General features: G+C 59.9%; 452 protein-coding genes, 3 tRNA genes, 1 pseudogene and 3 riboswitches (2 of these 459 running past the window's edge). Of the genes and pseudogenes, 223 read left to right on the top strand and 233 right to left on the bottom strand.

All coding sequences use genetic code 11. The features are described 5' to 3' along the window. The 4 genes from Q1A07_RS04655 to Q1A07_RS04640 all read left to right on the top strand — a co-directional run. Positions 1-541: the 3' end of a DUF1611 domain-containing protein gene (locus Q1A07_RS04655; protein WP_299778243.1), read on the top strand. The gene continues 650 nt to the left of window position 1, outside the view; 541 of the gene's 1,191 nt are visible here — the last part of the coding sequence; its start codon lies off the left edge, out of view; it ends in the stop codon at positions 539-541. Then, positions 538-1,659 (top strand): alanine/ornithine racemase family PLP-dependent enzyme, encoded by a 1,122-nt coding sequence (locus tag Q1A07_RS04650; RefSeq protein ID WP_299778241.1) that lies wholly within the window; start codon positions 538-540, stop codon positions 1,657-1,659. The genes Q1A07_RS04655 and Q1A07_RS04650 overlap by 4 nt, the downstream gene beginning before the upstream one ends. A 49-nt stretch (positions 1,660-1,708) precedes the next feature. Beyond that, positions 1,709-1,900, top strand: a complete 192-nt coding sequence (locus Q1A07_RS04645; RefSeq protein ID WP_299778239.1) for a hypothetical protein — start codon at positions 1,709-1,711, stop codon at positions 1,898-1,900. 105 nt (positions 1,901-2,005) lie between these two features. Continuing rightward, positions 2,006-2,287: a hypothetical protein gene (locus tag Q1A07_RS04640; RefSeq protein WP_299778237.1), complete on the top strand. Its 282-nt coding sequence runs from the start codon at positions 2,006-2,008 to the stop codon at positions 2,285-2,287. A 464-nt stretch (positions 2,288-2,751) separates the two neighbouring features. On the opposite strand, the gene Q1A07_RS04635 is transcribed toward Q1A07_RS04640, so the two are convergent. From Q1A07_RS04635 to Q1A07_RS04605, 7 genes are all read right to left on the bottom strand, one after another. Next, the gene (locus Q1A07_RS04635; protein WP_299778235.1) at positions 2,752-3,033 is read right to left on the bottom strand and encodes a hypothetical protein; all 282 of its coding nucleotides are present in this window, start codon (positions 3,031-3,033) and stop codon (positions 2,752-2,754) included. A 143-nt stretch (positions 3,034-3,176) separates the two neighbouring features. Beyond that, positions 3,177-3,410 (bottom strand): hypothetical protein, encoded by a 234-nt coding sequence (locus Q1A07_RS04630; RefSeq protein WP_299778233.1) that lies wholly within the window; start codon positions 3,408-3,410, stop codon positions 3,177-3,179. A 49-nt stretch (positions 3,411-3,459) separates the two neighbouring features. Next, positions 3,460-4,581, bottom strand: a complete 1,122-nt coding sequence (locus tag Q1A07_RS04625; protein WP_299778231.1) for an alanine/ornithine racemase family PLP-dependent enzyme — start codon at positions 4,579-4,581, stop codon at positions 3,460-3,462. Continuing rightward, positions 4,578-5,777, bottom strand: coding sequence for a DUF1611 domain-containing protein (locus tag Q1A07_RS04620; RefSeq protein WP_299778229.1), 1,200 nt, complete (start codon positions 5,775-5,777; stop codon positions 4,578-4,580). Before Q1A07_RS04620 ends, Q1A07_RS04625 begins: the two co-directional genes overlap by 4 nt. 96 nt (positions 5,778-5,873) lie before the next feature. Next, entirely contained in the window at positions 5,874-6,689 is an 816-nt protein-coding gene (locus Q1A07_RS04615) for a hypothetical protein (RefSeq protein WP_299778227.1), read from the bottom strand. A 13-nt stretch (positions 6,690-6,702) separates the two neighbouring features. Continuing rightward, on the bottom strand, positions 6,703-7,056 hold the full coding sequence (locus Q1A07_RS04610) for a hypothetical protein (RefSeq protein ID WP_299778225.1): 354 nt from the start codon (positions 7,054-7,056) through the stop codon (positions 6,703-6,705). A gap of 1,078 nt (positions 7,057-8,134) precedes the next feature. After that, entirely contained in the window at positions 8,135-8,392 is a 258-nt protein-coding gene (locus Q1A07_RS04605; RefSeq protein WP_299778223.1) for a hypothetical protein, read from the bottom strand. Positions 8,393-8,621: 229 nt separating this feature from the next. Here Q1A07_RS04605 and Q1A07_RS04600 point away from each other — a divergent pair, with 229 nt between their 5' ends. Then, positions 8,622-9,254, top strand: a complete 633-nt coding sequence (locus tag Q1A07_RS04600; protein ID WP_299778221.1) for a tyrosine-type recombinase/integrase — start codon at positions 8,622-8,624, stop codon at positions 9,252-9,254. Positions 9,255-9,588: 334 nt separating this feature from the next. Here the strand turns inward: Q1A07_RS04600 and Q1A07_RS04595 are convergent, their stop codons facing one another. The 3 genes from Q1A07_RS04595 to Q1A07_RS04585 form a co-directional block, all read right to left on the bottom strand. Then, entirely contained in the window at positions 9,589-10,524 is a 936-nt protein-coding gene (locus Q1A07_RS04595; RefSeq protein ID WP_299778219.1) for a histone deacetylase family protein, read from the bottom strand. A gap of 241 nt (positions 10,525-10,765) precedes the next feature. Continuing rightward, complete coding sequence (locus Q1A07_RS04590; protein WP_299778217.1) at positions 10,766-11,083, bottom strand: antibiotic biosynthesis monooxygenase family protein; 318 nt, start codon at positions 11,081-11,083, stop codon at positions 10,766-10,768. Positions 11,084-11,567: 484 nt separating this feature from the next. Next, positions 11,568-12,404 (bottom strand): YgcG family protein, encoded by an 837-nt coding sequence (locus tag Q1A07_RS04585; RefSeq protein ID WP_299778215.1) that lies wholly within the window; start codon positions 12,402-12,404, stop codon positions 11,568-11,570. A 352-nt stretch (positions 12,405-12,756) separates the two neighbouring features. On the opposite strand from Q1A07_RS04585, the gene Q1A07_RS04580 reads away from it, so the two are divergent. Next, entirely contained in the window at positions 12,757-13,524 is a 768-nt protein-coding gene (locus Q1A07_RS04580; RefSeq protein ID WP_299778213.1) for a DUF3800 domain-containing protein, read from the top strand. A 129-nt stretch (positions 13,525-13,653) separates the two neighbouring features. Here the strand turns inward: Q1A07_RS04580 and Q1A07_RS04575 are convergent, their stop codons facing one another. From Q1A07_RS04575 to Q1A07_RS04560, 4 genes are all read right to left on the bottom strand, one after another. Beyond that, on the bottom strand, positions 13,654-14,502 hold the full coding sequence (locus Q1A07_RS04575) for a hypothetical protein (protein ID WP_299778211.1): 849 nt from the start codon (positions 14,500-14,502) through the stop codon (positions 13,654-13,656). A 173-nt stretch (positions 14,503-14,675) separates the two neighbouring features. Then, entirely contained in the window at positions 14,676-16,139 is a 1,464-nt protein-coding gene (drt5, locus tag Q1A07_RS04570; protein WP_299778210.1) for an antiviral reverse transcriptase Drt5, read from the bottom strand. 21 nt (positions 16,140-16,160) lie between these two features. Continuing rightward, positions 16,161-17,972 carry an ATP-binding protein gene (locus Q1A07_RS04565; protein WP_299778209.1) on the bottom strand — a complete coding sequence of 604 codons (1,812 nt, stop codon included), beginning with the start codon at positions 17,970-17,972 and terminating at the stop codon, positions 16,161-16,163. Further along, positions 17,969-19,324 (bottom strand): SIR2 family protein, encoded by a 1,356-nt coding sequence (locus tag Q1A07_RS04560; protein WP_299778207.1) that lies wholly within the window; start codon positions 19,322-19,324, stop codon positions 17,969-17,971. Before Q1A07_RS04560 ends, Q1A07_RS04565 begins: the two co-directional genes overlap by 4 nt. A gap of 313 nt (positions 19,325-19,637) precedes the next feature. Here Q1A07_RS04560 and Q1A07_RS04555 point away from each other — a divergent pair, with 313 nt between their 5' ends. The 3 genes from Q1A07_RS04555 to Q1A07_RS04545 are packed head-to-tail and all read left to right on the top strand — an operon-like array spanning position 19,638 to position 21,939. Continuing rightward, positions 19,638-19,901 (top strand): DUF3489 domain-containing protein, encoded by a 264-nt coding sequence (locus Q1A07_RS04555; protein WP_299778205.1) that lies wholly within the window; start codon positions 19,638-19,640, stop codon positions 19,899-19,901. Continuing rightward, positions 19,829-20,311: a DUF2924 domain-containing protein gene (locus Q1A07_RS04550; RefSeq protein WP_366944016.1), complete on the top strand. Its 483-nt coding sequence runs from the start codon at positions 19,829-19,831 to the stop codon at positions 20,309-20,311. The genes Q1A07_RS04555 and Q1A07_RS04550 overlap by 73 nt, the downstream gene beginning before the upstream one ends. After that, positions 20,311-21,939: a recombinase family protein gene (locus tag Q1A07_RS04545; RefSeq protein WP_299778201.1), complete on the top strand. Its 1,629-nt coding sequence runs from the start codon at positions 20,311-20,313 to the stop codon at positions 21,937-21,939. Before Q1A07_RS04550 ends, Q1A07_RS04545 begins: the two co-directional genes overlap by 1 nt. A 183-nt stretch (positions 21,940-22,122) precedes the next feature. Here the strand turns inward: Q1A07_RS04545 and Q1A07_RS04540 are convergent. From Q1A07_RS04540 to Q1A07_RS04530, 3 genes are all read right to left on the bottom strand, one after another. After that, positions 22,123-22,197, bottom strand: a tRNA-Gln gene (locus Q1A07_RS04540). Positions 22,198-22,374: 177 nt separating this feature from the next. Next, positions 22,375-23,367: an NADPH:quinone reductase gene (locus tag Q1A07_RS04535; protein ID WP_299778199.1), complete on the bottom strand. Its 993-nt coding sequence runs from the start codon at positions 23,365-23,367 to the stop codon at positions 22,375-22,377. Between the two features lie 89 nt (positions 23,368-23,456). Next, positions 23,457-23,909, bottom strand: coding sequence for an SH3 domain-containing protein (locus Q1A07_RS04530; protein ID WP_299779170.1), 453 nt, complete (start codon positions 23,907-23,909; stop codon positions 23,457-23,459). Between the two features lie 169 nt (positions 23,910-24,078). On the opposite strand from Q1A07_RS04530, the gene Q1A07_RS04525 reads away from it, so the two are divergent. From Q1A07_RS04525 to Q1A07_RS04505, 5 genes are all read left to right on the top strand, one after another. Then, complete coding sequence (locus tag Q1A07_RS04525; RefSeq protein WP_299778197.1) at positions 24,079-25,065, top strand: D-glycerate dehydrogenase; 987 nt, start codon at positions 24,079-24,081, stop codon at positions 25,063-25,065. A gap of 27 nt (positions 25,066-25,092) precedes the next feature. Further along, the gene (ggt, locus tag Q1A07_RS04520; protein ID WP_299778195.1) at positions 25,093-26,871 is read left to right on the top strand and encodes a gamma-glutamyltransferase; all 1,779 of its coding nucleotides are present in this window, start codon (positions 25,093-25,095) and stop codon (positions 26,869-26,871) included. Positions 26,872-26,896: 25 nt separating this feature from the next. Further along, positions 26,897-28,294, top strand: coding sequence for an FAD-linked oxidase C-terminal domain-containing protein (locus Q1A07_RS04515; protein ID WP_299778193.1), 1,398 nt, complete (start codon positions 26,897-26,899; stop codon positions 28,292-28,294). A 398-nt stretch (positions 28,295-28,692) separates the two neighbouring features. Next, complete coding sequence (locus Q1A07_RS04510) at positions 28,693-29,649, top strand: hypothetical protein (protein ID WP_299778191.1); 957 nt, start codon at positions 28,693-28,695, stop codon at positions 29,647-29,649. 114 nt (positions 29,650-29,763) lie between these two features. Continuing rightward, positions 29,764-32,256 (top strand): FAD-dependent oxidoreductase, encoded by a 2,493-nt coding sequence (locus tag Q1A07_RS04505; protein WP_299778189.1) that lies wholly within the window; start codon positions 29,764-29,766, stop codon positions 32,254-32,256. A gap of 3 nt (positions 32,257-32,259) precedes the next feature. Here Q1A07_RS04505 and Q1A07_RS04500 read toward each other — a convergent pair whose 3' ends face one another. From Q1A07_RS04500 to Q1A07_RS04490, 3 genes are read right to left on the bottom strand one after another with little or no spacing between them, the layout of a single operon-like run. Next, positions 32,260-32,910, bottom strand: a complete 651-nt coding sequence (locus tag Q1A07_RS04500; protein WP_299778187.1) for a DUF938 domain-containing protein — start codon at positions 32,908-32,910, stop codon at positions 32,260-32,262. Beyond that, the gene (locus Q1A07_RS04495; RefSeq protein ID WP_299778185.1) at positions 32,907-33,977 is read right to left on the bottom strand and encodes an FAD-binding oxidoreductase; all 1,071 of its coding nucleotides are present in this window, start codon (positions 33,975-33,977) and stop codon (positions 32,907-32,909) included. Before Q1A07_RS04495 ends, Q1A07_RS04500 begins: the two co-directional genes overlap by 4 nt. Then, positions 33,974-34,912 (bottom strand): aldo/keto reductase, encoded by a 939-nt coding sequence (locus Q1A07_RS04490; RefSeq protein WP_299778183.1) that lies wholly within the window; start codon positions 34,910-34,912, stop codon positions 33,974-33,976. The genes Q1A07_RS04495 and Q1A07_RS04490 overlap by 4 nt, the downstream gene beginning before the upstream one ends. Positions 34,913-34,985: 73 nt before the next feature. Between Q1A07_RS04490 and Q1A07_RS04485 the strand changes: the two genes are divergently transcribed. Further along, a complete protein-coding gene (locus Q1A07_RS04485) occupies positions 34,986-35,372 on the top strand; it encodes an ectoine synthase (RefSeq protein ID WP_299778181.1) in 387 nt (128 codons plus the stop codon). On the opposite strand, the gene Q1A07_RS04480 is transcribed toward Q1A07_RS04485, so the two are convergent. The 5 genes from Q1A07_RS04480 to Q1A07_RS04460 form a co-directional block, all read right to left on the bottom strand. Next, positions 35,357-35,650, bottom strand: a complete 294-nt coding sequence (locus Q1A07_RS04480; RefSeq protein WP_299778179.1) for a hypothetical protein — start codon at positions 35,648-35,650, stop codon at positions 35,357-35,359. The two genes, Q1A07_RS04485 and Q1A07_RS04480, sit on opposite strands and share 16 nt — an antisense overlap. Next, positions 35,634-36,242 (bottom strand): glycerol-3-phosphate 1-O-acyltransferase PlsY, encoded by a 609-nt coding sequence (gene plsY, locus Q1A07_RS04475; RefSeq protein ID WP_299778177.1) that lies wholly within the window; start codon positions 36,240-36,242, stop codon positions 35,634-35,636. Before plsY ends, Q1A07_RS04480 begins: the two co-directional genes overlap by 17 nt. Further along, on the bottom strand, positions 36,242-37,525 hold the full coding sequence (gene pyrC, locus Q1A07_RS04470) for a dihydroorotase (RefSeq protein WP_299778175.1): 1,284 nt from the start codon (positions 37,523-37,525) through the stop codon (positions 36,242-36,244). The genes plsY and pyrC overlap by 1 nt, the downstream gene beginning before the upstream one ends. A 170-nt stretch (positions 37,526-37,695) precedes the next feature. Further along, positions 37,696-38,241, bottom strand: a complete 546-nt coding sequence (locus Q1A07_RS04465; RefSeq protein WP_299778173.1) for a hypothetical protein — start codon at positions 38,239-38,241, stop codon at positions 37,696-37,698. After that, positions 38,238-39,185 (bottom strand): aspartate carbamoyltransferase catalytic subunit, encoded by a 948-nt coding sequence (locus Q1A07_RS04460; RefSeq protein ID WP_299778171.1) that lies wholly within the window; start codon positions 39,183-39,185, stop codon positions 38,238-38,240. Before Q1A07_RS04460 ends, Q1A07_RS04465 begins: the two co-directional genes overlap by 4 nt. A gap of 107 nt (positions 39,186-39,292) precedes the next feature. On the opposite strand from Q1A07_RS04460, the gene Q1A07_RS04455 reads away from it, so the two are divergent. The 5 genes from Q1A07_RS04455 (at position 39,293) to Q1A07_RS04435 (ending at position 46,176) form a co-directional block, all read left to right on the top strand. Then, positions 39,293-40,072 (top strand): uracil-DNA glycosylase, encoded by a 780-nt coding sequence (locus tag Q1A07_RS04455; RefSeq protein WP_299778169.1) that lies wholly within the window; start codon positions 39,293-39,295, stop codon positions 40,070-40,072. Further along, complete coding sequence (locus tag Q1A07_RS04450) at positions 40,065-40,676, top strand: LysE family translocator (RefSeq protein WP_299778167.1); 612 nt, start codon at positions 40,065-40,067, stop codon at positions 40,674-40,676. Before Q1A07_RS04455 ends, Q1A07_RS04450 begins: the two co-directional genes overlap by 8 nt. Position 40,677: 1 nt before the next feature. Then, positions 40,678-41,220 carry a molybdenum cofactor biosynthesis protein B gene (moaB, locus tag Q1A07_RS04445; protein WP_195820021.1) on the top strand — a complete coding sequence of 181 codons (543 nt, stop codon included), beginning with the start codon at positions 40,678-40,680 and terminating at the stop codon, positions 41,218-41,220. Positions 41,221-41,313: 93 nt separating this feature from the next. Beyond that, entirely contained in the window at positions 41,314-42,771 is a 1,458-nt protein-coding gene (locus tag Q1A07_RS04440) for an HlyD family efflux transporter periplasmic adaptor subunit (protein ID WP_299778163.1), read from the top strand. Between the two features lie 3 nt (positions 42,772-42,774). Continuing rightward, the gene (locus Q1A07_RS04435) at positions 42,775-46,176 is read left to right on the top strand and encodes an efflux RND transporter permease subunit (protein WP_299778161.1); all 3,402 of its coding nucleotides are present in this window, start codon (positions 42,775-42,777) and stop codon (positions 46,174-46,176) included. Here Q1A07_RS04435 and Q1A07_RS04430 read toward each other — a convergent pair. Then, a complete protein-coding gene (locus Q1A07_RS04430) occupies positions 46,173-46,979 on the bottom strand; it encodes a protein-disulfide reductase DsbD domain-containing protein (RefSeq protein WP_299778159.1) in 807 nt (268 codons plus the stop codon). The genes Q1A07_RS04435 and Q1A07_RS04430 overlap by 4 nt on opposite strands. 117 nt (positions 46,980-47,096) lie before the next feature. On the opposite strand from Q1A07_RS04430, the gene Q1A07_RS04425 reads away from it, so the two are divergent. Next, positions 47,097-47,681, top strand: a complete 585-nt coding sequence (locus tag Q1A07_RS04425) for a YqgE/AlgH family protein (protein ID WP_299778157.1) — start codon at positions 47,097-47,099, stop codon at positions 47,679-47,681. On the opposite strand, the gene Q1A07_RS04420 is transcribed toward Q1A07_RS04425, so the two are convergent. Further along, positions 47,678-48,652, bottom strand: coding sequence for an L-threonylcarbamoyladenylate synthase (locus Q1A07_RS04420; protein ID WP_299779168.1), 975 nt, complete (start codon positions 48,650-48,652; stop codon positions 47,678-47,680). The genes Q1A07_RS04425 and Q1A07_RS04420 overlap by 4 nt on opposite strands. A 126-nt stretch (positions 48,653-48,778) precedes the next feature. Between Q1A07_RS04420 and Q1A07_RS04415 the strand changes: the two genes are divergently transcribed. The 5 genes from Q1A07_RS04415 (at position 48,779) to Q1A07_RS04395 (ending at position 52,870) form a co-directional block, all read left to right on the top strand. After that, a complete protein-coding gene (locus Q1A07_RS04415) occupies positions 48,779-50,494 on the top strand; it encodes an acyl-CoA dehydrogenase (protein ID WP_299779167.1) in 1,716 nt (571 codons plus the stop codon). Beyond that, complete coding sequence (locus tag Q1A07_RS04410) at positions 50,494-51,540, top strand: MBL fold metallo-hydrolase (RefSeq protein WP_299778155.1); 1,047 nt, start codon at positions 50,494-50,496, stop codon at positions 51,538-51,540. The genes Q1A07_RS04415 and Q1A07_RS04410 overlap by 1 nt, the downstream gene beginning before the upstream one ends. Before the next feature lie 3 nt (positions 51,541-51,543). Continuing rightward, on the top strand, positions 51,544-52,005 hold the full coding sequence (locus Q1A07_RS04405) for a DUF6173 family protein (protein ID WP_299778153.1): 462 nt from the start codon (positions 51,544-51,546) through the stop codon (positions 52,003-52,005). A gap of 109 nt (positions 52,006-52,114) precedes the next feature. Further along, positions 52,115-52,249 (top strand): aa3-type cytochrome c oxidase subunit IV, encoded by a 135-nt coding sequence (locus Q1A07_RS04400; RefSeq protein ID WP_299778151.1) that lies wholly within the window; start codon positions 52,115-52,117, stop codon positions 52,247-52,249. Positions 52,250-52,273: 24 nt separating this feature from the next. Beyond that, a complete protein-coding gene (locus Q1A07_RS04395) occupies positions 52,274-52,870 on the top strand; it encodes a hypothetical protein (protein ID WP_299778149.1) in 597 nt (198 codons plus the stop codon). Between the two features lie 7 nt (positions 52,871-52,877). On the opposite strand, the gene Q1A07_RS04390 is transcribed toward Q1A07_RS04395, so the two are convergent. Then, positions 52,878-53,207: an AzlD domain-containing protein gene (locus Q1A07_RS04390; protein ID WP_299778147.1), complete on the bottom strand. Its 330-nt coding sequence runs from the start codon at positions 53,205-53,207 to the stop codon at positions 52,878-52,880. Continuing rightward, a complete protein-coding gene (locus tag Q1A07_RS04385; protein WP_299778145.1) occupies positions 53,200-53,934 on the bottom strand; it encodes an AzlC family ABC transporter permease in 735 nt (244 codons plus the stop codon). The genes Q1A07_RS04390 and Q1A07_RS04385 overlap by 8 nt, the downstream gene beginning before the upstream one ends. Positions 53,935-53,982: 48 nt before the next feature. Between Q1A07_RS04385 and fdhD the strand changes: the two genes are divergently transcribed. The 5 genes from fdhD to Q1A07_RS04360 all read left to right on the top strand — a co-directional run bounded on the left by fdhD (position 53,983) and on the right by Q1A07_RS04360 (position 58,613). Then, a complete protein-coding gene (gene fdhD, locus Q1A07_RS04380) occupies positions 53,983-54,870 on the top strand; it encodes a formate dehydrogenase accessory sulfurtransferase FdhD (RefSeq protein WP_299778143.1) in 888 nt (295 codons plus the stop codon). Next, entirely contained in the window at positions 54,867-55,475 is a 609-nt protein-coding gene (gene mobA, locus Q1A07_RS04375) for a molybdenum cofactor guanylyltransferase MobA (RefSeq protein WP_299778141.1), read from the top strand. Before fdhD ends, mobA begins: the two co-directional genes overlap by 4 nt. Further along, positions 55,472-55,963, top strand: a complete 492-nt coding sequence (gene mobB, locus Q1A07_RS04370; protein ID WP_299778139.1) for a molybdopterin-guanine dinucleotide biosynthesis protein B — start codon at positions 55,472-55,474, stop codon at positions 55,961-55,963. The genes mobA and mobB overlap by 4 nt, the downstream gene beginning before the upstream one ends. A gap of 20 nt (positions 55,964-55,983) precedes the next feature. Beyond that, complete coding sequence (glp, locus tag Q1A07_RS04365) at positions 55,984-58,032, top strand: gephyrin-like molybdotransferase Glp (RefSeq protein WP_299779165.1); 2,049 nt, start codon at positions 55,984-55,986, stop codon at positions 58,030-58,032. A gap of 77 nt (positions 58,033-58,109) precedes the next feature. Beyond that, positions 58,110-58,613: an aggregation factor core gene (locus Q1A07_RS04360; protein ID WP_299778137.1), complete on the top strand. Its 504-nt coding sequence runs from the start codon at positions 58,110-58,112 to the stop codon at positions 58,611-58,613. A 4-nt stretch (positions 58,614-58,617) separates the two neighbouring features. Here the strand turns inward: Q1A07_RS04360 and Q1A07_RS04355 are convergent, their stop codons facing one another. The 3 genes from Q1A07_RS04355 to Q1A07_RS04345 all read right to left on the bottom strand — a co-directional run bounded on the left by Q1A07_RS04355 (position 58,618) and on the right by Q1A07_RS04345 (position 60,656). Beyond that, the gene (locus tag Q1A07_RS04355; protein ID WP_299778135.1) at positions 58,618-59,664 is read right to left on the bottom strand and encodes a hypothetical protein; all 1,047 of its coding nucleotides are present in this window, start codon (positions 59,662-59,664) and stop codon (positions 58,618-58,620) included. Positions 59,665-59,678: 14 nt separating this feature from the next. Then, positions 59,679-60,149, bottom strand: a complete 471-nt coding sequence (gene greA / locus Q1A07_RS04350; protein ID WP_195820038.1) for a transcription elongation factor GreA — start codon at positions 60,147-60,149, stop codon at positions 59,679-59,681. Positions 60,150-60,275: 126 nt separating this feature from the next. Then, positions 60,276-60,656, bottom strand: coding sequence for a VOC family protein (locus Q1A07_RS04345; protein WP_299778133.1), 381 nt, complete (start codon positions 60,654-60,656; stop codon positions 60,276-60,278). Positions 60,657-60,732: 76 nt separating this feature from the next. Here Q1A07_RS04345 and soxR point away from each other — a divergent pair, with 76 nt between their 5' ends. The 4 genes from soxR to Q1A07_RS04325 all read left to right on the top strand — a co-directional run bounded on the left by soxR (position 60,733) and on the right by Q1A07_RS04325 (position 65,751). Then, positions 60,733-61,188: a redox-sensitive transcriptional activator SoxR gene (gene soxR / locus Q1A07_RS04340; protein ID WP_195820040.1), complete on the top strand. Its 456-nt coding sequence runs from the start codon at positions 60,733-60,735 to the stop codon at positions 61,186-61,188. A gap of 153 nt (positions 61,189-61,341) precedes the next feature. Next, positions 61,342-62,991 (top strand): electron transfer flavoprotein-ubiquinone oxidoreductase, encoded by a 1,650-nt coding sequence (locus Q1A07_RS04335; protein WP_299778130.1) that lies wholly within the window; start codon positions 61,342-61,344, stop codon positions 62,989-62,991. Between the two features lie 161 nt (positions 62,992-63,152). Beyond that, on the top strand, positions 63,153-64,847 hold the full coding sequence (locus tag Q1A07_RS04330; protein WP_299778128.1) for a tetratricopeptide repeat protein: 1,695 nt from the start codon (positions 63,153-63,155) through the stop codon (positions 64,845-64,847). A gap of 31 nt (positions 64,848-64,878) precedes the next feature. Beyond that, complete coding sequence (locus Q1A07_RS04325; RefSeq protein WP_299779163.1) at positions 64,879-65,751, top strand: 4-(cytidine 5'-diphospho)-2-C-methyl-D-erythritol kinase; 873 nt, start codon at positions 64,879-64,881, stop codon at positions 65,749-65,751. Here the strand turns inward: Q1A07_RS04325 and Q1A07_RS04320 are convergent. Beyond that, entirely contained in the window at positions 65,744-66,745 is a 1,002-nt protein-coding gene (locus Q1A07_RS04320; RefSeq protein WP_299778127.1) for a polyprenyl synthetase family protein, read from the bottom strand. The two genes, Q1A07_RS04325 and Q1A07_RS04320, sit on opposite strands and share 8 nt — an antisense overlap. Before the next feature lie 55 nt (positions 66,746-66,800). Here Q1A07_RS04320 and Q1A07_RS04315 point away from each other — a divergent pair, with 55 nt between their 5' ends. The 3 genes from Q1A07_RS04315 to Q1A07_RS04305 all read left to right on the top strand — a co-directional run bounded on the left by Q1A07_RS04315 (position 66,801) and on the right by Q1A07_RS04305 (position 68,029). Continuing rightward, positions 66,801-67,016, top strand: a complete 216-nt coding sequence (locus tag Q1A07_RS04315; RefSeq protein ID WP_299778125.1) for a DUF2007 domain-containing protein — start codon at positions 66,801-66,803, stop codon at positions 67,014-67,016. After that, positions 67,013-67,753, top strand: coding sequence for a methyltransferase (locus Q1A07_RS04310; protein WP_299778123.1), 741 nt, complete (start codon positions 67,013-67,015; stop codon positions 67,751-67,753). The genes Q1A07_RS04315 and Q1A07_RS04310 overlap by 4 nt, the downstream gene beginning before the upstream one ends. Before the next feature lie 111 nt (positions 67,754-67,864). Further along, a complete protein-coding gene (locus tag Q1A07_RS04305) occupies positions 67,865-68,029 on the top strand; it encodes a DUF465 domain-containing protein (RefSeq protein WP_195820045.1) in 165 nt (54 codons plus the stop codon). Here Q1A07_RS04305 and Q1A07_RS04300 read toward each other — a convergent pair. The 5 genes and pseudogenes from Q1A07_RS04300 to Q1A07_RS04280 form a co-directional block, all read right to left on the bottom strand. Beyond that, positions 68,010-68,839: pseudogene (locus tag Q1A07_RS04300) on the bottom strand (EamA family transporter). The gene Q1A07_RS04305 and the pseudogene Q1A07_RS04300 sit on opposite strands and share 20 nt — an antisense overlap. Positions 68,840-68,889: 50 nt before the next feature. Then, positions 68,890-69,834 carry a transcriptional regulator GcvA gene (locus tag Q1A07_RS04295; protein ID WP_299778119.1) on the bottom strand — a complete coding sequence of 315 codons (945 nt, stop codon included), beginning with the start codon at positions 69,832-69,834 and terminating at the stop codon, positions 68,890-68,892. A 308-nt stretch (positions 69,835-70,142) separates the two neighbouring features. Further along, positions 70,143-70,865 carry an acetoacetyl-CoA reductase gene (phbB, locus tag Q1A07_RS04290; RefSeq protein WP_299778117.1) on the bottom strand — a complete coding sequence of 241 codons (723 nt, stop codon included), beginning with the start codon at positions 70,863-70,865 and terminating at the stop codon, positions 70,143-70,145. 139 nt (positions 70,866-71,004) lie between these two features. Continuing rightward, positions 71,005-72,180, bottom strand: coding sequence for an acetyl-CoA C-acetyltransferase (locus tag Q1A07_RS04285; RefSeq protein WP_299778115.1), 1,176 nt, complete (start codon positions 72,178-72,180; stop codon positions 71,005-71,007). A 165-nt stretch (positions 72,181-72,345) separates the two neighbouring features. Beyond that, a complete protein-coding gene (locus tag Q1A07_RS04280; RefSeq protein WP_299779161.1) occupies positions 72,346-73,188 on the bottom strand; it encodes an EAL domain-containing protein in 843 nt (280 codons plus the stop codon). 133 nt (positions 73,189-73,321) lie between these two features. Here Q1A07_RS04280 and Q1A07_RS04275 point away from each other — a divergent pair, with 133 nt between their 5' ends. Together Q1A07_RS04275 and rpsD are read left to right on the top strand one after the other, a co-directional pair. Continuing rightward, positions 73,322-73,900, top strand: coding sequence for a DNA-3-methyladenine glycosylase I (locus tag Q1A07_RS04275; RefSeq protein WP_299778113.1), 579 nt, complete (start codon positions 73,322-73,324; stop codon positions 73,898-73,900). Positions 73,901-74,031: 131 nt separating this feature from the next. After that, positions 74,032-74,652 (top strand): 30S ribosomal protein S4, encoded by a 621-nt coding sequence (rpsD, locus tag Q1A07_RS04270; RefSeq protein ID WP_195820052.1) that lies wholly within the window; start codon positions 74,032-74,034, stop codon positions 74,650-74,652. A gap of 56 nt (positions 74,653-74,708) precedes the next feature. Here rpsD and Q1A07_RS04265 read toward each other — a convergent pair whose 3' ends face one another. Beyond that, positions 74,709-75,368, bottom strand: a complete 660-nt coding sequence (locus tag Q1A07_RS04265; protein WP_299778111.1) for a class I SAM-dependent methyltransferase — start codon at positions 75,366-75,368, stop codon at positions 74,709-74,711. Between the two features lie 182 nt (positions 75,369-75,550). Between Q1A07_RS04265 and Q1A07_RS04260 the strand changes: the two genes are divergently transcribed. From Q1A07_RS04260 to Q1A07_RS04245, 4 genes are all read left to right on the top strand, one after another. Beyond that, positions 75,551-76,282: a VPLPA-CTERM sorting domain-containing protein gene (locus tag Q1A07_RS04260; protein WP_299778109.1), complete on the top strand. Its 732-nt coding sequence runs from the start codon at positions 75,551-75,553 to the stop codon at positions 76,280-76,282. A gap of 239 nt (positions 76,283-76,521) precedes the next feature. Then, positions 76,522-77,607: a histidinol-phosphate transaminase gene (gene hisC / locus Q1A07_RS04255; RefSeq protein ID WP_299778107.1), complete on the top strand. Its 1,086-nt coding sequence runs from the start codon at positions 76,522-76,524 to the stop codon at positions 77,605-77,607. After that, entirely contained in the window at positions 77,604-78,524 is a 921-nt protein-coding gene (locus tag Q1A07_RS04250) for a prephenate/arogenate dehydrogenase family protein (RefSeq protein WP_299778105.1), read from the top strand. The genes hisC and Q1A07_RS04250 overlap by 4 nt, the downstream gene beginning before the upstream one ends. Beyond that, the gene (locus Q1A07_RS04245) at positions 78,521-79,321 is read left to right on the top strand and encodes an extensin family protein (protein ID WP_299778103.1); all 801 of its coding nucleotides are present in this window, start codon (positions 78,521-78,523) and stop codon (positions 79,319-79,321) included. The genes Q1A07_RS04250 and Q1A07_RS04245 overlap by 4 nt, the downstream gene beginning before the upstream one ends. Here Q1A07_RS04245 and Q1A07_RS04240 read toward each other — a convergent pair. After that, positions 79,318-80,322: a DUF2125 domain-containing protein gene (locus Q1A07_RS04240; protein ID WP_299778101.1), complete on the bottom strand. Its 1,005-nt coding sequence runs from the start codon at positions 80,320-80,322 to the stop codon at positions 79,318-79,320. The genes Q1A07_RS04245 and Q1A07_RS04240 overlap by 4 nt on opposite strands. Before the next feature lie 66 nt (positions 80,323-80,388). On the opposite strand from Q1A07_RS04240, the gene Q1A07_RS04235 reads away from it, so the two are divergent. From Q1A07_RS04235 to Q1A07_RS04225, 3 genes are all read left to right on the top strand, one after another. Next, positions 80,389-80,919, top strand: a complete 531-nt coding sequence (locus Q1A07_RS04235) for a gamma-glutamylcyclotransferase (protein ID WP_299778099.1) — start codon at positions 80,389-80,391, stop codon at positions 80,917-80,919. Positions 80,920-80,995: 76 nt separating this feature from the next. Then, entirely contained in the window at positions 80,996-82,183 is a 1,188-nt protein-coding gene (locus tag Q1A07_RS04230) for a biopolymer transporter ExbB (protein ID WP_299778097.1), read from the top strand. A 2-nt stretch (positions 82,184-82,185) separates the two neighbouring features. Next, positions 82,186-84,030 carry a peptidoglycan -binding protein gene (locus Q1A07_RS04225; RefSeq protein WP_299778095.1) on the top strand — a complete coding sequence of 615 codons (1,845 nt, stop codon included), beginning with the start codon at positions 82,186-82,188 and terminating at the stop codon, positions 84,028-84,030. Positions 84,031-84,220: 190 nt separating this feature from the next. Here Q1A07_RS04225 and clpA read toward each other — a convergent pair whose 3' ends face one another. Both clpA and gloB read right to left on the bottom strand, forming a co-directional pair. Beyond that, positions 84,221-86,542: an ATP-dependent Clp protease ATP-binding subunit ClpA gene (gene clpA, locus Q1A07_RS04220; protein WP_299778093.1), complete on the bottom strand. Its 2,322-nt coding sequence runs from the start codon at positions 86,540-86,542 to the stop codon at positions 84,221-84,223. Between the two features lie 175 nt (positions 86,543-86,717). Then, positions 86,718-87,485 (bottom strand): hydroxyacylglutathione hydrolase, encoded by a 768-nt coding sequence (gene gloB, locus Q1A07_RS04215; protein ID WP_299778091.1) that lies wholly within the window; start codon positions 87,483-87,485, stop codon positions 86,718-86,720. A 63-nt stretch (positions 87,486-87,548) separates the two neighbouring features. Between gloB and Q1A07_RS04210 the strand changes: the two genes are divergently transcribed. The 6 genes from Q1A07_RS04210 to Q1A07_RS04185 all read left to right on the top strand — a co-directional run bounded on the left by Q1A07_RS04210 (position 87,549) and on the right by Q1A07_RS04185 (position 93,456). Beyond that, a complete protein-coding gene (locus tag Q1A07_RS04210; protein ID WP_299779159.1) occupies positions 87,549-88,283 on the top strand; it encodes a hypothetical protein in 735 nt (244 codons plus the stop codon). 314 nt (positions 88,284-88,597) lie between these two features. Then, complete coding sequence (locus tag Q1A07_RS04205; RefSeq protein WP_299778089.1) at positions 88,598-89,158, top strand: F0F1 ATP synthase subunit delta; 561 nt, start codon at positions 88,598-88,600, stop codon at positions 89,156-89,158. Beyond that, positions 89,159-90,697: a F0F1 ATP synthase subunit alpha gene (gene atpA / locus Q1A07_RS04200; protein WP_299778088.1), complete on the top strand. Its 1,539-nt coding sequence runs from the start codon at positions 89,159-89,161 to the stop codon at positions 90,695-90,697. A gap of 11 nt (positions 90,698-90,708) precedes the next feature. Beyond that, positions 90,709-91,584 carry a F0F1 ATP synthase subunit gamma gene (locus Q1A07_RS04195; RefSeq protein ID WP_299778086.1) on the top strand — a complete coding sequence of 292 codons (876 nt, stop codon included), beginning with the start codon at positions 90,709-90,711 and terminating at the stop codon, positions 91,582-91,584. A gap of 20 nt (positions 91,585-91,604) precedes the next feature. Further along, a complete protein-coding gene (gene atpD, locus Q1A07_RS04190; protein ID WP_299778084.1) occupies positions 91,605-93,029 on the top strand; it encodes a F0F1 ATP synthase subunit beta in 1,425 nt (474 codons plus the stop codon). Positions 93,030-93,039: 10 nt separating this feature from the next. Then, complete coding sequence (locus Q1A07_RS04185) at positions 93,040-93,456, top strand: F0F1 ATP synthase subunit epsilon (RefSeq protein ID WP_299778082.1); 417 nt, start codon at positions 93,040-93,042, stop codon at positions 93,454-93,456. A 20-nt stretch (positions 93,457-93,476) separates the two neighbouring features. Here the strand turns inward: Q1A07_RS04185 and Q1A07_RS04180 are convergent, their stop codons facing one another. The 5 genes from Q1A07_RS04180 to Q1A07_RS04160 form a co-directional block, all read right to left on the bottom strand. After that, positions 93,477-94,394, bottom strand: coding sequence for a LysR family transcriptional regulator (locus Q1A07_RS04180; RefSeq protein ID WP_299778080.1), 918 nt, complete (start codon positions 94,392-94,394; stop codon positions 93,477-93,479). A gap of 304 nt (positions 94,395-94,698) precedes the next feature. Then, positions 94,699-95,253, bottom strand: a complete 555-nt coding sequence (locus Q1A07_RS04175; RefSeq protein WP_299779157.1) for a c-type cytochrome — start codon at positions 95,251-95,253, stop codon at positions 94,699-94,701. A 17-nt stretch (positions 95,254-95,270) separates the two neighbouring features. Beyond that, positions 95,271-96,449, bottom strand: coding sequence for a PQQ-dependent sugar dehydrogenase (locus Q1A07_RS04170; protein WP_299779155.1), 1,179 nt, complete (start codon positions 96,447-96,449; stop codon positions 95,271-95,273). 120 nt (positions 96,450-96,569) lie between these two features. Further along, on the bottom strand, positions 96,570-96,716 hold the full coding sequence (locus tag Q1A07_RS04165; protein ID WP_299778078.1) for a hypothetical protein: 147 nt from the start codon (positions 96,714-96,716) through the stop codon (positions 96,570-96,572). A gap of 117 nt (positions 96,717-96,833) precedes the next feature. Beyond that, entirely contained in the window at positions 96,834-97,853 is a 1,020-nt protein-coding gene (locus tag Q1A07_RS04160) for a ribose-phosphate pyrophosphokinase (RefSeq protein ID WP_299778076.1), read from the bottom strand. A 116-nt stretch (positions 97,854-97,969) separates the two neighbouring features. On the opposite strand from Q1A07_RS04160, the gene Q1A07_RS04155 reads away from it, so the two are divergent. Next, a complete protein-coding gene (locus Q1A07_RS04155; protein WP_299778074.1) occupies positions 97,970-98,569 on the top strand; it encodes a 2-hydroxychromene-2-carboxylate isomerase in 600 nt (199 codons plus the stop codon). Beyond that, entirely contained in the window at positions 98,566-99,360 is a 795-nt protein-coding gene (locus Q1A07_RS04150; RefSeq protein WP_299778072.1) for an alpha/beta hydrolase, read from the top strand. The genes Q1A07_RS04155 and Q1A07_RS04150 overlap by 4 nt, the downstream gene beginning before the upstream one ends. On the opposite strand, the gene Q1A07_RS04145 is transcribed toward Q1A07_RS04150, so the two are convergent. From Q1A07_RS04145 to Q1A07_RS04120, 6 genes are all read right to left on the bottom strand, one after another. Further along, positions 99,337-100,383 carry a low specificity L-threonine aldolase gene (locus tag Q1A07_RS04145; RefSeq protein WP_299778070.1) on the bottom strand — a complete coding sequence of 349 codons (1,047 nt, stop codon included), beginning with the start codon at positions 100,381-100,383 and terminating at the stop codon, positions 99,337-99,339. The two genes, Q1A07_RS04150 and Q1A07_RS04145, sit on opposite strands and share 24 nt — an antisense overlap. Beyond that, positions 100,383-100,853, bottom strand: coding sequence for a YcgN family cysteine cluster protein (locus Q1A07_RS04140; RefSeq protein ID WP_299778068.1), 471 nt, complete (start codon positions 100,851-100,853; stop codon positions 100,383-100,385). The genes Q1A07_RS04145 and Q1A07_RS04140 overlap by 1 nt, the downstream gene beginning before the upstream one ends. Continuing rightward, positions 100,850-101,782: a bifunctional riboflavin kinase/FAD synthetase gene (locus tag Q1A07_RS04135; RefSeq protein ID WP_299778066.1), complete on the bottom strand. Its 933-nt coding sequence runs from the start codon at positions 101,780-101,782 to the stop codon at positions 100,850-100,852. The genes Q1A07_RS04140 and Q1A07_RS04135 overlap by 4 nt, the downstream gene beginning before the upstream one ends. Before the next feature lie 78 nt (positions 101,783-101,860). Next, complete coding sequence (locus Q1A07_RS04130) at positions 101,861-102,304, bottom strand: MaoC family dehydratase (RefSeq protein WP_195820077.1); 444 nt, start codon at positions 102,302-102,304, stop codon at positions 101,861-101,863. Positions 102,305-102,394: 90 nt separating this feature from the next. Next, positions 102,395-103,267, bottom strand: a complete 873-nt coding sequence (locus Q1A07_RS04125; protein ID WP_299778063.1) for a TIGR01459 family HAD-type hydrolase — start codon at positions 103,265-103,267, stop codon at positions 102,395-102,397. 76 nt (positions 103,268-103,343) lie between these two features. Next, positions 103,344-104,264 carry a manganese-dependent inorganic pyrophosphatase gene (locus Q1A07_RS04120; protein WP_299778061.1) on the bottom strand — a complete coding sequence of 307 codons (921 nt, stop codon included), beginning with the start codon at positions 104,262-104,264 and terminating at the stop codon, positions 103,344-103,346. Positions 104,265-104,401: 137 nt separating this feature from the next. Here Q1A07_RS04120 and Q1A07_RS04115 point away from each other — a divergent pair, with 137 nt between their 5' ends. The 3 genes from Q1A07_RS04115 (at position 104,402) to groL (ending at position 107,276) form a co-directional block, all read left to right on the top strand. Continuing rightward, positions 104,402-105,082 (top strand): DUF2161 domain-containing phosphodiesterase, encoded by a 681-nt coding sequence (locus Q1A07_RS04115; protein ID WP_299778059.1) that lies wholly within the window; start codon positions 104,402-104,404, stop codon positions 105,080-105,082. A 195-nt stretch (positions 105,083-105,277) separates the two neighbouring features. Beyond that, positions 105,278-105,565, top strand: a complete 288-nt coding sequence (groES, locus tag Q1A07_RS04110; protein ID WP_299778057.1) for a co-chaperone GroES — start codon at positions 105,278-105,280, stop codon at positions 105,563-105,565. Positions 105,566-105,632: 67 nt separating this feature from the next. Beyond that, complete coding sequence (gene groL, locus Q1A07_RS04105) at positions 105,633-107,276, top strand: chaperonin GroEL (protein ID WP_299778055.1); 1,644 nt, start codon at positions 105,633-105,635, stop codon at positions 107,274-107,276. Positions 107,277-107,435: 159 nt separating this feature from the next. On the opposite strand, the gene Q1A07_RS04100 is transcribed toward groL, so the two are convergent. Both Q1A07_RS04100 and Q1A07_RS04095 read right to left on the bottom strand, forming a co-directional pair. Further along, on the bottom strand, positions 107,436-107,876 hold the full coding sequence (locus Q1A07_RS04100) for a response regulator (RefSeq protein ID WP_366523764.1): 441 nt from the start codon (positions 107,874-107,876) through the stop codon (positions 107,436-107,438). A 21-nt stretch (positions 107,877-107,897) separates the two neighbouring features. Next, complete coding sequence (locus tag Q1A07_RS04095) at positions 107,898-109,796, bottom strand: ATP-binding protein (protein ID WP_299778053.1); 1,899 nt, start codon at positions 109,794-109,796, stop codon at positions 107,898-107,900. A gap of 163 nt (positions 109,797-109,959) precedes the next feature. On the opposite strand from Q1A07_RS04095, the gene Q1A07_RS04090 reads away from it, so the two are divergent. The 3 genes from Q1A07_RS04090 (at position 109,960) to Q1A07_RS04080 (ending at position 113,484) form a co-directional block, all read left to right on the top strand. Next, positions 109,960-111,450 (top strand): extracellular solute-binding protein, encoded by a 1,491-nt coding sequence (locus Q1A07_RS04090; RefSeq protein ID WP_299778051.1) that lies wholly within the window; start codon positions 109,960-109,962, stop codon positions 111,448-111,450. Positions 111,451-111,525: 75 nt separating this feature from the next. Continuing rightward, positions 111,526-112,260: a HAMP domain-containing sensor histidine kinase gene (locus tag Q1A07_RS04085; protein WP_299778050.1), complete on the top strand. Its 735-nt coding sequence runs from the start codon at positions 111,526-111,528 to the stop codon at positions 112,258-112,260. A 375-nt stretch (positions 112,261-112,635) separates the two neighbouring features. Then, complete coding sequence (locus Q1A07_RS04080) at positions 112,636-113,484, top strand: DMT family transporter (protein WP_299778048.1); 849 nt, start codon at positions 112,636-112,638, stop codon at positions 113,482-113,484. Here Q1A07_RS04080 and Q1A07_RS04075 read toward each other — a convergent pair. Next, complete coding sequence (locus tag Q1A07_RS04075) at positions 113,450-113,905, bottom strand: NUDIX hydrolase (protein WP_299778046.1); 456 nt, start codon at positions 113,903-113,905, stop codon at positions 113,450-113,452. The two genes, Q1A07_RS04080 and Q1A07_RS04075, sit on opposite strands and share 35 nt — an antisense overlap. 71 nt (positions 113,906-113,976) lie before the next feature. Here Q1A07_RS04075 and Q1A07_RS04070 point away from each other — a divergent pair, with 71 nt between their 5' ends. Next, positions 113,977-114,768, top strand: a complete 792-nt coding sequence (locus Q1A07_RS04070; protein ID WP_299778044.1) for an alpha/beta fold hydrolase — start codon at positions 113,977-113,979, stop codon at positions 114,766-114,768. Continuing rightward, a complete protein-coding gene (locus Q1A07_RS04065; protein WP_299778042.1) occupies positions 114,755-115,900 on the top strand; it encodes an alpha-D-ribose 1-methylphosphonate 5-triphosphate diphosphatase in 1,146 nt (381 codons plus the stop codon). Before Q1A07_RS04070 ends, Q1A07_RS04065 begins: the two co-directional genes overlap by 14 nt. Before the next feature lie 8 nt (positions 115,901-115,908). On the opposite strand, the gene Q1A07_RS04060 is transcribed toward Q1A07_RS04065, so the two are convergent. The 3 genes from Q1A07_RS04060 to Q1A07_RS04050 all read right to left on the bottom strand — a co-directional run bounded on the left by Q1A07_RS04060 (position 115,909) and on the right by Q1A07_RS04050 (position 117,775). Beyond that, the gene (locus Q1A07_RS04060; protein WP_299778040.1) at positions 115,909-116,976 is read right to left on the bottom strand and encodes a 5-(carboxyamino)imidazole ribonucleotide synthase; all 1,068 of its coding nucleotides are present in this window, start codon (positions 116,974-116,976) and stop codon (positions 115,909-115,911) included. After that, the gene (gene purE / locus Q1A07_RS04055) at positions 116,969-117,457 is read right to left on the bottom strand and encodes a 5-(carboxyamino)imidazole ribonucleotide mutase (RefSeq protein ID WP_299778038.1); all 489 of its coding nucleotides are present in this window, start codon (positions 117,455-117,457) and stop codon (positions 116,969-116,971) included. Before purE ends, Q1A07_RS04060 begins: the two co-directional genes overlap by 8 nt. A 93-nt stretch (positions 117,458-117,550) precedes the next feature. Next, positions 117,551-117,775 (bottom strand): DUF465 domain-containing protein, encoded by a 225-nt coding sequence (locus tag Q1A07_RS04050; RefSeq protein WP_299778036.1) that lies wholly within the window; start codon positions 117,773-117,775, stop codon positions 117,551-117,553. Positions 117,776-117,941: 166 nt separating this feature from the next. Between Q1A07_RS04050 and Q1A07_RS04045 the strand changes: the two genes are divergently transcribed. From Q1A07_RS04045 to Q1A07_RS04035, 3 genes are all read left to right on the top strand, one after another. After that, positions 117,942-118,355, top strand: a complete 414-nt coding sequence (locus tag Q1A07_RS04045; protein ID WP_299778034.1) for an Hsp20 family protein — start codon at positions 117,942-117,944, stop codon at positions 118,353-118,355. Between the two features lie 4 nt (positions 118,356-118,359). Beyond that, positions 118,360-118,584: a DUF1150 family protein gene (locus Q1A07_RS04040; RefSeq protein WP_299778032.1), complete on the top strand. Its 225-nt coding sequence runs from the start codon at positions 118,360-118,362 to the stop codon at positions 118,582-118,584. 74 nt (positions 118,585-118,658) lie between these two features. Beyond that, positions 118,659-119,540, top strand: a complete 882-nt coding sequence (locus Q1A07_RS04035) for a PhzF family phenazine biosynthesis protein (RefSeq protein ID WP_299778030.1) — start codon at positions 118,659-118,661, stop codon at positions 119,538-119,540. Positions 119,541-119,597: 57 nt separating this feature from the next. Here Q1A07_RS04035 and Q1A07_RS04030 read toward each other — a convergent pair whose 3' ends face one another. The 3 genes from Q1A07_RS04030 to trxB all read right to left on the bottom strand — a co-directional run bounded on the left by Q1A07_RS04030 (position 119,598) and on the right by trxB (position 123,954). Further along, the gene (locus Q1A07_RS04030; RefSeq protein ID WP_299778029.1) at positions 119,598-121,316 is read right to left on the bottom strand and encodes a bifunctional sulfate adenylyltransferase/adenylylsulfate kinase; all 1,719 of its coding nucleotides are present in this window, start codon (positions 121,314-121,316) and stop codon (positions 119,598-119,600) included. 158 nt (positions 121,317-121,474) lie between these two features. Beyond that, positions 121,475-122,794, bottom strand: coding sequence for a cytochrome P450 (locus Q1A07_RS04025; RefSeq protein ID WP_299778027.1), 1,320 nt, complete (start codon positions 122,792-122,794; stop codon positions 121,475-121,477). Positions 122,795-122,952: 158 nt separating this feature from the next. Then, positions 122,953-123,954, bottom strand: coding sequence for a thioredoxin-disulfide reductase (gene trxB / locus Q1A07_RS04020; RefSeq protein WP_299778025.1), 1,002 nt, complete (start codon positions 123,952-123,954; stop codon positions 122,953-122,955). A 198-nt stretch (positions 123,955-124,152) separates the two neighbouring features. Between trxB and Q1A07_RS04015 the strand changes: the two genes are divergently transcribed. Then, entirely contained in the window at positions 124,153-124,653 is a 501-nt protein-coding gene (locus Q1A07_RS04015; RefSeq protein ID WP_299778023.1) for an Lrp/AsnC family transcriptional regulator, read from the top strand. Positions 124,654-124,662: 9 nt separating this feature from the next. Here Q1A07_RS04015 and Q1A07_RS04010 read toward each other — a convergent pair whose 3' ends face one another. The 5 genes from Q1A07_RS04010 to lgt form a co-directional block, all read right to left on the bottom strand. Then, positions 124,663-125,433 (bottom strand): Hint domain-containing protein, encoded by a 771-nt coding sequence (locus tag Q1A07_RS04010; protein WP_299778021.1) that lies wholly within the window; start codon positions 125,431-125,433, stop codon positions 124,663-124,665. A 294-nt stretch (positions 125,434-125,727) separates the two neighbouring features. Next, positions 125,728-125,874 carry a hypothetical protein gene (locus Q1A07_RS04005; protein ID WP_299778019.1) on the bottom strand — a complete coding sequence of 49 codons (147 nt, stop codon included), beginning with the start codon at positions 125,872-125,874 and terminating at the stop codon, positions 125,728-125,730. 296 nt (positions 125,875-126,170) lie between these two features. Further along, on the bottom strand, positions 126,171-126,926 hold the full coding sequence (pgeF, locus tag Q1A07_RS04000) for a peptidoglycan editing factor PgeF (RefSeq protein ID WP_299778017.1): 756 nt from the start codon (positions 126,924-126,926) through the stop codon (positions 126,171-126,173). Next, positions 126,923-127,981 (bottom strand): SAM-dependent methyltransferase, encoded by a 1,059-nt coding sequence (locus Q1A07_RS03995; protein ID WP_299778016.1) that lies wholly within the window; start codon positions 127,979-127,981, stop codon positions 126,923-126,925. Before Q1A07_RS03995 ends, pgeF begins: the two co-directional genes overlap by 4 nt. Then, entirely contained in the window at positions 127,978-128,862 is an 885-nt protein-coding gene (gene lgt, locus Q1A07_RS03990) for a prolipoprotein diacylglyceryl transferase (RefSeq protein ID WP_299778014.1), read from the bottom strand. The genes Q1A07_RS03995 and lgt overlap by 4 nt, the downstream gene beginning before the upstream one ends. 94 nt (positions 128,863-128,956) lie before the next feature. Here lgt and Q1A07_RS03985 point away from each other — a divergent pair, with 94 nt between their 5' ends. From Q1A07_RS03985 to Q1A07_RS03965, 5 genes are all read left to right on the top strand, one after another. After that, positions 128,957-129,199 (top strand): accessory factor UbiK family protein, encoded by a 243-nt coding sequence (locus Q1A07_RS03985; RefSeq protein WP_299778012.1) that lies wholly within the window; start codon positions 128,957-128,959, stop codon positions 129,197-129,199. Between the two features lie 294 nt (positions 129,200-129,493). Then, the gene (locus Q1A07_RS03980; RefSeq protein WP_299778011.1) at positions 129,494-129,994 is read left to right on the top strand and encodes a YbjN domain-containing protein; all 501 of its coding nucleotides are present in this window, start codon (positions 129,494-129,496) and stop codon (positions 129,992-129,994) included. A gap of 39 nt (positions 129,995-130,033) precedes the next feature. Further along, complete coding sequence (proC, locus tag Q1A07_RS03975; protein ID WP_299778010.1) at positions 130,034-130,849, top strand: pyrroline-5-carboxylate reductase; 816 nt, start codon at positions 130,034-130,036, stop codon at positions 130,847-130,849. Next, positions 130,842-131,180 (top strand): tRNA-binding protein, encoded by a 339-nt coding sequence (locus tag Q1A07_RS03970; RefSeq protein WP_299778009.1) that lies wholly within the window; start codon positions 130,842-130,844, stop codon positions 131,178-131,180. Before proC ends, Q1A07_RS03970 begins: the two co-directional genes overlap by 8 nt. Before the next feature lie 11 nt (positions 131,181-131,191). Next, positions 131,192-132,130 carry a D-glycerate dehydrogenase gene (locus Q1A07_RS03965; protein ID WP_299778008.1) on the top strand — a complete coding sequence of 313 codons (939 nt, stop codon included), beginning with the start codon at positions 131,192-131,194 and terminating at the stop codon, positions 132,128-132,130. A 4-nt stretch (positions 132,131-132,134) separates the two neighbouring features. Here the strand turns inward: Q1A07_RS03965 and Q1A07_RS03960 are convergent, their stop codons facing one another. Beyond that, entirely contained in the window at positions 132,135-132,716 is a 582-nt protein-coding gene (locus tag Q1A07_RS03960) for a thymidine kinase (RefSeq protein WP_299778007.1), read from the bottom strand. A 285-nt stretch (positions 132,717-133,001) separates the two neighbouring features. Between Q1A07_RS03960 and Q1A07_RS03955 the strand changes: the two genes are divergently transcribed. Further along, positions 133,002-133,466, top strand: a complete 465-nt coding sequence (locus Q1A07_RS03955) for a hypothetical protein (RefSeq protein WP_299778006.1) — start codon at positions 133,002-133,004, stop codon at positions 133,464-133,466. A gap of 9 nt (positions 133,467-133,475) precedes the next feature. On the opposite strand, the gene Q1A07_RS03950 is transcribed toward Q1A07_RS03955, so the two are convergent. The 3 genes from Q1A07_RS03950 to Q1A07_RS03940 all read right to left on the bottom strand — a co-directional run bounded on the left by Q1A07_RS03950 (position 133,476) and on the right by Q1A07_RS03940 (position 135,813). Continuing rightward, a complete protein-coding gene (locus Q1A07_RS03950) occupies positions 133,476-134,600 on the bottom strand; it encodes a beta-ketoacyl-ACP synthase III (protein WP_299778005.1) in 1,125 nt (374 codons plus the stop codon). Between the two features lie 120 nt (positions 134,601-134,720). Further along, a complete protein-coding gene (locus Q1A07_RS03945) occupies positions 134,721-135,008 on the bottom strand; it encodes a hypothetical protein (RefSeq protein WP_299778004.1) in 288 nt (95 codons plus the stop codon). Positions 135,009-135,084: 76 nt separating this feature from the next. Beyond that, complete coding sequence (locus Q1A07_RS03940; RefSeq protein WP_299778003.1) at positions 135,085-135,813, bottom strand: Crp/Fnr family transcriptional regulator; 729 nt, start codon at positions 135,811-135,813, stop codon at positions 135,085-135,087. A gap of 85 nt (positions 135,814-135,898) precedes the next feature. Here Q1A07_RS03940 and Q1A07_RS03935 point away from each other — a divergent pair, with 85 nt between their 5' ends. After that, entirely contained in the window at positions 135,899-136,273 is a 375-nt protein-coding gene (locus tag Q1A07_RS03935) for a hypothetical protein (RefSeq protein ID WP_299778002.1), read from the top strand. 276 nt (positions 136,274-136,549) lie between these two features. Here Q1A07_RS03935 and carB read toward each other — a convergent pair whose 3' ends face one another. From carB to Q1A07_RS03920, 3 genes are all read right to left on the bottom strand, one after another. After that, on the bottom strand, positions 136,550-139,909 hold the full coding sequence (gene carB, locus Q1A07_RS03930) for a carbamoyl-phosphate synthase large subunit (RefSeq protein WP_299778001.1): 3,360 nt from the start codon (positions 139,907-139,909) through the stop codon (positions 136,550-136,552). Between the two features lie 181 nt (positions 139,910-140,090). Then, on the bottom strand, positions 140,091-140,681 hold the full coding sequence (locus Q1A07_RS03925) for a VPLPA-CTERM sorting domain-containing protein (RefSeq protein ID WP_299778000.1): 591 nt from the start codon (positions 140,679-140,681) through the stop codon (positions 140,091-140,093). A gap of 188 nt (positions 140,682-140,869) precedes the next feature. After that, positions 140,870-141,628, bottom strand: coding sequence for an alpha/beta fold hydrolase (locus tag Q1A07_RS03920; RefSeq protein WP_299777999.1), 759 nt, complete (start codon positions 141,626-141,628; stop codon positions 140,870-140,872). Between the two features lie 78 nt (positions 141,629-141,706). Between Q1A07_RS03920 and Q1A07_RS03915 the strand changes: the two genes are divergently transcribed. Beyond that, positions 141,707-142,072, top strand: a complete 366-nt coding sequence (locus tag Q1A07_RS03915) for a hypothetical protein (RefSeq protein WP_299777998.1) — start codon at positions 141,707-141,709, stop codon at positions 142,070-142,072. Here Q1A07_RS03915 and Q1A07_RS03910 read toward each other — a convergent pair. From Q1A07_RS03910 to glyA, 3 genes are all read right to left on the bottom strand, one after another. Next, on the bottom strand, positions 142,065-142,823 hold the full coding sequence (locus Q1A07_RS03910; RefSeq protein WP_299777997.1) for a YHYH protein: 759 nt from the start codon (positions 142,821-142,823) through the stop codon (positions 142,065-142,067). The genes Q1A07_RS03915 and Q1A07_RS03910 overlap by 8 nt on opposite strands. A gap of 65 nt (positions 142,824-142,888) precedes the next feature. Next, a complete protein-coding gene (locus tag Q1A07_RS03905) occupies positions 142,889-143,299 on the bottom strand; it encodes a cupin domain-containing protein (protein ID WP_299777996.1) in 411 nt (136 codons plus the stop codon). Between the two features lie 134 nt (positions 143,300-143,433). Beyond that, positions 143,434-144,729 (bottom strand): serine hydroxymethyltransferase, encoded by a 1,296-nt coding sequence (gene glyA / locus Q1A07_RS03900; protein ID WP_299777995.1) that lies wholly within the window; start codon positions 144,727-144,729, stop codon positions 143,434-143,436. Positions 144,730-144,906: 177 nt separating this feature from the next. Between glyA and Q1A07_RS03895 the strand changes: the two genes are divergently transcribed. Beyond that, a complete protein-coding gene (locus tag Q1A07_RS03895) occupies positions 144,907-145,710 on the top strand; it encodes an NAD kinase (protein WP_366944013.1) in 804 nt (267 codons plus the stop codon). Further along, positions 145,707-146,936 (top strand): Coenzyme F420 hydrogenase/dehydrogenase, beta subunit C-terminal domain, encoded by a 1,230-nt coding sequence (locus tag Q1A07_RS03890; protein WP_299777993.1) that lies wholly within the window; start codon positions 145,707-145,709, stop codon positions 146,934-146,936. Before Q1A07_RS03895 ends, Q1A07_RS03890 begins: the two co-directional genes overlap by 4 nt. Positions 146,937-146,965: 29 nt before the next feature. Here Q1A07_RS03890 and Q1A07_RS03885 read toward each other — a convergent pair whose 3' ends face one another. From Q1A07_RS03885 to Q1A07_RS03875, 3 genes are read right to left on the bottom strand one after another with little or no spacing between them, the layout of a single operon-like run. Beyond that, a complete protein-coding gene (locus Q1A07_RS03885; protein ID WP_299777992.1) occupies positions 146,966-147,526 on the bottom strand; it encodes an SCO family protein in 561 nt (186 codons plus the stop codon). After that, positions 147,526-148,086: a hypothetical protein gene (locus tag Q1A07_RS03880; RefSeq protein ID WP_299777991.1), complete on the bottom strand. Its 561-nt coding sequence runs from the start codon at positions 148,084-148,086 to the stop codon at positions 147,526-147,528. Before Q1A07_RS03880 ends, Q1A07_RS03885 begins: the two co-directional genes overlap by 1 nt. Beyond that, on the bottom strand, positions 148,086-148,529 hold the full coding sequence (locus tag Q1A07_RS03875; protein WP_195820123.1) for a hypothetical protein: 444 nt from the start codon (positions 148,527-148,529) through the stop codon (positions 148,086-148,088). Before Q1A07_RS03875 ends, Q1A07_RS03880 begins: the two co-directional genes overlap by 1 nt. 184 nt (positions 148,530-148,713) lie before the next feature. Here Q1A07_RS03875 and Q1A07_RS03870 point away from each other — a divergent pair, with 184 nt between their 5' ends. Further along, positions 148,714-148,923, top strand: coding sequence for a CsbD family protein (locus tag Q1A07_RS03870; protein WP_299777987.1), 210 nt, complete (start codon positions 148,714-148,716; stop codon positions 148,921-148,923). Between the two features lie 69 nt (positions 148,924-148,992). Here Q1A07_RS03870 and Q1A07_RS03865 read toward each other — a convergent pair whose 3' ends face one another. From Q1A07_RS03865 to Q1A07_RS03830, 8 genes are all read right to left on the bottom strand, one after another. Beyond that, positions 148,993-149,700 (bottom strand): SDR family oxidoreductase, encoded by a 708-nt coding sequence (locus Q1A07_RS03865; RefSeq protein WP_299777985.1) that lies wholly within the window; start codon positions 149,698-149,700, stop codon positions 148,993-148,995. A 37-nt stretch (positions 149,701-149,737) separates the two neighbouring features. After that, a complete protein-coding gene (locus Q1A07_RS03860) occupies positions 149,738-151,444 on the bottom strand; it encodes a hydantoinase B/oxoprolinase family protein (RefSeq protein WP_299777983.1) in 1,707 nt (568 codons plus the stop codon). A gap of 4 nt (positions 151,445-151,448) precedes the next feature. Next, entirely contained in the window at positions 151,449-153,527 is a 2,079-nt protein-coding gene (locus tag Q1A07_RS03855) for a hydantoinase/oxoprolinase family protein (protein WP_299777981.1), read from the bottom strand. 60 nt (positions 153,528-153,587) lie between these two features. Beyond that, positions 153,588-155,480, bottom strand: a complete 1,893-nt coding sequence (locus tag Q1A07_RS03850; RefSeq protein ID WP_299777980.1) for a propionyl-CoA synthetase — start codon at positions 155,478-155,480, stop codon at positions 153,588-153,590. Between the two features lie 74 nt (positions 155,481-155,554). Beyond that, a complete protein-coding gene (locus tag Q1A07_RS03845; RefSeq protein WP_299777978.1) occupies positions 155,555-155,872 on the bottom strand; it encodes a hypothetical protein in 318 nt (105 codons plus the stop codon). Between the two features lie 161 nt (positions 155,873-156,033). After that, complete coding sequence (locus tag Q1A07_RS03840; protein ID WP_299777976.1) at positions 156,034-156,309, bottom strand: hypothetical protein; 276 nt, start codon at positions 156,307-156,309, stop codon at positions 156,034-156,036. A 174-nt stretch (positions 156,310-156,483) separates the two neighbouring features. Continuing rightward, positions 156,484-156,807, bottom strand: a complete 324-nt coding sequence (locus tag Q1A07_RS03835; RefSeq protein ID WP_299777974.1) for a hypothetical protein — start codon at positions 156,805-156,807, stop codon at positions 156,484-156,486. A gap of 120 nt (positions 156,808-156,927) precedes the next feature. Then, on the bottom strand, positions 156,928-159,204 hold the full coding sequence (locus tag Q1A07_RS03830; protein ID WP_299777972.1) for an NADP-dependent malic enzyme: 2,277 nt from the start codon (positions 159,202-159,204) through the stop codon (positions 156,928-156,930). A gap of 196 nt (positions 159,205-159,400) precedes the next feature. Here Q1A07_RS03830 and Q1A07_RS03825 point away from each other — a divergent pair, with 196 nt between their 5' ends. The 6 genes from Q1A07_RS03825 to Q1A07_RS03800 all read left to right on the top strand — a co-directional run bounded on the left by Q1A07_RS03825 (position 159,401) and on the right by Q1A07_RS03800 (position 164,928). Further along, on the top strand, positions 159,401-160,486 hold the full coding sequence (locus tag Q1A07_RS03825; protein WP_299777971.1) for a cupin domain-containing protein: 1,086 nt from the start codon (positions 159,401-159,403) through the stop codon (positions 160,484-160,486). Between the two features lie 85 nt (positions 160,487-160,571). Next, complete coding sequence (locus Q1A07_RS03820; RefSeq protein WP_299777970.1) at positions 160,572-160,961, top strand: cytidine deaminase; 390 nt, start codon at positions 160,572-160,574, stop codon at positions 160,959-160,961. Positions 160,962-160,966: 5 nt separating this feature from the next. Further along, positions 160,967-162,271, top strand: a complete 1,305-nt coding sequence (locus Q1A07_RS03815) for a thymidine phosphorylase (RefSeq protein ID WP_299779151.1) — start codon at positions 160,967-160,969, stop codon at positions 162,269-162,271. Further along, on the top strand, positions 162,271-163,467 hold the full coding sequence (locus Q1A07_RS03810; RefSeq protein WP_299777969.1) for a phosphopentomutase: 1,197 nt from the start codon (positions 162,271-162,273) through the stop codon (positions 163,465-163,467). The genes Q1A07_RS03815 and Q1A07_RS03810 overlap by 1 nt, the downstream gene beginning before the upstream one ends. Before the next feature lie 95 nt (positions 163,468-163,562). Further along, entirely contained in the window at positions 163,563-164,195 is a 633-nt protein-coding gene (gene upp, locus Q1A07_RS03805) for a uracil phosphoribosyltransferase (protein WP_299777967.1), read from the top strand. Between the two features lie 91 nt (positions 164,196-164,286). Then, on the top strand, positions 164,287-164,928 hold the full coding sequence (locus Q1A07_RS03800; RefSeq protein ID WP_299777965.1) for a hypothetical protein: 642 nt from the start codon (positions 164,287-164,289) through the stop codon (positions 164,926-164,928). Here Q1A07_RS03800 and Q1A07_RS03795 read toward each other — a convergent pair. Beyond that, positions 164,925-165,938: a hypothetical protein gene (locus Q1A07_RS03795; protein ID WP_299777963.1), complete on the bottom strand. Its 1,014-nt coding sequence runs from the start codon at positions 165,936-165,938 to the stop codon at positions 164,925-164,927. The two genes, Q1A07_RS03800 and Q1A07_RS03795, sit on opposite strands and share 4 nt — an antisense overlap. Positions 165,939-166,043: 105 nt before the next feature. After that, a complete protein-coding gene (locus Q1A07_RS03790) occupies positions 166,044-167,675 on the bottom strand; it encodes an AMP-binding protein (protein ID WP_299777961.1) in 1,632 nt (543 codons plus the stop codon). 140 nt (positions 167,676-167,815) lie between these two features. Here Q1A07_RS03790 and Q1A07_RS03785 point away from each other — a divergent pair, with 140 nt between their 5' ends. Beyond that, a complete protein-coding gene (locus tag Q1A07_RS03785; protein ID WP_299777959.1) occupies positions 167,816-168,472 on the top strand; it encodes a sulfotransferase family 2 domain-containing protein in 657 nt (218 codons plus the stop codon). 243 nt (positions 168,473-168,715) lie between these two features. Continuing rightward, positions 168,716-169,402 (top strand): Hint domain-containing protein, encoded by a 687-nt coding sequence (locus Q1A07_RS03780; RefSeq protein ID WP_299777957.1) that lies wholly within the window; start codon positions 168,716-168,718, stop codon positions 169,400-169,402. 83 nt (positions 169,403-169,485) lie between these two features. Here the strand turns inward: Q1A07_RS03780 and Q1A07_RS03775 are convergent, their stop codons facing one another. The 9 genes from Q1A07_RS03775 to Q1A07_RS03735 form a co-directional block, all read right to left on the bottom strand. Further along, on the bottom strand, positions 169,486-171,687 hold the full coding sequence (locus tag Q1A07_RS03775; RefSeq protein ID WP_299777955.1) for a 3-hydroxyacyl-CoA dehydrogenase NAD-binding domain-containing protein: 2,202 nt from the start codon (positions 171,685-171,687) through the stop codon (positions 169,486-169,488). Continuing rightward, complete coding sequence (locus Q1A07_RS03770; RefSeq protein ID WP_299777953.1) at positions 171,684-172,634, bottom strand: hypothetical protein; 951 nt, start codon at positions 172,632-172,634, stop codon at positions 171,684-171,686. The genes Q1A07_RS03775 and Q1A07_RS03770 overlap by 4 nt, the downstream gene beginning before the upstream one ends. Positions 172,635-172,637: 3 nt before the next feature. Beyond that, positions 172,638-173,849 carry an acetyl-CoA C-acetyltransferase gene (locus Q1A07_RS03765; protein WP_299777951.1) on the bottom strand — a complete coding sequence of 404 codons (1,212 nt, stop codon included), beginning with the start codon at positions 173,847-173,849 and terminating at the stop codon, positions 172,638-172,640. Positions 173,850-173,917: 68 nt separating this feature from the next. Further along, positions 173,918-174,556 carry a glutathione S-transferase family protein gene (locus Q1A07_RS03760; protein WP_299777949.1) on the bottom strand — a complete coding sequence of 213 codons (639 nt, stop codon included), beginning with the start codon at positions 174,554-174,556 and terminating at the stop codon, positions 173,918-173,920. Then, complete coding sequence (locus tag Q1A07_RS03755) at positions 174,553-175,707, bottom strand: acyl-CoA dehydrogenase family protein (RefSeq protein WP_299777947.1); 1,155 nt, start codon at positions 175,705-175,707, stop codon at positions 174,553-174,555. Before Q1A07_RS03755 ends, Q1A07_RS03760 begins: the two co-directional genes overlap by 4 nt. A 25-nt stretch (positions 175,708-175,732) precedes the next feature. Continuing rightward, positions 175,733-175,945 (bottom strand): hypothetical protein, encoded by a 213-nt coding sequence (locus Q1A07_RS03750; RefSeq protein ID WP_299777945.1) that lies wholly within the window; start codon positions 175,943-175,945, stop codon positions 175,733-175,735. Between the two features lie 56 nt (positions 175,946-176,001). Further along, complete coding sequence (locus tag Q1A07_RS03745) at positions 176,002-177,783, bottom strand: acyl-CoA dehydrogenase C-terminal domain-containing protein (RefSeq protein WP_299777943.1); 1,782 nt, start codon at positions 177,781-177,783, stop codon at positions 176,002-176,004. 38 nt (positions 177,784-177,821) lie between these two features. Beyond that, positions 177,822-178,223: a MerR family DNA-binding transcriptional regulator gene (locus Q1A07_RS03740; protein WP_299777941.1), complete on the bottom strand. Its 402-nt coding sequence runs from the start codon at positions 178,221-178,223 to the stop codon at positions 177,822-177,824. 229 nt (positions 178,224-178,452) lie between these two features. Beyond that, positions 178,453-178,827, bottom strand: a complete 375-nt coding sequence (locus Q1A07_RS03735; protein WP_299777939.1) for a MerR family DNA-binding transcriptional regulator — start codon at positions 178,825-178,827, stop codon at positions 178,453-178,455. A 132-nt stretch (positions 178,828-178,959) separates the two neighbouring features. Between Q1A07_RS03735 and Q1A07_RS03730 the strand changes: the two genes are divergently transcribed. From Q1A07_RS03730 to Q1A07_RS03720, 3 genes are read left to right on the top strand one after another with little or no spacing between them, the layout of a single operon-like run. Continuing rightward, positions 178,960-179,382 carry a PaaI family thioesterase gene (locus Q1A07_RS03730; protein WP_299777937.1) on the top strand — a complete coding sequence of 141 codons (423 nt, stop codon included), beginning with the start codon at positions 178,960-178,962 and terminating at the stop codon, positions 179,380-179,382. Further along, entirely contained in the window at positions 179,379-179,894 is a 516-nt protein-coding gene (locus Q1A07_RS03725) for a PaaI family thioesterase (protein WP_195820149.1), read from the top strand. The genes Q1A07_RS03730 and Q1A07_RS03725 overlap by 4 nt, the downstream gene beginning before the upstream one ends. Then, positions 179,887-181,221: an MATE family efflux transporter gene (locus Q1A07_RS03720; protein WP_299777934.1), complete on the top strand. Its 1,335-nt coding sequence runs from the start codon at positions 179,887-179,889 to the stop codon at positions 181,219-181,221. The genes Q1A07_RS03725 and Q1A07_RS03720 overlap by 8 nt, the downstream gene beginning before the upstream one ends. On the opposite strand, the gene Q1A07_RS03715 is transcribed toward Q1A07_RS03720, so the two are convergent. After that, entirely contained in the window at positions 181,222-182,265 is a 1,044-nt protein-coding gene (locus Q1A07_RS03715; RefSeq protein ID WP_299777932.1) for a quinone-dependent dihydroorotate dehydrogenase, read from the bottom strand. 13 nt (positions 182,266-182,278) lie between these two features. Then, complete coding sequence (locus Q1A07_RS03710) at positions 182,279-182,629, bottom strand: DUF952 domain-containing protein (RefSeq protein ID WP_299777931.1); 351 nt, start codon at positions 182,627-182,629, stop codon at positions 182,279-182,281. A 153-nt stretch (positions 182,630-182,782) separates the two neighbouring features. Here Q1A07_RS03710 and Q1A07_RS03705 point away from each other — a divergent pair, with 153 nt between their 5' ends. Then, positions 182,783-184,339: a bifunctional metallophosphatase/5'-nucleotidase gene (locus tag Q1A07_RS03705; RefSeq protein ID WP_299777929.1), complete on the top strand. Its 1,557-nt coding sequence runs from the start codon at positions 182,783-182,785 to the stop codon at positions 184,337-184,339. Positions 184,340-184,447: 108 nt separating this feature from the next. Next, positions 184,448-185,131: an SOS response-associated peptidase gene (locus Q1A07_RS03700; protein WP_299779149.1), complete on the top strand. Its 684-nt coding sequence runs from the start codon at positions 184,448-184,450 to the stop codon at positions 185,129-185,131. A 29-nt stretch (positions 185,132-185,160) separates the two neighbouring features. On the opposite strand, the gene Q1A07_RS03695 is transcribed toward Q1A07_RS03700, so the two are convergent. Continuing rightward, positions 185,161-185,475: a hypothetical protein gene (locus Q1A07_RS03695; RefSeq protein WP_299777927.1), complete on the bottom strand. Its 315-nt coding sequence runs from the start codon at positions 185,473-185,475 to the stop codon at positions 185,161-185,163. A gap of 232 nt (positions 185,476-185,707) precedes the next feature. After that, positions 185,708-186,598, bottom strand: coding sequence for a LysR substrate-binding domain-containing protein (locus Q1A07_RS03690; protein WP_299779147.1), 891 nt, complete (start codon positions 186,596-186,598; stop codon positions 185,708-185,710). Between the two features lie 108 nt (positions 186,599-186,706). Here Q1A07_RS03690 and Q1A07_RS03685 point away from each other — a divergent pair, with 108 nt between their 5' ends. Together Q1A07_RS03685 and Q1A07_RS03680 are read left to right on the top strand one after the other, a co-directional pair. Continuing rightward, positions 186,707-187,930 carry an acyl-CoA dehydrogenase gene (locus tag Q1A07_RS03685; RefSeq protein WP_299777926.1) on the top strand — a complete coding sequence of 408 codons (1,224 nt, stop codon included), beginning with the start codon at positions 186,707-186,709 and terminating at the stop codon, positions 187,928-187,930. 127 nt (positions 187,931-188,057) lie between these two features. Then, positions 188,058-190,235: a thiamine pyrophosphate-dependent enzyme gene (locus tag Q1A07_RS03680; protein ID WP_299777925.1), complete on the top strand. Its 2,178-nt coding sequence runs from the start codon at positions 188,058-188,060 to the stop codon at positions 190,233-190,235. Here Q1A07_RS03680 and Q1A07_RS03675 read toward each other — a convergent pair. Next, a complete protein-coding gene (locus tag Q1A07_RS03675; RefSeq protein WP_299777924.1) occupies positions 190,224-190,769 on the bottom strand; it encodes an ester cyclase in 546 nt (181 codons plus the stop codon). The genes Q1A07_RS03680 and Q1A07_RS03675 overlap by 12 nt on opposite strands. 572 nt (positions 190,770-191,341) lie before the next feature. Between Q1A07_RS03675 and Q1A07_RS03670 the strand changes: the two genes are divergently transcribed. From Q1A07_RS03670 to Q1A07_RS03595, 16 genes are all read left to right on the top strand, one after another. Next, on the top strand, positions 191,342-192,433 hold the full coding sequence (locus tag Q1A07_RS03670; RefSeq protein ID WP_299777923.1) for an ABC transporter ATP-binding protein: 1,092 nt from the start codon (positions 191,342-191,344) through the stop codon (positions 192,431-192,433). Positions 192,434-192,509: 76 nt separating this feature from the next. Beyond that, positions 192,510-193,727 (top strand): extracellular solute-binding protein, encoded by a 1,218-nt coding sequence (locus tag Q1A07_RS03665; RefSeq protein WP_299777922.1) that lies wholly within the window; start codon positions 192,510-192,512, stop codon positions 193,725-193,727. 125 nt (positions 193,728-193,852) lie between these two features. Continuing rightward, on the top strand, positions 193,853-194,878 hold the full coding sequence (locus tag Q1A07_RS03660) for a carbohydrate ABC transporter permease (protein WP_299777921.1): 1,026 nt from the start codon (positions 193,853-193,855) through the stop codon (positions 194,876-194,878). Continuing rightward, positions 194,878-196,035, top strand: a complete 1,158-nt coding sequence (locus tag Q1A07_RS03655) for a carbohydrate ABC transporter permease (RefSeq protein WP_299777919.1) — start codon at positions 194,878-194,880, stop codon at positions 196,033-196,035. Before Q1A07_RS03660 ends, Q1A07_RS03655 begins: the two co-directional genes overlap by 1 nt. Before the next feature lie 129 nt (positions 196,036-196,164). Then, positions 196,165-196,695 carry an ester cyclase gene (locus Q1A07_RS03650; RefSeq protein WP_299777917.1) on the top strand — a complete coding sequence of 177 codons (531 nt, stop codon included), beginning with the start codon at positions 196,165-196,167 and terminating at the stop codon, positions 196,693-196,695. 12 nt (positions 196,696-196,707) lie between these two features. Next, complete coding sequence (hisD, locus tag Q1A07_RS03645) at positions 196,708-198,036, top strand: histidinol dehydrogenase (RefSeq protein WP_299777915.1); 1,329 nt, start codon at positions 196,708-196,710, stop codon at positions 198,034-198,036. Between the two features lie 62 nt (positions 198,037-198,098). After that, the gene (locus Q1A07_RS03640; RefSeq protein WP_299777913.1) at positions 198,099-199,145 is read left to right on the top strand and encodes an ester cyclase; all 1,047 of its coding nucleotides are present in this window, start codon (positions 198,099-198,101) and stop codon (positions 199,143-199,145) included. After that, positions 199,142-199,903 carry an SDR family oxidoreductase gene (locus Q1A07_RS03635; protein WP_299777911.1) on the top strand — a complete coding sequence of 254 codons (762 nt, stop codon included), beginning with the start codon at positions 199,142-199,144 and terminating at the stop codon, positions 199,901-199,903. The genes Q1A07_RS03640 and Q1A07_RS03635 overlap by 4 nt, the downstream gene beginning before the upstream one ends. Before the next feature lie 12 nt (positions 199,904-199,915). Further along, positions 199,916-200,938 (top strand): LacI family DNA-binding transcriptional regulator, encoded by a 1,023-nt coding sequence (locus tag Q1A07_RS03630; RefSeq protein ID WP_299777909.1) that lies wholly within the window; start codon positions 199,916-199,918, stop codon positions 200,936-200,938. Beyond that, positions 200,935-201,903, top strand: a complete 969-nt coding sequence (locus tag Q1A07_RS03625; RefSeq protein WP_299777907.1) for a nuclear transport factor 2 family protein — start codon at positions 200,935-200,937, stop codon at positions 201,901-201,903. The genes Q1A07_RS03630 and Q1A07_RS03625 overlap by 4 nt, the downstream gene beginning before the upstream one ends. A 74-nt stretch (positions 201,904-201,977) precedes the next feature. Beyond that, the gene (locus Q1A07_RS03620; RefSeq protein WP_299777905.1) at positions 201,978-202,607 is read left to right on the top strand and encodes a pyridoxamine 5'-phosphate oxidase family protein; all 630 of its coding nucleotides are present in this window, start codon (positions 201,978-201,980) and stop codon (positions 202,605-202,607) included. Then, positions 202,608-203,573, top strand: a complete 966-nt coding sequence (locus Q1A07_RS03615; protein WP_299777903.1) for a cupin domain-containing protein — start codon at positions 202,608-202,610, stop codon at positions 203,571-203,573. It begins immediately after the preceding gene. Then, on the top strand, positions 203,570-204,172 hold the full coding sequence (locus Q1A07_RS03610) for a class I SAM-dependent methyltransferase (RefSeq protein ID WP_299777901.1): 603 nt from the start codon (positions 203,570-203,572) through the stop codon (positions 204,170-204,172). Before Q1A07_RS03615 ends, Q1A07_RS03610 begins: the two co-directional genes overlap by 4 nt. Positions 204,173-204,183: 11 nt before the next feature. Next, positions 204,184-205,311: a cobalamin-independent methionine synthase II family protein gene (locus Q1A07_RS03605; protein WP_299777899.1), complete on the top strand. Its 1,128-nt coding sequence runs from the start codon at positions 204,184-204,186 to the stop codon at positions 205,309-205,311. Further along, positions 205,311-206,003, top strand: coding sequence for an RraA family protein (locus Q1A07_RS03600; protein ID WP_299777897.1), 693 nt, complete (start codon positions 205,311-205,313; stop codon positions 206,001-206,003). The genes Q1A07_RS03605 and Q1A07_RS03600 overlap by 1 nt, the downstream gene beginning before the upstream one ends. A gap of 28 nt (positions 206,004-206,031) precedes the next feature. After that, positions 206,032-206,505, top strand: coding sequence for a CIA30 family protein (locus Q1A07_RS03595; protein WP_366944012.1), 474 nt, complete (start codon positions 206,032-206,034; stop codon positions 206,503-206,505). Here Q1A07_RS03595 and Q1A07_RS03590 read toward each other — a convergent pair. From Q1A07_RS03590 to Q1A07_RS03555, 8 genes are all read right to left on the bottom strand, one after another. After that, entirely contained in the window at positions 206,502-207,734 is a 1,233-nt protein-coding gene (locus tag Q1A07_RS03590) for a mandelate racemase/muconate lactonizing enzyme family protein (RefSeq protein ID WP_299777895.1), read from the bottom strand. The genes Q1A07_RS03595 and Q1A07_RS03590 overlap by 4 nt on opposite strands. Before the next feature lie 47 nt (positions 207,735-207,781). Continuing rightward, complete coding sequence (locus Q1A07_RS03585; RefSeq protein ID WP_299777893.1) at positions 207,782-208,882, bottom strand: Zn-dependent alcohol dehydrogenase; 1,101 nt, start codon at positions 208,880-208,882, stop codon at positions 207,782-207,784. A 106-nt stretch (positions 208,883-208,988) separates the two neighbouring features. Further along, a complete protein-coding gene (locus tag Q1A07_RS03580) occupies positions 208,989-210,206 on the bottom strand; it encodes a TCR/Tet family MFS transporter (RefSeq protein ID WP_299777891.1) in 1,218 nt (405 codons plus the stop codon). Positions 210,207-210,209: 3 nt separating this feature from the next. Beyond that, complete coding sequence (locus Q1A07_RS03575; protein ID WP_299777889.1) at positions 210,210-211,535, bottom strand: lyase family protein; 1,326 nt, start codon at positions 211,533-211,535, stop codon at positions 210,210-210,212. A 28-nt stretch (positions 211,536-211,563) separates the two neighbouring features. Then, positions 211,564-212,352, bottom strand: coding sequence for a 3-oxoadipate enol-lactonase (gene pcaD, locus Q1A07_RS03570; RefSeq protein ID WP_299777887.1), 789 nt, complete (start codon positions 212,350-212,352; stop codon positions 211,564-211,566). Then, entirely contained in the window at positions 212,349-213,350 is a 1,002-nt protein-coding gene (locus Q1A07_RS03565; protein ID WP_299777885.1) for a threonine/serine dehydratase, read from the bottom strand. Before Q1A07_RS03565 ends, pcaD begins: the two co-directional genes overlap by 4 nt. A 10-nt stretch (positions 213,351-213,360) precedes the next feature. Then, positions 213,361-214,185, bottom strand: coding sequence for an alpha/beta hydrolase (locus tag Q1A07_RS03560; RefSeq protein ID WP_299779143.1), 825 nt, complete (start codon positions 214,183-214,185; stop codon positions 213,361-213,363). Continuing rightward, on the bottom strand, positions 214,185-214,871 hold the full coding sequence (locus Q1A07_RS03555; protein ID WP_299777884.1) for a haloacid dehalogenase type II: 687 nt from the start codon (positions 214,869-214,871) through the stop codon (positions 214,185-214,187). The genes Q1A07_RS03560 and Q1A07_RS03555 overlap by 1 nt, the downstream gene beginning before the upstream one ends. 184 nt (positions 214,872-215,055) lie before the next feature. Between Q1A07_RS03555 and Q1A07_RS03550 the strand changes: the two genes are divergently transcribed. After that, positions 215,056-215,484: a peptidylprolyl isomerase gene (locus Q1A07_RS03550; RefSeq protein ID WP_299777882.1), complete on the top strand. Its 429-nt coding sequence runs from the start codon at positions 215,056-215,058 to the stop codon at positions 215,482-215,484. A 9-nt stretch (positions 215,485-215,493) separates the two neighbouring features. Here Q1A07_RS03550 and Q1A07_RS03545 read toward each other — a convergent pair whose 3' ends face one another. From Q1A07_RS03545 to fabA, 4 genes are read right to left on the bottom strand one after another with little or no spacing between them, the layout of a single operon-like run. Further along, entirely contained in the window at positions 215,494-215,880 is a 387-nt protein-coding gene (locus Q1A07_RS03545; protein ID WP_299777880.1) for a hypothetical protein, read from the bottom strand. 22 nt (positions 215,881-215,902) lie between these two features. Next, positions 215,903-216,694: an enoyl-ACP reductase gene (locus tag Q1A07_RS03540; protein WP_299777878.1), complete on the bottom strand. Its 792-nt coding sequence runs from the start codon at positions 216,692-216,694 to the stop codon at positions 215,903-215,905. Positions 216,695-216,703: 9 nt separating this feature from the next. Next, positions 216,704-217,933, bottom strand: coding sequence for a beta-ketoacyl-ACP synthase I (fabB, locus tag Q1A07_RS03535; RefSeq protein ID WP_299777876.1), 1,230 nt, complete (start codon positions 217,931-217,933; stop codon positions 216,704-216,706). Between the two features lie 38 nt (positions 217,934-217,971). Then, positions 217,972-218,481, bottom strand: coding sequence for a bifunctional 3-hydroxydecanoyl-ACP dehydratase/trans-2-decenoyl-ACP isomerase (gene fabA, locus Q1A07_RS03530; RefSeq protein ID WP_299777874.1), 510 nt, complete (start codon positions 218,479-218,481; stop codon positions 217,972-217,974). 206 nt (positions 218,482-218,687) lie between these two features. Here fabA and irr point away from each other — a divergent pair, with 206 nt between their 5' ends. Both irr and Q1A07_RS03520 read left to right on the top strand, forming a co-directional pair. After that, positions 218,688-219,107, top strand: a complete 420-nt coding sequence (gene irr, locus Q1A07_RS03525; RefSeq protein WP_299779141.1) for a Fur family transcriptional regulator Irr — start codon at positions 218,688-218,690, stop codon at positions 219,105-219,107. 47 nt (positions 219,108-219,154) lie between these two features. Beyond that, positions 219,155-219,964 carry a phytanoyl-CoA dioxygenase family protein gene (locus tag Q1A07_RS03520; protein ID WP_299777872.1) on the top strand — a complete coding sequence of 270 codons (810 nt, stop codon included), beginning with the start codon at positions 219,155-219,157 and terminating at the stop codon, positions 219,962-219,964. Positions 219,965-219,987: 23 nt separating this feature from the next. Here the strand turns inward: Q1A07_RS03520 and Q1A07_RS03515 are convergent, their stop codons facing one another. Next, entirely contained in the window at positions 219,988-220,857 is an 870-nt protein-coding gene (locus tag Q1A07_RS03515; RefSeq protein ID WP_299779139.1) for a hypothetical protein, read from the bottom strand. Between the two features lie 111 nt (positions 220,858-220,968). On the opposite strand from Q1A07_RS03515, the gene miaB reads away from it, so the two are divergent. The 8 genes from miaB to metK all read left to right on the top strand — a co-directional run bounded on the left by miaB (position 220,969) and on the right by metK (position 228,828). Then, entirely contained in the window at positions 220,969-222,294 is a 1,326-nt protein-coding gene (gene miaB, locus Q1A07_RS03510) for a tRNA (N6-isopentenyl adenosine(37)-C2)-methylthiotransferase MiaB (protein WP_299777870.1), read from the top strand. A 268-nt stretch (positions 222,295-222,562) separates the two neighbouring features. Continuing rightward, positions 222,563-223,054: an OmpA family protein gene (locus Q1A07_RS03505; protein WP_299779137.1), complete on the top strand. Its 492-nt coding sequence runs from the start codon at positions 222,563-222,565 to the stop codon at positions 223,052-223,054. A gap of 13 nt (positions 223,055-223,067) precedes the next feature. Beyond that, positions 223,068-223,376 carry a hypothetical protein gene (locus Q1A07_RS03500; RefSeq protein ID WP_299777868.1) on the top strand — a complete coding sequence of 103 codons (309 nt, stop codon included), beginning with the start codon at positions 223,068-223,070 and terminating at the stop codon, positions 223,374-223,376. Positions 223,377-223,527: 151 nt separating this feature from the next. After that, positions 223,528-224,544 carry a PhoH family protein gene (locus Q1A07_RS03495; RefSeq protein WP_299777867.1) on the top strand — a complete coding sequence of 339 codons (1,017 nt, stop codon included), beginning with the start codon at positions 223,528-223,530 and terminating at the stop codon, positions 224,542-224,544. A 43-nt stretch (positions 224,545-224,587) separates the two neighbouring features. Further along, a complete protein-coding gene (gene ybeY, locus Q1A07_RS03490) occupies positions 224,588-225,085 on the top strand; it encodes an rRNA maturation RNase YbeY (protein ID WP_299777865.1) in 498 nt (165 codons plus the stop codon). A 37-nt stretch (positions 225,086-225,122) separates the two neighbouring features. Beyond that, complete coding sequence (locus tag Q1A07_RS03485; RefSeq protein ID WP_299777863.1) at positions 225,123-226,019, top strand: hemolysin family protein; 897 nt, start codon at positions 225,123-225,125, stop codon at positions 226,017-226,019. After that, positions 226,019-227,554 (top strand): apolipoprotein N-acyltransferase, encoded by a 1,536-nt coding sequence (gene lnt / locus Q1A07_RS03480; protein ID WP_299777861.1) that lies wholly within the window; start codon positions 226,019-226,021, stop codon positions 227,552-227,554. The genes Q1A07_RS03485 and lnt overlap by 1 nt, the downstream gene beginning before the upstream one ends. Before the next feature lie 39 nt (positions 227,555-227,593). Continuing rightward, positions 227,594-227,642: riboswitch (SAM-SAH riboswitch) on the top strand. Between the two features lie 4 nt (positions 227,643-227,646). Continuing rightward, positions 227,647-228,828 carry a methionine adenosyltransferase gene (gene metK / locus Q1A07_RS03475; protein WP_299777859.1) on the top strand — a complete coding sequence of 394 codons (1,182 nt, stop codon included), beginning with the start codon at positions 227,647-227,649 and terminating at the stop codon, positions 228,826-228,828. Positions 228,829-228,922: 94 nt separating this feature from the next. Here metK and Q1A07_RS03470 read toward each other — a convergent pair whose 3' ends face one another. Beyond that, entirely contained in the window at positions 228,923-229,816 is an 894-nt protein-coding gene (locus tag Q1A07_RS03470; RefSeq protein ID WP_299777857.1) for a PleD family two-component system response regulator, read from the bottom strand. Between the two features lie 118 nt (positions 229,817-229,934). Between Q1A07_RS03470 and trmB the strand changes: the two genes are divergently transcribed. The 9 genes from trmB (at position 229,935) to Q1A07_RS03425 (ending at position 237,824) form a co-directional block, all read left to right on the top strand. Continuing rightward, positions 229,935-230,636, top strand: coding sequence for a tRNA (guanosine(46)-N7)-methyltransferase TrmB (gene trmB / locus Q1A07_RS03465; protein WP_299777855.1), 702 nt, complete (start codon positions 229,935-229,937; stop codon positions 230,634-230,636). A gap of 82 nt (positions 230,637-230,718) precedes the next feature. After that, entirely contained in the window at positions 230,719-232,071 is a 1,353-nt protein-coding gene (aroA, locus tag Q1A07_RS03460) for a 3-phosphoshikimate 1-carboxyvinyltransferase (RefSeq protein WP_299777853.1), read from the top strand. After that, positions 232,068-232,682, top strand: a complete 615-nt coding sequence (locus Q1A07_RS03455; RefSeq protein ID WP_299777851.1) for a d(CMP) kinase — start codon at positions 232,068-232,070, stop codon at positions 232,680-232,682. Before aroA ends, Q1A07_RS03455 begins: the two co-directional genes overlap by 4 nt. 113 nt (positions 232,683-232,795) lie before the next feature. Continuing rightward, complete coding sequence (locus tag Q1A07_RS03450) at positions 232,796-233,341, top strand: hypothetical protein (RefSeq protein WP_299777849.1); 546 nt, start codon at positions 232,796-232,798, stop codon at positions 233,339-233,341. Positions 233,342-233,674: 333 nt separating this feature from the next. After that, positions 233,675-234,370: a VPLPA-CTERM sorting domain-containing protein gene (locus Q1A07_RS03445; protein WP_299777847.1), complete on the top strand. Its 696-nt coding sequence runs from the start codon at positions 233,675-233,677 to the stop codon at positions 234,368-234,370. Then, positions 234,367-235,068, top strand: a complete 702-nt coding sequence (locus Q1A07_RS03440; protein ID WP_299777845.1) for a VPLPA-CTERM sorting domain-containing protein — start codon at positions 234,367-234,369, stop codon at positions 235,066-235,068. Before Q1A07_RS03445 ends, Q1A07_RS03440 begins: the two co-directional genes overlap by 4 nt. Before the next feature lie 187 nt (positions 235,069-235,255). Continuing rightward, positions 235,256-236,932, top strand: coding sequence for a 30S ribosomal protein S1 (gene rpsA, locus Q1A07_RS03435; RefSeq protein WP_195820200.1), 1,677 nt, complete (start codon positions 235,256-235,258; stop codon positions 236,930-236,932). Positions 236,933-237,009: 77 nt separating this feature from the next. After that, the gene (locus tag Q1A07_RS03430; RefSeq protein ID WP_299777842.1) at positions 237,010-237,276 is read left to right on the top strand and encodes a hypothetical protein; all 267 of its coding nucleotides are present in this window, start codon (positions 237,010-237,012) and stop codon (positions 237,274-237,276) included. Between the two features lie 125 nt (positions 237,277-237,401). Beyond that, positions 237,402-237,824, top strand: a complete 423-nt coding sequence (locus tag Q1A07_RS03425; protein ID WP_299777840.1) for a DUF4437 domain-containing protein — start codon at positions 237,402-237,404, stop codon at positions 237,822-237,824. 115 nt (positions 237,825-237,939) lie between these two features. Here Q1A07_RS03425 and Q1A07_RS03420 read toward each other — a convergent pair whose 3' ends face one another. Continuing rightward, positions 237,940-239,586, bottom strand: coding sequence for an NAD(P)-binding domain-containing protein (locus tag Q1A07_RS03420; protein WP_299777838.1), 1,647 nt, complete (start codon positions 239,584-239,586; stop codon positions 237,940-237,942). Positions 239,587-240,055: 469 nt separating this feature from the next. On the opposite strand from Q1A07_RS03420, the gene ihfB reads away from it, so the two are divergent. The 6 genes from ihfB to Q1A07_RS03390 all read left to right on the top strand — a co-directional run bounded on the left by ihfB (position 240,056) and on the right by Q1A07_RS03390 (position 243,849). After that, positions 240,056-240,340, top strand: coding sequence for an integration host factor subunit beta (gene ihfB, locus Q1A07_RS03415; protein ID WP_195820204.1), 285 nt, complete (start codon positions 240,056-240,058; stop codon positions 240,338-240,340). After that, on the top strand, positions 240,340-240,690 hold the full coding sequence (locus Q1A07_RS03410; protein WP_195820205.1) for a LapA family protein: 351 nt from the start codon (positions 240,340-240,342) through the stop codon (positions 240,688-240,690). The genes ihfB and Q1A07_RS03410 overlap by 1 nt, the downstream gene beginning before the upstream one ends. A 45-nt stretch (positions 240,691-240,735) precedes the next feature. Continuing rightward, positions 240,736-241,380, top strand: a complete 645-nt coding sequence (locus Q1A07_RS03405; RefSeq protein WP_299777834.1) for a phosphoribosylanthranilate isomerase — start codon at positions 240,736-240,738, stop codon at positions 241,378-241,380. Continuing rightward, the gene (locus tag Q1A07_RS03400; protein WP_299777832.1) at positions 241,377-241,826 is read left to right on the top strand and encodes a GNAT family N-acetyltransferase; all 450 of its coding nucleotides are present in this window, start codon (positions 241,377-241,379) and stop codon (positions 241,824-241,826) included. Before Q1A07_RS03405 ends, Q1A07_RS03400 begins: the two co-directional genes overlap by 4 nt. Positions 241,827-241,840: 14 nt before the next feature. Next, complete coding sequence (gene trpB, locus Q1A07_RS03395; RefSeq protein ID WP_299777830.1) at positions 241,841-243,073, top strand: tryptophan synthase subunit beta; 1,233 nt, start codon at positions 241,841-241,843, stop codon at positions 243,071-243,073. Positions 243,074-243,261: 188 nt separating this feature from the next. After that, a complete protein-coding gene (locus Q1A07_RS03390; protein WP_299777828.1) occupies positions 243,262-243,849 on the top strand; it encodes a sulfotransferase family 2 domain-containing protein in 588 nt (195 codons plus the stop codon). 85 nt (positions 243,850-243,934) lie between these two features. Here the strand turns inward: Q1A07_RS03390 and Q1A07_RS03385 are convergent, their stop codons facing one another. From Q1A07_RS03385 to Q1A07_RS03365, 5 genes are all read right to left on the bottom strand, one after another. Next, positions 243,935-244,309, bottom strand: a complete 375-nt coding sequence (locus Q1A07_RS03385) for a DUF2237 domain-containing protein (protein ID WP_299777826.1) — start codon at positions 244,307-244,309, stop codon at positions 243,935-243,937. A 10-nt stretch (positions 244,310-244,319) separates the two neighbouring features. Then, positions 244,320-245,483 (bottom strand): serine hydrolase, encoded by a 1,164-nt coding sequence (locus tag Q1A07_RS03380; protein ID WP_299777824.1) that lies wholly within the window; start codon positions 245,481-245,483, stop codon positions 244,320-244,322. A 3-nt stretch (positions 245,484-245,486) separates the two neighbouring features. Next, a complete protein-coding gene (locus Q1A07_RS03375) occupies positions 245,487-246,536 on the bottom strand; it encodes a DUF2332 family protein (RefSeq protein ID WP_299777822.1) in 1,050 nt (349 codons plus the stop codon). Further along, positions 246,533-247,219: an aminoacyl-tRNA hydrolase gene (gene pth, locus Q1A07_RS03370; protein WP_299777820.1), complete on the bottom strand. Its 687-nt coding sequence runs from the start codon at positions 247,217-247,219 to the stop codon at positions 246,533-246,535. The genes Q1A07_RS03375 and pth overlap by 4 nt, the downstream gene beginning before the upstream one ends. 104 nt (positions 247,220-247,323) lie before the next feature. Further along, complete coding sequence (locus Q1A07_RS03365) at positions 247,324-247,980, bottom strand: 50S ribosomal protein L25/general stress protein Ctc (RefSeq protein WP_299777818.1); 657 nt, start codon at positions 247,978-247,980, stop codon at positions 247,324-247,326. Positions 247,981-248,129: 149 nt separating this feature from the next. Here Q1A07_RS03365 and Q1A07_RS03360 point away from each other — a divergent pair, with 149 nt between their 5' ends. After that, the gene (locus tag Q1A07_RS03360; protein WP_299777816.1) at positions 248,130-249,296 is read left to right on the top strand and encodes an MFS transporter; all 1,167 of its coding nucleotides are present in this window, start codon (positions 248,130-248,132) and stop codon (positions 249,294-249,296) included. Here the strand turns inward: Q1A07_RS03360 and Q1A07_RS03355 are convergent. Next, positions 249,290-250,459 carry an alpha-hydroxy acid oxidase gene (locus tag Q1A07_RS03355; RefSeq protein WP_299777814.1) on the bottom strand — a complete coding sequence of 390 codons (1,170 nt, stop codon included), beginning with the start codon at positions 250,457-250,459 and terminating at the stop codon, positions 249,290-249,292. The genes Q1A07_RS03360 and Q1A07_RS03355 overlap by 7 nt on opposite strands. A 136-nt stretch (positions 250,460-250,595) precedes the next feature. Between Q1A07_RS03355 and Q1A07_RS03350 the strand changes: the two genes are divergently transcribed. After that, entirely contained in the window at positions 250,596-251,702 is a 1,107-nt protein-coding gene (locus Q1A07_RS03350; protein WP_299777812.1) for a twin-arginine translocation pathway signal protein, read from the top strand. Further along, positions 251,695-252,156, top strand: a complete 462-nt coding sequence (locus Q1A07_RS03345) for a MarR family transcriptional regulator (RefSeq protein ID WP_299777810.1) — start codon at positions 251,695-251,697, stop codon at positions 252,154-252,156. Before Q1A07_RS03350 ends, Q1A07_RS03345 begins: the two co-directional genes overlap by 8 nt. Here Q1A07_RS03345 and trpA read toward each other — a convergent pair. Then, entirely contained in the window at positions 252,153-252,944 is a 792-nt protein-coding gene (trpA, locus tag Q1A07_RS03340; protein ID WP_299777808.1) for a tryptophan synthase subunit alpha, read from the bottom strand. The genes Q1A07_RS03345 and trpA overlap by 4 nt on opposite strands. Positions 252,945-253,095: 151 nt before the next feature. Between trpA and Q1A07_RS03335 the strand changes: the two genes are divergently transcribed. Together Q1A07_RS03335 and ychF are read left to right on the top strand one after the other, a co-directional pair. Continuing rightward, positions 253,096-253,287 (top strand): hypothetical protein, encoded by a 192-nt coding sequence (locus Q1A07_RS03335; RefSeq protein WP_299777806.1) that lies wholly within the window; start codon positions 253,096-253,098, stop codon positions 253,285-253,287. A gap of 59 nt (positions 253,288-253,346) precedes the next feature. After that, positions 253,347-254,444: a redox-regulated ATPase YchF gene (gene ychF, locus Q1A07_RS03330; RefSeq protein ID WP_299777804.1), complete on the top strand. Its 1,098-nt coding sequence runs from the start codon at positions 253,347-253,349 to the stop codon at positions 254,442-254,444. A 151-nt stretch (positions 254,445-254,595) separates the two neighbouring features. Here the strand turns inward: ychF and Q1A07_RS03325 are convergent, their stop codons facing one another. The 4 genes from Q1A07_RS03325 to Q1A07_RS03310 form a co-directional block, all read right to left on the bottom strand. Next, positions 254,596-257,382, bottom strand: a complete 2,787-nt coding sequence (locus Q1A07_RS03325) for a HAMP domain-containing methyl-accepting chemotaxis protein (protein WP_299777802.1) — start codon at positions 257,380-257,382, stop codon at positions 254,596-254,598. A gap of 94 nt (positions 257,383-257,476) precedes the next feature. Beyond that, positions 257,477-258,631, bottom strand: coding sequence for an ABC transporter substrate-binding protein (locus Q1A07_RS03320; RefSeq protein WP_299777801.1), 1,155 nt, complete (start codon positions 258,629-258,631; stop codon positions 257,477-257,479). A gap of 315 nt (positions 258,632-258,946) precedes the next feature. Next, a complete protein-coding gene (locus tag Q1A07_RS03315; RefSeq protein WP_299777799.1) occupies positions 258,947-259,354 on the bottom strand; it encodes a hypothetical protein in 408 nt (135 codons plus the stop codon). Positions 259,355-259,367: 13 nt separating this feature from the next. After that, the gene (locus tag Q1A07_RS03310) at positions 259,368-260,570 is read right to left on the bottom strand and encodes a pyridoxal phosphate-dependent aminotransferase (protein WP_299779135.1); all 1,203 of its coding nucleotides are present in this window, start codon (positions 260,568-260,570) and stop codon (positions 259,368-259,370) included. Between the two features lie 88 nt (positions 260,571-260,658). Here Q1A07_RS03310 and Q1A07_RS03305 point away from each other — a divergent pair, with 88 nt between their 5' ends. The 3 genes from Q1A07_RS03305 (at position 260,659) to Q1A07_RS03295 (ending at position 261,923) form a co-directional block, all read left to right on the top strand. After that, the gene (locus Q1A07_RS03305) at positions 260,659-261,066 is read left to right on the top strand and encodes a helix-turn-helix domain-containing protein (protein WP_299777797.1); all 408 of its coding nucleotides are present in this window, start codon (positions 260,659-260,661) and stop codon (positions 261,064-261,066) included. Then, positions 261,050-261,316 (top strand): succinate dehydrogenase assembly factor 2, encoded by a 267-nt coding sequence (locus tag Q1A07_RS03300; RefSeq protein ID WP_299777795.1) that lies wholly within the window; start codon positions 261,050-261,052, stop codon positions 261,314-261,316. The genes Q1A07_RS03305 and Q1A07_RS03300 overlap by 17 nt, the downstream gene beginning before the upstream one ends. Positions 261,317-261,410: 94 nt before the next feature. Then, on the top strand, positions 261,411-261,923 hold the full coding sequence (locus tag Q1A07_RS03295) for a winged helix DNA-binding protein (protein WP_299777793.1): 513 nt from the start codon (positions 261,411-261,413) through the stop codon (positions 261,921-261,923). On the opposite strand, the gene Q1A07_RS03290 is transcribed toward Q1A07_RS03295, so the two are convergent. Genes Q1A07_RS03290 through Q1A07_RS03280 form a run of 3 tightly spaced genes read right to left on the bottom strand, consistent with a single transcriptional unit; the run spans position 261,917 to position 263,765 of the window. Then, entirely contained in the window at positions 261,917-262,633 is a 717-nt protein-coding gene (locus Q1A07_RS03290; RefSeq protein WP_299777791.1) for a DUF1194 domain-containing protein, read from the bottom strand. The genes Q1A07_RS03295 and Q1A07_RS03290 overlap by 7 nt on opposite strands. Continuing rightward, entirely contained in the window at positions 262,630-263,343 is a 714-nt protein-coding gene (locus Q1A07_RS03285) for a DUF1194 domain-containing protein (RefSeq protein ID WP_299779133.1), read from the bottom strand. The genes Q1A07_RS03290 and Q1A07_RS03285 overlap by 4 nt, the downstream gene beginning before the upstream one ends. Next, positions 263,337-263,765: a VOC family protein gene (locus Q1A07_RS03280; protein ID WP_299777789.1), complete on the bottom strand. Its 429-nt coding sequence runs from the start codon at positions 263,763-263,765 to the stop codon at positions 263,337-263,339. Before Q1A07_RS03280 ends, Q1A07_RS03285 begins: the two co-directional genes overlap by 7 nt. A gap of 182 nt (positions 263,766-263,947) precedes the next feature. Here Q1A07_RS03280 and thyX point away from each other — a divergent pair, with 182 nt between their 5' ends. The 4 genes from thyX (at position 263,948) to Q1A07_RS03260 (ending at position 267,566) form a co-directional block, all read left to right on the top strand. Next, complete coding sequence (thyX, locus tag Q1A07_RS03275; protein ID WP_299777787.1) at positions 263,948-264,856, top strand: FAD-dependent thymidylate synthase; 909 nt, start codon at positions 263,948-263,950, stop codon at positions 264,854-264,856. Further along, positions 264,849-265,682, top strand: a complete 834-nt coding sequence (locus Q1A07_RS03270; protein ID WP_299777785.1) for a hypothetical protein — start codon at positions 264,849-264,851, stop codon at positions 265,680-265,682. Before thyX ends, Q1A07_RS03270 begins: the two co-directional genes overlap by 8 nt. A 384-nt stretch (positions 265,683-266,066) precedes the next feature. Then, positions 266,067-267,245 (top strand): cytochrome P450, encoded by a 1,179-nt coding sequence (locus Q1A07_RS03265; protein WP_299777783.1) that lies wholly within the window; start codon positions 266,067-266,069, stop codon positions 267,243-267,245. Positions 267,246-267,305: 60 nt separating this feature from the next. Continuing rightward, positions 267,306-267,566, top strand: a complete 261-nt coding sequence (locus tag Q1A07_RS03260; RefSeq protein WP_299777781.1) for a hypothetical protein — start codon at positions 267,306-267,308, stop codon at positions 267,564-267,566. Positions 267,567-267,581: 15 nt separating this feature from the next. Here Q1A07_RS03260 and Q1A07_RS03255 read toward each other — a convergent pair whose 3' ends face one another. Then, the gene (locus Q1A07_RS03255; RefSeq protein ID WP_299777779.1) at positions 267,582-267,824 is read right to left on the bottom strand and encodes a hypothetical protein; all 243 of its coding nucleotides are present in this window, start codon (positions 267,822-267,824) and stop codon (positions 267,582-267,584) included. A 117-nt stretch (positions 267,825-267,941) separates the two neighbouring features. After that, positions 267,942-268,148: a cold-shock protein gene (locus Q1A07_RS03250; protein WP_195820234.1), complete on the bottom strand. Its 207-nt coding sequence runs from the start codon at positions 268,146-268,148 to the stop codon at positions 267,942-267,944. Between the two features lie 190 nt (positions 268,149-268,338). On the opposite strand from Q1A07_RS03250, the gene Q1A07_RS03245 reads away from it, so the two are divergent. After that, a complete protein-coding gene (locus Q1A07_RS03245; protein WP_299777777.1) occupies positions 268,339-268,656 on the top strand; it encodes an ArsC/Spx/MgsR family protein in 318 nt (105 codons plus the stop codon). 5 nt (positions 268,657-268,661) lie between these two features. Here Q1A07_RS03245 and Q1A07_RS03240 read toward each other — a convergent pair whose 3' ends face one another. The 5 genes from Q1A07_RS03240 to thrS all read right to left on the bottom strand — a co-directional run bounded on the left by Q1A07_RS03240 (position 268,662) and on the right by thrS (position 273,379). Continuing rightward, on the bottom strand, positions 268,662-269,210 hold the full coding sequence (locus Q1A07_RS03240) for a DoxX family protein (RefSeq protein WP_299777775.1): 549 nt from the start codon (positions 269,208-269,210) through the stop codon (positions 268,662-268,664). Continuing rightward, positions 269,211-269,966 (bottom strand): DNA-binding domain-containing protein, encoded by a 756-nt coding sequence (locus tag Q1A07_RS03235; protein WP_299777773.1) that lies wholly within the window; start codon positions 269,964-269,966, stop codon positions 269,211-269,213. It lies immediately after the preceding gene. Then, positions 269,963-270,817 carry a DUF692 domain-containing protein gene (locus tag Q1A07_RS03230; protein ID WP_299777771.1) on the bottom strand — a complete coding sequence of 285 codons (855 nt, stop codon included), beginning with the start codon at positions 270,815-270,817 and terminating at the stop codon, positions 269,963-269,965. The genes Q1A07_RS03235 and Q1A07_RS03230 overlap by 4 nt, the downstream gene beginning before the upstream one ends. 94 nt (positions 270,818-270,911) lie before the next feature. Next, positions 270,912-271,214 (bottom strand): DUF2282 domain-containing protein, encoded by a 303-nt coding sequence (locus tag Q1A07_RS03225; RefSeq protein WP_195820239.1) that lies wholly within the window; start codon positions 271,212-271,214, stop codon positions 270,912-270,914. Between the two features lie 206 nt (positions 271,215-271,420). Next, on the bottom strand, positions 271,421-273,379 hold the full coding sequence (gene thrS / locus Q1A07_RS03220) for a threonine--tRNA ligase (RefSeq protein WP_299777769.1): 1,959 nt from the start codon (positions 273,377-273,379) through the stop codon (positions 271,421-271,423). Between the two features lie 166 nt (positions 273,380-273,545). On the opposite strand from thrS, the gene Q1A07_RS03215 reads away from it, so the two are divergent. Next, positions 273,546-273,818: a hypothetical protein gene (locus tag Q1A07_RS03215; RefSeq protein ID WP_299777767.1), complete on the top strand. Its 273-nt coding sequence runs from the start codon at positions 273,546-273,548 to the stop codon at positions 273,816-273,818. 21 nt (positions 273,819-273,839) lie between these two features. Here Q1A07_RS03215 and Q1A07_RS03210 read toward each other — a convergent pair whose 3' ends face one another. Together Q1A07_RS03210 and Q1A07_RS03205 are read right to left on the bottom strand one after the other, a co-directional pair. Next, positions 273,840-274,253 (bottom strand): MAPEG family protein, encoded by a 414-nt coding sequence (locus Q1A07_RS03210; RefSeq protein ID WP_195820241.1) that lies wholly within the window; start codon positions 274,251-274,253, stop codon positions 273,840-273,842. Between the two features lie 3 nt (positions 274,254-274,256). Next, entirely contained in the window at positions 274,257-275,015 is a 759-nt protein-coding gene (locus Q1A07_RS03205; RefSeq protein WP_299777764.1) for a helix-turn-helix domain-containing protein, read from the bottom strand. A 117-nt stretch (positions 275,016-275,132) separates the two neighbouring features. Between Q1A07_RS03205 and Q1A07_RS03200 the strand changes: the two genes are divergently transcribed. From Q1A07_RS03200 to Q1A07_RS03175, 6 genes are all read left to right on the top strand, one after another. Next, entirely contained in the window at positions 275,133-275,885 is a 753-nt protein-coding gene (locus Q1A07_RS03200) for an alpha/beta hydrolase (RefSeq protein WP_299777762.1), read from the top strand. Positions 275,886-275,894: 9 nt separating this feature from the next. Next, positions 275,895-276,329: a VOC family protein gene (locus tag Q1A07_RS03195; RefSeq protein ID WP_299777760.1), complete on the top strand. Its 435-nt coding sequence runs from the start codon at positions 275,895-275,897 to the stop codon at positions 276,327-276,329. Between the two features lie 17 nt (positions 276,330-276,346). Next, positions 276,347-276,961 carry a hypothetical protein gene (locus Q1A07_RS03190; protein ID WP_299779131.1) on the top strand — a complete coding sequence of 205 codons (615 nt, stop codon included), beginning with the start codon at positions 276,347-276,349 and terminating at the stop codon, positions 276,959-276,961. A 114-nt stretch (positions 276,962-277,075) separates the two neighbouring features. Further along, the gene (locus Q1A07_RS03185; RefSeq protein ID WP_299777758.1) at positions 277,076-278,173 is read left to right on the top strand and encodes a transporter substrate-binding domain-containing protein; all 1,098 of its coding nucleotides are present in this window, start codon (positions 277,076-277,078) and stop codon (positions 278,171-278,173) included. A 68-nt stretch (positions 278,174-278,241) separates the two neighbouring features. After that, positions 278,242-278,979, top strand: a complete 738-nt coding sequence (locus Q1A07_RS03180; protein ID WP_299777756.1) for a transporter substrate-binding domain-containing protein — start codon at positions 278,242-278,244, stop codon at positions 278,977-278,979. A gap of 128 nt (positions 278,980-279,107) precedes the next feature. After that, the gene (locus Q1A07_RS03175; protein ID WP_299777754.1) at positions 279,108-279,818 is read left to right on the top strand and encodes an alpha/beta fold hydrolase; all 711 of its coding nucleotides are present in this window, start codon (positions 279,108-279,110) and stop codon (positions 279,816-279,818) included. Between the two features lie 12 nt (positions 279,819-279,830). On the opposite strand, the gene phaZ is transcribed toward Q1A07_RS03175, so the two are convergent. Further along, positions 279,831-281,111 (bottom strand): polyhydroxyalkanoate depolymerase, encoded by a 1,281-nt coding sequence (gene phaZ / locus Q1A07_RS03170; protein WP_299777752.1) that lies wholly within the window; start codon positions 281,109-281,111, stop codon positions 279,831-279,833. A gap of 109 nt (positions 281,112-281,220) precedes the next feature. Between phaZ and phaC the strand changes: the two genes are divergently transcribed. From phaC to phaR, 3 genes are all read left to right on the top strand, one after another. Further along, positions 281,221-283,026 (top strand): class I poly(R)-hydroxyalkanoic acid synthase, encoded by a 1,806-nt coding sequence (phaC, locus tag Q1A07_RS03165; RefSeq protein WP_299777750.1) that lies wholly within the window; start codon positions 281,221-281,223, stop codon positions 283,024-283,026. Between the two features lie 141 nt (positions 283,027-283,167). Then, positions 283,168-283,614 (top strand): phasin family protein, encoded by a 447-nt coding sequence (locus Q1A07_RS03160; protein ID WP_195822407.1) that lies wholly within the window; start codon positions 283,168-283,170, stop codon positions 283,612-283,614. 135 nt (positions 283,615-283,749) lie between these two features. Beyond that, positions 283,750-284,313, top strand: coding sequence for a polyhydroxyalkanoate synthesis repressor PhaR (gene phaR, locus Q1A07_RS03155; RefSeq protein ID WP_299777749.1), 564 nt, complete (start codon positions 283,750-283,752; stop codon positions 284,311-284,313). 9 nt (positions 284,314-284,322) lie between these two features. On the opposite strand, the gene Q1A07_RS03150 is transcribed toward phaR, so the two are convergent. The 14 genes from Q1A07_RS03150 to rlmJ form a co-directional block, all read right to left on the bottom strand. Continuing rightward, on the bottom strand, positions 284,323-285,513 hold the full coding sequence (locus Q1A07_RS03150; RefSeq protein WP_299777748.1) for an aminotransferase class I/II-fold pyridoxal phosphate-dependent enzyme: 1,191 nt from the start codon (positions 285,511-285,513) through the stop codon (positions 284,323-284,325). Positions 285,514-285,601: 88 nt separating this feature from the next. Continuing rightward, positions 285,602-286,906, bottom strand: coding sequence for an FAD-binding oxidoreductase (locus Q1A07_RS03145; RefSeq protein WP_299777747.1), 1,305 nt, complete (start codon positions 286,904-286,906; stop codon positions 285,602-285,604). 32 nt (positions 286,907-286,938) lie between these two features. Then, on the bottom strand, positions 286,939-288,297 hold the full coding sequence (locus Q1A07_RS03140) for a glutamine synthetase family protein (protein WP_195822403.1): 1,359 nt from the start codon (positions 288,295-288,297) through the stop codon (positions 286,939-286,941). Next, entirely contained in the window at positions 288,297-288,974 is a 678-nt protein-coding gene (locus Q1A07_RS03135; protein WP_299777742.1) for a type 1 glutamine amidotransferase, read from the bottom strand. The genes Q1A07_RS03140 and Q1A07_RS03135 overlap by 1 nt, the downstream gene beginning before the upstream one ends. Before the next feature lie 7 nt (positions 288,975-288,981). Next, a complete protein-coding gene (locus Q1A07_RS03130; RefSeq protein ID WP_299777740.1) occupies positions 288,982-290,316 on the bottom strand; it encodes a glutamine synthetase family protein in 1,335 nt (444 codons plus the stop codon). Between the two features lie 87 nt (positions 290,317-290,403). Beyond that, positions 290,404-291,210, bottom strand: a complete 807-nt coding sequence (locus tag Q1A07_RS03125; RefSeq protein WP_299777739.1) for an ABC transporter permease subunit — start codon at positions 291,208-291,210, stop codon at positions 290,404-290,406. Then, positions 291,210-292,094 (bottom strand): ABC transporter permease, encoded by an 885-nt coding sequence (locus Q1A07_RS03120; protein ID WP_299779129.1) that lies wholly within the window; start codon positions 292,092-292,094, stop codon positions 291,210-291,212. The genes Q1A07_RS03125 and Q1A07_RS03120 overlap by 1 nt, the downstream gene beginning before the upstream one ends. Before the next feature lie 53 nt (positions 292,095-292,147). Then, positions 292,148-292,873: a transporter substrate-binding domain-containing protein gene (locus Q1A07_RS03115; protein ID WP_299777738.1), complete on the bottom strand. Its 726-nt coding sequence runs from the start codon at positions 292,871-292,873 to the stop codon at positions 292,148-292,150. A gap of 27 nt (positions 292,874-292,900) precedes the next feature. Then, positions 292,901-293,677 (bottom strand): ATP-binding cassette domain-containing protein, encoded by a 777-nt coding sequence (locus Q1A07_RS03110; protein WP_299777737.1) that lies wholly within the window; start codon positions 293,675-293,677, stop codon positions 292,901-292,903. Between the two features lie 126 nt (positions 293,678-293,803). After that, on the bottom strand, positions 293,804-294,544 hold the full coding sequence (locus Q1A07_RS03105; protein ID WP_299777736.1) for a PhnD/SsuA/transferrin family substrate-binding protein: 741 nt from the start codon (positions 294,542-294,544) through the stop codon (positions 293,804-293,806). Beyond that, positions 294,541-294,981: a TerB family tellurite resistance protein gene (locus Q1A07_RS03100; RefSeq protein ID WP_299777735.1), complete on the bottom strand. Its 441-nt coding sequence runs from the start codon at positions 294,979-294,981 to the stop codon at positions 294,541-294,543. The genes Q1A07_RS03105 and Q1A07_RS03100 overlap by 4 nt, the downstream gene beginning before the upstream one ends. Before the next feature lie 37 nt (positions 294,982-295,018). Continuing rightward, positions 295,019-295,456, bottom strand: a complete 438-nt coding sequence (locus Q1A07_RS03095; protein ID WP_299777734.1) for a TerB family tellurite resistance protein — start codon at positions 295,454-295,456, stop codon at positions 295,019-295,021. A 6-nt stretch (positions 295,457-295,462) separates the two neighbouring features. Then, entirely contained in the window at positions 295,463-296,113 is a 651-nt protein-coding gene (locus Q1A07_RS03090) for a hypothetical protein (RefSeq protein ID WP_299777732.1), read from the bottom strand. 43 nt (positions 296,114-296,156) lie between these two features. Continuing rightward, on the bottom strand, positions 296,157-296,945 hold the full coding sequence (gene rlmJ, locus Q1A07_RS03085; RefSeq protein WP_299777730.1) for a 23S rRNA (adenine(2030)-N(6))-methyltransferase RlmJ: 789 nt from the start codon (positions 296,943-296,945) through the stop codon (positions 296,157-296,159). Between the two features lie 222 nt (positions 296,946-297,167). Between rlmJ and Q1A07_RS03080 the strand changes: the two genes are divergently transcribed. After that, entirely contained in the window at positions 297,168-297,947 is a 780-nt protein-coding gene (locus Q1A07_RS03080; RefSeq protein WP_299777728.1) for a hypothetical protein, read from the top strand. A gap of 6 nt (positions 297,948-297,953) precedes the next feature. Here the strand turns inward: Q1A07_RS03080 and Q1A07_RS03075 are convergent, their stop codons facing one another. After that, positions 297,954-299,600 (bottom strand): CTP synthase, encoded by a 1,647-nt coding sequence (locus Q1A07_RS03075; protein WP_299777726.1) that lies wholly within the window; start codon positions 299,598-299,600, stop codon positions 297,954-297,956. Positions 299,601-299,772: 172 nt separating this feature from the next. Further along, positions 299,773-300,138, bottom strand: a complete 366-nt coding sequence (secG, locus tag Q1A07_RS03070) for a preprotein translocase subunit SecG (RefSeq protein ID WP_299777724.1) — start codon at positions 300,136-300,138, stop codon at positions 299,773-299,775. A gap of 323 nt (positions 300,139-300,461) precedes the next feature. Here secG and nthA point away from each other — a divergent pair, with 323 nt between their 5' ends. From nthA to Q1A07_RS03055, 3 genes are read left to right on the top strand one after another with little or no spacing between them, the layout of a single operon-like run. Next, a complete protein-coding gene (gene nthA / locus Q1A07_RS03065; RefSeq protein WP_299777722.1) occupies positions 300,462-301,088 on the top strand; it encodes a nitrile hydratase subunit alpha in 627 nt (208 codons plus the stop codon). Then, entirely contained in the window at positions 301,085-301,756 is a 672-nt protein-coding gene (nthB, locus tag Q1A07_RS03060) for a nitrile hydratase subunit beta (protein WP_299777720.1), read from the top strand. The genes nthA and nthB overlap by 4 nt, the downstream gene beginning before the upstream one ends. Continuing rightward, positions 301,753-302,088, top strand: coding sequence for a nitrile hydratase accessory protein (locus tag Q1A07_RS03055; protein ID WP_299777718.1), 336 nt, complete (start codon positions 301,753-301,755; stop codon positions 302,086-302,088). The genes nthB and Q1A07_RS03055 overlap by 4 nt, the downstream gene beginning before the upstream one ends. A 16-nt stretch (positions 302,089-302,104) precedes the next feature. Here the strand turns inward: Q1A07_RS03055 and Q1A07_RS03050 are convergent, their stop codons facing one another. Together Q1A07_RS03050 and Q1A07_RS03045 are read right to left on the bottom strand one after the other, a co-directional pair. Then, on the bottom strand, positions 302,105-302,323 hold the full coding sequence (locus Q1A07_RS03050; protein WP_299777715.1) for a hypothetical protein: 219 nt from the start codon (positions 302,321-302,323) through the stop codon (positions 302,105-302,107). 87 nt (positions 302,324-302,410) lie between these two features. Continuing rightward, on the bottom strand, positions 302,411-302,806 hold the full coding sequence (locus Q1A07_RS03045; RefSeq protein WP_195822386.1) for a DUF6524 family protein: 396 nt from the start codon (positions 302,804-302,806) through the stop codon (positions 302,411-302,413). A gap of 177 nt (positions 302,807-302,983) precedes the next feature. On the opposite strand from Q1A07_RS03045, the gene Q1A07_RS03040 reads away from it, so the two are divergent. Next, complete coding sequence (locus Q1A07_RS03040) at positions 302,984-304,279, top strand: adenylosuccinate synthase (protein WP_299777712.1); 1,296 nt, start codon at positions 302,984-302,986, stop codon at positions 304,277-304,279. A gap of 7 nt (positions 304,280-304,286) precedes the next feature. Next, a complete protein-coding gene (locus Q1A07_RS03035; RefSeq protein WP_299777710.1) occupies positions 304,287-304,511 on the top strand; it encodes a DUF2842 domain-containing protein in 225 nt (74 codons plus the stop codon). Between the two features lie 69 nt (positions 304,512-304,580). On the opposite strand, the gene Q1A07_RS03030 is transcribed toward Q1A07_RS03035, so the two are convergent. Next, a complete protein-coding gene (locus Q1A07_RS03030) occupies positions 304,581-306,761 on the bottom strand; it encodes a hypothetical protein (protein WP_299777709.1) in 2,181 nt (726 codons plus the stop codon). 138 nt (positions 306,762-306,899) lie between these two features. Here Q1A07_RS03030 and Q1A07_RS03025 point away from each other — a divergent pair, with 138 nt between their 5' ends. Further along, on the top strand, positions 306,900-307,619 hold the full coding sequence (locus Q1A07_RS03025) for a thiamine diphosphokinase (RefSeq protein WP_299777707.1): 720 nt from the start codon (positions 306,900-306,902) through the stop codon (positions 307,617-307,619). Here the strand turns inward: Q1A07_RS03025 and Q1A07_RS03020 are convergent. From Q1A07_RS03020 to rsgA, 8 genes are all read right to left on the bottom strand, one after another. Further along, positions 307,525-308,454 (bottom strand): DMT family transporter, encoded by a 930-nt coding sequence (locus tag Q1A07_RS03020; protein ID WP_299777705.1) that lies wholly within the window; start codon positions 308,452-308,454, stop codon positions 307,525-307,527. The genes Q1A07_RS03025 and Q1A07_RS03020 overlap by 95 nt on opposite strands. A gap of 61 nt (positions 308,455-308,515) precedes the next feature. Next, positions 308,516-309,889 (bottom strand): L-serine ammonia-lyase, encoded by a 1,374-nt coding sequence (locus Q1A07_RS03015; RefSeq protein WP_299777703.1) that lies wholly within the window; start codon positions 309,887-309,889, stop codon positions 308,516-308,518. Then, the gene (locus tag Q1A07_RS03010) at positions 309,890-310,582 is read right to left on the bottom strand and encodes a glutathione S-transferase family protein (RefSeq protein ID WP_299777701.1); all 693 of its coding nucleotides are present in this window, start codon (positions 310,580-310,582) and stop codon (positions 309,890-309,892) included. Between the two features lie 123 nt (positions 310,583-310,705). After that, entirely contained in the window at positions 310,706-311,461 is a 756-nt protein-coding gene (locus Q1A07_RS03005) for an SDR family oxidoreductase (protein ID WP_299777699.1), read from the bottom strand. A gap of 184 nt (positions 311,462-311,645) precedes the next feature. After that, positions 311,646-314,354 (bottom strand): DUF2339 domain-containing protein, encoded by a 2,709-nt coding sequence (locus tag Q1A07_RS03000; RefSeq protein WP_299777697.1) that lies wholly within the window; start codon positions 314,352-314,354, stop codon positions 311,646-311,648. A 244-nt stretch (positions 314,355-314,598) separates the two neighbouring features. Continuing rightward, positions 314,599-315,357 carry an isocitrate lyase/phosphoenolpyruvate mutase family protein gene (locus Q1A07_RS02995; RefSeq protein WP_299777696.1) on the bottom strand — a complete coding sequence of 253 codons (759 nt, stop codon included), beginning with the start codon at positions 315,355-315,357 and terminating at the stop codon, positions 314,599-314,601. Then, entirely contained in the window at positions 315,344-316,429 is a 1,086-nt protein-coding gene (locus tag Q1A07_RS02990; RefSeq protein WP_299777695.1) for a bifunctional transcriptional activator/DNA repair enzyme AdaA, read from the bottom strand. The genes Q1A07_RS02995 and Q1A07_RS02990 overlap by 14 nt, the downstream gene beginning before the upstream one ends. A 168-nt stretch (positions 316,430-316,597) precedes the next feature. After that, positions 316,598-317,680: a ribosome small subunit-dependent GTPase A gene (gene rsgA, locus Q1A07_RS02985; RefSeq protein ID WP_299777694.1), complete on the bottom strand. Its 1,083-nt coding sequence runs from the start codon at positions 317,678-317,680 to the stop codon at positions 316,598-316,600. Between the two features lie 380 nt (positions 317,681-318,060). Here rsgA and rpiA point away from each other — a divergent pair, with 380 nt between their 5' ends. The 6 genes from rpiA to Q1A07_RS02955 all read left to right on the top strand — a co-directional run bounded on the left by rpiA (position 318,061) and on the right by Q1A07_RS02955 (position 324,406). Then, positions 318,061-318,849, top strand: a complete 789-nt coding sequence (gene rpiA, locus Q1A07_RS02980) for a ribose-5-phosphate isomerase RpiA (protein WP_299777692.1) — start codon at positions 318,061-318,063, stop codon at positions 318,847-318,849. A gap of 98 nt (positions 318,850-318,947) precedes the next feature. Beyond that, a complete protein-coding gene (locus tag Q1A07_RS02975; RefSeq protein ID WP_299777690.1) occupies positions 318,948-320,411 on the top strand; it encodes an FAD-dependent oxidoreductase in 1,464 nt (487 codons plus the stop codon). Positions 320,412-320,486: 75 nt separating this feature from the next. Further along, complete coding sequence (gene hflK / locus Q1A07_RS02970; protein WP_299777688.1) at positions 320,487-321,641, top strand: FtsH protease activity modulator HflK; 1,155 nt, start codon at positions 320,487-320,489, stop codon at positions 321,639-321,641. Next, complete coding sequence (locus Q1A07_RS02965) at positions 321,641-322,540, top strand: protease modulator HflC (protein WP_299777686.1); 900 nt, start codon at positions 321,641-321,643, stop codon at positions 322,538-322,540. The genes hflK and Q1A07_RS02965 overlap by 1 nt, the downstream gene beginning before the upstream one ends. Then, entirely contained in the window at positions 322,537-322,740 is a 204-nt protein-coding gene (locus tag Q1A07_RS02960) for a DUF2065 domain-containing protein (RefSeq protein WP_195822370.1), read from the top strand. The genes Q1A07_RS02965 and Q1A07_RS02960 overlap by 4 nt, the downstream gene beginning before the upstream one ends. 187 nt (positions 322,741-322,927) lie before the next feature. Further along, positions 322,928-324,406 (top strand): Do family serine endopeptidase, encoded by a 1,479-nt coding sequence (locus tag Q1A07_RS02955; RefSeq protein ID WP_299777683.1) that lies wholly within the window; start codon positions 322,928-322,930, stop codon positions 324,404-324,406. Between the two features lie 53 nt (positions 324,407-324,459). Here Q1A07_RS02955 and Q1A07_RS02950 read toward each other — a convergent pair whose 3' ends face one another. After that, positions 324,460-324,846, bottom strand: coding sequence for an OB-fold nucleic acid binding domain-containing protein (locus Q1A07_RS02950; protein WP_299777681.1), 387 nt, complete (start codon positions 324,844-324,846; stop codon positions 324,460-324,462). A 125-nt stretch (positions 324,847-324,971) separates the two neighbouring features. Here Q1A07_RS02950 and Q1A07_RS02945 point away from each other — a divergent pair, with 125 nt between their 5' ends. Next, positions 324,972-325,295, top strand: a complete 324-nt coding sequence (locus Q1A07_RS02945; protein WP_299779127.1) for a 2Fe-2S iron-sulfur cluster-binding protein — start codon at positions 324,972-324,974, stop codon at positions 325,293-325,295. Further along, positions 325,295-326,047, top strand: a complete 753-nt coding sequence (locus Q1A07_RS02940) for a VCBS repeat-containing protein (protein ID WP_299777679.1) — start codon at positions 325,295-325,297, stop codon at positions 326,045-326,047. The genes Q1A07_RS02945 and Q1A07_RS02940 overlap by 1 nt, the downstream gene beginning before the upstream one ends. A 27-nt stretch (positions 326,048-326,074) precedes the next feature. On the opposite strand, the gene purD is transcribed toward Q1A07_RS02940, so the two are convergent. Next, complete coding sequence (gene purD, locus Q1A07_RS02935; protein ID WP_299777677.1) at positions 326,075-327,346, bottom strand: phosphoribosylamine--glycine ligase; 1,272 nt, start codon at positions 327,344-327,346, stop codon at positions 326,075-326,077. Between the two features lie 78 nt (positions 327,347-327,424). Between purD and xseA the strand changes: the two genes are divergently transcribed. Continuing rightward, complete coding sequence (xseA, locus tag Q1A07_RS02930; RefSeq protein WP_299777675.1) at positions 327,425-328,966, top strand: exodeoxyribonuclease VII large subunit; 1,542 nt, start codon at positions 327,425-327,427, stop codon at positions 328,964-328,966. 7 nt (positions 328,967-328,973) lie between these two features. Here the strand turns inward: xseA and Q1A07_RS02925 are convergent, their stop codons facing one another. Next, the gene (locus Q1A07_RS02925; protein ID WP_299777673.1) at positions 328,974-329,387 is read right to left on the bottom strand and encodes a hypothetical protein; all 414 of its coding nucleotides are present in this window, start codon (positions 329,385-329,387) and stop codon (positions 328,974-328,976) included. Between the two features lie 4 nt (positions 329,388-329,391). Continuing rightward, positions 329,392-330,492: an alkane 1-monooxygenase gene (locus Q1A07_RS02920; RefSeq protein WP_299777671.1), complete on the bottom strand. Its 1,101-nt coding sequence runs from the start codon at positions 330,490-330,492 to the stop codon at positions 329,392-329,394. Between the two features lie 208 nt (positions 330,493-330,700). On the opposite strand from Q1A07_RS02920, the gene Q1A07_RS02915 reads away from it, so the two are divergent. From Q1A07_RS02915 to Q1A07_RS02900, 4 genes are all read left to right on the top strand, one after another. Beyond that, complete coding sequence (locus Q1A07_RS02915; protein ID WP_299777669.1) at positions 330,701-332,401, top strand: NAD(P)H-dependent oxidoreductase subunit E; 1,701 nt, start codon at positions 330,701-330,703, stop codon at positions 332,399-332,401. A 69-nt stretch (positions 332,402-332,470) separates the two neighbouring features. After that, on the top strand, positions 332,471-333,841 hold the full coding sequence (gene ftsY / locus Q1A07_RS02910; RefSeq protein ID WP_299777667.1) for a signal recognition particle-docking protein FtsY: 1,371 nt from the start codon (positions 332,471-332,473) through the stop codon (positions 333,839-333,841). Between the two features lie 103 nt (positions 333,842-333,944). After that, on the top strand, positions 333,945-334,847 hold the full coding sequence (locus tag Q1A07_RS02905; RefSeq protein WP_299777665.1) for an EamA family transporter: 903 nt from the start codon (positions 333,945-333,947) through the stop codon (positions 334,845-334,847). Between the two features lie 9 nt (positions 334,848-334,856). Continuing rightward, entirely contained in the window at positions 334,857-335,471 is a 615-nt protein-coding gene (locus Q1A07_RS02900) for an inner membrane-spanning protein YciB (RefSeq protein WP_299777663.1), read from the top strand. Here Q1A07_RS02900 and Q1A07_RS02895 read toward each other — a convergent pair. Together Q1A07_RS02895 and Q1A07_RS02890 are read right to left on the bottom strand one after the other, a co-directional pair. Then, a complete protein-coding gene (locus Q1A07_RS02895) occupies positions 335,464-336,171 on the bottom strand; it encodes a Crp/Fnr family transcriptional regulator (protein WP_299777661.1) in 708 nt (235 codons plus the stop codon). The genes Q1A07_RS02900 and Q1A07_RS02895 overlap by 8 nt on opposite strands. Before the next feature lie 188 nt (positions 336,172-336,359). Then, on the bottom strand, positions 336,360-337,358 hold the full coding sequence (locus Q1A07_RS02890; RefSeq protein ID WP_299777659.1) for an alpha/beta hydrolase: 999 nt from the start codon (positions 337,356-337,358) through the stop codon (positions 336,360-336,362). Between the two features lie 116 nt (positions 337,359-337,474). Next, positions 337,475-337,551, top strand: a riboswitch (SAM riboswitch). A gap of 60 nt (positions 337,552-337,611) precedes the next feature. Here Q1A07_RS02890 and metZ point away from each other — a divergent pair. The 5 genes from metZ (at position 337,612) to Q1A07_RS02865 (ending at position 343,562) form a co-directional block, all read left to right on the top strand. After that, positions 337,612-338,793 carry an O-succinylhomoserine sulfhydrylase gene (metZ, locus tag Q1A07_RS02885; RefSeq protein ID WP_299777657.1) on the top strand — a complete coding sequence of 394 codons (1,182 nt, stop codon included), beginning with the start codon at positions 337,612-337,614 and terminating at the stop codon, positions 338,791-338,793. A 154-nt stretch (positions 338,794-338,947) separates the two neighbouring features. Beyond that, positions 338,948-340,051, top strand: coding sequence for a GTP cyclohydrolase FolE2 (folE2, locus tag Q1A07_RS02880; RefSeq protein ID WP_299777655.1), 1,104 nt, complete (start codon positions 338,948-338,950; stop codon positions 340,049-340,051). A gap of 168 nt (positions 340,052-340,219) precedes the next feature. Next, positions 340,220-340,459, top strand: coding sequence for a hypothetical protein (locus Q1A07_RS02875; RefSeq protein WP_299777653.1), 240 nt, complete (start codon positions 340,220-340,222; stop codon positions 340,457-340,459). A 60-nt stretch (positions 340,460-340,519) separates the two neighbouring features. After that, positions 340,520-341,968, top strand: coding sequence for a TrkH family potassium uptake protein (locus Q1A07_RS02870; protein ID WP_299777651.1), 1,449 nt, complete (start codon positions 340,520-340,522; stop codon positions 341,966-341,968). Position 341,969: 1 nt separating this feature from the next. Then, complete coding sequence (locus tag Q1A07_RS02865; protein ID WP_299777649.1) at positions 341,970-343,562, top strand: thiamine pyrophosphate-binding protein; 1,593 nt, start codon at positions 341,970-341,972, stop codon at positions 343,560-343,562. A gap of 6 nt (positions 343,563-343,568) precedes the next feature. Here Q1A07_RS02865 and Q1A07_RS02860 read toward each other — a convergent pair whose 3' ends face one another. Both Q1A07_RS02860 and Q1A07_RS02855 read right to left on the bottom strand, forming a co-directional pair. Then, entirely contained in the window at positions 343,569-343,850 is a 282-nt protein-coding gene (locus tag Q1A07_RS02860; RefSeq protein ID WP_299777647.1) for a hypothetical protein, read from the bottom strand. 136 nt (positions 343,851-343,986) lie between these two features. Further along, entirely contained in the window at positions 343,987-345,765 is a 1,779-nt protein-coding gene (locus Q1A07_RS02855; protein ID WP_299777645.1) for a serine protease, read from the bottom strand. Between the two features lie 162 nt (positions 345,766-345,927). On the opposite strand from Q1A07_RS02855, the gene Q1A07_RS02850 reads away from it, so the two are divergent. The 9 genes from Q1A07_RS02850 to glmM all read left to right on the top strand — a co-directional run bounded on the left by Q1A07_RS02850 (position 345,928) and on the right by glmM (position 356,797). Beyond that, positions 345,928-346,869, top strand: a complete 942-nt coding sequence (locus tag Q1A07_RS02850) for a glycine--tRNA ligase subunit alpha (RefSeq protein WP_299777643.1) — start codon at positions 345,928-345,930, stop codon at positions 346,867-346,869. Further along, positions 346,866-347,225: a glyoxalase superfamily protein gene (locus tag Q1A07_RS02845; protein ID WP_299777641.1), complete on the top strand. Its 360-nt coding sequence runs from the start codon at positions 346,866-346,868 to the stop codon at positions 347,223-347,225. Before Q1A07_RS02850 ends, Q1A07_RS02845 begins: the two co-directional genes overlap by 4 nt. Then, positions 347,222-347,743 (top strand): DUF6446 family protein, encoded by a 522-nt coding sequence (locus Q1A07_RS02840; protein WP_299777639.1) that lies wholly within the window; start codon positions 347,222-347,224, stop codon positions 347,741-347,743. Before Q1A07_RS02845 ends, Q1A07_RS02840 begins: the two co-directional genes overlap by 4 nt. Next, entirely contained in the window at positions 347,743-350,007 is a 2,265-nt protein-coding gene (glyS, locus tag Q1A07_RS02835; RefSeq protein ID WP_299777637.1) for a glycine--tRNA ligase subunit beta, read from the top strand. The genes Q1A07_RS02840 and glyS overlap by 1 nt, the downstream gene beginning before the upstream one ends. Positions 350,008-350,062: 55 nt before the next feature. Continuing rightward, positions 350,063-352,627 (top strand): putative PEP-binding protein, encoded by a 2,565-nt coding sequence (locus Q1A07_RS02830; RefSeq protein ID WP_299777635.1) that lies wholly within the window; start codon positions 350,063-350,065, stop codon positions 352,625-352,627. A 199-nt stretch (positions 352,628-352,826) separates the two neighbouring features. Further along, on the top strand, positions 352,827-353,423 hold the full coding sequence (locus tag Q1A07_RS02825; RefSeq protein ID WP_299777633.1) for a cell wall hydrolase: 597 nt from the start codon (positions 352,827-352,829) through the stop codon (positions 353,421-353,423). A 94-nt stretch (positions 353,424-353,517) separates the two neighbouring features. After that, positions 353,518-354,441 carry a dihydroneopterin aldolase gene (locus tag Q1A07_RS02820; RefSeq protein ID WP_299777631.1) on the top strand — a complete coding sequence of 308 codons (924 nt, stop codon included), beginning with the start codon at positions 353,518-353,520 and terminating at the stop codon, positions 354,439-354,441. A 3-nt stretch (positions 354,442-354,444) separates the two neighbouring features. Further along, positions 354,445-355,458 (top strand): dihydropteroate synthase, encoded by a 1,014-nt coding sequence (gene folP / locus Q1A07_RS02815; protein WP_299777629.1) that lies wholly within the window; start codon positions 354,445-354,447, stop codon positions 355,456-355,458. Beyond that, the gene (glmM, locus tag Q1A07_RS02810) at positions 355,451-356,797 is read left to right on the top strand and encodes a phosphoglucosamine mutase (RefSeq protein WP_299777627.1); all 1,347 of its coding nucleotides are present in this window, start codon (positions 355,451-355,453) and stop codon (positions 356,795-356,797) included. Before folP ends, glmM begins: the two co-directional genes overlap by 8 nt. A gap of 8 nt (positions 356,798-356,805) precedes the next feature. Here glmM and Q1A07_RS02805 read toward each other — a convergent pair whose 3' ends face one another. Together Q1A07_RS02805 and ilvC are read right to left on the bottom strand one after the other, a co-directional pair. Next, positions 356,806-357,726, bottom strand: a complete 921-nt coding sequence (locus Q1A07_RS02805) for a DMT family transporter (RefSeq protein WP_299777625.1) — start codon at positions 357,724-357,726, stop codon at positions 356,806-356,808. Between the two features lie 90 nt (positions 357,727-357,816). Continuing rightward, a complete protein-coding gene (gene ilvC / locus Q1A07_RS02800) occupies positions 357,817-358,839 on the bottom strand; it encodes a ketol-acid reductoisomerase (protein ID WP_298921224.1) in 1,023 nt (340 codons plus the stop codon). A 136-nt stretch (positions 358,840-358,975) separates the two neighbouring features. Between ilvC and Q1A07_RS02795 the strand changes: the two genes are divergently transcribed. From Q1A07_RS02795 to Q1A07_RS02785, 3 genes are all read left to right on the top strand, one after another. Continuing rightward, positions 358,976-359,431 carry an Lrp/AsnC family transcriptional regulator gene (locus tag Q1A07_RS02795; RefSeq protein WP_195822342.1) on the top strand — a complete coding sequence of 152 codons (456 nt, stop codon included), beginning with the start codon at positions 358,976-358,978 and terminating at the stop codon, positions 359,429-359,431. Beyond that, the gene (locus Q1A07_RS02790) at positions 359,428-359,886 is read left to right on the top strand and encodes an Lrp/AsnC family transcriptional regulator (protein ID WP_299777622.1); all 459 of its coding nucleotides are present in this window, start codon (positions 359,428-359,430) and stop codon (positions 359,884-359,886) included. The genes Q1A07_RS02795 and Q1A07_RS02790 overlap by 4 nt, the downstream gene beginning before the upstream one ends. Before the next feature lie 126 nt (positions 359,887-360,012). Then, positions 360,013-361,140 (top strand): aminotransferase class V-fold PLP-dependent enzyme, encoded by a 1,128-nt coding sequence (locus Q1A07_RS02785; protein WP_299777620.1) that lies wholly within the window; start codon positions 360,013-360,015, stop codon positions 361,138-361,140. Here the strand turns inward: Q1A07_RS02785 and Q1A07_RS02780 are convergent. From Q1A07_RS02780 to Q1A07_RS02770, 3 genes are all read right to left on the bottom strand, one after another. Then, positions 361,128-362,348 (bottom strand): UbiH/UbiF family hydroxylase, encoded by a 1,221-nt coding sequence (locus Q1A07_RS02780; protein ID WP_299777618.1) that lies wholly within the window; start codon positions 362,346-362,348, stop codon positions 361,128-361,130. The two genes, Q1A07_RS02785 and Q1A07_RS02780, sit on opposite strands and share 13 nt — an antisense overlap. Before the next feature lie 61 nt (positions 362,349-362,409). Then, a complete protein-coding gene (locus Q1A07_RS02775) occupies positions 362,410-362,658 on the bottom strand; it encodes a hypothetical protein (RefSeq protein WP_299777616.1) in 249 nt (82 codons plus the stop codon). Between the two features lie 80 nt (positions 362,659-362,738). Beyond that, complete coding sequence (locus Q1A07_RS02770) at positions 362,739-363,383, bottom strand: pyrimidine 5'-nucleotidase (protein WP_299777614.1); 645 nt, start codon at positions 363,381-363,383, stop codon at positions 362,739-362,741. A gap of 105 nt (positions 363,384-363,488) precedes the next feature. Here Q1A07_RS02770 and Q1A07_RS02765 point away from each other — a divergent pair, with 105 nt between their 5' ends. After that, positions 363,489-364,142, top strand: coding sequence for a GntR family transcriptional regulator (locus Q1A07_RS02765; RefSeq protein ID WP_299779125.1), 654 nt, complete (start codon positions 363,489-363,491; stop codon positions 364,140-364,142). Here the strand turns inward: Q1A07_RS02765 and Q1A07_RS02760 are convergent. Together Q1A07_RS02760 and carA are read right to left on the bottom strand one after the other, a co-directional pair. Continuing rightward, positions 364,139-366,034: a glycosyltransferase family 2 protein gene (locus tag Q1A07_RS02760; RefSeq protein ID WP_299777612.1), complete on the bottom strand. Its 1,896-nt coding sequence runs from the start codon at positions 366,032-366,034 to the stop codon at positions 364,139-364,141. The two genes, Q1A07_RS02765 and Q1A07_RS02760, sit on opposite strands and share 4 nt — an antisense overlap. A 102-nt stretch (positions 366,035-366,136) precedes the next feature. Continuing rightward, positions 366,137-367,297, bottom strand: coding sequence for a glutamine-hydrolyzing carbamoyl-phosphate synthase small subunit (carA, locus tag Q1A07_RS02755; RefSeq protein WP_299777610.1), 1,161 nt, complete (start codon positions 367,295-367,297; stop codon positions 366,137-366,139). 224 nt (positions 367,298-367,521) lie between these two features. On the opposite strand from carA, the gene Q1A07_RS02750 reads away from it, so the two are divergent. Continuing rightward, positions 367,522-367,980: a GatB/YqeY domain-containing protein gene (locus Q1A07_RS02750; RefSeq protein WP_299777608.1), complete on the top strand. Its 459-nt coding sequence runs from the start codon at positions 367,522-367,524 to the stop codon at positions 367,978-367,980. Positions 367,981-368,004: 24 nt separating this feature from the next. Here the strand turns inward: Q1A07_RS02750 and Q1A07_RS02745 are convergent, their stop codons facing one another. The 3 genes from Q1A07_RS02745 to Q1A07_RS02735 form a co-directional block, all read right to left on the bottom strand. Further along, positions 368,005-368,505 carry a DUF2244 domain-containing protein gene (locus tag Q1A07_RS02745; protein ID WP_299777606.1) on the bottom strand — a complete coding sequence of 167 codons (501 nt, stop codon included), beginning with the start codon at positions 368,503-368,505 and terminating at the stop codon, positions 368,005-368,007. A gap of 303 nt (positions 368,506-368,808) precedes the next feature. Then, a complete protein-coding gene (locus Q1A07_RS02740) occupies positions 368,809-369,411 on the bottom strand; it encodes a peptidoglycan-binding domain-containing protein (protein ID WP_299777604.1) in 603 nt (200 codons plus the stop codon). 164 nt (positions 369,412-369,575) lie between these two features. After that, the gene (locus tag Q1A07_RS02735; protein WP_299777602.1) at positions 369,576-370,658 is read right to left on the bottom strand and encodes a hypothetical protein; all 1,083 of its coding nucleotides are present in this window, start codon (positions 370,656-370,658) and stop codon (positions 369,576-369,578) included. A gap of 193 nt (positions 370,659-370,851) precedes the next feature. Here Q1A07_RS02735 and Q1A07_RS02730 point away from each other — a divergent pair, with 193 nt between their 5' ends. Then, complete coding sequence (locus Q1A07_RS02730) at positions 370,852-371,235, top strand: hypothetical protein (protein WP_299777600.1); 384 nt, start codon at positions 370,852-370,854, stop codon at positions 371,233-371,235. 157 nt (positions 371,236-371,392) lie between these two features. On the opposite strand, the gene ctaD is transcribed toward Q1A07_RS02730, so the two are convergent. Continuing rightward, complete coding sequence (ctaD, locus tag Q1A07_RS02725) at positions 371,393-373,063, bottom strand: cytochrome c oxidase subunit I (protein WP_299777598.1); 1,671 nt, start codon at positions 373,061-373,063, stop codon at positions 371,393-371,395. Positions 373,064-373,356: 293 nt separating this feature from the next. On the opposite strand from ctaD, the gene Q1A07_RS02720 reads away from it, so the two are divergent. Continuing rightward, positions 373,357-374,604 carry a PAS domain-containing sensor histidine kinase gene (locus Q1A07_RS02720; protein WP_299777596.1) on the top strand — a complete coding sequence of 416 codons (1,248 nt, stop codon included), beginning with the start codon at positions 373,357-373,359 and terminating at the stop codon, positions 374,602-374,604. Further along, a complete protein-coding gene (locus Q1A07_RS02715; protein WP_299777594.1) occupies positions 374,604-375,032 on the top strand; it encodes a response regulator in 429 nt (142 codons plus the stop codon). The genes Q1A07_RS02720 and Q1A07_RS02715 overlap by 1 nt, the downstream gene beginning before the upstream one ends. 35 nt (positions 375,033-375,067) lie before the next feature. Here Q1A07_RS02715 and lipB read toward each other — a convergent pair whose 3' ends face one another. Together lipB and Q1A07_RS02705 are read right to left on the bottom strand one after the other, a co-directional pair. Then, positions 375,068-375,766 carry a lipoyl(octanoyl) transferase LipB gene (gene lipB, locus Q1A07_RS02710; protein ID WP_299777592.1) on the bottom strand — a complete coding sequence of 233 codons (699 nt, stop codon included), beginning with the start codon at positions 375,764-375,766 and terminating at the stop codon, positions 375,068-375,070. Between the two features lie 41 nt (positions 375,767-375,807). After that, complete coding sequence (locus Q1A07_RS02705; RefSeq protein WP_299777590.1) at positions 375,808-376,476, bottom strand: DsbA family oxidoreductase; 669 nt, start codon at positions 376,474-376,476, stop codon at positions 375,808-375,810. A gap of 156 nt (positions 376,477-376,632) precedes the next feature. On the opposite strand from Q1A07_RS02705, the gene Q1A07_RS02700 reads away from it, so the two are divergent. The 3 genes from Q1A07_RS02700 (at position 376,633) to Q1A07_RS02690 (ending at position 381,494) form a co-directional block, all read left to right on the top strand. Beyond that, a complete protein-coding gene (locus tag Q1A07_RS02700; protein WP_299777588.1) occupies positions 376,633-377,919 on the top strand; it encodes a peptidoglycan-binding domain-containing protein in 1,287 nt (428 codons plus the stop codon). 123 nt (positions 377,920-378,042) lie between these two features. Further along, positions 378,043-378,128 (top strand) — tRNA-Leu (locus Q1A07_RS02695). 144 nt (positions 378,129-378,272) lie between these two features. Continuing rightward, complete coding sequence (locus Q1A07_RS02690; protein WP_299777586.1) at positions 378,273-381,494, top strand: 2Fe-2S iron-sulfur cluster-binding protein; 3,222 nt, start codon at positions 378,273-378,275, stop codon at positions 381,492-381,494. Between the two features lie 82 nt (positions 381,495-381,576). On the opposite strand, the gene Q1A07_RS02685 is transcribed toward Q1A07_RS02690, so the two are convergent. Both Q1A07_RS02685 and Q1A07_RS02680 read right to left on the bottom strand, forming a co-directional pair. Further along, positions 381,577-382,062 carry a copper chaperone PCu(A)C gene (locus Q1A07_RS02685; protein WP_299777584.1) on the bottom strand — a complete coding sequence of 162 codons (486 nt, stop codon included), beginning with the start codon at positions 382,060-382,062 and terminating at the stop codon, positions 381,577-381,579. 61 nt (positions 382,063-382,123) lie between these two features. Next, complete coding sequence (locus Q1A07_RS02680) at positions 382,124-382,483, bottom strand: hypothetical protein (protein WP_299777582.1); 360 nt, start codon at positions 382,481-382,483, stop codon at positions 382,124-382,126. Positions 382,484-382,627: 144 nt separating this feature from the next. Here Q1A07_RS02680 and Q1A07_RS02675 point away from each other — a divergent pair, with 144 nt between their 5' ends. Beyond that, positions 382,628-384,082 carry an aldehyde dehydrogenase family protein gene (locus Q1A07_RS02675; protein WP_299777580.1) on the top strand — a complete coding sequence of 485 codons (1,455 nt, stop codon included), beginning with the start codon at positions 382,628-382,630 and terminating at the stop codon, positions 384,080-384,082. 196 nt (positions 384,083-384,278) lie between these two features. After that, positions 384,279-385,295 (top strand): hypothetical protein, encoded by a 1,017-nt coding sequence (locus Q1A07_RS02670; protein WP_299777578.1) that lies wholly within the window; start codon positions 384,279-384,281, stop codon positions 385,293-385,295. Positions 385,296-385,458: 163 nt separating this feature from the next. On the opposite strand, the gene Q1A07_RS02665 is transcribed toward Q1A07_RS02670, so the two are convergent. The 8 genes from Q1A07_RS02665 to Q1A07_RS02630 form a co-directional block, all read right to left on the bottom strand. Further along, complete coding sequence (locus tag Q1A07_RS02665; RefSeq protein WP_299777576.1) at positions 385,459-386,388, bottom strand: AEC family transporter; 930 nt, start codon at positions 386,386-386,388, stop codon at positions 385,459-385,461. Between the two features lie 69 nt (positions 386,389-386,457). Then, positions 386,458-387,258 carry an MBL fold metallo-hydrolase gene (locus Q1A07_RS02660; protein WP_299777574.1) on the bottom strand — a complete coding sequence of 267 codons (801 nt, stop codon included), beginning with the start codon at positions 387,256-387,258 and terminating at the stop codon, positions 386,458-386,460. Beyond that, positions 387,258-388,064 carry a TatD family hydrolase gene (locus Q1A07_RS02655; RefSeq protein ID WP_299777572.1) on the bottom strand — a complete coding sequence of 269 codons (807 nt, stop codon included), beginning with the start codon at positions 388,062-388,064 and terminating at the stop codon, positions 387,258-387,260. The genes Q1A07_RS02660 and Q1A07_RS02655 overlap by 1 nt, the downstream gene beginning before the upstream one ends. 32 nt (positions 388,065-388,096) lie before the next feature. After that, complete coding sequence (locus Q1A07_RS02650) at positions 388,097-389,203, bottom strand: DNA polymerase III subunit delta' (protein ID WP_299777570.1); 1,107 nt, start codon at positions 389,201-389,203, stop codon at positions 388,097-388,099. Continuing rightward, positions 389,200-389,838, bottom strand: coding sequence for a dTMP kinase (gene tmk, locus Q1A07_RS02645; RefSeq protein WP_299777569.1), 639 nt, complete (start codon positions 389,836-389,838; stop codon positions 389,200-389,202). The genes Q1A07_RS02650 and tmk overlap by 4 nt, the downstream gene beginning before the upstream one ends. Beyond that, entirely contained in the window at positions 389,835-391,004 is a 1,170-nt protein-coding gene (locus Q1A07_RS02640; protein ID WP_299777567.1) for a D-alanyl-D-alanine carboxypeptidase family protein, read from the bottom strand. The genes tmk and Q1A07_RS02640 overlap by 4 nt, the downstream gene beginning before the upstream one ends. Positions 391,005-391,025: 21 nt before the next feature. Continuing rightward, entirely contained in the window at positions 391,026-391,871 is an 846-nt protein-coding gene (locus tag Q1A07_RS02635; RefSeq protein ID WP_299777565.1) for an SPOR domain-containing protein, read from the bottom strand. Next, a complete protein-coding gene (locus Q1A07_RS02630; RefSeq protein WP_299777563.1) occupies positions 391,868-392,089 on the bottom strand; it encodes a hypothetical protein in 222 nt (73 codons plus the stop codon). The genes Q1A07_RS02635 and Q1A07_RS02630 overlap by 4 nt, the downstream gene beginning before the upstream one ends. Before the next feature lie 22 nt (positions 392,090-392,111). On the opposite strand from Q1A07_RS02630, the gene Q1A07_RS02625 reads away from it, so the two are divergent. Continuing rightward, a tRNA-Ser gene (locus Q1A07_RS02625) sits at positions 392,112-392,201 on the top strand. A gap of 815 nt (positions 392,202-393,016) precedes the next feature. On the opposite strand, the gene Q1A07_RS02620 is transcribed toward Q1A07_RS02625, so the two are convergent. Continuing rightward, positions 393,017-394,075 carry a GlxA family transcriptional regulator gene (locus tag Q1A07_RS02620; protein ID WP_299777561.1) on the bottom strand — a complete coding sequence of 353 codons (1,059 nt, stop codon included), beginning with the start codon at positions 394,073-394,075 and terminating at the stop codon, positions 393,017-393,019. On the opposite strand from Q1A07_RS02620, the gene Q1A07_RS02615 reads away from it, so the two are divergent. Beyond that, entirely contained in the window at positions 394,076-395,302 is a 1,227-nt protein-coding gene (locus tag Q1A07_RS02615; RefSeq protein ID WP_366944008.1) for an MFS transporter, read from the top strand. 112 nt (positions 395,303-395,414) lie between these two features. On the opposite strand, the gene Q1A07_RS02610 is transcribed toward Q1A07_RS02615, so the two are convergent. The 7 genes from Q1A07_RS02610 to Q1A07_RS02580 all read right to left on the bottom strand — a co-directional run bounded on the left by Q1A07_RS02610 (position 395,415) and on the right by Q1A07_RS02580 (position 403,969). After that, complete coding sequence (locus Q1A07_RS02610) at positions 395,415-396,599, bottom strand: MFS transporter (RefSeq protein ID WP_299777559.1); 1,185 nt, start codon at positions 396,597-396,599, stop codon at positions 395,415-395,417. A 16-nt stretch (positions 396,600-396,615) separates the two neighbouring features. After that, the gene (locus Q1A07_RS02605; RefSeq protein ID WP_299779121.1) at positions 396,616-397,395 is read right to left on the bottom strand and encodes a hypothetical protein; all 780 of its coding nucleotides are present in this window, start codon (positions 397,393-397,395) and stop codon (positions 396,616-396,618) included. A 1,066-nt stretch (positions 397,396-398,461) separates the two neighbouring features. Next, a complete protein-coding gene (locus Q1A07_RS02600) occupies positions 398,462-400,288 on the bottom strand; it encodes an EAL domain-containing protein (protein ID WP_299777557.1) in 1,827 nt (608 codons plus the stop codon). A gap of 210 nt (positions 400,289-400,498) precedes the next feature. Further along, the gene (locus Q1A07_RS02595) at positions 400,499-401,476 is read right to left on the bottom strand and encodes a quinone oxidoreductase (RefSeq protein WP_299777556.1); all 978 of its coding nucleotides are present in this window, start codon (positions 401,474-401,476) and stop codon (positions 400,499-400,501) included. 78 nt (positions 401,477-401,554) lie between these two features. Next, positions 401,555-402,016, bottom strand: coding sequence for a RidA family protein (locus tag Q1A07_RS02590; protein ID WP_299777554.1), 462 nt, complete (start codon positions 402,014-402,016; stop codon positions 401,555-401,557). Between the two features lie 20 nt (positions 402,017-402,036). Further along, a complete protein-coding gene (locus Q1A07_RS02585) occupies positions 402,037-403,020 on the bottom strand; it encodes a PhzF family phenazine biosynthesis protein (protein ID WP_299777552.1) in 984 nt (327 codons plus the stop codon). A gap of 94 nt (positions 403,021-403,114) precedes the next feature. Continuing rightward, positions 403,115-403,969 carry a LysR substrate-binding domain-containing protein gene (locus tag Q1A07_RS02580; RefSeq protein WP_299777550.1) on the bottom strand — a complete coding sequence of 285 codons (855 nt, stop codon included), beginning with the start codon at positions 403,967-403,969 and terminating at the stop codon, positions 403,115-403,117. 919 nt (positions 403,970-404,888) lie between these two features. Here Q1A07_RS02580 and Q1A07_RS02575 point away from each other — a divergent pair. Then, a complete protein-coding gene (locus Q1A07_RS02575; RefSeq protein WP_299777549.1) occupies positions 404,889-406,268 on the top strand; it encodes an amidohydrolase family protein in 1,380 nt (459 codons plus the stop codon). A gap of 116 nt (positions 406,269-406,384) precedes the next feature. On the opposite strand, the gene Q1A07_RS02570 is transcribed toward Q1A07_RS02575, so the two are convergent. Both Q1A07_RS02570 and Q1A07_RS02565 read right to left on the bottom strand, forming a co-directional pair. Further along, the gene (locus Q1A07_RS02570) at positions 406,385-407,284 is read right to left on the bottom strand and encodes a LysR substrate-binding domain-containing protein (protein WP_299777547.1); all 900 of its coding nucleotides are present in this window, start codon (positions 407,282-407,284) and stop codon (positions 406,385-406,387) included. A 284-nt stretch (positions 407,285-407,568) separates the two neighbouring features. Then, positions 407,569-408,486 carry a LysR family transcriptional regulator gene (locus tag Q1A07_RS02565; protein ID WP_299777545.1) on the bottom strand — a complete coding sequence of 306 codons (918 nt, stop codon included), beginning with the start codon at positions 408,484-408,486 and terminating at the stop codon, positions 407,569-407,571. Between the two features lie 273 nt (positions 408,487-408,759). Here Q1A07_RS02565 and Q1A07_RS02560 point away from each other — a divergent pair, with 273 nt between their 5' ends. Both Q1A07_RS02560 and Q1A07_RS02555 read left to right on the top strand, forming a co-directional pair. Then, positions 408,760-409,731: a LysR family transcriptional regulator gene (locus Q1A07_RS02560; RefSeq protein ID WP_299777543.1), complete on the top strand. Its 972-nt coding sequence runs from the start codon at positions 408,760-408,762 to the stop codon at positions 409,729-409,731. A gap of 174 nt (positions 409,732-409,905) precedes the next feature. Continuing rightward, complete coding sequence (locus tag Q1A07_RS02555) at positions 409,906-412,341, top strand: FAD-dependent oxidoreductase (RefSeq protein ID WP_299777541.1); 2,436 nt, start codon at positions 409,906-409,908, stop codon at positions 412,339-412,341. 117 nt (positions 412,342-412,458) lie between these two features. Here Q1A07_RS02555 and Q1A07_RS02550 read toward each other — a convergent pair whose 3' ends face one another. Together Q1A07_RS02550 and Q1A07_RS02545 are read right to left on the bottom strand one after the other, a co-directional pair. Beyond that, positions 412,459-413,118, bottom strand: coding sequence for a hypothetical protein (locus Q1A07_RS02550; protein WP_299777539.1), 660 nt, complete (start codon positions 413,116-413,118; stop codon positions 412,459-412,461). A 4-nt stretch (positions 413,119-413,122) separates the two neighbouring features. Next, positions 413,123-414,523 (bottom strand): selenium-binding protein SBP56-related protein, encoded by a 1,401-nt coding sequence (locus Q1A07_RS02545; RefSeq protein WP_299777537.1) that lies wholly within the window; start codon positions 414,521-414,523, stop codon positions 413,123-413,125. 396 nt (positions 414,524-414,919) lie between these two features. Between Q1A07_RS02545 and Q1A07_RS02540 the strand changes: the two genes are divergently transcribed. Both Q1A07_RS02540 and Q1A07_RS02535 read left to right on the top strand, forming a co-directional pair. Next, entirely contained in the window at positions 414,920-415,165 is a 246-nt protein-coding gene (locus Q1A07_RS02540) for a hypothetical protein (protein WP_299777535.1), read from the top strand. Positions 415,166-415,225: 60 nt separating this feature from the next. Next, positions 415,226-415,588 carry a glycerophosphodiester phosphodiesterase family protein gene (locus Q1A07_RS02535; protein WP_299777533.1) on the top strand — a complete coding sequence of 121 codons (363 nt, stop codon included), beginning with the start codon at positions 415,226-415,228 and terminating at the stop codon, positions 415,586-415,588. 257 nt (positions 415,589-415,845) lie between these two features. Here Q1A07_RS02535 and Q1A07_RS02530 read toward each other — a convergent pair whose 3' ends face one another. From Q1A07_RS02530 to Q1A07_RS02490, 9 genes are read right to left on the bottom strand one after another with little or no spacing between them, the layout of a single operon-like run. Then, positions 415,846-416,928: a DUF1513 domain-containing protein gene (locus Q1A07_RS02530; protein ID WP_299777531.1), complete on the bottom strand. Its 1,083-nt coding sequence runs from the start codon at positions 416,926-416,928 to the stop codon at positions 415,846-415,848. A 1-nt stretch (position 416,929) separates the two neighbouring features. After that, on the bottom strand, positions 416,930-417,946 hold the full coding sequence (locus Q1A07_RS02525) for an imelysin family protein (protein WP_299777529.1): 1,017 nt from the start codon (positions 417,944-417,946) through the stop codon (positions 416,930-416,932). After that, positions 417,943-419,472, bottom strand: coding sequence for a di-heme oxidoredictase family protein (locus tag Q1A07_RS02520; RefSeq protein ID WP_299777527.1), 1,530 nt, complete (start codon positions 419,470-419,472; stop codon positions 417,943-417,945). Before Q1A07_RS02520 ends, Q1A07_RS02525 begins: the two co-directional genes overlap by 4 nt. Continuing rightward, positions 419,459-419,944: a bacterioferritin gene (gene bfr / locus Q1A07_RS02515; RefSeq protein WP_195818834.1), complete on the bottom strand. Its 486-nt coding sequence runs from the start codon at positions 419,942-419,944 to the stop codon at positions 419,459-419,461. Before bfr ends, Q1A07_RS02520 begins: the two co-directional genes overlap by 14 nt. Beyond that, entirely contained in the window at positions 419,892-420,185 is a 294-nt protein-coding gene (locus Q1A07_RS02510; RefSeq protein WP_195818835.1) for a (2Fe-2S)-binding protein, read from the bottom strand. Before Q1A07_RS02510 ends, bfr begins: the two co-directional genes overlap by 53 nt. Positions 420,186-420,232: 47 nt before the next feature. Further along, entirely contained in the window at positions 420,233-421,510 is a 1,278-nt protein-coding gene (locus tag Q1A07_RS02505; RefSeq protein ID WP_299777521.1) for an imelysin family protein, read from the bottom strand. A gap of 17 nt (positions 421,511-421,527) precedes the next feature. Next, positions 421,528-422,019 carry a hypothetical protein gene (locus Q1A07_RS02500; RefSeq protein WP_299777519.1) on the bottom strand — a complete coding sequence of 164 codons (492 nt, stop codon included), beginning with the start codon at positions 422,017-422,019 and terminating at the stop codon, positions 421,528-421,530. Then, positions 422,016-422,183: a hemin uptake protein HemP gene (locus tag Q1A07_RS02495; RefSeq protein WP_195818838.1), complete on the bottom strand. Its 168-nt coding sequence runs from the start codon at positions 422,181-422,183 to the stop codon at positions 422,016-422,018. Before Q1A07_RS02495 ends, Q1A07_RS02500 begins: the two co-directional genes overlap by 4 nt. Continuing rightward, positions 422,174-422,335, bottom strand: coding sequence for a hypothetical protein (locus tag Q1A07_RS02490; RefSeq protein ID WP_299777514.1), 162 nt, complete (start codon positions 422,333-422,335; stop codon positions 422,174-422,176). Before Q1A07_RS02490 ends, Q1A07_RS02495 begins: the two co-directional genes overlap by 10 nt. A 185-nt stretch (positions 422,336-422,520) precedes the next feature. On the opposite strand from Q1A07_RS02490, the gene Q1A07_RS02485 reads away from it, so the two are divergent. From Q1A07_RS02485 to Q1A07_RS02470, 4 genes are read left to right on the top strand one after another with little or no spacing between them, the layout of a single operon-like run. Next, a complete protein-coding gene (locus Q1A07_RS02485) occupies positions 422,521-423,669 on the top strand; it encodes an ABC transporter substrate-binding protein (protein ID WP_299777512.1) in 1,149 nt (382 codons plus the stop codon). Positions 423,670-423,721: 52 nt separating this feature from the next. After that, positions 423,722-424,789: an iron ABC transporter permease gene (locus Q1A07_RS02480; protein ID WP_299777510.1), complete on the top strand. Its 1,068-nt coding sequence runs from the start codon at positions 423,722-423,724 to the stop codon at positions 424,787-424,789. Continuing rightward, positions 424,786-425,559, top strand: a complete 774-nt coding sequence (locus Q1A07_RS02475; RefSeq protein WP_299777508.1) for an ABC transporter ATP-binding protein — start codon at positions 424,786-424,788, stop codon at positions 425,557-425,559. The genes Q1A07_RS02480 and Q1A07_RS02475 overlap by 4 nt, the downstream gene beginning before the upstream one ends. Further along, positions 425,543-426,019 (top strand): pseudoazurin, encoded by a 477-nt coding sequence (locus Q1A07_RS02470; protein WP_299777506.1) that lies wholly within the window; start codon positions 425,543-425,545, stop codon positions 426,017-426,019. Before Q1A07_RS02475 ends, Q1A07_RS02470 begins: the two co-directional genes overlap by 17 nt. Positions 426,020-426,179: 160 nt before the next feature. Here the strand turns inward: Q1A07_RS02470 and Q1A07_RS02465 are convergent, their stop codons facing one another. Continuing rightward, a complete protein-coding gene (locus tag Q1A07_RS02465; RefSeq protein ID WP_299777504.1) occupies positions 426,180-429,359 on the bottom strand; it encodes an Ig-like domain-containing protein in 3,180 nt (1,059 codons plus the stop codon). A gap of 307 nt (positions 429,360-429,666) precedes the next feature. Beyond that, positions 429,667-429,888: riboswitch (cobalamin riboswitch) on the top strand. Positions 429,889-430,005: 117 nt separating this feature from the next. Here Q1A07_RS02465 and Q1A07_RS02460 point away from each other — a divergent pair. Genes Q1A07_RS02460 through Q1A07_RS02445 form a run of 4 tightly spaced genes read left to right on the top strand, consistent with a single transcriptional unit; the run spans position 430,006 to position 433,192 of the window. Then, positions 430,006-430,413, top strand: a complete 408-nt coding sequence (locus tag Q1A07_RS02460) for a DUF1636 domain-containing protein (protein WP_299777502.1) — start codon at positions 430,006-430,008, stop codon at positions 430,411-430,413. After that, complete coding sequence (locus tag Q1A07_RS02455) at positions 430,410-431,192, top strand: ABC transporter ATP-binding protein (protein ID WP_299777500.1); 783 nt, start codon at positions 430,410-430,412, stop codon at positions 431,190-431,192. Before Q1A07_RS02460 ends, Q1A07_RS02455 begins: the two co-directional genes overlap by 4 nt. An 11-nt stretch (positions 431,193-431,203) precedes the next feature. Beyond that, entirely contained in the window at positions 431,204-432,139 is a 936-nt protein-coding gene (locus Q1A07_RS02450) for an ABC transporter substrate-binding protein (protein ID WP_299777498.1), read from the top strand. A 27-nt stretch (positions 432,140-432,166) separates the two neighbouring features. Continuing rightward, a complete protein-coding gene (locus tag Q1A07_RS02445; protein ID WP_299779119.1) occupies positions 432,167-433,192 on the top strand; it encodes an iron ABC transporter permease in 1,026 nt (341 codons plus the stop codon). A 52-nt stretch (positions 433,193-433,244) separates the two neighbouring features. On the opposite strand, the gene Q1A07_RS02440 is transcribed toward Q1A07_RS02445, so the two are convergent. The 10 genes from Q1A07_RS02440 to Q1A07_RS02395 form a co-directional block, all read right to left on the bottom strand. Then, positions 433,245-434,084, bottom strand: a complete 840-nt coding sequence (locus Q1A07_RS02440; RefSeq protein WP_299777496.1) for a sulfotransferase — start codon at positions 434,082-434,084, stop codon at positions 433,245-433,247. Next, on the bottom strand, positions 434,081-434,983 hold the full coding sequence (locus Q1A07_RS02435; protein WP_299777494.1) for a hypothetical protein: 903 nt from the start codon (positions 434,981-434,983) through the stop codon (positions 434,081-434,083). The genes Q1A07_RS02440 and Q1A07_RS02435 overlap by 4 nt, the downstream gene beginning before the upstream one ends. 11 nt (positions 434,984-434,994) lie before the next feature. Continuing rightward, entirely contained in the window at positions 434,995-436,410 is a 1,416-nt protein-coding gene (locus Q1A07_RS02430; RefSeq protein ID WP_299777493.1) for a sulfotransferase family 2 domain-containing protein, read from the bottom strand. A 198-nt stretch (positions 436,411-436,608) separates the two neighbouring features. Continuing rightward, on the bottom strand, positions 436,609-437,349 hold the full coding sequence (locus tag Q1A07_RS02425) for an ABC transporter ATP-binding protein (RefSeq protein WP_299777491.1): 741 nt from the start codon (positions 437,347-437,349) through the stop codon (positions 436,609-436,611). Beyond that, complete coding sequence (locus tag Q1A07_RS02420; RefSeq protein ID WP_299777490.1) at positions 437,346-438,200, bottom strand: ABC transporter ATP-binding protein; 855 nt, start codon at positions 438,198-438,200, stop codon at positions 437,346-437,348. The genes Q1A07_RS02425 and Q1A07_RS02420 overlap by 4 nt, the downstream gene beginning before the upstream one ends. After that, the gene (locus tag Q1A07_RS02415) at positions 438,197-438,610 is read right to left on the bottom strand and encodes a hypothetical protein (protein WP_299777488.1); all 414 of its coding nucleotides are present in this window, start codon (positions 438,608-438,610) and stop codon (positions 438,197-438,199) included. The genes Q1A07_RS02420 and Q1A07_RS02415 overlap by 4 nt, the downstream gene beginning before the upstream one ends. A gap of 44 nt (positions 438,611-438,654) precedes the next feature. Further along, positions 438,655-439,566, bottom strand: a complete 912-nt coding sequence (locus Q1A07_RS02410) for an ABC transporter permease (protein ID WP_299777486.1) — start codon at positions 439,564-439,566, stop codon at positions 438,655-438,657. Further along, entirely contained in the window at positions 439,566-440,639 is a 1,074-nt protein-coding gene (locus tag Q1A07_RS02405) for an ABC transporter permease (protein ID WP_299777485.1), read from the bottom strand. The genes Q1A07_RS02410 and Q1A07_RS02405 overlap by 1 nt, the downstream gene beginning before the upstream one ends. Then, on the bottom strand, positions 440,640-442,235 hold the full coding sequence (locus tag Q1A07_RS02400) for an ABC transporter substrate-binding protein (RefSeq protein ID WP_299777484.1): 1,596 nt from the start codon (positions 442,233-442,235) through the stop codon (positions 440,640-440,642). Between the two features lie 53 nt (positions 442,236-442,288). Continuing rightward, on the bottom strand, positions 442,289-443,350 hold the full coding sequence (locus tag Q1A07_RS02395; protein WP_299777483.1) for a dipeptidase: 1,062 nt from the start codon (positions 443,348-443,350) through the stop codon (positions 442,289-442,291). A gap of 112 nt (positions 443,351-443,462) precedes the next feature. Here Q1A07_RS02395 and Q1A07_RS02390 point away from each other — a divergent pair, with 112 nt between their 5' ends. The 3 genes from Q1A07_RS02390 to Q1A07_RS02380 form a co-directional block, all read left to right on the top strand. After that, complete coding sequence (locus Q1A07_RS02390; RefSeq protein ID WP_299777482.1) at positions 443,463-444,371, top strand: LysR family transcriptional regulator; 909 nt, start codon at positions 443,463-443,465, stop codon at positions 444,369-444,371. Between the two features lie 195 nt (positions 444,372-444,566). Further along, positions 444,567-445,694 carry an efflux RND transporter periplasmic adaptor subunit gene (locus Q1A07_RS02385; RefSeq protein WP_299777481.1) on the top strand — a complete coding sequence of 376 codons (1,128 nt, stop codon included), beginning with the start codon at positions 444,567-444,569 and terminating at the stop codon, positions 445,692-445,694. 1 nt (position 445,695) lies between these two features. Further along, positions 445,696-446,590, top strand: partial view of an efflux RND transporter permease subunit gene (locus Q1A07_RS02380; RefSeq protein WP_299777480.1) — the start only. Its footprint extends 2,255 nt past the window's final position; 895 of the gene's 3,150 nt are visible here — the first part of the coding sequence; the start codon lies at positions 445,696-445,698; the stop codon falls past the right edge of the window.

Genomic DNA, 446,590 nt, shown 5'->3' with positions numbered 1-446,590 from the left:
AAAGGGCATCAAGACTGTACTGGTTGGCACGGGTCAGACGGGCCTGATGCAGGGCGCAAAATATGGCGTGGCCATGGATGCCGTTCCACCCCAATTCTGCTGCGGCGAACTTGAGGGTGCGATTGTCGCCGCCTCGGAGGCGGAACAACCCGATGTCATTTTGATCGAGGGCCAAGGTGCGCTCAGCCATCCGGCGTTCTGTACATCGGCCTTTATCCTGCGCGGCAGCCAACCCGACGCCGTCATCCTTCAGCATGCCCCAAAACGCAGCCATCGCTGCGATTTTCCCAATATGCCAATGCCCACCCCGGCAAGCGAGATTGCTTTGATCGAGGCCTTTTCTGACACCAAGGTCATCGGCATCACGCTCAATCACGAGGGGATGTCAGAAGCCGAGATCACGAACACGATTGCAGCTCAAAGCGAAAAACTTGGGCTGCCCGTCACTGACGCGCTCAGTAGACCAACGGCACATTTGCTGGCGATGGTTGCTGCGGCCTATCCCGGTCTGCAGCAAGGAACACCCAAGGTCGCGGTTTGAATTGCCCGCGCATCGAAGTTGACCTGCACAAGATACGTCACAACACGCAGACGATAGTTGAACGGCTGAAGAGACGTGGCATCCGTGTGACCGCGGTGACGAAAGCCACGTGTGGGCATCCAGCCATCGCACAGGCCATGCTTGACGGTGGCGCTGCGGGCCTGGCCGAAGCGCGTTTGAGCAATGTGAAGCGGTTACGACAGGCTGGTGTGACTTGTCCGATTACGTTGATCCGAACACCAATGCTGAGTCAGGTCAATGACGTCGTGCAAGTCTGCGACGCAAGCTACAACACAGAGATGTCTGTGATCGCAGCTTTGGCCGCTGCTGCACTCCGACAAAACACGGTTCACGGCATAATCCTGATGGTGGAAATGGGTGATCTGCGCGAAGGGATCATGCCACAAGATCTTGGCGACTTGGCACGGCGTGTTGTTGATATGCCCGGTGTGGCACTGAAGGGCATTGGGGCCAACTTCGCATGTCTCAGCGGGATCGCCCCGGCGGCTGCAAAGATGCGGGCATTGTCTGTGCTAGCGAATGATGTGGGGGGGCAGTGTGGCCCATTCATTGAGACAGTATCTGGCGGCAATTCTGCAAACCTGCCTTGGGCGACTGGCGGGCATGCCACAGGCCGGATCAACGATCTGCGCATTGGTGAAGCCATACTACTTGGTGTCGATCCAGTCACAGGGGATCAGATTGGTGGTATGTACCGGGACGCCTTTACGCTTGTCGCCGAAGTGATCGAGACGGATGCCAAGTCTGTGCACCCGGTTGTGGGCAACGCCGATCACACCTTGGCAAGAATTCGACGTGTTCCTGACATTTCAAAAATCACGCGGATTATTCTTGCCATCGGGCATCAGGACACCGACGCAGCAGGGCTTTCAATGCCTGCTGGCACCACACTTATCGGCGCAACAAGCGATCATCTTGTCATTGGCACATGTGATGCAACGCCCTGCGTCGGATCGGAAATGCGGTTTCGGATGAACTATAGCGCATTGATGCGCGCCATGGCCGCCCCGGATATTCAGATAAATCGGCGCAATGACAGACCTGCGACAAACGCACACAAGGTCCATGGCCCAGGCAAACACCTGACATTAGTTTGAACAGTCCTGTTCAGACAAGGCTGGATGAAATCAAAAAGGAGATTGCCTCTTGGCAAAGCTGACAAAAACAAGCGTATTCAAAGCGCACGGCTCCAAGGCGGAAACACCATTGGACAAGACAACCCGTGTCGTTCGGAAAATGGTCGAAGAAGAGGCCGAGCAGCGACAAACCAAGATTAACCGTCTTCGTAACGCGCGCCTTGAACGAGAAGCCAACACTCCGATAAAGCCGTCACGCTAGGGCATCGGACCGGTTCAGCCAAGGCGACCACGTCGCAACAATTCACGTTTCGTCTGCGTCGTTCAATCTGCCTAAGCGACCGGACCCACCAGAAGGAATTTGCCAATGACTCACGCAGACGAGAGCACAACAAAAGTTCACTATATCTGTCAGACCTATGTGGAACAGAAGCCTGGGCGAGACGGGCACGCGAGCCTGAAGATTGGCAAACAATTTCAGTATTCAACGGCAGCAGAAGCCCAGAATAGAGCCGAACGGGAATCCCAGTCCGACGACTGCGCCGGTGCTGATGCCTACATGATCAGTGAAGACCCAGACAGTGGTGAAGTCGGATCACCAAGTTTTCTCGTCAGGCTTGGGAACGTCCCGGAAACTGATGACTTCTAGAACACCCTTCTGGCAACGTGTTTTCAAAGAGGCATTTCACCACCTTGGGCTGAGTTCGCTAGAAAAGCAGCTATTGGCGCAGCCGCAACGAAAAGCAAGGTACCGACTGGCCTAACACCATAAGTCTGAATGACGGCTTTGATGATATCAGCGGCATCGCGGCGGCAACTAAGCTGCAATTGCGAGAAAATGCTGCGTCAGCAATAGCTGCAACTGCACAAGTCCGCTTCGTCCGCAGAGCTGCCGTTGAGAGATCGGCGTCGAAGGTCCGATGTGCGGACAAAGCACCATTTCGCTTTCGTTGCGCCAATGGCCGCTTTTTGCAGTGCAAAAAGCCCAACTTCGTAGAAGAGACCTTGTCGAAAAAGTCTTTTGGACTGCTAGCAAAGACGCGTGTTTAGGGAGACGCTGTGTTACATTCGAGGTGCGGTATTATGGGTCGAAACTAGTCCAATTAAAAAGCCTTAGAATTCATCAAATTCTGGAACATTGCCAAGCCTTACAAGGAAACTTGGTGATCCGACTTCGCCGCTGTTCGGGTCTTCGCTGACCATGTAGGCATCGGCACCCGCGCACGTTTCGGATCGGACTTCTCTTTCCGCTCTGTTTTGCGCTTCCGACGCTGTTGAATGCTCAAATTGCTTGTCAATTTTCAGGGCTACTTGACCATCGCGCCCTACTGTCTTCTCAACATATGTCTGGCAGATGTAGTGAACCTTTACTGCGTTCTTGTCTGAATCTGTCATAGACGCTTCCTCGGAAAGAGTGGGAACGGTTGCGAAGGTCGGGAGAGACGTGAGGCGGAAACCTATTTGTTTGCTTCTCGCATAACCAGATTATGAATTGCCAGGTTTGGCGGCAAATAGAGAGCAGGGGATCAGCGGCGGTGTCATCCCTTTTTGGCGACTTTGGATGCGTGTTTTTTCTCCGTTGCAGAGGCGGCATCTGTAGGGGTGTTCGCTTCCCTCTCGAGCCGGGCAGTGCGAAGCCGGGCGATCTTAACTTGTCTTTGCTGTGCTTCTTCGTCGATTATTTCCCTGACGACACGCGTTGTCTTGTCCATCGTTGTTTCCGGTTGGGGATCAAATGCTTTAAACAGGGTAGTTTTCGTCAGCTTGGGCAATGGTCAATCTCCTTAGGTGCTTCGAATTCGCATGTTTGAGCGAGGCGTTTCAAACCAACGCCAGGTCTTTGCTTGTACCTTGGATGTTTCGCGATGTCTTTGGGGACCGGTCCGAGAGCAGCATTGTTTCGATGTCGGGTGCGGCCATGGCATGCATCAACGCGCTATAGTTTATCTGAAATCTCATCTCGGTTCCGACCGGTAGCGGTGAGCCGCTTGTACAAATGACAAGATGATCGCTTGTTGCGCCGACAAATGAGTGTCCGGAAGGCATCGAAAGCCCCGAAACATCCGTGTCTTGATGCCCAATGGCGAGGAGCAGACGTGTGGTGTACCCACTCTCCGGGACAAGACGAAGTCTTACCAAAACCGGATCGACACAGTTGGCGGGTGGAAATACCGGCTTTGTATCGGTCTCAATAACTTCAGCGACAAGTGTGAATGCACTCTTATAGAGGCCGCCTATCTGATCTCCTGTAACCGGATCAACGCCTAGAAGTATGGCTTCCCCCAGCCTCAGATCGTTGATGCGACCAGTCGATTGCCCCCCGAGCGCCCAGGGCAAACTAGCGGAACCGCCACCAGATACCGTTTTGAGGAAAGGGCCACATGCCCCTTCGGTTTCCGTCGCCAGGTCGCAGAGAGCTGCCATTTTGCTTGCATTGGGGGCTATTCCACTGAGGCAGGCAAAGTTTGACCCGATACCTTTCAACGCAACACCGGGCATATTCATGACGTGTCGTGCAATTGTGGCCAAGTTCTCCGGCAGTATCCCTTCACGCAGATCGCCCATCTCGACCATCAGGATAATGCCATGAGTCGTGTTTTCCCGGATCGCGGCAGCGGCCAAGGCTGCGATCACAACTGGCTCTGTGTTGTAGCTTGCCTCGCAGAGTTGTACGACCTCATTGGCTTGGCTCAGCAGCGGTGTTCGGATCAATGTAATCGGGCTTGTCAGACCGGCTGTGCGCAACCTCTGCACGTTGCTGAGGCGCGCCTCTGAAAGACCCAGAGCGCCACCGTCCAGCATGGCCTGAGCGACGGCAGGATGTCCACACACTGCTTTGGTCACTCCAGTGACACTGATGCCACGCGTCTTCAGCCGCTCAACAACTGTCTTAGTATTGTGACGTATCTTGCGCAGATCCACTTCTATGCGAGGAGTGCTCATACCGCAGCCACAGGCGTTTTTTCCTGCAGGCCCGGATACGCGGCAACGAGCATGGCGAGCAAATGCGCTGCCGGTCGGCTTAACGCATCGGTCACAGGCAATCCAAGTTTTTCAGATTGTGCTGCGATAGCGTCCGTAATTTCGGCTTCGGACATCCCTTCATGATTGAGTGTGACGCCGATAACCCTCGTATCGGCAAACGCTTCGATAAGGGCAATCTCACTCGCAGGGGTGGGCATCGGCATATTCGGAAAATCGCAGCGATGGGCGCGTTTGGGCGCGTGCTGAAGGATGACCGCATCGGGTTGGCTGCCCCGCAATATAAAAGCGGAGGTGCAAAAGGCCGGGTGGCTTAGCGCGCCCTGACCCTCGATAAGGATCACGTCAGGCCGTTCACCGTCCGAGGCGGCAACAATCGCACCCTCAAGCTCGCCACAGCAGAACTGCGGCGGCACGGCGTCCATTGCCACACCGTATTTTGCGCCCTGCATCAAACCCGTCTGGCCCGTGCCAACAAGCACCGTTTTGATGCCCTTTGCGTTCAGCGCACGTGCCAGCACTGTCGCCGTCGTCCGCTTGCCAATGGCGCAATCGGTCCCGAGAACCGCAACACGCAGAGCTTCCACCCCTGCTACGCTGCCATCAAACAGTCGCATGTCTTTGCTTGGCTTGGGTTTTCGTATGTCGCGAATGGTGACATCCCGTTGGGAAGCGGCGGTAGCGATTTCAGGGTCGTCGCTTAAATATTCATGTAAACCACTGACGATGTTCAAACCAAGTGCTATGGCATCCAGAATGACGCTCCGATCAGATGGTGAGATTTTCCCTGTCGAGGGTGCCATCCCGTAGATGAGCGTATCAGGGATCAGCGCCTCATGGACGAGAGCCGCATTCAGATCATTGAAGACCGGTATGTTGTTCATCGCATCGTCAAGAACCAGCCCGCTGTCCTGCCCACCGTGGGTACTGTCGATGACTGATAGGATCCGGTAGGCTTCTGAATGACGCACGAGGCCGTTTGCCGTCTTGCCATCAATTTTGGCGAAATTGCCCTCGCAGTAGACAATGGCACTGGGGGGGATGATCGGCTGAGCTACAGTATTGGATTGCGTGCTTTCGTTTTGCGCTGATGGGGACGCTTGCACGCCGTTGACATTCCGTTGGATGGTGTCCACCGCCTTGAGGTCGGGTTCCATGTTTAGGGTCCTTTAGGATGACCGGCACAAAAGACATCACTGCCATGGGTGCCGCGATTTGAAGCCGGAGTGGTCGTGGTCCTGCTCGGTGAGTGTTCAGTTGTCGAGCACGCACAAGTCTTTTGATTTTTGGAAGTTCTTGTTGCATACCCAACGGTTTCCGGACCTGTCGAGATGGGCGTTTGCGGGAACCTCTATAGCTATGCACCTATCATCAGACGCGGCATATCCCCGTTCGCATTTCCACCCCTGGCCGTACGTCGCATCATCGAAGTAGGCATGCTCGGGGACCACAACGGCTGCGCACAGATCATCCTGTTCAAAATAACCCCGTTCACATGTCCAAGGCTGGCCATAGCTTGATGTATTCAGGTAGGCGTTGAGCGGAACCACAATGGCGGTACATGCGTCTCCGTCGGCCCGAAACCCGCGCGCGCAGACCCATTCGGACCCGTAAGACGTATCCGCCAGATAGGCGTTCGCCGGTAGGAAAATCTCCTGACAGGTATCGTCGATTTTGAGAAATCCGCGCAGGCAATGCCAGCGTTCGCCTGAGGGGTCGAGAAACCCGCCCTCGGGGACAATCACTTCAACACAGGCACCTTCATCGCTCCTTCTAAAGCCGTGGAAACACTCCCACCCGGGACCGTATCTGTGGTTGGTCTCATAAGCATTTTCCGGCACAATCACTGCCGCACAGGCGTCGCCATTCGGTCTATACCCCTTATTGCATTGCCACCCATCCCCGTAGCTTTTTGCGCTGGAGTTCTCGGGCATCAGCTGACCGGTGGATTGGGCAAATGCAGGCATTGCAAGGAGAAGCAAAGCAAAGATCGAGAAGACAAATAACGCCATCGTTGTTTGAAAGGCTGTCAACATACGTGTCCAGCAAGCTGCCTGCGGCCGTCGCATCATTAAGCCGGACCTATGATCCATCCAGCTCAAGCCCCGCGAGACAAGCCGCTGCGAGCTCCCGGTTTGGCGTGTCGGAGCCCGGTGGCGTCGCCCAGCCCGTATCCATCATAGCCTTGCGGCGGTTGAACCCAGAGGCCTCCTGAAGGACGACCAGTTTGTCTGCGCTTTCCGGGTCAGCCGCTGACATATCCAGGCAGACTGGCACCATCGCCAGTGTCACTTTTTCGCCCGCAAGTTTCTGCGCCATATCCTGAGCATTTCCGCTGGTTGTCCAGCCACCCCAGGTAAAGCCGAGGATAGAGACCGCAATCGCACCGGCTAAAGCACCGTAAATACCTGGTTTCGTCCATTCTGGAAAAGTCATTTTACATCCCTTGACGGAGAAAGCGCCGCCTCGCTATTTTGTTTGTTTTTGTCCAGCCGTGATTTACGTCAGGGCCATTTCTAAGTCGCGATGATCGTTAAAGCGCAATCGGCACCCGCCGGTGACTCGACGGATCGGCAGATGCGTTAAGGTCTTTCGCTCCGCCACCATGCTGTGACTTTGCGTAATTTCATCTTCCTCAAAGAACTCACAACTGTCCGGCGGCAAGTCATCGGGAGAACCGGTCCCCACAAACGGATGGACAAATGTCACAGGTGATGTGGTCGTACTCGACAACATCAGCAAACTTCTCAAACATCAGATCCCTATGACAGGACGTGACAGCTGAATTTTAATGGTGGAAGATTGTAGTCCGCTCTGGCAGAGCGATGGGCCTAGACCTCAGAAAACCACATCTACTGGAATCTCTATGTAGTCTCTTGGCGTCGCAATTACAATGCTATCTGACCTGTCTCTGTCTCCACCAATACCTTTGAAAGGAATGAGAGTTAGAAATCCTTCACCTTTTTTTCGGCAAAACCTTCACCAGATACGTCACTTTTTTAGTATTACCCGATTGTGTTGAAAAACTCTGATTTTGCCTAAAATGGGAGAAATAGTTGCCCATAGAGAGCCTGTCGAAAAATTTGGCCAGGGGGTCGGCCAAAACACTACTTTGGCGATGCGAAGAGCGCTAGTGACCTTCTCTGCACAAACAGGGCGGACTTCTCTGATACATCGGCATTTGGCGAAAAAGTCAGGGTGCTAAATTTCCGAGTTTTTCAACACAATCACCCAGAAGCCGACCTTCGCTGCATTCCAGAAAATCTACACGATGGGCTCAGAGCCGTCATTAGATCGAGCGCAGCATAGTTTGATCAAGGGCAGACCGTGCCAGCGAGGACGGCCCATTGCGGACCTTCGCCCCTCGTTCAAGATGCTGCGGTTGCAGCCCACATAGCGGACATTGCCCATGAGCGCAGCATGTCGGCATGCTGGATGACCGCATCGCGGACAGAAGCTTTCGTTCCAAGGTTGGAACGAAAGCCCGGCAGTTGAAAGGACTCGCCAACTCTCATCAAACATCTTCCTCTGAAGGGCGCATGTACACCTTCAGGTGATGAACTGGTGCCAGACCGAACTTCTCTCTGGTGGGTGAGTTTAGCGCCGTGAGTTGACCCATACCCCATTCTTCAGAAAAAAGATGAAAGTGCTCGTGTGACTTGGAGTCGTTTGGAAATTCGAGTTCTGAAAGGTATTCGATGAGTTCATCACGACCCTCTCCGTCCAAGAAAAGGTGCACTTCCCCTTCAACGCTTCCTAGGGCTATTTTCACGTACTCACTCCTACACATATTTCTTTCAAGGTAGACACCCTGTAAATCAGTTTGACTGGCATCACCATTCGATACCTTGGATTGACAGCTGACGCTCAGCTGCGTTGCAGCAACTTGGTGGATAGGGCTCTGAGCCGACCTCGGAGGCAGCGCAGCAATCCCGTGTTACGGTTCCTCGTCAACGTCGGGTTGTCGTTGTGGGAGGGCATGGAGGATCGGAGGATCAGTCATGGAAACACCAAACTTACCGGCCATTCGAGCACTTCGCCCTGCATGGAACAAAGGCCGCATCGTCGGTCAGAAACGGCCGCTGAAGCCAAAACACGTCTGGGCAATCCGTGTTCGGCTTGAATTGGCAGAAAACCATCGCGACCTCGCACTCTTCAACATGGCGATCGACAGCAAACTGCGCGGCTGCGACCTGGTGAAGATGAAGGTCGTCGATGTAATGGCATCAGGTCAGATCAAGGAACGCGCCTCCGTCCTGCAACGCAAAACTCAGAAACCCGTCCGATTTGAAATATCCGAAGGCACACGCACATCAGTCGAGAAGTGGATGGAAGATGAGCTCATGGTTGGCTCCGAGTATCTTTGGCCTGGCCGCTTCCATGAGCGCCTGCATATCTCGACACGCCACTATGCGCGGATTGTCCGCGACTGGGGCACATCTATCGGTCTGGAGGCGAGCGCATATGGCACGCATTCGATGAGGCGAACAAAGGTGACCCAGATTTACAAAAAGACTGGCAACTTACGGGCGGTTCAGCTTCTGCTTGGACACACCAAGATGGATAGCACCGTCCGGTATCTAGGCGTCGAGCTGGAGTATGCGCTAGCGATAGCCGAGGCCATTGAAATCTAGCAATGTCGGGTCGCCTTCCTGGCGGCCCAAAGCGGTCGCTCAACTTGCTGCCGCAATGCCGCAGTTGCAGCCCACTTTGCGGACATTCGCCGCAAGTGCTTTGGACTTTGGAAGTCTCGGCTTGGATCATAATCATTGCTCGTTAAAGCAGTGGCTTTGGCGCCACTAAAACCGGTAGGCCCCGCAAAGAATTAATCTCTTAGACCTTGAACGGAGCATATGCATGTATGAAGGCACTGCACGGTAGCGCACTGTGGTAAGTGCCATGCGTGCCGTGTTTGCCAGCTTTCGCGCGGCCCATGCGACAGGCGGGAAGCAAGCACCGAGAGACTGTCTACCGCCCGCGCCTCATCAGGACGTCTATGTGCGCAGCAGTACTTGCGGCGAGTGCATTCAGATCGTAGCCGCCCTCAAGCGTTGAAACGACGCGCCCATCCGCATGAGTGTCCGCAAGATCGCAAAGCGCTTCCGTAATCCAAGCGAAATCCGCCTCCTTCAGTGAAAGCTGCGCCAAAGGGTCGTCCTCATGGGCGTCAAACCCAGCCGATATTACGATCAGTTCAGGTGCAAAGGAATCGAGCGCAGGCAAACCATTCCTTTCCCAGACCCTACGGAAACCGGCGCTGCCGGTGCCGGGGCTGAGCGGCAGGTTCATGACGTTATCATGCGCGCCGGTCTCATCGCAATCACCGGTACCAGGCCAAAGTGGCATCTGGTGACTGCCTACCAGCAGCGTTCGTGCTTCATCCCAAAGCAGATCCTGGGTGCCGTTCCCGTGATGTACGTCGAAGTCGACAATCGCCACCCGGGATAGCCCGTGTTGATCAAGCGCGCGTTTCGCAGCGATTGCCGCGTTTCCAAAGAGGCAGAAGCCCATGGATTCTTCCGCTTCGGCATGATGGCCTGGTGGCCGTGTGGCGCAAAAGGCGTTTGTGATTTCGCCGTCAAGCACTGCATCTACGGCCGCAACAGAAGCACCGACGGCCCGAAGGGCTGCGGCCCAAGAACCCGGGGAGACATGTGTATCGGCGTCCAGTGCGCGGCTTCCCTCTGTGGGGATGGCAGCTTCGATCCTGGCTATATATCTCTCGGGATGGCAGCGCAGCAGTTCGGACGGGTCGGCCATTGGGGCGTCGCGTCGATCAAGGGCTGAAAAACGATCATCTGACAAAGCCGCTGCGATCGCTTCCAGTCTTTCGACCCGCTCCGGGTGTCCCGGCGGCGTGACATGTCCATGGCTATCTGCGTGTGAGTAGAGAGCTGTGGTCATATGCGCCTACCTCTTCAGTTCGGTGTAGCTTGCGGTTAACCCGCGCCCGATCGCAACACCTCCTGGGCGCATTTATGGAACTATGAATCCGACACGACCAATGGCACTCGGCGCGGAGCGTACCTAGTGGACCTCGCTGGCAGAGCCAATTTAAGGATAGGAGCGGACCTTCTGCCCGCAAGCCTCAGGTAGCTGCACTGGCAACGAAGCGGTCATGTGCTCTTCGAGCACCGGACTGCCCTCAGAAAACCCCCGCCACCTCATACATCACCGGTTCGAAGCGCGTGGAAAGCTGTGCAATCTCGCGGTTCCGTGCCCGCATTTCTTCGCTACGTAGCATCGCCTGAAAGTCCTCGCGCTTCGCCCATTGCGAATAGTTGGCTATCCGCGTCTGCGCGTCGTTAACGTGCAGACCCGCAGCGATGAAGCCTGGCTGTTGTGAGATGAAGTCGCGATAGGCACCCTGCAACTTGTCCATTAGATCGGCGCAGGTGCCTGGGGAGCATTCGAACGTGGTGATGACAGTTTGACATGTGGCGGCTGTATCAATCTTGAGCATCCGGTCCTCCTCCCTGCCAGTATAGCAGTTATCGCACTATCTTGCGCTGTTGCATGTTTACTTGGATTCGAACCAACTGTTTTGAGACAACAGATAGGCGCGGAGCCTCGGTAGGATTGAGCTCATGACGCCCGATCCTAGCGACGCGGCGGCCGGCAAAACGCATTGTTGTCTCTAAAAACTCTCGGCCCAATCCAGACATTGAATGCTGCCTTCACTTTCTGCGGTCTCAGTCCGCCTTGCAGACCGTTGCTGCAAGCGCGATCCGTGGGGCAAGGCTAAGTTGCAGTTTGCTGACGAAACCAACCTTCGCGGCAAATGCGCCAATGGGCGGCGTTGCTGGCTTGAAGCGAATGAAGAAACGTTCAGCCTAAGATTAACGTCTTTCGGAACGGCGAAGCGGTAAATTACGCACCCGACCAAACTGGTGACAAAAGCGGGGCACCGATTGATTTCAACCCCCTCTTGTTTTAGTGGCGTGTATCTAGAATCGTCCTGAAGCACCGCCTCCACCAGAGCGGCCACCACCGAATCCGCCTGAGCTGCTGCTCTTTTGCGGGATGACAAAGACGTGCGTGTCGACATGGTCGCAATTTACGCAGCGCCTTGTGCGAACGCCGGAGCCGGACATCGTTCGGCTGGCTGGCATTGTTGTCTGGCGCGTTTGCCTTAGGCCACGCTGGCCACAGTTAGGGCATTTTCGTACTCGGGCCAGCTGATCACCGATAAGGCCGCGCCCGTAGCTTAGCACCGCGAAAGCACCAAAAAGAGCGAGTACCCAATTGTTGGGCCCGCCAGATCCGCTACGCGGGTCTTGCCCGGCAAGGAAAGGCATGACGATTTCGTCAATCGTGGCCGTGGTACCTTCTTGTAGTCCGCGCACGTAATCGTCGTTCGAAAGAGCGGGTACGAAGCGGCTGTCCACCACCCTTTTAGCCTCTCTGTCCCAATCGTTTGAGTAGGCTGCACCAAGTTCGATGCGCATTTCGCGGTCTTCGGTAAGGATAAGGATAAGAACACCGTCATTGCTGTCGCTGTCGCCAATGCCCCATTTGTCAAAGAGCCCCGTCGAGAACTCTTCGAGCGCTTGGTTTGGGGCATAGGGGCGTTTGCTTTCGAGGGTTAGCAACGACATTTCGACCCCGGTTTCGGCCTTTAGGGCGCGAAGCTGGGCCGCGATTCTCGCCTCGATATCGGCTGGAAGAACTTGCGCGTAGTCGTTGACGGTTGTGCTTTGATAGATCGGATAGGATTGACCGAGGGCAGTGCTTGCCCAAAGACTAAGAACCAGAACAAAACTCCGCAATTTCTTACCTTTCATGATTTCAGCTGAACTATATGTACGTATTCATTAGAAAAATTCTATGTTCTTTAGCGGGTAATCGAAGGGTAAAATTCCCCTAGGTCAATTTGTGGGGCAAATTTCTTTTTGGGTTTTACTCCAAGTGTCTGACGCCGAATTGGTTTGGCCGCATATAAGGGTCAGCTACGGGTTCTTCGCTGTCATCCAATGCAATGCAGCATCCGTAACAGCGTGACACTGGGCGCATCGACGGCCCAAACCGGCCGTTTCTGACGTTGTCGTACGCTGCAGCGCAGCTTTCTGAAAGCAGACATTGGTCTTATTGTCGGAAAGGCTATTGGGGACAGATTTGATTGATTACACTCCATCCATGGCTCATTTCTACCTAGACGATAGCAAACATCACGCACATGGCTTTTCCCTGGCTGCTTTCGCGATCTGTGACGACGATCCCCAAGAAGAGTTAGAAGCAGTCTTTGCCAAGTTTGGGTTCGATCTATCAACCTACGAGTACAAATCCTCTTCAAAGATGTACGACAATCCCAGCCTGCAGCGCTTGCGCGACGCATTAAGGGGTTTTGTAAGATCTAAGTGCCAGATCGCCGTCTGCGTGGTTGACGGGGACAAGCAGATCGGACCTGCATCCTTGGAGCTCTTGAAGAAAGCAGTCTTGCATCCAACGCTGCGCGATCAACACCATCAAGTTTTCTTTGATGAAGGTCTCTTCTCGTCCGAAGCCAAGGCCAAGAGCATCGCTGCAGAAATTGGTGGCTTCGACGATTGCACGATTCACTTTGAAGAAGACTCGCAGCGCGTGCCAGGCATCCAAGTGGCTGATCTCATTGCTCACACTTGCGGAACGATGCTTCTTGATGGGCTGGGGAAAATCAACAAGATCGTCAACGTGCGTAACTCAGGATATGACGACGATGTGGAAATCGATCTCGGCTTTGAGATGTGGGCAGGCATACGCTACGCGTTTTTGAGCGTTGGCAACGGCGCAGACATCGACGATGAGGATTTTGCAGTTGTGTTAGTCGAACCGCATGGATTGTACATTGATCCCAGTGCATCGCCAGAGGTTACAGAAGCAGCCCGCAAACGGTTCGGGTCAATGTACCTTGGATGTATCCATTGAATGAACATCTGACTATTTTGCCTTTCTGTCCGGTCCGGAGCTGCCGTTTTAGTCTAAGAACCGTATGCAGCGTTTCGGCGCTGCAAAGGAGACCTTCGGTATTCGGGCAGGGAACGTACGCACTCATCACTACTTCACGCGGATTACCGCAGTGCCATCAGAAGTTTTTTGGTTCGCGACAACCTCGCCAATCGGCACCACAACGGCGTCTTTGAGCTCTATCCCAAACCTCCACGGGCCGGGATGAGCCACCAATTCGGAGTCAACGTAGTCAATCCCCTGCAGGTCAGTCCACAGAAGCCCTACCTTCATAGAGACATTTTTCGAATAACCTTTCAGGGTCAGCAAAGCAGTTACTTCCAAACAACCATCCGGGTTTTGGAAACCCGCTTGAAGTTCCCCGGATAAACCATCTCCCAGATCAAATGCGACCCCGTGCATCACGGTGATGGCGTGCAATACAACCATCGACCTGGCTTGGTTCAACCTGGGAATGTCCTCCCTATTAAGCAGCTGGTTCTTGAGCAGCACATCTTTGAAATCATCAAAGACCTGCTGAGCGCGAAGCGCCGGATTCCAGATTACTCTGTCTCCGAAGGCTATTGCTAACTCTTGCTCATCATTACTCAGTTTCCCGAGATCGCCATTCTTCATCTTCCGAACAGCAGAACTCAAAATCCGTTGCGCTTGCTGTCGCTTGCGCCCACCAGAGAGTCTTGAAATCTGCTCTTCATCTGCCATCCGAAAATTGGACTCACAACGAACAATCACGTCATCCAGCCTAGCCCCGTTCCCCTTCAAAGCCCGGTCGAGAAGGGGGCGAAAAGTCGTTCGCATATCGCGAATTCGGTCTGTTACTGGACCTCGAACTCGCAAATCAGGATGTGCAATGAAGTCGGCCAGTTCTCGAAAACTTGACCGTCCATATGAAGAACTTCGCTTGCCAGTGTACAGCTTGGCTATGTCATCAATCCGCACGTCGCCACAGATCATTCGAGCGACCCTGGCTCGCAAATTTTGGTCATGAAGACTATCTCTTTGGCTCATGCTCACCGAATTCTACTGTTGCGCCTCTTCTCGAAAGCAAACGCTCTCTAGGAATTCGGAGACGCTTACAACATCCAGAGTTCTGGAATGCCAAAAAGGATGGCTCAATCCTTCGACACAATGTCGAAAACGAGTTTATTGTAGTTTGAGGCTTTGGCGAAGTAACCCAACCTATGACGACGGTCGATCCTATTCAATGCTCTGTGGCCGACTGCGCTAGACCAGGACAACCAATCGGATTGTCCAGCACCCAAATGAGCGTCTCGAAGCTCCACCAAGCCATACCGCAAGTCAGGTATTTCAAGTAGCTTGGCTCTCGAAATCGAAGTAGCGTTTGGGTGGTTGTTCAGCCTATCTATAATCTCTGCCGCTGACGCGGTGTTCAAGAGACGGTCTTCAAGAATGTGAGTAAGCCAGAACAGCTGAAACTCGTAGACCATCGCAGCATTGTCTCGCAGTAACTCTAATACAAATGCTGCGATGGCTTCTTCGTCTTCCGCATCGAGGCAGAACGAGTGAATGTTCTTGAATAGGTGTGGAAAGCGGCGCGCAATGTCAGCAAGTCGGTCAATCGCTTCCTCGGCGTGCTCAGCCATCAAGGCCAGAACGAGTTCCGCGTCCTCTTCTTCGATATCGTCCTGTTGCAATAGGCCTCTTAGGAAACCCATTTCTTGATCGGACAGATCTCGTTCGATTTCGACCTCTTCTTCGGGGATGCCATCATAGTCAGTGACAACGACGCGCCGCCTTTGGAGTAGCTGAATCCTTATGTCTTCGATTGCATCCTCAAGCTCGACGTGCTCCCGAACTCCATCACTGGTTTTGTTTGGATTCAGTGAAAGACCTTTCTCACCCAAGAGGCTTTGGATCGTAATGAAGTCATGACGAAGATCACGCCGCGAGTCGGAGAAAAGAACAAAATCATCCATGAACCTAACAACAGCATTGCTGCGCAGCCCGTGAAATTGTTCAACGAAACGGAGAAAGTCATTGCCGATCATTTTCGTTGGGTAAATGCCTTGCGGAAGACAGTCTACTGAACGACCAGTGTTTATCTCTCGAAGAAATTGGCCAAACGCTTGGTAGTCTTGTTCGGATGCTCCAGTCCGAGACAACCAGGAAACAAGATCATGGTGGTAAATCGAGTTGAAGTAAGCCGCGACATCGAAGCTCAAGCTGTAGCGAAATTGATCCCGATACGCTGCAATTGCCCCCTTGTACCCACGAAAAGAACCCGAAGGATTTAACGGCTCACCGTCTTGGAAACGGTAGCCAAAATGCTTCTTGTCCTCGTGGAACGGTGCTCTGAAGCGGGATCTATTTCGTAAAACGAGATCGTAGATAAAGTACTCTGCTACAGGATCCAGTTTTACGGTCCGCCGAAGGTGAAAGCCTGGCTTTCCAGCATACACCCTCGTCTGAGAGCGGAAAGAAAATGCCTCTTGGTCGGGATCAAGGCAGCGATTCAAGAACTCGCGGATTTCGTTTTGACCATGTTCGATCAGGTAGCGATTTGTCGACATTGGAAAAAGAGTTCGACGGTAGTCGGTTGAATAAAAATCAAACATCGGCGCGGCTTGCTTTCTTGGTCAAGACTCTTCGGTCAACTGTACTGGTTTGGTTGCGCCCCAGTATTTCTGGTAATTCGGGCCATGACTTTCAGGCTGTTGACCCTGTTCTGGTTTGCTCAGCATGATTGGCAAAGGCGCGGGCAGGTCGGGGCCCACGATGATCGCTTCGCCCTGTGATAGGGATGGTATGAAAGCGGCTGCACTGCGATCCAGATCACCGCAAGCTCTTTCGATGGTTTCCCGGTCTCTGTCATTCGTGAGCCTGTGGACAAACAAGGTTCCAAGCTGACTTAGAACATCCTGCGGTACATCCCTGGGACGCTGGGTCGCAATCACGGTCGTCAACCCATACTTCCTACCTTCCTTTGCAATCAGGCCAAATGCATCAAGGCTCACTCTATTGAATTCATCGCCTACAGTCCGACCAATAAATTGATGCGCTTCATCCAGACAACAAACGAGCGGGCTCTGGCGAAACTTGCCTCTCCGTGCAAGGCCTAGCAGGTATCGCCCCAGTGCATTCAAGAGCAATTCTCTAGTGTTGTGCTTGAAGCTCACCTTCTCGAAGGAAAGAACCATTGCCTTGGCACTTGGATCGGTTAGGAAACGCTCGATCTCTCGACAAATGTCCAGACCATTGTCAGAGAACAGACAGGCCAATTCGGGGGAGGTCAAAAAGGTTTCAATGCGAATGATCAGTGAGTTGCAGTATCCAACTGCGTTGTTATCGAGTTGACCATATCTCGATGCATCATTGTTATGAACCGGCCGTACGCACTCGTTTCGCACCTGCCGAGACAGCGCGTTGAAATCAAACTGGCAGGTTTCAACTGCCAACTCGTCTGCAAGCGTTAACTCAGCTTGACCGTATGCGAGGCGGCTCTGATTTGATTTTTCGATGGTTCCTTGCTCTTCCATAACGACATGCCCAACCGGATCGTCGCCCCTACGGATTAATACATTTCGCCTTGAACCATTCTCCTCAAAGGGGAACCGTTCCGCATCAGCCGCCAAGACCCGAGCCATGCGAAGGCTCTTCGTTGCACTCCGTAGGGCTGGCCCCTGACTTTGGCCGGTTGGAGTAAGAAGAGCGTGTAGGTCCAATTCCGACAAGTTCTCACTCGGGAATCGAACCAAGGGCTGATCGTCATTTCCGGTTTCGCTGAACGAATACTGCCATGCGCCAGCCACCTTTCCCGTGAATTCTCCGGTAGGATCGAACAGAATACACTTCCCACCGATCCGCACGATTTCATTGACGAGGCGGGAAACTGTCCAGCTCTTCCCCCCGCCGGTCGCACCAAATACTCCGCAATGACGACCGAACAATTTCTCCGGCGGGATGCTGAGGGCGGCATCATCCAGCCCGGACAGGTGCCCCAGCTCGACGAGCAACGGTGCACTGTCTCTCTTCATGTCGCCTTCCAAGGCATCCTTGATGGAATTGGACAGCGCTCCGCCCTCTGCGGGGTAAACCCCATCACCGACCCGCGGCTGCGTGTTGATACCGCGCGTCACTTTCCGAGTCGTCTTGCTGACAGTTGCCAGCAACTGGACACGTCCCTGCGGTTCAACCGTAGGATCGACTTCGATCTGGTGCTCAAGGGCATTTCGCTGCCTGTCTGGAATCCCAACTTCCGTCACGCGCCCCAAGATCGCTGAGCGGTCACAATCGACAAACACGAAATCACCAACGGAGCCTTTGGCCAGTCCGCGCCTACCCAGGGCTGCAAGAGCATTCGGCAAGGTGAGTTCTACAGCACTTGCCGTCACCCTTGTAACCGTTCCGATGCGCTTGGACGGGTCGATCAGGGAGGCAAGTTCGCTCATGCGTTGTCGACCTCGCGCAGCTTTTCAAGCCGATCCTGCAAGAGCTGGCGATCCGTCTTGCCCGATATCATCGGCAATGCGTCGGCAAGGTCTTCGAAGCGGCCATTCAACATCGTGATGCGCGTATCACCCTGCTGCACAAGACGCGCGATCTTGCTCTGGTAAGCACGTTGCCCAGCCAGATCGAGGTCGATCTCCTGCGCGTCTTCATCGAAGAGCTTTTGGTGCTCCACGAACCCGCGATCACAAAGCACAAGACGTAGCGACAGGTTCGTTTCGATAGCTGACCAGATCGGGGCGCTGATGTGATCGTCTGCGAAACCGAAGCCGGAGACGATCAACGTTGTATCGGGCTCCCGTAAAGCTGCCTGCAAGGCCGCGAACATATCGAGATAAGGGCTTTCGAACGCCTCCTGATACTTCGAAGATCGCGGATAGATCAGGACTGGCTTGCGGTCGTCGCCGGGGTCATCGACACTTCGAATGACGACTTCATCCGACCGTCGCCGCCAATCCACCGAACCGTGCAGTTTGTAGAGGTGGAACACACCGTCGAGGTAGTCGGCCTTCGTACTGGAAGCGGCCCGCCGAACTATATCATGGTCGAAGTGATCGGGGTTGAACCGTTGCTCTGCGCTATGGGAGAACCCGTCTATCAGCACGACTCCGAGGCGCAGGCCCGCAGTCTCGATACACAGATCATAGTTCGTGGTGAATAGCTTCACTCTAGGTTTTTCAGGTGATCGGCGGGCGAATTTCTTTAAGAACGCCCAGTGGGCTGGCAAATCAGTTTCCGCACCGACGAAACCCACTTTACCCAAGATCGTGTTCTCAGCCACGCGAACGAACTCGATCAGCTCTTCCAACCAAGGACGATCAGCGAAATCAGGATCATTCTTTGATCGAATACTGAGCAGCTCAATTTGCATCTTGCAAAGGCTCAAAAGGCTCTCGATATCTCCAGCCTTCTGTTTCCCATCGGCATCATTCTGCGGCAGGCCGCCCATTACTTTCTTCGCCAGGTCGTCGAACTCTTTGTGGTCAAACAAATTGTCTTTTGAAACAGCGTCGCGCACGGCATGCCAAAGGTCGCCCATGCCCGGCGCGTTAGGCCCGCCATCGTTCTTCGCGGAGAAGGATGCCCCCGACCCAAGCAGCACTACGACATTGGTTGAATGCAGCGCAGCGAGCAGAGCTTCTTCGACCTGATCTTTGCAACCGGACTTGGGTTTCTTGCTGGGGTCGTTCGGGTCTTCGTTCTCCCCTTGCCAACGCAGCCACGTGCCATCACGTGTCAAAAGACGCAGCAACTCTTTCTTCCCTATCGTTTCGCCATCCCAAAAATTTTTCAAACTAACACCCAAGCTTTCAATTCTAAGGTGAGGCTAGTTTATTGGAAGAGACAGGTAAATCTTCCAAGCGTCAGAGACCACCGACGGCGGCCCGTGCGGGGGGCCGCAAGCAAATCAATGTCGGCTTTTGACGCGGAGCTTTCCGAATTTGTGCTTGCAACGAACTTCCGCTTCCCGCCCTCCTGGTTATAAACGACTGGACTTCTGAGCGCGGCAGAGCGGTACTGTCGACATAATATTCCGCCCGGGAAGTGCCGGGCTCCACTCAGTACAGGGCGAGGGATTGGCCTTTGCCCGCAGAGTGGAGAACCCAATGACTACAACCCGCAGTTCAAACAAAACGACCAAAGTATCAAGTCGTGCCAGCGCCAAACCCACGCGCCAGGCGCAGCTTCGAAAGCTGCTGGCCCGCAAGTCCGGCGCATCGATTGCGCAGATCCAGAAGGCCTTTGGCTGGCAGCCCCATACGGCGCGGGCCGCGATATCGGCACAGCGCAAATCCGGATGTGTGATTGTCCGCAGCGAAACCGACAAAGGGTCGGTGTACCGGATCGTCGAAGAAGGCGGCACGCCATGAACACCGGTAAGTCAGGTGAGTTGGTTAACCAGATTGCCGAAATCGATGCGTTTGATCGAACTGAATGCATTGACTGTTGGAGAGAGATGTTTGGGCGCTCGCCGCCAAAATACCTCTCGCCGCAGTTTATGAAGAGGGTGTTGATCTGGGAGGCGCAAAACCGGGTGCTGGGCGGTGTGTCCGTCAAAACCACCCGGCGCCTGAAACAGATCGCGGCTGGCGAGACAGTCGCCACGATCGCAAAACCGGGATCGCATCTTGTCCGGGAATGGAACGGGCGAACGTATCAGGTCGAAGTCAAAGGCAGTGGTTTTGTCATGGATGGCAAGTCCTGGCGGTCGCTGTCGGCTCTCGCCAAGCACATCACCGGCGCCCACTGGTCCGGCCCGCGCTTCTTTGGGGTGAAGTGATGCGTCGGATCCGCTGTGTCATCTATACTCGGAAGAGTTCCGAAGAGGGGCTGGATCAGGACTTCAACTCGTTGGATGCGCAACGAGAGGCCTGTGAGGCCTATATCGCCAGCCAGAAGCATGAGGGCTGGGAACTGCTGCCGGACCACTATGATGATGGCGGGATCTCCGGCGGCCATCTTGATCGCCCTTCATTACATCGCTTGATGCAGGCGGTGGATGAAAAGCGCGTGGATCAGATCGTCGTCTACAAGATCGACCGGTTGACCCGCTCTCTGGCCGACTTCGCCAAGCTGGTCGAGCGCCTGGATCAGGCGGATGCGTCCTTCGTCTCGGTCACTCAGTCCTTCAACACGGCCACCAGCATGGGACGGCTTACCCTCAATGTCCTTCTGAGCTTTGCCCAGTTCGAGCGGGAGGTCACGGCCGAACGCATCCGGGACAAGATTGCGGCCTCCAAGCGCAAGGGGCTTTGGATGGGTGGGAATGTCCCGCTGGGCTACGAGGCGGATGGCCGGACGCTGAAGATCAACGTGGACGAGGCGAAAACCATCAGGGCTCTGTATGAACTGTATCTGGAACATGGTCTCATTCGGGTCGTGAAAGAGCGCGCGGAAGATCTCGGTCTCAGGTCACGCCGGCGGGTGCGTAGGGCAGGGCGCGTCTCCGGTGGCACAGCGTTCGATCGCGGCCACATCCATCATCTCTTGAGCAACCCGATCTATGCAGGGCGCATCCGGCACAAAGGGCAGGTTTACGAGGGACAGCATTCGGCAATTGTCGACCCGGTGATCTGGGACAAGGTCCAGCAGACGCTGAAAGACGGAGCTGCAAAGGCCCGGGGCACAAAGCGCAAGGCCATACGATCGCCGCTGGCGGGAAAGCTCTTTGATGAAACCGGCGACCGCTTGACGCCCAGCCATAGCCGGAAGAATGGCAAGCGTCTGCGCTACTACATCTCTCACAGACTGGTGAAGGACCGGAGCCGGAAGCACCCGGATGCGTGGCGGTTGCCCGCGGAACAGATGGAGGCGCTGATCGCCGATCTGGTGAAAAAGCATCTGCAGCGCCACGATGTTGCAACGCGGCTTGTCCGTGATCTGCCCGCGTCAGACGTCACCGCCAAATCAGCTAACCTGCACGCCATCCGGCAGACCACGCAATGTCTGCATCTGATCGAACGCGCTGACCTGAGCCCGGGAGAAGTGTCCGTTCGGTTGTGTCAGACCAAACTTACCTCGGTTCTTAAATGTGATGCAGACCGGATTAATACAGAAGAACTGATCCTCATGTCGCCCTTCCGGATGCGCAGGCGCGGTGTCGAGCTGAAACTGCATCTTGGGGACGCGCCATCGGATGTCGATCCGACGTTGGTTCAGAACATCGTCAAAGCGCAGAGGTGGATGGCGATGATTATTGCCGGCAAGACATTCACTGAGATCGCACAGGCTGAGGGCACATCAAAGCGCCGGGTGCAGGATATTGTTGATCTTGCGATGCTCGCGCCAGACATCCTGGACGCGATAGCAGTTGGTGAGCAGTCGGAGGGGGTGACGTCTGACCGTCTCATTAAGTCGGGTGTCCCAGCCGTCTGGTCAGAACAGCGCGAGCAACTTGCGAAGCCGTAAGCCAAGACCTTACTAAACCCCCCCAAACTCGTACCGTGGGAATCGCCACCTGAGACTACGGCCTGAAATTGGCCTGATCTGCGCTCACGTGCGGGTCTCTGTCGGAAACCGCCTGTGCCAGGCGCCCAAAAACACGCCACAATAGCGGGGCAGTCTCTCGCTAGCTTAAATGTCAGGAGTGTTTGGCTGGGATGGTAGGATTCGAACCTACGGTACACTGTACCAAAAACAGTTGCCTTACCACTTGGCTACATCCCAACGTGGGCCGGTAATTAAGCCTCTCTGGCCAGACGCGCAAGACCTGATTTCGAGAAAAAACCGCTTCTGTTATCCTCAAGTTTTTGCCAGACCACGTTCGTGCATTGATGTTGAGGGTGATCACAACCGCGTCTGGACTATACTATGCGGCGTGCTGATAGCTGACTTCGCACGGTATCACCCTGCGACGTTGATCAGAACTGCACCGGCGCGCCCACCTGCTTCAACGGCTTCATGTGCCAAAGCAGCGTCCTTGAGGCCAAAGACTTTCTGCACTGGGCAGTCCAGAGCCCCGTCAGCGAGGGCGCTGTGCAGCTTGTCGATCGCGCGTATCCGTTCGGTCTTACGAAGCAGATAGATCAGCACGATGTCAATCGTTACGGCTTTGAACAGCAGAGGATAGAACGGAAGGCTGGGGGTCATGTTCAGCGCTGACCCATAAGCGGCGATGGTCCCATTTGGCGCAATGACCGCGGTGTCCGTTGCAATATTCTGGCCGAACTCCACTTCGATGATCCGCGTCACCAGGTCCCCATTGTTGGCCGCCAATATCTGATCGGCTAGATCGTCTGCTTTGTAGTCCAGAACAACATCTGCCCCGGCGGATGCACAGCGCGCCATTCCGGCACCGCGGGCGGTGGTTATGACCTTGGCGCCGCCCCACTTTGCGAGCTGGATGGCGAGGTATCCAACAGTGCCCGCTCCGCCGTGAATGACGACGGTCTGCCCGGTAATCTCACCGCCGCCAAACACGGTGTGTGCCGCCGTCAGGCCTGGAATGCCAAGGATTGCGCCGGTCTCTAAACTGACACTGTCCGGTAAGGCCACAGCCTGTTCGTCGGGCAGCACGATGTGGCTGGCGGCTGTGCCAAAGGCACGTTGCCATTGCCCGTTCCATATCCACACCCGTTCGCCGATCCGAGCGGAATCCACGCCCGGGCCCACGGCGGAGATGACGCCTGCGCCGTCGCTGTGCGGCACAATCTGCGGAAACGGCGGTTTGGTTACGCCGGGGCGGGAACCAGCGCGGGCCTTCACGTCTGAGGGGTTCACCCCCGAATAGGCCAGCTCTACGCATACCTCGCCCCTTCGTGGAGCTGGCAGATCCTGGTCCGACAGGTGCAAGACGTCGGATGCCTTGCCAAAATTCTCATAGCTGATCATACGCATCGCGCGGGCTCCAAACAGTCCAGTTTTCCGCCACCCTAGCTTTGCGCGCGTTAGGTACAAGCCATACGATGTAAAATCAGATCACGCCATTAGTCCCGAATTTCATCCGGCTTGACGCCCCAGAGGCGCGATTTGGGTGCCCAACCACGATAGCCTCCTGATTTGAGTTGGCACCATTCCGGGCCGCATTTGCCCAGTCGGGCGATGACACCGGCTTCGAGAGCTACAGTGACGGGCGTTTCCGCATCCGGGCGCATATGTAGCGGCAGCATGTCTTTTTCCACGATCACCGTCCGTACTCCCGAAAGCAGTGAATAGTGAATCCACCCGCCCTGACCTTCGCGATCCTCGACCCGCCGCCAATGGCCGTGCTCTGCGGTGATCTGCAAGGGCATATCGCGATGCTTGAATACCCAGTCGATCCGGTGGGTCAGGGACGGACCGCGGCGCGCATTCCCTTCGGAGGCTTTCATCGACACAAATCGCGGCAGCGGCAGGTTGGTCACGGGCCCTGTGTCTCGCGCGATGCCGGGCGTGCCCATACAGGCAAGGGACAAGGCCCCGACAAGGGCTGCAAGGAGGTATTTGGTCATGACACTGCCTGTTATTCGTAAATTGTCCGTTTGCTGACGCGAGGTTCTTGTGCCCCGTCGCCATCTCGGCCACCATGGCACAAAACAGGCTGGTGCGCCAAGTCCGGGGAGGCTCGAAATGTCAAAGCCAAAGCTGAGTGTTGTCGTTACGCGACGGTTACCGGAGGTGGTGGAAACCCGCCTGTCAGAGCTGTTTGACGTGACCCTGCGCGACGATGATGCCCCGATGAGCCGGGCGGATCTCGCCAAGGCGATGAAGGCTGCGGACGTATTGGTGCCCACGGTGACGGACGAGATCGATTCTGCCCTGATCACACAGGCGGGCGACCGTCTGAAGCTGATTGCGAATTACGGTGCAGGGGTGGACCATATCGACGTGGCAACGGCCCGCCAACGCGGTGTGCTGGTGTCCAACACACCGGGTGTTCTGACCGATGACACGGCGGATATGACCATGGCGCTGATGCTGGCGGTTTTACGCCGGATGCCGGAAGGGTTGAGCGTGATGCAGTCGGGCGACTGGGACGGCTGGGCCCCTACCGCCTTTTTGGGTGGGCGGGTCGCGGGCCGCCGGCTGGGCATTCTTGGCATGGGGCGGATCGGGCAGGCCGTGGCGCGCCGGGCTGCCGCCTTCGGGATGCAGGTGCACTACCACAATCGCCGCCGTCTGCGTCCGGAAGTAGAGCAGGAGCTGGAGGCCACCTATTGGGACAGCCTGGACCAGATGGTGGCGCGCATGGATGTGGTGTCCATCAATTGCCCTGCAACGCCTTCCACCTTCCATCTGATGAACGCGCGGCGGCTCAAACTGATGAAACCAGAGGCTGTGATCGTGAACACCTCGCGCGGTGAGGTGATCGACGAAAGCGCGCTGACCCGTATGTTACGGGCGGGCGAGATCGCCGGTGCCGGTCTCGACGTCTATGAACGCGGCACCCATGTGAACCCCCGTCTGCGCCAGTTGGGCAATGTGGTGCTGCTGCCGCATATGGGGTCCGCCACGCGCGAAGGGCGGATCGAGATGGGTGAGAAAGTCATCATCAATATCAAGACCTTCGACGATGGTCATCGACCACCGGACCAGGTCATTCCGTCAATGCTTTGATATCTTAGCCACCAGATTGGAGAGACCATGCGATACTTACTGACAGGACTTGCCTTTCTTGCCGCCACGGCGGCGCATGCCCAGCAGGCTGCGGACGCGGTTCAGCCCGAAGCCGCCACACAGGGGGCTTTTCAGGCGATCTCGCCTGAAGTTGCCGCGGCGCTGGAGGCGAAATTTGCAGGACAGCCTGTTGAGGCTGACAACTGGATGGTGGCTGCGGCCAATCCATGGGCCGTGAAGGCCGGGGCGGATGTGCTGGCCAAGGGCGGTACGGCGGCGGACGCGCTGGTTGCCGTGCAGGCGATGCTCGGGCTGGTAGAGCCGCAATCCTCCGGCCTGGGGGGCGGTGCCTTTCTGGTCTATTTCGACGCCGCAACCGGAACATTGACGACCCTTGATGGTCGCGAAACGGCCCCATTGGCGGCGACACCCCGCCTGTTTCAGGATGGCGACGGGGAGCCGCTTGGCTTTTTTGATGCCGTTGTTGGCGGGCTGTCCGTGGGCACCCCCGGAACGCCTGCCTTGATGGAAGAAGTGCATGTGCGATGGGGCGCGCTGGAATGGGCGGACCTTTTGGCGCCGGCAATTGAACGGGCCGAAGAAGGGTTCGACGTCTCACCGCGCCTTGCCGGGTTGATCGAAGGGGATGCGGAACGGCTGGGGCGGTTTGGCACGACAGCCGACTACTTCCTGCCGGGTGGGACACCTCTGGCCGCAGGCGACCTGCTGAAAAACCCTGCCTATGCCGAAACGCTTCAGGCCATGGCCGATAACGGCGCGCGCGCCTTCTACACCGGTGACATCGCTGCCGACATCGTCGCAACCGTGCAGCAGGCCGAAGGCAACCCGGGGGTTCTGTCCACCGTTGATCTGGGCATTTACGCGGTCAAAGAACGCGCACCCGTCTGTGTGAGCTACCGTGCGCATGATGTCTGCGGCATGGGACCGCCCTCTTCGGGGGCGCTGACCGTCGGTCAGATTCTTGGCATGCTTGATGCCTATGACCTCTCTGCCGGGCCGGATGACGTGGAAGTGCGTCGTCTCATGGGCGATGCCGCGCGGCTCGCTTTTGCGGACCGCGGGCGCTACATGGCCGACAGCGATTTTGTGCCGGTGCCCACAGAGGGTCTGGTGGATCAGACCTATCTGGCCGAGCGCGCGAAGTTGCTTGCAGGCGATGACGCCTTGCCAGAAGTCAGCCCTGGTGCGCCTGAGTTCGATCACGCGCTGAATTGGGCGGATGACGCCTCTATCGAACTGCCGTCGACATCGCATTTCGTGATCGTGGATGCGGCGGGCAACGTCGCCTCCATGACCACAACCATCGAAAATGGCTTTGGCAGCCGACTGATGGTACGGGGCTTTCTGCTGAACAACGAGCTGACCGACTTTTCCTTCCGCAGCCATGTGGATGGCGTGCCGGTGGCCAACCGGGTCGAGCCCGGCAAGCGACCGCGCTCCTCCATGGCGCCGACCATCGTGATGAAAGATGGCGCGCCGGTACTGGCCATTGGCAGCCCCGGCGGCAGCCGCATCATCGGCTATGTTGCGCAAAGCATCATTGCCTATCTCGACTGGGGCCTGGACGTACAACAGGCCGTTGCGGTGCCACATGCCGTCAACCGGTTCGGCAAGTATGACGTGGAAGAAGGCACCTCGGCAGAGGCTTTGACAGAGCCCTTGACAGCTCTGGGGTATGAGGTTGGCAGCAGGGCACTGACCTCCGGCCTACACGCGATTGCTATTGGGGACGGTCTGCAGGGTGGTGCGGACCCGCGTCGTGAAGGGATCGCGCTCGGGCAGTGACCCGGGCGGAGAGGGGAGGCTGACCATGGTTAAACACGCAAGCTTGCCGCGCAATGACACGGGGATCGAGACGGCGTTGGGTGTGCTCAAACAGCAGTTTGGCGAACGGTTCCAGACCGGTGCCGCAATCCGCGAACAGCACGGACACACCACGACCTGGATCGAGAACCAGCCCCCCGATGCCGTTGTCTTCCCCGCTTCGACGCAGGAGGTGTCGGAGATCGTCAAAACCTGTGCGCAGCACCGCGTCCCGGTGATCCCTTATGGCACTGGCACCTCGCTGGAAGGCCATGTGAATGCACCGGCGGGAGGCATATGCATCGACGTCAGCCAGCTGGACCGCGTGCTGGAAGTAAACGCGGGTGACCTCGACTGCCGGGTGCAACCCGGTGTCACGCGCGAAGCGCTGAACACGCATTTACGCGACCAGGGCTTGTTCTTCCCGATCGATCCGGGGGCCAATGCATCGCTGGGCGGGATGGCAGCAACCAACGCCTCCGGGACCAATGCGGTGCGTTATGGCACGATGAAAGACAATGTGCTGGCGGTTGAGGCGGTCATGGCGGATGGTCGGATCATTCGGACCGGCACGCGCGCGCGCAAGTCTTCTGCCGGGTATGACCTGACGCGGCTGCTGGTGGGTTCTGAAGGTACCTTGTGCCTGATCACAGAGATCACCCTGCAATTGCAGGGCATCCCGGAGGCGATCAGCTCTGCAAGCTGCTCTTTTCCGTCGGTTGATGCCGCCTGTCGGACGGTCATGTCCGTGATCCAATATGGCTTGCCGGTTGCGCGGATCGAATTGCTGGATGACACGACGGTCAAGGCGGTGAACGCCTATTCCAAACTCGATTTGCCCGAAACGCCGCTGCTGCTGCTTGAATTCCACGGAACCGATGCCAGCGTTGTCGAGCAGGCAGAGATTTTCGGGGCGCTGGCGGAGGAGCAGGGTGGCGTCGGGTATCAGGCAACCACCACGACAGAGGAGCGCAACAAGCTCTGGCAAGCCCGCCATGATGCCTATTGGGCGATGCTGCAGTACCGACCGGGGTCACAGGGGATCGCCACGGACGTCTGTGTGCCAATTTCGTGTCTGGCCGATTGCGTGGGCAAAGCACAGCGGCGCGTGTCAGAGCTTGGCCTGATTGCGCCGATCCTGGGACACGCAGGGGATGGTAATTTTCACGTGTCACTGCTGGTGGACATGTCGGATGCCGATGAGCTGGAAAGGGCCGCAGGATTTGTCAGTTGGCTCAATGATCTTGCGATTTCGATGGACGGCACCTGTACCGGTGAACATGGCATCGGTCAGGGCAAGCGGCCCTACCTCGTGAAGGAAATCGGAGAGGCCACTGAGGTGATGGGCGCGATCAAACAGGCGCTGGATCCTCAGAACATCATGAACCCAGGTAAAATTCTTTGACGGTGCCGCGGCGCATTTCTGACGGTGCCGCTGAGTAATCAAAGAAGAAACTTCGTCAATATCTGCGGCATCTGCGTCTTTAGCTCGCGATGGTCGGGCCGCACAAGACACTCTCATCCCATGATCCCTTTTGGGCGCTCGTGTCGCCAGAACGCCGGCCAAAGTCACCGCGCGATGTGCGGTGCGTGGTCTTGCATCTGGTTTTCGGCGGAATCGATCACCCGAGGTAGGCCAGCTGCTGTGTCCGTTCAGCGAGAGTCGGTAAACAGCGCGGACCAACTGCCGGACTTGTCTGCTGGCTGAAACCACGGATGCACCTCCCTGAAGGGCAGACAGAACACAATGACAGGCGAAACGAAAAGAGCAGGTCACGCATTCCTTGACATAATTTACATGTAATGGTGTTTTGGTACCAAGTTACCAATTTGGAGTTTCCTGAAATGCGTTTCCCCCCTCTTTCTGCCGTCTTGATGGTGTTGCCTCTCGGGGTTTCGGCGCAAAATGCCGAACCCAGGCCAATTATGGGCGAATTGGACATTTCGCATAGCGACTACGGCCGATCCGGGAACGGGTTGGCACCGACAGTCGAAGCTCCTGAGTTTGATCGCTTTGATGTGGCCGCGCGTCTGGCACTGCCTTTTGCAAAGCGAGGTCGGGTGCAGTTCAGCTTGGACCGCAGTCGCAGCGATGCTCCAGACACGCTACCTTCCGGTAATCTGACTGACGATACATTCAGATACAGCAACTCCAGGGCCGTGCAGCTTGGTCTGGTAGATGGTCCGGCCTACTTTGGCGCATTTGCTGTGGCGGGTGACATCGAATTCACCCCGGTCAGCGCATTCGACGACGGTGATTTCACCGTCTGGGGCATTGAGACTGCCTGGGTGAATGACCGCTGGAGCATTGGGGCGCAGCTTGGGCGATTGGAGGTCGATGCGGACGATGAAGAAACCATTAATGATGCAACCATCATTAGTGTATCTGGGGCCTACTACTTCAACAATGGGCACACACGGTTGAGCGCGCGGATTGGGCTTGCCGATGGTCATCAGGATTCGGATGATTTGAATCCTGATCCTACCTGGTCTCGGATTGCCGGTATTGAATTGGAACATCAGTTCAAGCGGCCTATTATAGGGTCTGCCAGAGGTGCTGTTTACGCCGGTGTCGACTTCTGGGACACGGAAGAGACGAACACACCGTTGGGCAACATCGAGATATTGAACGACCGGGTTTTCACATTGGGTGTTCGGTTCACCTTCGGAGCAGGCTCTTTGCGCGGCCGCGACAAGCACATGGCGCCACGGCTACCGAAATTTGGACCGTGGATTGCCTCCACGACGGCGGTCGACTAAGGCCCGCTTTTACAGAAATGTCGTTTTCGCCTGTATAAAGGTCGAAGCATCTCCACCCACATTTCCGTGCGCTTGGCATGGTTGCGGTGTCAATCCTACCCGGAGCTCCGCACTATGAAATGCCAAGTAAAAGCCCTTGTCGTCGGCGGCGGCGCCGTCGGGACATCAATTGCCTATCATCTCGCCCGCGCGGGATGGGAGGATGTGATGCTGCTCGAGCGCGATGAACTGACCTCCGGCTCCACTTGGCATGCGGCGGGTTTGCTGCCGTATTTCAACATGTCATATGCGACGACCCACATTCACGACTATTCGATCCGTTTCTACAAGACGCTGGAGGAAGAGACCGGGCTGAACGCGGGCTTTGCGGTGGTGGGTAACCTCCGTATGGCGCAGACACAGGCGCGTATGGATGAATACATGCTTTACGCCTCCACCGCCGAGACCTGCGGTGTGCCCTATCAATGGATGACGCCTGACGAGATCAAGGCGAAGTGGCCGCTCATCAATACCTCTGACCTCAAAGGCGCGCTTTATCACCACACCGATGGCTATATTAACCCTGCCGATGTGACCATGGCGATGGCCAAGGGGGCCCGTCAGCGCGGCGTGATGATCGAACGCAAATGGCAGGCGGATGCGTTCCATTGGAACGGCACCCATTGGGAGGTGACGGCCACAAAAATGGTCGAAAAGGGCGGCAATCTTGTCCCCTCTGACGACCAGATCGTGATCACGGCGGAGCATGTTGTGACCGCCTCGGGCAACCACGCGCAACGCACGGCCAAGATGCTGGGCATCAAGATCCCCGCGATCCCGGTGGAGCATCAGTTCATCGTCATGGATCAGGACCCGGACCTGGTCAAGTTCCGGGCAGAGGGCAGTGTGGAGCATCCGGTGATCCGGGATGCCGATGCGCAGTCTTATGTGCGCGAAGAGCGCGGGGGCTGGATTCTCGGCGTTTACGAGAAAAACGCGCCTGCCTGTTTTGAATACGGCGTGCCGGACAGCTTCCGCGCGGACCTCTTCCAGCTTGATCTGGAGCGGATCGAAGAGCAGTACCTTGCCATGATCCACCGCATCCCGTCCTGCGAGGACAGCGGCTTGAAGGATGATTTCAACGGTCCGATCTGCTACACACCAGATGGCAATCCACTGGTCGGCCCCGCACCCGGGCTCGATAACATGTGGCTCGCAGAAGGGTTCTCTTTCGGCATCACGGCGGCAGGGGGTACCGGATATTACCTGGCGCAGATGATGGTCGAGGGCGAGGCCGAGATCGACATGGCCTCGCTGGATCCCAAGCGCTACGGCGATTGGATGACGACCGAATATGCCGCGCGCAAGAACGAAGAGTGCTACGAACACGTCTATATTCTGCACCACCCGGATGAGGAACGGCCCGCCTGTCGGCCCCTGCGGACGTCACCGGCCTATGACCGTCAGGCCGCACGCGGGGCGCAATTCGGGCAGGTTAACGGATGGGAACGCCCGAACTATTTTGCACCGGAGGGTTTTGACGACCACGACGCGCGCTCTTTCCGGCGCGGTGGCTGGTGGCAGTACGCGGTGGAAGAGGCCCGGGCGATCCGCGAAGGGGTTGGCCTCGTCGATGCTACCGCCTTCACCAAGCACCGCATCAGCGGGCCCGGCGCCACGGCCTTTCTCGATTGGTTCACCACGAACAAGCTGCCCAAGGTTGGGCGGATCAACCTGACATACGCCTTGACCGCCGCGGGGACCACGCGCACCGAATACACCATCGTGCGGCTGGCAGAGGATGACTACTATCTTGTCTCCGCGGGCGCGTGGCACGCCTATGATCAGGATTACCTCTACAAGGCGATCATGGAAAAGGAGCCCGAGTTCGGGCGCATCAACGCGCAGGACGTGACCACGCAATGGGGTGTGTTCGCCATCGCCGGGCCAAAGTCACGCGATGTGTTGAACGAACTGGTGAAGGACGCCGACCCTCAAACCGTCCTGTCGAACAAACGGTTCCCGTGGTTGTCATATCGCGACATCGAACTGGGCATGTGCCCGGTGCGCGCGATCCGCGTGGCCTACACCGGTGAGCTGGGATGGGAGTTGCATCACCCGATCGAGATGCAGAACTATCTGTTTGATCAACTGGAAAAGGCCGGCGAAAAACACGGAATGAAACTGGTTGGCGCGCGGGCGCAGAACTGGTTGCGGCAAGAGAAATCCTATCGCGCCTTTGGCACTGAACTGGGGCGGGACGCAACGCCGCTCGAAGCGGATCTGCCACGCTTTGTTGACCTGTCAAAGGAATTTCACGGCAAGGCAAAACTGGAAGAGATCGGCGTGCGCTCCAAATGCGTGACCCTGTTGATTGATGGTCCTGAGGACGCCGACCCCTGGGGGCGCGAGGTGCTCTACGATGGCGAGACACGCGTGGGGCGGTTGACCTCGGGCGGCTATTCGGTCGCGTTCGGCAAGAGCATCGGCATGGGCTATGTCACACCTGATCTTGCGGTTCCGGGCACCAGATTGCAGGTGAAAATGCTGAACCAGCTGTGGACCGCTGAGGTAGTGGAAGACAGCCCCTATGACCCCAGAAACGAGCGCATTCGCGTCGACGGGTAGGTGCTAGCCTTTGGTGGCAACGAAAGCGAGGTTGTTGGCGGGCATGTCGATCCGTTGCACAGAGGCGGCGCCAGCGGTCGTGAGCCGCCGTACTATGTCGAGATCATCCTTGTAGCCGATGGTTGGATCAGCCGCGCGCAGGTCCGCATCGAAACGAATATCTCCGGGGCTGGTCAAAGCGCCGGCGCGTTTGAACGGCCCATAGAGGATAAACCGTCCGCCCACGCGCAACGCTGCCAAGGCTTCGTGCAAGAGCGTCTGTGTGGCCGTACCGCTGATCAGGTGCAGTAGATTGACCAGCACGATCAGATCAACCGGTGGTCCAGCCCTGTGCCAGTCGGGCCGTGTTGCATCCAGCAGACGGTCAGGGCGCAGGTTGGGAAGGTTCGCCTCTGCCCGGTATGCGTCGATACTAGCCCGCCGGGCCTCCTCCACTTCGGTGGGCTGCCACGTCACGCCCGGTAAAGTCTTGGCGAAGGCCACGATGTGTTGACCGGTGCCGCTGGCAATCTCCAGCGCCTGACCTGAAGACGGGGCGTGTTCTTTCAGCAGATCACAGAGAAAATCGGTATTCCGGGCGGCTGACGGCGCATGTAGCTTTGCGCCTTCTGCAGCGGTCGCGACACTTGCGGTTTTGGGTAGGCGTGCGGTCATTGAAACCGCCGGGGCGACAGCGCGGCCACGATCTCCGGGTCCAGCGCCGTCGGGCGGCCCAAAACCTCATCCGCCAGCAGTTGTGCGGCGGCAGGTGCCGTCTGGAACCCATAGCCACCCTGGCCCGCACACCAGACGAATGCCGGTTGCACTGCGTCGCGTCCCAGCACCAGCGTACGGTCTGGTGCGAAACTGCGCAGCCCCGCCCAACTGGATTGCAGGCGGGTCACAGGTTCGGTCACCATCTCTTCATAAAGTGCCAGGCCTTGCGCCAGCGTCATATCTTCGGCCCAGGCATCATGGGGCTCGACCGGGTCCTCATCGGCAGGCGAAACCAACAGAAAGCCCGCGTCCGGCTTTGCGTACCAGCTTTCTCCGACGCCAAAGAACATGGGCCAGTTGCGCACCTCATGCCCGCCGGGTGCGGGAATGCGTGCCATGGACCGGCGGTGTGGTATGATCCCCAATGGCGCGATCCCGGCTAGTTCAGCCATCTGATCCGCCCAGGCACCTGCCGCATTGACCAGCATCGCCGCATGAAAATCCCTGTCGCCACAGCGTGCGGTCCACATCCCTTGATGGAAGCGCATGCTGTCCACGCGGCAGCCGGTTTCAACCGTCCCCCCATTCCGACGCACGGTGCGGGCGAAGTCCTGCAGCATGCGGTCGGTGTCGATGTCCTGCGCGTCCGCATGATAGGCGGCGAAGGCGAGTTTTTCCGGGTCGAGAACGGGCACAAAGTCACGCGCCTCTGCGAGGTCAATGGGCGTGGTCCCGAGCGTTGCGATGTCGCTCTCATAGGCTTCGCGCTCATGTGCCTGCGCGACGATCATCAAACCGCGTGGACTGAGATAACCGCCCCCTGACAATGTGTCCACACTGGCCCGGTTCAGCACCTGCACGCTGGGCGCGCCGTAGTTCTGTTCGATCAACGCTGCCGACCGGCCTGATGCATGGTAGCCAATGGAGGCTTCCGCTTCCAACACGGTGACATGGGCGGCCTCGGACAAGGCGGCGGCGGCACTCAGGCCGGCCACCCCACCGCCGATCACCAGAATATCTGTCATTCCTGTTCTTCGATGCGGTCCGTTGCTGGTGGGGGCGTCGGGCTCAATGCGGCAAGCCGCGCATAGACCTCCGGGCTCATGTCATAATCCATGGCGGCCAGCGATGGGTGAAGCTGTTCGACGGACCGGGCAGAGATGATCGGTGTCGGCCCCATCGGGTGGGCGGCTGCCCAGGCGACAGCGAGCGTCGCGGCATCGACGCTCACATCGGCGGCAACCTCGCCCAAGCCAACAGCGGCTTGATGCATCCAGTCCAGCCCGTAACGCGCGGCATAGCGGTCATCTTCGGTCAAACGCCCGGCACCGCCAGCGCCATATTTGCCGGTCAGCAAGCCGCCGCCCAGAGGCGAATAAGGCGCGCAGGCCACACCCTGATCGGCGCACATCGGCAGGATTTCCACCTCTGCCTGACGTTTCACCAGATTGTACATCGGTTGCAGAATGTCGATGGTCATATCGAATTTCGCGGCAATCCCAATCGCCTTGACCACTTGCCACGCTGCAAAGTTCGACACACCGACATAGCGGATCAACCCCTGCGATTTCAGTTCGGCCATGGCCTCCATGCTCTCATGCAGGTCCGTGTCGGGGTCGAACCGGTGCATATAGAGGATATCGACCATGTCCATGTTCAGGCGTTGGCGCGAAATGGCGAAACTGTCCTGGATGTTCTTTTTTGATCCGCCGCCGGTGTAAGCAGCCTTGGTCGCGATGATCAGGCGGTCGCGCTCTGCGCCCAGCATGGCGCCCAATAGCTCCTCAGACGCGCCATCATTGTAAACATAGGCTGTGTCGAAATGGGTGATGCCTGCGGCGATGGAGGCATCGAACATCGCGCGAGAGGCTGCCGCATCCGCGCGGCCTCCGAATTGCATGGTGCCAAAGGCAAGGCGGCTGGCTGGAGTGCCATCGGGGCTGGTGAGGTGCTTTGTCATGGGATCAGAAGTGGCACGGTCAGCGGCGCCGTGCAATATTCAATCCAGTGTAACACGCGCGGGAGTTTCTGGCATGATCGTCACAGAAAAATCGGACCTTGTCGGGACAACGCGGGATGCGTCGGGTCCGGGCTGGACCAGTCTGCGGCTTTTGGTGAAGTCCGACGGTATGGGGTTTTCGATGACAGAAACCAAGGTGCTGCCGGGCGCCGTTCTCGCGCTGCAGTACAAGAACCATATCGAGGCCTGTTATTGCGTTGGTGGTGCGGGCACTGTGACTGAGGTCAAAACCGGTATGGTGCATCATATCAAACCGGGTGTGCTTTACGCGCCCAACAGGCATGAGCGTCATGAGGTGCGGGTCGAGGGCCCCGATCCTCTGCACCTCATGTGCGTCTTCTCGCCCGCGTTGCAAGGGGATGAAGTGCACGGCCCAGACGGCAGTTACGCGCCATCCTGATCTGGATGAAACGTCAGCACAAAATCGATGACCTTGCGCGCGCTCATTTCGCAGGGGAATAGGCGAGCGCCGCCTTGCAGACGATAAAAATTCAGGCTGATGTAATCGGTGCCACCCATTTCTTCCGCCGCCAGCTTGACCGATTTACCGCCGCAGAATGTGGTCTTTGTCACGATGTATCGGCGGTGCTGAGACCACCCGGTGAAGGTGCCGTTTGGCAGGGCCTTAAGGGCTTTCTCAAAGGCTTCGGGAGAGGGCTGCTCAGGTTTTCTGGCCAATGGTCGGCTCGGTTCCGGCGCGGATGCGGGAGATATTTGCCCGGTGCCGCCAGAAAATGACCAGCGTCAGTGCAATGCCCAGAAACAGACCGCCCGGCAGGCCGGTAAAAATCATCAGGGGGGTGCTGGCCGCTGCAGCAAAAAGCGCGCCCATCGACGAAATGCGCGACAGTAAGGCACCTGCAAGCCACGCAAGACAGCAGCCGACACCAACCGGCCAGCTCAGCGCCAGCAGAATGCCCAAGAAGGTGGCAACACCCTTGCCGCCGGCAAATCGAAGCCAGACCGGGTAACAATGCCCGATCATGGCCATCAGCCCGGCAACCTGTGCGGTGTCCTCGCCTCCGAACGCGCGGGCCAACAGCACAGCCGCCAGCCCCTTGCCCCCGTCGAGCAGCACGGTCAGCGCGGCGGCGGTCTTGTTTCCGGTGCGCAGCACATTGGTGGCACCAATGTTGCCGGACCCGATGTTGCGCAGGTTGCCCAGACCCATAAGGCGGGTCAGCACCATGCCAAAGGGGATCGAGCCCATGAGATAACCAATCATCGCCCAGAGCAGGAGGATTGGTGCGGAATGTTCGATGATGGGCATCAGGTCCTCTCGTACACGCAGGTGCCAGCCACATAAGTGGAGAGGACCTTACCCTGCATCCGCGCGCCGTCAAACGGCGTGTTGCGGGATTTCGAGCGCAGCGTTGCACGGTCCATCAGGAAGGGGGTATTGGGATCGAAGAGGACAAGGTCCGCAGGAGCGCCAATGGCGAGCCGACCGCTATCCAGCCCGAGGCGTTTTGCAGGGTTCAGCGACATGGCCCGCCATAGGGTGGGCAAATCAATCAGGCCCGCATGGTAAAGTCGCATCGCCGCTGGTAACAGCGTTTCAAGCGCCACGGCGCCAGAGGCCGCCTCTTCGAAGGGCAGGCGCTTGCTCTCCTCATCCTGCGGCGTGTGCATGGAGGAGATCACGTCAATCAGCCCGGATTTCACCGCCTCGGCCACGGCCAACCGGTCCTGTTCATCCCGCAACGGTGGCTTGAGTTTGAAAAAGGTCCGGTAGTCAGCAACGTCCAGCGCGTTCAGCGTCAGGTGGTGGATCGACGTGCCCGCCGTGATGTCGAGGCCGTTGGCCTTTGCGCGTTCCAGTGCGGGCAAGGCACGGGCGCAGGTGATCTGGTCTGCGTGGTACCGTGCGCCCGTCATTTCGATCAGCGCGATGTCGCGATCCAGCCCCATGCGCTCTGCCATCGGAGAGACCGCGGGCAGGCCGCGCAATGAGGCAAACTTGCCGGAGGTGGCAGCGGCGCCGTTGCTCAACCCCGGGTCCTGCGGGTGCGCGACGACCAGCGCACCAAGGCCGCTGGCATAGGTGAGCGCACGAGAGAACACCTTGGTGTCGGTGACAACCCGGTCACAATCGGTGAAAGCCACGGCACCGGCATCCATCAGAAAACCGATTTCCGTCATTTCGCGCCCCGCGCGTCCCTTGGTCAGCGCGGCCATCGGCAGCACGTTCACCGGGGAAGCCTCATTGGCACGTCTTGTGACGAACTCCAACGTTTCCGGGCTGTCGATGGCCGGATCTGTGTCGGGGCGTGTGATCATCGTGGTCACGCCGCCAGCCGCTGCTGCAAGCCCGGCGGAGCGGTAGCTTTCCTTGTGCCGGTCTCCCGGTTCGCAGACTTTCACACCCAGATCGACAATGCCGGGGGCGAGGTATTTCAGATCGCAATCAATGACGCGACCAGATGTCAGCCGCGGCGCATCCTTGGGCAGATGCCTGGTAATGCGCCCATCCTCGACAACAAGGCCACCGATGACGATCTCGTCTTTCTCCGGGTCGACAAGGCGGGCGTTCAGGAATGTCAGTTTCGTCATCTGGGCATCCTTTGCGCGGGCATCGCGGGGGCGGTCAGCTGATAGTGGTTCATGTCCCCACCCAGAACATCAGGCCGACGATGCCGAAAGCGATCAGCAGGGTAATCATAGCAATGCGCCCGGACATCTTGGGGTCTTTGGGTTCCTTCATGTCTTCCGCGCCTCCTGTCTCACGTAAAAAGCCACCACAGGCCGAGGCCCAAAAGCACGGCCAGGGCGATCACGACAAGCGCGCTGCCTGCGGGTCCTCTGGGTGGGGTGGGCGGCGTCATACCAGGCGTGCCGCTGTAAGGTCGGGCGCTGTCCGTCGTGATCGGCGGCGCAGCGCCGGAGGGGGTGTATTCTGCGTAGGTCCCGATCAGGGTAAGCTCGGCACCGGGCGTCAGCGTCATCTCCACCCCTTTGAAGCTGTCGGAAAACAGCAGCAAAACATAGCCTTCCAGCGCGTCGAGCTTGCTTTTGTCCGCGCCGATTTCGGCCTCTTCGACCGCATATCCCTCACTGAGGTAGCTGCTTAACCCCATGCCGGTCAGGTCGGAGACCGGGAAAATCTCGGCACTGGCGGTGTTCAGGTGCGGGTTGCCCAGCAATTGCCGCGCAACATCCGCCTTGGGCAGGGTTTGGAGGGTTTCGGTGACCTCAGCCGGTGAGAGATTGACGGCAAAGACGCGAATGGCGCCACGCTCGTTTTTCTGGATTTCGATGCAGGTGTTCATGCCGTCTCCGCCCGTGTCAGCACAAGGTTCTGGGCAAGCAGATCCATTGCGGCCATGCGGACGGCGACACCCATTTCCACCTGATCCTGAATAACGCTGCGGTTGATGTCATCGGCCAGCGTGCCGTCGATTTCCACGCCGCGATTCATTGGGCCGGGGTGCATCACAATCGCATCCGGCTTGGCGTGGGATAACTTCTCCGCATCCAGGCCAAAACGATGGTAGTATTCCCTTTCACTGGGGATAAACCCGCCATCCATGCGCTCTTTCTGCAAGCGCAGCATCATCACTACATCAACATCGCGCAGCCCCTCCGCCATGTCCGAGAAGACCTCGACACCGAATTCCGAAATGCCTGACGGCATCAGCGTCGGCGGCCCGATCAGACGCAGACGGTTTTCCATCTTCCCGAGCAGCATGATGTTCGACCGCGCCACGCGGGAATGGGCGATGTCCCCGCAGATGGCAATCGACAGGCGGTGCAAGCGTCCCTTGGCGCGTCGGATGGTCAGCGCGTCGAGCAGGGCCTGCGTCGGATGTTCGTGCCGACCGTCACCTGCGTTCAGCACCGCGCAGTTGACCTTTTGCGCCAAGAGGTCCACGGCACCGGAATGCGGGTGGCGCACCACCAGCAGATCGGGATGCATCGCGTTCAGCGTCAGGGCCGTATCGATCAGTGTTTCGCCCTTTTTCACCGAACTGGCCTGCATCGCCATATTCATCACATCCGCACCCAGCCGCTTGCCGGCAATCTCGAAACTCGCCTGCGTACGTGTGGAATTTTCGAAAAACATGTTGATCTGGGTGAGGCCCGCCAAGGCATCTGCATGTTTGTCGGGCTGGCGATTGAGCGCGGCGTAGCGGTCCGCCAGATCAAGCAGGGTTGTGATCTCTTCCTGACGCAGAGCTTCGATACCCAGAAGGTGACGGTGCGGGAATGTCATGTGCGGCAGCCTATCGTGATTTCACACCTTATAGGGAGCGCGTGCGGGACGGGCAAGCGACGCTTATACCTGTTCAGTTCGATGTCGCGACACCATAGAGTGGCCCCATGGAATCATCTCAATTTCACACGGCGCTGGCGCTTTTGGATTGGCAAGTTGAGCTCGGTGCGACCGAGGCGATCTGCGACGCGCCCGTTAACTGCTATGAATTGCCCGATACGCTGGCGAAACCAAAGGCGGCGACTGGCCCGCAGGCCGTCTCGCAGGCACCGAAAGCCGCCGCTGAGGTTGACCCGGTGGCTGAAGCCAAACGTGCAGCCGCCGCAGCGCAGGACCTTGATGCGCTCAGGGACGCGCTGGCCGGTTTCGAGCATTGCGCGCTGAAGCGCGGCGCACGCAATCTGGTCTTTTCTGATGGCATCGCTGGAGCGCCGGTGATGATCATCGGCGAAGCACCGGGGCGCGATGAAGATCGCGAAGGGCGCCCCTTTGTCGGGCGCGCCGGTCAGTTGCTGGACAAGATGCTGGCAGCCATCGGTCACGGGCGGGCGGATGAAAACGCGCCCGTCTACATCACCAATGTCCTGCCCTGGCGCCCGCCGCAAAACCGGGACCCGCAGCCTGACGAGATTGCAATGATGCGTCCCTTCCTGGAACGCCACATCGCGCTGGCCAGACCGCAAGCGCTTGTGATCATGGGGAATATCAGTGCGCAGGCGCTACTGGGAAAACGCGGGATCACCCGGCTGCGCGGCAACTGGACTGAGTGTTTTGGGTTGCCAGCCCTGCCGATGTTCCACCCCGCCTATCTGCTGCGTCAGCCTGCAGCGAAACGCGAGGCCTGGGCCGATCTGCTCAGCCTCAAGGCGCGGCTTGACGATGGTTGACCCGATTGTCCTTACTGCTTTTGTGCCGGCGGCACTGGCGCTCAACCTCACGCCCGGGGCTGACATGATGTTCTGTCTGGCGCAGGGCGCGCGGGGTGGCACGCGCGCGGCATGGCTGGCCAGCGCGGGTATTGCGACAGGCGGTATGATCCACGTGGCTTTGGCAGGGCTCGGATTGAGTGCGCTGGTGGCTTCGGTGCCCTATGCTTTTGACGTGATCCGCTGGATTGGTGTCGGCTATCTTCTGTGGCTTGCGCTGCAGGCGCTACGCCGCAGGCCCGATGTGGATGATGGCGTGGTCACGCCACGCGGGCAGGCCTTTCTGTCGGGTCTGCTGGTCAACCTGACAAACCCCAAGGTCATTCTGTTTGTATTGGCGTTCGTACCGCAATTCGTTGTGCCCTCCGCCGGGCCGGTCCTGGTGCAGTTTATCGTTTTCGGCGCGGTCATCGGCGTGGGCGGTTTCGTCGTGAACGGGCTGGTCGGTGTCTTCGCGGGCTCGGTCGGGCGACGCCTGGCGCAGGGCAGCAGGGTGCTGGATTGGCTGACCGCTGGTATTTTCACCGCCCTTGCCGGGCGTCTCGCCCTTTTGGAGAAAACCTGAGATGAGCAAAATCGATGAGACCAAGGACTTCGTACCGGTGCGGATCGCCGTCTTGACGGTTTCAGACACGCGCGGGCTCTCCGAGGATCGCTCCGGGGACGTGCTCGTGCAGCGGCTCACGGAGGCCGGGCACGAACTGGCGGACCGGCGCATTCTGCCCGACGAGCGTGATCAGATCGCAGGTCAGTTGCGCGCGTGGTGTAAGGACAGCGGTGTGGACGTGGTGATTTCGACGGGCGGTACCGGCCTGACCGGGCGTGATGTGACCGTCGAGGCGCATAGGGATGTCTACGAAAAAGAAATCGACGCCTTTGGCACCGTTTTTACCATCGTATCGATGAAAAAGATCGGCACCAGTGCTGTGCAGAGCCGTGCGACCGGTGGCGTGGCCAATGGAACCTATCTTTTCGCGCTGCCTGGCAGCCCCGGCGCTTGCAAGGACGCATGGGATGAAATTCTGGCGTTACAGCTGGATTATCGGCACCGACCCTGCAATTTTGTCGAAATTTTCCCGCGGTTGGACGAACATCACCGACGGAAGTAATCTGGTGGTACGTAACACTATTGTTGGTTGGTATTCTTATCGGCCAGTCTGAGGTATAAGGTCATTGAGTTAAGGTATTAGGATCACGACGAAATGCGGTTTTTGCGGCAAAGCATGATCGGCCTTTTTCTGGCGGCGGTGAGCCTTGGGCTGCTGGTCTATGCGGGCCATGTGGTCAGTGTCGCCGTGCAGGATCGTCTGAACGCAGAGGCCGTGGTGCCACCCGCGCGCGAACGGGTGTTTGCCGTGAACCTGCAGCGCGCGCAGAGCGAAACCATTGCACCGGTGCTGGAGACGTTTGGCGAGGTGTCGTCGCGCCGGACACTTGAATTGCGCGCCGCTGTCGCGGGCCGGGTAACGGCGCTGCATGAGAATTTCGAGGATGCGGGCAACGTGCGGCGCGGCGATATACTGGTGCGCATTGATCCTGCGAATATGCAATCCGCGGTGGACCGGCTGACCGCCGATCTTGCCGATGCTGAAGCCGAAGCGCGCGATGCGGCGCGGGCGCTGGACCTTGCCCGTGCTGAACAGGTGGCTGCGGAGGAGCAAGTGACCCTGCGCCAGAAAGCCTACCAACGGCAGTTTGACCTGGCAGAGCGCGGTGTTGGTACGGCGGCAGCGATTGAAACCGCTGAACTGGCTGCTGCCGCGGCGCGTGCGGCTGTTCTGGCGCGCCGCCAAGTGGTGGCGCAGGCCGAGGCACGCATCGATCAGGCCGCGACACGCCTGTCGCGCGAGAGGATTGCGCTGGCGGAGGCCCGGCGCAATCTGGCGGACACGGCGCTGGAGGCACCCTTTACCGGAACGCTCAGTGATACGACGGTTGTCGAGGGGCGCCTTGTCGCGACCAATGAAAAACTCGCTGACCTGATCGATCCGCAGGACCTTGAGGTGGCGTTCCGCGTTTCCACGGCGCAATACGTGCGTTTGCTGGAAGCGGATGGGTCGTTGATTTCTACGGCGGTGTCGGCGACGCTTGATGTCACTGGTGTCGATATGCAGACCACCGGTGTGCTCAGCCGTGTCAGCGCCGCAGCAGGCGAAGGCCAATCCGGGCGTCAGGTTTTTGCCCGGCTGGAGCGTGCGCCGGGGTTTCGTCCGGGGGATTTCGTCACCGTCCGAATTCAGGAAAAGCCATTGTACAACGTTGTGCGCCTGCCTGCGTCTGCCTTGGATGCCAGCGGTGAAGTGCTTGTTCTGCAGGGCGAAAACCGTCTTGCGGCGCTCCCGGTGACGCTGGTGCGTCGTCAGGGTGACGATGTGTTGGTGCGCGGCGAGGGCCTGGAAGGGCGCGACGTGGTGAAGGCGCGGACGCCCTTGCTGGGTCCGGGTGTCGCAGTCCGTCCGCTGCAACAGAACGCCGGTTTGTCCGTCCTTTTGCCCGATATGCTGGAGCTCAGCGAAGAACGCCGTGCGCGGCTCGTGGCCTTTGTGCAGAGCAATGATCGGATGCCACAGGAGACCAAGGAGCGCCTGTTGGCGCAGTTGGCTGAGCGCCAGGTGTCGGCACGGATGGTGGCGCGCATTGAAAGCCGCATGGGAGGGTAGCGCGTGGTGCGGCAAATACCTCCGGCTGCGGGCGGCGTGCTGTCCTATTTCACGCGCCACCGGACCATTGCCAATCTGTTATTTGTCCTGATGATGGTTGCGGGGCTGTTTGCTCTGCCCAACATGCGTGCGCAATTTTTCCCGGATGTCAGCCTTGAAAGCGTGACCGTGGTCACCGAATGGGATCAGGCTAGCGCTGATGATGTGGACAGTGCAATTATCCAGGTGCTTGAACCGGCTTTGATGCGTGTGGAAGGTGTGATGAAGTCCCGCGCGACCGCGCGCGCGGGCCGAGGTACTGTCACGCTCGAATTTGAACCCGAATGGGACATGTCCCGCGCAGTCACCGATGTGCAGGATGCCGTGGACGGGATCACGGAATTGCCGGAAGACGTAGAGGAATCCAGTGTGCGCCGCGCGATACGCCGTGACCGCGTCACAGACGTTATTATTGCCGGACCCGTCTCCCCCGAGCAGTTGGGGGTCTATGGTGATGAGCTGGTCAAGCGCCTTTTTGCGGCCGGTGTGACACGCACGACTTTCCGTGGCTTTGCAGCCCCTCAGATCACTATCGAAGTGCCGTCACTGCAGTTGATTGCAAATGATCTGACCATGGCCCAGATTTCGGAGGCGATTGCAGCGGAGGTTGATACCGACCCGGCGGGCAGTGTCACCGGCGCGAATGCGCGCGTGCGCACGGGTACTGAAAAGCGCGTGCCGGACCAAATTGCCCAGATTGTGCTGCGCTCCAACGCTGACGGCTCCAAACTTCGTGTTGGGGATATCGCGCAGGTGATGCAAGAGGGGGCAGATCGGGATCGCGCCTATTTTGTAGGTGATCACCCGGCGATCTCGATCCGTGTGGACCGCTCCGATGGTGGCGATTCCATTGCCGTTCAGCAAACGGTGGAGGAGGTCGCGGCGGAGATGAAAGCCACGCTGCAAGAGGGTATGACGATCCAATTGATCCGGACACGGGCCGAGGCGATCACGTCGCGTCTGGACTCCCTGATCAACAACGGTTTGACCGGCCTCGGGCTGGTTGTGTGCCTGCTCTTCATGTTTCTCAATGCCCGCACCGCTTTCTGGGTGGCAGCGGGTATCCCGGCCGCGATGATGGCAGCGATTGGTCTCATGTACGCGGGTGGCCTGACCCTGAACATGATCTCACTCTTCGGGTTGATCATCACGCTGGGCATTGTCGTGGACGATGCGATTGTTGTTGCCGAACATGCCGACCACCGCGCGCGACATTTCGGCGAAGCCCCATTCGTCGCGGCTGAACGGGCTGCCGGGCGTATGGCCTTGCCGGTGTTTGCCGCCACGATCACTACCGTGATTGCATTCACCGGATTGCTGCTGCTGGGCGGGTGGTTTGGCACTGTCGTCAAGGATATCCCGATGACCGTGATCGCGGTGCTGATTGCCTCGTTGATTGAGTGTTTCCTGATCCTGCCCAACCACATGGCACACGCACTCGCGGCGCGCGCAAAGGAGCGTTGGTACGACTGGCCCAGCCGTCAGGTCAATCGCGGCTTTTCCTGGGTGCGCGAGAAACTGTTTCGACCGATGATTGCAGGCGTGATCACCGCACGTTACGCGGTACTGGCGGGGCTGATACTGATCCTTGCGGTTCAGGCTGCACATTTCCTGCGGGGTGATGTCAAATGGCGCTTTTTCAACGCACCGGAGCGCAGTTCGGTCACCGCAAATTTCGCCATGGTCGAAGGCGCCACGCGGGAAGACACGCGGGCCATGATGCGTGAATTACAGCGTGCCACAGACGCCCTGGCACGTGAATACGAAGAACAATACGGGGTGAATCCGGTCAATTATGCTCTCGCAGAGATCGGCGGGACTGCAGGTCGTGGCCTGTCCGGTGTTGAGACTAAGGACAAAGATCTTCTGGGCGCGATTTCGATTTCACTGATTGGCTCGGACGACAGACCCTATTCAAGCTTTGCCTTCGCCGGCGAGTTGCGGGACAGCGTGGTGAACCATCCGTTGACCGAAGTTGTCTCCTTTCGTGGGTGGCGTAGCGGGCAAGGCGGTGACGCGATCAGCGTGGAGTTCTCCGGGCAAAGCACGGATACCTTGAAGGCCGCCAGCCTCGATCTGCAGACGGCCCTGCTGCGCTATCCGCAAGTGCTCGCGATGCAGGATAATCTGGCCTATGACAAGGAAGAGTTGATCCTGGATCTGACGGCGCGTGGGCAGGCCTTGGGCTTTACCATCGACCAGCTGGGCCGAGTGTTGCGGGACCGATTGGGCGGGATTGAGGCGGCCAAATTCCCTGATGGCCCGCGCAGTGCCACCGTCATGGTCCGCCTGCCCGAGGGGGAGTTGACGGCCGATTTTCTCGACCGCACCCAGATGCGCACGCCCGAAGGGGTCTACGTACCGCTTTCAGACATTGTCACTGTGCAAAGCCGGATTGGATTCAGCACCGTAAATCGGGTCAATGGCGTGCGCGTCATTTCCGTGACCGGCGACATTTCGGAAGATGATCCTGAACGCGCTGCTGAGATACAAAGGGCGCTGGAGGACGAAATTCTGCCGTCAATTGCAAGCGAGCATCAGGTCGACTGGCAATTGTCCGGGCTCGCTGAACAGGAAAGCCGGTTTCTGGACGAGGCGGCAAACGGTCTCGTCCTTTGCCTCTTGGGCATCTACCTGGTGTTGGCCTGGGTCTTTGGCAGTTGGACGCGCCCCTTGCTGGTCATGTCCATCGCGCCTTTCGGACTGGTTGGTGCCATTTATGGACATATGGCCTGGGACATCCCGCTGAGTATCTTCACGGTTGTCGGCCTGTTGGGGATGACGGGAATCATCATCAACGATTCAATCGTGTTGATCACAACCATCGACAGCTATGCGGAGGAGCGCGGGTTGATCCCCTCCATCATCGACGGGGCGGCGGATCGGTTGCGCCCTGTGATGCTGACCACGATGACGACGGTGCTGGGCATGTCGCCGCTGCTCTACGAGACCAGCAGGCAGGCACAATTCCTCAAGCCCACCGTGGTCACGCTGGTCTATGGGTTGGGCTTTGGCATGGTGATTGTGTTGTTGCTGGTGCCCGCGCTGGTGGCTGTCCAGCATGATATTTCCCGCCAGATCAACGCGATGCGCCGGGGGCTGACCGCACCGGTTTCCACGGTGCGCTACGGGTTTGCGGCGCTCTGGGCCGTTGTCCTGGTCTGGGGCGGGCTAACGCTTGGCTGGGCGATTTTCTATGGCATCTTGCCGCCGCTTTTGTTGGCATCGCTGCCAGTGATCGCAAACTGGCCAGTGACGCTTGCGGCTTTGTCACTCTTTATTGTTGGCGTTGCAACGCTTGCTCTGCTCGCCTACGTGTTTGCCGCTGTGACCATCCTGTTGAACAGGCGCAAAAATGCGATTTAGCCCGGCGTACAGCCTTTTACGTCCACGGCATGGTTGCTGCCCAAAACGGTCATTCGAATGTTGGACCGGTCCAGCGCAATAGGCCCCCCGTTCACGTGGATCATTTCGGACACGGCAATGACCTCGCCGCCGGACCGGTGTGTATCTGCTTCGCTCACCCAGACATCGCCCAGACCGGGCTCGATCACCATCACCTCCGGCCCGCCCGCGGAAGGGACGCGCACACGCGCCTCGATCCGCAATCCGTCGGGCGTGGGCTCTATCCGGCACTTGGCCGCTGTCACACCCGCCTCTCGTTCTGAATAGGGGCTCTGCGCCAACGCCGCCGCAATCGCGGGTGTCGGGCGCGTCTCCGTGCTGATGATTGTTTCGTCAAAGGTCAGCTGGTGCGGAATGCAGATATCGGAGCAGATCCCGATATCCATCGTCAGACGCACGCGGACGGGTTCACCGGTGTGCTTAGGCGCCAGTGTCACCGGGATCACCAGCTCATCAGCATAACCGATGGACCGCATACCGTTTTCTTCAAACACCTTCGGCGTCGGCCAGGAGACAGACGCAGATTTCAGATTGTTTGATCCAGACCAGTCAAAGCTTGGCGGAATGCCTGCATCTCCCGGCGCGCGCCAATAGGTTTTCCAGCCCGGCTCCAGCGACAGATGGACCGCCGCCATGCGCGTGCCGTCGGGTTGCACCCATCCGGGCAGAACCTGCGCGGTCACAGGCATGGCAAACCGGTCCTGTGCAGATAGGGGCAAGGCGGTCAGGCCCGCCAGGGTCAGGGCAATCATTGATGTTTTCATGCCTTTGATATGGTTGAGCCGCGCTGAAATGCCAAGTCACGATCCGGTTAGCCATGTTTCGCCACCTGCGGGTCTATTGTCCTTGCACCGGACCGGGGCGCGGGTCATTCTTGGATCATGGGATCACCGGATATCCAGACTGAAACGCTTGATCTGACGGGTTCACTGCTGGTGGCCATGCCGTCCATGGGAGATGCGCGTTTCGAACGGGCGGTGATTTTGCTCTGCGCCTATTCCGACAAGGGGGCCATGGGGCTAATCATTAACAAGCCCAGTACCGATGTCGGCATGAGTGATGTATTGGATCAATTGGACATCGATCCGTCGCCACGTGCGGCGGCGATGCCGGTGCATTTTGGCGGGCCGGTGGAAACCGGGCGCGGGTTCGTGCTGCATTCGGATGACTACCAGTCCAGCCTGCATACCCTGCATGTCGGGGGTGGGTTCGGTATGACCGCAACGTTGGATATCCTCGAAGAGATCGCCCGTGATCGTGGCCCGGACAACGCCCTGATGATGCTTGGATATGCCGGGTGGGGCCCCGGGCAGCTTGAAGCGGAAATCACGCGCAACGGCTGGCTGACAGCTGATGCAAGCCCACGGCTGATTTTTGACACGCCCGCTGCCGAGAAATGGTCAAAGACTGTGGAAAGCCTTGGGATCGACCCGCTTGGCCTGTCCTCCACGGCTGGGCGCGCCTAGCTCGGTTGGCGGTTTTCCGGGCGTGGGGCAGCAGCGCGCGCCAGCCGGTCATTGATCGCACGCCCCAGCCCGTGTGTCGGTACTGGCGCTACGGCAATCGGCAATCCAAGTGCATCGAGCTTGTGCAGCAGATCAAAGAGGCGCGCCGCAGCCTCGTGCAGATCACCGCTTTCTGACAGGTTCTCGTCACAGGCCATCGGGCCAAACCCCAGAAACACCTCGCCCGGTTGCGGATTGTCGGCATTCATTCTCAGTGGGGCCGTGGGAGCATAGTGCGATTGTAGCTGCCCCGGTGCGGTAATGTCCGTGTGGTTTTCCGGCGTGGATGTGCGTTCCGGAGGTGTGCCAAGTGCGGCTTCCAGTGCCTCCAAAGGCAAACCACCGGCGCGCAGCAGCGCGGGCGGGCCGTCCAGACCGATGATGGTGCTTTCAACGCCCACCGAACAGGGTCCATCGTCAAGCACGGCAGCGATTTTGTTCCCCAGACCGTCTAGAACATGCTGCGCAGTTGTGGGGCTGATCCTGCCGGATGGGTTGGCCGACGGGGCCGCGACCGGTCCACCGAAAGCCTCAAGGAGCGCCTGCGCAGAGGTTTTTTCCGGCACGCGCAGAGCCAGTGTCGATAGCCCCGCGGTCACCAGACTGGACAGGCCGTGCCCGTCGCGCAGCGGCAGAACCAGCGTCAGGGGGCCGGGCCAAAAGGCCTGCGCAAGCCGGTCCGCGTCATCTGTCCAGATCACGTAACGCTGCGCGGCCCGCACGGATGGCAGATGTACGATCAGCGGATTGAAACTCGGACGCCCCTTGGCCGCATAGATGGCGGCCACGGCCTCGCCGTTACGGGCGTCCGCGCCGAGCCCGTAAACCGTCTCTGTCGGAAAGGCGACAAGCTGCCCCGCGCCAAAAAGCGCTGCCGCCTCTGCAATGCCAGGGGCGTCGGCTTGTAACGTCAGGGGGAGAGAGTTTGTCATTGCGCTCCGTGACGCCGCGTTTCGGTTGCCGGGCGCGGCGATGCGGCTCATCTTTGATGGCAAAGACCCTTATAGGGTAGTATGCCTGTTGCCAAGACGGGTGCCTGCCCGCATGGAGACGAAGAAATGCCCTATCACGCCCCGGTCGATGATTTTTCCTTTCTCTTTGATCACGTGGTGGATTTTGCGCAGGTTCAGGCCACGGAGCGGTTCGGTGAGGCCACATCGGATGTCACGCAGGCGATCCTGACCGAAGCGGGCAAGCTCTGTGACGAGGTGCTTGCGCCGCTGCAACGTCCCGGTGATCTGCATCCCGCACGGCTGGAGAACGGTGTTGTGCGCACCTCGCCGGGCTATGCCGAGGGCTGGAAGGCCATTGCCGAAGGTGGCTGGGTCGGCATCGCGGCAGATCCCGAATTTGGTGGGATGGGCCTGCCGATGACGCTGACCTCTGCCGTGAACGAGATGATGAGCGGTGCGTGCCTGTCCCTGCAGCTTGCCCCCCTGATGAGCCAGGGCCAGATCGAAGCGCTGGAGCATCACGCAAGCGATGAGATTAAGGCGCTTTATCTGCCCAAGCTGATTGCCGGGGAGTGGACCGGGACCATGAACCTGACCGAACCGCAGGCCGGATCGGACGTCGGCGCGCTGTCGACCAAGGCGGAAGATCAGGGCGACGGGACCTATGCGATTACCGGGCAGAAAATCTATATCAGCTGGGGTGATCATGACGTGGCAGAAAACGTCTGCCATCTGGTGCTGGCCCGGTTGCCTGGCGCACCTGCGGGCACCCGTGGGATCAGCCTGTTTCTTGTGCCCAAGTTCATCCCGAATGAAGATGGCAGCCTTGGCAAGGCCAATGGCGTGAAGGTCGTGAGCCTTGAACATAAGATCGGCCTGCACGGATCGCCGACCGCGGTGATGCAGTATGACGGCGCCACCGGCTGGCTGGTCGGGCCCGAACAGGGCGGCATGGCGGCGATGTTCACGATGATGAACAACGCGCGGCTGGGCGTTGGCGGGCAGGGCATCGGTGTGGCGGAAGGTGCCTACCAACACGCGCTGGCCTATGCGCAGGAGCGCAAGCAGGGCAAGACGACGGTGGAGGGCGGGACCGGGACGATCCTCGATCATGCCGATGTGCGGCGTATGCTGATGACGATGAAGGCCGATACCTTTGCTGCCCGCGCGATCGCGCTCAGCTGTGCCATGGCCATCGACATGGCCCATGCCACGGGCGCGGCGGAGTGGGAGGCGCGCGCCGCTTTCCTGACGCCGATTGCCAAGGCCTTCGGTACAGAGACGGGAATGGACGTGGCCGAAACCGGTGTGCAGGTGCATGGCGGCATGGGCTTCATCGAGGAAACAGGTGCCGCGCAGTTCAGCCGAGATGTTCGTGTGACGGCCATTTACGAAGGCACCAACGGCATTCAGGCGATGGACCTTGTGGCGCGCAAGATGATGGATGGCGGCGAGGCGGCGGCGCGTTTGCTGGACGAGATCGAAACCTGTGCCGAAGAGGCCCGTAGCCTCTTGCCGGATTTGGCGGAACCTGTCTGGCAGGCATCGGAGAGCTTGCGCGAGGTGACCGAATGGCTGGTGGCGCAACAGGATATGACAACCCGTTTTGCCGGTGCTGTACCCTATCTGCGCGCCTTTGCGCGCGTGTTGGGCGGGTATCTGCACCTCAAAGCCGCGCTGGCCGATCAGGGCGGTGCACGCGAGGCGCTGGCGCGGTTCTACATCAAACGATTGCTGCCCGAACATGTTGGCCTGCTGGCACATGCGCAAGCCGGGGCGGATGGGCTTTATAGTCTGAGCCCGGATGAGCTGGCCGCTTGATGAAAGATCAACCGCCAGAGGGCTTGCGCTACCCATGGGACACGCCACCGGCGGAAGGTGACGCAATAGAAGTTGCAGAAGGCGTGTTGTGGATGCGCCTGCCGCTGCCGATGAAGCTGGACCACGTGAACGTCTATGCGCTGGATGACGGCGACAGCTGGACGGTGATCGACACCGGATTCGCCTCGAAACGCAGCAAGGCGATCTGGGAGACGCTGATGGCGGGCCCGCTGGGCGGCAAACCGATTGGCCGCGCGGTGGTTACCCATCATCATCCCGATCACATCGGTCTGGCCGGATGGTTGCAATCGGACCATGGCGCGGAGCTGATCACCACGCGGACGGCGTGGTTGATGGCGCGGATGCTGACGCTCGATGAACAGCCCGTGCCGTCGCCTGAAACGCTGACCTTTTACCGCGACGCTGGCATGGCGCCTGATATCTTGGAGCAGCGCGCATCCGAGCGGCCCTTCAACTTTGCGGATGTCGTGGCGCCGCTGCCCCTTGGGTACAGCCGTATCCAGCAGGGCGACACGATTGAAATGGGCGGGCGCAGATGGGACATCCACATCGGCAACGGCCATGCGCCCGAGCACGCAACCTTCTGGAGTCGCGATGACAATCTTGTGCTGGCGGGCGACCAGATATTGCCTTCGATCAGCCCCAACATCGGCGTCTATGCAACGGAACCGATGGCCGATCCGATTGCTGACTGGCTGGAGGCCTGCGAACGTTTGGCAGGGCTTGCCCGCGCGGATCACCTGGTGCTCGGGGGGCACAAGCTGCCCTTTACCGGCCTGCCGATGCGCATGCGGCAGTTGATCGACAACCACCATGGGGCTTTGAAGCGCCTGCTGGAGTATCTCGATACGCCCAAGTCCGCCGGGGAGTGCTTTGCCCCGCTGTTCAAACGCAAAATCGGACCGGCTGAATACGGCCTGGCGCTGGTCGAAGCGGTCGCACATCTGAGCCATCTCTACCAAGATGGGCTTGCCACGCGCAGCCGGGGCGCGGATGATGCATGGGTCTACCAGCGTAAAGGGTGAAGCATGGGTGAAAACATCGAAACCTCGGCAGAGGCGGCTGAAGCTGCGGCATTGCCGCGCCGACACGACGTGCATTGTGATCCGGAGACCCCGGCGCCGACAAAGGTGGACGTGCCGGACGCGATTGCCAGCAAACCCACTGGACAGAAATCGCCCGCGCAATGGGCCTATGAACGCATTATCCTCTATCTCAAGAATTTCGAGGAACAGCTGGACAGTACACAGGAAGTTGCCATGGGGTTCACCGGCGGTGACGCGGGCGTGCTCCGGATCGAAGGCATGGGGTACTTCGACCCCGACATCGTGACCTTTTACGGCACCGACGGGGCAGGGGGCCGCACGCAAATGGTGCAGCATGTCAGCCAGTTGAACGTCATGCTGCGTGCCCTGCCGAAACCTGCCGAGAAGACAGAAGCGCGCCGGATCGGATTTCGCCTGGCGCAGGACATTGCGACAGACAGTTGAGCCATGCGGCAAATCCGTCACCGCACTGCGCGCATTGAACGCGCGGATGGGTGACATCGCCCGGCGAATCCATTAGGGCTGATCAAGTATTCAAAGAAGGACTGCGGCAATGGCAGATCACAATCACGGTGAAATGGAAATCACCACCCAGGAAAAGACATTCGATGGCTTCATGCGCTGGACCACGCGGATCGTCATCGCGATCATCGTGCTGATTGTCTGGATGGCGATTTTCATTACCTGAGCTGACCTCCCGCAGGAGCTTTTCATGCGTGTATTGATGTTACTGGCCGTTCTGGCGACCCTGACCGGCTGCGCAGTTTCGTCGGCATTTGAAGCGTCCCCGGAAGAGATCGCGGCAAAGGTCTATGTGCCGAATGGGCCCCCCAAGCTGACCATTTTCACCATGGTGAATAATGAGACCGGCCACGGCGGCCACACTGCCTTGATGGTCTCCGGCTCTCAACAGGTCATCTTTGATCCCGCAGGATCGTTTCAGCATGAATTGGTCGCCGAACGTGGCGACGTGCTCTACGGGATTTCGCCAGCCTGGGTGCAGGCCTACAAGAGCGCCCATGCGCGTAGCACACATCACGTGGTAAGCCAGGAAATCGTTGTGACGCCGGAGCAGGCCGAGAGGGCATTGCAACTGGTGCGTCAAAATGGGGCTGTTGCAGGGGCCTTCTGTACCAATTCCACGTCATCCATTCTGCGACAGGTGCCGGGGTTCGAGGACATTCAGGTCACTTTTTACCCGATTAAATTCATGAACCAGATCGAAGCGCGGCCCGACGTGGTCACCGATCGGTACTTCGAAAACGATGCGGGCGACGTCCGCGACGGCATTGAGGCGGCACAGAGCTGATCCCGGATCAGAGCGCGAAAAGCCAGAGCATGCCAAACAGCGTGGCAGCGCCCGAAAAAATAGCCGCCAGCACGTTCTTGGTGAGCAATCCGACCACAAGAGTGACGAGAGCAGCAGTCATGCGCGGTAGATCCGCCTGACCATCCGTTGCAGCAGGCCACACGACCTGTGGGGCGACCAGCGCGGGCAACATCGCCACCGCCGTGTAGCGCAGATGGCGCAGGAGCCACGCAGGCATCGGCCTGTCGCCCACGATCCCCAGGAAGGCAAACCGCAACGCGTAGCTGCCAATGCCAAGCCCGATAATCACGATCCAGAGGGTGCCGGTGTCAATCATGGCGCAGCTTTCTGCGTTCCAGCAGCATTTCGGCTTGGGCACCGGCCATCATGCCCAAGGTCCCCGCGATCATCAGGCCCAGCGAATAGGGTACCGCTGCGGTCAGCAGGCTCGTGATGATGGCGACAAGGGCGGCAATCACATGGGCGGCGGTCCGCAGCATCGGGGCCACCAGCGCCAGAAAGGTGATGGGCAGGGCGAAGTCCAGCGCCCAGCTGTCGGGCACCTGCGTGCCGACAAGGGCGCCCAGAATGCTGCTGACATACCACATCGGCACAATCGGGCTGAGCACGCCGGTGAAATACGCCATGCGCTGCGGCACAGTCATCTGCGGCTCGTTTTCGAACTGCACGACGGAACAGGCATAGGACTGATCCACGGTGAAATAGGCGGCGATTGCGCGTTGCCAAAGAGGGGCGGCCCCAATCCACGGGGTCAGGGAGGCAGAATACATCGCCACGCGCAGGTTTACCGCCAGCGCAGAGGCGAGCACGATCACCGTTGGCGCGTTTTCCTGCATCAGCTGCAGGGCAGTGAACTGTGCAGCGCCCGCAAAGACAACAGCCGAAAAAGACAGTGTTTCGAGCACGTTGAGGCCTGCTTCTGTCGCCAGAACGCCAAAGAGCATCGCAAAAGGGATCACGACAAGAAGGAAGGGGGCACCGTCCGCAAAGCCTTTCCAATAGGCAGAGGCACGTGTGCGCGTTTTGGGAGTGGTGGCGGGCATAAGATGCTTCTAAAGTTACGGCCAAGGCGTAGCTCAGCCCCGCGGAGGATGCAATTGGCCAAATTGGACGACACCAGCGATTACCTGATCGCGCCCGATCCCAAGGCAGCGCGGCTGACCCGCGCCGTCGCCGGGACGGATCAAGAGGGGGCTGCCGTTGTCGCCACGGTGGTGGAGGAACGACCGCTCACGATCTTCCTGAATGGTCAGGAGATCGTGACGGCGATGACCATCGGGGATTATCCCGATTATCTGGCGCTGGGGTTCCTGCGCAATCAGGGCATGTTGCAAGCGTCTGACGAGATCACAGGCGTGGACTACGACGAAGAATTGGAAACGGTGATTGTGCGTACGGCACGCAAGACAGATTACGAAGAGAAGATGCGCAAGAAGACCCGCACCAGCGGCTGTGCCGTCGGTACGGTGTTTGGGGACATGATGGCGGGGCTGGAGGACGTCAACCTGCCGGAAACAGCGGTGCGGACCTCGTGGCTCTATGCGCTGAGCGCGCGTATCAACCGGACGCCATCGCTGTATCTGGAGGCCGGGGCAATACATGGCACGGTGCTATGTTACGAGGATAAACCATTGGTCTACATGGAGGATGTCGGACGCCACAATGCGGTGGACAAGATTGCCGGCTGGATGTTGTCGGAGGGTGTCAGTGCTGATGACAAGATCCTCTACACCACCGGGCGGCTGACATCCGAGATGGTGATCAAAACCGCGATGATGGGTATTCCGGTGCTGGCGTCGCGGTCCGGTTTCACCGCTTGGGGGGTGGAGATTGCGCAGCAGGTGGGCCTGACGCTGATCGGTCGCATGAAGGGTCAGCGGTTCGTGTGCCTGTCGGGCGAGGCGCGCCTGATCCGTGACACGGACCCGGCCACCGTGCCGTTGGAGCCGCGCCGGGCCGGACGAAAGAGCGCCGAATGAAGCAGCCACTGGGTGTCATTCTCGCGGGTGGTCAGGCCACGCGCATGGGCGGCGGTGACAAGGGGCTGTTGCGCCTTGGCGGTCAAAGCTTGCTGACCCGTGTGATCGACCGGCTGGAACCGCAGGTGGCCGGGCTGGCGCTGAATGCCAACGGTGATCCGGCGCGTTTTGAGCGCTACCGCCTGCCAGTGCTGGCCGACAGTATCGACGGTTTTGCAGGGCCGTTGGCGGGGGTTTTGGCAGGGCTTGACTGGGCCGCGACGCAGGGTGCGGAGACGATTGTCACAGCTGCGGCGGACACACCCTTCTTTCCTGCCGATCTGGTGCCACAACTCTTGCTGGCCAGCGAAGGCATAACACATCCGTTGGTCCTCTCCGCAACGCCCGATCCCGCACGGGGGCGGGTGCGGCACCCGACCTTTGGCCTCTGGCCGGTGGCTCTGCGCGATGACCTGCGCGCGGCCTTGCAGGACGGGTTGCGCAAAGTGGTGTTATGGACCGATGCACATGAGGGTCGCGAGGCGCTTTTTCCGGTGACCACATTCGATCCGTTTTTCAATGTGAACACGCCCGAGGATCTGGCCCGTGCAGAGGCGCTTTTATGAAGTTGTACGGGGTTGTCGGGTGGAAAAACGCAGGTAAGACCGGCCTGATGGAACGTCTCGTCACGGAGATCTCGGGGCGCGGCTTCAGCGTGTCCACGGTCAAGCACGCCCACCACGTTTTCGACGTGGATCAGCCGGGCAAGGACAGCTACCGGCACCGGCAGGCGGGTGCCACGGAAGTGCTGCTCGCCTCGCGCAAGCGCTTTGCGCTGATGCATGAGCTGCGTGAAGAACCCGAACCGATGCTGGACGCGCTGCTGGCCAAGCTCAGCCCTGTCGATCTGGTGCTGATCGAAGGTTACAAGCGCGACGCGCATCCCAAGGTCGAGGCGCATCGGGCGGAGACGGGCAACCCGCTCATCGCCCCGGACGATCCGACGATCCGCGCCGTGGCCAGCGATACGGCCCTTACCCTGGATCGCCCGGTTTTTGATCTGAACGACACAGGCGAAATTGCCGACTTCATCCTCTCCGAGGTTGGGTTGTGACCGATTTCGATACCGTTGTGATGGTTGACTGGTCGGGCGGAAACGACACCGGAAAATCCCCACGGCAAGACGCGATCTGGGCCTGTGTCGCCCGCTTGGGCCGGGCTGAGGCGCCACAATACCTGCGCAATCGCAAGGTGGCCGAAGACTGGCTGACCCAGCTGTTCGAGGCCGAAATCGCGGCGGGACGACGCGTGTTGGCAGGGTTCGATTTCCCTTTCGGCTATCCGAAGGGGTACGCGGCAGCACTGACTGGCAAAAGCGACCCTTTCGCGCTCTGGCACTGGCTGGAAAACCGCATCGAGGACAGCCCGCAGAACAACAACCGCTTTGATCTGGCGGGCGAGATCAACCGGCAGTTCGGAGGGCGCGGCCCGTTCTGGTTCAACGGGCTGAAGCGCGATGTCGACGGGTTGCCGCGCAAGAAAACCGGCTATGAAAACCCGTTCCCGGAAAGACGTCTGGCGGAAAAACGGGCCAAAGGAGCCTTTTCCTGCTGGCAGTTGGGCGGGACGGGGGCCGTTGGCTCTCAGGTTTTGATGGGATTGCCGGTGCTCGCGCGGTTGCGGCGGCGGTTCGAGGCCGCCGTCTGGCCGTTTGAACCGTTAGACAAACAAATTGCCCTCGTGGAAATCTGGCCGTCCCTGATGCTGGGCGCCGCACCGGCGGGCCAGATCAAGGATGCATGGCAAGTCCGTGAGGTTGCGCGCAGCGTATCAACGCTGGAACCCGACGCTTTGGCCGAGATGCTGGCCGTTGATGCTCCGGAAGAGGGGTGGATATTCGGTCTCGGTCACGAAGACCGTTTAAGGCAGGCCAGCGCCCAGCCCCCGCGTTTGACCAACGACTGTTTTGCGCTGCCGCCGGGAGTGCATTGGACCCCTGTACGCGAGGCGCTTGCGCTTTTGCAGGATCGTCTGACTCCGGTAACAGGAAGTGAAACGATGCCCGTAACGGCAGCAACCGGACGGATTCTGGCGGAAGATGTGGTTGCGGCCCGATCCAATCCGCCGCTACCAAACACAGCGGTCGATGGCTATGGTTTTCTCGGCGGCAAGGCCGCGGGCGTGCATCGCATGCCACTGGTGGAAGGACGCGCCGCCGCCGGGGATCGCCCCGGGCTTGTACCACCGGGGTCTGCGGTGCGCATCCTGACCGGGGCGGCCTTGCCGGACGGGGTCGATACGGTGGTCCTGCAGGAAGACGTTACCGTCAGCGACGGCCAGATAGCTTTTCACGGGCCAATCAAGGCAGGCGCAAACACCCGTCGCGCGGGTGAGGATGTGGTGCAAGGCGACGTCGCTTTGACACAAGGCACGCGGGTCGGGCCGGCGCAGGCCGCCCTGCTGGCCGCCACCGGTGTCGGCGAGGTGTCAGTGCGCAAACCCTTGCGTGTGGCTGTCCTCTCCACTGGCGCAGAGCTTGTGGAGGCGGGCACTACTGCGGCCCTTGGGCAGATTTTCGATGCAAACCGTCCGATGCTCTTGGAGATGGCGCGTCGCTTTGGACACGAACCGGTTGATATGGGACGGGTGCCCGATGATCGCAACGCGCTGGCGGCGCGACTGGAGGCTGCGTCCAAGGCTGCTGACCTGATCCTGACCAGCGGCGGCGCATCGGCTGGCGACGAAGACCACGTATCGGCCCTATTGACCGAAGCGGGAGCGATGACGCTTTGGCGCATCGCGGTGAAGCCGGGCCGACCGCTGGCCCTGGGAATGTGGTCGGGCGTGCCGGTGTTTGGTTTGCCAGGCAACCCGGTCGCCGCGATGACCTGTGCCTTGATCTTTGGCCGTCCGGCGATGGCACGGTTGGCCGGGAGCGCATGGGAAGAGCCGCAAGGTTTCGAGGTGCCGGCGGCCTTTACCAAACACAAAAAACACGGGCGGACGGAATATCTGCGTGCGCGGATCAGGGACGGGCAGGCGGAGGTTTTTGCTTCCGAAGGGTCCGGGCGCATTTCCGGTCTGAGCTGGGCTGACGGGCTGGTAGAATTGCCGCATGGCGCGGCGGAGATCGTACCGGGGACAATGGTGCGGTACATTCCCTTTGCCAGCTTTGGGCTCTGAGAGATTTTGTCCTGATCGCTCCCAGCGCTATGTCTCGATACAGATTAGATGATCGTGCAAACCGTTGGGGGAAATTGATGTTCAGATTCACGTTTTTGACTGCCGGAGTTATGGCCGTTCTTGCGGTATCGGCGCAGGCTGAGTGCGTGCAGGCACTGACCGTGAAATTCGCCGAAAGTGCGCCGCGAGACCGCTTTGACATCATTCACACCGCGACGGGCGTTTTCGTGACCGGCGTGTCGATTGATTTGCGCGACTCGCAGGGGGCCTTGGTTTTTGACACTGCCGAAGGGGGGTCAGGCACGCAGGTCTTTCAGCCCTTTGAACCGGGCGAGGGCATGCAGGGTGTCCAGGTTGCTGATGGTGCACAGCGCCTGGATATCCGTTTGACAGAATTGTCTGCCGGTCAGCGGACCGGGTTCACAATCGACGTGGACGATCAGCAAGCGCAATCCGATCTGGGACAGATCAGAGTGACGGGTGGCGAGCTCTCGGGTGCGCGGGTCCTGTTCAGCCTGGCGGATGGTTCCGAACTGGAAGCTGTCTTTGACGCTGACCATCGCGCCAAGGTCTGTACGTGACGCGCTAGTCGAAGGTGCCCGCCACACGGCCCAGCAACATAAAGGCGCGTGCCGTCCGGGTTTCCGCAAGGGCGGAAATCTCACCGTCTGTCGCCGATGTTTCGAATTCGGCAAAGGTTTTGTCAAAGCGGCGCAGGAAGTGGTGCGCCGCATCCCGAAAAATAGGATCCTGTTTCATGCGGCCTGCCGTCAGCGCAAGGGATGAGCGGTCCCGTACGCCGCCCAAGGCCGCAATCGGCCTGCCGCGTGCACCCTGGCCGAACTGTCGCCAAACCTCGGGGCGGGCACGGTCCGGCAGCAGATCATCCATGTAAATGCCATCCTGGCTGAGCAGTGTCAGCACGTCCTGTGCCGCTTGAATCAACTGAGCGGCCGAGCGGTCCTTGAGCGCGCGCCGCAGGGCTGCAAACCCGGCCTCATCTTCCGCCGTTTCGGGGAAGTTCAATGCGCGGATGAAATCCTCCACCGCCAGCGGCGGGGCCATGTCGGTCGCTTGCGTCCCAAGAGCAAGCGCGGGTTGGTCTTCAGGCGATGGCTCCGTGGTGGTAGATGGATGGTTTGCCGCTGGTCTTTCCTGCTCACGGCGTGACGTAAAGGTGGCCAATGCCGATTCCGTTTTCCGGGCCGCTTCTGCAATTTCATCAAGCTTTCGGGCCACGGAAGCAGGTTCCGGGCCTGCGATACCGCTTTGGTTCTGCGCGATGTAGGCGTGGCGAATAGCATCGATAGCGGCCTGCAGGCGCTGGCTTTCCTCTCGCATGATCCGGCTTGACCGTGCCGCCGTCGCGGCAACCCAGATCATGCCAACCGGCATGAAAATGGCGAGCATAACCATGATAAATCGCAGTCCGCCCGAGCTTTCACCCGCGACGTTGTTGCTGGGCATGAACAGAAAGAAGAGCGCCGAGGCCAGCAGCCAAATCCCCGACAGGACAAGAGCCGCGATTTCTATACTGCTGATACCCTCGGTGCCGGGCCGGTCGTAAATACCGAGAGGCGTAGGGCGGGCCCGCGCTTCGGTGTTTTCTGAAGTTTGAGTCGTGTCAGCCATCGTCGCAATTCCTGTCAGGCGTAGACGATCTTGAGCACCTCGTAGGACTTCTCGCCGCCCGGCGTGCGCACTTCTACGCTGTCCCCTTCATCCTTGCCAATCAAGGCGCGCGCAATCGGCGATTTTATGTTCAGCAGGCCCTTTTCGATACTGGCCTCATGTTCACCCACGATCTGCCACGTCTTTTCTTCATCCGTGTCTTCATCGACCAGCGTCACGGTGGCGCCGAACTTGATGGTGCCGGACATCTTGGCCGGGTCGATCACCTCGGCCAGCCCCAGCACACCCTCCAGCTCCTTGATCCGGCCTTCGATGAAGGACTGCTTTTCGCGCGCGGAATGGTATTCCGCATTTTCGGACAGATCGCCATGCTCGCGTGCTTCGGCAATGGCTTTGATGATGGCAGGGCGCTCCACTGACTTCAGCTGTTTGAGTTCCGCTTCCAGATCAGCGTGGCCCTTGCGGGTCATGGGGATTTTATCCATCAGTAGCGTCCACGAAATGACGCGGCCCGCCGGGCTATCCGGGGGCCGCTGGTGAGAGTTGGCAACTACCTGACCTAAAGGTGAAGGAAATTGCAAGAGGTCTGGCTTAGATTACCCTGCGCGGGGTCAGTCGTATTGGACCACTTCATATTCAATGTTGTCGTGATCGTGGAAGTAAAACCGCCGACCCGGTTCATAATCTGCGTGATTGCCGGTGGTGAAGCCCACTTTTTTCACAGCCTCCTCCATTGCGTCGATGTCTTCCACCACCACGGCGATGTGGTTGAGCCCGCCGCGGGTGGTGTAGCTGTCTGCCTTCTCGCTGGTGTCCTGAGCGGGCGTATAAAGCGCCAGGTACTGGGTGTCCGAACCCACGTGAATGGATTGCCCGCCACTTGTTGCATCGCCTTTCCAGCGAATGTGCCAGCCAAAAAGCTCCTGCATCCAGGCCGCAGTCGCCTCGCCGTCGGAGACGGTGTAGTTTGCGTGTTCAAGCCGTACAGTCATCGATCTTCTCCTTGAGATTTGCCTTGATGACACTCACCGTAATTTCTAAACCTAACTTTAGGTCAAGGAGAATTTTATGGCAGTCAGTGATGGGCTTTCGATCGGGGCATTGGCGGCGCGCACCGGGCTTGCCGTCTCGGCGATCCGCTATTACGAGGCACAGGGCCTGATCCGGCCGTGGCGCAACGCCGGTGGGCAGCGTCGGTTTGAGCGTTCCGACCTGCGCAGGCTCAGTTTCGTGATGATCGCGCAGCAGTTCGGGTTCACCTTGCCGCAAATCAGGGCGGAACTTGATCGGCTTCCGGGCGGGCGTACGCCAACCAAGGCCGACTGGGCACGGATCAGCGCGGGCTTTCGGGCCCGGCTGGACGAGAAGATCGAGACATTGACGCGGCTGAGGGACAGTTTGGATGGATGTATCGGCTGCGGGTGTCTCAGCCTGCCGAACTGTGCGCTTTACAATCCGACCGACCGGATCGCGGAAAAAGGGCCTGGCCCGCGCTTTCTCATGGGTGATCTGCCGGAGATGTGATTGGAATCGTGCCACTCGGAGGTAAAATCGTCGATTTGTCCTCTTCATGACGCTCAGTTGCGATTGCATTGGGGGGTGACGTGGTTTAGCCAATCGCGAAAGATTGTTGCGCGGCAGAGGTCGCGCCCCGTCGGATTGTAAGGGAGCCGGGACATGTCGGAGACGGAACGCGAAGCAATGGAGTACGATGTGGTCATCGTGGGCGCAGGTCCGGCGGGCCTGTCTGCGGCGATCCGTTTGAAGCAGCTGGATGCCGAGTGCAACGTTGTTGTGCTGGAGAAAGGCTCTGAAGTGGGTGCGCATATACTGTCGGGTGCCGTTCTGGACCCGGTCGGTCTGGATGAGCTGATCCCGGACTGGAAAGAGAAGGGTGCCCCGCTCAATGTACCGGTGAAAGACGACAACTTCTTCATGCTGGGTGAGGCGGGCAAGCTGCGCATCCCTAATTTCCCGATGCCACCGCTGATGAACAACCACGGCAACTACATCGTCTCCATGGGCAATGTGTGTCGCTGGATGGCGGAGCAGGCGGAAGAGCTGGGTGTGGAAATCTTCCCCGGTATGTCGTGTTCTGAGTTGGTTTTTGATGAAAATGGCGGAGTAAAAGGGGTCGTTGCGGGTGAATTTGGCAAGAATCCTGATGGCTCCAAAGGCGACGGTTACGAGCCTGGCATGGAGCTGCATGGCAAATACGTTTTCCTGAGCGAAGGTGTTCGGGGATCGCTCTCCAAGCAGGTGATTGCCAAATACAATCTCTCCGACGGGCATGAGCCGCAGAAATACGGTCTTGGTATGAAGGAGATCTGGGAGATCGACCCGGACAAGCACCGTGAAGGATCTGTCACCCATACCATGGGCTGGCCCCTGGGCGGTAACGCGGGTGGTGGCTCCTTTATTTACCACCTTGAGAACAATCAGGTTTATGTGGGTTTTGTCGTCCACTTGAACTACAAGAACCCGCATCTTTTCCCCTACATGGAATTCCAGCGGTTCAAGCATCACCCGATGGTCGCGGATCTGCTGAAGGGCGGCAAAAGGGTCGCCTACGGCGCGCGGGCGATCTCCGAAGGGGGATTCCAGTCTATGCCCAAGATGGTCGCGCCCGGTGTTGCGCTGCTGGGCTGTTCTGTGGGCATGGTCAACGTGCCGCGGATCAAGGGCAACCACAACGCGATGCTGTCCGGCAAAGCCGCCGCAGAAGCAGCAATGGCCGCGATTACGGATGGTCGCAGCGGTGATGAGCTCTCTGATTATGAGGCCGAAGTGCGCAATGGCAAAATCGGTCAGGACTTGCGCAAGGTACGTAATGTCAAACCGCTGTGGTCAAAATACGGGCTGACGGCGAGCCTTGTGATGGGCGGGGTCGACATGTGGACGAACACCCTGGGCTTTTCGCTGCTGGGCACGCTGGGACACGGCAAATCGGATGCCGAGGCAATCGAAGAAGCCTCCAAGCACCAGACCATCGATTACCCGAAGCCCGATGGCAAACTGTCCTTTGATCGCCTGACCAACGTCGCTTTTTCTTTTACAAATCACGAGGAAAGCCAGCCTGCGCACCTGACGCTCAAGGATGCGGATGTCCCGGTGAACAGCAACCTGCCGAAGTTCGCAGGCCCGTCGGCGCGTTACTGCCCGGCAGGTGTATACGAGTTTGTCGAGGAGGCCGGCAAGGACACCCGGTTCGTCATCAACTTCCAGAACTGCGTGCACTGCAAAACCTGCGACATCAAGGACCCGGCGCAGAACATCGTCTGGACGACGCCACAGGGCGGGGATGGACCGAACTATCCCAACATGTGATGCGAGCCGGGGTATTGCTATTGCTAGGCGGTGATTAACACTGATGCTCTATGGTGATTTTACGCCGCCCGGCAGGGTCGCAGGATTGCGCTTGGGCCTGAACCTGATAGCCTGCCGCCCAACCCGCGTTTCATGAGAGAGCAACCGTGCTTCACAGACTAATGACCTCCGCTGCAGTCCTCGCATTGTCGTTGACGATGGTGGCGCCCGTCGCTGCTCAATCCAATGCCGGCGCCTATCTGGCGGCGCGATCTGCCGCCATGCAGAGCGATTTCGAGCAAGCCGCCTCCTACTTCACGCAGGCATTGTCGCGCGACCCGCGCAACAGTGCCCTGATGGAAAGCGTTGTCGTGTCGCAATTGGCGCTCGGGCGTGTAGACCGTGCCGTGCCCGTGGCCGAAGCCTTGCTGAGCCTCGGGCAACCCAGCCAGGTCGCACAACTGGTGCTAACGGCAAACACGATCCTTGAAGAGGACTATGAGGGTCTGATGATCGCCACGCCCGAGGGCGACGGCGTCGGCCCTCTTGTGGACGGATTGATCAAGGCCTGGGCACTCATGGGCGCGGGTCGCGCAAATGACGCGCTGGCGGCCTTTGACAGCGTGTCGGAAGAGCCGGGACTGCAGGGCTTTGCGCTTTATCACAAGGCGATGGCGTTGGCCTCCGTAGGGGATTTCGAAGGCGCCGAAGAAATTTTCAGCGCCGATACCACGGGCGCCGTGGTGCAGACACGCCGTGGAGTTTTGGCGCGTGCCGAAATCCTCTCGCAGCTGGACAAGGATGCTGAGGCGCTGGAATTGCTGCAACGAATGTTCAACGGTGCCACCGATCCCGAGATCGAACAGGTGATCGAGGCGTTGAACGGGGATGCGCCCGTGCCGTTCCGACACATTACCTCCGTGCGCGATGGCTTTGCAGAGGTTTTCTATTCGGTGGCGGCGGCCTTGCGTAGCGAGGCAGGGCCAGAATATACGATCCTCTATGCTCAGGTCGCGCTGACCTTGCGACCAGATCACGTGGATGGCTTGCTTCTGACTGCGGATCTCTTTGAAACGCTTGAGCAATACGCACAAGCCATCGCGGTCTATAAGCGGGTTCCCGCGAACGATCCGGCCTATCATGCTGCCGAACTCGGCCGGTCCGAGGCATTGCGCCGATCGGACAGACCCGAAGCTTCGATCGAAGTGTTAGAACAGCTTGCGCGCAGCCACGGGCATCTGGCAACCGTGCATTCGGCGCTGGGCGACGCGCTGCGTCAGCAGGACCGTTTTGCCGAAGCGGTTGTTGCCTATGACAGGGCGGCAGCCCTGGTCGAGAATATAGGCGGGCCAAGCTGGTTTCTCTACTACACGCGCGCGATTTGCCATGAACGATTGGACAACTGGGAGGCTGCTGAAGCGGATTTTCGGGCGGCTCTGGACATAAATCCGGGCCAGCCGCAAGTGCTCAACTACCTCGGCTATTCGCTGGTCGAAAAACAGGTCAAACTGGATGAAGCGCTGGAGATGATCGAACGTGCGGTCGCAGCGAGCCCGGACAGCGGATACATCATCGACTCGCTGGGCTGGGCGCTCTACCGTCTGGGACGCTACGAAGAAGCCGTGCCGCATATGGAACGGGCAGTGGAGTTGATGGCAGTGGACCCGGTCGTGAACGATCACCTGGGCGATGTTTATTGGGCGGTTGGACGCAAACGGGAGGCGGAGTTCCAGTGGGCGCGCGCCCTTTCCTTTGTCGATGAGGACGATCTGATGAGCGAAGCCAAGCCCGAGCGTATCCGGCGCAAGCTCGAAGTCGGTCTGGATGCTGTGCTGGCTGAAGAGGGCGCGGAGCCGCTGCAAGTTGCCAGGGACTGAGGGCGGGCGTCAGGCGCGCGCCCCGCGGAATGTGGAAGTTTTTGCGCCCGCCAAGATCAACCTGACATTGCATGTCGTGGGTCAACGATCTGACGGTTATCATTTGCTGGATAGTCTTGTGGCGTTTGCGACAGTGGGTGACCAGTTGCGCGCGCGCTTGGGTGATGGGTTTTCCCTGGAAATGCAGGGTCCAGAAGCGGCGACAGTGCCGAAAGATGTATCGAATCTGATCTTGCAGGCCGCAAACCTCTTTGATCAGTTGCCGGGAGCGTCTTTCCATCTGGTAAAGAATTTGCCGGTGTCATCCGGAATCGGTGGCGGGTCGGCGGACGCCGCCGCCACGTATCGCGCTCTGTCTGTGGTTGCCGGAGAAGCGGGCGTTCAAATCCCTGCGTCGGAAACACTGCTGAAACTGGGCGCGGATGTCCCGATGTGTCTGACCAGCGCGGCCGCGCGCGTCGGGGGTATTGGCGAGCGGATCACGCCCATGGAGAGCTTGCCTGCCCTGCCTGCTCTGCTGGTGAACCCGCGCCTGGAAATCTCTACGCCCACCGTATTCAAAGCGATGACGGCGCGACAAAATATGCCTATGCCCCAAAATCTTCCGACGTTCCGCGACGCCGGTGATCTGGCTACTTGGCTACGTGGGCAACGAAACGATCTGGAACCGGCGGCTTCACAACTGGTGCCGACGATTGGTATCGTAAAAATAGCTATCTCCACGCAACCGGATTGCCTGCTGTCGCGGATGTCGGGCTCCGGCGCGACTTGTTTCGGCTTGTTTCCAACGATCTCGGCAGCACAGAACGCGGCTGCAGCCATCTCACGCAGTTATCCGGATTGGTGGGTCAAACCGACAGAGCTGGGCACGCAAACCGAGCGTGCACAGCCCCGGCCTAGTTGATGCGCTCGACCACGTAATCCGCCAGATCGCTGAGCATCTCCTTGATGTCATGATCCGGCAGGGGAGCAAGAGCTGACTTTGCCTTCAATGCCCAACTGCGCGCTGCATGTGCCGTCTCGGTGAGCGCGGCATGCTTGTCCAGCAAGGCCCGCGCCCTTTCCAGATCGCCCTCCGTCTGTTTGCCCTTTTCGATCGTGCGCTCCCAGAAGGCGCGCTCCTCGGCATCCGCTTTTGCCACCGCCTTGATCAGCGGCATGGTCAGCTTGCGCTCGCGGAAATCGTCTCCGATGTTCTTGCCGATTGCACCCACGTCCCCTTGAAAATCAAGCAGATCGTCGACAATCTGGAAGGCCACGCCCAAGGCATCCCCGTACGCGTAAAGCGCGCGCACCTGAACCTCCGGGGCATCTGCAATCACGCCGCCAACTTCCGTCGCTGCGGAAAACAGGGCAGCCGTCTTGCCCCGCACCACCTGAAGATAGACCGCTTCGGTGGTGGCAAGATCCTGACTGGCCGTCAGTTGCAGCACTTCGCCTTCCGCGATGGTCGCAGACGCGTTGGAGAGAATGTCGAGCACGCGCAGCGATCCGGTTTCCACCATCAACTGAAAGCTGCGCGAGAAGAGGTAGTCGCCTACCAGCACCGAAGACTTGTTGTCCCACAGCAGGTTGGCGGTTGGCCGCCCGCGCCGCTGGCCGCTCTCATCGACCACGTCGTCGTGCAAAAGGGTGGCGGTGTGGATGAATTCCACCGTCGCGGCCAGATTGATGTGAAACTGCCCGTCGTAGTCGCAAAGATGAGCCGCCGCCAGAGTGAGCATGGGGCGCAATCGTTTGCCGCCCGCTTCCACCAGATGCGCGGTGACTTCCGGAATGCGCGGCGCGTGTTCGGAAGCCATTCTGGCGCGGATCAGTGCGTTCACCGCATCGAGGTCAGCAGCCAGATAGGTGGCCATTCGGTCATGCGGTTTCTGCGAATTCTCGGTCTTCGGCATCAACTTCCCAACTGCAGGCTCGACATCACCGCCAGCTTGCCCTTACATCCCTGATATGAAGGAACTTTTGCGCAGCACAGACCCGACGATCATCGCCTTTGCCACGGCCCTTCTCCAAGGCGAGGATATAGACTGCTTTGAGTTGGACGTAAATATGAGCGTGCTCGAAGGTGGCATCGGAATCTTCCCGCGCAGGCTCATGGTGCGTACCGAAGATCATGACGTCGCGATACGGGTCATGCACGACAACGACATCCCTCTGGGCAAATGACCTCCGACTTGACCCGGGACGCATTTCTGGGTGGGCGGCTGCACTTACACCAGCCTCGCTCGGGGTATCGCGCCGGGGTGGATCCGGTGTTGCTTGCGGCCAGTGTGCCGGCTCAATCAGGCCAAACAGTGCTCGACTTGGGCTGTGGTGTGGGGGCTGCGGCTTTATGCCTCGCTGCGCGGGTGCCTGGCCTGAAGCTGACCGGCGTGGAAATGCAGCCGGAATACGCCGCATTGGCGCGGCGAAATGGCGGGGACGCACTGGAAGTGATTGTTGCTGATATCACTGCATTGCCCCTGGAGCTGCGGCAGCGGCAATTCGACCACGTGATCACGAATCCTCCGTACTTCAATCGGCGCGCCAGCCGCAGTGCCCACAACGCAGGCCGCGAGACAGCGCTCGGCGAAACGACCCCTTTGACGGACTGGGTAAAGGCCGCAGCCAAGCGGCTGAAACCAAAAGGGTACGTGCATATTATCCACCGCGCAGAACGGTTGCCGGACATCCTGCAGGCCTTGCCAAATGGGATGGGTAGCATCGAGGTGTTGCCCCTGAGCCCGCGCGTCGGTCGTCTTGCAGAACTGGTCATTGTCCGGGCGCGCAAGAACGGACGCGGGGCATTCAAACTACATCCTTCGGTGATTCTGCATGAAGGGACGCAACACGAAAGCGACGCAGACAGCTACGTCCCAACGATCAAATCGGTATTGCGGGATGGCGCCGCACTTGAATTCTGAACCCATTAATACAATCTTAACGGGTATCATGCGCATGCTGCTTATGCGGCGTGACTTGAATCACAAGGTGTGGTCAACTCAACGCCATACCGTTACACACAGGAGGAATGAATGAGCGTTACTGCACATGTCGATCAGCTGAAAAAGAAGCATCAGTCCCTGAGCGAAGCCGTAGAAGAAGCCCAACGCGCCCCCGGCATCGATGATCTTGCAATCGCAGACCTGAAAAAGCAGAAACTCCGTCTAAAAGAAGAAATCACGCGCCTGTCGAGTTAGGATTTTTACGCAGACTGGCGCGCGCCGCGATCATTGCGCCGCCAGTCACAAGAATCGCCGCGATGCCCAAAGTCGCTGACAGCGGGGCAACGCCGGCCACGACAAGCACCACGGTAGAGAGCAATGGGGCCGCGTAGGAGGCGGCACCCAGCAACTGTATATCGCCCTGCTTGACACCGATATCCCAGACAAAGAAGGCCAGCCCCACGGGGCCGAGGCCAAGCAGGAGAATCGAGCCCCAGCCCAGAGCGGACTGTGGGAAAACCGTGTCTTCGAACATCAGGTGCAGCGGCAGTGACAGGGCGGCGGCCCCAATGCAAAACACGGTGACCGATTGCGTTGGCGCGTCGCCGACCAGGCGGGAGAGCACCGAATAACTCGACCAGGTGAGCGCGCAGATCAGCGCCAGCCCATAGCCGGGCAGATAGTCCATGCGGAAACCGCTGCCACCGCCTGAAATGATCAGAGCCGCGCCTGCAAAGCCGATCATAGCCCCGATAAATGCCCTCTGCGAACCTCTTCGCCGGGCAGCAGGCCGGACAGGATCACGATTAGCAGAGGCCACAGGTAGGCGATCAATCCGGCCTCCGCGGCGGGCGCGAGACGCAGGGCGGAGAAGTAGAACGCGTGGTAACCAAAAAGCCCTAGCGTTCCAAAGATGTAGACGCGTAGAGGGACAGATCGCAACATCGCAAACCCGCCAGATTGATGCGTCCAGATTACCCCGCAGGTGCCACCGATGGTGAAACATATGGTGTTGAGCAGCAAGGGCGGCGTCGGGGCGGACCCAACGGTCAGCAGAGCGAGCAGGGCTTAAAGGACGACCGCTGCAAACCCGATGAGCGTTGCGCGCATCTTTGTCATTGAGAGTTGCCTTCCGTAGTCACGACGCGCAGGCTGTCGGTGATGTAGGTCGTCTTGCTGATTTCGCGCAGCATCCACTCGCGGAACGCTTTGACTTGCGGGCGATCTTCGCTGTTCTTGGGGCATAGAAAACGGAACCGGGCACCGGTAGATAACGCCGTGCCATATGGGGTAACCAAGCGGCCTTCGTCAATGTCTTTTACCACCAGAGCGCGCCGCCCCAGTACCACACCGACCCCGGCGAGCGCCGCATCCACGGCGTGATCTGCCTGGCTGAAATGCGGCCCGTGTGTCGGATCGAAGTCGACGCCCATTGTGGCAAACCACGCCTTCCAGTCGCACCGCGGGTACAAAAAATTGATCGAATCGTCGAAGATCAGCGGCGCCTCGACGAGGCTTTGTGCGTCCGGGAACCGTTCGGCGAGGGCAGGCGTCATAACGGGTGCCACCCATTCTTCAGCCAGGGGCAGGCTATAAAGATCTTCATCGGTGTCACGTCCAAAGCGGATGGCCACGTCAATGGCATCGCGTCCGAAGTCCATGATCTTGAGCGACGCCGAAAAGCGCAATTCGATCTCAGGATGTGCTTGGGCAAACTCATAGAGCCTTGGGGCCAGCCACTTCGCGGTGAATGCAGGTCCCGCAGTCACCGTGAGGGATTGGTTGTCCTGTAGGCGTTGTGCAGCGCGCCATGCATTGGCAAGTGTCTGAAACCCATCCTCGGCCCCTGGTGCCAGCGCCGCGCCTGCTTCGGTGAGTTCCACGGCGCGATTCAAACGTCTGAAGAGAGGGGCGCCAAGGTGTTCCTCAAGGGATTTGATCTGAAAGCTCAGCGCAGCCGGTGTCACGGAGAGTTCTTCTGCCGCCTTGGCAAAGGACATATGCCGAGCGGCGGCGTCAAAGGCACGCAAAGCGGTCAGGGGTGGGAGTCGATCCATCATAATCAGTTAAGTACAGCTTAAGTGATGGGATTGAAAGTCTCGTTTGTCGTCCACGTTAGCGCATGCCATATCTAACTCAGATCAATTGAACTTATGCACGCAAGGAGCGACGCCATGTTCGAAGCTACCACAAACAGTGATACCCGCAACGCCATGCAACGCGCTCATGAAGAGCGGGCACAAGCGATGAAGGATGCCTGGAACTGGCTGTTTCACTCTTCCCGCTGATCGACTGCAGCGATCTTACGGGATGTGAAAAGGGCCGGTGATCATCACCGGCCCTTTTCTTATTACTTGATGTGCCTCGCTTAGACGAAGAACTGTGCGCCATTTGCGGAAATGGTCGAGCCATTGATGAAACCCGCATCATCCGAGGCAAGGAAAACAACGCAGCGGGCGATTTCTTCAGGCTCGCCAAGCCGTCCTGCCGGAATTTGCCCGATGATGGATTCGCGCACTTTTTCCGGTACGGCCATGACCATTTCCGTCGCGATATAGCCGGGGCAGATCGCATTGGCGGTGATGCCTGCGCGTGCTCCCTCTTGGGCCAGCGACTTCACGATGCCCAGATCGCCGGCTTTTGTCGCGGCATAGTTCACTTGCGCGAACTGGCCTTTTTGACCGTTGATGGAGCTGATTACGATTACGCGGCCAAACTTGCGCTCGCGCATGCCGGGCCAGATCGGGTGCACTGTGTTGAACACGCCCGTCAGGTTGGTGTCGATAACTTCCTGCCACTGCTGTGGCGTCATCTTGTGGAATGGCGCGTCCCGGGTGATCCCGGCATTTGCCACGACGACATCGATGGGCCCCAGATCGGCTTCGACGCCCGCGATGCCATCCTTGCACGCGTCATAGTCGGCCACGTTCCACTTGTAGGTTTTGATGCCTGTTTCATCGGTGAACTTGGCGGCTGCCTCGTCATTGCCCGCATAGGTGGCAGCAACCGTGTAACCGGCATCTTTCAGGGCATTGGAAATAGAAGCACCGATGCCTCGGCTGCCTCCAGTGACAAGTGCGACGCGGGACATGTGGGATTCTCCTTAATGTTTCTGATAATCTTGTTACGGATTGATTTCGGTCTGCGCAACAATATTGCGCAACTAAAGCCAGCAAACAGATGTCTTTGAGATGTTTAGGCGGCGCTATGCTGCGCCGCCTTGATATGGATCAGGGACGTTCGAGGCACATGGCAACGCCCATGCCGCCACCGATGCAAAGGGTCGCGAGGCCTTTCTTGGCATCACGGCGTTTCATTTCGAACAGCAGTGTGTTCAGGATGCGCGCGCCGGAAGCGCCGATCGGGTGGCCGATGGCGATTGCGCCGCCATTGACGTTCACCACGTCGGGGTTCCAGCCCATGTCCTTGTTAACGGCGCAGGCCTGCGCGGCGAAGGCTTCGTTGGCTTCGACCAGATCAAGGTCTTCGGCTTTCCAGCCCGCTTTTTCCAGCGCTTTCCGGCTGGCGAAGATCGGGCCCGCGCCCATGATCGCCGGGTCAAGACCAACGGTTGCGTAGCTGGCGATGCGCGCCAGCGGCTCGATGCCGCGTTTTTCTGCCTCGTCCGCCGTCATCATCAACGCGGCCGCCGCGCCATCGTTCAGGCCAGAGGCATTTGCCGCCGTGACCGAGCCGTCCTTGGTGAACGCGGGGCGCAGTTTTTGCATGGCTTCCACCGTGGCGCCGTGTCGGATGTATTCGTCCTGATCGACGACTGTGTCGCCCTTGCGTCCCTTGACTGTGAAGGCCATGATCTCATCTGCAAACTTGCCGGCTTTTTGTGCTGCTTCGGCTTTGTTCTGCGATGCAACGGCGAATTCATCCTGTTGCTCGCGTCCGATTTGCCACTTTTCAGCAACGTTTTCAGCAGTTTGCCCCATGTGGTAGCCGTTGAAAGCATCCCAGAGACCATCGCGGATCATCGTGTCGATGTACTTCATATCACCCATTTTGTGGCCAGCGCGCAGCGAGGCGGCGTGGGGCGATAATGTCATGTTTTCCTGGCCGCCCGCGGCGACGATCGACGCATCACCCAACTGGATGTGCTGTGCTGCCAGGGCAACGGCGCGCAGACCCGAGCCACAGACCTGGTTGATGGTCCAGGCCGAACTTTCCTGCGGCAGGCCGGCATTGATATGCGCTTGTCGCGCCGGGTTCTGGCCCTGAGCGGCGGTCAGCACCTGCCCCAGAATGGTTTCGGAAACTTCGGAAGCATCGACGCCTGCTCGTGCCACGACTTCTTTCAAAACTGCGGCACCAAGATCATGGGCGGGCGTGGTTGCGAAAGATCCGCCAAAACTGCCAACGGCGGTGCGTGCTGCGGATGCGATAACGACATTCGTCATATGGATTGGTCCTTTGCCAGTTCTGGAAAAGGGGCGTTCTCGCCGGGCGCTGGTTTCAAGGGCCCTGACCCCTCACCTTCAATGGTTTGGTCCATAGCCTATTCACGTCAGGGCAGCAACCAAATGGCATGTCGCAACCGGCTTCGCGTCTATCGGGCGTTTGCCTTAGATTGCTTTTTGTTTTTCTATGCCGCGCAGCCAATGTGGACGTGTTGACGCGGCTGCAAAGTAATAGCCTTGCAGGCAGTCCACGCCGAGATGAATGAGCGTTTCTGCGTCTTCCTTGTTTTCCACGAATTCAGCCACTGTCAGCATGTCAAAATGACGCGCGATGGATACAAGGGCAGCCGTAAGGGCCTGATTATCGGGGTCTGACGCAATCCCCTGGACGAATTGACCGTCAATTTTCAGAATGTCGAAGTAGAAATCCTTGAAGTAGCGCAGCGCAGTGTAGCCCGCGCCAAAGTCATCCATCGCAAAGCTGATCCCTTCGATCTGCAAACGGTCCATGAAATCAACAACCAATTCAGGGACCAGCATGGCGGAGCTTTCCGTGATCTCCAGAATCAATCGCTCGGCGATCATTGTATTGCGGGTTAACCAGCGATCCAGTGTGCGGTTCCATTGGCGATACCCGATGGAGCGCGCAGACATATTGACTGATAGTCTCAATCCCGGGTTGTCGTTTAGGGCGCGCAGCCCCAATCCCAAAGCCAGGGTGTCGAGTTGGCGACCAAGTTCTGTATTCTCGATCGTTTCCATGAAGTCACTGGCAGGAATGACACGACCCGTTGAATCCAAAACGCGGATCAACCCTTCGTAGAAGGCCACCTTATCAGGGGCCCGTGACTGCATCACGGGTTGGAAGGCCAGCAGTACCTGTTTGTGCTTGATTGCTTCAGCGACCATATCAACAGTGCTTTTATCGCGCTGTGACAGGGCGAACTGCAGTGGGTTTTCCGCACCCGGCGGAACATCCGCAAATCGTTTCTTTCTCGGGCCCGCCATTGTGTCCTCGCGCTGAGCAGCTTTGACCACCTTGCAGTCCCAGATGCTAAAATCGGGTAAATATTCTTATTTTGTTCTAATTTGATTCATGCTTTAATCGACTGAAAAGTAACGTAAACAAAGGGAAAACCGCATGGAGAGATGTGGCTGGGCGGGGCCAGATGAAATCTATCTCGAATACCATGATACGGACTGGGGTGTGCCCGAATATGACAGCCGGGCGCTGTGGGAAAAACTGGTTCTGGATGGATTTCAAGCCGGATTGAGCTGGCTTACCATTCTGAAAAAGCGGGAAAATTTTCGCATCGCATTTGCGGGGTTCAAACCCGATGTGATTGCCGATTGGGGGGAGGCCGAGATCGAAAAGCTACTCGTGGATCCGGGCATTATCCGCCATCGGGGCAAGATCGAGGCCACGATCAGCAATGCCCGTGTCTGGCAGAAGATCGAAGCGTGCGAGGGGTTCGACAGATTTTTATGGAAATATGTGGATGGCGCACCGCTGCAGAACCAGTGGCGGACACTGGACGAGGTCCCGGCCTTCACGCCGCTTTCCACGCAAATCTCCAAGGACCTCAAGAAGGCGGGCTTTCGATTCTGCGGGCCGACAATCGTTTACGCCTTCATGCAGGCGGTGGGCATGGTCAACGATCATCTGGTGACCTGCCCGCGTCACAGGGCCGTTTCGGATATGGCGGCAAAGGGGCGTTGACTCTGTCCTTTTGCGCAGTATAAGCGCGGCTTCATTGGTGTTGGTGGCCCCCGCAAGGGACAGCCTGTCAGGCGCAAGCCAGAGGACAACGCCCTTCACGCCCGTAAGGGCCACATAGAAGGAGATCAGCCGTGACAAAACGCACGTCTGCCAAATACAAAATCGACCGCCGCATGGGCGAAAACATCTGGGGCCGTCCGAAGTCCCCAGTGAACCGCCGCGAATATGGCCCCGGCCAGCACGGTCAGCGCCGCAAGGGCAAACTCAGCGATTTCGGCATCCAGCTGCGCGCCAAGCAGAAGCTCAAGGGCTACTACGGCGACCTGACCGAAAAGCAGTTCCGTCGCATCTACGCCGAAGCCGAGCGGGTCAAAGGCGACACCGGTGAAAACCTGATCGGTCTGCTGGAGCGTCGTCTGGACGCCGTTGTCTACCGTTCCAAGTTCGTTGCAACTGTTTTCGCAGCGCGCCAATTCGTGAACCACGGCCACGTGAAAGTGAACGGTAAGAAGGTCAACATCCCGTCCTACCGCGTGCAGGAAGGCGACGTGATCGAAGTGCGTGACCGCTCCAAGCAAATCGCCGTCGTGCTCGAAGCGACACAATTGCCCGAGCGTGACGTGCCGGACTACATTGAGGCCGACCACTCCAAGATGACCGCGAAATTCGTGCGCACACCAGCCTTGGGCGATGTGCCCTACCCGGTGATGATGGAACCGAACCTCGTCGTCGAATTCTACGCGAAAAACTAAAGTTTTTCAGAATATTACGAAATGCCGCGTCGTGTTTTCGGCGCGGCATTTCCGTTTCAGACCGCCCGCGCCACAATGCCGAAACTCGTCCTCGAGGGTGGGCCGGATGGGAAGGTATATTGTGCTTCCACCGAGAAACCCGCTTTCTGCAGAAGCTCTGTCATCTCCTGAGGGCGAAAGGTCCGATGGCGCCACTGCAGCCAGATGATTGCATTGCACCAATGCGGTTTGGACACGGACATCCATAAATACGCGCCGGGACGTGCCATGCTCCGCATCGCTTTTAGCGCGGCGAGCGGGTCGTCAAAATGTTCAATTACATGAGCGGCCAGCAATACATCGAACGAACCCAATCCGCCTTCTTCCAGGCCTGCATCACAGGTTTCCGCTCTGACGCCCCGGCGCATCAGAGCGTCCTTTGCGACGTCCAGCATTGCCGGAGAAGGATCAAGCAGCACCAGACGGTCAGGCGTGCCGTAAATAACCGTCCAGGCCTCTGCCATGGCACCGGTCCCTGTGCCAATATCGATAACTTCAATACGGGAGGACATATCCGGCTTCTGGTTGGATAAAAAACCAAGGTACCCGTCATAATAGCCGAGAACACGCATCTTGTCGGACCACTTGGGCGCAGCCGTTTGGTAGCGGTCTTCCAGGTCAGAACGAGTATGAGACATGCCGCGATGCTTGCACAGGGTGTGCGGTCCCGCAAGCACGCCACATTGCTTTGGATGTCTTGAAGTACCCAGAGCGATTTTAAACCCGGACGTTGCCAAAACACTCGGCAAACAACGTAACGTTGGAAACAGTTTGTTCGGCGGAAATCCGCTTGACTTGGCGTGACGTGAATCATATTCAAATTTTAGAAAAGTTGGGTAAAATTGGTTTGGAGTGAGTAATGAGTTTTTTGAAGACAACCTGCGCGGTTGCCGCGACTTTGGCCTGCACAGCTGGTGCCCATGCCGCCACAATCACAGTTTCCACATTCGACGCCGGTAGCTACAACAGTTCTTTCGGCGCGGGCGGTAACGTGGGTGAGGATTTCGAAACCCTCGGCAACACAATGAGTGAAGGTGAAGTTGGAGCTTCGCTCTCCACAGCAGTCGGCACCTTTGAAAGCCTCGGTGGCGAAGGGTCCGGCGGGTCTGTAATTGGCGACGGGACGGAGTTGGCGTTGCGGGATGGCAGCGTTTTCGGTCGGACCAACACCGTGCCACAGGGTGGCACATGGTTTCTGGACAGCAACGACACATGGGGCATGAAATGGACTGTCGATATTGGCGGTCTGTTCGACAAGCTCTCCTTCGTGCTCAACGATGGCAGTGACCAGGGTGCGTTCCTGCGTATTACCGCGGGCGGCGACTCCAAGGAGCTGCGGACCGGCGGGAAACTTCCAAATGGAAACGCGCGCACGGTTGTGATCGATTTTGGGCAGAACGTATCGACTGCTGAAATCATTCTCGGCAACTACACCACTTCCGGCGGTGAACGCTTCAAGTTGAATGACGGCTTCTCTATCGACGGCATTGACGTGGCTGCTGTTCCGTTGCCAGCCTCTGTTCTGCTGCTCGGTGCTGCCATGGGCGGTCTCGGCTGGGCAGGTCGTCGCAAGACATCGCGCAAGGCCTGATCAGACACATCATTTGGCGCTTTCAGCTGCCTTTGGACCAAGCAACAACCGCCCGACACTGTCGGGCGGTTTCTTTTTGTGTTGGGACCATGGCTGCAAGTTGCCGCGCTCCCACGCATTGAGGTGTTGTGGCCCCGTTCCTGATATCCAAGACCGGCTAGTAGCGTGTTCGCAGTGCGAGTTGGTGGTGGCAGTCTGCGCGGCACCTCGCTAAGGTCCGCCGGACAGGAGAAGACCCGATGACGACAGCAATTCAGCCGCAACCCGGCATCATGGATATTGCCCTTTACCAAGGCGGCGCATCCAAGATCGAAGGTCAGGCCAGTCCGCTTAAGTTGAGCTCGAATGAGAACCCGTTTGGTGCCAGTCCCAAAGCCACGGCCGCAGTGACTGAAGCGGCGATGGGTCTGCATCGCTATCCTTCAACTGATCATAAGCCGCTACGTGACGCGATTGGCAGGGTACATGGGTTGTCGGCAGATCGGATCATCTGTGGCGTGGGCTCGGATGAAATCCTGACGCTGCTCGCCATGGCCTTTGCCGGGCCGGGTGACGAGGTGCTTTATACGGAGCATGGGTTTTCGCTCTACCGCATCTTTGCGCTTTCGGCCGGGGCAACGCCCGTTGTGGCCCCCGAAACAGACCGCTGCGTCGATGTGGATGCGCTGATTGCGAAGATCACGCAGGCGACACGCCTGATCTACATTGCGAACCCGGCAAATCCCACGGGTACGGCGCTGGATATGGCAGAGCTCATCCGACTGGCGGACGCGGTGCCTGATAGCTGCCTGCTGGTTCTGGATGGTGCCTACGCGGAATTCTTCAACGGCTATGATGGGGGCGCCTCTCTGGTCACAGCACGCGACAATGTGGTGATGACCCGCACGTTCTCCAAGCTCTATGGGCTCGGGGGGCTGCGCGTCGGTTGGGGCTATGCATCTCGGGAAATCATTGACGTGCTGAACCGTATTCGCGGGCCGTTCAACATGTCCAGCGTCGCGCTTTCCGGTGCAGAGGCGGCGGTAAACGACCGGGAATTCGTGGCGACCTGCCTGAAGGAGAACGCGGAGCAGCGCGCCCGATTGACCGGCGGGGTGCGCCAGCTTGGTATCGCTTGCGATGACAGTCAGGCCAACTTCGTGATGGCACGCTTTGCCGATGAGGCCGAAGCGCTCGCCGCGGATGCGCATCTGAGATCGGTGGGCATTCTCGTGCGCCTCGTGAAAGGCTACGGCTTCCCCGAAGCGCTGCGCATCACCGTGGGCCAGGCCGATGACGTCACGCGTGTGCTCGACGCGCTGGCCAGCTTCAAGGGGGCGGCATGAGCGCGATTTACGATCGGGTGGCCCTCATCGGGCTGGGGTTGATTGCCTCCTCAATGTTCTGGGCAATGAAGCGGGGCGGGCTTGCTGGCGAGGTGACGGGATATGCCCGTAGCGCCGAGACCCGCGACACCGCTCGCCGTATCGGATTGTGTGACCGCGTGTGTGACAGTGCCGCCGAGGCTGTGGAGGGCGCCGATCTCGTTATTCTTTGTGTGCCAGTCGGTGTCATGGGTGCGATTGCAGCGGAGATCGCGGGCAGTTTGAAACCCGGCGCGACCGTGACGGATGTCGGTTCCGTCAAGCGGGATGTGATTGAGAATGTCGCGCCGCATCTGCCGGACCACGTTCATTTCATCCCCGGGCACCCGCTCGCGGGCACGGAGCATTCCGGCCCCGAATCCGGTTTCGCGGAGCTTTTCGACAACCGCTGGTGCCTGCTGATACCGGTGCCGGGCTCAGACCCGGCAGCAGTCGCGAGATTGCGCGCCCTTTGGGAAGGCTTGGGCAGCAACGTCGAAGAGATGGAGGCGGACCACCACGATCTGGTGCTTGCCGTAACCAGTCACGCGCCCCACCTGATTGCCTACACGATGGTCGGTGTGGCGGATGATCTGCGCCGCGTGACCGACAGCGAGGTCATCCAGTATTCCGCCGCCGGATTTCGCGACTTTACCCGGATTGCCGCCAGTGACCCGACGATGTGGCGCGATGTTTTCCTGACCAACAAGGATGCGACCCTGGAAATCCTCGGGCGCTTTACGGAGGAGTTGTTCGCGCTGCAGCGTGCCATTCGCACCGGCGATGGTGATCATCTGCATGATTATTTCACACGCACCCGCGCGATCCGCAGGGGCATCATCGAGGCGGGACAGGACACGGATGCGCCCGATTTCGGACGGGCAAAGAAATCCTCGTGAGAGCCTGGGCGCTTCTGTTCACGGTCATTGCCGGTGTTGCGCTTGCCGAGGTGCCTGACACCTCCAAACGGCCTGTGGGTCGCCCAGGCTCGACGGCGGGCGGGGCGTGGCCCGTCACTTTGGACGTATCCGGTGCTATCGCTGCCCCGGTTCGCTCTGCAGAGGCGCAAGCAGTCGTGGTGCGGGTTGACGTGCCCAGAACGTCGCTCAGGCCCCAGAAACGCACTCGCGCTGCCCGTAGACTCATACGTCAGCACCAGAAACTGCGGGCAAAAGGTGCAGTATGTGGCGATCCCGACATTCAGGGCGACGTTGTCGGGCGCGTGCCGGGCAGGATTTCCGGCTGCGGGGTGACGCAGGCCGTGCGGGTGAAATCGGTGTCGGATGTGACGCTCAGCCAGCGCGCGATCATGGATTGTGGCACGGCTCAGGCGTTGAAAACTTGGATCGAAGGGTCGGTGAAACCCACGCTCCGCACATCCGGTGGCGGGGTCGCGGGCCTGCGCGTGGCGGCGCATTACGCCTGTCGAACACGGAACAACAAGAAAGGCGCGCGGATCTCCGAGCACGGCAAGGGGCGCGCCATCGATATCTCGGGGTTCCGGTTGCGGGATGGTACCACTATTTCTGTGCTCAAGGGCTGGACCGCGCGGGACACCAGTCAGGCCCTGCGCCGGATGCACCGCGATGCCTGCGGCCCGTTCGGGACGGTTCTGGGGCCGAATGCGGATAGTTTCCACCGCGATCATTTCCATTTCGACACGGCTCGATATCGCAGCGGCACATATTGCCGCTAACGCAAAACCAGTTGCGGCGCCTGGCCCAGCGGTACAAACCCCAATAAAATCAGACCGTTCCTGAACGTCAGGTCTACGTCAATGGACCGTGGATCGCCCGTGGCCTGAGCGAGAGCGGACAACACGCTCTCTGCTTGTGGTCGGACGGCGGGAGGCAGTAGCCCGGCGGCTTCCGCTAGGGTGAGCATCTCTTGCCAGTTGCGGGCCTGCAGGGACAGCGTGCCCTCCGGTGTGCCCTGTGCATCAATGGTCAGATCCGCGGCGGCACGCAGTTGTAAATCCCCCCACGCGGCCTCGGCCAGGTCGATCCGGAGGCTGCGAGGTTGCGGGCGCGCGACCTCAATGGCGCGACGGTCCCAAACCCGGTCGAAGGCAACCTGCATGTCCAGCGCAAACTTGTCGAATGTCAGTGGCCAGTTTGCCGGAACGCGCAGAGCTGCACGCGGCACCGTGCCGGGTTGCAGACCGGCGGCGTTCAGGGCGACGGTATAGCTGGCTTGGCCCGCCGCTACCTGCTGCACGGCGATGTTCAGATCGGCAGCGGAAAGAACATCCCCCATAGGCGCACTCAGCGACCAGGCACCAGAGGTGACCTGCGCCGCTTCGAGGTCTAATGCGCTGCCGGGTTTCAGGTGCAAGTGTGCCACGGCCTGATCCATGTTCAGGGTGGCGCGGCCCTCCGGGCTGGCGAAGGTGACCGGATCCTGTGGCAGCCGCACCGTCACGTCACCGGGCCACCATGCGGGAGCGGAGAAGGTGACGCCGCTGGTGGTCACCGCCACGCCGGTCTCGGGGTCTGCCAGTGCCGGCAGCGTCATCATGGCGTCGAACCGCAGCGGAAAACCTGAGACATCCAAAGCGGCGAAGTCGGCCTGCCAGCCTTCCGCGCGGCGATCTGCGAACCACTGCTCTGTTGCCTGCCGCGCGGCCTGCGCCGCCCAGATCCACCAGCCGCCCCAGATCAGTGCCAAAACCAGGGCCGCCCAAATCACCCGACGCATCGCAGACCTCTTTGCGTTTTCCGTTGAATTGAGGTTTACGCAATGCAGCCAAGGAGAACCAGTAAGATGACGATGTGGGTATTCGGCTATGGCAGCCTGTTGTGGAACCCCGGATTTGACGTGGCCGAGCAGGTTGTGGCCAAGCTGCCCGGTTATTCGCGATCCTTCTGCATGTGGTCCATTCACCATCGCGGCACCGAAGACGATCCGGGTCTTGTGCTGGCTTTGGATGAGGAACCCGCCCATGCCTGTGAGGGTGTGGCCCTTGCCGTGCGGGCGGGTGCAGAGGAGGCCACTTTGGCTTATCTGCGCGAGCGCGAGTTGATTTCTTCGGCTTACCTTGAGCGGGAACTGGACGTCGATCTGGTGGACGGACGCCGGGTACAGGCGCTGGCTTACATCATCAACCGCGAGCACCGCCAGTATTGTGGGGGCATGCCGCTGGAAGAGCAGGCGCAGATCATCGCCCGCGCGACCGGTGGCATGGGCCCGAACACCGAATATCTTTACAATACGGCAAGCCATCTGACAGAGATCGGTCTGCATGATCCCGACCTTGAATGGCTGAGCCAGCGGGTGCGCCATCTGAGCGCATAAATCCTTGGCCCTTGGCCCGGTTTTCAGTGTAAGCTTCCGCCAGAGCAGAAGAATAAAGCGCGGGGAGCAATTGCGCATGGCGTGGCCCAACCAAGAGGCGAGACCGGTCTTTTCGCAACCGGTGCGGCAAATCTCGCTGATGCTGATCGTGCTAGCCCTTTCCGGCTTTGGCGGTTTTCTGGCCTTGCCGCGCGTGCTGCCGGTTTTCGAGGCGAACCCCTATCTGAACGGCTTCATCATTTTCGTCTTTTTCATCGGGGTGCTGGCCTGCTTCTATCAGGTGTTTCAACTGATCGGCTCGGTGCGCTGGATCGAACGATTTGCCTCCGACACTCAGGACACGAGCATTCAGGCACCGCAGCTTCTGGCGCCGCTTGCCTCGCTGTTGCGGTCGCGTGGCGCGCGCATGCAGGTCAGCGCAACCTCGACCCGGTCAATTCTCGATTCAGTAGCGACCCGGATTGATGAAGCACGCGAAATTACGCGATACATCGTCAACATGCTGATTTTTCTGGGTCTTTTAGGGACATTCTACGGCCTTGCCACGACGGTTCCGGCGGTCGTGGACACCATCCGCAGCCTCGCACCGCAGGATGGCGAAGGCGGGGTGCAGGTCTTCAACCGTCTGATGACCGGGCTTGAGGCGCAGCTCGGCGGGATGGGCGTCGCCTTTGCCTCCTCGCTCCTTGGTCTTGCCGGGTCTCTGATCGTGGGCCTGCTGGAGCTCTTTGCCGGGCATGGTCAAAACCGGTTTTACCGCGAACTGGAAGAGTGGCTGAGTTCCATCACCCGCGTCGGCTTTACCTCGGGCGACGAGGCGGCGGGGGATCAGGGTGTGCTGGCCAGTGTGGTCGAGCATATGGTGGAACAGATGGAGCGTCTTCAGGAGATGTTCCAGCATTCCGATGTCAGCCGATCCGAGATCAACGAAAACCTCGGCACGCTGGCCGGTTCCATTGAGCGCATGACGCAGAAGATGGACGGCATGGATCCGGCCAGCGCGGCCCTTGAACGGGTTGCTGCAGGGCAGGAACGGCTGATTTCCGCGCTTGAAAATCAGGGGCAGGGCGACGGCGGGATCGATGCAGAAAGCCGCATGCGCCTGCGGTCCATCGACGTTCAGATGCTGCGCATTCTAGAAGAAATCTCCGCCGGGCGTCAGGAAAGCATGGCTGAATTGCGCATGGACATCTCCCGGTTGACGGAGGCGATGCGCGGGAAACGGCCCCGCAGTGGCAACACCACCCTCGCAGGGGATGGGTAACCATGGCCCTGTCACGACGCACTGGCACACGTTTTCAGGCGTCCATCTGGCCGGGTTTTGTTGATGCGATGACCGGTCTTTTGTTGGTGCTGATGTTCGTGTTGACCATCTTCATGGTGGTGCAATTCGTGCTGACAGAGCGGATTACGGGTCAGGAGACCGAACTCGACCAACTGGCAGGTGAAGTCGCCGCGCTGGCGCAGGCGCTGGGTCTGGAGCGGCAGACCTCGGCTGATCTGGAAGGTCGTGTAGGAGAGTTGCGCACCTCTTTGACGGACGCGGAGGCGCGGATCGCGACCCTGACCGCGACGCGCGACGCTCAGGCCGCAGCCCTTGATGAGGCCGCCGCGCGGATCACGGGTTTCGAGGCGCAGGTAGCTGCATTGATTGCGCAGCGTGACACCGCATTGGGCGATGTCAGTGCCCTGGAAGCAGAGCAAGCCGAGCTCTTGAGCACACAGGAAGCGCTTAACCTGGCCTTGTCCTCCGCCCGCAGTGAGATTGATGCGCAGGAGGAGGCCGCCCGGCTGGCGGCTGCGCGACGGGATGCTTTGAACGCTTTGGTTGCCGATCTGCGCGCCCGCAACGCTGAGGCGCAGGGGCAGGTTGATACGCTAGGTGCGGAACTGGACGACGCACGCGAGGCGCTCAGCGCCGAGGAGGCGGCGCGCCTGGCCGAAGCCGCGGCCGCCGAGGCACTTCGGGATCGGCTGCGAAATGCTGATGCAGAGTTGACAGCAATGACGCTCGCGCTCGAAGCGCAGCGCAAGGACGCTGAGGACACTTTGACACTTCTGGCCGCCGCGCGGGCGGCGGAGCGCGATCTCGACACGCAATTGGCGGCAGCACTGCTTCGGATCGAAGGGCTGGAGGAGACGGCGGATACGGCGGGTGAGGAAATCGACAGCCTGCGTGCCGCAGAACGCGCGCTCCAGGCCGAACTGGATGCAGCTGCCGAGCGGTCCGGAGCGGAGCGTGAAGAACTGCGGACGCGTCTGGCAGAAGCGCTCGCTGCAAAACTGGCGGCGGAAACCTTGGCCATAGACAACAGCACCGATGCCGAACGCCGCGCGGCGCTTTTGGCACAGGCGCGTCAGGCGCTCGCGCAAGAGGAGGAAGTCAGCGCCGAGGCGCAGCGACAGACCGAGCTGCTCAACCAGCAGGTTGCAGCGTTGCGCGCGCAGCTTGGCGATTTGCAGGCCTTGCTGGACGATGCCGTGGCACGGGATGCTGCGTCGCAGGTCCGCTTGCAGTCACTGGGATCGGATTTGAACACCGCACTTGCCCGCGTGGCTGCCGAGGAACGCCGCCGCGCTGATCTGGAGGAGGCCGAGCGTAAGCGGCTCGCAGAAGAGGCGGCGCGTCTGGCGGAGGAATCGAAAGACCTCGAGCAATACCGCTCCGAGTTCTTCGGTCGGTTGCGTGATGTGCTCGGCCGCCAGGAAGGGGTGCGGATCGAGGGCGACCGCTTTGTGTTTTCGTCAGAGGTGCTTTTTGCGCCAGCCAGTGCGACCCTGTCGCCGGAGGGCCGCGAGGAAGTGGCAAAGGTCGCGGAAATTGTCTCCAGTGTAGCAGACGACATCCCGCCGGAGATCAACTGGGTCCTGCGCGTCGATGGGCATACGGACAACGTCCCATTACTGGGGACGGGGCGTTACGCAGACAACTGGGAGTTGAGTCAGGGGCGGGCTCTCTCCGTGGTGAAATACATGGTGGGGGCTTTGGGAATTCCTCCAGATCGCCTTGCCGCAAACGGTTTTGGACAGTACCAACCGGTGGCGCCTGGCAATTCCGAAGAAGCACGTGCGCAGAACCGGCGGATCGAGTTGAAGTTCACCGAACGCTGACCGCGCTTGTCCGGGTGAGATAAATTCAATACTCCGAGGCGCTGTTGTGTTGTCCTAGCAGATTACTGCTGGACAAACTGCTCCTTCAGCCGATGGGTGCGGGTTTGGTGCATTGTCTCGTCCGCTTGGCAAGAAAAGAAAACGCCCCCGCCAGTCGATCCGGCGCGGGCGTTAGTCTGATCAGGCCACCTTATTCTGCCGTCAGTAGCGGTGGCTTGTTCCCGGAGAGGCGTGGCTTGTCCGGGCCTTCGATCTTCAGATCGATCTCGCCGCCCTTTATCCCAACCTTCACGATGCCGCCTTTGGCGAGCTTGCCAAAGAGCAGGTCCTCCGCCAATGGCTTCTTGATGTGCTCCTGAATGACGCGGCCTAGTGGGCGCGCGCCCATCTTGCTGTCATAACCCTTGTCTGCCAGCCATTCTGCAGCTGGTTTGGTGAGCTCGATGGTAACATTGCGATCCATTAGCTGGGCTTCCAGTTGCAACACGAACTTTTCGACAACCCGCAGGATAACCTCTTTCGGCAGCGGTGCGAAGCTGATGACGGCATCCAATCGGTTGCGGAATTCCGGTGTGAACGTCCGCTCAATGGCTGCCGTATCCTCGCCCTCGCGGCGGTCACGCCCAAAGCCGATGGCCTCCTTGGCCTGCTCAGCTGCGCCGGCGTTCGAGGTCATGATGAGCACGACATTACGGAAATCGACCGTCCGACCATTGTGATCGGTCAGCTTGCCGTGATCCATCACCTGCAGCAGGATGTTGTAGACATCCGGGTGCGCTTTCTCCATCTCGTCGAGCAGCAGCACGCAGTGCGGGTGCTGGTCCACACCATCCGTCAGCATGCCGCCCTGGTCGAAGCCGACGTACCCCGGAGGCGCGCCGATCAGGCGGGAAACCGCGTGTTTCTCCATGTACTCAGACATATCGAAGCGCAACAGTTCCACACCGAGCGTATCTGCAAGTTGCTTTGCCACTTCCGTCTTGCCAACGCCGGTCGGGCCCGCAAAGAGGTAGTTGCCGATGGGTTTCTCCGGCTCGCGCAGGCCTGCTCGTGCAAGCTTGATCGCCGAGGAGAGCGCCTCGATGGCATTGTCCTGCCCGAACACCACGCGCTTAAGCGATGCTTCGAGGTCCTTCAGCACCTCCGCATCGTCCTTGGAGACGTTCTTCGGTGGAATGCGGGCGATCTTGGCCACCACATTCTCGATCTCCTTGGTGCCGATGGTCTTGCGCCGCTTGGCTGCCACAACCAGGTGCTGAGCGGCACCCGCCTCATCGATCACATCGATGGCCGAATCTGGCAGCTTGCGATCATTGATGTAGCGCGATGCCAGCTCCACCGACGTCTTGATCGCGTCGGCGGTGTATTTCACCGAATGGTGATCCTCGAAATAGGGCTTCAACCCGCGCAGGATTTTCACCGCATCCTCGACCGAAGGCTCGTTTACGTCGATCTTCTGGAACCGGCGGCTCAGCGCGCGGTCTTTTTCGAAATGCTGACGGAATTCCTTGTAGGTGGTCGAGCCCATGGTGCGCAGCTTGCCGCCCGCGAGCGCGGGTTTCAGCAGGTTGGAGGCATCCATCGCACCGCCCGAGGTTGCGCCTGCGCCGATCACCGTATGAATCTCGTCGATGAAGAGCACCGCATCTTCGTGCTGTTCCAATTCGGCGACGACAGCCTTCAGCCGCTCCTCGAAATCACCTCGGTAGCGTGTACCCGCCAACAAAGCGCCCATATCGAGCGAGTAGATCGTCGTATTCTCCAACACCTCAGGCGTCTCTCCAGCAACGATCTTGCGCGCCAGACCTTCCGCAATCGCGGTTTTGCCCACGCCCGGATCACCCACCAGCAGCGGATTGTTCTTGCGGCGGCGGCAAAGTACCTGAATGCAACGTTCCACTTCCGCATCGCGGCCAATCAGCGGGTCAATATCGCCTTCGCGGGATTTGGCGTTCAGATCGACACAGTATTTCTCAAGCGCGCTCTCTTTCTTTTCGCCCTCGGTGACGCCCTGCGCCTCTTCCTCATGCTCCGGCGCGCCGGAAACCGGGCGCTGTTCGCCATAGGCCGGGTCCTTCGCGACTCCATGGGCGATGAAATTCACCGCGTCATAGCGCGTCATATCCTGCTCCTGCAGGAAGTAGGCGGCATTGCTCTCGCGCTCGGCAAAGATCGCGACCAGAACGTTAGCGCCGGTAACCTCCGTGCGCCCGGAGGACTGCACGTGAATGGCGGCGCGTTGAATGACCCGCTGGAAAGCGGCTGTGGGCACGGCTTCGGAACCATCGACATCCGTCACAAGGTTGCTGAGGTCCTCGTCAACGAATTCCACCAGCGTGGCGCGCAAATCGTCGATATCGACGCTGCAGGCCTTCATGACGCGGGTCGCGTCCGGTTCGTCGATCAGGGCCAGCAAAAGGTGCTCAAGCGTGGCGAATTCATGGCGCCGGGCATTGGCCAGCGCCAGCGCGGAATGTATTGCCTGTTCCAGTGTGGTCGAAAATGAAGGCACGGGCTGTGCTCCTTCTGATCGGGGTCGGTTGAGGATCTGATTGATGCCGATCCGTAAGCCGACCATGGCCTCATAGTATTAGAGTTTGGTTGATCGCAGCGCCGCTTCAAGTTTTTTCTTCACTTTTGCGGTCACAAATTGTGTGAACCGGACATGAAAGACTGCGATTTCGGCGTTAGAAGGCGTCCTTGCGGGCGCGTATTTCGGCGAAGACCTCGACATCACGTGCGTCTGTCATGCCCAGGCGGGCGCGAATATCAGGGTCAGAGGCGCGCAGAAACGGGTTTGTTGCCATCTCAAGCGCCAGGGTTGAAGGAACTGTTGCCTTGCCAGCAGCACGGGCTGCAGCAATTGCGTCGCTCCGAGATATAAGCTCGGGATTATGAGGATCAATAGTTAAGGCGAACTTAGCATTGGATGCGGTGTATTCATGGCCGGAACACACGATTGTGTCCGCCGGTAGCGCCATCAGGCGGCTCAGCGATCCCCACATCTGTTCTGGCGAGCCTTCGAACAGCCGCCCGCACCCGAGCGCCATCAGGCTGTCTGCCGTGAAAACCGCACTGGCTGCCTCCACATAATAGGCGATGTGGCCGTTTGTGTGGCCGGAGACGTCGAGAACCTGCACCTTGTGCCCGGCAAATTCAAGTTCATCCTCCCCGTTGTGGGCCGCATCAAGCGGGGGCAGGCGATGCGCGTCTGCCTTGGCCCCGCGCACCGTTGCCTTGTTTTCTTTCAGGATGTCGCCCAGCCCCTGTACATGATCATCATGATGATGCGTGATCCACACCTCACTGATCTTCCAACCCCGTTCTTGTGTGGCCTGCAGGATCGGGGCGGATTCCGGCACATCGATAAGGGCGGTTTCGCTGGTCTCGCTGTCGTGCAGCAAAAATGCGTAGTTATCCGACAGGCAGGGGATGGTTGCGATTTCAAGAGCCATGGCCATTCTCCGACAGGTTTGCGACACTGTCTGCAACAGTGACCCATGATGAGACGGGCTGCAATGCATCTGGACGTGCAAGACCTGCGTAATTTCTATTACCGCTCCGCGCTTGGCCGCGCGGCGCAGGCGAGCCTGCGGGGGCGCATGCTGGAGCTCTGGCCAGAGGCCAAGGGGCAGACAGTGGTGGGATACGGGTTTGCCGCGCCCTTGTTGCGCCCGTACCTAAAAGAGGCGCGACGGGTCATGGCGCTGATGCCGGGGCCGCAAGGAGTGATGCCCTGGCCTGCCAATATGCCGAATGTTTCGGTGCTGACCGAAGAAACCTGCTGGCCGCTGGAAACGGGCCATGTAGACAAGCTGGTGGTCCTGCACGGGCTGGAGACCTCTGAGCGCGCCTTTGATCTGCTGGAAGAATGCTGGCGGGTGCTGGGGCCGGGTGGCAGGGCGCTCTTTATCGTGCCCAACCGCGCAGGCCTCTGGGCCAGACGGGACCGTACGCCTTTTGGTTTCGGGCGGCCCTATTCGCCGGGACAGCTGGAAACCCAGCTCCGCAAACATCAGTTCCTGCCGGAACGTCACCTGGGCGCGCTCTATCAGGTGCCCTCGACCAAAAGGTGGTGGATGAAATCCGGCCCTGCGTTCGAGAAGATGGGGCGCAGGCTGCCGACGATGATGGCGGGGGGCGCCTTCATGGTCGAAGCCACGAAACTGGTCTACCCGCCGAAGGGAAAAGTCGAACCTGCGCGGAAATTGCGTGCGCCAGGTGTGCTGGAACCAACGGCCAAGCCGGTTTAGTGATTAAACGATCCACACCGTTCGCTATCTATCGGGCCGTTTGCCCAAATTCGGGGCGTGGGAATCGCAAAACGCCGCAATAATTGCGCCATTTCGCAAACTTTCTGAGAGGCAAAACGGTCGCACCCGGGCCAAACGTCTGAAATCATGGGAAAAGAGCCAAAAACGCTCTACACTATCTCATGTTGCGGGGTGTGAGCCTCTCTGCTACATCACCGCTGATTTCGACGTCTTGAGTTAATTCAAGCCGCGCCAACACTCTCGGTGACGCGATTTTTTCGCATATCCGGGGCCAGAACATCGGAAGGGTGGACGTGTCAGAACCAGCTTCGATTTCCACAAGTATTGCCGAGCGCTATGCCACGGCAGTCTACGAGATTGCCAAGGACGGCAAAGCTCTAAAATTTCTCGAAACTGATCTTGATGCGCTGCAGTCTGCCCTTGCAGACAGCGATGATTTCCGTGCCTTGATCCAGTCGCCGATCTATTCGCGCGACGAACAGGGCACTGCGATTGCCGCCATCGCGAAGAAGATGGATCTTTCGGATACGCTGGCCAACACACTGGCGCTGATGGCGCAGAAGCGCCGTCTCTTCGTGCTGCCGCAACTGGTCAAAACCCTGCGGGACATCATTGCCGCCGAGAAGGGCGAGGTGACCGCCGAGGTGGTGTCCGCCAAGGCGCTGACGAAAACGCAGGCTGAAAAGCTGGCCAAGACACTGAAGGCCTCCACAGGCAAAACCGTAACACTCAATGCGACCGTGGATGAAAGCCTCATCGGCGGTCTTATTGTTAAAGTTGGTTCGCGCATGGTTGATACCTCGATCCGCGCGAAACTGAATTCCCTCCAGAATGCAATGAAAGAGGTCGGATAAATGGGTATCCAAGCAGCAGAGATTTCTGCGATCCTGAAGGACCAGATCAAGAACTTCGGTCAGGAAGCCGAAGTTGCCGAAGTGGGCCGCGTGCTCTCCGTCGGCGACGGCATCGCGCGCGTCTACGGTCTGGACAACGTGCAGGCCGGTGAAATGGTCGAATTTCCCGGCGGCATTCAGGGCATGGCGCTGAACCTCGAATCCGACAACGTGGGTGTCGTGATCTTCGGCTCCGACCGCGACATTAAAGAAGGTGACACCGTCAAGCGCACCAACTCCATCGTGTCCGTGCCGACCGGTGACGAGCTGTTGGGCCGTGTTGTGGACGGGCTGGGCAATCCGATCGACGGCAAAGGCCCGATCAACGCCAAGACCTCCTCGGTGGCGGACGTGAAAGCGCCGGGCATCATTCCCCGTAAATCGGTGCACGAACCGATGGCGACTGGCCTTAAGGCCGTCGACTCGATGATCCCAATTGGCCGTGGCCAGCGCGAGCTGATCATCGGGGACCGTCAGACCGGCAAAACCGCCGTGGCGCTCGACGCGATCCTGAACCAGAAATCCTATAACGACGGCGCGGGCGACGACGAGAGCAAGAAGCTCTACTGCGTCTATGTTGCCGTCGGCCAGAAGCGCTCCACCGTGGCGCAGCTGGTGAAGAAGCTCGAAGAAACCGGCGCGATTGAGTATTCCATCGTCGTCGCCGCGACAGCCTCCGAACCGGCGCCGATGCAGTTCCTGGCGCCCTACGCCGCGACTGCGATGGCTGAGCACTTCCGCGACAACGGTCGCCACGCGCTGATCATCTATGATGACCTTTCCAAACAGGCCGTGTCCTATCGCCAGATGTCGCTGCTGCTGCGCCGCCCGCCGGGTCGTGAAGCCTATCCGGGTGACGTTTTCTATCTCCACTCCCGTTTGCTTGAACGCTCCGCGAAGCTGGGCGATGATGCGGGCAACGGCTCGCTGACAGCCCTGCCGATCATTGAAACCCAAGGTGGTGACGTTTCGGCCTTTATTCCGACCAACGTGATTTCGATCACCGACGGTCAGATCTTCCTCGAAACTGAACTCTTCTACCAGGGGATCCGCCCAGCTGTGAACACCGGTCTGTCGGTGTCCCGCGTTGGATCGTCCGCACAAACCAAGGCGATGTCTTCGGTCGCGGGTCCTGTGAAACTGTCCCTCGCGCAGTACCGCGAAATGGCGGCCTTCGCGCAGTTCGGCTCCGACCTCGACGCCTCCACCCAGCAGCTGCTGGCCCGCGGCGCGCGCCTGACCGAGCTGATGAAGCAGCCGCAGTATTCGCCGCTGACCAACGCCGAAATCGTCTGCGTGATCTTCGCAGGGACAAACGGCTACCTCGACAAGGTCGACGTGAAAGAGGTGGGTCGTTTCGAGGCGGGCATGCTGGCGCATCTGCGGGCCAAGCATCAGGACCTGCTCGACGACATCACCAACAACGACCGTAAGGTGAAAGACGATCTGGCAGACAGCATCAAATCGGCTCTCGACGAATTCGCCGCTGATTTCGCTTAAGAGGTAGGCCCATGCCCAGTCTTAAGGACCTTAAAAACAGGATCGAGTCGGTCAAATCGACCCGCAAGATCACCAAGGCGATGCAAATGGTGGCAGCTGCAAAGCTGCGCCGTGCACAGGAGGCTGCCGAACAGTCGCGCCCCTATACGGAACGGTTCAACGCCGTGATGGCAGGGTTGGCGGCATCGGTGGGCGGATCGGATTCTGCACCCAAATTGCTGTCGGGTACCGGCAGTGACAAGGTACAGTTGCTGATCGTGATGACCTCCGAGCGCGGCCTCTGCGGCGGCTTTAACTCGAACATCGCAAAACTGGCCCGTAGCCACGCTCAAAAGCTTCTGGCCGAAGGCAAAGAGGTAAAAATCCTCACCGTCGGCAAGAAAGGTCGCGATCAACTCAAGCGCGACTTCGGATCGCTTTACATTGATCACGTAGATCTGACCGAAGTCAAACGCGTCGGATACGCGGACGCGCAGGGTATTGCCAAGGATGTGCTCGCACGTTTCGATGCGGGTGAATTCGATGTGGCCACGCTCTTTTATTCGAAGTTCGTGAACGTCGTCAGCCAGATCCCGACCGCGCAGCAGATCATCCCGGCCACATTCGAGGAAGAGGAAGGGTCTGAGCCTTCCACGCTCTTTGATTACGAGCCGTCCGAAGAGGCCATTCTGGCCGACCTGCTGCCGCGCGGCGTGGCCACGCAAATCTTTGCAGGGCTCTTGGAGAACGGTGCGTCCGAGCAAGGCGCGCGGATGTCCGCGATGGATAACGCGACGCGGAACGCAGGCGAGATGATCGACAAGCTGACCATCGAATTCAACCGCTCGCGTCAGGCCGTCATCACCAACGAGCTGATCGAAATCATTTCCGGCGCAGAAGCGCTGTAAGAACAAACCGGAGAAACGACATGGCAAATGCAGTCGGAAAAGTAACCCAGGTCATCGGCGCGGTCGTCGATGTCCAATTCGAGGATCACCTGCCGGAGATTCTCAACGCGCTGGAAACAGACAACAACGGCAACCGCCTCGTGCTCGAAGTGGCGCAGCATCTTGGTGAGAATACCGTGCGTGCCATTGCGATGGACGCGACAGAGGGTCTGGTACGCGGTCAAGCCGTGACCGACACGGACGGTCCAATCTCGATCCCCGTGGGCAATGCCACGCTGGGCCGCATCATGAACGTCGTGGGCGAACCCGTGGACGAAAAAGGTCCGGTGAACGCCGATGAAAAACGCTCCATCCACCAGGACGCGCCGGAGTTTGCCGAACAGTCGACCACATCGGAAGTGTTGGAAACCGGCATCAAGGTGATCGACCTGCTGGCCCCTTATGCGAAGGGCGGTAAAATCGGCCTCTTCGGCGGCGCGGGCGTGGGTAAAACCGTTCTCATCATGGAATTGATCAACAACATCGCCAAGGTGCACTCGGGCTTCTCCGTGTTTGCCGGTGTGGGCGAGCGGACGCGTGAGGGCAACGACCTTTACCACGAGATGATCGAATCCAACGTGATCGACCCCGAAAACCTCGAGAACAGCCAGGTGGCCCTGGTCTACGGTCAGATGAACGAGCCTCCCGGCGCGCGGATGCGTGTGGCCCTGACCGGCCTGACCCTGGCCGAGCAGTTCCGCGACCAGTCCGGGACAGACGTTCTGTTCTTCGTGGACAATATCTTCCGCTTTACCCAGGCGGGCTCCGAAGTGTCTGCCCTTCTGGGCCGTATCCCATCTGCTGTGGGCTATCAGCCGACGCTGGCCACCGACATGGGCCAGATGCAGGAGCGCATCACCTCGACCAAAGCGGGTTCGATCACCTCGGTGCAAGCGGTCTACGTGCCTGCGGACGACCTTACCGACCCCGCGCCTGCGACATCCTTTGCGCACCTCGATGCGACAACGGTTCTCAGCCGTGCGATCTCCGAACTGGGTATCTACCCGGCGGTGGACCCGCTCGATTCCACATCGCGTCTGATGGACCCGGCGGTTGTGGGCGAGGAGCATTATCAGGTAGCGCGCGACGTTCAGGGTATCCTGCAACGTTACAAGTCGCTGCAGGACATCATCGCGATCCTCGGCATGGACGAACTCAGCGAAGAGGACAAGCTGACCGTGGCCCGTGCCCGGAAAATCCAGCGTTTCCTCAGCCAGCCCTTCGACGTGGCAAAGGTCTTCACTGGTTCCGACGGCGTGCAGGTGCCTCTGACCGAGACCATCGAGAGCTTCAAGGCGGTTGTGGCCGGTGAATACGACCACCTGCCCGAAGGTGCATTCTACATGGTGGGCGGCATCGAAGAAGTGAAAGCCAAAGCCGAAAAAATGGCGGCTGACGCCGCCTAAGGAGGTCTGAATGGCAGACACGACACAATTTGATCTGGTCTCACCCGAGCGGCGGTTGGCATCCGCCGCCGTCACTGCGGTGCAGATTCCAGGCGCTGACGGCGACATGACGGCGATGGCGGGCCACGCGCCCACGATCACCACCCTGCGCCCCGGCGTGCTGAGCACTGAAGGTCCGGATGGCACCTCTGAATACGTGGTCACCGGCGGTTTTGCCGAAATCACGGCAGCTGGTGTCACGGTGCTGGCCGAACGCGCCATGCCGAAGGCCGAGGTGACGGCGGACGACATGGCAGCGTTGATTAAAGAGGCTGAAGAGGCGTTGGCACATGCCAAGGAGACCTTTGTCAACGAGCCTGGCCCTGTCGACGACGCGGCCAAGCTGCTCGCCGATATGGTGGCTGTCGGCGATCATATACGCATCTGACTGGCGTCTCATTCTAACCGTCAAGAAGCCCCCGCTCCGCCGGGGGCTTTTTCGTTCTCCCTGTCCTCCCGCGCTGTCCTGCGCAGCCACGCCATAAAGATCCGCAGATTGGGCGAGCTCCGCCCAGGCACCGTCACCATGTGATAACCCAAGCCGTTGTCGCGCAGCGCCATAAGCTTCACAAGCTGCCCGGAGCGGATGTCACGCTCTACAATCGACTGCGGTTGCACGGTTACTCCCAGTCCGGCAAGCGCCGCTGACAACGCCAGCTCATTGGTGTTCAGCAATGTTACATCCAGTACCGCGAGATCAATTCCTTCACCTTCCACCACCCGGTGCTGCTCACGTTCATAGCTGTCCATCACCCAAGGCAGGTCGGTCAGATCATGCAGGCTACGCACTGCACGTCCGGCCACCAGATCAGGATGGGCCACAGCCCAATACGCCGCTTCGGTGAGCAGTTCTGCCTCCAGCTTCGGCCAGGACCCTGCACCATAGCGCACACCCAGATCGAAGCCCTCCTGCCGCAGGTCCACAACCGAGCAGCTGGGGTTGATGTTTACCTGGATCTCCGGGTGCTTGGACCAGAATTCTCCGATGCGTGGCATCAGCCAGCTGCCGGCAAAACCGGGCGTCACGGTGATGTTCACAGGTCGGTCCGCGTTGCGATCCCGCAAATCCGCGACCGCCTCTGCAATCGTCTGGAAGCCGTCGCCAAGCTGCTCTGCCAACGCCCGCCCGGCCGCTGTGGCCGCGACCCCGCGCCCCTGCCGCGTGAGCAAGTCTTCGGCGAAATCCTGTTCCAGCGCGCGCACATGCTGGGCCACCGCCGCATGCGTGACGTTCAGCTCACGCGCGGCGGCACTCAGGCTCTCGTGCCGGGCGGCCGCTTCAAAAGCCCGCAGCGCTGCGAGCGAAGGGATGTCATGCCAGTCCATAATGATAGCTCAACTTACATATATAAAACCATATTGCTTTGCTTCACGTCGCATCGCGCATGTATCATTGACCTACGCAGATGTACGAGGAGAACAACATGTTCACCATACTTTCAGATACGATCAGAATTGCAACCCTGCAGCGGACCTGGAATAGCCGCCGCGACTATCCTGAGGTGAATGGTTTGATGGCCGAGATGGAGCGCCGAGCAGGTCATAGAACAGGACGGTGGGCACGTTCAGACGGGCGCGTCCGGCACTGAACCCCGAGCGGTTTGACTGTGGCGGGCATGGCGGTGAAGCGCTATTCGACCGTGTCGATGTAAAGTTTCACCGCCGCGTACCAATCCGCATAAGCCCGGATCTCTGCGTTGCTGAGATCCGCGGCAATCCCGCTCATCACCTCGTGCTGCCGCTGCCCGGAGCGGAAGGCCTTGAGCTGGGTGTCGATGTAGATATTGGTCTCGCCGGCAAGGTTCGGCACATCGTCGGCCAGATGCATGCCGTCCGCCCCGTGACAGGCCACGCAGAGCGCGGGCGCCTCCGCGGGGTCGGCCGTCAGCTCCGCCCGCGCCTCATGCCCGCCGTACCAGGCCGCGAGATCGGCGATCTGTTGGTCGCTGAGGTTGGCGGCGACGATGGTCATCATCTCGTGTTCACGCGTGCCGTCGCGAAAGGCGGTGAGCTGGTCCCGCAGATAGCTCTCGGGCTCACCGCCGATATGCGGCGCAATCGGGATCGTGGCGAATCCATCCGCGCCGTGACAGGTGCGACATTGGCCCGAGATCTTGCGGCCCGCATCGCGGTCTCCCACGATCTCGGCGGCCATGGGGCCGGCGCACAAAAGCGCGCCGGACATGATCATGTGAAACAGCTTCACCGGGTGTAGGCGATGCGCCAGATCGCACCCGCGAAGTCATCTGAGACCAGCATCGAGCCGTCTTTCAGGAAGGCGATGTCCATCGGCCGCCCGCGATACTCTCCAGTCTCCTCGTTCAGCCAGCCATCCGCGAAGACCTGCGCTTCGACCGCATCGCCGGTTTCGGGATCAAGCGCCGTGAACATCACCCGCGCACCCACCGGCGTGGTACGGTTCCACGACCCGTGCTGCGCCCAGAAAATACCGCCCTGGTAGGCGTCGGGGAAGCTGTTGCCCTCGTAGAACTTCATGCCCAGATCCGCCGCATGCGCGGTCAGCTCCAGCTGCGGTTCAATGAAAGTGACGCCTTCGGGACGTGGATGCTCACTCTCGGACATGATCTCGACGCGCGAATTGGTCCAGGGAAAGCCAAAGTGCTGACCCGCTTCGGTCTGTCGGTTCAACTCACCGGGCGGAATGTCATCGCCCATGCCATCGACCTGGTTGTCGGTCCACCACAGCTCGCCCGTCTCGGGATGGAAATCCTGGCCCACGGAGTTGCGCACGCCACGCGTATAGACCTCGCGATCCGTGCCGTCAGTGTTGATGCGGATAATGCCGCCGATGCCGATCTTGTCGTACATCTCGACCTTCTCCGCGGGCTGCACATTGTGGGGCTGGCCGAGTGAGATATAGAGCTTGCCGTCCGGGCCCACGTCACAGACCCGCGCGGTGTGGTTGAAGCTCTCTTCCTCTGTCGGCACCAGGTCGCCCTGCGCGACCACAACGGCGACCGCCGGGTCAGGCCCTTCAAAGAAGAATTCAGCTGCCGGGAAATTCAACACCCTGTTACGCTCGGCAATGAAGAGAAAGCCATCCTTTGAAAAGCACGGCCCATTCGGAATGTCGAAGGTGATCGACGGTGCGAAATCCTTGACCTCATCCGCCACGCGGTTGCGGTCACGGTCCACTACGGACCAGACCTTGTCCTTGCGCGTACCCACGAAGGTTACCGTGCCTTGCGGCGCCACCGCCATCGAACGCGCGTCCGGCACAACCGCATAGAGGCTCACCTCGAACCCATCTGGCACGTTGATATGGGGGATGATGTTACTGAGTGCTTCTGCTCGATCTCCGGATTGATCGATCATTGTGAAGGTCGCATCGGTGCGCTGCATGTTGGATAACTTGTCCATGTTATCCTGAGCAGCGGCGTTACCGGCGATTACCGCGCCGAGCGCGGCACCTACGGCCACATTAATCAGTGTCATGAATTCCTCCCAGATTTTATGTTTCAGATGCCTCTCTCAGTAGGTTTAATCCTCTTTCGACTGCCGTCCGGCCATAACATCAACAAAGCCAAATTCTGTCAACAACCGCCGCGTGTGGGTGTAGGGGGTCGGAAAGCTGATGACTTCGATCCCTTTCAGATGGACAGGAAGGGTGGGGATCGGTGCCCTCATATGCGCAGTCCTTCGACAAGGATTTGGAAGACGCCGGAAACCGGCACCGCACCGGGGATCGCTTCCGTGTCGATTATTTGAAATAGCACTGCCTGCGAGGGTGCCAAGGCAGCCGGATTACTCCGCTGCGTAGGTTCCGTCGTAGATCGGGCTGAGCGTCTCCGCCTCGAAGAGCGAGGAGACGGACGTGCCGCTCCAGATGTTCAGGATCGCCTGGGCAAACACCGGCGCGGTGGGCACGACGCGGATGTTCGGAGCCTTCTGGATGGCCTCGGTGGGGGCAATGGAATCCGTGATGACCAGCGATTTCATCACCGAGTTGGTCACCCGCTCCACCGCCGGGCCGGACATAATGCCGTGCGTGATGTAGGAGTGCACTTCCTTGGCCCCGTTTTCGATCAGAACTTCGGCCGCCTTGCAGAGCGTGCCGGCCGTGTCACACATATCATCCACGATCAGGCAGGTTTTCCCCTTCACGTTCCCGATTACTGTCATTTCCGCAACCTCACCGGGTTTCTCACGGCGTTTATCCACAATCGCGAGGGGGGAGTTGATCCGCTTGGCCAACTCGCGCGCACGCGCCACACCGCCGACATCAGGCGAGACGATCATCAACTCGCCCATGCGCTTTTTGAACGTCGTTCGGATGTCCAGCGCAAAAATCGGCGAGGCATAGAGGTTGTCCACCGGAATATCGAAAAACCCTTGAATCTGAGCGGCATGCAGGTCCATCGTTAATACCCGCTCGATGCCCGTGCCCACCAGCATGTTGGCGACCAGCTTGGCGGTGATCGGCGTACGCGCCTTGGTCCGGCGATCCTGCCGGGCGTAGCCGAAATAGGGCAACACCGCGGTGACCCGCGCTGCTGAGGACCGGCGCAGCGCATCGGCCATGATCAGCAGTTCCATCAGGTTGTCGTTGGCCGGGTTCGAGGTCGATTGCAGGATGAACATGTCCTCACCGCGCACGTTCTCGAAAACCTCAACAAAAATCTCCCCGTCGTTGAACCGTTCGACCCGCGCGTCCACCAGCCCGACCTGCTTGCCTCGATGCATCGACATGCGCCGCGCGATGGCGTTGGCCAAGGGCATATTGGCATTGCCAGCGATCAGTTTTGGTTCTTGGACTTGGGGCATATTGAACATTTCCTGAAGAGCAGCGGGGGAAGTTTGTGACAGATTCGTGATGTTGACTTCACCTAACACGGCCTTACCAATCGGCAAAGAACCTCACACCTGTCAGGAGCCTCAAAATGGCGCATATCGACCTCTTTTTCTCTACGCTCTCCCCCTATGCCTACCTGGCCGGGAATAGGGCCGAGGAAGTTGCCGCAAAGCACGGGGCAACACTGACCTATAAGCCCTTTGACATCATGGCATTGTTCCCGCGGACAGGGGGGACGTCGCCCAAGGACCGGCATTTCAGCCGTGTGGAATACCGGGCACAGGAATTGGTGCGTCAGGCCAAGAAGCTGAACATGCCGTTCAATTTGAAGCCTGCGCATTGGCCGACCAACGGTGCGCCGTCGTCCTATGCTTTCATCGCCGCGCAAAATGCCGGAGGGGGCGATCTGGGCAAGCTGATGTTCGCGATCTGCCGGGCTGTCTGGGCGGAAGACAAGGATATCGCCGAAGACGCGGTCGTGCGCGCCTGTCTGGAGGAGGCTGGCTTTGATCCGACGCTTGCCGACAGCGGGTTGCTGGAGGGCGCGGAAACCTATGCGGCCAACCTGGAAGAAGCTGTTGAGCGCGGCGTCTTTGGATCACCTTTCTATATCACGGACAGCGGTCAGCGGTTCTGGGGACAGGACCGGATCGATGACCTGGATGCGCATCTCGCCGGTAGGATATGACCCCAGCGCCCAGGACCCATGCCCGGACGTTCGGGCATGGGAGCAGAGCGGCTCTGGCGATCCATTGCACGCTTGCGCATTCAGGCGCCTGGCGCGCTTTGGGTGCGGCATTGGAAGACCACTTTACGCTCACCGCGATTGATCTGCCCAGTCATGGCAAGAGCGACGACTGTGACCCGCAACGCGATTTGCACGCGCAATGCAGAGATGCTGCACTGGCGCATCTTTCTGACCCTGTGGATGTCATCGGCCATTCTTTCGGGGCAACGGTCGCGTTGAGAGTTGCGGTTGAATACCCGCATCTGGTACGCAGTCTGACTTTGATCGAGCCGGTATTTTTTGCGGCTGCCAGGGCGGATGCACCCGGGGCGATGGCTGCGCATGAAGTCGAGGCGGCGCCCTATTTTTCCGCGCTGGCGCAAGGGGACACCACGAGGGCAGCGCGGCTTTTCAACCGGTTCTGGGGTGACGGCACGAAATGGGACGATATTCCTGACGGGACGCGCCGCTATATGGCGGACCGGATGCACATCGTGCCAAGGCAGGCCGATGCCATTATAGAGGACAATGCCCGGATCATGGTCCCCGGTGCTCTGGACAAGGTCGCGATGCCAACCCTGCTGATCCAGGGAGATCAGACGGCTGACATCATCGACACGGTCAACAAAAGTCTGGCGGCGAGGATGCCAAATGCCAGACGGGCCTGGATCACGGGTGCCGGACACATGGCGCCCATTACTCATCCGCAGGCAGTAGCAGGTGAAATCCTAAAGCTGGTCGAAATGGCTTAGGAACAGGTCGATCTGTTCTGCGCTGATCGACCAGTCACAGACCAGACGTGCGGCCAGCATTTCCTCCGGGTCGTCTCCCGCCAGCGCACCTTCCCAGATGTAGTAATGCGCTCCCGCGTCATGCAGCCGTTGATGGATGCGCCGCGGGAACCGGGCAAAGATCATGTTGGCTTGCGGTTCGTGCAGGAACTCCGCCCCCCTGTCGCGGAGGCCCTGCGCCAGACGCGTGGCGTTTTCATTGGCGGCCCGGGCGGTCGTTAGCCAGGTGTCGTCTTCCAGATAGCCCACCATCTGCGCCGAGAGATACCGGTGCTTTGAGAAAAGATGCGCGCCGCGTTTGCGTCTCAGTTCGAATTCCCAGGCCTTGGACGGGTCGAAAAAGACAACGGCTTCCACGCCGAGACAGCCGTTCTTGGTGCCGCCGAAACTGACCACATCGACACCAGCTTTCCATGTCATGTTAGCCGCCGAACAGCCCAGAGCAACCAACGCATTGGCAAACCGCGCGCCGTCCAGATGTACCGGCAGATCGAAGAATTTCGCCACGGCTGTCAGGGCGCGCAATTCGTCCAATGTGTACACGCTGCCGCGTTCGGTCACCTGCGTGATGGAGACGGGACCGCGTTGTGGTCCGTGTACGCCGCGCACTTCTTCGGCTGTAATACGCGCCTGCAGCGCCTCGGGGGTCATCTTGTCGCCGCCCGGCACAAGGCTCAGCTTGGCGCCCCCGCTGTAGAATTCGGGCGCGTTGCACTCGTCTTCCTGAATATGCGCGACGTCTGTGCAGAAAACCGTCTGCCAGGGTTGGCTGTAGCAGGCCAGAGCGAGGGCATTCGCCGCCGTTCCGGTTGCGACCAGATAGACCGCTGCCTCCGGCGCCTCGAAAAGGGTGCGGATGCCGGTGCGCACGTCATCCATGAGCACATCAGCCCCATAGGGCATTGCGTAGCCTTCATTGGCCGCAAGGACGCGTTGCATCACCTTCGGATGGGCGGGGCCTGCGTTGTCAGAAGCGAAAAACATCAGACAGGTTCCTCTATAATATGCTCTTCCCATTCGTCTTCGGGGATATCGAACTCGCTCAGCGTCCACCCCTGAACCGACACGCCCGCGTCATGCACCGATTGCGCGGTGCCACTGATCAGCGGGTGCCAGTCGGGCAGGGGATCACCTTGCCACAGCAGACGGTAGGCACAGGTTTCGGGCATCCAATAGGCATGTGTGTCCAGATTGTCGGGCTTGAGCACAATGCAATCCGGCACGAACTGGTGCCGGTTGTCGTAGTGGGCGCAGCGACAGGTGGAATCGTCCAGCAGACGGCAGGCGATGCGGGTCAGGGCAACCGCGCCGCTTTCCTCATCCTCAAGCTTGTTCAGACAGCATTTCCCGCAGCCGTCGCAAAGCGATTCCCACTCCTTCTGGGTCATCTTCGCAAGCGGTTTGCGTTCCCAGAACCGGTCCTTCAACCCGCTGCGGTCAATCGGGTCACTCACAGCGCGCTCAATATGTTGCGCGCCCTTGCGCTGTCGGCGTCCATCTGGGCGATCAGCGCCTCCAGACCGTCAAATTTTTCTTCCGGGCGCAGATGCTCGACCAGGCCGACGGAGAGGGGGGTGCCGTAAAGATCCCCCTTGAAGTCGAAGATGAAGGTTTCCAGATTGGGTCGATTTTCGCCGAACATCGGCCGCACGCCCATGGAGGCGACGCCGTGGTAGCTGCCCTGATGCGGTCCTTCGAGCACGTCCACAAGCACCGCATAGACGCCGAAGGCAGGCGGGTGAAGCCCGTCGATCGACATGTTGGCGGTCGGATATCCCAATTCCCGTCCGCGCTGTTCGCCGCCGATCACCGGCCCCTCGATCCGGTGCCAGTGCCCCAGCATCTTTGCCGCCAGCCGGGGATTGCCATCGCTCAGCGCCGTGCGGATCGCGGTGGAGGAAACCGTATGATCCGAATGCGCAATCAGGGGGGCGATGGTGACGCCGAACCCCATTTCCTGTCCAAACGCTTGCAGATGCTCAGCCGTCCCGGCACGCCCTTTGCCAAAGCAGAAATCGGCGCCCACGATCACATGGCGCAGGCCAAACCCATCGGAAATGACCTTGCGGGCGAACTCTTCCGGCGAGAGAGCCGCGAGGGCGGCGTTGAAATTCAGTTCATAGAGCCGTTGCACGCCGAGCTTTTCCAATCGGCTTGCACGCGCTTCGGGGCCCATGAGCCGGAAGGGCGGCGCGTCGGGTGCAAAGAAACTGCGTGGATGCGGCTCAAAAGTGACGATGCCCAGCGGTGCAGCGGGCTCCGCACTGCGTGCCAGATCAATCACCGACTGGTGCCCCAGATGCACGCCGTCAAAATTGCCAATCGCGGCGCTGGCCCCACGGTTTTCAGGAGCGACAAACTGGTAGTCTCGGATGATCTTCATCCGTCTTGCCTAGCCGTCACGCGCAGGACACGCAAGCGCGCGCTTACGATCCGAGCGGGTCAGACGGGTGCAAAGAAATCAGTCGAATTTGCGGGAGGGGGCCATGACCGTGGCTTCGCCGATCAGGACCTTCTTGCCGTCCACTTCGCAATGGCATTCCAGCTTCACGCGGCGCTTGGACACCTCGATGTCAATCACCTTAACCTCGGCGTGCACGAGATCGCCGGGGCGCACGGGCGCGAGAAACTTCAAAGATTGCCCCATGTAGACGGTGCCGTGCCCGGGGAGCTGTTCGCCAATCACCGCCGAGATCAGCCCTGCGGTGAGCATCCCGTGGGCGATCCGACCCTGAAAGATCGTGTCGCGAGCATAGTCATCATCCAGATGTACCGGGTTCCGGTCTGTCGAGATTTGCGCGAACATCTCGATGTCTTCATCGGTCACTACCTTCTGCAGGTAGCGCGACATGCCCATTTCGATGTCTTCGATGCAGATCGTGCCGCGGGGCAAATTGTCCAACATGATGACCCTTCCGGTAATTTTCTAATCACTACGCCGTAATTGTTGAAACTTAATTACTTTGCAATCGCAGAAAAGCAAGCGAAAAATAGGTCAGCGAAGGTACCCTATTGTGTAGGTTGGATTGGACATTTCTTTTTGTAGATAAGCGGTTAGCGCTTCCGGGTCCGGTTGGGTTTCTGTTCTGGTCTCTGCAGCCGCGAGGCCGCCAGAGATGAAGAGCGAATCGATATCTTCACCCATGGCACCTGCGATGTCCGTCAGAACGCCGTCGCCGATGGCCAGAATGCGGTTGTCCGGGATATCTGTGCCAAGCGCGGAAAGCCTGCGCCGCGCCAGATCGTAGATCGGCGGATGCGGTTTTCCGAAGTACAGGCTTTCACCTCCCATTTCGGTATAAAGCTGCGCAAGCGCACCCGCACACCATTCGCGTTGTTCGCCCCGGTCAACGACAATATCCGGGTTGGCGCACAGCAGTTTAAGGCCGCTTTGCTTGGCCATCAGGAACTCCGGGCGCATCACCGACGGGTCGGCCAGTGGATCGCGCGGGCCAGTGCAGACGATGCCGTCGGCTTCTTCCAGCGGTACCATGCGGATGTCCACCGGGTCTTCAACCACGCCGATGGGTTCAAAGAATTTCTCTTCTCCCGGATAGCCGATGTGCCAGACGTTCTCGCCGACAATGCCGCGGTACATGGCAGAGCGGGCGCTGTCCCCTGAGGTGGCAATCGTATCCCAACTATCATCCGGCACGCCGAAGGTGATCAGTTGCTTTTCCACACCCGCCCGTGGACGTGGCGAGTTGGTCACCAGTACGACCTTGCCGCCCTGCGCGCGGTAGTTTTGCAGGGCGCTTACGGCCTCGGGCAGGGCGTTGACACCGTTGTGCACGCAGCCCCAGAGATCGACAAAGAGCGCGTCGTATTGTGCGGAAATTTCGTTCAGCCGGGTGATTACTTGGGACATGGGCGGTCTGCTCCTATGGTGTGAGACAGGCGCAGCGGCCCGGCAACGCCCGGCGCAGAGACGCCGGGCGTTGAGGTTATACCTTGAGGTTGGGAATAATCTGCTTTTTGCGGCTCATGATGCCCGGCAGAACGACGGTGTCGCCGGAAACCGTGGCGTCAAAGCTCTTCTCCGCCACTGTTTTCACAAGATCGTTGGGCACCAGTAGGGTTGCCTCTTCATCAAGAATATCGACCACGAACAAAAGAACCTGATCGGCGCCATCTTCTGCGGCCACACCGGGCATCGCGGCCATCAGGGCATCCTTGCGGTCCAGCACCATCTGCGGCGAGGTGGTTTCCAGCACGGAGACGCGGAACTGTTTGCCGTCCACTTCATATTCCTTGCTGTCCATCCGCAGCAATTCCGCTTCGGAGAAGGCGGACACATCGGATTTCGCCGCGAACATCTCAGCCGCATAGGCCTTGATGTCGACGCCCAGGTCCTCGGCCAACTCCCAGGCAACGGCTTTGTCTTCGTTGGTTGTTGTCGGGCTGCGGAATTCAAGCGTGTCGCTCAGAATGCACGACAGCATCGCCCCTTTGATCTCCGTCGGCATCTGCGCCAGATCCTTGCCGATCATCTTCCACATGATGGTCGCGGTGCAGGCCAGCGGCTCGATGCGGATATCGATCGGGCCTTTTGTTTCCAGCCCGCCAACCAGCTTGTGGTGGTCAATGATGCCTTGGATATCCGCGTCGTTGATGTTGTCGGGCAATTCGGCCGGGTTGTTGGTATCAACGATGACCACGGGCGTATCCGCCGCCAGATCAGACAGAATCTCTGGCTTGTCCAGCGACCAGCGATCCAGCATGAAAAGCGCTTCGGTATTCGGCTCATCCAGCAGCACGGGTTTGGCAGTGACACCTTTGATCTGGTTGAGGTACCACGCCCAGATGATGGGGGATCCTGTGCTGTCCGTGTCAGGAGATTTATGGCCAAAAACAAGCGTGCTCATCGGAGATTCCTAGCATTTCAAGGGTCATTTTGCGCGCCTTATAGGAGGCGCAGGCAGTGATGTCACGCCCTGCAGGCATCGGACTTAATGCGGGTTGTCGCTTGGCCTGTGATTTCGATTGATGCTAGGTTTTTCGCATGTCGAAGCCCCGCGAAACCGATCTCTATCCGCCGATCAAGTCCTTTCTGGAAGAACAGGGGTATGTGGTCAAATCCGAGGTGGGGGCCGTGGACGTCGTGGCTGTACGCGGTGCCGAGTCGCCGGTGGTGGTCGAGTTGAAGCTCGGGTTTTCACTGTCGCTGTTCCATCAATGTGTCGCCCGTCAATCGCTGACGGAGGACGTCTATCTGGCGGTGCCCCGCCAGACCGGAAAGCGATTTGCCAAAGCCATCAAGGACAATCTGAAACTTGCGCGCCGCTTGGGGCTCGGGATGATCACCGTGCGTCTGTCGGACGGATTGGTCCAGGTGCATTGCGACCCGGGTCCTTACCACCCACGAAAATCCAAAAAGCGCGAAGGTGCTTTGCTGCGCGAGTTTGCGCGGCGGCGGGGCGATCCTAATGATGGGGGGCAGACCCGAACTGGCCTTGTTACGGCATACCGTCAGGATGCTTTGAAGATTGCCCTCTACCTGTATGAGGTCGGGGCCAGCAAGGGGGCTGATGTGGCGCGTGAGACTGATGTTCCACGCGCTACCCGTATGATGGCCGATGATCACTATGGCTGGTTTGAAAGGGTAGAGACCGGGATTTACGGCCTGACACCTACGGGCGCCGCAGCCGTTGCCGAGAGCGCAAAGGTGCTTGGCGCGGAGTAATCGATTGCCGCGACGCAGTGGGCAGAAACCTGCAAAAGACGCAAATTTTCGCAAACCGATTGGTTGACAGGCTCGCGGCACGTGCCTAGCTATGCGCCGTTAGCACTCAGATGAGTTGAGTGCTAACGACCCGGGTGCAATGCAATGTCGTTCGGGTCAATTGGGAGAAACTTTGAGCCTTAAGGAGCTGCAAAGATGGCATTGAAACCGCTTCATGACCGCGTGCTGGTGCGCCGCACGGAAAGCGAAGAAAAAACCGCTGGCGGATTGATCATCCCCGATAGCGCGAAAGAAAAACCCTCCGAGGGTGAAGTCGTGGCTTGTGGCGCAGGCGCGCGCAAGGACAGCGGCGAGCTGATCGACATGGCCGTCAAGGCCGGCGACAAGATCCTGTTCGGCAAATGGTCCGGCACGGAAGTCACGCTCGACGGTGAAGAACTGCTGATGATGAAGGAAAGCGACATCATGGGGATCATCGAGTAAGCCACCACGCTGCTCTGATTTTCAATCGCTGAACTCGAAATAGATATTCTCAAGAGGAGAAAACAACATGGCTGCTAAGGACGTCAAATTCGACACCGATGCCCGTAACCGTATGCTCAAGGGTGTGAACATCCTTGCAGACGCGGTCAAAGTCACGCTGGGCCCGAAAGGCCGCAACGTGGTTCTCGACAAATCCTTCGGCGCACCGCGCATCACCAAGGACGGTGTTTCCGTTGCCAAAGAGATCGAACTGGAAGACAAGTTCGAAAACATGGGCGCGCAGATGGTCAAGGAAGTTGCATCGCGCACCAATGACGAAGCAGGCGACGGGACGACCACCGCGACTGTTCTGGCTCAGGCCATCGTGAAAGAAGGCATGAAATCGGTCGCCGCCGGTATGAACCCGATGGACCTCAAGCGCGGCATCGATCTGGCGACATCGAAAGTTGTTGAAGCGATCAAAGCGGCGTCTCGCCCTGTTTCCGACAGCGACGAAGTCGCGCAGGTTGGTACAATCTCTGCCAATGGCGAATCCGAGATTGGTCAGCAAATCGCGGATGCGATGCAGAAAGTCGGCAACGAGGGTGTGATCACCGTTGAGGAAAACAAAGGCCTGGAAACAGAAACTGACGTCGTCGAAGGCATGCAGTTCGACCGCGGCTATCTGTCGCCATACTTTGTCACAAACGCAGACAAGATGACCACCGAGCTGGAAGATTGCATCGTCCTGTTGCACGAGAAGAAACTGTCCTCGCTGCAGCCAATGGTTCCGCTGCTGGAGCAAGTGATCCAGTCGCAAAAACCGCTTCTGATCGTTGCAGAAGACGTCGAAGGCGAAGCGCTGGCAACTCTGGTCGTGAACAAACTGCGCGGTGGTCTGAAAATCGCAGCCGTCAAGGCACCTGGTTTCGGTGATCGCCGCAAAGCGATGCTGCAGGACCTTGCGATCCTCACAGGCGGTCAGGTGATCTCCGAAGATCTGGGCATGAAGCTGGAATCCGTCACCATGGACATGCTGGGCTCTGCCAAGAAAGTTCAGATCACCAAGGACGAGACAACCATCGTTGACGGCGCGGGTGAGAAAGCCGAGATCGAAGCACGTGTTGCTCAGATCCGTACGCAGATCGAAGAAACCACATCCGACTATGACCGTGAGAAGCTGCAAGAGCGCGTTGCCAAACTGGCGGGCGGTGTTGCTGTTATCCGTGTTGGCGGCATGACTGAAGTGGAAGTGAAAGAGCGCAAAGACCGTGTGGACGATGCACTGAACGCGACACGTGCCGCTGTTCAGGAAGGTATCGTTGTCGGTGGCGGTGTGGCACTGGTCCAGGCCGGTAAAACACTTGAAGGCCTCTCTGGTGACAACAACGATCAGAACGTGGGTATCACGATCGTGCGCAAGGCGCTCGAAGCACCGCTGCGTCAGATCGCTGAGAACTCCGGTGTCGACGGGTCGGTTGTCGCGGGCAAAATCCGCGAAAGCAGCGACGCGAAGTTTGGCTTCAACGCGCAAACCGAAGAATATGGCGACCTGTTTGCCTTCGGTGTGATCGACCCTGCGAAGGTTGTACGTCATGCTCTGCAGGATGCGGCGTCCATCGCCGGCCTTCTGATCACGACAGAAGCCATGGTTGCAGACAAGCCCGCCAAGGAAGGCGCGGCACCTGCAGGCGGCATGCCCGACATGGGCGGCATGGGCGGCATGATGTAAGCTACGCCATCCGGCAAAAAGAAAGAGGGCTCGCCGTAATGGCGGGCCCTTTTTGTGTCACATCTATTGAATGCCGTTTTCGGGAGCCCACGGTAAAATATCCGCCGGGACGTCTCGAGAGGTGCGCCTAGGCGCACATGAACCGACTCCTGTCGACTCTTAAGCCGGCAGTTCGACAATCCGGGAGTAGCTCCCCAACATCTCGAGCGCTTCCGAAAATGTCTCGCTTGGGTTTTCCTTTACAAGATAACCGGCGACATTTTTGCTGTAGGCCGATTGGATATCACGGGGCATATCCGATGTGGTAAAAACAAACACGACAGTTCGTTGCAGAGCGGGGTCTGCACGGACAGATTCCAGAAACTCCAATCCATTCATCCTGGGCATGTTCAGATCCAGTGTCACAATAAACGGAGGCAACCCGCCCGGCCCCTCATCTGCAGCAGCCCGCAGGATATCCAGAGCTTCCTGCCCGTCTTTTGCCACCAGCGTTTTGTTGACGATTTTGAGTTTCTTCAAGGCGCGTTTCATTGCCATTATGCTGATGACGTCGTCATCGACCAGAAGAAACGTTGCCTCTTTTGTTTTGTCCTGCATCATCTAACCTCGTACAAATTGTTCTCAGGCCGCGTTCGCTTGGGCTGAATCTGGCCGTTCAACACACTCTTCGGCCGGGAAACTGAAACGGAAGCGCGCGCCGCGCTCTTTGTCCGGATTCGATTCCAGCACAATATCTGTCTTGTAGCGGTCCAGTAGTTTACGAATGATTGCGAGACCCAAACCGCTGCCTTCTACTTCATCCCGTGGGCGCAGCGTCTGGAACAATTGATAAATGCGCTGCTGATACTCCTGCGGAATGCCAGGGCCATCATCTGCAACTTCCACAACAAGATGTTCACCGTCAAATACCGCGGAAACGGTGATGTGCCCAATAGTCCGGTCATGATGTTTTATTGCGTTGGAAATCAGGTTGATCAGGATTTGCGTCAACGGTGTGGCATGGGTGCGTATTGCCCTAACGTCTCCGCTGTATCTGATACTGAACCCTTCCTGCGGGTTCAGTAACGTCGAAATCTGTCCGACCAGCTTCTCCATATCCAAATTGGCGAGACCTTCTTCTTCTTGTCCGGCGCGTGCGTAATCCAACAAGTCGGTGAGCAAGCGGTCCAGCCGTTTCGCTCTCACTTGCATCATTTCGAGGTACGCCCGGCTATCTGTAGACAACGCGTTTTCCCCATCTTCCAACGTCCACTCCGCCAGGTCGTACACAGCTCGGAGTGGTGAACGCAGATCATGGGCGGCCACATAGGCAAAACGTTCAAGATCGATATTCGAACGCCGGAGTTCCTCAGCGTTTTGCTTAAAAATGGAGAGGGCGCGTGCAATGTCACCCAATTCATCCTGACCTTCCACGTCGATGGGATGATTGAGATTGCCTCCTGCAATTGCTCGTACCGCGTAATCCAGGCGCCCCATTCGGCGGTTGATTTGCTTTTCAATAATGATCGAATTGCCCACCAATGTGGTCATGGCCGCCAAAAACAGGGATATTGCCAGGACAAGAGACAAAAGCTGTGTCGCGGTGCTCAGATGTTGAGATTTTTCGGCAACAGAGGCAGCCGATTGTTCCGCCAAGACGTCCACGAATTGCGAGATTTCTCCGCCAAGCGCCACTCGCGCTTCCCGAAGGGCCACCAGTTTCTCTTGGTGAGCCAGCCGTGCCTCACCAATGGCGATCAAACCTTGGTCCCCGAGCAGCACTGAATTCAGCTTGATTGTCAGCCCTGCCAATTCCTTGCGCTGCGGACTGGGGGCGACTTGCGACAGGATGGCTGCCACACGCCGTAGTTTGCGATCCAGTGTCGTGCGCAACTGTCGAAACGAGCCAGAGGTCTCGGCGCCGGGATCAAACCGCGCGAGATCAATAACAGTTTCGATATCCATGGACAGGCTGGTGAGGTTGAGAGAGGCCAGAAACAAGTCTGAGAACAGTTGATCAATGACATCTACGGGCGGCGTACTCCCCGAACGTGCCTTGCTTAGCAAATTTTCAATCTCGATTGTGGTCACGTAAGTCAGGTTCTGCAGCGCCCTGCGCGCCTCGGCCCCGATGCGGTCTAAATCGCTTTTGAGTTCCTCAATTGTGGTTTCGGTCGTGAAAAGAACCTCTTTCTGATCGAACAATGCCTCGGCGGAGTTTTCCAACTGTTTCAACCGGGTGATCAGGCGATCCGTCAAATCGGAGCCGCCATGGGTTTCGATGACGCCAAGCACCTGATCGCGAAAACTCTGTATCTTTTGAAGAAGTGTGCTTTTCGCGTCATTCAACTGATTGATGTCTTCAGCAAAATTCGCACGTTCGAGCGACATGAACATATTGTTCAGATTGCGTTCTACCGCTTGCGTTTTGGTCAGAAACGGCAGCGCGCCACGGGTCAACTCTCTGTGGGCCGAAGAGATATCTCTTAGCTGCGTAAACCCTGCAAGACAGGCCGCTACCGTGACCAGGCCAACAGCCAAGAGAAGCAACCTCAAACGGGCAACAATTCCAGAGAACAGGCCGCGCTTCGCGGGCAGGGGGGGCGTTGGCGATTCCACAGCTGGGTACGTATAACAGGATGGCTTAAACTTATCTTAAGTGCACAAAACTAATCTCCCGATATCGCCGGGGAGGAACGCGCGTATGTCTAGCAGAAAAAGAGCGCCCAAGGCATCGTTGTCGCGTCGCTCTCTTATTCAATCCGGCGCGGCAATCGGTCTTTCGAGCATTTTGCCCGTTGGTGCAATCGGGCAACCAAGGGCGCCGCTGCATCTGCACGTCGCGGAGGCGGTGAAGGATGCGGTTGGTTCAACCCCTGGCGCGCTGTCTGTTCTATGTCCAAACGGATCCCAGAAGAACCTGGAACCCATTGCGCGGATGTTCACTGAGATGACGGGCGTGGCAATTCACCTGCGAATTATCGCATCAGAGAGCTTGAACACGCAGATTGCGCTGGAAGTGATGGCAGGCGAGAGTCAGTTTGATGTTGCACTGCCAGCAACCTTTGGCGTTGCCGATTTGGTTGCATCGGATGTTCTTCTGCCCCTGGACGCATTCGCTTTCGAGTATGAACCACGGGCATTTCGCGAAGGTGCGCTTTATAGTATCGGGGATAGTTTCGATCAAAAAATCTATGGTTTTCAGGCGGATGGCGATGCCTATCTCATGTTCTATCACAAGGATATGCTTGAGGACCCAGACGAGAGGGCAAGGTATGAGGACCGTTTTGGTGCCGCTTTGGAGGTTCCCCGCAGTTGGGCGGAATTGGATCGTCAGATGGAGTGGTTTCACCGTCCGGATGACAATCAGTGGGGTGGAGTGCTCCTGAGATCGCCTGAGTATCTTGGTTGGGAATGGTGGGTCCGTTTCCATGCGTATGGTGTATGGCCGTTCTCGGAAGAAATGGCATCCCAGATCGACTCTGCCGAGGGTTGTGCCGCTCTGGAAGACATGATCAGGTCGGCCGAGTTTCTCCACCCAAGTGCTACAAGTTCAAAGTTTTCCGAAACATGGCAGCGGTTCGCTGAAGGCCGGTCATACTGCAATATCGGGTGGGGCGGGGCACAGAAATACTACAACCAAGCAGGTTCCGCCGTGAAAGACCGGTTAAGCTATGGCCCAACACCGGGAGGGGCAATCGGACCCGGCGGCGCAGTTGTGCCGATCCCGTACTTCAACTGGGGTTGGAGCTATGTGATTAGTCGCGCCTCGGCACGGCCTCGGATTGGGTATCTGTTTTCGCTGTTTGCTTCGAGCCCGGAAATGTCAACGCGAGCGGTGCGAGAAAGTGGAGGCTTTTTCGACCCGAATAGACCGGAGCACTACGATGACCCCGTCATTCAGGAGGTCTACTCCAAACCGTTTTTGGATGTGCACAAGGCAAGTTTGCGGCAAGCGATACCCGACCTCTATCTTGTGGGGCAAGCAGAGTATTTTCGCGTTCTGAACGAAGCGCTCGCTGACGCACTCAATGGGGATGTCACGCCGAAAAGAGCGCTGGAGAGAGCGTCGCAACTTTGGGAAATGATCACCAGTCGCGCCGGGCGCGCCGGGCAAATCGAAAGGTGGCGACAGTTGCGAAGACAGTATCCGAGAGCGGTTTCGCGTCATCTGAGGGATAAGAACGAGGCCTGAAATCCAACCACGTTAACAGTGTGTTCAGCGCTGTTTCCTATGCTGTCTTCGACAAGAACTCTCAGGGCCTTTCTCATGACACAACATGTTTCTTCGTATGGCGCGACTGCAGGAGCGGCGCCAGGGATGACATCGCTCTCATCGAATGATTTCGAAGATTTCATTTATCTTATCAGCCATGATGTGCGCAATTCCGTACGCGCGCTCATCGAACTCCCTCAATGGATCGCCGAAGACTTGACGGAAGCGGGCGTGAAAGTGGATGGCTCCGTTGCGGAGAGCATTGAGTTGATGAACCGACATACAGGTCGACTTGATCGTATGCTTGTCGATCTGCTGACATTTTCGCGGGTTGGAAGAATGCAGTCGGTTGAAGAAATCGATCTTAACATCGCGCTGGACGATGTGCTCGAAGAAATGCGCATTCCGTCTGGCTTCACAGTTGTGCACGCGCTGGATTGCCATCAGATCGAGATAGGCGACAGAGACATTCTGACCTTGCTGACAGCGCTTATCTCAAACGCGATTAAACATCACGACCGCACCGTCGGAAAAGTCATTGTCTCTTGTTATCGCGATGCAGGCCAGGTCGTTTTGTCCGTGCGCGACAACGGCCCCGGTATCCCTGTCGGCTATCATGAGAAGGTTTTTGGCGCGATGACGACTCTGCGTCCACGGGATGAAGTGGAAGGCAGCGGGATGGGCTTGGCTGTCACACGCAAGATTGCACAGCACTACGACGGCGACGTCAAAATCATTGAAAACTCTGAAGGTCGCGGGATCACCATCGAAGTGCGCCTTACGGTCTAGAAGCTTAGTCGGACATGGTGATCGAACGGGGTCAGAAGTACCTCTTCGTTGCAGAAGAGTGCACCTTGCCAAGCAGGTTCCATCTCTGAAGATTGCCTTGGTATGGAAACCTGCCGAAACAGAGCGCCGCAGCCCCAGCAAAGCTGTTGTCACCGCCAAGACGCGCAGATCCTGCGTTGGCACAAGAGCTTTCATTGGTGCTGCCCACCGACCTCTGATGCAAATGGCAAACACGTTCGCGTCTTTTGGGGAATTTTTGGGAGGCAGACTACAAAAGTTCAAAAATGGGGAAAGCTGCTGGATGACAGCGACCTTTGCGAAACTGGGCAGTGGGAACGGGTTGGCGGCCGATGATGGAAAAGCTATTGCCGTATCATGCGTTTGTTTTTTCTAACTTGCCTCACGATGATCGCTTTTGCGGCCAATTCCATCCTTACCCGGTTGGCCGTGGATGGTGGGTACATTGATCCAAGCAGCTTTGCCATTATTCGCGTTCTTTCGGGCGTGGTGGTGCTTAGCATGATCATGACCGTAAAGGTCGGCAAAATTGAGCTTTTTCAACGTGATCGGGCGGCTGGAGCCGTCAGTCTTGCGGCCTATATGGCTGGGTTTTCTCTGGCCTATTTGACCCTTGATGCAGGTCTTGGCGCCTTGATCCTCTTCGGTGTTGTCCAGATTTCAATGTTTGCCCACGCGGCAGCGACGGGTGCGCACCCGAATGGCCGGCAGCTTCTCGGGGCAGGAATTGCCTTTCTGGGGCTGCTGCTTGCGTTGTGGCCAGGGCCTGGTGGCCAGTCGGATGCCATCGGCGCTGCTTTCATGGTCATCGCCGGATTGGGTTGGGCAGTCTACACCATCTCTGGCCGGGGGTCGGTTAATCCTCTCGCGGCAACAACGGCCAACTTTATTCTCTGCCTGCCCGTTGTCACGATTGTCTTGGTTGGCCTTGCAACGCGGACCACCGCTATTGGCTGGGGGCTTGGGATCCTTTGCGGCGGTGTCACATCGGGCCTGGGCTATGCGCTGTGGTACAGCGTGCTACCACAACTGCCGCAGAACCTGGCACCTGTGGTGCAACTGTCCGTCCCGGTCATCGCCCTGATTGGCGGGGCAGTCTTGTTAGGCGAACCTGTCACAGTGATCGTTGCCGTTGCGTCTGTGATGGTGATTTTCGGCATAGCACTGGCCATCACATCACGATCCGCTCAAGGGGGTCGTAGCTGATCTCTTGGGTTTGCGAAAAGGCTATGCTGATCAGGCTATCGGGCTTGATGTGTAGTTTGGAGGCCTCAGCTTCCGTAGCCCAGACATGCCGGTCCACGATCCTCTCCGGGTCCTGCCAGCTGCGAGGGATGACCGGGCTGCCTTCGATACTGCACCGAAAGAATACCTCGACCTGATGAAAGCCGATGCCCGGATCGTGAAACTCATTGACCAGACAGGGCGCGCCCACCTTAATAGTAAGTCCCGTTTCTTCCTCCACTTCACGCGCCAGATTATCCGTCAGTGATGCCCCCAATTCGACACCGCCGCCTGGGGCACAGAGCAGGGTGCTGCGCTCATTCGCCCAGGCATTTACCAAAAGCAGGCGATCCTCGTGAACAATCACTGCCCGTGCTGCCAAACGCACCGCTTTTGATGACATAATCCCTCTTTCGCCAAATAGGCGTGACGTTACACTGTTGTTGCGACCACATTCGCATTATCTCATTAGCTATGACCAGAGCTGCAAGAATTCTGCTGACCGCCTGTGCTTTCGTCGTTGCGGCAACGACGGCGCAAGCGAGATGTGTCGTCTTGTTGCATGGACTGGCGCGTACCGAGCTTTCTTTTGCTGTGATGGAAGCGGCGTTGAATGCGGAAGGCTATACGGTTGTGCGTCCGGGCTACCCGTCAACCGAAGCGCCCGTTGCGGAACTCGTTGCGCAAACGCTGCCGGATGCGATGGCAAACTGCGGACCGCGCGGCAAGGTCGACTTTGTGACCCACTCGATGGGCGGTATCCTGTTGCGGCAGTGGGTGGTGAGTGCAAATCCCGGTCGGATCGGCCGCGTTGTGATGTTGGCTCCGCCCAACCAGGGCAGCGAGGTCGTGGATGCGCTTGACGATATTGAAGCCTTTGACTGGATCAGCGGTCCGGCGGGCGCGCAGCTGGGCACAGGGCCAGAGGATCTACCGCGCCGCTTGCCGGCGGTCACATTCGATCTTGGCGTGATCGCGGGCGATCAATCGCTGAACCCTTATTTTTCTTCCCTCTTGCCGGGGCGTGACGACGGCAAGGTCTCGGTCGCGTCAACCCGCGTGGCAGGCATGAACGATCACATCGTCCTGCCGGTGACCCATACTTTCATGATGAACAACCCACGGGTGATTGCGCAGACGGTGGCCTTTCTGAACACCGGTCGTTTTGATCGTTCGCTGACGTGGTTTGATGCGGTCCTGTCTCAGCTTGGCTGCCCGAATGGCAATTGTGTGCCCAGCGTGGGGGAAATGATTGGCCGACCTTAATCTTCAGGGCGGACAGGTCTTGCGGACGGACGGGTTAAGCCCGGATGATCTGTCCCTTTCGGATGGTTCAATTGTCGAGGGTGCGGTTGGAAGATCGGTGAACCTCGACGGCTATCTGGTGCTGCCGGGCATTGTCGATCTGCATGGCGATGGGTTTGAGCGCCACCTCGCGCCGCGCAGAGGCGCCATGAAGCAAATGGCCGAAGGTCTTCTCGCTGCCGAGGCGGAGCTGGCAGCGAATGGCATCACCACCGCCGTGTTGGCACAGTTTATCAGCTGGGAAGGTGGGCTGCGCGGCCTCACGTTTGCCGATCAGGTTTTTGGCGCGATTCGTGATGTCCGCCCGTCGTTGGTGACGGACCTGCGGGCGCAATTGCGGTTCGAAACCCATTTGCTTGACCTTTATGAAAGCCTGCCGTCCCGCATGGATGCGTGGGGTGTGGACTACGTGGTTTTCAACGACCACTTGCCGCATCAGCGGCTCTCAGAGGGGCGTAAACCGCCACGTATGGTGGGCCAGGCGCTCAAGGCAGGGCGCAATCCGGATGATCATTTCGCGATGATGCTGGAATTGCATGCGCAGACAGGCATGGTGCCGGAGGCGCTGGATGCGCTCTGCGCGCAACTGCGCGAGCAGGGAAAGCGGATGGGCAGCCATGACGACGCGAGCCGGGAGCAGCGCAAGATCTGGCATGACCGGGGCGTGCTGATTGCCGAGTTTCCCGAGACGCTGGCGGCAGCGGAGGCGGCAAAAGCGGCGGGCGATCCCGTGGTGCTGGGTGCGCCCAACGTGGTGCGCGGCGGATCGCACAACGGGAATGTTTCTGCGCTGGAGCTGATCAGCATGGGGCTCTGCGATGCGCTGGCCTCGGATTATCACTATCCCAGCCCGCGCCGTGCGGCGTTGATGCTCGAAAAATCGGGTGTGGCCGGTTTTGCCGAGAGTTGGCGGCTGGTTTCTGAAGGGCCTGCACAGGTGCTCGGCCTGACCGACCGGGGGACCCTGACACCGGGCAAGCGCGCAGATATCGTGATCCTTGATGCCGCAACACACCGCGTTGCCGCGACCCTTGTCGCAGGCCGCTTCAGTCATCTGTCAGGTGAGATCGCCGATCGCTTTTTTGCCGCCTGAGTGCTGCATTATTTCACAACGCGGTTCACGTGGCCCATCTTGCGTCCCGGCTTTGTTTCGGCCTTTCCGTAAAGATGTAGCGCTGTATCCGCCTGCCGGGAATATGCGTCTACGCGGTCCATGTCATCGCCGATCAGATTTTCCATGACCACATCTGCATATCGCGTACCGTCCCCGAGCGGCCAACCCGCGACCGCCCGGATATGTTGCTCAAACTGGTCCACGACACATCCGTTCTGCGTCCAATGGCCGGAGTTGTGCACGCGCGGCGCGATTTCATTTACGATCAGTCCTTGCGCCGTGACGAAGAGTTCGACGCCAAGGACCCCAACGTAGTCGAGCGCGTTCAGGATTTTAGCGGCGATCAGCACGGCATCGGTTCGATGCGATGCGCTCAGGCGCGCGGGCACGGTGGTGGTGTGCAGAATACCGTCACGGTGCACGTTTTCGCCTGGGTCATAGCAGGCGACGTCGCCCTGTGGGCTGCGCGCTGCGATCACTGAAACCTCGTGGGTGAAGTCGATGAAACCTTCCAGAATGGCGGGTTGATCCACCATCTCCGCCCAGGCCGCCTCCATACCTTCGGGGGTCTTCAGGCGGGCTTGCCCCTTGCCATCATAGCCAAAGCGCCGGGTTTTCAGGATCGACGGTACACCGATTTTCGAGACAGCCGCTCGCAGGGTTTCCGCATCAGCGACATCTGCAAAAGGGGCGACGTTCAGCCCGAGATCCTGCAAAAACGTCTTTTCCGTCAACCTGTCCTGGCTGATGCGCAGGGCCTCGCGCCCCGGCCTGATCGGTTTGAGCGCTTCGAGGATGTCCAGCGCAGCGGTGGGAATGTTCTCAAATTCGTAGGTCACCACATCGACGCCACGCGCAAAGCGTTGCAGTGCAGCTGCGTCATCATACGCAGCCGTCGTCAGCTGGTGACAAACATGTCCGGCGGGTGGCTCGGCGCCGGGCTCGAAGATATGCGTGCGAAACCCAAGCCGTGCTGCGGCCACCGACAGCATACGGCCCAACTGGCCACCGCCCAGAATGCCGATTGTTGCGCCCGTGGGCAGCGGATCAGTCATCAGTCGGAACCTCGGGGATGGAGGCGGAGAGCGCGGCGCGCCACGCATCCAGCCGATCCGCCAATGCGGCATCCTGCAGGGCGAGAATGCCCGCCGCCATCAGCCCGGCGTTCGCAGCACCTGCCGCGCCGATGGCCATCGTGGCGACCGGGTAGCCACGCGGCATCTGCAGAATGGAGTAGAGCGAATCCACGCCGGACAGCGCCTTGGTCTGCACCGGCACGCCGATCACCGGCACACGTGTTTTCGACGCCATCATGCCGGGCAGATGGGCTGCGCCACCGGCGCCTGCAATGATCACCTGCACCCCGCGTTCAACGGCCGTGCGCCCATAGTCCCACAGGCGATCCGGGGTGCGGTGCGCCGAGACGATGCGTTTCTCGAAAGCGATACCCAAGGTGTCGAGCAGGTCGGCAGCTTCGCGCATTGTGGGCCAATCCGATTGGCTGCCCATGATGATGCCCACAGCGGGTCCGGTCATGTGAAAGCCTCCCTCGGCCCAGGTTCAGGAAGCGGCACTATAGCCAAAGAAAAAGCGGAGGCAATGCGCAGTCTCTGGTGTTTTTGGGGCCGCTCAGGCGATGATGTCGGGTGTCAGGCGATCTTCGATCTGGGCGATCAGATCTTTCAGCCGGAGTTTGCGTTTCTTGAGCCGCTGCAGGGTCAGCTGATCCCCCATGCCCTTCTCGGAAAGCGCCTGAATGGCTTCATCCAGATCACGGTGCTCACGCTGGAACACGGCTAGCTCCACGCGCAACACTTCATCCGTTTTCATCGACAGGTCCGTGGGGGCGTTCATAGATCGGTGATTCCGTACAATAAACAATAGGTAGGCTTTATCATACGCATTCACCAACTCTCCGCATAGCCCTTGCGTCAAGGCGGATTGCTCCCCATATTTAGTGTACGGGCCGCCGAAACGGGACCCGAAACTGACTGTCGCTTGACTGATAAGGACGTGTCGCATGACGAAGATGACCCTGGCTTCTTACCCCCATATGTTGGGGTTCGAGCAACTTGAAAGACTGCTGGAGCGTACTGCGAAATCCGGCAATGAAGGCTACCCGCCGTTCAATATTGAACAGACATCGGACTATTCCTACCGCATCACACTTGCTGTGGCGGGCTTTGGTGAAGACGATCTTTCGATCACCGTTGAGGACCGCCAACTGGTCATCCGGGGACGACAGAGAGAAGACACGGACAACCGGGTTTTCCTGCATCGTGGCATCGCCGCGCGGCAGTTCCAGCGGAGCTTTGTGCTCGCCGATGGCGTCGATGTCGGCGAAGCGATCATGGAGAACGGTCTGCTGCACGTGGACCTGACCCGCGCCAAGCCACAGACCGTCGTGCAGACAATAGACATCAAGAAAGGGTGACGACATGCAAGAACCATTCGAAACAGCGCCCGTTGAGAACCGCATCGTCTACGTAAAAGTCGTCGATGTGACCGAATTGCCGAGTGAAGTGCGCGATCAGGCGGGCGATCTGGATCAGCTCTACGCGGTCCATGACAGCGATGGCCAGCAACTGGCTCTGGTCGCGAACCGTGAGCTTGCCTTTAAGCTGGCACGTCAGAACGACTATGAGGCCGTTGCTGTGCATTGACGTCCCATCAATGGCGTGAACATGATCAACAAGGCCGCAGAATGCTGCGGTCTTTTCTGTTTCAGGGGGCGCCGATGCAATTTGAATTTGATTGGGTGGACGCGTTTTCGGAATCCGTGTTTGGCGGGAATGGCTGTGCTGTTGTCCATGAAGGTGCAGACGTTTCGGACGACGTCTGCATGGCCTATGTGCGCGAAACATCCCTCGTGGAATGCACCTTCACCGGCCCGTCCGAGGTGGCCGATATCCGGGTGCGATATTTTTTGGCCAGCCGTGAAATACCTTTTGCTGGACATCCGACCATCGCTACCGTCGCCGCCCTGCGCGCGCGGGGGAGTGTCCAGGACGGGCCGCTGACGCTGGAAACACAGGCTGGGATCATCCCGGTTGAGGTGTCTGGGGCGCAGGTAAAAATGACACAGATCGCTCCTGAATTTGGCCCTGAGGTTCCGGTCGGGCTGGTTGCGGCCGTGGGTGGGATCAGGACAGAGGACATCATCGCACCGCCTCAGATTGTTTCCACCGGATTGCCGTTCTGCGTGACCGTTCTCAAGGATCGTGCAACGCTCGGAAACCTGCGGTTCGATGTTAAAGCCCTGCGGGCGCTCTGCGCGCATCTTGGGCAACAGGATGACAATATGATGGAGCCGTTCTGGGTCACCCTGTCCGGGGCCACGCCCTCGGGCGATACCTTCAGCAGGCTTCTGCTGGCACCACCGAGCCCGCCGGAAGACGCGTTTACCGGCTCGGCCACTGGGGCCATGGCGTCTTATCTTTGGGCGCGTGGGTTGATCGACCAACCTGATTTTACCGCTGAACAGGGCCATGGAATGGGCCGTCCGGGCAGCGCCCAAGTGCGTGTTCTCGGACCAAGGGACGGCATCACGGGCGTGGAAGTTTCAGGTCACGGCGCCATTGTCATGTCCGGTAAGGTCAACCTGCCTCAACGTCTTTAGATAAAAAACCGCTGCCCCGATCCGAGACAGCGGCGATTACTTCGGACGTCAAACAGATCAGCTGCGACCGGTGATCAGCCCCATGCTTTCCAGTTTCAAAAGGACCTGATGGGCGCAGCTGTCCACATCCACATTCTCTGTCTCCACGCTGAGCTCGGGATCGGCAGGTACGTCATAGGGGTCTGAAATCCCTGTGAATTCCTTGATTTTTCCTTCGCGTGCCAGCTTGTAGAGCCCTTTGCGGTCGCGGCGTTCGCATTCCTCGATCGAGGTAGCGACATGCACTTCCACGAAGGCCCCGAAGGATTCCACATCCTCCCGTACGGCCCGGCGGGTGGTTGCATAGGGCGCGATGGGCGCACAGATCGCAATGCCGCCGTTCTTGGTGATCTCGGAGGCTACATAGCCGATGCGCCGGATGTTCAGGTCGCGGTGTTCCTTGGAGAACCCGAGTTCGGAGCTGAGGTTCTTGCGGACGATATCACCGTCAAGCAGGGTCACCGGACGCCCGCCCATTTCCATCAACTTGACCATCAGAGCATTTGCGATGGTGGATTTGCCGGAGCCGGAAAAGCCGGTGAAGAATACGGTGAAGCCTTGCTGGCTCCGCGGTGGGCGCGTGCGGCGCAATTCGGTGACGACCTCGGGGAAAGAGAACCATTCCGGAATTTCCAGACCTTCGGCCAAACGGCGGCGCAATTCCGTGCCGGAGATGTTCAGGATGGTGACCTTGTCCTTATCCTTGATCTCATCCGCAGGCTCGTATTGCGCGCGTTCCTGGACCCAAACCATATGTTTGAAGTCCACCATCTCGATGCCCATCTCTTCCTGATGCTCGCGGAAGAGGTCTTGCGCATCGTAAGGCCCGTAAAAGTCTTCGCCTGCCGAATTCTTGCCGGGGCCTGCGTGGTCGCGGCCCACAATGAAATGCGTGCAGCCGTGGTTCTTGCGGATCAGTCCGTGCCAGACCGCTTCGCGCGGGCCCGCCATGCGCATCGCGAGGTTCAGCAGGGACATGGATGTCGTCGCCGCCGGGTATTTGTCCAGAACCGCCTCGTAGCAGCGCACGCGGGTAAAGTGGTCCACGTCACCCGGTTTAGTCATCCCGACGACAGGATGGATCAGCAGGTTCGCCTGTGCCTCACGGGCGGCGCGGAAGGTCAGTTCCTGATGCGCCCGGTGCAGCGGGTTGCGGGTCTGGAAGGCCACAACGCGTTTCCAGCCCACCTTGCGGAAAAAGGCCCGCATTTCGTTTGGCGTGTCGCGGCGCGCCCGGAAATCATAGTGCACCGGTTGTTGAATGCCGGTCACGGGCCCGCCGAGATAAATCTTGCCCGCCTGATTGTGCAGGTAGTTCACGGCGGGGTGCGCATCGTCATCAGCACCAAACACCTTTTCAGCCTCAAGCGCCTTGTTCGGGGTCCAGCGGTCGGTGACGGTCATTGTGGCGAGGATCACGCCCTCCTGATCGCGCAAGGCGATGTCCTGACCGACCTCAAGCTGGTCGGCAAAAGCGTCATTCACGTCCAGCGTGATCGGCATCGGCCACAGTGTGCCATCGGCCAGACGCATCTTGTCAACGACGCTGTCGTAGTCTGCCTCAGACAGGAACCCTTTGAGCGGATTGAACCCGCCGTTCATCAGAAGTTCCAGATCGCAGATCTGCCGGGGTGTTAGATCCCAGCTCAGCAGGTCGCCTGCTTCCGCCTTTAATTTCTGGGCAGACTCGTAAGAAACGTAGAGTTCGGAAATCGGGGAGAGGGTCGCTGTCATCATCAATTCACTCGCTTACAAATTCAGTGGCATTTCCCCCCAAAATGCCTTCCGCTGGCCCTTAGCGCGTCAAGCGAGGTGTTTTCAAGCAAAGAATGGGTTGGCGCCGCGCAATTCCCCTATCCGGCGCATGCATATCGCGGGATCGCAACGGGTTTCGATCAGGCAGGGGAAAGAAGGATGGGCAATCCACCTTTCGGTTTCGGGATCGGCATGCGCTGCCATTCAGGTGCAGCGGCGGCCAGTTGCACGCGGCGTTTGCGCAGCAGGGTTGCCACGAAGAGCTTCACCTGCAGCGTGGAAAAATGCATGCCAATGCATTTGTGGGCCCCCCCGCCGAAAGGTGTCCAGGCGAATTTGTGGCTCTGATCTTCTGCGCGCTCAGGGGTAAATCGATCCGGGTCAAAGGTGGTCGGGTTGGTGAAGTGCTCAGGCGAGAGCATCGTCACGCCCGGGTTCAGCGCCAGCGACGTCCCGGCCGGAATGTCGAACCCGCGCCAGTGAAAATCGCGCGTGGCTTGCCGGGGAATGAAGGGCACCGGCGGCACCAGGCGCAACGCTTCGCGGAAGACATTGTTCGTCTGGGTCATCTTGGCCAGCGCGTCTTCGTCCAGAGGGCCGTCCCCAAGCGCCGCGACTTCGTCGGCCAGCCGGTCCTGCCACTCCGGGTGAGACGCCAGTGCTTCGATCATCACGGTCAGGGCGGTGGCGGTGGTGTCATGGGCGGCCATGATCAGCAGGTTGAACTGATCTAGGATCTGGTCCTCATCCCATCCGCGCCCGTCTTCATCCCGTGCAAGGCACATCTGGGAGAAGAAATCATCGCCTCCTTGCGCCCGGCGTTCGGGGATCAGCTTGCGGAAGGTTTCGCGCAGGAAATGCCGCCCGCGCACGCCGCGCCACATTGGCGTTAAGGGGATGGGGTGGCGGATCACGGCCAGAGAGGCGCGGATTTCATCCTGAATGGCCCGGTTTACCTGACGGGCCAGCGGACCATCCAGCGGCAGGCCCATGAAAACGGCGCCACCCAGCCGCAGGGTCAAATCCTTGACCGCCTTGTAAAAGCAAAATGCCTCTCCATTTGGCCAGCTTTCCAGCAGATCCGCCATCGCGCCGGTCATCCGCAGGCGATAGTCGCGAATGGCCGAGGCCCGGAACGCCGCCTGCATGATCCGGCGGTTTGCCCGGTGATGGTCAAAGTCCTGCAACAGCAATCCACCGGGATAAATCCGTTTGAGCGCATCCCAGCCGCCTTCGGAGGAGAACAGCTCGTTGCGATCGAGCAGCACCATCTCCATGGCATCCGCGCCGCAGAGGTTCACGCGCCAGACGCCCAGCATATTGGTTTTATACACCGGACCGTAGCGACGGATGTAGTCCTGCTGTGTGCCATAGCTGTCCTTCACGATGGTCAGCGTGTGACCGATGAGCGGGAGGGCCGGTGGGCCGGGAATATGCGCAAGGGCGGCTTTGGTGGGCATGAGTGAACCTCGCTGAGCAGGAAAATCGGAATGCGCCACAGGGGGCGCAGACCGACTTATCCCGTCAGGAGATGTGAGGGCTCTTAACCCACCGCACGCACGCAACACCCCGGCACAACCGGGGTGCCGGTACGTGCAGCATTCTCAGGGAGACGTGGTTACTCTGCGGCGCTCTCGGCCACTTCGGCGCCGTAGCCCAGTGGCAATGAGGTCTCGGCCCCTTCATTTTCGGCAAGGAACCGTTCTGCCTCCAGTGCGGCCATGCAGCCCATGCCGGCCGAAGTCACCGCCTGGCGGTATTTGTGATCGGTCAGATCGCCTGCGGCAAAAACGCCCGGAATTGAGGTTTCCGTGCTGTCGGGCTTCGTGACCACGTAGCCGCCCATGTGGGTGTCCAGAACGTCCTTGACCAATTCATTGGCAGGCGCATGGCCGATGGCGACAAAAACGCCTTTGGCGGGGATCTCTTTAACCGCACCGGTCTTGGTGTGCTTGACGCGCACGGCCTCAACCCCCAGCGGATTTTCCGCGCCGACCACTTCTTCCAGTTCATGGAACCACAGCGGTTCGATCTTAGGGTTCTTCATCAACCGGTCGATCAGGATTTTTTCGGCGCGCAGCTCATCGCGGCGGTGCACAAGCGTCACCTTGGAGGCAAAGTTGGTCAGGAAGAGTGCTTCTTCTACAGCGGTATTGCCACCACCGATGACGACGATTTCCTGTCCACGGTAGAAGAAACCGTCGCAGGTGGCGCAGGCAGAAACGCCAAAGCCCTTGAATTTCTCCTCGGACGGCAGCCCCAGCCACTTGGCCCGCGCGCCGGTTGCCAGAATGACCGCCTCTGCGATGTAGGTGGTGCCGCTGTCGCCCTTGGCCACAAACGGGCGTTGGGACAGATCGAGATCGGTGATGATATCGCCAATGATTTCGGTGCCCATCGCCTTGGCGTGCTCCTGCATCCGGATCATCAGGTCCGGGCCCTGCACCTCGCTGTCACCGGGCCAGTTTTCAACCTCGGTGGTGGTCGTCAACTGGCCGCCGGGTTCGATCCCCTGCACCAGAATGGGGTTCAGCATCGCGCGGCTTGCGTAGACACCTGCAGTATATCCTGCAGGTCCCGATCCGATGATCAGCACGCGTGTTTGTCTTGTCTCAGCCATAGGAATCCCCAATCGATGTCATAGCAGCCCTCCGGATATATAGCGGGCAGGGCCGCTCTTAAACCCCCGCCGTGCGTGCCGTGGCTGCAAGTCCGGGTTGCAGGTTTTGGGGGTGGCGGAAAGAATCTTGCGCAATTACGAAATATTATTGCGCGCGCTGGGCGCGGTGGTATAACAACCGAAAAATCCGGGGGCGATATGGCTGTAACACGACTGGATCCGATTGATCGAAAGATTCTTGCCGAATTGCAGGCAGATGGCCGTATGACCAATGTGGAATTGGCCAAGCGGGTGGGTATTTCCGCGCCGCCCTGTTTGCGCCGGGTACGCACGCTTGAGGAAGCTGGCTACATCAAAGGCTACCACGCAGAAGTGGACGCGCGCGCGCTGGGGTTTGAGGTGCAGGTTTTTGCGATGGTCGGGCTGGCCAGTCAGGCGGAAGCAGATCTGACGGCCTTTGAGAATCGCTGCCGGGCCTGGCCACTCGTCCGGGAATGCCACATGCTGAATGGCGAGGTGGATTTCATCCTTAAATGTGCCGCACCTGATCTGTCCAGTTTCCAGCAGTTCCTGACGGGAGAACTCCTTACAACCCCGAACGTGGCGAGTGTGAAAACATCGCTGGTCATCCGGGGCGCCAAGGATGAGCCCGGTGTCCCGTTTGACGTGTTGGAAGAGCGGTTGAGCACTACGGCCTGACGGAATGGCTCAGGCCGCTGTCAAATCGTCCTCTTCTGGCGCCCGGTCATAGGCCATCGGACCGAAATCGCTGATATGCGTCAGATGTGGAAAGATTGACATGAAAACGGACCGCAACGTGTGAGAGAGCAGGCGCATCGGATTAGCGCCCGGATGATACGTCTCGACTTCCAACCCTCCTGCGATCACAGCGGTATGGCGATCGAGGCTGAGATGGAACATCTGAACCGGTGTCGGTGGTGCGACCTCGATGACGTTCACGCCGTCTACGAAACCACTGGCCAGTGTCATGATGCGCTTCTCACCAGTTTCAGCGCGAAGATGCGGCGGGGTTTGCAGCAGGCGCGCCGCAGGTCCAAGGCTGAGAAAACTATCTGGCCGATTGACCCCGAAGCTATCCGCCATCAGGCGTGTTAGCACGCTGCGGCGTTGCGAGTCCGAGGGCGCGAAACTGGCCGAGCCAATCCAAGTCACCCGACCGGCGCTGCCATCTGCCGTCAGGACGCGATCACCCGGCTGCAGGTCTTCAACAGCGACGAAACCTTCGTGTGTCTGCAAAGGTGTTCCGCGCGCGAATGCCGAGAAGGCATTGTCGAAAACTGGAAGTGTCGGGATTTTGCGTTGACCAATGACAATGCTGCCGTCACTCCGCAATGCCGCGACATCAACGGTTCTGACACTGAGTGCCCCCATTGCGGCGGTTTTTTGTGGATGGGCATGCGCCTGAACAGAGCGATTGGAATAGTCGGTCAGGGCGACGCCAGAAGGCGAGGTGGTCATGCAAATACCTTTTCAGGTTGGTCGCATCCCGTGTCGACCCCCACCGACGAACACGGAAAGGACATCAGATGTACTTTCGTGCTTTTGAGATATCAAAATGCCTTCCGCCACTGGACGATGTCAAAACCAGCGCGCCATTGGTCCTGTGTTGCGGATAAATGCTGCAAGATGCGTGATTTGTTTCCCGGTTTAGGCGCTGGTTGCCACAATCTGAAAGTAAAAACCCCCGAACGAATCGTCATTCGGGGGTCACGTTCTTTGGAGGGAACAATACGGTGTGCTGGACTGCTGCTTTTAGCCGGCCTTGCGAGCGCTCTTCATCGCTTCGGCGCGTTTGGCGATAAATTCCGTTCGGCGTCTGCCGCGTGTCCACGGCAGAACGGTGTCCGGCTGAGCTGCGGCCTCCGTGATTGATTTGATAAAGCGCATGTTGGTTTTCATGGTTGTTTCCTGCTCGGTTAAGGTTCGGGCTCTTGCCTCTTGTTAACCATGAATGTGGCGGTTCATTCGGGCCGCTTTAGGGCGATTCCAGAAGTTTTTTAAAAAAGTTCCTGCCCTATTTCGGCCAAATGCGCAGATTTTGCCGCAATTGGCCAAGCCCTTTGCTATTATGGTGGAGGCAATACGCAAACTGCTTGAATTCGAGGTCAATCCTTGCCCTGTGGGCAGATTGTTCACGGATAATGCGGCATCCATGGGGCAGAAGCTGCCAATGTTTCGCCCATATATGTATGCTGTCACAAAGCGATGGCGGCAATGAGGCGACCGTAGTCGGCTTCCTTTGCATGTGTCGCGCGGCGATAGGAGTAAAAACGCTCAGGGTCGGCGTAGGTGCAGTGTCGTGTCCATTCAGCGTCGCCTACACCCGCCATGCGCAGCCGGTGTAACCCGAAGCCCGGCAGGTCAAAAAGCATCCGGTCGCCGTGACCATTGGCGAAAAATCGGGCGTTGTCGGGGTCTTCGGCTAGGAAGGTTTCGAAAAACTCTGGCCCGACCTCGTAGGCGCGCTGTGAAATAGAGGGTCCAATGGCCGCATGGATGGCGCCGCGGTTTGCGCCGAGGGCGCACATCGCATCCACAGTGGCCTCCAGAACGCCGTCCAACGCCCCGCGCCATCCAGCATGTGCGGCACCGATGACCCCGGCCTCTGCATCCGCAAACAGCACCGGCTGGCAATCCGCCGTCAGCACGGACAGGGCCAGGCCGGGCTTGTCCGTCACCAGCGCATCGGCACGCGGCTTGTCTTGGAACGGGCCGTCAACCGTTACGGCCTCGGCGGAATGCACCTGATGCACGCTGATCAGGTGCGCGGGCGCCACGCCCATCGCATCCGCCACACGCGCCCGGTTGATGGCGACGATTTCCGATTGGTCCGAGCTGCCCTGGCCGCAGTTCAACCCGGCAAAAACGCCGGAGGAGGCACCGCCGCGCCGTGTGAAAAACCCGTGATGCACCGGGGCAAGGCTGTCTGAAGTCAATATTTCGAGCGTCATTGATCCAACCCCGGTGGCGGACTGCACCCGGCTGGAAACAGACCCATTACCTTGAACAGGTTTCCCATTTCATCGGGGTGCGTCAAGCGCCGATGTGCCGCGATATGCGCTTCAAGCGCTGATCCGCGAAGGCCCGTGGCGAGCGATTGTGCACGCTGGGTGATGCCCAGCCGTTCCAGGAAAACGCCCTGGGGGGTCAGGCGGGTGATCTCACAGAGTGCCGCGGTGGCCAGCGCCTCGAAATCCACGTGCGCCGTCAGGTCGGCAGCGCCCGGATCGGCAAGCGGATCCACCGGTTGATGGTCCTTGAGCGCCTGAAAGGTATCGCCGAGGCTGCGCCAGTCACCGTAGTCAATGATCAGCCCAGCACCACCATGGCGGGCGATCCGCCCCCCGATGGCATCCATGATCGGAGCCGCGGTCGGGGCATATTCGACCACGTCACCGTCCTTGGTGTCTGGCAGGCGTTCTTTCAGGGCCGGTTGGGGCAGCGCGGGTCCTTGTCCCAGCACCAGATCCTCCCCTGACAGGCCGATCTGGGTTTCACGCCACTGCTGACCGGCCCGGATGAACTGTCGGATCGGCAGGGCGTCGAAAAACTCATTGGCAATCAGAAAAAGCGGCTGTTCAGCAATCTCGTCCGCGCTTGCGACGTGAGTGATGTCGAAACCGGCCAATACTTCCCGTTGTTGTTGTGCCAGCTGAGAGGAGGCTTCCACCAGTGTCACGGTCGCAACGTCGTGGAAACCCGGCACGCTGCGGGTGGCGCGCAGGACATCCGCCATCAACGTACCACGCCCCGGGCCCAACTCTGCCAGGGCGAACGGTTTTGGTGCCCCCTGATCCATCCACGCCTGGGCGAGGCACAACCCGACCAGTTCGCCAAACATCTGGCTGATCTCGGGTGCTGTGATGAAATCGCCTGCTTTTCCAAAGGGGACGCGCGTCGTGTAGTATCCATGCGCAGGGTGCAGCAGGCATTCGGCCATGTAATCGGCCAGCGAGATCGGCCCGTTTTGCGCAACGCGTGCGCGGATCAGATCGCGCAGGCTCATGCGGCGCGGCGCGCCCGTGCGGCAAGCCAGAGCCCCAAGGCGATCATGGGCAGCGACAGGATCTGTCCCATCGTCAGGCCCCACCCCCCGATATGCCAGGCCAACCCCAGCGGATTGCCCTCTGAGATGAACTGCGCATCTGGCTGGCGGACGAATTCGACCAGAAATCGGGCCAGACCATAGCCCGCGAAAAAGACACCTGCCACAAGGCCCGGGGTTTTCAACGCACCGGACCGCCAGACCAGCCAGATGAGGACCGCACCCAGCAGCAGGCCCTCAAGCCCCGCTTCGTAGAGCTGTGACGGGTGTCGCGCGCAAATGCCGATGACATCGGGGCAGTTTTGCGCCGCTTCGGTTGGAAAGGCCACGCCCCAGGGCAGGTCGGTCGGTCGGCCCCAGAGTTCGGCGTTGATGAAATTCGCTAGGCGCCCGAGCAAAAGACCCGGCGGCACCCCCAGGGCCATGATGTCCGCAGCGCTAAGCCGCGCAATGTCGTGCCGCCATGTGTAGATGAGCCCCGCGACGATAACTCCTAGCAGCCCGCCGTGAAACGCCATGCCGCCCTGCCAGACGGCGAGGATTTCAGTGGGGTGCTGCAGATAGTAGGCGGGCTGGTAGAATGCGACGTAGCCGAGCCGCCCGCCGAGGATAACGCCAATGATCACCCAGGTAAGCAAATCCTCGATTTGCGCCTTGGACATGACCGGCGTTTCATTGCGCCACAGGCGCGGTGTCTGCACGGCGCGCACCACCAGCTGCCAGCCGAGCAGGATACCAACGATATAGGCCAGCGCGTACCAGCGCAGCGCGAATTCGAAGCCGAAAACGGAGATCGAAAAGATCTCGGGCGAGATGTCGGGGAAAGGTAGCATCGCAGGCATGGCGCATCCTTTCCTTGGGCGGGCAGGGGAAGTCAACCTTGCAGGTCGCCCTCTTTGGCACCATATACTCTTTGTGAACAGCCGGAGGCGACAGATGCAAACGCGCAACAAGATTTTCGACGATATCTCGCAACTGATGACCAACGCGATGGGCGTGGCCCAGGGCGCGCGCGACGAAGCCGAGACCGCGATGAAAGGCATGATGGACCGATGGCTGGCCGATCGTGATTTCGTCACCCGTGAAGAATTCGATGCGGTCCGGACCATGGCGCAAAAGGCGCGGGAAGAGAACGAAGCGCTCAAGGCGCGGCTGGACGCGCTTGAGTCGAAAGACTGATACCTCGTTTTCTCTGATTTTTCGGGTGCGCGACGGCTGTTGCGCGCCCGTTTTTTATTAACATCCGGTTAATCGCGATCACCAATGGTTACGATTGGTGACATTTTGCGACGTATCCCCACTCATCCACAACTTATTGCGGTTACCCACAAGAATAGGGGTTGCCAGAGCGCAGTTCACACCGCACCATATCTGGTATGGACACGGGGGCTCGCCCCGGTCTGTAGAGCAGGCACCTAGTGTTGGGGGCCCTCCTGGGCCCTTAGCGCTAGCGCGATAAAAAGAGGTGGCACCATGGCCCTGTCCGAGCAGTTTCTGGAAGACGACATTCACCCCATCGACATCGTTGAGCATCTTGCAGCCCACCACGAGTGGGATTTCGACCGTATTTCAGACGAACAGATCGCGATGGCCGTGGAAGGTCAATGGCGCACCTACTCGCTGACGCTGGCATGGTCCGCCTTTGACGAAACGCTGCGCATGATCTGCACCTTTGACATGGACCCGCCCAAGGAAAAGCTGCCCGAACTCTATGAGCTTTTGAACCACGTGAACGATCAATGCTGGGCCGGGGCCTTCACCTATTGGGAAGAGCAAAAGCTGATGGTCTATCGCTACGGCCTTGTCCTGGCCGGAGGCCATGTGGCCAGCGCGGATCAGATCGACACGATGATCGGCGCGGCCGTCATGAGTGCAGAGCGCTACTACCCCGCGATGCAGCTGATGGCCTGGGGCAACCAGACCCCGACACAGGCGCTGCAGGTCGCCATTGCAGAGGCTTACGGTCGCGCGTAAACCTACGCCCCTGAGATCAATCGTTTCGGGGGCATTCTCATGCAAGACAGTCGCATCGCGCGCCACGGGCTGGTTCTGCTGGGCTGCGGCAAGATGGGGTCGGCAATGCTGGCCGGATGGCTGGCAAAGGGGCTGCTGCCCACCGCTGTCTGGGTTGTTGATCCGCAACCGTCCGACTGGCTTCGCACCACGGGGGTGCACCTGAACGAGGACCTGCCCGAGGCACCGGCAATTGTGCTGGTGGCCGTCAAACCCCAGATGATGACCGATGCGTTGCCCACGCTGGCGGCCATGGGCAATGGCGACACGGTTTTTGTCAGCGTGGCGGCCGGAATAACCATCGCACGCTTCGAAGAGATACTCGGGGACCGGACGCCGATCATCCGGGCCATGCCGAACACGCCTGCCGCGATCTCGCAGGGAATCACCGCCATTGTTGGCAATGCCCACGCCAGCGCCGGTGCGCTGGACGAAGCGGAAACCTTGCTCAAGGCGGTTGGTGAGGTGGTCCGGCTGTCGACGGAGGCGCAGATTGACGCGGTCACCGGGGTCAGCGGGTCGGGGCCGGCTTACGTGTTTCATATGATCGAAACCATGGCCGCCGCCGGGGTGGAGCAGGGTTTGTCAGCCGATCTTTCCCTGCAGCTTGCCAAGGCCACGGTGGCAGGGGCCGGAGCGCTGGCGCGCGACGCGGAGGAAGACCCAAGCCAGTTGCGCATCAACGTGACTTCGCCCAATGGGACCACCCAAGCGGCGCTTGAGGTCCTTATGGATGAGGCAAATGGCTTTCCTGCTTTGCTCAGCCGCGCGGTGAAGGCGGCCACAGACAGATCACGGGAGTTGGCCAATGGATAACATCAGTTTCGACGATTTTCTGAAGGTCGATATCCGCTGTGGCACGGTGCTGCGGGCCGAAGTCTTTCCTGAAGCGCGTAAACCGGCCATCAAGATGTGGATCGATTTTGGCGATGAGATCGGGGAGCGCAAAACCTCGGCACAGGTCACCGCGCATTACGAGCCCGAAGCGCTGGTGGGCAAGCAGGTGCTGGCCGTTGTGAATTTCCCACCCCGCCAGATTGGCCCCTTCATGTCCGAGGTGCTGGTGCTGGGGCTGCCCGATGAGACCGGAGAGATCGTGCTGATCACGCCGGATATCGAGGTGCCGCAGGGAGGGCGGATGCATTGACTAAACTATGGATGACACGGCCCCTGCCGGAAAAGGTGCGAGCCGCGGCTGAGGCGCTTTTCGACGTCACGGTCCGCCCGATGACTTCACCCCTGACGGTGGAGGAAATGCGCACGGCGCTGAGCAAATATGATGCGGTCATCCCCACGCTGGGGGATCTCTTCTCGGAGGAGATTTTCAAGGCTGAGGACAGCTGGCGCTGCCGGATTCTGGCGAACTTTGGGGTTGGATATAATCACATCGACGTCGCTGCCGCCAAAGCGGCCGGGATCACTGTGACAAACACGCCCGGCGCGGTGACCGATGCAACCGCCGACACGGCAATGACGCTGATGCTGATGAGCGCGCGCCGCGCCGGGGAAGGCGAGCGTATGGTGCGTGCGGGGCATTGGGAAGGGTGGCACCCGACACAGCTTCTGGGCATGCATCTGGGTGGCAAGACCGTGGGGATCGTCGGCATGGGCCGCATCGGGCAGGCGATTGCCCGGCGCTGTCATTTCGGGTTTGGCATGCGGGTGGCCTATCACAGCCGTTCCCCCAAGGATCTGGACTTTCCGGCCCAGCCGAAAGAATGCCTGCTGGCCCTGGCCGCTTCTGTTGACGTGCTGGTGATTGCGGTGCCCGGTGGCGATGAAACCCATCACCTGATCAATGCTGAGGTGCTGGAGGCCATGCAAAGCCACGCGCATCTGATCAACATCGCGCGTGGCAATGTGGTCGAGGAAAGCGCCCTGATCCGGGCACTTGAGGACGGGCAGATTGGCGGCGCCGGACTGGATGTCTACGAATTCGAGCCTGCAGTGCCCGATGCGTTGAAGCGCATGGAGAACGTGGTGTTGCTGCCGCATATCGGCACGGCGGCGCTGGAAGTCCGCGAGGATATGGGGCTGATGACGGTGGCAAACCTCGAGGCGTTCTTTGCCGGGGAGACGCCGCCAAATCTGGTGTGACGGCTCAGCGGTCGCCCACAGCTTCGCGCCAATGCCTGCGGCAGAGCGAGACATAGGTTTCATTGCCGCCGATCTGAACCTGCGCACCATCCAAGAGCGCCCGCCCTTCGCTGTCTTGGCGCACAACCATCGTGGCCTTCTTACCGCAATGGCAGATGGTACGCACCTCCCGCATCTCATCAGCCAGCGCCAACAGCGTGGCGGAGCCGGGAAAGAGTTGCCCGCGGAAATCCACCCTTAGACCAAAACACATTATGGGTACGTTCAGATCATCGACCGCCCGTGCCAACTGCCAGACCTGTGTCTCCGTCAGGAACTGCGCTTCGTCCACGAAAACGCAGGCGATTGGCTCCTTTGTTTGGCGTTCGGCGATGCGTGCAAACAGATCGTCATTTGTACCGAAGGTGTCCGCCTCTTCCCCAATCCCGATGCGCGAGGCGATCCGTCCGTCTCCGGCGCGATTGTCGAACTGGGCGGTCAGAAGATAGGGCACCATGCCGCGTTCGCGGTAGTTGTGCGCGGCTTGCAGGAGTACGGTCGATTTGCCCGCGTTCATGGTCGAATAATGGAAATAAAGCTTGGCCATGGCTGTTTGATAGGACGCGCGGAAACGCGCCGCAAGCGGTACACCCATTGTCAGAGCCCTTGCGTGACTGTTGACGCGGACGCCAACCTGCCGGTCCCAAAATCGGCAGAACGCAACAGGGCTCCTAACCGAAACCGGCGCTGGGACTGCCGGCCACTCACTAGACTCCCGAACAATGGGAGTGCTTTTATAAATGACATTTCCCTGACATCCGATTAATGGAAAAGCCAAGACGGTTTTCCCCCTTGAAGGAAAAGCGGCACGTTTTGAGTGAGAAGGACGATTATGACGGCGATTGGCAGGTATCTGAAAAAACACACAGAAGCGCTGGTAAAAGACGTGGGCGTTGAACAGGCTTGCAAATTGACGGGCAAATCAAAGGCCACGTTGGGGCGGTATTATTCCGACCATGATGAGCATGCTGACCGGTTTATGCCAATCGAATCCGTGGCCCTGTTGGAACAGGCGGCCAAGTATCCGCATGTCACGGGTGCATTGGCTGAGCTGTCCGGCACCTCTTTGCAATACGATGAGCGTCGCCCGAACGCGGAACGACCGGGGGGTGTGAATGCGGATGTAATCGCGCTCAGCCAACGTTTTGCCATGTTAATGGGCGAGTATCAGCAATCCATGGAAGACGGAAAGATCACCGTGAACGAAGCCAAACGGTTGTTGCGCGAAACCGGATTACTGCAACAGGTGCTGATCGACATGAAGTTGCATCTGGAAAACGATCACGGCGCCGCCTAAAACACGCGTCTAAGCGTGGCGTTCAACCAGAACGGACCCCACGGAATATCCCGCGCCGAAAGAACAGATCAACCCCCTGTCCCCGTCTTCCAGATCACCGGAGTATTTGGAAAAGGCGATGATCGACCCGGCGGAGGAGGTATTGGCATAGTCCTGCAGGATGTTGGGCTGCTCCGACGGCTCCGGCGTACGGCCAAGGACTTTCTTGCCGATGAAATCATTCATGGTCTTGTTGGCCTGATGCAGCCAAAGGCGCTTCAGGTCGGCGGCCTGCACACCCCCGTCGGCCATATGCGCGGCGATGTGATCGCTGACCATCGGCAGCACTTCCTTGAAGACCTTGCGGCCGTTTTGCATGAACTGCATGTCGCGACGGTCAACCATCCCGGCGGGGCGTGACCGCCTCAGATACCCGTTGTTGTTGCGGATGTTGTTCGAGAATTCCGTGGCACAGCGGGTGGATTTGATCTCGAAATAGGGGCCGGTGGCGGCCTGGGCTGTTTCGATCAATGTTGCGGTTGCCACATCGCCGAAAATGAAATGGCAATCCCGGTCGCGCCATTCCAGATGAGCTGAACAAATCTCCGGATTGATGACCAGCGCGCCGCCAATGCTGCCGGATCGCACCATGTCCGCCGCCGCCTGAATGCCGAAGGTGGCCGATGAGCAGGCGACGTTCATGTCAAAGGCAAACCCGCTGATCCCAAGCTGCTGCTGGATTTCGATGGCGACAGCGGGGTAGGCGCGTTCCATATTGGAGGCGGCACAGATAACGAGGTCCACATCTTTTGCCGATTTCCCGGCCTGTGCCAGAGCGTTCTGTGCGGCCTTCACGCCCATCTCGGCCATCAGCGAGGGTTCATCGTCGCTGCGCTGGCGGAGCAGCGGATGCATGACCTTCGGGTCGAGAACGCCCGTTTTGTCGATCACATAGCGCTGCTGAATACCGGAGGCTTTGAAGATGAAATCCTCGGAGGAATACTCCTTTGCCGCCACTGTGCCTGCTGCGATCTCATCGGCGTTCTCAGCGTTGAAGAGATCGACATAGGCGTTGAAGGCGGCAACCAGTTCCGCATTCGTGATGACCTCAGACGGGGTGAAAACACCGGTACCGGTGATGGCGGGGGTATTCATAACGGGCTCTCCAAACGATCAACCAATGTGGCCCATTTCTCCCGCTGAGGTCAAGGTGGCGGACGTGGCGTTACAGCCGTGCATGGCCTTTGCGCAAGGCGTTGAGCGGTGCTGCTGTAGTCAGCGCACAGGTACGGAATAAAGCACGTAGCCATCCCGCCGGGCCACTTCGACAGCCCCGGTGTCGATCACGAACACGCCAAGGTTCTCCGCGTCCTCGGGACAGCCCACGAGATCGGCAGCGTCGTCGAGAAACTGGTTGGTGAAATCATCCTCGCCTACGCGGCGGCAGATATCGCCCTTGAACCGGTAACCGTCGCCGAAGAAGGGCAGGGAACCGGTGACAGGTTCCGGCGCGGGGGCACAGGCCGACAGGACCAGCGCGGATGTCAGAAGAAGGAAACGCATTTGAAAACCTCCGGATGGGTATGGTTTCTGCATCATGGCATGTCCCGACCTGATTGGCGACCGCCACGCCGGGGCATCAGATCAGCGGGCGAGATTTGACCGGTTCAAGTTCCATCTCGGCAACTGCGGCCAATTCTGCCACGTCGTGGATTTTTAACTGTCCGTCATCCCAGACAGCGAGCTGACGTTCGCGCAACCGGGCGAGGGTCTTGTTGGTGTGGACCAGCGACAAACCCATGGCATCCGCTATGTCCTGCTGTTTGTACGGAAAGGGCATCGTGCCATTCTGCACCATGCCCAAGGCATCGGCTCGTTGAAAAATCCGAACGAAAGCCCAGGCAATTGCCGAGATGGCGTCGCGTTGTCCAAGCGTTGTCAGCGTGTCACCCAGAAAGTGCTCTTCTGTCGCGGCAAGCCAGGTGATGTCAAACGCCCGCGCAGTGGAGTTCCGGAAAAAGTCGAAAAAATCGCCTCTGTCGAAGACACAGAACGTCATATGTGTCGTGGCTTCCACCGAATGGCCCATTTCTCCCAGCACGCCCGCTTGCAGGCCGATGAAATCGCCCGGGAAGATCAGATTTATGACCTGCCGGTTGCCGTCGGGAAGTGTCTTGTACCGTAACCCCATGCCCCGCAGGGCCGTGTAAAGCTGTGGCGCATTGCTGCCTTCCATCAGAATGGGCGTTCCAGGGTCCACCGACAGCTCACCGGATTTGAACCGCTGCGTCTTGTCCACTTCATCCTGTGTCATGTCCTGAAAGAAGGAATGCTTTTGCAGCGGACATGATGCGCAGTGGGTGACCATAGGTAATGCTCCTTACTATGTCATAGTTTAATGCGACGATGCCGAAAGGGTTCCATAATAGTGGCCGAAATCGGAGAATATCTCTTTGGAACAAACTCTTTTCGTCGCGATCGTCGTATCCGATCCCCTCATATCTCAAGATGTCGCGGGGATTTTTGCGTTCTGGCAGGCAGGATGTGTCTGCAGAACTTTCGAGACAGTGCGGCAAGCACGTGAGGTGCCGGATGAAACATTCGACCCCGCATTGGTGTTTGTTGCAGCGCGTGGTGGCGTCCTCGACTTGGACAGCGAAGACCTTTCGTGGATTGAACAGCGAGCAGTTATTACGCTGGATCTGGGTGAAACCTCATATTTTCCGCACTGGCAGCATTTGAACCGCCCATTTACGCAAGCTCAGGTCATTCAGGCTGCGCATTGTTTAATGTCTGCAGGCGACGTGGAACGGGTCGACGCGGAGTAGGCAGACTTGCAGGGATGCCGCCTGCTAGTTCTGGTAAGTCCGCGCCGTGTCAGCGTGGTTGAACGGCGGATCGTCTCAAGCTGTCGGTAGCCTGAAAACGACACCCTTGAATTTCATCCTGTTTGCACTTTCAGAGCATGAACGATGCTACGTGCATCGTATACTCTGCAGCTCTTGTGCATGCCATTGGAATGAAACCATCGCCAGACGGAATAGGCACCTGTTGGCTTAAACTCACCCGCCAACCGGCTCGTCAAATTGCGTTTGCCCGATGTCTCACGCCTGCAAAGCCTTGACGCCCACATCCCCATCGGCCTGCGCACGGATCGCGAGTGCCGCAGCATAGCTGCCCGCCGCAGTGGTAAAATAGGGGATTTTGTCGTAGAGGGCGATGGAGCGAATGGATTTGCTGTCCTCCACTGCCTGTGTGCCTTCGGTGGTGTTCATGACAAGATGGATCGCCTCGTCCTTCATCATGTCGGTTACGTCGGGGCGGCCCTCATAGACCTTGTTGACCACGCCACAGACCAGATCGTGATCGGCGAGCCATTTGGCGGTGCCACGCGTGGCGACCAGGGTAAAGCCCTGGTCCAGCAGGATGCGTGCGGCTTCCAGCATGTCGTCGGTTTTGTCCATGTCCTTGATAGACAGGAAGGCGCAACCCTCGGATGGCAGGATCGTACCCGCTCCCATCTGTGCCTTCAGGAAAGCGCGGGGGAAATCGCGGTCCCAGCCCATGACCTCGCCAGTGGAGCGCATTTCCGGTCCCAGCAGCGTATCGACCCCCGGGAAGCGTGCGAAGGGCAGCACGGCCTCTTTCACAGAGAACCACGGCATGTTGGGATCGGCCAGCGTCATCGGATCGCCCAGGGGCAGCGTCGCCTCATAGGCAGCGTCGGCGTCATAGGGTGGGCGCTGCGGGAAGGTGCTGAGCGGCTCGCCCGCCATGATGCGCGCGGCGATGGAGGCGATGGCGCTATCGGTCGCTTTGGCCACAAAGGGCACGGTGCGCGAGGCGCGGGGGTTGACCTCGATGAGGTAGATTTCATCATCCTTGATGGCGAACTGGATGTTCATCAGGCCAACCACATTAAGGGCGCGGGCCAGCGCGTGGGTCTGGGATTCGATCTGCGTGATGATCTCGCGCGGCAGGGAGTAGGGCGGTAGGGAGCAGGCTGAATCCCCTGAGTGCACGCCGGCCTCTTCGATGTGCTGCATGATGCCAGCCACATGCACGTCGGTGCCGTCACAGAGCGCGTCCACATCGAGCTCCACAGCACCGGAGAGGTAACTGTCGAGCAGCACCGGGCTGTCGCCGGAAACAACCACAGCAGAGGTGATGTAGCGTTCGAGGCTGGCCTGATCGCGCACGATTTCCATCGCGCGGCCACCCAGCACGTAGGACGGACGGATCACCAGTGGGAAGCCAATATCCTCTGCGATCTCAAGGGCTTCCGCGTCGGAGTGGGCGATGCCGTTTTTCGGTTGTTTGAGGCCCAGTTGCTGGACGAGCTGCTGGAAGCGTTCGCGGTCTTCGGCCAGATCAATGGCATCAGGCGTGGTGCCGAGGATCGGGATGCCCTCGGCGTGCAGCGCCTGCGCGATCTTCAATGGCGTCTGGCCGCCGAATTGCACGATGACGCCATGCAGCGTGCCGTTTTCCTGCTCGACGCGCAGGATTTCCATCACATGCTCGAAGGTGAGCGGTTCGAAATACAGCCGGTCGGAGGTGTCATAATCGGTGCTGACCGTCTCGGGGTTGCAGTTGACCATGATGGTCTCATAGCCCGCATCGGTGAGTGCATAGCAGGCGTGGCAGCAGCAATAGTCGAACTCGATGCCTTGCCCGATCCGGTTGGGGCCGCCGCCGAGGATCACCACCTTCTTGCGATCCGAGGGGCGCGCTTCGCACTCCACCTCGTCAAAGACGGGGGATTCGTAGGTCGAATACATGTAGGGCGTCTGCGCTTCGAATTCCGCCGCACAGGTATCGATGCGTTTGAAAACGGCCGTGACGCCTTCTGCATGGCGGGCACGGCGGACGTCGGCTTCCTGCTGGCCGGTCAACTCGGCAAGGCGGGCGTCGGTGAAGCCCATCATCTTAAGCCTGCGCAGGGCCGTGGCGTCGCGGGGCAGGCCGTTCATATGCACTTCGGCTTCGGCCTGAATGATCTCGCGGATACGGGCGAGGAACCACGGGTCGAACATGGTCACAGCGTGGATCTCGTCGTCGCTCATGCCGTGGCGCATGGCCTGGGCGATGGTGCGCAGCCGGTCGGGCGTTTGCTGGCTGATCGCCTTGACGATGGCGGCTTTGTTCTGGGGCGCGTCCGCCGAAACGGCGGCATCGACACCCGGAATGTCGATCTCGTTGAAGCCGGTCAGACCCTCTTCCATGCTGGCCAGTGCCTTCTGCATGGATTCGTGGATGGTGCGCCCGATGGACATGGCCTCGCCCACCGATTTCATTGCTGTCGTCAGATCGGGTGTGGCGCCGGGGAATTTCTCGAAGGCGAATTTGGGGATCTTGGTGACCACATAGTCGATGGTGGGCTCAAAACTCGCAGGCGTGACCTTGGTGATGTCATTGTCGAGCTCGTCCAGCGTGAAGCCGACCGCCAGCTTGGCGGCGATCTTGGCGATGGGAAAGCCCGTGGCCTTGGAGGCCAGCGCCGAGGAGCGCGATACGCGCGGGTTCATCTCGATCACCACCATACGGCCGTCGTCTGGGTTCACCGCCCATTGCACGTTGGAGCCACCCGTCTCCACCCCGATCTCGCGCAACACCGCAATCGAGTGGTTGCGCATGATCTGGTATTCCTTGTCGGTCAGCGTCAGCGCGGGCGCCACGGTGATCGAGTCGCCCGTATGCACGCCCATCGGATCGACGTTTTCGATGGAGCAGACGATGATGGCGTTGTCGGCAGTGTCGCGCACCACCTCCATCTCGAACTCCTTCCAGCCGAGCAGAGACTCATCAACGAGAATTTGACCGACGGGGCTCGCGTCCATGCCCGAACGGCAGATCGCCTCGTAGTCGTCGCGATTGTAGGCCACACCACCACCCGTACCGCCCATCGTGAAGGCAGGGCGGATGATCGCGGGCAGGCCGACCTCTTCCAGCGTGTCCAGCGCCAGACGCACACCCTCGGCGAGGTCTTTCTTGCCGTTCGCGTCCTTGGGGGCGGTGACAATCGCCGCCTTGGGGTTTTCAATGCCCAACCGGTCCATCGCTTCGCGGAAGAGCTTACGGTCTTCGGCCATCTCGATGGCGTCGCGCTTGGCCCCGATCATCTCTACGTTGAATTTGTCGAGCACACCCATCTCTTCGAGGGCCAGGGAAGTGTTGAGCCCGGTTTGCCCGCCCATGGTGGGCAGCAACGCGTCGGGGCGTTCCTTTTCGATGATCTTGGCCACCATCTCGGGCGTGATGGGCTCGATGTAGGTGGCGTCCGCCAGCCCGGGGTCGGTCATGATCGTCGCGGGGTTGGAATTCACAAGGATGACCCGGTAGCCTTCCTCCTTTAGCGCCTTGCAGGCTTGCGCGCCCGAGTAGTCGAATTCGCACGCCTGACCGATCACAATGGGCCCCGCCCCAATGATCATGATCGATTTGATATCGGTTCTTTTTGGCATGGTGCGATCCCCGGGGCAGATGGGCACGCCGATGTGCCCAAATTGTCCTGCGTTATAGGCATCAAGGGGCCGTGCGCAAGGGGCGATTGCCGCCAAGCGTCAGGAATTGGCAGAGCATGCCCTCAGATACAAAAAAGGCGGCCCCGGGAGGTCGCCTTTGACGTGGTTATCCAGATCTGCTTCAAGCTTTTTTTCTGCGCCGCATAATCCTAAACCCGAGGAAAGCGGACCCAAAAAGAAGCGCAGATGCTGGCAAGGGAACAACCGCTACCGACTCTCGCTCAAGAGTACTGGGCGATGTGCTTGCGGGTGTGCCGCTACCGCCACCTGAGCCTGCTGAACCTGATCCTCCCGACCCTGTGCGCAACAAGTTGAACGGGCTTCCTGAGAAACTCGCTGGAGTGTACGCATCCTTTTTCTCAACGACTTCCAGAAGCTCTTGGACAATCTGAGGTTCTTCCGCAGTTTCTTCCAGAAGATCGGGTTCGAAGGAATCAGTGTCTAGATTCAGAGCCGCAATCTCGACGGGCGTGTCGAGCGATTGGGTTCTGAAAAAAGAGATAGTCGAATCAGAGGTTGGCTGAACACCATTCTCCATCGCGCCGCCGCCCGCCGAGAAAGGCGCGCTTTGCGCGTCAAATTGAACACCTGCGACCCGCGCACTGTTGGCGCCCTCAGCAGCAGAGAAGCTTGAATTGTTGAGAGATGTAGCGCCCACGGCAGCTGTCAAGCCAAGTCCAGCTGACAGAAAGAACGTGAAAATGTTTCTCATGGTTACGTACCTTTACCTACGGACTGAAGCCATACCGATTCAACCGATGAGTAGTAATGCAAAAAGTGGCGGAAAACGCAAGGAATACGGTGGTTTTGCGCTTAAAAAGTGTTCCTGTAGCGGGTGTTTTGGGACAATCGTTACGCAGAAGGCACATTGTTGTGGGATGGGCAACACGGCGGCTCCCTTTACGGATGATGCAGGAACGCATGCACGGAGGCTTCGAACTCTCGTGGCTTGTCCGCGTGCAGCCAGTGGCCAGCACCCGGCAGTTTTGCAAAACGTGCTTTGGGAAAGAGCGATTTGATCTTGGGGCGGTGATCTGGCGTGACATAGTCAGAGGCCGCGCCTGAGAGAAACAATGTCCGACCGTCAAAAGCCCCATCAAGGTCCGGAAAACCCATGATTTTGTCCATTTCCCGTGCCAGTACATCGAGGTTCAACCGCCAGCGTTTTTCTGTCAGATCAAGGGATTGGGTGAAAAAGCTCTGCAATGCGGGCTCGACACCTAAGTCGGCCAATTGCGCCTCTGCTTCCGAACGGCGGGACACGGTGCTCAGGTCGACCCGGCGCATCGCTTCGATGAACTCTATCTGGCTGTGTGTATAGGCGACCGGCGCGATGTCGGCGATGATCAGGCGATCAACCAGCTCGGGGTTTTCCACCGCCAGGACCATGGACGCCTTGCCCCCCATGGAATGGCCGACAACGTGGCAGGGGCCCCCGATGTGCCTAATCAATTCGGCAAGATCCTGCGCCATGTCCGGGTAGCTGTGCGTTTCCATCCAGTCGCTGTGACCGTGATTGCGCAGGTCCACGGTGATGACGCGCAGATCATTGCTGAGGCGCTTGGCGATGACACCCCAGTTGCGGCCAGAACCGTAGAGACCATGCACGATGAGGGCAGCAGGTGCGTCAGCGGCACCGAATTCGGAATAGTTGAGCATGAGGCAAGGGCTAGCGGATTTGCGGATGTGGTGCCAGTGCTATTGCGCGGCGTGCCCGCAGCTGATTAGGGTCCGGTCATGATCGATATCGAGGCAAAATCCGAGGCATTGAGCAGTGCGCTGGAGCGGCGACTTGGCGTGAAGGGCAGGTCGTTGGCGCAGCAGGTAAAGCGCGCGGGACGCAGGCTGCCGCGTCGCCTTCGGGCTCAGGCGCAGCTGGTGGCAGAGGCGGATGCCCTGCGCGGCAATCCACGGCTTTTGCGGCAGTTGGGCGATGATCGGGTCGTGCAGGCCTTTTCGGACGTTTTGGCGCATTTGGCAGGTATCGACCGGGCCGAGGCCCGACGTGGCCGCATCCTGTCGATTCTGGCTGCGATTGCCTTCAATCTGATCCTGTTGTTCACGGGTCTTGTGGTCATTGGGCGCCTGCGCGGCGCTATCTGATCCGGGTGATCTCCGTCCCATAGAGGCACCGGGGAAAGAAGGGATAGGTGTCCGTGGCGACGTAGACGTAGCGGCCATCGATCATGCCGCCGTTACACTCATCAAGGTTGCCGGCGCCGGCGATGTAGGTCCAGTCCTCGTTATAGGTGCCATCATGCGCGCCACCGGGCGCCGTTTCGCGTGCACCGGGCAACAGCAGATAGCTGGAGCGTCCCTGATCCCCGAGGTAGTGGATTTCAAACCCATCCGCAGCCCAGCCGATCCGTGTGTCTTCGCTGGCGCTGACGAGGGCAGGGGCGACGCCGTGATAGTGGTAGGTTCCGCGCGGACCCACATGGGCGTTTTGGTCATCCAGACCCAACAGGTCTCGCGCGCCAATCCCGTCGAGGTTCCACCCGGAACTGCGGTCCCGGGAATGGCCCCGCGGGCTGCTGGCATCGTAGTAGTCTGCGGTTCCTGGCCGAATGATCACACCGTTTTCGGCAATGCCTGTGACGCGTACGGGTTGAGCGCGTATGCCGCGCTCGGGCTTGGTGGTCACGCAGAAGCTGATCGACTGGGCCTTGATACGGTTGGGATTGCCGCTGTTGGGAAAGGTCCCTGTGGTATGGTCCGGCAGGCTATCGGTTTGAACACAGCGTTTGTCTTCCGACGTTTCCATCTCCACCCGCGCGGACGTGGTGGAGGCCAGGATGCCCAGAAAGACAATCGCCGCTGTCAGGGCAAGAGGAGCGGGCCATGGGGAGCGCATGAGGGTTCTCCTATCTGTTGGACAGGAGTGATACGGAGAACGTGCCGATTTCCGTCGCGGGCTTTTCAGCCCTCGGCCGGTGGTTGCGCGTAGTCTTCGTCGCTGACCTGTTCGAGCCAGACGACAGCTTTCCCGTCCAGAGCTTCCTGAAATGCCAGATGTGTCATAGCTGTTTCGGGGGCAGCACCATGCCAGTGTTTCTCGTCTGGTGAAAACCAGACCACGTCGCCGGGGCGCAAGGTTTGTATCGGACCCCCCTGGATCTGCGCACGTCCCAGGCCTGACGTAATCACCAGTGTCTGACCAAGCGGATGCGTGTGCCATGCCGTGCGTGCACCGGGTTCGAAAGTGACATGGTTGCCTGTCAGCCGGGCAGGCGGATCGGTTGCAATCACCGGATCGATGCGTACGGCACCGGTGAAGTATTCCGCGGCGCCTTTGCTCGAGGCTTGGCTACCTGCTCTGGTAATGCGCATCCGCTTTCTCCTTTAAAGAGCCCGGGTAAGGTGGCCTGAAGTCCACCCTACCTGTCTGTTACAAAGATTGCGCTCAAAAGCGACCGGTGCTGAAAGCAGGTAAGGTGGGCTTCAGGCCACCTATGCTCTTGGGCTTAGAGGTTGGGGTAGAGCGGGAAGCGTGCGCAAAGTTCGGCGACTTCCGCCTTCACCTTTTCCTCAACCGCAGCATTGCCATCTTCGCCATGGACGGCAAGGCCATCAACCACCTCGATGATCCAATCCGCGATCTGGCGGAACTCCGGCTCGCCAAAGCCGCGTGTCGTGCCCGCAGGGGAGCCGAGGCGAATGCCCGAGGTCACCGTCGGTTTTTCCGGATCAAAGGGCACGCCGTTTTTGTTGCAGGTGATATGCGCGCGGCCAAGAGCCTTCTCGGTCGCATTGCCTTTCACACTTTTGGGGCGCAAGTCGACCAGCAGCACATGCGTGTCGGTGCCATGGGTCACCGTATCAAGCCCGCCTTTGATCAACTGATCCGACAGCGCCTGCGCGTTTGCGACCACCTGTTTGATGTACTCTTTGAATTCGGGGCGCAGCGCTTCACCGAATGCCACCGCCTTGCCCGCAATCACGTGCATGAGCGGACCGCCCTGGATGCCTGGGAAAATCGCGGAGTTAAATTTCTTGGCCAGCGCTTCGTCATTGGTCAGGATCATGCCACCCCGAGGACCGCGCAGGGTCTTGTGCGTTGTCGTGGTGGCCACATGCGCGTGCGGAAACGGCGAAGGGTGCTCGCCTGCTGCCACAAGGCCGGCGAAATGCGCCATGTCCACGTGTAGATAGGCCCCAACCATATCGGCAATCTCGCGCATGCGGGCAAAGTCGATCTGACGCGGAATGGCCGATCCACCGGCGATGATCATCTTGGGCTGGTGTTCTTTGGCCAGCGCCTCGACCTGCTCATAGTCCAGCAGGTTGTCTTCCTTGCGCACGCCGTATTGCACCGCGTTGAACCACTTGCCGGACTGGTTGGGTTTCGCGCCGTGGGTCAGGTGACCACCCGCGTCCAGTGACATGCCGAGGATGGTATCGCCCGGCTGCAGCAGTGCCTGAAACACCCCTTGGTTAGCCTGCGAGCCGGAGTTGGGTTGCACATTGGCAAACCCGCAGTCAAAGAGTTTGCAGGCTCTCTCGATCGCCAGTTCTTCGGCCACGTCGACGAATTGGCAGCCGCCGTAATAGCGTCGGCCCGGATAGCCTTCGGCGTATTTGTTGGTCATGATGCTGCCTTGTGCTTCGAGCACGGCGGCAGAAACGATATTCTCTGATGCGATCAACTCGATCTCGTCGCGCTGTCGGCCCAGCTCATCGGTGATCGAGGCGAAGATTTCCGGGTCGCTATCGGCCAGCGACTTGGTGAAAAATCCGGGGGCGCGGTGCGGAGCGTTCATGAGCGGTTTCCCTGATAAATGAGCAAAGATGCAGTTTCCTATCGGAAACACGCGAGGTGGAAAAGAGTGTAAAGCGACCTTTGTCAGGCTCTGTGCGGCTTTCATACGGGCCGCATCACGTTCACGCAATCCGGGTTACCGTGGCATCTCGGCGCAATACTGGCCTCCGCGGCGGATATGTGCTTGTTTCGGATCATAAAGTCCCGGATCGGAAACAAGATGTCCCAAAAAATCGCCTTTACGGCCAGCCGCGCCGAGGTTGCGCAAACCGCGCGGGCGGCGCTGATTACCCGGTATGGCAATGCCAAACCGGAGGAGGCGGAGGTGATCGTGGCACTGGGCGGGGATGGGTTCATGCTGCAGACCCTGCACGATATGCAACATCTCGCCGCCCCCGTCTACGGTATGAACCGCGGCACCATCGGGTTCCTGATGAATGCCTATTCCGAGACCGATTTATGGGACCGGCTCGCCGCTGCGGAGGAGGCGGACCTGAACCCGCTCAGCATGATCGCGACCAAGGCCGACGGCAGCATCGCAAAAGCCCTTGCCATCAACGAGGTGTCGCTGCTGCGCGCGGGCCCGCAGGCGGCCAAGCTGAAGATCACCGTCGACGGGCGGCTGCGGATGGCTGAACTGGTCTGTGACGGCGCGCTGGTCAGCACGCCCGCCGGGTCCACCGCCTACAACTACTCCGCCCACGGGCCGATCATCCCCATCGGTTCCGAGGTCTTGGCCCTGACCGCGATGAGCGCCTTTCGCCCCCGGCGCTGGCGCGGGGCGCTTCTGCCGAAAAAGGCAGTGGTCCAGATCGACGTGCTTGAACCCGAAAAACGCCCGGTGATGGCAGAGGCCGATGCCAATTCCGTCATGGGTGTGGTGAGCGTTGAAATCCGTTCGGAACCAAGCGTCGTGCACCGCATTCTCTTTGACCCCGGCCACGGTCTGGAAGAACGGCTGATCAACGAGCAGTTCACGTGACGCTGACGCCGCAGATCGGTCCGGCGGCCCCGCGCGGGCTCTGTACCGATTGCGGCGTATCCCGCATGCAGAATGACAAGGCCTGCGGGCGGGTCTGCCAGTTCATCGCGCCGGATTACCCGGGGCTGGAACGGCAGGTGCACGGGCGCACCCGGCAAGACGGAGATGAACACTTCTTTGGTTCCTTCCAGGAGATGTACCGCGCGGAGATGGCACCGCCAAAGGCAGGGGCACAATGGACGGGGATCACAACGTCACTGGCCGCCGCTTTGCTGGAGCGCGATCAGGTGCAGGCGGTGCTGACGATGGTGCCGGACCCGGAGGATGTCTGGCGTCCGAAACCTGCCCTGATCACGGACCCGCAGGACATGGGGCAGGCGCGCGGCATGCGGATGGGATACGCGCCTTTGTTGGCCTTGCTGGAGACCGCGCAGGATCTGGGGTTCAAGCGGTTGGCGGTGATCGGTATCCCTTGCCAGATCTACGCGCTCCGCTGTCTGGAGGCGGAATTGGGGCTGGAGCGGCTTTACGTTATTGGCACGCCCTGTTCAGACAACACAACGACCGAGAATTTTCACCATTTTCTCAGCTTGCTGGATGAAGACCCTGCCAGCATCACCTATCTGGAGTTTCGCGCGGATTTCAGGGTGGAGCTGCGCTATACCGACGGACGCCAGCGGCTGATCCCGTTTCTGTCTCTGCCGATCTCGGACTTGCCTGCGGACTTCTTCCCACTGACCTGCCGGACCTGCGTGGACTACACCAACAGTCTTGCCGACATCACCGTGGGATACATGGGCGGACAGGGCGCGCAATGGGTGCTGGTGCGCAACGCCCGTGGGGCGGAAATGCTCGACAGCCTTGGCGATCAGGTCCGTCTCAGCGCCCCGAGCAGTGCAGGCAAAAGAGCAAGCGCGGTAAAAGGATTTGTCGCCAACACCGAACGTGCCGCTGGCGGTCTGCCGCTCCGGCGGATGCCCAATTGGCTGCGCCCCATTGTCAGCTGGCTGCAACCGCGCATCGGACCCAGAGGGCTCGAATTCGCCCGCGCACGGGTGGAAATGAAAGCGGCGGAAACCATTCTGCACCTGCGCCGCGAAGCACCGGCAAAGATGAAAAACATGGTGCCCGAACACGTCTGGGACATCGCCGCGCCGTACGGCTTGCACCCAGAGCCAGAGGAAACACCGGCCTCTTCTGGCAAGAAATATCCCGGGGGAGACTGAGCCAAAGGCTCAGGCGGGGGCTGGCCCCCTTACCCGCGGGGGGCCAGATATCCGCGTATGATGTCGGTGGTACGCGTGGCATCCAGAACGGGCGGCAGAAGGGTCAAGAGCTCCCCGGATCCATCCAGCAAATGCACGAAACTGCCGTGGGAATAAATCCAACCGTATTCGGGGTCCTGAAACAGCGGCTCGACCTCCACGGAAAATGCCTCGTAAGCTGCCTGCAACGCCAGATCGTTGCCGGTCAGCCCGATGAAATTCTCGTGTATTTCCGCCAATGGCGCACCCATCGTGTCCACCTGATCCTGATCCGGGGCGACAGTGATCATCACCGGTGTGACGGCAAGCCCTTCATCGGCCAGTGCGTCGACCACGTCGGCCATCAACGGCAGTGCCGCAGAACAGATGTTCAGGCAATTGGCATATCCGAAAAACAGCAGTTGCGCGCGCCCGTCCGGGTCGGCCTGTGTCCGGGTCTCGCCATATTGATTGGTCAGTGTAAATGGCCCGCCGAGATCAAACGGCAGCGGCGGGGCCTCTGCCATGGCGCCGGTGGCCAGGCAGGTCGTGACCCAAAACGCCGCGCGCATCAGAAGTTTTCTTCGGCGTAGGTTTCATCCGCCTCAAGACCCAGGCCCAGATACCCCTCGGAGGCGATCACATCCTTCACCCGGGGATCGCGGCGGAACCAGGGGCCCTTGCCCTTGGCTTCAGGATATTTCTGAGCCCATTTCTTGGTCCAGGTGTTGGCCTTGATCCAATCTGCATCTCCGGCTTTGATGCGCTGCACCAGATAGATGTTGCTGGCGCCCAGATCCTCGTCCTCGATCATCAGGCCATCGACCTCGATCACCTGATTGCAGAACGGGGCCAGTTCTTCGGCGGCACCTGTAAAGGCGGGCTGAGAGTTCTTCATGGGCAGGACCATCACACTGTCCACGGATCGCACCAGTCCCAGCTGACGCTTACCTGCACCGCAGTCATCCGCGCAATCGCCGGTCAATTCACAGAGCACATCGACAACCTTGGCCTCGAACCGGGCGGGCACTTCGGCATAGAGGTTCCAGGTCTTGGCCTCCGATCCTTCGGAGAAATCCTGCGCCGTCAGCGGGCTGGCGATCAGGGCGAAAATGTAAATCAGGTTGCGCATCACTTCGGCTCCGGGAATGAGAAGGGCGGCACGGTGCCGTAATCTTCGTGGGTCGGGTTCACGATATCCATATCGCTGACCACCTCGCTGACGACGAGATACTTCAACCCGTCGCGCTCATAGAGCATCCCGTCGGCTGTCACCGTGTGGGCGGCAAGGCTGAGCTGTGTGTCACCACTCGCCGATCCTGCATCCTGTGCAATCTTCAACACCGTATAGACAGTGCCATCCTCGGCCAGCAGCCCGACCGGGATACCGCCCGCCGAACACCATAGCGCGCAGGTGTGATGTGCCGAACCGACAACCGCATCGGGCCCGCCCATGACACCGGAGTAGTAGCACCAGGTGTCGATGATCTCTCCGGTCACCTGAATGCGGGTGCCCTCCGCGGCCCAACCGGGCAGCGCGAGGCTGGACAAGAGCAGGGATAACATCAGACGCATGCGGCAATTCCTCCGGTTCTGGTGCAGGAAGCCTACGAGCAGCCCCTTTTTCGATCAACGGCGGAAATCCACCAAGTCGATCACTTTTTTGCGGAACCAATTGCACGGACACGTGTTGGCTTGGCAAGAGCATGTGATGCGCATGTGCTTGGTTCAACGATTTCGACAGATAAAGGAGAGACCAATGAACTGGGACATTATCAAAGGCAACTGGAAACAGATGAAGGGTCAGGTTCAATCCAAGTGGGGCGAATTGACCGATGATGAGATCGATCAGGCCGAGGGCGACCGCGAGCGCCTTGTCGGGCTCATCCAGGAACGCTACGGCGTGGCCAAGGATGAGGCTGAACGCCAGATCGATGAATTCATCGCAGAGCATAAGTCAGCCGCGTAATTTACCTCGTCGCGTCTGATTTTTTAAAGGGCGGCTCCCATGCGGGGGTCGCCTTTTTCGCATCTGGACTCAGACAGAGCGTGTGATGCCGCCATCGACCCGGATGTTCTGTCCGGTGACGTAAGCCCCGCCCTCTGAGGCCAGGAAGGCCACCACGCTGGCGATTTCATTCAACGACTTGCCGTAGCGTCCCATGGGGATCATCGCCCGGAATTCGTCCTTCTCGGGAAGGCTGTCGATAAAGCCGGGCAACACGTTGTTCATGCGAATGTTCTCACCCGCGTATTTATCCGCGAAAAGTTTGCTAAAGGCAGCCAGACCGGCGCGCATCACGCCGGAGGTGGGAAACACGGCGTTGGGCTCGAATGCTGCAAAGGTGGAGATGTTGATGATCGCGCCGCCACCCTGAGCTTGCATGATCGGCGTGACCAGACGCGTCGGACGCACGGCGTTGAGAAAGTAAACCTCCATGCCTTCGTGCCAATCCTCGTCTGTCAATTCCAACACCGGGGCGCGCGGTCCGTGGCCTGCGGAGTTGACCAAAACGTCGATCCGACCCCAATGGCTCATCGCCGCGTCCACCAGCTTTTGCAGATCATCCTGCGATTTGTTGGTGCCGGTGATGCCGACGCCGCCCAGTTCTTTCGCCAGCGCCTCGCCTTTGCCGGAAGAGGACAGGATGCCAAGCTTGAAACCATCTGCGGCGAGCGCCCGGGCGCAATCTGCCCCCATGCCGCTGCCCCCTGCCGTCACCAGAGCCACTTTTGTTTCTGCCATGGTTTCTTTCCTCTCCGAGTGGCGCGCTTTGCGGGCGCTATTTCTCTTCGCCGATCTTGCGTGCAGCGTTGACCTTGGCGATGTCGGCCTCGCTCATACCGTAGGCGTCGCGGGCCGTTTCGGGCGAGATGTAACCGCGCAGCAGATCCTGGCGGACCAGCGATTTGTCACGCTCTTGCGGGTTTCCATAGCCTGCGCCGCCGGGAAACGCCATTTGCACCCGGCGGCCGTGGGGTATGAATTGCTTGCCCTTGCCGCGCATGGGCGTGCCGTCGTCCTGCGCAATGGTCGTCGGGGCACCTGCGGTCCCGCCGCGCCTACCACGGGCGGGGTGATCCACACGGTCGAACATCGCGGAGATATCGAACTCATGCCCGTCACGTGCGCCGACCTCCATGACCTGACCAAGCCCGCCGCGATAGGTGCCAAGCCCGCCTGAATCAGGGCGCAGCTCCTTGCGCCAGATGATCACCGGGCCTGCGTGTTCCGTGGCCTCGATCGGCATTGTCATGACGCCCGAGGGAAAGGCGGTCGCGTTCAGCCCGTCATGCGCCGGCCGCGCGCCGGACCCGCCCGAATTGAACGTCAGCACCTCGGAGCGGACGGCATCCGCCGGGGCCGGTGCATCGCTGCGCGGACGCAGGGAGACCTGAAAGTTGCACAGACACCCGGCCCCCTCGGCGGGCACCACGTCGGGCAGGATCTGGTCAAGGGCGGCATAGACCACGTCCGGCACGAAATGCCCCACGATATGGCGCAGGGCGACGGGCGCGGGGTGCAGCGCATGCACGATGCTGTTTTCCGGTGCGCTAACCTCAAAAGGCGCAAGCGAAGCCGCGTTGTTGGGAATTTCCGGCGCGATGGCACATTTCAGCGCGTAGCAGGCATAGGCCTTGGTATAGACCAGCGGGCAGTTGATGCCTTTCTTGTCGAGGCCCGTGGTGCCGTCGAAATCCGACAGGATGCGGTCTTTCTCGATGCTCAGCCGAACGCGGAGCGTGATCGGCGTGTCAAACCCGTCCACCGTCATCTCGCCGCTGGCCTCGGCATGGGGCAGGGCGTTGATGCGTTCCAGTGTCGCGCGGCGGGAATTCTCCAGAATGTACCCGGCGATACCATCCAGATTGTAGAGACCAAACTCCGTCATCATCGCCGTGAGGCGTCGGTGCCCGATCTCGTTACAACTGGCCAGCGCGTAGATGTCACCAACCAGCTGATCGGGCTCGCGCACATTGCCGCGAATGATGCGGATCATGGTTTCGTCCACCGTGCCCCGTTCGGCGAATTTCATGATCGGCAGGTAGAGCCCTTCCTCGTAGACGCTGTTCGCATCCGCGCCAAAGCCCCGCCCACCGATATCCACCACATGGGCGGTGCAGGCAAAGAACCCCACAAGCACGTCGTTATGAAAGGAAGGGGTGACCATGGTGATGTCGTGCAGGTGCCCGGTGCCCTCCCAGGGGTCGTTGGTGATGTAGACATCGCCTTGGAAAATGTTCTGCCGCCCGATCCGCCGGATGAAATGCGCCACCGCATCGGCCATGGCGTTCACATGGCCGGGGGTGCCGGTGACGGCCTGCGCCAGCATCCGGCCCTGCGTGTCGTAGACACCGGCAGAGAGGTCACCGGCCTCGCGCACAGAAGTGGAAAAGGCGGTGCGTACAAGGGCCTGCGCCTGTTCCTCCACCACCGAAATCAGCCGGTTCCACATGACCTGATAGGCAACGTTTGAAGGCTCGGTCATCCGTTCATCCTTTCCGGATCACGTCGATGCAGCCGTCCGGTTGACGGATTGCGCAGCGGCTTTCGGGTACGATGATCGTGGTCTCATCTTCGGTGATGGCGGCGGGGCCTGCAACCTCTGCGCCCACGGTCATTGCGGCACGCTGAACCACCGATGTGGTCAGGGACGCGGCCTTTGCCGGGTCAAACATCTGGCGCTCCGCATCAACAGGCGCTTGCAGGGTGCCCGATGTGGTCTCTCCGCGTGTAACGGGTTCGGGCGGTGTTGTCGCATTCACCGACCAGACGGTGATTTCAATGTCGAGACCGGCGACGGTGCGACCAAAAAGCTTGATATAGTCTTGCTCAAACAGGTGCTTGAAGGTTTCTGCATCCGGTGCCATGGCCTGCGCTTCGCTGAGCACGATGGGAATTTCCCAACCTTGACCAGTGTAGCGCATGTAGACTTTGAACTCGCAAAGAATGTCGCTCTGGGCATCGCAGCTGCGCACAAACCCCGCCGCCTCTGTTTTGAGGTCAGACAGTAGCCCCATGATTTTGGTGGCGTCGAAGTCCGACAATTTCATATAGACGGAACGGTTCGCCTCGAAACTGAAGGGCGCGCGCAGAAATCCGATGGCCGAGCCGACACCCGCCCCGGGCGGGACCAGTAACCGATCTACGCCCAGCTTTTCGCAAAGCCTGCCCGCGTGCAAAGGGGCCGCGCCGCCAAAGGCGATCATGGTGTATTCGCCAAGGTCCTCGCCGTTTTCTACAGCATGTACGCGGGCGGCATTGGCCATGTTTTCATCGACCACTTCGGCCAGCCCAAAGGCGGCAGTGGGGGCATCCATATCCAGGTCCGCGCCAAGCTGGTCGCACAACGCGATCTCTGCGCGATCCTTGTGAAGCCGGATCGTGCCGCCAGCAAATGTGTCCGGGTCGAGCCTGCCCAACACCAGATCGGCATCTGTCACCGCAGGTTTCTCACCGCCGCGCCCGTAACAGGCCGGGCCCGGTTCCGACCCCGCGCTTTCGGGGCCGACGCGAATCTGGCGCATCGCATCCACATGCGCAAGGGAACCGCCGCCCGCGCCGATTTCCACCATATCGATCACCGGGATGGAAATCGGCATGCCGGAGCCCTTTTTAAATCGATATGTGCGGGCCACCTCAAAGACGCGCGAAGTTTTCGGGGTCTGGTTCTTGATCAGGCAAATCTTGGCGGTAGTCCCACCCATGTCAAAGCTCAACACCTTCTCGAGCCCGTAACACGCCGCGATATGGGCAGCAAAAACCGCACCACCCGCCGGGCCGGATTCCACCAGCCGCACCGGGAACTCCGCCGCACTTTCCAGCGAGATGATGCCGCCGCCCGAATGCATCAGAAAGATGTCACAATCTGCACCCTCATCGCGCAGGCGGCCTTTCAGACGGCCAAGGTAGGATTTCATCAGCGGCTTGATATAGGCATTGGCCACGGTGGTGTTGAAACGTTCATACTCGCGCATTTGCGGGCTGACCTCGGAGGACAGCGACACCATCACGCCCGGCAGCTTTTCTGCCAACACCTCGCAGATCATGCGCTCATGGGCGTCGTTGAGATAGGAATGGATCAGGCCCACCGCGACGCTGTCATAGCCCGCCTCACCGATCTGATCCGCCAGGGTTTCCACCTCGGACCGGTCCAGCGGGACTAGAACCTCGCCGCGCGCATCCACCCGTTCCGACAACGTGTACCGGCGCTGGCGTGGCAGCAACGGTTCGGGCAGCGTGAGGTTCAGGTCATATTGTTCGAACCGGGATTCGGTGCGCATTTCAATGACATCGCGGAACCCTTCTGTGGTGATCAGCGCTGTCTTTGCCCCACGCCTTTCGATCAGCGCATTGGTGGCCAGCGTGGTGCCATGAATGATCTGATCGATCTGATCGGGGGAGATGCCCGCCTTGGCGCAGACCTGATGCATGCCCTCGATGATCGCGTTTTCGGGGGCGGCATAAGTTGTCAGGACCTTCGTGGAAAAGGACTGATCCGCGACCTCCAGCACCACATCCGTAAACGTGCCGCCGATATCGACGCCCAGCCTGACGGAGGTCTTTGACATGTGGGGGTCCTTTTCACGATTGATCTGTGTCCTCGGCCAGCGGGCCTGGTGGCGTCGGCGTTATCCCTTGGCATATCCGATGGTCTGCAGGGCCGTGCGGATTTCATCCAGAATGGCCGGATCATCGATTGTCGCGGGCATCTTGAACTCCTGATTGTCCGCGATTTTCACAACCGTGGCCCGCAGGATCTTGCCGGACCGTGTCTTGGGCAGGCGGTCCACGACCAGGGCGTTCTTGAAAGCAGCCACCGGGCCGATCTGTTCGCGTACCAGTTTGACGCATTCGCCCGTGATCTCACCGTGCGGGCGGTTCACGCCGTTGGTCAGGCACAACAGACCCAAGGGTGATTGCCCCTTGAGACGATCGGAGACGCCGACCACGGCACATTCCGCCACATCCGGGTGCCCTGCGAGGACTTCTTCCATGGCACCGGTGCTGAGCCGGTGGCCTGCGACATTGATCACATCATCGGTGCGCGCCATGATGTAGAGATAACCATCCGCGTCCATCATGCCCGCATCGCCGGTTTCATAGTAGCCGGGGAAGGTGGTCAGATAGCTTTTGCGGAACCGGTCCGTCGCGTTCCAGAGCGTCGGCAGTGTGCCAGGGGGCAGTGGCAGCTTGATCGCGATGGCGCCAAGCTCGCCCGGTTCTTGCGGATGTCCGGCTTCGTCAAGGATTTGCACGTCATAGCCCGGCATCGCGACCGTGGGAGAACCGACCTTGACCGGCAACGCCTCCAGCCCTGCGGGGTTGCCCGCGATGGTGTAGCCGGTTTCCGTCTGCCACCAGTGATCGTAGACCGGAACACCCAGCAGGTCCTGCGCCCATTCGATGGTATCGGGATCGGCACGTTCCCCCGCAAGATAGAGCGCACGCAGGCCCGAGAGGTCGTATTTCGCCTTGTACTCGCCCTTGGGGTCTTCGCGTTTCACGGCGCGAATGGCGGTGGGGGCGGTGAAAAAGCTGCGCACGTTGTGCTCTTCGATCACGCGCCAGAAGGTGCCCGCATCCGGTGTGCCCACGGGCTTGCCCTCAAAGACGATGGTGGTGTTGCCGTGGATCAGGGGGCCGTAGCAGATGTAGCTGTGGCCCACGACCCAGCCCACATCGGAGGCGGCCCAGAACACATCGCCCGGATCGACGTTGTAGATGTTTTTCATCGTCCAGTGCAGCGCCACGAGGTGCCCGCCCGTGGCCCGCACCACGCCTTTGGGCGCGCCGGTCGTGCCGGAGGTGTAGAGGATATAGGCGGGGTGATTGCCTTCGACAGGAACGCAATCGGCGGGGGCAACGCCGTCCTGTGCGGCGTGCCAGTCAAGATCACGCCCATCGATCAGCGTGGCGCGCTCCTGCTCCCGCTGCAGGATGAGGCAGACGTCCGGTTTGTGCGTTGCGATGTCGATCGCGCCATCCAGCAGGGGTTTGTAGTGGATCACCCGTCCCGGCTCCAACCCGCAGGAGGCGGCGAGGATGGCTTTGGGCTGGCAATCATCGATCCGCACCGCCAGCTCGTTTGCGGCAAACCCGCCAAAAACCACCGAATGCACCGCGCCGATGCGCGCGCAGGCCAGCATGGCTTCCAATGCTTCCGGCACCATCGGCATATAGATGATGACGCGGTCGCCCTTGGCCACCCCTTGGGCGACCAGCGCGCCCGCCAGCGAGGCGACCCGCGTCTGCAACTCCGCGTAAGTGATGGAAGATTTGGTGCCGGTGATCGGGCTGTCGTGAATGATTGCCGGTTGATCGCCACGCCCGTTTTCGACGTGGCGGTCCACCGCGTTGTAGCAGCCATTGGTCAACCCGTCGGCAAACCATTCGTAGAGGTGTTCTCCACGATCAAACAAGGCCTTGCTTGGAGGTTTCGTCCAATCAATGGCATCCGCCGCCTGCATCCAGAAACCTTCGGGATCCGCCATGCTGGCGTCATAGGTGGCGCGGTATGTCATCGATTAATCTCCCCCTGAACCGTATCGGCGCCATGGTTACGCCCAAGGTGAGGGGAAGGGCAAGTATGTGAGGGCTAACGCTTTCCGATTATTTCACGGATCGGGCTGGCGTTGACCCCGCCATTAGTGCTGATCGAGTCGGCGTTGAGGACGCGCTGCACCACATCTTCGCAATCGCCCGGCGCGAGCGGGTTGCACCCCCAGCTGCGATTATAGACGCGCACCTCGCCGGTCAGGATGATGCCGCCGCGCTGGTGGAATTCGCGAATGATGGTTTCATAGTCGCGACCGTGAACGGTTACTGTGCCGGATTGTGTGGCGGCGAAGGCTGTTGTTGCGCCGAGTGCTGTCGCCGCACTGAGGATGAAGGCAGGTAGGGAGACGATTTTCATAGGAAGCTCCTTTATCGATGAGGTCCCGGCCTGTGGAGAATGCCGGGACTTGCAGTTTCGATTTAGGAAGGGGGACGGGCCGCCGCTCGGAATGTTGCAGGATCTGGAATGCTAGTGATCGCGCGTGACAGACGCGTGGCAGGTTGGCCCGTCGTTTGGGATCAGATTGAATCCCGATCAAAGATATTGGCTTCCCTGCCGCGACGCACGGCGGCTTCACAATCACCGGGGCTGTCGATTTTGCAAATAAAATACTTGCCGCGGACACGGGCGCTTGTGGTCTCGAAAGGCCCATTCGGGCCTTCGATTGTCCGGGTGCGCAGAACGTAACTCTCGTCATCGACAATGATGGTGCTGAGCTGTTCTTCAGCGACGGTAGCACATGCCCCTAGGGCGAGTACGGTGAGGGCGGCGAAAAAACGCGATTTGCGGAACACTGGATAATTCCCTTCTGAACAAAAACACCGGCGCGTTCTGCACCGATATGAAAAGGAGATGTGATCGTACGATTGGAAATCAACCCGTGGATATGGTCCCTACAAAAGCGTGTTTTGCCGTGATGAGCTTGCGACGGCGTGCCCTCCGCATGGGGGAGCACGCCGACGGTGGGGCTAAATTGGAGGCGTGTAGCCGCCTCCGCCCGGTGGTGTCACTGACCGCCGTCCCGGGTGATTGAGGTGGTTGCCATTGATGAGATCGCGCACGGTGTCGGCGCAGGTATGGTCGCCCGTCGTGCTACAATAGTAGGTTTGCCCGTGAAAAATCACCTTGGTGCTCGTAAACCCGCTGCCATCGGCGCGGGCGTAGGTCCGGGTCCGGGTTTCATAGGCGACCCCATCGACAACTACCTGGCCTCGCACCTCTTCAACCAGTGTGGCGCACGCGCCGAGCAGGCAAAGCGCGCCGACAAATAAAATGTGTTTCCTTCGTTTCATATCCTGATCCGTTTCAAAAATGAGTTTGGCAAAACGTGCAAATGCACGCGTGCTGCCGCGCTCACTACGGATCGTCGTGGTCAGGGTCCTGAAGGCTTTGTTAAGAAGTTCTGAAAGGTCTTACCCGTAGTGGGCCACCGGCGTGCCTGCGATAGCCGACATGTTCAGCAAACCCCGTGCCGTGATCGAGGGCGAGACGATGTGGGCCCGGTTGCCCATACCCATCAGGATCGGTCCAACCTCAAGCCCGCCGCCCTTCATTTTCAGGATGTTGCGCACGCCCGAAGCGGCATCGGCATGGGCGAAGACCAGCACATTGGCCGCGCCGTCGGGCATGCGATTGCCGGGCAGGATGCGCGCGCGCAGCTCCGGATCAAGCGCGGTGTCGATGTTCATCTCGCCTTCGTAGCAGAAGTCGTGACCTTGGGAATCCAGCAGCCGGATGGCCGCCCGCAGGCGCCCGCCGGTGCCGTCGCCACGGTTGCCGAATTGCGATTGTGAGCAGAAGGCGATCCGCGGCTCGATCCCAAAGCGGCGCACGTGGCGCGCGGCCCCGATGGCGATTTCGGCGATCTGTTCGGGGTCAGGATGCAGGTGCACCTGCGTGTCGGCGACAAAGAGCGGGCCGTCTTCGAGGATCATCATCGACAACGCCCCGACAGGACCCAGATCGTCCCGGCCAAGGATCTGGGTCAGGTAGTTCAGATGCCAGCTGAACTCGCCGAAGGTGCCGCAGATCAGGCTGTCGGCCTCTTCGCGGTGCACCATCACCGCGCCAATGGCGGTGGTGTTGGTGCGCATGATCGCGCGGGCGATGTCAGGCGTGCCGCCGCGCCGCGCCATCAGCTCGTGGTAGGTCTCCCAGTAGTCCCGGTAGCGCGGGTCGTTTTCGGGGTTCACCAGATCCACGTCCTTGCCCAGCCGGATGGTCAGGCCGGCGCGGTCCAGTCGCGTCTCGATGACCTCCGGGCGCCCGATGAGAATGGGGCGTTCGGTGGTTTCCTCCAGCATCGCCTGGGCGCAGCGCAGCACGCGTTCATCCTCACCTTCGGCAAAGACGATGCGGCGCGGGGTTGTACGGGCCGCCTGAAACACCGGGCGCATCAGCAAAGCGGATTTGAACACCGAACCGTCGAGTTTCTGGCGGTAGGCATCCAGGTCTTCGATGGGCCGCGTGGCCACCCCGGTTTCCATCGCGGCCTGTGCCACGGCAGAGGAGACAACGCTGACCAATCGCGGATCGAAGGGTTTGGGGATCAGGTAGTCGGCCCCGAATGTCAGTTGCTCACCCTGGTAGGCAGCGGCGGCCTCGGCAGAGGTGGTGGCGCGCGCGAGCTCTGCAATCCCGTCGATACAGGCCAGTTCCATTTCGTCATTGATCGTGGTGGCACCTACATCCAGCGCGCCCCGGAAGATGAAGGGAAAACACAGCACGTTGTTGACCTGATTGGGAAAATCGCTGCGGCCTGTGGCGATGATCGCATCGGGGGCGACTTCGCGGGCCAGATCGGGCAGGATTTCCGGCGTCGGATTGGCAAGGGCAAAGATGATCGGTCGGTCGGTCATCTGCTTGACCATCTCAGGCGTCAGCACGCCAGGCCCTGACAGGCCCAGAAAGAGATCGGCGCCGGGGATGACGTCTTGCAGGGTGCGCAGATCTGAGTTTTGCGCAAATTCCGACTTGGAGGGGTTCATATCCACCTCACGCCCCTCATAGACGAGGCCGTGAATGTCGCAGAGCCAGACGTTTTCGCGCTTCACGCCAAGTTTCAGCAGCATGTTCAGGCAGGCGATGCCCGCCGCCCCGCCACCGGTCGAGACAATCTTGATGTCCTCAAAGGACTTGCCCGATACATGCAGGGCATTTTTCACAGCCGCGCCAACGACGATGGCGGTACCGTGCTGATCGTCATGAAAGACGGGAATGTTCATGCGCTCGCGACAGATGCGTTCAACGGTGAAACAATCGGGTGCCTTGATGTCTTCGAGGTTGATGGCCCCAAAGGAAGGCTCCAGCGCGCAGACGATATCGGCGAGCTTTTCCGGGTCTGTTTCGTCGACCTCGATATCAAAGCAATCGATGGAGGCGAACTTCTTGAAGAGCACCGCCTTACCCTCCATCACCGGCTTGGAGGCGAGCGCGCCGATGTTGCCAAGCCCCAGCACCGCGGTACCGTTGCTGACCACGGCCACCAGATTGCCGCGCGAGGTGTAGCGCGCGGCGGTTGACGGGTCGGCCTTGATCTCAAGACAGGCTTCGGCCACCCCGGGGGAATAGGCGCGGGCCAGATCGCGACCGTTCGCCAGCGGCTTGGTGGCGCGGATTTCGAGTTTTCCCGGTTTTGGAAATTCGTGATAGTCCAGTGCCGCCTGGCGCAGGTTCTTGGTATCGGTCATGAAATGGACGCTCCTCCCAGAGAATAGTTTAGTGTTAAACCAAGTGGCGGCGGCGGCCAAGGTGCTGTTTTGCCTGGGACTGGATGAGGGGCGCTGCCCCTCAAACTCCCCGGGATATTTATGGCCAGAAGAAGCGGGCGGCGGCTTGTCAATTGGGCGATGACGGCGCAGGATACGGCGTGAGAGGGGGGTGTAAATGGACGAAATCAGGGCAGAAATACTGCTGCCGACGCAGGAATTGCGCGAGGACATTCCCTTTTTTACCAAGGTGTTGGGGATGCGTATGGAGATGATCTATCCGGCAGACGATCCCACGGTCGCCGTCTTCGCAGGCCACGGGGTGCGCGTCCGGGTGCAAAAGGGTGCTGACGTCTCGCCCGGGGTATTGCGCATTCTGACGGATGATCCGGAGGGCTTTGCCGAGGGTCGGACAAACCTGGCGGCACCGAATGGCACGCGCATCGAAATCCGCCCGCTGAAAGAACCGCTGGTGATGCCGGACACCGTGCACAGCTTTGTTGTGCGCCGATTGGCGGATCAGGCGCCCTGGGTGATTGGGCGCGCGGGCATGCACTACCGCGATCTGATACCTGACCGGCTCGGCGGGTCTATTATCGCCAGCCACATCCGCATTCCGGATGGCGGCCCGGTGCCGGACATGGTGCATTATCACACGGTCGGGTTTCAGCTGATCTTTTGCTATCGGGGCTGGGTCGATCTGGTTTATGAAGATCAGGGCGCGCCATTCCGCCTGCATGCGGGCAACTGCGTGATCCAGCCGCCGGAAATCCGCCACCGGGTCCTTTATGCCTCTGACAACATCGAAGTGATCGAGATCGGCGTGCCAGCCGAACATGTCACAACCATCGACCACGAGATGGAGCTTCCGAACGGTCCGGCCAATCCCGACCGGGTGTTTCAGGGCCAGCGGTTTGTGCACCACAAGGCAGAGGAAGCCCGGTGGCGGCCGTTCCGCGTGCCGGGATTCCAGAGCCGGGACACTACGATTGCGGCGCATACCGCGAATGTGGCGGGCGTGCATGTGGTGCGCAAGGAGAGCGGGGAAAGCGTCTGGACACAGCATGACAGTGACATCCTTTTCACCTTTGTCATGGACGGGCGCATGGTGCTGGAGGGCGAAGGCCGCGCGCCGCACGCGCTGGAAGCAGGCGATGCCTTCGTGATCCCGCCGGGGATGAAAACACGGTATGCGGACGCCTCCGACGATATTGAATTGCTCGAAGTCTCCCTGCCGGGTGTGTTTCGGACGACGCAGGGATAGCGCAGAAAACCGCGCTGATACCCTTGCAAAGCCGTGCAACTGGGGACACCCTGCAGGCTGAACGATGGTGTGGAGAGCTTTGCCGATGTCCCTTAAGGAGGCCGCAACCGCAGTGCGCGAGAATGCGTATGCGCCCTATTCGAACTTCAAGGTCGGTGCCGCGATCCGGGGCCAGTCGGGCGCTGTCTACGTTGGCTGCAACGTCGAGAATGTCGCCTATCCCGAGGGGACCTGCGCCGAGGCAGGGGCCATCGCGGCCATGGTGGCGGCGGGCGAGATGGCACTGACGGAGGCCTATGTGATTGCGGGATCACCGATGCCGGTGACACCTTGCGGCGGTTGCCGTCAAAAGCTGGCCGAATTCGCCGAAGGCGCCGCCCGCGTTACCATGGCAACCACCGGCGGCGTGGAGCAGGTCACAACGGTTGCAGAGCTTTTGCCCGGCGTGTTCAATGCGGCGCATATGGAGACATGAGCCTGTTGACCGCTCGCAGCATTCTGGCCCGGTTGCGGCATGGCGAGGCCTTGCAAAAGGAACATCTGACCTGGCTGGCCGCCGGGCTGGCAGACGGATCGGTGAGTGACGCGCAGGCCGGGGCCTTTGCCATGGGCATCTGCGTGCGCGGGCTTGATGACGCGGCGCGGGTCGCCCTGACACTGGCCATGCGGGACAGTGGGCGCGTGCTGGAGTGGAACCTCGATGGGCCGGTGGTCGACAAACACTCCACCGGTGGGGTTGGAGACTGTGTCTCCCTGGTTCTGGCGCCTGCACTGGCCGCTTGTGGTGCCTTTGTGCCGATGATCTCTGGACGGGGGCTGGGCCACACGGGCGGCACGCTCGACAAGCTAGACGCGATCCCCGGCGTTACGACGCAGTTGGAGGAGTCGCGCTTTCGGGATGTGGTCGCAGAGGCCGGCTGCGCGATCGTCGGGGCCAGTGCGGACATCGCGCCTGCAGACAAACGGCTTTACGCGGTGCGGGATGTCACATCGACCGTGGACAGCCTCGATCTGATCACCGCGTCTATTCTCTCCAAAAAACTGGCAGGAGGGTTGGAAGGTCTTGTGCTGGATGTAAAAACCGGCAGCGGCGCCTTCATGAAGGATATGAACGCGGCCCGTGCGCTTGCAAAAGCGCTGGTGGAGACCGCCAATGCCGCCGGATGCAAAACCACGGCTGTCATCAGCGACATGAACCAACCGCTGGCTGCGAGCCTTGGCAACGCGCTGGAAGTGGCGGAGGTGATGCGGGTTCTGACCGCTGACCCAAGCGGCCCCCTCGTGGAGATTTCCGCAGCGCTTGGCGGTGTTTTGTTGGCCAATGCCGGGTTGGCAAAGGACGTGCAGGCGGGCACGGACGCCATCACGGCGGCGTTGCAGGACGGGCGCGCGGCAGAGCGCTTTGGGCGGATGATTGCGGCCATGGGCGGGCCTGTTCGATTTGTCGAGAACTGGGCGCGTTTCCTGCCCGAAGCGACGGTGATCCGCGAGGTCAAAGCCCCGGCGTCTGGCTATGTCACGGCCATAGACGGCGAAGCATTGGGCATGGTTGTGGTCGATCTGGGCGGCGGACGCGTGGTGGAAAGCGATACGATTGACCCTGCTGTCGGTTTGGGGCAGGTGGTGCGTCTGGGCGATAAGATTGCGCAGGGCCAACCCTTGGCGGTTGTCCACGCGGCACGGCCTGATGCGGCGGACAGATCGGCATTGGCCGTGCGGGCGGCGATCACGATCAGCCCATCCGCTCCGGAGGCACTGCCTCTGATCAAGGAGAGAGTAGGCTGATGGCACGCGCATTTCTGGTTGTGATGGATTCCGTTGGGATCGGTGGGGCACCCGACGCGGCACTCTATCATAACGGAGCCGTCCCGGATGAGGGGGCAAACACACTCGCGCACATCGCGCGCGCCTGCGCGCAGGGCGGCGCGGCAGAGGGACGCCTTGGCCCTTTGCGCATGCCTAACCTGGATGCCCTGGGCCTGGGGCGGGCCGTACAACTGGCCAGTGGGCAGATTGCCTTGGGCCTTGGGCAGGAACCCACGGGAACCTGGGGGGTCGCAACGGAGATATCAAAGGGTAAGGATACACCGTCCGGTCATTGGGAACTGGCCGGTGTGCCGGTGCCGTGGGACTGGCACTATTTCCCGAATGAAGACCCTGCGTTCCCGGCGGATCTGGTGGAAAAGACCGCCGCGCTGGCCGGGACAGATGGTATTTTGGGCAATTGCCATGCATCGGGTACAGCCATCATCGAGGCATGCGGCGCAGAGCACATCGAAACGGGTCGACCGATTTGCTACACTTCCGCGGATTCCGTGTTTCAGATCGCTGCCCACGAAGAGGCGTTCGGGTTGGAAAAGCTGCTGACTCTCTGTGAAGAGCTGGCACCGACGCTGCACGAGATGCGGGTGGGTCGCGTGATTGCGCGCCCGTTTATTGGCGGTCCAAAGAGCGGGTTTCGGCGCACGGCAAACCGACGTGATTTTGCAATTGCGCCCCCGAAACCCGTGCTGACCAATTGGGTGCAGGATGCCGGGCACAAGGTCTATGGCGTCGGTAAGATCGGTGATATCTTTTCGATGCAGGGCATCGACCGCGTGCGCAAGGGGCCGGACAAAGCCCTGATGCAGCATCTAGCGGTTCTGGTGGCGACAGCCGAGGAAGGTAGCCTGACCTTCGCCAATTTCGTTGAGTTTGATAGCCTGTACGGACATCGGCGTGATGTCTCCGGTTATGCGCGGGCGCTGGAGTGGTTCGATGCTGAAATCGGCAAGCTCATCGGTCAATTGCGGGATGGAGACATCATGGTCTTCACCGCCGATCACGGAAACGATCCCACTTGGGTCGGCACGGATCACACCCGCGAACGGGTGCCAGTGCTGATCGCGGGTATGGGGACCGAGGCCCTCGGACACATTGGGTTCAGTGATGTGGCGACACTTGTTGCGCGGCACCTGCGTGTGCCGGTGCCTGCCGCCTGATCCGTTGTGGCTTTGGCCTGGCAGTTTGCTGTCGCCTGCTTGCAGCTTGGTCGCCTTCGGGTCTAAACGGAGGCAGGTTTAAAAAGAGGTGCCCCATGACCGACCATCTGACCGTTGTTGATCACCCGTTGGTGCAACACAAGCTGACGATCATGCGGGACAAGGGCACGCCGACCGCCGTCTTCCGCCAGCTCTTGCGCGAGATCAGCCAGCTTCTGGCCTATGAGGTGACCCGCGGCCTACCAATGACGACCAAGCAGATTGAGACGCCGATGCAGGTGATGGATGCGCCAACGCTGGATGGCAAGAAGCTCGCGCTGATTTCGATCCTGCGCGCGGGCAACGGGCTGCTTGATGGGGTGCTGGAGCTGATCCCCTCGGCGCGCGTCGGATTTGTCGGGCTGTACCGCGATGAAGAAACGCTGCAGCCGGTGCAATACTACTTCAAGGTGCCCGAGGGCCTGGATGATCGTCTGGTCATCGCTGTCGATCCGATGCTGGCTACCGGCAATTCATCCGTGGCCGCAGTCGATCTGCTGAAAAAGGCCGGAGCGACCAATATCCGTTTCCTCTGCCTGCTGGCCGCACCCGAAGGGATTGCCCGCATGAAGGAGGCGCATCCGGACGTCCCCATCGTGACCGCCGCGGTAGATGAAAAGCTGAATGACATCGGCTATATCGTGCCTGGCTTGGGCGATGCCGGTGACCGGATGTTCGGCACCAAGTAAAATGCCGCCGAACCTGCGGAAATAACTGCGGCGAGCCTTGCTTTGCTTCGGCTCTTCGGGCATCGTCACCCCATATCTTGTGGGGGCAATGATGAAATTTACCAGAATTATCGCGATTCTTGCGGCTGCTGCGTCTCTGACTGTCGCAGGGGTGGATGTTCGGGCGCAAACAACTGTTGCGCCCAAGGAATTTCCCCCGGTCAACTACAGGGGCCGGCAGTACGTGGACAGTGCGGGCTGTGCTTTCATCCGTGCCGGTGTCGATGATGCGGTTCAATGGGTGCCCCGTGTTACCCGGGATCGGCGGTTGATCTGTGGTTTGAAACCCACCTTTACCGTGCGCGAACCGGCACCACAGGCGCCGGCAGCCGGTTCGCAAGAGGTGCTGGTCCTTAGTCCCGCACCGGCCCCGACCGTTGCGCGACCGGGCGTGCCAAAACGCACATCGGCGGCACGTGGCACCTCGGAGCGTCGCGCTGAACCGAACCTTGTCGGCACGGTGGTTACGCCCGCAAATGCAGCAGCCAAGGGTGTCACTCCGACCATGCGCGTGATGCCGCGCCATGTCTACGAAGCGCGCCGGAATACGCTCAACGTCAAAGTGCCGAAGGGTTATCGCACTGTCTGGGAAGATGATCGTTTGAACCCGCGACGGGCTGAACAGACATTGGCTGGACACGCCGCCATGCATCAGGTCTGGACAAAAACGGTGCCTCGGCGACTGGTCGACTAACCGCCACAGATGTTTTGCAGACGCAGCCAGTCTGCGTCGCTGAGCAGCACTTTTGGTTCTGTGCCCGCCATCGGGTCTGCTTCTATCAGAGGCAGGACAGTTTCTCCCGTGATGTCGCGGGCATAGGCGTAGGGCGCACTGCGTAATTGTGCGGCAGCAAAGACAGGCAACAGGCTTTCAGGCGCAGGTTTTGATCTGTCCTGAGTCAGCAGGATTTCCGCATAACTGTCCAGAACTTCGCTTTTTAATTGCCCCGTGGTGAGCAATTGAAAACTTGCCCAGGTTCCGCTGGTCTCCAGAAGATCGTGCAAGGGGTCGCGGACGCGGGACAGGCTTTGTTCGACCAAGGCAAATCCGGCTGCCACATCCGGTTCTTCAAAATCTTCCACCAGCCCGCGGTTCAGCAGAATATGCCGACCTGGCAGATGCAGGCTGGTCTGAACAGCGCCGGGCATGATACTGATCCTGTCCGAACCGAGACGCGCCCGGAACGTCGCCAGAGCGCGCTGGCCGGACGGTTCTGCACAGGCGGGGCCCGTCATCCGCTCGATCCGCTGTAACAGCGCATCGCCGATCTCAACACGCTTGACCTCTGGTACAACCGCTAACGTGTGGTCGATCAGCGCCTTCGGCACCCAGAACACCCCCGCGGCGACAACCGCCGCAATTGAGAGCGACATACCCAGCCACCGCAGCCTGCCGGGACGTGGGCGGGTGCGTTCTACCGCCCGGCGCAGTTTCTCGATGGCATCGATCATCTGGTGTTCGTCTTCAGCCAATTCCAGCGTTTCGCCGGTGTCCCCATCGGGATGGTAGAGCGCGGGCCGCTTGCTTGGATTAGCCCGCTGCACGGCGGCCAGAGACCAGTGCGTGATCGCCCGATCCTGCAGATCAGAGATCATCAGAGTGGCATCGCCGATGGAGACAATCACCTCGCGCCGCTGATCCTCCGGCGACGCGCGCCAGAGACCGCTGGCTTCCAGCCGGGCATATTTCTTGAGGGCCGTCATCGCGGTGATCTGCTGCTCGTTAGTGCTTTGCCGCAGCTTACCATCTGGCTGACGCGGGGCAAAGGGGCAGGTAGGGTGGGCTTCAGGCCACCTTCTGCACTCCGATCAGGACATATCCCGGGCGCGTTTGCGCAACTCGAACTTCTGGATCTTGCCGGTGGAGGTCTTGGGCAGATCGTCGAAAACCACATGCTTGGGTGTCTTGAACCCTGCCAGCGTTTCCCGCGCAAAGGCAATCAAGCCTGCCGCATCGGTGGCTGCCCCAGGTTTGAGCTCGACAAAGGCGCAAGGGACTTCGCCCCATTTCTCATCCGGTTTGGCCACAACGGCGGCCAGCATCACATCCTCATGCCCCATCAATACCCCCTCGACCTCGACAGAAGAAATGTTTTCCCCGCCCGAAATGATGATGTCCTTTGCCCGGTCCGCGATCTGCATGTAGCCGTCGTCATGCTGCACCGCGATATCCCCGGAATGGAAATAGCCACCTGCAAAAGCTTCTTCGGTGGCTTGCGCGTTTTTGTAATAGCCCTTCATCACCGAGTTACCGCGGATCATGATTTCGCCCTGGGCTGTACCATCCATTGGAATCTGCAGCATGTCCTCGTCCAGCACGGTGATGTCTTCCATCATCGGAAAGGCCACACCCTGCCGCGCTTTCACCGCCGCGCGCTCCGGCTCTGCCAGTCTGTCCCAATCGGCGCCACGCCAGAGGCATTCGGTCACATGGCCATAAGTTTCCGTGAGCCCGTAAACCTGCGTGACATTGAACCCGAGCTTTTCAATCTTGCTGAGCGTGGCAGGCGCGGGCGGTGCCCCCGCGGTGAAGACCTGCACCTCGTGATCGAAGTCGCGCCGCTCCTCTTCGGGGGCGTTCACCAGCATGTTCAACACGATGGGTGCGCCCCCAAGATGGGTCACACCATCATCCGCAATTGCGTCGAAAATGGCGGGCGCGGTGACGTCACGACAGCAAATGATCGTGCCGCCGATCAGTGGCATCATCCAGGTATGGTTCCAGCCATTGCAATGAAACAGGGGTACAATCGTCAGGTAAACGGGGTGCAGCACCATGCGCCAGCTGACCACAGTGCCCATCGTCATCAGGTAGGCGCCCCTGTGATGGTAGACGACCCCCTTGGGGCGTCCGGTGGTCCCGGAGGTGTAGTTGAGCGCGAGGCTTTCCCACTCATCCGTCGGCATGACCCATTCAAAGGCAGGGTCGGCGCTGGCGAGCATATCTTCATAGGTTTCATACCGGCCAGATGCGGGATGTCCGGCCGCCGCGTCGGGGACTTCGATCAGGGTGGGCGCATCGCGGCCCATCTCGAGACAAGCGGCTTCGACCAGTGGCAGGAATTGGCTGTCCACCAATACAATCTTTGCCGCGCCGTGATCAAAGATGTAGCTGACCGTATCCACATCGAGGCGCGTATTGATCGTATTCAGGACTGCGCCACAGGCAGGGACGCCAAAATGCGCTTCTGCCTGCGCCGGGATGTTGGGCAAAAGGGTGGCCACCACATCGCCCGGTGTCACACCGCGCGCCGCCAGTGCGCCAGCCAGGCGGGAGCAACGTTCATGGTATTCCGCGTAGGTGACACGGTGGGTGCCATAGTGAACGGCCGGGTGCCCGGCAAAGACATGCGCGGCCCGTTTGAGATGCGAGAGGGGGGTTAGCGGCACGTAATTGGCGGCACATTTGTCCAGCCCTGTTTCGTCACTCATCCAGCCCATTTTTGTTGTCCTCCCGTTTGCCGTTGGTAGTTTATGCACGGCGCGGCTATTACGATATTGTTTTTGCGGCATTTGGAAAGTCAATTGTCTTACATTTGGGATTCCGATTGCGAAACAGCTGATATGGTGGGAGGCGCCGCATGATCATTTCCCGGGATCGGTCCTATGTGTTTGTGCATATCCCAAAAACCGGGGGAACCTCGCTCGCAGCGGCTCTCGAAGCCCGCGCGATGAAAGATGACCTGCTGATTGGTGACACACCTAAAGCCCGCAAGCGCAAATCTCGCCTGAAGGGTTTGCAGACACGGGGGCGTCTGTGGAAACATGCGACCCTCACGGATATTGATGGGCTGTTGACCCCCGAGGAAATTGGCCAGATGTTTGCGTTCACCCTGGTGCGCAACCCATGGGACCGCGTGATCAGCTACTATCACTGGCTGCAGGATCAGGAGTTCGACCACCCGGCGGTGATGCTGTCCAAATCCTTACCCTTCGAAGAATTCCTGGCGGCACCATTGATTCAGGGCAGTCTGCAGCACTCACCTGCCAGCAGTTACATGCGCGATGCGACGGGCGCAGAGCACTGCTCTCTCTACATTAGGCTTGAAGCTTTCGAGAAAGATGCGGCCCCCCTGATGGATCACCTTGGGTTCCAGCTGTCCTTGCCTCACCTGAACCCGTCACGGCGGGTTGTGGACTACCGGGCCTGCTATGACGCGCGGACACGGCAGATCGTGGCAAAGCTTTGCGCGGAGGATATCGCGCGATTTGGGTATCGCTTCGATCCGGATGAGTGATTCTCGGCAAGAGGGAATTGGTTAACGTATTTGGTGTATTCCACAGTCATCGGCGGATTTTTGTTTCTTTTTTGGGGTCAATCCATCCCGATATAGAAGTATTTCACGTTTTAGTGGAAGCAATGCCTTAGATGCGCCGCATTCGCAGCAAAGCGCTGTCACGCTTTGGTCGTCGTCTGGCTGGGTAAGGACCATGTTCCTGCCGGATTTGAACTACGGAACGCCACTGGGGATTGAAAAGATATGTACGGATGGAGTGTGAATGTAACGGCAAAGCCGTATAGGCCGCATGAGGCATTTGCCACCCCGCATTCCGAGCCGGTGCCTGCAAGCCACGGTTTGATTGCGGGCACGCGGGTTGCTTCCAATTTCGGCTGGCGCCCGGTGGAAGCGTTGACGGTAGGGGACAAGGTCCTGACGTTTGACAATGGGGTTCAGCGCATTGTTGAGATGCAACGCACCACGCTCTGGTTGGACCCTCAAAAGATGATGCCTGGCTGCTGGCCGGTAACCATCCCGGCGGAGGCTCTTGCGAATTTGAACGAAGTCATGCTGTTGCCGGATCAAGGTGTCATGCTGGAGAGCGACGCTGCATCCGACCCGATGGGCGATCCCTTTGCGATCGTGCCCGCACAGGCTTTGGAGGGACTGTGCGGGATCCATCGGCAACAGCCGCTGCACCCGGTCGACTTGATCACGCTCTATTTCGCGGATGACGAAGTTATCTACATTGATGGTGGTTTACTGATCCATTGCCCGCGCAACATGGCCCTGCTGCATGATGTGGTGTCTCCTGCAGACACGCTGTACTCCGTTGCGTCGCTTGAAGAAGCGCGTGCGATACTGGCGCAGAGCGATCAAGTCCGCGAGGCGCTGGTGCAAAGCACTGGGTATGTTTTTGGGGCCACCGAAATGGTTCTGGTGGCCTGAGATTTTTCAAACAAGGCGTCGAGCAGAACGCGAGCAGCAAAAAGGGGGGCCGGCAGACCCCCCTTTTTTACTTGTTGTAAGCGTCAAGCAGCAGCGGCTGTGGCGCCGAACCGACCGTAGAAACTCTGGCCCTTCGCGGCCATCTCGCGCAGCAGGTCGGGGCATTTGAACCGGTCGCCAAAGGTTTCGGTCAGCTGATCGCAGCGTTCGGCGGCGTAGGGCGCGCCGATCATGTCGAGCCAGCTCAGGGGACCGCCGGACCAGGGTGCAAAACCCCATCCGAGAATCGCACCCACGTCGCCTTCGCGGATGTCCATCAGCACGCCTTCCTCCAGCGCCCGCACGGCCTCCAGCGATTGCGCAAAGAGCAGGCGGTGCTGCACATCCGTCAGCTCGGGCTGGTCCTGTGCAATGGCATACTGGCCGTTCAGCCCGTCCCACAGCCCCTGCCGCTTGCCTTTCTGGTCGTAGCTGTAGAAGCCCGCGTTGGACTTGCGGCCGAGCCGTCCGAGGTCTTCCATCCAGAAGATCACCTCATCGACCGCCGCATCCGGATAGGCATCGCCCATCGCGGATTTCGTTGCGCGGGCGATCTTGGCGCCGAGATCAATCGAGGTCTCATCGACCAGTTGCAATGGCCCCAGCGGCATGCCGACGAGGCGCGCGGCGTTCTCGATCAACGCGGGCTCAACGCCCTCGGCGACCATGCGGATGCCTTCGTTGATGTAGGGAATGATGCAGCGGTTGGCGTAGAAGAAGCGCGCGTCATTCACCACGATGGGCGTCTTGCGGATCTGGCGCACGTAGTCGAGCGCCTTGGCCACGGCGCGGTCGCCCGTGCCTTTGCCTTTGATGATTTCCACAAGCAGCATTTTCTCGACGGGCGAGAAGAAGTGGATGCCGATGAATTGCTCCGGGCGGGATGAGGCCTTAGCCAGCTCCGTGATTGGCAGGGTGGAGGTGTTGGAGGCAAAGATACAATCCTCCGGGATCACCGCCTCGACCTTCTGCGTCATCTCGGCCTTGACCTTCGGGTCCTCGAAGACCGCCTCGATGATCAGGTCACAGCCCCTGAGCGCCTCCAGATCAGTTGTTGCGGTGATGAGGGAGAGCAGCTGCTCTTTCTTCGCCGGCGTGGTCTTCTTGCGCTGAATGCCCTTGTCGGCGAAGTTGGCTGTATAGGCCTTGCCCTTGTCGGCGGCTTCCTGCGTCTGGTCGATCAGTACGACCTCGATACCGGCCTGGGCGGAGACGAGTGAGATGCCCGCACCCATCATGCCGGCCCCCAGCACGCCGAGCTTTTTGACCCGTTGGTCGGCCACATCCTGCGGGCGCACAGCACCTTTCTCCAGCGCTTCTTTGTTGATGAAGAGCGAGCGGATCATCGCCTCGGAGGAGGGGTTCATCAGCACCGAGGTGAACCAACGCGCCTCGATCTTGAGCGCCGTGTCGAAGGGTACCAGCGCGCCTTCATAGACGGCGGAGAGCAGTGCCTTGGCAGCCGGATAAACCCCTTGCGTCTTGCCGTTGACCATGGCCGACGCGCCCACGAAAGTCATGAAGCCAGCCGGATGGTAAGGCGCACCGCCGGGCATCTTGTAGCCCTTGGCATCCCAGGGTTTCACAAGGTCAGCGTCTTTGGCGTTCAGCACCCACTCGCGGGCCGCGGCCATGGGGTCGCCGGAAACCTCGTCGATCAGACCGGCTGCCTTGGCTTTCGCAGGGTCGACCAGCTTGCCTTCCAGCAGGAAGGGCGAGGCGGCCATGGCGCCCATCTTGCGCACCAGCCGCGTGGTGCCACCGGCACCCGGGAAAATGCCCACCATGATCTCGGGCAGGCCGATCTTGGCTTTGGGGTTATTGGCGGCAAAGATGCGGTGACACGACAGGGGGAGTTCCAGCCCGATGCCAAGCGCGGTGCCGGGCAAAACGCAGGCCACCGGCTTGCCGCCCTTTTGCGTCTTGGGATCCATCCCGGCCAATTCGATCTTGCGCAGCAGGCGGTGCATGTCCATCACGCCGTCGAAAAGCCCTTTGGCCGGGTTCTCGCCCGCATCCGCCTTCATTTTGGCGATGAGGTTCAGGTCCATGCCGCCCGCGAAGGACCCCTCCTTGCCGGAGGTCAGGATAATGCCCTTCACCGCATCATCAGCCAGCGCTTCATCCATCAGCTTGTCGACCTGCGAGAGGCCTTCGTAGGACATCACGTTCATGGATTTTCCGGGCACATCCCAGGTGATCGTGGCGATGCCGTCGCCGTCGGTTGTCGTTGTAAACTCGGTCATGTCCGGGTCCTTTCTTGGATGGTTCTGAGGGTCACCAAGGCGTTCGACGGCTTGGGGACATTGTAGGGGAAATTGGCGTTCGAAAGCGAATTGGTCACCGACTTCAGGTACCAATTGGTGTTCTCACGCTTGAGCACCATCCGCGATTTGATGGGGCCAAAGATACAGGTCTCACCCGCGCAGAATTCAGTGGCATGATAGCCGCAGATCAGGTCGCTGGAGATGAACTCCGCGTCTTCCGCGCGCCGCACCAACCGGTCGCAGGATTTCTCCTCCAGCAGGTCACGCAGCATGTCAAAGAAGGGCTGTACCTCCTCTGGCGTCGAAATGATCGTATCGGCAGATTCTGTGTGCGAGGTGTAGGGAAACAGCAAATAGCTGCAATAAAGCGCCAGATCGTCCTGATTGTTCGCATCAGAAAGCTCGTTGATGAACTTTTGGTAGATGGTGAGCGGCGCAACCGACAGCTTGCGCGCGTCGTTTTCCGGCGACCGCGGCGCCAGTCGCCCACCCCCGTGCTTTTGCACGCGGGGGACGTAGATGGGCCAATGTGGGTTATCTAACATGCTATCCAGTTCCAGCATCTTCCAGACGTCGTTCTCGCGGATCAAAACCATGCGGTTTGCATAGCTTTCGATCACCGGGAGCGCATCGCGCAGCGTATGGGTGACGTGATACCCGGTGATGTAGTTCTCGCTGAGAAACTCAGCTTCGGTGGCCAGGCGCACCAGATTGGTTGCGCCCAGCCCCTTGATGGCCTGACCGAAAGTCACCATGCCATTGATCAGGTCCTCCCGCGTCTCCACGATGACTTCGTGGCTCAGCGTGCGCCACAAGTGTGGCAGCTTGACCCGTTCCAGCAACGTCACCGCGTTTTCCGTCATGATGGCGTCGGATATACTGTCCAACGTGTCCTGATAAATGGCGATGGCGTCAGCGGGGGTCACAAATCAGACCCGCTCGATGATCGTGGCGGCTCCCATTCCTGATGCAATACACAAGGTGGCAAGGCCGGTTTCCTTATCCGCCCGCTCCATCTCATCCAGCAGGGTCCCGATGATCATCGCGCCGGTCGCGCCCAGAGGGTGGCCCATGGCGATCGAGCCGCCGTTGACGTTGACCTTGTCGCTGTCCACATCAAAGGCCTGCATGAATCGCAGGACAACGGCGGCAAAGGCCTCATTGACCTCGAAAAGGTCGATGTCCTTGATGTTCATGCCATTGTCGGCGAGGATTTTCTCGGTCACGGGAACGGGTCCAGTCAGCATGATCGTCGGGTCGGTGCCAATCTTCGCCGTGGCCCGGATGCGCGCGCGGGGTTTCAGCCCGTGCTTTTCGCCGAATTCCTTGGAACCGATCAGGACCGCGGCGGCCCCATCCACAATCCCGCTTGAGTTGCCCGCGTGGTGGATGTGGTTGATCCGCTCCAGATGCGGGTATTTCATCAGCGCGACCTTGTCGAAGCCCGGCATGACCTCGCCCATGGCCTGAAACGCCGGGTTCAACCCACCAAGGGACTGCATGTCCGTCTGCGGGCGCATGTATTCGTCATGATCGAGGATCGGCAGACCGTTCTGATCGCGGATTTCGATGACGGATTTGGCAAAGCGTTTGTCGTCCCACGCGGCCTTCGCACGACGTTGGGATTCAACGGCCAATTGGTCGGCGTCGTCGCGGGTGAAGCCATATTCCGTTGCAATGATGTCCGCACTGATCCCTTGCGGGACAAAATACTTTTCCATCGCCAGCGTCGGGTCCACGGCGATCGCCGCGCCGTCAGAGCCCATCGCGACCCGTCCCATCATCTCGACACCGCCCGCGATATAGCCGTCGCCTGCGCCCCCCTTGACCTGGTTGGCGGCGAGGTTCACAGCCTCCATGCCGGACGCACAGAAGCGGTTGATTGCCAGACCGGGAATGCGTTCGTCCAGATCAGAAGCCAGCACAGCGGAACGGGCCAGGCACCCACCTTGTTCCATCACCTGCGTAACATTGCCCCAGATCACGTCCTCAACGGCGTGGCCTTCGAGGTTGTTTCGTTCCTTCACAGCGTTCAGCGTCTGGGCCGAGAGGCGCAGTGAGGTCACCTCGTGCAGGCTGCCGTCCTTGCGGCCCTTGCCGCGCGGCGTGCGCAGGGCGTCATAGATGTAGGCTTCGGTCATATCTGTCTCCTTCTCACGCGGGTCCCGCGCGGTATCTTGATCAAGCGCGGTGCCGCGCAGCGTGTCAGTCAGGCGCGGTCAGCGGGGCTGCCGGGCATCAGATCGTAGGGGGCCTTCCAGCCCGGTGTGTCGGATAGACGCGTGAGCCACGCATCGATGTGGGGCCAATCTGCCCGCTCAAATCCAAATTTCTCAGGATAATACAGGTACCCGCAGCAGCTGATGTCGGCATTGGTGATCCCGTCACCCACAATCCAGTCACGATCTGCGAGGTGGCCGTTCAAAACTGAATAGGCGGCCTTGAGACGCCCCTGGTTGAAAGCAATCACCTCCGCCGGGCGTTTGTCTTCGGGCAGAAAATGCATCAGGAACCGGGTGGGGCCAGCCGTCGAGCTGAGCTTGTGGTTGTCCCAGAGCACCCAGCGCAGGATCTCGCGCCGTTCAGTTGCATCCTTGCCGCCGAACTTCCCGGACTTTTCTGAGACATAGTCCTGGATCACCCCCGATTGCGTGAGGCGCAGATCACCGTCCACCAGCACCGGAACTTCCCCCATGATGTTGACATTTGTGCGGTACTCCGGCGTGCGGGCTTCACCGCCGAAAAAATCGACCTTCACCGGCTCCCAGTCGAGGCCTGACAGCTGCAGGGCGAGGGCGGCTTTGTAGGCGTTTCCGCTTTCCCCGAAACAGTAGAGTTGGATGGTCATAGAGTCCTCGCAATCAGTTCTTTCATGATCTCATTGGTGCCACCGTAGATGCGCTGCACACGGGCATCTGCCCACATTTCCGCGACCGCGTATTCCTGCATAAAGCCATAGCCGCCATGCAGTTGCACACAGTCGTCCAGCACCTCGCATTGGGTATCGGTCAGCCAGTATTTCGCCATGGCGGCCTTCTCTACGGTCAGTTCGCCACGCAGATGTTCGGCGATGCATTGATCAAGAAAGGCCCGCGCCACCGCCGTGCGTGTCTTGCATTCCGCAAGCTTGAAGCGCGTGTTCTGGAACTGCGTCAGCGGCCCGCCAAAGGCCTCACGCTCCTTGCAATAGGCAATGGTGCGTTCCACGGCACCCTCCATCGCCCCAACCGCACCGCAGCCGATGATCAGCCGTTCCTGTGGTAACTGCTGCATCATCTGGTAGAAACCCTTGCCCTCTTCGCCACCAAGGATGTTCTCGGGCGGGATCGCGACGTCGTCGAAGAAGAGCTCCGAGGTGTCATTCGCATGCAGCCCCACCTTCTCCAGATTACGCCCGCGGGAGAAGCCCTGCGCGCCATCGGTTTCCAGCATGACCAAAGACACACCTTTCGATCCCTCGGAGGGGTCGGTCTTTGCCGCCACAATGATCAGGTTGGCGTGCTGTCCGTTGGTGATGAAGGTCTTCTGACCAGACAGGCGGTAGACGTTGCCGTCCTTCACCGCCCTGGTCTTGATCGCCTGGACGTCGGAACCGGTCGAGGGTTCGGTCATTGCCAGCGCCCCTACCATGTCCCCCGAGATCATTTGCGGCAGCCAGCGCGTCTTCTGGTCTTCGGTGCCATAGGCCAGCACGTAATGGGCAACGATCCCGGAATGGATGCCATGCCCCCAACTGGCCAGGTTGGCGCGCGCCGCCTCGATCAGGATTGCCGCCTCATGGCCGAAGTTACCACCCGGCCCGCCGTATTCTTCAGGCACCGAAGGGCAGAGCAGACCCAACTCCCCGGCCTGTCCCCACGTCTCGCGGTCCATCTGGCCCTGCTTGCGCCAGGATTCGAACTTCGGCGCCCATTCGGTGGTGATGAACTGCGCGGTCATCTCCGCAATCATGCGGTGTTCCTCGGTCATCCAACCGGGCGTGTTGTTTGAGCCATCCATCCTGCCGCACCCTCCCCAGACGCGTTCATTTCTTGCGGTCGTCCAGCTCCGCATTGAAGAGCCGCAGCCTGTGGCCAAACGTCTCCTCGTTCATCACACTATCGAAGTTCTCGAAGAGAAAAGACAGCGCCTCGCCTTCATCCAACCCCGCATCGGTTGCAAACCTTTTCAGCCTGCGGTATCCGTCCTCGGTCATCGCAACCGGAAAGCGGCGGGTCAGGCGAAACCGTTTCGGCATGGCTGGGTCCTTTCAGTTGGCAGGTAGGGTGGGCTTTCAGGCCACCCTGACCCGAATCAGAAGTTGGCCGCATCCAATGCCATGACGGTGTCCGCGCCGGTTTCGATCCGGCTCAGATGCAATGCGGTCGCGGGCAGCTGGCGCGCCATGTAATAGCGCCCGGTGTGCAGCTTGCTTTCGTAGAAGTCCACGTCGGATGCACCATTTGCCAGCGCGTCCTGTGCAGCTTTGCCCATCTTCGCCCACATCAGGCCAAGGCAGACGTGGCCGAACATATGCATGAAGTCGTAAGAGCCGGAAAGCGCGTTGTTGGGGTTTTTCATGCCGTTCTGCATGAAGTACATGCCCGCCGCCTGCAGATCCTTGGAGGCCGCCTTCAAAGGCTCCAGGAACTGCGCGTCGAATTCCGCATCCTGGCCCGCGTTTTCCTTGATGAAGCTCTTTACCACGTCGAAGAAGGCCATCACATGCTTGCCGCCGTCCTGCGCCAGCTTGCGGCCCACCAGATCAAGCGCCTGCACGCCGTTCGCACCTTCGTAGATCATCGCGATCCGGGCGTCGCGCGCAAATTGCGACATGCCCCATTCCTCAATATACCCATGCCCGCCGTAAACCTGCTGGGCTTTGACGGTCATGTCATAACCCTGATCGGTCAGGAAACCCTTGATAACAGGCGTCAGCAGCGAGACCAGACCGTCGGCGTCCTTGTCCTGCCCGCGGTGGGCGGCATCGATCAGCGTAGAACCCCAGAGGATGAACGCCCGCGCGCCTTCGGCAAAGCTCTTCTGGTCCATCAACGAGCGACGGATGTCCGGATGCACGATCAGCGGATCGGCAGGGCCTTCGGGATTTTTTGCGCCCGTCACGTCACGGCCCTGCAGACGATCCTTGGCGTAGTCCAGCGCGTTCTGATAGGCGGCTTCGGCCTGGGACATGCCCTGCATGCCGACGCCTAGACGCGCTTCGTTCATCATGGTGAACATGGCGCGCATACCCTTATGTGCGTCGCCCAAGAGATACCCGGTCGCCTCGTCGTAGTTCATTACGCAGGTGGAGTTGCCGTGGATGCCCATCTTCTCTTCGATCTTGCCGACCGCGACGCCGTTGCGTGCGCCCAGGCTGCCATCGTCCTTCACGCATATTTTTGGAACAATGAAGAGCGATACGCCCTTGATGCCCTCCGGCGCGCCGGTGATCTTGGCCAGTACCAGGTGGATGATGTTTTCGGACATGTCGTGCTCACCGGCGGAGATGAAGATTTTCTGCCCGGTGATCTTGTAGCTGCCGTCATCCTGCGGCTCGGCCTTGGTACGCATGAGGCCGAGGTCGGTGCCGCAATGCGGCTCCGTCAGGTTCATTGTGCCGGTCCAGTCGCAGGATACCATTTTAGGAAGATAGGTGTCCTTTTGCGCCTCGGTGCCGTGGGCGAGGATCGCCGAGGCAGCACCGTGCGTCAGGCCCTGGTACATGGTGAAGGCCATATTGGCGGAGGAGAACATCTCGCCCACAGCTGTGCCGATCACGTAGGGCATATTCTGCCCGCCGTATTCTTCGGGCATGTCCAGCCCCGGCCAGCCGCCTTCCTTGACCTGCTCAAAGGCCTCCTTGAAGCCCGTAGGGGTGCGCACCACGCCGTTTTCCAGAACACAGCCTTCGGTGTCACCCACCACATTCAACGGGGCCAGCACCTCGGAGGTCAGCTTGCCAGCTTCTTCGAGAATGGCGGAGGTGAAATCAGCCTCCAGCTCGTCATAACCGGGGATATTCTGGCCGGTGACGTTCAGCACATCATGCAGCACGAATTGCAGGTCTTTGGTGGGGGCGGTGTAGCGGGGCATCTTGTCTCTCTCTCCCTGAAAACGTGATGTCGGGTGTGTTATTCGGCGGCGCTGCGCGGTGCGCGCATGGAGGTCAACATCTCTTCCCCCCATTTCAACTGTTCTGTCAGTTCGGCGATGGCCTCGTTCAGCGCGTCGCGTTGACTGACCAGGTCGGCCAGGCGTTGACGGGCTACTTCATAGGTGCGTGCAAGCTGTGTCTGCTGTTGATCTCCCATGTCGTAAAGGTCGAGCAGCTGGCGGATTTCCTCAAGACTGAAGCCAAACTTCTTGCCCCGCAGAATCAGCTTGAGCCGAGCGCGGTCGCGCCGCGTGAACAGGCGTTTCTGACCTTCCCGGATCGGAAACAGCAATTCCTTGGATTCGTAGAACCGCAGCGTACGCGGGGTTACATCGAACTGATCGCACATCTGGCGGATGGTCATGATTTCGTCGGTCATCGGCTTCACTCTTTCAACGGCGGAACGCGGCACAAATAGGAACTGGGTGTTCAGCTACAACACAGGATGACGTTTACGTAACCTGAACGTCACGTCACTTTGACAGCTGCCATGACGGAAGCCCAGTGGCACGTCACGTCACAAAGGCTGTCCGAGCCAAAAGACGCGGGAGGATGTGCGGAAACTTGCGTATATCCGCGCCAGGGCGCGCTTTTACGCGGTTTTTGGGTCAGGGTTTCGTGATCTCTTTGGCAACAGAATCGCGCAGGTCCTGAAGCTCCTGCATGGCCTCATCCAATTGCCTGCGTTGATCCGCCAGTTCCTTGAGCTGCCCATCGGCAAGCGCCACCCAGGCCTCCATCTGCGCCGAGGTGCCCTCGTTTTCGTAAATCAGCAGCCATTGGCGGATGTCTTCGAGCTGGAAACCGAATTTGCGCCCCCGCAGGATGAGCTTCATGCGGGCCCGTTCGCGGGGGCCGTAGAATCGGGCGCGCCCTTCGCGGTCTGGCTCAAGCAGCTCGATGTATTCGTAGTAGCGCAACGTGCGCGGGGTTACGTCGAATTCGGCGCACATTTCTTTGAATGTCAGGCGGTGGTCTGCCATGCAACTTCTCTCCCTGAAGCACAGGCTAGGCCGGGCGCTGCCCGAGCGCAACCGTCGCTCTTGCTCTTGGCAGCTGGATGCGTTGATAAAGGGGCAGACGAAACCGGGCACCGCCCCTCGGAGCAGACTTCCATGGCCACGAAGACCGATATCGCGCGACAGTTTATCGAAGCGATTCCACACAGCAAGGCGCTTGGCATGCGCTTGACGGAGATGGGAGAGGGGACATCGACCATTGAGATGCCCTACGATGAAAAGCTCGTGGGGGATCCTGAAACCGGGGTGCTGCACGGCGGTGCTGTCTCGGCCCTTATGGACACCTGCTGCGGGGCTGCGGTGATGAGCCACCCGGCGAGCCCCGGTGGGACGGCCACGATCGATTTACGCATCGACTACATGCGTGCCGCCACGCCGGGCCAGTCGATCACGGCCACTGCAATCTGCTATCACGTTACCCGTACGGTGGCGTTCGTGCGCGCAACGGCGACGGATGAGGATACGGATAATCCCGTGGCATCTGCGACCGGTGCCTTCACCGTGGAGGCCGCGCGATGAAGGCGCCGCGCCGCCCGCCCGAGCCGGTTCAGGTGATCAAGCAACGCCGCGATGCCACGTTGCGGGCGCTGGTTGAGGGGGTGCCCTATATCCAGTATCTGGGCATGCAGTTCGAGCGTAAGGGTGATGAGCTGACCGGGGTTCTGCCCTTTGACCAGAAGCTGATCGGCAACCCGATGCTGCCCGCCATTCATGGCGGCGTGACGGCGGCCTTTCTGGAGGTGACGGCGATCATCACGCTGAGTTGGACGTACCTTTGGGAAGACGTGGAGTCGGGGGCAATTGATACGGCAACGCTGGAGGCGGGTGGCCTGCCGCGCTTGCCGAAGACAATTGATATTTCAACGGACTATCTGCGGTCCGGCCTGCCGCGCGATGCTTATGCGCGGGCGCGGATCAACCGCTCTGGCCGCCGGTACGCTTCTGTGCATGTGGAGGCGTGGCAGGACAATCGCAACCGGCTTTTTGCACAGGCCACGGGGCATTTCCTGATGCCCCAGCGGCGTGAGTGACACCGTTCAGGGCGCACCGGTTGGGGTCACCCACCGCCGCGTTCTGAAGATTGCGCTGCCCATCGTTCTATCGAATGCAACGGTGCCCATTCTGGGCGCGGTCGACGTGGGTGTCGTGGGGCAGATGGGAGAGGCGGCCCCTATTGGGGCGGTTGCCTTGGGAGCAATCATTCTCTCCACGGTCTATTGGATTTTCGGGTTTCTGCGCATGGGCACCGTCGGTCTCGTCGGGCAGGCCGAAGGGGCGGGGGACAGCGCCGAGGTCTCAGCCTGGCTGACCCGTGCGCTGCTGGTGGCGCTTGCGGGCGGGTTTGCGTTGATCGTGTTGCAGCCCTTGATCTTCTGGGGCGCGCTCAACCTTGCCCCCGCGAGCGACGAGGTGGAAAGCCTCGCCTGGTCCTACCTCAGCATCCGGATCTGGTCCGCGCCCGCGGCGATTGCGGTCTATGCGCTGACCGGGTGGCTTGTGGCAATGGAGCGCACCGGCGGTGTGTTCTGGGTGCAGCTGGTGATGAATGGCGTCAACATCCTGCTCGATCTGCTCTTCGTGTTGGTTCTGGACTGGGGCGTTCAGGGGGTGGCCGTCGCGACAGTGATCGCAGAACTGACCGGCGCCGCCTTTGGCTTGTGGTTCTGTCGCGCTGCCTTTGCGCGGCCTGACTGGCGGGATTGGCCGCGCATCTTTGACCGGGCCAAGCTTATCCGCATGGCGCTCCTGAACACAGATATCCTGCTGCGCTCGGCCATGCTGATGATCATCTTTTCCTCCTTCGTCTTTATTGGCGCGCGGTTTGGCGATGTGACGCTGGCCGCAAACGAGGTGCTGATCCAGTTCATGTACATCACCGCCTACGCGATGGACGGTTTTGCCTTTGCCGCCGAAACGCTGATCGCGCGGGCCTTTGGACGCGGCGACAGAGCCGATGTGCGCCGCGCGGCGCTGATCACATCCTGTTGGGGTATGGTGATTTGCATCGTAACCACTGCTGCCTTTGCATTCTCGGGGGGATGGATCATTGATGTGATGGCCAAAAACGCAGAGGTGCAGGAGACCGCGCGGGTTTTCCTGCCTTATATGATCATCGCGCCGCTGGTAGGGTGTGCCGCCTGGATGTTCGACGGAATTTTCATCGGAGCCACCCGCAGCAAGGACATGCGCAACATGATGGCGGTCAGCTTTGTGGTTTACTGGGCGGCCATTGCGATACTGCTGCCGGTGCTGGGCAATCACGGGTTGTGGTTGGCGCTGCTGATCTCCTTCATCGTACGTGGAGTGACCCTGGGGTTGCGCTATCCTGCACTGGAAGCCTCTGCCGAGAAGGTGTGATTAGAGCCAATCGGCCCGGCGGCTACCAACAGCCTCCTGCACGGAGGCAAAACCATCGCGCTCGAGCAGGCGATCAAGCCCAAGGGCAATGTCCTGCACAAGCGAAAGCCCCCCATAGACCAGCGCTGTATAAAGTTGGACAGCGGAAGCGCCCGCGCAGATCTTGGCATAGGCCTGTTCGGCAGAGCCGACGCCGCCAACCCCGACGAGGGGGATGTCTGTGTGCTGGGAAAGCCGCGCCAGCACCTTGGTGGCGCGGTCAAAGAGCGGCTGACCGGAGACGCCACCCGCTTCTTGGGCATGGTGGCTCCGCAACCCGTCGCGCGACAGCGTTGTGTTGGTTGCGATGATCGCGTCAACCTTCGCATCGCTTGCAACGACGGCGATATCCGCGATCTCGGACGCGTTGAGGTCAGGGGCGATTTTCAGGAAAACAGGCGTGCTGTCACGTACCTGCATGACACCGTCCAGCAGAGCCGCCAACGCTGCAGGGCCCTGCAAGTCGCGCAGCTTTTCGGTGTTGGGCGAGGAGACGTTGACAGTCGCAAAATCCACATCTCCCCGCAGATGCGCCATGACTTGGGCAAAATCGGCGGCCCGATCCTGGCTGGCCTTGTTGGCGCCCAGGTTGATGCCTACCGGTATGGATGCATGGGCCGCTGCAAGGCGCTGTCCAATCACCTTCATCCCGTCATTGTTGAACCCGAACCGGTTGATGGCCGCCGCATCCTCGCGCAAGCGGAAAAGCCGTGGTTTGGGATTGCCGGGTTGGGGAAGGGGCGTTGCCGCGCCGACTTCCAAAAATCCGAAACCTGCCTGCGACAGCGGCGTGATTGCTTCTGCGTTCTTGTCAAAGCCGGCGGCCAGCCCGACGGGGTTCGGCAAAGCCAGCCCGGCGATTTCTGTTTCCAGACGTGGCGTGGTGATCGGGCCCGGTGCGGCGGCTAGCCCGCCGCGTAACGCGCGCAGGGCCAGGCCATGGGCCTTTTCGGGGTCGATCTGACGCAGCGCCCGCAGGCCCAGCTGTTCCAGCGCGCGTTTCATCGGTGATGCCCGGTCACGCGCTGGCTTCTTCCAGACCTGCGGGGAACTGGTGAACACCGCCGTCGAGCGGCAAGGGCTGCGCCCAGACCACATCTTCGAGGCGCAAGTCCCGATAGAGATGCGGGAAAGGCTGATCGCTCCGCGAAATCTCCCACTTCAGATCATCGCCCAGCCGGTCGGTCTCCACCGCAAGAAGCATCAGGCCATCCATACCGGCAAAATGCTTGGCAGCCGTTTCAGCCGCCTGTGCTGCGGTTGAGAAATGCACATACCCGTCGGTCACGTCGATTGGCGCTCCGGCAGTTGTGCCCCTGGCACGCAATTCTGCCCATTCATCACTTCGGAAAATTTTAAATATCATCATGCGCGCGGTGATGCCTTGCGGGGCATGCAGGGTCAAGGGTGCCCGACGCCAATGGTGACCAAGGGTCAGAGCGTCCCGCAAAGCCCACACAATCTTTGACACCCGCCGCCTCAGCCGCCACCATTGCACCAGTTTCCAACTGAGGGGATAACCATGAAACGATTCTTGACAGCGACCGCCGCGCTTGCCCTGACAAGCGGCATGGCGTCGGCTGAGTACAGCCTGACCATCCTGCACACCAATGATTTCCACGCCCGTTTCGAGCCGATCAGCAAGTATGACAGCGGCTGTTCCGTCGAGGATGATGCCGAAGGCAAATGCTTTGGCGGTTCCGCGCGACTGGTTACGGCGATTGAAGAGGCCCGTGCGCGGTCCAACAACGCCATCCTCGTCGACGGCGGGGATCAGTTCCAGGGCACGTTGTTCTATACTTACTACAAGGGCGCGCTGGCGGCCGAGATGATGAACAAGATGGGCTATGACGCGATGACCGTGGGCAACCACGAATTTGACGATGGCCCAGAGGTGCTGCGCGGGTTCATGGATGCGGTGAATTTCCCGGTCCTGATGTCCAATGCGGATGTTTCGGCCGAACCGCTACTGGCGGACATACTGGCCAAATCCACCGTCATTGAGCGGGGCGGCGAAAGGCTGGGCCTGATCGGCCTGACGCCCGAGGACACCGACGAGTTGGCCTCGCCGGGGGATAACATCACCTTCTCCGATCCCGTGGCTGCCGTGCAGGGAGAGGTTGACCGGCTGACGGCCGACGGCGTGAACAAGATCATCGTGCTCAGCCACTCTGGCTATGGCGTTGACCAGCGTGTAGCGGCCGAGACCACCGGTGTCGATGTGATTGTCGGCGGGCATTCCAACTCGCTGCTGTCGAACACCTCTGATCGTGCGGATGGGCCATATCCTACGATGGTGGGCGAGACCGCCATTGTGCAGGCCTACGCTTACGGCAAATTCCTGGGTGAACTGAACCTGACCTTCGACGATGCGGGTAACATCACCGAAGCCAAGGGCGAACCGCTGCTGATTGATGCCTCCGTAAACAAGGACAGCGCCACCGCTGACCGCATTGCCGAGGCGGCCAAACCACTGGAGGAAATCCGCAATAAGGTGGTGGCGGAAACGGCCTCCGAGATCATCGGTGTGCGCGAAGACTGCCGGGCGCGCGAATGCGCCATGGGCAACCTGATTGCCGATGCGATGCTGGATCGCGTAAAGGATCAGGGGGTTGAGATCGCCATCCAGAACGGTGGCGGTATCCGTGCCAGCATCGATGCGGGCAAGGTGACCATGGGCGAAGTGCTGACCGTGTTGCCGTTCCAAAACACGCTGAGCACCTTCGACGTGACCGGTGCCAAGATCATTGAGGCGTTGGAGAATGGTGTCAGTCAGCACGAAGAGGGCGCAGGCCGCTTCCCGCAGGTGGCGGGTATGAGCTTTGCCTTTGATGTGGCGCAACCTGCAGGCAGCCGGATCAGCGACGTGATGGTGGGTGATGCGCCGATTGACCCGGACAAAGTGTATTCGGTCGTGTCGAACAACTACGTGCGCAACGGCGGGGATGGTTACGCCATGTTCAAGGATGCACAGAACGCCTATGACTTCGGGCCTGACCTTGCGGATGTCACGGCGGAGTTCCTGGCGGCGAGCGGTCCCTATACACCCTACACGGATGGCCGCATCACGGCGAAGTAACCAAGCCTCTGCAGTGTAGCCAACGCGCGCGGAGATTTTCGCGCGCGTTTTTCGTATCCAACGCTTACCTGCTGGTGTTGACAGAACATGACAACTAGGTTGCCGACAATGTGCGGACGCTTTGTCATAGCCCTTCCGACCGATGATATGGTGCAGTTGTTTGAGGCCTTGCCGGACAACGACCTGCCGGATGTTCCGAACTATAATGCTTGCCCGACAACGCAGGTGCATGTGGTGCAGGGCGCCGGCGGTGGGACGCGGCGGCTGACTTCCATGCGCTGGGGATTTCTGCCGCATTGGTACAAGACCCCGACCGCGGGTCCATTGCTGATCAGTGCGCGCGCTGAAACCATCGCTGACAAACCGGCGTTTCGCGATGCTGCGCGCCAAAGGCGCGCGCTGGTTGTTGCCAGCGGGTTCTACGAGTGGACGAAATCACCAGATGGTCTGCGCAATCCCTGGTACATCACACCGACCAAAGGTGAGGTTCTGGTTATGGCCGCCGTCTGGCAAGACTGGATCAGCCCGGAAGGTGACCGGAGGCGGTGCTGTGCGCTCGTCACAACGGCAGCCAATCGCGGCATGTCCCAAATCCACCACCGTATGCCCGTGATTCTGCAGCCTTCTGACTGGCCACTCTGGCTGGGCGAAGCGGGCCATGGGGCGGCGCGCCTGATGCGCGCAGCGCCGGAAGATGCACTGCGCTGGCATCGCGTGGATCGTGCGGTGAACTCAAACAAGGTGGCCGGGGCTGAATTGACAGCGCCGCTGGCTGGTGCCGACGACGCCTGATGTCTTGAAATCGGATATTTTTATGCGACTCAGCGCGTGAGCGGTGTCCGCGCCAGGTCCAGACGTCCTTCGATCAAACGTTGGGACTTGCCGTGAAACCGTCCGGCCATAGAGGCGTCCACCTTTAAGGTAATCTCATCGCCATGCTCGATGGCTCCGGTTGTCCAGATGCCCTCGGAACTGCTGACCGTATGCGCCTGTCCGCTGACGTTGACAAACCGCAGTGTGTCACCGGGCTCGAACGCGGTGCGACTGGGGAAATAGGCGGTTTGCAGGATCATGATCACGCGCTCTTCGGCATGCGCGGGATCCCCGGTGAATGGGATCGGTCCAAGGAGTAACAAGGCAACTAACGAAACAGATTTGAGCAACAAAACAAACACCCTCGAACCGATCCCACCCAATCGGCAGATGAGTTTGAACTAAAGTTGAATTAGGGCTGAAAATGGCCGGACCAGTGTCGCCGCAGCGGCAATCGACCCGCGCACAGAGTGTTTCTAAACTCGGTACAATGCACTGAAACATCAGTGTTTTCTCGTTAAGGGTGTGTTTATTTTCCGCAAATGTCTATATTGTCTAGGGGGTTAGCCTTTGGGTCGCCAGCCAGTCGCGAAAGGATGCAAGCGCGGGCGACTCCGCGCGCTCCTGCGGCCAAACAAGATAGTAGCTACCGATACTCTGCGATGTCTGTTCCGAGGCGAGAACCAGCTGACCATCGGCCAGATAGGGCTCCGCAAAGAAGGTGGGCAAAAGGGCAATGCCCAGCCCGTGAATTGCTGCTTGCGCCATGGTGGAGAACTGATCGAAAACCATGCCCGGAGGCGGCTCTTGTGCGTGTCCGAGCGCCTGCAACCACCGCGCCCATCCGCGTGGCCGGGTATCCAGATGCAATAGATCGTAGCGCAGGATTTCTTCCGGGTCCGTTAGGGCGGAATCAATCAGGCTGGGGGCGCAAACCGGCACAACAGTCTCTGACAGCAAGGGCAGGTAGTCCACGCCGGACCAGTCCTCGCGCCCGAAGTGAATGGCTGCGTCAAAGGAAGAGGTGCGAAAATCAAACGGGGCAAGCCGGGTGGACAGGTTTACTGTTACTTCGGGGTGCCTGCGCGCAAAGTCGCGCAGGCGCGGCGCCAGCCAGTGCATCCCGAAGGCTGGCAGGATGGCGAGGTTCAGCGGTCCGCTTTCGACATCCGTTTGCGCGGAAACAGCGGCCTGCGCCAGATGGTGCAGGACAGTGCGCACCTCTCTCACATAATCTTCTCCTTTGAGGGTCAGGACCAACCCGCGCCCTTCTCGGGCCAGCAACGTCACACCCAGCTGGTCCTCCAGCGCCTTCAACTGACGGCTTATCGCGCTCTGCGTCAGCGACAGTTCCGCTGCTGCCTGCGTCGCGCTGCCGAGCCGTGCCACAGCTTCAAAAGCGATCAGCACGGAAATGGACGGTAGATAGCGGCGCGGCACCGACATATGATTTTTTCTCATGGATCGCAGGATAAAGCATCGTTAGTCATTTGCCCGTGCTTTTGCAATAATGCGGCAAAGCCCGGCCCGGGCGCATTGCTGCGAGGATATGACATGAATGTTGAAGCCCCCGTTCTGAAAGCCAAGGACGCGCCTGATCTGGGTGCGTTTGACTGGTCCGACCCGTTTCGCCTGGCCGACCAGCTTGAAGAGGACGAGCGGATGATTGAGGAATCCGCCCGCGCCTATGCGCAGGAAAAGCTGCAACCGCGCATCATTGACGCCTTCGCAAATGAGACAACCGAGCCCGCGATTTTCCGCGAAATGGGAGAGATGGGGCTGCTCGGCGTGACCTGCCCAGAAGAATATGGCGGGCTGGGAGGGTCGTACGTCTCCTACGGTGTGGTCGCGCGCGAGGTGGAGCGGGTGGACTCCGGCTATCGGTCGATGATGTCGGTCCAGTCGAGCCTGGTGATCTACCCGATCTACGCCTACGGCTCCGAAGCTCAACGCAAGAAATACCTGCCAAAGCTCTGTGCAGGCGAATGGATCGGCTGTTTCGGGTTGACCGAACCGGATGCGGGGTCTGATCCGGCGGGCATGAAAACCCGGGCGGAAAAGACGGCGACCGGCTACAAGCTGACCGGTGCCAAGATGTGGATTTCCAATGCGCCGATTGCGGATGTTTTCGTGGTCTGGGCGAAGTCCGAAGAGCATGGTGGGAAGATCCGCGGATTTATCCTTGAAAAGGGCATGACCGGGCTGAGCACGCCGAAGGTGGGCAACAAGCTGTCCCTGCGGGCCTCTGTCACCGGCGAGATTGTCATGGAGGGCGTCGAAGTGGGCGACGAGGCGCTGCTGCCCAACGTGCAGGGTCTGAAAGGCCCGTTCGGATGTCTGAACCGGGCGCGCTATGGCATCAGCTGGGGGGCGATAGGGGCGGCTGAATTCTGCTGGCACGCGGCGCGGCAATACGGGCTGGACCGGCACCAGTTCGGCAAGCCTCTGGCGGGCACGCAGCTTTTCCAGAAAAAGCTTGCGGACATGATGACGGAGATTTCACTGGGCTTGCAGGGTGCGCTGCGCGTCGGTCGCCTGATGGACCAGGCCAATGCCGCCCCTGAAATGGTCTCCATCGTGAAGCGGAACAACTGTGGCAAGGCACTCGATATTGCGCGCATGTCCCGGGATATGCATGGCGGTAATGGCATCAGCGGTGAGTTCCAGGTGATCCGGCACATGATGAACCTGGAGACGGTGAACACTTACGAGGGCACGCATGATGTTCATGCACTGATCCTTGGCCGGGCGCAGACGGGGATCCAGGCATTTTTCTGAGCGGCGCGCGCCGGGGGCTGTCTGCCCCCGGACCCCCGAGCATATTGCTCGAACAATGAAGCGGGGCGTCTGGTCAGCCTATGTGCTGTAACATAAAAACGCGGGACGAAATGGGTTTGGGGACGGTATGGACCGCGTGAAGATTGTGCATGAGGCCTTGGTGCGGCGGCTTGCGGCGGGTGATTTTCCGGATGGTGCGGCACCGGCAGGGCCGCTTGAACCGACCGTGGCGCTGGAGCTTTACCGGGCGCAGGCGCTGAGCAGGGCGCTGGATATCCAAAGCCGCGCAATGCAGAAGATGGGGCAGGGGTTCTATACCATTGGTTCGTCCGGGCATGAGGGTATGGCGGCTGTGGCGCAGGCCTTGCGCCCTGATGATATCGCCTTTTTACACTACCGCGACGCCGCGTTTCAGATCGCGCGGGCGCAGCAGGCCGGGCAAACGGGTATGATGCGGGATATGCTGCTGAGTTTTGCCTGTTCGGCGGAGGATCCCACGAGTGGTGGACGGCACAAGGTGCTGGGCAGCCGGCCGTTGATGATTCCGCCTCAGACCTCGACCATCGCCAGTCATCTGCCCAAGGCGCTTGGCGCGGCCTATAGCATTGGTCTCGCCCGTCGCCGCGCGCCCGAACATCGTTGTCTTGCGCGGGACGGTTTGGCGATGGTTTCCTTTGGCGATGCCTCTGCCAATCATTCAACGGCGCAGGGAGCCATAAACGCCGCAGGCTGGACGGCAGCGCAGGGCGTGCCCCTGCCGCTTTTGATGGTCTGCGAAGACAATGGCATCGGGATTTCCACAAAGACACCCGCTGGATGGATCAAGGCCTCCTTCCAGCATCGCCCAGGCATCCGATACTTTGAAGCGGATGGGCTGGATATCTTTGACACCTTTGCCGTTGCATCTGAGGCGGCACATTTCGTGCGGACCAGACGGCAGCCCGCGTTTCTGCACCTGCGGATGGTGCGGCTCTATGGTCATGCAGGGGCTGATGTCGCGACCAGCTATCTGCCGCGCGCCGAGGTGGAAGCGGATGAGGCGAATGATCCCTTGCTGCATTCGGCGCGTCTGCTGATAGCCGCGCAGGGGACATCGGCGGAGGTGCTTTCCGACATTTATCGCGAGACCTTGGAGGCCGTGGCGGCGGAAGCGGAGAAGGTTGTCAAACGCCCGCATCTTGGCTCTGCACAAGACGTTATGGCGAGCTTGATCCCGCCCGCGCGAAACTGTGCGCCAACAAACGGTCCCGATCCGCAGCAACGTCTGCGCCTGTTCGGTGGCGATGTCCAACAGATGGAAGCGCCGCAGCCGATGTCGCGGATCATCAACTGGGCACTGCACGATCTTATGCTAGCGCATCCTGAGACCTTGGTCATGGGCGAGGACGTAGGGCGCAAGGGGGGGGTCTACGGGGTCACGCAGAAGCTGCAGGCGCGCTTCGGCCCAGACCGGGTCATCGACACGCTACTGGATGAACAGTCGATCCTCGGACTGGCCATCGGTACGGCGCACAACGGGTTCATCCCCATGCCCGAAATCCAGTTCCTCGCTTACCTGCACAACGCGGAGGATCAATTGAGAGGCGAAGCGGCCACGCTGCCGTTCTTCAGCAGCGGGCAGTGGACCAACCCGATGGTCCTGCGCATAGCGGGGCTAGGGTACCAGAAGGGGTTCGGCGGACATTTTCACAATGACAACTCGCTGGCCGTGCTGCGGGACATTCCCGGCATCGTCATTGCCTGCCCGTCCACCGGCGCCGATGCCGCGCGGATGCTGCGGGAGTGTCATCGCCTGGCAAGAGAAGAGCAGCGGGTTTGTGTTTTTGTCGAACCCATCGCGCTTTACCCCATGCGGGACCTGCAGGATGCAGGCGATGGTGCGTGGATGACGCGCTACCCCGACCCTGACGCGCGCATCGCGCTGGGTCAGGTCGGGGTCCACGGTGATGGCACGGATGTGGCGATCGTAACCTATGGCAATGGGCACTATCTCTCGCGTCAGGCGCAGCACTTGTTGGCGGAGAAAGGTATATCGACTCGAGTCGTCGACCTGCGCTGGCTGGCGCCGTTGCCCGAAGCTGCCCTGCTGGAGGCCGTCGAGACCTGTGGCAAACTTCTCATTGTCGATGAATGTCGCCGCACGGGCGGTCAGGCCGAGGCTCTCATGGCTTTATTTGCGGAAAAGGAGATGGAAAGCGTGCGGCTGACAGCTGAGGACAGTTTCATCGCCACGGGCCCGGCGTATGCCGCCACATTACCCTCGCGCGATAGTATTGTTGCTGCTGTAAAAAACCTAGTTGCCTGACATCGCATTGGAGTGCGCGATCAGGTCCAAGCCCCTCTGATCCATCACGTGCATGTAGTCCAGCAGCACCCAGTTTTTAGCAGTTTTGCCATCCGCGCAGCGATAGAAATCCATCACTCGCAACGTCAGCGCCCGGCCCGTTGGAGCGACGCCCAGATAGGGGCCTTGGTGTGTCATGGTCATCGACGGCCAGCCTGATACGGCGGCGTAGTTGCCGTCCCCGATCCGGCAGTCGTGATTGCCGCCCTTACGATCCGGGAATGCTGCCAGGAACGGCGTACGATGGTCTTCGACGAACCTTTCCCAGCGGTAATTTGATCCGATACCGCAGGGCCCGTACCACAACATGTCTTCAGCCCAATTGCCGTCCTTGCCTGTCTGTCCATTGGAGCCACCCGTTGCCGGGTCATAGATGTGCAGATCGCCCAGCATTGCCTCGACCAGGTCCAGGCTTTGGGCGCCGTGATCACCGTAGGGCAACACCCCGTCATGGGTCGCCGGGCCTGGGAAAAGGGTTTCCAGCCCGAATTGCACCCGAATGGATCGCGCCCGGCCCGTCGCATCGGATCGGGCAGATCGAGGATGATTCGCGCCTGGGTTATTCGGCTGTTTTTGACCCTGTAAAACTCGCCGACGCGCAGAAACGCCATTCTTTTGGACGGGCGAATGCACCAAAAAGGGGCACAAAAAATGCCGAGATAGTGCGTTGCAGAGGCGATCCAGCCATAGCCTTCTGCGCGTCGGCAGGACCCGGCGATGAATATTTCGTCTCTTCGGTGCGCGTGCTGCAGTGCGGCGCAAAGCGGTTTGAAGACCCGTTCGGCAATCGCGTCAGTACCCGGCAAAGAACTGCAAGGATGCGACATATAAAAGCGGCAATCAGGGTGCAGACCTTGATCGCATCTGCGCTGCAACGCGGCATCTTCAAGCTGACGCAGGCCGTTTAAAAAATCGTGAATTATCAGCTTTGCGCTCTGTGTAGGGGCAGGTCCTGCCGGTTTTGACTAAGCTTTGCACACGTGTGCAAAAAACTCTTGCCAAGCGCCAAGTTGAATGTCTAGCGTTAAGGCATCCTGCAAAAGGCAGGGCACGACAGCGGGGGCGGCATGGCTGAGATTCAACTGCGTAACATCAATAAACGGTGGGGCAGCTTTGTCGGGGTCGATAATTTCGACCTCACGATTGCCGACCAGGAGTTTCTCGTGCTGCTGGGGCCATCGGGCTGCGGCAAGACCACGACGATGCGCATGATTGCCGGGCTTGAAGACGCCACCGACGGCGAGATCATTATCGACGGGCGCGTGGTGAATGACCTCGACCCCAAAGACCGCGACGTGGCCATGGTGTTTCAGTCCTACGGTCTCTACCCGAACATGAACGTCTATGAGAACATCCGCTTTCCGCTGAAGGTGCGCAAAGTGCCCGACAGCGAACATGACGAACGCGTGCGCCGCGCCTCCGCCATGGTGGAGCTTGATGATTTCCTGCACCGCAAACCGGCGGAGCTCTCGGGCGGCCAGCGTCAGCGCGTGGCCCTTGCCCGCGCCATCGTGCGCGAACCCAACGTGTTCCTCATGGACGAGCCGCTCTCGAACCTCGACGCCAAGCTGCGCGTCTCGACTCGCGCCCAGATCAAGAACCTCAGCCACGAGCTGAAGGTGACCACCGTCTACGTGACCCACGACCAGATCGAGGCGATGACGCTCGCCGACCGTGTCGTGGTGATGAAACAGGGCAAGGTGCAGCAGGTTGGCACGCCCACCGACATCTACGACCACCCCGCCAATACCTTCGTGGCAAGTTTTATCGGTAGCCCCGCCATGAACCTGATGGACGGCGAGATGCAGGGCGGCACCTTCACTGGCGATAATGTATCGATCTTGGGCCTCTCAGGTCCGGACGGTCCGGTCACGCTGGGCTTCCGGGCCGAGGACGCGACCTTGGCCGAAGGTAGTGACGGGCAGATCACTGCGCCGATCTACACGATCGAGCTTCTGGGTGATGCCACGATGCTGACCGTCCGCGCCGGGGGGCAGCTGGTGTCGGTGAAGGCCCATAAGGAGTTCCGCGCCGAAATTGGCGATACGATCTCCTTCGCTGTTCCCGTGGCGATTTGCCACCTGTTCGATACGGCCACCGGGCAGCGCATCGACGCCAGAGGATCAGAAACGAGCGCACACATCGGTGCCGCAGGATAACACATGCCCTAAGGGGCCAATCACGAGTGCAGCCTTGCAAGATGCACTCTGCAAAACTGCAAAAGGGAGTTTGCATATGTTCTTGAAGAAAATCGCACTGGCGGGCGCTGTCTCGCTCTTGGGGAGCGCGGCGCTGGCCTGCTCCTATCAGAATGAGGTGCCGGTCAAGTCTCTCAGCGCCGGGTTCGAGGCGTGGAAAGCCGTCACCGACGCCATGGCCGAATGCGGAAATTTCCAGGCCGAACTCGATCAGGAATTCCGGACCAAGCAGCCTGCGGCCTTTGAAGCCAACCCCTCGCTCTACCAGATCGGCGGTGTGTCGAACGGCACCATCACGCCGCTCCTGAACGCGGGCACCATTCGTCCGCTGGACGATCTGGTTGAGAAGTACGGCGCCAATCTCAAGCCGAACCAACTCATCCGGATCAATGGTCAGATCATGGCTGTGGCAATGATGGTGAACACGCAGCACCTGATGTATCGCTCCGATGTGTTGGCCGATCTCGGCATCGAGACGCCGACCACCTGGGACGAAGTCTACGCAGCCGCTGCTAAGATCAAAGAAGCGGGTGTTATGGAGTATCCGCTGGGCGCAACGATGAAGTCCGGCTGGAACCTCGCCCAGGAATTTGTGAACATGCATCCCGGTCACGGCGGCAAATTCTTCAATGATGACAATACAACAGCGGTCAACTCGGACGCAGGTCTGGCGTCGCTCGAGACAATGCAGGCGGCGCTGGAATTCACCGATCCCGAGGTGCTGGTGAGCGATTCTACCTACGTGCAACAGCAGTTTCAGCAGGGCAAAATCGCCATGGCGAACCTCTGGGCAAGCCGCGCGGGCGCGATGAACGATGAGGCTGAAAGTCAGGTTGTCGGCAAGGTCGCGATGGCGGCCGCGCCCAAGGCGGTGGCCGATGGCGCCCCGGCCACGACGCTCTGGTGGGACGGTATCGTGATCGCCAAGAACATCTCGGATGAAGAGGCAGATGCTGCGTTTCGTCTAGCCATGGAAGGTCTGGATGCCGAGACGGTGCAGGGCGCAAACGACGCGGCCATCTGGCTGGTTGATGGATACCAACCGACGGACATCGCCGAGGGGGCAATTGCAACGGCAACTGCCAACCCGGCGCCGCCTGCCTACCCGTCCACGACCCAGATGGGATTGTTGCACACCGCCCTGGGCAACGAACTGCCCGCCTTTTTGACTGGTGAGCGGGATGCTGCGGCGACGCTGACGGCCATCGAGGAAGCCTACACCACCTCCGCTAAGGAAGCGGGCGTCCTCAAGTAAATTGGTGCTGGCCGGGTCGCCCGGCCAGCCCTCGCCGGCCCAAGGGTGTGTCAAGCGCATCAGATGTGTGTTTTGCAAACTCTTCACGGCCACTTTGCAAACTGGTTTGTCGCTAGGAGGCGATCATGAAGTTCAAGACATTTGCAGCCTTCGTCGGGCCCTCGGTCTTCATGATGCTCCTGTTCATTGCGGCCCCACTGGTTAGTGTTTTCATTCAGAGTTTTCAGGTCACGCAGCCGATCTTGGAGCAAGTCGAAGTCGAAACCTGTACACCAGGCTTTCTGACCCAGACCTGTACAACCGAGATCAAGACAGTTCCGATACTCGACGAGAACGGCAAGATGATCACGGAAACGCAATGGGTGGGGCTGCAAAGTTACCGCAACGTTTTGCAGATGGACAAATTCTGGGCCGCCGTCGGCAACGGCAGTTGGAACCAGATCATGCAGATCGACTTCTGGAAGGCGCTGCGCTTCACGCTTTCCTTTACGCTGCTGACCCTGCCGCTGGTGATTGGCGTTGGCCTCGCCATCGCATTGGCGGTAAACAACGCCACGCGGTCCATCCGCGGCCCCATCATTTTCATCTCGCTTTTGCCCTTCATCATCACACCGGTGATCGGGTCACTGTCGATCTACTGGCTCTTCGTGGGTGACGGTATCCTGACGACGATGATGGAACGCTGGACAGGCACGAATATCTCGATGTTCGCACAGGCCTGGACCATTGAATTGCTGATGTATTTCTATCGCGTGTGGCACGTTGCCCCCTTCGCCTTCGTGATCTTCTATGCCGGCCTGCAAACCGTGAACATGGACACGCTGGAATCCGCCGTGATCGACGGGGCGAGCCGCTGGGAACGGTTGCGCCACGTGATTGTGCCGCACCTTATGCCGCTGATCATCTTCATCGCCTTGATCCACCTGATGGACTGCTACCGGGTATTTGATGAAATCGTCGGCTTCCGCAGCCAAGCGCATGTGATTTCGCTGCAGTGGTTGACGTTCGACTTTATGACACCAGACGATGCGGGCAACCGCGCGATGTCGCGCGCCTCCGCCTCTTCCATGCTCACCATGATCGGCATCGTCATCCTGCTGATCCTGCCGCTGCGCCGCACCTGGCGCGACCACAAAGGGAGCGCGCACTGATGTCTACCCCCAAAGCCATGCAGCAACCCCTGGCCCTGCGCCTCTCCTCCGGCACCTTCCTCGCCATTTGGTGCTTGCTTGCCGCCTTCCCCATCTTCTGGATCGCGGTGATGAGCTTCAAATCTCCTGTCGATGCCTTCGCTGACAGCGCGTGGGATGTAATCCTCGGCCCTGCCACACGCGCAGGCGGCGATGGGCTTTCCGTGCTTGACGTCATCTTCGGCCTGGTCGTGCTCTACTTCGCGATCCGCTGGGCCTTCACCCGGCTCCCGGGCTGGGTGCGGCACTACTGCCCGCCGGGTCTCATCGCGCTGGGCTGGCTTGTCGGGGCTCTGGTCTACGCCATCGCCTTCGTGCTGATTTTCCTTGGACTGCTACCCATGATCCTTGGCGCGCTCAACGGCATCCTCGGGCCACTTGGCACACCCGTTCTTGGCATGACAACCGAGCATTATGTCGCCGTCTGGGCGGAGAATGAATTCTATCGCAACTTCCTCAACTCCATGCTGGTGACTGCGGGCGTCGTGACCATCTCGCTCACCGTCGGGACGTTGGCGGGTTACGGGCTGGCACGCTCGGGATCTGATCTGGCCTTTTGGCTCCTAATTGTCGCTCTGGTCTTCCGCGCACTGCCGCATTCGGTGCTCGTCGCAGGCTACCTGCCGGTCTTCATCAATTCCTCGGAAATCCTCGCGCCTATCTTTGGCGAGGGCGCGCCCACGCTCTATGGCCAGCCCTGGGCGGTGATCGCCGTGCTCGTCTCGATCAACCAACCCTTCACCATCTGGATGCTGCGCAGCTTCTTCCAGAATATCCCCGCCGAGCTGGACGAGGCCGCCCGTGTCGATGGCTGCTCGCACTTTCAGGCCTTCCGCAGGGTGATCATGCCCGTCATGTGGCCGGGCGTCATCACCACGGGGCTGTTCTCCTTCCTGCTGGGCTACAACGACTTCCTCGTGACCGCTCTTCTGCTTGACGCGCAGAACCAGACCATGGTCCCGGCCATTGCAGGCTATTTCAACCGGGAAACGACGACCACCGATCAGGTCGAAGCGGTCGCCGCCGCAGTGTCGATCACCGCACCGCTCTTCCTGCTGGTCATGGTCTTCCAACGCCAGATCGTCAGCGGCCTGACAGCGGGGGCGGTGAAGGGCTGATGAGCAAGCGCGCACGCTCCGGTCTCATGCAGCGCCACCCGGCGCTGAACCGGATGCCACGGGATTTCATCACGGGAGGTGCGTCTTAACCCACGCACCTTTCACGATTGATGATGACAGGAGGACCCGGTGAAGGGATCCAGACCAGAGCAGGCCGTGCTGACCAAAGACACGGACATGAGCAAGACAGAGGCCACCCGCGCCGTGATCGAAGGCATGGTCGATGGGCTCAACGACCACCGCATCGACGACATCGGCGCGTTCTTTGCGGAGAGCTTCCGCTGGATGGGCAACCAGGGCTGTGGCACCAAGACGGGCCTGCGGGAGTTTCAGGACAACTGGCAGCGCCCGTTTCAAGCCGCGTTTTCCGACAAGGTCTGCGTGGATGAAGCGCGGCTTTACATGGGCGAATGGGCGGCTGCCTTCGGGCGGCAGGAGGCAACCCATTCGGGTGTGTTCATGGGCGTGGCGCCGACCGGCAAGCGGGTGGACATTCGGTACATGGATTTCTGGAAGGTGGAAGACGGCAGGATCACCGACAATTGGGTGATGGTTGATTTTCCGCATGTGTTGGCCCAGCTGGGCGTTGATGTTTTCGGGGGCGAAGGCTGGGAAGCCTTTGATCGGGGCGAGAAAACCCCACCGCGCCCCGATCAGTGAGGAGAGAGTAAGATGGCAATCGAGTATCTGAAACGCGGCAAGCCCGAAGCCGAGCGCGCCGACGATGACGCCAAGACGCGCGCGGCGGTCGAGGCCACGCTGGCGGATATTGAGGCGCGGGGCGATGTGGCCGTGCGGGAGCTCAGCGAGAAGTTCGACAACTACAGCCCCGCGTCCTTCCGGCTGAGCCAGCAGGAGATCGATGACCTGATCGCACAGCTATCTCCGCGCGAGCTGGAAGACATCAAGTTCGCGCAGGAACAGGTGCGCAACTTCGCCCAGGCTCAACGGGATTCGATGCTGGACATCGAGGTCGAAACGATGCCGGGGGTGATCCTTGGACACAAGAACATCCCTGTGCAATCCGTGGGCTGCTATGTGCCCGGCGGAAAGTTCCCGATGGTCGCCTCGGCGCATATGTCGGTAGCGACGGCGAGCGTCGCGAGAGTGCCGCGCATCATCGCCTGCACCCCTCCCTTCAAGGGCAAGCCGAACCCCGGTGTGATCGCCGCGATGCATCTGGGTGGTGCGCATGAGATCTATGTGATGGGTGGCATTCAAGCCGTGGGTGCGATGGCACTCGGGACGGAAACCATTGACCCCGTGCATATGATCGTCGGCCCTGGCAATGCCTTCGTGGCGGAGGCCAAGCGCCAGCTCTTTGGCCGCGTCGGCATTGATTTGTTCGCCGGTCCGACAGAGACGATGGTGATTGCCGATGAGACTGTCGATGCGGAGATGTGTGCGACGGATCTGCTGGGGCAGGCGGAGCACGGCTACAACTCGCCCGCAGTTCTGCTGACCAATTCGCGCAAACTGGCGGAGGAGACGCTGGCCGAGATCGAGCGAATCCTGACCATTTTGCCGACGGCGGAGACCGCGCAGGTGAGCTGGCAGGAGTATGGTGAGGTGATCCTCTGCGACAGCTACGACGAGATGCTCGCGGTGGCTGATGACGTGGCCAGCGAGCACGTGCAGGTCATGACGGATCGCGACGATTGGTTCCTTGACCATATGACCTGCTATGGCGCGCTCTTTCTCGGGCCGCGCACCAATGTGGCCAACGGCGATAAAGTCATTGGGACGAACCACACGCTGCCCACCAAGAAGGCGGGGCGCTATACCGGCGGACTCTGGGTTGGCAAGTTTCTGAAAACGCATAGTTATCAGAAGGTGACAACGGATGCGGCGGCGGCGGAGATCGGGGCCTATGGCTCGCGGCTCTGCATGTTGGAAGGGTTCGTGGGGCATGCCGAGCAGTGTAACCTTCGGGTGCGACGCTACGGTGGTGTAAACGTGCCTTACGGCGAGGGCGCGCCTGCGCAGGAGGCTGCCGAGTAGGATCTACGCCGCCCGGGGGCGCTGCCCCCGGACCCCCGGGATATTTTTGGCCAGAAGAAGACATGGACGCACATTCCTCTCACAAAGCGCTTTTGTCGCCGTTGCGCGCGGCGATGTATGATTTTGACCTCGGGGCGGTGCGTGCGGTTCTGCATGACATTTGCGCGCCGGATGTAGTCTTTCGCATGGCCTTTCCTTTCGAGACGATCCGGGGCGTCGATGCCTACGTGGACGCGGTTTATGGGCCACTGGGCCGCGCGGTGCCGGATCTGGAGCGGCGCGACCACATCGTGATAGCGGGCCCCACGCCGGAGGGGGCGGATTGGATCGGCTGTGGCGGGTTCTTCACCGGTACGTTTCGCGCGCCCTGGCTCGACATTCCGCCAACCGGGCATCTGGTGCATATGCGGTTTCACGAGTTTTACCGGTTCGAGGGTGGCAAGATCACCGAGATGCAGGCGCTTTGGGATATCCCGGAGGTGATGATGCAGGCGGGCGCCTGGCCGATGAGCCCGTCGCTGGGGCGGGAGTGGCACATTCCGGGGCCTGCCACCTGTGACGGGTTGGTGCCGGGGCCTTATGATGCGGAGGCTGCGCAGGCGAGCCGCGATCACATCGTCGAGATGCTCGAATACCTTAAGCGCCACCCGTCGCAAGGTGGCCCCGAGGTGATGGAGATGGAACGATTCTGGCATCCACGCATGACCTGGTACGGGCCGTCCGGGATCGGCACCGGGCGCGGGATCGAGGGCTTCCGCAAGTGGCACCAGATCCCGTTTCTCAACGGTATGCCGGACCGTGGGCAATATGTGGATGAGATCGAATATCACTTCTTCGGTGATCGCAACTACGCGGCCGTGACAGGCTGGCCCGACATGTACCAGTCGATCACCCATGGCGGCTGGCTCGGCATTGCGCCGACGGGTAAGAAGATCGAGATGCGAAGCCTCGACTTCTGGCGTATCGAGAAGAGGCTTATCCGCGAGAACTGGGTGATGGTGGACCTGCTGCACATGTACGATCAGATTGGTGTCGATGTGCTGGCCCGCATGCGTGAATTCAACAAGGCGCGCGCGGGGTTTGATCCCGAAACCGGAGTGGCCTTATGAGCGATCTGCCCCGCACCCCCAGCTTCGATGTTTCGGGCAAGCGCGCGCTGGTGACCGGCGCCTCTTCGGGTATCGGCTTGGGCTGTGCGGTGGCCTTGGCCGAGGCGGGCGCGCATGTGGTCTGTGCCGCGCGGAGGGCCGAGGTTCTGCAGGAGGCCGTCGATGCGATGGCCGGACAGGGCTGGTCGGTGGACGCGATGCCGCTGGATCAGAGCGATGTGACGGCCCTCGCCGGGGCCTTTGACGCGCCCTTCGACATCGTCGTGAATTCGGCGGGGCTCGCGCGCCACTGCCCGGCGACGGAAACCACACCGGAAGACTATGATGCGGTGATGGGCCTCAACCTGCGCGGGGCCTACTTCCTCTCAGCTCAAGCGGCCAAGGCATTGATCACAGAAGGAAAGCCGGGCTCCATCATCCATATCTCCAGCCAGATGGGCCATGTGGGCGGTGTCGACCGGGCGGTTTACTGCGCCTCGAAGCACGGGCTCGAAGGCATGGTCAAGGCCATGGCTATCGAGTGGGGTAAGGCTGGTATCCGCATCAACACAATCTGTCCAACCTTCATCCGCACACCGCTCAGCCAGGTGACGTTCGACAATCCCGAGCGCCTCGCCTGGATCATGGAGAAGATAAAGCTGCCCCGCGTCGGCGAGGTCGAGGATATCATGGGCGCGGTGCTCTTCCTTGCCTCCGATGCCTCTGCCATGGTCACCGGCACCTCGATGCTAATCGACGGGGGGTGGACCGCAGGATGATGGGCACGGGTGATGAATATGGGTAAAGTGACGTCCCTCGAAGTGGCTGCAAAGGCGGGCGTCAGTCGCTCCGCAGTCAGCCGTGTGTTCACACCTGGCGCTTCGGTGAGCAAGGACACCGCCGAGAAGGTGCGCAAGGCCGCCGCAGCACTTGGTTACCGACCCAACGTGCTGGCGCGCTCGCTCATCACCGGACGTAGTCGCATAATAGGGTTGGTGGTCGCCTATCTGGAAAACCAGTTCTACCCCGAAGCCATTGAGCGCCTCAGCAAGGCGCTGCAGGCCGAAGGCTACCACGTGCTTGTCTTCATGGCCTCGAACGATCACGCCGCCACGCAAACGGTCATCGACGAGCTGCTGGACTACCAGGTGGATGCCATCATCGCCGCCTCCGTGGGTCTCTCGAATGACTTGACGCAGCGCTGTGAAGGGCTGGGCATTCCCATCGTGCTCTTTAACCGACACCAATACGATGATCGGCTCACCTCAGTTGCCTCCGACAATGAGGCGGGTGGGCGTAAGCTGGCTGAGTTCCTGATTGCGGGCGGTCATACCCGCATCGCCCATATTGCCGGATGGGAAGGCGCCTCGACCCAGATCGACCGCGAACGTGGCTTCATCGCCGGGCTGGAGGCGGCGGGTATGACGCTCTATGCCCGGGGCCTGGGCAATTTCGATTTCGAGACGGCACAGGCCGCCGCCCGCGCAATGTTTGGCCCAGAAGACCGCCCCGATGCGGTCTTTGTCGCCAACGACCACATGGCCTTTGCTGTGATGGACGTGCTGCGCTACGAGCTGGGCCTGCGCGTGCCCGAGGATGTCTCGGTCGTGGGCTATGATGACGTGACGCTAGCCCATTGGCCCAGCTATGATCTGACCACCGTGCGACAGCCTGCCGGTCGCATGGTTGCCGCTACGGTAGACGCGCTCATGGCGCGGCTCACCGAAGAAGATACCGAACCCCGCCGCATCACGCTCGACGGCCCCCTGATTATCCGCGGCTCGGCCCGCGCACCCAAAGGACAGAGTAAATGAAAGGCTTCGATCCGAAGTTTCGCGATTTCCCCGATTACATCATCGGCATCACCAAGGAAATCTGGGAGGACCGCGGTATCGCGACCCTGCACCAGTATTACTCCGACGACATCGTGGTGCGCTCGCCTGCCTCGGTGGTGCTGGGCAACGCCAATGTCATCGGTGCGACGATGGCAACGCTGGCCGAGTTTCCAGATCGCACGCTCTTTGGTGAAGACGTGATCTGGTCCGGCACGCCCGAGGAGGGGATGCTCTCCTCTCACCGTATTCTCAGCCGGGCCACCCATGCGCACGATGGTGTCTACGGAGAGGCAACGGGCAAGACGCTCACCTACCGCATCCTTGCCGATTGCCACGCCATCAACAATCAGATCAACGATGAATGGCTGATCCGCGATCAAGGGGCCATCGTGCGGCAGCTGGGATGGGAGCCGAAGGCTTATGCTGCCGACCTTATCGCGCGGGAAGGCGGGCCAGAGGCCTGTGTGCAGCCGCTGACGCTCTCCAATGATCAGCCGGGACCCTACAAGGGCAACGGCAACGACAATGAATGGGGCGCGAAATACGCTGATATCCTCACCCGCCTCATGGGGGCTGATATGGCGGCGATACCTGCTGAATACGATCGGGGGTGCCATTTGGAATACCCCGGGGGGCACACCGGGCACAGCCACGGCGATGTGGATCAGTTCTGGATGGGTCTGCGCGCATCTTTCCCGGATGCGACTTTCCAGATCGACCACCAGATCGGGCGGGATGATCCGATGATGCCGCCACGTGCCGCCCTGCGCTGGTCACTACACGGGAAACACTCTGGCTGGGGTCGTTTCGGCGCGCCTACGGGAGCCGAGGTCTATGTGTTGGGCATCAGCCATGCTGAATTCGGCCCCTGGGGTCTGCGTCGGGAATATGTCATCTTTGATGAAACGACGATCTGGAAACAGATCCTGTTGCAGACTGGGTGAGGGCACCATGACCTTGTATTGGAACTGGTCAGTCCCCAATTTGGAGGGACTTACACACCCAAGAGGTTCGCACCATGCAACGTTATGACGACATCATGTTCACGTCGGCGGTCAAGGCGCTCCAACAGGTCGACGGCACCGCCGAGACCTATGCCCGCAGCTACGGCGCCCGCACCCACGCGCTCAACGAAGACGAGGTGGCCTTTATCACCAGCCGCACGTCCTTTTACATGGCTACGGTGTCCGAGACGGGCTGGCCGTACATTCAGCATCGAGGCGGGCCTGCCGGGTTCCTCAAGGTGCTCGACGATCACACGCTAGGCTTCGCCGATTATCGCGGCAATCGCCAGCATATCTCCGAAGGCAACCTCGCCGGCGACGATCGCGTGTCGCTCTTCCTGATGGACTACCCGCGCAAGGCCCGGATGAAACTGCAGGGCCGCGCACGGTTCGAGCCCGCCGCCGGGAACCCCGAGCTCGCCGCGCAATTGGCCGCCGAAGGGCAGGGCCGTGTCGAACGGTTGGCGACCATCAGCCTCGACGCTTTTGACTGGAACTGCCCACAATTCATCACCCCGCGGTTTGACACCGCCGAACTCACCGCCCTTGTCGCGCCCGAGATTGAGCGGCTTGAAACTGAAAATACGCGCCTGGTCAATGAATTAGCCGTCCTGCGCGCCCAACTTGAAAGAAGAGAGACCTGAATGACCCCCGCTGACATGGAAGCCCGCATTGTCCGCTATGGCGACCTCCACCCGTGCAAGACCGCCTTTATCGATGCCCACACGCCCGGCTCTGACCAGAAGGAGAACTTCACCATCATTGGCGGCGGTGTCTCGGAAAGCCCAGACCAGCACGTGCATATTTCCATTCCACACGGCTTCAATATCGGTGCCGCGGGCCAGCCGCCGAAGTGCCGCAACTCGCTGCACAGTCACCGCACAGCGGAGGTGTTCTTTGTGCTGAAGGGCCGTTGGCGCTTCTTCTGGGGCCGCTGGGGTGACGCGGGCGAGGTGGTGCTGGAGGAGGGCGACATCTTCAACATTCCCACCGGCATCTTCCGCGGGTTCGAGAACATCGGTGATGATTACGGGATGATCATGGCTATCCTCGGCGGCGATGACGCGGGCGGGGGTGTGATCTGGGCGCCGCAGGTCATCGAGGACGCGGCGGATCACGGGCTGGTCCTATCGGAGGACGGCAAACTTTATGACACCAAGCAGGGTCAGGCCCTGCCCGACGGTGTGAAGCCCATGCCGCTTTTGACCGACGATGAACTGAAAGCCTACCCGGAACCAACGACCTCCGATGTGATCCCTCATTACGTTGCGCGCTACTGGGACATGGTCGCTCTGGCCGACAAGACACCCGCAAAAGTCATTGGCGCGGAGGCGATGCTGCGTGACAAGCCGGGGTTCGAGGTGACGCTGATGACCCGCGGATCCGCCACTGACGCGATGCACGCGCATGACAGGCCCTCGGTGCTCATGCCCGTCACCGGCCACTGGCGGGTCACATGGGACGGCGGCAGCGCCACGCTTGCGCCGGGTGACACGATGTCGGTGCCTGACAACCTGATGCACAGCGTGGTGCCGTCGATGACCGGCGACGCGGCGTTGTATCACATCGTGGGGACCACGGATCCCGCTGGCCCGACGTGGCAGGGATGACCGCCGACCCTGACGGCATTCGCGACGTCTATGAGACGCAGGCTGCGCTCTATGATGCGCAACGCTCCCGCGCGCTTTTCGAAGCACGCTGGCTTGCGCGTTTCGCGGCCTGTCTCCCATCTGGCGGTCGGGTGCTCGATCTGGGCTGTGGCGCAGGGGAGCCCATCGCGCGTTGGTTCATCGCCGAGGGTTTCCGGGTGACTGGTGTGGATTTTGCTGATGCGATGCTGGAGATTGCGCGCAGCCGCTGGCCGCAGGGCGACTGGCGGCAGGGGGATATGCGCAGCTTCGAGCTGGGGCAGACCTTTGACGGGATTGTTGCCTGGGACAGCTTTTTCCACCTCACGCCGGCGGAACAACGCGGCTGTATCGGGCGCATGGCCACCCATTTGAAACAGGGGGCTTCGCTGCTGATGACAGTTGGGCCGGAGGCGGGGGAGGTCACCGGCACCGTAGGGGGGCAGCCTGTCTATCACGCCTCGCTCTCGCCAGCGCAATATGCCACATGTCTGGAAGAAAATGGTTTGCGGTTAACCGGTTATCTGGCCGAGGACCCGGAGACGAACAAACACAGCGTGCTCATGGCGCGCAAGATCTGAGGAGACCCGCCATGCCTATCCTGACAACTCACGCAGGCTCGCTGCCGCGCACGCAAAAAGTCGTCGATTTTATCTTTGCCCGCGAACATGGCACGCCCTACGACCCCAAAGAATTTGACGCCGCGATGACCGAGGCGGTTTCTGCCACGGTTGCCAAACAGGTGGCAGCGGGCGTCGGCGTGGTCAGTGATGGCGAAACGTCCAAGATCTCCTATGCCACCTATGTCAAGGACCGCTACACCGGGTTTTCCGGCGACAGCCCGCGCAACGCGCCTGCGGATCTCAAGAAATTTCCCAGCTTTCTCAAGCGCCTGGCGGAGGATGGCGGGACGCCGAAATATGCGCGTCCCATGTGTACCGGCGAGGTGACGTCAAAAGGGCAGGGAGAGCTTCAAAAAGACATCGCCAACCTTGTCGCTGCGATGACTGATCATGGGGCAGCGCGCGGGTTCATGAACGCGGCAAGCCCGGGGGTGATTTCGCTTTTCCTTCAAAACGATCACTACAAGACGCGCGATGCCTATCTCGCGGCCCTCGCGGATGCCATGCGTGAGGAATACCGGACCATTGTTGACGCGGGGCTCGATCTGCAGCTGGACTGTCCTGATCTTGCGCTGTCCCGGCATATGCTTTTCAACGACCTCTCCGATGCGGAGTTTCTCAAGATTGCAGGGGCTCATGTGGAGGCGCTGAACCACGCGCTCGACGGCATTCCACAGGACCGGGTGCGCGTGCATATCTGCTGGGGGAACTACGAGGGTCCGCATGTCTGCGACATCGGGATGGAAAAGGTCTTTGACACGCTGATGTCGACCAAGGCCTCCTATCTGCTTTTTGAAACCTCGAACCCGCGCCACGCGCATGAATGGACAGTTTTCCGTGACCGCAAAGGGGATATCCCGGACGACAAGATACTGGTGCCGGGCGTTGTTGATACGACGACAAATTTCGTTGAACACCCCGAACTGGTGGCTCAGCGACTTGACAAATTCACACAAATTGTGGGCGTGGATCGGGTTATGGCCGGGTCAGATTGTGGTTTTGGAACATTCGCCGGATTTGGGGCCGTCGACCCTGAAATCGCCTATGCCAAGCTCGAAGCCTTGCGCGACGGGGTGAAGCTGGCGGAGGGACGATAATGGACGCAACCCTTCTCAAGCTGCTGCAGGCGGTTGATACACCGACCGTTTGCAATGCCATCGAGGTTGCGCAAGGCAAGCGCGGGTTCAATGACTTCACCCGAGGCACGATGCAGTGCTCTGCCCCGGGGGAGGTGATGGTGGGCTATGCCCGCACCGCGCGCATCCGTGCCGTGACCCCGCCGGAGGAGGCGCCCGAGGTCATCAAGGCGCGGCGCATGGCTTACTACAAGTATATGGCCGAGGGACCGCGCCCCGGCGTTGCGGTGGTGCAGGACATGGATGGGGAAATGGCCATAGGGGCCTATTGGGGTGAGGTGAACACCAATATCCACAAGGCCTTTGGTCTTTCGGGTGCGCTGACCAATGGCGTGATGCGCGATCTGGGCGACTTGCCCGAAGGGTTCCCGGTGGTGGCCGGGTCTATCGGTCCGAGCCACGGGTTTGTGCATGTGATCGACTTTGACCAATCGGTTGAGGTTTTCGGTATGGCGGTCGCACCCGGTGCCCTTGTGCACGCGGACCAACATGGGGCGGTTGTCATTCCAGACGATGTGATCCCGCAGCTTTCTGACGCGATCGCAACACTGATGCGGTCTGAGAAGATCGTTTTCGATGCGGTCAAAGGCAAGCAGATTGATTTCGAGGGGTTCGAGGCGGTGTGGGCTGCTTTTGAGGCTGCGCGTACTTAATCACGCAAGCCAGCGTATGAGCTGAATCGTGACAGAGGAGACGCGTATGGAGCTGTCCCCGCAATGGGAGTATGTCGCTGATGGCGTGATGGGCGGTGTGTCAACCGGTCAGGCCGTGCATATGATGGTTGAGGGTCGGGAGGCGATACGCCTAACGGGTGAGGTATCGACGGAAAATAGCGGCGGCTTTATCCAGGTCGCTTTTGACCTGCGGATGGATGTGAGCGGCTGGACCGGGCTCGAGATCGACGTGATGGGCAACGGAGAGCGCTATGATCTGCGCTTGCGCACGGATCAGGTGACGCGACCCTGGCAATCGTTCCGAACGTCCTTTGTGGCACCCAAAAGCTGGCGCAGCGTCAAGGTGCCTTTCTCGACGCTTGAAGCCAATAAAATCGATGCGCAGTTCGATGCCGCCCAGGTGCGTCGCGTTGGCGTGCTGGCAGTGGGGCGGGCGTTTTCGGCCGATCTGGCCATCGCCGGGATACGCCTTTACCGCTAGTTTTTTGGTGCTGGCGCGCCACCTTCAAATGCGTTGCCATTCACATAGTCGCAGGGCTCATCCCGCATTTCCAGATGCAACCCGCTACCAGTGTACGGATGCGCGCGGGCAAGCTCTTCATCCACCTCGATGCCCAGCCCAGGCGTTTCCGGCGGGGTGATGAACCCCTCCTGCACACGGATGCTGCCTTTGATGAGCGCGTCGTGGAACGGCGTCTCAATGGTTTCCGCCATCAGCAGATTGGGGATCGAGGCCGCGAAGTGAATGTTCGCGGCCCATTCGATGGGGCCTGCGTAAAGGTGGGGGGCCATTTGCGCATTGTAGACTTCGGTCATGGCCGCGACTTTCTTCATTTCCCAGATGCCGCCTGCACGTCCCAATGCGGGCTGCAGGATCGTGGCGGCGCCAGCGCGCAGAACCGGTGCGAACTCGGCCTTGGTGGTCAACCGCTCGCCCGTGGCCACGGGGATGCGCACGGCGCGGGCGACCTTTGCCATTTCTTCAACGGCATCTGGCGGAATGGGCTCCTCGAACCAGAGGGGGGAATAAGGCTCCAGCGCCTGACCAAGTCGGATTGCACCTGCGGTCGTGAACTGTCCATGGGTCCCAAAGAGCAGGTCGGCCTTGTCGCCCACGGCCTGCCGGATCGCCTTGCAGAAGGCCACAGACTGGGAAATGTCGCTCATGGCGGGCATGTGACCGCCGCGCAGGGTATAGGGCCCTGCCGGGTCGAATTTCACCGCCGTGTACCCGCGCGCAACGCAGTCAGTGGCGCTTTCTGCAGCCATCTCGGGGGAGGTCCAGAAGGCGGTGAGATCGTGATGCGGCAGGGGGTAGAGGTAGGTATAGGCGCGGATGCGGTCGTTCATGCGTCCGCCCAGAAGCGCCCAGACCGGGCGCTCGCGCGCTTTGCCGAGGATGTCCCAGCAGGCGATTTCGAGGCCGGAAAACGCCCCCATGACCGTGAGATCGGGGCGTTGCGTGAAACCGGAGGAATAGGCGCGGCGAAACATTTTTTCAATGTTTTCGGGGCTTTCGCCCTGCATGTGACGTGTGAACACATCTTCGATCACACCGCGCATCGCCTCGGGGCCGACGGCAGCGGCATAGCATTCACCCCAGCCGGTGATGCCGGTGTCGGTGGTGAGTTTGACGAGGATCCAGTAGCGCCCGCCCCAGCCGGGCGCTGGTGGTGCCGTCACGATGATGTCGAGGTCCTGTAGTTTCATCGCGGTGTCCTTTTGCCCAAAGGTGGCCTGAAGCCCACCTTACCTGCCTACTGTGTCTGTCGGTCGAAGAGGATGACGTTGCGCCGTGCAGCCCCGGTTTTGGTGTCTGCGATGGCTTCGTTGATCTGGTCCAATGACCAACGTCCCGATATCAACTCATCCAGTTTGAGCCGCCCCTGGGCGTAGAGATCGACCATCCACGGGATGTCCCGCTGGATCACCACGTCGCCCATTTTTGATCCCACCATGCCCTGACCGACTGCAGCCAGAATGACGGGTTCATAAGTTGATTGCGCCCCGGAATGCGGCATGCCCACCATGATGACCTTGCCGCCGGAGCCCAGATAACGCGGGGCCTGATCATAGGCCGGGATGGCGCCGACCGTAACGATGACCGCGTCGGCGCCACGCCCGCCAAGCGCCTCGAACGCGGCTTTCCAGGGTTTGTCTGATGTGGCCAGGACGCCGTCGGTTGCCCCGAATTCCCGGGCGATCTCCAGCTTTTCGGCACTCATGTCCACGGCGACGATGCGGCGGGCCCCGGCGATGCGCGCGCCCTGGATGGCGTTGAGCCCGACGCCGCCTGCGCCAATCACCACCACATCCTGCCCGGCGCGCAGACCAGCGGCATTGACCACCGCGCCGACGCCGGTGATGACACCGCAGGCGATCAGGCTGGCGGCGTCCTTGGGGATGTCCGCACCGATGCGGACCACCTGATTTTGCGCCACCACGATTTTCTCGGCGAAGGCACCGCAGGCCATGGCCTGATGCAGTTTGCCACCTTGGGCGGTGGTGATTGGTCCCTTGTCACCGTCATAGGGGGTTTCGCACAAGGTCGGCTTGCCGCCCGCGCAGTTGCCGCAGGAGCCGCAGGCGCGGATCAGAGTGACAACCACGCTGTCGCCGACAGACAGTCCGTGCACACCGGCCCCACAGGCACTGATCACACCCGCAGCCTCATGCCCGTAGACGGCAGGCAGCGAGCCACCCCAGGCCCCGTCGGCATAGGAGATGTCGGAATGGCAGATCGCCACCGCGTCCAGCGTGACCTCAACTTCGCCCATCTCCGGGGCGCGCAGCTGAATGTCTTCGATTTCGAGGGGGGCGCCAAAGGCGTGGCACACGGCGGCTTTGATCGTTTGCATCTGTCGGTGTCTTCCTCTCAGGCGCGATCTTGCGCGGGTCCCGGTGGGCAGGGTGACCCGATGTTGAACGCCAACGCAAGACGCAAACCGACATGAAAGGTCGCTCTTATCCCGCGTCGGGGACCAGGGCGCGCTTGGGCGGGAAAGCAAGAAACACGGCAAGCCCGACAACAATCAGGGCTGCCGAGAGCAAGAACGGCGCCCCGGGCAGGTAAAATGCGGCATCGGTGTCGGTAAAGGCGGCGAAGGTGCCGGTCATCACCATCGGTGACAGGATCATCGCCAGCGCCGTGGCAGAAGTCAGCGCGCCCTGCAGTTCTCCCTGCGCATCCGCACTGACCGCTTTTGACATGATCCCCTGAAGCGCGGGCGTGATAACCGCCGCCAAGGCCGCGAGCGGGGTCAGGATCAGCGCTACCGTGCCACTGGTCACAAAGGCCAGCGACAGGAAAGCGACGATGTCGAAGACATGGCCGTAGATCACCGTGCCGCGTTCCCCCAGCAGGCGCAGGACCCAGCGGATCAGCCCGCCTTGCACCACGGCCATCATGATCCCGAAAAGCGCGAGGCTGAGCCCGATGGTCGCGGGCTCCCATCCGAAACGTTCCTTCCCGAAGTAGGACCAGATGGCCGGGTACACCATGAACGCCACCTGATAGAGGAAGAAGACGATCAGCAAGGGACCGACGCCCGGCACGCGACCCAGCTGGCGGATGCTGCCAAGCGGGTTTGCCCGCGCCCAGCGAAAAGGCCGCCGGATATCTTCCGTGACCGTTTCGCGCAGGACGAAGTAGCCAAAAACCGCGTTCAAGGCGGCCAGCCCTGCCGCCGCGTAAAAAGGCGCACGCGTGCCGTATTCGGCCAGGATGCCGCCCAGCAGGGGGCCCAGCACAAATCCCACCCCAAAGGCTGCGCCGATCAGGCCGAAATTTGCGGCCCGGTCATCGGGGCCGGAGATGTCGGCCATATAGGCGTTGGCCGTGGATTGCGTGGCGGCGGTGATCCCGCCGACGATGCGCCCCAGCAGCAACAGGAAAATGCTGCCCGCCACGGCCATGACCAGATAGTCGAGCGCCATTGCCACCAGCGAGAGCAGCAGGACAGGCCGTCTGCCAAAACGGTCAGAGAGCCCGCCGATGACCGGGCCAAAGAGGAACTGCATCACGGCGAAGGTGGTGGACAGGACCCCACCCCAGAGGGCCGCGGTGCTCAACCCTGTGCCCTGCACCTCCTGAATGAGGTCCGGCATCACAGGGATGATCAGCCCGATGCCCATGGAATCGAGCATGACCGTGATGAGAATGAAAAGAACGGCCGGGCGCATCCGCTAAAGCGCGCGCGCGCGGGCCACGAAGGCGTGCGCCTCGGCCGGGGCCTGCCCGAGTTGCGCGTCTGGGCGGAACAGATCAGCGGGCAGATCAGGGTGTCGCGCGCGGGCGAGGGGTTCCAGGGGCTCGCCGGATTGCGCCGCTTGGCGGCAGAGCGCTTTGGTCTCTGCCTGCGCCTCCGGGCGGGGCATTTTGGTGGCCAAGGCAAAGCTCAATGCCTCCGCATGGATAAGGCCCAGCCCGCTCCTCAAGCCGCCCGCCATTTGCGCCGGGTTTGGTTGCAGCTTCTCTGTGATCTGTCTGGCGTGCTGCAGGGCGCTGGCACCGCTGAGCATGATCTGAGGCATCACCATCCATTCGGTGAACCACGCCGCCCCATCGCGTTGATGCTGATGCGCGGCGGCAGCCTGCAGCGCGGCCTGCAATCCGCCTATTTGATGCGAGAGGGCTACGAGCACCGAAGCGGCAACCGGGTTTTGTTTTTGCGGCATGGTGGAGGAGGCACCGGCATCCTGAAAGGTGACCTCGCGCAGTTCCGTGGCAGCAAGGGCAATCAGGCTTTGACCCATGGCGGCGAGTGTCGCGGTGATCTGGGCCATCCAGCCCGCGATGCGCAGGATAGGGCCACGATCCGTGTGCCAGCTGCGGCCCGGGTCCTTTAACGCCATCCCCTCGGCAATGGCCGCGCGCAAGGCGGGGGCCTTGTCCTCCAAGGCCGCCGCCGTGCCAGCGGCGCCCGACAGGGAGACCCACAGACTGTTTTCACGCAGGTCAGGCAATGCCTCCAGCGCATCCAGCAAGGGCATCCCCCATCCGGCCAGTACTGCGCCCCAGCTTGTCGGCGTCGCCTGTTGGCCATAGGTGCGCGCGGCCATTGGAAGCTCTGCATGTTGCTCTGCCTGATCCGCCAGGGCCTTTGTGATCTGGCGCAGGTCAGCCTCGGCCAAGGCAAGCGATTGGCGCAGGCGCAGCATCAGCCCGGTGTCGATGATATCCTGAGAGGTTGCCCCCCAGTGCAGGTATTGCGCATGTTCAGGCGCATTCATCTCTGCCCGGAAGGCGGCGACCATGCCCGGTACGCTGACCCCGTTCGTGCCGGTTGATTGCGCCAGGGCTCCCGGGTCGATCTGGATCTCCAAGGTGGCGCGATGGATCGCGGCGGCGCTGATTTCCGGGATGATGCCCAGAGTGCCCTGCGCCTTGGCCAGCGCCCCCTCGACCAGCAGCATGGCCCGCAGGGCGGCGCTATCGGAAAACAGACGGCCCGCCTCGCCGGTGGCGAAAAGACCTGCAAAAAGCGGGCTGTCAAAAACGCTTGCTGCCATGGATCAGGCGACCTTGGCGGTCCGAAGGTCAGACATGGCCCACCTCTTTGAGGAACCGTGTCAGATGTGCTGCGTATTCTTCGGGCTGTTCGACGCAGGGCAGATGGCCGGCCTTACGGATCACATGGCACTGGCTGCCGGGGATCAGGTCGGTGGTTTCGCGTACCAGATCGGGCGGGGTTGAGCCATCCTCCGATCCCGCGATGCCCAGCGTGGGCAGGCGCAGGCTGGCCGTGGTTGTGTAGAAATCCGTGCCGGAAATGGCGGCGGAACATCCCATGTAACCTTCGTCCTCCTGTCGCGTCAGCATGTTGCGCCACAGCTCCAGCTCCGGCGTCGCGCGGAAGCCTTCGGAGAACCAGCGCTCCATCACCGCATCGGCAAGGCTCTCGATCCCGCCCTGGCGGACACTCTCGATGCGCTCTGACCACATATCCGGCGTGCCGATCTTGGCGCCCGTGTTGGAAAGGACCATCGCGCGGATCATATCCAGCCGCTTCACGGCCAGCCCCTGCGCGATCATACCGCCGATGGAAAGCCCGACAAAGACGCAGTCACGCACCTGCAGGTGATCGAGCAATTGTTCGGTATCCGTGATCAGCGCCCCCATCGTGTAAGGGCTTGGCGGACAGCTGGAGAGCCCATGCCCGCGTTTGTCAAAACGGATGATCCGCAGGCCGTCTGGCAGGTAGGGCAGGACCAGATCCCAAAGCCGCAGATCGGTGCCAAGTGAATTGGCAAAGACCACGGGCGCACCCTCGGCCGGGCCATCGACCCGGTAGTGGAGCCTGACATCGCCAAGGTCGAGTATCTTCATGCTGCATCTCCCTGTCTGTCCTGTGCGTCGGCAAGGGTGAGCGCTTGCTGGAACACTTCCGGGTCCACGTTCCCGCCTGAGATTGTGACGATTACATCCTCACCTGAAATCCGGTCGCCGTGGAAAAGGGCAGCAGCCAGGGCCACGGCACCGCCGGGTTCGGCCACCACCTTGAGCCGGTTGAACGCGTGGGCAACGGCCAGCAGCGCCTGGTCTTCGGTCACGGCAAATCCCGGCCCGGCCAGCCGTTTCAGGATCGGGAAGGTCAGATTGCCCGGTTGCTGCGTGACAATCGCGTCGCAGAGGCTTCCGGAGAGCACCGTGTTGCGTTCGATCTTGCCGGACTGGAGCGAGCGGGCGACATCATCGAAGTCTTCGGGCTCCGCCGTACGCACCTTCAGCCCCGGCGCCTCCGCCTCAAGCGCCAGCGCGATGCCGGAGGAAAACCCACCGCCGCCGCAGCAGACAATAACGTCGGCTTCTGTCACACCAACCTCTGCCGCCTGCGCGGCGATCTCCAGACCGGTGGTGCCCTGGCCTGCGATGACCTGCGGCTCATCGTAGGGTTTGATCAGGGTAAGGCCCCGCTCGTCCACCAGCCTGGCCCCCACCGCGTCACGATCCTCGCCCGAGGCCCGGTCATAAAGCACCACCTCCGCCCCCAACCGGCGGGTGTTTTCAATCTTCACCCGGGGGGCGTCACGCGGCATGACAATGACGGCCTGCACCCCATGGGCCTGCGCCGCCAGCGCGACACCCTGCGCATGGTTGCCGCTGGAAAAGGCGACAACGCCGCGGGCACGCGTCTCCTCCGCAAGGGCGGAAACCGCAGACCAGGCCCCGCGAAACTTGAAACTGCCGGTGTGTTGCAGGCACTCCGCCTTGATCCAGACCCGGCGACCGGCAATCGCGTCCAGAAACGGCGAGGACAAGAGCGGTGTGCGCCGCGCGTGCCCTTCAAGCCGTCGGGCTGCTGCCCTGATCATGTCGATGTTCATCGCAGGCCCCTCATCTCAACGCATTGATCCAGGTTTGCAGCGCGGCCACGGACTCAGGCTCATCCAGAAACGGAATATGGCCGCGGCCCGCCACCGTGACACCAATCATATCGGGGCGGCGGCGCTGCATCTCTGCAAAGGTCTCATGGCTGAGCAGATCGGAGTTTTCGCCGCGAATGCAGGCCAGCGGGAGGTCTTCCATCGCATCGAAATAGGGCCAGAGATCGGGCGCCTCCTGTGCGCCCGCTGCGTCGAAGGCGTCGCGCAGGCGTGGATCATAGGTGATGCTCAGCCCATTGTCCGTCTGCCGAAAATGCTTGTGCGCCTCTTCGATCCAGCGCGATTGCGGCACATCCTTGAAGCCGGTGTAGGTGCTGCCCATGCCATGGGCCGCGTCCGCAAGGGTTTTCGCCGCCGGGGGACGCCCGAGATAGTTTGAGATGAACTCCAGCCCTTCCGGCTCAATAATCGGGCCGATGTCGTTCAGCGCCACGCCGGTCAGTCGGTCCTTTGCCCCCATGGCAAGGCCCATCGCATTAAGACCGCCGCGCGAGGTGCCGAGGATCGCAACCTTATCCAGCCCCAGATGGTCCAGCAGCTCGATCACGTCGCGGCATTCGACGGGTAACGCATAATTCTGCCAGGTCGTGTCCCAATCCGAACGACCACGTCCGCGATAGTCCATCTTGATCAGACGCACGCCGTTGAGATGCGGGGTGACATAGTCGAAATCCGCCGTCGTCCGGGTCAACCCGGCAAGGCAGAGTATCGGCGGGCCCGTACCCTCGTCGGTGTAGTAGAGCGATAGCTTGTCGGAAGTTCGGAAAAACGCCATCAGAGCCCCGCCAATGCCGGAATGCCGATGAGATCGGACAGGATGTGCGTTGGTGTCCATGGCAGACGATCCACCGGATCACCCGCACGGTTGACCCAGGCGGTGGTGAACCCGTAGCCGGTGGCACAGCCCGCGTCCCACCCGTTGGAGGAGACAAAGAGCACCTCTTCCTTGTCACAGCCGAACCGCTTGGCGACGAGGTCGTAGACCCGCGCGTCCGGCTTGAAGACCCCGACACTTTGTACCGAGAGCGTGTCATCCAGCACCGCACCGATGCCAGCGGAGGTGACCGCCCCGTTCAGCATATCAGGGGAGCCGTTTGACAAAATGGCTGTGGCCATATCGCCTGCTTTGAGCTGCTGCAGCATGTCCGGCACTTCCGGATAACTCTGCAATTCCCAATAGAGCGCCAGCAGCCGTTCGCGCAGGGCGGCATCGCCCGCCAGCCCGGTTTTCTCCAGCGCCCAATCAAGACCCTGCTGCGTGACTTCCCAGAAATCACAATGATCATCGGTGACCGCCCGCAGCCATGTGTACTGCAGCTGTTTCAGCCGCCAATGCTCCGCCAGCGCGGGCCAGGTGCTTTCCAGTTTGGAGAAATCCGGCTCGGACGCGGCCTGTCGTGCTGCCGCCGCAACATCGAACAAGGTGCCGTATGCGTCAAAGACACAGGTCGTAATCGACATGGGCGGACCCCTTCACAAATGCTCGCCGCCAGAGTGTCACGGCTCAGCTCAAGCGAAAAGGCCCAAATGCAGGGTTTTACACCTTTACTCATGCGGATCGGACAGGCAGGCTGAGCTCATCTCAGGAGAACCCGCGCAGATACGCGGCCTCGCACATCCTTTTCCAGATATGATCGGAGCATCAATGACCCAGGTGAAAACGGGCGACACGGTTGGCATTCACTACACAGGCACCCTGTTGGATGGCACAAAGTTCGACAGCTCCGAAGGGCGTGATCCGCTGGAATTCGAAGTGGGGTCCGGCCAGATCATTCCCGGGCTGGACGAGGCGTTGCCCGGCATGAGCGTGGGCGACAAGAAGACGGTGGAGGTACCCTGCGCCGAGGCCTATGGTCCGATCAATCCGCAAATGCGACAGGCAGTACCGCGCGAGGGCATTCCGGACGATGTTCCGCTCGATATTGGTATACAGCTGAACGTGCAGACACCCGAGGGGCAGGCGATGCAGGTGATGGTTGTCGCGGTGGACGAGGCAACGGTGACGATCGACGCCAATCACCCGCTGGCCGGTCAGGACCTCAAGTTCGATATCGAATTAATGTCGATTTCCTGAGGCGGCGGGTCAACCCTCTTCCCCGGTGGCCGGCTCGGGACGGTTCACCGGTGTTCGCGCGATCGGCAGACCGGCGATTTTTGCGTTCAGTTCAGTGGCTTTTTGTACAGCAGCCGCCTGTAACTCACGGGCTTCGTCCGTCGGGAATTCGCCTTCCATCATCGCGGAGATGAAGGGTTTGACTTCATCCAGCCCGCTTTGCAGCTTGGGTTGAAGCGCCGGGTCCGACCACAGAGCAGCGGAAAACACAGCTGCAGTAACAGGCATCAAGAGCCATGCATAAAGGCGCGCACGGCTCGACCGCCGGATATAGCGCGCCTGTCGCAGAGTTCGGGAATCGGCATAATTGTACATACCGTATTCGTAGAAGTTGAATATGGCATCAGTTTGGCTCAATCGCGGCGCGGATGCCGGTGGATTAGATGTTTTCGAATTGCGGCATGCCCAGCACGTGATATCCGCCATCCACCCGGATGATCTCTCCGGTGGTACAAGCCCCGGCGTCAGACGCCAGATAAACAGCCGTACCGCCCACCGCCTCCAGCGTGGCGTTCGAGCGCATTGGCGCGTTCTGGTCGGTGAACTTATAGGTCTTGCGCGCGCCGCCAATGGCGGCTCCGGCCAGCGTTTTCATCGGCCCCGGCGAGATCGCGTTCACGCGAATTCCTTCCGGACCGAGATCGTTTGCCAGATAGCGCGTGGCGCTCTCCAGCGCGGCCTTGGCAACACCCATCACGTTGTAATTCGGCACAACGGTGTTGCTGCCCTGATAGGTCAGGGTCATCAGCGTGCCCCCGTTTTCGACCATCAACGGGTGCGCGCGGCGGGCAACCTCGATCAGGGAGTAGGCGCTGATGTCCATCGTCTGTTTGAAGTTGGCGCGGGTGGTGTTGAGGAACCGGCCCGTCAGCTCGGTCTTGTCGGAAAAGGCGATGGCGTGCACCACGAAATCCAGCGTCGGCCAGCGTGCGCCCAGCTTTTCGAAGGCTGCATCCAGCGAAGCATCATCCGTGACATCGACATCCACCATGAAATCGGACCCGATGGAAGCCGCGAGAGGTGCCAGCCGTGACCCGAAGGCGTCGCCCTGATAGGTAAAGGCCAGCTCCGCTCCGGCCTCTGACATTGCCTTGGCAATGCCCCAGGCGATGGAGCGTTCATTCGCCACGCCCATGATCAGGCCGCGTTTTCCGTTCAATAGACCAGACATAATTGTACCTTACCCGAGATATTTGGACAGGATCATTGATCCGTTTGTGCCGCCGAACCCGAAAGAGTTTGTCATGACCGAATCGAGTCCGGCATTCTCCACCAGTTCTGTGGCGATCTCCGAGGGCTCAAAGGCGGGATCCAGCGTTTCGACGTTGATCGAAGGGGCGATGAAATCATCCTTGAGCATCAGCAGACAGTAAATGGCTTCCTGCGCGCCCGCTGCTCCCTGGCTGTGCCCCGTCATCGACTTTGTCGAGCTCACCGGCGGTTGGGCCAACCCGTCGAACGCGCGACGTACGGCTTCGATCTCGGGCTGATCCCCGGCAGGGGTACTGGTGCCATGGGCGTTGATGTAGCTCACGCTGCGCCCTTCGGGAAGTGTCTCGAGGGCCAGTTGCATGGCACGCCCGCCGCCCTCGCCTGAAGGGGCAACCATGTCGTGCCCGTCGGAGGTGGCGGCGTAGCCGGTAACCTCGGCATAGATATGGGCGCCGCGGGCCAGTGCGTGCTCCAGGTCTTCCAGCACGACTATGCCACCACCGCCAGAGATTACGAAACCATCGCGGTTCGCATCAAACGCACGCGACGCCTTGTCGGGGGTGTCATTGTACTTGCTGCTCATCGCGCCCATGGCGTCAAAGAGGCAGGACAGCGTCCAGTCGAGCTCTTCCCCGCCGCCCGCAAACATCACGTCCTGCTTGCCGAGCATGATCTGTTCAGCGGCGTTGCCGATGCAGTGCAAAGACGTCGAACAGGCCGAGGTGATCGAATAATTGATACCCTTGATCTTGTAGGCTGTGGATAAGTTGGCACTGACGGTCGAGGACATGCACTTGGGCACGGCGAAGGGACCGATGCGTTTCGTGGCACCTGTATCCTTGACGACCGTGTGGGCCGTGAGCATGGCGCTGGTCGAGGGACCGCCCGACCCGGCGACAAGGCCGGTGCGCGGATGGGAGACGACGTCCTCACCGAGACCCGCGTCCTGGATCGCCTGATCCATCGCGATATAGGCATAGGCCGCACCCGGCCCCATGAATCGCAATGTGCGTTTGTCGACATGCTCTGCCACGTCGAGCTTGAGCGTGCCCGCGACCCTGCTGCGGAACCCGTGTTCGGCCATCTCGTCACTGGCAACGATGCCGCTGGCGCCGGATTTCAGCGAGGCCATGACCTCTTCGGCGTTGTTTCCGATGGATGAGACGATCCCCAACCCTGTCACGACGACGCGGCGCATGGCGCTCTCCTTCCCTCTTGCAGATCGCTTTCGCGGGGTCAGTTTTCTGACAGCGCGACTTTCATATCGGTGACCTGATAGATGGTTTCCCCATCTGCTTCCACACGGCCATTGGCGACACCCATTGTCAAGCGTCTGGTCTGAATGGCTTTTGTGAAATCTACGTAATAGGTGATCATTTTTCGATCAGGGCGGACCATGCCGGTCAATTTGACCTCACCGACCCCAAGCGCATAGCCGCGCCCCTGCCAGCCGCGCCAGCCCAGATTGAACCCGGTCAGCTGCCACAGGCCGTCAAGGCCCAGACAGCCGGGCATGATCGGATTGCCGGGGAAATGGCAATCGAAAAACCACAGATCCGGCTGGATATCGAATTCGGCAACGACGTGTCCCTTGCCGTGCTCGCCTGCATCGCCGGAGATGTCGGTAATCCTGTCCATCATCAGCATCGGCGGTTCGGGAAGCTGTGCGTTGCCGGGGCCAAAAAGGTCTCCGCGTGCGCATTTAAGCAGGTCGTCCTTGGTGAAGCTGGTCGGGTATTGGGCCATTTTGGCGCGTCTCCTGCTCGGTATTCTTTTCGTCAATCCCGTCTAGCATCGGGTTTGCGGCCTCTGCAAGGGCGGGTGAGGACACCGCTTATCTGTCCGGTTTGATGGAGACTGCGTCAATTACGACGGACTAAATCCATTGAATCCAATTGAAAATGACTCGCATTGACCCTTATATGAAGGGAATGAGGCCACGAGAGGGTGCCATGACGCCTGCGCAACAGACAATCGGGACAAGCTGGCTGGCCAAAGCCGGGCTGCGGCCTACCCGCCAGCGGGTAGCCCTAGCGACGTTGCTGATTGGCGACGGCCAGCACCGCCATGTGACCGCAGAGAGCCTGTTTGATGCGGCCAAGGATCAGGGCGAGGCGGTCTCTCTTGCGACGGTCTACAATACGCTGCGCGCCTTTTGCGACGCAGGGTTGATGCAGGAAGTCACCGTCGATGGCTCCAAGAGCTATTTCGATACGAACACGCATGATCATCCGCATTTTTTCTGGGAAGATGAGGCCAAGCTGACTGATGCACCCTCAGAGCAATTGGTGATTGCACAGTTGCCCGACGCACCGGAAGGGGCGGAAATCGCTTCGGTGGATGTCGTGATCCGCCTGCGCCGGAAATCCTGATCCACTGGGGTGATCGTTCGCCAGATACAGCGCAGAAAAGACCCGCCGTGCCGCATCCTTTGATCACAAAAGAAGACATTGATACCTATACCCGCGATGGGGTGGTGTTGATCCGTGGGCTCTTTGCCGATCATGTCGAGGCGCTCCGCGCGGGGGTGGCGCAGAACATGGCGCATCCCGGGCCTTACGCCGCTGAGAATCTGCACAAACACGAGAGCGGTCGCTTTTTCGACGATTATTGCAATTGGAACCGGATTGACGCGTTCAGCGAGGTCATTCGCAGCTCTGCTGTTGCGGAGGTCGCCGCCGATCTGATGCAAAGCCGCCGGGTGCAGCTTTTCCACGATCATGTGCTTGTCAAAGAGCCAGGTACCTCGAAACCGACGCCCTGGCATCAGGACGCCCCTTATTACTTTGTGGAAGGGGAGCAGACGATCAGCTTCTGGTCACCGCTTGATCCGGTGAAGGAGGCGACGCTGCGTTGTGTTGCGGGGTCACATCGCTGGCCGAAACCGGTGCTGCCCACACGCTGGTTGGCCGAGACAGATTTCTACCCGGACAGCGAGGCTTACATCCCGGTTCCGGATCCGGATGCCGAAGGTATGGACATTCGGGAATTCCAGATGGCGCCGGGCGATGCGGTCGCGTTTCACTACCGCGTGTTGCACGGCGCGCGTGGCAACGATGCAAGTACCCGGCGGCGGGCGTTTTCTCTGCGTCTTCTCGGAGATGATGCGCGTTATGTGGCGCGTCCCGGTCCGACCTCGCCACCTTTTCCGGGCCATGACATGCAGCCGGGCCAGCGGTTGCGCGCGGATTGGTTCCCGGTGTTGCTGGACCGCGATGCAGCTGCCTGACGCAGTGTAGATTCAGTCGCTGTTCAGAACCACTGCCCGGGCTCCATCAACCCCAGATCAAGCAACTGTCGTGAATGCCACTCAAAAGGCGCCGAGTTGTGCCACTTGAACGTATGAATATCGTAGGTGCTGCCGGGATTGCTTTTCAACGCCTTGGCGGTGCGGAAAGAGCATACGGCGGCGGTAATGTTGTGATGCCACGGGCAGGCATAGGTGTTGTATTCCTCGTCTGAGAATGTGTGATCCTCCCGCAATTCCAGCCCCGGTTTCGCCCGGAAAAGGGCAATGCGGTCGATTTTGCGCCGTGTGTAGGGCACATGTTCTTCGAACCGCCATCGCAGCCCCCCGAAGAAATCCAACTGTCTTTCTTTCGGGTGATAATTTTTGGCGACATCCTTGCGTGCCAGCGCGTAGTAGCCCGAACGGTCCAGGTGTGCCCGGTCCAGTGAAACGGCATCGGGGTGTTCTGCCAGATCGTCCGAGTAAAGGTCGACGACATAGGTCAACATCGCGTCGCGCCGCTCTTCTGTGTGAAACGCCAGCATCTCGCCGACAGTCCGGGTCTCGCAGAAGGGAAAAAACAGGTATTCGGCATTGAAACAGTAATACATCCAGGCGCCGGGGGCTGCTGCGCCGATGCTGTTGACTGCATGTTCCACAGCGCGTTCAGCCGTTGCGTCATAGTCAATCCTGTGCACTGTTTCCTGCAGGTCTCCGGGCAGGTCAAATGCAGCAGGCATCAGGGCGATGACGGTGGTAAACCCCATCTGGTCGTGATGGCGCAACGTGGTCGCCACCTCCACATCATCTTCGACGAATATCATCGCAACCGGCCCTTTGCGCAGGGCGCTAGGGGGGGCGGTCAGAAAATCCTTGAGGCTCTCGTAGTGCATCGTCGCTCCGGGTGGCTGCATGAGACAGAATCAGTTAATTCTGCGTTCATTGCAAGCCGGTGCTGTGGCTGGTAAGCAGCGCGCCAACCCACAGTGATCCGGATTCCACGCATGACCGCGCCCAAAAAGCTCTTCGTTAAGACTTATGGCTGTCAGATGAATGTCTATGACAGCGAACGCATGGCCGAGGCGCTGGGCGAACAGGGATACCAACCGACCGACAGCGCGGAAGAGGCGGATATGATCCTGCTGAACACCTGTCATATTCGGGAAAAAGCGGCTGAAAAAGTCTATTCCGAGCTTGGGCGCTTGAAAGGTTTGAAGGCGAGCAACCCGGAGCTGAAGATCGGCGTCACCGGGTGCGTGGCGCAGGCCGAGGGCGAAGAGATCATGCGTCGCCAGCCCGCCGTCGATCTGGTGGTGGGCCCGCAGTCCTATCACCGCCTGCCTCAGATGGAGGCACGGGTGCGGGAGGGCCGCAAAGCGCTCGATACGGATTTCCCCGAAGAGGATAAGTTCGAACGGCTGAAACGGCGCCCCAAGGCGGCGCGTGCGCCGTCGGCGTTTTTGACTGTGCAGGAAGGCTGCGACAAGTTCTGCGCTTTCTGTGTGGTGCCTTATACACGCGGTGCGGAAACCAGCCGCCCGGTGGCCCGCATTCTCGAAGAAGCGCAGGATTTGGTGGAGCGCGGTGTGCGCGAAGTCACCCTGCTTGGGCAGAATGTGAATGCCTATCACGGGATGGGCGCGGATGGGCGAGAGCAAAGCCTAGCCGGTCTGATTTGGGCGCTTAACGACATCGACGGGTTGGAGCGCATAAGGTTCACCACCTCGCATCCCAATGATATGACCGACGATCTGATCGAGGCACATGGGTCTTGCAAGAAGCTGATGCCCTATCTGCATCTGCCTGTGCAGTCGGGGTCAGACAAAATCCTCAAACGCATGAACCGCAGCCACACTGCGGAAAGCTATCTGCGCGTGATCGAACGTATTCGGGCAGCGCGTCCGGATATCCTGATGTCGGGTGACTTCATCGTTGGCTTCCCGGAAGAAACGGAGGAAGATTTTCAGGCGACGCTCGATCTGATCGAAGAGGTGAAATACGGTTACGCCTATTCCTTCAAGTATTCTACGCGCCCTGGCACACCTGCGGCGGAACGCGCACAGGTGGACGCGGAGGTGGCGGATGAGAGACTGCAGCGCATTCAGGCCCTGATCACCCGTCAGCAGCAAGAGATCCAGAATGCGATGGTCGGCCGTCACGTGCAGGTCCTGGTCGAGAAACCGGGTCGCGAAGACGGCCAGATGGTGGGGAAGTCTGAATACCTGCACGCGGTGCATATTGAGAATTCTGATGCCGCCGTCGGAGACGTTGTGCCCGTTAGAATCACCGAGGCGAAACGAAACTCTTTGGCAGCAATAAGGCAGAATTAAGGGTTAACCTTTCACGAATTGGCCCGAATGTGGCATTTTTAGGCGCGGTGTTGCTTGAGCGGATACAATGCCGACGGTGTCTTGCCACAGTATCTGTTAGAATTTACACAAACTGTCAGTGTGTTTTCGTTCCTCGCACTTTTTAAGCCGGGGTTTGGGTGTGTGATCAGTAAAGGAAGAGACCGTGAATTTCACTTTTTCGGATGCCGGGCGTGGTCTGGCCGGTTTGGTCTTGGGTGCGGTTGTCGCAGTACAAGGCGGCGTCGCAATGGCACAGACCCCCTCTCAGGGTGGTTTGGACAGGGGACAGTACATTCCCAGCATCTGGGTTGATCCCGACGGCTGTGAACACTGGGTAATGGATGACGGCGCGGAAGGGTTCATGACCCCGCATGTGAGCCGCGAAGGCATTCCGGTTTGCCGCGCGGCGGATGTCTGTGCCGTGATGAACTCGGACCAATTCTTTGCCACCGACAGTTTCCGGGTCAGTCAATCCGGTCGCGCGAGCCTGGGAGAGTTTTTCCGCACCTCGAATGCAAGCGCGTTCATCATAACAGGTCACACGGACAGTAACGCTTCTGACGCGTACAACATGCAGTTGTCGATCAATCGGGCCAATGCGGTTGCAAGTATTGCGCGCGCGCAGGGGGCCGTTGTCTCAGATGTACGTGGTCTGGGCGAACGCCAACCTGCAGCATCGAATGCGACTGCCGAAGGGCGCGCGCAGAATCGTCGCGTTGAAATTATCTGTATTCAGTAACGAGGGCCGGCACATGACACGATTTAATAATTCTCTGCTGGTCTTGGCCGCGCTTGCGGTGGCCGGATGCGGTGAGTTGGGTTCTGACAAAGCCTTTGACCGCGGGCCCGACTCCAAGGACTTGCTGGATCTGCAGGCAGGTATCTGGGTCGATCCCAATGGCTGTGATCACTGGATCATCGACGACGGGATCGAAGGGTATCTCTCTGCCCGGCTTGATCGCAACACCGGCAAACCCGTGTGTTCCGGCGTTGCAGCACCAACCCAGACGGTGGGTGATTTCAAACGCGGTGGCACCGAGATCATCGGCGACCCGTTCTAAGACCGGATCGGTTTTGACATTTCGGGCATGGGCGGCACTTTCCCGCCCATGTCCTTTTTTGTTTCAAACATGTGAATTCCATGCAGTTGCGCTTGCACCTGCCGCGCGGAATTGGCACCGTCAGGCATAGTTTAATCCTGAGGAACAGCGATTGGCCGTCAGCGACCAGAGCCCGACAGACACAACAACCGCAGCGCCCGGTGGCACGGTTGAATTCCCGGACAACAGACTTCTGATCGATCTATGTGGTGCCTATGACGCCAACCTGGCGTTGATCGAAAAGGCGCTCGGGGTTCAGATCGTGCGTCGGGGCAATCAACTGGCCGTCGTGGGGGACACGGACGCCCAAACCGATGCGATGCGGGTTTTGCATGCGCTCTATGCCCGCTTGGAAAGCGGGCGCGCGGTGGAGCCGGGCGATGTGGACCGCGAATTGCGCATGGGGCCTTTTGAGGAGGCAACCGGCGTTCAGGACGGCGACCAGATGGAAATGCCCATCGGCAGCCGTGTCGAAATCCAGACCCGCAAGAAGCGTGTGGAGCCGCGCACGGATGCGCAAAAGGCATATGTCCAATCGCTGTTTGACAATGAGCTGGCCTTTGGCATTGGCCCGGCGGGCACTGGCAAGACCTATTTGGCGGTGGCAGTTGGCGTGTCGATGTTCCTCACCGGCCATGTGGACAAGATCATCCTGTCCCGTCCAGCCGTGGAAGCGGGCGAGCGGCTGGGCTTTCTGCCCGGTGATATGAAAGACAAGGTCGATCCTTATATGCAGCCGCTCTACGACGCCCTGGGGGATTTTCTGCCGGGCAAGCAGTTGGCCAAGCTGATCGAGGAAAAGCAGATCGAGATCGCACCGCTGGCCTTTATGCGAGGGCGCACGCTCAGCAACGCCTTTGTCGTGCTGGACGAGGCGCAGAATGCGACGTCGATGCAGATGAAGATGTTCCTGACCCGCCTCGGCGAAGGCTCCCGCATGGTGATCACCGGTGACCGGACCCAGATCGATCTGCCGCGCGGCGTGTCGTCCGGTCTGGCAGATGCGGAACGGCTGCTGAAAACCATTCCCAAGATCAGCTTTAACTATTTTACCTCCAAGGACGTGGTGCGCCACCCGCTGGTCGCCGCCATCATCGAAGCCTACGAGGCGGAAACGCCGCCCGCGTGATGGCCGGGGTTTTCGAAGTCTGGTCTGGAATAGCGCTGATCCGATGATCGACATTCTGATCGACGATTCCCAATGGCAAGAGGTTCCGCTGGCGGCACTGGCCGAGCGTGCGATGACCGAAACACTCCACCAGTTGGGTGTGCCGCCGGAATCCGTGAGCGTTTCGCTTTTGGCCTGCAATGATGCGCGCATCGCTGAGCTGAATGGTGCATTCCGTGACAAGCCGGGTCCCACCAACGTGCTCAGCTGGCCTACCGAAGATCTTTCCGCCGAGGTCGCCGGCAAATCCCCGCTGATGCCCACACCCGATTTTGACGGCTCTCTGGCGCTTGGCGACGTCGCGATTGCCTATGAAACCTGCGCCCGTGAGGCCCGCGAATTCGGTAAATCACTGGACGATCACGTCACCCATCTGCTCGTTCATGGAATTTTGCATCTTTTCGGTTATGACCACATCCGTGACCCGGATGCTACGCTGATGCAGGGGTTGGAAACCGAAATACTTGGCAAACTGGGTCTGGATGACCCATATAGGAGCTGATCGGTCTACGTGCCGAGCCATTCTAGAACAGGACCCAATGGGCGACAACGACGGACAATCTGACGCAGCGCAACGCGCGCATGTCGATACAGACACCTCTCCAGAACCGGAACCTTCCAGGCAAGGCGGCTTTTTCAGCCGCGTGATCGAAGCACTGAGCCCCGCGGAGAACGCGGAAGCGGCTCCCATGCCGCCAGCACTTCAGATGCGCCCGCAAACCCACGGTATGATGAACCTGCGGCGCATGCGGGTGGAGGACGTTTCCGTCCCCAAAGCGGAGATCACCGCGATCCCGACAACGGCCACGCTGGACGAGGTGGTGGCGATTTTCAAAGACAGCGGGTTGACCCGTCTGCCCGCTTTCGAGGGCACGCTGGATACGCCCATCGGCCTTTTGCACCTCAAGGATCTCGCGCTGACACACGGCTTCAACGGGGACAGCCACGATTTCGACCTGCGCGCCATGTTGCGCCCGTTGCTCTTTGTGCCGCCCTCCATGACGATCGGTGTGCTGCTGACAAAGATGCAGGCGGAGCGGCGCCATATGGCGCTGGTGATCGATGAATATGGCGGTGTCGACGGGCTGGTGACCATTGAGGATTTGATCGAACAGGTGATCGGCGAAATCGAAGACGAGCACGATGTCGACGAGGGTCTTTATTGGACCAAGGAAAAACCCGGGTGCTACCTGGCCCTGGCCAAAACACCGCTTGAGGATTTCGAGGCGGAGATCGGGCAATCGCTGACTGATCACGATGAGGTCGACGAGGAAGAGATCGATACGCTGGGCGGGCTGGTCTTCATGTTGTCGGGCCGGGTTCCCGCGCGGGGCGAGGTTGTCATCCACCCCGATGGACCTGAATTCGAGGTGATCGATGCCGATCCGCGTCGCATCAAGCGCCTGCGGGTGCGCGCAGATACGCGTGGCCACTGATGGCAAGAGCTGGCTCCCGAGCCAGTAAACCATGGGGATGGTACGCGCGGTTGCCGCGCTGGGGCCGCGCCGCGATCGCGGCATTTGTCGGGGCTTTGGGGCCGCTGGGGCAGGCCCCATACGATCAGCCGCTGGTCATGCTACTGGTCTTCTCACTGGCCTTTTTGATGTTGCGACGGCAAAAGCATGCGCGCGACGCGGCTCTCGTTGGGTGGTGCTTTGGGATTGGTTATTTCAGCGTTGCGCTGATCTGGATTCTGCAACCGTTTCAGATTGACCCTGACAAACACGCATGGATGGCGCCTTTTGCCCTGCTCTTCATGAGCACGGGGCTTGCGCTCTTTTGGGCGGCGGCGTTTTGGGTGGCCCGCCTTTTGTCCAATCGCACATGGCCCCTGATCCTCACGTGGACGGCTACGGAAGTGTTGCGCGCCTACGCGCTGACGGGGTTTCCCTGGGCCAGCCCGGCGCAGGCCCTGGTGAATGGGGCCGCCGGGCAAGGTCTGGCCTGGGTTGGTCCGCATGGAGTCACACTCTGGTTGATGTCACTGGCATGGGCCCTGTCCTTTCCCGCCATCTATCGCCGCCGCCACGTCATGCGTTTGGGGCAAGCCGCACTTTTGGGAAGCGCTGCAGCCCTGTTCTATCTGCCTCCCTCCGCGCAAGAGACGCCACTGACCCCCCATTGGGTCCGGTTGGTGCAGCCCAATGCGGAACAGCATCTCAAATGGCATCCTGAGCATGCCCGCGGCTTTTTTGACCGTCAGCTGGCGCTCACCGCTGCGCCACCAGAAACGGGCGCGGCGCAGCCTGATCTCACAATCTGGCCCGAAACGGCAATTCCCTGGGTGTATCCTGACGCCGGAGGCGCGCTTGAGATGATTTCTGCTGCCGCGCGAGGAACACCAGTTGCACTCGGCATGCTGCGGCAGCCGGGCGATGATCTGTTCAACAGCATGGTTGTTCTGGATACTGCGGGACAAGCCGCCCAAATCTATGACAAGCATCACCTTGTGCCTTTTGGTGAATACATCCCGCTGGCCAGTTTCGCCGAACGGTTTGGACTGACCGGGATGGCGCAGGTCTCGGCCACAGGATTTGCGCGCGGGCCCGGTGCAAGGACACTGGACTTTGGCGCGCTCGGGCGCGGTCTGCCATTGATCTGCTATGAGGCTGTTTTTGCACATGACGTGAACGCAACTCCCGACCGCCCCGATTTCATCGTGCAGATTACCAATGATGCATGGTTTGGCCGGGATGTCGGACCGCAACAGCATCTCGCACAGGCGCGGATGCGTGCGATTGAACAGGGCGTGCCGCTGATGCGGGCGGCCAATACCGGCATTTCGGCCATGATCGACCCTCGTGGTCGTGTGCTGACCAGCCTGCCGATGGGCGTGTCGGGCTTTCTGGATGCGCAACTTCCTGAACCACTGGAGCCCACCCTTTACAGCCGCACGGGCGACGGCCCCCTCGTTCTTCTGTTGCTCATTGGACTCGTCGGCGCCGCTATCCGTCGTGCCGCGTCGAAATAGCAATTGACGGTGCTTATCAGGGCACGTAAGCACGCGCGACCCATGCCACAACGGCTTCCTGACGTGGCGTGATTTTTTCATTGGAGCACTGCATGTCCCGTAAAAACTATGTTTTCACCTCGGAGTCCGTTTCCGAGGGACACCCCGATAAAGTCTGTGACCGGATTTCCGATGCCGTTCTGGACGCATTCCTGGCGGCAGAGCCGGAAGCGCGCGTTGCAGCCGAGACATTCGCCACCACCAACCGCGTTGTAATCGGCGGCGAGGTTGGGCTGTCCGACAAGGACGCGTTGAAAGACTACATGGGGCGGATCGAAGAGATCGCGCGCGCGTGCATCAAGGATATCGGATACGAGCAGGACAAGTTTCACCACGCTACCTGCGAAGTGACCAATCTGCTGCATGAGCAGTCTGCCCATATCGCTCAGGGCGTGGATGCCAGCGGCAACAAGGATGAGGGAGCGGGTGACCAGGGCATTATGTTCGGTTTCGCCACCAATGAGACGCCGGAATTGATGCCCGCGCCGATTCACTACGCCCACGCGGTTTTGCGCCGCCTGGCCGAAGTCCGCAAGGACGGTACCGAACCGACCCTTCGGCCGGATGCCAAAAGCCAGCTGTCGGTGCGGTATGAAGATGGTCGCCCTGTCGGCGTCACCTCAATCGTGCTGTCCACGCAGCACGCGGAGGAGAGCCAGACCTCCGAGGATATTCGGGCCATTGTTGAACCCTACATTCGCGAGGTGTTGCCGCAGGGCTGGATCACGGACGCGACCGAATGGTGGGTGAACCCCACGGGCACATTCGTGATTGGCGGCCCGGACGGGGACGCGGGCCTGACGGGCCGGAAGATCATCGTGGACACCTATGGCGGCGCAGCGCCGCATGGCGGCGGTGCGTTTTCCGGGAAGGACCCGACCAAGGTGGATCGCTCGGCGGCCTATGTCGCGCGTTATCTTGCGAAGAACGTTGTCGCGTCGGGTATGGCAGACAAATGCACAATCCAGCTCAGCTATGCGATTGGGGTCAGCAAACCACTCTCGATCTACTGCGACACCTTTGGCACCGGGCAAGTGGATGATGCAGCGATTGAAAGTGCGATCGGCCAGACTATCGATCTGACACCACGGGGTATTCGTGAGCATCTGCATCTGAACCGTCCGATCTATGCGCGCACCGCGGCCTATGGCCACTTTGGACGTGCGCCGGATCCGGATGGTGGGTTCAGTTGGGAGAAGACCGATCTGGTCGAAGCTCTGAAAGCGGCTGTCTAAAGGGCGCAGCTTTACCGGCGACAGGCGTGCGTGTTTCCTCAGGCGGCAAGCGCCTGTGGTCCCTTCGGTTGTGCCGGGGTCGCTTTTCTGATGCTCAGTGCTTCCCAAACAGGCTTGGACGGGGTTTTCTCCCTGTCATGCTGGTTCCCGCGACACCGGCCTTTTGCGCAGCTTTGATACGTCGCGGCTGTGTCGCTGACGCGCCGCTCTCTGGCACCGCCTGATTTGCAAACTCATTAACGATCACAGGAGGTTGCGCCGCGCTTGCCGTCGCAGAGCCAGACAGAGGTGCCCCTGACAGGTCAGTGCCCTGATATTGCTCAAGATCGTCGAGGAACTCCCACAATCGCATGCAGGAGTTTTCGATCCGGCCAAACCGCTCGCTTGTCTGATCTTCACTGAGATTGGGGGCTTCGCGCAGGTCACGCAACTGACGCATCAGCCGGCTCAGGACTGGTTTGATTTCATTTGCGCATTCGGTTGAAAACCGTTCCAGCATCGCTTCTATTTGCTGACGTCTTACGTCTTGCGTTTCCATGCCTATGGAGAGCGAAGATTTCTGCAGTGCGTTGATCGTGGCTCTCTTGAAGGACGCAGGAGACAGATCATCCTTGGTGATGTAGTCGCTGCATCCGCGTTTAAGCGCTTCGATCGCAACCTCGCTTTGGCCATCGCCTGCAACCATGATTGTTGCAGCTTGCCTGTTTTTGGGATCAACGCGTATGGCATCCAGGGCCATCAGGCCGTTCCCGTCCGGCAGATTGTAGTCAATGAGGATCAGGTCGAATTTATCTCGCTGGAGCATTGTGCCCATGCTCTCCAGCCTGTCAGCCTCCACAACATGGGTTTCGAATTCCAGCCCGTTGATCAGTCGTTTGAGCCGGGCGCGGTCAAATCGTTGGTCATCTACCACCAGAATACTGGCAAGCTTGGGAAGCTCTGCAGTTTCAGGACGCACTTTGGCGTGAATTCTTCCAATCTCGGCCACGGGCACATCTCCTTTTAGGCAGAGGATTTGTAGGCGACCTGTCTTAATTCTTGATGAAACCCGACAAGTGCCCGGTCAGAGCGTTGCAGCAGAGCTCGGTCCGGGGTAGAGGCCGCGCATGACGCACGAAAACAGACCCCGCAGAAACTTTTATGGCCGCCTCAAGGGGAAATCCCTAAAGCAGTCGCAAAAGGGGTATCTGGACGAGGATCTCGACGCCTTGTCACCCGGTGCGGTGAGTTGGGAGGACAATCCGGATCGGACGCCGATTGATCTGCAGCAGCTTTTTGACGGCAAGCCGGTCTGGCTGGAGATTGGGTTTGGCGGGGGTGAGCATATGGTGCACCAGGCAGCACAAAACCCGCAGGTCGGGCTGATCGGCGCGGAACCCTACATCAACGGCGTCGCCATGCTCCTGGGTAAAATTAGGCGGGCAGGCGTGTCGAACCTTGCTGTGCACCCCGGAGACGTGCGCGACCTTTTCGACGTCCTGCCGGATCAGTCCATCGAGCGCGCCTTCTTGCTCTATCCCGATCCCTGGCCCAAGAACCGGCACCATCGCCGCCGTTTCGTCACGCCGGAGCATTTGGAGCCATTGGCGCGGGTGCTGAAGCCCGGATCAATTTTCCGCGTTGCAACGGACATTGAGGACTACGTGCGCCAGACCTTGGAAGAGGTGCCGCGTCACGGCTTTGACTGGCTGGCCGAAAGACCGCAGGACTGGCAGCAGCCCTGGGGGGATTGGCTGTCGACGCGCTATGAACAGAAAGCCCTGCGCGAAGGCCGTACGCCGCACTACCTGACTTTCCGCAAGCGCTAACAGTCCGGGCGGCTAAAGGGCTGGACCCGGACAGAGACAGCGGCTAAGCCTCGCGGAACCTCTGACCGATACGAGAAATCCCATGTCCAGCCACGGCGCCCCCATCCCCATGACATCCCGCCCCTGTGGTCCGCTGAAGGGCGAAGCGCGGGTGCCGGGCGACAAGTCGATCTCGCACCGGTCGCTGATCCTTGGGGCGCTCTGCGTGGGCGAAACCGAGATCACCGGCCTGCTCGAAGGGCAGGACGTGCTGGACACGGCCAAGGCGATGCGGGCCTTTGGGGCCGAGGTCACCGATCACGGCGGCGGCAACTGGAGCGTTCATGGTGTCGGCGTGGGCGGCTTTGCCGAACCTGAGCAGGTGATTGATTGCGGCAATTCCGGCACCGGTGTGCGGCTGATCATGGGCGCCATGGCCACCTCGCCGATTGCTGCGACCTTTACCGGTGACGCGTCCCTGAACGGACGGCCGATGGCGCGGGTGACCGACCCGCTGGCGCTTTTCGGCACGCAGGCGTTCGGCCGGGCAGGGGGGCGGTTGCCGATGACCATTCTGGGGGCCGTTGATACAGTACCGGTTACCTACACGGTGCCGGTGCCCTCCGCGCAGGTGAAGTCGGCGGTGCTGCTGGCGGGGTTGAACGCGCCGGGCAAGACCGTGGTGATCGAAGCGGAAGCCACACGGGATCACACCGAACGCATGCTGGAAGGTTTCGGTGCTGAGATCACAGTGGAAGACACCGAAGAGGGCCGGGTGATCACCCTGACCGGCCAGCCGGAGCTCAAACCGCAAAAGATCGACGTGCCACGTGATCCGTCCTCTGCCGCATTCCCCGTTTGCGCCGCACTCATCGTGCCGGGGTCGGACGTGCTGGTGCCGGGGATCGGGCTCAACCCGACGCGTGCTGGGCTTTACACCACGCTGCGCGAAATGGGTGCGGATCTGACCTACGAGAACGAACGCACCGAAGGCGGTGAACCCGTCGCCGACCTGCGCGCGCGTTTCTCGCCGGATATGAAAGGCATTGAGGTGCCGCCCGAGCGTGCGGCCAGCATGATCGATGAATACCCGGTCCTCTCTGTTGTGGCGGCTTTTGCGCAAGGCGAAACGGTGATGCGTGGCGTGAAAGAGCTGCGCGTCAAGGAAAGCGACCGGATTGACGCCATGGCCGTCGGGCTGCGCGCCAATGGGATCACCGTGGATGAAGGCCCTGACTGGTGGACCGTGACCGGACTTGGGCATGGCAATGTACCGGGCGGGGCCACCTGCGCCAGCCATCTCGATCACCGGATCGCAATGTCTTTTCTGATCCTTGGCATGGCCGCGCAGAAACCGGTGGGCGTGGATGACGGCGGCCCGATTGCCACCTCCTTCCCGATTTTCGAGCCGCTGATGTTAGGCCTGGGCGCGCATCTGGTGCGCGACAATGCATGAGCGCGCCGTTCACCATCGCGATTGACGGGCCGGCAGCGGCGGGCAAGGGCACGATCTCCAAGGCCGTGGCCGCGCATTTCGGGTTTGCGCATCTGGACACCGGGCTGCTCTACCGGGCCGTCGGGGCCAAGCTGTTGCTGGGCATGGACCCGGTGGTCGCGGCGCGGACACTCGCGGCTGAAGATCTGCGGGGCGGTGATTTGCGCAGCCCGGAAGTGGCGCAGGCTGCCAGCAAGGTGGCGGTGATCGGTGACGTGCGCGCGGCCCTGCTTGATTTCCAGCGCAGCTTTGCGCGACGGGCGGGTGGGGCGGTGCTGGATGGTCGCGACATCGGCACGGTGATTTGCCCAAATGCAGAGGCCAAACTCTTTGTCACCGCGCGCGCCGAGGTGCGGGCCGACAGGCGTTTTGCCGAATTGAGCGCTGCAGGCGCTGCCGTCAGCCGGGCGCAGGTGCTCGCGGATGTGAAGGAACGTGATGCGCGGGATCGCGAACGGGCGGCAGCGCCACTGATCCCCGCGCAGGATGCCGTGGAAATCGACACCTCTGACATGAGCATCGAGGACGCAATTGCTGCGGCAATCGCTGCCATCGAGGCGCGCAGATCCTGATACTGCACGCCCTGCCGGGGTGAATATTGCAGGATGATCACCAAAGGGTGCTTGGTGTTTGACGCCATCCGGGTCTAGCCTTGAGGGTGCAGACATCGCGAAAGGGCACTTCCATGGCACGACTTCTTTTGACGCTGGCGCTGGTACTCTACGCCACCCTCGGCCTCGCACAGCAAGGCGAGACGCCTGCCCCGGAACCCCTGTCCGAACCGCCGATGACACTGGAGCGGCTGGCGAACATCATTCTGAACATCGATGAAGATGCACAGCTGCGGGGCTCTGCCATCGAGTTCACAATCCAGGATATCCCGGTGATCGTGGTGACGGATCCCCGTGCTGACCGGATGCGGGCCATGGTGCCGATCCGCTCGGCGGATGGATTGGACCCCGAAGAGTTGATGCGCTTAATGCAGGCCAATTTCGACAGCGCGCTGGACGCCCGATATGCCGTCGCGCGCGGCAGGCTCTGGGGCGTGTTCATCCACCCGCTGTCGCCGCTGGAGCAGGACCAGTTCCTCTCGGCTCTGGTGCAGACCGTGAACGTGGCACGCACCTACGGGCAAACCTATTCCGGCGGTGCCCAGGTTTTTGGCGGTGGTGACAGCAATGGCATCTACCAGGACCTGTTGGATGATCTGCGCAAAGGGCAGGCGCTCTGAGGCCGGGTCATCCGATGCGCTCCTCCTCATTAAGGTAGCTTATGCCGTATGTCCGGCCTTTTGTTGGTAAGAAATTGTTAACCAAGGCAGGGTGAATGGGCTGCGCAGGCCCATTTTCTCGCAGTCACCACATTCTAGTCCTTCTCAGGTCTGAAACCCCCTGGCGGGACCTGAAGTCGGCATACCATGACACAAGGCTGCAGTTTTTTCCTGTTTTTCTACTGCAATTTCTTGGTCGAGCACGGCAATTTTGCCTGCAGCGGATACTCTGGGTGTGGTGTCAAAGATGGGTCTGCGCCGCGCTTTTTGTCGTTGATCAGCGTGAGTTCCAAAATGCAACATATCCTTAAGTCAGCACTTTTTTCCGTAGCCATGATGGCGTTTTCCGTGCCCGTGGCCGCTAAAACGATCGATCTAACCGGCGTGCTTGAATTCTATAATGTCGGAGGGGCGGGATCGCCATTCTCCGAAACACCGGCATTGCTCCAGGTCTCCATAGAGATCGATGACGTGGCGGCGCCCGATGTGGTCAACGGTGGCGGGATTGGCCAGATTGGCTCCTACTTTACCGCGGTGACCTCCTTTTCCTATGAGGCGTTTAACGATGCGGAGGAGTCGCTCGGTCAATGGTCTGCTTTCGATGTCCAACTGGACATGATTGATTTCTTTCTTGGCGATGCGGTGCGGATGTTTTCCACCAACATCAGCGGCCCGGAACCTCTCAACCAGATGCAGTTGCTTCTGGAGGGCAGTCCCGATAGTTGGTCTGACCTCGGTCTTGATGGGCTGACACAAGGCAGCTTGCAAGCGATGACAACCACCTGGATCGACGTCAATATGATGATCGGCGAAAGCGTCATCGGCGGACGCTGGGCAATTGACCCCGCAACCATCGTGGTCGGCGACCCGAGCAAACCGCGCCCCTCACCCGTGCCGCTTCCTGCGGGCCTACCGCTCCTGTTGGCCGGGTTGGGTGCTTTCGGGTTGGTCCGTCGTGTGCGGGCAGGCAAGACAGAGGATCGCGCATGATCCGTTCTTTGAAAACTGGTGCGATGATCACTGCTCTGCTCATGGCCTTCGCAGCTCCCGTGGCTGCGAAAACCATTAGCTTCACAGGTCTGTTTGAGGCCGAAAACTACCCCGGCGGGTCGAGCCCCTTCGCAGAACAGCCGGCGACGCTGGACATGGTGATCGAGATCGACCCGGAGGTGCAGCCAGAAACCTATCAGGAAGTGCCCGGAAACGGATCGATCTCAGCTTACAGCAGCGCCGTTACGTCCTTCACCTACGAAGCGTTCGGTGCAGGCGGAGCATCGCTGGGCCTCTGGTCAGTGGCCGATCTGTCGATGGGCGTGATCGACACGCCAATTGAAAATATTGACTTGTTCACTGTGCAGTCGAACACGGTGACCGGGCCAGCGCCGCTCGAAACGCTATTGATGTTCATTGAAGGCGACACCAACATCTTCTCGGGCAGTGGGCTGGATCAGCTGACCACGCAAACCTTGCAGGCGATGCACACGGGCCGCATAGACCTCTTCACGGAGGTCGACGGCATGGGATTCGGGATCAGGTTTGCAATCGACTTTGACAGCATTGAGGTCGTCGATGACATGTCTTCCGGTGATACCCCACCCTCTGCTGTGCCACTGCCTGCGAGCTTACCGTTGGTTTTGGCGGCATTTGGTGCCCTTGGTATGGCGAAACGCCGCAAAGACCGCGCTTAATCACTTGCGATGGACGCCGTTTGCCCCTATACGCGGCCTCGTTAAAGCGGGGAAAACACCGCAGTGGCGAGCAGGGCCGGTTCTTCCGGCCCTTTCTCGTTTTTCGCTTTGACCAATTGAAACCCCAAAGACCGGCGGAGACAACCGCACGGCCAGACACAAAACCAAGTTAGGAAAACGACGCCACATGGCAAATATGATGGATGAGTTTGAAGCACTCTTAGAAGAAAGCTTCGAAATGGACACACCCGAAGAAGGGTCTGTTGTCAAAGGCAAGGTGATCGCGATCGAAGCGGGCCAGGCCATCATCGACGTCGGCTACAAGATGGAAGGCCGCGTCGAGCTCAAAGAATTCGCTGATCCCGGCGAAGCTCCCAAAATTGAAGTTGGCGACGAAGTAGAAGTCTTCCTGCGTCAGGTCGAAAGCTCCCGTGGCGAAGCCGTCATTTCCCGTGAAATGGCCCGCCGTGAAGAAGCCTGGGATCGTCTCGAAAAAGCATACGCAGACGAAGAGCGCGTCGAAGGCGCCATCTTTGGCCGTGTCAAAGGCGGCTTCACCGTTGACCTCGGCGGTGCCGTGGCCTTCCTGCCCGGCTCGCAGGTTGACGTGCGCCCCGTGCGTGACGCGGGCCCGCTGATGGGTCTGAAACAACCGTTCCAGATCCTGAAAATGGACCGTCGCCGGGGCAACATCGTTGTGTCGCGCCGTGCGATCCTCGAAGAATCCCGTGCTGAACAGCGCGCCGAAGTCATCGGCAACCTGACCGAAGGCCAGACGGTCGATGGTGTGGTCAAGAACATCACCGAATACGGGGCCTTTGTGGACCTCGGCGGTGTTGACGGCCTGCTGCACGTCACCGATATGGCATGGCGCCGGGTCAACCACCCGTCCGAAATCCTGTCGATTGGCGAGACCATCAAGGTGCAGGTCATCAAGATCAACAAGGAAACACACCGCATCAGCCTTGGTATGAAGCAGCTGCAGGAAGATCCATGGGATCTGGTGGCCGCGAAGTACCCGCTGGATTCCACGCACACTGGCCGCGTGACCAACATCACCGACTACGGTGCCTTTGTTGAGCTCGAAGCCGGTGTCGAAGGTCTGGTGCACGTCTCCGAGATGTCCTGGACCAAGAAGAACGTGCATCCGGGCAAGATCGTGTCGACCTCCCAGGAAGTCGAAGTCATGGTTCTGGAAATCGACGGGGCCAAGCGCCGTGTGTCTCTGGGCCTGAAACAGACCATGCGCAACCCGTGGGAAGTCTTTGCCGAGACACACCCCGAGGGCACGGAAGTCGAAGGCGAGGTCAAGAACATCACCGAATTCGGTCTGTTCGTGGGCCTCGACGGCGACATCGACGGCATGGTGCACCTCTCCGACCTCAGCTGGGACCAGCGTGGCGAAGAGGCGATCCAGGACTACCGCAAGGGCGACATGGTGCAGGCCGTGGTCTCCGAAGTGGACGTCGAGAAAGAGCGCATCTCGCTCTCGATCAAAGCGGTTGGTGGCGACAAGTTCGCCGAAGCCGTGGGCGGCGTGAAGCGCGGCTCCATCGTGACCGTGACCGTAACGGCCATCGAGGACGGTGGTGTCGAGGTGGAATACGAAGGCATGAAATCCTTCATCCGCCGCTCCGACCTGTCGCGTGACCGTGCAGAGCAGCGCCCCGAGCGGTTCTCCGTCGGGGACAAGGTCGACGTGCGCATCACGAATGTGGACAACAAATCCCGCCGTCTTGGTGTGTCCATCAAGGCGCGCGAGATCGCGGAAGAGAAAGAGGCCGTGGAACAGTACGGCTCCTCGGACTCCGGTGCATCGCTGGGCGATATCCTGGGTGCCGCGCTCAACAAGGGCGACGACTGACCCGCAACCGGTCCTTAAATTGCCACAAAAGCCCCGCAGAAGTCATTCTGTGGGGCTTTTCTATTCGGAGAACGACAATGCGGAAACTGGCGATGAGCCTTTGTCTCTGCCTGGTGGCAACCAGCGCTCAGGCTGGCAACAAGGACAACTTTTTCTCCTTCAAAACCAAGGTTGTGCAAGGTCAAATACAGATGCACGGCCACTACGGGAAAAACTGGACCGAAACCGAGGTTCGCAAATCCCTGGAACGTGACTGCGCAGGAGCGGGCAAAACGCTTGCGGCATTGCAACTGGGCGAGGTGCACAAACGCAAGGGGCAGTCCTTCGTCGGTGTCTGCACATAGCCTGCCAATCAGCAGGTGCGCCAACAGATGACCCCGACGATACGAAAATCAGCTGGAACGACAGGTTGACGTAATACTATTTGGTATCATATAAAGGGATACCAAAAGGTATTATGAGGTTCATCATGACAACACAGCTACCAGCACTTGCTCTCTCCCTTACTCTGGCTGCAACCGCTGCAGCCGGGGATGGGATAACACTGACCGACACCGACAGCTTCGACTGGGAAACGACGCCTGAGGGGGTCGCATTCGCGCCCCTGCAAGGCGACCGCTTTGTCGGGGCTTATCAGGCGATGGTGCGGCTTCCAGCCGGGATCACCAGTCCGCTGCATGTCAAATCCGCAAATATGTTCGGTGTCTTGCTGCAAGGCGAGATGATTCACTACGTACGGGGTACCGATCCGGCCGAGGCTCAGCCCATAGGTGCGGGCGCTTTCTATGAAATCCCGCGGGGTCTTGCACATGTGTCTGCATGTGTTTCGGCGACGCCCTGCATCGCGTATCTGTATCAGGACGGCGCTTTTGATTTCCAGCCGGTGCAGTAAACCGCTGCCGCGACACCTCAAGCAGAAAGCTGATCAGATTGAGAAAAGACCCTTGCCGCACAATGCGGCGAGGGTCGCGCTGATATGGCAGGCCCCCGAGTTTCGCCCGGGTGTGCTATTCCGCCGCCGTCCGGTTTGAACTGGTCTCGCCAATGACCTGCTGTTCCAAAAAGCTGCTGATCTGACGATGGGCGACTTCGGAGGGCGGCAGAGCGTCCCCCGCATCCTTGAAGGTCATCCGCAGCACAGTTGCGGCATTGGCGTCCCGTTCTGTCCGGGGTCGCCAATCAGCGTCCAGATGATCCGCGAGGTGAACCTCCGCTATTTTCGTGCCGTCTCTGACGTGCCGGATGACGGGATGAATGAAGGCATCGGGCGTATCGCCGAAAACATTGTGCTCGCGTTTCACATGCATCGTATCCGTGCCGAAATCGCCATACTCAAGGGTCACCATCAGATATTCCCTGCCAGAGAAATCCCCGGCCTCCTGCACCCATTCAACGGGCACATCATGATAACTGCGCCCTGCGTCCTCCTTGTCCAGCAGGATCACGTCGCATAGAAATCCTGGTTGCAGAAACACGCCGGCACAGGTGCTGATCCGGTCAATGATCGCGCGGGTCAAAGCATTGCGGGCAAGCGCGGTCTGCGTGGTCGGATAAACGGTACCCTGAACACGCCCGGCCACAAATTCAGACAAGCATTTCACGTTGTGTCGAAAGCCGTGCACAAAGCCGGACATGGTCTTGCGATAGTCGCGCGACTGCATGATCGTGCCCGCGAAAAACAACCCTTCTACATTCTCGCTTTCCCACTCCGACGTCATCGCCGGGAACTTGCCGAAGTGACGCAGCGCGGGCCGGATATCTTCGGCAAAGATATCGGCGTCAAAGCGGAACCCGGTGCAGGCAATGACCCGGTCATACGTCAGCGTAATCTCGTGACCCTCCGCCGCACGCATCTGCGCCGTGACGGTATAGAGCCCATCTTTACGTTCGATCTTCACCGCTTTGGCGTCGATCACAGCGTTTTGCGATTTCAACTGATAGGTGTCGAGGAAGTTGTTGTTTACCGCCCGCAGGTGTCCGACAAAATGCGTCTGCCAGGCAAAGCGCACCGGGTTCGGGCTCATCACGTGGATCGAGGCCGCATGCTCGACCAGCGAATCCGCGGTCTCGAAGGCGGAATTGCCCTTGCCAAGGATCAGCACGCGTTCGTTTTCAAACTGCTCGGGCGTCGGGTCGAAATCGAAATAGTTGTCGACCAGATCGAACCCCTCGATCCCCGGATCCCAGGGCTGCGACACGCCAGTGGCGACGATCACATTGCGGGCGTGATGCGTCGTGCCATCGGAACACCGCAGGGCAAAGACGTCATCGGTTTTCGAGATCTCGACCACGTTGCTGTCGCACAGGATGCGGTCCTGCATCTGGGCGGCAAAAGCCTCGGCGTAGTCCACGAAATCCTCGGCAGAGGGGAAATACTTCCGGCTCCAGTCCTTGAAGAGCGTCCCTTCATCATTCAACAGGGAATTCCAGTCGTAGCGCAGGCGTGTCTCAGCGTTCGAGAGACCGGTGTGTACCTTGTTGATCGAAATGAACTGGCGATGTCGGGGAAATGTACGAAAGAAACTGCACACCTCCGAACCGCGCTCGAGGATGACAAAATCCATCCCCTTTTTCTGGAAGTAATATCCGGCCTGAAGCCCTGCCGGACCTGATCCGATCACGCAGACATCGCGTGGTCCATCGCTTTGTGTCATTCCCGTTCTATCCCTCGCCGTGGTGCTATCGTTTCTAGGCCCATTTCTCTCGATGGAAATTTGCGGGCAACCCCGCCGCCAGCTAAGCAGAAACGGGGTTTTCGCGCAATGCGTGCGCTTGCCAAGCGTTCAATGCAGGGGCGTTCTGGAGTGATGTGCCAAACGGCTGGGCATTGGCTGCGCGCATTTGATGGTTTGCGACGCGAAAAGTCTCGTGTCCGGGTGCCGGACAAACTCTCTCTCGGCGGTTCCGAATCATATCGCGACGCTGCGCTGCGGCATTTGGCATACATCCGCCTGCAAGCGCGCACAGTCGCGCAGGGATCGGAAAAAGCGCTATAATACAGCGTGTTCGGCGTTAAAAAAGTGATAACCTGGCCACAGGCTCACTTTCCGTAAGCCCGGTTTCTTTCTATAGTTCCGGCATAGGCGCGGCAAAAGTGCCAACAACCAACAAGGGGACGCTGCCATGATCCGTTCGGAGCTGATTCAAAAGATCGCCGATGAAAATCCACATCTGTATCAGCGCGACGTGGAGCGTATCGTCAACACTATCTTCGAGGAGGTGACCGGCGCAATGGCGCGGGGAGACCGGGTTGAGCTGCGCGGCTTCGGCGCGTTCTCGGTCAAGAAGCGTGACTCCCGTGTGGGGCGCAACCCGCGCACCGGCGAAACCGTGCATGTGGAGGAAAAACACGTGCCGTTTTTCAAGACCGGAAAGCTGTTGCGTGATCGTCTGAACGGGAAATCCTGATGCGCTACATCCGCTACGCCTGCATCGCGACCTTTGGGATTGCCTTGATTGCTGTGGCCATTGCCAACCGTGGCATGGTGTCCTTGCAGTTGATCCCCTCGGAAGTGGCAGGCTGGTTCTCGGTCACGCCGCAGATCGAACTGCCGCTCTTTCTAGTCATCTTTGGCGGCATCGTTTCGGGCCTGCTGATCGGCTTTGTCTGGGAATGGATTCGCGAACACGGGCAACGGGCCGAGGCGGCGCGTCAGGCCCGCGAAATGCGCCGGCTGGAACGCGAGATCGCCAAGCTCAAAGGTGAAAAGCACGCGGGCAAAGATGAAGTTCTGGCGTTGCTGGACGAAGCCAGCTGATCCTGCACTCTTGTATCTGCGGCAGTGCCGTGTTCAAACGCGCCCATGCCTGACGATGTATCTGTAAAAATCTGCGGTCTGCGCACGCCCGAAGATGTCGCGGCGGTGGCCGGGGCAGGTGCGTCTTACTGTGGGTTTACCTTCTTCACCAGATCCCCGCGCAGCATCGGCTTTGAGGACGCGCGGGCGCTTGCCATAGCGTCACCGCCGGGCCTTGCCAAGGTCGCGCTGACGGTCGACGCAGATGATGCCTTTCTGGATGATCTCACCCGACAGGTCCCGCTCGACATGCTGCAATTGCATGGGCATGAAACGCCTGAACGGGTCGCGGCGGTCAAGGCCCGGTATGGATTGCCGGTGATGAAGGCGGTGGGGATTGCTGACGCGGACGACCTTGCAGAGCTTGACCACTATCTGAAGGTGGCGGACCAGATTCTGGTCGATGCGAAGCCGCCCAAGACATCTGAGTTGCCGGGCGGGAATGGTCTCACCTTTGACTGGCGGCTTGTCGCGGGGCGCCGGTGGCCGGTGCCGTGGATGCTGGCGGGGGGGCTAACCCCGGACAACGTGGCCGAAGCCATTGCCTTGACGGGCGCGAAACAGGTGGATGTGGCGTCCGGCGTCGAAAGCGCGCCGGGGATCAAGGATCACGATATGGTCCGCAGCTTCGTGCACGCGGTCAAGGCATGACACTCACCTTCCGCCCGGCGGAGCGTCACGAGGTCGCGGCCATTGTCGCTTTACTGCAGGACGACATGTTGGGATCCGCCCGGGAAGGCAGCGACCTTGAAACCTATCTTGCGGCCTTCGACCGGATGACGACCGAGGGCGGCAACCAGCTTATTGTGGGTATCGACGGCAATCAGGTCGTGGCCACCTATCAGCTGACCTTCATCTCGGGCCTTTCGCTGCGCGCCGCACGCCGCGCGCAGATCGAAAGCGTGCGGGTGTCCAGCGATCTGCGCGGGCAGGGGGTCGGCCACCGGATGATCGAGGATGCGGTGCAGCGCGCTAGGGACGCCGGATGCAGTCTCATCCAGCTCACCATGAATAAAAGCCGCACCGACAGCGCGCGGTTCTACGGCGACCTTGGCTTTACGCCTTCGCACATCGGGTATAAACGCAATCTGATCTGACAGGAGTGCGCGGGATGGCGAACGATCTTTTCAATTCTTTCATGACCGGCCCGGATGAAAACGGTCGGTTTGGCGATTTCGGTGGGCGGTTCGTGTCCGAGACGCTGATGCCGCTGATCCTGGAACTGGAAGAACAATACGAGAAGGCCAAGACCGACGACAGTTTCTGGGCGGAGATGAACCACCTGTGGACTCACTACGTGGGCCGCCCCAGCCCGCTTTATCTGGCGGAACGCCTGACCGCGCATCTGGGCGGTGCCAAGGTCTATATGAAACGCGACGAGCTGAACCACACCGGCGCGCATAAGATCAACAACGTGCTGGGCCAGATCATCCTCGCCCGCCGCATGGGCAAGACCCGGATCATCGCCGAAACCGGCGCGGGCCAGCACGGCGTGGCCACCGCCACCGTCTGCGCCAAGTTCGGTTTGAAATGTGTGGTCTACATGGGCGCGCATGACGTTGAACGTCAGGCACCGAACGTGTTTCGCATGCGCCTTTTGGGCGCGGAAGTGGTGCCCGTGACCTCCGGGCGTGGCACGCTGAAGGATGCGATGAACGACGCGTTGCGCGACTGGGTGACCAATGTCCGTGATACCTTCTACTGCATCGGCACGGTCGCTGGCCCGCACCCGTACCCGGCTATGGTGCGCGACTTCCAGAGCATCATCGGCAAGGAAGTCCGCGAACAGATGACCGCCGCCGAGGGTCGCTTCCCTGACACGGTAATTGCCGCCATTGGCGGGGGGTCTAATGCAATGGGCCTTTTCTACCCGTTCCTTGATGACAAGGAGGTCGGCATCATCGGTGTTGAGGCAGGTGGCAAGGGTGTGAACGCCAAGATGGAGCATTGCGCCTCGCTGACCGGTGGGCGCCCCGGCGTGCTGCACGGCAACCGCACGTATTTGCTGCAGGACGATGACGGGCAGATTCTCGAAGGATTCTCGATCTCCGCAGGGCTCGACTATCCGGGCATTGGTCCGGAACACGCCTGGCTGCACGACATCGGACGCGCGGAATACGTCGCGATCACGGATAAGGAAGCGCTGAAGGCCTTCCAGCTCTGCTGCGAACTCGAAGGCATTATTCCAGCGCTGGAACCGTCCCATGCGCTCGCCCATGTGATGAAGATCGCGCCCGAGCTGCCCAAGGATCACATCATCTGCATGAACATGTGCGGCCGTGGTGACAAGGACATCTTCACCGTTGCCAAGGCGCTGGGTTTCGAAATGGGTGAGTTCGCCTGAGGCGGTTTGATAGTCAAAAGGAACAGGGATCGTGATCCTGTCCACAATCCCGGCGCGACCCCTGTCGATCCTACCTGTACTTTTAAGGAAACGCGGCTTGGTGAAACGGCGGTCCGCGGGGTTTTCTCACGATGTGGGCTGGTCGGGATTTGCATGGCTGACGACACAACTTTCATGGAGCTCACGGTATGTCGATTTGGGTATTTGACACGCCGCCGGCAGTCTTTATCCGCATCCGGAAGACAGGTTCCACGTCGATCGTTCGGGGGATATTCAAGGGGCGCGGCGTCGCGCACACGGTCACCGGCAGTTCTTTCCCACCCGAGTGGAAGTCGCGCTTTGTCTTTGCTTTTGTGCGAAACCCCTTTGACCGACTGGTGTCGAGCTTGGAAATGTTCCAGACATATCCCGTCAAATCTGAACAGGATGCAAGCATCAGGTCAGGTCTGGGCCTTCACGACGTGATGGATGTCATCGAAGACGATACCATCCCAATCGCAGGAGAAACCTATGTCAGTAAGTTGCGACAGCACGCGATACAAATGACGCACGGTACGTATTTCCTGAATGAGGCTGACTTTATTGGCAGGTTCGAGCGTTTCGACCAGGATTGCCGACATGTGTATCGGCAACTTGGTATGGAAGAGCCGGAAATTATCCCGCACCGGCGCAACACGCCGCCGCGCGACTATCGCAGCTACTTTGACAAATCGACCCGGTCGCGTGCAGAGCAAATCTTTGCCGAGGACTTGGAGCGTTTTGGCTATAACTTCTAGTCAAACAGCATTGGACACTGATAATGCCTGATGTCGGCCACCAATACTCGGCTAATGGGTCTGTTTTAGCGCCCGAAATGTAAAATCAATTCTGCAGGGCGTGCTCTTCGAGAACCTGCAGCGGTACGATCTCCAGTGCGCGTTTGTGTGTGGCGGCCAAGTGGACCTTGGGCGCGCAACCCTCGTCGTGGGCCTGCAGAAAACGCCCCGCGCACAGGCACCAGCTGTCGCCCGCCTTCAGGCCCTGGAACCCGAACTCGGGTCGCGGGGTGCTGAGGTCGTTGCCGACGTATTTCGAGTAGGCGAGAAATTCATCGGTCATCACCGCACAGACCGTGTGGCTACCCTGATCTGCGGCACAGGTATTGCAGTGACCGTCGCGGAAGAAGCCTGTCACCGGGTCCGCCCCGCAGAGCGCCAGCGCCTCTCCCTGCACATTGAGGCTGTCGTCTTTTTCCATCCTCTCCTCCTTACGTCCCGTCGGCAATGGCGCGGAACATTTCGATGTGACTGCGTTGCACCGCCTTGTCGCGAAACTGTGGGTCGACTGCGGTCAGTGCGATCACGATGCCTTGTCTTTCATTGATGTAGAGGTATTGGCCGTAAATGCCACGCCCCATGTATTCGCGGGGGCGCGCATCGCGGGGCATCCACCATTGGTATCCATACCCATATTGATCGGGGGCTGTCGGCGCTGACGCAGTTGTCGAGGCGATCACCCAGGCTTCCGGCACCACCTGCTGGTCGTGCCACTGCCCGTGCTGCAGGAACATCTGGCCAAAACGGGCATAGTCACGGGTTGTGCCATTGAAGCCGCCCAAGACGAAGGCCACGCCGGTGCCATCTGTCAGATAATAGGGTTCCTGTTCCACGCCCAGCGGTGCGATGATCTTCTCGCTCATCAGGTCAATGACCGTGCGCCCCGTAGCGCCGCGCAACACCATGCCCAGCACATGGGTGTCGATTGAGACATACTGCCATTGGGTGCCGGGCGCTGCAAAGGTCTCCGTCAGCCCGGCGGCAAAGGCATCCATCTGTGCACCCAGTGCCAGAACTCTGCCCATGCGGTTGATGTCCGAATTTTTATCGGTGTAGTCCTCGTCGAATGTCACACCGGTTGCCATGTTGAGGACATGGCGGATCGTGGTGCCATCATAAGCGCTCCCCGTCAGCGCGGGCGCATATCTAATGACTGGATCGTCAAGCGAGGCAATCACGCCTTCGGCCAGCAGGACGCCGGTCAGGGCAGAGAGATAGCTTTTTGCCATAGACCAGCTGATGCGCAGGTCCTCTGGCTTGGTGTCGAGATGATAGCTTTCGTGGACCAGCTTGCCATCCTTCAGAACGACTACTGATGTCACCCGCCGATCCCGAACGAATTGCTCAAAACCATCCGGCAGCCCGATGCTGGCTCCGGCGGGCAGCGGCACAATCGTACCTGTTCCCCGGCTGATCGGGCTGTGCAGGAATGCCTGATCCATGTGGCTGAAGTTCCGGGCGATCCGGTCCGGCAGGAATAGGCTGTTGACCGCCATCAGGCGCGAAATTTCGTCCCGCTTCCAGACGCCGACCACCAATGCGGCGAGCGCCAGGGCTAGGGTCAGCCGCAGCACCCATTTCAACAGTTTGCGCATGGCTCAGCCCGTACCCCGTGCCCCATTCCAGCGGATCCAGCGGCCATGAAAATCGGCGCGTCCCAGGGGCAGGGTGATATCGCCGGGCCAGAGCCGGAGCACCAGTGCGGCACCGATGCCGCCGGTTGTGTCCCCGTCGCTTTCCATCGAGAGCCAGGCCAGCGGGCGGGTCGGTGTCGCCGTCGCCCCGGCGGCCTCGATCATTTCCTGACCGCGGGCCTGAACGTCAGCGGGAAAATACTGCCAGGCAACCGTATGTTGGATCAGGTGCAGATGACCTTCGGGTGCCGATGCCAGACGGGTTGCCAGCCACTCTATCGCATCACCCCGGTGGATCGGCGCATCGGTCACTGCAGCAGCGGCGCGGGTGAGCGCCAGGCGCTCCGGTTGATCAGGCCAGAGGTAGGCCGTCAGGCGCAACAGATCCTGTGGATCACTTGGATCGAGCGGGTTGAGATCGACGCCCGCACGCTCCGCAATGACAGGGCGGATGCGCGGGGGCAGGGGGCCCTCCCAATCGGGCGTCAGTGTAAGAGCGGGGTCGGCGGGCGCTATGTCCATGCCAGCCAAAGACAGCGCATAGCGGTCCCACATCAGGTTCAATCCTGCACTGGCGCCGAGTTCCGAGACGGTAAAGGGCAGGTCGAACCGTTCCGCAGCCACGGCAGCGCCCGCGATCAGCGCAGCGGAGCGGCGCACTTCGTTCGTCTGAGGCGGGCTTTCGACCCAGCCGAGCATGAAGGCTTCATGCCGCTCGAACGCCTCCAGCACGCCGTCGCGCAATACATCATCATTCACCTGTGCCGGTGGATAGAGGGCGGCCAGCTCCGGCGCGCGCGCGGCGAGGACCAGCGCATGCAGCCCGCCCGCCGTGCGCAGGGGCAGCGAGGCGCCTGCGGGCCCAACATCCCCGTCGAACTGCGCAAAACGATGCGCCAGGGCGCTGTCTTTCGGCCAGTGCTCCGCCAGGATACGCAGCAGTTGCCCCATAAACGGCGACCCCATGCGCTCGCAACTGATGGCCTGATGCGCAAAGGCCTCAGCCAGCCTCACCTGAAGCGCTCCATCAGTTTTTGTAGCGGTGACAGTGCCTCTGGCTCAGGCTTCGGGGCCTCTGCTGGCTTGGGCGTTGCCGCCTCGGGCTTCTTTTGGCCCGTACTGGATCGCTGGGGCGACACGCGCAGCCCGACTGCATTCATGAATTTCGCCGCATCGCCGGTGACCAGATAGGGCGCACCGTCGCTCACACCGCGCAACACGTCATCCAGCCAACCCTCATCCGCCTTGGCGAAATCGCGCAGCACATACCCTGGCACAGCGTCCTTGTGCCCCGGATGACCAACACCCAGACGGACACGTGCGTAGTCCGGCCCGATATGCGCATGCACCGAGCGCAGGCCATTGTGCCCTGCGTGACCGCCGCCGACCTTATGCTTGATCTTGCCGGGGGCAAGGTCGATCTCGTCATGCAGCACAACCACATCCTCGGGCGCCAACTTGTAGAACCGCAGCGCGGATTGCACCGACTGGCCGGAGTTGTTCATGAAGGTTTCGGGTTTCAGCAGCACCGCCCGGTCGGCGCCAAAGCGACCCTCGCTGATCGCGCCCTGATGCTTGCCCTTCCACGCCGGAAACCCGTGATCAGCGGCGATCCGGTCCAGGGCCATGAACCCGATATTGTGGCGGTTTCTGCTGTACTTTGCACCTGGATTGCCCAGACCCACGATCAGCTTCATGGCAATGCTCCTTCATGTTGCGGTGCAGCATAGCAAAGCTGGCACCCAAACGAAATACGGGGCCGCAAAGGGCCCCGCATTCAACGTCCTCGAAAGGATATGTCTTATTCTTCAGTAGCTTCTGCTTCTGTCTCAGGTGCGTCTTCACCCTCGACTGCGTCATCCTCATCTTCGTCATCAGACGAGGCCAGACCCGCTGGTGCGGAAAGCTGGGCAATCACGAAATCACGGTCTATTGTCGGCTTTGCGCCCTCGGGCAGGGTCACCGAAGAGATTGTGACGTTGTCGCCAATCTCCATTTCGGAGACGTCGATGGTGATGTGATCGGGGATGTCACCCGCCGTCACGATCAGCTCGACTTCGGGCCGCACGAGTGTCAGAACGCCGCCCTTCTTCAAGCCGGGCGAGACGTCTTCGCCTTCCACTTCCACGGCAATGAAGAGGTTGATCTTTGTGGTGCGGCGCAGGCGCATGAAGTCGATATGCGTCGGCAGGTCCTTGACCACGTGGCGCTGCACGTCGCGGCAGATCACGCGCACGTCTTCGTGGCCTTCCACCTTCATGTTGAACAGGGTCGACTTGAACCGTCCTGCCCGCAGTTTCTTGATCAGCACGTTGAACGGAATGTTGATCGGCAGCGGGTCAACGTCGCCACCAAATACAATCCCAGGAACCATGCCATCGCGGCGTGCCTGACGAGCGGCGCCCTTGCCTGTCCCCGTCCGTTCCTGAGCTTCAAGATCCGGAATTGCTCCAGCCATCTTTAATCTCCAATATGTTAAGGGCGGGCCTCCTCCAAGGCTGTAGACCCGCGTGAAGCCGCGCGTATAGACTGGTTTGTGGCTCGTGAAAAGAGGTTTTTCGCAGATGCTCTCTTGCACGTGTTGCCGCCCCGTGTCACCGCTGGCGCATGCGTTTGGTGAGCGATCTCTGGCTGTCCCGAAAATCAGTTGCCGGCTTCGTCATCGTTGGTGCGGCCTGGTCCAGCTATTTCGCCCAGATGCCAGTCATCAAGGCGGCGATTGGGGCCTCTGACGGCGTCTATGGCGCGGTCATGCTGCTGGCCTCTCTGGGCGCGCTTGCTGCCATGTGGCTGGCCCCGCTGGCGCACCGGATTGCAGGCCGCTGGGCCTTGCCGCTGGGGGCGATGATCATGTCGGGCGGCATGTTGGGGGCGGGCATGTCCGCCGAGATCGTGGCCTTTGGGATTGCGATGACCTGTGCCTCGGTCGGGGCAGGGATTACGGATGTGCTGGCCAATGTGCGGGTTTCCGAGATTGAGGAGAGTAGCGGACGCCACCTGATGAACCTCAATCACGCGATGTTCTCTTTCACCTACGCGGGCTGCGCCCTGGCAACCGGCATCATGCGTGAACTGGGCTGGACGCCTGCACAGGTCTTCACCGTTCTGATCGGGCTGACGGCGCTTGCAGGCTGGGTCATGCTGGAAAGACGCGCTCCGCCCATCCCAACGGACGAAACCCCTGGTGATGCGCCGCTGCCCCATCTGCTGGTTTGGGGTGTCGGTGCCATCGTGCTAGTTGCCTTCCTGACGGAGGCCGCGTCTGAGGGATGGTCTGCACTGCATCTGGAACGCACGCTGGGCGGTGGACCGGCCGAAGGGGCGCTGGGGCCTGCGCTTTTGGGGCTGAGCATGGGGATCGGACGGCTTTCGGGGCACTTCCTGTCAGACCGGGTGCCGACCTTGCCCTTCATCACGGTGGCCTCAGTCGTCGCGGCGGCGGGGCTGATTCTGGTGGGCGCTGCACCGACATTGATGACGGCCTACATCGGCTTCGCCCTCACCGGCCTCGGCATTTCAGTGGTCGCTCCGCTGGCGCTTGCGCTGATCGGGCGGCTGGTTCCGCCCAAGGCACGCCTTGCCGCGATCAGCCGCGCCTCGGCGCTTGGGTACGCTGCATTTTTCGTGAGCCCGCCGCTGATGGGCTTCACCTCCGAAGCGCTTGGCCTGCGCGCCGGTTTCTGGGTGGTCGCCGCGCTGCTGTTGATCTGCATTGCCGCGCTGGTGCCGGTACTGGCCGCGCGCATCGCGGCCCGCACGCAGCAGGCCTACTGATCCAGCCAGCGCCCCTCGAAATCCTCGGGAATGAGCAGGTTGTGCCGGCCAAGACCCTCCACGCTGGTCTCGCCACAGAGCGCCATGGTCGTGTCCAGCTCCTTGTGGATCACCTCCAGTGCCCGCGTCACACCGGCCTGACCCATTGCGCCTAGGCCATGCACAAAGGCGCGCCCGACGTAGGTCCCCTTGGCTCCCAGCGCCAGCGCCTTGAGCACGTCCTGCCCGGACCGGATGCCGCTGTCCAGATGCACCTCGACCTTGTCTCCGACCGCGTCCATGATGGAGGGCAGAACGCGGATTGAGCTCAGCGCACCGTCCAGCTGCCGCCCGCCGTGGTTGGACACGATGATCGCATCCGCACCGACCTGCAGCGCCATCTTGGCGTCTTCCGCATCCAGAATGCCCTTGAGGATCAGCGGCCCGCCCCACATTTTCTTGATCTCTTTGACCTCGTCCCAGTTCAACTGCGGATCGAAGCTTTCGGCCGCCCAGACCGAAAGAGATGACAGATCACTGATACCGTCGATGTGGCCGACGATATTGCCGAACTGGTGCCGCCTGGTCTTGGCCATGCCCGCGATCCAGCGCCATTTGGTGGCCAGATTCAAGATATTCCCGACCGTTGGCCGGATCGGGACCGATAGCCCGTTCTTGATGTCCTTGTGACGCTGCCCGAGGATTTGCAGGTCGAGCGTGACCACAAGCGCCGAGCACTTCGCATCCTTGGCCCGTTGGATGATGTTCTTGATGAAGGTCTTGTCGCGCATGGCATAAAGCTGGAACCAGAAGGGTTTGCTGGTGTTTTCCGCCACGTCTTCGATCGAGCAGATCGACATGGTGGAGAGCGTGAAGGGCACGCCGAAGGCCTCGGCAGCCTTGGCCGCCAGGATCTCACCATCTGCATGTTGCATGCCGGTTGATCCGACCGGCGCCAGGGCCACCGGCATCGCCACATCCTCGCCGATCATCTGGCTGGCGGTCGAGCGGCCTGTCATGTCCACCGCCACGCGCTGGCGCAGCCTGATCTTTTCGAAGTCGGTGGTGTTCTCGCGAAAGGTCTGCTCCGTCCAGCTGCCCGATTCCGCATAGTCGTAGAACATTCGGGGCACACGACGTTGGTGAAGGTCCTTGAGATCCTGGATCGTGGTGATGGTTGGCATGGGCACTCTCATATTGGTCAGTTTTGATTACCAATTCGCCGTAGAAAGATCAATCGTCGAAAAATTACACAGATTGGCTTGATTGGTGCGATATCGTACTTTATATAGTTCAATATCGCACCAAATGGAGAGCACCATGAACCTGTCTCGCCGCAAAGCCTTGTCCCTAATCGGTGGGGGGACCGTATTGGCTGCATCCGCGTCTGCCGCCGGGTTTCTCGCCAGCCGAACCCCACACACCGCTCTCGCACCGTGGGACCTTGCCGGGAGCTATGATGATCCCCGCCTCAACGCGCTCAGCTTTGCATTGCTGGCGCCGAACCCTCACAATCTGCAGCCTTGGCAGGCGGAACTCGAAGGGCAGGACAGCCTGTCCATCTATCTGGACCCGGCCCGTCGCTTGCCGGAAACTGACCCCTATGACCGGCAGATTACCATCGGTTTGGGATGTTTTCTGGAACAGATGGTTTTGGCCGCCGGCGCTGCGGGACAGACAGTCCATTTATCCCTCTATCCCGACGGCGCCGATGGCCCGGTTGCGCGTGCAACGTTTTCCTCCGGCGGAGTGCCTGATCCGCTCAGCACGCAAATCCTCGCGCGCAGGTCCTGTAAGGAACCATTCGACGCGCGGCCAATTGATGGTGTGCAGGCGAATGAATTGGAGCTCTTCGCCGATATCTATACAGATGAGACGATGGTCAGCGTGCTGAAATCGCTCACCTGGGAGGCGTGGGAAACCGAGGCGCAGACACGCCGGACGATGATGGAATCCGTTGACCTGATGCGCTTTGGCAAGGCCGAGATCAATGCGAACCCGGATGGGATAGACCTCGGCGGCCCATTTTTGGAGAGCCTGATGTTGGTCGGCATGTTGAGCCGGGATGCACAGTCTGATCCGGAGAGCGCGAGCTTCAAGCAGGGTGTCGAGATCTACCGCGAAATGCTCGCGGCAACACCGGCTTACGCCGCGCTGACCAGCGATGGGAACACGCGCAGGGACCAGATTGAGGCCGGGCGGCGCTGGCTCCGACTGAACCTCAAATGCACGGCCCTTGGCCTCGCCCTGCATCCGGTGAGCCAGTGTCTGCAGGAATACCCCGAAATGTCACCGTACTTTGACAAGGCGCATGATCTTCTGGCAGCGCCGGGACAGACGGTTCAAATGCTGGGTCGATTGGGCTACGGTCCGCAAACGCCCCGCACGCCGCGCTGGCCTCTGGAGACAAAGCTGCTGAATGCCTGACGACGCCCGCGCCACCTATTTCGATGTTTTCAACGAGATCGGAATCATCGAACAGCTCAGCCGCACATTGCTTGAAGCGCGCTTGCCGGACGGTCTGATTGCTCCGCATTTCGCTGTTTTGAACCACTTGATCCGATTGGGCGACGGGCGCGCACCAATCGATATGGCGCGCGCTTTTCAGGTGCCCAAGACCTCAATGACCCATACGGTCAAGGGCCTGGAGGCGCAGGGGCTTGTCGATGTGCGCCCCAATCCTGAAGACGGTCGGTCGAAACTGGTCTGGATCACGCAGAAGGGCCGCGCCACCCGGGATCAGGCGATTGCAGATCTCACCCCAGATTTTGAGCGCCTTGCATCGGGGTTCGACACGCATCGTCTCGACGCGATCCTACCGGTACTGCGGGATCTTCGTATCTTTCTGGATGAGGACAGAAATCCGTCGGGCGGAGCCTAGGCGCTATGCGCCCCATCCGAGAGGGTTTTCACGAAGGCCAAAACGTCCGAAACGGTTTCACCTGCACCTATCTTGCCGACAATAGCCGAGCCCACGACAACGCCGTCCGCCACATCGGCAATTGCGCGCGACTTTTCCGGCGTGTTCACGCCAAACCCGACGATGACGGGCAGGCCACTGGCCGATTTGATCCGGGCCACTTCGGGGCCGACATCCCCGGCTTGCGCTTCGGCAGCGCCGGTGATCCCGGTGATGGAGACGTAATATACAAAGCCCGAAGTGTTCTGCAGCACCCGCGGCAGCCGTTTCGCATCCGTCGTAGGGGTCGCCAGACGGATGAAGTTGAGTCCGGCCGCCTGTGCGGGAAGACATAATTCGCTGTCTTCTTCCGGTGGCAGGTCCACAACGATCAATCCGTCGATACCCGCGTCGATAGACTCGGCGAGAAACCGGTCAACGCCCCGGCTGTAGATTGGATTGTAATAGCCCATCAGGACAATCGGCGTCGTCTGATCCTCTTCCCGAAAGGCACGGGCCAGATCCAGCGTGCGCTGCAATGTCATCCCGCCTTCCAAGGCGCGCTGCCCGGCCAGTTGGATTGTCGGGCCATCAGCCATCGGATCGGTGAAGGGCAACCCCAGCTCGATCACATCCACCCCCGCTGCGGGCAGGCCGCGCACCACCTCCAGCGACGTCTCGAAATCCGGGTCCCCCGCCATGACATAGGCAACAAAGGCCTTCTTTCCGGCTTTGGAAAGCTCTGCAAACTTGGCGTCAATTCGGGTCATCGGGCTGGCCTTTCGTGGTATCGCCCCGCAATGCCGAAAACCAAAGGGAAAATCAATGCATCAACAGCTACTCTGTGCCACTTGTCGGAAATGGCGCGGCCTATCAGGATTTCCCCCTTTAGATTTTCCAAAGACCGCCTACCTATCAGCCATGAATTACTTGCTCGCCATTCTGCTGCCGCCGCTCTCAATCCTGCTGACCGGGCGGGTGATCCTTGCCATTCTGGTGTTTCTCATCTGGATCCCGGCACTTATCTTTTCAGGTGGCTTGACTCATCCGATGTTCATTCTTCTGGCGTGGTTCTTGATCTTTCACGCCCGCGAAGATCAGCGCCACCGCTAGGTCTTGTCTTGGCCCGTCAGACCTCCTAGGACAAGCGCCACCACAACAAGGACGTCGATATGGGTTTCAAGATGGGTATCGTGGGGCTGCCGAACGTTGGCAAATCCACTCTTTTCAACGCGTTGACCCGCACCGCTGCAGCGCAGGCCGCGAATTTTCCATTCTGCACCATCGAACCAAATGTCGGGGATGTTGCGGTGCCGGATGCGCGTCTGGATCGTCTGGCCGGAATCGCGCAGTCAAAACAGATCATTCCTACCCGCATGACCTTTGTCGATATCGCCGGTCTGGTGAAGGGGGCCTCAAAGGGCGAGGGGCTGGGCAACCAGTTTCTGGCCAACATCCGCGAAGTGGATGCGATCGCGCATGTATTGCGCTGTTTCGAAGATGGGGATGTCACCCACGTCGAAGGCCGGGTCGATCCGGTTGCGGACGCAGAGACCATCGAAACCGAACTGATGCTGGCGGATATCGAAAGTATTGAAAAACGCTTGCAGAACATCGTGCGCAAGGTGCGGGGTGGCGACAAGGAGGCGGTTCAACAGGAACGGTTGATGCGTGCCGCGTTGGAAGCTCTGGAGCAGGGCAAGCCCGCACGCGTGGTTGAGGTCGACGCCGAAGATCTGCGCGCCTGGAAGCTGCTGCAGCTTCTGACGACCAAACCTGTGCTCTACGTGTGTAACGTAGGCGAGGCGGAGGCCGCGGAAGGCAATGCGCATGCCGCCAAAGTGGCCGAAATGGCGGCCGCCGAAGGCAATGCCCACGTCGTGATCTCTGCGCAGATCGAAGAAGAGATCAGCCAGCTTGAGCCCGAAGAAGCGACCATGTTTCTGGAGGAAATGGGCCTCGCGGAAGCGGGTCTGGATCGCTTGATCCAGGCGGGATATGCGCTGCTGCACCTCGAGACGTATTTTACCGTTGGCCCGAAGGAAGCCCGCGCCTGGACCATTCGGCATGGTACCAGTGCACCGAAGGCGGCCGGGGTCATTCACGGAGACTTCGAGAAGGGGTTCATCCGGGCAGAGACGATTAGCTACAATGACTTCGTATCGCTGGGCGGCGAACAGCCTGCCAAGGAAGCGGGTAAGATGCGCGCAGAGGGCAAATCATACCTGGTCAAAGACGGTGATGTCCTTCACTTCCTGTTCAATACGTAAAGGCCCCTTACCTCCCAGCCCCGTGTGCACGCCCGCCACGACGGGCCATGGCAATGAACCAGCCTCGTGCATTTTTCCTTGATGCGCGCCTCTGTTTGCGCAGTCGATGTTCAGGACATCCGCCGATAGTACTTCATATCCGGCTACTCCTTCAGGCTGATTTGGCCGGTTCCTCTTGCATCGGCGCAGTTGCCTGATCGTCGCGTTGGGCGTTTTTTTGATCCACGACAAACCCGGCGACAAGCTTTGCAAGCTTTCCGGCTTCACCGGTGAGGGCCTGGCTCGCCGCTGTCGTGGTCTCGAACATCGCGGCGTTCTGCTGGGTCGATCTGTCGAGTTGTTCCACGGCGGTGTTGATCTCGGTAATGCCGGTCGATTGCTCATTGGCGGAGTTGGCGATTTCGGACACATTTTGCGACACGTTGGTGATACCTTTGAGAATTGTCTCAAGCGCCTCGCTGGTTTGATCGATCAACGCGACGCCGCTTTCAACATGCCCTGCGGACTCCGAGATCAACCCATTGATTTGCAACGCTGCTTCCGAACACCGATGCGCGAGGATGCGCACTTCGGAGGCGACAACGGCAAAGCCGCGCCCGGCTTCACCCGCGCGGGCAGCCTCGACGCCCGCGTTCAGGGCCAGCAGATTCGTCTGAAAGGCAATGGAATCGATGACCTCGACGATTTTGGAGATTTTCGAAGAGGATGTCTCGATCTCGCTCATCGCGTTCACCGCGTCATGCATCACCTGCTGACTGGTTTCTGCGTCTTTTTTGACCGTCTCCACGGTATTGGTCGCGTCTGATGCGCCCTGTGCAGCCGAGGAAACGCTGCTTGTCAGTTCACTCAAGGCAGCGGCAGTTTCCTCCAGGGTCGCGGCTGCATTCTCCGTTCTGCGTGACAGATCAAGCGACGAAGAAGCGATCTCGGTACTGCTGGCGTCAATCATACCTGAGCTGTCACCGATTCTGCGGATGAGGTCCGCCAGGTTTGCCACCGCATCATTGAAATCCTGACGCAAGGCCTCGTATGCGCCAGGAAACTCGGTGTCGATCGTGCGGCTGAGGTCTCCCGCGGAGAGACGCTGCAAGCTGCGGGCAAGCTCTGAAACCACGGCCTCTTGCTCATCTGCATGCGCCTTGCGCTCCGCCTCGGCTGCGGCGCGAGCTTCTTCATTTCGCGCTTGTTCAGCGGCCTCTCGCTCCCGTTCTTCGCGCTCCCGTTTGGCTTCTGCGTCGCGGTCCCGCTGTTCTGCCTCCTGCTTGGCTTTCTCGGCTGCACGCTCGGCCTCCAGCATTTCTTTTTGCCGGCGCTGGTCTTCCTCCTGCAGGCGAATGCGTTCAAGCGCGCCATCCCGGAAGACCTCGAGTGCATGTGCGAGGCGTCCAATCTCGCCCTTCTTACTGCCCAATCCTTCGATCTCCGACAGATCTCCCGAGGCCAGGCGCTCTGTCACAGACGTCACCTTGTTCAAAGGTTGCGTGACCATCTTCCAGATCAGCACAGGGGCCAGCAGCACCAATGCCAGGCTTGCCCAGGCAATTTGCTGCATCCGTCCGCGTGCCTGAGCAACCTCGAGGTTCAGCGCCTCCGACGTGGCGTCAATCTTGTCCTGGGCTGCGCCCGCAAAGGCACTGATTTCTGAACCAATTTCTTGAACGGCACGGGCGGCGCTCTGTGCAGAAACCACGGCCTTTTGCTGCGCATCAAAGGCGGCTGACCTTGTCGCGCCAATTCCCGTCTCCGCATCAGCAATTGCGAGAATGGCCTCAAGGTTTTGCGTGATCTCCTGAGAAGCGTTTTCCATCGCGTCTCGCAGTTTCGCAGCATTCACATTCAGCGCGTCCTGAAGACGTGCGAGTTCCTGTGGATCGCGCGCCAGGGCTGTTTGCATGGCGGCGGCAAAGAAGGACTTTGTTGCCGCGTCAAGCGCGGCCTGCCGCCGGATGCGCGTCACCTGGTCATCCATCAGACTACGAATGGAGTCGTCGTTGGTGGTCTTTGCGTCATCGCCATTGATCACAAGCTCAAAGTAGATGTCGTCCAGTGCGGTCGCCAGCGCCGCATCAATCTCCTGGCGCAACGACAGTATTTCTTCAGGTTGGAGTGATGTACGACCAGAGGAGAAAATGGTCTGGAAATCGGCTTCGGCCTTTTGCACGAGCGTATAGAGCTCCGACGACCCACCGGCTTCCTCGATCACCGGCAGCAACGTTTTCAATTGATCCTGAGCCGCGTCAGACAGGTCTGCCAGGATGGAAATCAGCGCGGGATCGCGCGTGTTCAGGGAGCTCAGCGCAATGCCCGAGAGCAGGTTGATTTCCGCGCGCACCTGCAACGTTGCCTGATAGACGGCGAAGTCTTTTTCGATCAATTGCGTCAGGGTTTCGTCGATGTTGACAATCGTGTCGTCTGCCCCGATGACCAGGTCGAAGTAGGCATCATCAGAGGCTTGATCGAGCAATGCGCTTGCGGTGGTTGAGAGTATCAGCGCGTTTTCAACATCTGCCGCAAGACTGTCGGCGCGGGCAAATGCTTCCGACCGGGCGTTGCTGAGCGCTGTCAGGGCGCTTTCCACCTGCGTTATGTCATCGGTAAGAACGCTGGCCTGCTCGGGGTCGAGGTTTTGGACGGCATCGCTGATGTCTGCGATCACCAGTTGCGTGCGACCTGACAGGTTGCTCAACTCCTCTTCGTTGCGGGCGATCAGGATGTTGGAGAGGACATCGCGCACCCGATCAGCGGCGGCCACAACCTGTGCGCTGTTGCGCAGGACGGGCAGGCGTTCATCCGATAGCACTGCCATGTTCGTTGCAATCGACTGAAACACCATCCAGCCGATGATAATGGCCGCGGCGGTCATCGCGGCCAGCGCGCCAAAAATCAGCGCAAGGCGCATCAGGACGGATCCAAAGAGGTTAGAAACGATGGAACCCATAGTGGTGCCCTTCCCATTCAGTCGATGCGGGCGGTGCCGCAGTGTATTCATCGCTGGAAGGGACCCGGATAATCACCCGGGCCCCGATCCTGTATCAGCTGCCCGGATGCATGGCCTCAAAAGTGCCATCAGACAGAATACGTGTCAGGAAGACATCTTCGGACCCCTGATTATCGCCCGGGCCGAACGTCAGCGTCATGCCACCCAGATCGATGGTGCCGAGCGTGTTCATCGCCGTCATAAAGCTGTCGCGCGTCAGATCGGCCCCGGCCTTGCGGAGACCTTCGACAACCAACCGGCCTGCGACATAGCCTTCCAGCGACACGAAACCGGGCTCGGCGCTTGCGTCAAGCGCGCTGAGGGCGGCCTGATACTCTGCCACGATGGCCAGATTGGTGTCCCAGGGCTGCGGTACAACCTGGCTGACGATCACGCCGTCACCATCGGGGCCCAGCTCAGCGGCCAGTGCTTTTGATCCGACAAAGGAGATGGTGACGAATGTCGGGTCCATTTTCATCTTGCGCGACAGTTTGATGAATTCGGCCAGCGGCTTGTAGGCACCAACCATAACGATCGCCTGAGGCTTTGCCTTACGGATATCCAGCAGCGCGGATTTTACCGCGACCGTGTTGCGGGTGTAGCTGCCTTGCGCCACCAGCGACATGCCGCGCGCGTCCAGCGCTTTCTCAACGCCTGCCAGACCGACGCGACCGAAACCGTCATCCTGGAACAGGATCGCGATGTCGGTCAGACCCAGGTCATCCACCAGATAATCCACCCACGCCTGCGTTTCCGCATCATAGGTCGCGCGGACGTTGACGACGTTCTGAAGCGCGGAGTCGCGCAAGAAACCGGCGCCGGTGAAGGGCGCGATCATCGGCATGTTCGCTTCGGTGGCAATGGGTTGCGTGGCCTTGGTTGTGGGGGTGCCCACCGGGCCGACCAGCGCGAGATAGTCACCGCTGTCGATGACCGAGCGGGTCTGCGTGACGGAGCGGTCGGGCTCATACCCGTCGTCCATGCTGGTCAGGCTGATGCTGCGCCCGTTGATCCCGCCTGCGCGGTTAGCTTCTTCGAAGGCCGCCAGCAGACCCTGGCGCATGCCGGTCCCGAGGGCGGCAGCCGGACCTTCGAGGGCGGCGACTTGGGCAAATTGAATACTGTCGTCGGTGACGCCTTGCTCAGCGGCAAGCGGCCCGGCGGCCAGTGCCATCGCGGCAAAGGCGGCGGCGCGCGAAAAGTGAAACATGATAATATCCCGAAAGCTGTTGTCAGTCCGCGACAATAAGGCGCGCAGAACTCAACAAACATTTAATGCGTCATGGGAATGGTAAGGATTGCAGCGCCGCGCCAAGGCCGATTTATGCTGAAGGTCACGCGGGCGACATAGGCGTCCGTTGAGAAAACCGTTTAAGATCAGGGCTCCCGCGACCTTTGGATCGGTTCAAACCAAGAGATTGGTCTGTGCTGATTGCGCCATGATCGAGGTTGTTAGAAATTGAATGATTTGCCGACTATGCTAAGGCTGATGCCGCCGGGACCCTGCACAAGAGGGGTCAGCGACTCAATCGTCACCCTTCATCAGCCGGTCTGCCTTCTTGCGCACCAGCACCGATCTCAGATCATGCATCGCCAGCAGCAAATCGTCGGTCACGGCATCCAGCTGATCGGCTGTTGCGCGCGATTGCGCCCATTGCGTGGTCAGGTTCATGTGGTCCACCGCGCGGTGGATATCGTCGATGTCTCGCCTGGCAAGAAGGGCGGTGCGCTCGGCCATCCAGTCCTGAATGACTGTCAGATCGGCATCTGAAAGGGTTCGGTCGCCTTGCGGCTTGATATCGCCGTTGCGGATGTTCACAACCGCAATCTGATCCATCTCGATGCGCCGCTGCCGGTTTTCGGTGTCTACACGAAACACCGCGGCCCCGTTTTCCCGGACGCGAAAATAGTATTCCGGCAGCTCTCCCGACATACCTCGTCCTTCTTCAAGTCAATCCAGCGCAGAAGGTCTGGATGCGGGTGCAGGCCTCTTTCAGGGCGGCATCGGAGGTAGCGTAGCTGACACGGAAGTTCGGTGAAAGCCCGAAAGCCGCACCGAAGACGACCGCCACGCCGGTCTCTTCCAGCAGCGCCGTGGCAAAGGTCTCGTCGTCGGTGATCTCCGTGCCGCCCGCCGAGGTCTTGCCGATGCAGCCCGCGATCGACGGATAGACATAAAACGCCCCGTCCGGCACCGGGCAGCGGATGCCCTCCGCCGCGTTCAGCATCTCGACGACCAGATCCCGCCTGCGCGCAAACATCTCGTTGTTGGGCGCGATGAAGTCCTGCGTGCCGGTCAGCGCCTCGACTGCCGCCCACTGGCTGATCGAGCAGGGATTGGACGTGGACTGCGACTGCACCTTGCGCATCGCCTTGATCAGTTCTTCGGGTCCCGCCGCGTAGCCGATGCGCCAGCCGGTCATCGCGTAGGCTTTGGAAACGCCATTGACCGTCAGCGTACGGTCATAGAGCCCCGGCTCCACCTGCGCGGGTGTGCAGAATGTGAAATCATCGTAGACGAGGTGCTCGTACATATCGTCGGTCATCACCCAGACATGGGGGTGCCGCATCAGCACATCGGTCAGTTCTTTCAGCTCGTCCCAGGTATAGCCCGCACCAGTTGGATTCGATGGCGAGTTGAAGATCAGCCACTTGGTCTTGTCCGTGATCGCCGCTTCTAGCTGGTCTGCTGTCAGTTTGAATCCGGTCTGTAGCGACGCCTCTGCGATCACGGGCGTGCCGCCTGCCAGCAGCACCATGTCCGGATAGCTCACCCAATAGGGCGCCGGAATGACCACCTCGTCCCCCTCGTTCAGCGTCGCCATCAGCGCGTTGTAAAGGATTTGTTTACCACCTGTGCCCACACTGACCTGCGATGGCTCATAGCTCAGATCGTTGTCACGGTGCAGTTTATCGCAGATTGCGCGCTTCAGCTCTGGAATTCCGTCCACGGCGGTGTATTTTGTCTTTCCACCGGCGATGGCGGCCACGGCGGCGTCCTTGATGTTCTGAGGTGTGTCGAAATCCGGTTCACCTGCGCCAAGGCCAATGACGTCACGCCCCGCGGCCTTCAACTCAGCCGCTTTCGTGGTGACGGCAATGGTGGGAGACGGTTTGACGCGGGCAAGGGTCGTAGACAGGAATTCCATTCTGGCCTCAGTTTGATAAGACATTGGCCAACTCATAGGGGGCAGCTTGCCGCCGTTCAAGCGCGATCATCGCAAAGGAGATCAAAGCATGCACGATACTCAAGACTGGTACGGTCCCGAGACAGCGACATTTGGCGACCGCGTGGCTGCGGCCCGTGACATGGCCGATATGACGCAGGCTCAGCTGGCCCGCCGCCTTGGGGTGCGCGTCTCCACGCTCCGGGCTTGGGAAAACGATCTCAGCGAGCCTCGCGCCAATCGCCTGTCGATGATGGCGGGGCTCTTGAACGTGTCGATGATGTGGCTGATCAACGGACAGGGCGAAGGCCTTGATGCACCGATGGAAGAGGCCAGCCTGCCAGCCTCCGCGCATGAAATCCTCAATGAACTGCGCGACTTACGCACGGACATGATTGCGCGTGTTGAGCAGATGGGCCGACTGGAGAAGAAATTGCGCGCGGCGCTGAAGGAAGATCTGCATGAAAGAGCCGCGTGAGACGCGTATCAAACGTCTGAAAATGCGGTCGATGCGGCGCGGGATCAAGGAAATGGATGTGATCCTGCAACCCTTTGCCGAGGCCAACCTCGAGGCCATGGATGAAGCCGGGCTGTCTCTTTACGACGATATGCTCAGCGAGAATGACCACGATCTTTATCAATGGGTTAGCAGGCAGACACAGGCGCCAGACCGCTATGCCGCGCTCATAGATCAGATCGTTGACCAGCTGCCGCGCACTCCTGCCTGACTCGGCACCGTACGACCCATTTTCGCGTTTTTAACGAATTATTGGCGTTTCTCGCGCAAATTCCGACCAAATTAGAACGAGTCGGAGCGCGTAAATGAGCATACAAGATCAAATTCCGTCAGACCCTGCGTCCATGAGCCGAACACAAGGTTTCATGGTCAGCTATTTGGAGGCGCTGTCACTGGTGGAGCGTCTGCACCGCCTGCTGCTGGACGTCATCAAAGACGAATTTGAGCGGGTTGGCGTCCTGGAGATCAACGCGGTACAGGCACTGCTGCTCTTCAACATCGGCGACAATGAGGTAACAGCGGGCGAATTGAAAAGCCGCGGTTACTATCAGGGCAGCAACGTCAGCTACAACCTGAAGAAGCTGGTGGATATGGGCTACATGCATCACCAGCGTTGCGAGATTGACCGGCGTTCGGTGCGCGTAAAGCTGACCGACAAGGGGCAGAAAATCCGGGTTGTCGTGTCGGAGTTGTTCTCTCGCCATGCGGACGGTCTTGAAGCCAAAGGGGTTCTGGGACCGGATGGCATCGATGACATCACACGCTCGCTGAAACGTATGGAACGTTACTGGTCCGACCAGATCCGCTACATCTACTGAAGCGCGCTGATCGTCAGATCGTCGAGTTCCCTTTTCAGCTTGGCGGTCATTGCTGCCGCATAATCTTCAAACCCAAGGGCCGTTTGCACAAATGCATCCGGCCCTGTTATCACTTCGGCCCGGAAGTAGGACGATAGCTCGCCAATCTCACTTTGGCGGAGATCTCCTGTCGCAGGGGCGTCGGCGCCAATCACCAACGCATTGATGGTGATCCCGCGCGCGCCGATGGCATTCTTCACGTCTCGGGGCCGTGGGCCCAGATTGGATTGCCCATCGCCAGAAATGTCCAATGTGCGTTTCCAACACCCTTTTTTTTGATCGAGATAGGCAGCACCGGTGTCCATTGCGACACCGAGCGCCGTGCCGGGCGTGGTGTCCCGTCTTTCCGTCTCCGCCAACGTGGTGCTGATGGTTGCGAGCGTCTCGCGATTGGCCATGGCCGTCCATGGGACAAGCACCGTGTGATCTGCAGGCCCGCTCCATTCGAACACCATCAGGGAGATTGGCGCGGTCGGCACCGCCAGCAAGATGCGGACGACCTCCGGATCATTCAATGCTGTGACCAGCCCATCAAGCTGCAACCGGTACTCCCGCAAGTCAACGGACCCTGAGACATCTAACCCCAGCGCCAGCGCCTGACGGCAATTGGCATGTGCATCGATTGGCATCCCAATGGTCAAGAGCAGACCCACGCACCAGGCCTGTCTCATCCCTTCGGTTCCCCGTCGGAACCTGAGGTCAGCGCTCCGATCACAGGAGGTGTCAGTTCCCTTTCCAGCTTGCGCCGCATGGCGCGCTCATAGTCCTCAAACCCCTGCGCAATTTCCAGAAAGGCTCCGGGCCCATGCAGGACTTGTGCCTGATAAAATGCGATCAACCCGGTTTCGGCCTCGTAGTCCGCTCCATTGACCACCAGACCGTTGACCGTAACCCCGTCAAAGGGAAATTCGGCATAGGCCTGTGCTGGGCCGAACCCCTCATTGTTCTGCCCATCCCCGGCCATATCCAGTGTCCTGTAGAGACAGCGCGGCCCTCGCGTGAGCAATCCTGCGCCATATCCCAGCGCATACCCCATCGCCGTTGGGAAATCATTGTGACTGCGACTGCTCGCCGCGATCGTCTCCGCTGCGTGCAACAGTGCGGCGCGGCTATCGATCAACGTCCACTCCAGCAGCACTTCCTGATTGTAGCGCCCGGACCACTCGTAAGCGGCAAGCGCCACGTGGCTGTCCGCCGCGAAAAAGGCCGCTTCCACTTCGGGTGCGGTGAGAGCGGCCACCAGACCGCCCCGCTGCAACCTGTCCTCCGCGGCATCGACCGAGCTTGACACATCCAGCGCCAGAACCAGCGCCAGCCGACACTCTGCTGCCGCCGGACCCGCCAGCAGCAGACCTGCGCAGAGGCCCGCGCGGATCACCAGTGGCCTGTGTTTTCCATGCTCGCCCAAGGCTCGGCCGAGGCCAGATTGTCGCCTTCCTGTAGCAGCTCGATGGAAATGTTGTCGGGCGAGCGGACGAAGGCCATATGCCCATCGCGGGGTGGCCGGTTGATCGTCACACCATTGTCCATCAGATGCTGACAGACCTCGTAGATGTTGCCGACACGGTATGCCAGATGCCCGAAATGACGACTGTCATCGGGCAACCCTTCATCGCCATCCCAGTTGTAGGTCAATTCGACCGGGCATTCCTCCTGTCCGGGCGGTGCCATGAATACCAGCGTGAAGCGCCCGCCCTCGCTGTCCATCCGCCGCGTCTCCTTCAGTCCCAACAGCTCGTAAAATGCGATCGATTTCTCCAGATCCTTCACGCGCACCATCGTGTGCAGATACTTAAGGCTCATGCTGCCCCTCCATCACTTCGTTAACTTCCCGCAACACTAGCACGCCCGCCCCGGGATGCCAGTCACATCGCGCTGATCGCTCTTCAGGAAATCCATTTCCAGAATACATCATATAGCTGTTCCGCGATGACCCGCGCCCAGATATAGTCGTATGCGACTCATGCCCTCGAAAGGATGTTCCCATGCCGCTCACGCCCGAGCACCAAGCCGAAATCGACGAACAACGCAGCCAACCGCAGCCGACCCTGCGCGCCACCGCCCCCGGTATGGAAAAGCACCTCTACACCGCGCAGCCCGTGCTCGATCATGGCTTTGTCCGTGTCATCGACTACATGGGCGACGACGCCGCCATCTGCCAGGCCGCCCGCGTTTCCTACGGGCGCGGTACCAAATCGGTGCAGAACGACGAAGGGCTCATTCGCTACCTCATGCGCCACTGGCACTCCACCCCCTTCGAGATGTGCGAGGTCAAGTTGCACGTGAAACTGCCCGTTTTCGTCGCCCGCCAGTGGATCCGCCACCGCACCGCCAACGTGAACGAATACTCCGCCCGTTACTCGATCCTCGACCGCGAATTCTACATTCCGGCGCCCGACGACCTCGCCGCCCAATCGGTGGTCAACAACCAGGGCCGGGGCGAGGCGCTCACCGGAGACGAGGCCGAACGCGTCCTGCGCTACCTGCAACAGGACGCGATGCAATGCTATGACCACTACGAAGAGATGATCAGCCAGGACGGCCAGCAGGGCCTCGCGCGCGAACTCGCCCGCATGAACCTTCCCGCCAACGTCTACACCCAATGGTATTGGAAGGTAGACTTGCACAACCTCTTCCACTTCCTGCGCCTGCGCGCCGATGCGCACGCGCAATATGAAATCCGCGTCTACGCGGACGCCATCTGCGCCATGGTCAAGGACTGGGTCCCCGCCGCCTACGGCGCCTTTGAGGACTACCGCTTAGGCGGCGCAACACTGTCGGGTCGCGCGCTGGAGTGCGTCAAAAAGATGCTCGCCGGAGAGGAGGTCACGCAGGAGACCTCCGGGATGAGCAAGGGCGAGTGGCGAGAATTTCAGGGTATGATTGGTGGTTAACGACAGCAGCTCGGAGAATGAAGAACAAAGTAGTCCGAAGACTCCAGCATCCAGTAGAAGCTCGCGGGTAGGGCGGGCCGCGCTTAGTGCGATTGGTGGCGCAATCCCATTTGCTGGCGGCCTCTTCTCGGCCGCTGCTGGCTATTGGTCCGAGCAGGAACAAGAGAAAGTGAACGACTTCTTGAAGCACTGGATGGAGATGCTGAAAGAGGAACTGGAAGAGAAGCAAAGAACAATCGTGGAAGTGATGGCGCGACTAGACATGCACGATGAAGCGATTCAAGAGAGGATCAAAAGCAGTGAGTATCAGTCTTTGGTCAAGAAGACTTTTCGAGAATGGGCAGCCTCTGAGAGTGAGAGAAAACGAATTCTTGTCCGTAATATCTTAGCCAATGCGGCATCTTCTTCAGTAACCAGCGACGATGTCGTTAGAATGTTCTTGGACTGGATGAAGAGCTTTTCTGACATGCACTTCGAAGTGATTGGTGCCATCTATAACAGCGATGGGATCACAAGAGGCGCGATGTGGCAAAAAATCGGGCGAGGCCCAGTCCGTGAGGACTCTGCGGATGCAGATCTTTTTAAGTTACTGATCCGCGACTTATCGATGGGGAGTGTCATCCGACAGCATCGGGAAGTGGATTATCATGGCAATTTTCTAAACAAGTCGGTTCGGGGTCGTCCAAAGCGACCCGCTTCGAGCACTGCTAAGTCCGCCTTTGACGAAGAAGATGGCTATGAGCTTACAGCACTTGGCCAGCAGTTTGTTCATTACGCAATGAATGATCTTTCTATTCGAATTGAATACGACCCGACCGCAAAATGATCCATTGTTGCCCGCCGGAGGCGGGTAGCGCCCGAACCGCCCCCACGGGGCGGGCGCTTCGCTTTTCCCCGCCCCTCGGTCCGGGCGCCGAGTAGCACCACCCACATCACCACTCTCAAAGCGCCTCTCTCCCGGGGCTCCGCCCGTTGTCGCCTCAATTGATCCCCCGGATCAATTGCCGGGCTGCGCCCGGACCGGCGCCAACCCCACCACGTTGCGGGCGCTTCGCTTTTCCCCGCCCCTCGGGGCGGGCGCGGTGCTCTTAATCTGCAAGATCACCAGTTTGAGAAGTTCCCTTTTTCCAATCAAACTCATGCACAGGGCGCTTCAAGCCCATCGAAGCCGGCGCATTGACAAGACATTTATGGTGCGCAGACTGCCCCCATGCTCATCCTCGCGGCGCCCCCGGTCGATTTCGTTGAAAATCCTTTTCCGCACTATGACGCCCTGTTGCGCGAGGCGCCTGTCTGTGCGCAGCCTGACGGCTCTTTCCTGCTCTCCCGCCACGCGGATCTCAGCGCCATTTACCGGGATGTAGACCTCTACAAATCAGACAAAAAGGCCGCCTTCGCTCCGAAATTCGGCACAGGATCTCCGCTCTTCGAGCACCACACGACATCGCTGGTTTTCAACGACCCGCCACTGCACACGCGCGTGCGACGGATCATGACATCGGCACTTACGCCGAAGGCGCTGAGGCGCATGGAACCGGGCCTGATCGCCACCGTCGATGCACTGCTCGAAGCGCTGCCGCAACCCTGCGACCTGATCGAAGACTTCGCCGCCTCGATCCCCATTCAGGTGATTGGCAACCTGCTTGACGTGCCCATGGACGAGCGCGGTCCGCTGCGGGACTGGTCCCTGGCCATTCTCGGGGCTTTGGAGCCTACGCTCACCGAGGCACAGCTCTCCCGTGGCCATCAGGCGGTTACGGCATTCAAAACATATTTGCAGGACCTTATCGACCGGAGACGCGCCGCACCCGGTGACCCCGAGACCGATGTGCTGACCCGCCTCATCCAGGGCGATGAAAGCGGGCAACTGTCAGAAATCGAACTCATTCAGAATTGTATCTTTATTCTGAACGCAGGGCATGAAACGACCACAAATCTGATCGGCAATGGCCTTGCGCTGCTGCACGACCACCCGGACCAGCGTGAAAAATTGATCTCTGATCCGTCCCTTATCGACGGTGCGATTGAAGAGGTCCTGCGCTTTCGCTCTCCGAACCAGTTTGGCAATCGGGAAACCGCGCAGGACGTGTCGCTTGGTGGCCATGAAATCCCGAAGGGAACCAACCTGCACCTTTGCATTGGCGCTGCAAATCGTGATCCGGTGGTTTTTGATGATCCGCAGAGATTTGACATCGCGCGCCAGCCAAACCGTCATCTGGCATTCGCTGGCGGGCCGCATGTTTGCGTCGGTCTGACCCTTGCGCGGATGGAGGGACGCATTGCTGTGGCCCGCTTTCTGCGACGTTTTCCGGATTACGCGATCACGAGGCGTGTGCAGGGCGGTCGTATTCGGTTCCGCGGGTATGCGTCTCTGCACGCTCAAGTGTAAACGTGCGTACCTGATCAGTTTGTTATCCACAGCACTTCGTAAAACTGGTGCGTCGAGCGCATGTTGTTTCGTGGTCTCGCTCTCATAATACTGGGGGTCCCAATCACAGCGCAGGCTTCTCCGATTGGCGATGTGTTCTGTGCACGGTCAGAGGAGTTGCGTGACAGGCTGACACGTCAGTATGGCAGTGAGCGGCAGGCCAGTGGATTGCGCGGGCGTGAGCAGGTAATGGAGGTCTGGACGGACCAGCGCGGCGATTGGACGATGGTTGTACGCTATGCGTCCGGCACGTCGTGCATCGTGGCGATGGGTGAACACTGAACGGCATGATCCTGCTTAGCGCGACGCTGTGCGCCGCAGATCAGCGACGGTCTCGGCATTCCGGTGCTCCCACGCTTTGAAGTTCTGGTAGGCACGTTGGGAACGCTCTGCGCCATTTGCCTCCGGCTCGGTGAAATACTCTTTTACTTGTTGGTAGTGTGCCATGCATTCCATGACTTCCGCATGGTTGAGCGCACGTGTCTCAGCGGCTGCATTACAGCCGTAGTAGAGTAGCAGGACCGAGAGGAATTCCGTCATATCTTCACCTTCAGGGGCAAAGATACGTCATGTTTGGCAAACATTGTGTAAACGGCGCGTTTGCTAACGGCCGACCCGATGGCCGCCCGTTTGAAAAGGCCGCTTTATGTCAGAACGTTAGAGCAGCTTGAGATCACTCGCCATCTGCCGTCCATCGCGTCCTTCGGACAGCTCAAAGCTGACTTTTTGGTCATCGGCCAGGCCGGTTAACCCGGACCTTTCAACCGCTGAAATATGTACAAACACATCTGATCCACCGCCTTCTGGAGCGATGAAGCCATAGCCTTTTGTGGTGTTAAACCACTTCACGGTGCCGTTTGGCATCAGTCCCGTGCCTCCTTTGTATTGCCTGACTGCCCCAGCGCTTCCGGAGCAGCTTGTTCGTGCGGCCAGTTTGATCGCAAAAATCAGACCAGCTACTCTTTAAGAGATTGCTCTTCGCGTGTAAAAATCAAGCAAAACGGGAAGAAACGCGGCGATTTGCCCCCCGAATAATCTGATTTGTGAGTAAATGATGCGACTATATGGACTAAAAAATTGCGACACTTGCCGTAAAGCACTGAAAGCCTTGCCGAAGGCAGAGCTTGTGGATGTGCGGGTCGAGGGTGTACCGGGGGATGTTCTGACGGCTGCTCTGGCGCAGTTTGGGGACGCTTTGGTCAACACGCGCTCGACGACCTGGCGTGGGATGGACGAGGCGGACAGGAATAAACCACCCTTGGAACAGTTGAAGGCACACCCCAGCCTGATGAAGCGGCCCCTGATCGTGGACGGGGCCAAGATGCATCTGGGCTGGACCAAGGACACACAGGCGGCGCTAGGGGCCGCCTGATCACGTCAGGCCTCGGGGATGCGTTTACGTAATGCGTTGTCCAGGGACAGCGGGCCTGCGCCTTTGATAACAAGCACCAGCAGGACAAAGACCCAGAAACTGCGCTGATCGAGGATCACGCTGTCGGGGAATCGGTCAAACCACGCGCCGAAGGTCTCCTTGTGCTCCAACCCGCCATGGCCAAAGAGGTCGGTCAGGGACTGCACGACGACGAAGCCGATCATCCCAAGGGCGGAGAGACGCGTCAGCAGACCAAGGACAATGAGGGCCGGCAGGATGAATTCCGCCCAGGTGCCGGCCACGACAACGGCCCAGTGAAAGATCGACAGCTGGGAAGTGTCGAAAGTCACCGCCTCCATCGCTTTGGGGAAAATCTGGGCGTAGGCCCCAACGGAGGGTTGAAAGAGGCCCTTGAACCCCTCTCCGAGTTTGGTGAGCCCGGACACCCAGAAATACATGAGCAGCGTGCCTGCAAAGATCAGACGCGCCAGCGTCGCAAGCAGCCAGTCCGCCTGCGACAGGCGGTGTGTCACCGAAGCATAAAGAGAGATCATCTAGCTGTCCTTTGTCTTGTATTCAGTCAGGGCGCAGGTTTGCAAAGCCTGCGAAAGAGAAGTGGCAAGGTCGAAAGTGGGATATGCTGCAAGAGCTGCCTCATGTGCATCGCCCAGCGTCCGGCCGGACTGCAGGTTTTGCAGCCACACCGCTGCACCATCTGGAAGCAGATGTGGGGCAGGGTCAAATTCCGGTCGTGTGATCAGCACATCCTGCGGCACGGTACGCGGTTTGGGCGCGTTTTCTTCGGTGTTGAACCGCCAGATATCAAAAAGAGGCCAGGCGGACCTGATGACCTGCGTGGCCGGTGCAAAAGACAGCCGTATCTCAACAAGCTCCTGGGGGTCACATTGGAAGGTTTCGGCTGGTACGGGGGGGGCATCCGCCGCGTGGTAAGACCGTCTCAGCGCCAGATCGAGCCGGGCGCAGTCGGGCAGGTAGCCAATGTGCTGGAGTGGGGCAAAGCTCTCCAGAAACGCGGGCAGCTTTCCCCCGTAGTGCATCATCAGCGGCGAGCCCGGTGGATGCGCACGGACATAGACGGCGGCCAGTCTGTCGAAAGTCCGGGCCCCCAACAGCTTGTGCAACAAGGGAAACGCTGTGCGGAGTGCCTCTGTAAGCGATACCACGACGTTGTTCCGGTAGACGGAAAACCGACGGCCTGCGGGGGCGGCATCGCCATCCAACAAGCCGTCGGGCACGTCCTGCGCCGCGTCAAGCAGGGCGCTTCGAAATGTGGATTGTGAGACTGTCATTTGACCAGAGCAAGCGCCTGTGCTGCGCGGTCGGCCTCGCTGCGCAACACCGGCCAGTCGGGGACATCATTGTCCCATTCGACGAGAACGGGACGCGCGCCGGACTTGGCGAGTGTCAGGTCCAGCAGCGCCCAGACGGGATCATCCACCGGTCTGCCATGGCTGTCGATCAGCAGTGGGGCGCCGTGATCGTCGACTTCTTCGTCATGGCCGCCCACATGTATTTCGCCAACGGCCTTCAGCGGGAAGGCGTCGATGTAGTCCGGTGCTGACATCCCGAGATTAGTGGCGGAGATGAAAACGTTGTTCACGTCCAGCAAAAGGCCACAGCCGGTGCGCCGCACCAATTCGGTCAGAAAATCGGTCTCCGACCAGGTGCTTTCGGCAAAGGCCAGATAGCTTGACGGGTTCTCCAGCAACATCTGACACCCAAGCGCCGATTGCACCTGATCGATGTGATCGGCCACGCGGGTCAGCGTGTCGTTTGTGTAGGGCAGGGGCAGCAGGTCATTCAGGAACTCCGCACCATGGGTGGACCACGCCAGATGTTCCGAGAAACTCGCTGGTTTCGACCAGCCCACAAGGGTCTTCAGCCGTGCCAGGTGCTCCGCGTCCAGCTTATCCTCCCCGCCGATGCTGAGGCCGACGCCATGCACAGACAGCGCAAACTGCTCGGACAGCGCCCGCAACTGCGCCAAGGGACGCCCGCCATCGCCCATGTAGTTTTCCGCGTGGACCTCGATCCATTCGACCGCACCGGGATCTGCGCGCAACTCTGCAAAATGCTGGGGTTTGTATCCGACACCGGGCGCGGGCGGCAGGTGTTCAAAACGAGGGGAGTTATCTAACATCTTGGCCCTCCGACGTCATGTGTCCCGAGGTGTTTTCAGGGGGATCCCACCCGGCGATCTGCATCACCGGGTGGGATCAATTTCGTATGCATGCTTATGCAGGCAGATCGCGGCTCAGCTCTTCCAGCGAACCTTGGCGCGGTGTGCCGTCTGCCAGGTCGGGCAGTTCGATTTCGGCGCATGTGCCAGCATCGACCAGCGTCCAGGCGTTGCCCTGGTAGTCAACGGTGGATGTGCCCGCGCAGGTTGTGCCGGGGCCGGCCGCGCAGTCATTGGCGCCTGCCAGCGAAACGCCGTAGCACTTTTCTTTCGCAGCCGCTTCGGCTGTTGTCACCTGTGCGGTCAGGGCAGCAGCGACAGCACCGGCAATTGCGACTGTTTTCATTGTGTTGGACATGATTTCATTCCTTTTTCGAGGACCATCGCGGTCAATGATAGGGCAAAATCTAGACGTTGGGAAACGGACTTTCCACTCACGAGGTCGTGCCTCACGCAGCCGTCAGAAGACGTTGGGTAGACAGCGGCAAAAACACGCCAATCTTCACGGAATGTTACAAAATCGGTCCCCGCGGGCAGCTGCGCGGCACGCGGAGACGGGAATTGTTACAAAAGATCGGGCGGCGTTGCTTCCCGTGCCAGTGTTTGTGTCAGGCTGTCCAGCGCTTCAACGCTTGTGCGTTTTTCGCCCAGACGCCGGAGGGTCACGGTGCGTTCTTCGACCTCGCGGGCACCAACGGCTAGGATGACCGGCACCTTGCCCACGGAGTGTTCGCGGACCTTGTAGTTGATCTTCTCGTTGCGCACGTCGGCTTCGGCGCGGACGCCAGCGGCTTTCAGGGCCGCCACGACCTCATGCACATAGTCATCGGCGTCGGAAATGATCGAGGCGACGACGACCTGTCGCGGGGCGAGCCAGAACGGCAGTTTGCCCGCCGAATTCTCAATCAGGATGCCGATAAAGCGCTCGAAAGATCCCAAACAGGCGCGGTGCAGCATATAAGGGCGATGCTTCGCGCCGTCTTCACCCACGTAAGTCGCGCTCAGACGCTCGGGCAGGTTGGGGTCCACCTGGAAGGTGCCGCATTGCCATTCGCGCCCGATGGCGTCGGTCAGTTTGAAATCCAGCTTGGGACCGTAAAACGCCCCTTCACCTGCATCCAGCGTGTAGGGGTGGCCAGTGGCCTTGATCGCGTTTTCCAGCGCGGCCTCGACGTGATCCCAGCTTTCCTCGGACCCCACGCGCTTTTCAGGCCGGGTGGCGAACATGATCTCGAAGCTTTCGAAGCCCAGATCCTGGTAGACCGAGGACAGGTAGGTGATGAACGCCGCGCATTCCGCCTCGATCTGGTCTTCACGGCAGAAGATATGGCCATCGTCCTGGGTAAAACCGCGCACCCGCATGATGCCGTGCAGGGCGCCGGACGGTTCATAGCGGTTGCACGATCCAAACTCGGCCATGCGCAGCGGCAGGTCGCGGTAGGATTTCAAGCCCTGGTTGAAGATCTGGACATGGCAGGGGCAGTTCATCGGTTTCAGCGCGTTGATCGCCTTTTCCCGAGCGTGTTCCTCGTCCACTTCGACGATGAACATATGCTCCTGATACTTGTCCCAATGGCCGGAGGCTTCCCAGAGCTTGCGGTCCACAACCTGTGGGGTGTTGACCTCCTGATAGCCTGCTGCGCGCTGTTTGCGGCGCATGTAGTCCTGCAAGGTGGTGTAGATCGACCAGCCATTCGCGTGCCAGAAGACCTGCCCCGGTGCTTCTTCCTGCATGTGGAAGAGATCCATCTCGCGACCCAGCTTGCGGTGATCCCGCTTGGCGGCCTCTTCGAGCATGTTGAGATGCGCGCGCAGCTTTTCCTTGCCGGTGAAAGCCACGCCGTAGATGCGTTGCAGCATCGCCCGATCGCTGTCGCCGCGCCAGTAGGCACCGGCAATCGACATCAGCTTGAAGGCGTCGCCCGGCACTTGCCCGGTGTGCTGCAGGTGCGGTCCCCGGCAGAGATCCTGCCAGTCACCGTGCCAGTACATGCGCAACGGCTCATTGCCCGGAATGGCGTCGATCAGCTCCACCTTATAGGGCTCGCCCGCGTCCTCGTAATGCTTGATCGCGCGCGCGCGGTCCCAGACCTCGGTGCGGACCGGATCACGTTTGTTGATGATGTCCTTCATCTTCTTTTCGATGAGGCCAAGGTCTTCCGGTGTGAATGGCTCGGCACGGTCGAAATCATAGTACCAGCCATCCTTGATCACCGGGCCGATGGTGACCTGGGTATCGGGCCAGATTTCCTGCACGGCGCGGGCCATGATATGCGCCAGATCGTGGCGCACCAGCTCGTTGGCCTGCTCTTCGTCCGCCATGGTGTGAATGGCGATCTCGGCGTCCTCTTCGATGGGCCAGGCGAGATCGTAGTGCACCCCGTTCACGGTGGCGGAGATCGCCTTTTTGCGCAGCGAGGTGGAGATGCTGGCGGCCACATCGCCTGCGGTGACGCCCGCCTCGAAGCTGCGCGCATTGCCATCGGGAAAGGTGAGAGAGATTGCGTTGTCTTTGGGAGCCATCTGCTGGCACTCCTCGTCGGTTTGGCGCCTACGAGACGCCCGGTTGCGGGTTATGTGAGCGTGCTGATGACGCCTAGGGGCAGATGTGTCAAGAAGCGCTGTCCAATGTATACCCAAGAATACGTTGACTGCGACACCTCGTATGCTAAATCCGACATATACTCAAATGGTAGAATTGACCGGAAGGATCGTCATGCCGCGCTATAACCGCACATTCGAATTGAGTATCCATGATGTCGATTTGATCGAAGAATCTCTGCGGGCCCGTGGTCGGGAATTGTGCAGGATGCGCCGTGCTTTGTCGGAAGAAAATCCTGCGGATCTGCAGTCGATCACTGTCATCGAAGCAGATCAGCGGGAAAATGAAGAACTGCTTGGGCGTCTTCACAACCAGAAGATTTTTTACCGCCCCGGCGCCGCCCCCTATGTTGGCGGGTAACCGCGCCGAAGACGGTTGCAGTCAGGCCGTGTAGGCCGCGTAGGCCATCAGCAGACAACAGATCCAGCCAGCAGTGAAGATGATGGGGCGCAGGGGAAGCCTTGCGAGACCTGAAATCATCCCCACCGCATGGGCGACCCGCAGCCAGAAGAATGCGATGGCTGTCCAGTAGGTCAGCGTCGAGTACCCGCCCAGACGGTCAATCACCAGCACCAGGATGGCAAAGGGCAGCAACTGCTCCAGCAGGTTCAGATGCGCGCGGTAAGCCCGGTGCACCCAGGGCCGCAATTGCGTCAGATCACCGGGGCGAGTGAAGTTATCCGCCGGATGCGGGTCCGTGTTCACGCCGACGATGTAAGGGATCCAGAGGGAAGCTGCGAAAATGCAGAGCATGATCAGCACGCCCATTTCAGTAGGAAGTGTTCCGGCCTGCATCGCTCACCCCTCCGCTTCTGCGTGCGAAAAGCGCACCGATTGCCCGGTTTCCAGCCATGTTTTCAGGCCAGCGAGGGTGCGGTGCCAACCATCTGCCACGCCTTCCTGACCGGCGGGAATGTCATAGTGCTCAAGCGTGAGCATGCAGTTTTCACCCTGCGGTTCAATCAGATAGACAAAACGTGAATGCTCCAGCGGCACCTCCGGTCCGGCCCAATGCGGCTCGAATGTGCTCTCAATCCGGGTTTTGGGGGTCAGCTTGGTCTCCGTCAGGATCAGCATCGGCGTGCCGTCCTCGAATTTCAGGATCAGCTTGTTGTCTTCGCGCACGCAACTGCCTGCCACGAAGTTATAGGCGGCATTGGCCTCGGCGTCCGTCAATGCGTGCCACAGCGCGTCCTGGGTGCAGTGAATATAGGTCTGCATCATGAAATCGGGTTTGGTCATCCTCGGTGTTCCTTCAAGTTGGGTTTTGAGATTAAGCACCGCTCGTGCCGCCGGTTGCTGGAGCAGGGGCTCCACCCAGCGATCTATCGCTTCCTGCAGGGGCAGGGCGTTGAGGTAGTGGTATTTGAACCGGCCTTTCTTGTGGGTCACGATCAGCCCGGCCTCTTCCAGCACGCCCAGATGCTTCATCACGCCAAATCGCGACATGTCGAGCTGCCCTTGCAGATCAAGGAGGCTCTGTCCCGGTTTGGCACGCAGGCTGTCCAGCAGCGTCCGGCGCGTGGGGTCGGCCAAGGCTTTGAAAATCGAATCCATAGCTCCTTATAAGTTACTTATTAGTCACGTGACAATATGGTAACCTATAAAAAATATAAAACGGATTGCGGGCCAATGGGCTTGCGCACATGATCGCAGCCAAAAAGGACACTCCGAATGACCTCTCCAAGCTTCTTCGATGGGCCGCAGGGCCGACGGCTTGCCTATCATCGCACGCCGGGTGCAGGCCCGTGGGTCGTGTTTCTGGGCGGGCTCAAATCCGATATGGAGGGCACCAAGGCGCTGCATCTTGAGGAGTGGGCGCGGCGCGAGGGCCGTGCTTTCCTGCGGTTCGACTACTCCGGGCATGGTCAGTCTTCCGGGACCTTCGAAGAGGGCGCCATCGGGGATTGGGCAGAAGATACCGCGGCCATCGTGGCGGGTCTGACGGAGGGGCCGATCATCCCGGTCGGATCTTCCATGGGGGGCTGGCAGGCGCTGTTGCTGGCCCGGCGGATACCGGATCGGCTGGCGGGGCTGGTCACCATAGCGGCCGCGCCCGACTTCACGGAGGACAGCTATTGGGCCGGGTTTTCCGAGGCCCAACGCCGGCAGGTGATGACACAGGGCCAGGTGGAGATCCCGTCCGACTATATGGAACCCTACATCGTGACGCGGGGGATGATCGAGGACGGGCGGCGCAATCTCGTCCTGCGCGCGCCGCTTGATCTGCCGTTCCCGGTGCGCTGCCTGCAGGGCACGGCAGATACCGCTGTCAGCACGGAAACCGCCCTCCGGCTGATGGAGCATGCGACCTGCCCGGACATGCGTCTTACGCTCGTCAAGGACGCAGACCACCGGTTTTCAGACGGCCCGTGCCTGGGGCTGATCGAAGACGCGATTGTCGATGTATTGGATGCAACGAAGTAGGAGGATCACATGGACCAGCGGATCAGTCTCATCACGCTTGGCGCGCGCGACATAGCGGCACTGGCGGCGTTTTACGATGCCTTGGGCTGGCAACGCACGCCGTCGCCGGACGGGGTGATCGCCTATGACCTGATTGGCCAGACCCTTGGGCTCTACCCTTTGGACAAGCTTGCAGAAGACATCGGTATCCCGCTGACGGATCTTGGGTATGGCGCCAGTACCTTCGCCCACAACCTGCCCGACAAAGGCGACGTCGCCCCGCTTTTGGCGCGGGCAGAGGCTGCGGGCGCGAAAATCCTCAAACCCGCGCAGGATGTGTTCTGGGGCGGACACCATGGCTATTTCGCCGACCCTGAGGGCCACATCTGGGAAATCGCACATAACCCCTTTTCGCCCTTGAGAGAAGACGGCGCATTTCGGTGGTTGGGCTACGGGGACGGCTGATGCGCAGCCCCAAATCCATGTGGAGCCTTGAAACGCTGGGCCGGGTGCGTCTGTCAAAGCATTACTACATGCGCGATTTCCTCTATTCCGAAATCAGCAATATGCATGGGGTGCCCAACGTGCCACCCGACCCGGAGCTGACCATCGAGAACGGGCGCATGCTGTGCACCGAACTGCTGGATCCGCTGGAAGAGACCTTTGGCCGCCTCGCCATCCGTTCCGGGTACCGCTCGCCTACGTTGAATGGCTATGGGAATGCGCACAAACTGAACTGCGCGGCCAATGATAACCCAATCGAATGCCATATCTGGGATATCGCCAGTGGCGACGAAGCCGTGGCAGGCACATCGATGGCCATTCCCTGGTTTACGGATCGGTATGAGGCGGGCCGCGACTGGCGGGATTTAGCGTGGTGGATTCACGATCATCTGCCCTATTCTGAACTGTGGTTTTTTCCCAAGCTGGCCGCGTTCAACATAGTGTGGCGACCTGCGCCGCTGCGCACAATCTCCAGCTACATCGCGCCAAGGGGGATGTTGCTGCGCTCAGGTGCTGAACCGGGCGAATCCCTGGAGGAACGACAGGCCCGCTATGCAGACTTCCCACCTTTTCGCGGCATAAACTTCCCGTAAAAATAGAACATATGGTGTAGTTTTGAGATTTTGGCCACAATATGTTGATTGATTGTTGACCGAAGCAGTGACTTAGGCAAAGTGTCGCCAGTTTCATCTTTGGGGGGATGATCCATGAGGCGGTTGTGCCTTATCGCAGGATTCATTGGCGCATTTGGCGCAGGACAATCGGCAGCGGAAATCTGCGGGGGCAGTTACGAGGTGGCGCGCGGGGACAGCTTGTCGCTGATTGCCAACAGGCTCTACAAAGATGCTGGCGTCTGGACGCGCATCCATGCTGACAACAAAGGGATAATCGGCGATGACCCGGATAAGATTCTGGTTGGCGCGGAGCTGACGCTATCCTGCATTGGCGGTCTGCCGCAGGGGCTCTCTGAACCGGCTTCGGTTGTGAGCCAGATTGAACCGCTTCAAGCCACGACACAGCAAGCCACCTTGGATACACCGGCAGACAGACCGCCCGAGCCTGTTGTGGCGCTTCGTGTGATCACCGGTAACGATCAGCCGCCTTTCTCGGATGAAACGCTGGTGGGCGGTGGCATGATGACCGAGGTCATGACGGCCATCCTCGAAACATCTGCTTCGGAGGCGCCGGTCGAGGTCTTTCGCATCAATGACTGGGGATCGCATCTTTCGCCGCTATTGACCGAGGCCCTGATGGATGTCTCCTATCCCTGGCCAAAGCCGGACTGCAAAGATGGGGCTGCACAGGAGCTTTGTCAGAACTACGTCTTTTCTGACCCGATGTTCGAGATGCTGATGGTGCTATTTGTCGATGCGAAACGTCCGGTCCCGTTGAACAGCGCACAGGATATCGAGGGGCGGCACCTTTGCCGTGCTGCGGGGCGCATGACGTTCATGCTGGACGCTCAGAACAGAAATTGGCTGCGCGACGGGCAGGTTACTCTTCTGCGCGCCCCGACGGTCGAGGCTTGTTTTGATCTGCTTGTGAGTGGTGAGGTCGATGCGGTCGTGGTCAATGAATTCACTGGCCGTTCGGTTGTCGCAAGTATCGGGCGTGCCGATCACATCGTCGCGCTGAACAGCACCCCGCTCGACATCGTGACACTGCATGCTGTTGTTTCCCGCAACAATCCGCGCGCCGAAGCTATTCTGGACAGGATAAACACGGGACTGCGGGCGATGCGCCGTTCCGGTCGGTATCAGGAATTTGTTGATCGTCATCTGCGCGATGTCTGGGCCGGCCTGTGAGATTTGCGCAGCTTTCTGCACTATGTGCCGCATTGGCATGTGCGAATGTCGGACCAGCAGATGCCGAGATGCGACTGCTGACCGGTTCGGACTATGCGCCCTTCACAGATGCGGCGTGGTCGCAGCAGGGTATGGTCACGGAACTGGTTGAAGCGGCGCTGGCGCTCAGCCCGGAGCCGGAATCGCATCATATTGAATGGCTGGATGACTGGTCAGTGCATCTTGATCTGATCCGGGAAAAGCACGCGGACATGGGCTTTCCATGGTTCCGGCCCGATTGCGATACATATCAGCAGGACGATGCGCGGTGCGTTGACTTCCATTTTTCTGACCCGGTTGTGGATCTGGTGATCCTCCTCTTTGTGCGCGCCGACAATGAGTTTGCTTTCGAGAAAGATGCGGATGTTTCCGGTCGGGTTTTATGCCGGCCTGCCGGTTACTTCACGCATGACCTGGACCGTCCGGATCGCAAATGGATCAGCAACAATCTAATAACGCTCAGGCAACCCGCGACGCCGCGGGAGTGTTTCGATTTGCTGATGTCGGGAGAGGTCGACGCGGTCGCGGTGAATGAATTCCTGGGGGTGCAGCAGATGTTTGCAGCGGATCTGACGGAAAAGGTTGTGCCGCTTTCCCGTCCGGTGTCCACCCAGTCGCTGCACGTGGTGATTTCCAAAACACATTGGCGCGGTACCGCGCTGCTGTATCGCTTCAATGCAGGGTTGGCGAAGCTGAAACAGACAGACAGGTATACCGAAATCGTTTCCCGCCATCTTTCGATTTATTGGGATCAGCTGAAGGGCTGAGATTTGCCGAAGTCGCTCAGGACGGACCTTGTGATTGCGCGCATAGCGGGTAAAACTGCCGGAAAATCATGAGGCAACGGGGCAGAACATGACCACCGCCATCACCATTGCGGCCATCGGGAGGCGATATGGCTGAACCTCTGGTTTTTCTGCCCGGCCTGATGTGTGATGCGCGGCTTTTTGGGCCGCAGATCGCGGCACTGTCGTCGGATACGGCGGTGATGGTTGGTCCGATCACGCAAGGTGAACGGGTGGAAGAGATCGCCTCCGGCCTGCTGGATCAGTTGCCCGGACGGTTTGCTTTGGCCGGTCTGAGCATGGGCGGCATCGTCGCCATGGAAATCCTGCGCCGCGCGCCGGACCGGGTGACGCGCATCGCCTTGATGGACACCAACCCGCTGGCCGAAACACCCCAGGTCGCCGCCGCGCGTGAACCGCAGATCGTGGCCGCGCGTACCGGGCGGATGCTCGACGTGATGCGCGAGGAGATGAAGCCGAACTACCTGGCGCCCGGCCCGCACCAGCAGGCAGTGCTCGATCTGGTGATGGATATGGCCGACGCGCTGGGGCCTGAGGTCTTTGTCCGTCAGTCGCGCGCACTGCAACGCAGGCGGGATCAGCAGAGCACGTTGCGCAAATGCAAGGTGCCGGCATTGGTGCTTTGTGGTGCCCATGACGCGCTCTGCCCGGTCAAGCGGCACGAGTTCATGTCCGAACTTATCCCCTATGCGACCCTGAAGGTGCTGCCCAACGCCGGCCATCTGCCGACGCTGGAACAGCCGGACGAAACCACGCAGGCGCTGCGGGATTGGATGGGGTTACCGCTGGTGCTGCGCTAGGCGCCGCCGGGGTCAGGCGGCGGCGTTCTTGTTGGCCGCCTTGCGCGGCTTGCGGGCAGGCTTGCCGCTGTTGGCGTCGATGAAGTCGAGCACAAGCGGACGAATGTTCCGGCGCCAGCTTTTGCCCGCGAAAATCCCGTAGTGGCCCGCGCCGTCTTCGACGTGGCTGGCCTTCTTGTTGTCCGGCAGGCCGGTGCAGAGGTCGAGCGCCGCAATGCATTGGCCGGGGGCTGAGATATCGTCCTTGGACCCCTCGACCGTCTTGACGGCAACCGTGGTGATCTTGCCGATATCGACCTGTTTTCCGGCGACGGTGAATTCATTCTTGGCGATTTCGCCATTCTTAAAGATGCGTTCCACGGTCGACAGATAGAATTCCGCCGTCATGTCCATGACCGCCAGATATTCATCGTAGAATTTGTTGTGTTTGTCGTGATCTGTCCCTTCGCCGCGCGCCACGCGCCCGATCTGATCGGTGAAGGCCTTCACATGTGTCTCGGCGTTCATCGAGATGAAGGAGCTGAGCTGCAGAAGGCCCGGGTAGACCATCCGGCCCACGCCGGGATACTTAAAGCCCACGCGCTGGATCATCATCTCTTCAAGCTGACCCATCGTCATGCGGTGACCGAAATCCGTGACGTCCGTGGGTGTCGCATTCGGATCGATCGGGCCGCCGATCAGGGTCAGGCTGCGCGGCTGCGCCTTGGGGTCCTCCTCTGCCAGATAGGCGGTGGCGGCCAACGTCAGCGGGGCGGGCTGGCACACGGCGATCACATGCGTGTCGGGGCCAAGCTCTTTGAGGAAATCCACCAGGTAGAGTGTGTAATCTTCGATATCGAACTTCCCGGCGCTGACCGGGATGTCCCGCGCATTGTGCCAGTCGGTGATGTAGAGGTCCGCATCCGGCAGCAGGCTGATCACGGTGGAGCGGAGCAGCGTGGCATAGTGCCCTGACATCGGTGCCACCAGCAGCACCTTGCGCTCGGGCGTCTCCCGCCCCGGGACCTCAAAATGCAGCAAATCGCCAAAGTCGCGCTTTACGACGATCTCGGTTCTGACCGTGTGGTCCTGACCGTCTTTGGTCGGGACCGCCGGAATATTCCAGTCAGGCTTCACGATCATGCGCTGAAAGGTGCGTTCCGTGACTTCGCCCCAGGCCTGCATCCAGGCGAAGGCAGGGTTTGGAATCAAGGAGAAAGCAGGGTAGGCTCCCATGGCGAGGGCGGTCGCGCCGAGCCATTGGTTTGTGTTGCGCATCGTTTCCATCAAGTCGTATGTCGCCATATAGCGCATAAGGGGTCTCCTTGTTACAATCCGGGCGCACCGGGTACATGCAGTCGCTTCGCCCCCTGAAGCCAACGACTTTATGCTGCAACTGCAAACATACGAGGGAAAGGTTAACATGACAACACATTCCGGCGACGACGTGGTCCCCTCGGGTGAAACACTTGAGAGGATGACTGAAAACCTCCAGAAAGTGGAGGAACTGTCGGAACGATTGCAGCGGGTGTTAACCAACCGTCAGACCCATAACCCCGCGTTAGATGGGCCGAATCAAGAGTTGTTCGGTCGTGCAGCACAGGCTTATTGGGCCGAGGCCGTTAACAATCCCGCGAAGGTTTTTGAGCACCAGATGACCTATTGGGCCGACACAATGAAACAATTTGTGCAGGCGCAGCAAGAATTGGCCAAGGGTAAACTCACGGCGCCCGAAGACCCCGGCCCGAAGGACAGACGCTTTGCGAATCCGCTCTGGGACACGCATCCCTACTTCAACTACGTCAAGAAACAGTACCTCATTAACGCCGAAGCACTGACGACCGCAGTACAGGACGTGACCGACCTCGATCCGTCGGAGAAAAACCGGCTGACCTACTTCGCGCGTCAGATCGTGGATCTGATGTCGCCAACCAATTTTCTGGCAACGAACCCGGACGCGTTGGAGAAGGCGCTGGAAACGGAAGGGCAGAGTCTGGTTCAGGGGCTGGAAAACCTGATCCATGACCTTGAGGCGAACAAGGGCGAGCTGGTCGTCAAGCTTGCGGATGAGACCGCCTTTGAGCTGGGACGCAACATTGCCACGACGCCGGGCAAAGTGGTGTTCCGCAATCGGATGATGGAACTGATCCAATACACGGCCACCACCGACGAGGTCCATAAAACGCCGCTGGTTATCTTTCCGCCCTGGATCAACAAGTTTTACATCCTTGACCTCAAGGCGCAGAACAGCCTTGTGAAATGGCTGGTGGATCAGGGCCACACGGTGTTTGTCGTGTCCTGGGTCAACCCCGATCCGACATACCGGGATATCGGGATGGAAGACTACATTGAGGACGGCTACCTGACTGCGATTGCGGAGATCAAAGCCATCACTGGTGAAAAACAGGTCAATGCTATCGGATATTGCATTGCCGGCACGACACTTGCGCTGACCCTGTCGCTGCTGAAGCAGAACGGCGATAAATCCGTCAAATCCGCGACCTTCTTTACGGCGCTGACCGATTTTTCCGATCAGGGTGAATTCGCGCCCTTCCTGACCAATGACTTTATTGACGGGATCGAAGAAGAGATCGAGGACAAGGGTGTGCTGCCCTCGGTCATCATGGCGCGGACGTTTTCCTTTTTGCGCTCCAATGATCTGATCTACGGCCCGGCGATCAAGAGCTATATGATGGGGGAAACACCGCCTGCTTTCGATCTGCTCTACTGGAACGGCGACGGTGCCAACCTGCCCGGCAAGATGTCGATGCAATACCTGCGCGGGTTGTGCCAGCGCGATGAGCTGGCGCAGGGCGGGTTCGATCTGCTGGGGCACAAGCTGACCTTGGGCGATGTCGATGTCCCGCTCTGTGCCATCGCCTGCGAGACGGATCACATCGCCGCCTGGAAAGACAGTTACCGCGGCATTCAGCAGATGGGATCGAAGGACAAGACCTTCATCATGACCCAATCGGGTCATATCGCCGGGATCGTGAACCCTCCGACCCGGAATAAGTACGGACACTATACCAACCCTGATCTGAAGCTGGATTATGCGGACTGGCTTGCAGGGGCTGATTTCCACGAGGGGTCCTGGTGGCCGCGGTGGGAAAGCTGGCTGAAAAAGCGCGCAGGCAAGATGATTCCCGCACGCATACCGGGAGATTCGAGCCATCCGGTGCTCTGTGATGCGCCCGGAACCTATGTGGCCAAGAAGGCAACCCTCTGATTTCAGTCGCGGTTTCCGCCAAGTCAATTGAAAATGCTGCAATGCAGAAAAAACACTTGAAATGCTGCGCTGCGGCATGTATATCCTGTTGCAGACGCAGAAACGCGGGGATGATCCCGCAAGCGACAAAGGATTGTAGAAATGACAAAGACACCTGACATGACAGCGATGCTCAAAGACGTTATGGGCGCATTCCCGGTTGACACAGCAGCCATGGAAGACGCGTTCAAGACAACAGCAAGCCTGAACGAAAAACTGTCCGGCGTGGCCCTGACAGCTGCAGAGAAATCCACCGAGATCTCCAGCAAGTGGACCCAGGACACCCTGGCCAAACTGGCAGAGATGTCCAAAGCCAAGGCAGAGCCCGTTGACTATGCAAAAGCGATGACCGATTTCGCTTCCGCATATTCCGAAACAGCTGCTGAGCACATGGCCGCATTCGCCGAAGTTGCGAAAAAAGCGCAAATGGAAACAGTTGAACTGATGATGGCTGCCGGCAAAGACATGAGCGAAGACGCGTCTGCTGCCGTGAAAAAAGCCACCAAAGAAGCAACAGCTGCGGTCAAAAAAGCAGCAACTGCGAAGTAAGTAGTATCCCAGTTAGCGCCAACTTCCTCCCTGAATGGCGCAAACTTTGAGGGCGGGCTTTTTAAGAGCCCGCCCTTTCTTTTTACAAATCTGTGTCCTAAGCTGCAATGCAGCGCAGGATGAGGGAGAAGTCGTGTGGCGGATAAAGACAAACCATTGCTGATCAAGCGATACGCAAGCCGGCGTCTCTACAACACTGAAACCAGCGACTATGTGACATTGGACGATATTGCCACGCTGATCCGCGAGGGTCGGGAAGTGCAGATTGTTGATCTCAAGTCCGGCGACGACCTGACGCGTCAATACCTGCTTCAAATCATTGCCGAACATGAAAGCCGCGGGGAAAGTGTCCTGCCGGTGGATGTGTTGAACGATCTGGTGCGCAGTTACATGACACCGGGTGCCAGTGTTGTGCCGCAATTCCTGCAGGCATCCTTTGAGATGCTGCGGGACGGTCAGAGCCAGATGATGGACAAGATGACCGCGATGAATCCGATGGCCAAGATGCCGGGGTTTGAATTGATGCAGGCGCAGCAACAGGCCTTCATGAAAGCGATGACCGGTGGCTTGGGCGGCGGCAGCGGTTGGAAGGCGCCGGACGAGGATGCCGCGTCGTCGGACCCTGAAAAGGGCGAAGACCTCGACGCGATCAAACAGCAGCTGGCAGAGCTTCAGAACAAACTCTCGAAGTTGAAGTAACCGGTCACATCACGCCACGGCGGGCTGCGCGTCTGCTGTGACGGTCTCGATGGCGTTCAGCAGCACGTCGGTGACCGCATCCAGTTCTGCGCGAGACAGGCGGACGGGCAACCGGACATCGCAGGCCCGCATGAGCATGGCACGGGTGCGCGGCAGCTCGGGCAAATCCTCGATGAACTGCCAGTTCCAGAAGGCCCGCGCATTGTCCGCGCTCTGCCCAAAGACCTGGACCTTGACCCCGGCGGCATCCGCCGTCCGGGCAAAGGCGGCGATGGTGGCGTCATCCAATCCGGTCAGGTTGAATTGAATGCTGTCGGGCGCGCGGGTTTCGCCGTCCAGTGGCGCAGGCACGTCGATAAAGGACGAGCGGTTCAGCCGTTCCGCGACATGGTCGTGATTGCGCCGCCCATCCCGCACCCGCTGCGGCAGGGCGTCCAGTTGCGGGCGGATCAGCGCGGCTGACAGGTTGTTCAGCCGCAAATTGTAGAGCGGCAGCTTGTTTTGATGGCGGGAAAAGGCTTCCAGCAGGACCGGGTGTTTCTTCCAATTGTGCTCATAGGCACCCGACATGATGATCGCGCGGGCCACAAGATCTGCATCATCGGTGATCAGAATGCCGCCTTCACCTGCATTGACCATCTTGTAGGACTGAAACGAGAAGCAACCGACCCTGCCGATGGTGCCGATCTTCTGCCCGCGCCAGAGCGTGCCAAGCGAGTGTGCAGCATCTTCGATCACGGGGATACCGGCGGCGTGACAGAGAGCCATGATCGCGTCCATGTCCGAGGTATGTCCCCGCATGTGGCTGATGATCACGGCATCGATGTTATCGGTCAGTTTGGCTTCGAAATCCGCAAGATCGATGCGATAGTTCTCGCCGACTTCGCAGAGCACGGGCGTGCAGTCCGCGTGCACGACCGACGAGGGGACCGCGGCAAAGGTAAAGCCAGGGATCAGCACGCGCGCGCCCTTGGGCAGATCGAGCGCCTTGAGGGACAGGAACAGGGCCGCCGAACAGGAGGACACGGCCAGCGCATATTTGCTGCCCATCAATGCGGCGAACTCCGCCTCCAGCAAGGCCACGGGGGCATCTGAAGGGGCGGTGTAGCGAAAGAGATCCCCGGTTTGCAGCAAACGCTCGATTTCCGCACGGGCCGCTTCGGGGATGGGTTCAGCCGTGTGCATGTCGGGGAGCGTCATATTCGGATTTCCTTAATGTGACTTTTGGAAATTCTAAAACAACCGATGCATCACGCCAAGTTAATAGTTTGTAACGTCGCGCCCCGCGTCAGAAACCAAGCCTGTCGCGCAGGGCGTACCAGCTCATGGCCAGCACCAGCAGCGGTGTGCGCAAGGCACCGCCGCCCGGGAACGCAGGCGTTGGGATGCTGCGCATCGTGTCAAACCCGTCCGTCTCTCCCTCGATGGCCTGCGCCATCAGCTTGCCTGCGTGCGTTGCGGTCCCGACGCCATGGCCGGAATATCCGGAGGCCGACAAAATGTTGGGCGCAACCCGCGCCAGATAGGGAAAGCGTTTCATCGTGATCCCCAGCGTGCCGCCCCAGGCGTAGTCTACCTTGACGCCCTTGAGGTGCGGAAAGACCGTTTCCATCGGTTTGCGCACCGTTGCGGCGATGTCGCGCGGGAATTTGTACCCGTAGCTTTCACCGCCGCCGAACAGCAGGCGGCCGTCATGGCTGAGCCGGAAGTAGTTGACCACGAAGCGGCTGTCGGCGACGGCCACGTCCCGGGCCAGAACCCGATGAGCCTGATCCTCCAGCGGTTCGGTGGCCACGATGAAGTTGTTGATCGGCATGACGCGGGCAGAGACGGAGGGGGCCAGCGACGACAGATACCCGTTGCAGGCCAGGATCACGTGATTTGCCACAACCCGCCCGGCATCCGTGCGGAGGGTTGCCGGCGCCCCGTGCTCCAGCCCGTGCGCACAGGACCGCTCGTAAATTGTCACGCCCGCAGCCGTCGCCGCATGTGCCAGGCCGAATGCAAAAGCCAGCGGATGCAGATGTGCGGCCCCCATATCCAACAGGCCGCCCTTGTAGTCCGGCGAGGGGCAGATTGCGTGGCAGGCTTCTGCATCCAGCGCTTCGACTGCCTCATATCCGTATTTGTCATTCAGAAGTGCGGCGTAGTCGTGCAAATACGCGACGTCTGATTTTGTCGAGCCTGTCCACGCCACACCGGGTTTCAGGTGACAGTCAATTTTGTGGTCCGCGATCAGCGATTTGACCAGCGCCTTGGCCTCTTCACCCAGGTCCCACAGCGCGCGGGCCTGGGTCTCGCCCACCATGCTTTCCAGTCCGTGCTGATCGACGCGCTGTCCGCTGCCCAATTGCCCGCCGTTGCGCCCGGAGGCCCCAAACCCCACACGATGGGCCTCCAGCACCACAACCCGCCGTCCCGCCTGCGCCAGATGCAAAGCCGCCGACAGCCCGGTGTAACCTGCGCCGACCACGCAGACATCTGCCTTGACCTCGCCCTTGAGACTGTCAAAGGGCGCGGGCGCCGGGGTGCTGGCCGCGTACCAGCTGGCAGGGTAGGTCCCGAGTGTGTCGTTTGCGTAAAGCAGGTTCAAGGGGCCACCCTCTCCGTGAAATGCGCCTGCGATCAGACGTTCATCAACAGGTGTTCACGCTCCCAGGGGGAGATGACCTGCAGGAACTCGTCATACTCGGCCCGTTTCACGATGGAGTAGACGCGTGCAAACTCCGATCCAAGCACCTCGTGTAACTCTGTCGCCTGCTCGAATAAATCCAGGGCAGACCCCAGGACGCGCGGAATATCCCCGTCGCCGTCATAGGCGTCCCCTTTGAATTCCGCGGCAGGCATCTTGCCCTGGGTCATCCCGAGGTAGCCGCAGGCCAGGCTTGCCGCGATCCCGAGGTAGGGGTTGCAGTCCATCCCGGCCAACCGGTTCTCGACCCGCCGTGCATCGGGGTCGGAGAGCGGAATGCGAATGCCGGTGGTGCGGTTGTCGCGCCCCCAGTCGAGGTTGATCGGGGCGGCGTGGTCTTTCACATAGCGGCGGTAGCTGTTCACATAGGGCGCAATCACCGCCAGTGCTGCGGGCATGTGGTTCTGCAGCCCGGCGATGAAATGCATGAAGGCATCGGTCTCGCCCGCGTCCTTGTCGGAAAAGACATTGGCCCCGGTTTCGCTGTCCAGCACCGAGTGGTGAATATGCATGGCACTGCCCGGCTCATCCGCAATCGGCTTGGCCATGAAGGTGGCAAAGCAATCGTGGCGCAGCGCGGCTTCGCGGATCAGGCGTTTGAAGTAAAAGACCTCGTCGGCGAGCTTGACCGGATCGCCGTGGCGCAGGTTGATTTCCAGCTGACCCGCCCCGCCTTCCTGTGTGATGCCGTCAATCTCGAACCCCTGCGCCTCGGCGAAATCATAGATGTCATCGATCACCGGGCCGAATTCGTCCACGGCGGTCATCGAATAGGCTTGCCGCGCGGCGGCAGGGCGACCGGAACGGCCCATCATCGGTTTGATGTCATGGGCCGGATCAATGTTGCGCGCGACCAGAAAGAATTCCATTTCGGGCGCCACAATCGGTTCCCATCCCTTGTCGCGGTACAGCTGGCAGACCCGTTTGAGCACGTTGCGCGGGCTAAATGGCACCGGCACGTCCTCCCGGTCATAAGCGTCATGGATCACCTGCAGGGTCCAGTCGCCGGTCCAGGGGGCGGCGGTGGCCGTGGTCATATCGGGTTTGAGGATCATGTCTTTTTCGATGAACCCGTCCTCGCCTGCCGCTTCGCCCCAGTCGCCGGTGATCGTCTGGTAAAAGATGCTGTCGGGCAAATGAAAGTAATCCTGCCGGGCGAATTTCGAGGCGGGCACCGCCTTGCCCCGGGCAATTCCGGGCAGGTCAGAGATGATGCATTCCACCTCGTCCAGCCTGCGCCCTTCCAGATAGATCTGCGCGGCGGCAGGCAGTTCTTGCGTCCAGTCGGCCATCAGGCCCTCTCTTTCTTGAAAAATGCGGCCATCATTTCGGCCACATCCATCCGGTCGGTTGGCGCGCCCAGCCGGGCACTGGCCTCGCTCAGCAGCGCATCCGGCACAACGCCCTTGCCCCGGGTTCTGATCAGCCCGTCGATGAAACTCGCGTCATATTCGGGGTGCGGCTGGATTGTCCACATCAGGTCACCATAGAGCAGGCCCGCGTATTGGCAAAAGGCATTGCTGGCAAAGACTTCTGCGCTGTCCGGCTTTTTGACAACCTGATCCTGGTGCCAGGCATTGATGGTTGTCGTGGTGCCGTTCAGGACATAGTCGGTCGCGCCCACGGCCCATCCGCCTCCGAATTTCTCGACGCGGCCCCCCATGGCCTGGGCGATGATCTGATGCCCGAAACAGACACCGGTCATCGGTTTGCGCGCCGCATGTGCGGTACGAATGAACGCTTCCAGCGGCGGGATCCAGTTGTGATCCTCATACGCGCCGTGTTTCGATCCGGTGATCAGCCAGCCGTCCGCCGCATCCACGCCGTCGGGAAAGGTGCCGTCACAGACCGCCCAGCCCTCAAAGGTAAATCCGTGCCCGTCCAGCAGACGGGCGAAATACTGATCGTAGAGCCCCCCCTGCATCATCGTATCGGGCGGGTGGCCGGTGATCAGGATTCCGATTTTCATAACCGTCTCATACCGTGTCGAGGTAAATGGTAACTTGCTCAGCGGGCGAGAGTTCCTGCATGTAGTGCAGCTCCTGCCGCTTGGTCAGCACATAGTTGCGAATGAGGTCCGGCGCAAAGATGCGTTTCATCTGCGGGCTCGCCTCAAAGGCATCAATCGCGGAGCGCCAGTCGGCGGGGATCTGCGGCAGATCGGCAGCATAGGCATTGCCGGTGATGGGGTCGGGCGGGTCTTGTGCGTCCTCGATCCCGTTGAGCGCGGCGCCCAGAACGGCAGCGAGCATGAGGTAAGGGTTCACATCCCCGCCCGCGACCCGGTGTTCGATGCGGCGCGCGGCGGGGGGACCCGAGGGGATGCGAATGGCCGAAGTGCGGTTCTCATAGGCCCAGCTGACACCGGTCGGCGCGTGATTGCCGGGCACCATCCGGTCAAAGCTGTTGGCATGGGGCGCAAAGACCAGTGCAGAGCTTTGCATCGCATCCAGACAGCCCGCCACGGCATGGCGCAGAACGTCCGTACCGTCGGTACCGCCATTGTCAAAGATGTTATGCCCGTCGGCGTCCAGCACCGAGAAATGCACATGCAGGCCAGAGCCGGAATAATCCTCGTAAGGTTTGGCCATGAAGCTGGCCGCAAATCCGTGACGTCGCGCCAGCCCCTTGACCAGCATCTTGAAGAGCCAGGCGTCATCAGCCGCCCGCAGCGCGTCATCGCAGTGCATCAAGTTGATCTCGAACTGGCCCAGACCAGCCTCTGAAATGGCTGTATCGGCAGGGATATCCATCTCTTCACAGGCGTCATAGAGATCAGTGAAAAAGGTGTCGAACTGGTCCAGGGCGCGCAGGGACAGGATTTCGCCGGCGACCCGGCGCTTGCCCGACCGTGGGGAGGGGGGCACCTGCAGATTGCGGCCTGAATCGTCGATCAGGAAGAACTCCAACTCCATGGCACAGACGGGCGTCAGCCCGCGCGCGGTGTAGCGGTCCAACACGGCGCGCAGGGCGTGGCGCGGATCCCCCTCGTAGGGTTTGCCGTCCTCGTGAAACATCCAGATCGGCAGCAGGGCGGTTGGCGCTTCAAGCCAGGGCATCGGCATGAAACCCCGCTCTGTCGGCTTTAGGACGCCGTCCTTGTCGCCACTTTCAAAGACCAGCGGGCTGTCGTCGATGTCTTCGCCCCAAATGTCGAGGTTGAGCACGGACATCGGAAATCGCGTGCCGCCCTCCACCGCCTTGTCCGCATAGCGCGAGGGGATACGTTTGCCACGGGCCTGACCATTGAGGTCGGCAGCCGCCACCCGAATGGTGCGGACTTGCGGGTTCTTGCGGAGCCAGTTCTTCATAGGTCACCGATGCAGTGGGCTGGTGAGCGCGGCGGCAAAGCCGACCCCATGGCCAGCGCCACAGATAATTTGATCAAATTATGGATACTACCGGATCAGGTTCGGGCGCAACCTGATTTTCTGCCGTGTGTTTTGCGGCAAATGCCGGTTCAGCCGCTTGTTCACAAGCCCGAAAACACTGATCACCACGAGGGTCAGCAGGATGAAATAGAAGGCCAGAATGGGATAGGGCACAAAGGGGTTGAACGTCTTGTCGGCGAAGTAGCTTGCGTAATAAAGCGCGTCCCCCCGTTGTTGCCATGCCGGAAAGCCCGAGAAGAACACAAGGGCGGTGGATTGAAACAGAAAGATCGCCTCATTCGTATAGCCCGGCCACGCCAGACGCAGCATCGTCGGCCAGATCACACGTTTGAAGCGGGACCAGCCGGACAGGCCATAGGCATCCGCAGCTTCGATGTCACCTTTTGGGATCGACAGCAGCGCACCATAGAAGATCTCGGCGGAATAGGCGGCGGTATTGAAGAACAAGACAACCAGCGCGCCAAGCCATGCGGCGGTGAAGGGTTCAAAAAACGGGTGGACCGATTTCAGGTTCAAAAACAGGAAGTAAGCGAAGAAGAACTGGATGAAGAGGGGCGAGCCCCGGAACAGGAAAATGAACCACTCGCAAGGTTTGCGAAAAAGCGCGCGCGAGGACGCTTTGCCCATGGCCAGCGCCGTGGCGAGAAAGAAGCCCAGCGTCAGGGCCACTAGACCGAAATAGACATTCCAGATCATGCCGGAGCCGATCAGGGTGAACTGGTGACAGAGCGTGAAATCCTCGCGCGGGAGCAGTCGTTCACCGATGCCGACAGCGCGCAGGCCATAGTCCTCAATGGTCTGCAGACAGGACATCAGGCGGCAGCCTTGCGTTGGGCTTCGCCACCAGATGTGGCCTGCCCGCTGGTCAGCCGCGACATGATCCGCCCCAGAACGATTTCCGAAACACGGGTGAAGAGCAGGTAGAAAACCAGCAAGGCAAGGAAGTACCACATGCGCCAGTCGCCATGCGGATAGTCGGTAAAGCGGGGCGTTTTGGTGCCCCCCAGTTCACGCGCCCAATAGACGATGTCTTCGACACCCAGCAGGAACAGAAGCGGTGTCGCTTTGATCAAAACCATCCAGAGATTGCTGAGCCCCGGCAGGGCGTAAACCCACATCTGTGGCACAAGGATACGCCAGAAGGTCTGGTGCTGGCTCATGCCGTAGGCTTCCGCCGTCTCCAGCTGTGCCTTTGGCACGGCGCGCATCGCACCAAACAGGACGTTGGCCGCAAAGGCGCCAAACACGATGGCAAATGTCACGACCGCGAGGCCGAACCCATAGCTTTCGTGCACCCACTGTGGCGCATTGCCCAGGGGCATCTTGGCCGCCTGGCAAACCACGAAATCGTTGCCCTGGCGAATGGGTGCCTCCCAGTCGGGGCAGAGGACCTTGTGGCGCAGGTATTCAACCGCCTGGTCAAGCGCGATCACGAAAAATAGAAAAAACGCGATGTCGGGCACGCCGCGGACAATGGCGATATAGGTTTTGCCGAACCACCTGAGCGGGGCGATCTGCGAACGGGCCGCGGTGGCGCCGCCGAACCCGAAGGCCAGCGCGATGGGGGCCGTAATGCCCAGGAGCAACAGCACCGTCAGGACAGAAGTATAGATCGACATGTGCTTGCCCGTGGTCAGGTAGCACGCCATCCATTGCCAGTCCGGCAAGGTGCTGGGATCTGTACAAAAACTGAAAATAATAACCTCTTGAAAAATCAGGGGGCAGCACCTTGCCGCCCCCTGGCATCAGATCAGAACTGCCCGGAAATTTCCCACTTGGTGAGCAATTCGTTCAGGGATCCGTCTTCTTTCATCGTCGCGATGGCGGCGTTGAATTTCTCTTTCAACTCGCCGTCACTTTCCCGCAGGCCCAGGCCGATACCGCCACCCAGCAGCTCTTCCTGCTCTAACATGATCAGATCTGCATCTGACTCTGCAATGGGTGTGAGGAAGGCCTTGTCCGCCAGAACGGCGTCAGCTTCGCCATTCTTGACAGCGGCGATGGTTTCTTCAGGCGTTGCGAACTCAACCAGTGTCGCACCGCTTTCCGCGATGAAAGCAGCCTGAATTGTATTGGTCTGCGCGGCCAAAACACCACCTTTCAGATCAGCATCTTCGGATGTCGCGATATAGGCTGACGGATCGGGCAGCGTGTAATTCTGTGTGAAATCAATCACTTCATCCCGCTCATCGGTGATCGACATGCCCGCGATGATGACATCGTAGTTGCCGGAGACGAGGTTGGGGATGATGCTGTCCCATTCGTTGGTGACCCATTCGCAGGTCAGTTCCGCCCGTTTGCACAGCTCATCGCCAAGGTCACGCTCGAAGCCTGCAACCTCGCCGGCGTCATTGAGAAAGTTGTACGGAGGGTAGGCACCTTCTGTGCCCAGGCGGATGGTTTTGCCGTGGCCATCGGCCATCACCATGCCAGCCGAAAGGGCCAGCACGGCAGTCGTGAGGATAAGGTTTTTCATCTTGTTACTCCCTTGTTTTTATTTGGGTTACGCTGCGTGGGTTGCCGAAAGGAACCCCCGCAATCGTTCGGATTTGGGTGCGCCAAAGAGCGTCTCTGGCGGCCCCTGTTCTTCGATCAGCCCCTGATGCAGGAAGACCACGTGGTCTGATACATCAGCGGCCAGTTTCATATCATGGGTCACGATGATCATGGTGCGCCCTTCGGCGGCCAGATCCTTGATTACCCTGACCACCTCCTGCTCCAGCTCCGGATCAAGCGCCGAGGTCGGCTCGTCAAAGAGCAGGGCCTCGGGTTCCATGCACAGACCGCGCGCGATGGCGGCGCGCTGCTGTTGCCCGCCTGAGAGCTGTGCCGGGTAGACGTCGCATTTATCGCCAATGCCAACCTTGGCAAGATAACCACGCGCGGCCTCTTCCACCTCGCCCCGGTCCCGGCGCAGGACGGTTAGCGGTGCTTCCATCACGTTCTGAAGGATCGACATATGCGCCCAGAGATTGAACTGCTGGAACACCATAGACAGGTTTGTGCGTATCCGCAGCACCTGCGCCGCATCTGCCGGACGCCGATTGTGGCCGGTACCTTTCCAGGTGACCGGTTCCCCTTTGAACCTGATCTCACCCTCCTGACTGTCTTCCAGAAGGTTACAACAGCGCAGCAATGTGGACTTGCCGGAACCGGACGATCCGATCAGGGAAATCACGTGCCCCTTGTGCGCCGTGATGCTGACACCCTTGAGCACTTCCAGTGCACCATAAGCCTTGTGCAGATTGGTGATTTCGATAACCGGTTGCGCAGCAGTCAACGTGAAGCCTCGTGATGATTCAAGGCGGTATAAGGGGTTAAAATCTCGACTTTTGCAACGCGGAAAGCGGTAAACAATGATTTCCGCCAGGTCAGAATGCACATTTTTTGGCTGGATACCCTGCTTTCACGCCGGGGGCAGCGGTTCGGCCAGATAGTCTGTTGCCGGAATGGCAACAATACCCTTCAGCAAAAGCCGGGCGCGATCATGGGCGCTGAGCGCCGAGATGGCTGAGTGCACAGCGGTGAACAGCAGACGCGGATCGCGCCCGCGCGCCGTGATGAACGGCAACCCCGGGGTTGGCCGTGTGCAGAGCAGCACGCGCAGCTGCGCAGCACGGGAGGTTTCGCGTTTGATCAATGCCCAGCTGACGGCATCGAGTGAAGCAAGATCGGCCTGACCCTCGGCCACGGCCTCGGCGGAGCGCGCATGGCCGCCGGTATCGAGCGCATTGCCGCTGAAACTGAACCCAAGATCGTTTTCCGCCAGATGCCCCTCAACTGCAGCCCAGCCGGATTGCGACCGCACGTCATTGCGCGCCAGTCGCGCGCCTTCAAATTCGGCGAGATCACTGCGCGGATCCTCTTTGCGCACCACAATGACGGAGTTGTAGTACCCCGGCGGGCAGCCACGCACGCCATAATCCGGCGTGCCGACCAGCTGGACGCGCCCGTGCAGCTCGCTGCGATAGGGCAGGCCGCAGGTCTGTGACAACACAAGATCAGGGTCTTCCCATGTCTTATGCGGGTCGGTGGTGCGGTCGAGCGTCAACGGGCCGGCGCCATAGCGGGCGCGGATGTCGGTCCAGAGCCTGTCATTGGCCGCCCGCGTGCTGGCCACATCATACATGGGCAGGCTGGCGGTCATGCGCCGCCGTCAACTGCCTGACGTGCCAGGGCGGAATCACGATCGCTGATCCCGAGGAAATTGGTGACCATACGTACAAGCGCGTCTTCTTCCTGCGCGCGGGACCCATCGGCCAACACCACCTGCCAGAGCGCCTGCACCACGGCGCGCCGTTCCTCGTAAGGCACAGCATCCTTGATGGACCGGGTGAACCGCACAGTATCGGGGGCTTCGGCTTCAAGCGCTTCCGCCTCGGAGCGCAGGGCAGATGTGGCCCCGGGGCCAAGCCCGTAGCGATGTGCGATGATCTGGTCGATCCGGTCCTTTTCACCTGCACTGTAATCATTGTCGGACCGTGCAACACGGACCAGCAGGGCGGTCAGGGCCAGCCGCGCATCCTCATCGGGGAGCGCGTCGTCGCCGGGCTGCGTCAAGCGCTTTAAGAGTTCTCCAAACATAAGCGCGATATAGTCAGGTTTCGCCCGACTGCCAATATCACTTTGGCGTCAGGGCATTTTGGCGGGCCGCGGCAATATCCTCGTCGGTCAGACCAAGAGCCGTTTCGATGGCCATCAGTTGAACCTCTTCATCCACATCGCGCTCCCCATCCGCCAGTGCGACGGACCACATCGCATCAGCCAGCGCCTTGCGGTCGTCATAGGCCACCTCGTCTCGCAGTATCTGGGCAAACTCGGGTGTGCCGGGCGCATGCCGCTCCAGGGCCTCGCAGGTGGCCCGCAGCTTGGCCGCCTCCAGCGGTTTGAGATCGAAGGTGGCGGACAGGATCTTGTCAATCTGCCCGACTTCCGAGGCCTGATAGTTATGATCCGCCATTGCAACGCGTACCAGCAGGGCCCCCAAGGCAAGTTGTGCATTGGGCTGCGGCAGCGGTTTCGGGTCGGGTTTTCTGCGGGGGAAGAGGCGTTCAAACATATGGGGTCAGCTGAGTTCCGGGTTCTTTCCAAAGCGGATGTTGTCCAATGCCAGACCCTGCGGATCGGTGTTGGTGATGACGACGCCTGCGATATCGGCGTCGCCGGTGGCGCGTATGAAGCCAAAGGCGTTCTCGCCAACGGGCGGCAGGTCCATGCGCATGATTTCCTGTCCGCTGCGGTGATAGAAGACGGCACTGGCCGATCCGGCCTCGCCTCCACGCAGCTGAAACGACAGGGCGGATTGATCATCGTCGAAGAGAAAGGCGATGGCACCTTCGCCCTGCGCGTGCCGTTTTGGGTAACCGGCGACGCCGTAGCCGTTGAGCACGTTGTTACCTTGCAGGAAAACGACGGAGAGGTTTTGCCCTGCTTCGCCAGCGACCACCGTCAGCGGCGGCAGGACGATGCCGGTAAACTGGTCATGATCCCCCTCGGGCGCCAGGATCTGCCCTGCGAACCGCTCTCCGAAGGTCGCTCCCTCCAAAACGAGGAGGTCCTTTACCAGATGGCCGGGGCCACGGCTGGACTGGGTGTCTTCAAAGGTGATGATGCGGGTCAGTGCAAGAGCGTCCGGATCAACCAGACAAACGGGTGTTTCACAGGCCGCCGCCATATGGCCAAAGGTCAGGAACGTCAGCGTTAGGCTCAAGCGCATAAGCATATCTTGGCACGCAATCGCGGGCCTGCCTAGAGGGCAATCATCTATCTGCGGTAAGAGTTGCGAAGCGGTCCGAGACACGGGTGGCTTCAGTCTCAAGCCCGTAGGGCGGGTTGATTACGAACATGCCGGAACCCATCATGCCATGACCTTTGCGGGCAGGCGGAAATCGAACCTCGTGCCGGAACGCCCCCGGGTGTGCTTTCTCTAGCGCGGTGAGCATTGGCAAATGGCTTTGGGCGGTCAGTATCGGATACCAGAGGCAAATGATTCCAACATTCCATGCTCGCGCGAAACCGGCGATGTGCCGCGGGATATCCGCATAGTCCCTTTTGATTTCGTAGCTGGGATCGATCAGCATAAAACCGCGCCGAGGGGTCGGGGGGATCAGCGAATGGGCCAGTTCAAAACCGTCCTGCTGGTAGCATTTTGCCGGGAAGCTGGAGAGCGCGAAGTCGAGGGCGGCGTGTTCACCTGGGTGCAGCTCAGCCAGATGCATCCTGTCATCAGGTCGCAGCAGGTGCGCGGCAATCAATGGCGAACCTGCATAGCTATGCGGACCGTGAGTGGCGCGCGCCGCCGTCAGCGCTTCGGTCAGCGGATGTGTATCGTCAAACCAGGACGCCACCTTGCCAATGCCTGCTGCTGCCTCGCCAGTCTTGATCGCTGCCGCATCCTGCAGATCGTAAAGCGCCCGACCCGCATGGGTTTCGATGTAGGTGAGCGGTTTGGCCTTCGCCGTCAGATAGTTCAATATCCACGCCAGCAAGCCATGCTTGTGAACGTCTGCGAGATTGCCCGCGTGATAAATATGTTGATAGCTCAGCATGAAGGCCGGTGTAACGTATGACCCGGCGCGCGCAACGCCAATCACATGGGAAAGAGGACCCCGTCTCTTTGGTCTAGTTAGTACGGCCTGAGTCGATTGACGAAACGCGCTGCAGACTTATTGTTCGCGTTTCAAGAATAATCTCAGGTAGAAATTTAAACTGTTGCGCAACTTTACGCGCATATCCGTCTATTTGGTCGGAAACGCGCCTATCCATTCAGAATGCCTAGGCGATCCGCACCACGCTCGTTAACCATAATTAACGAGCGGTCGGCGTTCTGCCTGACGCGCCATTCTGACTTCCGACTGGTAAATGTGAGTATTATTCCTATGCGCCTTCCCTTGATTGCTGCTTTTTGCGTCTTCTCGACATCTGCGCAGGCCGCATCGATGTTCGAGTACGACCTGACATTGCGGTTTGAGTCCTACGGTTTTTCTGACGCCACGGTTCTCCACAACGACACCGGTGATGTGCTTCTTGATAAGCCCTTCATGTCGGATGATGAGAACATCTGGGGTTTCGACAACGGATTGAGGGGGCTCGAGGTCGGCAGTCTGATCAATTTCTCAGCCAAAGGAACACCGGGGCCGGATGGTGACGCAACACGGGCAACGAGCGAATCTTGTTCTGTTGGTGGGTTCGATTGTAACAGCGCGAGCGCTGGGGGCGAATTTTTCGGCACGTTTTCTGAAGCCGCCTTTAACATCATGCTGGGGCTGACGCAGTCGATTTCCGGTGGGACCAATATCGGCGATACCGTGCAACTGACGTTCGCAAAGGACGAATTCGGCTCTCTTCAGGAAAAGGACGACGTGGCGTTGTTCTACTTCGATGCGATCAACTATTTCACCGTCGTAGAGCCATCTTCCGTACGGGCAGCGTCCGGTACTAACAACGAGATCACACCCGTTCCGCTCCCGGCCAATGGGTGGCTGCTTCTGGTGGGGCTTGCCGGTTTGGGCTTTGCCGCTGTCAGGCGACGCGTTTTGGGTGCGGCCTGACCGGTTTCAGACGAGGCGGCTGATATCCTTGGCCGCCCGTACAAAATCCTTGAACAATGGGTGCGGGTCAAAGGGCTTGGATTTAAGTTCCGGGTGGAATTGCACGCCGATGAACCATGGATGATCCGGCCATTCCACAATCTCGGGCAGTTTCCCATCGGGGGACATGCCTGAAAAGCATAGGCCCGCGCTCTCCAGTTTATCACGATACTTAATGTCGACCTCGTAGCGATGGCGATGACGTTCATCGATGGTTGTGGTGCCGTAAACCTCTGCCACCTTCGACCCATCGGTCAGCACCGCGTCATAGGCGCCCAATCGCATGGTGCCGCCCTTGTCATCCTCGACCTTGCGGCTGACCTTCGCGTTGCCCTGAACCCATTCTTTGAGGTGGTAAACCACTGGTTCAAAACGCTTCTTCCCGGATTCGTGGTCGAATTCCTCTGAGCCCGCCGTCTTGATGTCGGCCACATTGCGTGCCGCCTCGATCACCGCCATCTGCATGCCAAGACAGATGCCCAGGTAGGGCACCTTACGGGTGCGGGCGAATTCCGCGGCCTTGATCTTGCCTTCTGTGCCGCGCTCGCCAAAGCCACCCGGTACAAGGATCGCGTGAAACCCCTCAAGATGCGGTGCGACGTCATCAGCCTGGTCAAAGACCTCCGCGTCCACCCACTCCACCTTGACCTTGACGCGATTAGCCATGCCGCCGTGGCTCAGCGCTTCGGCAATGGATTTATAGGCGTCCTCAAGCTGCGTGTATTTACCGACAATCGCGACTTTAACCTCGCCTTCGGGGTTGTGTACCCGGTCGGAGACATCCTGCCAGACGGTCAGATCGGGACGCGGAGCAGGCGAGATGTCGAAGGCATCCAGCACCGCCTGATCCAGCCCCTGTTCATGGTAGGCCAAGGGGGCGTCATAGATCGTCTTGAGATCATAGGCCGCCACCACGGCCTCCTTGCGCACGTTGCAGAAGAGCGCGATCTTCTCGCGTTCCTTTTCGGGGATATGATGTTCGGAGCGGCAGACCAGAATATCCGGCGCGATCCCGATGGATTGCAGCTCCTTCACCGAATGCTGGGTCGGCTTGGTCTTCAACTCACCTGAGGCGGCGAGATAGGGCAGCAGGGTCAGATGCATGAAGATGCACTGCCCGCGGGGTTTGTCATGGGCGTATTGGCGGATCGCCTCGAAGAACGGCAGCCCCTCGATATCGCCCACGGTGCCGCCGATCTCGCAGAGCATGAAATCAACCTCGTCATCGCCCACGTCCAGAAAGGCTTTGATCTCGTTGGTGACATGCGGCACCACCTGAATGGTCTTGCCGAGATAATCGCCGCGCCGTTCCTTTTCGAGCACGGTGGAATAGATGCGCCCGGAGGAAACGGAATCGGTGTTACGGGCGGGCACACCGGTAAAGCGCTCATAATGACCAAGGTCAAGGTCGGTCTCTGCGCCGTCGTCGGTCACGAAAACCTCGCCGTGCTCAAAAGGCGACATCGTGCCGGGATCGACGTTCAGATAGGGATCAAGCTTGCGCAACCGCACCGAAAAGCCGCGCGCCTGAAGCAAGGCCCCCAGCGCGGCGGAGGAAAGCCCCTTGCCGAGGGAGGACACCACACCACCGGTGATAAAGATATAACGTGCCATGGTCTGATATGCTCCCGTGCATCTTTACGGTCAAAAAAGCCGATCCAGGCGAGCTGCGAAAGTCGCAGGTCCACGGGACTTAAGGCTAACAGGATTCGGGCGCAGATGGCAAGACGTGCCGCAACATGATGTTGCAAAACATCTCGCATCCGCAAGGGGTTGTAGTTAGGCGTTAATCGGCGGTCGGAACCAGGGGCGCATTGTCACCCGGCGCGGGGGGCAGCAGCAAATCGCCTTCCGGCACCGCAGGGGAGGCGGGTTCGTTCAACGCCGGTGGGGTCACGCCGAGGCGATCCACAACGGAGGAACCGGAGGCGTTTTCTGCGGCAAAAATCGTCAGCGTGATCGAGGTGCAGATGAAAGCAATGGCCAGCAGCCAGGTCACCTTGCCAAGCGCCGTTGCAGCAGCCCGGCCCGACATGGCGCCGCCGCCACCGCCGCCCATGCCCAGCCCACCGCCTTCGGAGCGCTGCATGAGCACAACGGCAATCAGGCTCAGCGCCAGAATGAGGTGGACGATCAGAACGACGTTTTCCATGAATGTCTCAATGCGTTTCGGTTTTGCCTTCGGGGTATCTAGGCAAGTTTCGCCCCCCCCGCAAGGGAGGATTGCCGGGAGGACAGGTCCAGACCACAAGCCGAGACCGCCGCCTGATCAATCCGCCGGGCGACGGTCCGCTGAAGCTGTTCTCACATGCGCACCTGTTAAGAGGGTTATCCTGGAATTGAGGCGCTGCAGACTCACTTCGTGAAAAGTACATAGCACGTTTTGCGGGGAAAATCGCCGTGAAAATCCGGCCTGTGGATAAGTCCGGCGGGTAAGCGCTGGACAACGTCGAAGGAGGGCTCCAAAGTCACGCCATGCCTCATGATGATCCCGACCACCCGCATAGCCTGTTGCCGCCGGATCCGGCGCTGCGCGTCAAGGCGTTGGAGACGATTTTGACCCAAAAGGGGTTGATTGATCCAGCCGCGCTCGACGTCATCATCGACACCTATGAAAACAAGATCGGTCCGCGCAACGGTGCCCATGTCGTCGCCCGTGCGTGGCGCGATCCGGCGTTCAAAACAGCGCTGCTGGAGGATGCAACGGCGGTAGTGTCCGAGATGGGATACTATGGTCGGCAGGGCGAACATATGGTGGCGGTGGAGAACACAGCCGATGTTCACAATATGGTCGTCTGTACCCTGTGCAGCTGTTACCCTTGGCCGCTTTTGGGCATTCCGCCGGGGTGGTATAAATCCGATGCCTACCGCGCCCGCGCCGTGCGTGAGCCGCGCGCCGTACTGGCCGATTTCGGGGTGGCGCTGCCAGAGGACACCGCCGTTCGGGTCTGGGATTCGACGGCAGAGGTGCGGTATCTGGTGATCCCCGAGCGCCCCGCAGGCAGCGACGGCATGGACGAGGCGGCGCTGATGGATCTGGTCACCCGCGACAGCATGATCGGCACCGGGCTTGCGCTGCCGGTTGGGCGGTCCGCGCCATGAGCCGCCCGCATGACATGGGCGGGCGCTATGGTGACGGGCCGGTGGTCCCCGAAGAGGAGGGCACCGTGTTCCATGCCGACTGGCACAAGCGCGCCCTGGCCATCACCCTGGCGTCTGCCGCACATGGGGCGTGGAACATCGACGTGTCACGACACGCGCGTGAACGACTGGCGCCGATGGATTACACGCGGTTTTCCTACTACGAAAAGTGGATGGCGGGCCTGGCGGATCTGCTGGTTGAGGCCAAGCTGGTGAGCCGTGAGGAACTGGCCGGCCAAGCGCCCGCGCCAAGCCCCAGCGCCGATAAAACGCTCAAGGCTGCTGCCGTTCCGTCCGTTTTGGCCGCCGGTGGTCCTGCCGACCGCCCCAGCGATATCGCGCCAGCGTTTCAACCCGGAGATGCCGTGCGCACCCGCCGCCTTGCCGCCAATGCCTTGGTCGATGGTGGACACACGCGGTTGCCCCGCTATGCCGCAGGGGCCACGGGACGCGTTGTGCGGTATCATGGCACGCATATTCTGCCGGACAGCTCCGCGCACCGGCTGGGGGATGCGGCGGAACCGCTTTACGCGGTGGCCTTCCCGGCGTCAGAGCTTTGGGCGCATCCCGAACATCCTCGTGACGAGGTCGTGCTCGATCTGTGGCAGAGCTATCTGGCCCCGGCATGACGGACGCGCCGGACCCCGCTTTCACCGAACCCTGGCATGCGCAGGTCTTTGCCCTCACCGTGCATCTGAACGAAGCAGGTCATTTTGACTGGCCGGAGTGGGCAAGCCGCTTTGGGGTGACGCTGAAAAAGAACGGGCTGGCCAAGGAACTCGATGGCGGGGATGATTACTTCACAGCATGGCTGGAGACGCTGGAGCAGTTCTTGGCCAGCAAGGACTTGGCTGATCTCCGGGATGTTGCAGAGATAAAAAATGCCTGGGAACGGGCTTATCGCAGCACACCGCATGGCGCGCCGGTGACCCTGGAGCAGGAAATGTCCGAAAAGCGGTGAGATGCTGGACCTGGTGTCAGGTTTTGGGCCGCGAAGTCAGCCCTGCCTTGTTGAGAAATCGCCGCCACGCGCCTTTTTGGGGCAATCGCGGCAGGTGCAGTTTTGGCTTGCCTGCGAGGCGATCAAATTCATGCATGTCAATGACACGTTCCGCGCACCCGCAGCCTTCGCCGAGGCCGACTTTGGCATAGTAAAACTTCTGAAAATCTTTGGGTTTATCAGGTGTGCGGGGCATCGGGTGATCTCCTTTGCCGATCAGTTTAGCGCTGAGACCTGACATGCGCCAATCACATTGGCGCCTTTGTCGATGAAGCCCGCCGCCCTAGTCATCAATGTCATCTACATCCGACTGCCCAGACAGCGCGCGGCGTACATGGCTCCAGCTGAGCCCGATGCCCAGCACCAGCGAGAGCGCCCCAAGCCCCAACCAGACGTTCAGGCTGGAGTTGTCGAGCCGCAGGATACCCAGATCGTAAAGCACCCAAACCAAGGCGCCCACCACCGCCAGAACCAGGATCATGCCCGCCGCCCCGATGGAGCGGAGCGTGGCGCGCAGGTAGATGATGTAGCCGATCGCCAGCAAGAGCGCGAGCAGCACCGCGATCGACAGGTTCATATGGCCATAATCCCGCACCCAGTTGATGTAATTGTATTGCGTCGGGTTAAAGGTCAGCGCCAATAGCGCGAAGGCAAAAAACCATCGGGTGAAAAATCCCATCGTCGCCTGCTCCTCGGTCTTGTTGTCTTTGGCCCAGAACTATCCCTGCCCACGACGCAAAGTCCATGGTCAATGCAGGCGTTTGGCGGCCCACGGGCGCGCCTCTTTTGCCCTTTCGCCCCTTGGGCTCTGCCGCTATACCGGCGCGGGTTTGAAACACACCAAAGGGGACCAGCCATGGCAAATGTCGTTGTTGTCGGCGCGCAATGGGGCGATGAGGGAAAAGGCAAGATCGTGGACTGGCTTTCCGAGCGGGCGGATGTGATCGCGCGCTTCCAGGGCGGTCACAATGCGGGCCACACGCTGGTGATCGATGGCAAGGTTTACAAGTTGAATGCGCTGCCGTCCGGTGTGGTGCGCGGCGGCAAGCTCTCCGTGATTGGCAATGGCGTGGTGCTGGACCCTTGGCATCTGTTGAAAGAGATCGAAACGATCCAAGGGCAAGGCGTTGAAATCACGCCTGAAACCCTGATGATTGCGGAGAATACGCCGCTGATCCTGCCGATTCACGGCGAGCTGGACCGCGCACGCGAGGAGGCGGCGAGCAAGGGTACCAAGATCGGTACCACCGGGCGCGGCATCGGGCCGGCCTATGAGGATAAGGTGGGCCGCCGATCCGTGCGTGTGGCCGATCTCGCTGATCCTGCGACGCTGGAGGCGCGTGTGGACCGGGCGTTGCAACACCATGATCCGTTGCGCCGCGGCTTAGGGATAGAGCCCGTGGACCGCGACGCGCTGCTGGCGCAGCTGCGCGAGATCGCACCCGAGATCCTGCAATATGCGGCGCCAGCGTGGAAGGTTCTGAACGAGAAGCGCAAGGCGGGTAAACGCATCCTTTTTGAAGGGGCGCAGGGCGCTCTGCTCGACATTGATTTTGGCACATATCCTTTCGTGACCTCTTCCAACGTGATCGCGGGACAGGCCGCGACCGGCGTCGGCATTGGCCCGGGGGCGATCAACTACGTGCTTGGCATCGTGAAAGCCTATACCACGCGGGTCGGCGAGGGTCCTTTCCCGACGGAACTGGACGATGACGATGGTCAGCGACTGGGCGAACGCGGGCATGAGTTCGGCACCGTCACGGGGCGCAAGCGGCGCTGTGGCTGGTTTGACGCGGTGCTGGTGCGCCAGACCTGTGCCACCTCCGGCGTGAACGGCATCGCGTTCACCAAGCTGGACGTGCTGGACGGGTTCGAGACGTTGAAAATATGTGTTGGCTACGATCTGGACGGCGTGCGCATGGATTACCTGCCCACCGCGGCGGATCATCAGGCGCGCTGCACCCCGATTTACGAAGAAATGCCCGGTTGGTCGGAGTCCACGGAAGGCGCGCGCAGCTGGGCGGAGTTGCCAGCAAATGCGATCAAATATGTACGGCGGGTTGAGGAGTTGATCAACTGTCCGGTCGCGCTACTTTCTACGTCACCGGAACGTGAAGATACCATCCTCGTCACGGACCCTTTTGCCGATTGAGACAAACATGCCCATCAGCCACAAAGCCCGTCGCCGCCTGTCCCTGCTGATTCTGCTGGTGGGGCTGCCGCTCTACATCATCGTGGCAATTTCGGTGATCAATTCTATGGATCGCCCGTCGATCCTGGTGGAGCTGCTGGTCTATGTCGTGCTGGGTGTCGTCTGGGCGTTGCCGTTCAAGTTCATTTTCAAGGGCATCGGCCAAGCCGATCCGGACAAGCCAGACAGCTAAGGTGTATGTGACTCCGAGATGCAAAAAGGCAAGCCAAAATGGCCTGCCTTTTGTGTCGTTTTCATAAGTTTAACCTGCGGCGCGCTCATCCGGTTTGAACCCGATGGCATCGGAGGCCGCAAAGCGCCCGCCCTTGATTTTTTCGATCTTGCCTGCACGCAAGAGCTGACCGAAAGAGCGTAGCCCGTCTTCACGGCTGAACTCACCGCAATCTGCCTGACGCACGCGAGTCATCAGCTGCGGGCGCGAAAACTGATCGTGGCCTTCCACAAAGGAGAGGTAGGCAGCAGCAGCTTCCAGCACTTCGGGCAGCTTGGTTGCGCCCATCTGTTCAGCGAACTCGGCAAAACCTGTGTCTTCGGCAAACTCCATATCGTCTTCCAGCGTCGCAGCGACGCGACGAGGGGTTACGGGATCCGCACCGGCGAGGTTTTCATCTATCCGCTGCTCGGCCACCAGTTTCAGCGGCGTCGGGCGTTGCTCGGCCGGGCGCTCTGTCCGATTGCCGGACGCAACCGGGCGACGCGGCTTAACGACCTGCGCCAGATCGCTCCGGTACGCTTTGGTATTTTCTTCCTCTGTTTCTTCCTTGGCCATTGTTTTATCAGCAAAACGTGCAGCAACCGCTGCGCGAAGATGGGCAAACGCGCTGCGACGCGTTGCGCCTTCCGGCTCTTCCATCTGCTGATCGGCCTCGGCCATCAGGCGGGAAACATCCTCTGCAGTACCGGAATCGATGGCGGGCAGGGTATCACGCGCTGCCGGTTTGTCTTCCTGCGGCTGGTCAGTTTCGGCCGTCACCGCATCAAGCTCGCGCTGCAAGTCAGCCTCTTCCTCGTCGGAAAGCGTTGCCGCCTCCGCGCCGTCAAACTCTTCCAGATCACCGGCCTCAAGGGCAGCTTCCAGATCGGCACGGTCCACTTTGAGCACGCGGCCTTTCACCTCGGTAGCTTCCGGCCTTTCGTCCTGCGCGTCTTCCACAGTCTCACCGGAATCTCCAAAGAGGTTTTCCGCTGCGTCTTGCGCCGTAACTTCCTCATCATCGGTGCCCAACAGGCTGTCTTCGCCTTCGTCATGATCCGCCTCGAGACGGCTCAATACGGCAGAAAGATCATCTTCTTCCTCCGGCGCGTCGTCGGCTTCCAACGCAATCTGATCGTCAACCTCGAATGCTTCCTCGATATCCTGCGCCGCTTCGTTCAATGCCGCGTTGACCTCTTCGGGCGCATCTTCAGCAGCGTTCTCTTCCGGCGATTGAACAGCCTCGTCGAAAGGCATGTCGAGGATATCGACAGGTTCATCTGAAGGAGATGTCTCTTCCTCGTCATACGCCTCGTCGTCCTGTTGGGACACGACGTCGCGAATGCGTTGCAGTTTAGCGGCGATAGTTTCAGCAGCCGCTTCGGAGGCAGTATCCGGCGCTTCAAAAGAGGTCACCGGTTCGAAGGCGGTAAACTCCGATGGAATCTCCATCTCTGCCTCGATCTCCGGATCGATGTCCGAAGGTGCCGGGCTGTCAGCAAAAAAGGCCTCCGCGTTCAGAGCGACATCCTGCTCCAGCACTTCTTCATCGAAGGCTTGCTGTGCGCTGGTGTCTTCCGCAACGAAATCCATCTCTGGCGATTTTTCTTCACGTTCAACAGCTTCAATGGGCTCCTCTGCAGGCTCGACTTCAGGGTCTGCGATCTCCGCAGTCTCCAGGTCAGGCGTTGTGTTGGTGTCTGCCGGGGCTGCGTCGCTCTCTTCCACCAGTGCGCTTTCAGGACTGTCTTCGCCCTCTGCCGCAGATTCTTCATCCGCCTCAGCCTCTAAGACCTCAGTCGCTTCTTCTACAGACTCCGCAACTGCTTCTGGTTCGTCAGCTTCGGTCTTTGCTTCAGATGCTGTCTCCTGGGCCGTTTCCGGTGCCACTTCTTGAGACTCCGCAAGGTCCGTCGCAGCGACGACAGCCGCAGCCGCGGGGGCCTCGGCCTTTGCGGTCGGCTGCACCTCATCATCATGCGCTTTCAGCAGAATACGCCCGTCGTGTTCACGCGCTTCCACGCGCCGCGCCACTTCACGTTCCGCAATCCGAGCGAGCATCTCGGCATCCGGCTGTGGGGGCTCTGCGCCAAAATACCGGTCATCCGACGCGAGGTCGCGGAAATACTCGGCAATGGCTTTCATCGTGTCGAAGGAGTCGTCGAACCCTTCCAGCGTGCAGGAAAATGTCCCATAAGAGACTGTCAAAATCTTGTTGTTATTCATCATCGGATGCTCGTCCTCTGCGTGATTTCAACAAACTGTTTACCATATGGGGAAAGTCCAAACCGGCGCGAATCTGTGCTCATTACCGTATCATTTCGTGGCGAGATTGTGTTCTGTTTCCAAAAAGGACATTAAACTTCAGTGAATAATAAAATTGTAGACAAATTGCATCCAGTCACGCTGGTCGGGGGCGGCGCGGTCGGAGAGGGCGATTTGCAAGCGGCGCTGGCGTTGGCACCGACCTGTGTGGCTGCCGATAGCGGAGCGGATACAGCGCTGGCCGCCGGTGTCGAACTGACCGCGGTCATTGGCGACATGGATTCCATATCAGCGACGGCGCAATCCCGGCTTCCTGTTGATATTCAGCATAAAATCCCGGAACAGATGAGCACGGATTTTGATAAGGCGCTGCGCAATATCTCGGCGCCGCTGGTGATTGCCGTCGGATTTTCCGGATTGCGCATCGATCACCAATTGGCCGCGTTGCACACGCTGCTGATGCGGCCCGATGTGCCTTGCCTGATGCTCGGCGCGGAGGACATCATTTTTGTCTGCCCACGCCGGTTTGATCTGCCAATGGCTGCGGGAACGCGGGTCTCATTGTTTCCAATGGGGCCTGTAATGGGGCGATCCACCGGGTTGGAATGGCCCATTGACGGATTGAGCTTCGCGCCGGACGGGATGTCCGGCACGTCCAACCGGGCAACGGGTGATTTGCATCTGGAAATGGATCAACCGGCGATGCTGTGCATTCTGCCGCGTCGGTTTATGGCAGCGGTTGCGGAGAGTTTGGCGGCGCAGCCGGCGTCCGCGCGGTGGCCCGCTCGCGCAGGACTACATAGAGACCCGCTGCAATCGTGATCAGGATGCCCACCGCTGCAAGGTTGTTGGGCAGATCGCCAAAAACGATAAAGCCGATGATCGTGGCGAAGGGGATTTCAAGATATTGCATGGGTGCCAGTGTGGCGGAGGGCGCATAGCGCAGTGACCAGGTCATCAACAAATGTGCGATCGTTCCCAGCAATCCGATGCTGAGCAGAAGGGTCCAGTTGTACGTGTCGATAGAAATGAATTGCAGATTCCAGATGTCACTGCCCTGAAACACCAGCAGGACGGGCACCATGACCGCCACTGCCATGACGCCGCTGACCGACTGCAGGCCGATGGGGTCGGTTTCGCGGGCGATCTGTCGCGTCAGTAGCATGAAGAACGCAAAGTTGATCGCAACAACTACCGGCAGGAGTGCAGGCCAGCCGACTTCATTGAAGCTGGGCTGCACAACCAGCAAGGTCCCGAGGAATCCGACAAGGCAGGCGATCAGGCGACGCGAGCCTACTTCTTCCTTCAGGAAGTACTTGCCGAGGATCAACATGATGAACGGCATCACGAAAGCGATGGCGACGGCGTCGGCCAAGGGCAGATACTTGAGGGCCGTGACCATCGCGCCAATGCCAAAGATATGAAGGAGCGTGCGCACGAAGGTGAGGGTGAGAACACGTCCCCGCATGCGCCACTTGCGTCCGGTGATCAGTACAAGCGGAATGAGCAAAAGGGCCTGAACCGCGAACCGCACGAGAACGAGCTGACCGACGGGCACGGTCTCTCCGAGAATCTTCGCAATGGCATCGCCCACCGGTGCCAGGATGCAAAATCCTAACATGAGCATGATACCAAGAAGGGGGCGGTCAGGATTCATTGGACGAACCTAGATGTGCCCCTCAATCAATGCAAGAAATGCTTGGGCGGGCGCTCAACTTTTAGCAGTTTGGCACGTTGACTGCCAAACCACCGAGCGATGTCTCCTTGTACTTCTCTGACATGTCCGCACCGGTCTGGCGCATTGTCTCGATGCAGGCGTCCAGCGGCACCAGATGGGTGCCGTCCCCCCGCAACGCCAGCGAGGCGGCGGAAACGGCCTTGATCGCGCCGAGCCCGTTACGCTCAATGCAGGGCACCTGCACAAGGCCTTTGACCGGGTCGCAGGTCATGCCGAGGTGATGTTCAAGCGCAATCTCGGCGGCATTCTCCACCTGCTGGGGCGTGCCTCCCATCACCGCGCACAAACCGGCGGCAGCCATTGCGGCGGCAGAGCCCACCTCGGCCTGACAGCCTGCTTCTGCGCCGGAAATGGAGGCGTTGTATTTCACCAACCCGCCAATGGCGGCGGCGGTCAGCAGGAAATCCTCGACATGGGACTCGGACGCGCCGGGCACGTGGTCCAGATAGTATCGCAGGGTCGCGGGCAGCACACCTGCGGCGCCGTTTGTCGGGGCCGTGACGACCTGCCCACCGGCGGCGTTCTCTTCGTTGACAGCCATGGCGTAGACGCTCATCCAGTCATTGATCGTGTGCGGCGGCGTGAGATTCATGCCCCGCTCCTGCATCAGCTTGTCATGGATGCCCTTGGCGCGTCGCTTGACGGACAGGCCACCGGGCAGGACGCCTTCGGAGGTCAGGCCACGGTCGATGCAATCGTTCATTACCTGCCAAAGCCGCCTGGTGCCGGTTTTAAGGTTCTCCACACCGCCCCGCGCAGATTCGTTAGATCGTTTCATTTCGGCAATTGAGCGGCCTGAAGCTGTGGACATCTCAAGCATTTGTGCGGCCGTTTTGAAAGGAAAGGGAACGGGCGCACCTTCTTCGGTGTCCTTGCCCGCCGCCAGTTCCGCTTCGGTCATCACGAAACCACCACCTATTGAATAGTAGGTTTCGCGCAGGGTCACATCGCCCTGCGCATCCGTGGCCATGAGTATCATGCCGTTGGCGTGACCTTCGAGAATGGTGTCGAAGTCGAAAATCAGATCGGTTGCCGGATCAAAGGACAGTGTGCCCAGCCCGTCCGGGTGAATCGTGCGCTTGGCCTTGATCTCCTCCAGCGCGAGATCCGCTTTCTCCCGGTCATAGGTATCCGGCACGAACCCGGCCAGCCCAAGGATGGTGGCGCGGTCCGTTGCGTGCCCCACGCCCGTGAAGGCGAGCGAGCCGTGCAAAGAGGCCCGCAGCCCGTGAAAGGCAAAGGGAGAGGCGCGCATCAGATCGAGAAAACGTGCAGCAGCCACCATCGGCCCCATCGTATGCGAGGACGACGGACCGATACCCACTTTGAACATGTCGAAAACCGATAAGAACATCTAAAGAGCGCTTCCTTCCGGAGGGTGTGGCGCCTGTGGCGCGGTAAAGGGTGTTGGGCCGAGACCTTCTGCGGCCTGCGCTGCTTGTACACTTGCGCGCGGCTCCAACATCATTGTCATCCGGTGTAGGGCAGGGAAGGCGGAAAGGTCAAACCAGTCGTGATTGATGTCCCGAGGATAAAGCTGCAGCCAGCGCAGCATGGGGGCGAGGTACAGATCGAGGATCGAGGGCGTTTCGCGCGCTGGCCAATGCGTGTCAAGCACTGCAAGATGGCGCAGGATATGGTTGCGCGTCCGATCCTGTAGACGGCGTTGGTCTTGGTGATCCGAGCCTGCGTAAGCCGACGGATAGAAAAACACCCGCAGCGTGGCGTGCAGGGTATTGGAGAGGTAGAACAGCCATTTGAGCATGTCCGCGCGGCCTGCGGCGGTCGGTGCGGGGGCCAACCTGCCATGCTGATCCGCAAGCCAGAGCAGAATAGCGCCAGTTTCGAATATCGGACCCTGTGGTGTTTCCAGTACCGGGATCAACCCGCCGGGGTGGAGTGCCAGATGCTCTGGTGCGCGCTGCGCCTTGATGCTGCGGTCCACCAGATGCGTGCGATAGGGCACGTCCAGTTCTTCCAAAGCCAGACGGATGACAAGTGATGCGTTATCTGGCGCATAATGCAGGGTGTATGGTTCCGATGTCATACATCCAGCTAGTACAACTTACAGCGGTCAGAGCGGCAGAAAACGACCCATTTTTGAAATTTGAAGCATAAAGAGCGTGGTCTCGGTCACGCCGCCGACCGATTGCCAGCCGGCGGCATCGGGTTAGAGCAGCCGAACCGACATACCACCGTCCACAATCAGTGGTGTCCCGGTCACAAAGCTGGCCCGGTCGGACAAGAGGTAGAGGGCGGATTGTGCAATTTCTTGTGGATCTGCCAACCGCTTGATCGGGTGCAGGTTGGCGACAAAGTCATGCGTGTCGGGATCGTCGCCCGCCATTGCTGTTTTCGTGCCGCCGGGGAGAATGGCGTTGACCCGCACGCCGTCACTTGCATGTTCTGCCGCGAGCGACTGTGTGAGGCCGATCATGCCCGCTTTGGACGCCGCATATGCCGCCATGCCGGGCATGCCGCCATTGCTGTAACCCACGAATGAACTGGTGAATACGATGGAGCCACCGCCCTTTTCCGCAAAGAAGGGAACCTGTGCCCTGGCCGCGTAAAAGGCGCTGGTAAGGTTCGCCGCGATCACCCTGTCCCAAGTGGCCGTTCCCATCTGTGCGACGGGGCCCATCTGCCCCATGATGCCCGCGTTGTTGAAGGCGCCGTCCACCGTCCCGAATTGGTCGCAGGCAAAATCCATAAGGGACTTGGCATATCCCTCATCCGTCACGTCCCCGGCCAGACAGGTGGCCTTGCCATTGCTCTGCACGATCTGACCAACCAGGTGCTCAAGCTCTTCCTTTCGACGGGCGCCAAGCACGACATTCGCGCCCTCTGATGCAAAGAGCAAAGCTGCGGCGGCTCCTATCCCGCTGCTGGCCCCTGTCACGATGATTGTCTTTCCGCGTAATTCCATCACGTCGCACTCCTGTTTGTGAATGCCCTGCGGATACAGACCTTGTGTGACGAGGGGCGATCCGTTTCCTGCGCCTAGAATGCTACAGTGCCTCAATGCGCAGGATGCGGGTCGGTGACAGGTGACGGGAGTGACCTGTCCAGAGGGTTTGTGACGGAGATACGGGACGCTGCCACGCGTTTCTTTAGTCGCCTTGTCCCTGCTCCGCGTCATCCCGTCCGGCGGCCCATCTGTTGAGCCAGGCAAGTCCGGCCAGCGCCAGCCCGAGGAAGAGCAGGGAAAACACGCGGATCAGCCCGCCAAGGCCGCCGATATCCAGCATGAACACCTTTGCGACTGCCAACCCGATCACAATCAGTCCGGCCTTGCGCAAGGCGGCATTTGGGCGGGCCAATGACTGGTAGAAAATGCCAGCACCAATCAGCAAAAGCGCGACGGTGTAACTATAGAGCTCTGCCTGTCCGATCTCCGGCAGATGCATGCGTTCTGTGCCGCGCCAGAAATGTCGGATTGTCAATCCCAGCCAGAGGCTGGCCAGTGCCCCAGATACCACAGCAAACCCGATCCGGATGCTTCGCGCCAGATTGCGCAAACGCAGGGCGCCAAGGGCAAGAAGCAGGGCGGGCAGCAGATAGGCCGGGATCAATGTGTTGAAAACGACGGAGCCCAGAACTGGGGTGCCAAAGACCTCAACGAGCGGGTTGAAAAGCGAAACAGCAAGCGCAAGCTGCACAGCGCCGAAAGACAGGAAGGTCACGCTCAGGATTAACCGCAGTACCGAGAGTGGGCCACCTATTTGCATCCTGTGCACCTGGGCCATCCCGAGGATAATCCATATGGTTGCCCCGATGCCCAGTGACCAATGGCTCAACGTGTCCGGTGCGCTGCTCCATTGTAAAATGGCTCGGTGTAGAAACAGCGATATCAGCAGGCCAACTGCGGAAAATGCGGCACTCTCCAGCAGGATAGCGCTGCGTGGTCGGTTCGCTGCCCTTGCCATGAACCAGGAGAGGGCAAAGCTCAGGGCGGCGCCCCCGTGTGACAGGAGCATTGCGGGCAGGGGCGCTTCGATGGCCCAGATCAGGCCGGGATCGACCACCAACCGGTATCCTACGGTGGCAATGCCCGCCAAAATGTACAACCCCATAAGCGGCAGATTGAACTGCCGATCGAGCCACGCCGCCGCGACGATGGTAACCGCGAAGGCTGTGGTCAGTGCTGCAGAAGTCAGAAGGATGGTCACCCCGAAGGCCACACAGGCCAGTGCGGCAAGAACCGCGAATGAAACACGCCGTTTGTCGTCTGGTCCGTCCGCGCGGGCGAAACGTTCCGCCATGACGACCATGACACCTGCGATGGCCATGGCATGCAGGGCCCAGGGGTAGGGGCCAAGCGTTTCAACAGGGCTCCAGAATGCTTCGATTGCAATGGCCATTGCCGGTGCAAAGAGCGCGGCCGCCGCTGCCACGAGGAGTTTAACCGATCCGCCGCGTAAAGAATGCCATGCGGCCACGATGGACAGTACCAGACCGAATGCGACGAGCGTACTCGGCATCAGGGTCATATTTGCACCGGGTTGTGTCGCGGCGCGTTCCTGCACGGCCCAAATCCGGTGGGCGCCCGCGACCAGCGCGATAACGCTTACGGCGGGAAGGACCGCAAGTTCGGTCAGCGCCGTGGCATTGCGCGCCCAGGTCAACAGGGCCACAGCCAGCGCTGTCAGGACCACAATTGCCGTCCAGAACAGATCTGCGCGGGCGGTTCCGAAAACTGTCAACAGGATCAAACCGCTCGCCGCAAGCACAGCGCCTCCTACGAGCCGGGTCGGGAACTCTGGCCAGGGTTGCTCCTTGTCGGGGACAAACAGTCCGCGGCTCAAGGGTGTCCCGGCGTGATCGGGTAGCAGTCTGCGCGCGGGAATGGCGATGGCTACTATCACCAGCAGGGCGCAATAGAGGACGAAAAATGGCTCCGTGCGCCAACCCGCCCCGAGCGTCAACAGCTGGCCTGCGCCATAGCCCATGGCCAGTGAAATGACGGAAACCCACGCCCACCGACGCAGCGTATCGATGGCCAGCCCCACCATGGTGACAATGGCGAAGTAGATCAGAAGCCAGGATGGATCGTCAGAGGCCCCGTCGATGATGAATGGCGCCGCCATGGCCCCGATCACGCCGACCGCAGCCAGCAAAGGCCCATAAAACCATCCCAGGATCATTGCCAATGCGCCCACCACTGCGAGGCCTGCAAGGGCAATTTTCGATCCGATGAACCCGTAGAGCAACCGCGCGGCAGCCACGGCACCAAAGAGCGTCACGATCCCGGCGCCAGAGAAGGTCGATGGCAGATAGGCCGTGCTGCTGTTTTCGGAGTCGCCGTATGTCCGACGGATGTATTCACCGGCGGCAACAAGGGCGATCCCGAAGACGAGCGCCCCCATGACGCGCACGGAGGGCGGCAAAAGACCTTGTTCGACACCGTAGAGCACCAGAAAAATCCCGGCCAGCGCAAGGGATACTGCAGAGACGGCGTAGAACCAGTTCTGTGTGATCCATCCGATCAGCCGCTGTAAATTTCCCATGTTCAGAACAACCGTTTTATGCGGCTGCAGCTCTGCGTCCGTCGGGGTTTCTTCTGGGGTTTTCGTGTCGGGTGGTTCTGGCGTTGCGCGAGGCCAAGGGCTTGGCGCAGTGCTCTCTGTACGCGGGTCGGTTGCCGCCGATACTGACTTCTTGTCGCTGGGCAGACGCGCCTCAAGTGCGGATACGCGGGTTTTGAGCTTCGCGTTCGACACAAGAAGATAAACGACCGAAGCAGGCAGGGCGATGACCAGTAAGAGGCCAAGAATAAGCAAGGATTCCAACGGGCGATCCGAATAATGGTGTGATTTCACGCCTCGATATCAGAACTCTGAGGCAATTCAAGGCAACGCGATAAGGGTCAGTGCGCCGCCATAGATGTACCTTGTGACACCCGCAGATTTGGTGTCGACCACGCAGGTGGTTTCGTACCGCGGTTTCGCGCATGCGGCTCAGTGCATGTCTGTATCGCAGAGGCGCAGCCTTGAAAAACGCTGCGCCCGCCTGTTCGCCGAAGTGCTTCGATGAGAGCGGAGTTGATGCCTCCGCCCTGCTTGTTCAGATCGCGTTGAACCGAGCGGTGAGATCTTCCACGGCGGCTGCATATGGACCGGGCCCAAAGCTGACGCGGGCGACGCCGAACTCGGCGGCGTCCTCTACCGATTTGAACGCCCCGCGCATCATGACGTTCACAGGCAAACTGGCCTCTTCGCAGATCGTCCGGATCAGACTGCCGTCGGTCAGTCCGGGAACAAAAATCCCGTCGGCGCCTGCCACGGTATAGGCTGCCTGTCGTGCTAGTGCGTCATCCATCAGATCGGCGTGCACCCCGTCGGGTCCCGCCTTGAGGAACACATCGGTACGGGCATTGACAAACAGCGGAATACCAGCGGTGTCGGCGGCTCTCCGTGCCGCCTCGATCCGTGCGACCTGATCGGGAATGGTGTAAAGGCCCGACCCCTTCACGATCTGGTCCTCGAAATTGATCCCGACAGCCCCTGCTGCAATCACGCGGCTGACGTTTTTTTCAATCTGGTCGGGGTCTTCCGCGTAGCCGCCTTCGAAATCAACAGTGAGCGGCAGGTCAGTGCTCTGGGCGATGCGCTCCACAATCATCAGCGCGAAGTCAAGCGGCATGGCTTCGCCGTCTTTGTATCCATGGGCGGCGGCAACGGACCAGCTGCCTGTCGCGATGGCTTTTGCCCCGGCCTTGTCCAGGGCATGGGCCCCGCCCGCATCCCAGATATTGTAAAGAACAACCGGTTGCCCGGCGACGTGCAACCCTTTAAACAGACGCGCTTTTTCAGCCTGAGACATGTGTTTCGATTTCCTCTTTGCTTGATTTGAAGTGTCGTTCGATCTCGATCAGACGCTGTTTGCGCCAAAGCCCGCCCCCGTAGCCCGTCAGCGCGCCATCGGCGCCAAGGACCCGGTGACAGGGGATCATCAGGGCAATCTGATTGGCTCCGTTCGCCCGGGCCACGGCCCGTGTCGCAGTTGGTTTTCCAATGCGTCGCGCAATGTCAGAATAGCTCCGCGTGGTACCTGCCGGAATGGTCAAAAGCTCTTCCCAGACCCGTCGCGTGAAGGCGCTGCCGTGAAAGGCCAGCGGCGTTTGGAACACTGCTGTTCGTCCGGTAAAGAAGGCGTCCAGTTCCGCGCGCGCCTGCTCCGTTGCGGGTGGCGTGCCAATCCCGATCTGTTCTTTTGCATGTCTCTGAAGTTTTTTGAGCTCATTTGGCAGGGCCTTGCGATCCACGAATTCCAGCAGGTGCAGATGCGTTTTGCAGCTGACCGCGATCATGTCGCCAAGCGGCGTGCCAATCCAGCTCGCCTGCAGCAAACCGCCTCGGGTCAGGCTGCCCGGCGCGCAGCCCAACAGCCGCCCAAAGGCCGCGCGAAACGCGCTGGGGGACTCGAATCCCGCCTCATATTGCGCGGTGATCACCTTGCCGCCGCCCGACAGGGTCTCAAACCCTTCCCGCAGGCGCCTTTGCCGCGCCATTTCGAGAAAGGTCATGCCGAACTGGCGCTTGAAGCTGCGCCGCACAGTTGAAAGATCAAACCCCAACTGCGTGATGTGCTGTTCGGACCAGCGGATATCCGGTCGTTCATCCAGGGCGGCAAGCAGTGTACCAATCGCAGGGTCGGCAAGGGCGGCAGCCTGCAGGGGATGGCATCTCTTGCAGGGTCGAAACCCGGCCTCAATGCATTCGCCGATGGTGGCCCGAAACGCGCAATTCTCCGGTTTTGGTTTCCGGGCCGGACAGGTCAGACGACAGAAGATGCCCGTGGTGGCGACGCAGACATAAGCCTGCCCGTCATATCGGTCATCCCGGTCGAGAAGCGCCCGGTAGAGCGTGTCGTGGTTTGGCAGATCAAAGAACATGCGCCTTGTCTAGCACCGATCAAAACCGCCGTCCGCCGGAAATCGGGCGCGTATTTCTTTTGAGCGCGCCCGATTGTTTTTCGGGAGTGACGGCGTGGGTTTTCAGGGCAGATCACTTTGCAAAGCCTGACGAAGGGCTTTGCAAAGGCGAGTCGGATGGATGTTACGTTAGCCCCGTTTTTTCTTGTGTTTCATGATCGAACGTATGGTTTTGCCCAACTGTTTATCCTTCGATTTTCGCTCTGCAAGGGTGGAGGAATTGAACGCCTCTTCTGCTTGCAGTTTCTTCCACCGGGTGAGGCGCGCGGCGTCGATCTCGCCCTTCTCGATGGTCTGAAGGACGGCGCATCCGGGTTCGGTGTCATGCTGGCAATCCCGGAAACGGCAGTGTCGGGACAGTTCATGCAGGTCCGCAAAGACGTCGTTGATCCCGGACGCGGCATCCGTCAACTGCAGCTCACGCATCCCGGGCGTGTCCAGCACGATACAGCCGGAGGGCACCACATGCAGCTGGCGCCGCGTCGTGGTGTGCCGACCCTTTGCATCGTCTTCGCGGATGGTGTTCGTGTCGGCCAGTTGTGTACCGGAGAGGGCATTGGTGAGCGTCGATTTCCCGACGCCGGAGGATCCCAGAAAGGCGACTGTCTTGCCCTGCTTGCACCACGGAGCCAGCTTTTTGCGTGGGGCGTCGCCACGTGCATCCAACGTCACAACGGGCACCATCTCGGAAATGGCGCGGGCGGCATCGACAAAAGCGCCCGTATCGTCACAGAGATCGGCCTTGGTCAGGATGATGACCGGCGCAATTTCTGCCTCGAAGGCCAGGGCGACATAGCGTTCCAGCCGTGCGATGTTGAAATCCTGATTGCACGAGGACACGATGAACACTGTATCGATATTGGCAGCGATCAGTTGGATGTGCCGGTCGGTGCCGGGTGCGCGCCTCTTGATCAGGCTCTTGCGGTCCAGCTGACGGCTGTGCTGTGGAGCCTGCTGGTCGAACAGCAGCCAGTCGCCCACCGTCACATCGGGACGGGGAGGAAGGGTCATGTCCACACCATCGCCCACAACGTGCAGGCCATTGCGGTGCACTTCGATGACCCGGACAGGCGGTGTCTCGGTCAGCTCTTCAATACTGATCTGCTGTGCGAAAAACGGCTGCCAGCCAAGGCTGTCGCGGGTGGAGAGTGGACGTTTCGGGGTGCCGCCTTTCATGTTTAGCGGAAAGAGTTCGGAATAGTCCCGTGTCATGGGGTTCAGACCTTCATGTCGGTGCCACGGGGTTTGCCCGGGCGCGGATTTCGATAGGGTGGGTATCGCAAGTCAACAGGCGCGCCCGTGCAGAACGAGCATCGTGCTTCTAGTGCTGATCTTGCATCGGGAGGACGTTTGCCTCCCCACATTACCGGGCCATGAAATCTCCGTTTCGACGCGGTCAGGATAGGCGGATGTAAGACCCGTTTCAAGCGTGATCCATCCGCACAAAGTCGCAATTTGGATACAATCGACCCAGGAAATGGTAATGCGGGCACACCGATTGCGTCTTCCGCCTTGTTGAGGCCGATTCAGGTCTCGCGCCCGCCGCGCTTGTTTCTTATAAGGCGGACATCTTAGCGCGAAGGAATCTGCTCATGTCCTCAGACCTCTCTCCCATCGACAAGGCCAAATTTGTCGCGGCAAAGCGCGCCGCACAATTGGTGGAAACCGGCATGCGCGTGGGGTTGGGTACCGGATCAACCGCCGCCTGGCTGGTGCGTTGCCTTGGCGAAATGGTGCGAGACGATGGCCTGCGCATCAAGGGCGTGCCGACATCCACGCGCACCGCGGAACTGGCGCGCGATGTGGGCATCGAGGTGATCTCTCTCGATGAAGCCAAATGGCTGGACATCACCATCGACGGCGCGGATGAATTCGACGGGCAGTTGAACCTGATCAAGGGCGGGGGTGGCGCCCTGTTGCAGGAAAAGATCGTGGCCACGGCCTCTGACCAGATGGTGGTCATCGCGGATGCGGGCAAGGAAGTGGAGACGCTGGGCGCGTTCCCCCTGCCCATCGAAGTCATCCCGTTCGGCTGGCAGACCACCCAGGCGCTGGTGGAGGAAACACTGGTGTCGATGGATGTGCTGGGCCGTGAAAGCACGTTGCGCATGAACGGTCAGGTGCCTTTTCTCACCGACGAAGGCAATCACATCATTGATCTTCACGTGAAACGGATCGGCAATGCGCGACAACTGGCCTTGGTGCTCAACCAGATGCCGGGCGTGGTTGAAAATGGCCTCTTCATCGACATCTGTGACCGGGTGATCATCGGCTATGGTGACGGCAAGGTTGAGGTGCGCGACATCAATGAAGGCACGGTCGAAACCGGCAAGCTGGATTTCGTGGAGAGCGACAATCTTTTTGCGGACCTGTCCGACTGACGGCTGCGGCCAGACCAACCGCGACGTAATGTGGTAATACTGCGCCGCGAGTATATATACAGACCTCCAAGACCCAAAGACCCGGAAAGGCCCCCGCGATGAGCGATTTTGACTACGATCTCTTTGTGATCGGTGGCGGTTCGGGGGGCGTCCGCGCCGCACGTGTCGCTGCCGGAGAAGCGGGCGCGAAAGTCGCCCTGGCAGAAGATGACCGCTATGGCGGTACCTGCGTGATCCGGGGTTGCGTGCCCAAGAAGCTGATGGTTTTCGCCAGTGAATATGCAGGGGTGGTTGAGGATGCGGCCTCCTATGGCTGGGACCTCAAGCAGGGACCCTTTGACTGGCAATCGTTCCGGAGCCGCCTGAACGGCGAGTTGGACCGGCTGGAGCAGGTCTATCGCAATCTGCTCAAGGGCTCAGGCGTCGATACCTTCGATGCGCGGGCCTCGGTGGCCGGACCGCATGAGGTCAAGCTCTCCACCGGGGAGACAAAAAGCGCCAAGCACATCCTGATTGCCACCGGTGGGCACCCCGTGCGGCCTGACACGCCGAATGCGCATCTGGGTATCGTATCGGATGACATCTTCCACCTTGAGAACCTGCCGAAATCCCTGTTGATCGTGGGCGGTGGATACATCGCTTGTGAATTTGCGGGCATCATGAACGGGCTTGGCGTCGAGGTGACGCAGTATTATCGCGGTGCGCAGATCCTGCGTGGCTTCGACGAAGAAGCGCGCGGTCTGGTGGCGGAATCCATGCGCGAACGCGGTATTGATTTGCGTGTCGGGACAAACATCCTGGAGATGTCGCCCGCAAGTGAAGACCATATGATGAGCGCTGCGGGCACCGCGTCAGACGCGGCCATGGGGGCGGATGTCAAACAACGCGAGGAAATGCAGGTAAGTGCAAAGGACGCAAAGGGACCTATCTGGGTCAAGTCGACCAACGGTGGTGAAAAGGTCTTTGACATGGTGCTTTTTGCCACAGGACGGGACCCCAATTCAAAAGACATGGGACTTGAAAAGGTCGGCGTGAAACTGGGCCGTCGCGGCCAGATCGAGGTGGACGCCTACAGCCAGACCGCCGTGCCGTCGATCTATGCCATTGGCGATGTGACAGACCGGGTCAACTTGACGCCCGTGGCCATCCGCGAAGGCATGGCTTTTGTCGAGACGGTGTTCAAAGGCAACCCGACGCCCGTCGATCACGAGTTGATCCCCTCGGCTATTTTCACGCAGCCTGAAATGGGCACCGTCGGCCTCAGCGAAGAAGAAGCGCGCGATCAGGAGGCAATTGAGGTATACTGCACATCATTCCGCCCGATGCAGACAGCCTTTGCCGGGCGGCCTGACCGGGTGCTGATGAAACTGATCGTCTCCAAGGAGACGCGGAAGGTGCTCGGTTGCCACATCGTCGCACCCGGCGCGGGTGAAATGATCCAACTGGCGGGCATCGCCGTTAAAATGGGTGCGACCAAAGAGGATTTCGACCGGACAGTGGCGGTGCACCCGACCATGTCCGAAGAGATTGTTACGATGCGAACGCCGGTGCGGACGGCTTGAATTCCGCGGATTCTTACGTACCTATGGCTTGAATTTAATCGCACCTGCACGCGATTTAGGAGGGAAAGAGACTGAATGGCTGGGAATAATGGCGGCCCCTGGGGGGGCGGCGGTGGAAACTCTGATGATGACAGGCCGCGCGGTGGAAACCGCGGCAACAACGGCGGCGGTCCGCGTGGGCCGGGCGGTGAGGGGCCACAAATCCCGGAAATCGACGAGCTGGTGAAAAAGGGCCAGGAGCGTCTGCGCGTCCTGATGGGCGGTAAAGGTGGCGGCACCGGCAATGGGGGCACGGGCGGTGGCGGTGGTCCGGCATTTACGCGCGGCACCATTGGTCTGGTCGTGGTCGGCGCAGTGGTCGCCTGGGGCCTTGCCAGCTTCTACACCGTGGCACCGGAAGAGCAGTCGGTTGAGCTCTTTCTGGGTGAGTATTACGCCACGGGCAACCCCGGTCTGAACTTTGCTCCATGGCCGCTGGTCACGGCGGAGGTCCTGCCGGTGACGCGAGAACAGACAGAAGATATCGGGTCTCGCGTGAACAGCGGCCTGATGCTGACCACCGATGAAAACATCATCGACATCGATTTCCAGGTGGTCTGGAACATCAATGATCCCGCGAAGTATCTCTTTAATCTTGCCGAGGCGCGCGAAACCATCAGCGCCGTGTCTGAATCGGCGATGCGCGAGGTGATTGCACGCAACCAACTGGCGCCGATCCTCAACCGGGACCGTCAGGTCATTGCGGATGAGGCGGAGCAGCTCATTCAGGGCACGCTCGATGCCTATGACAGCGGCGTGAACATCGTGCGTCTCAACCTCGACAAGGCGGACCCGCCACGCGAGGTGATCGACAGCTTCCGCGAAGTGCAGGCGGCAGAGCAGGAACGCGACCGTCTGGAACGACAGGCGGATGCCTACGCCAACCGGGTGACAGCGGGCGCGCGTGGTGAAGCCGCCAGCCAGCTGGAGCAGGCAGAAGCCTACCGCGCCCAGCAGGTCAATGAAGCGCAGGGTGAGGCGGCACGTTTCACCTCCGTGCTCGAAGAATACGCCAAGGCCCCTGAAGTGACGCGCAAGCGGCTCTATCTGGAGACGATGGAGCGTGTCTTTGGCGACGTTGACAAGATCATTCTTGAAAGTGATCTGGGTGGCAACGGCGGGCAGGGTGTCGTTCCCTATCTGCCTTTGAATGAACTGCGCCGTGGCGCTGCTGCGGGAGGAACCAACTGATGCGCGCTGGCAATTTTCTCATTCCGATCGTTGTGATCGCCATCATCGGCGTTCTGAGTTCTGTCTTCATTGTGGACGAGCGTGAAAAAGCGCTGGTTTTGCAGTTCGGACAGATCAAATCTGTCAAGGAAGACCCTGGTCTGGCGTTCAAAATTCCGCTGATCCAGGAGGTCGTGCGCTATGACGACCGGATCCTTTCGCTTGATACCGAAGTAACCGAGGTGACACCGTCGGATGACCGGCGTCTGGTTGTCGATGCTTTCGCCCGCTACCGGATCGCGGATGTGACCCAGTTCCGGCAAGCGGTTGGCGTCGGTGGCATGCGTGCCGCGGAGGATCGCCTCGAGGGGATCCTGAACCCGACGATCCGGGCAGTTCTCGGCTCGGACGGGGTAACATCCAACACGATCCTCTCTGCGGACCGGGCGGAACTTATGGCGCGGATTACCGAGCAGGCGCGTCTGCGCGCCCTGCCGCTGGGGCTGGAAGTGGTGGACGTGCGTCTGAAACAGACCAACCTGCCCGAGCAGAACCTCGATGCGACCTTTGCGCGGATGCGGGCGGAGCGGGAACGTGAAGCTGCCGACGAGATCGCGCGCGGTGAGGAAGCCGCCCAGCGGGTGCGTGCCTTGGCCGACAGGACGGTGGTCGAGTTGACTTCGGACGCGACGCGGGAAGCGGACATCATCCGTGGTCAGGCCGATGCGGAGCGCAACGCGATCTTTGCGCAGGCCTTTGGCGCGGATCCGGAGTTCTTTGAATTCTACCGGTCGCTGACGGCCTATGAGCGGTCTTTGCGGGGGACCAACTCGACGATGGTTCTGTCACCGGACAGCGAATTCTTCAACTACCTGCGTTCCGATCAGGGGCTGCGGTCCGAAGAAGGTGAGCGTCGGTGAGCACGCTGCTGCTGGCTCTCGGGCTTGTGATGATTATCGAGGGGCTGGCCTATGCGCTGGCCCCTTCGCTTATTGAGCGGATGCTGGAGGCCTTGCGCGCGCTGCCCGAGGCTGCGGTGCGCCAGTTGGGACTACTGATCGTGGTCAGCGGGCTGATCCTTGTCTGGTTCGCCTGGCAGCTTGGCGCCAGCATCGGCTGAGTGTTGCGCATCCGGCGGGAACGGCCTTTGCCTTCACACTTTGGTAACGCACTGTTGAAACTGTGACAGAGTGATACATCTTTGATGTTGCACGAAGGTCACCCTAAATGCAGTCTGTGAGCATTCACGAAAGATAACGAGCAAGAGGGCATTTGAGCCCGAAACAAGAGATTTCAGGAGACGACGCATGCAGCCCAAGGCAGTATCCATGTCCAACATCAGCCTCATCCCCGTCCAGATGCGCCTGTTGCTCTTGGCGGTTCTGACACTGGCATTCATGCTGGTTCAGCCGCTGAGCGCGCTGGCGCAACAGCAAAGTCTGGCCCCGTTGGCGGAAAAAATCAGCCCCTCCGTGGTGAATATCACGACCTCGACGGTCGTGGCCGGGCGTACTGGTCCCCAGGGTATCGTGCCCGAGGGATCGCCCTTTGAGGACTTCTTTCGCGAATTTCAGGATCGCAACAACGAGGGTGATGGCAACCGGCCGCGCCGCTCGTCGGCCCTTGGGTCCGGGTTTGTCATCTCGGAAGACGGGTATGTGGTGACGAACAACCACGTGATCGAGGGCGCGGATGAGATCCTGATCGAATTCTTCAATGGCAGCGAACTCAAGGCTGAGGTGATCGGCACCGATCCGAATACCGACATTGCCCTGCTGAAAGTGGAAGCGGATGGTCCGCTGCCCTTTGTCAGCTTTGCCGACAGCGATCTGGCGCGGGTCGGCGACTGGGTCGTGGCGATGGGTAACCCGCTGGGCCAGGGCTTCTCGGTCAGCGCGGGCATCGTATCGGCCCGCAATCGTGCGCTGAGCGGGACCTATGACGACTACATTCAGACGGATGCGGCGATCAACCGGGGCAACTCGGGTGGACCGCTCTTCAACATGGAGGGCGAGGTGATCGGCGTGAACACCGCGATCCTGTCGCCCAACGGGGGCTCCATCGGGATTGGCTTTTCCATGGCCTCTAACGTGGTGACCCGCGTGGTGGATCAGCTGAAGGAATTTGGCGAAACCCGCCGCGGTTGGCTGGGTGTGCGCATTCAGGATGTGACTGAGGACGTAGCCGAAGCCATGGGGCTTGAAACCGCTTCCGGCGCTTTGGTCACGGATGTGCCCGAAGGCCCGGCAAGCGAGGCGGGCATGGAAGCGGGTGATGTGATCATCAGTTTTGCTGGAACAACCGTTGAGGATACACGTGGTCTGGTCCGCCAGGTGGGCAACAGCCCGGTGGGTGAAACCGTGCGTGTCACGGTGATGCGGGAGGGTAAATCGATGACCCTGCGCGTGACCCTGGGCCGCCGGGAAGAAGCCGAAGGTGCCGTGCCTGCCGTGGCGACGGGCCCTGACGAAAGCGATGATCCGGTGACCAAGGACCTGCTGGGGCTGACCCTGACAACGCTGACGGATGAGCTGCGTGAAGAGCTTGGCGCCGAAGCCAACATGCAGGGGCTTGCCGTGACGGCGGTTGATGAGACTTCCGAGGCCTTTGAAAAAGGTCTGCGGGCAGGCGACATCATCACGGAGGCCGGACAGCAGAAGGTCACAACCATTGCCGAGCTTGAAGAGCGTGTGGCAGCGGCCGAAGAAGCAGGGCGCAAGTCGCTTCTGCTGTTGGTACGGCGCGCGGGTGATCCACGCTTCGTGGCTCTGTCACTGGCAGAATAATCGCTTGAAAATAATGACAAGAGAGCGTCCTGCGGGGCGCTCTTTTTTTGGGTTCAGCTTTCCGGGTTTACCAATGAGTCGAGCATGGGAGAGATATCTTCCACATCTTCGGCCAGCACATGGGTGACCGCATGGGCACGTTGCAAACGGCCAGTGACGCGCAGCAGGCGGCCCGCAATGACGGCCCGGCGGAATTTTTCGTAGATATGCCGCCAGATGATCACGTTCACCACGCCGGTTTCATCTTCGAGGGTAATGAAGATCACGCCCTTGGCGGTGCCTGGGCGTTGGCGCAGGATCACCAGCCCGGCCACCGTGATGCGTGCATTGACCGGCGGCAGATGCAGATCCGCGGCCACCAGACAGGCGGGCGGGCGTGGCCAGTGTCCTTTCGCAGTCTGCGGTTGCTGGTCAGCAGGGAGGGCAGTCATCACACGCATGAGAACAAATATAGAACAAAGTAGAGATGTCGCAAGCCTGTTCCTTCGGGGTCGCAAAAGAGGCTGGCGCGCCCTATATCGCCCCGGTAGACAGGCTGAAACGGATCAGGAAGGGAACGACAGACGTGGCCAAGATCACCTATATCGAACACGGCGGCACCGAACATGTGGTGGAGGTCGCCAATGGCCTTACCGTGATGGAAGGTGCGCGGGACAATAACATCCCCGGCATTGAAGCCGACTGTGGCGGCGCCTGCGCCTGCTCTACCTGCCACGTCTACGTGGATCCGGCCTGGACCGATAAGCTGCCTGCGAAGGAAGACATGGAAGAAGACATGCTCGATTTCGCCTATGAGCCTGATCCAGCCCGGTCGCGCCTGACCTGTCAGATCAAGGTGAGCGATGCGCTGGACGGTCTTGTTGTGCAGATGCCCGAAAAACAGATCTGATGCGGATCAGGGCGCGGCGTCTGCCCGCGCGCGGATGGCACCGTTTCGTCCGCCGCGCGCTGCAGGTGTTGTGCCTGGTGATGGGGGGCCAGTCGGTTGCGGCTGAGCCGGTGATCATCGCAGCCAGCTATGCGGGTCCAACGACACGTTATGCACACGCCGTTCTTGGCGATGCCATCGAACACACCACCCTTGTTCTGCACTATGCCGATGGGACGGAACGCCGGTTCTCTTTACCGGATGATCTCGTCTTTGAAGATACCGCGCCGCGGCTGATCGATCTCGACTTTGACGGTGCGGCGGAAGTCATTGCCGTTGAGAGCAGCCAGACGGAAGGTGCGCGTCTGGCGGTTTATGGTGCCGAAGGGCGGATCACGTCGACACCTCACATTGGAACGCGTTTTAGGTGGCTGGCCCCGGTGGGGGCGGCGGATCTGGATGGGGATGGCGTGATGGAGATTGCCTATGTGGATCGCCCGCATTTGGCCAAGACCCTGCGCCTGTGGCGTTACGAAAATGGCAGGCTGTCGGAGCTTGCGGCACTGCCAGGCGTCACGAACCACCGCATCGGCGAGGCAGATATTGCGGGCGGCATTCGAACCTGCGCTGGCGTGGCGGAGATGATTGTTGCGTCGGCAAACTGGTCCCGGCTGGTTTCTGTCTCCTATCTGAACGGCGGGTTCATCACAAAAATACTTGGTGATGACACGAGCAGGCCGGGTTTTGCCCGCGCCATGGCCTGCGCGCCGTAGCTTTGTGGTCGTGTGTGAAGCGCGGCTTCAGTCGGACTGCAATGCGCGCCAGCCGATATCACGGCGACAAAAGCCTTCGGGCCAGTCGATCTGATCCACCATCCGGTATGCCGTGTCACGGGCGTCTTTGAGGGTACCTGCCCGGGCCGTCACAGCCAGAACGCGCCCGCCTTGAGCCGTGAATTTGCCAGCAGCCCGCCCGGTGCCTGCATGGAACACCATGTGGCTGCTGTCCTCCGGCACGCTCTCCAGGCCATTGATCACGGATCCTTTCGCGTAACTTCCCGGATACCCGTTTGCCGCCAGCACCACCGTCATGGCGTGATCCGCCGCCCAGTTGACCTGCGCGTCGGCCAGACGGCCCTCGGCACAGGCCTGCAACAGATCCAGCACCTGTGCGCCGAGCCGCATCATCAGCACCTGGCATTCGGGGTCGCCAAAGCGCACGTTGTATTCGACCAGGCGCGGCTGTCCGTCCTGGATCATCAGGCCGACAAAGAGAACGCCCTGGTACGGTGTGCCCTGACGGACCATCTCTGCCATGGTGGGGCGCACGATCTGATCCAAAGCCTTGCGGGTCACGGCCTCCGTCATCACAGGGGCCGGGGAATAGGCCCCCATGCCGCCGGTGTTGGGCCCGGTGTCGCCCTCGCCGACCCGCTTGTGATCCTGCGCCGTACCGATGGGCAGAACGGTTTCGCCGTCGCAGAGCACGAAGAACGAAGCTTCTTCGCCGGTCATGAACTCTTCGATCACCACTTCGGCGCCCGCATCTCCGAAGGCGCCGGAGAACATGTCATCCACGGCTGCCAGCGCCTGCGCCTCGGTTTCCGCGATGATCACGCCCTTGCCTGCGGCCAAACCGTCGGCCTTGATCACGATGGGTGCGCCTTGCGCCTTTACATAAGCTTTGGCGGCACCGGCATCGGTGAAGTGACCATAGGCGGCGGTAGGGGCACCTGCGGCGTCGCATATCTGCTTGGTAAAGGCCTTGGAGGCCTCCAGCCGCGCTGCCGCACCGCTGGGACCAAAGACCGAAATACCCGCATCGCGCAGACGATCAGACACGCCTGCGGCGAGGGGTGCCTCGGGGCCGACGATCACGAAATCAATCGCATTTTCCTCGGCAAACCCCACAACCGCGCCGCCATCTTCGATGTTCAGCGTCGCACAATCCGCGATCTCCGCGATCCCGGCATTGCCCGGCGCCACGATCAGCCTGTCACATTTGGGGTTCTGCATGACGGCCCAGGCGAGACTGTGTTCGCGACCGCCGCTGCCAAGGATGAGAATGTTCATAGGGGCTCCTGATCTGCTTGGCCTCGGGTTCCGGGCGTTCTAAGCTGCGCACACCCGCGATACAACACCAGAGGTTTCATGGATCTGATCGACGCCCCCGACGACGGGCTCAACAGCCCCGAATTCACCGTCACCGAGCTGTCCGGTGCGATCAAACGCGTGATTGAGGGCGAGTTTGGTCACGTGCGCATCAAGGGGGAAGTGGGCCGCGTGTCGCGCCCGCGCTCAGGTCACATCTACCTTGACCTGAAAGACGACCGAGCGGTGATTTCCGGTGTGATCTGGAAAGGGGTCTCCGCCCGGTTGCAGACCCAGCCCGAAGAGGGGATGGAGGTCGTTGCGACGGGTCGCGTGACCACCTTTGGCGGGCAGTCGAAGTATCAGATCGTCATCGAAGACATCAAACCGGCAGGCATGGGCGCGCTGATGGCGCTGCTGGAAAAGCGTAAGAAGATGCTGGAAGCGGAAGGGCTGTTTGATCCCGCCCGCAAGCGCGCCTTGCCTTACCTGCCGGAGGTCATCGGCGTGGTGACCTCGCCCTCCGGTGCCGTGATCCGCGATATTCTGCACCGTCTGCGCGATCGGTTTCCCCGCAAGGTTCTGATCTGGCCGGTGGCCGTGCAGGGCGAAAAATGCGCCCCCGAAGTGACCCGCGCGATTGAAGGGTTCAACGCCATGACACCGGGTGGCGCGCTGCCCCGGCCCGATTTGCTGATCGTGGCGCGAGGCGGCGGCTCTGTCGAAGACCTCTGGGGGTTCAACGAGGAAAGCGTGGCACGGGCGGCGGCGGCCTCTGACATCCCGCTGATATCGGCAGTGGGGCATGAGACGGACACGACGCTGATCGACTATGTCTCGGACAAACGCGCCCCGACCCCGACAGCGGCGGCGGAACTGGCGGTGCCGGTGCGCCATGAGTTGATGGCCTGGCTGGACGGTCAGGACGCGCGCATGCGGCAGGCCCTGAGCCAGGGGCTGACGCGCCGTGATCAGCGCCTGCGCGATATGGCGCGGGCGCTGCCGCGTGCCGAAAGCTTGCTGGAGACACCACGTCAGCGGTTGGATATGATCGGAGGGCGTCTTGGTCCCGCGCTGATAGCGGGCGTGCAGAAACGCAAACTGCGACTGGCCGATATGAGCGGGTCCCTGCGGCCCGCTACCCTGTCTCGCGGTGTTTCGGTCGAACAGAGACGCCTGCGCGAACTGTCCGGGCGGCTCGCCCCGGCATTGCGCCGCGCCATGGCGGTGAAGGAGGAACAGCTGGCGGCACAGGCCCGGCGTTTCCGCCCGGCAACGCTGCAACAGGACCGGGACAGGAAGGCGCGTGACTTCGCCCGTCTGGTCACACGCCTCTCGGATGCCGGTCAGCGCAACATCGCAACATGGCGCAGCCGGATTGACGCGGTGGAACGGCTGCGCCGGACCCTGGGGTACGAGGCGACGCTGGAACGCGGGTTTGCCGTGGTGCGCAGTGCGGGAGAGCTTGTGACAGACAGCAAGACAGCCAAATCCGCGCCCTCACTGGAAATTCAGTTTGCCGATGGCCGGGTCACCGTTGGGGGCAAACCGACCCCGCGCAAAGCGTCCTCAAAACCACCGAAACAAGGCTCGCTCTTCTAGACGTGCCTCAAACGCCGATTCGCGGCCCCAGACAGATCATCTCGTCGTCGAAATCCCCTGCTTCGTAGAGCTCTGTCATACCGGGGGCGTTCTGGAAGCGCGCGACCAGCCGCCCCTCTTCCTTGTGGAAGGTCCAGCATTGCGGATTGGGGTTGTCTTCATAGACAAAACAAATCTGGTCGGCTTGCTCGTACCATGTGCCCGATTTGCATTCGCCATCCAGAAAGGACCAGATCACCCGGCGGTTATCGAGGTATTCCTCGGCCCCGTAAGCCACGCCATTCTCCCCGTAGAACAGCGTTTTGCCGCGCGTGTATTCATCGAATTCCTGCGCGTTCATCGGGGGTTGCGCGAGACTGGGGCCTGCGAGCAGGCACAGGATCGTCCCGGTCAGCGCGGAGATTTCTGACAAACGGATCATCATTTTACTCTGACAGACCTGACGCCTGGGAGCCAGCCTGCAGGGTCGTTTTTGGCATGACGTTGCCGTGAGCCTCCTGCGCCTTTGCCTGATACCTGTGCACACGGGGGTCCATGACGCGGCGCCAGAGCGGCGGGACCAGTGCCAGCGCGCCCATGACCGGCACGGAGCGGGGCAGGGTGGGCATCGCGTCCGCGTCGAACCGCAGCTCCGGAAAGGGGCGCGATGGGTTCATGTGATGGTCCGAATGCAGTGGCGCGTTCAGCATCAGCGCAGCGGAGAAACCGCGTGGCGCGTTCCAGCTGTGATGGGCGCGCATCGGCTCTGCCCGCCCTGACGCGTCGCTGGCCCGGCGCAGCCCGTAGTGTTGCAGGTAGTCCGACAGCATCAGCTGCATCTGCGCGTGCAGGGCCAGGATGAGCAGGACGACCACGGCCAGACCTCCACCGAGCAGGAAGGCCACAAGCAGCGATGCCGCCGCCCCGCCGAGATAGACGAGATAGGGGTGGGGACCCTGCGCGCGACCCTTTCTGCGTTGGTTCTCCGCCTGCAGCCCCGCGGTAAACTCATCCACCACGGCACGCCCGAAAAACCGCCAGAAGCCACGACCCAGGGGGGCAGAGTTCGGATCCCGCGCCGTGCCCGCATGCACGTGATGCACCAGCATATGTGCCGAGACATGTTGACCATTGAGCAAGGAGCAGTAGATCGCCGTCCCCAGCGCGCGCAGACTGCGGTCGCTTCGGTGAATGAGTTCATGCGCGCAAGCGTTTGAAACCTGTCCGAAGTAGAGCCCCAGCCCGGCGACAAGCGCGATCTTCTGACCGGTGTCGAGGTGATCCGCCGCGCCCACCGCCCAGAGGCCGAGGCCCAGCAGCACGAAATGCGCCACGCCAACGACACGCGGCAACCAGATCGCCTGATCCGCGCTGGCGATCCGGCCCACCTGTGTTTTGTCCATAAGCAGTACAAACAGGGTCATGCACAGCAGGCCCGCATAGGGCCAACCCCCTCCCACAAGGGCACCCAACGCCAGAGTACTGGCCGGGCCAAGGCTGGCGCAGGCAAAACCAAGGGAAGAAAAGCGCGCGTTCATCTTGGGCATTTATGTACCCTGATATCGCCACCGCTCCAAGCGTCTGTGCAGTTCCGGTTAAGGGCAGAAGTTTCTGATCAGACACAGAGTGTCGTTTCTGGTCCTCATTGACGGCGGGTTTGGCAGTATCTTGTGGCAAATCGGGCTGATAGAGTCCGCGCAACATGACGCTTTTGCAATCGCGCCGGGGATATCCGGGGCACGGAGACGACGACCTATGGCACTGGATACGGCAGATAAATCCCCTAAGAAAGGCGTGTGGAAATCGGGTAAGGGCAAGGGCCGCCGCCACACCAAGGGCCGTCAGTTGCAGGATCAGGCATGGGATGAGGTCAAGGCGCTGTTGGGCGATGCACCGCGCCGTGCCGATCTGCTGATCGAACATCTGCACAAGATTCAGGACCAGTATGGCCATCTGTCGGCGGCGCATCTGCGCGCCCTGGCGGAAGAAATGCGCATGTCGATGGCCGAGGTTTACGAGGTTGCGACGTTCTACGCCCATTTCGACGTGGTGAAGGAGGGTGAGGCACCGCCCCCCGCGCTGACGATCCGGGTGTGCGATTCCCTGTCGTGCGAACTGGCGGGCGCGCAGGCGCTGAAAGCAGCACTGGAAGACGGGCTCGATCCGGCTGAGGTCCGGGTCTTGCGGGCACCCTGCATGGGGCGCTGTGACACGGCCCCGGTGTTGGAGCTGGGGCATGCCCATATCGACCACGCGACGCCTGACAAGGTTCAGGCGGCGATTGTGGCCGGGGACACTCACGCCCATGTGCCTGCCTATCAGGACTATGCTGCCTATGTGGCCGAAGGCGGCTATGCCGCGCTCAAAAACTTGCGGGCGCAAGGCAATTGGGAGGCGGTTCAGGACAAGGTTCTGGCCTCTGGCCTGCGTGGGTTGGGGGGTGCCGGCTTCCCATCCGGCAAGAAGTGGGGCTTTGTGCGGGCCAACGAAGGGCCGCGCTATCTGGCCGTGAACGGTGACGAGGGCGAGCCCGGAACATTCAAGGATCGCTATTACTTAGAGCGCGTTCCTCATCTTTTTCTTGAAGGTATGCTGATCGCTGCTTGGGCGGTTGAGGCAGAGACGGCCTTTATTTACATGCGGGATGAATACCCCGCTGTTCTGGATATATTGCGCCGCGAGATCAAGGCGTTGGAAGAGGCCGGTATCGTGGAGCCCGGCTACATCGATCTGCGCCGGGGCGCCGGGGCCTATATCTGCGGCGAAGAGAGCGCGATGATCGAAAGCATCGAAGGCAAGCGCGGCATGCCGCGGCATCGCCCGCCGTTTGTGGCGCAGGTTGGTGTCTTTGGCCGCCCGACGCTGGTGCACAATGTGGAAACCCTGCACTGGGTCGCGCGCATCTGCCGTGAGGGGCCGGAGGTGCTGAGCGCGACGGAGAAAAACGGTCGCAAAGGTCTGCGCAGCTATTCCGTTTCGGGCCGTGTTGCCGCGCCCGGTGTCTACCTGCTGCCTGCCGGATCGACGATCACCGACATCATTGAGGCCGCAGGCGGCATGGCAGAGGGCCATGCCTTCAAGGCGTACCAGCCTGGCGGTCCGTCCTCTGGATTGTTGCCAGCCTCCCTCAATGACGTGCCGTTGGATTTTGACACGCTGCAGCCTCTGGGGTCCTTTATCGGCTCCGCTGCGGTTGTTGTTCTGTCTGATCACGATTCGGCCCGTGCCGCGGCGCTGAACATGCTGCGATTTTTCGAAGACGAAAGCTGTGGCCAGTGCACCCCCTGTCGGGTGGGTTGCGAAAAGGCGGTGAAACTGATGCAGCAGGACAGCTGGGATCAGGATCTGCTGGAAGAGTTGAGCACGGCCATGGTGGATGCCTCCATCTGCGGGCTGGGGCAGGCGGCGCCGAACCCCATCCGACTGGTCATGAAGCATTTCCCGGAGGAAATCTGAGCGCGAGTGCTGCTCTTTCCCTTCGCTGAAAATCCCCTTAGATGAGGGAGAAAGGCTACGGGGGCAGGCATGGCATTCTTTAAGAAGCTGAAGGATCGGTTGTTCAAGTCGTCGTCGAAAATCGACGAGGGGCTTGAGGCGATTGTCGAAGACGGCGGCGTAGAAGAGGTTGTTGCACCCGACGTGTCGGAGACGCAACCCGCCCAGGAAAGCGCCGAACGTCCCGCAGAAGCGCCGCAGCCGATCGACCCGCAGGTGGGGACAGCAGCCAGCGAGACCGTTGTCTCCGATGAAGTGTCGCCTGCGCTGCCTGAAGCAGAGCCAGCCGTGACAGAATCCACATCCGAAGCGGTGCAGGAAGCTGTTGACCCACGCCCTACTGTGGAAGATTTTCAACCCGAACCCGAACCCGAACCCGAACCCGAACCCGAACCCGAACCCGAACCCGAACCCGAACCCGAACCCGAACCCGAACCGACGGTTCTACCGCGCAATCCGGCGCCGGTCGCCGAGGCGCTGACACAGAAGGTGCAACCAGAGGATAGCAAAAGGCCGGGTCTTCTCGGTCGGTTGATGGGCCGTTCCAGCGACAAGACTGTGGTGCGTCGTACGCTGGATGATGCGATGCTGGAGCAGCTGGAAGAGTTGCTGATCACCGCCGACATGGGCGTTGATACGGCGCTGCGGGTGGTGGCGAATATGGCAGAGGGGCATTTGGGCCGGAAACTGTCGGTTCAGGAAATCAAGGAGCTTATGGCTGCGGAGATTGCCCGGATCATGGATCCGGTGGCCAAACCTCTACCGCTTTATCCCCGCACACCGCAGGTGGTTTTGGTGGTTGGCGTCAACGGGTCCGGCAAAACCACTACGATTGGGAAACTGGCCAGCCAGTTCCGTGCGGCAGGCAAGAAGGTCGTGATTGCCGCGGGCGATACATTCCGCGCGGCGGCGGTCGAACAGTTGCAAGTCTGGGGGGAGCGCGCGGGGGTGCCTGTGCTTACGGCGCCCGAAGGCTCTGACCCGGCGAGCCTGGCGTTTGACGCAATGACCCAGGCGCAGGCCGATGGCGCGGATTTGCTGTTGATCGACACGGCGGGTCGTTTGCAGAACCGCACGGATCTGATGGAAGAGCTGGCCAAGATCGTGAGGGTGATCCGTAAAAAAGACGAGTCTGCGCCGCACAACACGTTGCTGGTGCTGGATGCCACCACCGGCCAGAACGCGCTCAATCAGGTGAAGGTGTTCCGCGACATCTCGGACGTTTCGGGCCTGGTGATGACGAAACTAGACGGCACAGCAAAGGGCGGCGTGCTGGTGGCACTGGCAGACAAGTTCGGCCTGCCGATCCATGCGATTGGCGTGGGAGAGCAGATCGACGATCTGGATGCCTTTGATCCGGAAGATTTTGCGGATGCCTTGATGGGCCTTGAGCGCGCATGATCACGAAGCAACGGTGGGCTGAAGCCCACCCTACCTGCCTGTCACCACCCTCTACCCCAGCAGGTAAGGTGGGCTTCAGGCCACCGATTGGCCGGGGCGCAGGGTGACAGATTGGCTGATTTCAATCGAGGGGACCGAAACCGGTCATCAGGTGGCGCTGGGGCTTGCCTTGATGGCCGCCTTTTTGCACGCGGTCTTTGGCGCGCTGCAAAAGGGCCGGCATGATCCCTGGCTGACCCGCGGGGCCATTGATTTCTGCTACATGGCCATGGCGGTGCCCTTTGCCCTCTTTGTTGTGCCGTGGCCAGAACCGCATATGTGGCCAATCTTTGCCGCCGTCTGGGTAATCCATGTGATCTACAAATTGCTGCAGGCCTGGGCCTATACCAAGGGGGCCTATACGGTCGTCTATCCGGTTGTGCGTGGCACCGGGCCGCTCTTCACGGTGATCGGCGCCTATCTCATCTTTGGGGAGACTTTCACCGGCGTCCAATGGATCGGTGTGGCCGTTCTGCTGGCCGGTATCTTTGGTCTCGCGATCTACAACATGGTGTTCCTGGTGTCAGAGCGGGAAACGCTGAACGCGGCGCTTGGGCTGGCGGTCCTTACCGGTCTCTTTGTGGCGCTCTATACGACCTATGATGCCTACGGTATCCGGGCGACGGCAAATCCTTTCACCTTTCTGGCCTGGTTTTTCATGATTGACGGGTTTTTCATGCCCTTTGTCGCCGCCCTGCGCTGGCTCCGGATGCCTGACCGACCGACATTGGGCCCGCTGATGGCGCGCGGTTTGGTGGGCGGGTTGGTCGCGCCGTTGAGCTTTGGTGCGGTGATGATGGCCACACGGCTCGACAAGGTCGGCGAGGCGGCCGTGCTGCGCGAGACCTCGACCGTTTTTGCGGCCGTCATCGGATGGCTGTTCCTGAAAGAAACGGTTGGCCCGCGGCGGATTGCCCTGATGGCATTGATTGCGCTGGGCGCTGTGATAGTTGAGATGGGCGGATAGGAAGAATTGATGTCAGACGCGAAACCGGTGAACCCGATTGTGAAACAAGTGCTCGAACTGGGGCCTACGATTCTGTTTTTCCTGATCTATCTGCGGATCAAGGAAGACGTCTTCGTGATTGGCGGCACCGAGTATACGGGCTTCATCATCGCTGCCCTGGTCTTTGTGCCGATCCTTCTGGTGGCCATGGCGATTCTGTGGAAATTAACCGGACAGCTGAGCCGGATGCAGGTTTTCACGGCTATCATGGTGATCTTTTTCGGCGGTTTGACTGCCTGGTTCAACGACGAACGCTTCTTCAAGATGAAGACCACGATTGTCTATGGATTGTTTGCGGCACTGCTCGGGATTGGGCTGCTGCGCGGGCAGTCTTATCTGGCCTACGTGATGAACGAAATGATGCCGATGCGGGACGAGGGCTGGATGATCCTGACCCGCAGGCTCTGTGCGGCTTTTGCTGCATTGGCGGTGGCAAACGAAATCGTCTGGCGCACGATGTCCACGGATGCCTGGGTCAAGATCGAAACCTTCGGCTTCCCCGTGGCGTTGATGGCTTTTCTGATGTGGCAGTTCACCACGCTGCAAAGCTATCTGATCACAGATGAAAGCGAAGACCCTAGTTAACCATCAACTCTTCAGGAGTCATTGATTTGACTGGTGGGCGGGGACGCACCGAGTTTGGACCAACGGCGCGCGCGACCTTGCGAGCCAGATCAACAGAAATCGCTGCCTCCAGGGCAAGGCGAAACCGTGAACTGCGCTTGCACTTCTGACGTAGATCGTCGAAGCGCCATTCCAGCACTTCGGCTCCTGGCTCCAACCAGGTAGAAGCCGAACTGGGTTGTCCGATGAGAAAGGCAATCTCGCCCAGAAAGAATTGGGGCGGTAGAATGAATTCATTGTCACCCTTCTGCAGCCGCGTTGCGCCGGAAATCACGTAGTAGAGCCGCGAACCAGCCATCCCTTCCGTTGTGACCTGCCGTTCATCATCGACCCTGTAGCGGCTTGCCAGCTTCATCAGGCTGCGGAAATCTCCCGGCGGCAGGGGCGGAAAGTCCCGGTATATATCCGCATGCGCCCGCGGGATCGCCAGCCGGGACCGGCGTGCCAGCAGGCTTGAGAGGCCGATCAGGTTTGCGCTGCCGATCATCAGGCTGACGTAAATCGCCTCCCACAGGGGCGTGGCTGCCACGGTTGCATAGTAGAGAATGTAAACGGATGTGCCCGACAGGATCAGAAGGCGCAGCACGATCTGGTTGATGGTGATGAGCCCCGCCACGTACAGCGCGCCCGCCAGATAGACGAGTATCCCAGGCGAATACATCCATTCATTTACGGTCAATTTCGGCAACCCCCCAAAAACATCTGGCGAGTTTGCGCGAAAATCCCGCATTCAAGCAAAGAAAATCATCACCCTGTGCGCCAAAGTGCAGATTTTGCAGCGTGGCGTTGCAAATTGCGCGCGTGTCTGCGGTGCCGTTGTCTCTCAACATTGCTATGCCGTTCAGGCGCTCAATACGCAGGTTTCTTGGCTTTGATGCCGGTGGAGGCGGTCTGAAACAGGCCGGCTTTGGCGCGGAGAACCTGCGCGGCAGCGGCTAATCTCCCCGCGTCGAGGTTTTTGGGCAGCGCGCGCGCGGGCGGTTTGACAAGACGAGACCATCTTGGGTCCGGCGTGTCCGGCAGCAGCTGGGCAAGTCGCGCCTGCGGCAGGCCGAGCGGATCACGCAGCAGCCGGGAATAGAGCGCCATTACGCCCGGACGCCGGTAGCTGGACCAGTGGCACACGCGTCGTTCCGGTGCTGCAATGGGCAGTCCCAGGGTCGCGAGCCCTGACAGCGTGTCCGCGCAGTCGAGTTGCAGGTTGACGACATTTGGCAGATCGATCCCGAGACCGATGGCCCGGTCTTGTCCGCCCGGCGCGGCAACCAGACGCTCAAACGCCAGATCAAAGAGATCGTTTTCCCGGCTTGTGACATTGAAGACTTCCACAGAGCGTCCGGCCTGCGTGCGCAGCATTGTCTCCGCATGGCTTGTAAAACTTGCGCCGGTCAGCAGCACCATGCGCTGAACGGCCTGCGACGGTAGGTGCCCAAGCGCGGACAGCGCGATTTCCGCACCCATGGAGTGTGCTATAATATGAGTTGGCCTCTTGGGGGCTGCGCCTTTCAGAACCTCCACCAGTTGTGCAAGGGTCCGTCCCAGATTTGCCGCCCGGCGGTGCACCTGCGCAAGCGGGCCGCGTGCGTACCAGCCAAAAGCAATGCCCAGACCTTCCTCTTGGAAACCGGTATTATACCCCAGCGATGCGGGCCAACCGTGCGCGCTGTCACGAAATATTTTCTTGTGAGGGCAATGGTTTGTGCTCTCAGGGGCGTATTTGAACCCGTGGATCATGATGATCGCGGGGCCGGGTGCAGCGCGTGTCGCCCGGACTGCGTCAGGTACCGGTGTCGCCCTACGGTGCAGTGTCAGCATCCCGTCACGGGCGTTGATCCTGAGCAACGGCATGGCCTGCCCCTTCTACAAGATATTGTGGTTGAGCTATCTCAAATACATACGACAGGGGCGTGAATTTACTGTTACAGCACCGTGACGGTGTTGACGTGCAACACCCTTTGTTCTAGCTGTGCCCGCGTGGCGATTTGTTACCGGATTGCGGGCCACTTTAAATATTCCGCTAAAAGGTCACCGATGAGGGAACCCCGTCGCGTTGACCGCGTCTGGGGTTTTTTTGTGCCCGATGAGGGCTGGAGATGAAGACATGACACGCAATTTGAAACCACGCTCCCGCGCCGTCCATAGCGGTACGCGCCGCAGCCAGTATGGCGAAGTATCCGAGGCTATTTTTCTCACACAGGGATTTGTCTACGACACGGCCGAGGCCGCCGAGGCGCGGTTTCTCGAGGCTGGACCGGATGAGTTTATCTACGCCCGCTACGGCAATCCGACGGTTGCAATGTTCGAAGAACGCATCGCCGCGCTGGAGGGGGCGGAAGACGCCTTCGCCACGGCCTCCGGCATGGCGGCGGTGTCGGGCGCGCTGACATCAATGCTCAAGGCTGGCGATCATGTCGTGTCCGCCCGCGCCTTGTTCGGGTCCTGTCTTTATGTCCTCGAAGAGGTGCTGACCCGCTTTGGTGTCGAGGTGACATTTGTCGATGGCACCGATCTTGCGGCATGGGAAGCAGCGATCCGGGACGACACCGCAGCGGTGTTTTTCGAATCCATTTCGAACCCGACACTGCAGGTTGTGGACATCGCCGGTGTCGCCGCACTTGCCCATGCCAAGGGGGCCAAGGTGCTGGTAGATAACGTTTTTGCGACGCCGGTCTGGTCAGACGCCGTGGCGCAGGGTGCTGATGTGGTGATCTATTCCGCGACCAAACACATTGACGGACAGGGTCGCGCGCTGGGGGGCGTGATCCTTGGCACGCAGGAGTTCATCCGCAAGACCGTTGAGCCTTATATGAAACACACGGGCGGATCGATGAGCCCCTTTACGGCCTGGGTGATGCTCAAGGGATTGGAGACGCTCGATCTACGGGTCCGCGCCCAGACCACCAATGCAACCACCATCGCGGAGGCGTTGCAGGGTCACGCAAAACTCTCGCGGGTGATCTATCCCGGCCATAGCAGCCACGCGCAAAGTAATCTGGTGCAGCGCCAGATGGGGCAGGGCGGCACGGTGCTGTCGATTGACCTGAAAGCGGGCAAGGACGCGGCCTTTCGCTTTCTGAACGCGATCGAGGTTGGCGTGATCTCCAACAATCTGGGCGACGCAAAAACCATCATGACCCACCCGGCAACCACGACCCACCAGCGCCTGCCGCAGGATCAGAAGGATGCCTTGGGGATCACCGACGGTCTGGTGCGCATCAGCGTTGGCATCGAAGATCCCGAGGATCTGGTGGCTGACATTCTGCAAGCGCTGGAGACGGCCTGACGAAACTGACAACGCGCGCCAGATTTTCCCCTTGTCAGGAATTTTGTGTGAAAACTGATCTTGTTGCTTGATCCTGACGTATTTGTGAGGAGAGTTGGCCGGGCCGCCTGCGCGCCCTATCTTTAAGTCAGACGCCGTCATGAGGGACATAGCGATGAACATCCACACACCCGTACTTGATGCCACACCGGATCGCGAGGAAGCAGAAACAGCGCTCGCCATTCTCCGAAACTGGGCAAAAGGCGCGACGACCACTGAAATTCTTGAGCTGGACCCCTCGGTTGCGCGGCTCATCCCGGGCAGCGACACGGTCGCCTATCCAGCGTTTTCACGTGACTATCCGGAAGATTTTGCGACCGATGACGGCTATAAATCCACGCTGCCTGATTTGCAGAACGGGCCGTCCAGCCTCATTCGTGGCGCGAAACAGCAGATCCAGCATGTGGGTATTTCGAATTTTAGGCTGCCCATCCGGTTTCATACCCGGGATAACGGTGATCTGACATTGGAGACATCGGTAACCGGTTCTGTCAGCCTTGAGGCCGACAAGAAGGGCATCAACATGTCCCGTATCATGCGGTCGTTCTACAAGCACGCCGAAGAGACCTTCAGTTTCGAGGTGATCGAGGGCGCGCTGGACGATTACATTACCGACCTGGAGAGTTTTGACGCACGCATCCAGATGCGGTTCAGTTTTCCGATGAAAGTCGACAGCCTGCGCTCCGGCCTGTCGGGCTATCAGTATTATGATATCGCGCTGGAACTGGTGGAGCAGGGCGGCGTGCGCAAGAAGATCATGCACCTCGACTATGTGTATTCTTCGACCTGCCCCTGTTCCCTGGAGCTGTCGGAACACGCGCGCGCCACCCGCGGGCAGCTGGCCACGCCACATTCGCAACGCTCTGTTGCGCGTGTGTCGGTGGAGATCGATGAAAATGCGGGATGCCTGTGGTTCGAAGATCTGATCGAAGCCTGCCGCCGCGCTGTGCCCACGGAAACGCAGGTCATGGTCAAGCGCGAGGACGAACAGGCCTTTGCCGAGCTGAACGCGGCCAACCCGATCTTTGTCGAAGATGCGGCGCGGCTTTTCTGCGAACAGATGCAGGCCGACGTGCGGGTCGGTGATTTCCGGATCATCGCCAGCCATCAGGAAAGCCTGCACAGCCACGACGCGGTCAGCATCCTGGTGGAAGGCGAGACGTTTGCTGCAGAAAGCCTTGATCCAAAGCTCTTCAACACGCTGTTCCACGTCGGCTGATACCGTCGACGTCGAGATCTGAAAAACCGCGTCCCTCCGGGCGCGGTTTTTTGCTGCGCTGCGGCACGATCCGATAGCGGCTATGCATAAGTTGCAATTCTCATTTGAGAAGCAACGCCTTATGTTAGGCGCAACGGGAGGAGACTTTATACTGAGTAAGGATCTCCAATGGCATATCACTCTACACATATCGACAGCGGTTTCGGTCGCACCCTTCACGGCATATACAGCGCAGTACGCGGATTTCTGTCCTCCGTCGGCACAGCGATGATCGTGTCGAGCTCTTACACCGCGCGCGTCAACAAGGTGCAGGCGCTGCAGGCGAAGTCTGACGAAGAGCTGGCGGCGATGAACATCAAGCGCGACGACATCGTTCATCACGTCTTTCACGACCTCTATTACATCTGACGCGCGGGTCTCTATCGCATCCGCTTGACACTGCCGGTGCGCGCGGCCAACCCTGCGCGCATGTTGGACTTGCGCCCCGTTGGATATGTGATCGGTCTGCTGGTTGCCGTGCTGGGCGCGGCGATGTTGCTGCCGATGCTGGTCGATATCGCGGAAGGCCGCGATCATTGGCCGGTGTTCATCCAGTCGGCGCTGATCACTATGCTCGCGGGCGGGTTGATCGCGCTGGCCTGCGCAAACGGCGTGAAAGAAGGTCTCACGATTCAGCAGACCTTTCTGCTCACCACCGGTGTCTGGGTGGCGCTGCCGCTTTTTGGTGCCTTGCCCTTTATTTTTGGTGCGACCGAAGCCCGCTTTGTCGATGCATTTTTCGAGGCGATGTCGGGACTGACCACCACGGGCTCCACGGTGTTTTCCGGCCTGCAGGACCTGCCCAAGGGGCTGCTGCTGTGGCGCGGCATTCTGCAGTGGCTGGGGGGTATCGGCATCATCGTTGTGGCGATGGTGTTCCTGCCCGAACTGCGTGTTGGCGGCATGCAAATCTTCAAGTCCGAATCTTTTGATACCATGGGGAAAATCCTGCCCCGCGCAGGGCAGATCGCCAGCCAGATTTCCAGTATCTACCTTGGTCTGACGATGGTTTGCGCGCTCAGCTATCTTGTTCTTGGCATGAACGCCTTTGACGCAACCGTACATGCGCTGACCACGGTGTCGACGGGTGGGTTCGCAAATTACGACGCGTCTTTTGGCGTTTTCAAAGGCAACCTGGAGATTGCGGCCGCGTTTTTCATGATCCTCGCGGCCCTGCCTTTCGTGCGTTACGTGCAGCTAATCAACGGTCAGGCCGCGCCGCTGTGGCGGGACAGCCAGATACGGGTCTTTGTCCTGACACTGCTGGTCATCGTGGCCATCATGTCGGCCGTTCTGTTCCAGATGTTTCCGCAGGAATGGGGCAGATCATCCCGCGAGGCGCTGTTCAACGTGACCTCGATCATCACCGGCACCGGTTATGCCTCGGCCAACTACATGACATGGGGTGCCTTGCCGATTGCGATGTTCTTTTTCATCGGTCTGATCGGGGGCTGCGCGGGCTCCACCACCTGTTCAATCAAGGTCTTTCGCTACCAACTGCTTTTTGCCTCCATCAAGATGCAGCTGCGGCGCATCCGCTCGCCTAATGGCGTTTTTGTCGTCCGCTATGACAAACGCCCTGTGGGTGAGGATGTCCTCAGTTCGGTGATCTCCTTTTTCATGTTCTTCGTGGTGACACTGGGGCTTCTTGCCGTCGCCCTCAGCCTGACCGGCCTTGATTTCATCACATCGCTGTCGGGGGCCGCCACGGCCCTCTCCAACGTCGGCCCCGGCCTTGGGGATAAAATCGGGCCTGCCGGGAATTTTGCTGGCCTGAACGACACCGCCAAATGGCTGTTGTCTCTCGCCATGCTGCTGGGACGCCTCGAACTTCTGGCCGTCTACGCCATTCTGACCGTTAGCTTCTGGAGAGACTGATATGCAAAGGCCGCTGGGCGCGCAGATTTCGCACATGCTCAAGGATCGTGGGGTCGATGTGATCTTTGGCATTCCCGGTGTGCACAATCAGGAAATGTACCGCGGGATCGAAGAGGCGGGCATCACCCACGTGTTGGCGCGGCACGAACAGGGCGCGGGTTTCATGGCGGACGGTTATGCGCGCGCAACCGGCAAGCCCGGGGTGGCCTATGTGATCACCGGGCCGGGGCTGTGCAACATCATGACGCCAATGGGACAGGCCTATTCGGATTCGGTGCCGATGCTGGTGATTTCCAGCTGCCTCGACGAGGTTGCTGCCCGCAAGGGGCAGCTGCACCAGATGAAAGACCAGCGCGCGGCAGCCGAGACGGTTTGTGACTGGTCAGAGGAAGCGCAAACGTCGGATGCTGCCTATGCTTTGGTGGCGCGCGCTTTTGCGGAATTTCAGACGCAAAGCCCACTGCCAAAGCACATTCAGGTACCCATTGCACAGCTGGTTGCGGATGCCGATCCAGCACCACCCGCGCCGCGCGCCATGCGGCTGCCTGGCGTCAATCAGGACGCTGTGGCGACCGCCGCAAAGCAAATCGGCAATGCTCAGCGACCGCTTTTTGTCTTTGGGGGTGGTGCTGTTCGGGCAGGTGGCAAAGACGGTCCGGCGCGCGCGGTTCTTGAGAGGTCGAAAGCTGCATCCTTTACCAGCTATGCCGGGCGCGGGATCGCCTCGCCTGACGATCCGCTGCATTTTGGTGCTTCCCTCGCGCGACCGGGCAGTGCCGATATCTTCGCTCAGGCCGATCTTGTGATCTTTGTTGGCACGGATCTGGCGGAAGTGGACTTGTGGCGCGAGGAACCCGGCCACACGTGTCCAGCCATTCACGTCAATCTCGATCCGCAGGTGCTTGCGCGGGCCGAGGCAGCAGATGATGCCCATCAGGCAGACGCTTTTGGCTGGCTGACCACGCTTGCGGTCGCGCTGGAGGCGGCGCCGGGAACGACCGACTGGCGCGCCGATGATGTCGCCGCCACCCGCGCCCGCTGGCGGGCTGAAACCGATGCGGAGCGGCCCGGCATCGTGCCGATCTGTGACGCCCTGCGAGACGTCGTGCCAGCGGATACGATGATCTATTCCGACATGACCCAACTTGCCTATGTCGCCAAGGAGGTTTGGGACATGGATCGTCCCGGTCACTGGCATCACCCCTATGGCTTCGGCACGCTGGGCTATGCCACACCTGCGGCCATTGGTGGGGCTGTCGCGCGGCGTGGCAAACCGACGATGGCTATGATCGGGGACTACGGGTTCCATTACACGATGCAGGAGTTGGGCGTGGCGGTCGAACTGGGCCTGCCCATCCCGATCATCCTGTGGGACAACGGCAAACTTAAGGAAATCGAAGACAGCATGATCCGTGCGCAAATCGCGCCGAACGCTGTGGTCGCGCAAAACCCGGATTTCTGCAAATTAGCGGAAGCGTTTGGCGCCCGCGCGGCGGCTCCGAAAAGCCTTGAAGCTCTTCAGAACGCCGTCACGGAAGCTTTTGCGGCCCAAGGCCCGACGCTGATTTACATCACGCCGGAACTGACCGAGTAGCGCCAGTTACTGATAGTCGGAATAGGCGCGTTGAATAAGCCGCTGAGCGCAGCCTTCATGTGCGGTATTCACGATCAGATACCATACGGTTTCACCCGGACGGCCCGCGCGGGAATACTGGCATTTGTCCGGCGACGTCCACCATTGCCCGCGGTAGTTTGCAGGCGGCATCATTGGTGACGTGTAGGTCACCATCGTCGCTTTAGTCGAACCAGCCGAGATTCCTTCAGCGGAAACTGGCAGCGCAAGCGCTGAGCCGAGGGCCAGCGCCATAAAGTGTTTAAGCATCTCACTCACTCCATGCTCGTACCGAAATACGATGCGCCCCCACGCGAGCAGAGAATGGCGTTCGGGGATTAACGCATCGCAAATGATGGGGGTGAGGGGACCCTTTCTTTAGGGCAGATTTGAGACGATTTTGTGCTTATTCCCAGCAACTGACCAGCACGGTCATGCCCACGGCACGGGTAGTGATATCCTCGGGCGCCAGAGCTTCTGTGCCGCTACGGGCCCCTGGTACCAGACCGGCCTTTTCCATCACCTGCGCGATGGCTGACCCGGCGAGGGCAAAAGTCACCTCCTCGGGCAGTCGCCGCTCACCGCCGCCCCGGGGGAGCAGCATGCCAAGCACATTCCCGTTCGCATCAAAGACCGGGCCACCGGCATCGCCGGGCAGGCTGGTCAGGCTGAGACGGCTCAGGTCCTGCTCCCCGCGCAACCCTTTGAGATCGGCGAGCGTGCCGAAGGTCATGCTGGGGGCTTCGAGGATGCCTTCGTAGGAATAGCCGGCAACGGCAACATCGGACTGAAGCCGTGGCGGAATCGGGCTGAACTGCGCGACCTGCGGCGGGGCAAGCGTCTGGGCGGGCTTCAGGATGGCAATGCCCAGCCCTGCGTCCACTGTGCTCAGTTTCGCCTCGATCTCCTCGTCCAGCGTGATCCGCGTACAGCTTTGCACTGCATCGGATGTGGTGGCGACCGCGCCACTGCCATCCACGTAGAACCCCGAGCGGGACAGGCGCGGTTTGCGGATTTGCAGACCTGCGATCAGATCAATCTGTTGGTCCGCCGCGTTGCCTGCCGCGGCATCCAGCACGCCGGGCAGACGCGTAAAGCTCGCCTGCATCTCGGCCAGGACGCGCGTCCGACGCTCCTCGTCGCCCGCAGGCCAGATCAGGGTAAAACCTTTGATCTGGCCACCTTCGAGACGGGCGCGTGTTTCGCTCACAATCTCATCGCTGCGCCCGATGAGCAAAAAACTGTCGCGATCCAGCGACCGTTCGCCCTCCAGCGGCACGATCTCCAGCGTTTGCAGGATCTGGTAGAGGCCGGCGAGCGTGTTTCGGTCGCCTTCCTGGCTGATCAGGAGAACCCGCGCAACACCATCACTCTTTGCGTTGAACTGGGCAAAGGGCGGCTCGTAACGGTCCAGCGCCACGAGGGCGGTGGGCAGCACCAGTTCGATACCGGTCTTGCTATCTGCCACACGCTGCAAGTCCAGACCTTCGAGCACGGCGTTGTACTGTCCGATCAGAGCCGCGCGCTGCGCCGTTGTCAAAATGCCGGTGCCCTCAAATCCATTTGCCGCCTGCCAGGCCGCCATCGAATTGCGTGTGCCACGGCCAAAGGCACCATCAATCGCCCCATTGTAAAACCCGGCCCATTGCAACGCGATCTGCAGCCCGCGCCGTTCACCTGCGGTGAGGGTCCGCTCGCTCCGGCGGGCCTCGGCGGGGGTCTCATCCGGTAGGGCTGTGACCTGTTCCGGCACTTCTGGTGTTTCTTCGGTGGGGGCAGGTTGCTCCTCAGGGGTGATCTGTGGAGTTTCCTGCGGTGCGGGCGTCGTCAGCGCGCCGCGCCGCAACAGATCGGCATTCTGCGGATAGAATTGCTGACGCAACGACGTGCTGAAGGCAATGTAACTGTCTCGTGGGATCAGCCCTTCGGCGCGGTAAACGCGCAAGACCTGCTGCGCATCTTCGGCAGTATAGGGACCCAGCACGATGCCGAACCAGCCGCCGCCCAGGGCAAAGCCGTTCACATCCTCAAGCCTGCGGGCGTAGTCCTCTGCCCGGTCAAGCCCGTCCTGCAGGTTCGGCTGCGCTTCGATCTGCACCCAAACGACCGCCTCTGCGGATTGCGCGCGCGCGCCCTGTCCGACCGTGGCAAAAAGCGCCACACATACCATCAAAAACCGCATCATTAGACCGCTCACCTCTGGGCTTTGGAAATTCGGCATAGATAATCAGGAAACCACGCCGTTTACCATATGATGAAGGCCCGAAATATCAGTCGTGGCGCGATTGACGCACCCGGCACACACACGTAGGAAAGGCGCGCAAGACCAGCCCGAGGCTCCACCCCCATGTCCGATACGACCACTGCGCCGAAATCCTTTCAGGAAATCATCCTGCGGCTCCAGAACTACTGGGCCGCAAAGGGCTGCGCGGTGCTGCAACCCTACGACATGGAAGTGGGTGCGGGCACCTTCCACCCGGCGACCACCTTGCGGTCTTTGGGCACGCAGCCCTGGGCCGCGGCCTATGTGCAGCCCTCGCGCCGCCCGACCGACGGGCGCTATGGCGAAAACCCGAACCGGCTGCAGCACTACTACCAGTATCAGGTGCTGATCAAACCCAGCCCGCCCGACCTGCAGGAGCTTTATCTGGGTTCACTGGAGGCCATCGGCATCGATATGGCCCTGCATGACATCCGTTTTGTCGAGGATGACTGGGAAAGCCCGACGCTGGGCGCCTGGGGCTTGGGCTGGGAGGTCTGGTGCGACGGGATGGAGGTCAGCCAGTTCACCTATTTCCAACAGGTGGGCGGGCATGACTGCCACCCCGTGTCGGGCGAGCTGACCTACGGGCTCGAACGGCTGGCGATGTATGTGCTGGGCGTTGATCATGTGATGGACATGCCCTTTAACGATCCGCAGACACCGATCCCGCTCAGCTATGGTGATGTGTTCAAGCAGACCGAAGAGGAATATGCGCGCTGGAATTTCGACGTTGCGGATACAGACGTGCTGCTGCGTCATTTCGACGAGGCAGAGACCCATTGCCGCGAAATCCTTGAGGCGCCGCACGACGACCCAAAGACCGGCACGCGCATCGTCATGGTACATCCCGCTTACGATCAATGCATTAAGGCGAGCCATCTGTTCAACCTGCTCGATGCGCGTGGCGTGATCTCGGTCACCGAGCGGCAGGCCTACATCGGGCGGGTACGGGCGCTGGCCAAGCTGTGTGCCGATGCTTTCGTGCAGACGGCGGCCGGCGGCTGGCAGCCGGAGGGCGCCGCGTGAGCTATTCCAACGCAACGCCCGTGATCCGCGTGTCGGACTATGCGCGCGCCAAAACCTTCTACACCGACCTGCTGGGCTTTGAGGCGAAGGAAGAGGCGGGCGAGCCGGTGGTCGGGTTCGGCATTTTCCGCGCTGGAGACGCACAGATTTTCCTGGTGTCCTGGGACGGGCCAGAGGCGGCCTATGACAAGTGGCGTGCCTACTTTTATCCACGTGATTTCAATGGTCTGGTCGCGCATCTTACGGCGCGTGGGCAGGCGTTCAAGGGACCTCGGGTGACCGAATACGGCATGCGCGAGATCGAGGTGACCGACCCCGACGGCAATGTCCTGTGCTTCGGGCAAGACGCGGGATGAACGGCAAGATCGTGGGCAGTGTCATCCTGATCTCGGCCGTCGTTGCGGGGGCAGCGCTCTATTACTTGCAGGTCTACGGTTTCTATGAAGAAGTCACCGCCGAGATGACGGAGGTGCAGCTGGTTTCGCTGACGTCGGGCGTCCCAGAGCCGATCCGGACCGAGGCCATCGACGCCATCGATGCCGACAGCTCGCCCATCCGCTTTCGGGCCTGTTTCAAGACCCCTGCCAGCCTGCCCTTTCTGACCGAAACCTACGTGAGCCTCGAACGGGTCACGCCGCGCAACGCGCCCGACTGGTTCGACTGCTTTGATGCCGCGGCCATCGCGGCAGAGATGCAGGCCGGTACCGCGCTGCCGTTTCTGGGTCAGAAAAACGTGGCCTTCGGAGTCGACCGGATCGTGGTGATCACTGACGATGGCCGCGGCTACATCTGGCACGAGCTGAACGATTGTGGCGAAAAAGCCTACGACGGAACGATTGTGGGCGAGGAATGCCCCAGACTGGATGAAAACTGATGCCCGACCTGTTGATCGAACTCTTCTCCGAGGAAATTCCCGCGCGCATGCAGCGCCGCGCAGCGCAGGATCTGAAAAAGATGGTCACGGATGGCATGGTCGAAGCGGGTCTGACCTATGCGTCGGCTGCGGAGTTTTCGACGCCACGTCGTCTCACCCTCACCGTTGAGGGTGTTCTGGCCAACAGCCCGACGACGGTCGAGGAGCGTAAGGGCCCGCGCGCCGATGCTCCCGAAAAGGCAATCGAGGGTTTCCTGCGCGGGGCCGGGCTGACACGCGACCAGCTGGAAGAGCGTGAGACACCCAAAGGCCCCGTGCTGTTTGCGCGGATCGAGAAACAGGGGCGGTCGGCGGCGGAGATCGTCGCGGAAGTGTTGGAAAAGACGATCCGCACCTTCCCCTGGCCGAAATCCATGCGCTGGGGCGCGGGGTCTTTGCGCTGGGTGCGCCCGCTGCATTCCATCCTTTGCATCCTGAGCGACGAGGCCGGGGCAGAGGTGGTGCCGTTGGAGATCGAGGGGATCGTTGCGGGGGATCGAACCGCGGGGCATCGGTTCATGTCGCCTGACCGGTTTTCCGTCGTGAATTTCGATGATTACACGGCAAAGCTCAAGCGTGCTTACGTCGTGCTCGACCCCGCTGAACGCGCGGATGTGATCTGGCATGACGCGACCAACATGGCCTTTGCCAGCGGTCTGGAACTGGTCGAGGACAAGGGCCTGCTGGCCGAGGTTGCGGGGCTGGTGGAATGGCCCGTGGTGCTGATGGGCCGGATCGCGGATGACTTTCTGGACCTGCCGCCCGAGGTGCTGCAGACCTCGATGAAGGAGCACCAGAAATTCTTTTCCGTACGCAATCCCAAGACCGGGCGGATTGAGCGTTTCATCACCGTGGCCAATCGCGAGACGGCGGACAATGGCGCGACCATTCTGGCTGGCAATGAAAAGGTGCTCTCGGCCCGGCTGGCGGATGCCAAGTTCTTCTGGGAGAACGACCTGCGCGTCGCCAAGGCGGGGATGGAGCCGTGGCTGGAGCAGCTCAAAAACGTGACCTTCCACGCCAAGCTCGGCACGCAAGCGGAGCGCATCGACCGCATCGCCGCGCTGGCCCGCGTACTGGCCCCGACGGTGGGGGCGCATGCAGATCAGGCCGAACGGGCCGCGCGTCTGGCCAAGGCCGACCTGAGTTCCGAGATGGTTTACGAATTCCCTGAGCTTCAAGGGCTTATGGGGCGTTATTACATTGCCGCAGCGGGCGAAGATGCAGCGGTCGCGGCAGCAGCAGAAGAACACTATTCGCCACTTGGTCCGTCCGATGAGGTGCCCACCGCGCCGGTGTCGGTCGCCGTAGCGTTGGCCGACAAGATCGACACGCTAGCAGGGTTCTGGGCGATTGACGAGAAACCGACCGGGAGTAAGGACCCCTTTGCGCTGCGGCGGGCCGCGTTGGGAGTTGTTCGGATTGTTCTGGAAAATGATACGACGCTTCAACTTGGGGATGGTATCGGGAATCACATTGTTGAACTGGTGCGCAGATGGGGGGCTCGTTGGCGCGTTTACTATCTCGCTGGTGAGTTGGAGGGTAGAGACCATTGGCAACCTGCGATGATAGTCGTTTCTGAAGACACGGTTATTGAAGAACCGTTTTCTTCGTATGAGACTAAGAAACTCTTTGATGCTGGTGAACTGGCTTGGGACGAAAAAGGCGAGAAACCGTTGCCGAAGCTACCGGAGATTTGTGCAAGTTTATTGTCATTTTTCCACGACCGTCTCAAAGTTTACCTGCGCGACCAAGGCATCCGCCATGACATCATCGACGCCTGTATCGCGATGGAGGGGAATGACGATCTGACCTTGCTGGTAAAGCGCGCGCGGGCGCTGTCGGACGCGCTCAAAACCGAGGATGGGGAAAACCTCATTCAGGGCTTCAAGCGGGCCAACAATATCCTGACGCAGGCCGAAGCGGCGGATGGGGTGGAGTATTCCTATGGCGCCGATGTCAAGTTCGCAGAGACCGACGAAGAACGGGCGCTCTTTGCCGCGTTGGACCAGGCCGAGGCACAGATCGAACCGGCGCTGCAACAGCAGGATTTCGCCACGGCCATGACCGCACTTGCAGGACTGCGCGGCCCGATTGATGCGTTTTTCGAGGCGGTGATGATCAATGCCGATAACGCCACGGTGCGGCGCAACCGGCTGAACCTGCTCAGCCGGATCACGAAACTCTGCACCTCCGTCGCCGATCTGACGCGCATCGAGGGCTGAGACTGGGCCCGTCCAGCGGCGCGCAGAAAGCCTTGCCAGCCGATCATTACGGCCTATGCTGCACCGGAACAATGAGGGTGCTGCAGTGCAGAATAATCCGAACACCACGCTTGTCACGGCAAAAGCGCCCATCGCGAATAATACGCATGGCGGGCGCGCGAAATGTCTGCAGCGGTTGGTGCGGCTTGATCTGCCGGTGCCGCGCACCGTGGCCCTCTCCTTTGACGCGGTGCAGCGGATCGCGCGGGGCGAGTTGCCGGATATCACGGCGATTGTCTCGCAGTTTCCCGACGGTACCTTGCTCTGTGTCCGCCCCTCGTCTCAGGACCCTGACTGGGGTGGGCCGGGGGCTGTGCTGAACATCGGTATGAATAGAACCCGGCTGGATGCGCTCAAAGGCCGCTTGGGCGCTGATGCTGCACGCGCGATTTACACGCGGTTCGTGCAGAATTACGCGGTGGATGTCGCGCGCCTCGACCCGGATGTGTTCGAGGATGTGCAGGGGGAAGGATGTGAAGGGTTGACCGAAGCCCTGCGCGCCTATGAAGCGGAGTTGGAAGAGCCGTTTCCGAACGACCCTGCGGAGCAACTGGCGGCTGTTCTGAAATCGATGGCCCGCGCCTGGGACGGGACGTCGGCGCGGTTGTTGCGACAGGCAAAAGGCGCGCCTGTGGATGCGGGGCTTGGCCTTGTTGTGCAGGAAATGGCGCTGGGGCTGGGGCAGGGGGAATGCGGGTCTGGTGTGCTGCAACTGGTCGACAGCGAGACGGGGCTGCCGCAGATCACCGGTCGCTACCTGAGCCAGAGCCAGGGGCGCGATGCGCTTGAAGGGGACGCAGCAGCGCTCTATCTGGGGCGCGACCCGCGGGGGCCGTCGCTGGAAGAACTGGCGCCCGACGCCTTTGCCGCTCTGAAAACCCATGCGGCCCTGATGCGCCACAAGCTGCGCGAAGAGATGCAGGTGGAATTCGTGATCGAAAACGGCCAGCTCTTCATCCTCGATGGGGTGCGCGTGGCCCGGTCCAGCCAGGCGGCGGTGCGGATCGCGGTGCAACTGGCCGAAGACAAGATCATCCCACAGGCCGAGGCCCTGATGCGGGTGCAGCCGCGCACGCTGTCGGAACTGCTGCACCGGCAGGTCAGCCCGCTGGCCAAACGCGATGTGATCGGGCGGGGCATCGCGGCGAGCCCGGGGGCGGCCACCGGACAGATCGTCTTTACGGCGGCGGATGCGCAGGCCAGTGCGGCGCGGGGAGACCCTTGCATTCTGGTGCGCCGGGAAACGTCGCCTGAGGACATTCGCGGCATGCACGCCGCCCACGCTGTCCTGACAGAACGCGGTGGGATCACCAGCCACGCCGCCGTGATCGGGCGCGGCATTGGCCTGCCCTGCGTGGTGGGGGCGTCGAACATGCGGTTCAACCGCGGCAAGAAGCAACTGATCACCAAGGATGGTCGCGTGTTCAACGCGGGCGAGGTCATTACCATTGACGGTTCCAGTGGAGAGGTGCTGGCCGGTGCGCCGGAGATGCGCGAGGCAGCGCTTGATGAAAGCTTTCAAAAGCTGATGGATTGGGCATCGTCCTTCTGTGACATCGGCATTCGGGCCAATGCGGACACGCCGGCTGATGCGCAGACGGCACGAAACTTCAACGCCCAGGGCATCGGTCTGTGTCGGACCGAACATATGTTTTTTGAACCGGGGCGGCTGACGGTCATGCGCGAGATGATCTTTGCGGAGACCTCCGAAGATCGTCGTGCGGTGCTGGAGCGTCTGCTGCCAATGCAGCGGGACGATTTCACGCAGCTTTTCCGGATCATGGAAGGGCAACCTGTATGCATCCGGCTGTTTGACCCGCCCCTGCACGAATTCCTGCCGACGGATCGCGCCGGTCAGCGTGAATTGGCCGAAGCGCTCGATCTGCCCCTGTCGCATGTGACGCAGCGCATCGAAGCGATGTCGGAGTATAACCCGATGCTCGGGCTGCGGGGCGTACGGCTCGGCGTGACCGTGCCGGAAATCTACGAAATGCAGGCCCGCGCGATTTTCGAGGCCACGATTGCAGCCAGCGTTGAAGGGTCCGCGGTGGTGCCGGAGATCATGATCCCGCTGGTGTCAGCACGGCGAGAGGTGGAATTGGTCAAGACCTTCATCGACGCGGTGGCGGCGGCTGTGCGCAATGAAGCGGACATGGATTTTAACTACCGTCTTGGGGTCATGGTCGAAACACCGCGTGCGGCACTGCGCACCGCCGATATTGCGCCCCATTGCGCGTTCTTGAGTTTTGGCACAAACGACTTGACCCAGATGGCTTACGGTTTGTCGCGCGATGACGCGGGGCGGTTCATGTCCGATTACGTGCAGCAGGGGGTCTTTCCCGAGGACCCATTCCACGTGCTGGATACCGAAGGCGTGGGCGAATTGCTTAAACTTGGGGCAGAAAGAGGGCGGGCGGCACAGCCCGATGTCACGCTCTCCATCTGCGGGGAGCACGGGGGCAACCCCGAATCAATTGCATTCTGCCGAGACGCGGGATTTGATTATGTTTCCTGTTCTCCGTTCCGTGTTCCGGTGGCGCGACTAGCTGCCGCACAGCTTGCGATATTAAGCAATATGTAGTGTTTTTGTCCGCTAACATATTCAATATATAGTGTTTTCTAGGATGGCGTGTTGAGCGGTTGCGTGCCGACGTTAACCATCTTTACGGCCGTAAACTTTACGTCAACTTTTATTATCTGTAGAGCACGCCCATTGAAATGCCGTTGGGGGACGCGTCGTGCGTGTTATCTGCAAAACGATTTTATCGTTATCATTAGGGTTGCTTTTGGGCTTTTTTGTGGCCGATCCGGGCCTTGCCCGTCAGGGTGACCAATCTGAAAAATCATCTGAAGCTGACTTGCAAGCGGTGACTGTACGCCGGATGCAGGACACCACTTTGACCACACGAAAATCGGATCCGCTGGAGTTCTCGAAGAGCTGGGTTGATGCACAACCCAAGGCGCGGGGCGGTGACGAATTGCAATGCTTGGCGGAGGCGCTTTACTTCGAGGCACGGGGCGAGACCGTCAAAGGTCAGTTTGCCGTCGCCGAAGTTATCCTCAACCGGGTGCAGTCGGACCGTTTTCCGAGCTCGGCCTGTGGTGTGATCAATCAGGGCACAGGCAAAAAGTACCAGTGCCAGTTCACCTATACATGTGATGGCCACAAGGAAGTCATCTCCGAGCCACGCGCCTATGAGCGTGTGTCGAAAGTGGCACGCGCCGCTTTGGACGGCGTGGCACCCGAGCTGACCGAAGGGGCAACGCACTATCACACGACGGCGGTGAACCCGCGCTGGAGCCGTGTTTACACAAAAACAGCGGCCATCGGCGTTCACGTCTTTTACCGCCATACGTGGCGCACAGCGAGCAATTGACGCTTTCTGGTCTTGGCGCGCCGTTCTGAAGACTGTTAAAGGGCAGGCGTCGTCTATCGTGACGGCTGCCCGAATGTAACAGAAAGCCCGTCCGATGAGCTCCGAGATCAGACTTGCCTTTGCGCATCCATCCGAACGGTCGGAGGCGACCGCGGATGCCGGCCCGCTGGACCGAATTTCTCTGCGCGACTACATCGTCGAGGTCGAAATCGGCGCTTTTCAGGCCGAGCGGGGCGTGACACAGCGCATCTGTTTCAACGTCGTGGTTGAGGTGCAGCCCTTGGATGCGCCCATTGACGACGATGTGGACCGCATTCTCAGCTATGACAAGGTCACAGAAGCGATTGCATTCGAGTTATCAGATGAGCGGCTCAACCTGCTGGAAACGCTGGCGGAGCGGGTGGCGGAACGCATCCTGCTGGAACCACAGGCCATGCGGGCGTTCGTGCGGATCGAAAAACTGGACCGGGGGTCCGGCGCGCTTGGAGTGGAAATCGTGCGGGCGCGGCAGGAAACCGCCCCGGCACGGGTTGAAGAAGGTCCCGCCCCGCAGCCGGAACTGGTCTATCTCAGTAATGACGCCATCGCATCGGATCACCTGAAAGGCTGGATTGACCAGCTGGAAGCCTGTGGAAAACCCCTGATCTTTTGCGTCGGTGCCTCCGACACCGCCGCCCCGCAGGTCGCGCATAGAATGGCCCAACGCCGGATCGATCTGCTCGCCATTGAGCAAAACGCCTGGGTGCTGGCCTCCAAGGACGACCGCTGTGTAGTTGTGGACACACGAACCGAGCTCGACTGGGCGATGCGCAACGGGCAAACCTGCGTTTGGGCACCGTCGAAAATCGTGCTGGATGCGGTGGATGGACCCTCTGCACAGCCGCGCGACGCGGTGGCCCTGGCCGCATGGTTCGCGGCGACTTTTGACGCAGGCGAGATGATCGTGATTGGCGCAGACCTTCCGCAAGAGGCGTCTGTGCCCTTGCGCGCCATCTCCGCTCTGCACGCCACGCTCTGAGCTATGAAAGAGTATTTTCGGCCTATAGTTCAGACAGATATCGCCCGACCTTCAACTTCTCTTGAACTGGCAGGGGGGTGGGGATGGTTCACCGACGTCGAAGTGCTGTCGCGCAGTGCTGCGCCCCGCATCGTGCCTGCACGCGATATGAACGCAACCGCCCTTGATGCCCTTATCGCCCCACGAGCTCCTGTTGCGGGGCTGACCATGGATCGTCCGCGCGTCATGGGCATTCTCAACACGACGCCCGACAGCTTTTCTGACGGTGGCAAGCATAACTCTGTTGCTGCGGCGTGCGCCGGGGCTTTGTCTATGGCAGAGGCTGACATTCTGGACATTGGTGGCGAATCCACCCGGCCGGGCGCTGCTTTTGTGTCCGAAGAGGAAGAGATCGCGCGCACCGCACCGGCCATCGAGGCCATCCGCGCAGCGGGCGTGTCACAGTTGATTTCAATCGACACCCGAAAGGCCACCGTGGCCGCTGCCGCGCTGGAGGCCGGCGCCACGCTGGTCAATGACGTGTCCGGTTTCACTTTCGATGCGGACCTTGCACCGCTCTGTGCGGAACGCGGCGCGCCCGTTTGTGTGATGCACGCACAGGGCGACCCGGCCACCATGCAGAAAGATCCGCAGTACGACAATGTGCTGCTGGACGTCTATGACTTCCTCGATGACCAGATTGCCAGGCTGGTGCGGGCAGGGGTCCAACGGTCGCAAATCATCGCGGACCCGGGCATCGGTTTTGGCAAGACGCTTGATCACAATCTGTCCTTGCTGGCGCGGCTCTCGCTCTTTCACGGGCTGGGCGTGCCGATTTTGCTGGGGGTATCGCGCAAACGCTTCATTGGCACGATTGGCAAGGCGGAGGCGGCGGAGGACCGGATGCCCGGATCGCTGGCGGTTGCGCTCGCGGCGTTGAAACATGGGACACAAATTGTGCGCGTTCATGACGTGCCCGAGACCGTTCAGGCCATTGCACTCTGGCGCGCGAGCGTGGCAGGTTGCGCGCATGGATAAGCTCTTTGGAACAGACGGGGTGCGCGGCACCGCCAACACGCATCCGATGACGGCGGAGATGGCCCTGCGTATTGGGGCCGCTGTCGGGCGCTATTTCAGCCGGGACGGATCGAGCGTGCACCGGGTGGTGATCGGCAAGGACACGCGCCTGTCGGGCTATATGTTTGAAAACGCGCTGACGGCGGGCCTGACCTCGACGGGTATGAACGTGTTGCTCCTGGGGCCGGTGCCAACGCCTGCTGTGGGTCTTTTGACACGGTCGATGCGGGCTGATCTTGGGGTGATGATCTCGGCGAGCCACAACCCGGCGATCGACAACGGGATCAAGTTCTTTGGTCCGGACGGCTACAAGCTGTCCGATCAGATGGAAGCGGAGATCGAGGGCATTATTGCCGAAGGCGTCAATTCCGCTGAAGCCTCCGATATCGGGCGCGCAAAGCGGATTGACGACGGGCGTTTCCGCTATATTGAACGCGTGAAATCTTCTTTTCCTCGTCAGCAGTTACTGGACGGTCTTAAAGTCGTGGTGGATTGCGCTAACGGGGCCGCATATCGCGTCGCACCGGAGGCCTTGTGGGAATTGGGAGCGACCGTCATTCCGGTGGGTGTGGCGCCGAATGGGCACAACATCAACGATGGCTGTGGCTCCACACATCCGCAGATGGCTGCGGAAACGGTTGTGGCGCATGGCGCGGATGTCGGCATTTGCCTCGATGGCGATGCGGATCGGGTTATCCTGCTCGATGAGCGTGGTACGGTGGGAGACGGCGATCAATTCATGGCGCTTATGGCGTCGCGATGGGCGGCTGAAGGCCGATTGGCCAATGACGCCTTGGTTGCAACCGTCATGTCCAACCTTGGGCTGGAGCATTTTTTGACCGACAAGGGGCTGCGGCTGGAACGCACGGCGGTCGGGGACCGCTACGTTGTGGAGCGCATGCGCACGGGCGGTTTTAACCTGGGTGGCGAGCAATCCGGGCACATCGTGATGTCGGATTATGCCACCACAGGCGATGGCCTGATGGCTGGCCTGCAGTTTCTGGGTGAAATGATGCGCTCCGGGCAGCCTGCCAGCGCGCTTCTGGATAACTTTGAGCCGATCCCGCAATTACTTAAGAACGTGCGGTTTTCTGTGGGTCAAACCCCGCTTGAAGTTGAGAATGTAAAAGCAGCAATTACCCAGGCCGAGGCCGATCTGGCCGGACGAGGACGCCTGTTGATCCGGAAATCGGGCACGGAACCCCTGGTGCGGGTCATGGCAGAGCATGAGGACGCGGACCTGATGGAGCGCGCCGTTGATCGTGTGGTCGAGGCAGTGGCAGACGCCGTCTCTGTTTAGCAATGGCCCTACTTTTTTGAAAAAAGCCGTCTGAGCGCACCGTATTGACTCAATCCAACGCCGGCCAGGATCAGTACAAGGGCCCACAACAGCGATGGTGGCAGTGGTTCGCCCAGGATCAGGGCGCCGAGGACCACCGACCAGATGGGCACTTGGTAGTTGGTTAGCGACATGAACACCGGCCCGGCCCCGCGCACCACGAGCACGCGCAGCAAATTTGCCGCTGCGGTCGGGATGAGACCTAGCAAAACGACGACGATGATCGTCTTGCGATCCGGCAAGGGGGGTGGCCCCTCCACAATCAAAGCCATCGGCAAGACGATCATGGCGCCGATCAACAAGAGCACCGTTGACAGCCCGATGGTATCCACCGGCGGCAAACGGCGCATCAAGATTGAAGATACGGCATAACAGGACGCCGCCCCGAGGCAGGCCATCCTGCCTGCCGGTTCCATTGACGCGCCCGTTGTCTCGAAGGCCTGCGCGCCAATCAGCACGCAGACACCGACGAACCCGATGACGAAGCCCAGACTCTTGCGCAGGGTGAGCGCTTCACCGGGCACCAGAAAATGCGCAAGCGGCAGGACGATCAGGGCGACCGCAGCCATGGACACCCCCGCAAACCCGGAGGTTACGAATTGCTGGCCCCAGGCCAGCAACATGAAGGGCACGGCTGAGCTAAGCCCTCCGATGACCGTTGCAGCCGCCCAATCGCCGCGCGTCGCCGGGGCCTCGAACAGGCGAAAGCCCAAGGTTGCCCAGATGGCGGTCATGAGCAGGGCGGCAAAGCCGATACGACCCGCCGCAAGCCAGAACGGCGTCAACCCTTCCAGCGCGATCTCGGTCACCAGAAAGGTGCCACCCCAGGTGAACCCCAGGATACCGACCATCAGCCAGCTTTTGAGTGTGATGTCGGAGCGCGCGGTCATGTGAGTATTCCTGAAAAACGGGGCGAAAATCTCCGCCCCGTTCAAGCTAGCGTGTTCGGATCTGAATATGTTTCGATCCGGATCGAAGGATCAGTTCTTGGCCTTGTCGACCATTTTCCCGGCGGAAATCCACGGCATCATGCCGCGAAGGGTTTCGCCGGTGGCTTCGATCTGGTGCTCGTCGTTGATACGGCGCGTGCCTTTGAAGAACGGCTGACCCACGGCGTTTTCCTGCATGAAGTCACGTACGAATTTACCGGTCTGGATGTCGGTCAGGATCGCTTTCATTCGCGCCTTGGTCTCGTCATAGGGCAGGACGCGCGGGCCGGAGACATATTCACCGTATTCCGCCGTGTTGGAGATCGAATAGTTCATGTTCGCGATGCCGCCTTCATAAATCAGGTCGACGATCAGCTTCACCTCGTGCAGACACTCGAAATAGGCCATCTCAGGGGCATAGCCCGCCTCGACCAGTGTCTCGAAGCCCATGCGGATCAGTTCCACGAGGCCACCGCACAGCACAGCTTGCTCACCGAAGAGGTCGGTTTCGCATTCTTCGCGGAAGTTGGTCTCGATGATGCCGGAGCGGCCGCCGCCGATGGCGGAGCAGTAGGAGAGGCCGATTTCCAATGCCTTGCCAGAGCTGTCCTTGTCCACGGCAACCAGGCAAGGCACGCCGCCGCCTTTGGTGTATTCGCCGCGAACGGTGTGGCCGGGGCCTTTGGGGGCCATCATCACAACATCGATGCCTTCTTTGGGCTCGATCAGGCCAAAATGCACGTTCAGACCATGGGCAAAAGCAATCGCGGCGCCTTCGCGGATGTTGTCATGCACGTATTTCTTGTAGGTCTCGGCCTGCAGCTCATCGGGCATGGTGAACATGATCAGATCGGCCCAGGCGGCGGCTTCGGCGATGCCCATGACGGTCAGGCCTTCACCTTCGGCTTTGGCGGCGGAGGGCGAGCCTTCGCGCAGGGCAACGACGAGATTCTTTGCACCGCTGTCGCGCAGGTTCAGCGCATGGGCGTGGCCCTGGCTGCCGTAGCCCAGAATGGCCACTTTCATGTCCTTGATCAGGTTCACATCGCAATCGCGATCATAATAAACGCGCATATCGGCGGTCCTTTGAGTTGATTTGTCCTGCCGCGCACTGTACTGGCCGAGGTGCAGAGAAACAGCTATTCAGGAGCGACGATTTTCAGTTTGTTCGGGAAATTCATTCTTTGAAAAATGAAATTTCGTAAAATTCATGCTTGACGATGTTGACAGACGCCTCCTGCGCCACTGGCAGTCAGATGCCAGCCTCAGCCCTGCCGAGTTAGCCGAGCGGGTTGGAATTACTTCCGGCAAAGCAGCCCGGCGCCTGACCCGGATGCAGGAGATCGGCGTGATCGAAGGCATCAGTGCCGTGATCGACTGGGCCGCGTTGGGATATGCAGTTGAGGTCTCGCTGCGCATCACGCTGGACAAGACACAGGCCCGCGCCTTTGACGACTTCATTGAAGCCGCGCGCGCGGTGCCCGAGGTTACCGAAATCCAGACCTTCCTGGGTCGGGTGGACGTGCGGCTGAACATCATCGCCCGTGACATGCCGCATTATCAGGACATCTACCGTCGCCGCGTTCTGACCTTGCCACATATCGCCGATATCGAGGCGTTGATGCAGATCGCGCAGATCAAGGATGAAGAGGCGCTGCCGCTATGATCGATCTGGATGATCTGGACCGGGCCTTACTGCGCGCCCTGGCGCTGGATGCAACACAAAGTGCGGGCGCCTTGGGGCGCAGGCTGAGCTTGTCGCAACCGGCAACCTGGCGCCGTATCCGAAAGCTGGAGACGGCCGGTATCTTGACGGGACGGCGGCTTCGGCTGAACGCGGAAAAGCTTGGGTTCGGCGTTACGGTGTTTCTGGGCGTGAAACTGGCGACAAAAGGCAGGGTGAGCCTTGAGGATTTCGAGCGCGCCGTCAGCGCCATTCCCGAAGTGCAGCGGGTGGAGCATATCCTTGGCCTTTATGACTACCGGCTCCGCGTTGTCGCGCGGGACCTGCCGGATTTCGAACGGGTGCTGCGGCGGCGGATCATGACTTTGCCGGGCGTGGGCGAGGTCGAGGCGAATGTGCTGCTCAGCGAAGAGCGGCGCGCGGGCCCGATTGCCTAAGGTCGGCGTCGCGGGTTTCCTATTGGCTGCAAGCCCTGCCCGGAGGCCATGCTTGTATACCCAAGTAGACTTTGCCAAGCCCTCTGCGACAGGCTAGGTCTGACGCCAGATTAGGGAGATATCATCATGGCTGCACTGCTCGACACGGTTGATCCAATGGGATTGGAAGAATTCTCGGTGGTCTTTACCGATCGGTCGCTGAATTCCATGAGTGCGGCATTCCAGCAGGTCATGAACGACATCTCATCGATGTTGAAAGAAGTTTACGCCGCAGACGCGGTTGCGATCATTCCCGGCGGCGGCACCTATGGCATGGAGGCGGTTGCCCGGCAGTTTGCCCGCAACGCCGAAGTGGTGGTCGTGCGCAACGGTTGGTTCTCCTACCGCTGGAGCCAGATTTTCGAAACCGGCGGCGTGACGGCAAATACGACCGTGTTGAAAGCCCGCCAAAACGGCAATGCAACGCCGTCGCCTTTCACGCCTGCCCCGATCGAGGAAGTGGTGGAAACCATCGCCGCGCAGAAACCGGATGTGGTTTTTGCCCCGCACGTAGAGACAAGCGCTGGCGTGATCCTGCCGGATGACTACATCGCTGCGATGGCCGCCGCCGCGCATGAGGTCGGGGCGCTGATGGTGTTGGATTGCATCGCCTCGGGCTGTGCCTGGGTGGATATGCGCAAACTGGGGGTCGATGTGCTGATCTCGGCACCGCAAAAGGGGTGGTCGGCGTCCCCCTCCGCAGGGCTGGTGATGATGTCCGCGCGGGCAGAGGCACGTCTGGCCGACACCCAGTCTGACAGTTTTGCGATTGATCTGGGCAAGTGGCGCAGCATCATGAAGGCCTATGAAGACGGTGGCCACGCATATCACGCGACCATGCCGACGGATGCGCTGCGCGCTTTCCGCGACACGATGCTGGAGACCAGGGAATACGGGTTCGACCGCCTGCGCGAGGCGCAGTGGCGGCTGGGAGATTCCGTGCGCGCGATGCTGGCGGATAAGGGCATCGTGTCCGTGGCTGCCGATGGCTATGGCGCGCCCGGTGTGGTGGTCAGCTACACCGGCGATCCGGACATCCAGAACGGCAAGAAATTCGCCGCCGAAGGGATGCAGATTGCCGCCGGGGTCCCGCTGCAATGCGATGAGCCTGCGGATTTCAGAACCTTCCGCCTCGGGCTCTTCGGGTTGGACAAGCTCTATGATGTGGATGGCACGCTTGGCCGTCTGAAACGCGTGATCGATCAGGTACTCTGAGCGCTGGCGGCTTTCACACCCAGTCCCATCTGCATCAGCGTCTTGCGGACCGGGGCCAGAGAATAAAGCGCGTTCAGCCCCGCAGCCCGAGCGTCCCTCAGCAGGGGCGCCCGCATCTGGCTGGCACGGTTCAGCAGGTCAATCCCCTGCACCCGCAGCGCAATATCACTGTAGCGGGCCTTGTGATAGGCATCGAGCATCCGGCGGTCACCAAGACCTTCGGGCCGTTCCTGCGCGAGAGACAACAGTGTTGCGGTATCGGCAAGGCTCATGTTCAACCCCTGTGCGCCGATGGGGGGGACAACATGCGCCGCCTCCGCGATCAGCGCCAGACGCTCCCCGGACAGGTGTGTGGCCTGCTGGCTGATGATGGGCCAGATGCTGCGCGGCGAGGCCAGCGTCAGCGGGCCAAAAAGGTGACAGCTGCGGTCGGACATCTCGGCCTCGAAGGCGGCCACATCCATGTCATGGCGCGCTTGCGACAGCGGCCCGTCATCCATCCAGACCACGGCAGAGCAGGGCAGACCCTGCTGATCCGGCAACGGCACCAGTGTGAAGGGGCCACCCGTCCGGTGAATTTCGGTGGAGACATTCTCATGCGGGATCGGGTGGGTCACCGCAAAGGCAAGCGCCTTTTGCCCGTAGCGGGTGGTGCGCACGTCAATCCCGGCGGCTTGCCGCATCGGTGAGTTCCGCCCATCCGCAGCGATCACCAGCCTGGTCCGCAGGCGCGTCCCATCGCTCAGCCCCACACGGGCTTCGCTTTCGCGGGTAAACAGCGTCTTGGCCCCAAGCCCCGCGTGAAAGTGCACATTCGGGAGCTCGTCGAGCCTGGACATGATTTCCCGGCGCAGTAGCCAGTTGGGAAAGTTCCAGCCAAAGGGCTGGTCAGACAGATCAGCGGCGTCAAAGTCACGTGTGAGCCGCGGTTCCGGTTCCGCGCCGCCCGCGTCGACGATGCGCATGATCTGAAGGGCTGAGGCATGGGGCTCCAGCTTTTCCCAGAGGCCAGCGGCTTGCAAAACCCTGCGGGCCGGTTGCAGCATCGCGGTTGTGCGCATGTCTGCGCCCGTTGCCGCGCGTTCGGTCACGGGCGGGGCCGGGTCGATGCAGATGACGTCGAAACCGGCGGTGCCAAAAGCGGCGGCTGCCGTCAGCCCGGCAATCCCACCGCCGGAGATAAAGATGTCGCATTTTTGGTCAGCCATGCATGCTCCGCCTCCTGGGTGGCACCGTAATTCCGCGGCGTGTCTTTGACCAGTGGCCGGGTCAGCCTTTGGTGATCAACAAGAGCAGCAGAAAGACGACCGGGACCATGGCGACGGCAGGCAGATAAAGACCCGGCAGGCCAAAGGTCAGCGCGGAACTCATCCAGAGGCTGACAAAACCAATGAGCGCAAACCAGACGTTGTTCTTGTCACCAAACAGCAGATCGCGGGCCACCCAGCCCAGCACGGGAATTTTGAAAAACAGCCGTTGCCAGAAGGGCAGGGCGTGGATGTGGGCAGCAGCGGACATATGAGGCTCCTTGATCGGCATTACCGGGACAGATAGGTGCCAAGGACAGTTTTCACAGAGGCCCGATTGTCGCAGGTCGTTCAGATCAGGCGGGCGAGAAAACCGCTCAGGTCATCGGTATGAAACTGTATATGCGCGCTTGGTTCGTGCGTTTCTGCGACGTGTACCGTGCGCAGACCCATCGCATGGGGAACCTTAAGATTGCGTGCATCATCTTCGAACATCGCGGCGTTTTCCGGGACCAGGCCATCCGTACGGAACACCTTGTCAAAGGCCGCGTGATCGGGCTTGGGGTGAAAGTCTGCGTGCTCGACCCCGTAGACCGCGTCAAAGATACCGTCCAGCCCGCGGGCTTCCAGAACGCGTTCCGCATAGGGGGCACAGCCGTTGGTGTAGACGATCCGGCGACCGGGCAGCGATTTGATTTGCCCGGCCAGAACCGGATCTGGCGTCAGGCTGTCCATCGGGATGTCATGCACGTCCGTGAGGTAAGGGCCCGGATCCAAGTCGTGTTCCCGCATCAGCCCGGCGAGAGTGGTGCCATGGGTCGCCCAATAGTGTTTGCGCAGGCGGTCCGCCTCGGCGTGATCGACCTTGAGCGCCTCCATCACATAGGCCGTCATGCGCACTTCGATCAGATCGAAGAGCCGCGCCGAGGGCGGGTAGAGCGTGTGGTCGAGGTCAAAGACCCATGTCTGAACGTTAGTGAAGGCGGCTTTGGGCATGGCGCTTTCCTAGAACCTCATTCACCGGCACACAAGGGCGCGGGGTTGCGCGGGACTACACCGGGTCGTTAGTGTAGCGAAATGACTTTGAAAAAGGCCGCCGACATGGGCTTGCAGAAAGCACAGCAGACCGACGCGTATTCAATGATCCTCGATGCCATCGATCTGGGCGTCTATCGCCCCGGTGACCGCTTGGTGGAAAGCGAGCTGGCGGAACGTTTCGGCGTGTCGCGCACCCCGATCCGCGAGGCCTTGCAACGGCTGGAGACACAATCGCTGCTGTCGCGGGACGGGCGCAGCCTGATTGTAGCGTCGCTCGATCACAACCAGATGGCCGAGCTTTACGTGGTGCGGCGTGAGCTGGAAGGGCTGGCTGCACGGCTTGCCGCTCAGCATGCGACGGATGAGGAAGTGCGCATTCTGCGGGATATGGTCGAGGCGGACAACGCGCTGACCAAGAACCCGGCAGCACTGGCGCGCGCCAATCGACGCTTTCATAAGCAGATCCATCTGGCCTCTCATAACCGCTATCTGGTGCAACAGCTTGACCTTGTGCACCGCACCATGGCGCTAATGGCGACCACGTCGCTCGCCGTGGACGGGCGTGGCGCGATTGCGCAGGCGGAACATGATGCGATTGTCAGCGCGATCGAAACGAAAGACGCCGAGGGGGCCGATCGGGCGTTGCGGGAACACATCTCGGTTGCCTTCATGACGCGGCTGAAGCAGGATGCGGCGCGGCGCGAAGAAGAGGCCTAGCGCGGGTCAGTCTGGTGAGAGACGCCGTGCTGGGTTTTGTCCCAAAAGAACGGATCGCGGACCATTTCCCACAAGGCCTTGTAGCTGGCCAGGGCGCCCAGCGTGAAATAGAACATCATGGTGGGCACGAAACTGACCAGGTGCCGGTGCGCTCGGCCTGAAACGGCATAGATGCTCATTGTCAGGCTCAGGACTTCGGACAGGATGAATATTCCTACGAAGGTCCAGAGCACTTGTGTCCCGAGGGTGAGTTCGACCGGATGGGTCATGCCGAAAACAGTCAGCCAGAAGGACCACAGCAACGGTGCTGCCGCAAACTGGGAAAAGGTCGCGAGGAAGATGGTCTGCAGCCCCAGAAAGCGCTTGAGACCAAGGTCACGCAGCAGCTGCCCCGGGTGCCGCATATGCACGAAATAGGTGATCATGAACCCTTTGAGCCAGCGAGAACGCTGCCGGACCCAGGGCCAGGCGCGGCTTGTGGCCTCTTCATGGGTGACCGTTGGCAGCAGTTCCGTGACGTAGCCGTGCCGGGCCAGACGGACACCAAGGTCCGCATCCTCGGTGACGTTATGCGCATCCCAGCCGCCCAGTTCCTCCAGCGCCTCGCGGCGGAAAAACAGCGTGGTGCCACCCAGGGGCAGTACCAGCCCCAGCTTGGCGATGCCGGGCAGGATCACCCGCCACCATGTTGCATATTCGATGGTGAAACAGCGTGACAGCCAGTTCGTGCGCGAATTGTAGTAGTCCAGAACGCCCTGCAGGCAGACGACAGTCTTGGGGGCTTCCTTGAACCGGGTAACCACGCGCTCGATCTGATCCGCTTCCGGCCAGTCTTCGGCGTCCCAGACGCCGATGATACTGCCACGACAGAAATCCAGCGCGTAGTTCAGGGCGCGGGGCTTGGTGGTGAGGCCCCCGGCGCCGGGCACTTCAATCACGCTCATCCAATCGGGCAATTCGGTCCGGGCAATGGTGTCGCGCGTTGTTTCGTCGCCTTCTTCCAGCACCAGCACCACGTTCAGCAGTGATTTGGGATAGGTCAGACGGCTGAGCCGCGCAATCAGCTGCCCGGCGATTTCCTTTTCCTTGAGCAGGGGCACCAGGACGGAGACGCGCGGCAGACGGAACTTTGCGGAACTCAGATCATAGTTGGCGCGGGGCCGGGCGGGCTTTTGCGTCAGCTGCGCGAAAAAGGCGGCGCCTTTCATAGCCGTTGTCATGGCGAGCGTGAGCACGGCCCACAGAACGCCGATCGTGACCGTCCAGGCCGGGGCAAGGAGAAGGAGGGCGGCCAGCACGCCACTGACCGCAGACGCCCAGAGCGCACGATGTTGCGTCTGGGTCCCCCAGGTGCGGCAGCTTTCGACGTCGGCGACACGGGTTTCCGCCTTTTGGGCCAGCTCGTTGCCGTAGAGGCGGCTCAAATGTGACTGAATTTGCAGCTCATCAACGATCACCGGGAACAGCGACAAGCCGCGCCGCTTCATTGTTTGACAGAGCGCCGAGAAATCCGAGGGGCTGCTGGTGGCGACGAGAATCCGCAAGCCGTCCCGCTTCCACGGCACGACCCCGTGGCGCAGGCAAACCTCGGCGGGCAGGGTTTTGGCCATCCTGGGGTCCGGCGGCTCAAGGTCGAGATCGGCCCCGCGCGCGTGGCACTGCTCGGCCAGGGCACCCAGCACATCACGTTTGCTGAGCAGACCTTCGGACACCATGATCTCACCCAGTGGCGCGTCGATATGGCCCTGGATTTTCAGCGCATGATCAAGATCGCTATGCGCAATCTTGCCCCGTTCCACAAGCATGCGGCCGATCGGTTCATATGTGATTGCGGGCGCTGACAGATCCGGGTCCGGCACCGGGTCCGACACAACCAGCCGCAGGGTGTTCATCTTGAAATGCCTTGCATAAACTCAACGCAGGGCAAGCTGTCAGAACAGGGTTAACGATGTGTTAAATTAACACTTTTCAACCTAAGCGCGTATTGAGCCCGTTCAGGCTGCGCGATGTGCCATGGCTTTCGCAAAGCGCTCGAAAAGGTAATAGCTGTCCTGTGGCCCGGGGCTGGCCTCGGGGTGGTGCTGCACCGACCAGACCGGGCGACCATCCACGCGAATACCGCAGTTCGACCCGTCAAAAAGCGACGTGTGGGTCTGGATCACGCCGTCTGGCAACGTTTGGGCATCGACGGCAAACCCGTGGTTCATCGAGGTGATTTCAACCTTGCCAGTGTCATGATCCTTGACCGGATGGTTCGCACCGTGGTGGCCGTGGTTCATCTTGATGGTCTGGGCGCCGAGGGCGAGGGCCAGCATCTGGTGGCCGAGGCAGATGCCAAAGACCGGCAGATCGGTCTTGTCCAGCACCGACTGGATCATCGGGACCGCGTAGGCACCCGTGGCCGCCGGATCGCCGGGACCATTGGACAGGAAAACGCCGTCCGGCTGATGCGCCATCACGTCTTCATAGCTCGCGGTTGCCGGCAGGACGGTCACATCACAGCCCGCGCTGGCCAGGCAGCGCAGGATGTTGCGTTTTGCACCGTAGTCGATCGCGACAACCTTGTATTTCGGATCGGTCTGCGGGGTGTAGCCTTCCGGCCAGGCCCACCGCATCTCGTTCCAGCGGTAAGACTGTGCGCAGGTCACTTCCTTGGCGAGGTCCAGACCTTCCAACCCGGTGAAGGCCCGGGCCGCTGCCACCAGCGCCGCGACGTCGAAGTTGCCTTCGGGGTCATGGGCCAGAGCAACATGGGGCGCGCCGGATTGACGAATGGCGCGGGTCAGACGGCGCGTATCCACGCCGCCGAGCGCGATCCGGCCCCGCGACGACAGCCATGCGTCCAGATCCTGCACGGCCCGCCAGTTGGAGGGGTCGGTGGGCATCCACTTCACGATCATGCCTTCGGCTACCGGATCACCGGTTTCGTCATCCTCGGGGTTCACGCCAACGTTCCCGACATGTGGGAAGGTAAAGGTCACGATCTGGCCTGCATAGGAAGGGTCGGTCATGATTTCCTGATAGCCAGTCATGGCCGTGTTGAAGCACAGCTCTGCCACGGTCTGGCCTGTGGCGCCAAAGCCGGTTCCGTAAAAGACGGTGCCATCAGCAAGCGCCAGACAAGCGGTTGGGCGGTCGGACGCAGAAGGCTGCATGGGCGATCCTTTCGGGCGGGCAGGCGGCTTTGAAATCTGGCGATATCTAGACGCGGGCGCGGGGCGGGTCAAGGGCATCATGGGGCGCAATTGCCGAAGATGGAGGCCTGGAAGTGACGTCGCGGATTGTGTTGCGGTGCCGAAGCGCTTTGGATAAGGTCCAAGGCTTACACGCTCCCACGTGGGCCGGTGCCCACGCTGCCAGTTGTAGAGGATACACAGCCATGGAATTGCGCGCAAAAGTCTCGGCCGCATTGAAGCAGGCAATGAAGGACAAGGCGGCGGATCGGCTGTCGACCCTGCGTCTGATCAATGCCGCGATCAAGGACAAAGACATCGCCGCGCGGGCGGAGGGCAATGAAGACGGTGTTGGCGAGGCGGAGGTTCTTGCGATCCTCGGCAAGATGTCCAAGCAGCGCCTTGAAAGTGCGCGTGCCTACGAGGAAGGTGGACGGCTCGATCTGGCGGAACGTGAGCGTTCGGAGATCGGCGTGATTGAAGAATTCCTGCCGCAGCAACTCTCTGATGCCGAAGCGGAAAAGGCGGTCTCTGCTGCCGTTGCGGAAGTGGGTGCTGACAGCATTCGCGACATGGGCAAGGTGATGGCGGTGCTGAAATCCAAATACACGGGCCAGATGGACTTTGGCTCGGTCGGTCCGAAAGTCAAAGAGCGCCTGAGCTGAAGGCGCCAGCCCGGAGGGCCGCGACTATATCTGTTGCGGCGTCTTTCGCCGCCAGGCGATCTGTAATTCCTCATAAAGAGAAACGCGTTCCTCTTCGCTGAGAAACGCACCGATCTCTACCTCGCGGCCTTTGCCTTTGAGGGTCACATAATGCGGCACGGGACCGTCGGATTCGTACTTGGTGATGGTGGTCCAATAGCGGTTGCAGTCCCATTCCTTCACCACACCCGTCGGTTCCTGCCGAAGCAGATGTGCGTCTTCTTCGTCCAGTGTCAGAACTTCGGTGATTTGCCGCGCCCGGTAGTTGCGTTGCAGCGCGTGGTAGATGGCCCAGACCGCTGCCAGCAGAAAGGGCAGGAGGCCCCAGAGGATAGGAGAGCCAAGCAGTGGGAAAGCCGGGATCAGGATCAACGTGAAGGTTACCAGCACAAATGCCGCCATGCCGCGTACAGGCAGCGAATTGTGAGGCCAGAGCTTGAGCGTTTGCGGGCTTTCTCCGGGTTCGGATGTCCATTGGTACGGCATGACCAAATCCTAGTCAGTGATCCGGACCGAGGCAATGCGACAGGTCGGCTTTCACACCACCTCGATACCGGCAGATTTTTCTCGTGCAGAATGCCTCAGGAGCATGAGGTACCCTCAAGTACCTGATGCGTTTGCTGCTATCTAGGCCGGTAAAATGGGGTGCTTGCGAACCGCCGGATTACCAAACCGAAAAGCCCGCCGCGTTTTGTCGGTCGATATGCGGTGGTCAATGAACCGGGATGTTGAAAGCGAAGTTGCCGCGCCAAAGGCGGATCAGCGCGGCAGGTGGCACCTCCGGTCGTCTCAGGAACCACCGTTGTAGACGGGTTGTTGGTTGCTGGCCGTATACCCTGTCTGGGATGCGCCATTGGCGATTTCTGACCGGTAAGTCTTCAGCAGTCCACGTGTGCCATCGGGGTGCGCCGCGATTTGACGAAAGGTCTGATCGCCACCGGCCTGCGCACGATTGTAGGAGCGCAGGAGCAGCTCTTGCTCAAACCCTGTCAATTGACCGGTTGCCTGATACCCCATGTAATTCTGATAGTCGGAGATTGCACTGCGGCTTTGACGCCCCAACTGGCCGTCAACGGTTCCGGCATTGAACCCAAAATAGTTCAGCGACGACTGAATCTGGCGCCCTTCCTGGGTCGCAGGGATCGATGACCGGTAGGAGCGTGTTTTCGTTGTGGTGCTGTGGCGTGGCGCAGGGGCCCGGTAAACCTGTTGTTGCTGAGCCCGGTTGCGGTCCACGTTTTTCTGGACCTGAGAGCCGACCAGACCGCCGATCAGCGCGCCGGCGATGAAATCTTTGCCATCGGCTTTGGCAGAGCCCGCAGGCACCAGGCTCAGAGCCGCAACCAATGCTACCGCGGTCGTTGTCACAAAATGTGTTCTCTTGGTGATCATAACCTCATCCTTTCACATGCTGGCCGCGTTCGGGCACGGCATTTGAAAGATCCGAACAAGACCCGAATCTCTGGTCGTTCAACTCTTTCCAGCAATGGAGGTTCCCTGTGATCTGATCGCTCAGCGGAAATCTGCTATCCTGAAATCCGGATCTCAGGCGGCGCTCAATGGTTTGGGCTTGCCGCGCTGACGAGCGCGCGCAGATCGGACTGCCGGTGGAGGTCCATCTTGTCCAGCACATTGCGAATGGTCCACCGGATGGTGCTGAGCGCCCGCCCACGGGCCCGCGCGATGTCGGTGGCCGTGGCACCGGAGGCAATGGCGCAGGCGACCTCGGCCTCCGTCAGGGTGAGCCCGAAGACATCGGCCACGATCTGCGGTTCGGGTGGCGCCATAGCTTGCAGCTTCTGGATCAGGACCAGCACCCGGGCCGGCTTCTTGCCGAATGTCTCGAAGGGAACAGCGGACGCGGGGCAGATGTGCAGGACCAGATCCGGTCGACCGTCTGCGGTGACCACCGGTACCGGTGGCGCGGGTTTTCCGTCCAGAACCGCGCGCAGACGCCGATGAAAGGCCTGCGTCCGTGCCGGTGTGCCCAGTGTCAGATGGCCTGCCCTCAGGGCCATGCCGTCGTTGCGCGCGATCAGGTTTCGCGTACCTGCCGAGGCGTGCAGCACGGTGCCTGCCGCGTCGAGATGGAGCGTGAAGGCATCGGGCTTACCAGTGTGGGATATTTGATCCAAATACTGGTGGCGTAGGCGTCCGATGCCGAGCAGATGCAGGTGAATGTCCGACCACAGTGCCGCTTCGCAATCGGTATAGCGGCCCTGGCGCTCCGGACGGAATGCCGCGCTGCACAGGATCAGGTTGTTGGAGACCCGCGTCATGACGCCCAAGCCCGATTGCGCATCATTCGTCTTGAGCCATTCATTGTAGACCGGGCAGCTCTCGCGCTCATTGTCGCGGTAGAGATCGGCCTGATGCCATGTCTGGTCCAGCGGCTGCGCCATACCGCGCTCAATGCGGACATCCATGCTGGCCCAGGTCTTGCGAAACTCCGAATCCTGTTCCGGTGTGCCGCTGGCCAGACCGGCAACGGGCATGCGGGTGTGTATGTCGAAGGCGAGGAAGTGGATGATGCTGGAATGCGTGTGCTTTTCGAGCGCCCGGAGCGCCCGGACCAGTGCGGCGTCGTCAAAGGCCGCGCTGTAAAGATTTGCAATGTCACTGTGCAATGAAATGGTCAAAAATCCAATCTGATTCCTGCTGTAGAGTAGCAGACCGACGCGGGGCTGTCTTTTGCCGCATCCGCGAGGCGAGGTCCGATTTGCGCCCCGTGACCCATCAAGTTTGAGGGGGGCAGTGCGCGTGCGCTTGCCTATGGTCGGACAGGCGGCGCTGTCGCCGCCTTATGCTCTGAACAGATTAGAGGAATGGTAAATGAAGACCAGAAGATCAAAGTTGCCATTGGGCCTTGTGGCGGGTGCGCTCGTCCTGTCGACAGTGGTGGCTGCTTATGCGGATTCGTCAAACCGGATCAAATACCAACAGCGCGTCAAGTTGAACGTAGGCCAGGCAATGGTCGTGCATGGGTATCGGGGAGACTGTGGACAGCTTCCGACAGCGGCGCGGATGAAAAAATCGGCCGAACGGGTGAATGCCGCCCTGACCACGGGGCGTGTGCAATACGGAAAACCGGGCGTGCGGCGCAGCGGGTCATGCAATGGGGACACGCCCGCGATGGAGCTGATCTTCGTCGCCACGACGCCGGGACGCGAGCGCGTGAAGGTGTTCGGCGACGACATACTCTTTATCGTAAAATAGGGTCGGGGTCCGCCACCTTTTTGTGCGCAGGTTGAGCCACGCGCGACAATCGGGTGTGGCAGCGATGCTGGATCAATGCAGCCCTGCGCGGGTTTGGCTCGTGCGACGAAAAAGGCCCCGGCGGTGATCCGGGGCCTTTTTTGTGATGAGGTTTGCCTTAGTGGGCCGGGTGTTTGTCCCAGTCTTCCTGCTTGGGCAGCTGCTCGAACGTGTGTTCGGGCGGCGGGCTGGGCAGGGTCCATTCCAGCGTGTCGGCGTATTCGTTCCACGGGTTGCTCTCGGTCGCAGCCTTCCCCTTGCGCAGGGCGTAGAACATCACGCCGAAGAAGAACAGGAAGGAGGCGAAGCTGATGAAGGCCCCGATGCTTGACCACCAGTTCCAGTAGGCGAAGGCATCCGGGTAATCGATGTAACGGCGTGGCATGCCCTGACGGCCCAGGAAGTGCTGTGGGAAGAACGTCAGGTTGGCACCGATGAAGAACGCCCAGAAGTGCACTTTGCCCGCCCATTCGGGGTACATCTTGCCGGTCATCTTGGGGAAGTAGAAGTAAATCCCCGCGAAGATGGCAAATACGGCACCGAGGCTCATCACATAGTGGAAGTGGGCGACCACGTAATAGGTGTCGTGGTAGTAACGGTCCACGGCGGCCTGGGAGAGCACGATGCCGGTGACGCCGCCCACGGTGAAGAGAAACAGGAACCCGAAGGCCCAGAGCATGGGTGTTTTGAACTCAACCGAGCCGCCCCACATGGTGGCGATCCAGCTGAAGATCTTCACGCCCGTCGGCACCGCGATGACCATGGTCGCCAGCATGAAATAGGCCTGCTGGTTGAGGCTCATCCCCACGGTGTACATGTGGTGTGCCCAGACCACGAAGCCCAATGCGCCGATGGCGATCAGCGCCCAGACCATCGGCAGGTAGCCGAAGATCGGTTTGCGGGAGAAGGTCGCGATGACGTGGCTGATGATGCCGAAACCGGGCAGGATCACGATGTAGACCTCTGGGTGGCCGAAGAACCACAGGATGTGCTGATAGAGCACCGGGTCACCACCGCCTGCGGGGTCAAAGAAGGTGAAGCCGAAGTTACGATCCATCAGCAGCATGGTGATGGCACCCGCCAGCACCGGCAGCGACAGCAGGATCAGCCAAGACGTGACGAAGATCGACCAGGAGAACAGCGGCACCTTGAAGAGCGTCATCCCCGGCGCGCGCATGTTCAGGAAGGTGGTGATCATGTTGATCGCGCCAAGAATGGAAGACGCGCCCGAGACGTGCACCGCGAAGATCGCGAGGTCCATGGAGAAGCCGCCCTCAAGCGTGGAGAGCGGTGGATAAAGCACCCAGCCCACGCCGGAGCCCGACTGGTCGTTGCCGCCAGGTGCCAGCACCGAGCAGACCGCCAGCGTGGTGCCTGCGACATAGAGCCAGAAGCTGAGGTTGTTCATGCGCGGGAAGGCCATATCGGGCGCGCCGATCTGCAAGGGCATGAAATAGTTGCCAAATCCGCCGAAGAGGGCGGGGATCACGACAAAGAACATCATCAGGATGCCGTGGCCCGTGATCAGTACGTTCCACAAATGCCCATTGGGAGTACAGGCTTCGCCGTTTGCGAAGAGCCGTGCGCCTTCCATGCACATATATTGAACGCCCGGATCCATCAGTTCCAGCCGCATGTAGACGGTGAAGGCGACCGAGATGAAGCCCGCGAAGGCCGAGAACACCAGATAAAGAATGCCGATGTCTTTGTGATTTGTGGACATGAACCAACGGGTGAAAAACCCGCGTTCGTCATGGTGTTCGTGGCCGTGAATGGCTGCGTCTGCCATGCTCTTGCCTCCTGCATTGGTGTTAGCCGTTACCGGACGGTTCCCAAGCCCGGCGACAGAGTCTCGGTTGTTTTAGAGGGAGTTGTCCGCGGGAGCAATGTCCGTATTTGACGCAGGCTAAGAAAATTTCGTCACCAATCCTGCAATTATCGGGTCATCCCGCTCCGGTTGAAAAGATTAGTGCCAATTTAATCTATCACCATGTTCATTTACGCCGGTTTAACACTCCTGATCCACGATCAGCACAGGTTTTTCCCTGACCGGTGGGTGTCTGAGTGGGAGTTAAAGGAAAAATGCAGGTGTTCTCGCCGCAACACGCTGAAAAAACGCCGGTTTCCGCCGACGCCAGTAGCCTTGCGTTCTGGGAGAGGATGGCCGACCTGGTACCTGGCGTCATCTATATTTTCAACCAGAAGACGATGTCGAACGAGTATGCGAACCGGTCTTTGCAGGATTTTCTGGGGTATTCTCCCCAGGAAGTAGTTCAAATGGGAACCAATCTGCTCAAAACGGTCGTGGTTGAAGAGGATCAGCCTGCGCTGTTTGAATACCTGGAGGCGCTTGGCAACCTGTCAGAAGGGGAGGAGGCGTGTCACGAATACCGCGTGCTTGCCAAGGATGGGAAAATCCGCTGGCTGCGCAGTATCGACAGCGTGATTGAGAAAGGTGCTGATGGCGATGTTGTACGCCATATCGGTGTTGCACTGGACATCACGACCCAGAAAACCGCCGAAGCGCGCCTCAGGGAAGTCAACGAGGACCTCGAAGAACGGGTCAAGGCCCGCACAATGCTGCTTGAAGTGCTCAATAGAGAGCTGGGCACCTGTATGGCGCAACGCACCGCCGAGCTGAACGAGATCAATAAGGACCTGAAGGATTTGACCTACGTGGCGACCCATGACCTCAAGGGGCCAATCAACAACATGAGCAGCCTGACGCATATGCTGAGCGAGGCTGAACCCTATTTACCGCCGGAACATGTGGAAACGCTGGGCTGGATGCGTGATGTGTGCGATCAGGCGAGTGAAAAGCTGGACGCCTTGATCTGCGTTGCGCAGGCCCATTCTGGCAATATGCCGGATTCTGAACATGTCGATCTGGCAAAGGTGACCGAAGGCGCGCTGGTCAATCTGCATTTCCAGATCAGTAAGGCGCGTGCCGTGATCAAGACGGATTTTGCTGTGGACACGGTGTGGTTTGTTTCGCGGGAAATGGAGAACATCCTGCAGTCAATGATCGGCAATGCGATCAGGTATCATGAACCCGGCCGGCGCCCGCGCGTGAACATACTGTCAGAGCGGCGATCCGGTAGCGTGGAGATTTCCATCCGCGACAATGGCACAGGGTTGGATTTACCCAAGGACATGGACAAGGTTTTTGGGCTCTTCAAACGGGCACACAGCACGCCTGAAGGCGCCGGCGTGTCGTTGTATTCCATCCGTCGCATACTGGAGCGCGTTGGCGGATCCATCGATGTGACCAGCAGACCTGGACACGGCAGCTGTTTCACACTGCGGTTTCCTGACCGTGGGGCCGCCTGATGCCCGCGGTAACATCTCTCAGGAAGGTTCTGCTGGTGGACGATGACAAGGTCACCAATCTCATGCATGGGCGGCTGATCAAGCGCACCGGTTTGATTGAACAGATTGATGTGGCCACGGACGGCGTCGCCGCGCTGGAATATCTTGAGGAAAAAGACGCTGCCGGTGAGCCGCTGCCGGAACTGATCTTGCTGGATATCAATATGCCCCGGATGGATGGCTTTGAATTTCTGGAAAACTATGCGGCCCTGCCGGAGCAGATACGCAAATCCGGTACCTTGATCATCATGCTGTCCACTTCCGATCTCAGAGCTGATCATGAGCGCGCGGAGGCGGACCCGAATGTCTATGCCTTTGTCAGCAAACCGGTGAAGAGTGATGACATCGCAGGCTTCGTGCATGCCTGTCAGGAGCGGTTGGCAGGATAGCCTAAAACCGCCACCCGACGTTTGTCAGGGGTGCTTCAGGTTGTGACGACAGGGGTCGCTTCCGTGACGGGCGCTTCGACGGGGCTATCCCCGAAAACCTTCGCAAAGCTGCTGCGCAATGCCACATCCACATCCGGCAGATCCACGGGAAGTCCAAGATCGACGAGGCTCGTCACCCCGTGCTCGCGGATGCCGCAGGGCACGATCCCGTCAAAATGGCTCAAGTCCGGCTCGACATTGATCGAGATGCCGTGAAAACTGATCCATTTCCGCAAACGGATGCCGATGGCGGCGATCTTGTCTTCGGCTATGGTCCCGTCCGGTTGACGCGGTTTCTCCGGTCTCTCGACCCACACACCAACACGCCCTTCTCGGATGACGCCGGTGACGTTGAAGGCCTCAAGTGTGGTGATTACCCATGCTTCAAGAGCCTGAACAAAGCGGCGTACATCCCGTCCGCGCGTCCCGACATCCAGCATCACGTAAGCGACGCGCTGACCCGGGCCGTGATACGTGTATTGTCCGCCGCGGCGTGTGGGATAGACGGGAAAGCGATCCGGGTCGGTCAGATCCTCTGGCCTGGCGCTGGTTCCGGCGGAATAGAGGGGAGGGTGCTCAACAAGCCAGATGCATTCGGCGGCCTCACCCCGCGCAATGGCATCGGCACGGGCTTCCATCCACGCCTCTGCTGTGCGGTAGTCGGTCAGCCCTTCGGTTACAATCCATTCAACCATGGCCGTTCCCTATCCCAGCGCGGGACCGAAGCAAAGCCTGCTCAGGCTGCAGCGGTTTCAGCCTGCACCTTGCGCAAGATGTCGGCGTAGGTTGGCGCGCCCTGTGCCCCGGTGAGCAGATATTTTCCGCCAAATACCATTGCAGGCACGCCGGAAATGCCGCGATTGGTCCAGAATTGCTGCTTGTCGCGGACCGACTGCGCATGCGCCCCGCCGGTCAGGACCTCGCTGGCATCCGCCGCATTGAGACCGACGCTGCGCGCAACCTGAGTCAAAACACCCTTATCAGAGACATCGAGTCCGTCGCTGAAATAGGCTTCGAACAGGGCCAGTTTCAGGGGATGCTGTTTTCCGTGTTCTTCCGCCCAATCCAACAGCTGATGAGCACGAAATGTATTCACGATCTGGCTGTGATCGGTGAAATTGAACGCAATTCCAAGATCCGCGCCCAAATGCTGCAACCGCGCGCGATTTTCCAGTGATTGTATGGCACTCGCGCCATACTTCTCGGCCATATGCTCGATGAGGTTTTGGCCGTCCGGCGGCATAGATGGGTTGAGCTCAAACGGATGCCAGCGCAGCTCGGCGGTGACGCCTGTCATCTCCAGTGCCTGTTCAAGCTGTCTGTATCCGACAATGCACCAGGGACACACAACATCTGAGACGATATCAATTTGCACGGTGTCGGAGGTGAGGTCAGAGGCGGCCATAGCAGAAATCCATGTTGGACGAGGTGCGCCCAAAGTTGGACGCCCCGGTCCAAAAGACAAGGTCGGAATAAGCAAAAGCCCGCTTGACCGGGGCTTCGGTCGAATCGAAAGCTGTGATAGCCTAAAGCCATCTGTATTTTATGTCGGAGATTTTCCATGTTTTCCAAACGTTTGACTGCTGCAGCGTTGGCCGCTTCTGTTGCGGCCATGCCTGCGTCACGTGTTGCAGCCGATGCTGGCGACTTTATTGCGGGCGCCCTGATTGGCGGAGTTGTGGGTCACGCTGTGACCAAGAACAACCAGAAGAAAAAGCAGCGCGTTTACCGGTCAGGCATTCCCTCCACGCAGCAAGGTCGTCAAATTCAGTCTTCACTGAATTACTTCGGGTTCAATGCAGGCACTGTCGATGGCCAGTTGGGGCGTCAGTCTCGCAATGCTATTTCGTCCTATCAGGCCTACATGGGCTATCCTGCGACGGGCCAGCTGAGTGCATTTGAACAGGACCTCCTGGTGACGTCCTACAATCGTGCACAGGCTGGTGGTTATCAGACGACGCAGTTGGTTGCGGCAAACCCCGAAGGCACCCGTGGGCTTTTGAAAACCTACCGGGCTGAACTCGCCGGTCAGGTTGTACCGCAAGCGCAGGCACCTGTTGTCGTGGCAGCGCCGCAGCCCGCGCCTGTGACGCAGTCCGTCGTCGCCACTGCACCTGCCGCCGCACCGGTTGCAACTGCAGCACCCACGTTGAACGCGGCTTTGCCGAACTTCTTTGAAAGCGGCGCGCCGGAGGCGTCTTTGGCATCTCACTGTAACACTGTGTCGCTCCTTACCAGCACGAACGGCTACACGACCGCGGCCTCTATGACGGATCCGACAGCCGCCCTGAACGAACAATTCTGCCTCGCACGGACCTATGCGATCGCGCGCAGCGAGGAATTGATCAGCCAGGTTAACGGCTTCACGCCGCAGCAGGTTGCAGCGCAATGTGATGGGTTCGGACCGGTGGTTCAGCCCTATGTCAATAGCCTGTCGCAGAAGCCGCGCGACGTGGTGGCGCAGGAGGTGTCGGGTTTTGTAGCGTCCACGGGAACGACACCCCAACAACTGTCCGGCACGGCCAAGATTTGTCTCGGCGTGGGATACCGCACCGACAACACGAATGTAGCGTTGGGTTCCGCACTGATTCTCTATGCGCTGGGTGAAACGGTCTATGGCGAGCTGATGGGTCACCACCTGGCATTGGGATTTGGCACACAGAAAAATGTGGCGGCAGCCGGGACATGGTACGAAGCGGCCCTTGCTGCGACGGATGCGGGCGCGGATGCGGTATTCGTGCCGGGCCAGCCTGAGCGCACCGATTTGTTGCGCAAGGCCTCGCTGCAATTGACTGGTGGTGCTCCGGCGCAAGCTGGTGTCTTGCCGGTGTTTTCCGTCACCGAGTAACGTACGCACGTGACAGCGCAGACTTTTACGCCCCGGCCGCTTCTGCGTGCCGGGGCGATTTGCTTAAAATGGCTCTTCACAAGGCGTCGCGGGCAGGCTAAAGACGCAATCGTTCCTAAGCGTGCGGATGTGGCGGAATGGTAGACGCGCAGCGTTGAGGTCGCTGTGGGGTAACACCCGTGGAAGTTCGAGTCTTCTCATCCGCACCACCCCTTTCCCTCAACGCCGCCCGGTTTAGTGCTCAGGTTGAACTGCGCGCTGCGGATTGTGCGAATCCCGCATTCATTTTGACATCCCCTTGCGTGCCGGGCATTGCAGGGTGTGGGTGATCGTTGCGCGCAAAGGGAAACGTCTTGACTACTCGAATATTCTCGACCCGAAATCGGCCATTTCATCTGGGTCCCTTTCCGTTGGAGCGTCTGGCAAGGATCGACACCACACCAGATCTGACGAATGTTCCGCCCCTGCAGCCGGTGTCCTTTGATCGCGGCGACATGCCCGCCTCGCTGGTCAATGCGATGGCCGAATATCAGGCCATGCTCGACGCGATCCGCGACGGGTTGATCAACCGCGAGACATCGACCTGCCCAACCGATCCGGCGGAGCGAGCGCGCCATGTGAAATCCTTTGGGTACTTTCAGGATGCGCCGATGGTTGGCGTCGGACAGTTCGACCGCACGCAGCTTCTGAAGACCCCTCTGCGCAATCCGGGTATCGACCGCCTTGCCGAAGACCTCAAGACGAAACAGACCAAGACGCTGGCTGCCGGGATCGACACGATCATGGCAGATCTGCGGGACAGCATGACCGCGCCGCCGCGCACCATCGACGCCCATACGCATACGATTGTGTTTCTCTACGACTACAGCCGCGATCCCGCCCAGGACGAACCCGGATATGACTGGATTGCTGAGGCCCATCCACAGCGCGCCAGCCTCCGGGCGGCAGAGACGGCTGTCATCATCGCCGGGTATTTGCGGGTTCTTGGGTTTGACGCAAAGGCGCATACGACCACGTCCACGGATGTTGATCTTAACAAATTGGCCGTCGGTGCGGGCCTCGCGAGCGTCGAAGACGGGCAGCTGGTGAACCCCTTTGTGAAAGACCGCTTTCAGGTATCGGCGGTGACCACGGATTTTGCCATGGCACCCGACAAACCCCTGCGGCCTCTGGCAGAACAACCCCGGTCGCTGACACGCGGGCTGGCCTGGAAGCTGGGCAAGGGATCGCAGAAAAGCGCCCGCACGCTGGATCCTTACGCCAAACGGCGCTACGCCGATGGACCACATCCTTTCGAGACGCTCAAGCGGGTGGATACCCCCACAACCTACATCGATGAAGCGCGTGTGGCGCGGGTGCCCAAACGCACGGACATGTTCGCGCGTGCTCAGTTCGGCGACATGGGCAAGGCCAATCAGCAGGCGACGACCGGTGGCTATTTTGCGCAGAAGGCGCCGATCAGCAATGCGATCCGGAGGCCTTCGGGCGCGCTTTTACTGTTGCAGCAAGGGCCGGTGGCAGAGACGGTTGCGCCACAGGCAGAGGATGCAGCCCGCAACGCGGAGGGGATCAAGGCCGCGGCCTACTTCATGGGCGCGGACGCGGTGGGCATATCGCGCTGTCCGGACTGGGCTTGGTACTCGCATGACGCCGTGGGGGAGCCGATCACACCCACCCACGACAACGCCATCAGCCTGATCATCGACCAGGGCTTTGAAACCACGGAAGGCTCCTCGGGGGATGACTGGATCGCGGTCACGCAATCCATGCGCGCCTATCTGCGTTTCTCGCTGCTCGGCGGGGTGATCGGCAAGCAGATCCGCAATCTGGGCTACGAGGCGCGCGTCCATACCAACCTCGATGGCGAGGTGCTGCAGCCGCCATTGCTGCTGCTGGCCGGGTTGGGGGAGGTCAGCCGCATCGGTGAGGTCATCGTGAACCCATTCCTCGGGCCTCGCCTGAAGTCGGGATGCATCACCACCAACATGCCGCTCACCCATGACAAGCCTATCGATTTCGGCATGCAGGCGTTCTGTGAAGCCTGCAACAAATGCGCCCGCGAATGCCCGTCAGGGGCCATCACCGCCGGGCCCAAGCTGATGTTCAACGGCTATGAAATCTGGAAGTCGGACAGCCAGAAATGCCTGACCTACCGGCTGACGCAAAAGGGCGGGGCGATGTGCGGACGCTGCATGAAGACCTGCCCCTGGAACGTGGAAGGGTTGCAGCACGAAAAGCCTCTGCGCTGGATCGCGATGAATGTGCCCGCGATGGCCGGGGTATTGGCCCGGGCGGATGATCTGGTCGGCAACGGTCGGATCAACCCGCAAAAGCGCTGGTGGTGGGACTTGAAGGTCAATGACCGGGGCGGTTTCGATCCCGTGGAAGAACCCAAGAACTACCGGGAACTTCAAACCGATCTGAAGCTTGACTATGAGGATCAGACCCTTGCGGTTTATCCGGCAAATCTTGCGCCGCCACCGCATCCCTTTCCCTTCCCCATGGATCGCGAAAAGGGGATCGAGGCATATCAGGCGCTGATCACCGCCGAGGAGTATCAGGCGCGTCTGGAGCGGGGTGAGACACAAGGGTTGGCGCATACCTATCTGGGCGATGGGGATGCGCCGGTGGTTCGGGTTGAGATCGCGAAGGTCACCCCGCTGAACGACGACGTCTCCCTTTATGAGCTGCACGCTCTTGACGGTGGTCTGCTACCTGAATGGCAGGCTGGCGCGCATATCGACATCGTGGTCGCGCCAGAATTCTTCCGCCAGTTTTCGCTCTGCGGGGACCCGGCGGATCGCACATGCTACAAGGTTGCGGTGCTGCGTGAAGACGCGGGGCGCGGTGGTTCCAAACTGATGCACAAGATTTTCGCCAAAGGCCGCAAGGTGTTTATCTCAAAGCCGATCAACCACTTCCCGCTGGCCGAAGAGGCGACAAAACACATGCTGATGGGCGGTGGGATCGGGGTAACCCCGATGATGGCATTTGCCCATGAATGCCATGCCCGGGGTCTTGATTTCGAGCTGCACTATTCCGCATCCACGCAAGCCTCGGCGGCCTTCATGGATGCGCTGCAGCGCGTGCCCTGGGCCGAGAATGCCTCCGTGCATATCTCGGACGCGGGCAGCCGCGCCGATCTGGACGCGGTGCTTGCCGGGCAGGGGGCGGGCACACATGTCTACGCCTGCGGGCCCGAGATCTATATGTCCAGCGTCATGGAGGCTGCTGCGCGGCAGGGCATCGCGGAGGACGCGTGCCACGTGGAGTACTTTTCTGTGCCCGAACTGCCGGAATACGAAAATCACGATTTCACGCTACGGCTGGCGCGCAGCGGACGAGAATTGCAGGTGCCTGCCGATAAATCCGCCACCGATGTACTGACCGAGAATGGCATTCCCATCGACGTCAAATGCTCGGACGGGATTTGCGGGGTGTGTAGATGCGGGCTGATCTCGGGCGAGGTCGAGCATCGCGATTTCGTTCTGTCAAAGAAACAGCGCGAGGAGGCAGTGATCCTCTGCCAGAGCCGCGCGGCTAAACCGGGCGGCGTCCTCGAAATTGATCTCTGAAAGAGTGAGCCGCGGTCTGAGGCCAGCCACGGCGTAGCGCGGGGCGGCAGTAGCGGGGCCCTTGGCAGGCCCCGCGCCAGTCTCAGTGCGACATTTTGTGGTCTGAATGGTCGACTTTGTCGGCGGCGCCGCGTTCTTCGATGCTGAACATGACCTCAACCTCGCCGGCCTCTTCAAAAATCAGCGTGGCTGGAATTTTTTCGCCCACCTCGAAAGGATCGCCGCCCAGCCCCATGAACATCACATGGAACCCACCGGGCTGCAGCAGGACGGTTTCACCGGGGGGAACGTCGATGCCTTCGACATGCATCATGCGGGCAACACCATCTTTTTCTTCCGTGGTATGCAATTCGACCTTGGGAAAGTCGGCGCGCACGCCCACAAGGCGGTCGGCGCTGTCGCCGGTATTGGTGATGGTCAGGTAGCCGCCACCTGTTTGGGCCGTGGCCGCAGTGTTGAAGGCCATCGGATGGTCGATCACCAGGTCGCCCAATTTGTATTCATGGGCGAAACTGGCGGTCGAGAAGGAAAGCAAGGCGGCGGTCGCCGCGAACGTCAGGGTTTTCATGGTGTGATCCTTTGAAGGCTGCGCTCTTCAGAGCGCGGAGTAAAGACAGGTTTGGAAGGGATCACGCGGTTGGCGGCGCTCGGGTCGGGTGGGTGCGATCGGGCGCACGATGGATGAAAGGTTTCCGTATCTGGATCTCAAACACGGCAGCTTGTGCATCCAGGCGGCGAACTGCGATGTCCACGCGCCGGGGTGTCAGGGCGTTGCTGCTGATGATGCAGGCGGCGCAGGAACTCAGCGCATGTGCGGCATCGTTCTCGCCGCAGATCTCCTCCAGCAGCCCACCCATGCTGAGATAGCTCAGCAACTCGGGTGAACGGTCTTCGCTCGCGACCCGATGCGCAAAGGCGGAGGCCGTCATGGCAAGGCTCGCAAGGAGCAGTGCAGCGAAACCAGCGCGGGAGAGGAGACGGCGGACCATGATCCTGTCTTAGGGGCTTGGCTGAGGCGGGTCCAGACCGGATACGCGGCTGCGTAGCTCTGTCGCAAGGCGCAATGAGACGACTTGACCCGCGACGCCTGCGATGCGCTGATCAATGCAGACGCACGAACAGGGAGAGAGAGCGTGACACTACAACCCTTGGGTCTTGATCCATCTTTGTGTTTCATTGCTGGCAGGTGGCAGGCCGCCGCCAAGGGCGAGAGGCTCACGCTGACCGATCCGTCGACAGGGGACGCGCTCTGCGAGATCGCAGGGGGGCAGGCGGAGGATATTGATCGCGCCGTGGCCGCAGCACAGATGGCGCTGGACGGGGACTGGGGGCGATCCACGGCGGTAGAACGCGGCAGGGTGCTGGCGCGTCTGGGGCAGCTGGTGCTGGATCAGACGGAAGCGCTGGCAGCCCTTGAGGCACGTGACGTTGGCAAGCCCTTGAAACAGGCGCGGGCGGATGTCATTGCCCTGGCGCGTTACATGGAGTTTTACGCCGGTGCCGCCGACAAGGTGCATGGCAGCACGATCCCTTACATGGATGGCTACACGGTCTACACCCTGCGCCAGCCCCACGGGGTGACAGGCCATATCGTGCCATGGAATTATCCGATGCAGATCATCGGACGGTCGGTGGGCGCGGCCTTGGCCATGGGCAATGCGGCGGTGTTGAAACCCGCGGAAGAGGCCTGTCTGACCGCGCTGGCCTTTGCTGAGCTGGCGCGGCAGGCCGGTCTGCCCGACGGCGCTCTGAATGTGGTGCCGGGGTTGGGGGCAGAGGCCGGGGCGGCGCTGGCGGCGCATCCGGACGTGCATCATATCTCCTTCACGGGCTCTGTGGGCGTTGGCAGGTCGGTACAGCAGGCGGCGGGTAAGAACGTGGTGCCGGTGACGCTGGAGCTTGGTGGAAAATCCCCGCAACTGGTGTTCGAGGATGCGGATATCGATGCGGCACTGCCCTTTCTGGTCAACGCGGGCATCCAGAATGCCGGGCAGACCTGCTCTGCGGCGTCGCGTATCCTGGTCCAGCGTGGCGTTTATGATCAGGTGGTGAGCCGGATGGCGGACCGTTATTGCGGCTTGCAGGTGGGGCCTGCGCTGCACGATCTGGACGTGGGGCCACTCATCTCTGCCCGGCAGAAAGATATCGTCGAGGGGTACCTGGCGCAGGGGTCTGATCTGGAGATTGCGGGAGCCGCAATCTTGCCAGATGGCCTGCCCGAAAACGGGGCCTATGTGCAACCGACGCTGTTTGCAGGAGCCACAGAGAATCACCGGTTGGCACAGGAGGAAATTTTTGGCCCGGTTCAGGTGGTGATCCCATTTGATGATGAGGCAGAGGCTCTGTCCATCGCGAATGGCACCGCCTACGGGTTGGTGGCCTCGGTCTGGACGCGGGAAGGCGCGCGGCAAATGCGGCTGGCCAAGGCGTTGCGGGCAGGACAGGTATTCCTGAACAACTACGGGGCAGGCGGCGGCGTCGAACTGCCCTTCGGCGGCACCGGGTTGTCCGGACACGGGCGCGAGAAGGGGTTCGAGGCGCTCTACGGGTTTTCAACGTTAAAGACGGTCGCTGCGCACCATGGGTAAGTCATCCCTGGGTATATAACGTCAGATACCTTCGGCCCCTAAGTGGAGAGGCTGGGCCAATGGCAGCAACGAGCCCACTTTGACCGATGCAGCGGTGTCCACGAATGTCAGCTTCTACAAAACTGGGTAGCTGAGCAGAATGACCATTGAAAATTCTCAAAAATTTCCAGAGCGTTGCCAATAATGGAGGCTCAAGATGGCAATCTGTGGTTATCGAACCGGCGTGATCTGGGACGCGTCACGCTCAAACTGGCAAAACAATGGAGCGCGCCCAATCGCATGGTCAGCGTGGTATCCAGCGGAAGTTGTAGAGAGGCTTGAGCGGCCTCCAGGGAAATTCTTTGAACCTGGAAATGCTATCTGGGAGGCCACGCTGGCCCTGAAGGAAAAGTTTCCCGTCATACTGCTATCCCATGGCACTGGTGGCACGGCTGAGAGCCTTGGTTGGCTCGCGCGCGCGCTCGCGTCGGAAGGCTATGTGGTCTTGGGCGCAAATCACCATGGCAACACGGGCCTGGAACCTTACCTCCCAGAGGGCTTTCTTTGCTGGTGGGAACGGGCAACGGACTTGTCGGCACTGCTTTCAGAACTTGGAGTGAGCGGCTTCTTCGCTAACAGGCTGGACTTCGATCACGTCGCTGCTGTGGGCTTTTCTCTTGGGGGATACACTGTGTTAGCTCTGTCCGGGGCGCGAACTTCTTTGGATGAGTTTGACCTTTGGCGGAGGGCTAACAAGATCACCGAAGGTGGTCCGAAAGAGTTTCCGGATGCGGAGGACAGCATTCCAACTCTGATGGAAACATCGAATGCCTTCCGCGTTTCTTGGGCACGACACGGTAATGACTTTTCAGACATTCGGATCACCTCTGTCGTTGCGATTGCGCCCGCGCCACCAATCCGTTCATTCGTTCCTGCATCGATCACTGAACTCCAGTTGCACGTTGTGGTCCTTACCGGCGGTGCCGATGACGAAGCGCCATCAGAGCATTGTGCCGATTGGATTGCTTCCCAGAACGACAGGTTCCATCTCCACTGCCTTGGCGGACATGTCGGGCACTACACATTCCTGGACTTCCCATCTGATAAGTCGCTCATCGGGAAAGCAGACATCTTTTCGGATCATGAGAGTGTTGACCGAAGAAAAGTGCATGAACAGGCCACAGAAATCGTGATCCAAAGCTTGCGGAAAGCGGTAAGCAAACGTGACGCTTGATCGTCCCGCAGGTGGGAAAGCAGACCTTGGCGCAGCTGCAGTGAAATGGCCCTTCGTTCTACACTTTTGAACATGAATCACGCTTCGACACAGGTTGGGGTGTGTTACGTGACAGACCAATCGGGGTGGTGTTTGTAAACCGATGACGATGAAACCAAGTTTTCTAATTGAGCGCCATCAGCCAGAGCCAGACGGTAAAGACCGACGCGCCGGTGGCGATCAGCACTGACGAGGCTGCGACTCGTTTGGCACGACCGTACATATTGGCGAAAATATACGAATTGACCCCCGGCGCCATGGCCGCCGTGAGCACGCCGGAGCGGAACCCGTCGGTGGGCAGGTTCTGCGCACTGCCAAAGAGCCAGACCAGTGCGGGGTGCAGCACAAGGGCGATCACGCAGACCATGGCGATCGTGCGACCGTCGCCTTCGGGTCGGTATTGTACCAACACGCCGCCAAGTGCGAAGAGTGCTGCAGGCAGGGCGGCGCGGGCTACTAATGACAGCGCGTCGTCGACAACATCCGGGACCGCGAAACCGGAGAGGTTGACGATGAATCCCAGCCCGATGGCCAGCACCAGCGCGTTGCGGAACATGGCTCGGGCCACACCACGCAGCATCACCAGGACCGACTGGCCGCGGTTGCGTACGATTTCCATCGCCGTGATCCCAAGGCCATAGCAGAAGGGCGAGTGCAGCGCCACGATGGCAAAATTCCCGGTCAGTGCTTCGGGCCCGTAGGCGCGCTCGGTGATGGGCAGGCCCAGCAGGACGGAGTTGGAGAAAAGACAGCAAAAGCCGATGGCCACGCAGTCTTCCCAGGCGCGCCCGAAGAACAGGCGTGCGCCGATGAAGCCTGCGGTGAAACAGATGCTGGCCCCGGCGTAGAAACTACCCAAAAGGGCCGGGTCAAAGGAGCTGCCAAGGTCGATTTTGGCGATGGCCTGGAAGAGCAGGCAGGGGATCGCGAAATGCTGGGTGAACCGCATGAGCGCGTCGACACCCTCCGCCGTAAAGAGGTTGCGCCAGACGGCGACATACCCAAAGCCGATAACCAGGAAGACCGGGATGATGACGTCAAGCAGGGTTTGCATGAGCGGGCCTTTGCGCGCGGCGGCAGAGTGCGGGAGCCTCCGGCGGGGATATTTGTCGCCAAGAGAAGATCAGGGCGCGGGGAAGGTGAGGGTCAGCCCGTCATAGGCCGGTTCGATATGGGCGGGCGTTTCAGCCATCAGCGTGTCGTAGTCGAGGTCGATGTGCATATTGGTGAGCACGGCGCGTTTTGGCTTTACCTGATCAATCCACGCCAGCGTCTGGGCAAGGTGGGCGTGCGTCGGATGGGGATCCCGGCGCAGGGCGTCTACGATCCAGCAGTCAAGCGCGTCCAGCATCGGCCAGACGGCGTCCGGGATCTGCGCGACATCCGGCAGGTAGGCCAGATCACCAATGCGAAAGCCAAGCGCGTCCATGCCGCCATGGGCCACTTCGAACGGTCTAAAGGTGATGGCCCCGCCGGCGCCCTCGATGGTTACATCGCCGTCGATCAGGTTCATGTCGAGGATGGGTGGATAGGTGGAGCCTTCGGGCTGCACGAAGGCGTAGTCGAACCGTTGCATCAGCGCATCCCGCGTCGGCGCATCCGCCCAGACCGGCAGCCGGGCGCGCATGTTGAAAACGATCATGCGCAGATCGTCGATGCCGTGCACGTGATCCGCATGGGCGTGGGTGTAGATGACTGCGTCGAGCCGCCCGACTTCAGCTGCCAGCAACTGGTTGCGCAGATCGGGGGATGTGTCGATCAATACGGTAGTGCTGCTGCCCGCGTCCTGACGTTCCACCAGCAGGGAACAACGTTGGCGGCGGTTTTTCGGGTTCGACGGATCGCAATCGCCCCAGTGACCGCCCAGACGCGGCACGCCGCCCGAGGATCCGCAGCCCAGGATGGTCACGCGCATGTCAGCCATCAGGCAGGGATCCCGAATTGCGCTGCCTTGGAAAAGAGCCGGTCGAAATTGGCTTGTGTGTGGGCCGCGAAAGCGCCGTAGCTGATGCCCATTGTTTCGGCGCCGCGCTTTGCCGTTTGCGCCGTATAGGCCGGTTCATTGCGCTTGCCCCGAAAGGGAGGCGGCGCAAGATAAGGCGCGTCGGTTTCGACCAGAATGCGCTCCAGTGGCGCGGCGGCGAATATCTCGCGCAGCACGCCGGATTTCGGAAAAGCGGTGATGCCGGACATCGACAGGTAGAAGCCCAGATCGAGTGCGGTGCGCGCAAGCGCGGCTGAGGAGGAAAAGCAGTGCATCACGCAGGTGAATGCGCCGTTCTGATGTTCCTCTTTCAGGATGCGGGCCATGTCGTCGTCCGCATCGCGGGCGTGGATGATCAGCGGCAGGCCGGTGGCACGCGAGGCCTCGATGTGAACGCGCAGCGAGGCTTGCTGTATCTCGGCGCTTTCCGCCGTGTAGTGGTAGTCCAGTCCCGTCTCACCGATGCCCACGAATTTCGGATGCCGGGCCATGACGATCAGCTGATCGACTGTCGCCATTGGCTCGGTCGCGGCACTCATCGGATGGGTGCCCGCGGCATAGAAAACCGGCGCATGCGCCTCGGCAATCGCGCGGACGGCGGGTTCGTTTTTCAGCTTCGTGCAGATGGTGACCATGCGGGTCACGCCGGCCTCTGCCGCGCGGGCGACGATCTGGTCATGCTGGCCGTCGAAATCGGGGAAATCGAGATGACAGTGGCTGTCGGTGATCTGAGGCGTGTCGGTCATGCCGGTCCGGTCGTTCGGCGACCGGGCAAAGCTTACCCGGTGGCGGTTTGGCTAATCTTGATGAGGGTATCTAGGACCAGAGCGGCAGGGTCAAGGTTCACTGCAACCCCATGGCGCGCGCGCGCGCCGGTCTCTTGGGCAATCTGCGCCCAGGCACGGCCCGCGGCCTGATCCGGGGCAAGCCGGGCAAGGGTCGCGGCCTCCCCGGGGGCGGCTTCGATCCCTGGTGCCAGGCCGGTTGCACCGGTGCGGGCCAGGCGCGACAGCAGCAGGTCGATCAACTCAAAAAGAAGATCCCGTTTGGCGTCTGCCCCGCGCGCTGCAGCTGCCTCGGCCAGCTTCAGGGCGGCGGCCCGGTCGAATTGCGGCAGGGTCTGGATCAGGGCGACCAGATCGGCATAGGTTTTCAGACCGTCAAGCAGGGACAGTCGGATGGCCGCGCCAACCGATCCGCCAGAGAGCTCTGCCAGCGCCCCGGTGGCATCGCCCACATCGATACCGGCCTGATCAAAGGCCTGTGCCATGTCCTCCGCCGACAGCGTATTGAGCCGCAGGGTCCGGCAGCGCGAGCGGATCGTTGGCAGAAGGCCGGAAGGCTGGTGGCTGATCAATAAAAGCGTGGCCCTTTCAGGCGGCTCTTCGAGCATCTTGAGCAGTGCGTTTGCCGCAGAAGTATTCATGTCATCCGCCGCATCCACAATCACCACGCGGCGTCCGCCGTCGGTGGCCGACAGCTGGAAAAACCCGGCCAACGCGCGAATGTCATCCACGACGATCTGGTCACGTATCCGGTCGGTCGTCGGATTTGGCGTGCGGGTGATGGCCTTCAATCCCGGTTCGGCCCCGGCGGCAATGCGGCGGGCGACAGGGTGTTCGGGATCAATCGCCAGCGATGTTGGCGGCGGCGGGGCACCAAAGAGGCCATCGTCCTCCAGCGGTGGTGTCGCCAGCAGGAACCGCGCGATGTGCCAGGCCAGCGTGGCCTTGCCGATGCCGCGTGGGCCGGTCAGCAGCCAGGCATGATGTAACCGCCCGGTCGTGAAGGCGTCGAGAAAGGCCTGCTCTGCTGCGTTCTGACCAAAGAGCGTGGGCGTATCGCGCGGATGCGGCGCACCTTCGATCTGATCCGGTGTGCTCATGCCAGTTCCGCATCCACCAGCGTGGCGATGTCTTGTGCCACGGCGTCGACATCGCGGGCGCCGTCAATGATCCGGAAACGGTCTGCGAATTCCGTGGCCAGATCGAGAAACCCCTGCCGCATGGCGGTTTGCAGATCTTCGCCAAAGGCTTCGAACCGTTCATCCACCGTTTGTCGCGAGAGAGCGCGGGACAGGCCGACCGCAGGGTCCATGTCGATCAGAACGGTCAGGTCCGGCTCCCGCTTGATCATCAGGCTGTGCAGCTGATCCACGACGCCACGCAGATCGCCCCGGGACAGCCCCTGATACATGCGTGTGCTGTCGGCAAACCGGTCGCAGAGCACGATCTTTCCGGCCTTCAATGCAGGCAGGATGGTGCGCTCCATGTGGTCCCGACGGGCAGCCGTGAACAACAGGATTTCCGTCTCCGCCGACCAGCGGTCCGGATCGCCCTGCAACACCAGCGCGCGGATTTCCTCAGCGCCCGGAGAGCCGCCCGGCTCACGCGTGACCACGACATCATGACCGGCTTTTGTCAGATGGGCCGCCAATCGCTTGATTTGCGTGGATTTTCCGGAGCCGTCGATGCCTTCGAAGGTGATGAACCTTGCCGTCGCGCGCGTGTCTGCGCTCACGTCGCCTCCTCGGGTCCCTGAACGAGCTTCTTGAAAAGCACCAGCGCTGCGGTGCTGACGCGGCTGACAAACCCGCCCGCCGCAATGTCGCGATCCGCCACCAGCGGCAAGCGTGTCTCCGGCAGGCCCTCCAGCGTGAACACCAGCTCCGCCAGTTGATCCCCGGCCTTGATCGGCGCGTTTACCGGCCCGGTATAGACCACTTCGCCCTCGATTTCGTTGGCGGCCAGCGCCGGCATCAGAATGCTGATGTCTTCGGCCGCAACGAGCCCCACCGTTGGCTCGCTGCCCATCCAGACATTGGCCTGGGCAAACTGTTCGCCCGCTGTCGCCAGAGGACGCATGGCAAACTGGCGGAAGGCCCAGTTAACGATAGCCTGGGATTCCTGCGCGCGCGCCTGTACCGTGTCGAGACCGGAGATCACGAAAATCACCCGGCGGTCGCCCTGTTTCGCGGACCCGGTGAGACCATAGCCCGCCTCTTCGGTGTGGCCGGTCTTGAGCCCATCGGCACCGATGCCCATGGTCAGAACAGGGTTGCGGTTGCGCTTGTTGCTCGGCACACGGTTGTCGAACTCAAATTCCGTTTCCGCGAAAAGCGGGTAGAATTCCGGGAAATCGGTGATCAGGCGATTGGCCAGCAGGGCAAGGTCGCGCATCGACATCAGATGACCGGGTTGCGGCCAGCCGCTGGCATTGCTGAAGGTGGAATTGGTCATGCCCAGCTGCTGCGCACGCTGGGTCATCAGGCGGGCAAAGCCATATTCGGTGCCGTCCGGCGACAGCGCCTCGGCAATCACGACGCAGGCGTCATTCCCTGACAGGACGATGATGCCGCGGATCAGGTCTTCGACGGACACGCGCTCGCCAGACCGCAGGAACATGCTGGAGCCGCCGTAGGATTGCGCGTGCTCGGACACCGGCAATTCCTCATTGAGGTCCAGACCGCCATCGGCCTTGCCACGCCGGATCGCTTCGAACGCCATGTAAAGCGTCATCAGCTTGGACATGGAGGCCGGTGGCAGCGGGTCATCTGCATTCTTGTTGAGCAGAACAGTCCCGGTTGTCTGGTCCACGACGAAGGCGGAAGTGGCCCGCGTATCAAACGCGGCGGTGGTGGTGGCCGAAAGGCTGAGAGCCAGAAGGGCTGCGGCAAGACGGATCATGGCGACAAGCTCCTCAATCAGTTAGTTTGTCACGGCGTAGGCGTCAGAGAAGCCTTCGCCCTTGATGGTCGACAGAAGTTTTTTCTGCTCCGCCGCTGTTGTCGCTGGTCCAACAACGACGCGCCAGAATGGCTTCCCGCCGGCTTCCTGCTGCTTCACCGTGGGGATCAGACCTGCGCCGCGCATCTGCTTGGCGGCGCGTTCGGCATTTGCTTCCTGACTGAAAATTCCAATCTGAATGAAGGGTTTTTTCAATGTGGATTTTGGCAGGCTGGATTCGATGACCGGTGCAGATGGGGCTGGAGCCGCTGCCGCGGGAGTAACTGGTGTCGGTTCGGATGCGTCAATCGCTGCCCCGGCGGCGGCGATTGGGTCCAGTGAAGTTTCGCTGATTTCAGCTGGTTCTGCGATGGGTTCTTCCGCAACGGGCGGCGCTTGTTCCACGGCTTCCTTCCGCAGGGCCGTCACGTCCAGTTCAACGGGCGCGCCAGCCAGCACGCCAAGCGCTTCGGCGGCGTCAGAAGACATCTGCAGGCGCGGGCCAGGGATGTCACGCTCGCGGCGGAACAGAGCGCCCACGACGAACTGGCCATTGGTCTGATTGCGAATGATCACGCGTTCCGGTTCGGTTACATCGGGATGCGCCACCCACACACCGCCCAAAGATGGGCGACCGTCCCAGAGGCCGGCTTCGGTGGCTGAAAACACCTCAGGCGCTTCCACATCGCGTTCGACTACTGTGGCCGCCGGACCAGCTTCCACGGCCTCTTCGGTCGCTTCCGGTTTGGGGGTAAAAACATCTTTAAAGCTAAAGGAGCCAGCATCGTCACAACCGGCCAATATGCTCAAGGCAAAAAGCCCCGTCATGACCTTGAATGCGGGATTTCGAGGGGGGTTAATATCGCCGCGCATAATGATAGTCCTTGCCTGTTTTCCGGGTTTCCGGCACGTTTTTTTGTCCCTTGAATAGGGTTCTTTGGCGGCAGTGTACCTTGGCTTGCACGGTCTGGGAAGATGTTGCGCATCAAATCGGCGATATTCCCCAAAGAATGGACATGGATTTTACCGGTTTCAGAATCGTTCATGGACCTTTAGGACGGTTCAGCCGGAGGAGTGGCAGAGTGGTCGAATGCACCGGTCTTGAAAACCGGCGTGCGTGAAAGCGTACCGTGGGTTCGAATCCCACCTCCTCCGCCATTAATTATTCATTTCAATGTTTTACGACAAATCATGGGCTGCAATTGACCAGTGAAAAGCCCGTTTGGACTAGTCCACAGTAGCGATGGAAGATCGCATACCAAGAACGATACGCTTTCAAAGGCACAAGAATTTGAAAAGTGACCACCTCTGATTGGGCAACTACTACTTCGTTCGCATCGCTAGCTCTTTCCACTGCTGATTTTTATGGAACGTCTGGTCGAAGTTTATCTATCCGAGAGCCCGCCTAAGGGTTGGTATCTCAAGCAGAATTGCTTTTGGCGAAGGTTGGGACCACAACCCGGAAAGCATTTGCTTGAGCGTGGTAACCCATGGCCCCGGTGAGTTATCCTTGAGCTACACTGTTGTACGTACTCGCCGGCGCTGGATGGGACATAGAAAGCCCCGCACCTAAGCGCCGTCTTGCGCTTCTCGCACCCCTCCGTGGCTGACTCCTTCACAGCCCCTTACAGAAGACGCTGTGGTGGCTGCTGAGGTGTCCTTTGAGATCCTAATGAAGAATGTGAGGATGGAAGATCACTTGCCACTTCGCCATCTGCTCAGGAGTGAGGTTTCCTGAGAACGTATTGGCGCGATCCTCTAGGAAAAAGCTGAGAAACACTAATGGAATTCAGTTTTGCGGCCCCAACAGGGAGCGAACCAGCAAGCATAACGCTTCATTCAGGCGGTTCAAAGTCCGCTTCGGGCTGGTCGTTGTCATCTGGCCAAAACTCTCAGACGAGGGTTAGGAGACCTATTTCCATATCGTTGCAGAATGGCGAATGACGGCTCCGGGGCTCGTCAGGTGTTGAATACTAGTTTTCGCCGAACGTGTCTCTATAGGCCAAAGGCGATACGCCCACGTGACGTTGAAACGCCCGCCGAAGACGTTGTTCATCTGAAAAACCTGCGTTGAAGGCGATCTCACCCAATTGCAAATCGCTTCGGGCAAGTGCGCGTTTGGCGGCATCGACACGCATGATCTCCACAGCTTTAGCGGGGGTCATGCCCGTCTTCTCTTTGTATTTCCGAGAAAAGCTGCGCGGGCTCATGGCGATCCGTTCTGCGAGTTTCGGAACGCTCAGGTCGCTTTGCAGATGCCCTGCGATCCAGGCATGAAGGTCAGCGAACAGCCCCTCGGTTTCCGAAGCCTGAATGTTGAGTACATCGCTGAACTGGGCTTGTCCGCCCGGTCGCTTGAAAAACACCACAAGGGCTTGTGCAACCTGCATGGCGGCTTCATGCCCCATGTCCTCTTCGATCATGGCAAGCGCAAGGTCGATACCCGCCGTAACCCCGGCTGACGACCACATATTCCCATTTCGAATGAATAGCGGATCGCGCTTTACATCAATTTCAGGAAAGCGCCGCTTCAATTCATCTACCTGACGCCAATGGGTCGTCACGCTGTGTCCGTTGATCAATCCGGCAGCTGCGGTCAGAAAGGATCCCATACATGTCGAGGCGATGCGCCTGCACCCTTTGCTGGTCGCGGCAAGCCAGTCCACAAGATCTTTTTGCTCTACCGCATCAAAGACACCTTCCCCACCCGCAACGATCAATGTGTCGATAGGATCGCGGGCCACCTGTTCGAGAGGGATGCTGCTCAGGTCCACCTGACAATCTGTAGCAACAGGTCCGCCCTCGGGAGATGCCACTTCAATCTGATAGTGCCGTTTGCCATTCGCAATCTCAGTGTTGTTCGCACTTGAAAATGCCTGAAGCGGCCCCGTGACATCCAGAAGAGTGACGCCCGGATAGATGATAAAGACGACGCGACGGATCGAGTTGGCTGTTTTTGATTGCATATTGTCATTTATGCCATTCTTTGCGGCATGTAAACCGATCTGGTCATACACATTGGAGCCAGTCATTTGCCCTTAGCATCTCAAAACAAGACAGCGACACTGATCATCGGATTGTCCTTTGTTGCCCTCGCCCTGACATTTTCGGCAAGAGCGGCCCTTGGATTGGTTATGCCTATTCTGGAACAGGAGCTTGGCTGGTCCAGGAGCTTTACGTCTGGCGCTGCGGCTGCTGCCCTCCTCGTCATGGCCGCAATTGCCCCATTCGGGGGGCGACTCGTCGACAAACAGGGCGCGCGCGCGATCTTGTTAATCGGGCTTGGGGCTTTGGCGACAGGGTGTTTTCTGATTGCTGCCACGGCCAACCCTATTGCCTTTTTTCTGGCGTTCAGTGGCGTCGCGGCTGTCGGATTTGGCCTGGTCGCCACGCATGTCGTTTCAACTGCCGTCGAACAAGAGGTTGAGACGAACAGAGGTCTGGCGACCGGTATTGCGACATCAGGTTCAACGGGCGGCCAATTTATCTTTGTCCCGCTGCTAGCATTGCTCATCAGCACTTATGACTGGCGCATGGCCTTTGCGGCTCTTGGCATCGGGACACTCATCATCATGGGCTGCGTCTTTCGATGGTTTCCCAAAAACGTGGAAAGTAAAGACATCGCAGGCAAAGAGAAAAGTTCAGCCAGCACACTGCTACAGGATTTGCGGAACATCCTGAGACTACCAGCGTTTCAAATCCTGTTCTGGAGCTATTTCATTTGCGGGTACACGACCTCGGGTGTGATCGAGACCCACTTTCTGCCTTATGCTGCATTTTGCGGGTTCGGGCCGCTTCCGTCCGCCACAGCTTACGGACTCTTGTCCGCGATCAACCTTGTCGGGATGATCCTGGCTGGGTGGTTGACGGATCGCGTGAACAGACCGCTCCTGTTGGGGCTGATTTATCTGATGCGCGGCCTGACCTTCATTATCCTGCTCAACGTCGGTGCGAGTTTCGAGACGCTTGTCTTCTTCTCAATCCTGTTTGGGCTGGTGGACTATTCAACCGTGCCGGTGACGGCGAGCCTTGTGGCCTCCCATATCGGCAGGGGGGTCATGGGATTGGCCTTCGGATTGATTTCGGCCGGACATCAGATCGGCGCTGCCGCCGGGGCCTACTTTGGGGGAATGTTGTATGATCTCTATGCTCAGTATGATTTGGTTTGGTGGTCCTCTGTCTGGCTGGCAGTGTTTGCGGGCATTTTGGTGTTTTTGATGAAGGACAAACCGGAAGTCCGGTCTCCGTCGCCAGCCTGAGACACGTCATCAATACTGCAAGGATCGGTGGGGCAGGCACCCTAAAACCTTGCTCGGACGGAAGAAAAGTCAGCGCTGCCGTCACTTGCGGCTCAAGACGAAGGTCCGCTTATCACCCTTCGTCAGCCAGCCCCTTGTTTGCCGCAAGCGCGCAGACGGCTGCGGCCAGGCACGAAAGGCCCATCGCAACTGCGGCATATGCAAACTCGGTCTCCGCGAGTAGTGCAACCGCCGCAATTCCACCGAAGCGCGCGAAGGTGATGTCGAGGCTGGTTGACACCGCGCTCATCCCCTTTGGCGCGAACCTCAGGATCAACTGTGTCGAGGGTGCGTTGCTGCAGGCCAAACCTGACCCAACCAGAACTGACGACGCAATAAGCAGCAAGAAGTTATCGCCGAGGTACAAAAGCGGAAATCCGGCGACGATAAGCAGCGGTGCTGCAAACATGATCGCCCCAAGATGTGGACTGTCTACCATGTTTCGCAACAGTGTACTCAGACAAGAGAAGGTAAGCCACATGATCGACAGTACAAAGCCGATGCTGGCTGCTTCGACTTCATTTTCTGACAGCCAGACCGGGAGTCGAAACAAATAATAAGTGATGGATCCGTATGTGCAGAACACGTAGAGAAATGTCATCCATAGGTCACGAGCTTGAAAAAGCGCCGAATAGTCGGCGGGACGGCCTGTGTATGGCGCAGGATCTTTGCTGGATGGGGAGCCGCTCAGGACCAATAATGCGATTGCTGCTATGATTGCGATGAAAATGAATGCGGTTTTCCACCCATCTCCACCAAGGAAGCTGCCATAGAAAAGTGGTGCGAAAGCAGCAAGGTAACCAGAAATACTACCCCAGACGATCAGTGCCCTTCCTGGCTTCTGCGGCAAGGCTCGTGTAAGGAGAAGGGGCACAAGCGGCGCAAAGATTCCGCCGCCAAGGCCTTGAAGTATGCGCCCTGCGATGAGCATCTCGAAGCTGTCTGCGGCGGCCACGATGAGCGATCCGGCAGCGAAGAATGCGACCCCATAGCCGAAGACTTTTCTCGTACTAAAAGCGTCACCACACCAGCCGCCGAGCAGCACGCCAACCGCAACCGCAATGCCATAAGAATTGAAAACCCAGGCCAATTTGCTGATCGACAGATCGAAGTGTAATTGGATCGCTGGCAATAGCAGCGGAACCAGTGTGAGTTCCATCACGAACGCAACGTTTGCTGCGACCGGTCCTATGATCGCTTTGCGCGGCGGCCCGGACGCCAGAGTTTCCTTTTCAATATCCGACGTATGGGCCGTCATCGATCAACCCCACCGATCAGACATTTGCACGTGCGTCGAGATGGTCCTTTGCATCAACAGTTTTGGTGGAACGGACTGCTGAAACGCCAAGCGCGTGTTGAGATACTTCCGGCACCGGCGCAAGCATATTGGCCATGTCCCGGGCTCCCATCCAGATCAGGTAATCCTCTTCGGTTACCTGTTGGTCCGGGCCCAGCCATCGTCCGGGTTCACAATGCGTGTAGCCGTACCGCAGGTGGGCGCCCTTTGCGCCCAATCGTTTGGGCACTAATGCAAAAACAAATGATGGGTTCCAGGTTCCGACCATGATTTCGAAAAGGACACGTGACAGCAGTGCGGTTGCGCCCTGGCTGCGCGGACCGCCAAGGCCGTGGGCACGAAGCCAGAAATCGCCCTGATAGCAAACCTGTCCCGTGATCGTCTGCAGCGCTTCCGGCCCCGAGTAAAAGGTACAATTCGGATCGGGCGTCGTATCGGGGGTGATATACTTGTGGCGGTGGTCGTTCAGGTGCGTCGCCAGCGAAATGCCCGACAGGTCCAGAAGACGCACTGCCTGCGTGTGGACGAGCTCACCATTGGCATTGAAGCCGCAAATCCAGAAGCCGTTTGTACGATCGACGTAAGAACTCGCCACATCGAACATCGGATAGATTGGACCGCGATCAGGCTGCTGGCTTCGATAAGCGCGGTATTTGGCAAAGTCGTCGCCGACTTCAACCTGAATTCCCATGCCTTCAAGATCGCGAAGAATGCCAGACAGGCTGGCCGTGATATTAAACAGTCTACTTGGTAACATGCCCACCCAATTGGCCAATTGTTTCCGGTCAGGCAAGTACATTCCCATCAATTGGTTAAGGATTTGTTAGCCAAGTTTGATCTGCAAACAGAAATTTTAACGGCTTCCCGGTCTCAGGTCTTTGGGGTTGTTGGTTTGAAAGAGAGCCCCTGGACTGCGTGACGTCTCCTGCGCGCGCGGCCTTTTGCCGGTAAACGTGGATGATTATTTGAAGTAAGGCTCTTCGTTTGGCTCGAGTGCGTCGCTGCATCGCAGACGTTTCCGGGGATTGTTCATGTCCGCAAATGTCGGGCGTGGGGCCGCAGCAGCAGTAGTTCTTTGGATTCTGTCATCCGGTCCATCATTCAATCTACGCAATCCATCGTTGTTGTTCTGCCCGCCTCAGACACCCGAGGCGAATGCGATCAAAACAAGAAAGATTCATAGAATTTAATGAAAGTCTCCCATAATTCCGAAGTGCGATTAGTGCTTTGCTTTTAATGGGTTAATTATGTTTTAAGCTTCCAAGTAACTCGCGCAGCCGAGCTCCAAGTCCGATCTGTTTCTCTCGACTTCCCGAAATGTGGCATTCGGAAGGCGGCGTCGGAGGCACAGCCATATTTTTGCCAAATCCGGCTTGGATATTGCGTTGCGAAAGGGACGGCTATGAATATTGATCAACTTCTTGATGTGTCTTCCTGTGTGGGCAGCCCACCTCCCGGGTCGGTGAATGTATGCATTGGAAACGCTGTCGAAGGCCCTGGAGGACGGTGGATTCCATGCGCGTCCGCAATCGTGAATGGCGCGTACGTGTCCTGTGTTTATGAAGTCGGGCCAGGGCGCAGGCAGGTTTGTTCCGCTGCTCAACCCACATATTCTGCCGATGAAGCGCTTTCTCGTGCGATTGAACTCGCTGTCACTGCTGCTGCATAGGGCGGTTTGTTACGGATTGCGATTGATGGCTCATCCGCTAGGGCGGCCGAGTCTATTTGAGCGGCATGAGGCTGGGACGAGATGGCGCCTCATACCTAAGGCGACAAAGGTTAGCGTCGCCAAGTTTTGCGTTGCCAGACAACTGTCACACCGCTCAACCGACGTCCCGTATCTCCGGCGACCAGAACTGGCCCCCTGTTTCAAGCAGCCTGTCACGCAATTCGGTCTTGCTCATTGGTCTGCCAAAGTAGAAACCCTGCAGGTAATCACAACCCATCTTGCTCATGATCCGTGCATGCTCTTCCGACTCTACGCCTTCGGCGACCACCCGCATGCCGAGGCTCTTTCCGATACCGATTATGGACGCGGTTAGTGATCTGGCGCCGACGTCCGATACGACTGGTTGAATGAAATGGCGATCAATCTTCAGGATCGTCGGCCTGATTTCCAGCAACCCCCGCACTGATGCGTGCCCGGTGCCGAAGTCGTCGAGCGCAATCGTAACACCCAACTCGTCAAGCTCGTCGATGGTCCACCGAACCACGTCGCCTATGCGATCCAGATAGACGGACTCCAGAATTTCGACGGTCAACCGCTTTGGATCGATGCCGGAGCTCTTGATATCATGAATGAAGGTTGGATCAGCCAGCCTGGCGGCGGAGACATTCACCGCAACCCGAGGAAGATCAACGCCTGCTTCGTCAAAATCCGACAGGGCACCTGACAAACTGGCAAAGACGATCTCATCGATCCTCTTAAGAATCCCCAGATGTGAAGCGGTGTCGAGAAAGGCCGCCGGAGCGAGAAGTCCTCTGGTGGGATGAGGCCACCTGACCAGTGCCTCTGCGCAAACAATTCGACCCGTTTCCGCATCGATCAAGGGTTGAAAATACGGGATGAATTCTCGTCTTTCGCAGGCAATGAGGAGATCCGATGCCAGTTGCTTGGTCGCAATGGAATTCGCGTGCATCTCTTCGGTGAAAAACGACCACCGTCCCCGCCCTTGGGATTTCGCGTGATAGAGGGCCGCATCGGAATCTGCGACGACCTGTTCCGGAACATCCATGCTGGCATTTGCGATCGCTACGCCGACGCTCGCGCTGCAGGCGGTCGATTTGCCATCAAATGAAAATGGCGCTTGCATCCTTTGAACAATTTCGTCGGCCAGGCTGCTTACATTCAGGGCGCTGGTCCCGAGCGGTCTCAGGATCACGAATTCGTCGCCGCCAAGACGCGCGACCAGATCGGTCTCATCGGTCAGATCCCGCAGCATATGGGCAACGGACACCAGCAGTCGGTCGCCAGCATCGTGACCAAGCGTATCGTTGACGAATTTGAACCGGTCGAGGTCGATATAGAGTACCGCGAATTCTGTTCCATGCGTCTTGAGATTTCCTATCCAGGTCTTCAACTCGACCTCGAAATGCCGCCGATTGGACAGGCCGGTCAAAGCATCTTCGTTAGCGTCCTTGGCCACCGACCTTGCAAGTTCATGCAGGCGCGTATTTTCCTTCTCCAGCCGATGAATTTTTTCGACGGCTTTTGCGTAGCCTGCCTGATCCGGTATCGCGGAAAGATCGTCCTGTCGCGTGGCGGGTTTGGCACGTTCCTCCTCGAGTTCAATGATCGAGCAGAGCCACCAATGGTTGCCGGTTTCGGGATCGGAGAGGTGTGTCCAGCCCATACGCTGCAGATAGTTTTCGCCGTTTTTGCGGTTGTTGAGCGCCTTGGTTGAAAAATTCTCCCAGTTCATCAGTTTTTCGATGATGTAGAGATGAACGCCTTGCTCCAGATCCGGACCGATCAAAATGGTTCCGCGTTGACCTAAAACCTCGTCTGCGTCATAGCCGGTAATCTTTGAAAAGGCTTTGTTGCACCATTGGAATTCCATGACAGCACCGTCGTCATTCGACGCCAGAGCGAGTGCGAGGCCTTCAGTGCACTTATCATTGATTTGATTGAATATCTGAGCAGGGATCACGGACAAGTTCTACGTTGTTCCACGTTTGCATAGCCGCCAGACGACTAGGAACCGTTAAGCTTGAACAATGTGCGAACGTTTTTTTGCAGAAAAGTGGAACCATTCGTGAGTAAACGCTGGAAGCCTGCAAGTTTACGGGGCTTTGCGGGCCGATCCCTGTCCCCTGCCTGTTGATCGGACAGGGGACAGTTTTGACGGCTGCTCAACGCACTAAGGGAGCAAGATCGTGCAGCCGGTCGTCAGCCGGTTCTCAAGCAGCTCATGTGCTTTTTGCGCCTGATCCAGAGGCAGTTCCTGATTGATGGCGACACTGATCTTTCCTGAAGCAATCATCTCAAAGAGAGAACGCGACGCGTCATTCAACCACTTCTTGTCCTGCGTGAAGTGGTACAGTATCGGTCGCGTCAGACGAAATGATCCTGCCGCGAGATCGGCAATCTTGAAATCGTCTGCCGGACCTGATGCCTGACCGAAAAGAACCAGCGTTCCGAACATCTTGAGGCAGTTCAGCGAACCCGGATAGGTGTCTTTTGCGATACTGTCATATACTGCGTCGACACCCTCGCCGCCGGTGATCTCGCTGACCCTTTCGGCGAAATTCTCCGATTTGTAGTCAATCACATGGGTGTAGCGACCGGTGGTCTTGGCAATCGCGCATTTCTCCGGGCCGCCTGCCGTACCAATTGTTGTCACTCCCTTTTCGGCCAGCCACTGCCCGGCCAGAAGTCCAACCCCGCCCGCCGCCGCGTGAAACAGGACGGTATCCCCGGCTTTCGGCGTAAAGCTGTCATGGATGAGATAGTAGGCTGTCAGGCCTTTCAGAACCGATGCGGCGGCCTGCGCGTCTGTCACCTCGTCTGGCAGGGTGACCAACTGTGCCGCGTCGATCACGCGGTGGCTGACGTAAGCGTTGTTCGGCATGGTATAGGCGACCCGATCGCCGGCTTTGAAACCGTCAACGTCTGGTCCAACGGCTTCGATAACACCTGCGGCTTCGCTGCCGAGCACAAGGTCCGACTCGACCGGCCAAGGGTAGAGACCGCTGCGAAAGTAGATATCGAGGAAATTCACACCAACGGCCGTCTGCTTCAGTAAAACCTGCCCTGCGCGCGGCGAGGGAACGTCGAGGTGTATTTTGTGAAGAACGTCCCGGTCGCCGGGCGTTCGTGCGGCGATAGCATAAGCCATTTTCGCTCCTTAGGGTTTTAGGTGCCGTTTCTGCCCGCGCTGGTCTTGTCCAGAACTGCGGGCGGAGACGTGGCAGGATCAGGCGATCTCGAAGACGCCGTCGATTTCCACTGAAACGTCAAAGGGCAGCAGGGCCCCCAGCGCAAAACGTGCATGGCGTCCGGCATCGCCGAAGGCGGTAATCAGTAACTCGGACGCCGCGTTGATCACGATAGGATGACGGACGTATCCTTCGGCGCTGTTCACGAACCCACCGAGTTTCACAACCTTGGTGACGCGGTCCAGATCGCCGTCGCAGGCTACTTTCAACTGCGCCAGCATGTTCATGATACAAAGCTCGGCGGCCTTGATCGCGTCTTCCTCGGAAATCGTATCGCCAACCTTGCCTTGGTATTCGAACCCGTTGGGGCCCTGAGGCACTTGGCCGGACATGAAGACCAGGTTGCCGGTTTTCACAAATGGCACAAAGCTTGCGACTGGTGTCGGTGCATCCGGCAGGCTGTGGCCTGCGGCTTCGAGACGTTTTTCGACTTCACTCATGGTTTAATCCTTCTTTGGTGTTACTGGAATGACGACGGAATATTCAGGGTGCCTTCTGCCACCGGGACGCAATGGCCCCCGATGCGAAACTCCGACAATACACCGTCCAACTTGGTCGCATCACCGCGCAATTGGCTGGGGCGTCCCATCTGGACGCCTTGCTCAAGGCGATAGCTGGTCCTGAGCGTATTGCCGGGCGCAAGGGCGGTCAGAAGCCCCACCAGGGAGAGATTGGAAGCACCTGTGGCGGGATCTTCGGTGATGCCAACCATCGGAGCGAACATACGCACCGCGTAATCGACCCCCTCTTTTGTCGATGGGGTGTAGAGATGCACACCAATGGCCCGTTCACGCGGCAGGTGCTGCTGGAACTCCGAAATGACGGGACTGGCCTGACTGAGTGCCTCTTCCGATGTCACCTCGACGAATACCAGCGCATTGCCACAGGTGCAGATACAGGGCGCGTGGCGGCTGGTTTCAATCTGATCCGGGCGCAGGTTGCAGGCGCGCGCAATGAGTTCCGGGTCGACATCCGGACCGATTGCCAGAGGTTCCGGGGATGAGACAATCCCGCCCACAACGGCATCGCATTCGGTCAGCAGCTCGGCGTGCACTGCGCCGATGTTCTGTTCCAGCAATACATCAGATGTGATTGCCCGGCCAAATGCGCGCCCGGCGCGCCCGAGAATGAAGCTGGCACCGACAGTTGGGTGCCCAGCAAAGGGAAGCTCGGTCTGGGGTGTGAAAATGCGTGTTCGAACATGGCATTCGTCGTGCCGGGGCGGCAGCAGAAAGATGGTTTCGGCGAGATTGAATTCATGCGCGATCTTTTGCATCAAGTGTGATGCAAGCCCTTCCGGCGCCCAGACAACGGCCAGGGGGTTTCCACCAAAACAGCTGTCTGTAAAGACATCCACGACTGAATAGCTCAATTGCATCCCAATCCCCAATCCCGAATGGTTGCACAGCTTTGCTACGCTACGCGGCAGGGCTACCGAAGTCATGAGATTTCGTCAAATTGAATTAACTGAACTGCAAATCCCGAAATTCAGATCGATACTGATCTTATCAGGGCCGATCAAATGGGCACAATTCGGTTCAGGACCACTCGATCTCGCCCAAGCAGTCGGCAAAGGCGTCGACAGCTGGCTGCTCCTCGATCCGGCCTCTGGTCAAGAAAAGGTCAATGCTTGGCAAGGGCGGGAAGCCCTCGCGTTCCTTCAAAACCGTCAATTCCGGAGGTACGCTGGACAGCGGCATCGCTGCAATCGCAAGGCCGGAGTCGACCACGGCAATCAGGGCTGCGAGATTTGGGCTGCTGAAGGCAACTCGAAAATCACGCCCCTCGGCAGCGAGTGCCGCAATGGCATTCTTTCGGATCATGCAGTCTGCCTGAAACACGGCCAAGGGTACCACCGCCCGACGTCCGACGGCGTGATTGGGCGATGCAACCCATACAACGGCTTCCTTTTTCAGAAACCGGCATGTTTCTGCCTTGGCCGAACGCGAAACGATGGCGGCTTCCAAGGTGTTTTCCTCCACCATCTTCTCCAATGTCGCGCTGGGAGCGCAGGTGATTGTTACTTCGATCAGAGGATGTTCTTGCGCGAAACGGGTCAGTATTGTCGGAAGAAGGCCGCGTGCGTAGTCGTCTGGAATGCCGAAATGCAGCGTATCGTTGGGTGCTGTACCGACAAGGTTGGACACAGCCTCGTCCTGCAGCTGTAAAATCCGGCGGGCATAGATCAGCAGTGCTTCGCCCTTTTTGGTGAGCCGTACAGCGGGGCGCTCCCTGGTAAAAAGTGATTCACCCAAGATCTGCTCCAGCTTCTGGATTTGCATGCTTGTTGCAGACTGGCTCCGGCCGATTTTGCTCGCGGCGTCCCGAAAACTCCCGCCCTCGGTGATAGTGACGAATGTTCTCAGCAGGTCGGGGTCAAGCGTCTGTTTCATCGGAATGGGTCACTCACATCTTGGTCCGCGCAATGACAATGGATCAGTCCCCTAGAGACCTCGCGGCCAGGCTGTCAAGGTGCTTGGCGGTCTCCGTCACGCGCTCCGGCAAGCATCGCGACTTCGTCACACCTTCGCCAACAGCATGCCATTCACGTCCTGCGGATGGGTCCGCATGGTCTGTTCTTCCTCTCGTGCGCACTGGGTTTCGACGTTGGAGAGAGCCTCGTAATCCCCTCTGCTGTGAAGGCCACACGACGCAAACCTAAGGCATAGTTAATCGTCAATCTTCATTCCGTTGGCGGGGAGAAAGACCTTGCCGTCCTGTTTGAGTGCGCAGATCAGATCCTGTGCTGGGTGAGCGCAACAGCATTGCTAACGGGCGCGAGGAAGAAAGTGGCGCGTTGCAAGGTGGGTCTGTCTGAGACATCGTCTTGCATTTTCGTCCACCTCAAAGGCCGATCGCCCATGCGCTGAGGGGCGCTCATCGGCGAGCGTGTTGCATGCGGTGCCGGACTGGGGCCGAGAGTTCACATCGGGATAAATAATTGAAAGAATGGCATAACGGCTGAATTCAAACGTCCAGCGAGTATTGGGGCTGCGGTTCAGTGGGACGCTGTGTGTGTCCCGATTTGTCTCGCAGGACATCAACCGGCCTGCACCAGGTGCGACCGTCAGCTGTCGCAGAAAGCAGTCCCGGTTATGTCCGCCGGCGTTTGACAATGAAACAGCACGGCGATACCGATGAGATGCTGCGACTGAAACCAACCATTTCCCGACGTTCTCCTCTAAGCAGCCGGAGATAAGAACGTACTGTTTAAAACAGGTTCGGGAACGGTGGTGACGTCGTAGGCCGCGCTTGTATCAAGCATATTCCAGCCCTGTCACCACTGGTCAACCTGCCAGAAAGGTGAAGGCAATGAGCAACTTCATTATCATCAATATCGAACATGGGCTGACCGGACGTCTTGGCGATCATGCACGATTCTCCGGTGCGTTGCGCGTGCGCGACGGGGTCATTCACGAAATGGGTAATCTGCAACCCGAAGCAGGCGAAACGGTGGTCGATGCCAAGCATTCCGTTGTCTGTCCCGGATTTGTGAACACACACCACCACCTGTTCCAATCCGTTATGAAAGCCGTACCCGAAGCGCTGAACCAACCGCTCGATCCATGGCTTATGGAGGCGCCATATCGGTTTTGGCCTTACTTGAATGAGGAGGGCATGCGCACCACCGTAACGATTGGACTCGCCGAATTAGCCTTGTCGGGTGTGACAACGGTGGCAGACCATCACTACATCTACTCGGATCGCTACGATTACAATCCATCTGATGTGCTATGTGAAACCGCGGCACGGTTTGGGCAGAGGTTTGTTCTGGGGCGCGGTGGTCTGACACATGGCCGGCCCTGGCACCGTGACGATATCCCGCCGGCACCGGCAACCAGCCTCGAACACATGCTGGACGGTTTGAGCAGCGATGTCGTGCGCTGGCACGATCCGTCCCCGACGGCAATGACCCGTATCGCAGCCGCACCAGTAACCACTATCTTCAATTTGCGCGAAGGTGAGGTGAAAGAGGTGGCACAGGCGGCCCGGCACCTTGGTATTCGTCTGCACACCCATCTTTCGGAAAACGATACCTATGTGAACACGACGCTCGATCGATACGGTAAGCGGCCTGTGCCCTGGATGGCGGAGCAGGAGTGGATTGGCGACGATGTCTGGTTTGCCCACCTGGTCAAGATCGACGAGCGAGAGATCGACATGTTGAGTGAAGCAGGTACAGCCATGGCGCATTGTCCCCAAGCCAACGCCCGTCTGGCGTCGGGCATCGCGCCCGTGCCGCGCTTTGCCGAACGTGGTGGCGTGGTGTCGCTGGCCGTGGATGGAACAGCGGCGAACGAAGCGGGGGACATGGCGCAAACGCTTTACGCAGCTTTCATTCTGCACCGGACCGGCGGTCAAGCTGATGCAACGACTGCCGAAAACGTTATTCACTGGGCGACATCCGGTGGCGCCCGGGCGCTGGGTCTGTCGGGCATTGGCACTCTGGAGCCGGGAAAAGCGGCTGATCTTTTGGTGCTTGGTCTGGATCACCCCCGGTATTTCGGACAGCACGACCGAACCGTCGGGCCAATCATATCAGGCGGAGAGCTAAGACTGCGGCATTCCTTTGTGGCGGGTCGCGAAATCGTGCGGGACGGCGCGGTTCCATGGCTGGACATGGATGAGCTGAACGAAAAGTCCCTGCAGACGGTCGACATTCTGAAGAGAGGGGCGCAGCGCGCGCACTAACCTCTGGCGCACCGGCCTTTCGTTGGAAAATGTCGGTGCGCGCTAGCCGTGCGATATAGCTTTTTTCCTGTTTTCTGACATTCGATCACTGGAAAAACTGGGCGCGTAAAGAAGCTCTATGATTTGCGAAATGCCGCGGCTTCGTTCCGAAGCCATTTCTCGAATTTACGGATTTTCCCTGAATTCCGTCGGCTTTCTGGAAACACAATCCAATACCCGCTGCCATCGTCGCAGGTCATTTCAAATGGCTGAACGAGTTGCCGTCTTTCGAGTTCGCTCTGAAAGAAGGCCGGGGTCAGCATTGCCACACCCTGACCGGCGATTGCCGCGTTTGCTTCAAGGATTTGCGGGCCGAACTGCCCACCAGAGCCTTCTGGCGGTGGCGAGTAGTCCACATTAACGTCTTCAAACCAACGGTGCCACCAAGGATCATGCCCGGAAAGAATTGGCAGCTTCAACAGGTCCGCAGGCTCTTTCACTCCCCCGATGCTTGCCGCCAGATCCGGACTTAGCATCGGGGTGAATACTGTTGGCAAAAGAAGGCGGCTTTTGAGGCCCTCCCAGTTTCCTTTCCCGCCACGGATGGCGACGTCAAATCCATCAGACATGAAATCAACAAGGCCTTCGCTCACTTCAACGCGTACGGCAATGTCCGGGGATTCAATCTGAAATTTCCCAAGCCTCTGAGCGAGGAAATTGGTGCCGAAGGTCGGGATGACACTGACGGAAAGTGTACCCTGGCTGGACCCTTTTGCATCGGCATAAGCATCGGCAAGGATATCCAGCGCTTCAGTCGCCTTGGAGGTCAATGAGCGCCCGATGGTCGTCAGGCTGACACCGCGTGCATGGCGTTCAAAGAGCTGAGCACCGACGCGCTCTTCCAGGATCTTGATCTGATAGCTTACGGCTGCCTGTGTCATGCCCAATTCGTTAGCGGCAGCTGTAAAGTTGCCGTGCCGCGCCGCTGCTTCTGCAACGCGGACAGCTGTCAGCGGTGGAATGTCTGTTCGAGCCATATATTAAAAATACTTATACCTTTTTGTCTTCTACACCCAGATTGGCCATAGTACAACGTCGGGATGTGCTTTTTTACACAAAGGCATTGCGTATCCATCAGTATGATTTGCATGTCGCATAACGTTAACAGGTATTAGGCGTGATTATGCCTCGTATTGCACCGCTCTTGGGAAGGGAATTCCTGTGTTGCGGGGTGTGAAACTGCAATCAAATGACCACTCATCCGAACGTTTTGCCTCAATGCGTAGGGTTGCAAAATCGGCGCGCGGTATAATCAGCTTCGCTATGAATGGTTGCGGTGCAGGTCACGCAGGACATCAAAGACCCGATCCACGGTACGTCTAATCGCGGGGCTGAACCGGTCATCATCGTGCACCACCAGCCATTGATCACCCTCCAGCTCATCAATGGTTTCGCTCACCCTCATCAATCCGCTTTGCCTGTCGCCAACAATGGTCGGAAGAAGCGCCCGCGCCGACCCCGCAAGCGCCAAATCGAGCATGTTCCGGGGGTGGGTAACTTCAATAATTTCTCTTTCATCCGCGTGTTTGCCGAGCCACTCCGCAGATGGGGTGTTGCCCGTATACCGTGCCCACGGGTTCACATCCTTGTTGATCGCATAAAACGCAAAACGCACACGGCCCACGCGACGACCGGCAAGCCCCCGTTGGTGAGGGCGGTGATTGCGGATGCCGATAATTGCCTGTCTCCGACTGATATCAAGCACTTCTTCGGCTGAAATGAGGCGCACCAAAATGCTGTCATCAGATCCTACGATGGCATCCATTTTTTCGCACAGGTACTTGCTCATCCAAGTCCCCGCTGAAATCTTGACCAAAGTGCGTTTGCCACGGGCGGGCGGGTTCCAGATCGTTGATAGCCCTGCCTCCAGCGTAGTCACTTTTTCAAAAAGGGCCTCACCATCAGCAGTCAATTCATACCCCTTGGGTAGCCGCCGAAACAATTCGCGTCCGGTGGCCCTTTCCAGGTCAAGCATGCGTCGCGATAGTGTGGGCGCGCTTTTACCCGTGGCCTTGCTGGCTTTCGCCAACCCGTGACCGCGCGCAACAGCCGCAAAAAGCCTTAAATCATCCCAGTTGGCGTTCATTTCATGCATGAAATGAAACCTATCGCATGTTTTGCTGGCGCAACAGTGGCGCCGACGGAAAAGGAGAAGGATGTGGAAAGCGCTGAGGTGCATGATCGTGTCGCAAATCAGAGAAATTGCGCCGGTATTATTCGGGCTTCCCGGTCTGATCCTGCTCAGATTCAGCCAGCGATTTCAGAACTCGGGTGCATTGGCCCCATTGGCTTGCTTGTCGGTGCTGGCGCTCTTGTTCATCTATCTTACGTGGCTCTCCGGGCTTTGTGGTGGCGTCGGAACGGGATATCGCGGATCAGCTCCATTTCGTTTGACCTGCGGTGTGGCGTCGCGCAGAGTTCCGAATAATTCGCAACTCTTCGAGGATTTCACTTGGCCCTGCCACGCATTTCTCTTCAAGCCTTGGAGGCATTTGAGCGGGTGTCGGCCTCCGGATCAATGCAGCAAGCTGCGTTGGAGATGGGATTGTCGATTTCTACCGTATCGCATCACATTGCTCGCCTGGAAGAGCAGTTGGGCGCGGTCTTGCTCGATCGCGCGACGCGGCCATTCCATCTGACGCGGAAAGGGGAGGAGGCCTTGCATCACCTGCGCAAGGGTCTTCCTCACTTGCGGCGTGCCACCAGCGAAACAGCAATTGGTGGGCTGGTCGGTACCCGTTCATTGCATGTTGGAATCGTGGAAGACTTCGAAAGTCGTGTAGCACCGGAACTCGCGGTGGCGCTTGCAAGTCAAATGCCGCGCGCAAGGCTGGCGATTCATAATGTTCTGAGTCACGAAGCGCCATCGCTTCTAAGCAAGGGACAGCTCGACATTGTCATCGCGTCAGAGGCGGATCAGCGCATAGCGGATATTCAAAGCAACCCGCTTGTACGTGATCCCTTTGTTATTGCTGCACCAAAGAGTTTCGAGGTTCAATCCGAAACGCTGCTTTCAGGGACGGCCGCCCTGCCATTTCTGCGGTTCAATCCAAACCACCTTATCGGGGCTCAGATCGAAACGCATCTTGCCCGCAGTCGAATTTCACTTCCGAATCGATACGCATTCGACAGCGCGCAGTCGATCATGGCAATTATCGCCAACGGTGACGGATGGGCGGTTATGACCCCGCTGGGGTTCATCCGTGCGCGGCGTTTCATAGACCGGGTTCAGCTTCTACCCTTGCCCGTCGCTGCCTTTGCAAGGCAGATTTCCCTGATGTCGCGCAGCGATTTTGACCTGCGGATCGCCCGGGCGGTTTCGGCCCTGATACGGCAGATCATCGCGCGTGAAGCGGTTGCGCCTGTTGTTGCCTTCTATCCGTGGCTTTCGAGTGCATTCAGTGTGCTCGAACGCGACGACTAACCGACCCGCTCAAGGTTCCCAAGGCACATTTTTTAAGCACTCGAAAGATGCGTCAAAATATGTGCTTTGAAGAACAGAGTTTCGAAAATATCGAAAGTGATGACCTTGTCTTGACGTCAGATGTCAGCAGGTTTCTGAGTGGTGATCTGGAAAACGAGGGGTGGAAAACAAGTCATGCGCAATCAAGCTCGGGTCGTCATCATCGGAGGCGGTATTGCAGGATGCTCAGCTCTCTATCACCTGACCCGAGAGGGTTGGAGCGACGTGATGCTGATCGAGCGGGATGAACTGACCTCGGGCACGACCTGGCATTCAGCGGCGCAGGTTACGAACTTTGGCATGTCGCAGACCATGGTTGGACTGAAGTCGCATTCGATCGCCCTCTACAAGGAATTGCGTGATGATCCGGATTATCCCGTGGGGTATAACTACGGCGATGGCGGCATCCGTTTAGCCAATACCGAAGCGCAGATGGACGGCTATCGCCACTTTGCGTCGATGGCGGCGGGCATGGGCGTCAACTTCGAGGTGTTGGACGCGCAGGAATGTGCGCGTCGCCACCCGCTGATTTCCACGGACAACCTGCTGGGTGGGCTTTGGGACCCAACCGACGGTCATATTGACCCCGCACAGCTCTGTCAGGCACTTGCCCGCCGTGCCCGCCTCGCGGGCGCCGAAGTGAACCGCCACACGCCGGTGACAGGGTTGACACAGCACCCGGACAGCACCTGGACAGTTCACACTGACAAAGGCGATGTGCGATGCGAGATTGTGGTGAATGCCGGCGGTTATCGTTGCAATGAGATCGGCGCGATGATGGCGGTCAGCCATCCGGTCGCCTCGATGGAGCATCAGTATTTTTTGACCGAGGATATTCCTGCGATTGCGGAGGCAGGGCACCGTATCCCGCTGTTGCGATGCCCGATCAGCGATTACTATTCACGGCAGGAAAAGGGGGGCCTGTTGCTCGGCTTTTACGAACAGGACTGCCGCACCTGGGGACTGGACGGGATCGATCCGCATTTCTCAAATGACCTTTGTCCCGATGATCTGGACCGGGTGAGCGACGTTCTGGAAGGCGCCTTTGAGCGTATGCCTGTTCTGATGGAGACCGGCATTCGGGAGATCGTGAACGGCCCGATCACCTATACAATTGATGGCGCGCCTCTTGTTGGGCCAGTCCCGGGCAAAAGAAATGCATTCTGTATCATAGGCCTGCGAGCCGGGCTGGGTGAAGGAGGCGGCCATGGCTGGCTCTTGGCACAACAGATCGTTCACGGCGAAGCGGAGTATGACACATGGGCGCTCGACCCGCGTCGCTTCACTGGCCACGCTACGGTTGAGCTGACGGCTCTCAAGGCGATCGAAGACTATCAGAACGAATTTCGTTTCCATTTCCCGCATGAAAACCGCCCCGCTGGGCGACCTATGAAAACAACGCCGCTGACGGCGGTCCTTGCGTCCGAGGGCGCTGCATTCGGTACCGTCAACGGGTGGGAACGCGTAGAGTACATAAAGCCCTCGCCTGACTTCTCCGAAACGCTCGGATTTCGGTTCAACGAAGTCCATGATGTCGTCGCGGCAGAGGTCGATGCTGTGGCTACGGGCGTCGGTTTGACCGAAGTGTCTGGCTTCAACCGCTTTGAGCTCACCGGGGCGGATGTTCATACGTTTCTGGACCGCATGATCTGTGGGGCCGTGCCGAAAAAACCCGGCAGGGTCGGGTTGGGCTATCTGCTAAATCATCAGGGTATGGTGAAAGCGGAGGCGACGATTGCCACGCTCCCGGACTCTGATCGTGGGGGTGAACGGGTCTGGTATGGCTCAGCGGCTGCGTCCGAATATCACGATATGGACTGGCTCACGGCCCACGTGCGCGCGGATGAAGACGTGTCGATCCGGTCGCTGACCAATGCGCAGACCATCCTTGTGCTGGCCGGGCCAAAGGCACGGGATGTTCTGCAGTCCGCCGCTCGCGGGGATTGGTCGCGCGATGCCTTCCCCTGGCTCTCCCTGCGCGAGGCGTATGTAGGTATTGCGCCGGTGACTGTTCTGGGCGTCAGTTTCTCAGGGGAACTTGCCTATGAAATTCATGTTCCAAACGAAAACCTGCATGCCGCCTATGCGGCCCTGTGCCGCGCGGGTGAGGCCCATGGGTTACGCCGGTTCGGGTCACGCGCGGTGGAGTCGATGCGGTTGGAAAAAGGCTTTCTGCACTGGAAGTCCGATATTCTGACCGAGTTCGATCCCTTTGAGACCGGGTTGGACCGATTTGTCCGGCTCCAAAAGCCCGGGTTTGTGGGCAAGGACGCGTTGCTTGCGCGGGTCGATGCCGGACCGAGGCGGAAACTGGTAACGCTGGCGCTTGAGTGCGGCCATGCACCTGCGACCTCTGGCGCATCAGTGCGCGCTGATGGTCGTATCATCGGAACGGTCACATCGGGTGATTGGGGACATCGGACGGGATTGAATCTCGCTTACGCATTTGTCGATCCGGATCTTGCGGATCATGGCAGCGCGTTGTCGGTGGATGTCATTGGTGAAGCGGTTGCCGCGCAGGTGATTGCGCCGTCTCCTTACGATCCATGTTTTGACAAAATGCGCAGCTGACAGCTGTTGAGGAGTTTGAACGCTCGTGTTTTGTCCGTCTGCCAACGCCTTTCTCACGGCGCGCAGGCTGGCGAGCGCCCGCGCATCTTCAAATCGACGATATCGTTGCGACAGCAATCAGTGGGCTGATACCAAGGCGATACAGCCGACGAGAATCAGGCTGAGTGCCCAGATCAGGTCAAGGTTAAACCAGCTCTTTTGCAGAAACTTGAGCCCGAGCCAGCGGTAGACACCGACGGCGATGGTTCCGCCTGCGAGGATCATCGCGCCAGTGTGGGCAAGGGCCACTGCGATGGCGGCGGTCGCATTGTTCCACATGAGGCTATAGGCGGCGGCATGGCCCGCGTCGGTTTCCAGCGTGCCACAGATGCCCAGATAGATCGGCACCAGCATGAGCCCCGCCCCGTGGGCCATGGCCGCGAGGAACGACCAGAGCGCCAGCCGTGAGGGCGGTACGCGCGCGAGGAAGCGCGGGTGGCGGCGGTTGATCAGCAGGTAGACCCCGAGGGCGATGACCAGCAGGGCAGCGCCGGTCTGGATTTGCGCCTGCCACTCGACCAGCATCATGAGCGCTGAGAAGGGAAGGAGGATCGCGGCCATGGCCAGAAAGTGCCCCGCCGCGAGGGCCGCGAGAGCGCTGTAGAGATTGCCGGTGCTGCGCGCCATGAGGGCGGCCGACACCGCCAGCGGCCAACCCATGCCGGGATTGACTCCGTGATAGACGCCCGAGACCACGACGGCGGACCAGAGGGACGCCGCCGTGTTCATGCTCTCCATTCAGCTAGACGGACGGGTAGCAGAAACTGTCGGTGGAACAGTCGCCGCCCTCAAGCCGGATCTGGTGGCTGCGGTAGCCGTCTGGGAACTCGACCCAGAAGTCCTTGTTCAGGGTCAGCCCGCCGTTCGCGCCTACATCTGCACAGACCATCGCTGCCCCTCGCTCGCCCGGATAGAACTGATCGTCCCAGGTGGAGTAGAGCGAATTGGTCCAGTAGACGCGCTTGCCGTCACGGCTGATCTCGACCATCTGCGGGCCGTAGCCGAACTCCTTGCCGTTGGGGTGTTTGTGCTTGGCCACGATGCCGCCCAGATCGACCTTGCCCGCCAGCTTGGGGTTCATCGGGTCGGAGACGTCATATTGATGCATCTCGCCCAGACCCCAGCAGGCGACATAGAGGTATTTGTCATCAAGGCTGAGGTCGATGTCGGTGACCAGCGGCGGCACGGCGCCAAAGCCCTTGAGCAACTCGGGCAGGTCGTCGGCATCCGCTGGCACAGGGTCGATGGTCACGGTCTTTTTCGCCTCAAACGTGCCGTCTTCGTTGCGCCACCACGTGAAGATTGCGCCCTGCAGATTGGTGGTGTCCACCACCACGCCGCAGAAGCCGTATTCCTTGGCCGGGTCATGGGCGGGGCGGATTTCCAGCGCCATCTGGTGGTTCTCGCCCAGATCAATGGTCTGGATGTTCTTGCGCGCGCGTAGGTCCCAGAAATGGATCGAATGGCCGTATTTGTTGCTGAGCAGATCCTCCGGCACCACGCCGTTTTCGAACTGCGGCGGCAGGCCCCATTCGGAGCTGACCATGTAGTCGCGCGGCAGGTTCCACCAGAAGTCATAGTGCTTGTCCTGCGCGCCGCGGTCCATCTCGTAGCGGCCGAGGATCTCGAAGGTCTCGCAATCCATGATGAAGATGCCGGGAGGACCATCGGTGCCATCCTCGCCACCGCCGCCCAAGGTCGAGACATAGATGCCCTCGGGGCCGCAATGAATGGTATGCGGGCGGGAATAGCCGGTCTTGGCAAAGAGCTCTTCGGGCTCAATGATCTTGTGAATCTTGGCTTTCAGCGGCTCTTTCACGTCGATGATGTAAATGCGGCTCGACCGGATGCCCGGGATGATCAGGTAGCGCCGTTCGAGGAAGGCGTGGCCGGTGAGTGGCGAGAGTGCCGAGGAGCAGGCGTTCCAGCCGAAATGGTGAAACTCGTCACCGGTGTTCGGCATGAACAGGCTATGCACGATCTGGCCGTAGGTGTCGGATTTAGGGTCCACATCCACCACAGCGAGACCGTCGGGCTGCGAGCCATCGGGACTTAGCATCAGCGTAAAGGCCAAGGTCTCGACCGGGGCCTGCATGGCCATCTGCGGTGTGGGGTAAAACGTCGGGTCTGGTCTTAGGTTCATTTTTCATCCTCCCTGACGGACGCAGATGACGGAATTCTATCGCGCCCACGGAAAAGCTGGCACAGAATCAAATGTCAGACAATTGAAATTTGAATGGCGCTCTGTTGCGCCAAGATGCGTTTTCGCTGTTGCGACCATCTACAATCGCTGCTCGACCACTTGAGCTTAAGGAGATAAGTTTCTGAAAATATACATAAATATGCGTCTCAAATCCTTGGCGTCATGCACAGATCCCATCCCTCCTTACGGCCCCTTTTACGGAGCACGGTCGGCGAGGTTGTGAAAGATCCGTCAGGCCAAAATTAACAAATACGTCATCTCATTGCGACCCGAACGACATCTGGCCTGCCTACCGTCCGGTCTCATCGACGAGGATTTCCGATGGATGAGGATCGCATGAAAAGAATTACGTATTTGGGCGCTACCGCACCCTGTTTCGCCGGTTTGATCGCCACGCTGGGGCAGGCCGCGACGGTTGGCACATACAACACTCTGACCGGTGCGGCCCCCCCTGGTGATCGGGCACAGGGGCGCCCCGGCCTGACGGAAGGCAAATATAGCGACAATATCGATACCAGCCGGGCGGTGATCCAGACGTTGATCGACAAGGGATACGACACGCCGGAAAAATCCGTCGTGTAGTCGTTCGATTTTAACAATTTCAGCGACTACGCAGGTCTGCTCGACGCGGCAGGCGTGGAGATGGGCGTCGCGCAGCTGGGCAGCGGTGGGGCTTTCGGCACACTGGCGCAGTTGTCGCTGTATACGGAAACGGTTGCATTGAGTTTCACCACCACCACCGAAGAGTTGATCTCCGCTGCCCATGGTGAAGGTCTGAGCGTCTATGGCTGGACCTTCCGGCCGGACGACCAGACGGGTGCATTCGCGCTTGCCGAAACCTTTCTGGACTGGGGGCTGGATGGGTTCATCACCGACAATCCCGACTACCTGCGCCGTGCGGTCGACGCCTATGATGATCAGGTTTCCCCGGTGCCGCTGCCTGCGGGCATGCCGCTTCTGGTGGTTGCCCTGTTTGGCTTGGTTGGACTGCGTCGCCGGGTCTGACAGAGGGCAGGGCGCGCGCGTCCGCCCGTCAAATACGGGTCTCCATCAGGCCTCGCTGTCTCGCAGCGGGGCCTTTCTCGTGATGCTTTCAACAATCGTCTGGCGGTGCGGCCTGCGGGGACGTCAGTACTCGGTCCGAGCGATCAACTGTCATTCCCACAGCTGCCCCACTGCAAAGAAACGTCGGCGTGAGGCCGCCAGCCTGTGCGCTGCGTAACCGGCGCAATGACATGCTGCATGGCCAGCACCCCGATAATTCAGATAGAAATCAGATGATTGTCCCAGCTGAGCATGCTGTACGCACTTTGCCGGAACTCCGGGCCCTTCAGGTTCCGCAAGTTGCCGGTGCCGGATGTAAGAGTGAACCCATCTACGTGCGGCGCAACCCCGCACACGTCCTCCAGAGGTGTCACGTGATCCAGACGGGCCAATTCGGCGGTATACACATGCAGCCTGCCACCTCTTGGCGAGGTGGCGGCGATGGTGCGCCCGTCCTTCGAGAACGCGATGCTGCCCACATAGCCGTTCATTGCTTGTACTTCTTCACCTGGCGCTTCCATCAGGACGATCTGCGTGCCGCGCCGGTGCAGACCGACCAGTGCCTTTACCAGCCCATCCCCCTGCCACTGCATGCCCAAAGCGGTGTCACCGCGCGCATTGACCGCCAGGTGGCGGATCGAATTCTTGTGCATTTCGGGGGGTAGCGCTGCAGTTTCGATCACGCGCCCCTGCGCGATATAGCTCAGGTTGGGCCGCATCGTTGGGATGTTCAGCTTGGTCCGGCCGCTGTCCGGATGGGTTTCGATGCCACCATTAGCGACGACCAGCGTGTCCGACCCCGGCAGCCGCTTGATGTCATGGGGACCGGTTCCGCCGCTGTCCCATTCATCCACGCGTGTGTAGTTGCGGGCGACATCCCAGACGCCGATCCGCCCCACGCCAGCCTCAAAGTCATTCTCCGTGGTAAAAAGCAGGGTGCCGTCCGCAGAATATGCGCCGTGGCCGTAGAAATGTCGGCCGTTGGGCGCGGTCAGTGCCTGCAGAACCTGGCCGGTTACACAGTCGATCACGACGGCAAATGTGCCCGGGCGTCTGGCAAAAGCAACGGCGTTGGGGCGGGTTGGGTGCGCTGCGGCGGCATGGCCGCGCGCGGGTAAGGGGATTTGAAACCGCAGGTCCAACGCGTCTCCAATCCCGCAGAGCACATAGCTGCCATCCGGGTGGGCGGCTGCGGAGAGATAGGCGGGGGCGCCCACATCTGCCCAGGTTGGTTTTGGCAGTAGGCCTGCCGCAAGCAGCCCACCTAAAAACTGTCGCCGTCCGGTAGCGGGTGCGTGCATCTCAGTCCCCATCCAGCGCGTTGAACCCCGCCGCCACGCCGAGCGTTGGGCCAAGGTCCGCGCGCACGGTTGCGCGAATGACATCGACGGATTGCTGTATCACTTCGATCCTGACGCGCCCTTGCGGGTCCGCTACGCCAGCAAAGACCGGATCGTCCAGGGCGGCCAGCCGCGTCAGCGCCCGATCAAAATCTTTGGTCAGAGTCGCGGAAAGTGAGGCGTCAGAGGTGGCAAGGCGCTGGGCGAGGTCGCGCAGTGAGGTCAGGCTCACGGTGACGTGTCGTGCCGACCGGGCGGAGCGGCGCGCCTCGGCGCGGTTCGGGCGCGGACGGTCGAAGGTGCCGAGCGGCCTGCCCAGCCGTGCATCCGAAGTGAACTGAAGCCCGGTTGTCAACGCTTTGAAAGCCTCCTGCAGGACTTCTTCTTCGCTGCGGTAGAGACCGCCCGACGTCGGGTTCCGCATCTTCTCCGCGTAGCCGTTTTGCCAATCGCTCAGAATGTCCGAAGAGAGCGCGGCAATATCCGCGCTGATGGTTTGGACCAGCTGACAGTGGTATTGGGTATCGCCCGCCCGCATCAGGGTGTCATCGAAGAGCAGGAATTCCATCGCATAGAACCCCCGCGCGGCGATGGAGACGGCGGCGTAATCTTCCGGCGATGCGGCAATCGGATCAGCCTCGGCGATCAGCGTATTCAGCGCGCGGGGCGTGGCCCCTCTGCTGTCCGGCCAGAAGGAGAGGGCAAAGGCACGGTCCGCCACCTCTGTCGGACCAAAGCGCAGATGGCTCGCCGCGATCCAGACATCAAAGGCATCGCCATAGGCGCCACGCAAGGTGTCAGAGCTGGGAGTACAATCCCCCGCTGCCGTCTCTGCAAGGGTCTGAGAGCGTTCCGCCAGAACCTCGAAACGCGGCAGGATATGGCCCGTCAGGATATCGTCGATAACAGGTGTCGCGCTCTGGGAAGCGGCCATAACAGGGGTCAACAGCACCACCGCCGACAGGATGAAATGCTTCATAGGCTCTCCAGAAAGGCGATCAGCGCCGCACGGTCTTCGGTGGACAGGTCAATCACCGCGTCCCGCTGCGGTTGTGCCTCGCCCCCGTGCCACAGCACCGCCTCCAGCAAGGAACGCGCCCGCCCGTCGTGCAGGAAATAGCTGTGGCCGCTGACCTGTTGCGTCAGCCCGATGCCCCAGAGCGGCGGCGTGCGCCATTCCTGACCGGTGGCGCGTGCTTCGGGGCGGTTGTCGGCGAGGCCAGGGCCCATGTCATGCAGCAGCATATCCGTGTAGGGCCAGATCAGCTGGAAGCTTTGTTCGGGCTGATCCGCCAGCCGGTGGGTCACAAAGCTGGGCGTATGGCAGGAGGTGCAGCCGGTGTTGTAAAAAATCTCCTTGCCCCGCAAGACCTGCGGATCGCCTGCGTTTCGGCGCGCGGGCACGCCAAGGTTGCGACTGTAAAAGGTGACCAAGTCCAACCCCTCGGCGTCCACCTCCGTGCTGCGATCATCGCCATCGCCGTGGATGGCGGCCTGGCAATCGGCCTGCAGATCGGTGCATTCACCGCTGCCCGCCGTGAACAAGGGGTTGGAGATGCCGATATCGCCTGCAAAGGCGGAGGCCGACTGTTCGCGGATCGTGGGATTGCCCGCCTTGAGACCGAAACGGCCCAGCATCGGCTGATCAAACTCAACCGACCAGACAATGTTGGGGCGGCCGGAAATACCGTCACCATCGGCGTCATCGGGGTCTGCATTGGCCAGGATGTCGGCAGCAGGGATAGCCTCCAACAGGCCCAGACCGATCATCTGCGGTGCGATACGGGGGCTGAGCATGGCGTCAGGGTGCAAGGGGCCATAACCCAGATCGGCGGCGTTATAGGTCGGGTGGCGCAGAGAGACCTCCACCCCATCGGCCAGCGTGATGATTTCTTCCTCATAGGTGATGTCGAGCCGGTATTCGGAAGCATGGCCCTGCACGGCAAAATCCTGCAACTGCGTGCCGTAAGTCGGATCAGGGGCCGTGGCGATGTAATCCTTGATGGCGGCGATGCCGTCCTCCGCCGTGCCGGGGATCGAAATGCGCAGGAACATCGAGATCGAATTATCCTGCGGTGTTTCCGGCGGGTGCCCGCGCCCATCCTTGATGTGGCAGCGCTGGCAGGAGCGCGCATTGAAAAGCGGCCCCAGTCCATCCGAGGCCAGTGTCGAGGAGGGCGAGGATACCCAGAGCTTGCGAAAGAGCCCGTTGCCGACCTTGAAATTCAACTCATCCTCAAAGCTGATGTTGCCCGAGGGTTTGGAGAACGCATCCGCCGTTCTGGCTACGCGCACGGTTGCGGCCCCGGCGGGTTTATCCTCGAACCGGGTGGGCGCCGTGAAATCGCTGGTCAGCGCCGTCACAGCGGCAATCCGTGCGGCCTCTTCCGGGGTGCGGGGGATCACATTGAGATGCGGGTCGCCGAGGTCCCATGTGGCACCGTCGGCCAGTGCGAAGGTACCCGTCACCGCCAGGGTGACGAGCAGGATGCTATTCGGCTTCATCCATTTTTGACGCATTGAGCTGGGCATATTTTTCTTCACCGAGTTTGGCCACAAGATCGAGCTGCGTTTCGAGAAAGTCGATATGACCTTCCTCGTCGGTCAGCAATTCCTCAAAGACGTTCTTTGACACGAAATCTCCCACGGATTCGCAGTATTTGCGCGCCTCCGTGTAAAGCGTGTGGGCGTCATGCTCCGCCGCCAGATCGCATTCGAGCGTCTCCTTGGGCGTCTGGCCAATTCTCAGAGGGTCCAGTTTCTGCAGGTTCGGGTGACCGCCCAGAAACAGGATGCGGGCAATGATCTTGTCCGCGTGGTTCATCTCTTCGATGCTTTCTTCACGGGATTTCTTGGCCATGTGGCCCAGACCCCAGTCTTCCTGCATCCGGTAGTGCAACCAGTACTGGCTGACTGCGGTCAGTTCACTCCGAAGCGCGGAGTTGAGATATTCGATAACTTTCTTGTCGCCGTTCATTTTGGGTTTCCTGTGGTGCTCCGCTCTTGAGATTGCGGAGGTGCATGGGGACTTCCAGATTGTCGTTCGCGCGCATGGTCGAGAGGAAAAGCGGCATGCAGCCGCCGCAATCCGCTGCCTTTCCAAGCGCCCGATAGACCTTGCCTGGGGTGACGATGGTCTTGTCATCGGATGCCCGCATCCAGTCAATTGCGGCATGGATGTCGTGATCCGTGATGCTTTGACAGTGGCAGACGATCATTCTGTGCAACCTTTCGATGTACGCATGATGACAAGACCTTTTTCAGATTACTGGAAAACCGCTTCGGGATCATCCAGGCTGTCTGATCCTTCAAAGGCGATCTGGTCGAGACCCAGCGCCGCCACAACCCGTTCGATGGAGCGGGTCTGATCGATCAGACCGTTGACGCCGCCCATGATCAGGGCCTCGCCTGCAGCATTGCCGCGATCCAGCATCTGATCGTAGGCAAAACCAGCCTCGGCTGCCGTCTTGATCCGGCCCAGGGCCATCATCGTGTTGCCGAGCTTGCCCGACATTTCAGCGTCGAGATCGGCATCGACGGCAGCCACCATGTCAGAGAGGGAGGGGCCGGAGACCAGCGTGCCATCGACGCGGATGTATTCGCCCAGATAGACGTTCTGGATGCCCAAGCCGTCGTAGTAGTGGCTGTTGTGGGTGTTGTCGGAGAAGCAGTCGTGCTCTTCTTCGGGGTCGTTCAGCATCAGGCCCAGACGCATGCGTTCACCCGCCTGCTCGCCGTAGGAGAGAGAGCCCATGCCGGTCAGGATCGCGGCCAGCCCGGCGTCGACATTCGATGTCAGCTCCGTGCGCGCGGCACCGCCATCACCCCACTGTGCCGCCATCCATTCCAGATCGGAGGCCAGAAGATCGGTGGCGGCCGCAAGATATTCCCCGCGACGGTCACAATTGCCACCGGTGCAGGCATCTCCGGCTGCGAAATCGGTCCATGGGCGATTGCCCGCGCCGTCGCCGTGCCCATTCAGGTCCTGCCCCCAGAGCAAGAACTCAATGGCGTGATAGCCTGTGGCGACATTCGCCTCGATCCCATCCGCCTCATGCAGGGTTTCCGCCAGCAGGGTCGGGGTGATTTCAGCGGCGTCGATTTCTTTGCCCGACAGGGTGAACGTGGGGCTTGCCACCACGTTCAGCGCGGCAAACTCGTTTTCATCCGACGGTCCGCCATAGGAGGCATCGACATAGTCGATCAGGCCCTCGTCGAGCGGCCAGGCATTCACCTTGCCTTCCCAGTCATCGACGATGGCGTTGCCGAACCGGTACACTTCGGTCTGCTGGTACGGCACGCGCGCAGCCACCCATGCCGCGCGGGCGGCGGTCAGGTTCTCAGCTGACGGGTCGGAGACCAGCGCAGTGACCGCCTGTTGCAGCCGCTGTGCGGTGATCAGGCTGTCTTGGTATTTCGCTTCGGCAATATCGGCGTAGGTGTCGAGCACTTCGTCTTTTCTGGCATCCGGGTCCGCCGTGGCTGCGGTGCCGAGGCCGACGCACAGGGCCAAGGCACTCGTGGCAAGGGTAAGAGGTTTCATGGTTCTGACTGTCCTTTTCAGTGAAGTGTCGTTTTTGATTTTGGGATCGTGTTTGAATGAGGGGGCGGGAAGCTTTCGGCCTTCAGCGCCATGCGCCGCAGGGCGAAACCGAATTCCTGCGCGGCACCGACCAGCGCGCCAGCCATATCCGGGCGCACGATTGTGGTGGCGATCATCAGGGCATCTTCGCGCTCGCCGTCGCTGGCGTAGCCGACGAAATTGGCAAAGCAGGATTCATCCGCGCCCAGGCATTTGCAGGTCACATTGTGCCGCATCAACGGGCGCCGCCCATGCCGTGCGCACAGATCGCAGAGCATCTCAAAGGATTTGAGTGCCTGCCGCCCACCTTGCGGGCCCAGGGCCGTGGCAAAGTCGTTCCAGACCTGACGCTGTGCGTCCGGACCCGTGCACCAGAGCCGCAGATAGAGAACGGCACCGGCCTCGACAGCGCCAAGCTCCGCGACATATCCAACCGGCGCACCGCCGCGATGTGGGATCTTTTCTGTCATTTGGTCAGGATCAACTTTCCGGATCGGGTGATGCGCAGGGTGTAGAGCTGATCCTGAAGTTTGATCTTCGCCAGATCGCCGCCCTTGGTGAGGTCCTGGGCCTCATAGACGGGGAGTTTTTCCACCGAGAAATGATCGAATTCCTTTGCCACACTCACCACCATAGCCCGCCCCATTCTTCCCGCTCGACGGCGTCGAGAACCCATTCCAGGTTCAGGTAGGTCGGCACGCCGAATTCCACGGCGGCACAGATCATTTCCATGCGGCTCTGAGGGTCAAAAAGGCGGTCCATAGTCTGGCGTACTTCAACTTGCATTGGTTCCTCCGATCGAGACGTCGCTGCTGCGTTGGCTCACCCGGAATCGCAGGGCTGGCTGGTTCGAATTAAAGTTGAGTGATTTAATCGGAAAAAGCAACAGAGTAATTGACAAAAAAAGTAAGATACTGAAAACTGCCGATCAGAGCGGGCACATCTGACCCCGCTGACATCAGGAGAACACCATGACACTTGCACCGCATGTGCATGGTTTCGCTCTTGCAATAGCAGCCAGTGCGACCCTCGTCGCATCCGCCCCTGACGCATCTGCCGAAGCTGTGACACTCACCGATATCGCGGGGCGTGAAATCACGCTGCCGCAGGCGCCCAGCCGGATCATTCTGGGGGAGGGGCGCATGATGTATGCCATTGCGCCGCTGACCGATAGCAACCCGTTTGAAAAGATCGTCGGCTGGAAAGACGACCTCATCCAGTACGATCCCGATGCCTTCCGCAAATTCGAGGCGGCCTTTCCGCAGGATGCCGCGCGCATGGTCAATTTCGGCAACCCCTATGCCGGGGATTTCAGCATTGAAGCGGTTCTGGAAAACGAAGCCGATCTTGTGCTGCTGGATCTCGGCAATCTCTTCAAGGCGGAGGAAACCGGGCTGATCGACAAGCTCGACAAGGCAGGCGTGCCGGTTGCCTTCATCGATTTCCGGCAGAACCCGACGGAAAATGCAATCCCGTCGATGCTGTTGCTGGGCCGTGTGCTGGGCGAAGAAAAGAACGCCGCCGAATTCATTGATTTCTATGTGGCCCAGATGCGCAAGGTCTCCAACGTGGTCGCGGGCATCCCGGCAGAGGAGCGTCCGCTGGTCGTGGTCGAAAATGCCGCCGGGTGGCAGAACGATTTCTGCTGCTGGTCCTTTGGCCCCTACAACTACGGTCGTTTTGTCGAACTTGCGGGCGGCACCAACTACGGGTCCAAACTGGCCAATGCCTATTCGGTCGATCTGAGCCTTGAGGGCATTCTGACCGCCGACCCGGATGTCGTGATCGGCACCGGGGCGAACTGGGCCGAAGCCAGACCGGAGGTCACGGCCACCCTGTTGGGTTACGAGGCCGACCCCGACGAAAATGCTAAACGCATCAAGGCCTTGGCGGAACGCTCCGGTTTCAAGGACCTGCGGGCGGTGCAGGAGGGGCGGATGCATTCCATCTACCACCAGTTCTATAACTCGCCTTACCACTTCATCGCCATTCAGCAGATCGCGAAATGGCTGCACCCCGCCGATTTCGAGGATCTCGATCCGCAGGCGACCTTTGACGAGCTGCACAGCAAGTTCATGCCCTATGAAAACAGCGGGCAGTTCTGGGTGACTCTGAATTGACCGGCCCGTGGCTCCGCGCGCGCGGGGCCACATCCACTGCGGGATTCTTGCCATGACTTCTGTTCCACCCCTTCCGGCGAACTTTGTAGCCGAAGGCTATCGCGCCCGTTCCATCAAGCGCGTCGCGCTGATTGCCGGGGCACTTCTTATACTGCTCGTCACGCTGACCATCGACGTCATCACCGGCCCTGCCGATCTGAGCTTCTGGCGCACCTTCACGGTGATCCTCAACCCCTCCGTGGCGACGGTGACGGAAGAGGTGATCATCTGGGACCTGCGCCTGCCGGTCGCCTGCATGGCCATTGCCGTTGGGGCCATGCTGGGCGTCGCGGGGGCCGAGATGCAGACAATCCTCAACAACCCGCTGGCCGATCCCTTTACGCTGGGCCTGTCGTCGGCAGCCAGTTTCGGCGCAGCCCTTGCCATCGTTCTGGGCTGGTCGGTCATCCCCGGCGTTGGCGGGCTGTTCGTCACGGTGAACGCCTTTGTCCTGGCGATGCTCACATCGCTGGCGCTCTTTGGCTTCACCAGACTGCGCGGCGTGACGCCCGAGGCGATGATCCTCGTGGGCATCGCCATGCTCTTTACCTTCAATGCCCTGCTGGCCTTTCTGCAATATGGCGCGTCAGAGCTGCAACTGGCCCAGATCATCTTCTGGCAGTTGGGCTCGCTCGCCCGCGCCACATGGGCAAAGGTTGGCGTATGCCTCGCCGTTCTGATGATCGTGCTGCCCTATTTCATTCACCGTAGCTGGGCATTGACCGCGCTGCGCATGGGCGAAGAGAAGGCGGCCAGCCTCGGCGTCAACGTTTCGCTGCTGCGTCTCTCGGTGTTGGCGGGTGTGTCGCTTTTGGCTGCTGTCGCGGTGTCCTTTGTCGGCGCGATTGCCTTTGTCGGGCTCGTCGGTCCGCATATCGCGCGCATCATCGTGGGTGAGGACCAGCGCGGTTTCTTGCCCATGTCGGCCCTTGCCGGGGCGCTGATCCTGTCGGGCACCTCGATTGCGTCCAAGGCGATCACCCCGGGGATCGTCTACCCGATCGGCATGATCACCTCGCTTATCGGCATCCCGTTCTTTGTCAGTCTGATCCTCAGCCAGCGCCGGAAGCACTGGCAATGAGTCGGCTGCGCATCGATACCCTGTCCTTCGCCTATGGTGCCCGGTCCGTTCTGGAAGAGGTCAGCGTGGCCGCTTTGCAGCCGGGCACGCTGACCGCGCTGATCGGGCCCAACGCCTCGGGCAAATCAACACTTTTCCGTTGTATCGCGGGGCTGCTCAGACCCGCCGCCGGATCGGTCTGGCTGGGGGAGACCGATCTTGCCACGTTGCGGAGCAAGGCCCGGCTGCAGCGGGTCTGCATCATGCCGCAGTTTTTTGCCGCCAACGCCGCACTTACCGTGTTTGACGTGGTGCTGATGGCGCATAAGAACCTGTCGGGCTGGCGCGTCGCGCCCTCTGATGTCGCGGCGGTCGCCGCAGCACTTGAGGCTGGCGGCATCGAGCACTTGGCGGATGCCTACATCGGGGAGCTGTCAGGCGGGCAGGCGCAGATGGTCTCCGTCGCGCAGTCGCTGGTGCGCCGGTCGGAGGTTTATCTCTTTGACGAACCGACATCTGCGCTGGACCTGCGCCACCAGCTGGATGTGCTTGCACAGATCCGCACCCAGATGATCGCACGCAACGCCATCGGTATCGTGGCGCTGCATGACCTGAACCTTGCCGCGCGCTTTGCCGATCATCTGATCTTGCTGGGCGAGGGGCGGGTCCGGGTACAGGGGCCCCCGGCAGACGTGCTCGGTACGCCTGATCTGTCCGATGTCTACCGGGTGGCCATCGAAGTGGCGCAAGGCCCGAAACAGGAGATTTCCGTGCATGCTTACGCGCCGTAGTCTTTTGCTGTCATCCGCGACCGCTGCGACCTATCCCGCATATCTATGGGCAGAGGCCTGCAGGCCGCCGGTATCACAGGGCAACCAGCACGCTGTTCTGATGTTGAACGCCGCCTGCGGAGATGCTCAGCAGACCAATGTTTTCGAACCTGCCGTGCTGCATGTGGCGCCCGGTGATACGGTGACCTTTCATCCGACCCACGCGGGGCACAACACCGCCTCCAAGCGGGGCATGATCCCCGACGGTGCAGAGCCGTGGAACAGTTCGCTGGACGTGGCGCATGCGGTCACGCTGACCGTGCCGGGCGTCTATGGCTACATCTGTGTGCCACATTATGAGATGGGCATGGTAGGGCTGATTGTCGTGGGCGGCCCCTCTGCGAATCTGGAGGCCGTGCGGAAGATCAGACATCCGGGCCGCGCCAGACAGGCCTTTCGGGACCTTTTGGCGCAGGTCTGACCCTCCGGGCTGAAACATGTGCTTCTCTCTGGTGGTCGGGCGTGGCTCGACCAGATAAATCTGCATATGAACGCTATTCGCTTGGTCTCGGGCCGTTTTCAAGTCGTGGGACCAGATTGAAAAGGGCGGGGGCCGGCACTGCCAGCCCCCGCCCAATGTCTCAAACGAAGCTGAACATATCCGCGTCAAGCGCGTTCAGATCGGTATTGCGCAGGGTCAGACTGTCGTCCTCGCTGAACTGAAAGGTCACTGCGCGCCCTGACTGGCTTGCGCCGGCGATCAGGTCTTCGAAGCTGTCGATGCCATCGACGTCAATCACAACCTGATCGGAGGGGCGGCTGAAGAACCACCAGTCAAACCCGGCGTCGAAGTCCTGGATCACGTCGTCCCCACCATTGAAAACAAACGTATCGACACCGCGGCCCCCCTTCATCAGGTCATCCCCGGCACCGCCGTCCAGCAGGTCGTTGCCGACCCCGCCGTTCAGCCGGTCGTCGCCGTCACCGCCCAGCAGCACGTCATTCGACCAACCACCCTTCAGCACGTCGTTATCCGCGCCGCCGTCCAGCGTATCCTTGCCCCAACCGCCGCTGAGGCGATCCCGGCCCGCATCGCCGCGCAGGTTGTCATCCCCCCAATTTCCGTTCACGCGGTCGTCGCCTTCACCACCCGAGATCAGATCATCACCGGAACGGCCGTTGATGCGGTCGTCATCAGCCCCGCCACGCAGCAGATCGTCGCGGAAGGTGCCGCGATAGCGATCCTCGGAGGCCGCGGCTTCTTCGGAGGTGGTGAAGTTGAACGTCGAGCTGTCGCCTTCCTCGATCCCTTCAAAGCCCTGACCTTCGCTGTCCACAAAGGCCCCGTCCTCGATCTCCACCGCATACCGCGCATCCGTCTGCAGATGAGAGGGTGGCGTGATCGTCACCGTATCCCCGTCAAAGCTGACAAGCCTGTCATCGGTGACGTCGATCCCGATGCGCTCCCCGGTGTCGCGGTTTACCAGCGTGAGGGCGCCTTCGCCTGCCGCAACCTCTTCGGTGAAGGTCAGGGTCAGGGCCGCATCGTTTTCCACATCCCGCCCGTTATCGGAGGGCGTTGCGGATTTGAGGAAGGGGGCAGGGTTCGCGTCGAAATCAACCTCCTGCGGCGTGTAGACCGACCCGTCGGAGACATAGCCCAGACGCCCGTCCGAATTCGAGCCCCAGGTGAAGACGGCACCTGTGTCGCTGACCGCGATGATCGAGTTGGGGCCTGTCTGGATTTCCACGATGTTCACGTCGTCGAGTTCGGCGATCTTGGTGGGCAGGAAGCTGACATCGCTTTCCGCTGCCGGATCGCCGTCGAGACCGCCTGTCGGGCCCTCGTCATTCGGCCCCCAGGCATAGACATCGCCGTCCTCGGTCAGCGCCACGGCCCAGCGGGCCCCGCCTTTAACGTCGATCACCCCTTCCGGCAGGCCGATCAGTTCAACGGGCACTGCAACATCCGACGGATCGGCGGTAAAAGTGCCATCGCCGTTGTCGGTGCCCTGCAGCAATTGCCCCGTGTCGCTTTGCCCCCAGCCAAAGACGCGACCGTCGGAGGTGATCGCGAAGGAGGTCTTGCCATCCGCCGTGACACCCACGATGTCGTCGGGCAGGCCATCGACCAGTACGGGCTCAATCACCCGGCGGTCATCGCTGCCATCCACTTGGTTGTCGGTATTGCTGCCAAAGGCATAGACCTGCCCGTCTGCCGTCAGCGCAAGGGTGTGGGAGGTGCCGGAGGTCACGCCCACAACGGTTTCCCCGGACAGGGCCTCGACCGCCGTCGGCACCAGACGCTCGTCCTGGTCGCCCGTGCCCAACTGGCCGTTGGTGTTGCTGCCCCAGGCATAGAGGGTCCCGTCCGCAGAGACGGCATAGGACACGCCGTTGCCATTCTCGATGCCGGTGATTTCGACGTCATCCAGCGCCTTGATTTTCACGGCTGATTGGCGGCTTTCTTCATCGCCCAGACCCAGCGGGCCACGGTTGTTGAAGCCGAAGGCATAGACATCGCCATCCTCTGTCAGGAAAGTCGTGTGAAGCATGCCAGCAGAGACGGATTTGATCGTGCTGTCAAACCCCTCAGGCAGTTCCACGGCCAGCGGTGCCTTGACGTCGAAACCAATGCTGCCGTTGCCCAACTGGCTGACGACGTTCTCACCGGCGCTATAGAGCACACCATCCTGCAGGAAGACCGAGAAGTGATTTCCCGCGCCCACGGTGCTGGCCACCATCTGCGTCTCGCCCTCATAAGCCTCGACCGCGCGTGGGCGGATCAGCTGGCCGTCATATTGGTCTGAGCCGAAGATCGCGGTTTCGCCTGCATCAAAGAAATCGCCGTCGCCGTTGAGGTTGGTCAGCTTGACCACATTGCCGTCCCCGCCAAAGCTGTTCGCGGTCAGGATCAGCCCGCCGTCCTTGTCGGCGGCCAGGGAGAAGCCGATCTCGGCGGCGATGCCATCGGGCATCATGTTTGCGTTCCAGACTTCCGTGGCCTCGTAGACCTGATCGATCTGACCCGACCCGTCGAAGTCATTCAGGCGGTAGATCTTGAGAACCTCGTCGCCTTCCGGGAACCACGTGAGTGTGTAGAGCGCGCCATCCACCCCGACCGCACTGGAGATATCGACCGGTGCGCCGAAACTCATGTCGTCCGAGATGAAATTGGTGACCTCATCGGTCTGAATGGTGCCGTCTCCGTTGAGGTCCTCGATCCGGTAGATCACATCCGTGGCCGCACCCGTCAGGTCATTCAGATAAGCGACATTGCCGTCAAAGCTCAGATCGAAGGGCACGGAGGTGTCGATAATCGTCTGGAGATCGAGCCAGACGGTTGCTTCGCCGTCGTCATTCGCATCGCCATCCCCGTTCAGATCGACGGTGCGGTAAATTGCGTCCTGCGGGGTCGAGGTTGTACCGGCGTTGGCAATGTAGATCGCCCCATCCGCCCCTTCGGCGATGCCATTGGGTGTGATCGTCGACAACCCACCCGCGTTCTCGGCGGAAAACCACAGGGCGGCCTCGCCTGCATCCTGCGTATCGCCATCGCCGTTTTCGTCCGTCAGGCGGTAGATCGCATCGCTGGTGCCGTCTCCGACATAAACGGACTTGTCTTCGGCCTGATGCACGGTGAAGACGTTATTGGTCGGTGTGTCGAGACCGCTGGCATTCGTGGCGTCGAAAAAGACCGTTGTCTCGTCCGCGCCGCTTGCCGTGCCGTCCCCGTCCAGATCCTGCAACAGCAGCACCTGATCCTTGCGTTGATCCGCAACCAGAATCCCGTTCGTTGTTCGTGTAGATATGCGTGCCATTCGGCCACCCCCTTTGAAAAAAGCGAGAGAGCCTAGCGCGCTGCTGGGTACTCAAAATGATTGATTGTCGATGCTTTGCATCTGCCGCTCTTGTGTCTGATTTTCACCGGCGCGTGAAGTCCTATTTGACGGATTGGGGAGGTATTTAGGTGCAGATCACCCGGTCGGACAGCGGTCGCGGCTTCCACGGTCAAGATGTCGCACAGTGGCTGTTGGCGTCGGTCCCGCGCGGGCGGACCCTAGCGCCCAAATCGCAGGATCCCGTGCCGCCCATCGAAGAGGGCGCTTGACCCAGACGGCAGAATCAATGACACACGTGGCAGATGGTTTCCGGATGCCTAGCGGCACCAAATACCGGAATGAAAAGGGAATACGGTGAGGTTCGCCATTTGGTGCCAAATCCGTAACTGCCCCCGCAACTGTAAGCGGCGAGCGACCCCGAAGATCACCACTGGGCCATGGGCTCGGGAAGGATCGGGTAAGCTGCGACCCGCAAGTCAGGAGACCTGCCATCAACGGTGCCATCGGCACTGCCTGCAACTCAACCCGGACGGGGTGTCCGGTTAGGAGATCATGATGGTTCTACGGTGTCTTCCGTTTAAAAGTACATGTCTGCCTGACGCCCCGCTGCTTCGCGGAGGGCGAAATGGACAGACAGACATCTCATAGAATTACAGTATGCACCTCATGTCGGCGCACGGGCACCAATTGCCAGCCGGGCTATGAGCTGATCGCACGATTGCGGGCTGCCATTGCGGCGGCGGGTGATGCGATACCGGAGACGTTCGAGATCTCTGGTGTGGCTTGCATGGCGGGTTGCGACAGGCCCTGCACAGTGGCGTTTCACAGCACACGCAAAGCGACCTATCTCTTTGGCGACATGACGGCTGAAGACGACATTATTGATCTGGTTGCCTTTACCCAGCAGTACGCGCATCTGCACGATGGCTGGTCTTCTTCCTCGGAGCGTCCCGGCAAACTGCGCACCAGTACCCTGGCGCGTGTCCCCGCCGCGATCATCGCGTTGGAAGACACGGTGGAGCGTGTCTCATGACGGCGGCTGACCTTGCGGTACGTGACGTGAGTTGGGCGCCATCCAAACGCGCGCCGCGGGTGCTGCACCAGACCAGCTTTCACGTCAAACCCGGTCGGATACTGGGAGTGGTCGGGCCCAATGGGGCGGGCAAGTCCACGCTGCTGCGCTTGCTCTACAGGTACCACGCGCCGCTGTCGGGCGTGGTTGAAATCGATGGTCAGGATATCTGGTCCATGCCGCCGCGCGCCGCCGCGCGTCAAACCGCAGCCGTTCTGCAAGAGCAGCCCTCCGGTTTTGGCATGACCGCGCAGGAGATCGTGATGCTGGGTCGCACGCCGCACCGGCTTGGCTATTCGACATCAGGCGCGTTGGATACGGAAATCGTGGCAAAGGCCCTGGCGACGCTCGATCTTGCCCCCCTGGCACACCGCGATTTCGGTACGTTGTCCGGGGGCGAGCGGCAGCGGGTGATGGTTGCGCGGGCACTGGCACAGGAGCCACGCCTGCTAATCCTCGATGAGCCCACCAACCACCTCGATATCCGGCACCAGTTGGAGGTGCTGGCGCTGATCCGCAAGCTGGATCTGACCATCGTGGTCTCGCTGCACGATCTCAATGTCGCTGCGGGCGTCTGCGACGATGTTCTGTTGCTGCAAGGCGGACGTTGCATGGGTTTCGGCGCCCCCAGCGAGGTGCTGACCGAAAGGCTGATTTCCGGCGCTTTCTCCGTGGATGCCCGTCAGGAACAGCTTTTTCCCAGCAACAACCGGCACTTCTCTTTCCACCTCCCCGTCTGAAAGGCATCGTCATGAGGCTTCTCTTTACTACTGTTGCGTTCTCCCTCGCGGCCACTGCTGCCTTCGCGCAGACTGTCGTGCAAAGCTGCAACCGTACTGTCGTCTTCGATGCGCCGCCCAAGGCTGCCATCTCCAACGACGTCAACCTAACGGAAATGATGCTGGTTCTGGGCTTGGCTGACAAAATGGTCGGCTACACCGGTATCTCCGGGTGGAAAACGCTGGACGAGGAGATGCGGGAAGGGGTCTCACAACTGCCTGAACTCTCGGCGAAATACCCCTCCAAGGAAGTTCTGATCGGGGCGGATGCGGATTTCTTCTTTGCCGGGTGGAACTATGGCATGAAAGTCGGTGGTGAGGTCACCCCGGAGACCTTGGCCCCCTTTGGCATCGACGTCTACGAGCTGACTGAAAGCTGTATTCACATCGGTGAAAAAGACGCTGCCAGCATGGCGGATATGTACAATGATCTGCGCAATCTCGGCGCGATTTTCGGTGTCAGTGACCGGGCAGAGGCATTGATCGGGGGCTACCAGGCGGACCTTGACAGCTTTCTGGCCGCGCAGCCCGCACTGGAAACGCCGCCACGCGTGTTTGTTTACGACAGTGGCGAGGATGCCCCTTTTACAGCCGGGCGCTATGCCATGCCCAACGCTCTCATCGAAGCGGCAGGGGGGCGTAACATCATGGATGATCTGGAGAAGAGCTGGGCGACCATTGGCTGGGAAGCGGTTGTGGACAGAAACCCCGAAATCGTTGTGATCGTGAACTACGGCACCGTGACAGCGGATCAGAAACGAGCCTTCATGATGCAAAATCCGGCCTTTGCCGATCTCGATGCTGTCAGGAATGACCGGTTCGTGGTGCTGGAATATGTCGAGGCGACACCGGGGCCGCGCAATATCAAGGCGGTCAAGAAGCTGGCTGCCGCCTTCCGCGCGAATTAGGCGCGCGTGGCGGTGAAAGACCCATCGATTACCGCACGCAGGTTGAGCTTTCCGCTTGGTCTATCGATTGGCGTCGGGGTGCTGGCGCTGTCACTGTCCTGGGCTGTCAGTGTTGGCGCCATTCGGGTACCTCTGCACACCGTTTGGGGTGTTCTGGCCAACAAGCTGTTGCCGGGCGCGGTGATCGCTGACTGGTCGCCGGGGCGGGAAGCGATCATCTGGGACATCCGCTTTCCGCGCGCGTTGCTGGCGTGTTTGGTGGGGGGCGGGTTGGCCATGGTCGGTGCCTCCCTGCAGGCGGTTACGCGCAACCCGCTGGCCGATCCGCATTTGTTGGGTATCTCGGCTGGTGGTGCCTTTGGTGCTATCCTTGCCCTGCTCCATACGGGCATGTTCATCGGGCTGCTGACGGTGCCGGTTCTGGCTTTTCTCGGCGCGTTGGGTGCGACACTGCTGGTGCTCGCCGTGTCGCAATTCGCAACCGCCACGAGCGCCGACCGGCTGATCCTCGCGGGTGTTGCGGTCAGTTTCATCGTCATGTCAGCGGCCAACGTGCTGATCTTTCTGGGCGACCCGAGGGCGACCCATACGGTTGTCTTCTGGATGCTGGGCGGGCTCGGGCTCGCGCAGTGGGGCCAGCTGATTTACCCGCTCGCGGTATTTGCGATCTGCGGTGCATACCTCTGGCGCAATGCCGGTAACCTGAATGCGATGACCATCGGGGATGAAACCGCCTCGACACTCGGCATTCCGGTTGCACGGTTTCGCCTCATGGTCTTTGTCGTGGGCGCATTGATCACTGGCGTCATGGTTGCCTTTTCCGGCATCATCGGATTTGTGGGCCTCATGGTTCCGCATATCGTGCGCCTGATCGTTGGCGGAGACTATGCGCGTGTCCTGCCGCTCTCAGCGCTTTTCGGTGCGATCTTTCTGCTCTGGGCCGACATATTGGCGCGTACGGTCATGGCACCTGAAGACATGCCCATCGGTATCGTCACCGGGTTGATCGGCGGGCTGTTTTTTGTCTGGCTGCTGCGACGTGCCAGAGGATAGATTTGGCAATTGGCCTCGAACCGGGTGTGACTGATACGAACCGCTTTCGCGTCTAGGTGGTGTTCATGAAGAAGGTGCGTCCAAAGCGATCTTCGATAAACCGGTTTTGCAGGCTTACATTTCTTTCCACATGATCCAGAACGAAATTCGGAATATGCAGGGGTTCGGTCTGGTGCACCCGCCGGTCCGCGTTTTTGTATTCGCTGGGGGGCAAACCGCAGTGGCTTTCAACCGTTCTCAACAGGCCGGTCGGGTCTTTTTTGATCTGGCCGAACGGCAGGTACAGCAATTGATCCTCCGAAAAACGGTCGTCCCAGCGTGGAATGTTCTGCAGGTAGTCACCCCTGGTGCTCAATGCTGGCATCTCCAGAATTGCAGTCCATTCCGTATCCGTTAACTGCGCCTTGTTCTTCCTGTGGGCCATCATCCTCAGTTGCGATTTGAGCCGCTCCAGAGGATTCCTGACGATGAAGATCAATCTTGCGTCCGGCAGAAAGCGTTTGAAGAAATCCACGCCGGTTTCTGGAATGCAGGAGTATTCGGGCGTCACGTCGAGGCATTTCTGGTCATTGCCCGCCCGCGAGAAAACGTATTTGTACCACGTCCCATTGAGGATCGGGCGTGTCGCCAAACGCTCCAGATAGGCAAGATACGCATCGTCCTGAGGAGCGACACCGGACACGTGACGTTCTCGTGCTGCCTTCAGCCCCTTCTTGACGTGCCAAGGTGCCCATCGGCGGCATTCCTCTATGAACTTGTGGTCAAAGAAGTGCAGTTCTTTGAACGGCGGCACCCAGATATCGGATCGCGTGGCAAGCGTCTCGTGGAACCACGAAGTTCCGGCTTTCTGTGCGCCGATGCAGACGATGTCGGGCTTTCGGCCTGCATTCATTGCTCTGCCCACTCCACGTCGCTGGACATGATCACGTTGTCCAAAGCTCTCAGGTTGACCAGATCAGCCTCGTATTTCTGTTTCGAATGCTCAATCTGATTGCTGCTCCAGGGGCTGGCGATGACCTTCCGGATGATAGGTACGTGCGACCCGTATTCCGAGAAGAACCGTGATGTGATCGCTGTCCATTCTGGTACCGTCTGTGGCGGGGAGGCCTTGAGAGCCTGAAGATAGGAGGCCCTACCGTTCTCCGCCAAGCAGGAGACAGGGAATTCCTCAATATTCTTAAACGTATGAGTATCAGGATGCCCGGTAATCAGAGCAACCGTCGCAGCCCAGTTCACGGCCAGATTTTCGGCGTCCAAAATGACAAAAAGAGCTTCTGGCCAAGCTGCTCTCATACGGCAAACAAAATGCACCCAGGAAAAGTCGAGACTGTGCGGATAGGAGTCGACCAGATGCCGCAGATGAGGACTGCGTTTCAATTCCAATTCGATAAACTGCGTAAAATGTTGCAAGCACAAGAAAACGGTCACCCGCTGCCCGTCTGTAAGGCGCCGCAACGGTGCGATCTTTTTTTCCAGACTGGGGTAAAGCACCCCGGCCCGGAGGGCATTTTTGCGGCTACTCAGAAATGCGCCATAACTGTAAACGATGCATCCGCTGTCTTTGTGCTCCAGCACCATTTTCAGATAATTCTCATGCGCGGTCTGGTCTGGCATTCCATCTGTGAGCAGGCCAAGTGTGTTGGCCATGGTTTTACGATGCATCTGTACCTTCGGAAACTCGGTACCAACATCATGAAGGAGCGTTCGATTGGCGGCCAGTAGTCTTTGCAGGGGCATTGGCACAGGAGAATGTGGCCCCAAAACCATGCGGTAGTCGTAGGTCGTCACCATTTAATCACTGCTCACAGCTTGCTCATCATCATGCGCCGCATTTCTTCTCTATCCTCTTTCCTCAGCAAAGGCACAGGGGGCTGACCGCGAATAAGAGCAAATCGTCTGTAGACCGTCGGACCTTTTTGCAATCGTTCAACAACTTCCATCAGGACCTTGCCAGCAGTCGGTGACAAATCCGCGATCTTCGCCGAGCGCTTGATCATGTTGGTGATCAAATCACCCTTTTCGGTCCAGTAGGTGATCAGGCCATCGAACAATGCGCCGCCCCTGGCCATTCTTTTCTTCGGTGGCCAGGGTCTCTTGGGCAGAAAGACCATGCGTTCACTTTCGTAGAGTTTGCTGGTGTTGGCAAAGATACTTGCGCTCAGCCCGATTGCGCGTTCCTCGGTATCCCGACCAAAATCCGCAAGGGTGTCGGCAATCGACACAAGCCACCGCAAGGACAATTCCGAGCGGATCACGTCAAACTGCTCGTCCAGTATCCTCCAGAAGAGGGTGGCTGCAGTTTTGCACTTTGGATCGCGGCGCAGCACGACGATTGTGCAGGCCAGCAGGTGCGCAAGGCGAGACGCACCGGCAAACTCCGGCTGCAGTTTGTGGAAATGGACCATCAGATCATCGGCGCGGCGGGCCCAGGTTCTTTCCGGTTGTCCGGGGATGATCTCATCCACAAACGGTTCCAACGGACAATCGGCCTTCGGCAACGCTTCTGTGGCCGCGTCCATCAGTATTGACCGGTCTGAGAAATATGCGGACCAAAGCTTGTACACCGTTGGCAGTGCCCTCGCTGGTTTGATCACCGTGGCACTGGTTGCAGAAGCGCGGGAAGACTGCCCATCGGGAGAGTAATCTAACGCCTTGTAATCTTGCTGAAATATTTTCAGAAAACGCGCTTCGTCTTCTGTTCCCCAGACACCTTCATTCTGTTGCTGATTGATCGGCTCGGGCAGTTCTATGACTTTGGACGGAACATCGAGCTGCGCACATAACTGATCAAAATCAGCCTGCAGATTTTCAAACCGGAGTATGTGCTGCGCCTCCGCGAGACAATTGAACGGGTGTGTTTGAGGCAAGATGTGGTGTTTGAGGTTCCATGTCAGCGTGCGGTGGCTGCGATCAAAGCCGATCCACGGGTCATCCAGCACGTCCAATGCGGTTGAAATGGTCAAATCCGGCCACCGCGGCTCCGCGTAACCGTCCCCATCCAGCGCATTGCCATACTTGAACATGCGAAAGGCTGACAAAAACCGCGTTTTCGGATCACGGATGATCGCAAATCGGAGAAGCTGCGCGTATTCGTCGGGAATATGACCGAAGAACCGGTTTTCGACACTGTCGCCCAGTGCACTGCGAACGGTTTTCCCACCAGTCTTCGGTAGATGGACAAAGACAACCTTGGGGTCTCGCAGTATAAAATTGGTCATCGTGTCGCTTATGTCTTCTTTCAGTGGAAAGACTATTCCTCTTACTGCCATTTTGATGACCCGCAAAGACCAAAGCATCTTGGCATCTTAATTTGTCGTAGAGTGCAGCCGCAGGAATTGCCGGCGTCAACAGGCAAACGAGGGTCCAGCAACTCGTACCGACTGCCGCTTTCGGGCAGAGATTTCCCGGATGTGTGTCTAGAGTGACGCTTGCAGCAGCTGTTGTGAGTAGGGATGTGCGGCATTGGAGGCGCGCAGGGCATCCACATCTAGTATCTCAACAATCTCACCGTTTCGCATGACCGCCAGCCGATCGCACATGTGACCGACGACAGAGAGGTCATGAGACACCATCAGGTAGGTCAATCCCCGATCCGCCCGAAGATCGGCCAGCAGGTTCAGGATTTCTGCCTGCACCGAGACATCCAGCGCCGATGTCGGCTCGTCCAGCAGCAGCAACGTAGGCTCGGGCGCCAATGCGCGGGCGATGGCGACCCGCTGACGCTGCCCCCCCGACAGCTGGTGCGGATAGCGAAAGCGGAATTTCTGCCCCAACCCCACATCGTCGAGCAGTTTCGCAACGCGGCCGTCGATATCGTCAAACCCGTGCAGATGCAGGGTTTCCCCCAGTACCTGGTCGACGGAGTGACGCGGGTGCAGCGAGGCATAGGGGTCCTGGAACACCATCTGAACAGTTTTGAAAAACCCGCGCGGACGTTTTTTGCCGATGGGCGTGCCATCGACGGTAATGATGCCGGACCAGTCCGGCGCCAGCCCGGTGATCGCGCGCAGAATGGTGGATTTCCCCGATCCACTTTCGCCGACAAGGCCAAAGCTCTCTCCTGTACCAACTTGAAAACTGGCCCCTTTGACTGCATCAACCCGGTCGCGGTTCTTGCCAAACCAAACGTTCATCCCATTCACATCCAGCATCGTCATATGCGGCCACTCACACTTTCCGCGTCCGACCAGGCCGGATCACGCTTGAGCACCTCAAGCCGGTCGCGCGGCGCATCCAACCGGGGCAGGGAATTCAGCAGCCCGCGGGTATAGGGGTGTTGCGCGTCGTGCAGCTTGTCCGCGTCGCAGACCTCGACAATCCGGCCCGCATACATGATCAGCACCCGGTCACAGAAATCGGCAACCAGATTGAGGTCATGGCTGATGAAGATCAGGCCCATGCCGCGCTCCCTCACCAGCTTGTCCATGATGTCGAGCACCTGCCGTTGCACCGAGACATCCAGGGCGCTTGTCGGCTCATCCGCGATCAGGATCTCGGGGTTGGGGATCAGCATCATGGCGATCATGATGCGCTGCCCCATGCCGCCCGACATCTCGTGCGGGTAGGCGCGCATCACGCGCTCGGGACCGCGGATCGACACCGCCTCCAGCATTTCCAGCGACTTCGTATAGGCCTCCGCCTTGCTGGCGGAACTGTGCAGCCGGTAGGCTTCGATGATCTGATCGCCGATGGTCATCACGGGGTTCAGCGAGAACTTGGGGTCCTGCATGACCATGCTGATGCGCTCTCCGCGCACGGCGCGCATGTCCTTTTCGGACTTCTGCAGCAGATCGACCCCTTCAAGGTTGATGTGATCCGCCTCGACTATGCCCGGCGGCCGGATCAGGCGCAGAATGGCGCGCCCGGTCATGGATTTACCCGACCCGCTTTCGCCCACGATCCCGAGACGTTCGCGGCCCAGTGTAAAGGACACCCCGCGCACGGCATCGAAAACGCCATGACGTGACGGGAATTTGACCCAGAGGTTTTTGACGTCCAGCAAACTCACGTCGCACGTTCCATACATTTATCCCAGAATTCAAATTTGCGGATGCGCCTTTCAGAAATATCGAAAGGGATGTCATACTTTTTGAATACACCCTCTGCTGCGGTCTCGGCGTAGACGGCAATTGGGCAGGCGTGATCAAGCGCGATGCGACGGTTGCACAGGCGCTCGTCATAGCAGATCGCCCATTGTATCATCAGTTCGGTAATGGGCGTCATCTCAACCAGGACATCAAAGGATGCCAGTCCGGCCACGCGTGGTGATTTTTCCAGCCTTACGATGTTGGCCATCGACTCGATCATATGTGCTTCAGATCCCTTGGAGATCAGGTCCGCAGCGAATTTCGCCTGATCCCTTTTGCTTAAGCCATCCGCGAATGAAATCTGCTGAACGGCAAAAAGAACACCGGCCAAAACCGCAATCGCCTGTATCCAGTCAGTTATGTTGGGCCTCTGGCTCATTCACCTGCCTTCGGATCAAGGACATCGCGCAGCCCGTCGCCCAGCAGGTTGAAGGCCAGCGAGACGGTGAAGATCGCCAGCCCCGGCACCGTGGCCACCCACCAGTGATCGAGGATAAAGCGGCGCCCTTCGGAGATCATCGCGCCCCATTCCGGGCTGGGTGGCTGTGCGCCAAGGCCCAGAAATCCAAGACCGGCGGCGGCGAGGATGATGCCCGCCATGTCGAGTGTGACCCGCACGATCAGTGAAGAGATGCAGAGTGGCCAGATGTGTTTGGTGATGATCCGGATCGGCCCCGCGCCCTGGAGCTTGATTGCGCTGATGTAATCCGAGGAGCGGATGGTCAGCGTCTCTGCCCGCGCGATCCGCGCATAGGGCGGCCAGGCGGTCAGGGAAATCGCCAGCACGGCGTTCTCGATCCCCGCGCCAAGGGCGGCAACAAAGGCCAGCGCCAACACGAGGCGGGGAAAGGCCAAAAAGATGTCCGTAATCCGCATCAGCACCACGTCAGCCCAGCCGCCGACATAGCCCGAGACGGTGCCCACCAGCAGACCGGCAACGGGGGCAATCAGCGCCACCAGCGCCACGATGTAAAGCGTAATGCGCGCGCCATAGATCAGACGGGAGAGGATATCGCGCCCGAGACTGTCCGTGCCAAAGATGTGCCCCTCGGTGCCCAGCGGGGCCAGGCGGTTGCCAAGGTCCTGGCTGAAGGGATCATGCGGCGCGAGGAGGGGCGCGGCAAAGGCGATCAGGACCAGCGCGATCAGGATGCCAAGACCGACCATGGCCATGGTGTTCGACCGGAAGGACAGCCAGCCCTGATAGAGCGCAGAGAGTTTGGCGTGTCGGCGCGAGGTTGGCGTTTCAGTCAACAACCATTGGCGCAGGGTTTGTGTTTCAGACATTACTTCGCCCTCGGGTCGAAGACCTTATAGAGCAGGTCGGAAAAGATATTGAGCAGGATGAAGATCAGCCCGACAACCACGGTGCCGCCCAGAACCGCGTTCATATCGGCACTCAGCAGGGCGGTGGTGATATAGCTGCCGATGCCCGGCCAGGAAAAGATGATCTCGGTCAGCACGGAGCCTTCGAGCAGGTTGGCGTAGCTGAGCGCGATGACGGTGATCAACTGCACGCGGATGTTCTTGAACGCGTGTTTCCAGACCACATCCCACTCGGACATGCCCTTCACGCGGGCCGTGGTGATGTATTCCGCGCTGAGCTGTTCGAGCATGAACGAGCGCGTCATCCGGCTGATGTAGGCCAGCGAGAAATACCCCAGCAGAGAGGCGGGCAGTATGATGTGAGAAAAGGCGTCCTTGAAGACATCCCAGTTGCCGTCGAGCGCGGCGTCCACGAGGATCAGGCCCGTGACGCTCGGCACCACATCAACGTAGAAAATCCCAACGCGGCCCGGCCCGCCGACCCATCCCAGAATGCCGTAGAAGATCAGCAGCCCCATCAGGCCCAGCCAGAAGATCGGCATGGAATACCCTACAAGGGCAACGACGCGGGCAATCTGGTCGATCCAGGAGCCCTTGCGCACTGCGGCCAGCACGCCCAGCGGCACGCCCAGAACGATGCCGAAGATAATACCAAGCGTCGCCAGTTCCAGCGTGGCGGGGAAGACGCGTGCGATGTCTTCGGAGACGGGCCGCGCGTTCAGCAGGGAGGTGCCGAAATCCAGATGCAGCACGTCCCAGATGTAATAGAGGAATTGCACCAGGAGCGGTTTGTCGAGACCAAGCTGTTGGTAGACCGCATCATAGGTCGATTGCGATGCGCGCTCGCCCACGATGGCCAGAACAGGGTCGATCGGCATGACCCGCCCGATGATGAAGGTAATGAAAAGCAGCCCCAGCAGGGTCACCGCGATGGAACCAAGCGTCAGCAGCGTGGTTTTCGCAATGGGCCAAAGCTGCTCTGACAGAGGCGCCCGCTGGGGGCGCCTCCGGTTGTTGTCCTCGGTGAGGGCCATTTACTTGGTAACCTGCCAGTACGCCGCCGATGTGACCGCCTGACCGGTCGACCAATCCGTCACGTTGTCGCGCAGGGCGGATTGTTCGATCTGCTGGAACATGACCACAAAGGGCGAGGTCTCGCGGAACTCGGCCTGGATATCCAGATACATCTGCACCCGCTTGTCCCGGTCGCCTTCGGTGACGGCTGCGGCAACTTTCTCGGTCAGACCGCCGGTATCCCAGCTGTTGCGCCATGCCAGAAGACCGGTGGCATTGGCCTCATCGGAGTTGTCCGGGTTATAGGCAAAGGTGCCTGCATTGGTCTGGGGATCAGGATAATCCGGACCCCAGGCGCCGAGATAGACATCCAGTTCCCGTGCACGGTAGCGCGCCAGGATCTGCTTGGCGGTGCCCACGGTGATGTTGACCTTGATGCCAGCCTGCGCCGCGGCATTCTGGAAGGATTGGCCGATCTCGATCCGCTCCTGTGCTTCGCGCACACCGATCTCAACCTCAAGCCCTTCGACACCGGCAGCGGCCAGCAGTTCCTTGGCCTTTTCGATGTTGTAGGAGAAGGGGTTTTCCTCGGATGCGCCCAGATAGGTCGCGGGCAGGAAGTTCTGGTGGATCGTATACTGACCGCTCAGAAAGCTGTTCTTCATGCCTTCATAGTCGACCAGATACTTGAACGCTTGCCGCACTTCCGGCTTGGACAATTCCGGATGCTTCTGGTTCAGCGCCAAATACATCAGACGCCCTTTCAGTTCATCCGCGATCTTCACGCCGTCGGCAGCAGACGCCCCTGCAATGTCCTCGGGGTTCAGGTTGCGCGCGATATCGATGTCACCACGTTCCAGCAGCAGGCGCTGGGAGGCGCTTTCAATCACGTGACGCACGATCACCCGCTCCATCGCGGGCGCACCGCCATAGTAGTCGGGGTTCGACGACAGCGTAACGCTCTCATTCGGCTTCCAGCTGTCCAGCTTGTAGGGGCCGGAGCCTGCAGAGTTGGTTTTCAGCCAGGTGTTGCCCATGTCGCCATCGACTTCATTGGCCATCACGACTTCCTTGTCGACGATGCCACCGATGGTCGCGGTCAGGCAGTTCAGCACGAAGGAGGTCGCATACTTCTTGTCCGTTGTGATGATCAGCTTGTTGCCCTCGGCGCGGATGGTTTCGGCCGCGTTCTCGGGCGTGAAACCGAACTGCGTCAGAATGAACGCGGGCGTCTTGTTCAGGATCACCGCGCGTTGCAGCGAAAAGGCCGCATCTTCGGCCCGCACCGGATTGCCGGAATGGAATTTTACCCCTTCGCGCATGGTGAAGGTGATCGTCTTGCCATCCTCTGAGACATCCCAGCTTTCGGCCAGATCGGGTTTGTAGCCCGCCGCCAGGTCATTCGGGTCGAGGTTGACCAGTCGGCCATAAACATTGCGGCTGATGTCGGAGCCTGCAAATTCAAAGCTCTCCGCCGGGTCGACAGTTGTGACGTCATCGATCCGGTGCGCGATCACCAGCATGTTCGCCGGTGTCTCGGCCACCGCCGAGAACGACGTCACGCTGACCGCCAGGCCAATCGCCACGCTTGTCAGTAGTCTGTTGAATGCATTCATTTTGAGTACCTCTCCTGTTTCGTTTCCGTTATTTTTGCGCGTGGCATCCGGGGTTATGTCCCCCAAGTTTTCTTAAGCACACGCAGCCAGTTCTTGTGGCAAAGCTTGGTGATCAAAGCATCGTCATAGCCGTGCTTTGTCATCGCTTGCCTCAATTGAGGCAACGCTGCACAAGAGGTAAGCTCCTCTGGCACAACGGCCCCGTCGTAATCCGATCCGAAGCCCACGCGGTCTTCGCCCAGATGCTCGATCAGGTGATCGAGATGTTTCAGCATTTGCGCCAGCGGCACATCCGCCAGCATGCGGCCATCGTCTCGCAAAAAGGCGACGGCGAAATTCAGACCGACCATCCCATCGCTCTCGCGGATTGCGGCCAGTTGCTTGTCCGTCAGGTTCCGGCTGTGCGGGCAGATCGCATGCGCATTGGAATGGGTTGCCACCAGCGGTTTGGTGGAATGCCGCGCCACGTCCCAGAACCCGGCCTCGTTCAGATGCGACAGGTCTACCATGATGCCGAGCTCGTTGCACCGTTTTACGAGGCGCAGACCATGATCGGTCAGGCCATCGCCGGTGTCGGGCGCGCTGGGATAGCGGAAGGGCACGCCGTGCCCAAAGATGGTTTCGCGGCTCCAGACGGGGCCGATGGAGCGCAAACCCGCCTGATAGAGCACCTCCAGCGTGTGCAGATCAGGGTCAATCGCCTCGGCCCCTTCAATGTGAAAGATCGCAGCAATCCGGCCATCCGCAAGTGCGCCTTCGATCTCATGCGCCGTCCGGCACACCGTCAAGGCACCCCGCTTTTCCAGATCGAAAAGGATCGCGGCCTGTGCCATCACAACCGGAAAAGCATCTTCCCAATCAATGGGTTCCGGCAATGGCAGATCATAGCTGGGCTTGCTCATTTCTTCGAACTTGAAGTCAAGATCGACGGGTGAGGGGACGTAGACCGCAAAGAAGCCGCCGCCAAATCCACCTGCTTGCGCTGTGGGCAGATCGATCGCGCCATCGCGGCCGGTAACAAAGCTTTCGCTTGCCGTGAGGCCGCCCGCGCGGTGCAGTTTCAGCAGCACGTCGTTGTGGCCATCAAAGATGGCTGGCGTCACGGAATCAGTCACGGTGTCTTGCCCCCAAGGAACCCTGAGACACTGTATGTCAGTAATTCTCATAGACCAGAGACAATGACTTGATAATATATCATACCTTAATGAGGAATGCGCAGAGGGCACAATGGGCACAAAAACATGGCACAGCCTGCCGGAATATCAGGCATTGCGGGCCTTGATGGAGAGCGGTACGACCTCCAAGGCGGCAATCCGGCTGGGCCTGTCGCAATCCGCGATCAGCCGTTCCATCGCCAATCTGGAGGCGCGCACGGGGCGGATTCTCTTTGAGCGCGACGGTGGCCGTCTGCGCCCCACGAACGAGGCCGCCCAGATGAACAGGCGCCTTGATCCGCTCTTTGAGGCGCTCGACCGGATCGACGGCCCGCCGGAGGTGGCGCAGGAATCGCTGCGGATCATTGCGCCCCCGACCTACGCGCACCGCTTTCTGGTGCATCACATTGCGACCTTTCTGAAAACCAACCCACATTTTTTCATCAGTCTGGATGTGTCCCCGTCCGAAGACGTTATTCGCGGCATTCTCGAACAGCGGTTTGACCTTGGCGTCACCGGGGTGGAGCTGTCCCGCGATGGGGTGAAGCTGACACCTTACCGGTCTTCCACGGCCGTCTGCGCCATGGGGCAGGATCACTCCCTGGCCGGGCGTGCAGAGATCCATCCCGAAGATCTCGACGGGCAGGCGCTGATTGCGCTGACCCATCGCCACGCCCGACGGGCCCAGTTGGAAAAAGTGCTGCATGCCTGCCGCAGTACCCCCCGGATCGTGGCGGAGGCATCGACCTCCGTTGCCGCCGTGGACCTTGTCAAAGAGGGTCTTGGCGTGACCATCGTCAACCCGTTCCCCATCGTTCAATACCGATCAGACGATCTGGTGTTCCGCCCCTTTGCATCCCAGATCGAATACCGCAGCTACTTCGTCACCCCGGATCATGGCCCGGTGCCCAGCATCACCCGCGCGTTTATGCGGCACTTGCGATTGCACACCGCAACGGATGCATTTTCTGAAAAGGCATAGCTTGCGGCGAACTGTCACGTCAGACACTGACTGATATCGCAGCAGGTGCTGCTTTCGGCGTCGTCTGACATCGACTTTGCTTCCATGCTGACAGCAATTGACAGGGGAGAGTTGCCAATTTTCATAAATCTACTTTCAATCCTCTGAACCGGGTTTAAGTTGCCCGGAGCAAGAATCCATTTGGCGGACCCAAATATGAAACGTTTTACCGCGATGCTGCTTGCTGTCAGCATGACTGCTTTCTCTCCTATGGTCATGGCACAGCAGGGGCCTCCGCCAGTGACCGTCGCCCACCCGGTCGTGAAGACAATTGTCGAGGACGATGAGTTTGTCGGGCGTTTTGAAGCCCGGGCGGAGGTTGTGCTGCGCGCACGGGTGTCGGGGTACCTTGAGACGGTCCATTTCAAAGACGGCAGTCTGGTTGAAAAGGATCAGCTCTTGTTCTCGATTGACCAGCGCCAGTTCGACACGGCGCTGCGACAGGCGCAGGCGCAGATTGACGTTGCCCAGGCGACATATGATTTCGCCGAAGAGCAGCTTGAACGGGCGCAGTCCCTGATCCAGAACGGCAATATTCCGCAAAGCACGGTGGATCAGCGGCGCGAGGCTTACCTCGCGGCACAAGGCGCGCTGGAGCAGGGGCGTGCGGCGCTGGAACTGGCACAATTGGACTATGAATATTCGCAAATCCGCGCGCCTATGGCCGGGCGGATCGACCGGCGTCAGGTCGATCCCGGCAATCTGGTTTCCGCCAACGAGACGGTGCTGACAACCATTGTGGCTTCCGATCCGGTATATTTCTACTTCGACATCGATGAACGCTACTTCCTAGCCTACGCACGGGATGCCCGGGCGCGGGGCGTGTCGCTGCAGGAAGGCGGCGGCGGGCTGGAGGTCAAGGTGACCTTGTCGGACGAAAGCATTCCGCCGCAGTCGGGGTATCTGGACTTCTCCGAAAACCGGATCGACCGGGAAACCGGCACCATGCGCATCCGGGCGGTGTTGGAAAACCCCAATGAATTGCTCACGCCGGGGCTCTTTGGGCGGGTGAATGTGCCGGGCTCGCTGCCCTATGAGGGGGTGTTGCTGCCGGATGAGGCTATCGTGGCCGATCAGAACCGCCGGCTGGTGATGAGCGTCGATGGCGAGGGTAATGTAATCCCGCTGGAGGTCCGCCCCGGACCCCGCATTGATGGCTACCGGGTAATCCGCGACGGGCTGGACGGGTCCGAGACAATCGTGGTCGAAGGCGTCGTGCGCGCCCGTCCGGGTAGCGTGGTAACGCCTGAAATGGTTGACCTTCCCCTGATCGCGGAAAACTGAGATGGGTCGCTTCTTCGTCAGCCGCCCGATCTTTGCCGCGGTAATATCGATCCTGCTGACCATTGTCGGCATCGTCTCCTACTTCCAGTTGCCGGTGGAACAATATCCGCAGATCGCGCCGCCTTCGATCGTGGTGCGCGCGAGCTATCCGGGGGCGGATGCCGCAACCGTTGCGGCCACCGTCGCAACGCCGCTGGAGCAGGAGATTAACGGCGTCGAGAACATGCTCTATCTGTCGTCCTATTCGACAGCCGATGGCGCGATGAGCCTGACGATCACCTTCGAGTTGGGCACCGATCTGGATGCCGCGCAGGTGCTGGTGCAGAACCGCGTGGCGATTGCCGAACCGCGTCTGCCGCAGGAGGTGCGGTCGCTTGGGGTGACGACAACCAAATCCTCACCCGACCTGATGATGGTCGTGCACATGCTGTCCCCGGACGAGAGCTTTGATCAGCTTTATGTCTCGAACTACGCGCGGTCGCGGGTGCGCGACAGGTTGGTCCGGCTGGACGGGGTCGGCGATCTGATCATTTTCGGAGAACGTGAATTCTCCGCCCGCGTCTGGCTCGACCCGGACAAGCTCGCTTCGTTGGGCCTGACGGCGGGCGATGTGGTCGATGCGCTGCGCGAGCAGAACGTGCAGGTGTCGGGTGGCTCGCTGGGCGCGCCGCCGAACGCCAGCGACAGTGCCTTTCAGGTCGCGATCACCACGCAAGGACGCCTGCAGACGCCGCGTGAATTCGGGCGGGTCATCGTGCGCGCCTCGGAAGAGGGCAGGGTGGTCCGGGTCCGCGATGTGGCGCGCGTTGAAATCGGGGCACGGTCCTACATCACGAATTCCTATCTGAACAACAAACCGGCGGTTGCGCTGGGGATTTTCCAGCGCCCCGGCTCCA

The sequence above is a fragment of the uncultured Roseobacter sp. genome, assembly GCF_947492555.1.
In the GTDB taxonomy this organism is placed as follows: Bacteria; Pseudomonadota; Alphaproteobacteria; order Rhodobacterales; family Rhodobacteraceae; genus Roseobacter.
This window is presented reverse-complemented; position numbering and strand designations above follow the sequence as displayed.

What these genes read in the sequence shown, in the direction of transcription:
- Q1A07_RS03180 (WP_299777756.1), top strand. Translation starts at nt 278,242, where the DNA reads ATGCGACTGCTGACCGGTTCGGACTATGCGCCCTTCACAGATGCGGCG.
- groES (WP_299778057.1), top strand. Translation starts at nt 105,278, where the DNA reads ATGGCATTGAAACCGCTTCATGACCGCGTGCTGGTGCGCCGCACGGAA.
- Q1A07_RS03020 (WP_299777705.1), bottom strand. Translation starts at nt 308,454, where the DNA reads ATGAATCCTGACCGCCCCCTTCTTGGTATCATGCTCATGTTAGGATTT.
- Q1A07_RS03920 (WP_299777999.1), bottom strand. Translation starts at nt 141,628, where the DNA reads ATGCTCAACTATTCCGAATTCGGTGCCGCTGACGCACCTGCTGCCCTC.
- fabA (WP_299777874.1), bottom strand. Translation starts at nt 218,481, where the DNA reads ATGGCCCAATACCCGACCAGCTTCACCAAGGACGACCTGCTTAAATGC.
- Q1A07_RS03620 (WP_299777905.1), top strand. Translation starts at nt 201,978, where the DNA reads ATGCAACGTTATGACGACATCATGTTCACGTCGGCGGTCAAGGCGCTC.
- Q1A07_RS02655 (WP_299777572.1), bottom strand. Translation starts at nt 388,064, where the DNA reads ATGACCGACACGCCTCAGATCACCGACAGCCACTGTCATCTCGATTTC.
- Q1A07_RS04530 (WP_299779170.1), bottom strand. Translation starts at nt 23,909, where the DNA reads ATGGGCACGCCCGGCATCGCGCGAGACACAGGGCCCGTGACCAACCTG.
- Q1A07_RS03500 (WP_299777868.1), top strand. Translation starts at nt 223,068, where the DNA reads ATGACACGATTTAATAATTCTCTGCTGGTCTTGGCCGCGCTTGCGGTG.
- Q1A07_RS02875 (WP_299777653.1), top strand. Translation starts at nt 340,220, where the DNA reads ATGGCATATCACTCTACACATATCGACAGCGGTTTCGGTCGCACCCTT.
- Q1A07_RS03905 (WP_299777996.1), bottom strand. Translation starts at nt 143,299, where the DNA reads ATGCGCATTACCAGAGCAGGTAGCCAAGCCTCGAGCAAAGGCGCCGCG.
- folP (WP_299777629.1), top strand. Translation starts at nt 354,445, where the DNA reads ATGAAAGAGTATTTTCGGCCTATAGTTCAGACAGATATCGCCCGACCT.
- Q1A07_RS02400 (WP_299777484.1), bottom strand. Translation starts at nt 442,235, where the DNA reads ATGAATGCATTCAACAGACTACTGACAAGCGTGGCGATTGGCCTGGCG.
- Q1A07_RS02465 (WP_299777504.1), bottom strand. Translation starts at nt 429,359, where the DNA reads ATGGCACGCATATCTACACGAACAACGAACGGGATTCTGGTTGCGGAT.
- Q1A07_RS02650 (WP_299777570.1), bottom strand. Translation starts at nt 389,203, where the DNA reads ATGAGCACACCGGATCAGATCGAAGGTGCGCCGCATCCGCGCGATACG.
- fdhD (WP_299778143.1), top strand. Translation starts at nt 53,983, where the DNA reads ATGCAATTGGCCAAATTGGACGACACCAGCGATTACCTGATCGCGCCC.
- lgt (WP_299778014.1), bottom strand. Translation starts at nt 128,862, where the DNA reads ATGCCTGCGATGCTACCTTTCCCCGACATCTCGCCCGAGATCTTTTCG.
- Q1A07_RS04585 (WP_299778215.1), bottom strand. Translation starts at nt 12,404, where the DNA reads ATGAAAGGTAAGAAATTGCGGAGTTTTGTTCTGGTTCTTAGTCTTTGG.
- Q1A07_RS02410 (WP_299777486.1), bottom strand. Translation starts at nt 439,566, where the DNA reads ATGTCTGAAACACAAACCCTGCGCCAATGGTTGTTGACTGAAACGCCA.
- Q1A07_RS03740 (WP_299777941.1), bottom strand. Translation starts at nt 178,223, where the DNA reads ATGACCGACGAAATCATGACCATCCGCCAGATGTGCGATCAGTTCGAT.
- rsgA (WP_299777694.1), bottom strand. Translation starts at nt 317,680, where the DNA reads ATGACACGGGACTATTCCGAACTCTTTCCGCTAAACATGAAAGGCGGC.
- Q1A07_RS04440 (WP_299778163.1), top strand. Translation starts at nt 41,314, where the DNA reads ATGCGGTTTTTGCGGCAAAGCATGATCGGCCTTTTTCTGGCGGCGGTG.
- Q1A07_RS03755 (WP_299777947.1), bottom strand. Translation starts at nt 175,707, where the DNA reads ATGGATGGCTCAAACAACACGCCCGGTTGGATGACCGAGGAACACCGC.
- ggt (WP_299778195.1), top strand. Translation starts at nt 25,093, where the DNA reads ATGCGATACTTACTGACAGGACTTGCCTTTCTTGCCGCCACGGCGGCG.
- Q1A07_RS04535 (WP_299778199.1), bottom strand. Translation starts at nt 23,367, where the DNA reads ATGCGTATGATCAGCTATGAGAATTTTGGCAAGGCATCCGACGTCTTG.
- Q1A07_RS02610 (WP_299777559.1), bottom strand. Translation starts at nt 396,599, where the DNA reads ATGACGGCCCATACGTCGGATATTGAAAAGGAAACTCTGGCGTCCGGG.
- Q1A07_RS02685 (WP_299777584.1), bottom strand. Translation starts at nt 382,062, where the DNA reads ATGAAAACCCTGACGTTCGCGGCGACCGCCGCCTTGCTTTCCTTCTCG.
- Q1A07_RS04250 (WP_299778105.1), top strand. Translation starts at nt 77,604, where the DNA reads ATGAGCGCGATTTACGATCGGGTGGCCCTCATCGGGCTGGGGTTGATT.
- atpA (WP_299778088.1), top strand. Translation starts at nt 89,159, where the DNA reads ATGGGTATCCAAGCAGCAGAGATTTCTGCGATCCTGAAGGACCAGATC.
- Q1A07_RS03670 (WP_299777923.1), top strand. Translation starts at nt 191,342, where the DNA reads ATGGCTGAGATTCAACTGCGTAACATCAATAAACGGTGGGGCAGCTTT.
- Q1A07_RS03575 (WP_299777889.1), bottom strand. Translation starts at nt 211,535, where the DNA reads ATGGCAGCAAGCGTTTTTGACAGCCCGCTTTTTGCAGGTCTTTTCGCC.
- Q1A07_RS03855 (WP_299777981.1), bottom strand. Translation starts at nt 153,527, where the DNA reads ATGTCAAAGACCTCCGTCAGGCTGGGCGTCGATATCGGCGGCACGTTT.
- ybeY (WP_299777865.1), top strand. Translation starts at nt 224,588, where the DNA reads ATGATCGACATTCTGATCGACGATTCCCAATGGCAAGAGGTTCCGCTG.
- Q1A07_RS02550 (WP_299777539.1), bottom strand. Translation starts at nt 413,118, where the DNA reads ATGGAGAGCATGAACACGGCGGCGTCCCTCTGGTCCGCCGTCGTGGTC.
- Q1A07_RS04595 (WP_299778219.1), bottom strand. Translation starts at nt 10,524, where the DNA reads ATGACCACAGCTCTCTACTCACACGCAGATAGCCATGGACATGTCACG.
- Q1A07_RS04295 (WP_299778119.1), bottom strand. Translation starts at nt 69,834, where the DNA reads ATGATGGATCGACTCCCACCCCTGACCGCTTTGCGTGCCTTTGACGCC.
- Q1A07_RS04490 (WP_299778183.1), bottom strand. Translation starts at nt 34,912, where the DNA reads ATGACAAAGCACCTCACCAGCCCCGATGGCACTCCAGCCAGCCGCCTT.
- Q1A07_RS02900 (WP_299777663.1), top strand. Translation starts at nt 334,857, where the DNA reads ATGTCAGACGCGAAACCGGTGAACCCGATTGTGAAACAAGTGCTCGAA.
- Q1A07_RS03885 (WP_299777992.1), bottom strand. Translation starts at nt 147,526, where the DNA reads ATGCGCGCGGCGTTTTGGGTCACGACCTGCCTGGCCACCGGCGCCATG.
- Q1A07_RS02425 (WP_299777491.1), bottom strand. Translation starts at nt 437,349, where the DNA reads ATGACGATGCTGGATGTGAATGGGATGAACGTTTGGTTTGGCAAGAAC.
- Q1A07_RS02565 (WP_299777545.1), bottom strand. Translation starts at nt 408,486, where the DNA reads ATGCACCTCAGCGCTTTCCACATCCTTCTCCTTTTCCGTCGGCGCCAC.
- Q1A07_RS04625 (WP_299778231.1), bottom strand. Translation starts at nt 4,581, where the DNA reads ATGAGCACTCCTCGCATAGAAGTGGATCTGCGCAAGATACGTCACAAT.
- plsY (WP_299778177.1), bottom strand. Translation starts at nt 36,242, where the DNA reads ATGCCCATCATCGAACATTCCGCACCAATCCTCCTGCTCTGGGCGATG.
- Q1A07_RS03565 (WP_299777885.1), bottom strand. Translation starts at nt 213,350, where the DNA reads ATGAACATCGACATGATCAGGGCAGCAGCCCGACGGCTTGAAGGGCAC.
- proC (WP_299778010.1), top strand. Translation starts at nt 130,034, where the DNA reads ATGCAAGACAGTCGCATCGCGCGCCACGGGCTGGTTCTGCTGGGCTGC.
- Q1A07_RS04085 (WP_299778050.1), top strand. Translation starts at nt 111,526, where the DNA reads ATGACACAACATGTTTCTTCGTATGGCGCGACTGCAGGAGCGGCGCCA.
- Q1A07_RS03105 (WP_299777736.1), bottom strand. Translation starts at nt 294,544, where the DNA reads ATGACCGCCAGCCTGCCCATGTATGATGTGGCCAGCACGCGGGCGGCC.
- Q1A07_RS02455 (WP_299777500.1), top strand. Translation starts at nt 430,410, where the DNA reads ATGACGGCGGCTGACCTTGCGGTACGTGACGTGAGTTGGGCGCCATCC.
- Q1A07_RS03030 (WP_299777709.1), bottom strand. Translation starts at nt 306,761, where the DNA reads ATGATGAATAACAACAAGATTTTGACAGTCTCTTATGGGACATTTTCC.
- Q1A07_RS02805 (WP_299777625.1), bottom strand. Translation starts at nt 357,726, where the DNA reads ATGACCGCGCGCTCCGACATCACACTCAAAAGCTGGCTGATGGTCGGT.
- Q1A07_RS04455 (WP_299778169.1), top strand. Translation starts at nt 39,293, where the DNA reads ATGGAATCATCTCAATTTCACACGGCGCTGGCGCTTTTGGATTGGCAA.
- Q1A07_RS02730 (WP_299777600.1), top strand. Translation starts at nt 370,852, where the DNA reads ATGAAGACCAGAAGATCAAAGTTGCCATTGGGCCTTGTGGCGGGTGCG.
- glmM (WP_299777627.1), top strand. Translation starts at nt 355,451, where the DNA reads ATGGATAAGCTCTTTGGAACAGACGGGGTGCGCGGCACCGCCAACACG.
- Q1A07_RS02640 (WP_299777567.1), bottom strand. Translation starts at nt 391,004, where the DNA reads ATGATCCGTCTTGCCGCAGCCCTTCTGGCTCTCAGCCTTTCGGCCACC.
- secG (WP_299777724.1), bottom strand. Translation starts at nt 300,138, where the DNA reads ATGGAAAACGTCGTTCTGATCGTCCACCTCATTCTGGCGCTGAGCCTG.
- Q1A07_RS04165 (WP_299778078.1), bottom strand. Translation starts at nt 96,716, where the DNA reads ATGAGGGCACCGATCCCCACCCTTCCTGTCCATCTGAAAGGGATCGAA.
- Q1A07_RS04180 (WP_299778080.1), bottom strand. Translation starts at nt 94,394, where the DNA reads ATGGACTGGCATGACATCCCTTCGCTCGCAGCGCTGCGGGCTTTTGAA.
- purD (WP_299777677.1), bottom strand. Translation starts at nt 327,346, where the DNA reads ATGAACATTCTCATCCTTGGCAGCGGCGGTCGCGAACACAGTCTCGCC.
- Q1A07_RS03655 (WP_299777919.1), top strand. Translation starts at nt 194,878, where the DNA reads ATGTCTACCCCCAAAGCCATGCAGCAACCCCTGGCCCTGCGCCTCTCC.
- Q1A07_RS02940 (WP_299777679.1), top strand. Translation starts at nt 325,295, where the DNA reads ATGCGGATCAGGGCGCGGCGTCTGCCCGCGCGCGGATGGCACCGTTTC.
- Q1A07_RS03150 (WP_299777748.1), bottom strand. Translation starts at nt 285,513, where the DNA reads ATGACGCTCCCCGACATGCACACGGCTGAACCCATCCCCGAAGCGGCC.
- Q1A07_RS03125 (WP_299777739.1), bottom strand. Translation starts at nt 291,210, where the DNA reads ATGTCCTGTCTGCAGACCATTGAGGACTATGGCCTGCGCGCTGTCGGC.
- Q1A07_RS03080 (WP_299777728.1), top strand. Translation starts at nt 297,168, where the DNA reads ATGCCTAGGCGATCCGCACCACGCTCGTTAACCATAATTAACGAGCGG.
- hflK (WP_299777688.1), top strand. Translation starts at nt 320,487, where the DNA reads ATGGCTGGGAATAATGGCGGCCCCTGGGGGGGCGGCGGTGGAAACTCT.
- Q1A07_RS03190 (WP_299779131.1), top strand. Translation starts at nt 276,347, where the DNA reads ATGTGGAGCCTTGAAACGCTGGGCCGGGTGCGTCTGTCAAAGCATTAC.
- xseA (WP_299777675.1), top strand. Translation starts at nt 327,425, where the DNA reads ATGGATCTGATCGACGCCCCCGACGACGGGCTCAACAGCCCCGAATTC.
- Q1A07_RS02920 (WP_299777671.1), bottom strand. Translation starts at nt 330,492, where the DNA reads ATGCCCAAGATGAACGCGCGCTTTTCTTCCCTTGGTTTTGCCTGCGCC.
- groL (WP_299778055.1), top strand. Translation starts at nt 105,633, where the DNA reads ATGGCTGCTAAGGACGTCAAATTCGACACCGATGCCCGTAACCGTATG.
- Q1A07_RS04620 (WP_299778229.1), bottom strand. Translation starts at nt 5,777, where the DNA reads ATGGAACCCGACCTCAAGGCGGTGGACACCATCCAACGGAATGTCAAC.
- Q1A07_RS03760 (WP_299777949.1), bottom strand. Translation starts at nt 174,556, where the DNA reads ATGACCATCCAACTCTACTGTTTCGGGGAAAGCGGAAACGCCTACAAA.
- Q1A07_RS02485 (WP_299777512.1), top strand. Translation starts at nt 422,521, where the DNA reads ATGACACTTGCACCGCATGTGCATGGTTTCGCTCTTGCAATAGCAGCC.
- Q1A07_RS02995 (WP_299777696.1), bottom strand. Translation starts at nt 315,357, where the DNA reads ATGTCTCAGGCTGAAAAAGCGCGTCTGTTTAAAGGGTTGCACGTCGCC.
- Q1A07_RS03730 (WP_299777937.1), top strand. Translation starts at nt 178,960, where the DNA reads ATGGCCACGAAGACCGATATCGCGCGACAGTTTATCGAAGCGATTCCA.
- Q1A07_RS04170 (WP_299779155.1), bottom strand. Translation starts at nt 96,449, where the DNA reads ATGGACAAGTTATCCAACATGCAGCGCACCGATGCGACCTTCACAATG.
- soxR (WP_195820040.1), top strand. Translation starts at nt 60,733, where the DNA reads ATGGCAGTCAGTGATGGGCTTTCGATCGGGGCATTGGCGGCGCGCACC.
- Q1A07_RS03485 (WP_299777863.1), top strand. Translation starts at nt 225,123, where the DNA reads ATGGGCGACAACGACGGACAATCTGACGCAGCGCAACGCGCGCATGTC.
- Q1A07_RS03700 (WP_299779149.1), top strand. Translation starts at nt 184,448, where the DNA reads ATGTGCGGACGCTTTGTCATAGCCCTTCCGACCGATGATATGGTGCAG.
- Q1A07_RS03360 (WP_299777816.1), top strand. Translation starts at nt 248,130, where the DNA reads ATGCGTTTGGTGAGCGATCTCTGGCTGTCCCGAAAATCAGTTGCCGGC.
- Q1A07_RS04330 (WP_299778128.1), top strand. Translation starts at nt 63,153, where the DNA reads ATGACCTCCGCTGCAGTCCTCGCATTGTCGTTGACGATGGTGGCGCCC.
- Q1A07_RS03300 (WP_299777795.1), top strand. Translation starts at nt 261,050, where the DNA reads ATGAAAGAGCCGCGTGAGACGCGTATCAAACGTCTGAAAATGCGGTCG.
- Q1A07_RS02955 (WP_299777683.1), top strand. Translation starts at nt 322,928, where the DNA reads ATGCAGCCCAAGGCAGTATCCATGTCCAACATCAGCCTCATCCCCGTC.
- Q1A07_RS02390 (WP_299777482.1), top strand. Translation starts at nt 443,463, where the DNA reads ATGGGCACAAAAACATGGCACAGCCTGCCGGAATATCAGGCATTGCGG.
- irr (WP_299779141.1), top strand. Translation starts at nt 218,688, where the DNA reads ATGACGCCTGCGCAACAGACAATCGGGACAAGCTGGCTGGCCAAAGCC.
- Q1A07_RS04360 (WP_299778137.1), top strand. Translation starts at nt 58,110, where the DNA reads ATGTTCAGATTCACGTTTTTGACTGCCGGAGTTATGGCCGTTCTTGCG.
- Q1A07_RS03260 (WP_299777781.1), top strand. Translation starts at nt 267,306, where the DNA reads ATGTTGTTTCGTGGTCTCGCTCTCATAATACTGGGGGTCCCAATCACA.
- ctaD (WP_299777598.1), bottom strand. Translation starts at nt 373,063, where the DNA reads ATGGCAGACGCAGCCATTCACGGCCACGAACACCATGACGAACGCGGG.
- Q1A07_RS03965 (WP_299778008.1), top strand. Translation starts at nt 131,192, where the DNA reads ATGACACGGCCCCTGCCGGAAAAGGTGCGAGCCGCGGCTGAGGCGCTT.
- Q1A07_RS02870 (WP_299777651.1), top strand. Translation starts at nt 340,520, where the DNA reads ATGTTGGACTTGCGCCCCGTTGGATATGTGATCGGTCTGCTGGTTGCC.
- thrS (WP_299777769.1), bottom strand. Translation starts at nt 273,379, where the DNA reads ATGGCTCCCAAAGACAACGCAATCTCTCTCACCTTTCCCGATGGCAAT.
- Q1A07_RS03715 (WP_299777932.1), bottom strand. Translation starts at nt 182,265, where the DNA reads ATGAAACGCGCGCTGGAACAGCTGGGCCTGCGGGCGCTGCGTCAGATC.
- Q1A07_RS04400 (WP_299778151.1), top strand. Translation starts at nt 52,115, where the DNA reads ATGGCAGATCACAATCACGGTGAAATGGAAATCACCACCCAGGAAAAG.
- Q1A07_RS02950 (WP_299777681.1), bottom strand. Translation starts at nt 324,846, where the DNA reads ATGCGTGTGATGACTGCCCTCCCTGCTGACCAGCAACCGCAGACTGCG.
- Q1A07_RS03390 (WP_299777828.1), top strand. Translation starts at nt 243,262, where the DNA reads ATGTCGATTTGGGTATTTGACACGCCGCCGGCAGTCTTTATCCGCATC.
- Q1A07_RS03590 (WP_299777895.1), bottom strand. Translation starts at nt 207,734, where the DNA reads ATGAAACTACAGGACCTCGACATCATCGTGACGGCACCACCAGCGCCC.
- Q1A07_RS03925 (WP_299778000.1), bottom strand. Translation starts at nt 140,681, where the DNA reads ATGAGAAACATTTTCACGTTCTTTCTGTCAGCTGGACTTGGCTTGACA.
- Q1A07_RS02925 (WP_299777673.1), bottom strand. Translation starts at nt 329,387, where the DNA reads ATGATCCGTTTGTCAGAAATCTCCGCGCTGACCGGGACGATCCTGTGC.
- Q1A07_RS04010 (WP_299778021.1), bottom strand. Translation starts at nt 125,433, where the DNA reads ATGACCACCTCGCCTTCTGGCGTCGCCCTGACCGACTATTCCAATCGC.
- Q1A07_RS04120 (WP_299778061.1), bottom strand. Translation starts at nt 104,264, where the DNA reads ATGAGCACGCTTGTTTTTGGCCATAAATCTCCTGACACGGACAGCACA.
- Q1A07_RS02890 (WP_299777659.1), bottom strand. Translation starts at nt 337,358, where the DNA reads ATGCCGTTGCTCAGGATCAACGCCCGTGACGGGATGCTGACACTGCAC.
- Q1A07_RS03810 (WP_299777969.1), top strand. Translation starts at nt 162,271, where the DNA reads ATGGCACGCGCATTTCTGGTTGTGATGGATTCCGTTGGGATCGGTGGG.
- Q1A07_RS02430 (WP_299777493.1), bottom strand. Translation starts at nt 436,410, where the DNA reads ATGACCAATTTTATACTGCGAGACCCCAAGGTTGTCTTTGTCCATCTA.
- Q1A07_RS03960 (WP_299778007.1), bottom strand. Translation starts at nt 132,716, where the DNA reads ATGGCCAAGCTTTATTTCCATTATTCGACCATGAACGCGGGCAAATCG.
- Q1A07_RS04030 (WP_299778029.1), bottom strand. Translation starts at nt 121,316, where the DNA reads ATGATGACAGCGACCCTCTCCCCGATTTCCGAACTCTACGTTTCTTAC.
- Q1A07_RS04510 (WP_299778191.1), top strand. Translation starts at nt 28,693, where the DNA reads ATGGTGTTTTGGTACCAAGTTACCAATTTGGAGTTTCCTGAAATGCGT.
- Q1A07_RS03355 (WP_299777814.1), bottom strand. Translation starts at nt 250,459, where the DNA reads ATGCCAACCATCACCACGATCCAGGATCTCAAGGACCTTCACCAACGT.
- moaB (WP_195820021.1), top strand. Translation starts at nt 40,678, where the DNA reads ATGAGCAAAATCGATGAGACCAAGGACTTCGTACCGGTGCGGATCGCC.
- ilvC (WP_298921224.1), bottom strand. Translation starts at nt 358,839, where the DNA reads ATGCGCGTTTATTATGATCGCGATTGCGATGTGAACCTGATCAAGGAC.
- Q1A07_RS03735 (WP_299777939.1), bottom strand. Translation starts at nt 178,827, where the DNA reads ATGGCAGACCACCGCCTGACATTCAAAGAAATGTGCGCCGAATTCGAC.
- Q1A07_RS04040 (WP_299778032.1), top strand. Translation starts at nt 118,360, where the DNA reads ATGCAAGAACCATTCGAAACAGCGCCCGTTGAGAACCGCATCGTCTAC.
- trmB (WP_299777855.1), top strand. Translation starts at nt 229,935, where the DNA reads ATGACGCACGAAAACAGACCCCGCAGAAACTTTTATGGCCGCCTCAAG.
- Q1A07_RS03035 (WP_299777710.1), top strand. Translation starts at nt 304,287, where the DNA reads ATGCCCATCAGCCACAAAGCCCGTCGCCGCCTGTCCCTGCTGATTCTG.
- Q1A07_RS04185 (WP_299778082.1), top strand. Translation starts at nt 93,040, where the DNA reads ATGGCAGACACGACACAATTTGATCTGGTCTCACCCGAGCGGCGGTTG.
- Q1A07_RS03660 (WP_299777921.1), top strand. Translation starts at nt 193,853, where the DNA reads ATGAAGTTCAAGACATTTGCAGCCTTCGTCGGGCCCTCGGTCTTCATG.
- metK (WP_299777859.1), top strand. Translation starts at nt 227,647, where the DNA reads ATGTCCCGTAAAAACTATGTTTTCACCTCGGAGTCCGTTTCCGAGGGA.
- Q1A07_RS03875 (WP_195820123.1), bottom strand. Translation starts at nt 148,529, where the DNA reads ATGCGTCTGATGTTATCCCTGCTCTTGTCCAGCCTCGCGCTGCCCGGT.
- Q1A07_RS02510 (WP_195818835.1), bottom strand. Translation starts at nt 420,185, where the DNA reads ATGATCGTCTGCCACTGTCAAAGCATCACGGATCACGACATCCATGCC.
- Q1A07_RS04225 (WP_299778095.1), top strand. Translation starts at nt 82,186, where the DNA reads ATGGCCCTGTCACGACGCACTGGCACACGTTTTCAGGCGTCCATCTGG.
- Q1A07_RS04415 (WP_299779167.1), top strand. Translation starts at nt 48,779, where the DNA reads ATGCCCTATCACGCCCCGGTCGATGATTTTTCCTTTCTCTTTGATCAC.
- ihfB (WP_195820204.1), top strand. Translation starts at nt 240,056, where the DNA reads ATGATCCGTTCGGAGCTGATTCAAAAGATCGCCGATGAAAATCCACAT.
- Q1A07_RS03780 (WP_299777957.1), top strand. Translation starts at nt 168,716, where the DNA reads ATGTACGGATGGAGTGTGAATGTAACGGCAAAGCCGTATAGGCCGCAT.
- Q1A07_RS04565 (WP_299778209.1), bottom strand. Translation starts at nt 17,972, where the DNA reads ATGAGCGAACTTGCCTCCCTGATCGACCCGTCCAAGCGCATCGGAACG.
- Q1A07_RS04600 (WP_299778221.1), top strand. Translation starts at nt 8,622, where the DNA reads ATGGAAACACCAAACTTACCGGCCATTCGAGCACTTCGCCCTGCATGG.
- Q1A07_RS03320 (WP_299777801.1), bottom strand. Translation starts at nt 258,631, where the DNA reads ATGTTTCACTTTTCGCGCGCCGCCGCCTTTGCCGCGATGGCACTGGCC.
- Q1A07_RS03865 (WP_299777985.1), bottom strand. Translation starts at nt 149,700, where the DNA reads ATGGCAGAAACAAAAGTGGCTCTGGTGACGGCAGGGGGCAGCGGCATG.
- Q1A07_RS03915 (WP_299777998.1), top strand. Translation starts at nt 141,707, where the DNA reads ATGATCGATATCGAGGCAAAATCCGAGGCATTGAGCAGTGCGCTGGAG.
- Q1A07_RS02545 (WP_299777537.1), bottom strand. Translation starts at nt 414,523, where the DNA reads ATGAACCTAAGACCAGACCCGACGTTTTACCCCACACCGCAGATGGCC.
- Q1A07_RS03800 (WP_299777965.1), top strand. Translation starts at nt 164,287, where the DNA reads ATGAAATTTACCAGAATTATCGCGATTCTTGCGGCTGCTGCGTCTCTG.
- Q1A07_RS03315 (WP_299777799.1), bottom strand. Translation starts at nt 259,354, where the DNA reads ATGTCGGGAGAGCTGCCGGAATACTATTTTCGCGTCCGGGAAAACGGG.
- Q1A07_RS03310 (WP_299779135.1), bottom strand. Translation starts at nt 260,570, where the DNA reads ATGGAATTCCTGTCTACGACCCTTGCCCGCGTCAAACCGTCTCCCACC.
- Q1A07_RS02635 (WP_299777565.1), bottom strand. Translation starts at nt 391,871, where the DNA reads ATGACGGGGCTTTTTGCCTTGAGCATATTGGCCGGTTGTGACGATGCT.
- Q1A07_RS02520 (WP_299777527.1), bottom strand. Translation starts at nt 419,472, where the DNA reads ATGAAGCCGAATAGCATCCTGCTCGTCACCCTGGCGGTGACGGGTACC.
- Q1A07_RS04320 (WP_299778127.1), bottom strand. Translation starts at nt 66,745, where the DNA reads ATGCCGAAGACCGAGAATTCGCAGAAACCGCATGACCGAATGGCCACC.
- Q1A07_RS02745 (WP_299777606.1), bottom strand. Translation starts at nt 368,505, where the DNA reads ATGCCGTACCAATGGACATCCGAACCCGGAGAAAGCCCGCAAACGCTC.
- Q1A07_RS03600 (WP_299777897.1), top strand. Translation starts at nt 205,311, where the DNA reads ATGGACGCAACCCTTCTCAAGCTGCTGCAGGCGGTTGATACACCGACC.
- miaB (WP_299777870.1), top strand. Translation starts at nt 220,969, where the DNA reads ATGACCGCGCCCAAAAAGCTCTTCGTTAAGACTTATGGCTGTCAGATG.
- Q1A07_RS04355 (WP_299778135.1), bottom strand. Translation starts at nt 59,664, where the DNA reads ATGGCTGACACGACTCAAACTTCAGAAAACACCGAAGCGCGGGCCCGC.
- Q1A07_RS03240 (WP_299777775.1), bottom strand. Translation starts at nt 269,210, where the DNA reads ATGATCTCTCTTTATGCTTCGGTGACACACCGCCTGTCGCAGGCGGAC.
- Q1A07_RS02680 (WP_299777582.1), bottom strand. Translation starts at nt 382,483, where the DNA reads ATGGTCCGCCGTCTCCTCTCCCGCGCTGGTTTCGCTGCACTGCTCCTT.
- Q1A07_RS03560 (WP_299779143.1), bottom strand. Translation starts at nt 214,185, where the DNA reads ATGGCGTTTTTCCGAACTTCCGACAAGCTATCGCTCTACTACACCGAC.
- Q1A07_RS04175 (WP_299779157.1), bottom strand. Translation starts at nt 95,253, where the DNA reads ATGTCCGGCGCGCTTTTGTGCGCCGGCCCCATGGCCGCCGAGATCGTG.
- Q1A07_RS03045 (WP_195822386.1), bottom strand. Translation starts at nt 302,806, where the DNA reads ATGGGATTTTTCACCCGATGGTTTTTTGCCTTCGCGCTATTGGCGCTG.
- Q1A07_RS02790 (WP_299777622.1), top strand. Translation starts at nt 359,428, where the DNA reads ATGATCGATCTGGATGATCTGGACCGGGCCTTACTGCGCGCCCTGGCG.
- Q1A07_RS03410 (WP_195820205.1), top strand. Translation starts at nt 240,340, where the DNA reads ATGCGCTACATCCGCTACGCCTGCATCGCGACCTTTGGGATTGCCTTG.
- Q1A07_RS04465 (WP_299778173.1), bottom strand. Translation starts at nt 38,241, where the DNA reads ATGAACACCTGCATCGAAATCCAGAAAAACGAGCGTGGCGCCATTCGC.
- Q1A07_RS02740 (WP_299777604.1), bottom strand. Translation starts at nt 369,411, where the DNA reads ATGATCACCAAGAGAACACATTTTGTGACAACGACCGCGGTAGCATTG.
- Q1A07_RS02470 (WP_299777506.1), top strand. Translation starts at nt 425,543, where the DNA reads ATGCTTACGCGCCGTAGTCTTTTGCTGTCATCCGCGACCGCTGCGACC.
- Q1A07_RS03820 (WP_299777970.1), top strand. Translation starts at nt 160,572, where the DNA reads ATGTCCCTTAAGGAGGCCGCAACCGCAGTGCGCGAGAATGCGTATGCG.
- pyrC (WP_299778175.1), bottom strand. Translation starts at nt 37,525, where the DNA reads ATGACGAAACTGACATTCCTGAACGCCCGCCTTGTCGACCCGGAGAAA.
- Q1A07_RS03995 (WP_299778016.1), bottom strand. Translation starts at nt 127,981, where the DNA reads ATGAGCCTGCGCGATCTGATCCGCGCACGCGTTGCGCAAAACGGGCCG.
- Q1A07_RS04015 (WP_299778023.1), top strand. Translation starts at nt 124,153, where the DNA reads ATGGCTGTAACACGACTGGATCCGATTGATCGAAAGATTCTTGCCGAA.
- Q1A07_RS04615 (WP_299778227.1), bottom strand. Translation starts at nt 6,689, where the DNA reads ATGCGACGGCCGCAGGCAGCTTGCTGGACACGTATGTTGACAGCCTTT.
- pcaD (WP_299777887.1), bottom strand. Translation starts at nt 212,352, where the DNA reads ATGAAGATACTCGACCTTGGCGATGTCAGGCTCCACTACCGGGTCGAT.
- Q1A07_RS03420 (WP_299777838.1), bottom strand. Translation starts at nt 239,586, where the DNA reads ATGACACAAAGCGATGGACCACGCGATGTCTGCGTGATCGGATCAGGT.
- Q1A07_RS02965 (WP_299777686.1), top strand. Translation starts at nt 321,641, where the DNA reads ATGCGCGCTGGCAATTTTCTCATTCCGATCGTTGTGATCGCCATCATC.
- rlmJ (WP_299777730.1), bottom strand. Translation starts at nt 296,945, where the DNA reads ATGCTGAGCTATCAACATATTTATCACGCGGGCAATCTCGCAGACGTT.
- phbB (WP_299778117.1), bottom strand. Translation starts at nt 70,865, where the DNA reads ATGTCCCGCGTCGCACTTGTCACTGGAGGCAGCCGAGGCATCGGTGCT.
- Q1A07_RS04050 (WP_299778036.1), bottom strand. Translation starts at nt 117,775, where the DNA reads ATGAACGCCCCCACGGACCTGTCGATGAAAACGGATGAAGTGTTGCGC.
- Q1A07_RS02860 (WP_299777647.1), bottom strand. Translation starts at nt 343,850, where the DNA reads ATGCTTAAACACTTTATGGCGCTGGCCCTCGGCTCAGCGCTTGCGCTG.
- ftsY (WP_299777667.1), top strand. Translation starts at nt 332,471, where the DNA reads ATGGCATTCTTTAAGAAGCTGAAGGATCGGTTGTTCAAGTCGTCGTCG.
- Q1A07_RS03365 (WP_299777818.1), bottom strand. Translation starts at nt 247,980, where the DNA reads ATGGCTGGAGCAATTCCGGATCTTGAAGCTCAGGAACGGACGGGGACA.
- Q1A07_RS03280 (WP_299777789.1), bottom strand. Translation starts at nt 263,765, where the DNA reads ATGAGCCTTAAGTATCTGCACACGATGGTGCGCGTGAAGGATCTGGAG.
- phaZ (WP_299777752.1), bottom strand. Translation starts at nt 281,111, where the DNA reads ATGCGCTATATGGCGACATACGACTTGATGGAAACGATGCGCAACACA.
- Q1A07_RS03745 (WP_299777943.1), bottom strand. Translation starts at nt 177,783, where the DNA reads ATGCCCCGCTACACCGCCCCCACCAAAGACCTGCAATTCGTGCTGCAT.
- Q1A07_RS03785 (WP_299777959.1), top strand. Translation starts at nt 167,816, where the DNA reads ATGATCATTTCCCGGGATCGGTCCTATGTGTTTGTGCATATCCCAAAA.
- Q1A07_RS04135 (WP_299778066.1), bottom strand. Translation starts at nt 101,782, where the DNA reads ATGAAGATCATCCGAGACTACCAGTTTGTCGCTCCTGAAAACCGTGGG.
- Q1A07_RS03400 (WP_299777832.1), top strand. Translation starts at nt 241,377, where the DNA reads ATGACACTCACCTTCCGCCCGGCGGAGCGTCACGAGGTCGCGGCCATT.
- Q1A07_RS04005 (WP_299778019.1), bottom strand. Translation starts at nt 125,874, where the DNA reads ATGAAAACCAACATGCGCTTTATCAAATCAATCACGGAGGCCGCAGCT.
- Q1A07_RS03325 (WP_299777802.1), bottom strand. Translation starts at nt 257,382, where the DNA reads ATGGGTTCCATCGTTTCTAACCTCTTTGGATCCGTCCTGATGCGCCTT.
- Q1A07_RS03230 (WP_299777771.1), bottom strand. Translation starts at nt 270,817, where the DNA reads ATGTTAGATAACTCCCCTCGTTTTGAACACCTGCCGCCCGCGCCCGGT.
- Q1A07_RS03295 (WP_299777793.1), top strand. Translation starts at nt 261,411, where the DNA reads ATGAGCATACAAGATCAAATTCCGTCAGACCCTGCGTCCATGAGCCGA.
- phaC (WP_299777750.1), top strand. Translation starts at nt 281,221, where the DNA reads ATGACAACACATTCCGGCGACGACGTGGTCCCCTCGGGTGAAACACTT.
- mobA (WP_299778141.1), top strand. Translation starts at nt 54,867, where the DNA reads ATGAAGCAGCCACTGGGTGTCATTCTCGCGGGTGGTCAGGCCACGCGC.
- Q1A07_RS03455 (WP_299777851.1), top strand. Translation starts at nt 232,068, where the DNA reads ATGAGCGCGCCGTTCACCATCGCGATTGACGGGCCGGCAGCGGCGGGC.
- Q1A07_RS03335 (WP_299777806.1), top strand. Translation starts at nt 253,096, where the DNA reads ATGAATTACTTGCTCGCCATTCTGCTGCCGCCGCTCTCAATCCTGCTG.
- Q1A07_RS03050 (WP_299777715.1), bottom strand. Translation starts at nt 302,323, where the DNA reads ATGCCCCGCACACCTGATAAACCCAAAGATTTTCAGAAGTTTTACTAT.
- Q1A07_RS03725 (WP_195820149.1), top strand. Translation starts at nt 179,379, where the DNA reads ATGAAGGCGCCGCGCCGCCCGCCCGAGCCGGTTCAGGTGATCAAGCAA.
- Q1A07_RS02855 (WP_299777645.1), bottom strand. Translation starts at nt 345,765, where the DNA reads ATGATGCGGTTTTTGATGGTATGTGTGGCGCTTTTTGCCACGGTCGGA.
- Q1A07_RS04145 (WP_299778070.1), bottom strand. Translation starts at nt 100,383, where the DNA reads ATGTTTTTCGCTTCTGACAACGCAGGCCCCGCCCATCCGAAGGTGATG.
- Q1A07_RS02575 (WP_299777549.1), top strand. Translation starts at nt 404,889, where the DNA reads ATGAGCAACTTCATTATCATCAATATCGAACATGGGCTGACCGGACGT.
- Q1A07_RS03090 (WP_299777732.1), bottom strand. Translation starts at nt 296,113, where the DNA reads ATGCGCTTGAGCCTAACGCTGACGTTCCTGACCTTTGGCCATATGGCG.
- Q1A07_RS03245 (WP_299777777.1), top strand. Translation starts at nt 268,339, where the DNA reads ATGCGACTATATGGACTAAAAAATTGCGACACTTGCCGTAAAGCACTG.
- Q1A07_RS03765 (WP_299777951.1), bottom strand. Translation starts at nt 173,849, where the DNA reads ATGACCGAAGCCTACATCTATGACGCCCTGCGCACGCCGCGCGGCAAG.
- Q1A07_RS03540 (WP_299777878.1), bottom strand. Translation starts at nt 216,694, where the DNA reads ATGTCTGGTCTATTGAACGGAAAACGCGGCCTGATCATGGGCGTGGCG.
- Q1A07_RS03980 (WP_299778011.1), top strand. Translation starts at nt 129,494, where the DNA reads ATGGCCCTGTCCGAGCAGTTTCTGGAAGACGACATTCACCCCATCGAC.
- Q1A07_RS02660 (WP_299777574.1), bottom strand. Translation starts at nt 387,258, where the DNA reads ATGGCTGACATGCGCGTGACCATCCTGGGCTGCGGATCCTCGGGCGGC.
- Q1A07_RS03505 (WP_299779137.1), top strand. Translation starts at nt 222,563, where the DNA reads ATGGCACAGACCCCCTCTCAGGGTGGTTTGGACAGGGGACAGTACATT.
- Q1A07_RS02590 (WP_299777554.1), bottom strand. Translation starts at nt 402,016, where the DNA reads ATGAGTGAAGTCGAAAAACGTCTCGAAGCCGCAGGCCACAGCCTGCCG.
- Q1A07_RS02450 (WP_299777498.1), top strand. Translation starts at nt 431,204, where the DNA reads ATGAGGCTTCTCTTTACTACTGTTGCGTTCTCCCTCGCGGCCACTGCT.
- Q1A07_RS02705 (WP_299777590.1), bottom strand. Translation starts at nt 376,476, where the DNA reads ATGGCCGCCTCTGACCTCACCTCCGACACCGTGCAAATTGATATCGTC.
- Q1A07_RS03040 (WP_299777712.1), top strand. Translation starts at nt 302,984, where the DNA reads ATGGCAAATGTCGTTGTTGTCGGCGCGCAATGGGGCGATGAGGGAAAA.
- Q1A07_RS02440 (WP_299777496.1), bottom strand. Translation starts at nt 434,084, where the DNA reads ATGAATGCAGGCCGAAAGCCCGACATCGTCTGCATCGGCGCACAGAAA.
- Q1A07_RS04035 (WP_299778030.1), top strand. Translation starts at nt 118,659, where the DNA reads ATGCAATTTGAATTTGATTGGGTGGACGCGTTTTCGGAATCCGTGTTT.
- Q1A07_RS02535 (WP_299777533.1), top strand. Translation starts at nt 415,226, where the DNA reads ATGGGCGTCGCGCAGCTGGGCAGCGGTGGGGCTTTCGGCACACTGGCG.
- glp (WP_299779165.1), top strand. Translation starts at nt 55,984, where the DNA reads ATGGTTGACTGGTCGGGCGGAAACGACACCGGAAAATCCCCACGGCAA.
- Q1A07_RS03185 (WP_299777758.1), top strand. Translation starts at nt 277,076, where the DNA reads ATGAGGCGGTTGTGCCTTATCGCAGGATTCATTGGCGCATTTGGCGCA.
- Q1A07_RS03585 (WP_299777893.1), bottom strand. Translation starts at nt 208,882, where the DNA reads ATGCAAACGATCAAAGCCGCCGTGTGCCACGCCTTTGGCGCCCCCCTC.
- Q1A07_RS02495 (WP_195818838.1), bottom strand. Translation starts at nt 422,183, where the DNA reads ATGGTGGTGAGTGTGGCAAAGGAATTCGATCATTTCTCGGTGGAAAAA.
- Q1A07_RS02525 (WP_299777529.1), bottom strand. Translation starts at nt 417,946, where the DNA reads ATGAAGCATTTCATCCTGTCGGCGGTGGTGCTGTTGACCCCTGTTATG.
- Q1A07_RS02795 (WP_195822342.1), top strand. Translation starts at nt 358,976, where the DNA reads ATGCTTGACGATGTTGACAGACGCCTCCTGCGCCACTGGCAGTCAGAT.
- Q1A07_RS03430 (WP_299777842.1), top strand. Translation starts at nt 237,010, where the DNA reads ATGCGGAAACTGGCGATGAGCCTTTGTCTCTGCCTGGTGGCAACCAGC.
- Q1A07_RS02775 (WP_299777616.1), bottom strand. Translation starts at nt 362,658, where the DNA reads ATGTCCGCTGCTGCCCACATCCACGCCCTGCCCTTCTGGCAACGGCTG.
- Q1A07_RS02665 (WP_299777576.1), bottom strand. Translation starts at nt 386,388, where the DNA reads ATGCAAACCCTGCTTGACGTCATCATCCCGGTCTTCCTGGTTATCGGC.
- Q1A07_RS04280 (WP_299779161.1), bottom strand. Translation starts at nt 73,188, where the DNA reads ATGGCGGGCCCGAGAAAGAAACGATTTGCGGATGTTCCGCCGGGTGCG.
- Q1A07_RS03790 (WP_299777961.1), bottom strand. Translation starts at nt 167,675, where the DNA reads ATGGGCTGGATGAGTGACGAAACAGGGCTGGACAAATGTGCCGCCAAT.
- Q1A07_RS03175 (WP_299777754.1), top strand. Translation starts at nt 279,108, where the DNA reads ATGGCTGAACCTCTGGTTTTTCTGCCCGGCCTGATGTGTGATGCGCGG.
- metZ (WP_299777657.1), top strand. Translation starts at nt 337,612, where the DNA reads ATGACACGCAATTTGAAACCACGCTCCCGCGCCGTCCATAGCGGTACG.
- Q1A07_RS04610 (WP_299778225.1), bottom strand. Translation starts at nt 7,056, where the DNA reads ATGACTTTTCCAGAATGGACGAAACCAGGTATTTACGGTGCTTTAGCC.
- Q1A07_RS03870 (WP_299777987.1), top strand. Translation starts at nt 148,714, where the DNA reads ATGAACTGGGACATTATCAAAGGCAACTGGAAACAGATGAAGGGTCAG.
- Q1A07_RS03345 (WP_299777810.1), top strand. Translation starts at nt 251,695, where the DNA reads ATGCCTGACGACGCCCGCGCCACCTATTTCGATGTTTTCAACGAGATC.
- Q1A07_RS02460 (WP_299777502.1), top strand. Translation starts at nt 430,006, where the DNA reads ATGGACAGACAGACATCTCATAGAATTACAGTATGCACCTCATGTCGG.
- Q1A07_RS04075 (WP_299778046.1), bottom strand. Translation starts at nt 113,905, where the DNA reads ATGTCATCAAAAGCGGTGCGTTTGGCAGCACGGGCAGTGATTGTTCAC.
- Q1A07_RS03550 (WP_299777882.1), top strand. Translation starts at nt 215,056, where the DNA reads ATGACCCAGGTGAAAACGGGCGACACGGTTGGCATTCACTACACAGGC.
- hisC (WP_299778107.1), top strand. Translation starts at nt 76,522, where the DNA reads ATGACGACAGCAATTCAGCCGCAACCCGGCATCATGGATATTGCCCTT.
- Q1A07_RS03515 (WP_299779139.1), bottom strand. Translation starts at nt 220,857, where the DNA reads ATGCACTACGAGAGCCTCAAGGATTTTCTGACCGCCCCCCCTAGCGCC.
- ychF (WP_299777804.1), top strand. Translation starts at nt 253,347, where the DNA reads ATGGGTTTCAAGATGGGTATCGTGGGGCTGCCGAACGTTGGCAAATCC.
- Q1A07_RS03830 (WP_299777972.1), bottom strand. Translation starts at nt 159,204, where the DNA reads ATGACCGATACCAAGAACCTGCGCCAGGCGGCACTGGACTATCACGAA.
- Q1A07_RS03955 (WP_299778006.1), top strand. Translation starts at nt 133,002, where the DNA reads ATGACGGCGATTGGCAGGTATCTGAAAAAACACACAGAAGCGCTGGTA.
- Q1A07_RS03580 (WP_299777891.1), bottom strand. Translation starts at nt 210,206, where the DNA reads ATGCGCCCGGCCGTTCTTTTCATTCTCATCACGGTCATGCTCGATTCC.
- Q1A07_RS02620 (WP_299777561.1), bottom strand. Translation starts at nt 394,075, where the DNA reads ATGACTGGCTCCAATGTGTATGACCAGATCGGTTTACATGCCGCAAAG.
- Q1A07_RS04430 (WP_299778159.1), bottom strand. Translation starts at nt 46,979, where the DNA reads ATGAAAACATCAATGATTGCCCTGACCCTGGCGGGCCTGACCGCCTTG.
- Q1A07_RS04130 (WP_195820077.1), bottom strand. Translation starts at nt 102,304, where the DNA reads ATGTTGGACAATTTGCCCCGCGGCACGATCTGCATCGAAGACATCGAA.
- Q1A07_RS04515 (WP_299778193.1), top strand. Translation starts at nt 26,897, where the DNA reads ATGGTTAAACACGCAAGCTTGCCGCGCAATGACACGGGGATCGAGACG.
- Q1A07_RS03135 (WP_299777742.1), bottom strand. Translation starts at nt 288,974, where the DNA reads ATGAAAATCGGAATCCTGATCACCGGCCACCCGCCCGATACGATGATG.
- Q1A07_RS04460 (WP_299778171.1), bottom strand. Translation starts at nt 39,185, where the DNA reads ATGACATTCCCGCACCGTCACCTTCTGGGTATCGAAGCTCTGCGTCAG.
- Q1A07_RS04315 (WP_299778125.1), top strand. Translation starts at nt 66,801, where the DNA reads ATGAAGGAACTTTTGCGCAGCACAGACCCGACGATCATCGCCTTTGCC.
- pgeF (WP_299778017.1), bottom strand. Translation starts at nt 126,926, where the DNA reads ATGACGCTCGAAATATTGACTTCAGACAGCCTTGCCCCGGTGCATCAC.
- Q1A07_RS03405 (WP_299777834.1), top strand. Translation starts at nt 240,736, where the DNA reads ATGCCTGACGATGTATCTGTAAAAATCTGCGGTCTGCGCACGCCCGAA.
- Q1A07_RS03450 (WP_299777849.1), top strand. Translation starts at nt 232,796, where the DNA reads ATGGCACGACTTCTTTTGACGCTGGCGCTGGTACTCTACGCCACCCTC.
- Q1A07_RS02780 (WP_299777618.1), bottom strand. Translation starts at nt 362,348, where the DNA reads ATGGCTGACCAAAAATGCGACATCTTTATCTCCGGCGGTGGGATTGCC.
- Q1A07_RS04210 (WP_299779159.1), top strand. Translation starts at nt 87,549, where the DNA reads ATGCATCTGGACGTGCAAGACCTGCGTAATTTCTATTACCGCTCCGCG.
- Q1A07_RS03210 (WP_195820241.1), bottom strand. Translation starts at nt 274,253, where the DNA reads ATGCAGGCCGGAACACTTCCTACTGAAATGGGCGTGCTGATCATGCTC.
- mobB (WP_299778139.1), top strand. Translation starts at nt 55,472, where the DNA reads ATGAAGTTGTACGGGGTTGTCGGGTGGAAAAACGCAGGTAAGACCGGC.
- Q1A07_RS04060 (WP_299778040.1), bottom strand. Translation starts at nt 116,976, where the DNA reads ATGACTGATCCGCTGCCCACGGGCGCAACAATCGGCATTCTGGGCGGT.
- Q1A07_RS04125 (WP_299778063.1), bottom strand. Translation starts at nt 103,267, where the DNA reads ATGTCCCAAGTAATCACCCGGCTGAACGAAATTTCCGCACAATACGAC.
- Q1A07_RS03795 (WP_299777963.1), bottom strand. Translation starts at nt 165,938, where the DNA reads ATGACGGCCCTCAAGAAATATGCCCGGCTGGAAGCCAGCGGTCTCTGG.
- Q1A07_RS03095 (WP_299777734.1), bottom strand. Translation starts at nt 295,456, where the DNA reads ATGTTTGAACGCCTCTTCCCCCGCAGAAAACCCGACCCGAAACCGCTG.
- Q1A07_RS04195 (WP_299778086.1), top strand. Translation starts at nt 90,709, where the DNA reads ATGCCCAGTCTTAAGGACCTTAAAAACAGGATCGAGTCGGTCAAATCG.
- Q1A07_RS04160 (WP_299778076.1), bottom strand. Translation starts at nt 97,853, where the DNA reads ATGCCCCAAGTCCAAGAACCAAAACTGATCGCTGGCAATGCCAATATG.
- Q1A07_RS04640 (WP_299778237.1), top strand. Translation starts at nt 2,006, where the DNA reads ATGACTCACGCAGACGAGAGCACAACAAAAGTTCACTATATCTGTCAG.
- Q1A07_RS04395 (WP_299778149.1), top strand. Translation starts at nt 52,274, where the DNA reads ATGCGTGTATTGATGTTACTGGCCGTTCTGGCGACCCTGACCGGCTGC.
- Q1A07_RS03880 (WP_299777991.1), bottom strand. Translation starts at nt 148,086, where the DNA reads ATGCGCAACCTGATTTACATTTTCGCCCTGATCGCCAGCCCGCTGACG.
- nthA (WP_299777722.1), top strand. Translation starts at nt 300,462, where the DNA reads ATGCCTCATGATGATCCCGACCACCCGCATAGCCTGTTGCCGCCGGAT.
- Q1A07_RS03140 (WP_195822403.1), bottom strand. Translation starts at nt 288,297, where the DNA reads ATGGCCGACTGGACGCAAGAACTGCCTGCCGCCGCGCAGATCTATCTG.
- Q1A07_RS02605 (WP_299779121.1), bottom strand. Translation starts at nt 397,395, where the DNA reads ATGTTACCAAGTAGACTGTTTAATATCACGGCCAGCCTGTCTGGCATT.
- hisD (WP_299777915.1), top strand. Translation starts at nt 196,708, where the DNA reads ATGGCAATCGAGTATCTGAAACGCGGCAAGCCCGAAGCCGAGCGCGCC.
- Q1A07_RS02785 (WP_299777620.1), top strand. Translation starts at nt 360,013, where the DNA reads ATGGCTGCACTGCTCGACACGGTTGATCCAATGGGATTGGAAGAATTC.
- Q1A07_RS02850 (WP_299777643.1), top strand. Translation starts at nt 345,928, where the DNA reads ATGTCCGATACGACCACTGCGCCGAAATCCTTTCAGGAAATCATCCTG.
- Q1A07_RS03635 (WP_299777911.1), top strand. Translation starts at nt 199,142, where the DNA reads ATGAGCGATCTGCCCCGCACCCCCAGCTTCGATGTTTCGGGCAAGCGC.
- atpD (WP_299778084.1), top strand. Translation starts at nt 91,605, where the DNA reads ATGGCAAATGCAGTCGGAAAAGTAACCCAGGTCATCGGCGCGGTCGTC.
- Q1A07_RS03235 (WP_299777773.1), bottom strand. Translation starts at nt 269,966, where the DNA reads ATGACAGTCTCACAATCCACATTTCGAAGCGCCCTGCTTGACGCGGCG.
- greA (WP_195820038.1), bottom strand. Translation starts at nt 60,149, where the DNA reads ATGGATAAAATCCCCATGACCCGCAAGGGCCACGCTGATCTGGAAGCG.
- Q1A07_RS04525 (WP_299778197.1), top strand. Translation starts at nt 24,079, where the DNA reads ATGTCAAAGCCAAAGCTGAGTGTTGTCGTTACGCGACGGTTACCGGAG.
- Q1A07_RS03835 (WP_299777974.1), bottom strand. Translation starts at nt 156,807, where the DNA reads ATGAAACGAAGGAAACACATTTTATTTGTCGGCGCGCTTTGCCTGCTC.
- Q1A07_RS03200 (WP_299777762.1), top strand. Translation starts at nt 275,133, where the DNA reads ATGACCTCTCCAAGCTTCTTCGATGGGCCGCAGGGCCGACGGCTTGCC.
- trpA (WP_299777808.1), bottom strand. Translation starts at nt 252,944, where the DNA reads ATGACCCGAATTGACGCCAAGTTTGCAGAGCTTTCCAAAGCCGGAAAG.
- Q1A07_RS02500 (WP_299777519.1), bottom strand. Translation starts at nt 422,019, where the DNA reads ATGACAGAAAAGATCCCACATCGCGGCGGTGCGCCGGTTGGATATGTC.
- Q1A07_RS02555 (WP_299777541.1), top strand. Translation starts at nt 409,906, where the DNA reads ATGCGCAATCAAGCTCGGGTCGTCATCATCGGAGGCGGTATTGCAGGA.
- Q1A07_RS03985 (WP_299778012.1), top strand. Translation starts at nt 128,957, where the DNA reads ATGCAAACGCGCAACAAGATTTTCGACGATATCTCGCAACTGATGACC.
- Q1A07_RS03205 (WP_299777764.1), bottom strand. Translation starts at nt 275,015, where the DNA reads ATGGATTCGATTTTCAAAGCCTTGGCCGACCCCACGCGCCGGACGCTG.
- Q1A07_RS04285 (WP_299778115.1), bottom strand. Translation starts at nt 72,180, where the DNA reads ATGACGAATGTCGTTATCGCATCCGCAGCACGCACCGCCGTTGGCAGT.
- Q1A07_RS02750 (WP_299777608.1), top strand. Translation starts at nt 367,522, where the DNA reads ATGGAATTGCGCGCAAAAGTCTCGGCCGCATTGAAGCAGGCAATGAAG.
- Q1A07_RS04045 (WP_299778034.1), top strand. Translation starts at nt 117,942, where the DNA reads ATGACGAAGATGACCCTGGCTTCTTACCCCCATATGTTGGGGTTCGAG.
- Q1A07_RS03225 (WP_195820239.1), bottom strand. Translation starts at nt 271,214, where the DNA reads ATGTCCAACACAATGAAAACAGTCGCAATTGCCGGTGCTGTCGCTGCT.
- Q1A07_RS04305 (WP_195820045.1), top strand. Translation starts at nt 67,865, where the DNA reads ATGAGCGTTACTGCACATGTCGATCAGCTGAAAAAGAAGCATCAGTCC.
- Q1A07_RS03265 (WP_299777783.1), top strand. Translation starts at nt 266,067, where the DNA reads ATGCTCATCCTCGCGGCGCCCCCGGTCGATTTCGTTGAAAATCCTTTT.
- Q1A07_RS04550 (WP_366944016.1), top strand. Translation starts at nt 19,829, where the DNA reads ATGTGTGATTGTCCGCAGCGAAACCGACAAAGGGTCGGTGTACCGGAT.
- Q1A07_RS03940 (WP_299778003.1), bottom strand. Translation starts at nt 135,813, where the DNA reads ATGGTCACCCACTGCGCATCATGTCCGCTGCAAAAGCATTCCTTCTTT.
- Q1A07_RS02700 (WP_299777588.1), top strand. Translation starts at nt 376,633, where the DNA reads ATGTTTTCCAAACGTTTGACTGCTGCAGCGTTGGCCGCTTCTGTTGCG.
- Q1A07_RS02490 (WP_299777514.1), bottom strand. Translation starts at nt 422,335, where the DNA reads ATGCAAGTTGAAGTACGCCAGACTATGGACCGCCTTTTTGACCCTCAG.
- glyS (WP_299777637.1), top strand. Translation starts at nt 347,743, where the DNA reads ATGCCCGACCTGTTGATCGAACTCTTCTCCGAGGAAATTCCCGCGCGC.
- Q1A07_RS03610 (WP_299777901.1), top strand. Translation starts at nt 203,570, where the DNA reads ATGACCGCCGACCCTGACGGCATTCGCGACGTCTATGAGACGCAGGCT.
- Q1A07_RS03250 (WP_195820234.1), bottom strand. Translation starts at nt 268,148, where the DNA reads ATGCCAAACGGCACCGTGAAGTGGTTTAACACCACAAAAGGCTATGGC.
- Q1A07_RS03680 (WP_299777925.1), top strand. Translation starts at nt 188,058, where the DNA reads ATGGACCGCGTGAAGATTGTGCATGAGGCCTTGGTGCGGCGGCTTGCG.
- thyX (WP_299777787.1), top strand. Translation starts at nt 263,948, where the DNA reads ATGCCGCTCACGCCCGAGCACCAAGCCGAAATCGACGAACAACGCAGC.
- Q1A07_RS04080 (WP_299778048.1), top strand. Translation starts at nt 112,636, where the DNA reads ATGCGTTTGTTTTTTCTAACTTGCCTCACGATGATCGCTTTTGCGGCC.
- upp (WP_299777967.1), top strand. Translation starts at nt 163,563, where the DNA reads ATGACCGACCATCTGACCGTTGTTGATCACCCGTTGGTGCAACACAAG.
- Q1A07_RS04235 (WP_299778099.1), top strand. Translation starts at nt 80,389, where the DNA reads ATGACGATGTGGGTATTCGGCTATGGCAGCCTGTTGTGGAACCCCGGA.
- rpiA (WP_299777692.1), top strand. Translation starts at nt 318,061, where the DNA reads ATGTCCTCAGACCTCTCTCCCATCGACAAGGCCAAATTTGTCGCGGCA.
- Q1A07_RS04385 (WP_299778145.1), bottom strand. Translation starts at nt 53,934, where the DNA reads ATGCCCGCCACCACTCCCAAAACGCGCACACGTGCCTCTGCCTATTGG.
- Q1A07_RS03690 (WP_299779147.1), bottom strand. Translation starts at nt 186,598, where the DNA reads ATGTCGGTGCCGCGCCGCTATCTACCGTCCATTTCCGTGCTGATCGCT.
- Q1A07_RS02580 (WP_299777550.1), bottom strand. Translation starts at nt 403,969, where the DNA reads ATGAAACAGACGCTTGACCCCGACCTGCTGAGAACATTCGTCACTATC.
- Q1A07_RS03380 (WP_299777824.1), bottom strand. Translation starts at nt 245,483, where the DNA reads ATGCGCAAACTGTTGAAATGGGTGCTGCGGCTGACCCTAGCCCTGGCG.
- Q1A07_RS03970 (WP_299778009.1), top strand. Translation starts at nt 130,842, where the DNA reads ATGGATAACATCAGTTTCGACGATTTTCTGAAGGTCGATATCCGCTGT.
- Q1A07_RS03100 (WP_299777735.1), bottom strand. Translation starts at nt 294,981, where the DNA reads ATGTTTGGAGAACTCTTAAAGCGCTTGACGCAGCCCGGCGACGACGCG.
- Q1A07_RS02840 (WP_299777639.1), top strand. Translation starts at nt 347,222, where the DNA reads ATGAACGGCAAGATCGTGGGCAGTGTCATCCTGATCTCGGCCGTCGTT.
- Q1A07_RS03825 (WP_299777971.1), top strand. Translation starts at nt 159,401, where the DNA reads ATGGACGAAATCAGGGCAGAAATACTGCTGCCGACGCAGGAATTGCGC.
- Q1A07_RS03640 (WP_299777913.1), top strand. Translation starts at nt 198,099, where the DNA reads ATGGACGCACATTCCTCTCACAAAGCGCTTTTGTCGCCGTTGCGCGCG.
- pth (WP_299777820.1), bottom strand. Translation starts at nt 247,219, where the DNA reads ATGAAGCTGATCGTGGGTCTGGGCAATCCAGGTGCAAAGTACAGCAGA.
- Q1A07_RS02820 (WP_299777631.1), top strand. Translation starts at nt 353,518, where the DNA reads ATGAGCTCCGAGATCAGACTTGCCTTTGCGCATCCATCCGAACGGTCG.
- aroA (WP_299777853.1), top strand. Translation starts at nt 230,719, where the DNA reads ATGTCCAGCCACGGCGCCCCCATCCCCATGACATCCCGCCCCTGTGGT.
- Q1A07_RS02720 (WP_299777596.1), top strand. Translation starts at nt 373,357, where the DNA reads ATGCAGGTGTTCTCGCCGCAACACGCTGAAAAAACGCCGGTTTCCGCC.
- Q1A07_RS04100 (WP_366523764.1), bottom strand. Translation starts at nt 107,876, where the DNA reads ATGATGCAGGACAAAACAAAAGAGGCAACGTTTCTTCTGGTCGATGAC.
- Q1A07_RS04555 (WP_299778205.1), top strand. Translation starts at nt 19,638, where the DNA reads ATGACTACAACCCGCAGTTCAAACAAAACGACCAAAGTATCAAGTCGT.
- Q1A07_RS03255 (WP_299777779.1), bottom strand. Translation starts at nt 267,824, where the DNA reads ATGACGGAATTCCTCTCGGTCCTGCTACTCTACTACGGCTGTAATGCA.
- Q1A07_RS02505 (WP_299777521.1), bottom strand. Translation starts at nt 421,510, where the DNA reads ATGAAACCTCTTACCCTTGCCACGAGTGCCTTGGCCCTGTGCGTCGGC.
- Q1A07_RS04345 (WP_299778133.1), bottom strand. Translation starts at nt 60,656, where the DNA reads ATGACTGTACGGCTTGAACACGCAAACTACACCGTCTCCGACGGCGAG.
- lnt (WP_299777861.1), top strand. Translation starts at nt 226,019, where the DNA reads ATGGCAAGAGCTGGCTCCCGAGCCAGTAAACCATGGGGATGGTACGCG.
- trxB (WP_299778025.1), bottom strand. Translation starts at nt 123,954, where the DNA reads ATGGCTGAGACAAGACAAACACGCGTGCTGATCATCGGATCGGGACCT.
- Q1A07_RS03845 (WP_299777978.1), bottom strand. Translation starts at nt 155,872, where the DNA reads ATGAAAATCGTCTCCCTACCTGCCTTCATCCTCAGTGCGGCGACAGCA.
- Q1A07_RS03630 (WP_299777909.1), top strand. Translation starts at nt 199,916, where the DNA reads ATGAATATGGGTAAAGTGACGTCCCTCGAAGTGGCTGCAAAGGCGGGC.
- Q1A07_RS03130 (WP_299777740.1), bottom strand. Translation starts at nt 290,316, where the DNA reads ATGAAGAACTGGCTCCGCAAGAACCCGCAAGTCCGCACCATTCGGGTG.
- gloB (WP_299778091.1), bottom strand. Translation starts at nt 87,485, where the DNA reads ATGGCTCTTGAAATCGCAACCATCCCCTGCCTGTCGGATAACTACGCA.
- Q1A07_RS02475 (WP_299777508.1), top strand. Translation starts at nt 424,786, where the DNA reads ATGAGTCGGCTGCGCATCGATACCCTGTCCTTCGCCTATGGTGCCCGG.
- Q1A07_RS03750 (WP_299777945.1), bottom strand. Translation starts at nt 175,945, where the DNA reads ATGCCGAAACGGTTTCGCCTGACCCGCCGCTTTCCGGTTGCGATGACC.
- Q1A07_RS04275 (WP_299778113.1), top strand. Translation starts at nt 73,322, where the DNA reads ATGGAGAGATGTGGCTGGGCGGGGCCAGATGAAATCTATCTCGAATAC.
- Q1A07_RS04495 (WP_299778185.1), bottom strand. Translation starts at nt 33,977, where the DNA reads ATGACAGATATTCTGGTGATCGGCGGTGGGGTGGCCGGCCTGAGTGCC.
- Q1A07_RS04580 (WP_299778213.1), top strand. Translation starts at nt 12,757, where the DNA reads ATGGCTCATTTCTACCTAGACGATAGCAAACATCACGCACATGGCTTT.
- Q1A07_RS02435 (WP_299777494.1), bottom strand. Translation starts at nt 434,983, where the DNA reads ATGGTGACGACCTACGACTACCGCATGGTTTTGGGGCCACATTCTCCT.
- Q1A07_RS03665 (WP_299777922.1), top strand. Translation starts at nt 192,510, where the DNA reads ATGTTCTTGAAGAAAATCGCACTGGCGGGCGCTGTCTCGCTCTTGGGG.
- Q1A07_RS03705 (WP_299777929.1), top strand. Translation starts at nt 182,783, where the DNA reads ATGAAACGATTCTTGACAGCGACCGCCGCGCTTGCCCTGACAAGCGGC.
- Q1A07_RS04155 (WP_299778074.1), top strand. Translation starts at nt 97,970, where the DNA reads ATGGCGCATATCGACCTCTTTTTCTCTACGCTCTCCCCCTATGCCTAC.
- Q1A07_RS03775 (WP_299777955.1), bottom strand. Translation starts at nt 171,687, where the DNA reads ATGACCGAGTTTACAACGACAACCGACGGCGACGGCATCGCCACGATC.
- bfr (WP_195818834.1), bottom strand. Translation starts at nt 419,944, where the DNA reads ATGAACGGCGACAAGAAAGTTATCGAATATCTCAACTCCGCGCTTCGG.
- Q1A07_RS02585 (WP_299777552.1), bottom strand. Translation starts at nt 403,020, where the DNA reads ATGACTTCGGTAGCCCTGCCGCGTAGCGTAGCAAAGCTGTGCAACCAT.
- Q1A07_RS04450 (WP_299778167.1), top strand. Translation starts at nt 40,065, where the DNA reads ATGGTTGACCCGATTGTCCTTACTGCTTTTGTGCCGGCGGCACTGGCG.
- Q1A07_RS03290 (WP_299777791.1), bottom strand. Translation starts at nt 262,633, where the DNA reads ATGAGACAGGCCTGGTGCGTGGGTCTGCTCTTGACCATTGGGATGCCA.
- Q1A07_RS03305 (WP_299777797.1), top strand. Translation starts at nt 260,659, where the DNA reads ATGCACGATACTCAAGACTGGTACGGTCCCGAGACAGCGACATTTGGC.
- Q1A07_RS03895 (WP_366944013.1), top strand. Translation starts at nt 144,907, where the DNA reads ATGTGCTTGTTTCGGATCATAAAGTCCCGGATCGGAAACAAGATGTCC.
- fabB (WP_299777876.1), bottom strand. Translation starts at nt 217,933, where the DNA reads ATGCGCCGCGTCGTCGTGACAGGGTTGGGGATCGTCTCATCCATCGGA.
- Q1A07_RS03425 (WP_299777840.1), top strand. Translation starts at nt 237,402, where the DNA reads ATGACAACACAGCTACCAGCACTTGCTCTCTCCCTTACTCTGGCTGCA.
- drt5 (WP_299778210.1), bottom strand. Translation starts at nt 16,139, where the DNA reads ATGTTTGATTTTTATTCAACCGACTACCGTCGAACTCTTTTTCCAATG.
- Q1A07_RS03195 (WP_299777760.1), top strand. Translation starts at nt 275,895, where the DNA reads ATGGACCAGCGGATCAGTCTCATCACGCTTGGCGCGCGCGACATAGCG.
- Q1A07_RS04545 (WP_299778201.1), top strand. Translation starts at nt 20,311, where the DNA reads ATGCGTCGGATCCGCTGTGTCATCTATACTCGGAAGAGTTCCGAAGAG.
- Q1A07_RS02540 (WP_299777535.1), top strand. Translation starts at nt 414,920, where the DNA reads ATGAAAAGAATTACGTATTTGGGCGCTACCGCACCCTGTTTCGCCGGT.
- Q1A07_RS02570 (WP_299777547.1), bottom strand. Translation starts at nt 407,284, where the DNA reads ATGGCTCGAACAGACATTCCACCGCTGACAGCTGTCCGCGTTGCAGAA.
- Q1A07_RS02385 (WP_299777481.1), top strand. Translation starts at nt 444,567, where the DNA reads ATGAAACGTTTTACCGCGATGCTGCTTGCTGTCAGCATGACTGCTTTC.
- Q1A07_RS03440 (WP_299777845.1), top strand. Translation starts at nt 234,367, where the DNA reads ATGATCCGTTCTTTGAAAACTGGTGCGATGATCACTGCTCTGCTCATG.
- Q1A07_RS02760 (WP_299777612.1), bottom strand. Translation starts at nt 366,034, where the DNA reads ATGAACACCCTGCGGCTGGTTGTGTCGGACCCGGTGCCGGACCCGGAT.
- Q1A07_RS04505 (WP_299778189.1), top strand. Translation starts at nt 29,764, where the DNA reads ATGAAATGCCAAGTAAAAGCCCTTGTCGTCGGCGGCGGCGCCGTCGGG.
- Q1A07_RS04115 (WP_299778059.1), top strand. Translation starts at nt 104,402, where the DNA reads ATGTCGAAGCCCCGCGAAACCGATCTCTATCCGCCGATCAAGTCCTTT.
- Q1A07_RS03685 (WP_299777926.1), top strand. Translation starts at nt 186,707, where the DNA reads ATGAATGTTGAAGCCCCCGTTCTGAAAGCCAAGGACGCGCCTGATCTG.
- Q1A07_RS04260 (WP_299778109.1), top strand. Translation starts at nt 75,551, where the DNA reads ATGAGTTTTTTGAAGACAACCTGCGCGGTTGCCGCGACTTTGGCCTGC.
- Q1A07_RS04425 (WP_299778157.1), top strand. Translation starts at nt 47,097, where the DNA reads ATGGGATCACCGGATATCCAGACTGAAACGCTTGATCTGACGGGTTCA.
- Q1A07_RS02715 (WP_299777594.1), top strand. Translation starts at nt 374,604, where the DNA reads ATGCCCGCGGTAACATCTCTCAGGAAGGTTCTGCTGGTGGACGATGAC.
- Q1A07_RS03950 (WP_299778005.1), bottom strand. Translation starts at nt 134,600, where the DNA reads ATGAATACCCCCGCCATCACCGGTACCGGTGTTTTCACCCCGTCTGAG.
- Q1A07_RS03710 (WP_299777931.1), bottom strand. Translation starts at nt 182,629, where the DNA reads ATGATGATATTTAAAATTTTCCGAAGTGATGAATGGGCAGAATTGCGT.
- Q1A07_RS04635 (WP_299778235.1), bottom strand. Translation starts at nt 3,033, where the DNA reads ATGACAGATTCAGACAAGAACGCAGTAAAGGTTCACTACATCTGCCAG.
- Q1A07_RS03005 (WP_299777699.1), bottom strand. Translation starts at nt 311,461, where the DNA reads ATGGAATTACGCGGAAAGACAATCATCGTGACAGGGGCCAGCAGCGGG.
- carB (WP_299778001.1), bottom strand. Translation starts at nt 139,909, where the DNA reads ATGCCAAAAAGAACCGATATCAAATCGATCATGATCATTGGGGCGGGG.
- Q1A07_RS03945 (WP_299778004.1), bottom strand. Translation starts at nt 135,008, where the DNA reads ATGCGTTTCCTTCTTCTGACATCCGCGCTGGTCCTGTCGGCCTGTGCC.
- Q1A07_RS03115 (WP_299777738.1), bottom strand. Translation starts at nt 292,873, where the DNA reads ATGAAAAACCTTATCCTCACGACTGCCGTGCTGGCCCTTTCGGCTGGC.
- Q1A07_RS02915 (WP_299777669.1), top strand. Translation starts at nt 330,701, where the DNA reads ATGGCACTGGATACGGCAGATAAATCCCCTAAGAAAGGCGTGTGGAAA.
- Q1A07_RS04070 (WP_299778044.1), top strand. Translation starts at nt 113,977, where the DNA reads ATGACCAGAGCTGCAAGAATTCTGCTGACCGCCTGTGCTTTCGTCGTT.
- trpB (WP_299777830.1), top strand. Translation starts at nt 241,841, where the DNA reads ATGGCGAACGATCTTTTCAATTCTTTCATGACCGGCCCGGATGAAAAC.
- Q1A07_RS02895 (WP_299777661.1), bottom strand. Translation starts at nt 336,171, where the DNA reads ATGTATTCGCCTGGGATACTCGTCTATCTGGCGGGCGCGCTGTACGTG.
- Q1A07_RS03350 (WP_299777812.1), top strand. Translation starts at nt 250,596, where the DNA reads ATGAACCTGTCTCGCCGCAAAGCCTTGTCCCTAATCGGTGGGGGGACC.
- Q1A07_RS04485 (WP_299778181.1), top strand. Translation starts at nt 34,986, where the DNA reads ATGATCGTCACAGAAAAATCGGACCTTGTCGGGACAACGCGGGATGCG.
- Q1A07_RS02865 (WP_299777649.1), top strand. Translation starts at nt 341,970, where the DNA reads ATGCAAAGGCCGCTGGGCGCGCAGATTTCGCACATGCTCAAGGATCGT.
- Q1A07_RS02630 (WP_299777563.1), bottom strand. Translation starts at nt 392,089, where the DNA reads ATGAACGATTCTGAAACCGGTAAAATCCATGTCCATTCTTTGGGGAAT.
- Q1A07_RS04310 (WP_299778123.1), top strand. Translation starts at nt 67,013, where the DNA reads ATGACCTCCGACTTGACCCGGGACGCATTTCTGGGTGGGCGGCTGCAC.
- Q1A07_RS02595 (WP_299777556.1), bottom strand. Translation starts at nt 401,476, where the DNA reads ATGGCTTATGCTATCGCCGCACGAACGCCCGGCGACCGGGACGTTCTT.
- Q1A07_RS02770 (WP_299777614.1), bottom strand. Translation starts at nt 363,383, where the DNA reads ATGCCCAAAGCCGCCTTCACTAACGTTCAGACATGGGTCTTTGACCTC.
- Q1A07_RS03385 (WP_299777826.1), bottom strand. Translation starts at nt 244,309, where the DNA reads ATGGAAAAAGACGACAGCCTCAATGTGCAGGGAGAGGCGCTGGCGCTC.
- lipB (WP_299777592.1), bottom strand. Translation starts at nt 375,766, where the DNA reads ATGGTTGAATGGATTGTAACCGAAGGGCTGACCGACTACCGCACAGCA.
- rpsA (WP_195820200.1), top strand. Translation starts at nt 235,256, where the DNA reads ATGGCAAATATGATGGATGAGTTTGAAGCACTCTTAGAAGAAAGCTTC.
- Q1A07_RS04090 (WP_299778051.1), top strand. Translation starts at nt 109,960, where the DNA reads ATGTCTAGCAGAAAAAGAGCGCCCAAGGCATCGTTGTCGCGTCGCTCT.
- Q1A07_RS03215 (WP_299777767.1), top strand. Translation starts at nt 273,546, where the DNA reads ATGGTAGAATTGACCGGAAGGATCGTCATGCCGCGCTATAACCGCACA.
- Q1A07_RS03555 (WP_299777884.1), bottom strand. Translation starts at nt 214,871, where the DNA reads ATGTCGATTACGACCTGTGTCTTTGACGCATACGGCACCTTGTTCGAT.
- Q1A07_RS04420 (WP_299779168.1), bottom strand. Translation starts at nt 48,652, where the DNA reads ATGACAAACTCTCTCCCCCTGACGTTACAAGCCGACGCCCCTGGCATT.
- Q1A07_RS03605 (WP_299777899.1), top strand. Translation starts at nt 204,184, where the DNA reads ATGCCTATCCTGACAACTCACGCAGGCTCGCTGCCGCGCACGCAAAAA.
- Q1A07_RS04410 (WP_299778155.1), top strand. Translation starts at nt 50,494, where the DNA reads ATGAAAGATCAACCGCCAGAGGGCTTGCGCTACCCATGGGACACGCCA.
- Q1A07_RS02480 (WP_299777510.1), top strand. Translation starts at nt 423,722, where the DNA reads ATGACTTCTGTTCCACCCCTTCCGGCGAACTTTGTAGCCGAAGGCTAT.
- Q1A07_RS04500 (WP_299778187.1), bottom strand. Translation starts at nt 32,910, where the DNA reads ATGACCGCACGCCTACCCAAAACCGCAAGTGTCGCGACCGCTGCAGAA.
- Q1A07_RS02530 (WP_299777531.1), bottom strand. Translation starts at nt 416,928, where the DNA reads ATGCACGCACCCGCTACCGGACGGCGACAGTTTTTAGGTGGGCTGCTT.
- Q1A07_RS03910 (WP_299777997.1), bottom strand. Translation starts at nt 142,823, where the DNA reads ATGCGCTCCCCATGGCCCGCTCCTCTTGCCCTGACAGCGGCGATTGTC.
- Q1A07_RS04150 (WP_299778072.1), top strand. Translation starts at nt 98,566, where the DNA reads ATGACCCCAGCGCCCAGGACCCATGCCCGGACGTTCGGGCATGGGAGC.
- Q1A07_RS03615 (WP_299777903.1), top strand. Translation starts at nt 202,608, where the DNA reads ATGACCCCCGCTGACATGGAAGCCCGCATTGTCCGCTATGGCGACCTC.
- Q1A07_RS02990 (WP_299777695.1), bottom strand. Translation starts at nt 316,429, where the DNA reads ATGTTCTTTGATCTGCCAAACCACGACACGCTCTACCGGGCGCTTCTC.
- Q1A07_RS04590 (WP_299778217.1), bottom strand. Translation starts at nt 11,083, where the DNA reads ATGCTCAAGATTGATACAGCCGCCACATGTCAAACTGTCATCACCACG.
- Q1A07_RS04230 (WP_299778097.1), top strand. Translation starts at nt 80,996, where the DNA reads ATGGCGTGGCCCAACCAAGAGGCGAGACCGGTCTTTTCGCAACCGGTG.
- Q1A07_RS03625 (WP_299777907.1), top strand. Translation starts at nt 200,935, where the DNA reads ATGAAAGGCTTCGATCCGAAGTTTCGCGATTTCCCCGATTACATCATC.
- Q1A07_RS03075 (WP_299777726.1), bottom strand. Translation starts at nt 299,600, where the DNA reads ATGGCACGTTATATCTTTATCACCGGTGGTGTGGTGTCCTCCCTCGGC.
- Q1A07_RS03850 (WP_299777980.1), bottom strand. Translation starts at nt 155,480, where the DNA reads ATGACATACCGCGCCACCTATGACGCCAGCATGGCGGATCCCGAAGGT.
- glyA (WP_299777995.1), bottom strand. Translation starts at nt 144,729, where the DNA reads ATGAACGCTCCGCACCGCGCCCCCGGATTTTTCACCAAGTCGCTGGCC.
- Q1A07_RS04405 (WP_299778153.1), top strand. Translation starts at nt 51,544, where the DNA reads ATGGGTGAAAACATCGAAACCTCGGCAGAGGCGGCTGAAGCTGCGGCA.
- Q1A07_RS03055 (WP_299777718.1), top strand. Translation starts at nt 301,753, where the DNA reads ATGACGGACGCGCCGGACCCCGCTTTCACCGAACCCTGGCATGCGCAG.
- Q1A07_RS02405 (WP_299777485.1), bottom strand. Translation starts at nt 440,639, where the DNA reads ATGGCCCTCACCGAGGACAACAACCGGAGGCGCCCCCAGCGGGCGCCT.
- Q1A07_RS03445 (WP_299777847.1), top strand. Translation starts at nt 233,675, where the DNA reads ATGCAACATATCCTTAAGTCAGCACTTTTTTCCGTAGCCATGATGGCG.
- Q1A07_RS04335 (WP_299778130.1), top strand. Translation starts at nt 61,342, where the DNA reads ATGTCGGAGACGGAACGCGAAGCAATGGAGTACGATGTGGTCATCGTG.
- Q1A07_RS03160 (WP_195822407.1), top strand. Translation starts at nt 283,168, where the DNA reads ATGACAAAGACACCTGACATGACAGCGATGCTCAAAGACGTTATGGGC.
- nthB (WP_299777720.1), top strand. Translation starts at nt 301,085, where the DNA reads ATGAGCCGCCCGCATGACATGGGCGGGCGCTATGGTGACGGGCCGGTG.
- Q1A07_RS03860 (WP_299777983.1), bottom strand. Translation starts at nt 151,444, where the DNA reads ATGACCGAGCCTTCAAACGTTGCCTATCAGGTCATGTGGAACCGGCTG.
- folE2 (WP_299777655.1), top strand. Translation starts at nt 338,948, where the DNA reads ATGAACATCCACACACCCGTACTTGATGCCACACCGGATCGCGAGGAA.
- purE (WP_299778038.1), bottom strand. Translation starts at nt 117,457, where the DNA reads ATGACCGGACCCGCTGTGGGCATCATCATGGGCAGCCAATCGGATTGG.
- Q1A07_RS03010 (WP_299777701.1), bottom strand. Translation starts at nt 310,582, where the DNA reads ATGACATCGGAACCATACACCCTGCATTATGCGCCAGATAACGCATCA.
- Q1A07_RS02830 (WP_299777635.1), top strand. Translation starts at nt 350,063, where the DNA reads ATGCTGCACCGGAACAATGAGGGTGCTGCAGTGCAGAATAATCCGAAC.
- Q1A07_RS02975 (WP_299777690.1), top strand. Translation starts at nt 318,948, where the DNA reads ATGAGCGATTTTGACTACGATCTCTTTGTGATCGGTGGCGGTTCGGGG.
- Q1A07_RS03015 (WP_299777703.1), bottom strand. Translation starts at nt 309,889, where the DNA reads ATGTTCTTATCGGTTTTCGACATGTTCAAAGTGGGTATCGGTCCGTCG.
- Q1A07_RS04390 (WP_299778147.1), bottom strand. Translation starts at nt 53,207, where the DNA reads ATGATTGACACCGGCACCCTCTGGATCGTGATTATCGGGCTTGGCATT.
- Q1A07_RS02670 (WP_299777578.1), top strand. Translation starts at nt 384,279, where the DNA reads ATGGCAATCTGTGGTTATCGAACCGGCGTGATCTGGGACGCGTCACGC.
- Q1A07_RS04025 (WP_299778027.1), bottom strand. Translation starts at nt 122,794, where the DNA reads ATGCCCACCAAAGCCGCCCTTGCGCATATTCCCGGCCCACCGGCCCTC.
- Q1A07_RS02765 (WP_299779125.1), top strand. Translation starts at nt 363,489, where the DNA reads ATGGGCTTGCAGAAAGCACAGCAGACCGACGCGTATTCAATGATCCTC.
- carA (WP_299777610.1), bottom strand. Translation starts at nt 367,297, where the DNA reads ATGCAGCCTTCTGCGTCCGACCGCCCAACCGCTTGTCTGGCGCTTGCT.
- Q1A07_RS04240 (WP_299778101.1), bottom strand. Translation starts at nt 80,322, where the DNA reads ATGCGTCGGGTGATTTGGGCGGCCCTGGTTTTGGCACTGATCTGGGGC.